The organism is Phycisphaerales bacterium (assembly GCA_035627955.1).
Classification (GTDB): Bacteria; Planctomycetota; Phycisphaerae; order Phycisphaerales; family UBA1924; genus JAEYTB01.
On sequence record DASPKU010000006.1, the window covers coordinates 1 to 367,586 of the forward strand.

Consider the following 367,586-nt stretch of genomic DNA (forward strand, 5'->3'; position numbering starts at 1 on the left):
CCACCCCCTTGTGCACGATCGCCAGGCCGATGCCCGTGCCGGGGTACTGCTCGGTGTTGTGCAGGCGCTCGAACACGCGGAAGATGCGGTCGTGGTGTTCGGGGTCGATTCCAATCCCCTCGTCCCGAACGCTGACCCGCACCACGCCCGCCTGCATGACCGATGTGACCGCCACCCTGGGCGACTCGCCGGGCCTGGTGAACTTCAGCGCATTCGTGATCAGGTTCGTCAGCACCTGCGTCAGCACCACCGACTCCGCCATTACCAGGTCGGGCCCGACGCGCACGTCCACTGGCGGCGGCGTGCCCGCCGGCGGCGTGGCCTGCGCCAGCGCCTGCTCGATCGCCTTTGTCAGAGACACCGGCCGCACCTGCACCTGCGCCCGCGAGAGCCGGCTGTAGTTCAGAAGGTCCTGGATCAGCTGGTCCATCCGCGACGCCGCGGCCTGAATCCTGGCGATATACGCCACCCCTTCCGCCGGCAGCTGCTCCGAGTAGTCCTCGCGCAGGGCCGAGGCAAAGCCATGCACGGATCGCAGCGGCGCCCGCAGGTCGTGCGACACGCTGTACCCGAAGGACTCCAGCCCCTGGTTCGCGTCCTGCAACTCCCTCGTCCGCTCCTGCACCCGCCGCTCCAGCTGTGCATTCGCCGCCCGCGTCGCCTCGTTGGCCCGCACCAGGTCGCGGCTGACCACTACCCCGAGCACCACGAGGGCCACGCACGCGCCCAACGTAATCGCGCTGAGCACCGTCGCGATGGTCCCCGTAGCGCTCGCCGTGCGGTTGCGGGCCTCCAGCAGACGCGCCTCCTCCGCGATGCCCTCTTCCGTCAGCCGCAGGACCTCGACCGTGAGCAGCTTCCCGTCGCCGCGCCGAATCCGCTCGATCGCCGCGTCCTGCTCGCCAGACGCGCGTAGCCGCACCGTGGCCTCGAGGTGCTCCAGCCGGCCCCGCGCGAGCCGTTCCACCTCGGCGATCCGCCGCTGCTGCGAAGGGTTGTCTCTTGTCAGCATGCGGACCGCATCAATCGGCACCATCACCTCGGCCGCGCGAGCGTGGAACTGATCCAGCTCGCCCTGCCCGCCCGTGATGAGGTACCCGCGCTGCGCGCTCTCAGCCCCCAGCAGCCGCGTCCTGATTGTCTCCAGCTGCGCCTGCACCGTGATCGTGTGCTGAACCCACGCCTCGGCCGCCCGGAACCGCGTCACCGCGAAAATGGAGAACAGCCCCGACAGCACCGCCACCACCACGATCGCGATCAGCAGCACCCACCGCCACCCTCCGGGAGTGCCGCCGCCCGCCCCCTCCATGTTGGAAGCGTCCGCCTGTTGCAATCGCGACAAGCGTACCTGACGCGGATGCAGCCTCTATGAACGCCGCTCATCCGGCGTTCGGCGGCTGTCCTTCTTCATGATGAACAGGTAGTTGAAACCGCGGAGAAAGAAGTTCCCCTCCTCCGCCGCCTTCCGCCAGTTGCCCTTGGTCAGCTTCTGGTTGTGCCGCACCACCGCGATGATGTCCACCGGCACGAAGTGCCGCCTCATGATCGCGAACAGCTCGAAGCCGATGGGCATGAACTGCCCCCCGCCCACACCCGCCCCGGCCACGCCCTTCTTCTTGCGGAACGAGTCGCTCACGTACAGGGCCATATACCGGCGGTCCTTCAGCACGCGGCTGATCTCGCCGATCACCTGTGACATGGCCTTGTAGTACGCCGCGCCATCGTCCTCGCCGCCGCTGTCGAGCTTGCCGATGCAGCGGGGGTCGTCCGAATAATCCACGTGCGTCGAATAGGGCGGGTCGATGAACACGAAGTCCGCCGACGCGTCCGGCACCGGGATGCGACGAGCGTCCGCCTGCCGGATGTCCGGGCGCGACGGCGCCAGGTCAAACCCCACACCCTTCCGCCCCGTGTCCTCGCACACATCCAGCGTCGTTCCGCTCCCGCACATCGGGTCGACCACCACATCGTTCTCGCGCGTGTACCGCTGCAGCAGCTGCCAGATGACCCACGAGGGTGTCGCCCCCACGTAGTCCTTGTGCCCCTGCATCGTCCGCAGGCCCTTCCCCGGCGGGCTCGTGTGCGTGTAGTGCTGGCTCGGAAACTCCCACAGCGTCGTCGCAAACACCCGCAGCGTGGGGCGGGACTCCGGCCGCACGCCCCGCGGGTGATCGCCGCGCAGCCGCGCCCCCCGCGCGCCACGCGGCCCACGCCCTGCGCCCGACTCGCCTCCCCCCGAACTCTCGTGCGCCCCGCTCATCCCCTCGTCTGCTCCTGCACCAGGCGGATCACCTCCGCCTTGGTGTCCTCGATGGACTTGTTCGTCCGCGCCCCCGCCGCCCGCACGTGCCCGCCCCCGCCCAGCGCCTTCGCGATGCGGTTGACGTCCACCTCGTGCCCGCTCGCCTTGCTCCGCAGGCTGATCTTCGTGAGGGGCCCCTTCGTGTCCGCCCCCGGCCCGTAGTCGCTCGCCGTGGCCTCTGTGAGCAGGCACGTCACCTCCACCGTCGCGAGCGATTGCCCGAAGTCAACAAAACCGCCCGACTCGCCCGGCTGCGCACCCGTCTCCGCATAGTCCCTCTTCGTCAGGCTCATCAACGCCAGCCGCTCGTTGTCGTGCAGCTCCAGCGTCGCAAGCGCCCGCGACAGCAGCCGCAGCCGCGTCACGCTCTCGCGCTGCTCGACTGCCTGGTACAGCTTCACGTGGTCCGCCCCCGCCTCCAGCAGGTCGCCGGCGGTGACCATCACCCCGCGCGACACATTGCTGTGCCGAAACCACCCCGTGTCCGTGCACAGCCCCAGGTACAGCGGCTCCGCCACATCAGCCGGCAGCTTCGTGCGGTCCGCGACACCCAGCAAGATGCGGCACAGCTCCGCCACCGGCTGGCACACCGCCGCGGCGCCCGTGTCAATCACGCGGTGCCCCGCCACCTCCGGGTCGCCCTGCACATGGTGATCCACCAGCACCGTCATCTCGCGCCGGGGCCCTAGCCACTGGTGCACCGCCTCCAGCTGCGACCACGACCCGGTGTCGAGCACCGCGACCGCATCCACACCCTCCACCTCCGGCGGCCCATTCTCCGCCAGTGCGCGGTAGGGAGTGTCCCCCGCCACATCCGCCAGCCAGGGCGGCGTTGGCCCGAAGTACCACGCCTCCGCAACCGGTCCCTTCGACCATTCCCGCGGCTTGTTCAGCGCCCGCACCAGCCCCATCGTCGAGCCGATCGCGTCACCATCGGGCTTCACGTGCGTCAGCACCACTACCTTGCGCGCCGCCCGCAGGCGTGCCGCGATCTGCTCCAGCGTCGAGTTCGTAGCCCACGTCGTCAAGCGGTAGTTCCCTGTGGAGTGTTGTTGCTGCCCATGCCGCACATCAGGAAAGAGTGGGGGCGCACCACCGTCCGCCGCTCGTGCACCGCCAGCAGGTCGCGCACGCGCGCGCAGTCGCGCTCGATCTGCCGCACCAGCGACGGCACATCATCGAACTTGAGGTCCTCGCGCACCCACGCGACCAGCTGCACCCGCAGCCGCCAGTTGTACCCCTCGAGCCCCGATGCCGGCGCCTCGAGCACGTACGCCTCCAGCCGCCGCTCCACGCCCTCGAAAGTGGGGCGTGTACCTACGTTCACCGCGCACGCGTACCGGCGCGCATTCGGCAGCACCGCGTACGCCGCGTACACCCCGTCGGCCGGCAGCAGCTGCTCCGTCGAAAGATTGGCCGTGGGGTAGCCGATCGTCCGCCCGCGCTGGTCCCCCTGCCGCACGACACCCGCCACCTCGTACGCCCGTCCCAGCACACGCCCCGCGTCAGCCACCCGCCCCTGGGTGATCAGCCACCGCACGATGCTGCTGCTGGCCCGCACGATCAGGTCGTCGCCCAGCGCGACCTCCACCGGCGGCACCACATCAACCTCGAATCCGAGCTCGCCGCCAAGGGCGCGCAGCGTGTCGTTATTCCCCAACCGCCCCTTGCCGAAGTGGAAGTCGTCACCCTCCACCACAAACCGCGGCCGGTACCGCTCCACCAGCCACACCACGAACTCCCGCGCCGACTTGTTCAGTAGCGACTCGTCCGGCGTGAGCCGCACCACCTCATCCGCCCCCAGCCCGCGCAGCCAAGCCTCCCGCTGCTCGAAGCCCGACAGCCGCGCCGGCGCACTCTGCGGCCGCAGCAGCGTCATCGGGTGCGGATCGAACGACAGCACCCGCACCGGCCCGCCACCCGCCAGTTCACGGCAGCGCCGCACCAGCGCGGCGTGCCCCAGGTGCACGCCGTCGAAGTTGCCGATGGTGACCGCCGTCGCGCCCTCGCTGGACATCGGTCCAAGCGTATCAGCCCCGCCGCACGCCCACGCCCCACTCCGCAGGACCAAGTGATCGGACAGACGACCTACCCTCCCCGCGTGCCGAAGGACCCCGATGAACTTGTCGTGCTCAAGGAAACCCGCACGGAGTTCGAGGCCAGCACCATCGCCGCGTCCCTCGAGGATGCCGGCATCCCCGCCCGGGTCTACACCGGCGCCGCAAACGTGATCCTCGGCGGCGCCAACGTCATCGATTCCGCCAAGGTCATGGTCCGCGCCGCCGACCGCGAGCGTGCCCTCGCCCAGCTTCGCTCCATCAAGCAGGACTCGGTCGACATCGACTGGAGCGAGGTCGACGTCGGCGACACCATCGACCCGCCCGACGCCTTCCCCCTCTGCCCCGCCTGCGGCTTCGACCGCGCCGGCATCCCACCACGCGCCCCCTGCCCCGAGTGCGGCTACGCCGGCATCGCCGCCAACCGCGCCACCCCACGCCGCATGAGCTGGCGCCCGTTCATCCGGCGCGCCGGCATGATCCTCATGGCCACCGGCGTGCTCCTCAGCTGGCTCCCCGCGGCCAGACACCCCGCGGTCGCACTGGTGATTGCCGGCGGGGCGGTGTGGCTGATTTTCTGGGGGGACAAGGATAACGGCGACCGCACTCGCTGAGCGCAGTGCGGTCCCAAAGGACCTAGACGACCTATAGGACCTGCAGGACCTATACGACCTATCTTCAGGCCCTCACCCCCGCGCCGGCCCCAGCAGCCCATCAGGCTCCTGCAGCAGCCTGATCACCTCCGCCAGCGCCAGCGCCGCCGTGGCCCCGTCCACCACGCGGTGGTCGCACGCCAGCGACAGCGGCAGCAGCAGCCCCACGCGGAACGACCCCTTGTTCACCACCATCCCCTCGCGCCCGCGTCCCACGGCCAGGATGCCGACCTCCGGGTAGTTGATGATCGGCGTCGCAAACCGCCCCGCGTGGCTCCCGACATTCGAGATCGTGAACGTCGAGCCCATCAGCTGCTCGCGCGGGATGCTCCGCGTACGGGCCGCGTCCGCGATCTGCGAAATCGCCCGCCCAATCTCCAGCACGCCAAGGCGGTCGGTATCCCGGATCACCGGCACCATCAGCCCCGTGTCCGTGTCCGTCGCGATGCCCAGGCTCACGCTGCGGTGCTGCACGATCTCCTCGGCCTTGTCGTCCGTGGTGCTGTTGAGCACGCGGAACCGCGGGTCCTGCAGCACGCGGCACACCGCGCTCGCCACGAACGGAAGGAACGACACCTTCTCCCCGCTCGCCGCGGCCAGCTTGCGACGCAGGCTGTCCAGCGCCGTCACGTCCGCCTCGTCCATCACCGTGAAGTGCACCGTCTGCGCGATCGACTCCTTCAGCCGGTTCGCGATCGTCCGCCGCACGCCGCGGAACGGAATCCGCGTGGTCTCATCCTGTGTGCCACGAGCATGGCACTGCATGCTCGTGCTCCCCCCGCTCACCGCCGCCGGCACGCGCGGAGCCGGCGCACTCCGCCGATCCGCCACCACGCTGCTGTGCGGCTCGCTCGCGTCCATCGGAGCCACATCGCTGTGCCCGGCGTGACCACCATGTCCGCGCGACGGAGCAGCAGCCCGACCGCCGCCGCCAGCCATTGCCCGCACATCCTTCTCCAGCACCCGCCCACCAATACCCGTGCCGCTGCACGTATCGATGTCCACGCCAAGGTCCCGCGCCAGGCGCCGCACCGCCGGCGTCGCCAGCGCCTTCCCCGGCGCCGCCGAAACCCCGCCCAGCGACCCGCTCATCTGACCCACCACCGTCCCCGCATCCTCGCGCTCCCCCGCGGGCTCCGCCACTGGCGACGGCGCTGCCGCCGGCGCATGCGTCCCATTGGACGAAGCCTTGCTCTTCTCCGCCTTCGGCTCGCTCATCCGCCCCGCCGCCGGACCGCTCGAGGCCGCCCCACCCGCACCCTCGTACGTCACCAGCGGATTCCCCACATGCAGGATCTCCCCCGGCTTGCCGTGCAGGGCCGCGATCACGCCCGTCCGCGGGCTGGGCACCTCCACCAGCGCCTTATCCGTCTCCATCTCCGCGAGGATGTCGTGCTCGTTGACCTTCTGCCCGACCTCCACCCGCCACTTGATCAGCTCGGCCTCGTGAACGCCCTCGCCGAGGTCGGGCAGGATGAAGTCGTTGGGGTTGCCGGTGGACTTGCCTGGGTGAGCCATGACGTTCCTCAGTACGAAGACCCCGCCCGCCCCCACAGATGAGGCGACCCGGGCAGGGCCAAGTTTAGCGTCAAGGCTGTGTCGGTTCTCTGTCGTTAGCGCCGCGACGGCGGGGCCGCCGGCGTCCGAGGCAGCCCGATGCGGGCCTTGGCCTCGCCGATCGCCGCCACCAGCCGCTCGGCCCTTGGGCTCAGGTCCGCCACCACGGTCGTCTGGTCGAACACCTCAAGGATCGTGCGGCTCTTGAGCACCTGGTTGAGCACCTCGACGCTCACGCCCTGGTCCTTCAGCACGCCCGTCAGCTCCGCGTCCGCGCCGATCCGCTCCCGCGCCTGATTGACGCTGGGCAGGCTCGCGAGCTCCTGCATCACCGGCGTGCCCATGAAGTACTCCATCGCGTCCTCATCCCGCGCCACCGCGATGAAGTCGTTCGCCAGCGACAGCAGCCGCGAGCCCTCGATCGGGTTCGTCGCCTCCGCCACTTTCCCCAGCGAAGAGTCCCGCACCCGCCCCGCGAACGACCGAATCCCCTCCGCCACCGGGCTCGCGGTCTCCGCATCCGCCTCCGCCAGTTGCGTCGCCGCGATCGGCTCCAGCGCCAGCGGCGTCCACAGGATGGCCATGCCCAGGATGATGCCCTCGATAAGCCCCAGCCCCGCGCCCGCGATCGAGTTCCACCGGACCCACCCCGGGTGCTTCTTCAGCTGCCGCTTCGCCACCACGCTCACCAGCACCGACCCGACGATTACGATCAGCAGCCCTACGAGTGCCACCGCCACCATCCGGTTCAGCAGCCCGTCGTTGCCCGTGAACCCCGCCGTCACACCCTCGAGCGCCCGCCCCATCGGCGGCGCCACGATCACCGCGACCAGCGACGAAGCCACGATCCCCACCAGCTCGCTCGCCCCGCGCCACAGCCCCTGCAGCATCCCAAGGCACATCACGCACGCGACGATCTTCACCGGCGCGCTGCCCAGCAGCAGCGTCAGGATCACGATGAACACCGCCGCCGCCACGATCGCGATCCGCAGCTTCTGGTCCAGCGGCTCTCTCGACCCCGCCGCGACCTTCACCTTCTCAATCACCTGCGCCCGCTCCGCCGCCTTGCTCGCCGCCCGCGCCTTCGCGCGCTCAAGCTCCAGCTCGGCCTCGCGAGCCTCGATGCTCAATCGCGGCACTCGCGCCGCGGCGGGTTTAGTGGTCTGGTCGGGCATGGTGTCGTGGGCACAGGGCCCTGCCGCGTTCCGCGGCCGCACCCCTTCCCTTCGCACCCCAGCATACCACCGGAGATGCCCACCGCGGAGTGATTATGCACGACGAGTGCGCCAGCCTGTTCGTGAGCGGCGGCAACGCGTCCTGTAATCACCCGAGCACTTTTCCGTAGAATCGTGCTCCACCCCGTTTGGAGGCCCGCCCATGCGTCCTTCCGCTCTCATCGCCATCGCCGCCGCTCTCTCCCTCGCCCCGGCAACTCTTGCGCAGGCCCAGCCCGGGACCAAGGGAGAGCCCAAGTCCGTCGACGCCGTGCGCCCCACCTCGACGGGGGCGGTCCCGCAGGCGACCCTCGACGACTTCATCTCCGGCTTCAACGGCGACAAGGACGCCATGGGCCGCGCCATGAAGGCCACCGACGACATCCTCGCCAAGGACCCCAACAACGTCGAGGCCCTCGCCTGGAACTCCTCGGGCAAGGCCGCCCAGTGCGGCGACGCCTTCCAGTCCGGCGACTTCCGCAAGGGCATGCAGCTCTGGAGCGAGGGCAAGAGCGGCCTCAACAAGGCCGTCAGCCTCGCCCCCGACAACGTCTCTGTCCGCATCGTCCGCGGCAAGACCATGCTCGAGTCCTCCCTGCACGACCCCATGCCCGCCTCCAGCAAGGAGGCCGCCGAAACAGCAGTGGGGGACCTCGAGACCGCGCTCGAGCTCTTCGGCAAGAACCTCGACGCCGTCGACGCCGCGTTCAAGCAGGAGATGTACGCGTGGCTCTACCAGGCCGCGTCCAAGGCCGGCGACGCCGAGAAGGCCGAGAAGTACAAGAAGCTCGCGGGCGACAAGGCCACCGACGCCATGGCCCGCCTGAACCAGAGCGCCGAGAACACGGTCATCGAGTCGGCCAAGGCCGCGCTCGTGATCCTCGACTCCCCGCTCGTGCAGGAGATCAAGCCCGACCTGCTTGCGGGCCTCCGCTCACCGGCCAAGCTCGACGCCGTCATCAGCGTGCTCGACAAAAAAATCGACTCCAAGCCCGACGACGCCGCCGCCATCGCCTGGCGCGGCTTCACCCGCGTCCTCCGCACCGGCTCTATTTTCGCGCAGAGCAAGATCGAGGACGCCGGGCGCGCCTGGGAGAAGGGCCTCAACGAGATCAACGCCGCGGCCTCCACCGACGCCACCAACCGCGACGCCATCCTCCTCCGCGCCGTCACCAACCTCGAAAAGGCCCGGCGCGAGTCCGACGCCGACCAGCGTGCCACCGCCCGCCAGAAGTCCCTCACCGACCTCGACCGCTTCGCGCGCCTGCTCAAGGACAACAACATCACGCTGAGCCCCGAAGCCCAGGCCGCCCTCCACGTCACCAGCGCCCGCGTCCACCTGATGAACGGCGACACCAAGAGAGCGCGCGCCGAGCTGACGGCCGCCACCAAGGCCGACGCAAGCGACCTCACTGCCCGCCGCGCCAAGACCATGACCGAGATCGCCGAGATGATCGAAGCGCGAAAGTGATCGTGCGATCACTCCCCCGACTCCTATGACTCCCATGAGTCCTATGAGTCCTGTCGCTCCTACTTCTGCAACCCCTCCGGCACCCCCTCCGGGAACTCCTCCGCGATCGCCCGCTCGATCTCCTTGATCCGGTTCCCGGGGTTGGGGTGCGTCTGCGAAAACTCCGGCCGGTTGCTCGGCCCGCCGCTCGCCTGCTCGAGAATCCGCATCACCTCGATCATCGCCCGCGGGTCATACCCCGCCTTCACCATGAACCGCACCCCCAGCCGGTCGCTCTCCAGCTCGTGCTCGCGCGAGTACTTCAGCAGCGCGAACTGACCCACGAACGACGCCACCGCCGCGGCCGTGTACCCCCCGCCCCGCGAGTCACTCGCCCCAACCACCGCCGCCCCCGTCAGCCCCTGCGTCAGTTTCGCTTTCGCCATCTGCTCGCTGCTGTGACGCGCCAGCACGTGCCCCGCCTCGTGCCCCAGCACGCCCGCGAGCTGCCCCCGCGTCTCCAGCCTCGTCAGCAGCGCCTCCGTGATGAAGATCTGCCCGCCCGGCAGCGCGAACGCGTTCACTGTCTTGGGGTCCGCCAGCAGGTGGAAGTCAAACCGGTACGTCCCCGCCGCGTCGCCCACCGCCTGCAGAATCTCAAACCCCACGTCCTTCACCAGCCGCGTCCCCTCCGCGCTCCGCGACAACCCGCCAAACTGCGCGGCCATCTCCGGCGCCGCCTGCAACCCCAGCGCCACCTCCTGGTCCGCCGTCAGCGCCAGGGACTGCTTCCGCCCCGTCACCGGGTTCAGCGCCCGGTTCCCGAAGTACCCGACCACCGACACCAGCGCAATCACCACCGCGATGATGATCCGCGGGCTCAACCCAATCCCCCGCCCCCGCCCGCGCCGACCCAGTGCAAACGCCATCTCAGCCTCCTTGCCTTCTGTCTCCGCTTTCCGGTTTCCGCTTTCCGGTTTCCGGTTTCGACCTACTTCCTCACCACCACATCCAGGTTCCCCGCCTTCCGATCTACCACCACCTGCACCCCGCCCCGGTTCCGCCGCAGCCGGATGTCCGCCACGTGCGGCCCCACCCGCACGTTCCGCAGCATCAGGTCCTCCACGCACGCCGGCAGCATCGGCCGATCAAACCGCACCAGCCCGTGCACCCCATCGACCACCAGCCCCAGGCACGCCTCCAGCAGCATGAACACGCTCCCCGCGGCCCACGCCTGCGGCGAGCACGCAACCGGGTAGGGCGTCGGCCCACGCCCCGGCCGCCGCTCAAACCCGCAGCACACCTCCGGCAGCCGGTGCAGATCAATCATCGACGCCGCCTCGAACCACGCTCGGAAAAGCGCCAGCGCCGCATCCCGGAACTCGTACCGCGCGAACCCCGCCCCGATGATCCCGTTGTCGTGCGGCCAGATGCTCCCGTTGTGGTAGCTCATCGGGTTGTACCGCGCCGCCCCCTTCACGATCGTCCGGATCCCCCACCCCGTGAACATCTTCGGGCTCATCAGCTGATCCCGCACCCGCGCCGCCCGCGCCTCATCCGCGATCCCCGTCCACAGGCAGTGCCCCGCGTTGCTCGACGCCACCCGGCACGGCCGCTTCAGCCCGTCCAGCGCGATCGCGTACGTCCCCAGCTCCTCCACCCAGAACTGCGCCTCGAACTGGGCTTTGAGCCGGTCCGCCTGCTGCATCAGCTCCACCGCCCGCGTGTGGTTCCCCATCATCCGCGCCAGCATCGCCGCCGAGCGCTTGGCCTCGAACACATACCCCTGCACCTCGCACAGCGCAATCGGCGCCGGCGGGAAGGGCCCATCCTCGTGGAAGATCGCGTCGTGCGAGTCCTTCCACCCCTGGTTGCTCAGCCCCTCCTTCGAGCGCTGGGCGTACTCAACGAGCCCGTCCTTATCCACGTCGCCATCGCGGTCGATCCACGCCAGGGCCCGCTCGATATTCGGCCAGATGCTCTCGATCAGCGCCCGGTCCGCCGTCCGCTGGTAGTACGCCCCCGCCAGCATCACGAACAGCGGCGTGCTGTCCACGCTCCCGTAGTACTGCGCGAACGGCACCTCCCCCGTCAGCGCCATCTCGTTGGTCCGCCGCTCGTGCAGGATCTTCCCCGGCTCCGCGTCCCGCGCCGAGTCGTACCCGTCCGCCTGCAGCGCCGCCAGGTACCGCAGCACCCCCGCCGCGATCTCAGGGTGCAGGCTCAGCATCTGCATCGCCGTGATGATCCCGTCGCGCCCGAAAACCGTCGAGTACCACGGCACGCCCGCGAAGGGGTACAGCCCGTGCTCCGTTCCCGCCAGCAGCATCCGCACGTCCGCCAGCGACCGCTGCAGCCACGCGTCCATGTGCTCGTCGCTGCTCCGGGCATCCGCCATCGCGCGGAACTGCTCGGCCTCCGCCTGTACCCCCGCGTACGCCTCCTCGAACCTTGGCCCCGCCCCCGCAGACGGCCGGCACCGCACGCTCACGTCCCACCGCCGCTGCGCGTGCGGCTCCAGGTGCGCCACGAACGTCATCTCCCGCGCCGTCACACGGTCCGCCGGCGGCTCGCAGCACACGCGGCTCTGCCGCAAGCGCCCGTCAAGCCCCGTGTACGCGTGCGTCACGCCCGTGTCGTGGAACCCCGGCTCGCCGATCGCCCCCTTGCGAGGCCGCGCCGTGCCGCGCACCTCGAAGATGTCCGTGAAGTCGCACTCGAAGGTCAGCGTCAGGTGCACCGTCACTGGCGACAGCGAGTAGTTGGACACCGTCAGCGCATCGAGCATCGAGTCGTGCAGCACCACCCGCTCGCGCCGGATGTGCAGCGTGCCCCGCTCCAGCACCACCGTTCCGCCCTCGACGATGTCCGGGTTGGTAAGGTCCATCAGCGCGGTCGTGTTGTCCCGCGACACCCCCGCCCCCAGCAGCAGCGGCCGCAGCCCGTTCAGCCGCAGCTCGTACCGCGACAGGTGCCGCATCCCCGCGTGCACCAGCCCCTGGCTCTTCTGCAGCCGCGAGTCGATGTCCCCGGAGTGCCCGAAGATGGCGAACGTGTCGCCCTCCTTCAGCACCAGCGTGGGCTCGTCGCTCAGCTTGGAGCCCAGCACGTAGAAGCGGTCACCGACGTGGATCACCTCGTCCATGCCACGCTCCGGCCCCAGCTGTGCCCCGCCGACCAGTTCCCCCGCGCCGTCGCGTCACGCCCCGCGTGCCCCCCATGCCCTCCCTGCAAACCCGGCACGCTCCAGGCCCCCGCCCCGAAGCTCGCCGTGCGCGCCAGGCTCTGCCGCCCCGCCAGCCGCCGGTACACCTCCAGGTAGTCCCGCGCCATCCGGCGGGCCGTGAACCGCTCCTCGAACCGCTCACGGCAGCGGCGCCGGTCAAAGCTCGACAGCCGCCCGATCGCTTCCACCGCCTCGTCCACCGACTCCACGATGAAGCCCGTCACCCCATGGTCGATGATCTCCGGCACGCTCCCGCGCGGGTACGCAATCACCGGCGTCCCGCACGCCATCGCCTCGATCATCACCAGCCCGAACGGCTCGGGCCAGTCGATCGGGAACAGCAGCGCCGCCGCGTTCCCGAAGAAGTCCGTCTTCTGGTGATCCCCGATCTCCCCGATGAAGTGCACGCCGTGCACGTTCAGCATCGGCTTGATCACGCGGTCAAAGTGCTCGTAGTCCGGCTTGTCTACCTTGGCCGCGATGAGCAGCTCCATCCCCGCCGTCTGCGCGATGCGGATCGCCAGGTCCAGCCGCTTCTCCGCTGAGACCCGCCCGCAAAACGCCAGGTACCCGCCCTTGCCCTGTCCATATCGGTACAGGTCGCCAGGCAGCCCGTGATGAACCGTGCCCGCCCAGTTGGCCCACTCCAGCGGGTGCCGCTGCGAGTTGCTGATCGACACCAGCGGCACCTCGCCGTACTCCCGCAGCAGTGGGGGGAGGTCCGGCAGGTCCATCCGCCCGTGCATCGTGAACACGCTGGGTACGCTCAGCCGGCGCGAGAACGTGAACCCCGCCCAGTCGCTGTGGAAGTGCACCAGGTCAAACTCGCGAGCCATCCGCGCCAGCTTCTCGTACATCAAGAGGTGCGGGATCGCCACCTCGGTAAACGTCGGGTGCAGCCGCAGCGCCTTGCTGCACCCCGGCACCAGCCGCGCCCGTGTCTGGCTGTCCCCGCTGGCGAACAGCGTCACCTCGTGACCCTGCGCCACCAGCTCCTCCGTCAACCACGACACCACCCGCTCCGTCCCGCCGTACAGCGGGGGCGGTACGCTCTCGATCAGAGGCGCGACCTGCGCGATACGCATCGGCATCCTCCATGGCCCCGCGGCCAACCTGCCAACACACCGGCCAACACCACGGGGGTGTTTCCCCCGGCCCCACGACCGACAGGGGGTTTGTATCCGCTGCTGGATTCTGCCACCGCCCCGTGAAGCCCGATTCCTGCCGGGTTCACCAAGTCAGGTTCCATCCACCCCGCCGGCTGGTAGTCTTCCCGCATGGCCGACCTCAGCGTCACCGTCGATGGGCTGAAACTCCCCAACCCCTTCGTCATTGGGAGTGGCCCCCCCGGCACCAACGCCAACGTCATCGGCAAGGCCTTCGACGAGGGCTGGGGCGCGGTCATCGCCAAGACCGTCTCGCTCGACGCGGGCAAGGTCATCAATGTCCAGCCGCGCTACGCCCGCATGCGCGTGCAAAAAGAAATCATCGGCTGGCAGAACATCGAGCTCATCTCCGACCGCCCCTTCGACACCTGGATCGAGGAGTTCAAGCAGCTCAAGCAGAAGTACCCCGACCGCGTCCTCATCGCCTCCGTCATGGAGGAGTACCGCAAGGACGCGTGGGTCGAGATTATCGAACGCTGCCAGGAAGCCGGCGTCGACGCGTTTGAGCTCAACTTCTCCTGCCCCCACGGCCTGCCCGAACGCAAGATGGGCTCCGCCATGGGCCAGAACCCCGAGCTCCTCCACGAGGTCTGCTCGTGGGTCAACAGCGCCGCATCCGTCCCCGTGTGGGCCAAGATGACGCCCAACATCACCCATATCGAAGACCCCGCCCGCGCCGCCCTGAAGGCCGGCTGCGAGGGCATCTCCGCGATCAACACCATCCTGTGCGTGATGGGCGTGGACCTGAAGACACTCCGCCCCGAGCCCACCGTCGAGGGCTACACCACGCCCGGCGGCTACTCCTGCCGCGCCGTCCGCCCGATCGCCCTCCGCATGGTCATGGAATGCGAACGCATGATGCAGCGGGAGTTTCCCGGCCGTTCCCTCTCCGCCATCGGCGGCGTTGAGACCGGCGAGGACGCCGCGCAGTTCATCCTCTTAGGCGCCGACACCGTCCAGGTCTGTACCGGCGTCATGATCCACGGCTACAAGCTCATCCACGAACTCACCAAAGGCCTCTCCGCCTTCATGGACGCCCACGGCTTCAAGTCGATCACCGACTTCCGCGGCCACTCCCTCCAGTACTTCACCACCCACGCGGACCTCGTGCAGCGCCAAGCCGCGGCCCGCGCCGCCGACCGCGCCCGCGTCGACGGCATGGTCACCAAAGACACCCAGTGGACCGGCGACCAGTTCGTCGAACAAAGCCAGAAGCTCGTGTCGAACCAGTGACGGTGCCACCGAGATGTCCTCATCTCGGTGGTCTTCCGTGGCTCAGCACGCGCCTCCACCCAGCACCCTGAAGAACGCTTCAATGTCCTGATCCGTCCCGGTATCCCCATCCCCGTTGAAGTCCGCCCCATAAGAGTTGCAGGTCGCGCAGCAGTGCCCGCCGATGCACGCGAAGAACGCCTCGATGTCCTGATCGGTCCCGCTGTCACCATCGCCGTTGAAGTCCGACGTCCCGCACAGCGGCGCTGACGTGATCGCCGCCCACTCCAGCTGCCCCAGCAGGTTCATGCCATCAAAGTTCTGGTGCGCGGCGTCGAACCGGTATTGCGGCTTGAGGATGCCCGCCAGCATGTACCCGCCCGCGTTCAGGGTGTTGATCTGGTCATAGAAACTCCAGCCCTGCTCCTGCGCCAGCTCGCGGTACGCCTGCGTCCACCGCGCCGACCGCGAGCCCGGCCCGGTGATCTCCCCCGCGCTCGGCCACGGACCAACCAGTTCGACGACCACCTCCTGCGCCCCCGCCGCCCGCAGCGCCGCGACCGACCGCTCCACCGCCACCCGCGTGTACGTCCTGATCTCCGCCACGTTCTGCTCGTACTGGAAGTTCAGGGTCGGGTTCGCCCCAACCTCCCACCGCAGCAGCACCGTGGGTGAACGCATCGTGTGCGCGTACCACTCCGACAGTTCCGCCTCGCCGTACTTCCAGTCCGGGTTGTACACCCCGTCCACCCACATCGGGAGATGGTCCGTCAGCGACCAGCCGCCCTGCGCCACCACCCCCAGCACGCACCCCGAGTTCCCCGCGTAGTTGATCCGCGTCCCCAGCCAGTTGTGCCCACGCCCCGCGTACTGGTGCCACTCGCTGAACCGGTACGCCATCACCACCCGCGCGTTCGTCCCTGCTGACCCATCCCCCTCAAGCCGGATGGTCGTGACCCGCGGCGTCGCCGTCGGCGCGCTGGGCACGTCGAACTCCGCGTGCTCCTGCCAGGGCGTCAGCACGTCGCCGTTGAACTCATACCCGAGCACGAGCCCCAGCCACGGACGGTTGTCCGACAGCGCGAAGTATTCCACCGACGCGATCGGCCGCCCCTGCGACGGCTCGCCGCGGTAGTACGTCCCGCCCGGCGCGCCCGTCGAGGTCGAGTGCATCGCGAACCCAGCCGTCGACGCCACGCTCGCGAACAGGGTCGTGTAGAGGTTGTAGTCCGTCCCCGGCTGCACCCACTGCTCGGCGAACGAGCTCGGGTACCGGTTCATGATCCCGCTCCCCGACGACAGCGTCCCCGGCGCCACCACGTTCGCGTTCACGCCTTGCAGCCCGTAAAGCGCCTGTCCGAGGCCGTCCTCGGTCCCCACGTTGGCCGTGTTGCCCTCGCAGTACAGCGCGCTCCATTTGAGGTCCCACTTGCGATAGATCGCCCCCGGCACCCGGTGCCGCGTCCAGCTGCTCCGCGAATCTCCGTAGCAGAGGATCGCGACCGGCTCACTTTCCGACCGCAGCAGCAGCCGCCGCACATTCTCCAGCCGCACGTGCTGCGGCGTCTGTGCCATCGAGAGGGGCGCAACGAAACAAAGACAGGCAACGAAGGCGGGCAGGCGCATACGCCAACCCTACCTGAATCCCCCCCGGAATCCACTGATCAAGCGCTTCAATTGACCGTTATCTGACGCTGCACCGGTCCGCACCACCCATCCCCGCTCCGCGCCACTCCGCTCCCCCTCCGCCCCCTCCGCGTTCAAGCCTTTCCGTCTTACGCCGTCACCTCCTCAGGCACCGCCTCCTCCGGCGACCCTGTTGGCCCGCCAGCCCGTTTCCGCAGCTCCTCGTACTTCCGCGTGTACTCCATCACCACCATCACGTACGTCGCGTGGCTCCACGTGAGCGGCGCCACGCTGATGGGCTCGCCCGTGTAGGGGTGGTGCTGCTCCGCCAGGACGCCCGACTCCTCCGCCCGGTGCACGCACCACTCCAGCAGCCCTTCGGCCTCCTTGAGGTCCTCCACGCTCCGCGCCCGCGCGATCACGTACTGCGCCCGCCACAGCGAGCAGATCACCCACGGGTTGCCCGGCACCTGCTCGATCTTCTCCCGCTCCACCTGGTGGTAGTAGTCGTGCTCGTACCGCGCGTACCCGCCCACGCCCGTCTTCACGCTCAGCCGCCGCTGCATCTCCCGCATCTCGCTCTCGATCATCGGGTCATCGACGTCCATGCCTGCGAACGCGAACAGCGCGTAGTTGGCCGAGTCGCTCGTCATGTCCAGCTTGTAGGTGCTGCTCCCGATCATCGGGAACGCCTGGCGTGCGAACCGCTTCTGCTCGGGGTTCCACAGGTGCTTCTTCATCGCCGCCAGCATCTGCTCGGCGCCCTCGCGGAACATCGCCGCCCGGTCGTACTCGCCGAAGTCCATCGCGAACGCCGCGGCCGCCCGCAGCGCGCCCACCGTCGCCGCCACGGTGAACGTGTGGATCCCGCGCCGCTCCTCCCACAGGTCCCACGTCGGCAGCGGCAGCCCGTGCGGGTCCCTGAACTTCAGCGTCCACTCCGCGGGCCGCACGATCAGCGGCGTGTACAGGCTCTTCACGAACTCCACATCGCGGAACGTCTCGAAGTGCTTCCGCAGGGACCACATCACCAGCGACGTCTCGTCCTGCTGGATCGGCAGCACCCGCTGCCCCTCGATCATCCACGGATGCCAGCTGCTCGCCAGCTCGCCGTTGGGGTTGTACTTGTGCAGGAAGTACGGCTCGCCCTTGAGCGCCCGGGCGCAGTACCGGAAGAAGTTCCGCGACAGCTCGCTCTGCCCGGTCAGAATCAGCGAGTACGCTACCAGCGCCCCGTCCCGTGGCCAGCAGTACGAGTAGTGATCCCCGCCGAACTGCGTGATGTCCGAGTCGTTGGCCGCGATGATCGCGCCGCCGTTGTCGATCTGCGTCCGCAGCACCAGCTGGCTCCGCCGGAACAGGTCCAGCACGCCCGCCGAAAGCCCGCACTCCGCCCCCGCGTCCTTCCGCACCCACAGGTTCCAGTAGGAGGCCGTGCGGGCGATCATCCGGTCCGGCCCCATCTCCTGGATCCGGTGGTTGAGCGCCTTCACCTCGCCGTACGAGTTCCCGCACGCCATCCAGCACGTCACGTACGACCGCCCGTTCGCAGGCACCTGCAGGTTGAACCCGATCGTCGCGTCCACCGAGCCCTGCGAGATCGCGTTGCGGCCCAGCTGCCCGTCCTCGGCGTCGCGCCACGTGCCCTCTGCCCCGCGCACGCGTTTGGTGCCGATCGCCCAGTTGTCGATCCCGCACTTGTTCTCGTCGCACGCGTTGAACAGGAAGTACGCGTCATCCTTATAAATGACCACCGCCGAGGTCGTCGGGTCGTAGTTGGCGGTGTCGCCCACCGGCGTCCCCCGCACCGACAGGTCCCAGTGGCTGAACAGCCGTACGTCCCGCTCCTTGCCCAGCAGGTCGCGCACCACCGCGTGCCGCATGTACACCGGCTCGTGGAAGTCCACGGCGTCGTTGCACACGACCTCGAGCCCCAGCGTCTCGTGCCGCAGCGTGACCTCCGTCACGAGCGTGTCGGGGACGTACTTGAGGGTCCGCTTCCAGCCCGGGTCCTCCACCCACGCGAACTGCCCGTCGACCCACACGCCGAAGCGCTGCACGTGCCCGTCGGTGTGGTCAAACCGCCCGACGTGCGGGTAGTAGATGTCCCGCACGCGGTACAGCCTGTCGAAGGTGACGAGGAGGTCTCCATTCCCAACCGGGATATCACGCGGCATCTCGATTCCCTGAGAAGCCACTGGCAAAGGCCAGTGCGGTTCAAGCGGCTCAAACACAAGCCAGGCAGCAAGCCGGATGAGCCTACACCAACCACGGCCGCGTGGCGTGGGTCTCGGGTTTGAACCGTTTGATCCGGCGCGAAGATGGGCGGCTCAGCGCCCGCCAAACCCCGAGCCCCTCGGCCGCAGCCGCAAGGGGTTACAGGGGTTACGCCGCGGCCACGCCCGCGCCGGTCCCCGACGTCCCGCCGGCCATGGCCTGGAGGCGCGACGCGATGTTGCCCAGGAACGTGATCCGCAGGCCGAAGTTCTCGCCCACCTTCACCGCATGCCCGCACCCGATGACCTTGTTGTTGACCAGCAGGTCGAGCTCGGAATCCGCGTTCTTGGGCAGCTCGATGATCGACCCCGGCACCAGACCCAGGACCTCCTCGACCTCCAGCGTGCGCTCCCCCAGGCGCACCACGATGGGCACTTCTAACTTGAGGATCTGCGAGAGGTTAGCGGCTTGTGCTGAGGTCATGGTGGGCCAAAGTGAGGATGGAAGTGGGGGTCATGTCCGGCGCGCAGCGCGTCACGAGGCCGCTGCCGCAAGCGGCGTGCCAGCCCGCCGCAGCATCGGCTGGGGCCGCAGGTACGTCACCGTCCGCCACAGCCACTCCATCGGCCCGTACAGGAACACCCGCAGCCACACGTTCGCGATCAGCACCACCGCCAGGTAAATCAGCAGCACCAGCACCATCCGCTCCATGCGGGTGGTCTCGCCAAACCACTGGAGGCCCCAGTGGTAGAACAGGGCGGTCGCGATGACGCTCTCCAGGAGGTAGCTGGTCAGCCCCATCCGGCCGGCCTTTGACACCGTGCCCTTGAGCGCCGACAAGGCCGCGCTGTGAGCGAAGAGCATCAGCGCCCCCACATAGCCGAGGCTGGTCGCGATCGCCCCCGCGCCGCCGAGCAGCCCAGCGCCGAACATCACGAGCGGCCCGGGCTTGTCGCCCATCATCAGGTGAGCCCCGGACGCCATTGCCAGCCCGACCGGCAATGACACCGCCGCGAGCCGCCGGTGCCACGCCGCCCGCGAGGGCGTGAAGAACCCCAGCTTGTACAGCGCCACCCCCGTCAGGAACAGCGCCCAGATGCCCCAGCCCATCCCGATCAGCATGATGAACAGGATGAACGCGAAGCTCAGCGCCCGGAAGTAAAACGCCTGCGCCCACGGCCCCTCCCGCATCGCCTCGGTCTCGGGCATGGTCCACAGCGGGTCCTGCGGCCCGGCCTTGATCTGCCCCGACGCGAACACCTCCCAGAATCGGTCAAACGGCGGCAGCGACGGGTCCAGCATCGCCGCGGCGGCGGCCGCGTCGTTGGGCGGCTGGGCCATTCCGATCGTGACCGCGGCGAAGGCCGCGCTGATCAGCGTTGACAGCGCCAGAATGCACCCCGCCACGATCAGCAGCGTTTTGGGCTTGGCTTTCAGCAGCGGCAGTGTCAGCAGGCCTGCGATCAAGTACGCGAACAGGATGTCGCCGTACCAGATCAGCAGCCCGTGGGCCAGACCCACCACCATCAGGGACAGCAGCCGGCGCACGCCGTAGGCCGTGTAGCTGCGTCCCTGGGCGACCGCCCGCGACCACTGCACCGCCAGGCCGACGCCGAAGAGCATCGAGAAGATGGGGTAGAACTTCGTGGCGCAGAAGACCGCGACAAAGCAGAACGCCGCGGCCCCGGCGCTGCCCTCATCCGCCTCGGGCTTCAGCACGGTGTACGTGCCGAATGCCTCGCCGAACACCTGGATGTTGACGAAGAGGATGCCCAGCAGCGCCACGCCGCGGATGAGGTCGAGCGCGCCGATGCGTTCGGGGCCGGCGGTGGGTGCGAGGGAGTGGCTCATGGCATGAGCTTACTTGGTGGTGACGGCGGGGACGTTGCGGCGCACGAACAGAGGCGGGCGCGTGGAGGCCCGGCGGTGTGGGGTGAGTTGTGGTGGCGGGATCAAGGGGCTGGGAGGCCTGCGGCGGCGAGGAGGTGGGCGGGGGTGTGCTTGCGCTGGTGGCGCGGGAGCGGGAGGTCGTGGGAGTAGGGCGAGAGGAGCGGGATGGGGAGTGCGGGCGTTCGTGGGGGGCGTGTAGGTCTACGTGGTCTTCAAGGTCTTCTGGGTCGGCGAGGTTTGCTTGGGCTGGGGCGGGGGCAGTGGGGGTGTTGGCGGGTGCGGGTTGGTGCGCGGGGGGGCGCGATTGTTGAGGGTGGCGGGGTGGGACGGGCTGTGAGTCGCGGGAGAACCGCTCGTCGTTCGGACGACTCTGGGGCGTCGCTCTGGCATCGCGGGAGGTTGGGGCGGAGAGGGCACCTCGCACGCCGCGGAGGATGGCGGTGGATGCGCGGAGGATGGCGGTGAGGGCGCGGCGCTTCTCGATGGGGTTGTCGGTGGTGGCGGCGAACTTCTCGAGGTCGTCGAGCGCGCGGGTCGTGCGGGTGAGCTCGCGGTGCTCGAGGGCGATTCTGGCGAAGTGGTTGTGGGCGTTAAGCCAGGCCTGCACGGCTTCGGAATGTGCCCATCGCGTGAGCTCGTCCAGCGGTGTCTGAGTCTTGGCGGCGACGGCCGGGAGGTCGGCGTTGAGCTCCAGGAGGGCGCACAGCAGGTGCCGCTGTGGGACTGCTGGGAGTGGTGAGGGCGCGACCATGACGCGAGGAGAATACGGGATTTGGTTGGGGTGTCAAGGGTGGTGTTCGGGATTTGGGAGGATGCCTTTGTAAGTGCTTTGGGGGGCTGAAGTAGGAGTTGGACGGGTCCGGCGGTCCAGGAGGACAGGAACGTCAGAGGCGCGGTGGAGGCCAGGGATGCGAGCGAAGATGGATGGCTTTCGAGGGTGTGTTCTGGGGCTCGCGCTCGGGGATACGGCCGGAGCGCCGTTCGAGGGGGGCGCGTTGGAGCGCTTGCTGTGGAGGGTGATCGGGACGACGAAAGCAGGGCACATGCGTTGGACGGACGACACGCAGATGTCGCTCGACTTGATCGAGTCTCTGGTGGCGAAGGGGCGCGTTGATCAGGATGATCTCGCGGCGCGGTTCAGCGTGAGCTACCGGTGGAGCCGTGGGTATGGGCCGGCGACGGCGAGGGTGCTGAAACGGATCGCTGGGGGCGAGAACTGGGAGATTGCGCGGCGTGCGGTGTACCGAGAAGGGTCGTTCGGGAATGGGGCGGCGATGCGAGCGCCGGTGGTGGGGCTGTTCTACGCCGCGCGTGCGCAGGAGCTCGATGAGGCGGCACGGCGTTCGGCGGAGGTGACGCATGGGCACGCGCTGGGCGTGGAGGGCGCGGTGGTGATTGCTCGGGCCACCGCGGCGGTTTTGAACGGGGAGAGCAACGAAACGGTGCTGCGGCTGGGCTTGGAGTGCTGCGATGCGGACGCGTTTCAGTCGCGGATGGGCGTCGCACGGGAGTGGCTAGCTGCTGGCTCGGAGGTGGCGCCGCACGAGGTGGCGCGGCGGCTGGGGAACGGGATTGCGGCGGCAGAGTCGTGCGTGACGGCGGTGTACCTCGCGCTGCGATATCGGGAGCGAGCGTTCGAAGAGATGCAGCGGGTGGTGTGGGCGATGGGTGGCGATGCGGACACAATCGGTGCGATGTGTGGCGCCATCTGGGGAGCGGGCAATGGGGCAGCGGCCCTGCCGCGAGAGTGGCTGGGGAGGTTGGAGGAGCGTGAACGGATCGAGGGGCTGGCGGAGAGGCTGTGTGAGCGGGCGGGGTGAGTTTGAATGCGGCGACTGGCCCGCAAGGAGCATGCGAGGCGAGGACGGCAGAGGAGAGCAGAGGACGGCAGAGGGACGGCGGCGCGGCGGGGTCAGGCGCGGAGGCCGACGGCAAATCGATGGCGCCCCGCGTGTCGAATGGCACGAAGACACGATCACGAGGCGTGATCGTGGCACGGGACTGGTTACTCGTACCGACCCACGATCAGCGTCACGTTGTGACCCCCGAAGCCGAACGTGTTGTTCATCGCGTACTTGATGCGGCGCTCGCGGGCGTGGTGCGGCACCAGGTCGATGTCGAAGTTGTCGTCGGGGTTGTCGAGGTTGATAGTGGGGGGGATGACCCCGTCACGCACGGCGTGGATGCAGGCGATCAGTTCCACCGCGCCCGAGGCGCCCAGGCAGTGGCCGTGCATCGACTTGGTGGAGGACATGAGCAGCTTGCCGCCGGCGGACTTGCGGGCGTGGTCGCCGAAGACCTTCATCACCGCGGCCACCTCGGCCTTGTCGCCCAGCGGCGTGGACGTGCCGTGCGCGTTGATGTAGTCGATCTGGTCCGGGCGCAGGCCGCCGTCTTCGAGGGCCATCTGCATGGAGCGGGCCGCGCCGGAGCCCTCGGGGTCGGGGGCAGTGATGTGGCCGGCGTCGCCGGAGTTGCCGGCGGAGATGAGCTCGGCGTAGATGGTGGCGCCGCGCTTCTTGGCGTGCTCTTCGGTCTCGAGGACGAACATGGCCGCGCCCTCGGAGAGCACGAAGCCGTCGCGGTCCTTGTCGAAGGGTCGGCTGGCCTTGGTCGGCTCACCGTTGCGGGTGGAGAGCGCCTTCATCACCATGAACGCGCCGATGCACAGCGGCGTGCACGCGGCCTCGGCGCCGCCCGACACCATGACGTCCGCCCAGCCGCGGCGCAGGATGTTCATCGCGTCGGCGATCGCGTGACCCGAGCTGGCGCACGCGGTGGCGTGCGTGGATGCGGGGCCGCGGAGGCCGTAGCGGATGCTGATGTTGCCGGTGGCGGCGTTGGCCATGAGACGAGGAACGGTGAAGGGGCTGATGCGGCTGGGCCCCTTCTCGGTCATCGTGATGACGCCGTTCTCGATGGTGCTGATGCCGCCGATGCCGGAACCAACGACGACGCCGCAGCGGTCCAGGGCCTCCTTCGACAGGTCGATCCCCGAGTGCTTCACGGCTTCTTCCGCGGCGGCCAGCCCCAGGTGGCTGAAGCGGTCGAGCCGCTTGGCCTCGCGGTGGTCCAGGATGGAGCCTACGTCCCAGCCCTTGACCTGACCGCCGATGCACACATCCCAGTTGTCGCCGTACTTGGCGAACTCTTCGCCCTCGATGGCGGAGATTCCCGAGCGGCCCTCGCGCATGCCCGCCCAGGTGGACGGTGCGTCGAGACCAAGGTTGGTCAGGGCCCCCATCCCTGTGATCACGATCCGGGGCCCGTTGGGTCTGGTGGTCACAGGTCAGGTCCTCCCGGGGGTTCCCCCGCGCAGGCTTTGCGCCCCGTGTGCGCAAGGGCGATCCCGGAGTTGAGTCAGCAGTCGGGCGCTCGGAGCGCCCTCGTGAAGCGCCTCAGGCGACGCCGTGCTGCTGCTTGATGAACTCGATGGCGTCGCCGACGGTCTTAATCTTCTCGGCCTGCTCATCGGGGATGTCGGTCTCGAAGGCCTCTTCGAGCTCCATGACCAGCTCGACCTGATCGAGGCTGTCGGCGTTGAGGTCGTCGGTGAAGCTCATTTCACGGGTGATCTTCGCCTTGTCGTGGCCCATTTGCTGCGCCACGATCTCAACCACCTTTGCTTCAATCTCTTGCTCGGTCACGATCGCTTCTCCGTAAACCTCTGGGAGGCCCCCTTGGGGCACCAAGCTCCGATCGGACCACGGTCCGGGGAGTCCCCACGCGGGGCGGATTATACGCCGCTGCGTTCCCCTGCCAACTGGACGGGCGGGTGGTGTGAGCAACTCCCGCACAGGACCCCCACGGAGGTGGCAAAGGGGGTGGCCGTGGAATGATGACCGGCGCTCGCCGAATCTGGGGTGCCCACACTCTTATCGGTGCGGCAGTCCTTGCGCCGGTTCGGGTTATGACGGCGCTTTCACCGGCTACACCCCAAAGTCAGACCAGGCGCTTCTGCTGCCCGTATCACTATCCGATGACAACCCTCGCAGGGGTGAACAACGGGCATCGCGCCCGGGACCTGCGCGGGGGTCATGGACTGGCCCCCGCAGGACAAGCCCAATGAGAGACAAGGACTGGGCCATGGGCGTGATGCCGCGGGAACCCGAAGCGTTCGCTGAAACCGTCGCGGAGATGCTCCGGCGTCTTCAGCCGGAGTACACCATCAACCTCGTGGGCCCGCGCGAGCTCCTGGTCAACGGCCGGCGGCTGGACCTCGAGAACCTCTACCGCATGGTGAACCACGAGCCCGGGCGGGGCACCGAGATCGTCGAGCACTACCTCGAGCAGCTCTTCGCCGGCGACGCCATGCAGCTGATGGCAATGTCCCTGGACTTCGCGCGCAACCGCATCATGCCGCGGATCCAGCCCGACACCATCTTCCAGCACCTCTCCCGCGACCAGGTCGCGCACGTGCCGTTTGTCAATGACACGGCCATCGTCTTCGTGACCGACCTGCCGCACATGACGGTGAGCATTACCGTCGAGCAGCTCGTGCGGTGGAAGCTTTCGATCGACGAGGTCGAGGACATCGCTCGCCAGAACCTTGACCAGTACGCGCCCGAGCTCGAGGTGCAGATCGTGGAAAGCAAGGAGGGCGGGAAGGCGGCGATTCTTTCGCAGCACGATGGCTACGACGCCGCGCGTCTGCTGCTGGGCGGTCTGTACGACCGCCTGGCGCCGCAGCTGGGCGGGAACTTTTACGTGGCGACGCCGGCGCGGGACATGTTCGTGGCGTTCAGCCCGGGGCCGGACATCTTCGTGCGGCGTCTGCAGGAGCGGATTGAGCACGACTACCGGCGGTTGCCGTATCCGATCTCGTCCGACCTGTTCTACGTGACGCGTGACGGGGTTTGCGGGACGAAGCCGGAAGAGGCGGCGCGGGACGAGGCGGCGTAAGGGCCGCCTCGGCGGTTTCGGTCGTCAACTTCATACTTCGGGGCAGCTCGGGTCATACCTTCGCGCATGGCTCAGGACCCGATCGCCGCGTTCCTTGCCGGCTCGCCGTTCGCCGTTGCCGGCGCGTCCAACAACCGCGCCAAGTACGGGAACATGGTGCTCCGGTGCTATCAGCAGAACGGGCGGACCGCGTACCCCGTCAACCCAAACGAGGCCGAGGTGGAGGGGGTGCGGTGCTACTCGATGCTGGCGGATGTGCCGGAGAAGCCGCACGGGGTTTCGATCATCACGCCGCGGTGGATCACTGCACGGCTGGTCGATGATGCGATTGCGCTGGGGATCAAGCACCTGTGGATGCAGCCGGGGGCGGAGAGTTACCCTGCGATCGAGAAGGCGGAGGCGGCGGGGATCAGCGTGATTCACTCGGGGCCGTGCTTGCTTGTGGTGCTTGGGTTTCGGGCTTGAGGGCCGCTGCAGGCGAGCGGATTACGGATAAACACGAGCCCGGGATGCGGTGGCGGGTGCTCAGTCTCTTGCGCGCAGGGCCGCACGGCTGGCCCGCTCACTCCGTTCGGGGCTCGTTGCGAACGGTCAGAGCGGTGAGCATGGCACACGGGCATTCACCTTCTCGCCTTCGCCTGCTGCATCAGCTGGCGCGAGCGGTGGGCGAACTCGGCGGCGTCCTGTGGGCGCGCGAATGCGCGGAGGGGGACGCCGTAGCCGAGCAGCGGGTTCAGTACGAAGACGACGTACGTTCCGGTCTCCTCTACTGATTGCACGTGTGCCCAGCGAATCAGGTCGTCGGCAATGACGGAGGTGAAGAAGACGCCGTCGTCGGTGAGCTCTACGCCTACTTCACGCGGCAGGGGGCCGAGCTCGCCGCGTTCGTGCATGACCCGCAGCAGCTTCTTTGACGAGTTACCGGACATCTTCGAGATCAGCACCATGGTTGTCACCAGCCCCGCGATCAGGGCCGCGAGCACGAGGGCAACCGATCCACCGGTCTAGTGCGTGATCACTACCACTGCCGTGATCGTGGCCAGCACGGCGTAGAACGCGAGCTTGCCAGCCATTCCGAACGCCGCGATGGAGGCCTTGTGGTATGGGCCGTCCTTGCGGGTCACCCACGTGCTCAGCGCAATCTGATCGTCCAGCGTGTAGGTGTACGATACCTGCATCACGACGTTCCTCTCATAGACCCCGCAGCGATCAAGGAAACTCTGCTCCGTGAACCCCTGGAAGGTCGACATCCACACCCACATCCTGCCGCGCGAGTGGCCGGACCTGCGCGAGCGGTACGGGTACGGCGAGTGGGTGCGGCTGGAGCATACCGATCCGTGCACGGCGCGGATGATCAAGGGTGAGAAGCGATTCCGGGACATCGGGCACAACTGCTGGGAGCCGCGCGTACGCCTGGAGGAGATGGACGCTACGGGTGTGCAGGTGCAGGCGCTGTCCACGGTGCCGGTGATGTTCAGCTACTGGGCAAAGGCCAGGGACACGCTCGACCTCGCCCAGCGGCTCAACGACCATATCGCTGGGATTACCAGCGAGTACCCCTCGCGCTTCGCGGGGCTTGCGACGTTGCCGATGCAGGACCCTGCACTGGCGGTGCGCGAGCTGGAGCGGTGTGTCAGCGAACTGGGCCTGTCGGGGGTGCAGATCGGGTCGCACATCGAGCGTGAGAGCGGTGTCGATCTCAATCTGAATGATCCCGAGGTGTTGGACGTCCTGCGTGAGTGCGAGCGGCTCGACGCGTGCGTGTTCGTGCACCCCTGGGACATGATGGGCACGGCCCAGATGTGCAAGTACTGGCTGCCGTGGCTGGTGGGCATGCCCGCCGAGAGCGCCCGCGCGATCTGCTCGGTGCTCTTCGGTGGGGTGCTGGAGAAACTGCCGCGGCTGCGCATCGGCTTTGCTCACGGCGGCGGCTCTTTCCCCGGCACCATCGGGCGGATCGAGCACGGGTTCAAGGTGCGCCCTGACCTTTGTGCGATCGACAACACGGTGAACCCTCGCGAATACCTTGCCGACGCTGCGGGTACACGCCCGGCGCGCTTCTATGTCGATTCCCTCGTGCACGATGCGGAGGCGCTCCGGGCCATCCTCAGGATGTTCGGCCCCCAGCGCGTGATGCTCGGCAGCGACTACCCGTTCCCACTGGGCGAGGACCGCCCGGGCGAGCTGATCGAGTCCGCCGGGCTTGATACGTCGACCCGCGAGCAGCTCCTCCGCGGCACGGGGCTGGAGTTCCTGGGCAGGATCAGCCAGCACTAGCATTCGGATGAGGATGATCCGCGTTTACAGCTTCCTCCCCGCGGGCCCCGCGTTCGATACTCCGGCGGAGGCGATCCGCTACACACAGTCGCTGCCGTATGACGAGCTCGGAGAGTTGCTCGTCGAAGAGGTGCAGTTCAACGATCGGGCGGTGGTGTTCAAGTGTGCCGGCGGTCGTCGGTTCATCGTCGAAGCGACGGAGTCGGGGCCGTCCTGGCGGCTCACCGAGACCGATGATATGGCCCCGGCACCGCCCGACGCGGTCATGATTTCCTTCGGGCAGAGGGCCGCGGAGTGGGACCGCACGGCTTACGCCTCGCGCATCGTGGGTCGCAGGTTGGCCATGATCATCAGCATTGGCGAGTACGTCTATCTCTATGCGCGTGGGCTGCCGGCGATCTTCTTCTCGGCCGCGAAGGTGGTGGGTGATGACTCGCTGCTGCTCTACTGGCAGATCGAGGATAATGAGTAAAGTGATGCGCACACGAACGATCGGGAGAATCGAGATGGCCAAGAGCAAGGTTGCAACCCGCACCCAGTCCACGCACTCGCAGGTCAGCGAGTACAAGTCACGGCGCGAACGCGTGCTCAAGGCGCTCGACGGGCAGGTCGGGCTCGTACTCGCTGGTGACGGCGCTCCGCCCCTGGCCGGATTCTGGCAGCCTACCTCGCACTTTGCTTACCTCACGGGCATCAAGGACGAGCAGGGCGCGGGCGTCCTTTTCGACCCTTCCCACGAGGACCCCAAGAAGCGCTGCATCCTGTTCCTTCGTCCGCTCAACCCCGAGCTCGAGGCGTGGGACGGCTACCGCGACGAGATCTCGCAAACGCTCAAGGACAGGACCGGCTTCGAGACGGTGATGCGGACCAACGCGCTGCCGCGGATGCTCACGGCCTCGCTGCGTCAGCGCAAGAAGGCCGCGTGCCTGCACGCCTTCGCCGTGTACGACGCGCCGGTCTCGCCCGACCTCGCCCTTTTCCGCAAGGTGAGCGAGCGCATCCCCGGCGTTTCCATCAACGACCAGACCGACCTGCTCAACTCGCTGCGGGCCGTCAAGAGCAGGCATGAGGTCTCGCTCGTCGAGCGCGCACTCGAAGCGACCGCCGCGGGCTACGAGGCGATCACGCGCACGCTCCGCCCGGGCGTGACCGAGAAGGCCGTGCAGCGGGCCGCGGAGGCGGCGTTCATCGAGGCCGGCGGCAGCGGCCCCGCGTACAACAGCATCGTGGGCAGCGGCCGCAACGCGACGGTGCTGCACTACATGCAGAACAGCGCCGTGTGCCGCGAGGGCGAGCTGCTGGTGGTTGACGCGGGCAGCGGCTACGAGGGCTATTGCGCGGATATCACCCGCACGTACCCCGTGTCCGGCAAGTTCACGCCCGAGCAGCGGAAGATGTACGAGCTGGTGCTCGATGCCCAGCAGGCCGCGATAGAGGCCGTGAAGCCCGGCCGCTACATGCACGAGGTGGACGGCGCGGCCCGCAGGGTCTTCGAGAAGGCGGGCGTCGCCGACCGCTTCATCCACGGCATCGGCCACCAGCTCGGCATGGAGGTGCACGATGTGACCCCCGACGGCCCGCTCAAGGAAGGCATGATCATCACCATCGAGCCCGGCCTTTACTTCCCCGACAAGCCCCTGGGCATCCGCATCGAGGACGACGTCCTGGTGACGAGGACGGGGGGGCGGAACCTGTCGCCGATGATCCCCAAGAGCGTGAAGGACGTGGAGGCCGCTCTGCGATAACGCCCTTGTGCGGCGGGGGCCGGCATCATAGAATAATCCGAGTATTCTCGGAGAGCCCCATGTTCCGCGCCGCCGACATCCACTCGCTCACTTCGTTCCTCCGTGACCACAAGGCCACACTTGAAAGGCTGGAGAAGAGCGGCCGCCCCGAGGTGCTGACCGTCAACGGCAAGGCGAAAGTCGTCATCCAGGATGCCGACGCGTACCAGCGCATGATGGAACTCGCGGACCTCGCGCAGTCAGCCATGATCCTCAAGGAGCGGCTCGCCGCGGTTGATCGGGGGGAGCCGGGCATACCGGTCGATGAAGCGTTCGAGATGCTGCGAAAGCGCAACGCCGCCCGAAAGAAGCGCAGCGCGTGAAGCGGGTCGTGTCCATCAGCGACGCGGCACTCGAAGAGCTCGACGAGGTCTCCGCTTACCTGGCGATCGAGGGCTCTCCAGAGGCCGCGGATCGATGGCTCGCCGTCATGCTTCTGGCGATCCACGGCCTCCACTCCATGCCGGAGCGATGCCCGTTGGCGCTGGAGGAGCAGTTCAACCTCAGCAAGGGCAAGCCGCGCCTCCGGCAGCTGATCGTGGGGAACTACAGAGTGATCTTCACCGTGAAGGGACGTGCGGTGCGTGTCCTGCATGTGCGCCACGCGGCTCGGCGGCCCCTGACGCCGGAGGAACTCGGTTAGCCGGGCCGCACCGCCCGGTACTCCGAGAACACCCCGCACACCACCTGCCGCTCCACCTGCTCGAAGCCCGCTTCCTTGAGCGCGGCGACCACCCGCTCCGGGGGCACGCACCGGTCGATCGTCTCCCAGTAGTAGTCCCACAGCTCCGGCGTGCGCGGGGCGAGGTCGGTCATCTTGCTGATGATCGCGCCCACCGTGTGCAGGTACAGCTTCAGGAAACCGCGCCCGAACTTCGTCCGAGGGCGCGTGATCTCCAGCACGCACACCCGCCCGCCGGGCTTGAGCACCCGGTGGTACTCGCGGAAGGCGCCGGCGATGTCCTCCACGTGCCGAAGCGCGTAGCCCATGGACAGGAAGTCGAACGCGGCGTCGTCGAACGGAAGGTTCTCCGCCGTCGCCACTCGCGTGTCGATGCCCAGCTGCTTCCGCGCCTCCGCCAGCATCCCCGCGCTGGGGTCGACCCCCACGAGTGAGCCGCGCACGGCGCCGTCGACCGTCATCAGCCGCAGCGCCTCGCGCGCCACCAGCCCTGTTCCCGTCGCCACATCCGCCACGTGCATCCCGGGCTTCAGCCGCGCGCGCCGTAGCGCCTCGCGCCGGTACCACTTGCCCGACCCCAGGCTGAGCCAGTGCTCCACCTTGTCGTAATCGACGGCCGTCTCATCGAAGATGCTCGTCAGGAATGCCCGCTTCTCCGCCGGCTGCCCGTAGTAGCCCTCAATGGGCGGGTGCGGCGCCATCGCGCCGTCGGTCGAAGTGGGGGATGTGGGGGTGCTTGAGGCCGCGGGCATGGGCCTGAACCTACGTGAACCGGCGCGGGGGGTCAAGCGCGGGTGTCCAAGCGCGGGAAGCGAGGGTGTCCAAGCGACGAGCCGCCGATCGCTGGTAACCTTGCCTTCCCATGGGCAGTGTCTTCTACACGGCGGCGAAGGCCGCGTTCGCGATCCCACGCTTCGCCGCCATCCGCGAGCGCGTCTTCGGCATGGAGCACGTGCCCGCCCGTGGCCCGTTCATTTTGGCCGTATCACACCTCAGCCACCTTGAGCCCTTCTTCGTGGGAGCGCTTGTGCGCCCGCACGTCCGGTGGATGTCCCGCATCGAGTTCTACCGCCCGCGGGTGGCCGCGGCCTTCCTCAACGCCATGGACGCCTTCCCGGTAGACCGCTTCGGCAACGCCTCGCCAGCGGTGCGGACGGCCGTGCGGATCCTCGAGCGCGGCGGAGCGGTCGGCATGTTCCCCGAGGGCGGGGTCGCCGTCGGGCGCGAGTCCGTGCTCCGCGGCGGCGCCGTCAAGCAGGGTGTCTGCACCATCGCGATCCAAGCACAAACAGCGGTGGTTCCTGTCGTCGTCCTTGGCACCGACGCGCTCCTGGCTGTGCGCCCCTGGCTGCCGATCAAGTCCGGGCGTGTGGACGTCAGCTTCGGCCCCTCCATTCAGCCGCCGCGGCGCGACGGGCGCTCGCGGCGCGCACTCCGCGCGGAGATGGCGGGCACGCTTACCGCGGCGTTCGTGGACCTTTACCGTGACCTGCTGCGGCGGACGGGGCGGCGCGACGAGGATGTGCCCTGAACCATGGGCGACCGCTTCTACAGGTGCGTCCGCTTCTTCGGCTCCTTCGGGTTGTGGGTCAGCTCCCGCCCGCTGATCCGCGGGCTCGAGCACGTGCCGCGCACCGGCCCCTTCATCCTCGCGGCGACGCACCAGAGCGTGTACGACGTCCCGCTGCTGATCCGCCACACGCCGCGACTGCTCGACTTCGTGAGCATCACGGAGGTCTTTGCCAAACCGCTGGTCGGCTGGTTCTACGGCTCGCTCAACGCGTTCCCCCTCGAACGCTCGCGGGCTGACCCCGCGACGGTGCGGATCATCCTTGACCGCCTTGAGCGCGGGCGCGCTGTCGCCATGTTCCCCGAGGGTCGCATCCGTTCCGGTCCTGACTCCGTTGTTCACACCGGCACGATCCGTGCCGGCGTTGGCCGCCTCGCCACGATGGCCAACGTCCCCGTCGTCCCCTGTGTCATCCACAACAGCAACGTCTACGAGCGGCCTGCAAGCTGGGCGCCCCTCCGGCGCACCAGCTATGGAATCGCGTACGGCGAGCCGATGCTCCCGACCGTTGACCCCGCCGAACTTGAGCGCCAACTCGTCCGATCGCTCCAGCAACTCTGGGCCGCAATCGCAAAGCCCGAGTGAGCATGGGTCTTCCTCCCCCACCCGGGGCGTTTCCGACATCGGGCGAAAATTTGTGACAGCTTCCGCAGCGATCTCCGCATGAAGAGAGCCCCGCGACTGCCGGGGCAGGAGATCCGCGAATGAAGATGCTGCTCACCACCTTTGCCGCCCTTGCAGTGGCCGCGCCCGCCTTGGCGCAGGGGCTGCCCCAGGGCCTGCCGCCGTTTGACTTCACCGACGAGTACTACCGCGCCAACGGCATTGACCCGCTGCTGGTCATCGGTCGTCCCACGGGCGCCAATGCCAACTCGGTCATCGACGAGCGTGAGAACGGGCCCAACTACAACAACGTGCGGGTGCGGTCGTACGCCGCGTGCTACGACCATTCCGGTCACCCGATGTTCTTCTACGTGACGGGGCTGATCCGCCAGAACGCGTTCCTGCCGAACGCCGCGGGGCAGGAGGCGTTTCAGATCGCGGAGGCGTACGACGTGTACGAGTTCCCGCGGGCGACGAACGCGCAGTACGCGGTGTTCCCCAAGCGGCAGGACAACCTCGCGGACATGCGGAACGGATACTTCAGTAACGACCCGCTGGGGCTCTGGCGGATCAAGCTGGTGCGGTTCACGCCCGCGGCGTTCAACACGCGCGAGGGGCGCGAGGAGCTCGCTGATATCGCTGAGGACAACGGGTATGACCTGGATGGCACGCCGCTGCTCCGGACGATGAGCGACATCGAGCGGCTGCACGACCGCGGCCTGGTGACGATTGAGATCCCGCCGATGGACGGCACGGCGCTCCGCTGGTTCCTCTGCCCGGTGGTTGAGCACCCCGAGGGCGGGGCGATCACGCACGATGGCACGCTGGCGGTGACCCAGGGGATCCCTGCGGCGCAGGAGTTCATCAACCTGTTCAACGCCCTCAAGCAGCCGGCACCGCCGCCCCCGCCGCCGCCCCCCGGCGGCGGCCGCCCGGGTGGCACGACGTCGTGCGACGCTGACTTCAACGGCGACGGCGACGCCGCGACGGATCAGGACATCGAGGCGTTCTTCGCCTGCCTGGGTGGGAACTGCTGCGCGACATGCCTGACGGCGGACTTCAACGCTGATGGTGACGCCGCGACCGACCAGGACATCGAGAGCTTCTTCCGGGTCATTGGCGGCGGGCCCTGCTGAGCTACTTTCTTTCCTACAGACCCTCTTTGTATGACGGACGCCCGCCACCCCCCGGCGGGTGTCCGTCTTTTTGGGTCTAAACTCCGGCCCATGAGTTCCGCCGCCCTGCCACGCCGCACGTTTGCCATCATCTCCCACCCGGACGCGGGCAAGACGACGCTGACTGAGAAGCTGCTGCTGTACGGCGGGCAGATCCAGCTCGCGGGATCGGTGACGGCGCGGAAGAACCAGCGGGCGACGACGTCGGACTGGATGGAGCTTGAGAAGCAGCGCGGGATTTCGATCTCGTCCACGGTGCTGCAGTTTGACTACAACGGGTACCGCATCAACCTGCTGGATACGCCGGGGCACAAGGACTTCTCGGAGGACACGTACCGCGTGCTGACGGCGGTGGACGCGGCGGTGATGGTGATCGACGCGGGCAAAGGCATCGAGCCGCAGACGCGGAAGCTGTTTGAGGTCTGCCGCCGGCGGGGCGTGCCGATCTTTACGTTCATGAACAAGTGCGACCGGCCAACGCGGGAGCCGCTGGAGCTGCTGGACGAGCTGGAGAAGGTGCTGGGCATCGGGGCATTCCCGGTCAACTGGCCGCTGGGCGCGGGGCCCACTTTCCGCGGCGTGTACGACCGGCTGACGCACCAGGCGCACCTGTTCGAGCGGACGACGGGCGGGGCGTACGCCGCGCCGGTGCAGGTGACGAGCCTGGAGGACCCGGCGATCCGCGCGAAGCTCGAGGACGAGGTGTACATCAAGGCGTGGGAAGAGGTGGAGATGCTCCAGGGGGCGGGCGAGACCTTCGACAGCCCAAGGGTGCTGGCGGGGCAGGTGACGCCGGTGTACTTCGGCAGCGCGATGAACAACTTCGGGGTGCAGCTGCTGCTGGATGGGTTTCTGGAGCACTCGGCGGCGCCGGGGCCGCGGCGGAGCGTGGGGGGCGGGGGCGATCGGATGGTGCAGCCGGAGGACCCGGAGTTCAGCGGGTTTGTGTTCAAGATCCAGGCGAACATGGACCCGCGGCACCGGGACCGGATCGCGTTCATCCGCATCGTGAGCGGGAGCTTTACGCGCGAGATGACGGTGGTGCACGTGCAGAGCGGGAAGAAGATTCGGTTGAGCAATGCGCAGAAGCTGTTCGGGCAGGCGCGGGAGACGGTGGAGGACGGCAAGGCCGGGGACGTTGTCGGCATCGTCGGGCACGACATCCTGCGGATCGGCGACACGCTGGCGGATGATCGGACGATACAGTTCAACGAGATACCGCGGTTTGCGCCGGAGGTGTTCGCGTATATCCAGAATCCGCAGCCGAGCAACAGCAAGAAGTTCAGGCTCGCGCTCGAGCAGCTGATGCAGGAGGGCGTGGTGCAGATGCTGGAGGTGGGGACGGGGCAGGTGAGGACGCCGCTGGTGGCGGCGGTGGGTCCGCTGCAGTTCGAGGTGCTCCAGCATCGGATGAAGAGCGAGTACGGGGCGGAGTCGCTGCTGCGGCCGAGCCAGTGGACGATTTGCAGGTGGTGGCGGGCGGCCGAGCGGGTGAGCGATCCGGAGTGGCTGCCGGACCTGCCGATGGACGCGGCCCTGGCTACGGACCGGGATGGGCAGTGGGTGGTGCTGCTGGCGGATGAGTGGGCGCTGCGGAACTTCACGCAGCGGAACCCGAAGGTGGAGCTGTCGGACCTGCCGTTCGATGATGTGGTGAAGGCCGGATAGGACCTATAGGACTCATAGGACCTATAGGAGCGAAGACATGGCGAGCGAACGCGCGGCGGTGGAGTACGAGTTCTACATCCCGGCGGCGGTGTGGGAGCACGGGGCGACGCGGGCGTTCCTGGCGTGGCTGACCTCGGAGGTGGAAGGGGCGACGGTGTTCAAGGGGGCGGTGGGGGCTTGGGAGGGGCAGGTGGAGCGGACGCACGTGGTGCGGGTGCTTGCGGGCGCGGACGAGGCCACGTCGGGGCTCATCGCGGCGCGGGCGGGGGAGCTGATGCGGGCGTGGGGCGAGAGCCCTCAGACGCGTCAAGAGACGCTGATGTTCACGAAGCGGACGGCGGTGGTGGTGACGGTTGAGTTCGGGGGCTGACGGCCCAGGTCGTTTTGGTCGGCGAGGTCTTCTAGGACACGACCGTCAGAGCACGGTCGTTGCCCGTTGCAGGACGAAGAAGTGGGTGTCGGTGTGGGGGTCGCGCTCGCGCACGATGGTAAGGCCGGCTTCGGAAGCCCAGGTGCGCACGTCGGCGGGGTTGCGGCGGTAGCGGCGCATGAAGCGGCGGTGCTTTCGGGGGAGGAGCGGGTCGGGGAGGGACTTGTAGAGGTCGGTGAGGAGTGAGCGGGGTCGCGTGTCGAACTGGATGCAGGCGCGGCCTTGAGGAGTGAGGACGCGGGCGATCTCGTGGAGAAGGCCGCGGATCACGCGCTCGCTGGGGATGTGCTGGAAGACGAGGAAGGAGAAGACGGCGTCGAAGGTGCTGTCGTCGAAGGGGCGGAGCGAGGCGCCATCGGTGGTGTGGAAGTGGAGGTTGGGGGCGGTGCAGCGCTCGCGGGCCTTGGCCACCATGCTGGGGGAGATGTCGAGTGCGTCGACGCGGGTGAAGTGGTCGGCGAAGGCCGCGGCGGTGCGGCCCATGCCGCAGCCGATCTCGATGAGGCGCCCGCGCGGGACGCCGTCGAAGGCCCAGGTCATGATGTCGGCGACGATGCGGCGGCCGCCCGAGTAGAACTCCTGGTCGGAAACCGGTCGGTCCAGGGCCAGGATCGCGTGGATGGCGTCGTCCCTGGCGAAGCGGTCCCAGTGCTGCTGCATGGGGTTATCAGTCGCGGGATGGTGGCTCAAGCGGGGGGATGGTAGTGGAGTAGGGGTTAATACGGTGAGTGGGCGTGAGCCCGGATTCCGCATGTAGGGGTATGAACGGAGCGACTGAACTCATGGAGGCCAAGCCCAGCCGCCAACCCCCGCGCCCGCCGAGCCCCCCGTCGAACCGTGCGGTGACGGAGCTGCTCGTTCGCGCCCAGTCGGGGGATGCCAGGGCGACGGACGAGCTATTTCCGATCGTTTACGACGAGCTGCGGAGCCTAGCCCAGCGGTTCTTGAGCGGGGAGAGCAAGGCGCAGACGCTGCAGGCGACGGCGCTCGTGCACGAGGCGTACCTGCGGCTGGTGGGGCCGAACCAGAGCCCTTGGGAGAACCGCGGGCACTTTTTCGGGGCGGCGGCGCGTGCGATCCGGCGGATTCTGACGGACCATGCGCGGGAGCGGGATGCCCAGAAGCGGGGGGGCGGGCAGAAGCCGGTGTCGCTGGATGAGGCGCTGGTGGTGTGCGCGGGCGAGCCCGATGTGGACATGGTGAACCTCGACGCGGCGCTCACGAAGCTCGCGGGCATCGATGAGCAGAAGGCGCGGGTGGTTGAACTGCGGTTCTTCGGCGGGCTCACCGTGGAGCAGACGGCGCTGGCGCTGGGGATCTCGCCCAGCTCGGTGGCGCGGGACTGGCAGTTTGCACGGGTGTGGTTGCACCGCGAGCTGGCCGCGGAGATGGGCTGAGCGAAGGGACAGGGGGCCGGCAACGTGCGTCCATCTACGATTCCATTGGTGACGATCGAACCGCGAAAGAGCGAGCGCAGCAGCGCGCCAGACGCGAGCGGGTTTGCGCGCGTGGAGGCGATCTTCTTCGAGGTCGCGGCCCACTCGCCGCGGGACCGCGATGAGGCGATCCGGCGGTTGTGCGCAGGCGACGCGGCGCTGGAGAAGGAAGTGCGGTCGCTGGTGGAGGCGGCGGGGGACATCGGGGCGTTCCTCGAGCAGCCGGCGCTGGGCAAGGACTTTGACCTCGCGAAAGAAAGCCAGCGGGCGAGCGGCCCAGACGAGATGATCGGGGCGACGGTGGGGGCGTTCCGGATCCGGCGGCGGGTGGCGTCGGGGGGCATGGGCACGGTGTACGAGGCCGTGCGGGCGGATGGGCAGTTCGAGCAGACGGTCGCGGTGAAGATCGTGAAGCGCGGGATGGACTCGGAGGAGATCCTGCGGCGGTTTTATGCAGAACGGCAGACGCTCGCGAGCCTGGACCACCCGAACATCGCGCGGCTCATTGACGGCGGGATGACGCAGGACGGGCGACCGTTCCTGGTGATGGAGTACGTCGACGGGCTGCCGATCGATGAATACTGCGACAACCAGCGGCTGAGCGTGCGCGAGCGGCTGAAGCTGGTGCAGGCGGTGGCGGGTGCGGTGCACCACGCGCACCAGAACCTGATCATCCACCGGGACCTCAAGCCCAGCAACATATTGGTGACGGCGCAGGGGGTGCCCAAGCTGCTGGACTTCGGGATTGCGCGGCTGCTGACGGGCGGGCCCGAGGCGCGGGTGACGAGCGACACCGAGCGGCGGCTGACGCCGGAGTACGCGAGCCCGGAACAGGTGGAGGGGACGGCGCTGACGACCGCGAGTGACGTGTACTCGCTGGGCGTGGTGCTGTACGAGCTGCTGACGGGGCTGCGGCCGTACTACTTCGGGGCGAAGACGACCGATGAGGTTCGGCGGGTGGTGATGTCGAGCGTGCCGGTGCCGCCGAGCGAGGCGGTGACGGTGCGGGCACGCCGGGTGGGGGCGACTCACGGGCGGGCGGCGTCGGTGGTGCCCGGCGCGGGCACGGGAGGGTCGTCGCTGGTGGTGGGGGGTGGGGCCCAGACGGGTGGCGAGGCGGCGGGGGTCGATATTCCCCGTACGCGGGGCGTGACATCGACGCGGCTGCGCGGGCAGCTGCGGGGGGACCTGGACAACATCGTGCTGATGGCCCTGCGCAAGGAGCCCGAGCGCCGGTACGCCTCGGTCGAGCAGTTCTCCGCGGACATTGGGCGCTTTCTGAGTGGGATGCCGGTGCAGGCGCGGCGCGACACGGCGTGGTATCGGGCGAGCAAGTTCGTGCGGCGGCACGCGGTGGGCGTGGCGGCAACGGCGGCGGCGCTGGTGCTGCTGAGCACGTCGAGCGTGGTGCTGTACCAGCAGGCAGGTCAGCTGGAGTCGCAGCGCAACGAGATCGCCGCGAACTATGAGGCGCTGTCGGAGAAGGAGCGGGCGATCTCGGCAAAGAACACGCAGCTGAGCGCGAGCCTGCGGTTCCAGCAGGAGAACCGAGCGTTCCTGCTCAACATCATCCGTGGCGGGGACATCCGCGATCAGGGGCCTGACGCGAAACTAGGCGATCTGCTGCGCGACGCGGCCGCGACGCTGGAGGCTGATCCGCCCAAGGACCAGTTCACGTTCGCGGGCGCGCAGTACTCCATCGGCACGGCCATGATGTCGCTGGGGATGGTGAAGGAGTCGCGGACACTGCTGGAGGGGGCCGCGAGCGGCTTCGCGGGGCTGGATGAGGACGCGGATGCGCGGGTGGAGATCGAGGTCGCGCTGGCGGAGCAGCTGTTCTACGAGCGGAAGTATGAGCAGGCGGAGAAGCGGTTCCGCGAGCTGCTGGCGGAGGAGCGGGCGCGGAGCGGGGGCGTGCCGACAGCGCGCGAGGGGACGCTGCTGACGGACCTGGGGGCGTGCCTGCGGGCGCTGCGGCGCGAGGATGAGTCGATCCGGGTGCAGCGGGAGGCGCTGGACGTGCGCCTGGCGGTGCACGGCGAGCTGGACATGGACGTGGCGGAGACGCGCAATAACCTGGCGAGCTCGCTCTTTCAGAAAGGCGACTACGACGGGGCGGTCGCGGAGTACACCGAGTCGCTGGAGGTGCGGCGCACGCTGTTGCGGGCGGACCACCCTTCCGTGCTACGGGTGGAGAGCAACCTGGGGCTCGCAAAGCTGCGGGCGGGGAAGGTAGATGAGGCGATCGAGCTGCTCACGCACGCGGCGGAGGCGCGGGACAGGGCGTTTGGCCCTGAGCACGCGGGGCGGGTGGGAACGATGACGTCGCTGGCGATCGCGCTGCGGCAGAAGGGGCGGCACGAGGAGTCGATTGCGTGGCTGGAGAGGGTGCTGGAGTGGCAGCGGCCGCGCTTCGCGACGGACTCGCACCAGATCGCGGCGACCGAGGCCAATATCGGGATCACGCTGGCGGAGAAGGGCGAGACCGAGGCGGCCCTGGCCAAGCTGGAGGCGGCGTTGCCGCGGCTGCGGGCGGGGGGGAATGCGACGGCCGGGGTGCTGAAGTCGGCGTCGGAGTGCCTCGCGGGGATCTATGAGAAGGCTGGCCGGGTTGAGGAGGCGGTGGAGCTGAGGGAGGGTGTTGGGGCGAAGTAGACCGTCGGGGGCGCGAGGGAAGTTGTGCAGCCTGTGGTGAAACCATCGATTCACCGCTCAGAGCAGCGGCGAATCGGTGGCACCCTTCGCCTTGAAGACTTGATTCAGCAGGGGTGGCCGCCGATGACTCGGAAGAACGATTCGATGTCCTGGTCGGTCGCGGCGTCGCCGTCGCCGTTGAAGTCGGCGGAGTAGCAGGTGTCGCAGCAGCTCCCGCCGATGCAGGCGAAGAAGGCCTCGATGTCCTGGTCGGTCGCGGAGTCGCCGTCGCCGTTGAAGTCGGAGGTGCCGCAGGTCTGGCCGATTTGGAAGTTGAAGTCGAAGTTGCGGACCTCGAACCCGGCGTCGTGGGTGAACTCGACCTCGTAGTGGATGACGTAGGTGCCGGGCTGGAGCGTGCCGCTGGTGTCTACGAACTGCGCGGGGGCGTTCTCGTTGATGCGGTACAGGTAGGCGTTGGTGGCGGTGTTCTGGAGTTCGATCTCGAACTCGTCGCGCGGGTTGGTGCTCGGGCGGGGCTTGGAGCGGATGCGGTAGGGCGTCGGCTGGGTGACGCTGAAAGTGACCTCGACGAGGGCCTCGGCCTCGCCGAACACGGGGACGCCGTTGACGGTGATACCGCCGGCACCGGCCAGGGTGCCGCGGGCGCGGATGGCGTTGGGGTCGATCTCACAGTCGATGCCGGTTTCGCCCTCGTTGGGGGCGGGGAGGCCCTCGGGGGTCTCGAAGGGGATGGCGGCGGCGACAACCTCGGTGAAGCGGTTGAAGTCGGGGGCGGAAGCGGTGACGGTGTTCTCGTTGAAGGTGGTGGTGGCCGCGATCACCCGCTGCTGGGAGATGAAGGTGGGCTGGGCGGCGCAGGCGCCGGCCAGGAGTGCACCGGTCGCGGCGGCGATCAGTTGGGTTGGGTGCATGGCAATCCCTCGTGGGCGCAGGGTGTGCGCCGCTAGTTCTACATGCGGTAAGTTCAGGCGCGCTGAAGCAGGATTTCACCGCTCGCGGGGTGAATGGGTTGCAATCCCTAACGGATGTCAGTCAGCATTCAGCCGGGCCCGGGCGGCAGCGAGGGCCGCGGCAACGGCCTGCGTGCCGGTGCCGCCGTGGACATTGCGGCGGGAGAGGCCGGCCTCGATGGTGAGGCTGGCGTAGACGTCGGGCTGCACGGCGGGGGCGAGGCGCTGGAGCTCCGTGAGCGGGAGCTCCTCGATGGGCTTGCCGAGGCTGAGGGCGTGACGGACGACGCGCCCCACCTGTTCGTGGGCCTCGCGGAAAGGGACATCGCGGGAGACGAGGTAGTCGGCGAGGTCGGTGGCGTTGGAGTAGCCGCCCTTGGCCGCGCGTTCGCAGGCGTCGCGCCGGACCTTGAGGGTGTCGAGGATGCGCGGGACGACGCGGAGGCACATGGAGAGGTGGTCCATGGCGTCGAAGAGCGGCTCCTTGTCTTCCTGGAGGTCTTTGTTGTACGCGAGGGGGAGGCCCTTGACCGTTGTGAGCAGGGAGACGAGGGGGCCGATGACGCGCCCGGACTTGCCGCGGAGGAGCTCGGCGGAGTCGGGGTTCTTCTTCTGAGGCATCAGCGAGGAGCCGCTGGAGACGGCGTCGTCGAACTCGATGAAGGCGAACTCCTGGCTGCCGTAAAGGATGAGGTCCTCGCCCAGACGCGAGAGGTGGACGGCGGTGATCGCGCAGGCGGCGAGGGTCTCGAGGACGAAGTCGCGGTCGGAGACGGCGTCGAGGCTGTTGTTGGTGGGGGCGTCGAAGCCGAGGTCGTGCGCGAGGGCGTGGCGGTCGATTGTGTAGGCGGTGCCGGCGAGGGCGCCGGAGCCGAGGGGGCAGGTGTTCACGCGGGTGCGGGCGTCGCGCAGGCGGGTCTCGTCGCGCTCGAGCATCTCGACGTAGGCGAGGCACCAGTGGGGGAAGAGGACGGGCTGGGCGCGCTGGAGATGGGTGTAGCCGGAGAGGACGGTGGACTGCTCGCGGGTGGCGAGGTCGATGAGGGCGCGGCGGCAGTCGCGCAGCTCGGCGAGGCGCTGGTCGATGGCGGCGCGGGTCCAGAGGCGGAGGTCGGTGGCGACCTGGTCGTTGCGGCTGCGGCCGGTGTGGAGCTTCTTGCCGAGGGGGCCGACGGATTCGATGAGGCGGCGCTCGACCCAGGAGTGGATGTCTTCGTCGGTGTCGTTGGCGGGGAGGGTGGGGTTGGCGCGGACTTCTTCGAGGAGCTTGTTGAGGGCGGCGGTGAGCTTGGTCAGCTCGTCGGGGGTGAGGACGCCGGCGCGGGCGATGGCCTTTGCCCAGCCGATGGAGCCCTCGATGTCCTGGCGCGCGAGGCGGTAGTCAAAGCGCAGGGAGTCGTTGAGCTGCTTGAAGAGCGCGTCGGGTCCTGATTCGAAGCGTCCACCCCAGAGGGCCATCAGCGGCTCACCTTCTTCTTGGTTGACTTCTTGACGGTCTTCTTAGTTGCCTTCTTCGCGGCGGGCTTGCTTGTCGCGGCCTCTTTGCTGGGCGCGGGCCTGCTCGCTTTGCCCATATTGCGGGGCGAGTGGGCGGCGAGGCCTTCCTCGTAGGCGGCGATGGCGGCCTCGGCGGTCTCGGACCTGATGAGGCGGCCGATGAGGTCGAGCGGAAGGTCTTCGAGCTTCTTGAAGCGGATGCAGACCTTGCCCTTGTCGAGCTTCTTGCCGGTCTTGGCCCACTCCTTGGTGAACCAGTCGGCGCGGGACGTGTCGAGGTAGAGTGACATGTAGTTTTTCTGCGAGGCGAGGGCCGCGTAGGGGAGGGGCTGCTTCGGGTCGCAGTGGTAGCCGGCGGGGTAGACGCGGTGGGGGATGGCGTAGCAGATCATGCCGTAGGCCATTGTTTCCTCGATGTCCTTGTCGAGGTTGTCGAGGATGACCTTGCGCACGGCGGCGATGGCGGCGCGGCGGTCGGCGGGGAGCTCAGCGAGGTATTGGGTGGCGGTGGTGGCTGAGGACTTCATGGGTCTTACTCCGTGTAACCACCCGCCTTCAGGGCGCGGATGCGCTCGGGGAGGCTCAGCAGGCGGATGAAGCCGCCGGCGTCCTTCTGGCTGTAGACCTCCTCGCCCTCGAAGCTGACCATCTTCTCGGCATAGAGAGAGTTGGGGCTCTTGCGCTTCACGGCGGTGGCGGTGCCCTTGAAGAGGCGGACGACGACCTCGCCGTCGAGCTTGTCGGCAATCTTGTCGGCGCAGGCCCAGAGGGCCTCGCGGAGTGGGGTGAACCAGCGGCCGTCGTACACGAGCTCGGCGAAGGTGAGGCCGAGGTGCTCGCGGTAGTGGCGGGTCTCGCGGTCGAGGACGAGCTCTTCGAGGGCGCGCATGGCCTCGACGATGACGGTGCCGCCGGGGGTTTCGTAGAGGCCGCGGGACTTCATGCCCACGCGCCGGTTCTCGACGAGGTCGACGCGCCCGACGCCGTGGGCGCCGGCGATCTTGTTGAGGCGGGTGATGAGGTCATCTCCGCGGATGGGCTGACCGTTGAGAGTGCGGGGACGGCCCTTCTCGAAGCCGAGGTTGACGTCCTCGAAGTGGTCGGGGGCCTTGGCGGGGGACTCGGTGAGCATCCACGCGTCCTCGGGCGGGGCGTTCCAGGGGTCTTCGATCGCGCCGCCCTCGTGGGAGATGTGCCAGAGGTTGCGGTCGCGAGAGTAGATTTTGGTTGCGCTGGCGGTCGTGGGGATGTTGCGCTGCTTGAGGTAGTCGAGCATGGCGAGGCGGCCGGAGAGCTTCCAGCGGTCGTCGCGCCAGGGGGCGATCACCTCGAGTTCGGGGGCGAGCGCGGCGTAGGCCGACTCGAAGCGGACCTGGTCGTTGCCCTTGCCGGTGCAGCCGTGGGAGAGGGCGGTGCAGCCGGTTTTCTTGGCGACCTCGACCTGGCCCTTCGCGAGGATGGGTCGGGCGATAGCGGTGCCGAGGAGGTAGCGGCCCTCGTAGATGGCGCCGGCGATCATGGTGGGGAAGACGAAGTCTTCGACGAACTCCTGCTTGAGGTCGACGACGTGGCACTCCTTGGCTCCGGAGTTGAGGGCCTTCTTCTCGACGCCTTCGAGCTCTTCAGCGCCTTGACCGACGTCGCCGACGACGCAGACGACTTCGGCGTTCATGTTCTCAACGAGCCAGGGGACGATGCAGGAGGTGTCGAGGCCGCCGGAGTATGCGAGTGCGATGCGCTTCTTCATGGTCTTTCCTTGATTCAACCACAGAGACACAGAGGCACAGAGAGGAGAAGGCAGTTATGAGGGTGCTCTCGTGTGGGGTCTGTTGACTTGTGGTCGATTTCCTTTCCTTCTGATGGTCTTCTCTGTGTCTCGGTGTCTCTGTGGTTGACCTCAGTTGCCCTTGCCGAGCATGTAATGGAGGAGGGCGTTCTGGGCGTGCATGCGGTTTTCGGCCTGGTCGTAGACGATGGAGGTGGGGGCGTCGATGACTTCGTCGGTGACTTCGAGGCCGCGTTGGGCGGGGAGGCAGTGCATGAAGGCGGCGGGGGCGGGGCGGCCTCGAGAGGCGAGCTCCATGAGGTCGGGGTTGACCTGGTACTTGGTGAAGATCTTGCGGCGCTTGGTGACCTCGTCGACGCCGCCGGGCTGGCCCATGGAGACCCAGACGTCGGTGTAGACCGCGTCGTGGCCCTCGGCGTCCCTGAGGTTGTGAGAGATGGTGAAGGTGCTGCCTTTGGCCTTGGCGAAGGCGGCGCACTCGGCGGCGACGTCATCTGCGGGGGCGTACCCCTTGGGGGTGATGACGGTGGTGTGAACGCCGAGCAGGGTCGCGCAGTGGATGAGCGAGTGGCAGACGTTGTTGCCGTCGCCGATGTAGAGGAGTTTCACTTGGCGGAGGCGGTCGGGGTTTCGGCCGGCGCGCTCGTAGAGCGTGAAAAGGTCGGCGAGGCCCTGGCAGGGGTGGAAGCGGTCGGAGAGGGCGTTGATGACGGGGCACTTCGCGGCGTCGGCCATCTCCTCGAGGACCTGCTGGGAGTAGACCCTGGCGACGATGCAGTCGACCCATCGCTCGAGGTTTTTGCCGTAGTCGCGGACGGACTCGCGGGCCCCGAGGCGCTGGCCGCCGTGGTCCATGAAGATGGGATGGCCGCCGAGCTTGGCGATGCCGACCTCGAAGGACATCTTGGTGCGGAGCGAGGGCTTCTCGAAGAGGAGGGCGACGGCGAGATTGTCGAGGGTGGAGCGGTAGGCGCTCAAGTTGGCCTTCATCTTCGAGGCGGTGTCGAAGAGTTCGAGGATGGCGGAAGGTGAGATGTTGGAGAGGGTGAGGAGGTCCTGGCCCTTGAAGTCCTTAGCGCGCGTGATGGCGGGGAGCGGGCGCGGGGCGGCGGCGTGTCCGTTGCCGTTGGTGGCCAGGGCGGTGGGCGTGGTGGTGGTCGGCAACTTCTCAGCTCCTGTACGCGGAGGCGGTGGGGTTGATGGTGGTTCCGGCGGGACTGCCTGACGACCAGCGGGCGAGGGAGGCGGGGTCATTGCCGGAGAGGATGACGACGGGGGCGTTGAGCTTCGCGGCCGCGGCGGCGGCGGCGCGGGCCTTGGGGATCATGCCACTGGTGATGACTTGTTCGGAGATCAGCCGCTCTATTCCGCGCTCGTCGATGGTGGGGATGAGCTGCTTGTGCTGATCGAGGATGCCGGGGACGTCGGTCATGAGGACGAGGGTGCCGGCGCGGACGTGCCAGGCAACGCCCGCGGCCGCGTCGTCGGCGTTGAGGTTGAGGAGCTGGCCTTCGGGGCTGATGCCGATGGAACTGAGGATGGGTGTGAGACGCTCGCGGAGGAGGATGCCTAGCAGCGATTGGCCCAGCGGCTGGCGCGAGGTAGTGGTGACCTCGCCGACGAGGCCAAGGTCAAGGCCTTCGATGCGCTTCAGGGCGGTGGGGACGGCGGCGTCGCCGATGGAGAGGCCCACGGCGCGCGTGCCGCGCTTGAGCAGCGCGGCGACGATGGTCTTGTTGAGCGTGCCGGCGAGGACGCCGGCGATCAGGTCCATCTGATCGGGCGGGGTGACTCGGAGGCCCTGTTTGCGCTCAACGGGCATGTTGAGGGCGGCGAGGAGGCGGTCGACGGCTTTTCCGCCGCCGTGGACGATGATGACGGGGCGAGCTTGTGCGAGCGCGGCGATGGAGTCCCAGAGCTGCGGGGAGGTCCTGGGGTCTTCGAGGGTGGTGCCGCCGATCTTGACGACGATTGGCTCGTGGGCTGTTTGCGTCACTTCTCACCTCCGGGCAGCAGGCCCATGGTCTCGGGCAGGCCGAGGCGGATGTTCATGCACTGCACGGCCTGGCCGGCGGCGCCCTTGGTGAGGTTGTCGATGGCGGAGGAGATCACGAGGTGGCTGGTCGCATCGTCGGTGGCCCAGGCGATGTCGCAGAAGTTGGTGTGCTTGACGTCGTTGACTGCGGGCCAGATGCCGGGGGGGCAGAGGCGGACGAAGGGCTCGTGCTTGTACGCGGCGGCGAGGGCGTCGCTGACGCGGGCGTGATTCCAGCCGGGCGCGAGCTCGGCGTGGATGGTGGAGACGATGCCGCGGTCGTAGGGGCCGATGTGGGGCGTGAAAACAACGGAGGTGCCGGCGTAGGCGTCGATCTCGGGATTGTGCCGGTGCTTGAGCACGTTGTATGCGCGCACGGAGACCTCGGAGAAGAGCATGGCCTGCGAGGGGCTGCGGCCGGCGCCGCTGACGCCGCTGATGGAGTCGACGATCGGGCGGGTCCTCGGCGCGATGGCACCAGCGCGGGCGAGGGGGGCGAGGGGGAGGATGGCGGAGGTTGGGTAGCAGCCGGGGACGGCGATCATTTGCGCAGTGCGGATGGCGGTCCGGTGGAGCTCGGGCAGGCCGTAGACGGCGGCCGCGAGCGTTGCGGCGTGCGTGTGCTCGAAGCCGTAGAACTTCGGGTAGAGCGCGGCGTCCTTGAGGCGGAAGCCGCCGGAGAGGTCGAGGACGTTGAGGCCATGGTGGAGGAGCTCGGGGGCGAGCTCGAGGCTGGCCTCGTGGGGTGTGGCGAGGAAGACGGCGTCGGGTTTGAGCGCGGCGATCTCGGGGATGCTGGTGGGGCGGACGGGGAGGTCGAGCCGGCCGCGGAAGCGAGGCCAGGAGTCGGAGAAGGCGGCGGGCTTGTCAGCGTCGCGCTTGGCGGAGCCGAAGAGGCCGACGACTTCGGCCTGCGGGTGCGCGAGGAGGATGGAGACGAGCTCTGCGCCGCTGTAGCCGCTGGCTCCGATGATGGCGATCTTGGGCAACGGGGCTCCTTGGGTGAAAACGGAAAACGGAAAGCGGAAAGCGGAAAGCGGAAAGCGGAGAGCGAAGAGCGGGGGAACGGTACGGCGCGCGTAGGGGTGGGGAGCTTGGTGCGAGGAGCCGCTCAGGACTTGGCGAGGTCCTGGAAGAGCTTGACCATGCGGGTGGCCTGGGTGGCGGTGGTGGCGGCGACGAAGATGGTGTCGTCGCCGGCGACGGAGCCCACAGCGCCCTCGAGGCCGGAGCGGTCGATCTCGACGGCGAGGGGCGAGGCCTGGCCGGTGCCGCACTTGATGACTACGAGGTTGCCGGCGCGCTTGACCGAGAGCATGTAGGTGTGGACAGCGCGCTGGAGTTCGCGCCGGGCGGGCTCGCGGCTGCTGCCGGGGGCGGGGAGCATGTAGCCCTCGGGGCCCTTGAGCACGCCGAGCTCGCGGAGGTCGCGGGAGAGGGTGGCCTGGGTCGCCTCGATCCCCTCGCGGTGGAGGGCGGCGGCGATCTCCTCCTGACTCTTGAGGAAGGACTGGGCGAGGAGGTCGCGGAGGCGGGACTGGCGCTTGGACTTGAGGGTCATGGATGATTATTCATTCGGTGAATAACCATGTCAAGGGGAGTTGACCGCGAAGGGCGCGAAGGGGAGCGAAGGTGCGAAGGAGGAGTGGAGGAGTGGAGGTGGGGAGGTGAGTAGATGTGGTGGCAGAGAGATCATCGTGTATGGTCACGATCATGAAGCATGATCGTGGCACATCTAGGACAATTAGCGGCTGACTTGCTGCATGGCCATTTCGAACCACTGGTCGGCCTTGCTGGCCTCGGCGCGCATGACGGTCCAGCGGCGGCTGGCGGTGCGCTGGGCGGTGGACCAGAGGAGTTTGGCGGCGAGGCGGCGGGTGGGGCCGGCGTTGCGGCGGACGAGAGCGAGGAGGGGCGGGAGGCCGTGCTGCTGGACGAGGCGGTCTTCGAGAGAGACGAAGCGTTCCACGCGGCCGGGGTCACCCTGGCGGCCGGAGCGGCCGGCGAGCTGGCGGTCGACGCGCTGCTCGTCGTTGGCCTCGGTGGCGATGACGAGCAGGCCGCCGGCCTTGCGGGCCTCGGGGGAGAGCTGGATGTCCGTGCCGCGGCCGGCCATGTTGGTGGCGACGGTGATCGCGCCGGCGCGCCCGGCGCGGGCGACAATGGCGGCCTCCTCGGCCTCGCGGTTGGCGTTGAGCACGTCGCACTCGAGGGTGCGGGCGCGGAGGAGCTCGGCAACTTTCTCGGAGGTTTGCACGGACCAGGTGCCCACGAGGACGGGCTGGCCGGCGCGGCTGGCCTGCTCGACGCGGTCGGCGACGGCCGCGAGCTTTTCGGCTTCGGTCGTGAAGACGCGGTCAGGGGCGCGGGTGCGGGCGATGGGTTTGTGCGTGGGGATGGGGACGACGGGCAGGCGGTACCAGGCCCAGAGCTCGCCGGCGACTTCGCGGGCGGTGCCGGTCATGCCCGCGAGGCGCTCGTACTTCTCGAAGAAGCGCTGGTAGCTGCTGCGGGCGACGGCGATGTTCTCGGCGGTGACCTTGAGGTTCTCTTTGGCTTCGACGGCTTGGTGGAGGCCGAGCTGCCACTGGCGGCCGGGAAGGATGCGGCCGGTGGAGCGGTCGACGATCATGATCTGGTCATCGCGGACGACGTAGTCCTCGTCGCGCTTGTAGAGCTCGCGGGCGTTGAGGGCCTGGAGGATCAGCTCTTCGCGCCGGCGGGGCCCGGCCCAGAACGGCGGAAGCTGTGCGGCGGCGGCGGCGAGGGCTTCGCGCCCGGCGTCGGTGAGGGTGACTGTGCGGTGGCGGTGGTTGACGGAGTAGTGGGTCTCGGGCGTGAGTCCGGCGGCGATGCGGGAGGCGGTGGCAAAGTGGTCGGTCTTGGCGTCGTCCCCCTTGCTGCTGATGATGGCGGGGGTGACGGCCTCGTCGATGAGGACGCTGTCGGCCTCGTCGATGATGGCGGCGAAGAGGCCGCGTTGGACGACTTTGCCGTCCCAGCGCTGCTGGCGGTTGGCATCGAGGATGTCGTCGAGGAGGAGGCCGGTGAGGCGGGGCAGGAGCGGGGAGGCGAGGCGGTCGCGGAGGTGGTCGAAGATGACCTGTTTGTCGGCGGCGTAGGTGATGTCGGCGGCGTAGGCGTCGCGGCGCTCGTCGGGCTTGGAGGCGTCCTGGATGACGGCGACACGGAGACCCAGGCGTTTGAAGGCGGGGGTGGTGATCTCTGCGTCGCGCCGGGCGAGGTAGTCGTTGACGGTGATGACATGGACGCCGCGCCCGGACCATGCGTCGATGGTGGCGGCGAGGATGGCGGTGACGGTCTTGCCTTCGCCGGTGGCGAGCTCGGCGCAGCAGCCGCTGGAGAGGGCGAGGCCGCCGAGGACCTGCTCGGGGTGGAGGGAAAAGCCAATGGTGCGTCGCACGGCCTCGTACGCAGCGGCGTGGGCGCGGTCGATGGCGGTAGGTTCGGTGCGGGAGACGATCGCCGCGGCGCGGGCGTCGGCGACTTCGCTGGTGAACGCGGCCTCGCTGAAGGTGGAGAGTTTTTTCGCGGCTTCGATGATGCGGTGGACGCGTGGCCAGTCGAGGCGGCGGGCGCGGCGGCGGGCGATCCAGCCGGTGAAGGATTCGCCGAGGGCGTCAAAGCCCTTGAGGACCTCGCGGCGATCTCGAGCGGCGGCGACCATGGGCCAGAGGCGGCGCGAGGTGGCGTCCGAGGGTGGGCGGAGCCACGCGTGCGGGTCAACGCTGGGCGTGCGGGAGAGGGCGGTCATGCCTCGGCCTTGTCAGCGACAAACATGCGGACCTTGCGCCACCACTGGGAGAGGAGGGGCTCGGGCTGTACGCCGAAGCGGACCTTGGCGCGGAGGCCGGGCTTCCAGCCCGCGAGGACCTCGGTGTTGCTCACGTCGGGGGCGACCTCGACGACCCAGTGCGGGGCGACGGTGGTGTTGGACTTCTCGGGAGCGGCGGGGTCGGCGATGACGTCACCGCCGGCTTTGTTGGTGAGGGACTCGCCCGCGACGCGGCGCGACCCGGCGGGCGCGTTACGGATGAGCTTGCCGGGGATCTCGTCTTCTGCACGCCCGCGGACGCGGATAGAGGCTTCGACGCCCTCGACGGTCTCGCCGACTCGCCCGCGGAAGATGTAGCCCTCGTCGCGGTCGGCGACGATGCAGCGGACGAGGAGCTGGTCGGTGGTGGCAATGGTTGCGAGAAGGGCGCCCTTGCTGAAGAAGCCGCCGGTGAGGCGGTCCATGTCGGTGCCGAGTCCGGCGGCGGGGACGACGCGACCAGCGGTGGTGGCGCGGAGGGTGAGGGCGTCTGCGCGCTCCTGGGCGCGGGCGAGGGCACGCTCGGCCTGGCGTAGGCGGGTCTCGGCGAGGAGGCGGTCGGCGTGGGGCGCTGAGATGGTGGCGTCGGCCTCCGCCTGGGCGTTGTCGTAGACGGCGCGGGCGGCCTCGAGCTGCGAGATGACCTCGGCGTTGTACAGGGTGGCGATGGGGTCGCCGACGTTCACCTGCTCGCCAGCGCGGACGTGCACGAGCTTCACAAACCCGTCCTCGGTGGGGCGGATTGGCTCGAGGCTCGCGGGCTCGAGCGTGCCCGTGGCGTAACCGGCTGCGGGGACGGGGATGAGGCCCAGCGCCGCCGTGATTGCTGCGAAGAAGACGGCGGTGATGGTGAGGGCGCGGGCTCGCCGGCCCATGAGCATGGGGTCGGTGAGGAGGAAGCCGATCGCCTTGAGCAGCGGCCAGAGCAGCCAGCAGGCCCCGGCGATGACGGCGAGGACCGCGCCGAGGGTGAGGTAGTCGGGGTTGGTCCACAGCAGCAGGACGATGCTGGCGACGACGAACATGCGGTAGGGCCAGGAGAGCAGGCCGAAGGAGAGGAGGAGCCAGAACTCGCCGGTGCTGCGGACGTGTGGCGGGCGGACGTTGGCGACGCGGTAGATGTAGCGCTGGAGGAGGAACTTGATGAGCTGCTGGGCGCGGGGGGCGAGGTTCGCGGAGCCGGTGACGTCGGAGAGGACGTAGTAGCCGTCGTAGCGCAGCAGCGGGTTAAGGTTGAAGATGAGCGTGGTGACGCCCGAAATCAGCATGGTGTTGAAGAGCAGCGTGCGGGTGAGGCCCGAGTCATCGCGCCCCATGTACGACCAGGCGATCGCGGCGATGGCCGCGAGCACGGACTCAAAGAGCACGCCGCCGAGCGAGACGATGACGCGCTTCCAGACCTCTGGGAGGCGCCATGCGCTGGAGGTATCGCAGTAAGGGAAGGGGAGGACGAGGGCGATGACCATGAGGCCCATCTCGGTGCAGCGGGCGCCCATGGCCTTGCAGGCCGCGGCGTGGCCGAGCTCGTGCCAGGCGCGGAGGATGGTGAAGGCGACGCCCATCCAGATGAGGTTGCTGGGGTCCAGGACGTTGTTGAGCTGATCGCCGATGGCGCCGCGGTTGAGGAACACGCGGTAGAGGGCGAAGGTGATGAGGGCGAGCCAGAGGGCCGCGCCCCACTTTGAGAAGACGAGGGCGAGGAGGTGTTTGCTGCGCTCGAGCCAGGGCTCGGGGTTGAGGAGGGGGATGGTCATGGAGACGCCCCGCCCATGGCGGAGGGCGACCTTGCGGGCGCGGGCCTCGCGCCGGCGGAGCTCGACCATGTCGGCGGCGAGGGGGAGGTCGCCGTGGAGCAGGCCGTAGAGCTGGAGGCGGCTGAGCAGATCGACGCACTCCTTCTGCGTGGGTGCGGCGTCGCCGAGCTGGGCGTTGCAGGCCTGCCACGCGTCGTCGATGGTGCGGCGGCCGTCGAGCAGTCCGATGAAGAAGTACGCGGCCTCACTCATGCGGTAGTACTGGCCGCCGGCGGGGTCTTCGATGATGAAGGTGGTGTGGGCGCCGAAGCGTTGGCGGATGACCTGGGCGTGGGGCGAGAGGCGCGGGCGGGTGGGGCCGACGCGGTACCACAGGTCGCTAAAGGTGCCGGCGGAGTCCTGGCGGAGGAGCTTGAGCATGGTCACCACCACATCCGCATGCGGACTTCGTCGATGACAGGCCGGAGGACCCATGTGAGTGTGGTCGTGGTGCCGTCGTCGAGCTTGATGGTGCCGGTCATGCCGGGGCGGAGCCATGCGGCGGCCCCCTCTTCGAGGGCTCCGGTGATCTCGACTTCGGCGAGGTAGACGTTCTTGCCGCTGACGACCTCCGCCGCGGGGTTCACGCGGACGACCTTGACGGGGACCTTCTTGCCGGGCTGAGAGCGGATGACCATGTGGCCGGTCATGCCGTCCTTCACGCGCTGGGCGTCCTTCTCGTCGATGTGGGCGACAGCGCGCTGGTCGCGGCTGACGATCTCGTAGAGGGGTTGCGTGGGGTCCACGCGGGCGCGGATGAAGGACTCGAGCTCGCCGCGACCGATGAGGCCGTCGATAGGGGCGCGGATGTCGGCGCGAGTGATGTGGTCGCGGAGGAGCGCGGCATGGGCGGCGGTCTCTTCGACCTGGGATTGGTAGCCGCGGTGCTTGCCGACTTCGCCGCGGGCGAGGGCGTCGTTGGCCTGGATGGTGAGGGAGTCGAGCTTGGCATCCGCCTCGGCGAGCTCGAGGACGAGGTCGCTGGTGTCCATGGTGGCGAGGACCTGGCCCGCGGCGACGGCGTCGCCGGGCTTGACGTTCACGCTCTTGAGGTAGCCGGTAAAGGGCGCGACGATGGTGCGGGACTGCTTGGCCTGCACCTCCGCGCCGGCGGTGACGCGGCTGGGGATGGGGACCACCGCCGCGAGCAGGAGGACGAGCCCGATGAGCGAGAGCAGGAGCTTCGCGCCGGTGTGGCGGGGGCTGAAGACGGTTTCGGCGAGGTCGTAGAGGCGGTCGCGGGTGACGGCGAGCACGCCGCGGTCGGCCAGGCGGCGGGTCCAGAGCGCGGGGCCGATGGTCTCGGCGACGAGACGCAGCAGCGGCACGGCGCCGGAGGGGAAGGGGTCGCCGGCGGCGCGCTCGAGCACGACGACGCCGACGAGGTCGCCCTCGACGCGGAGCGGGAGGCTGAGCACGGCGGAGGGGCCGAACTTGCGGGAGAGCTCGTCGTGGGCGCGAGTGACGCGGCGCTGCGAGGGGTCGTGCTCGTGCTCCAGCGGCGCGGGGTAGACGAGCTCGCAGTCCTGGGCGGCGCACTCTTCCATGGCCTCTTCCAGGGCCTGCACGGCGGCGGCGTTGCGGTCGACCTCGTCGGCGCCGGTGACGGCGGAGAGGCGGATGAGGTGGCGGTGCACGAGGCCGATGGAGACGCGGGTGCAACCGAAACGGCGCTGCAGCTCGTTGCACATGATCGCGCCCATGGTGCCGGCGCTCTGGCCCTGCTGCGAGGTGTCGAGCAGTTCGAGCGTCTCGCGGAGCATGAGCGTGCGCTGGGCCTCGGCGAAGGCCTGCTGCTTCCAGAGGTAGGCTTCGAAGTGGGCGACGCTGAGCATGAGGGCGCGGAGGGCGTCCTCGTCGGCGGCGTTGCCGCGGGATTTCAAGGCGAGCACGCAGGCGCCCTCGGTGCGGCCCTCGGCGGTCAAGGGCGCGGCGATCAGGCGGTGGCGGACTTCCTCGCCGTACAGGGCGCCCTGGGAGCGGGCGAGTGAGATGGTGTCCATGCGGCCCTGGGGCGGGCGGCCGGGCTCGGGCTTCTCGATGCAGAGCTCGCCGGCGAGGCGCTCCATGCGGGAGAGCACGGCGGGGGCGAGGATGGGGGTGGTCTCGTTGGCGGGCTGGTGCTGGGCGAAGAGCGCGGGCTTGCGGGCGGCGCCGCCGGCGATGAACACCGCGCCGCCCATGGCGCCCACGAGGGAGCACTGCATCTGGAGGAGCTGGAGGAGGAAGGCCTGGAGGTCGCGGGTGGCGCGCTCGTTGGGCGGCGGACCCCCGGCGACGGGCTCGCCGGGCTGTGAGAGATCGACCACGGTCTCAGTTGATTGGCCGCTCGCCATGCGCGTTCCTTGCGGGGGTTGTGGCGTCGGCACGGGCACCAGTCTAACGACCGGTCCCGCGTGCGATCACCGGTCTAACGGCGTCGCCAGTGGAGCACCGGTCGGGAGACTGGTGCCACCTGAAACCCCGAGCCACCGAACTCTACGCTACCAAGTGGTCCGCCAGTGGGGGGTTAGCGGTTGCGTGGAAGTGGTTGGACGGGAGTTACCCGTGGAGGGGGGTGTCGGAGGGGGTGGGGAGGGCGACATCGATGGGGCGGTCGAGAACTGAACGGAGGAGGTCGGACTTTTTAGCGGCGGCGCGGGCATCGAGGGCGGCGTCGCCGGTGGTGTCGAGCTCGAGGCGGAGCTGCTTCTTGCCGAAGCGGACGCGGGCGTCGCGGACCACCTGAGTGTGCGAGCGGTCGAGACCGTCGGCGGTGCGGAGGATGGCGCTGAGGCGGAGGACCAGGTCCTGCTCTTTGCGGGGCAGTGCGGCGAAGTCTTTGTGGTCAGCGGAGGGGACGGCGCGCCGGTGGTAGCGTGCGATGAGGGCGACGAGCTCGAGGTGGTGCGGGGGCCAGTGGGGGAGGTCGGCGTGGCGGACGATGGTCTGGCTATGGCGGTGGTGGCGGCGGTACTCCACCATGGTGCCGACATCGTGGAGGATGGCCGCGGCTTGAAGGATGGCACGCTCGTTGGGGAATGAGCCGACGCGGAGGGCGCGCCCGGGCTGCTCGCGGAACTGGTCGTAGAGACGGGTGGCGAGCATCGCCACGTGCTCGCTGTGGGGCTGGTCGTAGCGGCAGCGGCGTGCGAAGTCCCGGGCGGCGGCGACGAGGTCGGGCTCGCGCGCGGGGGCATCCTCGCGGGTGCGGGCGGCGACCTCTTCATCAATCATGCGGAGGAGCAGGCCCTCGCGGAAGCCGCCGGGGTGGACGTGGACCTGGGCGACGCCGAGGTGCTTCACGAGGCGCTCGATCGCGGTGAGGCCGGCGACGGCGATGTCGGCGCGGTCGCTGGGGAGGCCGGGGAGGCGGAGGCGCTGCTCGAGGGGAAGGGCGCGGAGTTCCTTGACGATGGTCTTGAGGGTTTCGGCGGAGACGGGGCCGAGGGTGGCGAGGTTGGGAGCGTTGCGGCTCACCACGTGGCCGCGGTGGGCGGCGGCGAGAGTGAGCAGGGTGGTGAAGGCGCCGCCGCAGCCGACCAGGATTGCGGGCGAGGTCTCGTGGGGGCGGACGTGAGCGGCGATGGTGTCGTCGATCCAGCGGCGCATCTCCTTATGGCGTGCGCCGGCGGCGGCGTCGGGGCCGCCGAAGGACTCGGTGAGGCGGACCGCGCCCAGGGGCATCGAGGTGTTCTCGGTAATGATGCCGTGCAGGCTGAAGACGACCTCCATGCTGCCGCCCCCGATGTCGACGACGGCGGCGGAGGGTGCGGAGAGGTCGTGCACGCGGGCGGCGCTGCGGTAGGTGAGCTTGCCCTCGTCGAGAGCTGAGACGATCTCGAGGGTGATGCCGGTGCGGTCGCGGACGAGCGCGGCGAAGTCGGGGCCGTTGGAGGCCTCACGCACGGCGGCAGTGGCGAAGGCGCGGAGGGTTTGGATGCCGAGGGCGTCTGCGGTTTCCTTGAATCGGGCGATGGCCTCGACGGAGGTGGCCATGGCCTCGGTGCAGAGCGCGCCGGTCTGGGCCAGGGTGTGGGCGAGGCGGGTCATGGCGCGGTCCTGGGCGAGGGTGGTCCAGGAGCGCTCGCTGAGGAGTTCGACCGCGAGCAGTCGGAGGCTGTTGCTGCCGACGTCGATGACGGCGAGCCTGCGGCCGGCGAGCCAGAGGTTGGACTGCGCTGCGGGCGGCGGGTGGCTGTTCAAGCTCGGTGGTGGAGTGTCCGCCCGCATCGAGGGGAGTGTACGGGCATGAAAAAACCCCGCGTCAGGTGACACGGGGTTCTGATCGTTATTGGTCTGGCAGGATTACTGGCTGAGGCGGGGGCTGCCGCCCTTGCCCGACTGCTGGCCGGAGATGTTGATCTCGCCGTTGCGCTCCTCGAACTGGCGGACGACCTGGCCGAGGCTGATGGCGAGGCGCTTGGCGCCCGCCCAGTTCATGACGACGCGGCTGCCGACGGAGAAGACGAGAACGGGGGTGTTGTTGTCGGGGCCGGGCTGGGGCAGGTTCATGCCGAAGTCGAGGACGACCTCGTCCTGCGTGGTGGAGGTGCGGATGGTGTTGGCGTAGGTCGAGCTCATCTTGGACTCGTCGATGCGGAGCTGGACCTGCTTTGTTTCCTGGTTGTCGGCCATGTGTTTCATCCTTCCGCCCGGCGGGACTATTCCCGGGGCTATCGTGCAAATGCCCGGTCGCGTTGTGGTGGCTCGCGCCGCGCTCGGCGCCCGCGGCAACTGGCCCGGGCGTCATCCCCCTGTTGTTGGTGGGAGGGGACTGTAAGCCGGAAAGCCCGCTGGTCCAGCGGGGCGGTTGCTCTATCGGGAAGTGCCGGAGGAGGGACTTGAACCCACACTCCCTTGACGGGAAACGGATTTTGAATCCGTCGCGGCTGCCATTACGCCACTCCGGCGTGAGACTTGTGGGCCCGCCCAAGCCGGGCTGGGGCCGGTGGGGCCCTGTGGGGAGTGGGGGGCCGCGGAAGTGGGCGCAACAGGACTCGAACCTGTGACCTCGGCTATGTGACAGCCGCGCTCTAGCCAACTGAGCTATGCGCCCGTGGGGAGGGGATGATACCCGTCCGCCCGCGGTCTGGCCAGCAAGAGGGTAAAGTCGGGCGATCACCCGGAGTGCAGGCGTGTCGATCGACTTCCAGGCGTATACGGCGGACGCGCTGCAGGCGTGGCACCAGGGCAACCTGCCTCTGACCGATGTGCTGTGCGACATCATGGTGCGGATGGGGTGCGCGGACCCGGTGGTAGTGGGGCTGCAGGGGCTGGTGGCGCTCAACGTGGGGGAGTACAAGCGGGCGGTAGACCTGCTGACAACCGCGACGAAGGGGATGGCGGACCCGCAGCTGCGGGAGGGCTTGAACGCGGCGCGGAAAGGGCTGCGCGAGCAGGCGATGGTGCGGGCGGATGGGCGGAAGCGGTACCTGGTGATCAAGGCGTGGGGTTATGGGTTCTGCTCGGACCTGGACCATGTCCTGGGGTGCCTGCTGCTCGCGGAGCTGACGGGCCGGGTGCCGGTCATCGAGTGGGGCAGGAGCAGCCTCTTCAGAGATGAGAGCGACGAGGACGCGTGGGTGCGGTTCTTCGAGCCGGTGTCAGCGGTGCGTGCGTCGGAGCTGATGGGCAAGAAGCTGACGTACTTCCCGCCGAAGTGGAATGACGGCAACCTGCTCGAGGCGGAGGTGAACAAGTTCGGTGGGGCATGGGCGCGGATGGGAGCGTGCCTGTACCTGAATCGGCGCGAGGACGTGGCGGTTTCGGACGTGCACATGAGCGTCACGCAGGTGCTGTCGTGGGCGCGGGCGGGGACGGCGTGGGCGGCGATGAGCCCGCCGGCGGCCTACCGCGCGATCGTGAAGAAGTACCTGCGGCCATCGGCGGAGGTGGCGCGGCGGGTGGAGGCGTTCGCGCAGGAGCACTTCACGGCTACTCCGATGATCGGGGTGCACGCGCGGGGTGGGGACAAGCCGGTGGAGGACCCGATCCTGAGCGAGCGGAACAAGACAACACCGGAACTGGTGGATGCGCTGCTCGCAAAGCACCCGGGGGCGAAGGTGTTCCTCCTGACCGACGACGTGAAGCTGCGGGAGCAGTACGCGGCCAGGTACGGAGCGAAGCTGGTGACCACCGAGTGCCTGCGGACGTCCACGGCGCACGGGCTGCATTACTTGCAGCACGAGAGCCGCACGAGGCTGGGGCTGGAGGTGATGGTCGACATGTACCTCGCGGCCCGGTGCGATTACTTCATCGGGGTGGGGACGAGCAACGTTTCGGCGATGATCGAGCACCTGAAGGACTGGCCGGAGGGGACGCTGGACCTGCGGCCGTTCTCGGCCCATTACAACCTGAACCCTTTCCTGTACCGGTACTCGCTGTCGGCTGAGCAGGAGGCGGAACTGCGGGCGACGAACGAGGCCCAGAAGGCGCGGGAGCGGCAGGGGGGTTGAACGCCCGGAGGGCGGGCGTACGCGGGTCGGGCGGACCCGATACCCTGTGTGGCCGATGGGAGCGGACGAGACACAGCCGGGGCAGCCGCCGAGCGCGCACGAGCGGGCGGCGATCGTGTCGGTTGGGGATGAGCTCTCGCTGGGGCAGACGGTCAACACCAACTCGCGGTGGGTGGCGGAGCGGCTGACGGGCGTGGGGATCATCACGGTCGAGCATGTGACGGTGGCGGACGACGAGGCCGCGCTGGTGGGGGCGCTCAGCCGTCTCGCGGGCGTGGTGGACCTGCTGATCGTGACGGGAGGCCTTGGGCCGACCCTGGACGACCTCACGCGCCAGGCGCTGGCCGCGGCGATGGGCGACACGCTGGTCGAAGACGCGATCGCGCTGGAGCAGGTGTCGGCGTGGTTCACATCGCGCGGGCGGGTGATGCCGGAACTGAACAAGGTGCAGGCGCTGCGGCCGACGCGGGCGACGTCCTTGCAGAACCTGCACGGGACGGCGCCGGGGCTGCACGGGGTGATCGGGCGGTGTGACTGTTTCTGCCTGCCGGGGCCGCCGCGGGAGATGCAGCCGATGTTCAGCGCGCAGGTGGCGCCGCGCCTGCGGCCGCCGCCGGGGCGGACGGTGGCGACGCGGGTGCTGCACACGGTGGGGATCGGCGAGAGCGACCTGGCGACACGCCTGGGCGCGATGATGAAGCGTCAGGGGGACGAGGGCGTGCTGGTGGGCACGACGGCGAGCGGGGGGATTGTGAGCGTGCGGCTGCGGTACGAGGGGCCGCTGGCTCCGTACGACGCCGACCACCTGCTCGAGAAGCACATGCGCGAGGTGCGCGTGCGGGCGGGGGCGTACGTGTTCGGCACGGGCGAGGACACGCTCGCGGGCGTGGTGGTGAAGCTGCTGCGCGAGCGTGGCGAGCGCGTCGGCGCCGTCGAGTCGTGCACAGGTGGGCTGCTGTCAGGGATGCTGACGGATGTGGCGGGCTCGTCGCAGGTGTTCGCGGGCGGGCTGATCACGTACTCCAACGCGCTCAAGCAGTCGCTGGCGGGTGTGGATGCCTCGCTGTTCGGGCCCGAGGGGCCGGGGGCGGTGAGCCGCGAGTGCGCTTTGGCAATGGCAACGGGCGGGCTCGAGAAGCTCGGTGTGGAGCATTGCCTGGCGATCACGGGGATCGCGGGGCCGGGCGGGGCGGTGCCGGCGTTCGGGACCCGCCCCGGCAAGCCGGTGGGGACGGTGTACATCGCGCGGGCGTCGCGTCAGGCGGGTGCTGGGCGGGTGTCCACGGACGTGCGGCACTTCACGATGGCCGGGGACCGCGCGAGCGTGCGCGACTGGTCGGCCAAGAGCGCGCTGGCGATGCTGCGGCTGCACCTGGCGGGCGCGGAAGAGCTGAAGCTGCTGCGGCAGGCGGACTGAACGAACCCACGGAACGAAAAAGGGCTGCCCTTGCGGACAGCCCCTCTGATTGGTTGAACCCTGAGATCAGACGGTGGCGGGGGCGGGAACTGCCGCGGGGGCGGCCACGGACACCGGCATCACGTTGACCATGGGCATGGGCTGGGAGAGCGGGGCGGGGGCGGGGGCCGGCTCGCCGCGGACTTCCTTGTACACCGACCGCTCGACGAAGCCCTGGAGCTTGCGGGCGCGGACGGGGTGCTGGAGCTTGCGGATGGCCTTGGCCTCGACCTGGCGGACGCGCTCTCGCGTCACCTTGAAGATGCGGCCGACTTCTTCGAGGGTGTAGGTGTAGCCGTCGCCGATGCCGTAGCGGAGCTTGATGATCTCGCGCTCGCGGTAGGTGAGGGTCTTGAGCACGCCCTCGATGCGGGCCTTGAGCATCTCCTGCGCGGCCACGTCGCCGGGGGCCTCCTGCGTCTCGTCCTCGATGAAGTCGCCGAAGTAGCTGTCCTCGCTCTCGCCGACGGGGCGGTCGAGGCTGACGGGGTGGCGGCTGATCTTCATCACGCGGCGCACCTCGACGCTGTTCATGCCGGCGCGCTCGGCGAGCTCCTCGATCGTCGGCTCGATGCCGTTCTCCTGGAGGAGCGCCTTCTGAATGTTGCGCAGGCGGCTCATCGTCTCGATCATGTGCACTGGGATGCGGATGGTGCGGGCGTGGTCGGCGATGGCGCGGGTGATGGCCTGGCGGATCCACCACGTGGCGTAGGTGCTGAACTTGAAGCCGCGCCGGTACTCGTACTTGTCGACGGCGCGCATGAGGCCGGTGTTGCCCTCCTGGATGATGTCGAGGAAGGACAGACCGCGGTTGCGGTACTTCTTTGCGATGGAGACGACGAGGCGGAGGTTGCCGCCGGAGAGGTCGCGCTTGGCCTGCTCGTACTCCCAGAAAACGGTGTTCACCTCGCGGATGCGGCGGATGACCTCGCCGGGGTCCTCGAGCACGAGCGAGCGGAGGCCCTCGAGCTCCTCGCGCATCACGGCGAGGTCCTCGGGGTCGTACTGCTTGAGGGGGCGGCGGGAGCGCTTCATCTCCTTGCCACGGTTGGCGGCGCGCCGGAGCTCGCCCTCGAGCTCGGCCATCTTCTTGGCGATCGACCGGAGCTTGCGCATCAGCGGGATGATGCGGCCGGTGCGGAGCGAGAGCTCCTCGGTGAGCGCGGCCATGCGGCGGCGGCGGGTCTGGATGCGGGCCTTGAGCTCGGTGATCCGCGCCTCGTTCTTCTCGGCCTTCGCGGCCTGGAGGTCCTCCCAGTCCTTGCGGTTGAGGGTGAGGAGCTTCTCGATGGTGGGGAGGTTGACGGGGATGCGCTTGGCGATCTTGCCCTTGGCGTCGGCCTCGGCGGTGCTGATCCGCATCGTGCGGTCGAAGGGCAGCTCGCCCTTGTGGACCTGCTTGAGGATGTCCACCGCCTGGGCGACCACGTAGTCGCTCTCGAGGCAGCGGCGGCGGAAGATCATGCGCGTCGTCTCGATCTTCTTGGCGAGGCGGATCTCCTCCTCGCGGGTCAGCAGCGGGATCGTGCCCATCTGCGAGAGGTACATGCGGACGGGGTCGTCGATGCGCTTGCCGCTGGCCTCTTCGGCGACGACCTCGGCGACGTCCTTCTGGATCTCCTCCTCATCGGGGTCGCTGTCCTGCTCGGCCGCGGCGGCCAGGATGGCGGCGCCGTTGAGGCTCTTGCGGAGGGTGGCGGCCTCGGCAGCACGCTCGCCGCCGGAGACGGACATCGCGCGGAAGACGGAGGGGAGGGCGGACTTGCCGCAGGCGCTGCCCGTCTCGCCGCGCTCGAGGGCGAGGCGGTGCATGCGGGCGCGGTACTCGAGTTCATCGACGACCTCGATGCCGAGGCGGTCGATGACGACGAGGAGCTCGTCGAGACGAGCAGGGTCGACCATCTCGTCGGGGATGGTGTTGTTGATCTCCTCGTAGCTGAGCCAGCCACGACGACGTCCGACCTCGACAAGCTGCGCCACCGCGGGATGAAGTTCGCCGATCACGCCGATCTCCTCAGCACAGTCTAACTACCAACCTGGTACTGCTCGGTGAACGAAACGCTGCGATCCATCGCGACAAACAGGCACCCGCAATCCTGCGCGGGTGAGTGGTTCAGAATCCAATCACCCGGGCCTGGGGAACACGCGCCGGTCTGCCCCCAGCGCGGTGTGCATGGCCCTCTTGAGCTTGATCTGTTTCATCAGGTCGTTTGCCTCGCGGGCGCCCGCGGAGGCCGAGCCGCCGGCGAGCTTCGCGCGCTCGTGGTCGAGCCGTGCGCGGGTTAGGCAGGCCTGCCAGTGAGCGTGGAGGCGATCGCGGTCCTGATCGGTCTCGTGGTTGATGCGGGAGGCGAGGCCGATCGCGGCTTCCTTGACCTCAACCTCGTCGACGCTGCGGATGAGCGTGTTGAGGTCGGCCGTGCCGTGATCTTCGCCGATGTCGTGGATGACTTGTGCGACCCGCCTGAGCAACGCGTAACGGTACGCCGCGGGCGCGATGAAGTCCCGCTCGTGCTCGGAGAGCGTGGACAAAAGCTGGCCGTCGCAGAGCACGCACCCGAGGAGGTGCTCGGCCGGCGTGAGCGGCGCGGTGGCGAGGGGCGGGAGCGGTGCTCCGTCCCCCGCGTCCGGGCTGTCGGCACTGCTGTCGGTTGCGCTCGCGCTGTGAGTTGCGGCCTGTGCGGTGGCTGTTGGTGAGGTGAAAGACTTAGGGCGGCGGCCGGCGGGGATGGCCGCGGTGATCGTGCCCTCGTTGAGGTCGGCAACGGCGGCGAGGCGCTTGACGATGAGCTTCTGGCGGATGGGCTCGACCTCGTTGAGGCCCATCTCCACCAGGCGGGCGATCTCGTCCTTCATGGCGCGGGAGAGCGCGGCCATTCCGGCGCCCTCGAGCTTCTGGCGGAGGCGGACGAATCGGTACTCCAGCAGGTCGGTCGCGGCGGAAAGAGCGGTGCGGAACACCTCGCCGCCGCCCTCACGCTTGAGCAGCTCGTCGGGGTCCTTGGCGTCGGTGAACCGGTTGAGGGTGGCGATGGCGACGTCCAGGTCCTCGCCGAAGAAGACCTCGACCGCGCGGTCGGCGGCGCGCTGGCCGGCCTCGTCCCCGTCGAACAGCAGGATCACCCGGTCGCACAGGCGGCGGAGCACCGAGGCGTGCTCGCGGGTGAGGGCGGTGCCGAGGGTAGCGACGGCGTTGCAGAACCCCGCCTGGTGGCAGGCGATGACGTCGGTGTAGCCCTCCGTGATGATGGCGGTGCGCTCGGCCTGGATGGCCTTGGCGGCGTGGTGGAGGGCGTAGAGGGTGCCGGACTTGTTGAAGACGCGGGTCTCGGGGCTGTTGAGGTACTTGGGCTCGTCTTCGTCCCTGATCTTGCGGGCGCCGAAGGCGATCACCCGGCCGATCTGGTCGTGGATGGGGAACATGACCCGGTTTCGGAAGGCGTCGTAGGCGCCCTCGCTGGACTCGCGCTTCTTGAAGAGGCCCGCCTCGAAGAAGGCCTTGGGGTCCAGCCGTTTGTGCTGAACGGTGGTGATCAGCCCGTCCCAGCGGTCGGGGGAGGCCCCGAGCGAGAACTTGGCGACCATCTCGGGTGCGATGCGTCGCTTGGCGATCACCTCGCGGGCGGCCTTCCCGTGCTCGGGGTGGGCGAGGATCGCCTTGAAGAACTCCGCGCCGGTGGCGTTGGCGTGGAGGACGTCGCCGCGAGAGATGGGCGCGGGGCCGTCACCGGCCGGGCGCTGGTGGCGGGTGAGGGTGATGCCGGCGCGCTCGGCGAGGTACTCGAGGGCCTCGCGGAACTCCATCTTGTGGAACTTCTGCACGAAGGAGAAGGCGTCGCCGCCGGTGCCGCAGACGAAGCAGTGGAAGATCTGCTTGCCGGGCACGACGTTCATCGAGGGGTTCTTGTCGTTGTGGAAGGGGCAGAGGCCGACGAGCTCGCGACCCTTGCTCTTGAGGGCGACGTGCTCGCCGATGAGGCGCACGATGTCCGTCGCATCGCGCACGCGATCGCGGTCGCCGTTGTCGTGGAACTTGGCCTTCCAGAGGTCGCTCACCGCGGTCCCCAAAACCGAGACAGAGCACACGAAAGATGCACACACGCACGACAATGGGCGAAGGCGGCCGAGAACTGCGGCGGGCGGGGCGCGGGGGCTGCGAGCAGCGGCGCGGGTCGATAGGTTGTCCCCGGATGGGGAGGTGCCAGCCGCAGCCCGGTTGACGCTCAGGAGAGGGTTGATCTCGCCGCGGTTAGTGGCCCGAAGGCCGTGGGTGCGGGATGATCTAGAGGGTGAGCGGTCCTTGCTGCACCATGACGGTATCACCAAATCCGTCTGAAACCAATAGAAAGGTTGGGCAACCCCACACGGGCGCATGATTCTCGGGCGACGGGTGGCCTGCGCGGGGGGCGGGAGTGGGGGGCGGGAGTGGGGAGCGGGAGTGGGGGGCGGGAGTGGGCGAGGACTGGGAGGGTGCGATGGAGCGGCGGCGGATCGAGTTCAGCGGTCGGGTACAGGGGGTCGGGTTCCGGGCGACAGCGCGGGATGTGGCCCAGGGGCACGCCGTGACCGGGTGGGTGCGGAATGAGCCGGAGGGGTCGGTGCTGATGGAGGTGCAGGGGGAGGGCCCGGCGATCGAGATGTTCCTGGCCGACCTGCGGGGGCGGATGCGGCGGTTGATCGCCCACGAGGGTGTGACCACGATGCCCGTGGCTGCGGAGGAGCGGGGGTTCGTGGTCCGCCGCTGAGGCGAAGGCCGATGCGGGGAAAGGTGGTTACGTGCTGATTCTGTTCGATATCGACATGACGCTGATCACCTCGGGCGGCAGCGGCATGAAGGCGATGGTGGAGGCGGGGCAGGAGCTGTTCGGGCCGGGGTTCCACGCGGAGGGGGTCTCGTTCGCGGGGAGCCTGGACCCGGTGATCTTCAGCCAGATGCTGCGGAGGCATGGGCAGCCGGACACGCCGGAGGTGCACGCGCGATGGCGGTCGCTGTACGCAAGGAAGCTGGAGGCGAGGCTGCGCACGCCGGGGATCGCGCGTGCGCTGCCGGGGGTGATGGAACTGCTCGATGAGGTCGAGCGCTCGCACGCGACGATGGGGCTGCTGACGGGGAACTTCGAGGAAACGGGGAGCCTGAAGCTGCGGGCCGCGGGGATTGATCCGGAGAGGTTCGCGGTGCGGGTGTGGGGGGATGAGTCGCCGCACGAGGTGCCGCGCCGTCAGCACCTGGTGCGGGTGGGGATGGAGCGAGGGTGCGCGGTGCGTGGTGCGGAAATCGCGCGTGAGTCGGTGGTGGTGATCGGGGACACGCCCAACGACGTCGAGTGTGCGCTGGCGCACGGGTGCCGGTGCCTGGGGGTGGCGACGGGGCGCAGCTCCGCGGCCGAGTTGATCGAGGCCGGCGCAACCCACGCGGTGGAAGACCTGTCGGACACTCGTGGAGTGCTCAGGTGGCTCGGGCTGATTTCTTAATCCCGGGATGAGAGGACCGGGTGGAGCGCTGAATAAGTGCACTCATTCCCCGGCTGATGGCCCACGAATGAGCGCTTAGGGGCCGGTTAAAAGAGTATGCTTGGAAGTCCGCGGCCTAAACGCGGCGAACACCGCCCCAAGGAGTTGGTCTGCGATGTCCGAAAGCTACCGCGCCCTGTGCACCGATTTTTACGTCAACCAGAAGATCGCGGTGAAGATGGAGCTTCCCCGCACTCGGGAGACGGTGCTGGACCTGTTTGAGCGAGTGCGCCGGCAGTTCCCCGGGATGAGCTCCTTCCGCCGCTACCGGGATGAGCTTGCACTGGAGAGCCCGCAGAGCGAGATGCCGCACCGGTGGCTGGCGGTGCGGAACACCAACATCCGCTCGGGGGTGGTGAACCCCAACTCGCTGGACGAGGGGTACTCCTTGCACCGGCACGTGCTGGAGGTGGCCCCGGCCTACATGTCGATCAGCCCACTGGACATCGAGTACGTCGAGCTGCTGTACGGCTTTGATCTCACCGCCGGGGGCAACCACGACGCGATCGTGCTCGACGCGCTGATCCCGGGCTCGCCGTTGTCGGCGCTGCTGGATATACCCGGGGCGACACCAGTGGACTGCCAGCCGCTGGTGGGGCTCACCCTGGGCCAGCGCGGCGACCTTGAGATCTACTTCGAGGTCAAGACGCGGGCGGGTGGCGCGCAGCAGCGCGAGCACCACGAGGGCGGGGGCGACCCGATCTCGGTGTACCTGACGCTCCGCAAGTTCGGAGCGGTGGGGGACACCAAGGAGCTGCCCGGGATCCTCACGCGCCTGGCCCACCAGGGCGAGGAGCTGGTGGAGCACCGGGTGGTGCCGGGGATGCTGGTGCCGATCCGCGAGGCGATCGCCTCGGGCAACATGTGACGCGGCAACAGCACAGGCCTCGAGGCGGTAGCATCCGTCAATGACGACCGTGTACCTGGCTCAGGAGCCTGCGCCGGCCGCGCCGCCGCCGAAAAGGGCGACGACGGGCGACATCATGCTGGCGGCGGGCGTGCTCATCGGCATTGCGCTGGTGGGCGGGTTCGTGTGGATGTACCTGCGGAAGCGGCTGTTCGCGCCGGACTCTGCGAGCAGCGCAGGGACGATCATGGAGGACCTGCGGCGGATGCGGCAGGAGGGGAAGATCACGCAGGAGGAGTACGACAGCATCCGCAAGAACATGGCGGCGCGCCTGGCCCGGAGCGGGTTCGGTGACGAGAAGCCCTCCCAGGGGACAGACCGAGGGCCGGGGCGCGGGCCGGGCGCAAGGGATGGCCGATAACGACCTTCCGGGCCGCGGAATGGCGGGAGAGAGTGCGGAGGGGGTGCTGGGATTGCCGATTCCAGCCTTCGACGGAAGGTCGAGAGAGGGGTGCCCACGGGCGGGCACGCCGATAAGCTTTGAGGAAGAAGTACGTTCAGGGCACGCGCAACGCACGCCCACGAGGGATTCATGGCCAAGAACAAGCCGGACGGCACGGACCAGAACAATGACGCGTTTCGCGGGCGCAAGGTGACGACCTGCTCCTTCTGCGGCAAGACCAGCCGCGAGGTGGGGCCGATGGTCGAGGGCCCCAACGCGGTGTACGTGTGCAGCAGCTGCACCGACCTGTGCCAGAACATCTTCAAGCAGGAGAAGCGGCGTGTGAACTCCACGTCGACGTGGCTGCGGGATATCCCCTCGCCGCGGACGATCAAGGAGTTCCTCGACCAGTACGTGATCGGGCAGGACTTCGCCAAGCGGGCCCTGGCGGTGGCGGTGAACAACCATTACAAGCGGCTCCAGAACATGGAGCAGGGCAGCAACGGCGTCGAGATCGACAAGAGCAACATCCTGCTGATCGGGCCCACGGGGTCGGGCAAGACGCTGCTGGCCAAGACCCTGGCCCGCATGTTGAAGGTGCCGTTCGCGATCGGCGACGCGACCACGCTGACGGAGGCGGGGTACGTGGCGAGGACGTGGAGAACCTGGTGCTGAAGCTGCTCCAGGCCGCGGACTTTGACCTGGAGGCGGCGCAGCGCGGGATCATCTACATCGACGAGGTGGACAAGGTCGGCAAGACCAGCAACAACGTGTCCATCACGCGCGACGTGTCGGGCGAGGGCGTGCAGCAGAGCCTGCTGAAGATGCTCGAAGGCACGGTCAGCAACGTGCCCCCGCAGGGCGGGCGCAAGCACCCCGAGCAGCAGTACATCCAGGTGGACACGACGAACATCCTGTTCATCTGCGGCGGCACGTTCGTAGGTTTGGAGGAGATCATCCGCCGCCGCCTGGGCAAGACCAAGATCGGGTTCTCGCTCACGCACACCGAGCGCGACGAGACCAAGGAGACCGCAAAGGTCCTGCAGCAGGTGACCGCGGACGACCTGATCGACTTCGGCATGATCCCCGAGTTCGTCGGGCGTCTGCCGGTGATCGCGCCGATGGTGCCGCTGAGCGTCGAGGCGCTGGTGTCGATCCTGACCGAGCCCAAGAACGCGATCGTGCGGCAGTACCAGCACCTGTTCAGCCTGGAAGGCGCGAAGCTCAGCTTCACCCCCGGGGCCCTCAGGAAGATCGCCGAGCGGGCGGTGAAGCGTGACACGGGTGCGCGTGCCCTCCGCGCGGTGATGGAGGAGATCATGATCGGGCTGATGTACGAGCTGCCCGACCAGAACAACAGCGGCGTGGAGTACGTGATCGACGAGGGCGCCATCGAGCACAAGCGGCCGCTGACGGAGCTGCGGGTGAGCAAGAAGGCGGGCTGATCGCGGGGATTGCTCGGAAAGAGCCGATCGCGCAAGCGATCGAGTCTTCTTCCGGTTTATCGGAAAGCACAACGGCCGGCTGCGCGTGCAGCCGGCCGTTTTCGTTTTGGCGATGGTGGTTGTTGCTGGAGAGGGAAAGTTCGATCGCTTGCGCGATCGGCTCTTCAGGCGTGCTCGAAGATCGTCTGGGTCCGGAGCACCAGGGCCGCGGAGGCGATGAGGTGGTAGCTCTGCACGTGCACCTGGCGGGCCATGCGCTGGATGTCCAGGATGCTCAGGCAGCGGCCGGCCTCGTCGTCCCACGTGTGGCTGAGGGAGTGGTTGAGGCGGGCGTGGTCGAGCATCTCCTCGAGCGACGCGGCGTAGAGGCTGTCGCTGAGGGTCTCTGTCTGCACCGAGGTCATGTACGTGACCTTCTCGCGGGGGAACCGGTGCTCGACGTCCCGCTCGCCCGCGCAAAGGAACGAAGACACCTGCCCCTGCAGCGGCGGTGTGCGTTCCTGGTCGGTGAGCAGCTCCGAGACGCAGAGCGTGCGGTGGTCGAAGCGGAGCATGTGGGTGCCGGGGAGGATCCAGGCCTCAAGCTCGTATTCGCCGTGCTTCACGACCCGGCGGCCCTTGAGGGCCATGGACTCGGGGTGGAGGGCCCGGTTGTAGAGGATGATCTGGTAGGTCTGGAGGACGTTGGTCTTGGTCGGAAGGTTCATCACTGCTGACTCACTCCCACACGAGTGTGCCGGGTTCCTGCGCCAACCCCCGGGATTGTCCGAGGGGCTGGCAGTGCAGACGCTGAAGGCCACGGTCCGATACCTCACAGTCGGGAGCCCCAACGTATCCCCCTGCGGTTGTTCGCCGCGACACCACCATATATATTGCGGTCGCGGCTGACAAGCCCAATTTGTGGTACCTCTGCTCCGAATGAGAGCCGGATTAAGGACCGCATAAGGGGCACTTCACAGTATCCTGACGAGCGCAGAGGCCCTGTGTCAAGGTTCATTAAGACATTCTCTGAGCGACTCGCGGCCGCCCGCCGGCTGCACCCCCGCCTCCGGGCGATCGCGCTGGGGGAAGCCCTCGCGGTGGCGTCGACGGAAGAGGCAGAGGCGCTGGCCGCGGAACTGCTTGATCTCGCGGTGCTTCCGACATCCGCAGCGCGGCGGGGCGCGGTTCGCTGGGGCGCGCTGATTCCGGGTTTACGCGCGTCGGCAGAATCTGCGGGTGATGCGGCGCTCACGCAGCTCGCGCGTTCATGGCGACGGCTGCCGAGCGGTTGTGCACAGGCGGCGCTAGCGGCTGGGGATGAAAGGTGGGGGGAAATCCTGTCGCGTCTGAGCACGGACCCGGGCGGTCCGGTGCGCCTGTCGCTGGCAACGCTGGTGGGGGAGGCGGGGGATGCGCGCTTGGCGGCGATCGCGGGGGCAATGCTGCACGACCAGGACGCGGCGGTTGGGGACGAGGCGGAGCGGTCGCTGATCCTGTTGGCGTTGGCGGTGGTGCGTGAGGAGTTGTTGCGGGTGGAGGGGTGCGCGCGGTTCATCGAGGACACGCCCGCGCCGGGGATGAGACTGACCGCCGCGCGGGGCGTGCGCGGCGGGGCGGATGAGCTCAGCCGGTACGTGGCTGACGCGGTGATGACCTTCGGCGAGCACCGGCGGAGGGGGCCGGTGATCGCGGCGATGCTGCTGGCGGGGCGTGAGCGGGTGCGCGGGGCTGGCCACGGAGCACGGGCCCTGCGCGCGTGGCTGGCGGGCACACAGCACCCGAGCCACAGCGTGGTCCGGTCAGTGCTTCGGTGGTCGAAGGCGCCGGTGGCTCGCCTTCGGGCGCTGGAGTGGCTGTCGCGGGACGGGCTGGGGATCGCCGCGGGCGAGCGGCTGGTGCGTGGGCGGTCGCTTCTGGAGCACGAACTGGTGCTGACGAACGCGCACCTGCTGCACCGGCCGCTGCGGCGGGCGCGCCTGGTGGGCGTGAAGGCTGTCGCGGCGCGGGGGTCGAAGGGGCGGGCGCGCGAGGTGGTGGAGTCGACGTTCCCGAGCGGGGCGGGGTTGAAGGTGCTTTCGGCCGCAGCCCGTCGTGGATTGCCGCGGCTGTGCGCGGGTTTCGGGCTGGGGGCCCGGGCCCGGGCGGAGGTGCTGCGGCCGATGCTGGGCGATGGCGACGCGGGGGTGCGGCACGCGGCCGCGCGGGCGGTGCCGATCGCGGAGCTCGGCGAATACTGCTTTGACGCGGACCCGCTAGTGGCGCGGGGGGCGTTCCTGATGCTATCGAGCGCAGGGTGCGGTGCGGAGGCGGGGCGCCCGACTGCGGGCAACATCGCGGCGCTGCGGCGCTCCCCGCACGCTGAGGTGCGGCGGTGGGCGGCAGAAGACCTGTCACGTGAAGAGGGCGCGGGGCCTTACGGGCGGCTGGCGCTGCGGCGGGCGATGCAGGCGGAACGCGGGGAGTTCCTGCGGCAGCTGCGGTCGGACCTGCGGGCCGTGAATGGGGCGGTGGCGCTGGAGGCGCTGCGGCGCGTGCGGGCAATGAGCTTGCACCAGGAGGTCGCGGCGGAGGTGCTGGGTCTGGCGGCGGGGGAGCATGAGGAGGTGCGGGTGATCGCGACGGCGGTGGCGCTGCTGGCAAGCCTTGGTGGTGCGCGGGCGCGGGAAATCGCCGCGGCGCAGGTGGCGCACGCGGATGGGCGTGTGCGGGCGAACGCGGTGGAGGCGCTGGCGAAGATTGAACGGGTGCAGGGGAGCAGCTTGCCTTCGGCGGTGGTGGAGCTCAAGGGTGATCCGCACCACCGTGTGCGTGCGAACGCGCTGCGGGCGGCGATCACGGGCTCGCTTGAAGGATTGGGTGAGATGCTGGGCGACGAGCGGGCGATGCACCGGCTCGCCGGCGTGTGGCTGGCAGGGCGGGTGCTGGGCAGTGGCGCGGGTCGCTTCGGTGAGGCATGGGCAGAGTGCGGGGCACGGATCGGTGAGATGGCGCGCTTCGATGAGGATGCGCAGGTGCGCGGAAGGGCCGCGGCGTGCGCGCGGATGCTGGAATCGCAGTTGCGGCGGTCGTGGCAGGGCGCCGGCCACAGCGCGAGTGGGGTCGGGGGTGCCGCATGAGGCTCTGGACGCTCGGGATCGAGCCGGTGCGGCTGGTGAAGGGTGACGAGACTTCCGCATGGGCGGCCGAGGCGTGGATGGTCGTCGCCAGCATGGTTGTTCTGCTCGTGGCTATCAGTGGCGTGGTGCTGATGGTGAGGGCGCGGCGAGGGCGCGACGATCGCGAGAGTGCCTTCCGTGCGTTGGCATCCGGCCTCGGGCTGTCAGGGGATGCGCGGGGGCTTCTGCGGCGGTTGGCTGCGGCGCACGGGGCCGCGTCGCCCGTGGCGTTGCTGCTGAGCGATCACGCGCTGCGACAGGCGGTGGTCGGCGTAAAGGGGGCGGGCTTGCCGCGGGCGGAGCGGAGAGCGCTGGAGCGGCTGCGGGCGGACCTTGGCCTGTGAGGCGGGTTGGATGATCAGTCGATGGGCGGCTGGCTCGCGCGTTTGGCGAGGGGAACCTCGGCGCGCAAGCGGCGGGCGATGTCGACCATGACGAGCTGGTCATGGTTGATGGCGAAGTGCGAGCAGAGGCGGCCCAGGCCAGGGTTCACGTCGACCCAGTAGGGCAGCATGCCGGGAGGCGCGGTGTTCGAGGCCCCGATCCACCAGTCTCGCAGGGCGGCGTAGCAGTGCAGCTCGCACGCGTGGGCGCGGCCATTGAGGCCGCAGAGGAACTTCGACTGCGGGCGCATGTCCCAGGCGCACGGGTCGGGGATGATGACCTGCGCGATCTTGGCGCCGCGGTGCGGCGAGGCAACGGTGAAAATGCGGCGGATTTTGAGCGGGCCCAGGTTGAATGCGTCGCACGCGAGGGCGCGGGAGAGGATGCCGCCCATTGAGATGCCGACCACGTCGATCTCGCGTTCGCACAGGCCCTTGCTCCGGATGACTGAGTATGCGTGGGCCGCGGCAGAGTGGAGCGAGAAGGCGAGCGGGTAGGTGATGGAGGTGAAGTCGTCGGGTTTGCCCGAGGTGAACGGGCCGAGCCGGGAGGCCATGCTGATGTTTGCGATGCCCGGGGCGTGCCAGCCGCCGAGGATGACGACGGGGCGGGCAAGGGGCGTAGGGGTGCTCCGCAGGCGCTGTGTTTCGGCCTCGAGCGAGGCGGGCTCCAGGTGAAAGTCGGGGTTCACGTAACGCCGCTTGGGCATGGGGCGTTGATGGTACGGCGGCGCGCAGGCCTTGTTCGGCCCTCCTCCGTTCAGTACTGGCGCGCGGGGCCGGGCTTGTCGGTCCGGCGTGGGGCGGGTCCTCTCACTAGAGTTCAAGCATGAAGCTTTCCAAGTGGTTGTTGGCGGCGTTGCTGGTGTGCGGGTCGGCGATGGCCGTGCATGCGCAGGAGGTGGCACCGCCGCGTGACGCGTCGGTGCAAGCGCGCGAGCAGGGTGACGCGTACGTGCGTGTGCGGGATGCGGCATGGGAGCCGTACGGCGCTGCAGGTCGCGATCCGCAGCTTCGAGGGCAGGCCGGGGCAGCCGGTGGTGCACCTTGTCGGCGTGACGCATATCGGCGAGAAGGCGTACTACGAGGACCTGCAGAAGTTCCTCGATGTGCAGGACGTGGTGCTGTTTGAGGGGGTGAAGCCTGGCGAGGCCGCGGCGGACCTGGAGAAGGCGGACGATGCGTCGCGGGTGAAGATGACCAAGTCGCGCCAGCGGCTGCTGGCGGTTGTCGTGACGCGTCACAAGTCCAAGCACGGGGCGCTACCCAAGACGTTGGAAGAGGCGCTGGCGCCGCTTCACGGCAGCATGGCGCGGCTTGGGAAGGCCGCGACGGTTGACGGGTGGGGGCGGGAGCAGCGGTATGAGGTGCTGCCGGCGGAGGAGGGGAAGGCCGCGAAGTTCGACATCGTGTCGCTGGGGGCTGACAACGCCCAAGGCGGCGAGGGCGCGGCGGCGGACCTGAAGTTTTCGCAGCAGAAGCCGCTGACCAAGGAGGAGCGGAGCGGGGGCGAGGGGATCCAGATGCAGCTGGCCAAGGCGCTGGGCCTGGAGTTCCAGCTGGTGGCGATCGACTACAACCGGCCCAACTGGCGCAACAGCGACATGACGATGACGGAGCTGGAGAAGGCTCTGGAGGAAGCGGGTGCTTCGGGGGGCATGCTGTTCAACATGCTCGACGGCTCGTCGATGATGTCGAAAATGGTAAGCGCGCTGCTGGGGATGATGGGCAGCACGCCCGAGGGCTCGTTCTACATGAAGGTGATGGTGGTGGAGACGCTCGCCCGCGCCGAGGAGATGATGGAGGTGCAGGGCAAGTCGAACAAGGGCATGGGCGCGATGATGAAAGTGCTCATCGAGGGGCGGAACCAGGTGGTGTTCGACGACCTCGAGAAGCTCATCCGCGAGGAGCCGGGGGTGACGTCAGTGGCGCTGTTCTACGGCGCGGGGCACCTGGCGGACATGGAGGAGCGGCTGGTGGCGATGGGCTACCGCGAGACGGGGGTCGTGTGGAAAGACGCGATCGAGGTGGACCCGGGCGCGGTGAAGGGCGGCAAGGCGCTGATGAAGCAGGTCCGCCGGCAAGTCGAGCGCATGGTGCCCAAGGGCGGCTCGCCGGGTGGGAAGCCCGACGAGCCGGCGCTCAACAAGGACGCAGAGAAGGAATGAAAAAGAGCGGGCGACCGGGTTGCGAACGGTCGCCCGCCGAGGGTTGCCGCGCCGGTTCAGGGGTGAAGAACCGGAGGGCTGTCAGAGTCGTTCGCTGATCCATGCGACGCGTTCGCGCTCTTCGCGTCAGGAGTGCGAAAGAAAAAAGGGGCTCCCGTGGGAGCCCCTTGTCAATGTCGCCGGCTGGAGCGGATAACGCTTAGAAGGACCACACGAGCAGGGCGAAGTAGTCCAGGTCGTTGCGCTTCTTGTCGCCACCCGGGTTGCTGTCGTAGCGGTTCTCGATGCCGATCTTGAGGCTCATCTTGGTCTCGGGGTCCACGAGGATTTCCCAGCCCACCTTGGCCTTGGCGCGGTAGTGGTTAAGGTCGAGGAAGTCGGGGTAGAGCTCGACGGAGGCCGTGAGCTGCTGGCGCTCGGTCAGCTTGTGGGAGAGGTCGGCGCCGAGCAGACCTTCCGGGTGCCAGCGATTGTCCTCGCCGCCGAAGTCGCGGCGCACACCCACACCGGCGCGCCCGATGAGGGTGGTCCTCTGGTTCTCGATGAAGGCGTAACCGATACCGTTGGTGATCGTGACGCGGTGCTGCCAATCCTGGAAGTCGTCGTACTCGTAGGTGCCCTTGAGGAAGTAGCGCCAGCGCGAGCCCTTCGCGAAGATCCAGTCGTTCTGTGCGTTGGCCTCGAACCGGTTCTTGGTCACTTCGTTGTCGGCGGTGGCCCGCAGGTACATGAGGCTGGCCTTGGTGTCGTAGCGCTCAGTCTTGCGCTGGGCGTTGACGCCGGCGTGGACGTTGAGGTTCTGCGAGTTGCCCTCGGAGCCGTTGACGCCGACCTCGACGCCGCCGGTCCAGCCGCTGAAGAAGGGCCAGCGCGACTCCTGCTTGGGCGGCTCGAGCTTGTCCTGGTCGGGGGCGGGGGCGGAGGCCGTGGGCTGGTTGGTGGTGAAGAGCTCGACGGTGTTGCTGCCGAGGGTGAGCTCGGTCGAGACCGCGGCGGTCGTGGCCGCGCCGGCAAGGCCGGGGTTGAGCGGCAGCAAGCCGTCGGACGCGAGGGCTTGAACTGCGAAACCCGCGGCCGCGATGAGGGCCGCACAAGACAATCGGCGCATACCACCACTCCTTCTCGTAAACCTCACGAGACCACCTGAGGACAGGACAACACGTTGAGATCAGCGGGCCCGGAGGGCGTCGCGGATTTCGGTCAGCAGGATCTGCTCCTTCGTCGGGCCCGGGGGGGGCGGCGGCGGGGGCTTGGGGAACGCGCGGTTCATGGCCTTGATGACCATGAAGATGCAGAAGGCGACGATGAGGAAGTTGATGAGGGTGTTAATGAAGACGCCGTAGGTGACCGCGACCTCAGGCGTAATCACCTTTTCGCCCTCCATGATCGCTTCCTTCAGGACGAACTTCTTGTCCTTGAAGTCCACCCCGCCGGTGAGGAAGCCGATGGGCGGCATCAAGATGTCTTTGACCAGCGAGTTGACGATGTTGCCGAAGGCGGCGCCGATAATGACCCCAACGGCGAGGTCAACGACGTTGCCTCGCATCGCAAACTCTCGGAACTCTCGGATCAGGCCCATGGGTGTGCCCCCTTGTTGCCCGGCGCAATTCCCGGGCGCGGGGCTGAAACTACAGGGCGGTGGCGGGGGGTGCAAACTGCGTGGGCAAGCGACAGGGAGTGACAGGGTTCGCACGGCGGGGGCGGCATGCCGAGTGACGATGGGTCGCCGCCAACCCGGGACTCCGGCCCCGAGCGGCCTCAGTCCCGGCGTCGTGGATCTAGTCCCGGGGTCGGTTAGGGGCGGTATGATCGTCTCCCCATGAGCCTGACGCTTGCCGCCCAGACCGAGCTTTCGTCGTACCTGCCGGTGTTCATCATCATTCTGATGGCGATCAGCTTCGCGGTGCTGAACATCGTGGCGAGCGCGATCATCGGGCCGCGCCGGGAGGGGCGGATCAAGGGGCAGACGTACGAGTCGGGCATGAACCCGATCGGCACTGCCCGCAAGCGGTTCAATGTGCGGTTCTACCTGATCGCGATGGTGTTCCTGGTGTTCGACGTCGAGATCATCTTCCTGTACCCGTGGGCATCGACGTTCCCGAACCTGGCGCCCCAGACGGACATGGGGCTGATCTGGCTGTGCCGCATCCTGTTCTTCCTGTTCACTACCGTGGTGGCGTACCTGTACGGGTACCGCAAGGGTGTGTTCAAGTTCGACTAAGCCGCACGTGACGCACGCGCCCGCACAGGCCCAGCCCCTGCCCGCGAGCCGGGCCAATCGCGCGAGCGGCGGCGAGCGTGTGGTGGCGAGCTTGGTGGCCGCGGCGTGCCTGGCGGTGCTGGTGATCGCGGCGGGGCTGACGCCCGCGGGCGAGGGATCGGGGACGCACACGCAGCTGGGGATGCCCTCGTGCGGCTGGGCGGTCAGCTATGGGGCGCCGTGCCCCACCTGCGGCATGACCACGGCGTTCGCGCACGCGGCGCACCTGAGCCTGTGGCAGTCGTTCAAGACACAGCCGATGGGGTTCCTGCTCGCGGTTGGCACCGCGGCGGGGTTCTGGGTAGCCTTGTACGTGGCGGCAACGGGGTCGCTGCTGGGGCGGCTGTGCGGTCGGCTGCTGGCGCCCAGGATGCTGTGGGTGCTGCTGGGCATCGCGGCGGCGTCCTGGGCCTACAAGTGGGTGGTCTGGGAGAGCTGACAGCCCACGCGCGGGACGCGAAAGTGGGGCGGTGCTGAGGCTTCCCGCAGGCCGCGTGCGTACTGGACACTCGCGCCGCCGACGGCGGGAAAGCCACGAAGGCGCCACAAGGGCGAAGGAACTGCGTATGCGTGCGATCGTTCTGCTGCTGATGCTGGGTGTGTGCGCGGCGGTGCTGCCATCGTGCCAGGCCGTGGCGGCAGCGGAGGCGAACAGGCGGCGGCACAGCACGCACCTCGTCAAGGCCGACTTCACGGGGCTGGAGGGCAAGACAATCGCGGTGGTGGTCGCGGCGGACCGGTTCATCCAGAGCGATCACCCGGACCTTGTCGACTATGTGACGACGAACCTGACCAAGCGGCTGTCGCAGTCGGCTATCCGGCCCAACCCCAGCGGCTACGTGCCGGCAAAGGAGGTGCTGACGTACCTCTACGACAACCCAGCGTGGCCGAGCAAGCCGATGACGGAGATCGCCAAGGGGCTGGGCGGGGTCGAGCGCATTGTGTTTGTGGAACTGTCGGAGTTCCGCCTGCGGGAGCCGGGCAACCAGTACGAGTGGGACGGCGTTGCGTCGGGCACGGTGGCGGTGGTGGCGGTCGATTCGACCACTCCCGACGAGTACGTGTACCAGAAGCCCATCACGGTGCGGTACCCCGACGGAAAGGGTTACGGGCCCGAGCAGGTGTCGATGAGCGCGGTGATGACCGAGCTCGCGCGGCGCTTCGTGGAGCGGACGGCGTGGCACTTCTACGACCACGAGGAGCCGTACGAGCCGAAGTATTGAGTGTGGTTTGCTCTCGGGGCCCGGCGGCGGGCGTGCAGGAGTGATCGCGTGCGCATGGTGCTGATGCTGGCGTTGTTGGTGGTAGCGGGGGCGCTGCAGGGCTGCAACTACGTGGCCGCGGGGTACCTGCTGGTGCACGGGCCGGAGAAGAAGCCAGCGGCGCACGAGCTGGAGAAGGACCGGGCGACGGTGATCTTCGTGGACGACCGGGCGAACGTGCTGGCCCGCCGGTCGCTGCGGACGCAGATCGCCAAGGTGGCGCAGGACACGCTGCTCAAGGAGGGCGTGCTCACGAACGTGATCGACACCACCGCGGCCATGCAGGCCGCGATGCGCGAGACCTCGGGCGAGCCGTTGGACATCACCACGCTCGGTCGGCAGGTGCAGGCAGATGTGGTGATCTACGTCACCATGGACACGTTCGTGCTGAGCACCGACGGCCAGACCTTCTCGCCCGAGGCGCGGGCGCACGTGAAGGTGATCGACGCGAAGCTGGCCAAGCGCGTGTTCCCGCTCGATAAGAAGGAGGGGCACCCGGTGGACGTGCGGCTGAAGCTCGCGAGCGGGACGGTGCCCAAGACGGGGACCGAGCAGATCAACGCGCTTAACGAGCTGGCGGACCGCACGGGGCTGGAGATCGCGCGGGTGTTCTTTGATTCGGAGGCTCGGGAGAGCATCCGGCAGGGGAACTGAGCGGCCCGCTCCTACGATGGCTGTGGATGGCCGCTGATGCTGAGAACCTGAGGGGCGCGAGCGCGGGCCCATCGATCCTGCACCTGGTGCTGCCGGGTGGGCGGGTGGTGCGGCCCAGCCTGACGCTGCGCCCGCGCCGCTGGTCACAGGGTTTCCGGCGCGACGTGCGCGGGTGCGACGCGGCGGTGTGGGCGTGCCGCGAGTGCATCGCGGCGTCGCCGGAACTCGAGCACCGCGTGTGCGTGGTCGGCGGGAACGAGGCGGGCGAGCGGAGCGCGGCCATGGGGCTGGAGACGCACGCGCGTCTGGCGCCGCCGTTTTCAAGGCCCGAGCTGGCCCTTACGGGGTATCGGAACCTGCTGCGGGAGTGGGGGACGCCGCAGGTCGTGATGTGCTGGGGCGGGGACTTCGCCGCGCTGCGCGACCGCGTTGTCGCGGGTGGGCCCGAGGCAGGCGCAGGGCGGGAGATGCGCGGGCCTGTGTGGATGGTGGCGGACCTGCACGCGGGCGTGCTGGAGGTGCGGGATTCGGAGCACACGCGCGAGCCGCTGACGCAGGCGCTGACGCCCTGGCTGCCGGTGCCGCACGCGCTGACGCAGCGGGACCGGGAGGCGGTGCGAGAGGCGTTCAACGTGGGGCCGGGCGAGCTGCTGTGCGCGCTCATCGGCGATCCACCCGCGGCGTGCGACGCGATCACGCTGGCGTACATGGCGGGGATTCTGCACGTGGGCGGGGTGCGGGTGGTGCCGGTGGTGCCGCGGGGCGCGTACCAGTTGGAGCGGGCGCTGCGGCACGTGGGCGCGGGCGGGTACCTGGGGGACCTGCGGCTGATCGACGGGCCGATGTCGCTGATCGCGCCGGGGTGCGACCTTGGCGTGTGCATCCCGGTTGCACCGACAGAGCACGAGATGGCCGAGGAGCCGGCGCTGCCGAGCAAGCTGGCGGTGGCGCGGGCGGCGGCGATGGGGCTTCCCATCGTGATGAGCGCCACCCCGTGGGCGCAGGGGCTGCTGCCAGAGGGAGCGCAGGTGTGCCTGTCGCCCTCGAACGATCACGCGGCCCTCGCCAAGCGGGTGTTCGCGCTGGCGGAGGACGGGCAGCGGCGGCTGCGGTATGCGCGGGCGGCGCTCATCGAGCACTCGGTGAACGCGCCGCCCCGAGGGCTGGTGGAAGAGGTGCTCGCTGCGTGGAGCAGGGCGTGCTCAGGGCCATTGGCGCCGCGGACGAGCGCAGTGACTGCATGAGCGGTGAATCGTCCATCCCGGTGCTGTTCGTGTGCCTGGGGAACATCTGCCGCTCGCCGCTGGCGAAGGTGATCCTCACGGAGCAGGCGCGAGCGCGGGGCGTGCTGGACCGGTTTGTCATCGATTCGTGCGGGACCGGGCCGTGGCACGTGGGCAAGGGCGCGGACGGGCGGAGCGTGGAGGTGGCGCGTCGGCACGGGCTGAACCTCGTGCACAAGGCGAGACAGCTGGACCCCACGAGCGACTTCCTGAAGTTCGAGTGGCTGATCGCGATGGACCGGCAGAACCGCGAGGACCTGATCGCGGAGGGGGCGCCGCGGGAGCGGGTGCACCTGATGCGCGCCTTCGACCCGGCGCTCGCGGGTATGCCCGAAAACCGCCTCGACGTGCCCGACCCGTACTACGGCGAGGGCGACGGGTTCGAGCGGGTGTACGAGATGCTGACGACTGCGAGCGCGGGGCTGCTGGACCGACTCTTGAGCTAGGGGCGGGGCCAGCCTTCCTTGAGGAACAGGCCGTCCTTGTGGAAGACCTCGCCGTCGGCCTCGATGGTGCCGCCCTTGCGGAGGTCGCAGATCATGTCCCAGTGCAGGCCCGACTCGTTGGAGTTGCCGCTCTCGGGGTACCCCGCGCCAACCGCGGCGTGGAAGGTGCCGCCGATCTTCTCGTCGAACAGGATGTTCTTGGTGTGGTCCTTGATGGCGTAGTTGGTGCCGATGGCGATCTCGCCGAGCACGCGGGCGCCCGCATCCTGGTCCAGCATCTTGATGAGGAACGCCTCGTTCTTCTTCGCGGAGGCGTCGACGACACGCCCGCCCTTGAAGACCAGGCGCACGCCCTCGACCTCTCTCCCGTTGTACAGGGCGGGGTAGGTGTAGTTGACGTGCCCGTCCACGCCCTTGGGGCCGGCGAAGACCTCGCCGTCGGGGAAGTTGCTCTCGCCGAAGCAGTTGATCCACGTTGACCCATCGACATTCACGGTCAGGTCGGTGCCGTCGTGCCCGCCGGGGCCGCTGACACCGGGCACGCGGAAGCGGACGACCTTCTTCTTCTGCAGGTACTCGCGGACGCGCTCCTGCGTCTCGTAGATGCTCTTCCACTTGGCGACCGGGTCGGGCAGGTGGAGGTAGCAGGCCTCGAACACGAAGTTCTCGTACTGCGTGAGGCTCATGTCCGCGTCCTGGGCGCTGGCGTTGGTGGGGAACGCCGTGCCGACCCAGCGGAACTCCTTCCGCGCGCTGCGGTTCATGAACTCCTTGAACCAGGGGCGGCGGGCCTGCTGGAGCAGCGCGGCCTTCTGCGGGTCAACCTTGCCGAGGTACTTGGTGTTGAGCTGAGTCCAGAAGCTGATCTGGACGTCGATGGTCTTGTAGGTCTCGACCATGAGCGGCGAGCAGTAGCGGATCTGGTCGTCGCTGCCGTGCGTGAGGAGGACCTCGGTGAGCTGCTCGCTGCGCGGTAGCCAGAAGGGGTTGCCGCCGGCCTTGAGAACCTTCTCGGCCACGGCCTCGGTGAGGGGCATGGCGATGGGCTCGGCGGCGATGGCGACGAGGTCGCCGGGCTTGACCTTGGTGGAGAAGTTCACGAGCACATCGGCCAGCTTGTCGAGTCGGGGGTCGCGCATTGAAGCCTCGTTTGAGGGGAGATGAGCCTGTTCCCGGGAGGCCGCGTGGGCAATGAGAGGTGCCCGGCGGTGTTGGGCCGGGGAGACTAGCACGGGCAGGCGGTGTTCTACAATCACCTGTGCGTGGAACGCTGAGCCGGAGTGCCGGCCGAGCATGCACGAAGGATTCTCCGGCGCGGGCCGCACGGCCCCCGGAAACACCAAGGAAACAAGGAGTTCGACCATGCGTCAGATGAATCGCACCATCCTTGCGCTCGTGGCCGGGGTGGGGATTGCCGGGGGTGTGTCGGCCTGGAGCCAGGCGCAGGATTCGCGCCCGCCGCAGCCCCCCGCGGCCCGGATCGCCACCGTGGATGTGCTGGGCATCGTTGAGCGGATGCTCGCCAGCGACCGATACCGGCCCGCGCAGGAAGCGTACCTGAAACAGGAGAACGACAAGCTGCGGCCGATGGCCGATGAGTTGGCGGCAATCGAGGAGCGGGGGTCGAAGCTCGCGCAGGGCTCGCCTGAGCTGGAGGCGCTGGGGCGCGAGTTTGACACGAAGCAGGAGGCGTTCCAGCGCGCACGCCAGGAAGGATTGACGCGGATCGAGGAGTACAACGCCAACCAGGTGCGGGAGGCGTACCGGCTGACGCTGGAGGCCGTGGACGAGGTATCGGGGCGGATGGGGTACACGCACGTGGTTTCGTCGCGAACGGGGGACGTGACGATCAAGTCTCAGAACGTGGCGGGGGCGCTGCAGGAGATCCTTGCCCGGCCGATGGCGCGGTCGCCGCGGGCGGATGACCTGACCGAGCGGCTCATCCGGCAGTTGCGGCTGGAGAACGTGCGGTTCGAGGAGCCGCCGGCGCGGCAGCCCGAGGGCGCCGACCGCGGCCCGGTCCAGCCGCTGCGGTAAGTGGCGGGCGGGAGAAAAACGAAAAGCCCCGGGCGGGTGCCCGGGGCTTTTTCATGCACTCAGGTTGTCGCGGGGCTCAGCAGGCGCCGCCGCCAAGGACACGGAAGAAGGACTCGATGTCGGCGTCGGTGCCGATGTCGCCGTCGCCGTTGAAGTCGGCGCCGCCAGCGAAGCACGAGGCGCAGCAGTTGCCCCCAAGGCAGGCAAAGAACGCCTCGATGTCGGCGTCGGTGCCGAAGTCGCCGTCGCCGTTGAAGTCCTGGTCGCCGCAGGTGGGGCCGGTGATGTCGGTAATGGTCAGGACGCCCGCGCCCTGGGCGTTGTTGAAGCTGCCCACTCGGATGGTGTAGTTCTGGCCGGCGACCACGTCGACCTCGACGCTGGAGCGGCCGCTGCCGCAGGCTCCGTCGTCGTTGCAGCCCAGGAGGCGCGACTCGAAGTCGGCGCAGCCGCCGCCGTTGTAGACCGCGATCTTGGTATTGAACGCGGTGGAGGCGCTGCAGGTGTCCACGCGGATGCGGCCGTTGAAGGTGGAGGGGTAGTTGAACCAGAGGTCACGCGTGATCTGGTTGCTGCCGTTGTAGTTGCAGCCAGTGTGGGTGGGGCCGTCGGTGGTGCAGTTGGTGTTGTTGAAGGCGGTGTCGCCCAGGCCGACGCCCGGACGGGCGGCGCAGCTGTCATTGGGGGCGGGGATGGTGCCGCCGCCGCCGATGGCGCGGACATTGAAGTTGCCGACAGCACCCTGATAGCCAGCGACGCGGATGTAGTAGGTGGTTCCGCCCGTCATGTTGACGTTGATGCCGGAGGAGAGGCCGCCGCCGCAGGCGTTGTTGCCGCCGGTGGCGTTATCGTCGTTGCAGGCGACCTGAGTCAGGCTGCCGCAGGAGCCGGTGAAGACCGACATGACGGTGTCGAAGCCGCTGCCGCAGGTGTTGACGTTGACCGCCCCCGAGGTGACGGGGCGGTACGCGAACCAGACGTCGGCGGAGGTGCTGCTGCTGCCGCAGCTGGCGGTGCCGTCGTTAGTGGCGGCCGTGGTGGAGCCGGTTGCGGCGATGCCGTCGGCGAGGAAGAGGGCGCCGGCGCAGGTGTCATTGGCGGGGGCCACGGGGCCGCAGCTCGGGGGCGTGATCGTCAGCGTGCCGTTGCCGGTCGCGCCGTTGTAACCGCCGATGCGGATGAGGTAGCTGGTGTTCGCGGCGTGCTGGAAGGTGAGCGAAGACTGGAGCGAGTTGGCCCCGCAGGTGTTGCTGTCGTCGCTGCACGCGATGACGGTGCCCGGTGCGGACGGGCAGCTGGTGCCGGGGTAGACGAAGACCTTGGTGTCGAAGTTGGAGCCGCAGGTGGAGATGGTGGTGGGGCCGGTGGTGCAGCTGCCGCTGGTATAGCGGAACCACACGTCGGCGCCGATCTGGGTGTAGTTGTTGACGACGCACTGCCCGGGCTCGGCGAGGCCGTCCGTGTTGGCGTTGGCGTTGGAGAAGGTGGTGGTGCCGGCGCCGACATTGGTGGCCGCGGCGCAGGTGTCGTTAAGCGGGTGGAAGGTGCCGTCGGGACTCGGCACGATGGTCGAGACGCTCATTGAGCTCGGCGTGCCGGGCTTGAAGAGCGTGAGGGTGGCCTCGCCGCCGCTGGGGGGCTGGTTGCAATCGAAGCGGTAGTTGTAGATGGTGTCCCAGCGGAGGGCGTTGGCGTTGGGGTTCTGGGCGAAGGTTTCGGTGGTGCTCCAGGTAATACCGGTGCCGCTGGCGGTGGAGCCGTTCCAGTTGGTGCCGCTGTAGGGCTCGCCGTTGAGGTAGTCCACGTCGTGGAATCCGACGCTGCCGGCCACAACCGTTGTGCCCGAGGGGTAGGGCACGCGGAAGGCCTGGGCGGCGCGGTCGGAGTTGAAGTTCTGGATCGCGTACTCGTAACGCCAGGTGGTGCCGCCGACGTTGGTGGCCTTCGCGGCGATGATGAAGCGGCCGTCGCCGGGGACGTCGACCGTGGTGATGAACACGTTGGGGTCGGGGGCGTTGACACCCAGGCCGTGGTCGCGCCAGGCGTAGATCGCCGGCTTGGTGCGCTGTGTGGTGTCCTGGAGCGAGATGTTGTACGAGCCCGCGGCGACGTTGACGCGCCGGTAAGACTGGTTGTTCAGGGCGTTGCCCATCTGCGAGTCTTCCGGCTGGATGTAGATGCTCGAGACGAACCAGAGGGCGTTCGCGGCGAGACCTGCGTCGAGCTCGGTCGTGGCCACCTGGAGCAGCTTCTGGTTGGAGTTCGCGCCGCCGCTGCCGTTGCTCAGCCAGGGGTAGGGGAACGTGCCCGTGACGGGGTTCACCTCGGACTTGGGCCCAAGGCCGCCCGGCGAGGCGTTGAGGCTCGCGGAATAGGGGTCCGAGCAGCCGGGGAAGAGGGCGTCGCAGTTTCCGCCCGGCGTGCATGAAGAGCAGACGGTGCCCTGGAGGGCGCAGAAGCCGTGCTTGAGCCACGCCTGGCCGACCTGCTCGAAGCGGCCGTTCATCAGGCGGTACATGTTCTGGGAGATGACCGGGTGCTTGCGGCAGTCGGGATTGCTGGCGTTGGTGCAGTCAATCCACGTCAGCGGCTGGTCGCCGAGGTTGCAGGAGGTGGTGCCGACGCCCCACATGCGGCGGCCGTTGGCGACGCCCAGGTTGTTCACCACGTCGGGCAGGTCGCCCACGATGACATCGGGGCCGGCGGCAAAGGCCGGAGTGGAAACGACGAGACCCGAGAGCATGCCGAGCATGCCCACCGCCGCACGAAACTTCTTCATTGCCCATCCTTTCACGCCAAGAGCTGGTAGCGCGGGGGAACCCCGCGCGGGCCAGTCTAAAGGATCAGGCAAAGTCTGCAACCCTATCGGTGGTGCTTGGCGCAGCCGATTCCCCTATCTGGTGGGCTTATCGGCCTTAGAGCGTGGAGGCGATCTGCTCGAGCTGCATGACCCGTGCCTGGGCCTGGCGGAGCTCGGACAGGTCGCGGATGTACCAGTTGAGGGTCCCTTCCGGGCCGCGTTCGATCGAGATCGCGACCGGGACGCCGACGAGGGCGCCGGGGGCGATGATGCGGGTCTCCCATTCGCCGCCCTCGGGGCCCTCCATGAGGGCTTTGGCACGCTCCGCGAAGAGCTTGCGCTCGGGTCCGGCAATGAGTGCCGGGAGGTGCGTGCCGACCAGGGCACGGACAGGGCGGCGCAGCAGCAGGCCGAGCACCTCGTCGGCGCTGGTGATCATGCTGCCAAGGGTGGTCTGCACCTGCGACACGCGGCAGCGGGCGCGGGGGCGGGACTCGAGGGCCTGGACCTTGGCGCGCGCGGCGGTGAGCTCCTCGAGGGCCGACTTGAAGGTGATCTTCGTCTGGTTCCGGGGTGCGTGGACCACGCGGTCCTCCCGCCGCAGGTAGGCGCCGGGGCGAGAGTCGCTGTCGCGGTTCTGGATTCGATTCCTGCTGCTTTCCGTAGCCATGATTGCCTCCCCATACATCCGTGAATGAACGGGCCGAACATACGTGTCGGGGGGGCGGGGGGCAACGGGGCGCACGGCGTGCGCGTTTTCCACAGGTCAGACCGGTGGAATGAGTGACCGTTGAAGTAGTTTTTCATGCCGTCACCAAGTGTCTTCGCCGTGTGATTTCACGGGTGTTCGCGACGGATGTGGACACCTGGCCAGCGAACACCGCGGGACGCTCTTAATCCGTCTGAAGGGACGCTTATCTCGCGGGTCGAGGAACGAGCCCGGAATTTGACAAGCACCGCTCGGGTGCGCACTCCCGGCGGGGTCCCGGGGCCCCGGGGTATTTCAGCGCGGTAGGTAGTTCTCCATCGCAAGAGGTGCGGCCCACCCTCGTTTTGCATGCTGAACACGGACGCCACGGAACGGCGCTCCGGTAAGCAAGCCCGGAACAGGAACCATGACCTTCGAAGGCAGCGCGTGACTGCCCGCGGTCGTGCTCCGCGCCGGCGAAGAAAGGACGTTGGATATGTTCGGCAACCGCAAGATGCTCGGCCTGTTCGCACTCGCCGCCGTGGCCGCCACCGGCCTCGCTGCGGCACCCGCGTCGGCTGGAACGTACCGCGGCGGGCGTGACCGCTGCGAGAGCAACGTGACGGTGTACCGCACCGAGTCGTGCGCGCCCAAGGCGCGGGTCTCGGTCGGGTTCTATGGCGACAGCCGCGGCTACCGGGACGGCTGCTACGACCGGGACCGCGGCCAGAACCGCGGCTACGTCAAGCAGGTGCGCCGCGAGAAGTGGGTCACCAAGCGTGACCGCTACGACTGCCGCTGAGATGACGTGAAGCCTCAGAAGCCCCCTTTGCGCCGTGCCGCGGCTTGATGGCCGCGGCGCGGTTTTTCATTGGTGTGTGCTGGGTAGGCTCAGCGTTCGACCAGGATTTTGGAAGCCGCGCGGGTGGAGAGGGTCACGCGTCGGCCGGTCGGCGCCGTCACAACGAGGGCGTCGGCGTTGGCGTCGGTGCTTTCGATGGTGATGGGCTCGCCGGGCTTGAGGCCGCTCTCCTCGACGAAGCGCAGGAAGCTTGCGTCCTGGTCGAGGATTCGGCCGATGCGGGTGCGCATCCCGGGCCTGCACGCGCCGAGGGGGATGAGGCGGCGGTCGGCGAGGGCGCCTTTGGCGGTGGGGATGGGGTCGCCGTGGGGGTCCACATCGGGGCGGCCCAGGAACTCGTCGATGCGGTCGAGCAGGCGGTCGGACATGGCGTGCTCGAGGCGCTCGGCCTCGTCGTGCACCTCGGACCAGTCGAAGCCGAGGGTCTGCACCAGGAAAGTTTCGATGAGGCGGTGGCGGCGGAGGACGGCCAGCGCGAGACGCTCGCCCTTGGCCGTGAGGCGGATGCCGCCGTAACGCTTGGAAGTCACGAGCTTCTGCTCGGCGAGGCGTTTGATCATCGTTGTGACGGTGCCGGGGGTGACTCGGAGGTGGCGGGCGAGGTCGCCGACGGTTGCCTCACCCTCCCCCTGGAGGGCCAGAATCTGCTTGAGGTAGTCCTCGACGGTCTGGCTCGGCTGGCTGGGCACGGGGCGGGTCCTTCACGCGGGCGGGGCTTGACGGGGACGGGGCGGCGCGGCTAATCTTTGACGACTCAAACTTTGGAAGTTGGCTTGTCAAAGGATAGCGGCATGCGGGCATCCGGGCAGTTGCAGCTAGCGTTGGCGGTGGCGGCCGGGTGCGCGTCTGGCGCCGTCGCCGCGGGCGTGCTTCAAGGGGATGGGCCGGGCGGGGCGTCGCCGGCGGACAAGTCCGGGTACCACCTGTTTAACCCGACGCCGCGGGAGCAGATGCGGGAGCTGAGCACCGACCGGCCGGACACGACGGAAAGCCCGTACACGGTCGATGCGGGGCACTTCCAAGTGGAGTTGTCGTTCGTTGACCTGTCCTTCGACGACACCGACAGCGTGGAAACGCGGGCGGTGTCGGTCGCGCCGATGCTGCTGAAGGTTGGATTGACGAACGATATTGACCTTGCCCTGGGGCTGGACCCGTACACGCGCGTGCGCACCGAGGATGGCGCCGCGGAGGAGACGGTGGAAGGGTTCGGCGACACGGTCCTTCGGCTCAAGGCAAACCTGTGGGGCAACGACGGCGGGGACACGGCGCTGGCGCTGATGCCCTTTGTCAAGTTCCCGACCGCGAGCGATGGCCTTGGGAACGATCACGTTGAGGGCGGGCTGATCATCCCGTTCGGGATGTCGCTGCCTAACGAGTTCTCGATGGGTCTGATGGCCGAGTTCGACCTTATCCGCGACGCGGCGGACGAGGGGTACGTGGTGGACTTCGTGCATACCGCCACCATCGGGCGGCCGCTGGTGGGCGAGCTCTCGGGGTACGTTGAGTACGCGGGTTTCTACAACTTGAACGCCGATGAGGATTACCGCGGGTACTTCGACGCGGGGCTGACGTACGCCGTGACGGACGACCTGCAACTCGACACGGGCATCCGCGTGGGGCTGACGGAGGCGGCGGAGGACTTCGGCGTGTTCGCCGGGATTGCGTGGAGGTACTGATTATGCAGGCCATGTTTGCTGCTGTTTCGTCGAGGCTGACGTCGGTGTTGATGGTTCTGCTCGCGTGCGTGACTCTGGCCTTGAGCGGCTGCAAGGAGACCGCGAGCACCGCGGCCGTGGCGCCCAAGGCGGGCGCGAGCGGCGGGCCCAAGGTCGTCGCGACCACGGGCATGATCGCGGATGTGGCACGCACCATCGGGGCGGGTCGGGCGCAGGTGACGGCGCTCATGGGCGAGGGCGTGGACCCGCACCTGTACAAGGCCTCGCCGGGTGATGTGCGGCTGCTGACCGACGCGGACATCATTCTGTACAACGGGCTGCACCTGGAGGGGCGGATGGCGGACGTGATCACGAAGATGGCGTCGGACACGACGGTCGTCCGCGTGACGGAATCGATGGACGAGTCGCAACTGCGGTCGCCGCCGGAGTTCGAGGGGCACTACGACCCGCACGTGTGGTTCGATGTGTCGCTGTGGAGCAAGGCTGCGGAGCGGACGCGGGATGCGCTGATCGCGAAGGACGCGGCGGGCAGGGACATGTACGCCAGGAACGCCACGGCGTACCTCGAGAAACTCGCGGCGCTGCACGAGTACGCGAAGACGACGATCGCGACGATTCCTGAGGGCAGCCGCGTGATGGTCACGGCTCACGACGCGTTCGGCTACTTCGGGAGGGCCTACGGGATCGAGGTGTTGGCGATCCAGGGGATCAGCACCGACAGCGAGGCGAGCCTGCAGGACATCAACGGGCTGGTGGACACGCTGGTGTCGCGGAAGGTGCCGGCGGTGTTCATCGAGAGCAGTGTGCCGCGGAAGACGGTGGATGCGCTGGTGGAGGGGTGCGCCGCCCGCGGTCACCAGGTGAAGGTTGGGGGCGAGCTGTTCAGTGACGCGATGGGCCCTGCGGGCACGCCCGAGGGGACGTACATCGGGATGGTGGTGCACAATGTGGACACGGTGACGGCGGCCCTCGGTGGGAGCGTACCCGCGGAGAAGCCGGGGCTGCTGCTGTCGGGGATGGTCCCTCCACCTGCGGGGAAGCGTTGAACGTGGATGGCGTCACACCAGTTCCGGCGTCGGCGGTCTCGAGTGCGGGCGATTTGCTGCCAGTAGGCACGCCGCCGGCGGTGAACACGCCGCCCTGCGTTGAGGTGCACGACGTCACGGTCGCGTACCACCGCAAGCCGGTGCTGTGGGATGTGGATGTGCTGCTGCCCTCGGCGCGCCTGATCGCGATCGTGGGACCCAACGGCGCGGGCAAGTCCACGCTCCTAAAGGCAATCCTGGGGCTGGTGCCGACCGCGAGCGGGCGAATCGAGGTGTTCGGCAAGAAGCTCAAGCAGGTGCGCTCACGCATCGGCTACGTGCCGCAACGGGAGACGGTGGACTGGGACTTCCCGGTGAGTGCGCTCGACGTGGTGCTCATGGGGCGGTACGGGCGGCTGGGGTGGATCAAGCGGCCGGGCAGGCACGACCGCGAGGTCGCGATGCACAGCCTCTCAAAGGTGGCGATGGCGGACTTCGCGCACCGGCAGATCAGCCAGCTCTCGGGCGGGCAGCAGCAGCGTGTGTTCCTGGCGCGGGCGCTGGCGCAGGAGGCGGACCTGTACTTCATGGATGAGCCTTTTGCGGGGGTGGACGCCGCGACGGAGCGGGCGATCGTGGAGGTGCTGCGCGAGCTGCGCTCGGCGGGGAAGACCGTGGTCGCGGTGCACCACGACCTCCAGACCGTGGCCGACTACTTCGACCACGTGGTGATGCTGAACATGCGGCTGGTGGCTGCGGGGCCGATTGAGACGACGTTCACGCCGCGGAACCTGCAGAACACCTACGGCGGACGGCTGACGATCCTGGACGAGACGGCGGAATCGATCCGGCGCGGGGGGCGGACGCGGTAAGACGCGCCGAGGCATGGACGAGCTGCTGCGATTACTCACCCTGCAGGATTCAAACACCCGCGTGGTGCTGCTGGGCACCTCGGTGCTGGGGGTGGCATCGGCGGTGATCGGCACGTTCGCGGTGCTGCGGCGGCGGTCGCTGGTGGGGGACGCGGTCGCCCACGCGGCGCTGCCGGGGGTGTGCGCCGCGTACTTTGCCGTCGGTGACCGCAACTTCGCGGCGTTCATGCTGGGGGCCCTGGTTTTTGGGGTCGCGGCCGCGGCGTTCGTGTCGTTCGTGCGGAGCGCGACACGGATCAAGGAGGACGCGGCGATCGCGCTGGCTATCGGCGGGTTCTTCGGCGTCGGCATCGTGCTGTCACGGATGATCCAGAACCAGCCGGGCGGCAACCGCGCGGGGATCGACAGCTTCATCTACGGCAAAGCCGCGAGCATGGTGGGGGATGACGCCCGCCTGATCCTGGTCGTGGCGGCGGCCGTGCTGGGGACGGCGGCGCTGTTTTACAAGGAGTTCAAGGCGCTGTGCTTTGACCGCGACTTCGCGGCAAGCCAGGGCTGGCCGACGCTCACGCTCGACCTGTTGCTGATGGGGCTCATCTGCACGTGCACGGTGGTGGGGCTGCCGGCGGTGGGGGTGGTGCTCATGGTGTCGCTGCTGGTCATTCCGCCGGTGGCGGCACGGTTCTGGACCAATCGGCTGAGCACGATGCTGCTGATCGCGGCGGTGCTGGGCGGAGTCTCGGGGGTGCTAGGGACCGCGCTGAGCGCGACGCTTCCGGTGCCGGAAGATGTGCCCAGCCGTGGTTGGCCCACGGGTCCGCTGATCACGCTGGTGGCGACGGCGATCTTCGTGGTATCGCTGCTGCTGGCGCCGCGGCGCGGGCTGGTGGGGGACCTTGTGCGCCGGGTGTCGCTGCGGCGGCGGGTCGCCGAGCAGAACCTGTTGAGGGCTGTGTACGAGCACCTCGAAGACTTGGGCGAGCTTGGCACTGAGTGGAGCGCGTCGCAGCTCGATGTGAGCGCGGAGGCGTTGCCGCGGATGGTGCGGCGGGGACTCGTGGCGCGCGCTGGCGCGGGCGCGTTCAGACTGACCGATGGTGGGCAGGCGGAGGCAGCGAAGGTGGTGCGGGCGCACCGGTTGTGGGAGCTATTCCTGATCCAGCAGGCGGACATCGCGCCGGATCATGTGGATCGCGACGCCGACCAGATCGAGCACGTGCTGTCGCCGGAGGTGCTGGCGCACCTGGAGGAGCGGCTGCACGCGATGGGGCGGCTGCCGGGCGGCGTGCCGCGTTCGCCGCACCCGATCCACGCGGGGGGCACGGCGTGAGTGCGCTGTTCACCATCGCGGGGTACGAGGTACGGGCGACGGACGTGTGGATCGTCGCTACGGCCGCGGCGTCGTCGGTCGCGTGCGGGCTGCTGGGGTGCTACCTCGTGCTGCGGCGGATGTCGCTGCTGGGGGACGCGATCTCGCACGCGATCCTGCCGGGGCTGGCGCTGGCGTTCATCGTGACGCACAGCCGCGAGCCGCTGCCGATGCTGATGGGGGCGCTGGTGGTGGGGGTGGCGACGGCGGTGACGTCGGCGGGGCTCTCGCGGTGGGGGAAGGTGCCCGAGGACGCGGCCATGGGTGTCGTGTTCACGGCGCTGTTCGCCGTGGGCGTGATCCTGATCACCTTCCACGCGCACAAGGTGGACCTGGACCCCGGGTGCGTGCTGTACGGGCTGCTGGAGATGGTGCCCTTCGACAGGGTGAGCGTGCTTGGGCTCGAGCTGCCGCGGTCCTTCGCGTTCCTGAGCGGGCTGCTATGCGTGCTGGTGCTGCTGATCGCGCTGTTCTTCAAGGAGCTCAAGATCGTCTCGTTCGATCCGTACCTGGCCACGACCATGGGGATCAACGCGGCGGTCGTGCACTACGCCCTGATGACCGGTGTCGCCGCTACGTGCGTGGCGTCGTTTGAAGCGGTGGGGTCGATCCTGGTAGTGGCGATGCTGGTGGCGCCGGGGGCGACGGCGCACCTGCTGACCGACCGGCTGTCGCGGATGCTGGTGATCTCCGCGGTCGTGGCGACGCTCAGCGCGGTGCTGGGGTACGTGATGTCGGTGGTGCTGAACACCTCGGTCGCGGGGTCGATCAGCACGGTGGCGTTGGGGCTGTTCGTGCTCGCGGTGGTCTTCGCGCCCAGGCACGGGTGGTTGCCGCGCCAATGGCGGCGGCTGGCGCTGGCCCTGCGGATCACGCAGGAGGATGTGCTGGGGCTGCTGTACCGCTGGCAGGAGCAGCAGGCCGCGGCCGCCAACCCGCACCCGCCGACCGTCCGCGAGGTGCTGGAGGCGACGCATTCCGGTTGGCTGGGGCGGGTTTCGCTCTTCGTGCTGGGGCGGCGGGGGCTGGTGCGGTCGAGCGCGGGGGCGCTGGCGCCCACTCAGGCGGGGATCGAAGTTGCCCGGCACGTCGTCCGCGGGCACCGTTTATGGGAGACCTACCTGGCGAAGCACCTGGCGGTGGACCCCGGTCGGGTGCACTCGCCGGCCCACAGGGCCGAGCACTACCTGACGCCGGGGATCCAGGCGAGCCTGGACCAGGACGTGGGCACCGGTCAGGACCCGCACGGGAAGCCGATCCCGCCGCGGGATTGACCGGTGAGGAGCCCAAGGCGCAAAAACGATCGCAGCAGCCCGGGGGGCTGCTGCGGAAGTGCCGAGGGGCGGACTCGAACCGCCGACCTGGGCGTTATGAATGCCCCGCTCTAACCAGCTGAGCTACCTCGGCAGAGGTGGGGGGATGATAGACCCGGTGCCCGCTGGCGAAAAGTGGTTCCGCCTGTTGAGGGTGCCGTTGAGGCGCTTCTGGGTGTCACCGAGCACCGGGCGCGGTAGGCTCAGGCGATGCTGCCCATCCCGCACACCCAGCCGGCGGTCTGGCCCCAGGGGATGCCTACCAGCCGATTGGCCGCCCACTTCCATTCGGTGCCTGCCGGCTGCCGCGTGGCCCTGATTGGGCTGCCCGATGATGAGGGGGTGCGGCTGAACAACGGGCGGCCCGGGGCGGCGGGGGGGCCGAGGGCAGTACGGCAGGCGCTCGCGGCGTACGGCGTCGCGGAGCCGGATGGCTTTAGGTGGCCGGGCGTGTTCGATGCGGGGGATGTCACGCCGGGCAAGGACATCCACGAGACGCACCAGCGGGTGACGGAGGCGACCGCGGCGATCCTGGCCCACAAACTGCTGCCGATCGCGATCGGGGGCGGGCACGACCTGACCTTCCCGTTCGTGCGGGCGGTGATCGAGCACGAGAAGAAGGGGACCGAGGGCAAGGTCCCGCCAATGGCCGGCGTGTACTTCGACGCGCACCTGGACGTGCGCGACACGGTGGGGTCCGGGATGCCGTTCCGCAGCCTGGTGGAGCAGTGCGGCGTGCGCGAGCTGCACGTCTTCGGGCTCAGCCCCTTCGCCAACACGCGCGAGCACGTGGAGTGGTTCAAGGCCCACGGCGGGCGCATCCACAGCCACAAGGCGCACCAGCAGCAGGGCGGGCCGATGCACATGCCGGCGCTGGGCAACTGCTTCGTGAGCTTCGACGTGGACGTGCTGGACTCTTCGTGCGCGCCGGGGGTGTCGGCGATGAACCCCTCGGGGTGGAGCGTGGCGCAGGCGGAGGCGTGGGTGTACGGGGCGGGGCGGAGCGAGCGGGTGCGGTGCTTTGACATCATGGAGCTCAACCCGGCGGTGGACGAGACGGGGCGGACGGCGCGCGTTGCGGCGCACCTGCTGCTCACATTCCTGCGGGGCTTTGCGGAGAGGCACTGATGGCGCGGATCCTGTTCACGCATGCGCGGGTGCTGACGCTGGCGAAGGGGCCGCGGCCTCGGCGCGGGAAGGACCTGGGCGAGCTGGGGGTGATCGCTTCGGCGGACGTGCTGGTCGAGAACGGGGTGGTGTCGCACGTGTTCGCGCCGGGGGCTGGGCCGACGGACCCCGGCGTGCACGTGGTGGAGGCGGCGGGGCGGGTGCTCATGCCCGCGTTCATCGACTGCCACACGCACGCGTGCTGGACGGGCTCACGGATCGATGAGTGGGAGCAGAAGCTCGCGGGTGCGACGTACCTGGACATCCTCGCCAAGGGCGGGGGGATCATGTCGACGGTGCGGGCCGTGCGTGGGGTGTCGCAGATGCAGCTGCGCGACCAGACGCTGGCGCACCTGCACGACTTCATCCTGCAGGGCACAACGACTGTCGAAGTCAAGAGCGGTTATGGCCTGTCCACCGAGCACGAGCTGAAGATGCTGCGGGCCACGCGCGAGGCCGCCAAGGTGTGGGCGGGGACGGTCGTGCAGACGGCGCTGCTGGGGCATGCGGTGGAGCCGGACGACCCGCGGTTCGTCGAGCGGGTGATCAGCGAAACGTTGCCGGCCGTTGTGCGGGAGTTCCCGCACATCCCGGTGGATGTGTTCTGCGAGGCGTCGTCCTGGTCCGTTGATGACGCCGCGGCGCTGCTGAAGGCGGCCATGGCGGCGGGGTGCCCGGTGCGGGCGCACGCGGACCAGTTCAACTCGCTGGGCTTCGTGCGGCAGTGCATCGAGCTGGGGGCGCGGAGCGTGGACCACCTGGAGGCCTCGACGCCCGAGGACCTGCGGGCGCTCGCGGCCTCGCGCACGATCGGCGTGGGGCTGCCGGTGTGCGGAATGCATCTGGACGGGCGCTACCCGAACCTCAAGGCGGTCGTCGAGGCTGGAGGGGCTGTGGCCATCGCGACCAACAGCAACCCGGGCTCGGCGCCGACGAGCTCGATGCCGATGGCAATCGCGGCGGCGGTGCGGCACTGCGGGCTGAGCGCGGCGCAGGCGATTGCGGCGGCGACGGTGAACGCGGCGGCCGTGCTGGGGCTGCCGGACCGCGGAGTGATCGCGCACGGAGCGCGGGCGGACCTGATCCTGCTGCGGCACAAGGACGAGCGGGCGCTGGCCTATGAGCTGGGCGGGAACCCGGTGGACCTGGTGGTCTGCGGCGGGCGGGTCTTCACTACGAAGCCAACACCTTCCGATATGTGAAGTTGATGTTCTTGATCATCAACTCGTCGTCGCTGTACTCAGCGAGCGAGCCGGACTGGCGGGCCTTGAGCAGCTCGGCCCGGCAGGCCTCGTCACGGAAGTACTCCACCTTGCAGGGGCCGATCTCCGCGAAGATCTGGTGCCATTCTGCGAGCGAGATCTTGTTGAGGTACGAGGGGTTCTGCACGAGGTGGGCGGACTCGGGGCGGAGGTGCGGCCAGTAGGGGATGCCGTCGTGCTCGCCGCGGATGATGCGGAGGTCGTGGCAGCCGGTGTCGCTGGTGTAGAGGTGGAGGTTGGTGAAGAACACGCCGCCGGGGCGGAGCACGCGCACCGCTTCGCGGACCACGGCCCGCGGGTCGGGGATGTGCTCGAACGTGTTGAAGGAATAGATGAAGTCGAAGCTCGCGTCGGGGAACGACATCTCCGTCGCGTCCATCTGCTTGAACTTCGGACGGGGGAGCCGGGCCACGCCCATCTGCCGCTGGACCTCGTCCATGTAGCGGCGGTTCAGGCCCAGGGCGCGCCGGCCGATGGTCTTGAGCAGTCGCTTGGGGCCGTTGGTACGCAGCACCTCAAGGTAAGGACCGGGATTCCACCCGCCGGCGTAGACGTCGAGATCGGTGGCGGTGACCTCGTTGTGCTCGGCGAACCACGTCGCGACGGCGAGCGTCTGTCCCGCGCCGATCTCCATGCACTGCTTGCCGCGGAGAGGCTGACCGGTCAGCTCCTGGTACACGCTCGCAGCGTGCTTGCAGTGCTTGATCATGTTGGCGGCGTCGATCGCCACCTTCTGCTTAACCAGACGGGAGGCGCGGGCGAGGCTGACGAGCTCAGCGATTGCTCCCGGCGCGTTCTGCGTGTTGGACGTGTAGCTCTTGGCGGACATGGAGGGCCCCCGTGGTTCAGGTAGAGCCCCAGCATACCTGAACTACGGGGAATTCCAGCCGATCTGAACGGAACCGGCGATCAGGGCATGGGCTTGTCGCCCCTCAGAAGGGGGGCGAGCAGGCGTCGCCACTCATCGACGGACGCGAAGACTCCGTTGATCTCCAGCGTGTCGTCTCCGTAGTAGATCTCGACGGACTCCTTGCAGCATCCGCACTTCACCGTCAGGCGTGGCGAGTGCCTCCCGCGGGCCTCGCGCTTGAACACCCGCAGCTTGAAGCCGATGTCCGGCCCATCAACGCACATACGCGTGTTGAACGTTCGCGTCTTCTTTGACGCTCTCGACCCCGCTCGTGCTGTCCGCATAGTTGCTTGACCTAGTTCAAAGAGTTCAGGAACGCCTCAAACCGGTCCATGCCCTTCTCGATCTGCTCTTCGCTGCACGCGAAGCTGATGCGGACGTGGTCCTTGCCGCAGCCGCCGAAGTCGTCCCCGGGGACGAAGGCGACGTGGGCCTCTTCGAGGAGGGCTTCGCACAGCGACATCGCGGAATCAATGCGGCGGCCCTTGGGGCTGGTCTTGCCGAAGTAGGCCGACACCTCGGGGAACACGTAGAAGGCCCCGGTTGGCATGGCCGTCTTGAGGCCGGGGATGGCGGCGATGCGGCGCGAGATGACCGCGGCCCGCCCGGCGAACGCCTGGCGCATGCGCTCGACATCGTCGGCGGTGCGGGTGAGGGCTGCCCGGATCGCCGGGTAGGTGAAGCTGGTGATGTTGGTGGTGATCTGGCCCTGGAGCGTCTGCATTGCGGCGATGAACTTCCTGCCGAAGCCCCCCACGCCCGCGAGGTAGCCGATGCGCCACCCCGTCATCGCGTAGGCCTTCGACAACCCATTGATGGTCAGCGTCCGCTCGGCGATCTCGGGGATGCTGCCGATGGAGCAGTGCGCGATGCCGCCGTAGGTGATCTTCTCGTACAACTCATCGCTCAGCACGACGAGCTCGGGCGCGGTGGTGCGGGCGGCCTCTGCGAGCACCGCCGCAAGGGCGCGGACCTCATCCGGCGAGTACATCGTCCCACAGGGGTTGCTGGGCGAGTTGATAATGAACAGGCGCGTGCGGGGGGTGATGGCGCGTCGGAGCTGCTCGGGCGTGATCTTGAAGTCGGTCTCGGGGCTGGTGGGAAGCTCGACCACTTTGGCGCCCGCGAGCTCGGCGATCGGGGCGTAGCTCACCCAGGCGGGCACTGGCAGCAGGCACTCCATCGGCGCCTCCCCCGCCCGCGGCGTGTCGAAGAGGCAGTGCAGGGCCACGTACAGCGCGGCCTTCCCGCCCGGGGAGATCGCGATGAGGTCGGCGGAGGTCTGGATGCCGTTCTCGCGGATGAGCTTGTCCGCGATCGCCTGGCGGGTCTCAGGGTCACCGAAGGTGGGGGTGTACTTGGTCATCCCCTTCTCGAGGGCCGCCTCCGCCGCCTCCTTCACCACGTGCGGCGTGTCAAAGTCCGGCTCGCCCGCGGCGAAGGACAGAACGTCGATCCCCTCGCGCTGCATGGCCTTGGCCCGGTTCATAAACGCGACCGTGACCGAGGGTTTGAGCGTCCGCACCCGGTTGGCGATGGAGGGGCCGCCAGTAGTGGGGGCGGCCGGGGGCGTGGTGGGCGTGGGGGTGGGGGTGACGGTTGGCATGGGTGGGGGTGGGCCGTGTGGACGGCGTTGGGGCTCACTAAGGTAGCCGAGGATGGGGTATTTCGGCAGAATTTGCCCCCGCTGATCACGCCTATGGTTGGTCTCTGGCAGCACCGACGCCGAGGTTCAGGCGTCCTCACTCGCCATTGATCGGCGCACGGGGGGCGGCTACCCTTGTGGCCCACATCACTTTGAAGACCAGGAACACCGATGGCCCTCCTCGCTGAAGAACGCAAGTCGATCGCCTCCAAGCACCGCCGCCACGACACCGACTCCGGCTCGCCCGAAGTCCAGGTCGCCATGCTGACGGCGAAGATCGCCGCGGTTGCCGACCACCTCAAGGGCAACGACAAGGACCACCACAGCCGGCGCGGCCTGCTCCTGATGGTGGGCAAGCGCAACCGGCTGCTGAAGTACCTCGCCCGCACGAATCCGGCGGGGTACCAGGGGCTGATCACCAAGCTGGGCCTCCGCAAGTAATAACGCGGCCCGGGACAGAAGTGTCCCGGGCCGTTTTCGTTTCAGGTCACACCGTCCCGGTCGCTCCAAGAGCGGAGTGGCAGTGGGCAGGATTCAGAAGGTGGCACTGGTCTCCTGACCAGTGCTCAATCTGAGCCCTGCCTCTGCCTCTCAGAGGTTCTTGGAGAGTCTGGGCGGTTATCCCAGGCATCGCGGCCAAGGGCAATCGGGCCCGCCGCTCCCCCCGCAGACGCGGGGCCAACTCCAAGGATTTTCCCAATGGCACAACTCGCTCCCCTCCAGACCCCCATCCGCGTCGAGCGTGAGATCGGCGGCCGCACGCTGATCCTCGAGACCGGCTCGGTTGGCAAACTCGCCAACGCGTGCGTGATGGCGACCTACGGCGGCACCTCGGTGCTCGCCGCGGTGGTCCGCAGCAGCCCGCGCGAGGGCATCGACTTCTTCCCCCTCACCGTTGATTACCGCGAGAAGACCTCGGCGGCGGGCAAGTTCCCCGGCGGCTTCCGCAAGCGTGAGGGCGCGCCCAACGAGAAGGAAATCCTGACGATGCGGATGATCGACCGCCCGATGCGGCCGCTCTTCCCCGACGGGTTCCTCGATGAGGTGCAGGTCCAGGTTTTCGTGATGAGCCACGACGGCGAGAACGACAGCGACGTGCTCGCGGGCACCGCCGCGTCCGCCGCGCTTGCCATCTCCGACATCCCCTTCGAAGGCCCGACCGCCACCGTGCGCGTTGGCCGCATCCACACCGACGACGGCCCCCGGTACGTGATCAACCCCACCGTGTCGCAGATGGACTTCAGCGACATGGACGTGGTAGTCGCCGGCCACAAGGACGGCCTCAACATGATCGAGGTCGGGGCCGCGGAGGTTGATGAGAAGGGCGTGCTCGGCGCGCTCGACTTCGGCTACACGTACATCAAGGACGTGCTCGAGCTCATCAGCCAGCTCCACAGCAAGGCCGGCAAGCCCAAGGTGCAGGGCGAGCTCCACCTGCCCAGCCCCGAGATCACCGAGAAGGTGCGCAGCCTGGTCGAGGGCCCGCTGACGCAGGCCCGCCAGATCAAGAAGAAGCACGAGCGCGGCGACGCGGTGGACAAGCTCCGCAAGGAGATGCTCGACACCCACTTCCCGCTCGCGATGGGCACGACCTACGAGGCCTACGCAACCTCCCTCAAGGCTCGCAACATGGCCAAGGAGGCCTTCAAGCGGCTGGAGGAGAAGATCACCCGCCGCCTGATCGTCAAGGACCGCATCCGCGCCGACGGGCGCGGCCCCACCGAGATCCGCCCCATCGGCGGCGCGGTGGGCATCTTCGCCCGCACGCACGGCTCGGCCCTGTTCCAGCGCGGCGAGACGCAGAGCCTCGTGAGCGTCACCCTCGGCACCGCCAAAGACGAGCAGATCATCGACGGCCTCATCGCCGAGTACAGCAAGAAGTTCACCCTGCACTACAACTTCCCGCCCTTCTCTACGGGCGAGGTGAAGCGCATCACCGGGCCCGGACGGCGCGAGATCGGCCACGGCGCTCTCGCCGAGCGCAGCCTGATGGCCATCCTGCCCAGCCCGGAGGAGTTCCCCTACACGATCCGCGTGGTCAGCGACATCACCGAGTCCAACGGCTCGTCGTCGATGGCCAGCGTGTGCGGCGGCTGCCTGGCCCTGATGGACGCGGGCGTGCCGATCCGGGCGACGTGCGCCGGCATCTCCGTCGGCCGCTTCGCCGATGACAACGACCAGAACGAGATCTTCGTCACCGACATCATCGGCGAGGAGGACTTCTTCGGCGACATGGACTTCAAGGTGTCGGGCACCCGTGAGGGCATCACTGGCATCCAGCTGGACCTCAAGACCCGCGGCCTCGTGCTGTCGCAGATCGAGCGCATCTTTGAGCAGGCCAAGAAGGGCCGCTTGGACATCATCGAGACGATGGAGCAGATCATCGCCGCCCCGCGCACGACGATCAGCCCCCTCGCACCGCGCCTCATCACCATCCACATCGACCCCGAGAAGATCGGCAAGCTCATCGGGCCGGGCGGCAAGATGATCCGCGGCCTGCAGGACAAGTACGGCGTCACCATCGACGTCGAGGACGATGGCACCGTCCAGCTAGCGGGTCTCAATGCCGAGACGATTGAGGGCGCCCGCGCCGAGATCGAGGCGCTCTGCGAAGAGATCAAGGTCGGCACGGTCTACACCGGCAAGGTGGTGAGCATGAAGGACTTCGGCGCCTTCATCGAGCTCGCCCCCGGCACCGACGGCATGTGCCACATCTCCGAGCTGGCCGAGGGTTACGTGAAGAGCGTGAGCGAGGTCGTCAAGCTGGGCGACGTGGTGAAGGTGAAGGTCATCAACGTGGACGACCAGGGCCGCATCAAGCTGAGCCGCAAGGCCGTGATTGTGGAAGAAAACCGGTCCAAGCAGCAGCCCCAGCCCCAGGTCTGAAGCTGAATTGGCATTCTGAGCGCATAAATGAGCCCTCCGGCCCGAGCCGGAGGGCTTTTTCGTGCTTCAGGTCCGCAATCGATTTATTTCCCTTGACCCCCGGAGCGGAGGACCGGTAATCTGGGCGATCCACCGGGCCGTCTGTTCGTGGGGAAGAGGCGGCCGGGTGCTGGGTCCTGTGTACATGCGTGCAGCCTGCTCATGACCGTCACCCCGAGGGGCCGTTGCGCCTCTCGGTGGTGAGCGGTGACAACTTGGGGGTGCAGGATGCAGCGGCGGACCCCGCGGTTGCTTATTGCGGGGAGTTGGCAATGGAAGGACACAGCCGGTCGATCGAGGGCGTTGAGGGCGTGGTGAAGTGGTTCGACCCCCGGAAGGGGTTCGGCTTCATCGTCGGACCCGAGGGGCAGGACATCTTCACGCACTACACCGTCATCCAGGGTGATGGGTTCCGCGTGCTGAAGGACGGGGCCTCGGTGAGCTACGACGCGGTGAAGACGGACAAGGGGTGGAAGGCCACCCGCGTTCACCGCGTGGAAGTGGTGGAGACCACCGGCGCCGGCCTGAAGGGCGTGGCCGGCGCCAAGCGCGGGTACTCGCGGACGGTTCGGCAGCGGCCGGTGTGACCGGTCCGGGACCGGTCCAGGTCCGAGTGTTGCGCGGCGCCACCAACTTGGCTTCTGCCGGTTGGGCGCGGATACTCTGCCCGTGCACTGGGGCCTGGCATTCCTGGGCGGGGTCGGCGTGGGCGCCGTCGCGGCGGCGGTCGCCGCGCGGTGGCAGTCGCGCCGGGCGATGGAGCGCCTTCGGGAGGCCGAGCGCCGGGCGCGGAGCGCCGAGCGGCTAGCCGAGGTCGGCGCCATGACCGGCGGCCTCGCCCATGAAATCAAGAACCCGCTGTCCACGATCGGGCTCAACGCGCAGCTGCTCCAGGAGGGCGTGGAGGAGCTCGAGGGCGTTGATCAGGATTCCAAGCAGCGGCTGACGCGCCGGCTGTCGTCGCTGCGGCGCGAGGTGGAGCGGCTGCGCGGGATCCTGTCGGACTTCCTTTCCTTCGCGGGCGAGATCCGCCTGGACCTCAGCGACGCGGACCTCAACAAGGTCGTTGACGAGCTGTGCGACTTCTTCCAACCGCAGGCGCAGCAGCAGGGGGTGCGGCTGCGGACCGAACTTTCACCGACGCCGCTGGTGGGGCGGATCGACGTGCAGCACGTGAAGCAGGCAGTGCTGAACCTGATGCTCAACGCGGTGCAGGCGATGAGCGGTGTGAAGGACGGGCCGCGGGAGCTGATCCTGCGGACGGTGCGGGAGGTGGGGCGGGACGGGCGTGCGAGCAACGTGCTGCATGTGATCGACACTGGGCCGGGGATCGCGCCGGAGGTGATGGAGAAGATCTTCACGCCGTACTTCACGACCAAGAGCGGGGGGACGGGGCTCGGATTGCCCACGACCCGCCGGTTGATCGAGGCGCAGGGGGGGCGGATTGATGTGCACACGGAGGTGGGGCGGGGGACGGACTTTGTGGTGCGGCTGCCGGGGTAGTGAGGGGCATCAGTCCTCAAACTCCGCGCGCATGGCCCCGATGTCGTACGTACCGCCGCACTCTGGGCAGCGCCCGCGATCAGGGAGTTGGCCGAGCTCGTACCCGCAGTCGAAACAGACGCGGTAGCCAAGGCGTTTCAGACGCTTGACCTCGCGCCAGCAGTAGAACACGTAGCCACCAGGCAGCGCGCCGTACCAGACGTACTCGTCGACCGCGTCGAGGACCGGAAGCAGCCGGTCTACGAACATCAACGGGATGAGAACAGCGAGCACAACGATGCCGGTGATCAGCAAACGGACGGTTGCACGCTGACAGATCAAGGTCCAGTAGCGGCCGTTGCGCAGGTAGAAAGGCTTCATCGATCCCTACCTGGCCGACGTCCATTTCACACCAGCAGCGTCGCCGGCTTTTCCAGAAGTTCGCGCACGGTTGCGAGGTAAGCGGCCGCCATGGCGCCGTCCACCACGCGGTGGTCCGATGACATCGTCATCGACATCACATAGCCCGGCACGACCTGGCCGTTCTTGACCACCGGCTTCTGGACGGCGGCGCCCACGGCGAGGATGGCGACGTTGGGCGGGTTGATGATGGCGTTGAAGTGCGACACGCCGAACATGCCCAGGTTGCTGATGGTGAACGTCGAGTCGCTCATCTCCTGGGGGCTGAGGCCCTTGCTGCGGGCCTTGTCGGCCAGCTGCTTGGACTGGGCGGAGATCTGCCGCAGGCCGAGGTTGTCGGCGTTGCGGAGCGTGGCGACGAGCAGGCCGCCGCCGCGTTCTTCGGACAGGGCAATGGCGATGCCGACGTTGACGTCGGAGATGATCTCGATGGTGGGACCGGTCTCCTGACCGGTCTTTCCCCCCGCACCGGTCGGGAGACCGGTGCCACCATTCCAGCGGCTGTTGACGTACGGGTGCTGGTGCATCGCAAGGGCCACGGCCTTGACGAGGAAGTCGTTGACGCTGAGCTTCACGCCCTGGCCGGCGAGCTGCTCGTTGAGCTGGCCGCGGAGCGACATCAGCGCGTCCATGTCCACATCGACCGTGACCTGGTAGTGGGGGATGGTCTGCTTGGATTCCTGGAGGCGGCTGGCGATGACGCGCCGCATGTTGGAGAGCGGCACCGTACGGCCCTCGAGTGTGGCGCCCGCGGCGGGCACCGGGGCCGGCGTGCTGCGCTTGGGCTCGATCTGCTGTGTGTGGCCGGCCGCACCGCGGCCGCCGCCTCCCGAGCTCATCGCGTCTTCCACGTCGCGCCGGATGATGCGACCACCGGGCCCGGAGCCCTGGAGCCCGGAGAGGTCCACGCCCGACTCCTCGGCGATCTTCTTCGCAAGCGGCGACGCGAACACGCGGCCACCGCGCCCGCTACCGCCGCCGCCGTGCCCATCAAACCCGCCCGCGCTCGGAGCGCCGTGACGCCCGTTTGCCTGTGTGCCCGAGGTCTGGCGCGAGGCATCGCTGCGTTCGATCACTGCTGTGGTGCTCGTGCCCGCAGGGCGGCTCATGCCGTGCTCGCCCTCAACGCTCGCCCGCTTGCCGCTGCTCGCGGGGGCGTCCTTGGCCGCGCCGCCCTTGCCGGCGCCGGCCCCACCCGCCGACCGGGCCGCGTCCACGCTCTCGCCCGCGCCCGCGAGGACCATGATCAGCGTGCCCACCGGCACCGCCTGCCCCTCGGCCACGGCCAGCCTGGCGACGGTTCCGTCGTCGAAGCTCTGCAGCTCCATGGTGGCCTTGTCGGTCTCGATGTCCGCGACCACGTCGCCGGACTTGACCTTCTGGCCTTCCTTCACGTTCCACTTGACGATCGTGCCCTGCTGCATGGTGTCGGACAGGCGGGGCATGGTCATTTCGATGGGCATTCGAGCGAACTCCGAGGCGTGCTGCGAGGCAGGTGAACTGGTGGCATGTGGTTGAGGCCGCGAAGCGCCGCGTTACGCCGCGGGCGATTCGTTCCGCTGCATCGGGTAGACCTCTTTGACGAGCAGTGCGTTGATCATCTTGGGATAGCCCTCGAAGGCGATATAGAACGACGTCTTTGATGGATTGGAGGGCTTCTCTTCGTCTGGGCGGATCGCCGGGGTGAACCACACCCAGTCACGGTGCGGGATCTGGTACTCGGTCCCATCGATCATGCGGATTACGACACCCTGGGGGTGCTCGTACACGAACCGTCGGATCGCTGCCACATCCATGCCCTGGCCTCCTTCACGACCAGCCTACTTGCCTCACCGCCCCAGCGTCCTCCGCACCGCCGCCATGATCCGCCCCTTGTTGGGCAGGTACTCCGCCTCCAGGTTCTTGGCGTAGGGCGTGGGCACGTCCGCGCTGTTCACGCGCACGGGCTCCGCGTCCAGCAGATCAAACCCGCGCTCGATCACCTGCGTCACCACCTCGCTGGCCACGCTGGCGAAGGGCCAGCACTGGTCGACGACGACGATCCGCCCCGTCTTGCTCAGGCTCTCGAGAACAGAGTCAATGTCCAGGGGCCGGATGGTCCGCATGTCCAGCACATCGCAGGTAATCCCCTCCTTGGCGAGCTCGTCCGCGGCCTCAATACAAAAATTCACCGGCCGCCCGAAAGACACCACCGTGCAGTCCGAGCCCTCGCGGGCCAGGTACGCCTGCCCGAAGGGGATGTAGTACTCCTCTTGGGGCACGTGGGCCTTGTCGCCCAGCATGCGCTCGGACTCGAGGAAGAACACCGGGTCCAGCTCGCGCAGGGCCGTCTTCAGCAGCCCCTTCGCGTCGTACGGGTTGCTCGGGATCACGATCTTCACGCCCGGCACGTTGGAGTACAGCCCCTCCACCGTCCAGCTGTGCGTCGAGCCCAGCTGCCCGCCCGCGCCGTCGTTGCCGCGGAACACCACGCCGCAGCCCCACTGGCCGCCGCTCATGTACAGCATCTTGGGCACGTTGTTGAGGATCTGGTCGGCCGCGACCAGCGAGAACGACCACGACATGAACTCGATCACCGGCTTGAGCCCGTACATCGCCGCGCCCACCGCCAGCCCCGCGAACCCGTTCTCGCTGATGGGGGCGTCGATGATCCGCTTGGGGCCAAACTCGTCGAGCATCCCCTGGCTCACCTTGTACGCCCCGTTGTACTCCGCCACCTCCTCGCCCATGAGGAAGATCCGCTGGTCCCGCCGCATCTCCTCGGACAGGGCCTCGCGCAGCGCCTCGCGGAACTGGATGAGCCGGTCACCCTCCCTCGGGGGCAGGGGTTTAGAGAAGTCGGGCAGGCCCGGGAAGTTGTGGGCGGGGAGTTGTGGGGGGCGAGCGGGAGCGGTGGGGGTGGCGGTCATGGGCGGCGTACGTCCTCAGTCCTATGGGGGTCCGAAGGCAGGGTCCGGGCCAAAGGGGAATGGTAGGAAAGTCGGAAGTGGGAAGTCGGAAGTCGGAGCCGGACACCGCCCCGTGGGCAGGGGATGCCGGGGGTGCAGCCCCCGCGCTAGTCACGTTGGCGATTGCTCGGGCGTAGGTGGAAGACCCCATGCTTGCCTCACCGGGTCCAGGTAATAGCCCATCATCTCCAGCTTCTCGGGTGGGCGAACCACGGCCTTTCCATCCACTCGTTCGACCATGGACAACAGCGTGAAGCTCTCACCTTTAGAGTTCAGAATGTCAACGGAGAGAGTCTCTCGCCGATCTGGCGCATCCTCTGCTCGTAAATCCGGAACCTTTGGATTCAGCGAAGCTTTCCATCCCTCAGAAACCACGGCAATCTCCGTGGCACCCGTCCGCAGGACCTGCCGCCGCAAGTTGTCCCATTGGAGGTGCTTGAAGGCATTGTTAGGGAAGTGAAGCACTCCTTGCCATAGGAGTTCAGGGCCCCTGAACAGGAACGCCATCGGGACGTAGAAGCCATCGGTCTCCATGAACATCTTGGCGACTGCCAAGAGATGTCCCGCCCTTTCCTCGAGAGTCGAGGCGAGGACAGCGAGGCGGAAAGTCTCGCGACTGTCCTCTCGGTAGCGTGTTCGCGCTCGCTCCTCTCCTGCTGGATCGAGCCGCACTTGGTTGATTTGGATCTCGACCTGAGAACCATCCAACATCCGCAACCATGCGCTGCGTCTGTCCTCGAACGCGATCATGCAAGGCGGCATCATCTTCTGCCTGGGACCTGCGGCCTCGCCGCGATCGTGAGGGAGCCAACGGCAGTCCTCGTCGAGCCGGAGAACTCGATGGCAATCAATCAACAGAGCTGCGAGACGGCCGAAGACGTGCGCAAGCGCATCGAGCACTTCCACTTCTGGGAGATTCGAGTCTACCCAACGACGCTCGACTCTTAGCAGCCCGCCACGGAGGAGATTCTCGGTTGGACGCAGCTTGCGCATAAGGGCGGCTGCGAGCGCTCTGTTAGAGACGGAAGGCGCCGCCTCTACTTCCATGACTATCTCGCCGTCAGCTGACCCGACCACGTCGACCTTGGCCACGCTGCGAGTCTCAAGATCGGCGTCCTTGACGATCCTGTTCCTTGAGTTTACGGCCCAGCGCATCACGGGGTCTTTGCGGTACTCCTCTTGCCATTCTGCGTACCAGGCGTCGAAACCGGGTATTCGCGACTTCGCCGCCTGTAGCGTGAACGTGACATTCCTAAGAGCCTGAACAGTTCCATTCAGGTAGGTTCGCATTCCGTCCAAGTCGCTGTAGCGATGCAGCGCCTCGTGCCAATGGCGATGCGCCTCTCTCAATCTCGCATGTGCCGAGGCCACGGCGCAACGATCGCCCGACGCGCAGGCGCATGGGAAGGTCTTGAGGATTTCGCAATCCGACGTGGGCATCAGGGCTGATCGTATCGAGGGCGGGGCCGTTGAGATCGACTGGCTGAACTGGTCGCCGCCAAACCATCATTGCGCCGCGGATCGACGCCGCGGGTGTGTTCCGGCGTCACCGGCCGCGGCGGTTGATGGCACCCACGGCACGGAGCGCTCGCGACGACGGGCCCGCACCTCCTGAGCGGCGGAGCCGCGGGGAGCCGGTAGCCCAGGGCGTGAGCCCTGGGTACGCGGGCGGCACAACCCCCCTCTTCTTCTTTGCCTTTGAGCCCCGGACGGGGCGGCACGCGTTCTATGTCGAGGCGTGGTGCCGCCCCTCCGGGGCTCGGGCGTGCGCCGCGCACGTCACCCAGGGCTCACGCCCTGGGCTACCGGCTGCGCGCACCTCCGGTGCTCAAGGCGCCGGTGCTCAAGGCTGCGAACGCACCACCGTTTTCTCCCCTTCGTGGTCAAACGCGGGCAAACGCACCACGGTTTGCTCGCATTTGTGGTCAAACGCGCGCCGTTCGTGGTCAAAAGTGAGCAAACGGTGGTGCGATGGCTCCGCTTTGACCACGGAAGACTGAAAACGGTGGTCAAAAGCGCGCGGTTCGTGGTCGAAAGCGAGCAAACGGTGGTGGGTTTGGAGACTTTTGTGGTCGAACGGCGCACTTTGCGGGTGCTTGCGACGCCTCCGCGTCCGCTAAGAACGGCTTTCGGGTGCTCCAGAGCCTGACTCCAATACCTCCGGAGCAAAATCCAGGATTCGCGGCAGGTGGAGTTATGGAGGCCCCCCCGGTTCCCGATGACATGAGCGTCGCAACGTGCGACGGAAGTGGGGGGCCGCGGCGGTTGCCAAGGCCCTTCTCGAAGAACCGTGTTCATCGAAGGAGCCTTGAAATGAGAATCGTTCGCTCGCCTCGCAACAAGTTTTATGGGTTCGCCAAGGACCACGTCGGGCCGTTCACGACGGCACCTGCCGCTGTGGGCCTCAGTCCCACGCAAGCCGCCGCGTATACGCAGGCGGTGACCGACGCCGGCGACGCGCTCGACAGCATCAGCATGCTCAAGCAGGCGCTCAAGACCGCGACCGCCAACGCCAACGAGAAGTTCCGCACGCTCAACCAGGTCATGACCCAGACCGTCGAGCTCATTGACATCTTCGCGGCCAACTCCGCGGACCCGCAGGAGGTGTATAACACCGCCGAGCTGCTCCCGCCCACCGTTCCCAGCGAAGCCGGCCCTCCCGGCCTGCCCGGCTTGTTCCGCGCCACGCTCAACGAGGACGGCTCGGTCAAGATCAGCTGGAAGTGCAAGAACCCCGTGGGCACCCAGGGCACGGTGTACGTCGTGCGGCGCAAGCTGCTCAACGCGACGCAGTTCACGCAGGTCGCCCTCACCGGCAGCCGCAGCTACACGGACAACTCGATCCCGTCCGCCAGCGGCGGGGCCGTCTACACCGTCCAGGCCCAGCGCGGCAACGTGCTCGGCCCGACCTCTGCCCCCTTCACCCTCCAGTTCGGCATCGACGGCGGCGGCAACTTCGCCATCACCGGGATGACGGAAGGCGTGAACGGCAAGATGGCGGCGTGAGATTGTTTGTCATCGCAGCACCCAGAGCCCAGGGATCATGATCCCTGGGCTTTTGCGTTTCCGGGGGGTGTCGAAGCGCCACCCCCGGCTAAGGCCGTGCGCCGCGTCCACGGCGGGGGCGCGATGACTTGCTCTAAAGCGGTCTGCCGCATTCCGGGCACGCGGCGGCCTTGGCGAGACCCTCCAGCGAGTAGTTGCAGTTGAGGCAATGACCGGGCTGTGAGCGACGCGGCCGCAGAAGCCAGATTGTGAACGGCACGAGCGCGAGAATTGCTGACGAGATGCCGCAGAAGTAGTTACCACGGCGTGACCAGGCCTGGGCGGTGCCACGCCCGTACAGCGACGGTGAAGCGCTCCACCAGCAGTAGAGCGTGTAGTTAAGGAGCCAGAGTCCGGCAGCGAGAAGACATAATGGGATGATGAGTCGCGCAGCGCGCCGGAGCCAAGTCTTCCATCGATGTGGTTCATGCGCGCTCGTTGTCTTTACTCCGACTTCCGCCTTCCGACTTCCGCTTTCCGCTTTCGCTCACTCCCACTCAATCGTCGCCGGCGGCTTGCTGGAGATGTCGTAGACGACGCGGTTGACGCCGCGGACCTCGTTGATGATGCGGTTGCTGATGGTGGCGAGGACGTCGTAGGGGATGCGGGACCAGTCGGCGGACATGAAGTCCTGGGTCTCGACGGCGCGGACGGCCACGGCGTTGTCGTAGGTGCGGCCGTCGCCCATGACGCCCACCGACTGCACCGGCAGCAGCACGGCGAAGACCTGGCTGGTGGTGCGGTAGAGGTTGTTGGCCACGATCTCCTCGAGGAGGATCTCGTCGCAGGCGCGGAGCACGTCGAGCTTGGGCTTGGTGACTTCGCCCAGCACGCGGACCGCGAGGCCGGGGCCGGGGAAGGGGTGCCGCCAGATGAGCTGGTCGGGCAGGCCGAGCACGGCGCCGAGTTTTCTTACTTCGTCCTTGAAGAGGTCGCGGAGGGGCTCGACGAGCTGGAAGCCTAAATCCTCGGGCAGGCCGCCGACGTTGTGATGCAGTTTGATGCCCGCGGCCTGGCCGGAGTGGCCGTGGCCGGACTCGATGACGTCGGGGTAGAGGGTGCCCTGGGCCAGAAAGGTGGCTTGGTTCATGGTGGCACCGGTCTCCTGACCGGTGTGCCTTGAGTCCTTGCCCTTCGAAGGCACACCGGTCGGGAGACCGGTGCCACCAAAGGCACCCAAGCCGATGTCCTTGGCCTTGGCCTTGAAGACCTCGATGAAGCGGTGGCCGATGCGCTTGCGCTTGACCTGCGGGTCGGTGACGCCCGCGAGGTCGGCGAGGAACTCCTTCTCCGCGTCCACGACGTGCAGGTCGATTTTGAAGTGGTCGCGGAAAGTGCTCTCGACGAGCTCGCGTTCGCCGGAGCGGAGCAGGCCCGTGTCCACGAAGACGCAGTGGAGCTGATCGCCGATGGCCTTGTGCAGCAACGCCGCCACGACGGAGGAGTCGACGCCGCCGGAGAGGCCGCAGATCACCTGCCCCTTCCCGACCTGCTCGCGCACGCGGGCCGCGGCCACCTCCGCGAAGTCGGACATCTTCCACGTGCCCTTGGCGCGGCAGACCTCGAAGACGAAGTTGCGGATGAGGTCGCTGCCGTGGGGCGTGTGCGTGACCTCGGGGTGGAAGAGCACGCCGTAGAGGTCGGCGCCTCCCTTGAGTTTCCCATGCACCGCGGCGAAGGGGCTGGTGGGCGTGGCGGCGATGGTGCGGAAGGACTCGGGGATGGCGGTGATGGAGTCGCCGTGGGACATCCACACGGTGGTCTTGTCGGGGATGCCCTTGAAGAGGACGGGGGCGTTCTTTGTGTCTGACATGGCGAGGTGGGCGCGGCCGAACTCGCGGTGGCCGCCGCCCTCGATCTTCCCGCCCAGCAGCTTCGCCGTGAGCTGCCAGCCGTAACAGATGGCAAGGATGGGGATGCCCAGCTCGTAGATCGCGGGGTCGCAGGTGGGGGCGCCCTTGTCGTAGACGCTCGATGGGCCGCCCGAGAGGATGATGCCCTTGGGGTTCATGGCGCGGAGCTCGGCCGCGGTGATGGTGGGGGAGACCAGCATGGAGAAGCAGCCCGCCTCGCGCACGCGGCGTGCGATCAGCTGCACCGTCTGCCCGCCGAAGTCCAGGATGGGGATGATCTCGTCGTGGGGCACGTGGGCCGAGCCGGTGCCGGGGCTGGTGGCGGTGTTGGGGACGCGGGGGCTGGGGCTCATGGGGGGCTCGCCGGGATTGGTGCGGGGGAAGGGGAAGCGTAAGGCACAGAGTGGCAAAGTGGCAAAGTGGCGAAGTGGCAAAGTGGAAAGGCAGTCGGAGGCCGCGGTCGAACGCTTGCGTCCCATCACTCTGCCACTTTGCCACTCCGCCACTTTGCCACTACTCGCGCCCTGCACGCCCCCAGCACAATCCATACAATGGCCGCAAGTGAGACGGACCTCGCGACTCATCCCGTGGCCCCTCTGCGCCGGCTTGGCCTTCGCCGGTCTCGTGGGGGTTACCGCCTGCGGGCCAACCATCACCGCCGACTTTGACTCCGCCGAGCCCGCGGCCCGCAACGCCGCGATCGTGGAGGCCGCGTCGAAGAATGACCAGGCCGCGGTGCCCGACCTGGTCCGCATGCTCGACAGCGACGACCCCGCGACCCGCCTGCTCGCCATCAACGCCCTCGAGAAGATCACCGGCGAGCGGCTGGGGTACGAGTACACCGCGCCGGAGCACGAGAGGGCGAAGGCCGCCGACAGGTGGCAGGAATGGGTGCATCAGCATTACGGCAATACCGCGCCCAGACTCTCCTCTACTCCTCAACTCCTCGACTCCTCCACTTCAAAGGAGGCGGCGAGATGACCAGGCAAGCCTCCGCCCGCCCCGACCTCTCCCTCGAGCTCGTCAGCAATCCGATCTACCTCTGCGCTGTCCGCGAGATGATGAACCTCTCTGCCAAGCGCCTGGGCTTCACCGACGCCCACGCCTCGCAGATCGCACTCGCGGTGGACGAGGCGATCGTCAACGTGATGAAGCACGGGTACGACAAGAAGCTCGATGGCCGCATCTGGCTCCGCATGACGCCGCTCGCTGCGAATAGGGGTGGGGGCGACGCGAAGGTCACTGGCGTCGAGATCGTCATCGAGGACGAGGCCAGGCAGGTAGAGCCCGAGTGCATCAAGGGGCGCGACCTCGAGGACATCCGCCCCGGCGGGCTCGGCGTGCACATCATCCGCGAGGTGATGGACGAGGTGTGCTACCAGAAGCGCCCCGGACACGACACCGGCATGCGCCTCACCATGGTCAAGAAACAGAACTCCGACAAGGGCACGGCCACCAACATGCCCCCCAACCCGTGCAAGAGCTGCGACTGCTAGTCCACTTTCCACACGCACACGCGGCCGAGACGAGCCGCCGAAAGAAGTCCCCATGCCCGACCGCGACCCGCTGAACGTCACCGTCTCTGACCGCTCCGGCGTCACCATCCTCTCGCCCGCGGGCGAGATCGGCTACCACGAGGCCCCTGTGCTCCAGCAGGCGATCAAGAGCGCCTACGACAAGAAGCCCCGGAAGCTGGTGATCGACCTCGCGGGAGTGAACTACATGGCAACGCCCGGCCTGGCGACGCTGGTGGAGGGGCTGCAGATCAGCAAGAAAAACCAGACGCCGCTGGTGCTCACGGGGCTGACCGAGCGGGTGCGGGCGGTGTTCGAAATCGCACGGCTGAACACGGTGTTCAAGATCACGAACAACGTTGACGAAGCTGTCACTCTGTAGGCGCCGCGGGTGGAAACTCCCGCTCACTTCGTTCGGGGCTCGTATAGAACGGTTTCTGATCACTTTCGGTTCCGCAGCTACCCGTGCCCGACACGCCACAACCCAATCCCCTCGCCCGCGTCCTGCTCGCTCCGCTTGAGTTCATCGGCGCGACGTTCCTCGCCGCCCTCGACCAGATCGGGGCGGCCTTCTTCCTCCTGCTCGACATGCTCGGCTGGATCGGACGCGCCATCATCCAGCGCCGCACGCGCCTGGGCCGGCGCGCGATCGTCGCCCAGATCGTCCGCGTGGGCGTCAAGAGCGTGTTCATCGTCGCCCTCGTCTCCGGCTGCGTGGGGTTGATCCTCGCCTTCCAGCTCGCCCCGCCGCTTGATCAGTTCGGTCAGAAGGAGCTCGTCGCAAACATCATCGGCGTGGCGGTGCTCCGTGAACTCGGCCCGCTCATCGGCGCGATCGTGCTCACCGGGTTTGCGGGCGCCTCCATCGCCGCCGAGATCGGCACCATGGTCGTCGGTGAAGAGGTCGAGGCCCTCGAGGCCCACGCCCTCAACCCCGTCCGCTTCCTCGTCGTCCCCCGCGTCCTCGCCACCATCATCGCGATGACCGCCCTCGCCGTGATCGCCGACATCGTCGCCATCGCCGCGGCCCTGGGCATCTCCGTCGCCGTGCTCGACATCCCGCACGCGACCTTCATGTCCAACCTGCTCCAGCAGGCCAAGCAGGTCGACTTCTACACCGGCGTGGCCAAGGGCACGATCTTCGGCCTGCTCATCGGCATCATCGCCTGCCTCAACGGCCTCCGCGTCACAGGCGGGGCTGCGGGGGTGGGCAAGGCCACCACCGGCACTGTCGTCCAATGCGTGGTGGCGATCGTCATTGCCGACCTCGCCTTCACGGCGGTGTTCTTCGCGCTCAAGCTGGTGTGACCGCGCCATCAAGTCGAAAGGCAGGGAATCTCTCGCGGAGACGCGGAGGCGCGGAGGAGGAGAAAGCAGAAGGCGTGAGAGATTGGGTTACGGCCCATGCCGTGGCCCTTGGCCAAACGGACTGCTGGTAATCTGCATATTCGGCCGATGCTACAAGGAACCCCTCCATCGGGGATGCGCGATCGCGTCCCCCTCAACCAAAAGGAGACACCATGGACTCCCTCTCGTCTGCCGGTTTCATGACGCTTGCCGCCGCGGGTTCGGATTCGCTCGAGCAGCTGACGTCGCTGTGGCTGCCCATCGTGGCCTCGGCGGCGGGGGTGTGGATCACGTCGGCGGTGGCGTGGATGGCGATCGGCCACCACCAGAAGGACACGATCGGCCTGCCCAATGAGGACGCGCTGCTGGAGCACCTGCGCTCGATCCCGCCGGGGAGCTACAGCTTCCCGCACCCCGGGGACCGCAAGAACTGCAACACGCCGGAGTTCAAGGCCAAGTGGGAGAAGGGGCCGTCGGGCACGCTCAACGTGTGGGGCCCGTTCAGCATGGGCAAGAACATGGTGCTCACGCTGCTGGTGTACCTCGTCATCAGCTTCCTGATCGCGTACGTGGCGACGCTCGCGATCCAGCCCGGGCACACGCGGATGGACGTGTTCCGCATCATCGGGACCATCGGCGTGCTGGCGTACACCTTCTCGCGCCTGCCCAACGACATCTGGTTCAAGACCTCCAACCGCGCGATCGTGACCAACCTGATCGACGGCATCGCGTTCGGCCTGGTCACGGGGGCGATCTTTGCGGCCTTGTGGCCGATGGCCGAGGCTCCGAAGCTGCCCGTGATCGGCTGATTCCCGCTTGAGTCGCTAGAAGCACCAGAGGAGGCCGCGTGTGAGCGCGGCCTCTTTCATTTTGTGGGCGCCATGCCTCCGCCCCGTGCCCACGGCCATCGGCCTTCCAGCTCCACCTCCAGCGAGAAGCTCAGCACGGTTCGGATGAGCACAATGAGTCCGAGCACGAGCACCCCCTCCATGGTCGGGGGCACTGCGACCGTGCGGATGATGTCGGCGGCCACGAGCAGTTCCAGCCCAAGCAGGATGGCCCGCCCGAGATCCTGACGGAGGCGCCGATACCTGGTGACGGCGGGCGGCGGCGGTTGGAGCGCTCGCACGCCCGCGAAGGCCGCGCCCGCGAGGATGACGAGTACCCCGGTTGCGTCCACGCCCAGCCCGACCAGCTCGACACCGTCGCGGAAGGTCATGGCCCAACTGTGCCACAGAACCGGCCTATCGGTTGCCCCGCCCGCCGGCGAAGGCCACACTGCTGCGGTGCATGTTGATGGGCAGCAGGTCGGTGTCGTCCTTCAGCCGCAGCACGAACTCGGTGAGCAGGTCGGCCGTGGCCTCCAGGTCCGACAGGCTCATGACCTCGACGGGCGTGTGCATGTTGCGGATGGGGATGCCGATGGACGCCGCGGCGGCGCCCCCGTCGCCCACCTGCAGCGGCTTGGCGTCGTTGCTCTCTACGTCGGCGTTGGGCTCGCGCTGGAAGGGGAGGTCGCGGGCGCGGGCGGCCCCCACCAGCAGGTCGGCGACAACGACGTTGGTATTGGGCCCCATCGAGATGCTCGGGCCCTTGCCAAGTGCGAGCTTGGGCGTGGTGCGCTTGCTGGGCATGCCGGGGTCGTCGATCGCGAGCGTGGTGTCTACCGAGATCGCGATGACTGGGCTGATGCGGTTGGCCGCGCTCTCGGCCCCGCGCGAGCCGATCTCCTCCTGCACGGTGCTGACGCAGTAGAGGGCGATGTCCAGCTCTTCCTGGGCGCAGCGGCGGGCGACCTCGAGGATGGTCCAGAGGCCGGCGCCGTTGTCGAGCCCGGGTGCGGCGACGCGCCCGTTGCGGAGGTCCTGCACGCGGGCCTCGAACGTCACGTAGTCGCCGATCCGGACGAGTTCCTCGGCGTCCTCGCGGCTGGTGGCGCCGATGTCGATCCACGCGTCGGCGATGCTGGGGGTCTTCTCGCGCTCACTGCTGCCCTGGTTGTGCGTGGCGACCTTGCCGAAGATGCCCGGGACCTCGCCGCGCTCGCCGTGGATGACCACACGCGTGCCGGGCACGGCCTGCTCATCGGCCCCGCCCAAGGGGTCGACGCGGATGAAGCCGTCGTCGCCAATGTCCATCACGAGGAACCCGATGGTGTCGCAGTGGGCCGCGAGCATGACCTTGCGCGGGGCCCGTGGGTTGAGCAGGATGCCGAGGTTGCCGTGCAGGTCGGGCTCGATGGCGTCGGCGAACTCGGAGGCGTACTCGCGGATCATGCGCTGGAGCTGCTGCTCGTCGCCGGTGGGGGAGGGGCAGGCGATAATCCGTTCCAGCAGTTCGCGCCCGGCCTCGTCCATGGTCCGTACCTCCTGATGCCTTGAACAAAGAACGGAAAGGGCCACAACGAAAACACGCCGCGGGCTGCGGGCCCACGGCGTGCTGGTGCAGAACCAACTCACGCCCCGTGGGGGCGGTGTGTCAGCGCGTCGCGTGTGTCAGCGCTTGCTGTCCTGCTTGTTCTCCTGCCTGTTGTCCTGGCGGTTTTCCTGCCGGTTCTCGTTGCGGTTCTCTTCGCGCCGCTCGTTCTGCTGCTCGTTCTGACGCTCGTCCTTGCGGTTTTCCTCGCGACGCTCATCCCGGCGGTTCTCTTCATTGCGTTCCATGGCAGACTCCATTCTGAGAGGACCTCGTGTGAGGTCCGGGGTTTCCTGATGATCCGGTCCACGCGTCCGGTACTGACTAGATCATGGCCCCCCTCCCGAAGCTCAAGCCCAATTGCACGCGAGGCACGCCTCACCATCAGACCGGCTCACCCGTTCGCCGGCTCGCCAACACACAGGGCGGCCGCTCGCGGCGCGGGGGAGCACGGGCCCGCCGCGCCGCGAGGGATCGGGGCCGCCGCAAAGGATCTCGATCGCCGCTCCCGGCGGTGGAGCGCTTTCGCCTTCGCCCCGGGAGAGGGGCCGGGCCGTCGTCACACAGGATCGGGTGCAGGCGGGACGAGCGGCGGTCCGGCCCCTCCTCCACAGGGCCTTGGTGCCGTTACGTCCTCTGCTGCTGCGACTGGTTCTGCTGCTGGCGTTGCCGCCCCGCGAACTGGCCGTACTCGTCGCGCCCCTGCATGGAAGCCGAGCGCGTGCCGCCCTTGCTGCGGTCCTCGCGGGTCAGCACGTGATAGGGCTTGCGCTGCCGCCCGCCGTGCCCGTCGCCGCCGTGCCCGTCGCCGCCGTGCCCGGCGCCGGCGTGACCGTCCCCGCGACCGTCCTGCCCGCCGGCGTCACGCCCCGGCGCACTCCCCGTGGCGCCGTCGGCCTGCGTGCCCGCGGAACTTTGCACGCCCACCCGCACCTGGGCCTCGGTGCCCCCGACCTCCAGCCCGGCGCGCCCCAGGCGGCCTTGCTCGTTGTGCTCGAACATCATGATTGGCCTCCTTGCTCCCATGCAGTCGGGCCTCGCACCTGGCTCAGGCCCCTCTTGCGTGAGCACAGAGACGCTATCGGCGGCGCGCTGCCAACCAGTGAGCCACCCTTGAATCCCTGCGGCCCTCATGTGCGGCGGCGGTGAGCAGGGGCTGAAAAACGTCGCAGGGCTAAGAGTTACTAGCGCCCGCTTATCCCGGGGCTCAGGCCGTTCAGCGTCGATTCACGCGCCCGTGAGGTCCCTGGTGTCTGGTCCCGTTCTCGTCGGGCGGCGGGTTCAACCCCAACGAACCCCTCTGTTACCGCCCGCGATTCTCTTCGTGACCCGCGGCCGTCACCTCCCCGGCGGCCGCGGTCTTTTTTGGACTTGGCCGTGCCCGCTGCAAACGCCGTCGCCCCGGGGTAAGGCAGGGGCGGTGCGGGCTCGGACCCCGCCTGCTACAGTGCGCTCCGAACCGATGACCGCCGCCCGCACGATCGCCCCGCCCACGCTCAGCCCGCCCGCCGCGGCCGGGAGCGGCGGCGTGCAGCCCGGCCCGCCCCGGGCCATCACCCCCGCCATCCTGGGTGTGGGCCACTACCTGCCGCCCGCCACCATCATGAACGGCGACTTCGCGGCCATGGGGCTGGACACCACCGACGAGTGGATCTTCCCACGCACCGGCATCCGCTCACGCCACGTGGCCGCCCCCGAGCAGGCCACCAGCGACCTGGCCATCATCGCCGCCCGCCGGGCCCTGGACGCCGCGGGGCTCTCCCCCTGCGACATCGACCTGGTGCTGCTGGCGACCGCGACCCCCGACGCCCCCGTGCCCCCCGCCTCCGCCCTCATCATCCGCGGCCTGGCCGCTGAGCCCGGGGGCTGCACCGCCGCCGGCATGGACCTCTCCGCCGCCTGCGCCGGCTTCATCTTCGCCGCCCACACCGGGGCCGCGTTCGTGCGCTCGGGGCTGCACCAGCGGGTGCTGGTGATCGGCGCGGAGACGCTCACCCGCATCACCGACTACGCCGACCGCGGCACCGCCATCCTGTTCGGCGACGGCGCCGGGGCGGTGGTGATGGGCGACGTGAGCTCCGCCCGCCCACACGCCGCCAGCAACGCGCCGCACACCGCCCCCCACGCCCCCCACCAGCCGCTCGAACTCCTCTACTCCCGCGTGGGCACCACCCCCGCCGACGCCGAGCTGATCCGCATGGAGGCGGGCGGCAGCCGCCTGCCCGCGTGCGCCGAGACGGTGGCCAAGCGCCAGCACTACCTGCGCCTGGAGGGCCGCGAGGTCTTCCGCCGCGCCGTCTCCGCCATGACCGCCGCCGCCCGCACCGCCCTGCACGACCTCGCGCTCAGCGTGAACGACGTGCGCTGGATCATCGCCCACCAGGCCAACGCCCGCATCGTGCAGGCGGTGGGCGAGCACCTCAAGGCCCCCGCCGCGGCCCTGGTTGACGACATCGAGGGCGTGGGCAACACCTCCGCCGCCAGCCTCCCCATCGCCCTGGACCGCCTCCGCGCCCGCCACCCGATCGCCCCCGGCGAACGCGTCATGCTGCTCACCTTCGGCGCCGGCACCAACTGGGGCTGCCAGGTCTACCAGCAGCGCTGAGGGCGAAGGCACTTCACCACAGAGCCACAGAGGCACGGAGGGCGCACCGAGCAAGGCGCTGGGATGGAAGGGCAGGATGAGCACGCCGCCCTGTGGTGATTGAACCTGAACAGCCAACACAAAAGGCCCGGGTCACGCGACCCGGGCCTTGCTCATTCCAAGCCTGCCTTCGTCTTCTCTGTGCTTTCTCCGTGCCTCAGTGCCTCTGTGGTGAAGACTTCTTACACCAGCGGCGCCCTGAACCACTTCCCGCCCGGGGACACGAAGCCCCCGGCGTGGTTGCGAACCTGCGGGTCCTGGTAGGGCACCTCGACGAAGTTCACGCTGGGGGCGAACAGCCCGTCGTACTCCTGGTAGAAGGTGGTGTTGTCCACCACGGTGGTGGAGGCGGGGTACACCTTGGAGCCGTCGATGCAGTCCACCAGCGGCCACACCGGCTCGCGGATCACGCACGGCTGGGCCAGCGTCACCGTCAGCCGCGTGATCCCGTCGATCTTCTCGAGCTCCACGCTGTAGTCGGTCACCGGCCGCGGGTCGGGCAGGCCGCTCTCGAGCGGGTTGCTGCGCCGGGCCGCGCTCCCGCGGCGGTGCACCTGCTGCTGTGGCTGTGCCATGTGCTCGCTCCTTCAAGCGGAAGGCGGGAACGCGAAGCACGCGAAGCGGGAGCGAAGGGGCGAAGATCGGAACGGGGCCGGTTCGGCGTCCGCCCACTCCCACCTTCGCGCCTTCGTGCCCCCCCTTCGCGCCCTTCGTGTTGAAAAGGCTTACGCCGCGATGCGGATGGACACGGGCGGGGACCACGGCCCCAGCTCGCCCTTGCCGTTGGTCCAGCGGCCGAAATAGGTCACCATCTTGCCCGAGTCCGCCTGCGAGAAGGTGTTCTGGAAGCGGGTCTTGGTGAGGAAGGCGTTGAAGTCGGCGTCGGTGGGCGCGGTGGCGGACTCCTCGGCGACAATGCTGAACAGCAGCAGCCCGGCCGTGCCCGCGGGCTTGGCCTTCTTGTCGGGCGTGAACTGGTCGGCGGCGCTCAGCTTGAGCGTGCCCAGGTTGAAGCTGTCGATCGTGAGCAGCGGGTAGGAGGTCGGCGCCGGGATCGGCGTGGGCGGGTCGGGGATGCGCAGGCCCAGGCCCACCTTGAGGGCGTCGGAGACGGCGCGGTTGGCGCGGATCTGGGCGGCGTAGCCGCGGATCACGCTCTTGCAGTTGGCGCGGGCGTTGTTCTTGGCCACGACCGTGCCGTGGTTGCGGGTCGGCGCGAGGTTGGCGAGGTACGCCACATGCCAGTCGTCAACGGCGTCCGCGATTGCCGCGCCATCAGCGGCAACGAGCCCGTAGGAGGTGGGCGACGCCACGATGAGGGTCTTGAACTGGATGGCGAACGGATCGAAGTCGGCGTCACGCGAGGGGATGTAATCGGTGGCCATGGTGAGGTGCTCCACGCATTCGTGGGCGGCATTGCCCACGGCACCCTCTCCATCGGCGGCGGCTGTGGCTGTCCTAAGTACCTTCTAAAAAACCGCTTACGCACCCCGCGACGGGCCGTCCCACGCCGCGCAGACGGTGCAGACCCACGGCCGCCGCCGCCCGGCCGCCGCATCGGTCACCGGCGCGCCCGCATGGTCCACCCGCGCCGCCCCACGCTCAAGCCGCGCCGCCTCACGCTCCACCCGCGCCGCCTCACGCTCCACCCGCGCCGCGTCAAGCGAGAGCCGCGCCGCCGCACGCTGGACCTGCGCCGCGTCACGCTGGACCTGCGCCGCCGCACGCTTGAGCCGCCCCGCGTCCCGCTGCCGCCGCGCCCAGCGCCGGCCCAGCCGCGCCGCGCACCAGTGCAGCCGCGCCGCCGCGCACGCAAGCCGCGCCGCTCCACCGAGCCCCCGCCCGCCCGCAGCGCCCAGCCGCACGCGACGCGCGGCGCCCCGCCGCCCGCGAACCCCCGCAACGCTCCACGTCACGCCCGCACTGGCGGCCTGAGCCCCGCCAGTGGCACCCGGCCCCATATCATCGAACCCGAAATGAACATCAACCTTGGAAACGTCGGGAACATCACTCAACCGCTCAGCAAGCTGGTTGAGGCAATTCGCAGCGGGACGGGCATGGTCTATCAGCCGCTCCACAAGGTCCTGATGGCGAAAGCCGATGCCAAGGCCCTCGACATCGCGGACGAAGCAGCTCACGCGCGACAGCAACGTGCAATCGAGCGGCTGGGCCATCAGGAGCTCCGACGGCAGGAGCGAATTGATGCCGTGGTGAACGAGGCGCGTCGGATGCTCCCTGAATCTGTGTCCGCAACTCCTGTTGACCCCGATTGGATCACCCGGTTCTTCAGTGATTGCCAGGACGTGTCGGATACTGACCTGCAGGCACTCTGGGGTAGGATACTCGCTGCGGAAGTTTCAGCGCCTGGCACATGCAGTCGCCGCGCACTAACCGTTCTCAGGGATCTGTCATCGGCAGAGGCAGCCCTCTTTCGTGACTTCTTGGCGTATTGCTGGTCCTATGACGGCTGGCTTTACTCGATCATCGGCGGAAGCAAGAGTCTTCACGACTATGGATTTAAGTACGGAGACCAACTGACTCTCGAAAACCACGGCCTCATCTCCATCGGCGACTGCCACTGGGAGTGGAACCACGGCGACAGGATTGATTACATGAGCCGTCAGCATTACCTCCTTAGGCGAGGGAGTGGAAAGGTTGGAGGAATACCAGTCATCCCCCTCACTCGCGCTGGCAACGAGATCGCCCGTGTCGTTACCCCGGAACCCCGCGAGGACTACTACTTGGATTGCCTCTCGACTTTCCAGTACCACCGTGCAATCGCCGTGTCGCCATGGCCGCGCCATAGCGCTACAAGCTGGAAATGGGCTGTCCCGGAAGAATCCTAGTGGCGGTTGGCACCACCTTCAGCCGTGGCGGGTGGCGCCGGCAGCTGTGGCAGGTGGCACCACGTTCGGCGTGCCACCACCAGTCGGCTCTGCGAATGGTGGTGTCTTCGCGGCGACCGGCGTCAGACCATCACCTTTCGCAGAGCCGAAAGGTGATGGCACGAAGGTCATGCCACCTGCCGCCCGGCGGGCCGTGTCAATCTCCCCCCGATTTCGACGCGGCCGCCGTGCGGGCCCGGCGCATGCGCTGGGCCCGCGCTGTTTGGTGCTGCTCTAGCGGGTGAAAAGACCTTGAGTGCGCCCAACCGCGGTGGGTAGGCTGCGGGTGCATTCCCCACATGGCGAGAGGGGGCGGCCCTCCCTCGGGCCGGCCGTCTCGGACCTGACGGGCCGCGCCGGTCAATCCCACCGGCGCGGCCCGATTGATGCACGGATGTGCTTGGAGAGGGGCCGGGCCCGGAGGAGGCCCGGCCCCCGACCTCACGTGCAGTCGTCGACCTTCTCGCGGATGACGCGGAGGACCTCGGGGATCTTGGACTCCGCGCGGAAGATGAAGCTGACCAGCGCCTCGTGGTTAGGGCCGCGGCGGCCGGGGTCGGAGATGAAGAGGTGGGCGTAGTCGGGCAGCTCGGGGGAGTCGAGGGTGATGTAGATGGAAACGTCCGCCTGGCCCTTGCAGCGGACGGACCAGCGGTAGACGGTGCCGGTCTCAAGGACGGTGCGCGTGGGCTCGCCCAGCTCTTTGCGGAGCCGGGCGAGCACGATCTCGCGGAAGGGGAGCGTTGCCATTGAAGCCGGGGCCGGTGCGTCAGCAACAGCCGGCCCCGGCCGACTTATGCCCCGCAAGCATGGCGCCGCGGCGCGAGCGGGGGGTGAGGGGTGCGGGAACGCACCGCTCACCGGACGCGGGGGGCAGGCGGGTGGCACCATCCGCCCGTGGGCGGGTGGCACTGTCGTCACCCCTACGCCAGCCGCTCCAGCGCGCACAGCGCCCCCACGCGCTCCTGGGCGCTCATCTCGGTCCAGAGCTCCTCGGCGGACATGCGGCGTGCGAGGTCGGCGAGGGTGGCGTCCTCCAGGCCGCGGGCGCGGCCCATGGCCCGCACCCGCGCGGGGTCCAGGCCGCACAGCACCCACGCCGTGCCCATCATCTCGAAGAGGCGGTGAGGGGGCAGGGGCGGCTGGGCGCAGCGGTCGGCGATGGCGGCGGTGAGGACCTCCAGGGGGCGGAGGGGAGGGAAGTGGAGGGGCTGGGTGGGCGGATTATGGCGGGGGGGCATGCGGGTTCCCGGGGTGTGGGCGAGGTCCCGCACGGGTGACGTCGCTAGGTTGCCCAGCTTAACGCCACCGGCTCGGGTGTCGAGGGCTTTGCGGGTTCACCGTGTAGGAAAAACGCCCGTGAGCACGGGTGTGGGCGGTGAGCGGCTGGAAGCCACAGCGTTGTGCGGGTGGAGCGGGCCCTTGCGCTGACTCCTGTTCAAGCGCGGCCCGCCTCCGCCCGATAGCACCAGTGCAACACTGTCGCGGCCGGTCTCGCCTCGTGGGTGGTCCGGCCGTTTCCGTCCTGATCTTCATGGCCGGGCGCGCGAGCGTCTCGGGGCCGCGTGCGGAACCCCCCTCCGCCGCGGCCTTTTTCGTGGGTGACCGTGCCGCGGATTTGCTGAAGCACTTTTCATCCTGTATTTACTCGACGCTCGCCCGCACCGCCGAAGCGTGCCGGTAGCTTCTCGGTGGCGGGCGGCCCGGTGAAAGCAGCGGCCGCGTGAGGATCGGGCCTTCCCCGGCGTTTAGTTGACGCCGGGGGCGGCGCTCACGGGCGGAGGGCTCTGTGGACGGCATGGACAGGGACATGGACGCGCAGGGATTCGCGCACACGCAGAGCAGCGGGGCCGCTGAGCGGGGCCGCTCTGCGCCCCCGCCCGCCGACGACTTCTTTGTGCCCCTCACGCCCGGGCTCATCGTCTCGTCGCTCAGCCCGGCCCGGGCCTTGGAGGTGGGGCTGCTCTATGAGGAAGCGATCGGGCGCGAGCACGCGGACAACGCCGCCCGCTGCCGGGCCCTGCTGCGCGTGCTCAACGACCAGGAGCTCCGCCGCATCGCCAAGGTGGTGGGCATGCCTACCGAGGGGCAGTTCCTGAGCTTGTACCACCGGCTCGCGCTGGTATGCTGAGCGAGCTTCGTCTTCTCTCGGGCCACGTCGCTCCACCAGCGGCGTGGCCCTTTGTCGTTGTGATCCAGCGTGGGCCCCTTCTCCCAGCGGGCATGAAAACACATCTCATGTTCCTTTCACTCCACTTGGTGCAGCGGGGCCGATACGGTGAAGCGGTACCCAGCAGAAGGACCACCGCGAGCGCGGCAGGGGGGCGTGTCGCCCGGCCCTGACCCCCGCTGACACTCCGCATCGGATCCGTTCATGAGCGCCGAGCCACCGCCGCCGACCCCCGCGCCCGCACCTGCGCCCCCCCCCGCACCCGCAGCGGAGGCCGCGGGGGAGCGCGTCCCGCGGATCACGCCGGGGCTGATCCTCCACCTCCTGCCCCACGCCCGGGCTGCCACGATCGCCAACCTGCTGCGCAGCAGCGTCACCGGTTTGGCCGAGCACAGGGACCAGGGCACCGCCGCCGCGGCCATGCTCAGCCTCCTCAGCATCGCCGAGCTGCAGCGGCTGGCCCGCGAGGTGGGGGTGAGCGACGCGGGCGGGTTCAACGAACTGCACGAGCGCCTCGCGGCGATGTGCTGATCGCCGCCGTAGGAGAGGGCGGGTGGCACCACCTTCAACCGTGGCGGGTGGCACCACCTTCAACCGTGCCACCACCATCCGGCTCTGCGGATGGTGGTGTCTTCGCGGCGACCGTCGTCAGACCATCACCTTTCGCAGAGGCGAACGGTGATGGCACGAGGGTAATGCCACCCGCCGTCTAAACAGCGCGGGCGGCTGTGGGGCCGCTCTCCAGGAACTGGTGGGCGGCGGCCGTGAAGGCGGCAAGGCTCTCGATGATCCGGAGGTCCTCGCGGTCGAACTGCTTGCCGAGGTCGTGGGCAAGGGCCCAGACCGTTCCAACGAGGCGCGGGCGCTCGCTGCCGCGCGGTCGGGCGCCGAAGGGGACGAGCAGGACCTCGGCGATGGGCGGCTGCATCTCGGGGGGGATGGCGTAGTGCCGCTCCGGCCGGGCCATGAGGATCGGCCCGCCCCGCTGGAGGACGGTGCCGCAGGGGCTGGCGTGGCGCGGCAGGGTGCCGCCCTCGTACTTCGCCCACGCGCCGGCGGTGGCCCGCCAGCGGAACACGGCGCAGGGGCCGTCGGGGCCGGCGGCGGGGTCTTCTGGCGCGGGCTCGGCGATGCTGATCCCGGCGGAGTGAGCGTGGGTGAGCTCCATGACGCGGCCGACGAGCAGGCCCAGCACGCTGGCGGGGTCGGAGGCAAGGCAGCCCATCAGCGCGACCAGGGCCGCGTTCTCCGCCTTGTAGTCCGGCCCGCGGTACGGCCGCGCCGCCAGCGCCCCGGTGATGACCACCGCCTCCAGAGGCTCGCGCACGATGCTCGGCTGTACGTCGGTCGACACCCGCTCCACCTTTCACCCCAGGAGGGGATGGTAGACGGTGGCGGTGGGGACGCGCGGTGAATGTCCTGCTCGCGCGCTCCGTCCCACGTCTCCACCGCCGTGCGGTGGTGGGCTTGGTCCCGGCGAGCGCCGCCGTGGAGCGGTGGTGAGGCCTCCGGGCGTCGCGCGACGGGCGCGCCGGCGGCCGGAACCCCGCGAGCGGCACCGCTCAGTCTTTACCTGCTCCACCCGCCGCCCGGCTTAGAATGTGGGTGATGGTCACCCACGCCACGCCCAAGGTCATGCTCGTTGACGACAACGAGCTCCTGCGCGCCACGCTCGGGAGGTGGGCGGCTTCCTCGCACTGCCTCCAGGTGGTGGGGTCCTTCGCGGACGGGCAGGGCGTCCACGAGGCCGCGCGTGCGGCACGGCCGGACGTGGTCCTGCTCGATTACCACATCCCCGGCACCGACACCCTGGCCCTGACGCGCGAGCTCACCGCGGCGGGGCTGCGGGTGGTGCTGCTGAGCGGCTACACGGACAAGGACGTGATCTCGGCCTGCATCGACGCGGGTGCGGTGGGTTTCCTCTCCAAGCAGCTCTCCCCCTCGGAGATCGCCCGTCACGTCGCCGACGCCATCAGTGGGAACTTTGCGCTGTGCGAGACCAGCCTTGCGGCTCTTAGCAGGCGCGCGTAACGGCTCGCCGGCAGGCGTGGATGGATGAGCGGGCTCCCGGGAGGCCGGCGTTCCCCCGTGTCGCAGTTCCGAGATTCCCCTTGCATGAGCCCGGCGGCCCGCTACCGTGAGGGCTCACCGGCCCGGGGGGTGTGTGGCGGGCCCGCGTCGGCGCGGTGGCAAGGAGTGTTGTTTATGGTGTGCAAGTGCGTGATCGGGGTGGCGGCGCGGGCCTCTGCGGTGGTGGGCGTGGTGGTGGGCGTGGGGTTGGTGGGGATGGGGACGGCGTCGGCCGACATTGTGAACGCAGGGGGGCAGTTTGACCGCACCATCTCGGTGCGCGACCCCGTGGGGCAGTCCTTCACCGCGGTGGACGCCGACATCGGGGCCATCTCCCTTGCCTTCAGCGACATCAACCCGAGCTTCCCTAACGACCCGGTCACTATCGCGGTGTACGCGGGGGCCGGGGTGACGGGGGCGCTGCTGGACCAGCGGACGGTCACGCTGCCCGCGGTGCTGCCGGGGACGCTGGCGACCCCCGAGTTCATCGACATCGACTTCACCGGGCTGACACTCACACCCGGGCAGGTGTACAGCATCGCCGTGACCACCGGGAGCAGCCCCAAGGTGGCGCTTGTCTACGGGCCCAACGCGTACGCGGGCGGGGTGTACTTCGATTCCGCCGGGGTGGACGCCACGCTGGACGTCAACTTCCGCGTGCTGGCGGCGCCGGGGCCCACCTGCGGCAACGCCGACTACAACGGCGACGGGGACATCGGCACCGACCAGGACATCGAGGCCTTCTTCGCGTGCCTGGGCGGGACCTGCTGCGACACCTGCTGGGAGGGAGGCAGCGACTTCAACGGCGACGGCGACTTCGGCACCGACCAGGACATCGAGAGCTTCTTCCGTGTGCTGGGCGGGGGGCCGTGCTGACGGCCACCGGCGGGTCGGGGACGAGCGCCGGGTGGCATCACCTTCAACCGTGCCACCACCATTCGGCTCTGCGGATGGTGGTGTCTTCGCGGCGACCGTCGTCAAACCATCACCTTTCGCAGAGCCGAAAGGTGACGGCACGACGGTAATGCCACCTGCCGGCGGGGCGTTGTGCGCTGGGTTGGCCCGGCTCTGCCGGGGGCGGTGGATACCCGGGCGCGGGGGAGGCTTCACGGCGCCCTCAGCCGCTCTTCCTCCGCCCGCGCGGACGATGCCGCATGCCCGATTGGATCAGGGACCACTGGGTGCTCATCACGTGGCTGTCGAGCGCCTCTCTGCTGCTGTTCGTGCTCTCGCTGGTGCTGGTGCCGCTGTACCTGGTGCGCATGCCCGCGGATGCGCTGGCGGCGGGGCGGCGGCCCTCGCGCTGGCTCCTGGCCCGGCCGCGGTGGCAGCGGGTCGCCCTGCGGGTCCTCAAGAACGCGCTCGCCGTGCTGCTGATCGTGGGCGGCGTCGCCATGCTGGCCCTGCCCGGCCAGGGGCTGCTCACGCTGCTGCTGGGCGTGCTGCTGCTGGACTTCCCAGGGAGGGCCCGCGTGCAGCAGTGGCTGATCACCCGCCCGCGCGTGATCCGCCCCATCAACTGGCTGCGCCGCAAGGCCCGCAAGGAGCCGCTGGTGCTCTTCCCGCCCCCGCCCTACCCGCCGCAGCAGCGGGCGGCCTGACGCTTGCAGTGAACGAAAACACGCCGCGGGGGACGATTGGTGGTTGGCTCCGAGCCCGCAGCGTGCGGTTGTGGGCCGGCTGCTTGAAGGCCGACCCGGTCGAGCGGCGTGAGGGGCATTTGGGGGGTCATTCTCCACAAAGTGCCGGGCCGCGGTTGACATGAGGGGCCGGGGGGGCCACACTGCTTTCATAGGGCCTCCCCGTGGGAGGCGCCTGTCCCCGAGCTCCGACCCGCCGCCGTCCACCTCCGGACACTCGCCTGCGGCGCACCACCGGAGTTCCTGTGCAGGCCTGGGGGCGATCTTCGCCCCGCCGGGTCCTTCCCAGCGAGTTCTGTTCAAGGTCGGTCCGCCATGAAACCCGCAGAGCAGCGCCCCGCCACGGGGCCCCCGGTGTCATTGTCCCTTTCGCCTTACGCGCCGCCACCGGTGCCCATCCCTGTAGAGCCGGCCGGGAGTGAGGCGGTGTTCCGTGACCTGACCTCGCGCCTGGAGCTGGCGAGCGCTGAGCTTCGGCGGGAGCGGGCCCGCTTCCGGGTGTTCTTCGACGCCCTGCCGCTGGCGTGCGTGGTGACCGACGGGTTCTCGCTGGTCCGCTCGGTGAACCGGGCGGCGGAGGTGGTCACCGGGCCGCTGCCGCGCCTGGTTGGGCGGCCGCTGCTGACGCTGCTGCCCGAGGAGGACCTGCCCCTGGGGCGCACGCGGGTGGTGCGGGCGCGCCTGGGCGAGCCCGCGGCGTGGGAAGGCCGGGTGGTTGGCGCGGGCGGCGAGCTGGTGCGCGTGCGCATGACGGTCACGCCGCTGGGTGAGGGACCCGAGCCGAAGGACGGGGCCGCGCCCCCCGAGTACGCGGAGCTGCTGTGGACGCTGCGGCCGCTTGAGGGGTGACGCGCGGGCCAAGGCGGTGCGCCCGGTGCGGCCCTGCCGGGCTTGATCACCCGGGGAGCTCACCCGTCTTGCTTACCCCTCGATGCGCGCCCTGATATACGCCAGCACGTTGGGGAACTCGCTCTCGTTGCGCACGGTGAAGCCCTTGATGGGCTCGTCGGCCCCCTTGGCGGGGTCGGAGATCATGATGTGGGCGATGTCGGGCAGCTCGGGCGCGTCGATGGTGATGTACACGTTGACGTCGTGCGTGCCCTTCCTGGGCAGCTTCCAGCGGTAGATGGTGCCGTTGTCGACGGGGATCTCGGTGGGCGGGCCCAGGGCCTGCGTGAAGTAGTCCAGCCCCTTTTCGCGGAACGAGCGCGGCGGCGGGCCACCGCCGGGTGAGTCCTTGTGCTGAGCCATGCTCCACCGTACCCCGCACCCGGGGTGTCGGCATGAGCGCGGTGTGGAGGGGGCAGGTTGTGGGGGGCGGACCCGGAGAAGTCGCTGCGGCTGTAAGCGCGACGGCGGGCGTGTTCAGCCGGGCCGGTGCTTGGCCTTCGCATCCGCGCGGCGCGGGGCGCCGCCCGGGGGCTCGGCGTCGGCACGCTTGGCGCGGTCGCGGGCGATGCCGGCGACGTCGCTGCCGAACATGCGCTTGGCGTAGTGCGTCAGCATGTCGGGGTCGAGCTGCTCGTTGTCGGGCCCGGTGGGCGCGGTGAGCTGCGGCTCGGCGTCGAGATCGGGCGGGGGCGCGCCCTCGGGCGGCCCGTCCCGCACCTCGAGGGGCTGGCCGTCCTCGGGGTGGTCTCCGGTCCACACCTCGGTGATGCGCTTGTAGTCGTCGGGGCTGAAGCGGTATAGGATGCGGTGCAGGCCCTGGGCCTCGTGACGCGCGGCCTCGGGGAAGCGCTTGTTGGAGATGTCGGGGATCGGCAGCAGCTTGCCCACGGGCACGCCGCTGAGCTTCTCGAGTGCCTTGGCGTAGGCGACGATGTGCACGCCGCCGCGGACGAGCAGGAAGCCGACCATGGCGCGGGCGGTGGGGTCGCTCACCATCTCGTAGACGCGGATCTTGTTGGCGCGGGCGCCGCACTCCAGGAAGAAGTTGTGCAGCAGGTCGAGCTTGAGGTTGCCGCTGGAGAACACGTTGTCGCCGGACCAGAAGTTGCCCTGCGAATCGCCGCACACCGCCTGCTGGCCTGTGGCGATGTAGTGGTAGCTGTTGCGGGCGTTCTCGGCGCCGGCAAGGGGCGCGGCGACGGGGTCGGGGTTGCGGTCGGTCGCACCGGTGAGCAGCAGGTTGATGGTGTAGGTGACCAGCTCGACGTGCCCGAACTCCTCCGCGGCGATGTTGGCGATGAGGTCATAGAAGGGCCGCACCTGCGAGCGGCCCCGCAGGTTGAAGGACTGCATGGTGTAGTTCATCAGCGTGGACATTTCGCCGAACTTGCCGCCCATGAGCTCCTGCACCGCCGCCGCGCCGTTGGGCGAGGGGCCGTTGGGGATGGGGAGCTCGGTCATCAGCCGGTCGACGCGGAGGATCATGCGGGCGCTCCTGGGTGGATGGCGGGAGGGGGTGGAACGCAAGCATCGCACGCCCGCGCGAAGGTAGGGTGAGTGTGCTGTGATGCTCTTGCCGCGCGGGGCAGCCCGCTGTGTGCTTCGTGCGGGTGGGCACGGAAGTGAGCTGGAGTGGGCTGATTGGAGCCGCTTTGATGGGAGTCGACCCGGGCTGCGATGCTCCCGCGGGTGCGCATGTGAGCCACCGAGATGAGGACATCTCGGTGGCACGGTGATTGGTGAGTACAGCCGTCAGGTGGGTGAGGCGAGCTCTTCCAACACGCGCTCATCTTTCATCCGCGGGAGCTGCGAGCGCGTCGACTGGCTCACCCCGTCGCTTTGCGTCATCAGGCCCGCGGCCAGTGAGTAGAGGCCCACGCCGATCACGGCGTTGCGTGCGGCCCTGGGTTCATCCCGGAGGAAGGTGTAACCGGCGAGCAGCAAGGCGGCGCCGGTGAGCAGGTCGACCTTGAGGTGCTGGTTCACCGGGATTCTGGGCATGACCCCGAGCCCATGATCCGTCATGAGGTTGGTGGCGACGCTGACAACGCCCACCGCCCCCAGCACGCCCGCGCTCTTCTTTGGCAGTGCGGCCGCCGCGGGGATGGAGAGGGCCGCGACGGCGTAGTCGGCGATGGCGTGGGCGGTGGGGGAGATGGGCTTGTTCATGGTGCGTCCCTGCGTGAGTGTGCGTGCTCAGTCCGTGTCCATGTCCGTTGTGTCCATGGGCTCGCGCTGGTTGGTGACGTCGGCCTGGCCGCCGCGACCCATCGGGGTGGAGGGCTTGTCGTTCATTTCGCGCCCCGGCGTCCTGGACTTCTTGTCCATCCTGGAGCCGCCGGTGACGCCGCCGACATCGTCATCGCCCATGCCGATCTCGCCGCCGGCGTCGTCGGATGACGCGGCCCCGCCGATGTTGGTGTCGGACGACGTGGGGGCGTCGCCGCCGGCATCACGCCCGATGGCCCCGCCGCTGCCGCCGCCCGTGCCCGCGAGCGAGCCGATGCCGCTGCCGGTGTCGGCGTCCTGCATGTGGGCGAGGGTGTCGCCGTCCATGCTGGACTGGCCGGCGTTGTGCTTGCCCTTATTGAGATCCTTGTCGAGGTCCTCGGTCATCCCGCCGCCGCCACCGCCCGCGCTGCCGGAGCTGGCGCCGCCCGCGCCGCGCCCGCCGCCCTGGTCGCCCACGCCCTCGAACGTGCCCTTCTGACCCTTGCTGCCCTTGCGTGCCATGTGAGCCTCCTTGCTTGGTGTAGGAGATCATCGCGGGGGCGCGTGGGGCGTGGGCAAGGGGCGGGCGAAGATCGGCTCACCGGGTGACGGGCACACGGGCAACGAAAAAAGGGGAGCCGGTGGGCTCCCCTTTGGTAGTGCTTGAGGTTTGCTGAGGTGGAGGCTTACTTCTTGTCGGGCAGCATGCCCATCTGCCACATCACGAAGATGCGCTCGTCAGCGACGTCGCGGACGCGCAGGTTCAGCGGCTTGCCCTGGCCGTGCCCGGCCTCGCGGTCAACCCAGAGGAGCACGGGCTGCTTCTCCTGATCGCTCGCGGTGGCGGCCTGCACCGCCGCGGCCATCTTGCGGGCGTGCAGCGGGTGGACGCGGCTGTCGTTCTCGCCCGCGGTGAAGAGCACCGCGGGGTACTTCGTGCCCTTCTTGATGTGGTGGTAGGGCGAGTAGGCGCTCAGCCACTTGAACTGCTCGGGGTCCTTGGCGGTGCCGTACTCGGGCACCCAGTACTTGGCCATGAGGAAGTCGTCGTAGCGGAGCATGTCCAGCAGCGGGACGTGGCAGAGGACGACCGAGCAGAGCTCGGGGTTCTGGGTGAGGAAGGCGCCGGTGAGCAGGCCGCCGTTGCTGCCGCCGCGGACCGCGAGCTTCTCGGGCTTCGTGTAGCCGCGGGAGATGAGGTGCTTGGCGGCGTGGGCGAAGTCGTCGAAGGTATTCTGCTTCTGGTCGAGCATGCCGCCGCGGTGCCAGGACTCGCCGTACTCGTTGCCGCCGCGGAGGTTGGCCACGGCATAGACGCCGCCCGCGTCGAACCACTGGAAGAGGTTGGCGCTGAAGGTGGGGGTCATGCTCTGGGTGAAGCCGCCGTAGCCGTAGAGGATGGTGGGGTTGTTGCCGTCGAGGTTCAGGCCCTTCTTGTGGATGATGAACATGCTGACCTGGGTGCCGTCCTTGCTGGAGTAGAACTCCTGCTTGACCTCCACGGTGGTGGGGTCGACGGGCACCGCGGGCTGCTCCCACAGCACAGGCTCGGCGTTGGGCTTGGCAAGGTCGACGTGGAAGATGGTGGAGGGGTAGTTGAAGCTGGTGAAGGAGAGGAACGCGTCGGTGCGGTCGCTATCGGTCGAAAGGCCGGCGGAGCCGATGCCAGGGAGCTTGAGCGTGCCGCGGGCCTTGCCGGCGTAGTCGAAGAGCTCGATCGTGCTGCTGGCCTTGGTCATGAAGTTGACCGCGAGGATGCCCTTGGCGATCGAGCAGCCCTGGATCACAGCGTCCTTGCGCTGGGGGATGATCTCGCGCCAGTTCTTCTGGTCGGGGTTCTTGAGGTCCACGGCCACCACGCGCCCGTTGGGGGCGTCGAGCGTGGTGAGCATGTACATCGTGTCGTTGACGATGCCGCCGCCGGACTGGGCCTCCTTGCCGACAACGACCTCGCGCTTGTTGAGCTTGCCGGTGCGCATGAACTCGTCAGCGCGGGCAACCCACAGGTCGTTGTTGCGGGTGCCGGTGGCGTAGGAGAGGCTCAGCCACTTCCCGTCCTTGGAGATGCCGCCGTAGGGGCCGTAGGTGGTGGCGAGCTTCTGGTTCTCTTCGACCGTGAGCTGCCGCATGAGGAGCTGGTCGGAGGCGAGGTATGCGGCCCCCTTCTCGAGACGGGCCAAACGCACCTGGCCGGAATAAGGGTTCTTGACGTCGGCGAGGTTGCGGTAGACGAAGCCCGAGCCGTCGGGCAGCCAGTCGCAGCCGGAGACTTTGCCCGTGATCTCGAGGGACCACTTGTTGCCCGAGTCGACCTCGATGACGCGGAGCACGGAGTTCTCATCACCCGAGCGGTAGGTGCCGTAGGCGACGAGCTTGCCGTCGTGGCTGGGCTCGGCCCAGGAGATGGTGGTGAGGCCGGTGGGGTCGATGTCCTTGGGGTTGAGCAGCAGCTTGGGCGTGCCGGTGATGCCCTCGCGCACGAAGAAGGATGGCTGGTTCTCGTTGCCCTCGCGCTTGAAGTAGAAGTAGCGGTTGCCCTTCATGTCGGGGGCGGACACGCTGCCGACCTCCATGAGCGGCGTGAGCTTGGCGATCAGCTCGGCCCGCCCGGGCAGGTTGTCGAGGACCGAGCGCGTGTAGGCGTTCTGCTCGTCGGTCCACTTCGCGACCTCGTCAGTGATGCGGCCCATCTTGGCGGGGTCGCTGTTGTCACCCTCGAGCCAGCGGTAGTCATCGGTGAAGGTCTGGCCGTGGATGGTCTCGGTGACCGGGTCCTTGCGGGTCTCGGGCGGACCGGCGAAGACCGCGGCGGTGAGCGTGAGGACGAAGGCGGGTGCCAGAACGGCGCATGGGCGCATAGTGATCTCCGTTGGGGGCGTGATTCCCAGTTTAGACGATGCGGGTTATCGGGGGTTCCGTCGGTGTATACTGAATGCGGATCGAATTCGATCCGATAGGGAGGCGTATGCACCTGTCAAGGGACACCTACTCGTTGACGGACTTCAAGCAGAACGCCCAGGAGCACCTGCAGCGGCTCCGCGAGACTGGAAGGCCCGAGGTTCTCACGGTCAATGGGCGTGCGGAGGCGGTGGTGATGTCCCCCGAGCTGTACGACCAGCTCGTGCAGCTCGCGTTCGGTGATGTGCGGGCGAAGATCGAGGTTGGGCTGAGGCAGGCCCGCGAGGGCAAGCTCATTGATGGTGACGAGGCGCTTCGTGCGCGGCAGGCGCGTCGGAACTTGAAGTGATGAGCCGCTATCAGGTCACGCCAGCGGCTGACGCCGATCTCGAGGAGATCTGGCAGCGGATCTCGTCGGAGGCGGGGCCTATGACGGCCGACTCTGTCGAGCAGGAGCTGCACGTGGCCATGGTGCGTGTCGGCGAGTTCCCTCACATGGGCAGACTCCGTGAGGACCTTGCCGATGAGCCGCTGCGGGTGGTTGTCGTTCACCGCTTCCTGATCATTTACCGCGCGGAGAACACGCCGGTAGAGATCGTTCGCGTGCTTCACGGCGCTCGCGACGTAGAGGCTGTGCTACGAGGCATGTCTTAGTTGTTTCGCGGGGCGGAGACTGTCAGCGGTACCGCCCCGTAGCGGTCCTGCGTGATTACCGGCGCACTCACCCTGAACGACTTCGCCGTGGGGTCGATGCCGCGCTCCACCATGACCTTGCGCAGGGCGCCGGGCGGGGCGAAGTCGACGTCTTCGTCGACGATCTCGCGCTGCTCGATCGTGCCGCCAAAGCGTGCCAGCAGCGTGCGGCAGACAGTCTCGACGAGGTCCTCGGGGGCGGAGGCGCCGGCGGTGATCAGCACTGTTTCGTTGCCGGTGGGGAACCAGGCGAAGTCCACCTCGGAGATGTCGTCCACGCGCTTGGCGGGGGTGCCGACGTTGGCCGAGATCTCGGTCAGCCGCACCGAGTTCGACGAGTTGCGGGATCCGATCACCAGCACCAGGTCGCACTCGGGGGCGATCTGCCGCACGGCGTGCTGCCGGTTGGTGGTGGCGTAGCAGATGTCGCTGCTGGGCGGCTCCTTGATGAGCGGGAAGGCTCGCTTGAGGGCGTCGATCACAACGGCCGCGTCGTCGGTGGAGAGCGTGGTCTGGGTCAGGTAGACGAGCTTCGCGGGGTCACGGATGACGAGCGAGGGGATATCGGCGGGGGACTCCACCACCTGCGTTGCGTCGGGCGCTTCGCCGAAGGTGCCCGCGACTTCCTGGTGGTCCTTGTGGCCGACGAGGAGAATCTGGTACCCCTGCCGCGCATACCGCACGGCCTCGGCGTGCACCTTGGTGACCAGCGGGCAGGTGGCGTCGATGCTGAAGAGCTTGCGGCGGCGGGCCTGCTCGCGGATGGCGGGGGAGACGCCGTGGGCGGAGAAGACGACGATGGCCCCCTCGGGGACGAGTTCGAGGTCATCGACGAACTGGACGCCGCGGTCGACGAAGCGGCCGACGACGTGCTTGTTGTGGACGATCTCGTGGTAGACGAAGACCTGCTCGCCGGGGAAGAGGTCGAGCACCTGGTCGACGACATCGATCGCCATGCGGACGCCGGCGCAGAAGCCGCGGGGGTTGGGGAGGATGATCTTCATAACTGCCGGGGCGGTGGGCGGTTGCGGGGCGGCTCCCCCGAGGCGGTGTGTGGCGGGCGTGGCCCGGGGGAGTGCGGGCGCGGAGGACGTACGTGCGGCGGGCGTTCACGGATCATACGCGGCGTGTTCGGAACCCCCGACCGGGCGGCGTTTGCGTCGGATGCGAACACGCGGGCGGGTTGCAGGGCCGATTCTGCGCGTTCAGGTTTGGTGAAGGGCTGTCGGTAAGTTGAGGCAGGGACTCGGCCCCGATAAGCTGGAGGGCCCGGATTTTTTCAAGGTGTACCGGGGCGGGCGCGCCGGTTCCGGCGGGCCGCGGAATCCACCGGAGTCTCAATGGGCACCGTCAAACCGTGGCAGATCGTTGTGATGGTGCTGGCCGTGGTCGCGGTGATCGGGTCGGTGGTGTACTCGTGCTCGGGCGAGAGCACTGCACCACCCGAGCAGGCAAGAGAAGTGACGCTCGTTGACATCCGCACGGGCGACCTGTTCATCGCCGACTACCCGGAGCGCCGCCCAGTGATGTTCCCCGCGAAGAACCCGGACGACCAGCAGATGACTCTTTACCCCGTCAATGAGAAGGACGGGAAGTGGATGCTGAACATGCGGTACATGAGCCAGATCCGGAAGGAGAAGGGGCTCAAGGCCGACCTGTTGTCCGACCAGCAGTCCGGCACCGTCAACGTGACTAACCCGACTCCCCGTCGCGCGAACGTCTTCGAATAAGCAGGAGCAAGCCATGCAGGCCCAACACACGACGATCCGGCGAGCTTTTACGCTCATCGAACTGCTGGTCGTCATTGCCATCATCGCCCTGCTGATCTCCATCCTGCTTCCCGCCCTGAGCAAGGCCCGGGAAGCCGGGCGGAACATCGTCTGCGCGTCCACGGTGCGGCAGTTGGCGCTCGCACAGTCGACCTACATGAACGATTGGAAGGAGTACTACGCGGCCCGCTACACCTCGGGAGCGGAAGCCGACGCGACGGGCGGAAGTGCGATTGTCGGCAGTACGAGCTCAACGACTCCCACGACGAACTTCGACTGGATCAGCCCGACCATGGGTGAATCGGCAAACCTGCCGACGAACCGCGCCCAGCGGACCATCCACATCTTCAATCAGTGGCGCTGCCCGTCCGCGACGTCGTTCAATCAGACGCTGTACGGCTCCGCGTCTGACACAGCTGACTTCACTGCAGCCTTCGCGGTCGCAGGCGCTCGCCAGGTGAGCTACCTGCAGCCCGCCGGCTTCGCGCTTTGGAGCGCAAACGCACCAGCATCGGTCGCACTCTACCGCCGGCCCAACGGAACAACCTTCGATCGACACTCTCTGTCCGATTCTGCACAGTTCTCAAACCCCGTCACGATTCCGCGCGAGTTCGTCCCGAACATCTCAAAAATCGGCATCCAGGCGTCAAACAAGGCGATCGTGGCGGACGGCACCCGCTACTGGGACACTGACCGTCTCGACTTCGACATCAACCCTGCTCCCGGTCGCTACAGCTCGTTCACTGATACTCCTTCGTTCATCGAGTCGACCGCGTACGGGCGTTCGAGCCCCCGTGCGCCGCAGCAGCAGAACCTCAAGCTCTCGTTCCGCCACCAGGGCAACTTCAACGTCGGCTTTTTCGACGGCAGCGTCCGCGCCATCACGAAGGAGACCGCGTGGCGCCGCGTGGACTATTGGTATCCGGGCGGCAGTATCTTCAATGGGATCGACGCTCCGGCCGAGTCTCGTCGCACGGCGTCGAACCCGGACGGGTTCCCCGTCAACCAGCCGCTCCCGTAACCCCTCCCCACAACCCGCCGCATCCCCTACGCTTTCCGGCACCATTGCCGGAGAGTTTTGATGTCTACACCTGCCGCCGTCCTTGACACCCTTGCAAAGAACGAGCCCGCCGCGATTCAGCGGTTGATCGACTGGCTCAAAATCCCGAGCATCTCGACGGACCCCGCGTACAAGGGTGAGGTGCGGCGGGCGGCGGACTGGGCCGCGGGGCAGCTGAGGGAGCTGGGGTTCAGCGTGCGGGTGCTGGATACGGGGACGCCGGCGGGGGCAGGGCACCCGATCGTGCTCGCGACCATCGCGCCGGCGCCGGCGTACAAGGGCGCGCACGTGCTGTTCTATGGGCACTACGACGTGCAGCCGGTCGATCCGCTGGAACTGTGGGAGAGCAAGCCGTTCGAGCCGGTGATCAAGCCCGCGACACCGGGCGGCCCCGGCGAGCGGATCGTCGCCCGCGGCGCGGTGGACGACAAGGGCCAGGTCATGATGTTCATCGAGGCCTGCCGCGCGTGGAAGCAGGCGACCGGGCACGCCACCGGCGGCGCGGCGTTCACGGTGCTGCTCGAGGGTGAGGAGGAGTCTGGCTCGGCCAACCTCCAGCCCTTCGTCGCGGCGCACCAGGATGAGCTCAAGAAGTGCAACGTGGTGCTGATCTCCGACACAGGGATGATCAGCAAGGACCGGCCGTGCATCACGTACGGCGTGCGGGGGCTGGCGTACACGGAGATCACGCTGCACGCGGCCAACCAGGACCTGCACTCGGGGCTGTGGGGCGGGCGCTGCCCGAACCCGAATAACGAGCTGGCCAAGGTGCTGGCGCAGCTGTGGGACGAGAAGCGGCGGGTGACGATCCCGGGGTTCTACGACGATGTGCGCCCGCTGCGGCAGGAGGAGCGGGACGCGTGGCAGAAGCTGGGCGTCACGGCCGCGGAGGCGCTGGCGAAGATCGGGCTGCCGCCAGCGGCGGACATTGGCGAGGAGGGGTACACATTCCTGGAGCGCGAGTGGGCGCGCCCCACGGCCGAGGTGAACGGCATCTGGGGCGGGTACATCGGGAAGGGTGCGAAGACGGTGATCCCCGCGCACGCGAGCGCGAAGGTGTCGTTCCGGCTGGTGGCCGATCAGGACCCCAAAAAGGTCACGCAGATGTTCTTCAAGTGGCTGGAAGCCCGGACGCCCCCCGGCTGCCGGTGGGAGCTGAACGATCATCACGGCGGGTTCGGCGTGACAGTCCCAACGGACTCGCCGGTGCTGGGTGCGGCGCGCCGGGCCATCGAACGGGCGACGGGCAAGCGGCCGGAGCTGATCAAGAGCGGCGGGTCGATTCCGGTGGCGGGCATGCTCAAGGACATGCTGGGCCTGGACACGATCTTCATGGGCTTTGGGCTCGAGGATGACCGTGTGCACTCGCCCAACGAGAAGTTCGAGCTTGAGTGCTACCGCATGGGGGCGAAGTCGCACGCGATGTTTATCGCGGAGCTGGTGGGCTAGGCGGCCTTGCGGTTGTCCTCCGCCTCGCCGACCTCCACGATCTCCTGGGAGGCCATCCGCTGCAGGCGGTCCAGACGCTCCTTGCGGAGGGTGCCCACGCGGACCCGCATGTCGTGGATGTAGGTGACATCCCGCAGCCCCGCGGCCATGAAGTGGAGCAGGGCGAGCAGGCCGATGGCCGTCAGGATGATGGCGAGCGTCCAGACCGGTCCCATACCAGCGGGATCGGCGGGTGAAACCGGAGGCTTGAATCCCTGTAGAATCCAGGCGTGAGCCAACCGTCTGATAAGCACCCCGCGGCCCGCCCTTCCCTTCACTGGCCGCACATCCTGCGTGCGCTGGTGCTGGCGATAACCCTTGCGGCGTCGTTCGGGCTGCCCGCGACAGCGCGGGCGCAGGGCACGGCGGCCCCGGGGGCGGCGCCGATCACGTCGGGCGAGGTGAAGATCGAGCTCGAGTCGTTCGGCTTGGGGAACGTGGCCCGCGTGGGGGACTGGACGGGCATCCGCCTGAAGATCACGGACACCGGCAGCAAGAGCCGCGACCTGATCATCCGCATCGCTGGCCTGGACTTCGACGGCGACACGCCGCTGTATCAGCGCGTGATCGCGTCCAACCCCGGCAGCCCGATGAGCGTGTGGATGTACGTGCGGCTGCCGTTCAGCTTCAACCAGACGAGCGGGCTGCCGGTGTACGCGTACGAGGCCTCGGAAGAGACGGGTGAAGGCGCGGATGATGCGAGCGGGGGGCGGCGTGCGGGGCGGCTGCTGGGCTTCACTGAGCTGCGGTCGACCGGGACGGTGCGCGAGGCTCCGCAGGCACTAATCGCGGTGGTCGGGCCGCAGGCGCCGCCGCTGGGATTGAACGCGTACAGCCTGACATCGGGTGGATCGCCGCTGTCGCGGGGCGTCAACCCCGCGGCGCACGAAGTGACGGACATTGTGCAGCAGCTCAATCCGGCGGCATTGCCTGACCGCTGGACGGGGCTGGAGTCGTTCGACGCGGTCGTGTGGGCCCAGGGCGACCCGGTGCAGCTCGATGAGCCGCGGAGCAACGCCCTGCGGGAGTACGTGCTGCACGGCGGGCACCTGGTCATTATCCTGCCCTCGGTCAACCAGACGTGGACCGACGAGCGGTCGAACAAGCTGCTGGACGTAATGCCCGCGGTCTCGCTGGCGCAGAAGGACGTCGAGGACTTCGACCGGTACCGGCCGCTGCTGGCGCGTCAGCCTCTGCCCGGGGCAACGCCGCCCACGCAGGCGTTCCCGCGTCGGATGCCCGTGTACACGTTCACGCCGCGCCAGGGGGCGGAAGTGGGCGAGGCGGTGCGGGTGCTGAACGGGCCCGACGGGGATTGCGTCGTCGTGCGGCGGCTGGTTGGATCCGGCGCCATCACACTGGTGGGCCTGGACCTCAACAACCAGTCGCTGTGGAAACCCGGGTACATCGACGCGGACATGTTCTGGCACCGCGTGCTTGGGCGGCGTGGTGATTACAGCCCCAGGCCGCAACAGGGCGGGGGGATTTTCGGCGGGCAGCGGAAGATCTGGATGCTGGACGAGGGCATCGCGGGCGAGATCGCCAAGCAGGGCGACGCGGCGGCGGGCGTGCTGGTGGGGTTCGTCGTGTTCCTGCTGTACTGGCTGGTTGCGGCGCCGGTCGGGTTCTTCCTGCTTAAGCGGTTCAACAAGACGCAGCACGCGTGGGTGGCGTTCGTGGCGACCACAGCGGTGTTCACGGTGATCTCGTGGACGGGCGCGAAGTTTCTGCGCGACTCGACGGTGGGGGCCAGCCATCTGACGGTGCTCGATCACGTGTACGGCCAGCCCTATCAGCGGGCCAAGATGTGGTCCAGTGTGTCGATCCCGCGCTACGGCACGGCCACCATCAGCGTGGGCGAGCAGGACACCGGCGACGCGCCTCCGATCAACAACCTGATTGCGTCGTGGGACACCCCCGCCGACACGGCGTGGGGCGGCTTCCCCGACGTGCGCGGGTATGTGGTGGACACGCGCAGCCCGGACACCATCCGCGTGCCGGTGCGCTCGACGGTGAAGCAGGTGGAGGTGGTGTGGGCGGGCGGACCGCAGTGGCAGATGCCGCGCCCGATGCGCCCGGAAGAGGGCGGGACGGGGACATTGCGGCTGCAGGACCGCGGGATCGATGCGAGCGGCATGCCGACCGCGTCGGCCGTGGGCAAGATCGTGCACAGCATGCCCGGGCCGCTGGAAGAGGGGCTGCTGGTCATCGTGCGACGGCAGCGGAACATCGCGCGGTTCTCTTCGGATTGGCCGGTGTGCGTGGGCGAGGTGTTCAAGATCAACTACGCCTGGCAGCCGGGCTCGCCCCTTGATCTGGACCTGCTCACGAAGTCGGTGCTCCCCAAGGACAGCGACTTGCGAGCGGTCACCAACACCATGTTCCGTGTCGGCGAGGGCGGCGGCGCCGCCACCGACATGGATCGTCGTTTCGCTGCCCTGGCCTTCTTCAACCAACTCCCGCCCAACGAGCCGGGGCTGGAGAACGCCGCGGCCCAGCGGACCTCGACGCACGGGTGGGACCTGGGGCACTGGTTCACGCAGCCGTGCATCATGATCATCGGGCGGGTGGGCAGCGACCGCGCGGGCGTGGCGTCGCCGGTGCCGCTGATGGTGGACGGCGAGGCGGTGCCGAACACGGGGCAGACGATGGTGCGGTGGATTTACCCGCTGCCGGACGACCCGCCGCCGTTCCCGCAATCGAGCGACGCGCCGACGGCGCCGGTGAACGACGCGCCGGCAGTTGAGGGTGGCGAGGGCTGAAGGCACGACAGGCTGAACGTACGAGAGACCGACACACATGCCGATGATCGAGACCATCAATCTGACCAAGCGCTACGGCGAGCTCGTGGCGCTGAACAACCTGAACCTCACCATCAACGAGGGTGACTGCTTCGGGTTCATCGGCCCCAACGGCGCGGGCAAGACGACCACGATCAAGATCCTGGCGACGCTGCTCAAGCCCAGCAGCGGGCAGGCGAACATCGCGGGCCTGACGATCGGCTACCAGAACCGCCAGATTCGGCCGCTCATCGGCTACGTGCCCGACTTCATGGGCGCGTACGAGGACATGGTGGTCACCGAGTACCTGGAGTTCTTCGCCGCGGCGTACAACATCCACGGCCAGCAGCGCAAGAAGGTGATCGCCGACGTGCTGGAGCTGACGGACCTGGGGTACAAGGCGACGGCCGAGGTGAACTCGCTGTCGCGGGGCATGCAGCAGCGGCTGGCGGTGGCGCGGGTGCTGCTGCACGACCCCAAGGTGCTGCTGATGGACGAGCCCGCCAGCGGCCTAGACCCCCGCGCCCGCATCGAGATGCGCGAGCTGCTCAAGGAGCTGCGGCGGATGGGCAAGACCATCCTCATCTCCAGCCACATCCTGCCCGAGCTCGCGGAGCTGTGCAACGTGGTGGGGATCATCGAGCGCGGGCAGCTGCTGTTCAATGGAACAGTGGACGAGATCCTGCGGCGGGCGAAGGTGGGCCACATCCTGCACGTGGGCGTGACCGACCGATTCGAAGAGGCGGGCAACCTGCTGGCGAAGGTGCCGGGGGTGAAGAAGGTGGCGGTCGCGAATGACGATTCGGGCAGCGGCAAGCTCGGCAAGGTGCTGCACGTCAACTACGACGACACGGCCGGGCAGAGCGTGACTGATCTGCCGAACATCCTCGTGAACAGCGGGTTCCGCCTGACGAAGTTCACGGAGGAGCCTGTGAACCTGGAGACGGCCTTCATGCGGCTGACGAAGGGGCTGGTGCAGTAGACGCCGCCGCGGCCGAACGGTCTGGAGCAAAAAGCAGGGGGCCGCGATCTTCATCGCGGCCCCGCGTTACGTTCTGGTCTATTCGAGCGCGCCGATCACCAGCGCCGCACCGGCTCGCCGACGTAACGGGAGAGCGGGCGGATGATGCGGTTGTTCGCGTGCTGCTCCATGATGTGGGCGCACCAGCCGCTCACGCGGGCGGCGACGAAGATGGGCGTGTACTGCGGGACGGGGATGCCCATCACGTAGTACGTCATGCCGCACGGGAAGTCGACGTTGGGGTGGATCTTCTTGTCGCGGAGCATGATCTTCTCGACCTCGTCGCCGATCTCGAACCACTTGAGCTGCGAGGGCCCCTGCTTCTGGGCGATGGCGCGGCCGAGCTTGTTGAGGATGGGGGCGCGGTGGTCGCCGTTCTTGTAGACGCGGTGGCCGAAGCCCATGAGCTTGCGCTTGGTGGCGAACGCGTTCTGCATGAAGTCGTTAACGGTGCCCTTGCCGGACTCGATGAAGGTGCGGATTTCCTTGAGCATCTCCATCGCCATCTCGTTGGCGCCGCCGTGGAGCGGGCCCTTGAGCGCGGCGATGCCGCCGCAGACGGCGCCGTGCATGTCGGAGAGGGTGCCGGCGATGACGCGGCTGGCGAAGGTGCTGGCGTTGAAGTCGTGCTCGGCGTAGAGGATGAGCGAGATGTCGATGCAGCGGGCGTACTCGGCGGGCTGCTTCGTGCCGGTCATCAGGTAGAGCAGGTTCGCGGCGTGATCGAGGCTGGGGTCGCCGCCCTTCTCGACGCCGATCAGCGGCTTGCCGTCGATCACGTTCTGCATGTGGCCGATGATGGTCGGCACCTTGGCGAGCAGGCGCTTGCTCTTGCGGAGATTGGCCTCGGCGGAGTTGTCCTGGCAGTCCTTGTCGAGGTGGCCGAGGATGCTGACGGCGGTGCGGACGACGTCCATGGGGACGGCGGTGCCGGCCTTGAGCGCGGGGCCGGCGTCCTTGAGGAACTGGATGACGAGCGGCGGCAGGGCGCGCTCGGCGACGATCTCGCCCTTGAACCGCTTGAGCTCATCAGGACCAGGCTTGTGGCCCTCGAGGAGGAGGAACGCGACCTCCTCGAAGGTGGCGTTCTGTGCGAGGTCGTGGATCTCGTAGCCGCGGTAGAAGAGGCCGCCCTGCTCGATGGAGCAGATGGTGGTCTCACCGGCGATGACACCTTCCAGGCCGCGAGAGAACGCGGCTTCGGCAGCGGACGGGGCGGCGGGCGCGGTCGTCATAAGCCTTCAAACTCCGTGGAAAAGTAAGGGTGAATCCGTGTTTTCGAGTGTAGGCGGGGCGGCCGGGGGCGCGACATCCCACGGTAAAGGGCCGGCGGTGGCCGGCCCTGTGTGGGGTGCAGGTGGCTGGTTGCAAGTGCCTGTCGCGTCACTTCTTGGCGGGGGCGGCCGTCGGCTGGTCGCTCCTCGAGCGCTGGGGGGTGGTGGCGGTCGGTGCTGCCTGGCCGCTCTGGATGGTGGTCTCCAGCTTGATGGAGCGCTTCATCTCCTCGGGCGGGCTCTGTGGGGGGGTGGCCCGCACCTGCTCGCTCGAGGTCAGGGTCATCTTCGAGTCCACGGGCGCCATGGCAAGGGTTGAGCCGCGGTAGGTGCCGCTGCCGGCGCCGGTGAGACTCACGAGCTCGAGCTTGTAGCCGGGCGGCAGGTTCGGGAGCGCCATTTCCTGCGGCTCGGCCCTCTGTGTCACGGCGGTGTCGAGGGTGAAGGTTGCGTCCTTCGTCTCCTGAAGTGTCGCGGTCGTGGTCTGGGACATCGAAAGGCCGAGGTTGTCGACGACAGCGCTGACTTCCCACTTGGCGCCCTTGCCGACTGATTCGACGGGGAGTGGCGTGACGAGCTGGTTGAGCATCGTGCGGATCTTGTCCACCATCTCGGGCGCCGCGGCCGCGGCGGTCTCGGGGAGCTTGAAGTCGGCACTACGGGTCTCGCCACGGCTGGAGACCACGACGCGGGCGGTCATGCCCTGCATGGCGTTGAGGGCGTCCTTGATGAGCTGGGCTTCCATCGGGTTGGTGCCAGCGCCGTCGGTGGTCATGGTCGTGAAGGTTGCGTCGTAGGTGATGTCGCCGCCGGGCGCGACCTCCTTCACGGCCTGGTCCATGCGGATCACGACCGAAGGGGTCGACATCTGCATGACCTTGCCCGCGAAGTCGGCCTGCGAGGACATGGACATGCGGATGTTGACGGTGTTGGTGCTTCCAACCGCGGGGGCGTAGCGGAGCTGCACGCGGGGCTCGGCGCCGGCGTCGATGAGCTTGATGACGGGGGTAGAAACGGTGAGGGCGGGATTCTTGGGCTGGTCCTGCTTCGGCGCTGGCTGAGCGGGGCTTGAGGGTTGGGTGGGGCGGGGCTGGGTCGGCTGGTTTGCTGGTGTGGGCTGTGCGTGCGTGACAGCGCTGGCGGCTGCCACGGTGATTCCAAGCCACATGAGACGGCGCGTGGGCATACGGGACTCCTTGGTGCACAAGGGTACGGTGCTCAGGCGAGCGGGCGCAGCACGGCCCGCACGGGGCTCCCGTCGAAGCCCATGAGCTTGAGCGGCGCGGCGATCAGCTCGTACTCCCCGGGGGCGACGCTCTGGAGGTCGAGCCCTTCGAGGATTGCGATGCCCTGCTTGAGAATGGCCTTGTGGGCGGGCAGGTCCTTGGAGTCCTGAAGGTCGACGCTGGGGGTGTCGATGCCGATGGTGCGGACGCCTTTCGCCGCGAGGGCCTCGACGAGCTCGACCGAGAGGGCCGCGAAGTCGGAGTTCCAGGACTCGAAGCTCGGAAAGGTGCCGGTGCGGATGAGCACGCGCGGGTGGCGGATGGCATCGAGGCCGGTGCAGTGCTGGGGTAGGACGCGCTGGGCGCTGGGTGTGGTCGCGGCAATGACGTGACAGGGGCCGATGTAGTGGTCCAGCGGCATCTCGCCGACGCTGGGAGCCTTGTCGCCGTAGTGGTTGGGACCGTCCGCGTGAGCGCCGAGGTGAACGGTGGTGCGGAGCGTGGAGAGCGTGATGTTGTCGCCGCGCGAGATGTCGCAGAGGACCTCGCGCGAGGGGCAGGTGTCGCCGGGCCAGACGTTGGTGGTCGGGGTGATGGCGGGGGTGATGTCGATGAGCCGCTTGTCGCCGCTGGATGAGCCGCCGCCTGCGAGCACGCGCCCGGCCACCTCGGCGACGCGTGACCGCCAGTTCGCGTCGCCGAGCGTTTCGATCGAGCCGCGCGGCACCTCACGGATGACGGCGTCCAGCACCCGGTCGAGCTCGCGACCGCGCTGGCGGGCCTGCGCGTAGGGCACGGTCGAGAAGCTCACGAGGTTGTACTGCGGCGTGACGGTGCCCAGGTGCGCGTGGTGCACGGCCTGCTCCACCTTCTTGCGGTAGACGAAGTCGGGCTGCCCGGTCTTGTCTCGCATCTCGACGAAGTTCTCGACCGCCATGTCGGCGATGGCGTCGGCGTTGGGCTTGCGATCCGCCTGGTACGCGCTGAGCGCGCCGGTGAAGTCCCAGCGGTTGCCGCTTCGCTCGGGCGGGTGCTCGCGCAAACAGCGGGAGAGCGCGGTGCAGTCCTCGAACGCGGCGTTCATGCCCTGGCCGTAGAAGGGCACGATGGCGTGCGCGGCGTCCCCGAGCAGCGCCACCCGGCCTCCGTGCTGCCAGGGCCAGCAGCGGACGGTGACGAGCGAACTCGTCGGGTTGCGGGTGTAGTCCTCAACGAGCGTTGGCATCAGCGGCACGGCGTCGGGGTAGTGCTCGCGGAAGTGCCGCTCGATGTCGGGGGGGGTCCGCAGGTTCTCGAAGGAGTGGGGGCCCTTGAAGGGCCAGAAGAGCGTGCAGGTGAAGGAGCCGTCGCGGTTTGGGAGCGCGATCATCATGGACTGGCCGCGGGGCCAGATGTGGAGGGCGTGGGGTTCCATGGCGAAGGAGGAAGACTCCACCGCGGAGTTGGCGGAGGGGGCGGAGGTGCGCGGAGCGGAGTTTGGAGCGGGCGGGATGTGGAGTTCTTTGTAGCCGTGCTCGAGGTAGGACTGGCTGTACTCGAAGCGGTCGGTCTTCTGGAGCCGGCCGCGGACCCCACTGAAGGCGCCGTCGGCGCCGATGATCAGGTCGGCCTCAACGCGCGTGATCGAACCGTCGGGCTTCTGGAAGATGGCCGCAGGCGCGGGCGAGTCCAGGTCCACGTCGATGCAGAAGTGGTCGAACGTGAGCGACACGCTGCGGTGCTCGGCCGCGGCCTTGATGAGGGTCAGGTTCAGCCCGCCGCGGGAGACGGAGTTGATGGCGTCCTTGGGATCGTGCGAGTAGGGCAGGAAGTAGGTGGGGGTGGTGCTGTTGGGCGGGCCGGGCGGGTGGATCATGCGGCCGGGCATGCGGATGGCGTCGCTGCGCATCACCCGCTCGTCGAGCCCGGCGCCCGCCAGGCCGGCGATGCCGCGGGCAGAGAGGGCGAGGTTGATGGACCGGCCGCCGGCGTAGCCGTGGGCGCGCGGGTCGGAGCGGCGCTCGAACAGCGACACGCGATAGCCCTCGCGGGCGAGGTAGCAGGCCATGAGCGCGCCGGCGAGACCCGCGCCGGCGATGAGCACGTGGATGTCGGCGTTTGAGCGACCCATGGGTGGATTGTTGCCGCGCCGCGGGGCGGCGCTCACCTACCGCACGCGGACGATCTCGACGGTCTCGGCGCCCGGGTTCCAGAGTGCGTAGCGGGGCTCGTCGATGCCGTCGCGCCCCCGCCCGACCGCGCCGACGCAGATGGCGTACCGGCGTGCCGCGTCGAGCGTGACGGGCTCGCCGTACTCGAACGGGACGACGAGCGCCTCGTCGCCATCGCTGGCGAAGATCGCCGGGATGTGGATGTGACCAACGAAGCACAGGCGCTGGCGCGTGCCGCGGAAGAGCTGCGCGGCGTCGCGCAGGTCGCGCACGCCGCGTGCCCCCGCCACCGGCGAGATATGGGTGAACAGCACGTCGCCCTCGCGGAGCTCGCGGGGCATGCTGCGCAGGAACTGGTCCTCGGGCGAGCCCTCGGGCAGGTCGCACATCAGGTCGCAGTTGCCTAGCACGCTGGGCACGCCCCTCCGCAGCAGCTCCGTCAGCACGGGAGCGCCGCCGCGCCAATCGTCCACGTTGTCGCCGAGGCTGATGATGCGGCTGATGCCGCGGCGGTCGATGTCGGCGAGCACGGCCTGGAGCCGGGGAAGGTCGCCGTGCGCGTCGGAAATGATGGCGGTGGGGGTGTTATTGATCGGAGGCGTCACAGCACCCTCTTCAGCACCTGCACGAGCTCCCAGCAGTCACGGTAACTGACGTAGAGCGGGGCGGGGGCGACGCGGACCACGTTCGGCTCGCGGAAGTCGACGACAACGCCCTGGGCGTGCATGCGCTTCTCGAAGTCGCGGGTGGCGCCGCTGACGGCGAGCGAGAGCTGCGCCCCGCGCTGCTCCCTCTCCCGCGGCGTGATGATCTGCACCTTGCCGGGCAGCTCGCGTGTGATGAGCCACTCGAGGTAGCCGGTGATCTTCTCGCTCTTCTCGCGGAGGGCACCCATGCCGACGCGGTCGAAGATCTGCATGGACGCCTTCACGGGGGCGAGGGCCATGATGGGCGGGTTGCTGAGCTGCCAGGCCTCGGCGCTCTGCATGGGCTCGATGGTGGGCCTCATCTGGAAGCGGGTGGCGGGCTGTGTGCCCCACCAGCCTTCGAATCGGGGGAGCGAAGAGCCGCCGCGGAGCGGCGGGGTACCCGGTACCTTGAAGTGACGTTCGTGGACGAATGCGCCCGCTACGGCACCGGGGCCGCTGTTGAGGTACTTGTACGTGCACCACGCGGCGAAGTCGACGCCCCAGTCGTGCAGCTTCATAGGCACATTGCCCGCGGCGTGGGCGAGGTCCCAGCCGACGGTGCAGCCGCGCTCTTTCGCGGCCGCGGTGATCCGCTGCATGTCGAACCACTGGCCCGTCAGGTAGTTCACGGCGCCCAGCATCACCAGCGCGACCTGCTGCCCCTGCTCCCACAGGAAGGCCTCGATGTCGCTGGTGCGGAGGGTGTGCTCGCCGTCTCGCGGACGCAGGCGGATCAGACCGTCCTTAGGGTCGATGCCGTGGAACCGCAGCTGGCTTGCGACCGCGTAGCTGTCGGAGGGGAACGCGGTGTCCTCGATCACGATTTTGTAGCGTTCGCTGGTGGGCCTGAAGAACGACACCATCAGGAGGTGCAGGTTGGTGGTGAGACTGTTCATCATCACGCACTCACCGGGCACGCCGCCGACGAGCCTGGCCGCGGGCTCGCGGAACCATTCGTGGTAGGGCAGCCACGGGTCGCGCCCGTGCAGGTGGGCCCCCACGCCCAGCCGAGCCCAGTCCTCGAGTTCCTGCTCGAGCAGTGCACGCGTCGCCATGGGCTGGCACCCCAGCGAGTTGCCCGTCATGTAGACGCACGGACGCGACGGGTCCTTGGCGCTGGGCGGGATGTGGAAGAGCCCGCGGCACTCCTGCAGCGGATCGGCGGCGTCGAGTGAGGAGGCGAAGGCTTCGTCGGAGCGAAATTCCATGGGTGCAGGATAAGGCACACGGCCTTGAAGCGAGGCCGTCAGCAGTCCCGCAGGTCCTGCTACACCCGGCTAGCAGTCTCCGCCGCCCAGGACTCGGAAGAAGGCCTCGATGTCCTGGTCGGTCCCGGCATCGCCGTCGCCGTTGAAGTCGGCGCCGCCCCGCCAGCACGCGGCACAGCAGTTCCCGCCGAGACAGGCGAAGAACGCCTCGATGTCCTGATCGGTGCCGCCGTCGCCGTCGCCGTTGAAGTCCTGCGGCCCGCAGGGGGGTGGCGGCGGAGTCAGGTCGAGCAGGTCGATGTAGCGGCCGCTCCCGGCGTAGATGAGCTCGTCAACCCCGGTGCCGGGGTCGTAGCGGTGGATGCCGGCGCTGTTGGTCCACACGACGCTCCCGTCGCGCAGCTGGTGCACGCCCCGGGCCTCAAAGGCCGGGAACGAGGACAGGATCTGCCCGGTGTCCTTGTGCAGGGTGGCGATCCGGGCATCGGTGAACGAGGCGGCGAGAACGTGGCCGTCGAGGTCATGCCCGAGCTGCTCGACGAACCGGACGCCGATGCCGTTGTTGAAGGTGCCCAGTGAAACACCGCCATAGGTGTAGCGGTGCACTTCATCGAATGTGGTGACGCTCGCGCCAACGAGCAGAGCGCCCTGGTGCTCGAGGACCGAGAACGGGCTTGAAGCCTGCCCGGAGGTGGAGAACCGAAACACGAATGCGCCGTTGGTATCGAAAACCTCGATCGAGTTGGCGTTGCGGGACACGTACACCCGACCGTCCGCGTATTCCATGCCGCGGACGTTGTCCATTGTCTGAGGCGGGTTGCCCTCTACGGCGCCCAGGTACTCGCCGGTCAGGCTCCAGCGGGAAACCCGGTCAGCGTTCTGTTCTGAGACCCAGATCTCCTGCCCCACCTGCATGGCGTGGAACGGCAGTCCGCCGGCCAGCGTGAAGTACGCGTCGTTCTCCACCGCTCCGGTCTCCGGGTTCAGGAGCACCAGCCGGTTGGCGGCCGAGTCGGGCATCATCAGGTACTGCTGCCCCAGCGCGGGGAGGGCAAGCAGCATGGCGGTGATCAGGGCGAACCCTCGGGGCATTCCGGCGAAACTCCTCGGCGGGCGTGGACCAGGGCAGCGCCACCCGCGCGGAATCTGCTGGGGGGCGGTGAGAGACAGCCCATCCGTCGCAGATGGCCGATGGGATGCGTCGAACCGGGGATTCCGTCTGTGGGTCGCTGCACCCACCGGGCTCCCACGGGTGGTGGGCCCGAACAGGGGCCCGGATCGGTGCCGAAAAGGCGTTATCTGGAGAGGGTGAAGGCCCACGCGATAAGGTGGGAAGCGGTTATCAGTAGGGTGACCAGGACAAAGGGCAGCTTCCGGTTCTTGTGCGTGACGATCAGCATGGCCGCGATCGCACCCGGGAACCCGCCGAGCAGCTCCGCCAAGTGAAGCGAGGATTCGGGTATGCGGCGGCGACCGGCTACGGCGGCGCGTTTGTCGCGGGCGAACGCCGCAAACGTGACCAGTGAGGCGATGGCGTACCAGCCGGCCGTCAGGATGAGGGTGAGCTCGGGGTGGGATGGCATCACAGGCCGAGCCGCGCCTTATCGCCCGGACACCGTCAACGGCGTGAGGCCGCCGGTGGCCACTTTGGCGTAGCCGCTGCCCAGCTCGCCGATGGGGTCCGGGGGCACGATTTCCACCTTCTTCTCGCCCAGCTTGGCCTCGCCGCGGAGCACCTTGTCCTGGAATGCCAGGCACTCCGCCAGCAGGCGGGGCAGGATTTCCGGCTCAGGTACGTTTGCGACCCGCTCGCCCTGCACGTAGATGATGCCGCGACGGTCTCCCGCGAACACGGCCACGTCCGCCCCCTCCGCCTCGCCCGGCCCGTTCACGATGCACCCCATCACCGCCACCTTCATTGGCACAGTGACCTTCTCCGCAAGGGCCTTGCGGACATCCTGAATGAGCGTGAAGAGGTCGACTTGGATGCGGCCGCACGTGGGGCAGGCGATGAGGTCGACACCCACACGCTGCCGCAGGCCGAGGGAGTACAGCAGCTCCAGCCCGTCCTGCACCTCGTAGATGGGGTCGTTGGCGTAGCTGATGCGGATGGTGTCCCCGATGCCGTTAATGAGCAGACCCGCCAGCGCCGCCACCGACCGAATGCAGCCCGTCTCCTTAGGCCCGGCGTGCGTCACTCCCAGGTGCAGCGGGTGGTCGAAACGCTTGCTGATCTCGGTGTAGGCGTCCACCACGATCTGCGCATCCATCGACTTGGCGCTGATGGCGATGTCGTAGAAGTCGCGCTCGTAGAAGATGTCGAGGTACTCCTCGAGCTTGGCGATCATGATCGCCAGCAGGTAGCCGTGCTTCTGGTCCGAGAACACGGCCCCCAGCTCCTTCATCCGCTTCTGCTTGTCCTTGCGCTCGATGATCGAGCCCTCGTTGACGCCCACGCGGATGGGGATGCCCCTGCCGCCGTTGGCCGCCTTGCACGCGTCGATCACCGCGTTCACCTGCGCCCGGTCCTGAATGTTCCCGGGGTTAAGGCGGATCTTGTGCACGCCCGCCTCCACCGCCTCGAGGGCGCGCTGGAAGTGGAAGTGCACGTCCGCGACGATCGGAACCTTCACCTGCGGGATGATGTGGCGGAGGGCCTCGGTATCTTTCTTTTCCGGCACGGCCACGCGGACGATGTCGGCCCCCGCCGCCGCGAGCTTGTTGATCTCCCGCACGCACCCGTCGATGTCATGGGTGTACCCGGCGGTCATGGTCTGCACCGAGACAGGGGCGTCGCCGCCGATCTTGACGATGCCGACGCGCTCGTCGCCGACCTGGATTTGACGGGTCTTCTTGCGTGGGGTCATGTGCGGGGATGGTAGGAAACCGGGAGTGGCACTGGGCGCGTGCGTGCGCCCGCAAGGCTGGGGATTGGTCGTCAGGCGCCCTGCGGCTGAGCAGCGGGTGTAGTACTGCTCGGGGCCTTCCCCGGTTCGGAGGCGTAGCGGCAGACCTTGACGCCGATGTGATGCAGCCAGGCGACGTACATGGTGGCCAGGAGGAACACGGCGGTGCCCATGGACTGGAGAAGGACCGCGAGGTTCAGGTTGTTGATGCGGGAGGCGTAGCGGAGCAGGGCGGGCTCGACATTGGAGAGGACCGCGAAGGCCAGCCCGAAGCCGAGCCACGCGAACGACGCATGCCCGCGGACCGCGCGGTAGCAGGTGCTGGAGACGGGCCACTTGTACAGGGCGCGGTAGAGCGCCGGGCTGAGGCGGGCATCGATCAGCATCACCAGCCACGGCGCGAAGGCGAAGAGGATCGAATGCACCAGCCCCAGGGGGCGCAGGATGGTGATGGTGGCTCCGGAGCGGAACTGGACGCCGCCCTGGGTCATGCGGCCCGCGGCCATTGACACGAGGGCGGTCGCAAGGAGCCCGCCAACGAGGATGATGACGGAGGCGGTGCTCGCGTTGCGGCGTGCGAGTGCATCGGCCGCACGGGACTCGATCCGGATCCCTTGGAACAGCAGGCGCGGGCTACGGAGGAAGGCGATGTACGTGCCCCACCAGTCGCGGGCGACCTGCCAGGGCGACCCCGGCCGGTGCTCGGGAAGCGAGTGCGCGATGGCACGCCCGCACTCCGGGCACGACCCCTCGATGGGCAGGTCGGCAAGTGGATACCCGCAGGACTCGCACAGAATGCCTTGCGCAGCAAGCATTCGCAATGGTAGAACGCAGGCGTGCGTACGAGCCCGGAACGCAGTGACGGGTCCCCCGAGGAACCCGCGACGAAGGCAGCACCGCCCGCTCACTCCGTTCGGGGCTCGTTTCGAACGTCCCTTGTGTTGAATGAGGCTTGTTCCACTCGGTAGGCTGGTGCGATGGCCGACGTCAGCCGTTGCCCAGAGTGCGGGAGCGATCCCTCGGTCCCCGGGCCTCTGCCATGGTGGGGGCGGCTCACAGGCCTCCCGCTCGTCATCGCTACTTGCCTGCTGGGCTTCTGCGTGCTCATGGCGGCGGTGCGGATGCAGAAGGGCACGTCCACGATCGGTGGGGCGAAGGCGACCGGCCTGGGAATGACGGTCGGCGAGGTGCGGGACGCCGCCGCGGGCGAGCTCGGCCTTCAGCGGCGGCTCGCGGACGCGATCCTGAAACCCGCCGAGGACTTCATGTTCACAGGCAGTGCGGAGTGGGAGGTGGGCTGCGGGCCGGGGCCGGTCCAGAGGGTTGACCAGTGGGCCATCGGGTTCCCCGTGCAGTGGGTGACGTGGAGCAGCTTCACTCAACTGCGGAAAGGGCCTGCGCTCGCGCCCATGGACGAGTGGAGGTGGTTCGGGCTGACGCTCCGATGGACCACGCGCGCAGCTACGGGGCCAACGAGCACGCTCCTGATCGACCTGCCGGGGCTGGCCCTCGTGCTGCTGTGCGTGCTAGTGATCGCGGCCGTGCTGCAGCGCATCGCGAGCTGCCGTTCAAGGCGCGTGAAGGGGTCGGCGTGGGCGTGTGGGGTCATTGCTCTGGTGCTGCTGCTGTTGTGGCCGGCTCATACCACCGAGCAGCGCTACGGATCGGGCGGCATGCCGCGGGGAGTTTCCCGGAACCGAACGCGAATCCTCGCAAAGGACGCCGAAGGACTCGCCTCGATCGCCGTCACCGCCGCGGCTCAGCTGGCGCAGCGAGATCCGCTTGAAGCCGCCGTGGTCGAATGGCAGATGCCGCAGAATGGCAAGATGGAGTACACGGAAGTGGGCTGGCCGCGCGCCTGGGGCGGCATCGGTGTGTATGCCGCCGTGCCACCAGATGAGCACGCGGGGGAGGACCTTGGGCTGCGTGTGCAACAAGGCATCTTCCGCTGGCGGTGGTTCGGTGACGACGGGCGACTGCGGTCGTTCGCGATTCCTGCGAAGTCGGTGGCGACGACGCTCACGCCCGTGCTGCTGCTGTCGCTGGGTGTGCACTGGACGGCGGTGAGGTTGCAGGGCCGGCGCGAGCGACGACTCGCGAAGGAGAACTGCTGCCTCGGTTGCGGGTACAACGTGACCTGAGCGGCGTCACGCCGGCTGCGTCGCCCGCGGCTTATGTGCGGCCGCGGTCAGCCCCCGCCAGAAGCCGGGCACGCGGTCGTACCCCGGGTCGCCGGGCTTGAGGCCGTCGACCTCCGGCGTTCGGTAGGTCATCATCACCCATCCGGCGACGATCAGCATGACCGCGCAGGCGCCCACGCCGATCTGCACCGAGAGCCCCTCGGCGTCCTCGACCATGGAAGGGCTGACGCGCCGGACCACCTCCGTCCCCGCGTGCCCGATCGCCGACGCGGCGAAGTACCCCGCGGGCATGAGCCCCAGCGCCACGGTGTTGCACACCGCGAGCGCCCGCCCGCGCATGGAGTCATCCACCAGCATCTGCAGGCTGGACATCGCGCTATTGAAGCTCCACATCCAGAACCAGCCGACGAAGAACATCACCGCGCCCGCGATCCAAACGTTGGTCGCAATCGAGAACAGCAGGATCCAAACGCCTCCCAGCAGCACTGACAGCGGGATGAAGTGGTGGCGCGGGTACCACGCGGGCACCAGCTTCATCGCCAGGCCGCCCACCACCGCGCCGACGCCCATGACCCCCGTCAGCACGCCGAAGGTCTTCTCCTGCAGGTGGTAGACGTTGCTCACGAACAGCGACAGGAATCGAAGGATGGGCGTCGCGAACACGCCGAACACCACGCAGGCCAGGAACGCGGCGCGGGGGCCGGGGCGGTGCCAGACGAACGACGCCGCGGCCTTGGTGTCCTCCCACACCTTGCGCCACCAGTTGGGCTCGGGCGCGGGGGCGGGTGCGTCGGGGGTGGTCATCACCGCGAACATCACGCCCACGAAGCTCACGGCGTTGATGACGAACAGCGCCATCGGGCTCCACGCCCCCATGATCAGCCCGCCCACGGCCGGGCCGATGGCGCGGGCCGCGTTGAAGCTGATCCCCTGCAGCGTGATGGCCCGGATCAGTTCATCCCGCGGCACCAGGCGGGGCACCAGGACCTGCCACGCCGGATTGTTGAACGCGATCGCGATACCCTGCGCGGTGCACAGCACCACCAGCCAGTACAGCAGCGGCTTCACTTCCTCCGGGGGCGTGGTCGATCCCTTGGGCGCGTCGGGCAGGTCGCGGTATACGTGCACCACCACCGCGAAGCCCACCGCGATGAGCATCATGGCCACCTGCGTCACCAGCAGGAGCTTCTTGCGGTTCATGCGGTCGGCGACGATCCCGCCGAGCAGGCCGAGCACGAAGGTGGGCACGAGCTGGGCCGCGCCCAGGATGCTCATCCACTCCATGCTTCCGGTCTTGGCGGTGACGACCCACTGCGTGCCGACGAACTCGAACCAGTTGCCGACGAAGGAGAAGAACGCCGCGATCCAGACAGTGCGGAAGTGGGAGTGGCGGAGCACGCCAAGGCGGCTGGTTCCCGGCGGTGCGGCGGGGGCTGGTGCGGGCTGAGGCTCTGTGGCGTGCGACTTCAGTGGCGTTGTGACCGGCGAAACATCATCCGTCGCGGCGTGCGATGACGCGATCGCCGCCTCGCCCTCCACGTCGAGCGCAACCGGCACCTGCGGCGCCCGCTCGGGGCGCGCGACGTCGGTGTCAGTTGGACCATCCATGCTCCGGCCTCGTACGTGGGGGTGGGGTCGACGCCGTCACTCATCTCGGCGGGCGTCTTGGGGCGGGCATGCTAGGCGGCAGTGGGGGATGGGCGGGCCCCCGGCGGATTAGCGAACCTGCAAGTCCTTGCCCCCTTGAGGGCTATGAGCTCGAACGCGACGAGTCCACAGAGGTAGCCGGCGATCGGCAGGCCAATCCCCAGCACCGTCTGCCACGACCACGCCGGCGCCCCCGCGGCCCGTGTCACCGGCCCGGTGAAGTCCATCTTCAGCAGCGTGCCGAGGATGTAGTAGGCCGCCATGAACAGCAGCGGGAGGATGGCCGCGACGAGCCAGCCCGCGCTGGCGTGGGCGCAGATGATCCATGCCGTGCGTGCGGAGAGCCGCCAGCCTTTCACCCTCCCCAGCAGCGTGATGCCATAGACATCGAAGACAGTGAAGGCCAGCAGCACCGACGCCGCCACGCCCGTCCACGCTGAGAACGAGGAAAGTAACGACAGCACCTCACCCAGGCCGCCGGTCCCGCGAGCACTCCGCGCCCAGTCGCCAATGAACACGCCCGGGAACGGCGCGACGAGGAGCGCGCTCGCGACCAGCACGTTGGTGATCAGCAGCCCCTTGGGCATGCTCTCCGTGCTCATCGCGCGGAAGAGCTCGCCGGGCCGGAACAGCGCCATCCAGTTCGTCCGCACCCACGAGTACGCGTGCGAGTCGCTCTGCCAGGGGGTGCCGGGGTGCGACTCCGGAAGCGAGTCACGCACCGCCCGCCCGCATTCAGGACAGCGGGAGTCCTCCTCCGAGCTGGACAGGTTGTACCCGCAAGATTCGCACAGGAACTCGCTCACGACACCAACGGTACCGGCTCAAGTAGGGCGAAGTTCCAGTCGACCCGGAGAGGTGAGGGGGGAATGATCAAGGGACTCATGGGCCCCACCCTCGACGAAGTCCGCGAGCTCTTCCAGCTGCACCAGCTGCGGTGCACGCGCCAGCGCGAAGTGGTCTACGCCGCGCTCGCGGGCACCACGGGCCACCCCACGGCCGAGGAGCTCCACTCGCTGGTCCACGCCATCGAGCCGGGCCTGAGCCTCGCCACCGTGTACAACACGCTGGAAGCCCTGACCGAGTGCGGCCTGGCCCGCAAGCTGCCCGGCTCGGGCGGGTGCTGCCGGTTCGACGCGGTGGTCTCGCCCCACGTCCACGTCACTACCCGTGACGGTCGATTGATGGATGTGCCGCAGGACCTCTCGCAGCGGCTGATGGCCGGGCTCTCGCCCGAGCTGCTCAGGGAACTCGAGCAGCGGATGGGGGTTGCAATCGAGCACCTGAACGTGCAGGTCGTAGCCAAGTCCCATAACTAGCCCCGGCTGAGGTCAAAGAGTCCCCGATTTGCACTGAACTCACAGCGGGGGCAGCCCGATAGTGCTTGTAAGCACAGAGAGGGCCATCACCGATGCCGCTGAACCTTCACAACCGTCGCCAGCATGAGCGTGTCAACGTCGCCCCCATGTACACGCACGTGGGCGTGACCATTCCCTCAACCGGCGAAGTGCTCGACGGCCACAGCTACGACGTCAGCGAGGGCGGCGTGCAGATCGAGCTCGATGATGCGATCGAGCCGGGCACGCAGGTCTCCATGGAACTCGTCCTGCCCCTCGTTGGGCGCATCCGCCTAGCGGATGAGGACCGGATCGTTCGCGTCACCGGCAACGTGGCGTGGGTTGACGACAGCGAACCGGGCCCGGTGCGGCTGGCGATCGCGTTCACGCGCTTCGCGAGCGAGGCGGACCGGGCACGGCTGGTTGAGCAGATCGCGCCGCGTCAGCGTCGTGCGGCCTGAGTCGGCCTGGATACCCCGCCGCTCCGCGGCGGTTTTCGTTTGACATGCTGCGACTAGTGCACGCGCCCATTTCCGTTCGCGTGCCCGTTGCCATTCGCGCCAGCGTGTACCGGCTCCAGCATGCGGGTCGTCGCCGCCGCGTCCTCGGCCTCGATGCGGGCGCGCCGCTTGTCGAACCGCGCCTGGATCTTGTCAAGGTAGATGTAGAACACGGGCGTGGCATACAGCGTCACCAACTGGCTGAAGAGCAGGCCGCCCACGACCGCCAGCCCGAGCGGGCGGCGTGACTCCGCGCCGGCGCCGTGCCCCAGGGCGATGGGCAGCGTGCCCAGCAGCGCGGCCATGGTCGTCATCATGATGGGCCGGAAGCGGACCACGCACGCGTCGAAGATCGCCTTCTCGGCGCTGATCGACGGATTGCGCCGCCGCTCCTCCACCGCGAAGTCCACCATCATGATGCCGTTCTTCTTGACCAGGCCGATGAGCATGATCACGCCCACGAAGCCGTAGATCGAGAGCTCGACGTTGAACAGGTAGAGCGTGGCCAGCGCGCCGAACCCCGCAAAGGGCAGGGCCGAGAGGATGGTGATGGGGTGAATGAAGGACTCGTAGAGCACGCCCAGTATCACGTACATCACCAGTGTCGCGATGATCAGCAGCATGCCCAGGCCCTGCACTGAGGACTGGAACACCTGGGCCGTGCCCTGGAATGACGTGGTGATCGTGGCCGGCAGCGTCTCGCGTGCGAGGCGATCGACCTCCGCGACGGCGGGGCCGAGCGACGCGCCGGGAGCGAGGTTGAACGAGATCGTCACTGCGGGCAGCTGCCCGGCGTGGTTGACGCTCAGCGGCCCCACGTCGCGCTCCAGGGTTGCGACCGATGTGAGACGCACGAGGTTGCCGTTGCTGGAGCGCACGTAGAGCGTGTCCAGCCACTTGGGGTCGGTCTGGAACTCGGGCAGCAGCTCGAGGATGACCTGGTAGGAGTTCGTGGCCGCGTAGATGGTCGAGACTTGGCGCGTGCCGTAGGCGCTGCTGAGGGCGAGCTCGATCTGTTCGGGCGTGACGCCCAGCACCGCGGCCTTGTCGCGGTCGATGTCGATCCGCAACTGCGGGTTGCTCAGCTGCGCGTCCGTCGTCACGTCCTGCACGCCGGGGATGGTCTTGACCTTGTCCGCCAGTGCGTTGGCCGCGCGGTACATCTCGTCGGTGTCGGGCCCCTGCAGCGTGTACTGGTACAGGCTCTTGGTCAGCTGCCCGCCGATGCGGATAGTGGGGGGGTTCTGGAGGAATACCCGCGCGCCCGGCACCGCCGCCAGCTCCTTGCGCAGCTCCTGGATCACCTCATCCACCGACTTCTTCCGTTCGGGCTTGTCCCGCAGCCGCATGAAGATGGTGCCGGTGTTCGTCCCTGTCGACTGCGAACCACGGGCACCAACCGACGACATGAAGGAGTACACGTCCGGGTGCTTCGCGACGATGCTCGCCAGCTGCTGCTGATACCCCAGCATCGCATCGAAGCTCGTGCCCTCCGCGGCCTCGGTCTGCGCGAAGATGCGCCCCGTGTCCTCCGCGGGCAGGAACCCCTTGGGCACGATCTGGAACAGGTACACGGTGGCCGCGAGGATCCCCGCCGAGAACAGCATCATCAGCGGCTTGGCCTTGAGCGTCCAGCCGAGCGTCTTCTCGTAGACCCACAGGCTGCCCGTGAACACCTTCTCCACGGCGTTGTAGATCGCCCCGTGCTTCGGGCGGCCCTGCGCGTCGTGCTTCACGGGCTTCAGCATGGCGGCGGACATCATGGGCGTGAGCGTTAGCGACACCACGCCGGAGATGAGGATCGCCACCGCGATCACCACCGCGAACTCATGCAGCAGCCGCCCCAGCAGCCCGCCCATGAACAGCACTGGGATGAACACCGCGACGAGAGAGATGGTCATCGACAGCACGGTGAAGCCGATCTCGCGGCTGCCGTCGAACGCCGCCTGCCGCGGCTTCTTGCCCATCTCGATGTGCCGCACGATGTTTTCGAGCACCACGATGGCGTCGTCGACCACGAACCCCACGCAAAGCGTGAGGGCCATCAGCGACAGGTTGTCGAGGCTGAACTCCATCCACCACATCACCGCGAACGTCGCCACGATCGACAGCGTCATCGCGACCGTTGGAATCACCGTCGCCCGCAGGTTCCGCAGGAAGATGAAGATCACCATGACCACCAGCGCGATCGCCAGCACCAGGGTGAACTTCACGTCCGCTACTGACTCGCGGATCGAAGCCGAGCGATCGTTGAGGATCTCGATCGTGACCGACGCCGGCAGCTGCGCCTGGAAACGGGGGATCAGCTTCAGCACGTTCTGCACGACCTCGACCGTGTTGGTCCCCGGCTGCCGCTGCACCGCCAGGATGATCGCTCGGCTGGGCACGCCGTCCTTGTAGTACCACGCCGCGTTGCGGTTGTTCTCGACGCTGTCGGCCGCGATACCCAGCTGGTTCAGGTAAATCGGGTTGCCCGAGCGGTACGCCACGATGGCGTCGTTGAACGGCTCGGCCGACATGAGCTGCCCGCTGCTCTGGAGCGTCAGGGCCTGCTCGGGCCCTTGCAGCACGCCAACGGGCAGGTTCGTGTTGCGCTCCTGGATCGCGCGCGCGACCTCGTCGATACCGATGCCCTTGGCCGCGAGCTTCTCCGGGTCCACCTGCACGCGCACGGCGTACTTCTGGCTGCCGAAGACCTGCACCTGGGCGACGCCCGCAACCATTGAGATCCGCTGCCCCATCACCGTCTCTGCGTATTCGTTGAGCTGGTGCAGCGGCAGCGTGTCGGACCGGATCGCCATGTAGATCACCGGCTGGTCCGCGGGGTTCACCTTGCGGTAGCTCGGCGGCGTCGTCATCGTGCGCGGCAGGCGGTTGCCCGCCCGCGAGATGGCCGCCTGCACGTCCTGGGCCGCGGCGTCGATGTTCCGGGACAGATTGAACTGGAGCGTGATCGAGCTGCTCCCCTGCATCGACACCGACGACATGGAGTCGATGCCTGCAATCGTCGAGAACTCCTGCTCGAGCGGCGTGGCCACCGACGACGCCATCGTCTCGGGCGAAGCGCCCGGCAGCGACGCCGACACCTGGATCGTGGGGAAGTCCACCGGCGGCAGGTCCGAGACAGGCAGCTGGCGGTACGCCATCACACCGAAGATGGCGAGGGCCGCCATCAGCAGGATCGTCATCACGGGCCGGCGGATGAAGGGTCCTGAGAGGTTCACGTCCCGCCTCCGGCCACGGGCTGCACCTTGGCGGCGTCAGTGGTCGGCTCAGCCGCAGGCGCGTCGGCCTGGCGAGCCGCGACCTTCGCGCCCGCGGTCAGCCGCAGCTGACCGTCCACCACCACCGTCTCACCGGGCTGTACGCCCGATTCGATGACGGTGGTTCCGTCGGTCGCTCGCCGCACCTTCACCTTCCGCAGCTCGGCCGTGCCGTCCTGCTTGATGACGAACACCGCCCGCCCGCGCTGTGACGCCTGCACGGCCGTCGAAGGCACCACCACCGCGCCCTTGTCCACGCCCAGGGTGATCACCGCGTTGACGAACTCTCCGGGCCAGAGCCGCCGATCCGCGTTCTCAAACCGTGCCTTCAGCCGCACCGCGCCCGTCGTCGCGTCCACGCGGTTATCAAGGAAGCTCAGCTTCCCTTCCACAGGCGTTGGCTCGCCCGCGATGGTGACAACCACCGGCACCGTCCCGGCGCCCATGGCAGCGCGCACACCCGGCAGGTCCTGCTCACGTACGGAGAACGCCACGTCAATCGGCGCGAGCTGCGTCAGGTCCACCAGGTCCGTTTCGTTGGCTTTGACAATTGCCCCCGGCTTCACCCTGAACGCCCCCAGCCGCCCGGGGAAGGGCGCGGCGATCGTGCAGTACGAGAGCTGCAGCTTCGCGGTCTCGAGCGCCGCCTGGTCCTGCAGCACCTGCGCCTCCGCAGATGTGGCCTTGGCCTCCGCCGCCTCCACCTCGCGGATCGACACGGCCCGTCCGTTCAGTGCCGATCGCAGCTGCTCGGCCGCGCGGCGCTCGTCGGAAGCCAGCGCCTGGTTCTTCGCGAGCGTCGCCTCGACTTCGCGCACCGCAGCCTGGAAGGGGCGCGGATCGATGCGGGCGATCACATCACCCGCGTTCACGTCCGTTCCTTCGGCAACCGGCGTCTCCATCAGCTGCCCCGCCACCTGCGGGCGCAGCGTCACCGCCGCGATCGACTCGACATTCCCAACCGACCGCAGCTGGATAGGCATGTCCCGCTGCTCCGCCTTGGCCACCACCACGGGCACCGGCGGGGGCGCGGCCGGCGCTTTCGCCTGCTCCTGCTTCTTGCACGCGGCCACGCCTACCAGCACCGCCACCGCACCGACGATCGCTCGAACTGCCTTTGCTGCGGACAGGCTCACTCAGCACTCTCCTTGCTGCCGTTGCGATGGATTCGAGCCATCCGCCTTGTGGATTCCTCGGGCGTCAGCAGGCCGTGCAGGGCGACCTCAAGGATGTCCTCCGCCTGCTGCGCGAGCGACTTCTCGTGCCCCGCGAAGTAGTTGGTGCACATCGTGCCGTACACCGCGCTGCTGAGCACGTCGGTGATGCGCTCCACCGGCAATCGGTCGCGGAGGCGCCCGGCCGCGATCAACCCCCGGTAGAAGTCGTGCCACCGCCCGATCGCCGCCTCACGGTGCTCGAAGTACGTCGACCTCTTCTTGTCGCGGAACTCGGCCCGTTCCTGCATGATCAGCTCCACGTACTCGGGGTGCTCGTCGAAGTACGACAGGTACGCACGGATCGCGGCGTACAGCTGGTCGAGCGGGTCGGTCTCCTGCGCCACGGCCGCATCCACCGCCTCACGCATGCCGGTCAGCACGCGGGTGAGGGCCGCCTGGAACAGGTCCTTCTTCGACGGGAAGTACCGGTACAGCGTCCCCTTGCCGACCCCGAGCTTGTCGGCGACAACCTGAAGGTCGGTGCACGAGTAGCCGTTTCGGGCGAACAGGTTGATAGCGACCGGCAGAATCTCGTCGGCACGGCGCTCGGCCAGCCCTTCGATCCGAGGGCGCCCGCGTTTACGCTTGGGGGGAGTCGGAGCAGTAGACATCGGCTGATCATTCCTCGACGGACTCGTCCGTCAAGTAAATGAACGCCCCCGGCTGAGAGGTATTGCAGACGGCCCGGTCAGCCCGTCCTGATCGCCCGCAAGGCCAGGAACATCGGGATCTCGCGCCTGGCCCGGTTCTCCTCGGCGGCGCGGGGGCCGGGCTGGCTGGAGCGCACACTGGGCCACTCTTCCATCGCGTCCACCAGCAGGCCGGCCGCGGCCAGCGCGTTGACGTAGGTCTGGATGGGCCGGTGGAACGTGACGGTGGTCACGGGCTTCTCGCCCTTGGAGACGGCGCCGGGGTTCATCACGATGGGCGAGACGCCTGGCGAGAGGTACCCATCAACCCGCCGGTATTGCCGGAACTCGCGCCCACGCGTCTTGTGCTTCGTCGGCGCGGGCTCGTCGAAACCCCACGAGGTCTGCCCCGGTGCGCGGAAGGCAGGGTGCAGGATGACGGCGACGAAGCGGCCGCCCGAACGGAGCTTGGCGGCGATGCCGGAGAGGACCGGCGCGAGCGGGTCGATGTTCATCAGCGCCATGACGCAGGCGCTCGCGTCAAAGGGCGCGCCCAGGTCCATCGAGCCGACCGCGCGCGCGTCGCCCACCTGGAACTGTTCCGCTGGGGAGGCGCCCCGCTGCGCGGCCTCTATCAGGCGCGGGGCCGCATCCACGCCAACTACGTTGGCACCGAGGGACGCGAGCCGGTGAGCGAGGATGCCCTGGCCGCAGGCGACATCGAGCACCCGCTGACCACGCGTCAGCGCGAGCAGCCGCGTGACGCCGGGCAGGATGACGAGCTCGTGATGGTCCGAGCGGCGCTCCTCGATCAGGTCGGAGTACCAGTCGGCGACGTGGTCCCAGTCGGTCGCGCTGGTGCGCGGTGCCGCGGAGGGCTGGTCGCCCTTTGCGCGAGCGCTGGGTACCTCGGCAGCAGCAGGAGTGTGACTCGCGCCAGCCGCGTCGATGCGTGCACGTGCTTCGGACGTGGGAGGGAACTCGATCGCCTGCGCGAACGGCTCTTGATCATCATCCGGCTTCGAACGGCCGATCAGTGAGTGGAACGGCCCCGGTGTGACGCTGCGGTAGCGCACCGTCTGCCCCGTTGCCGGGTGCGTGAAGCCTAGTTCCATTGCGTGCAGGCACACGCGCCCGATCGGGTCGGTGGCCGCGCCGTAGCGGCGGTCGCCAACGATCGGGTGCTGGATGTCCTTCATGTGCACGCGGATCTGGTTCTTGCGCCCGGTCTCCAGCCGCACCTGGAGCAGCGACCGCCCCAGCGCCGCCTCGATCACCCGCCAGTGCGTCACCGCCAGCTTCGCGTGATCGCCGTGCCCGTCGCTGTCGCTGACGCGGAAACCGGGCTGCTTGGCGGCCCGTGTCGCCTCGGTGGGCGTCTTGAACGAGTGCACGATGCCCTTCTCGTCCTCCATGAGGTACGACTGCACCGTGCCGCTCGCGGGCTGCGCGATCCGCCGCTCGCCCACCACCTTGGTCGAGTCGCTCGCGATCTCGCCCTCAACTACCGCCGAGTAGAGGCGGTGGGGGCGCTTGGCACGGAACTCCTCCTTGAGGAACTCAAAGGCCCGCTCGCTCTTTGCGAACACCAGCAGCCCCGAGGCCTCCTTGTCGAGGCGATGGATGATCCACACCTTGGTGCCGCGCCGGCGGTGCTGGTCCTTGATGTAGACCTTCAGCGAGCGGAACACGGACTCCACATCCTCACCGGGCATGCCCGCGGTGAGCAGCCCGCTGGGCTTATCGATCACGATGAGGTCATCGTCCTCGTGCACGATGTTGATGCCGCCGGGCAGCGAGTCGCGCCGCGCCGCCCCCTTGGGGCTGGCCTTTAGGGGGCCGCGGGGGCCGCTGCGCTTGGGGGCGCGTCGCCGGTCCTCCCCGCGCCGGGGGGGCGGACGTCGATTGTCGTTGGGGTTGGGCATGGTTCTCGCCGGGGTTTACCGCAGGGCACGGTACGCCGCGTCGATGTGGTCCAGCAGCCAGGGGGCGAAGTCGGGCTTGGTGAGGGTGCCGGGCGTGCGGACCTCGGAGCCATCCTTATTGATGACGATCGCCTCGACAGTGTCGCTGTCCATGGTCTCCAGCGGGTTGCCTACGACCATGTCCACCTTCTTGCGGGTGAGCTTGGCCCGCGCGGACGCCAGCAGTTCATCCCGCGGCTCGAGCGCGAACCCCACCATGAGCTGCTCGGGCCGGCGGGCCGCGGCGACCTCCGCCAACAGGTCGGGCGTGGGCTCCAAGGTCAGGCTCAGCTCCTCGTTCTTCCGGCGAAACTTGCCTCCGAAGAACTGCGGGTCCACCTTCGGGCGGTAGTCCGCCACCGCCGCGGCCATGACCAGGGCGTCCGCGTGGGGGACGTGCTGCCGCAGCAGTGCCTGGAGGTCGGCACACGTTCGGAACCTGTGGATGCGGACCCGCGAATCTGTTGGGAGTACCGCGGCGGGTCCCATCAGCAGGGTCACTTCCCATCCACGCTTCGCTGCCTCCTGGGCCAGCGCGCTGCCCATCCGCCCGGATGAGCGGTTGCCGATGAAGCGGACAGCGTCGATGGGCTCGTGAGTGGGGCCGGCGGTGATGAGCATCCGGCGTGTGGGGTGTGCGTTGGTAGTTTGGTTGGACAAACAGACCTCTCGGGAGCGCGTGACTGGTTTCGGCGCACAGGATGCCCGGAACAGGTCATCACGCGGGGTGCGATCAATTGATAGCATGCCCGCTGGAGAGCATAATGGCCGTTCACCCGGCGCTGAAGCGTCGGGCCGGTCGGGGTTTGGTCGTTCTGGCGCGCCGGTCATCGGCGCGCGCGGTGGGTGTTTCACTCAAGGCGAGATCCGCCCGGGTTGCGCCGCTTCGTTTAGCGTCTCCGGGCTCGATTCAAGTGGGCGGGACTGAAGGCACTTATGGCGAGACTACGGAAAAAGCTCGGCGAGATCCTGGTGGGCTGGGGCGCGATCACCAACGACCAGGCGGAGAAGGCCGCGCAGCTGGCCAAGGCCTCGGGCAAGCGCCTCGGTGAGGCGATCGTCGAGGCCGGCTTTGCCAAGGAAGACCAGGTCGCCAAAGCCCTCGCCACCCAGTTCGGGATGGAGTACGTCGATCTCAACGCCCCGGGCGTGTCGGAGAAGATGCAGCCCAAGCTCATCCCCGACGACCTGATCAAGAAGTACCTCATCCTCCCCATGACCAAGAGCGGCAACCGCTTGCAGCTCCTGATCCATGACCCCATGGACCTCGAGCTGTTCGACATGCTGCGCTTCCGCCTCAACGTCGAGCTGGATCTGCGCCTCACCAGCAAGAGCGCGATCAAGAAGTACCTCGACGCCGCGGCTCAGGGCACCGCCCGCAAGTTCGAGGCCGGCCAGTCGCTGGTCACCGAGTCGATCGACAAGACCATCGACCGCACCATCGACAAGTCGGTGGACCGCTCGCTGGACAAGTCGATCGACGTCAGCGAGGAAGAGGCCCCGATCGTCAAGCTGGCCAACCGCATCATCGCCGAGGCGGTGCGCATGCGGGCCAGCGATATTCACATCGAGCCGATGCACGACCGCGTGCGTCTGCGCTACCGCATCGACGGCGTGTGCATGGAGCGCGACAACCTGCCCAAGCGCATGCAGAACGCCCTGCTCTCGCGCGTGAAGCTGATGTCAGGCGTGAACATCGCCGAGAAGCGCATCCCGCAGGACGGCCGCATCAAGCTGCAGGTCGACGAGGCCCTCGTTGACTTCCGTGTGTCGTCCTGCCCCGCCTACCACGGCGAGTCGGTGGTGCTCCGTATTCTGCGCCCCGACAGCGTCCGTATCGGCCTTGCCAATCTTGGCTTCGAGGCCGACAACCTCGCGATCTTCAACAAGATCATCCGCCGCCCCAACGGCATCTTCCTCGTGACCGGCCCCACTGGTAGCGGCAAGACCACCACGCTGTACTCGGCGCTGGACGTGCTCAACCGCCCCGACAAGAAGATCATCACCGCCGAGGACCCCGTCGAATACAACTTCGAGGGCATCAACCAGTGCCAGGTGCGCGAGCACATCGGGCTGGGCTTCCCGCAGATTCTGCGGTCGATGCTGCGTCAGGCCCCCAACATCATCCTGGTGGGCGAAATCCGCGATAAGGAAGTGGCCGAGATCGCCATCCAGGCCGCGCTGACCGGCCACCTGGTGTTCTCGACCCTGCACACCAACGACGCCCCGTCGGCAATCACGCGTCTCATCGACATGGGCGTGAAGCCGTTCCTCGTGGCGTCGTCAATCCAGGCGGTCATGGCCCAGCGGCTCATCCGCGTGCTGTGCAAGGAGTGCAAGAAAGTCGCCGGGGCCGAGGACCTGGACCCCAAGCACCTCAAGCTCACCGGCCTCACCCTCGAGGAGGCACTCGGCAAGGCCCACAAGAACGTCGGCTGCGCCAACTGCGTGCAGACCGGCTACCGCGGCCGGAAGGCCATCTTCGAAATGATGCTGATGAACACCCAGATCCGCGAGCTGGCCTTCAAGCTCGCGCCCATCAGCGAGCTCCGGCGTGCCGCCCTCAACAACGGCATGCGCCCCCTCGTCGGCGACGGCAAGCTCAAGATCCTCAGCGGCACCACCACCGCCGCCGAAGTCGCCTCCACGACGCAGGTCGACCTCGACAACATCCCGGCCCACTGACCGACCACTGATCCTCTTCCAGTCCGCGCAAACCTCTCACCGCCCCGTCTGAAGCACCAGGAACCCGACCATGTCCACGATGCAGATCGACCGCCTGCTCGACACCGTCGTCAAGCTCGGCGCCTCCGACCTCCACCTCACCGTCGGCCGTCAGCCCACCATCCGCCTTCACGGCGGTCTTCGGAACCTCCAGACCAAGGTCCTGGAGTCCGACGACATGGTGTCCCTGATGAAGTCCATCACCCCGGAGCGCAACCAGCAGGAGCTTCAGGAAGAGGGCGGCACCGACTTCGGCTTCGCCTACGGCGACGCGGCCCGCTTCCGCGTGTCGGTCTTCCGCCAGCGCGGCGACCTCGCCATCGTGCTCCGGCTCATCCCCAGCAAGCTGCTGACCTTCGAGCAGATCGGCCTCCCCGAGGTCTGCAAAGAGCTGATCCGGCGCCCCCGTGGGTTATTCCTGATCACGGGCCCCACCGGCTCGGGCAAGACGACCACCCTGGCCACGATGATCGACTTCATCAACATGACGATGGACCGCCACATCATCACGATGGAAGACCCGATCGAGTACTACCACAACCACAAGAAGTCGATCGTCAACCAGCGCGAGGTGGGTAACGACGTCCCAACGTTCGCCGAATCTCTCCGGCGTGCCCTCCGCCAGGACCCGGACGTGATCCTGGTGGGTGAAATGCGAGACCTGGAGACGATCGAGGCGGCCGTGCGTGCCGCCGAGACGGGCCACCTGGTGTTCGGAACCCTGCACACCACCGGCGCCGCCAAGACGATCGACCGCGTGGTGGACGCTTTCCCGGTCACCCAACAGAACCAGATCCGCGTCCAGCTCTCGACCGCTCTGCTGTGCATCCTCAGCCAGGCGCTGCTGAGCCGGGTGGACACTTCGGGCATGGTCGCCGCTTACGAGTTCCTGGTGGTCACCCCGGCCATCGCCAACCTCATCCGTGAAGCCAAGACCTTCCGCATCGACTCCGCCATCCAGACCGGCAAGAAGTTTGGCATGCAGCTGCTGGACGACCACCTCTGGAGCCTGTACAGCAAGGGGATGATCTCCGCCGAGGAGATGATCGACGTGAGCAAAAATCCACAAGAGCTGACGGCCCGCATCCACCGACTGGGTCGGACGGTCGGCCGGATGGAATGGGACGAGGAGACCGAGGAAGCCAAGAGCTGACCGGAAACGCGTCAAAATCTAAGTGACATGACATTGTGAGCCAAGGATTCGGCTTGGAACGTTCAAACCGGTCCGGTATTCTGACCGAATGGGCATGGACGCGCCGACCAGGTGCCGTTCCCGCGGGAGTTCGCGGACGTGCAGTGGCGGCGGTGGCCCGTGGGGTTCGGGACTGCCGGCGGTAGGAAGTGCACTGACGTATGGCGATTGACCCCGCAGAACTCAAGGGACGCAAGCTCGGGCGCGTGCTGACCAAGCTCGGCAAGGTGAGCCGCGAGCAGGTCCACGAAGCCCTCACGATTCAGAAGACCCGGAAGTCGAAGCTGGGGGAACTCCTGGCTGAGCTCGGGTACTGCACCGCGACTGACGTGGCCGAGGGCCTCGCCGGTCAGGCGGGCATGAACTACATGAACCTCAAGGGGTACGACATCCCCGACGTCGCACGGGACGCGATTCCGGCGGAGAACGTCCGGATGTACGAGGTTGTCCCAGTCGAGTACAACCCAACGGCCAAGCGCCTCAAGATCGCGATGAAGAGCCCGGACAACTTCCGGGCCGTCGACGACCTGAAGATGCTGCTGTCGGCCAACGTTGATGCGGTGGTCGCCGACCCTGTGCTGATCGACGCCCTGATTAAGAAGCATTACTCGAAGACCGAGTCGATCACCGACGTCGTCAGCAACATTAAGCTGGACGACAAGCTCAAGGGCTTGGACGTCAAGGGCGACCAGTCCATCGACCTCGACGCCCTCGCCGGGGCCGCGAACGACAACCAGGTGGTCAAGCTGATCAACCTGGTGCTCCTCCAGGCGATCAAGGACCGCGCGTCGGACATCCACTTCGAGCCCTTCGAGAACGAGTTCAAGATGCGGTACCGCATCGACGGCGTTCTCTACGAGATGGTGCCCCCGCCCAAGCAGCTGGGCCCGGCGATCACCAGCCGCGTGAAGGTCATGGCCAACCTCGACATCGCCGAGCGGCGCCTGCCGCAGGACGGACGTATCGAGCTGACCGTGGGCGGCAAGCAGGTGGACCTGCGTATCGCCATCCTGCCGACGATCTACGGCGAGTCGTGCGTGATGCGCGTGCTCGACCGCAGCAACGTCGAGCTCGCGCTGGACCGCATCGGCCTGCGGCAGGACGACTTCGACACCTTCGACCGCCTGATCCACAAGCCCAACGGCATCGTGTGCGTCACCGGCCCCACCGGCTCGGGCAAGACCACCACTCTGTACTCGGCCCTGGCCCGCCTCAACGACATTGAGACCAAGATCCTCACGGTCGAGGACCCCGTCGAGTACGACATCGACGGCCTGCTCCAGTGCCAGGTGAACGAAGAAGCGGGCCTGACCTTCGCCAAGGCGCTCCGCAGCTTCCTTCGTCAGGACCCCGACATCATCCTGGTGGGTGAAATCCGCGACCTGGAGACGGCGCAGATCGCCGTGCAGGCGTCGCTGACGGGCCACCTGGTGCTCAGCACCCTGCACACCAACGACGCCCCGAGCTCGATCATCCGCCTGGTGGACCTGGGGATGGAGCCGTTCCTCCTCACCGCCACCATCGAGGGCATCGTTGCTCAGCGCCTCGTGCGCACGGTGTGCAAGCACTGCAAGGAGCAGTACGAGCCCAAGGAGGAGGAGCTCATGGAGCTCAACCTCCTGCCCGAGAACGTGCGCGGCAAGAAGTTCTTCCGCGGGCGCGGGTGCGACAACTGCAACAAGTCCGGCTACCGCGGGCGCATGGCGATCTTCGAGATCATGACCATGGACGACGAGATGCGCGAGCTCGTCATGCAGCAGGCCAACACCACCGCCCTGCGGGCACACGCCCGCCGGCGCGGCATGCGCTCGCTCCGCGAGTCGGGGCTCATGGGCATCTACGAAGGGCAGACCACGATCGACGAGGTCGTGCGCGAGACGATCGCCGAGGACGAGTGATCAGGGAAAGACCAGGAGCAGTGGGGGCCGCGGCAGCGCGGCCGGGAACGACAACCTGAGCCTTCACACCCCAGCGGGGCGGGGCTCGTAGCTGAGAAGGGCTGGATTCATGGCCACATTCGTGTACGAGGCTCTGAACGCCGCGGGCAAGCCGCAGAAGGGGACGGTCGACGCCGGCACGACCGAGGAAGCGATCCAGCGGATCAAGGCGCAGGGGTACTACCCGACGTCGGTGCGCGAGCAGCAGGCCAAAAAGGCGGACCAGGCCGCCGTGGCCGCGGGCGTCAAGAAGAAGAAGAAGGGCGGCGGCGGCATCGCCATCGGCGGTATCAACGCCAAGGTCATGACGACCTTCACCCGTCAGCTGTCGACCCTCCAGGACGCGGGCCTGCCGCTGCTGCGTTCGCTGCAGATCCTCGAGAGCCAGCAGAAGCCGGGCAAGATGAAGAACGTGCTGCTTGGCGTGTGCGAGGAGGTCGAGGGCGGCACCTCGCTCTCCGAGGCGATGAGCAAGTACCCCCGCGCCTTCAACCACCTGTACGTCAAGATGGTGGCGGCCGGTGAGGTCGGCGGCGTGCTCGACATCATCCTCCAGCGCCTCGCCGAGTTCATGGAGAAGAGCCAGCGCCTCAAGAGGAAGATCAAGGGCGCGATGGTGTACCCGATCGTGGTCATCGTCATCGCGGGCCTGATCCTCACGGGCATCATGGTGTTCATCATCCCGAAGTTCGAGGCGATCTTCACCGACTTCGGTGTGGCCCTCCCGGGCCTGACCCGCTGGCTGATGAAGACCAGCCGCTGGTTCGCCGGCACGCTGCCCGAGCAGGGGATCCCGGGCTGGATGATCGCGCTCCCCGCGCCCATCGCGGCGTTCATCATCTGGAAGCTGATCCGCCTCGCCGGTCCGGGACGTGCGGCCACCGACTACATGATCCTCTACATGCCGATCATCGGCCCGCTAATCCGCAAGTCCACCATCGCCCGCTTCACCCGCACGCTGGGCACCCTGGTCTCCGCGGGTGTGCCCATCCTCGAGGCGATCAAGATCACGAAGGAGACCTCGGGCAACTACGTGTTCGAGAAGGCGCTCCAGAAGGTGCACGACTCCATCCGCGAGGGTGAAGGCTTCGCGGGCCCCCTCCGCGAGAGCAAGACCTGCGACGCCATCGTCGTCAACATGATCGACGTGGGCGAGGAGACGGGCGAGATGGACGCCATGCTCATCAAGATCGCCAACAACTACGACGAAGAGGTGGACGTGGCCGTGGCCTCGCTGGTCTCGCTGCTCGAGCCCATGATGGTCGTGGTGCTCGGCGGCATCGTCGGCACGATCGTCGTGGCCATGTTCCTCCCGCTGGTGAAGATGATCGAGTCGCTCCAGGGCGGCGGCATCTGATGGGTCCTCGGCCCGCCCGGGCGCCGCAACGGCGCCCGGGCGACGGCCCTGCATGGAGTCGGGCGATGAACGCAGTGAACTCCCTTCGGAACTCGATGGACGCTCGCAGGCGCGGCATCACCGCCCGCTCAAGGGGCGGCTTCACGATGGTGGAGATCATGTTCTCCGTCCTCGTGGTGGGCATCCTGCTCGGGCTGCTGATCGTCGGCGCCCGCAGCGCCACCGCCTACGTCCGCAAGACCAGCGACCAGGCCGCGGTCCGCAACGTCGCGATGGCGATCAACGAGTTCAAGAAGCAGTTCGGGTTCTACCCGCCGCTGGTATGGGAGAAGACCACCGGGGGCGGCGGCGCTGAGGTCATCATGACCCCGACTCCACGCAAGGTCCGGGTCTACAGCCTGAGCACTCCCGCCGAGCTTGCATTTCTTGAGACGCTCCCCCCCTTGGACGCAACCAATCCGTTCTTCGATGAGCGCTTCAGCATCCGCTCCCTCCCCATCTATCTTGTCGGTGGCCTCAACCTGGGGATCGACGCGGCGCACAACGATCCCGCGGCGAACAACTTCGTGCCCATCGATGGAGTGCCGGGCCCGGGCTTCTGCAAGCCGCGCCAGGACGGCTCCTTTGAAGTGCCGCCCGAGAGCCTGATGACCGGCGGCACCAAGACGAGCAAACGCAGCAACAGCTACGAGCCGATTCTGAACCTGGGCGGGTCCAGCCTCAAGCTGTTCGTTGATCCGACTGACACTGACCGTAGCCGGATCAGCATCCTGGACCGAAACGGGATTGCAATCCGCTATTACCGCTGGGAACCTGCGAACTCCGCGAGCGCGACGTTGCTGCAGAACCTCAGCGTGCCGAGGATCGTCGGTCGTGAGACGCCGGGGTTCCTGAAGACTCCGCGCGAGCGGGACCTGTCGGAGAACTCCGCACTCAAGGGCGCTCGCTGGGCGGTGGTGGGAGCGGGCCCCAACAAGGTCTTTGGCGATGAGGAGATCGGAACCCTGCGTCGCGAACTCGGCGCCTCCGCCGGCGACACCGACGAGCAGGTCCGTGCCGAGGCCGAAGAGGACAACATCGTGGAGGTCGGCCAGTGATGACACGCATCATCCGTCGCGCGTTCACGATGACCGAACTGCTGGTGGTCATCGCCATCGTCGTGCTGCTCATGGCGATCGCCGTGCCCGCGTTCTCCAGCCTGATGAGCTCCTCCGAGCGCTCGCTGGCGGAGAACCAGCTGAAGGCGGCCCTCGCCGGCGCCCGGGACGTCGCCATTCAGAGCGAGACCGGCGACTCCGTGGCCGCGTTCTTCTTCACACCCGGCGGGCGCGTCAGCATCGTCGCCTGTGTGAGCGTGGGTCGTCTCCCCGTCCAGGACGTGGACCAGGACCCCACCGCCCCGCCGCGTGAGGTCTTTGTCCCCGTCAACACCTCCGAACCGTTCCAGATGCCCCGCGGCTGGAGCGTGCGCGGGCTCGCCGCCGAGGGCACCGTCTTCAACCCCACCGCCGGCACCGGCATCACGCAGCGCGAGCTGTGGTACCGGAGCCACTACGGAGCAACCCCCGACAACGCCGCGGTAGGCGACACCGGTTGGGTGTTCCCCGAGAACGCGATGTTCAACCAGGGCGTCGCGGCCAACATGCTGACGGCCGACTGGAATGCTCTTTCCACCGCAACCCCCAACCTGGCAACCAATCTTGTCGGGCCCGGCCGCCGCACGTTTGTCGTGCGGTTCAAGATGGGCACGGGGGAAGTCGACCTGAGCAACTCCGCCACCGTCCTGATCTTCGACCCCGTTCTGCGGAGCGACTTCAGGGCGACCAGGGCTCCATACGACTACTTCCGCTCCGATCAGCTCCGCATCAACGGCGTGCCCTCCTCCAGCGCGGTGTCATACGTGCGCCGTGTGCTTGCCGACCCATTTCTGACGAACTACTCCACCGGCGGCGGCATCCGCCGCACCACCGGCTTCTCACGCGCGCTCCTCGGCGTTGCATCCCCAGACACCATCCTCGCCCGCCCCGTGAGCGAGCTGGCCCTCTACAAGGAAGCCAACCTGATCGCCGGCATCGGCGGGCGCGGCCCCAACGCCGTGACCGGCACCTACTGGAGTCCCGACGGTGGGACGCACTTTGAGATTGATTCCAACGCGCTCCCCGCCAGCGTTACCAGCATGCAGGCAGTTTCCGTCGCGGTCCGCAACTGGATCGAGGGCGGGCGCCAGGACAGCGATGCCGATCGTGAACGCCGGACGTACGACGCACGCATCTTCACCCTGACCCGGTACCTGGGCCAGACAGAGGAGGTCGAGCCATGAGCCTGATTCAACCCCAGGATGGTCGGCGCGGGTTCTCTCTGATTGAGGTGCTGATCGCCATCGTGGTGCTCGCGCTGGGTCTGCTGGGCATCGCCGCGGTGTTCCCGGCGGTGGTCACCCAGCAGCGGGCGACCACCGACGCGGTGCAGGGCGGCGCCCTGGCCAAGTCCGTAGAGGCCGTGCTCAAGTCCCACTACGGCGCCAACCGCCAGAGCCCGCGCCCCGGGCCCGGCGGCATCGTCTCCCGCGGCGCAATGCGCGGCTGGTTCTCGCTCGTGGGGCTGCCAACCTGGTCGCCGCCTGTTGCCGCCCGCATGAACCCAGCCCCAGGGAGCGGCTCCGCTCCTAACTTCGACGGCAACTGGGACCTGCCCCGACCGGGCGCAATGCCCCCCGGCATCCGCCTGGATGCCGCCAACGGCAACTACCTGGTGATGGGGACAACGGCCAACGTGCGTCTGGGGCGTGACCCCCGCGACCCCTCTTCAGAGCCCTATGGCTACGCAATGCCCGGCTTCCTGCTTGACGCCAACGAGCGTCGCTTCGGGGGCGAGTATGTGTTCGACTTCGCCGCACGCCGCATCGGCGCGGGCCGCCCATTCGTGAACGCCACGGGGTGGGCGGACCTCACCTGCCAGGACGACATGCTCCAGCTCGCGGTATTCATCCGGCGTGTGGAGCGATCCACCGGCGCGCCCCTGGTCGGTATGGACGCCACCACCGAGCGGCCCACGTTCAACGGCTCGGGTGTGTACTCGACCATCAAGTCGGCGGGCTACACCATCCCGATGCTCGACATGGCGGACCCTGACAACAACAGCAGCAGCGGTTCGGTCGTCGAGCTCGACAGCACCCAACTCAACTACATGCGTCAGGTCGGGCAGAAGTTCGTGACCCAGTGGGGGACTGTTCACACCGTCTCCCGCCTCCGGGACGACCCCGAGCAAGTCGTCATCAAGCCGGCGCTCGATGCACGCAAGGTCGCGTTCTATCAGGCGACGACAACTCCTGCCCCTCAGCTCTCGTTCCTTTACACCCCCCAGATCCCCGTCAACGTGCACATCGTGGACATCGAGCCCTCCGTGGTCGATCTGCAATAGGGAGCGGCGCATGCGACGCAAGACACTCAGCCCCCGCACCCTCACCCGCGCCAGCGGGCGCGCCTTCACACTCATGGAGATGATGGTCGGCGTCGGGGCCGTGGCGATCATCGCGGTGGGCCTCGCCGCCATCTTCGATTCGGTGGGCAAGACGGTCGCCGGCGGCCGTCGCGTCAGCGTGATGAACACCTACGCCTCGCTCATGGAGTCGCAGATGCGCCGCGACTTCGAGAACATGGCGCGCGACGGGTTCCTGGTGATCCGTCACCAGTGGGTAGACATCGATGGGAACGGCATCGCCTCGCTGCCGGCCGAGCCCGCCACCAGCCCCGATGACGTGCCGCTGTTCGCCAACCAGCGCGCCACCGACCAGAAGCCCCGCCGCATCGACGAGATCCAGTTCGGCGTCGTTGGGCGCTACGAGACCGCCCGTCAGCCGCTGATCCCCGGTGTGCGGGCCGAATCGCACGAGGCCCTCGTGTACTACGGGCATGGCCAGCGCGCCCGCTTGAACACCGCACTTACCGCTGAGAACTACAAGAAGAGCAAGCCCTTCCTCTCGGACCCCAACATCGATCAGGAAGCCCGGCTCGGCTTTGCGGCAGGCACCGGCACACCCAACCCCAACCAGTACCCCAGCGATTGGACACTGCTCCGGCATGTGACGCTGCTGGTGAACCCCGACGCGGCCCAGACGCAGCCCGTGCCGCTCGCCGCAGGCGGTAGCGTGTTCGGTGTGCCCAACAACCCGGCGTCGCTGCCATTCTTCCGGAACCGGCCGACGCAGTACTTCCTCCAGCCGGCGCAGAGTTCGCTCTTCCGTTCCGTCGCGTGGGCGTTCCCCGTCCAGAGCGGGGCCGGCTCGGGCCCCGAATCCCCCGCCTTCGCCTTCCGCACGCGCTGGGGCGCCCCCGGCACCAACGACGCGTACCCGCTGCGCTCAAGCGGCATCGTTGACATCGCTTCCAGCAGTTTCGCCGACATCCGCATGATGGTGACCACGTGCGATGTCTGGCCGGATCAGGTCGGCGTGGGGACCCCTCCACGCGAGGCGATACCTGATGGGCGGCTCGTCCCCGTCCCCCTCTCGGGCGGGACGGCGCTCGACCTCATGCACGCCTGGATGAACGACTCCATGCCGACCGACTCGCGCAACCGCCAGGCGGTGGCGAACCGGATTGCGGCGGGCTCGGGCGAGCCGCCGCTCCCGGCAACGTTCCAACCGGCCCGTATCCGCTACGAGCCCGGCCCCGACGACCTGCTCCCGGCGATCTCGATGCAGCCCACCACCGGCAACCCTCAGTTCGAGCGTGCCGTTGCCCGGGCTGATCAGCTGATGCTCTCGGCCTCAAACTTCGTCCCTCACTGCACGAACTTCATCGTCGAGTGGTCCTACGGCTCGATGGACGGCAACGGGCACGTGCGCTGGTACGGCCTCAATCCCGGCCCTTACACGCCGCCGGGCGCGCGGGTGCAGCCGTATGGAGTGGCAACGACTGCCGACCCTCTGGGCGAGGGAATCACCTACGTCACCTGGAATCTCGGCGATCCCAACGCGGTCCCGCCGCAGCCTCCTATTAACCACCCGATCACCTCGCGCCTGATCTACGGCATCCCGCCCGCGAACGGCCAGCCCGATGAGAACGCAGCGGAGCTCACGGCCTACTTCGGCTACACCGACCCGACCTTCGCGCCCGACGCCAGCACCATCCCAGTGCCGTTCCCGCACCGCACCACCAACGGGGTGATGGATTGGATGTGGCCCAAGATGGTCCGCATCCGCGTCACGCTCGCCGACCCCAACAACCTCGCAGACGAGCGAGAGTTCGTTTACGTGTTCAACGTGCCCGACGACCGGGCCGTGATGCGCCGCGACTGATGCACGACCGCCGAAACGATCGATCCGCGGAAGGACCCGCAGCCTTGTGTTTGCACCCGTCACCAGGAGTGACGGCCCATGATGGAAGGACTGGCCCATGACCACGAATGAGACCAAGCAGCCCATGATCCTGGCCCGGGCTGGCCGGGGCGTCGCCTCCCTGCTGCGCTCGCTCGCGGGCACGCCCGCCGGCTGGCAGTCCTCGCGCCGACGCGGCTCGTTCCTCATCATCGTGGTCGGAACCCTCGCCCTCCTCGCCGTGCTCGCCATTATCTACAGCAGCATCGGCAGCCACGACGTCCGCATGACCGCGGCCGTGAAGAAGCAGGAGCGGATCGAGACGATCCCCGATCAGGTCAAGGACTACCTCATCACCATCATCGGTGAGAGCACGCTGGGCACGTTCTACGACTCCAGGCGGTACGTCGCGGGCAACATCCCGCTCAGCCGCATGACGTTCGACTACCCCGCGACGAACTACGACGCGCGGTCGGATCAGCTCACGCCCACAGCGACCAACATGCCCTTCACGCCCACGGGCTCGGTGTCGGGGTTCATGGGCAGCTACAACTTCACCGACCAGGCCCGCCACCCGGTCAACATCATGCCGTTCGTGTGGGCGCCCTCCACGCCGTGGCTGGCCGATACCGAGCCGACGTACCTGGGCGATCCGCTCGACGCTTTGGCCGGTGAGCAGGACCGGCTGTACCAGTACCGTCGCGACTGGCGGAAGATCAGCAACATCGCGCCCGACGGCCGCTTCGTCAACCTTGCGAATCTCCGTCCCAACCGCCACGGGTGGAACGCCAACCACAAGCAGATGGCGGAGAACACCAACTACATCTACTCCGGGGACCCGGCGAACTTCGCGCAAGGGGCGACGGTCCGGAACACCGACTTCGTGTCGCCGATTGTGCCCATGGACCTCGACGTCCCTGCGCACTTTGACAGCCGCCAGATCTGGCTCTTCCGCCCTGCCCGTGCCAATGCTCTGCGTCAGCCGGGCGACTTCAACTATGACCTGAACCTGTTCGCCGACGCGGACGGCGACGGCATGTTCGACTCGCGCTGGCAGGAGCTCAGGGAACTGCGGGTCACTCCGGGCGGGACGGTCCAGAAGGACTACCTCGATATCGACGACAGTCTCCGCGTGTTCGTCGCCGTCCGCATCATCGACGCCAGCGCGATGATCAACGTTAACACCGCCACCGATCAGCGGGGCGCGCCAACCGCCCTCGCACCGCTCGGCCTCACGCCCGGCGACGTTGACCTCCGCAAGCTGCTGACCGGCTGGGATGCGCGCATCGCTTCCGAGACCGGCCCTGACCCGGCCAGCTTCGGGCGCGGCCACGAGTGGCTCCACCAGGAGTTCCCGTTCCCCGCCCCGAACACCGCTTCTGAATACAACCGCGACCCGTTCAACTACGAGGTCGGGGACGATAAAGCCGGGCGGGACCTCACGTTCACCAGCGGCATCTACGCCTACGACGCCCTCCGACTCTCGATCCTGACCGGCGTGACTCCTCAGCTGGGCCTCACCGGCGCGGATATCGGCACCACCTACGAGGCCACCTACTCCGTGCCGCATGACAGCTGGGACTACACCAACCAGCCGCTCTACAAGGCGGACCACTACCACCGCACGGCCGTGAGCCTCCAGGGCGCCATGCGCGAGATGAACCTCCCCACCGGCGCTCCCGCCAGTGTGCGCATGCTCGGTGGGTTCAACGCCGATGAAATGTTCGAGCTCTACGCCCGGCGCGTGGTGAACGATCCGACGATCACGTCGACGCTCGAACTGACGCTCGGTGGGCGTGCTGATGCGTCTTCGGCCCCACCCAACGAGACCCGGTTCAGCCCCCTGCGCAGCAACCGCCCGCTCGAGATCGAGCGTCGCAGCTTCAGCCAGTTCAGCGCGGTCCACGACGACGATTACGCCCGCACGATGCGCCTCTTCGAGCTCGATCAGCGCAGCCGCCTGACCACCATCAGCGGCGCACGCGAGCTCCGCTTCGCGCCCTCGACCATCAACAGCGGCGGGCTGCGCTCGATCGACCCCTATGAGCTCGGTCAGTCCGAGCTCCGCGTCGATGTGCGCCTGGCGATGGCCGACATCAACAATCAGATCGCCGACCCGATTCTCTCCGCCCAGGCGAAGGCCGCCGGCACCTACAGCATCTTCCGCAGCTACGTCGATGCGCTCGCCCCGAGGCTCGGCTTCGGCACCCCGTGGACAAGCCCCCAGCTCCAAGAGCGGGCGACCGAGTTCTACGGCCACCGCGGGCCCGAAATGGCTCTGCGTGTGGCGGCGCACATGGCGGTCAACTTCATCGACTGCTTCGACCGGGCCATTCCTGCGACCACAGGTGGCGCCCAGCCGCCCGAGCAGCCCACCATCCACACGCTGCTGGCCCGCCGTGACCTCACCGATGATCTCAATGCTCTGGTCATCACCACCCCCGAGGGGCTGGCTGTCAGCAGCTGGCTCGCCGGGCCGACGTTCCCGGTCCCGACTACGTCGGGGTCCATTGACGTCCGCCCGCTCGAGCTCATCCCGCCATCTGCATCCAACAGCGCCACCGAGCGCCTCGCCGCCAGCACCGACCCCGTTGTTGCGCCCGTGGTGAACGTCTATGGAATCGAAGCCCAGCCCTTCATCACGCAGGTGGCGAGCTTCACGGTCTATGCCGACAAGCACGGCACCAGCGACGGTGAGAGCGACGAAGCCAACATCCAGGGCGGCGAGCACTTCAGCAACCCCGACCTCATGTACCGCATGGTCGCGGTGCAGCTCCACAACCCGTTCCATGTGGACATCAAGCTGAGCCACCAGGATCCGACCCCCGGCGTCGAGACGCCCCTCGCGGTCGATGGCAGCTCCACCGACAGTTCCTATTACTACCTGCAGTTCGGGGACAAACAGTTCAAGCTCGCGCAGCTGGTGGAAGCGGTTGACCCGACCACCGGCAAGTACAGCGCCTCGCACCCGACCCCGCCCGAGACTACGGCCGAGCCGATCACGATCCCGGCGGGTGGGACGATCGTTGTGTACGCCCTGACGAAGAGCCCGTTCAACATCCTGCACGACATCGCCGAACTGCAGGACGGCAGCGGCTACCTCGACCAGGACTCGGGTTCGGGGCGCCTCCGAGATCTCCGCCGCACCGCCGAGCAGATACTCGAGACGAACCTGGGCGGCAACAACATCGGCACCAACGCCGGCCAGATTGCCGGCATCTACTGGATCCCCGAAATCAACAACGTCGGCCGTCTCTCGCCGACGACGCCCTCGGGCCTGTTCCCCACGGTGACCACGCTCACCGACCCACCCGTCACCATGCAGCTCTGGCGGACGATCCGTGTCGACAACGTGGACGAGGCGGGGCGCACCAACCTTACCGGCAACGATCAGCTCGTCGACCGCCTGCGCATCCTCGCGGAGGACTACGTCACGGACGCGGCCGGCAACGGCTTCAATCGCTTCCTCCCGGGGTCGGCGACCACCCCTCAGCAGCATGAGATCGACGGCAGCGACGCCGCCGACACCTCGAAGCTGTACATGGTCACCTTCTCGGCCACAGTGAGCCGCCCTGGGGACCCCGCGCCCGCCGCCCCTCCGCGTGGTTCGATCCCCGCGTACTGCCTGGAGCCCAAGTTCCAGGACTCAACCGCCCCCTGGAACGTTCTCGACGATGACGGCATGGACACCGACAGCCTGCCCGACTCGGACCCTCAATACTGGTCCGGTTCGAGCGACCCGAACTTCATCGGCCGGGCTGAATCCGTTCGCGCGTGGTACTCCAACATGACCGGCCCCGCGGGCACAGAGCTCGAGCGCCCCATCCACGAGCACCCAAACGAGCTCGACGCGCCCACGGGTGCGACTGCGTGGATGTCGGCCGACAGTGTGCAGCGGCCATACGACCGGCACCGCATCGAAGTCCCCATCCTCGACAACAACCTTCAGACCACCGGCACAGTTGCCGGCAACTCGGTCACCACGACCACCGTCCGGCCGGCGGACCTGCTGCTCCCGCTCGGTGTGGGCCCGGAGGAGATGCCGCTGGACTTCAGCAGCGGCACCCCCACGCTGATCACCGACCTCGAGCGCCGCTGGACGACGCTGGGCGAGGCGCTCGCGATGTCGCTGCTCTACCAGACGAACCCGTCGCCCGTTCCTGAGGACGTCAGCAGCATCTTCTACCCCGTGGCTGGCAGCTCCCTCGACCCGCTCTTCACCGACCGTGGCGGCCTGCGGCTCGACGCATTCCCGCCATTCATCGATGTCAACACGGACACTATCTTCGACCCTCTCGTGGACGAGCGCATCGGAACACAGGCGCCCCTCGCCCTGAGCATCCTCGACAACTTCACCACCAGCCCCGCCGACTTCATCATTGCCGATGACCCCGCGGACTTCGACCGCAACTACCGCTGGGACACGCTCAAGCGCGCCACCCCTGGCACGGTCAACTTCAACACGGCCGCGCTCAACACCCTCCGCGCTGGCTTCCCCACGCTGTGCCCGCCACCTGACACCGAGTTTGTCGGCGGTGCACCATGGTGGTGGTGGTCCGGTGGCGAGCTGAACCAGCGCAGCGACATCGCCGCGACCATCGTAAGCTACCGCGACAAGGTCGATCAGTACGTGCACGCCCTGGCGCAGGTCGCTGACATGGCCAACGCGCCCGGGAACGCGCCGCCGAACACGCCCGCGGGTCGGCAGGACCGCCTCGTCACCTTCGAGTTCAATACTTCGACACCCGCCGATCCCGACCGCGACGAGGGTCGCACCGGGGGGACCCGGATTATCGGCATCGGCGAGCGCGCCGGGTTCCGCACCCGCGGCGAGCTCCTCGCGGCCAACTTCCTCTACGGGAACGACCCGGCCAATCCCAATCTGTTCCGCGGCTGGCCCGGCAACATGACCTTCCTCGGCCACGACGTGAACGCCTCCGGCCAGGAGACGCCAACCGGCATCGAGGGCCTCGACACGCTGCTCCACCGCGACAGCACCGGCGCCATCATCCCCAACGAGATCCCCAACTCCTACAAGGAGCAGCTCGCAGTCATCAACAGCGTGGTCAACTCCGCCTCCACCCGCAGCGACTACTTCATCTGCTGGTTCCTGGTGCACGGGTACAAGAAGAGCGACGTCGAGAGCCTCACCGACGCCGACCCCATGGTCCCCACCATGGCCCGCCGCTTCCTGATGATCGTCGACCGCAGCAAGGTCACCCGCCTGGGCGAGAAGCCCAACGTGATCCTGTTCAAGGAGGTCCCCGTCGACCCGGCCCCGCGCTGACCCGCCCTACACTTCGGCTCAGCAGGGTGTAGCTCAGCTTGGTAGAGCGCGTGGTTTGGGTCCACGAGGTCGCAGGTTCGAATCCTGTCACCCTGACTTTCCCGGTAAACGCAACGGTGCGGGCGCGAGTCGTCAGGCCTCTTTCAGCAGCCGGCGCAGCAGCCGGGCGTTCTTGATCGCGTACGCGTCGCGGTCGTTGTTGAAGTAGCAGTACACACGCCGCGCCCCGCAGGTCGTGATCCTCTCGGCCCAGCCCTCAAGCTCCTCGCGCGAATAGTCGTGGCGGTACCAGCGTTTCACGCCGTGGAAGCGGATATAAACGTCCAGCCCGGTCTTGACCAGTGTGTCGGGCAGCCGCGGCCCGCTCGTGCAGCAGAACAGCACCCCGCCCTCGCTGGCGTCGCTCGCCTCGCGGATGATCGCGAACGCCTCGTCGTTCCACCAGCCCCGGTGCCGGAACTCCAGTACATTGGTCCACCGTGGATCCAGTTGATTGAGGATGCGGCGCAAGCGCGCCGGCGTGTAGCGGAAGCTCGGGGGCATTTGGAACAGGAACGCGCCCATGTGCTTCCCGAGCACCTCGCCCAGCGAGCAGAACTCGCGGATGAGCTTCCTGGTGCCCTGGAAGCGGCGGTCATGCGTGATCTCGCCGTTCACCTTCACGCTGTAGACGAAGTTGCGGTGTGCATCGCGCAGCCACCGCTTGACCGTCGAGGGCTGGGGCCAGCGGTAGAAGGGGGCGTTGAGCTCGACCGTGTTGAAGCTCCGCCGGTAATGGGCGAACCACTTGTGCGAGGAGAGCTCCTGGGGGTAGAAGCAGCCGTGCCAGTGGCGGTAGTACCACCCCGAGCAGCCGACCCGGATATCCATGCTCGCACCCTGGGCCACGCTCCAGTATGCCCCGGGCCCGGCCGGCGTGCGACGCAATGACAGCGGGGCCGGCCAGAACGGCCAGCCCCGCGCGATTCGGCCTCCACCATCCGGCGGGGCTTACTTCTGAGCGACCTTGACCACGGGGGCCGCGGCCTTGGGCTGCTCATCCACCTTCTTCGCGATCACGGCATCCTTGGGCAGCACCTTGGGGGCGGTGCTCTTGAGGGCGACGGTGGGGAGCGTGATCACCGGCTTGGCCTGCACCTTCATGCGCGACTTGAACGCAGGGATCTCGGGGTTGACCTCTATGACGCCGCGGGGCTCGGGCAGGCGCGTCTCGCGCTTCGCCTCAGGCAGGTTGTAGAGCACCGCGTCGTTGACGTGCGTGCGCACGCCGCCGACGTAGTTGTTGTCCTTGAGCCACTGCTGGCGGGCCTCCTCGGCGCGCCGAGCCATCTTCGTGTGGGCGCGGCTGTAGGCGTCGCTGTAGGGGCTCGCCTGCTGCTGCGCCACGGGCGTCCAGGGGCTGAACTCGACGGTGGTGGTGGGGTGGTAGCGGAAGAGGCCCTCGACTTGCGCCGTCACGCGCACGCCCTCTTCACCGAGCGCACCGTGCGCCGCGGCCGCGTCAGCCGCCGGGCCGCGAGCCCCGAGCTCGTGCTGGCCGATGATGGCGCGGCCCTTGTACACGCGCCCGTTGACCACCTGCTGGCTTCCCACGCCCGGGAAGGAGTACGTCGGGCTGCTGTTGCTCTGCACGTGCACGCTTTGGGCCGTGTAGTTGGGCGAGCGGGGCGAGCACGTTTCGGGAGCGCCGTTCTGGGCGGCCAGCGCCGCCGCCGCGATGACTGCGAGCATCATGTCTGCACCTTTCTGTTGGATGTCGGCCGCACCCGCTCCACGCCCGGGGCCCGCCGCCTCAAGGATGCAACGGAACTTCAGGGAATCAAGCAGAATGGGCGTGGCGCGTGCCGGGAAGAGCGGTCAACCGCCCCTGTTGCTCCGCCGCACACGGCTATAGGACCCTGCCCTCGGGTGGTTCTCACGGCAGCGGCAGCGGCTCGTCGGACGACAGCCAGTCGTACGCGCTGAGCACGGCCCGCACGTGGTCGCTCGCGCGCCGGGCGGTCTTCACGTGCTCGCGGGCGGTCTTGGAGAGGGCTCGCGCCCGCTCGGGGCTGGTCACCACGTCCCGCAGCACGGCGGACCACTCCGCGGCCATGGGCCGCTTCACCAGCCGGGCGGTAAGCCCATCCTGGAGGATGCTGACCATCGGATCCGCCCCGGCTACGACAACCATCCCGGTGGCCATGGCCTCGAGGAGGATGCTCCGCTGCTCGCCGTGGGCTTCGGGCTGGACGAGGATGTCGCCGTAGAGCAGCAGGTCGCGCCGGCCCTCGAGCTCGTCGATGAGGGAGAGGTTGTGCAGAATGCCCAGCTTGCGGGCGAGCGCCCACGCGTCGGTCCGGCGCGCGGCGAGCGCGTCGCAGAAGATGAGCAGGTCTGGCCGTTCACGGGCGATGGCCGCGATGCCCTCGATCGCGGTGCGGAAGGCCTGCTCGTCGCGCCCGGAGCCGACGAGCATGATGGAAGGGGCACGCCCCTCGGTCAGGATTTCGCGGGCCGTGGAGGGGGTGTGCACGCCCCACGCCGCCAGCCGCACCGCCGGGTGCTCCCCGCCCGCGGGCACCTTGAGCAGCGCCCGCTCGATCGCCTGATCGGGCGCGATGAAGAGCGGCGCGTCGTCGTCGAGGTGAATCGTTTTCGCCCGATCGACAAGGCCGGAGCGCCAGACTTCGAGGGCGAGGCCAGCGCCGATCTCGGACGCGAGGTCGGCGCCCAGGTGCCACACCGAGCCGCCGAAGACGTGCACCACGTCGATGCCCGTAGCTTCGGTCGTCGAGTCCATCTCGGCGACGGCCCGCACGAGCTTCCGCACCGCGAGCGGGCGCGTCAGCAGCAGCGTCTTGGATGAGTACGTCAGCACCCGCGAGAACACGCCCTCACTCGAATCGGTCGGCGTGCCTTCGGGCACGGCGTGGATCACGCGCACGCCCTCATCCGCGAGGCCGATCTCGAGGCGCGTCAGCAGCCCACGCTCGCGGCTGGCGAAGAACTCGTCGGCGAGGATCAGGACGCGCATCGGGTGATCCTATGGGCCCACGTGCCACGATCATGCTTCATGATCGTGTACGGACCTCCCCGCGCCTGAACGAGAGGTCCGGCGGCCGGCAAGCAGCACCCGCGACGGTCGCCGTGCGCCAGACACCAACCCAGTGCTCGGGCTCGACCTCCAGCAGCTCGTACTCGCCAGCGGGGCGTTCGGCCCGATGCAGGTCCGCCGGTACCTGGTGCCACGGCCACCACGCCCGCACGCCGCGCTCGCCACCGGGCAGGCGCGCGGCCTCGGCGGGGTTGTCGACGATCTCCTTGACGGTGACCAGCCGATCGCGCCGGTTTGTCATGCGCGGGATGGAGTTGAGCAGGCCTCGGGTGTAGGGGTGCAGGGGAGCGCGGAAAAGGTCGGTGACGCGGGCGTACTCGACCACGCGCCCGGCGTACATGACACAGACGACGTCTGCGTTCTCAGCCACGACGCCCAGGTCGTGGGTGATGAGGAGCACGCCCATGCCGCGCTGCCGCTGGAGCGAGCGGAGGAGCGCGAGCACCTGCGCCTGGACGGTTACGTCGAGCGCCGTGGTTGGTTCGTCGGCCAGCAGCAGCCTGGGCTGGCACGCGAGGGCCATCGCGATCATCACGCGCTGCCGCATGCCGCCGGAGAACTGGTGCGGGTACTGGTCGATGCGGTTCACGGGGTCGACGATGCCCACCTCCGCAAGCGAGCCGAGCGCGACTTCGCGGGCCTGCTTCCGCGACATGCTGCGGTGCAGCTGCACGGCCTCGATGATCTGCTCGCCCACGGAGTACACCGGGTTCAGGCTGGTCATCGGCTCCTGGAAGATCATCGCGATCTCGTTGCCGCGGACCTTGCGGATCTGGTCGGGGGTGAGCGCGAGCAGGTCGACCGGTGCTCGCCCATTACCGCCATCAAAGAACGCCTGCCCGCGGTCAAACCGCCCGGGCGGGCGCGGCACCAGCTGCAAAATACTCATCGCCGACACGCTCTTCCCACAGCCCGACTCGCCGACGACTGCGACCGTCTGCTGCGGGTACACCGTGAGCGAGAGGCCGTCCACCGCCTGCAGGCGCGGCCCGCCGCGGTTGGCGAACGAGAGCGCGAAGTCCCGCACGGAGAGCAGTGGGGCGGTCATCGGCGCGCCCTCTTGGGGTCGATCGCCTCGCGCAGGCCCTCGCCGACGAAGTTCAGCGCCAGCAGTGTCGAGCCCAGGAGCAGGCACGGGAACAGCAGCAGCCACCAGTTGCTGTCGTAGGAGTTGAGTTGTTCGAGGCCGTCAGCCGCGAGATTGCCCCAGCTCGGCAGCGGTGGCTTGACACCGATGCCCAGGAAGCTGAGGAACGACTCCTGGAGCATCGCCTGCGGCACCGTGAGCGTCGCGTACACGATGATCGGCCCTGCGAGATTCGGCAGCAGGTGCTTGCGGAACAGGCGCGGCAGCGGCACACCCACCGCCCGCGCCGCCTCCACGAACGGCTGGTTCTTCAGGCTCAACACCTGCCCGCGAATGACCCGCGACATCGTCAGCCAGCTCAGGCCGCCGATCGCCACCAGCAGCGTGACCACATCGAGCGTGCGGCGGGCGCCGGTGGACATCTCACGCGCGGGGAGCGCCTCGGCGGCTCGGGTTTCAAGCTGCTTGCGGAGCTCAGTGTCGGCCTCGAGCAGTTCCCGAGCGGCGTCATCGCTGGTGAGGCCGCGCTGGGTCGCGATCGCCGCGGCCTCGACGTGCACCCAGCCGGCCCGCTCCTTGTTGCGGGCCACGTACTCGCCGATGAGGGCATCCCCCGCAACCGCGAGCAGCACCACGAGCAGCACGTATGGCAGCCCGTACAGCACATCCACCACGCGCATCATGAGGGCGTCGGCGGTCCCGCCCGCGTAACCCGCCACGGCCCCGTACACCGTGCCGATGAACACCGACAGCAACGCGGCCGCGAGTCCGATGCCCAGCGACAGCCCCCCGCCCGCCAGGCACCGCAGCAGCAGGCTGCGCCCCAGCACGTCGGTGCCGAGAAAGTACCGTGGCCAGTGCTCGCTGAGCGCCTCCGCGGCAGGGCCGCTGGTCGCGCTGAGAACATTCTGAACGCTCATCGCGTGATCGCGGGCGACGCGCTCGACGACCGCGGCATCGACCACCGCGTTGAGGCGCGCCCGCTGCGTCGGTGTGGGCGTCACCCATGAGGGCGGCAGCCGCCCATACGCCGGCGTTCCCTCGTTGTACCTTGGTCCTGACTTGCCCGCCGGCACGCCGAGCGTCCACGGCAGCGACCCCAGGCACACCGCCAGCATCAGCCCCAGGAACGCCATCCCGATCATCCCGGCCACGCTGCGCGTGAACGGGTTATCCCGCTTCAGCGGCGGCGCGGCGATGGCTGGGACCGACTCCTCGGGCATGGGCGGTCACCATATCGGAACAAAAGAGCCGATCGCGCAAGCGATCGAGTATTCAACCTCAGACTGCCCCCGGACAGCCCACCCGCCCGTTTCCGCCGGCCCACGCTCGCCCTGGCTCCACGTCCCGGGTCAGCCCAGCGCAAAACCACCAAACAAAATCCTTCTCATCCCATTGACGAAGCCCCGTCTATCCGTATCCTAACAAAAGTCGTCCAGCTCGCAAGCTGGCTGCTTGAAGGTACGCCATGGGCTCCCGGGAATCACTCCAAGCCATTCTGGATCAAGGGCTTGTCCGACGTGTGAAGGACACTGACGCCCCCGCGCCAACCGACGCCCCGATCATCCCCACCGGCATCGCCGATCTCGACGCCACCCTCCCCGGCGGCGGCCTCGCCCGCGGCATGACGCACGAGTGGGTCCTCGATGGCCTTGATGGCTTTGGGTACCCCGCCACTCCGTGGCGGTCTTCGGGCGATCAGGGCAGTTCTGAACCTTCAGTACCAAGGAAGGTGAGTAGGAGTCGCCGCGGAGCGGCGGGGTACCCAAGGGCGGGTCACCCAAACCCAGAGGTCTGGCACCCACCTCTCCTGATCCTTACGTACCTGGCCGCGCGTCCGCCGGGGCTGACGGTCTTCATCGGCCAGCGCTGCTGGCCCTGCCCGTGGACGATCGCGAAGGTCGGCCTGGACTTCTCCCGCTGCCTGTTTATCGACCCGCGCCCGGAGGAGCGCGCGTGGGCCATCGACCAGGCGCTCCGCTGCCCCGGCATCGGCGCCGTGGTGGGGGATGTCGAGGGCATGGACATGGCCGATAGCCGCCGACTCCAGCTCGCGGCCGAGGCGGGGCAGACGCTCGGCCTGCTCACGCGTCCCGCGCCCGAGATCAAGCTGCTGTCGGCATCGGGCACGCGCTGGGTGGTCTCGCCGCAGCCTGGGATGAGCGACCGCGTGCGGTGGAAGGTGGAGCTGCGGAGGTGCAAGGCCGCGGCGTTGTGGGCGGCGGCATCGGGCGGGTCGGTGCGTGAGTGGGTGCTGGAATGGGACGAGCGCCGGCGCGGCGTGCAGGTCGTGACCGGCGCGCCGGGCGAGGTGTCGGTGGATGGTGCGGGGGTGCAGGAGGTGCGGCGTGAAGCGGGTGGCGTGCGTGTGGCTGCCGATGTGGCCCGTCGATCTGGCGCGGCGGAGGTCCGCCGCACTGCATGAGGGCGGGCCTCAGGGTGGGCAAGGTCGGCGCGAGGTCCTGCTCATGCAGGTCAAGGCCAACCAGCAGCTCGTCACGGCGTGCTGCGGCCAATGCCTCCGCGCCGGCGTGCGCCCGGGCATGACCATCGCCCATGCGCGGGCGCTGCTGCGCGACCCTGTCGTTGTCGATGCTGACCCGGGGCGCGACCGCCGCTCGCTTGAAAAGCTGGCGCGGTGGATGATGCGGTTCTCGCCCTTCGTCGCCGTCGATCGCACCTTCGAAGATGAAGGCCGCGAGCCCGACGGCCTGCTGCTGGACCTCACCGGCTGCGATCGGCTCTTCGGCGGCGAGCGCTGCCTGCTGGGCCTGATGAGCGCGGCGTTGACGGGCCTGCGGCTGCACCACCGGATCGGCGTGGGGCCGAATATCGCGAGTGCGTGGGCGGGGGCGCACTACGGAGGAGAGGTGGTGACGGTTGTGGGGGAGGCGCCGCCTCTTCGCTCCGAAGGAGCGCCAGAGTGTTGCCACGGGTGGAGCAAGGTCGCCTCTGGCGACCGAGCGGAACCCGTGGTGACGGGTGAGAAAGTCGGGAGCCCCGAAGGGGCGAAGGCCTCAAGTTTGGAATCCAGCGCCCCTTCGGGGCTCCAATGCTCAGCGCCCATTACCACGGGTGCCCGGAGGACCGGGGCGCGAAGCGCGTCCGCTCGGTCGCAAAGCCGACCGTCGCTCCACCCATGGCAACACTCTTCTGCCCCTTTGGGGCAAAGAGAGGCGGCAGAGGCCGACCTCACCACCTTCTTCTCCCCTCTCCCCACCGCCTCCCTCCGCCTTCCCGCGAACGTGCTCCACGCCCTTGAGGAGCTCGGCCTCGAGACCGTCGCCGATGTCCTGAAACTGCCGCGCATCTCCCTGCCCTCGCGTTTCGGGCGCATCCTGCTCACGCGTATCGACCAGGCGTTCGGGCGCACCCCCGAGTCCTTCACGCCTCTCACGGTCGAGCCGCCGCTCGTGCTCGAGCACGTGCTCGAGGGCCCGACCACCAACCCCGAGGCGATTGAGATCGTCACACGCGAGCTCCTCCGCGGCCTCGCGCAAGAGCTCGCCCGCCGCGAGTCGGGCGTCACGCGCCTGTGCCTCCAGATCGACCGCGTCAAGGAGGACTGCCGCGGCGTTGAGGTCGCGGAAGAAGCCCTCACCCTCAGCCGCCCCTCGCGCAACGCCAAGCACCTGTGGACGCTGCTGCGCCCGCGTGTGGAGCGGCTGCACCTGGGCAACGGCGTCGAGCGGGTCGCGCTGATCGCCAAGCGGCAGCGGCGCGTGCGCCACCGGCAGGTCACGCGTGATGATTCCATGCCCGGGCGCGGTGCCGCAGGATCAGACGAGAGCCTTTCGCAGGCCGCGGGCGAGCTGATCGATGCGCTGGTGAACCGCCTGGGCGAGGACCGGGTGCTGCGGGCGATGCCGCGGAACTCGCACCTGCCCGAGCGGGTGGAGGCATACGAGAAGATCGTGGATGAAGACAAAGGAGCCGATCGCGCGAGTGATCGGGGTGATCTTCTGGCCGCTTCCCATCAAAGCACAAAGCATCGATCGCTCGCGCGATCGGCTCTTTTCTGGTCCACCTCGCCACGCCCCAGCGTGCTGCTCGATCCGCCGCAGCACATCGAGGCGATCGCCGTGGTTCCTGATCGCCCGCCCTCGCGCATCACTTGGAATGGCGAGGACCACCTGATGATCCGCGGCATCGGCCCCGAGCGGCTGAACGAGGAGTGGTGGAAGGTCGCCCGTGCCACCGAGATGTCTTCATCTCGGTGTTCCTCAGAGACAGCGGTGCTCCCCACCAATCGGCGCGTCGTCAGCCGCACCATTGCCCCCGCGCCGGCTTCCACTGTCTACCGCGACTACTACCGCATCCAGGACAAGGCCGGGCGGTGGCTGTGGGTGTTCAAGGAGTCCGAGTCGGGCCGCTGGTTTGTCCATGGAGTGTGGGCATGACGGAGCTAACGCATGCCTGAAACCCCGATCCACAAGATCCGCCCGCACCCCGCGAAGAACCCCGAGTCACTCGGCAGCGCCGTCACCTACGCGAGCGGCCCTAGGTACGCCGAGCTTCAGGTTGCGAGCAACTTCTCGTTCCTGCGGGGGGCGAGTCACCCGGACGAGCTCGTCGCCCAGGCCGCGGCCATGGGCTGCTCGGGCATCGCGATCACCGATATCAACACGCTGGCGGGCGTGGTGCGGGCCCACATCGCGGCCAAGGAGGTGGGCATCGGCTTCGCCGTGGGCTCGTGGATTGTGCTGGGCGACACGGAGCGCGGCAAGGCGCTGGAGTCTGAAGGCGGAAGTGGCGAAGTGGCAGAGTGGCAAAGTGGCAAAGTGAAAGAGGAGGACTGGTCTTCCAAGTCTTCACTCTGCCACTCCGCCACTTTGCCACTCAGCCACTTCCTCCTCTACCCCACCGACCGCGCCTCCTACGGCCGCCTGTGCCGGCTGCTCACCCGCGGCAAGCGCAAGGCCATCAAGGGCCACTGCCGCCTCGAGCTCGACGACGTGCGCGAGTTCAGCGAGGGGCTGCTGTGCATCGCCATCCCGCCAGCGGACCTGGAGAAGGGCGGGCCGGCGGATGGGCTGCGCCGACAACTGGCGACGCTGCGGGGCATCTTCGACGCCGACCGGCTTTCGCTCGCGACCTCGTGCATCTTCGGACCCGACGACCACGCGCGCCTGGAGCTGATCGCGGACGTCGCGCACGACGCCCGCGTGCCGCTCGTGGCCACCAATGACGTGCACTACCACGTGCCCTACCGGCGGGCGCTGCAGGATGTGCTCACGTGCATCCGCCACACGACGACCATCGACCGGGCCGCGCACCTGCTCTTCCCGCACGCGGAGCGGTTCATCAAGGGAGCGTGGGAGATGTCGCGCCTGTTTGGCCGTTACCCGCAGGCGATCGACCGCACGATGGAGGTCTTCGAGCGTGCCCGCGAGTTCTCGCTCGATCAGCTCCGCTACGAGTACCCGCAGGAGGTCTGTCCGCCGGGCAAGACGCCGATGAGCTACCTGCGTGAGCTGACGTGGAAGGGCGCGATGGAGCGCTACAAGCGCCCGCCCGAAGACCGCGGGCTCATCGAACCCGGCGGCGCGTGGACCAGTGAGCCGGCGGGCGAAGTGGGGGAGGTGCGGAAGAAGACGAGGAAGAAGGCACGCAAGGGCTCGAGTTCCGAGAGCCCCTCCCCGAGGGAGGGGTTGGGGTGGGTTGGAGAGGCTGGCGATCAACAGCAGTTGCATGTCGCAGCTGCTGCAGGCGAGGCGAGCGAAGAGCCGCCGCGGAGCGGCGGGGTACCCAGTACTGAAGACCTCCCCGTCTCCGGCGTCGCCGGCTTAAAACCCTTCTCCTACATCCCCAACGACGTCCTGCTCCGCATCGAGCACGAGTTCCAGCTCATCGAGGAGCTCGGATATGCCAAGTACTTCCTCACCGTCTACGACATCGTGAAGTACGCGCGGAGCAAGGGCATCCTCTGCCAGGGGCGCGGGGCCGCGGCCAACTCGGCCGTGTGCTACTGCCTGGGCGTCACCAGCGTGGACCCCGACCGCATCGACCTGCTCTTTGAGCGCTTTGTGAGCAAGGAGCGCAACGAGCCGCCCGACATCGACATCGACTTTGAGCATGAGCGGCGCGAGGAGGTCATCCAGTACATCTATGAGAAGTACGGGCGCGACCGGGCCGCGCTCACGTGCGAGGTGATTACTTACCGCGGGCGCTCGGCCGTGCGCGAGGTGGGCAAGGCGATGGGGCTGTCGCTCGACTGCGTCGACCGGCTGGCCAAGCAGATCGACTGGTGGCAGAAAGGCCCGCCGCGGGATGAGCAAATCAGGTCGCAAGGGCTGGACCCCGAGGACCCCACGATCAAGCAGGTAGCGGAGCTGACCAACGAGCTGCTCGGCTTCCCGCGCCACATCTCGCAGCACGTGGGTGGCTTCGTGATCACGCAGGGGCTGCTGGAGGAGACGGTCCCGATCGAGAACGCGGCCATGCCCGACCGCACGGTGGTGGAGTGGGACAAGGACGACATCGACGCGATGGGCATGCTGAAGGTGGACTGCCTGGGGCTGGGCATGCTGACGGTGATCAAGAAGGGTTTTAAGTTCCTGGAGGCGGGGCTGAGCGCGGGGGAGTTGGTTGATGCTGCGCGCCCCGGATCAGCGGGGACTCTCCTGAGCCCCATAGGGGCGGCTTTTAGTAGCCCCGGGTGGAGCGAGCGTGAGCGAGCGGAACCCGGGGTTGGGTTTCGCCCCAACGGGGCGCCAGAGTGTTGCCACGGGTGGAGCGAGCGTGAGCGAGCGGAACCCGTGGTGGATGCGGAGGACATCGGGAGCCCCGAAGGGGCGACGGATGAAAGCGCAACCGAGCCAGAGTCCGCCGCCCCTTCGGGGCTTCACAACCTTGGGCCCGGCACCACGGGTTGCGCTCGGTCGCAAAGCCGACCTTCGCTCCACCCGTGGCAACACTCAAACACCCCTTCGGGGCGGGGAACTGCCCTTGAGAACGGGCGTGCGGAGAATCCGGCCGACGCTCCCCCCTCCGGCCTCAACCTCGCCTCCATCCCCCAGGACGACCCCGCCGTCTACGAGATGTTCCAGCACGCCGACACCGTGGGCGTGTTCCAGATCGAATCCCGCGCCCAGATGTCCATGCTGCCGCGTTTGAAGCCCAAGACCTTCTACGACCTCGTCATCGAGGTCGCCATCGTGCGGCCCGGGCCCATCCAGGGCAACATGGTCCACCCTTACCTTCGCCGGCGCATGGGGCTGGACAAGTGGGACTTCCCCTCGCCGGAAGTCAAAGACGTGCTTGGCAAAACGCTCGGCGTGCCGCTCTTCCAGGAGCAGGCAATGAAGCTCGCGATCGTCGCGGCGGGGTTCACACCCGGCGAGGCGGACCAGCTTCGCCGCGCGATCGCCGCGTGGAAGAAGCGGCCGGGGCAGCTCGAGCTCTTCGGCGACCGGCTCATCTCGGGCATGCTCCGCAACGGCTACTCGCGCCAGTTCGCGGAGCAGTGCTACCAGCAGATCCAGGGCTTCAGCGGCTACGGCTTCCCCGAGAGCCATGCCGCGAGCTTCGCCCTGCTCGTGTACGTCTCCGGCTGGCTCAAGCGCCACCACCCCGCCGCGTTCTGCGCCGCCCTCATCAACAGCCAACCCATGGGCTTCTACGCCCCCGCCCAGCTCGTCCGCGACGCCAAGGAGCACGGTGTTGAGGTCCGGCCGGTCGATGTGAACCTCAGCACGTGGGATTGCACCTTGGAGCCGAAGTGGCAAAGTGGCGAAGTGGCAAAGTGGCAAAGTGAGAATGCCCTGCCTTCCACTTTGCCACTTTGCCACTCTGCCACTTCGCCACTTTCCTTCGGCCTCCACGGGCCCGCCCTTCGCCTGGGCCTCCGCCTCATCTCCGGCTTGCGCGAGGACCATGTCAACGCCATCTCCGCGGCCGTGAAACGGCACGGCCACTTCAAAACCATCCACTCCCTCTGGATGGCCGCGCAGGTCCCCGTCGCCACGCTCCGCCGCCTCGCCAGTGCCGACGCGTTTGGCTCGATGGGCCTCTCACGCCGGCAGGCGTTGTGGGAGGTCCGCAACCTGCGTGACGAGCACCTGCCGCTGTTTGACGCCGTCGCTGCTCCTCCACTCCTCCGCTCCTCTACTCCTCCACTCGACCACACCGACCCGCCCCCCGCGACAATCCCCCTCCCCCAGCAGCCCCCCGACCGCGCCGTGCTCCAGGACTACGCCGCGATGGGGCTGTCCCTGAAGGCCCACCCGATTTCCTTCCTGCGCGACGCCCTCGACGGCGCCAAGGCGATCAAGAACGAAGTGCTCAGGGACACGAAACGGACGCCGCAGGGCAGGCGCGTCTCGGTCGCAGGGATCGTGCTCGTCCGCCAGCGGCCCGGCACGGCCTCCGGCATCGTCTTCATGACCATCGAGGACGAGAGCGGCATCGCCAACCTCATCATCCGCCCGCACATCTTTGAGAAGTTCCGCAAGGCGGCCCGCCACAGCGTGTGCGTGCTCGCGACCGGCACCGTCGAGCGGCAGGGCGAGGTGATCCACGTGCAGGTGCAGAAACTCCAGGAACTCTCCGAGGCACTCAAGCGGGACGTAGGGCTGTCGAGCATGTCGCGGGACTTCCACTAGAATCACACGGAAAGCATGTCGCGATCTCTCTACAACCTGCCCCCTATTGCCCCGCCGCCAACGGGCCCCACCAACGGCGGCGGGCGCTCGCCCGAGGCGTCGATCTCCGTCACCGAGCTGGCGTCGAAGATCGAGTCGGCGCTGCGCCTTAGCACGCCCGCGTCCATCCGCTTCCACGGCGAGGTCACCGGCTTCACCGAGCGCACGCACTGGTACTTCAACCTCAAGGACGCGAACGCGGTGGTCTCGTGCGTGATGTTCCAGACCGCTGCCCGTCGAACCGGGTTCGTGCCGCGGGATGGGCAGCAGGTGATCGCCAGCGGGCGCGTGGAGTTCTACGCAAAGACGGGGCGTGTGTCGGTCATCCTCAATACGCTGGAGCCGGCGGGGCTGGGCAGCCTGGAGCAGGCGCTCAAGGCCCTGATGGAAGAACTGCGGCTCCAGGGCTACTTCGCGCCCGAGCACAAGGTGGCCCTGCCCACGTTCCCGCGTCGTGTGGCGGTGATCACCAGCCGCACGGGAGCCGCGCTGCAGGACGTCATCGTCACGATGCGGAAGCGCTGCCCGGCCGTTGGCGTGCTGCTGTGCGACGTGCGCGTGCAGGGCAGCGCGGCGGCGCCCGAAGTCGCGGCCATGATCCGGCATGTGGACGCGAACGCGGAGGCGCTGGGCGTCGACGCCATCATCCTCACCCGCGGCGGCGGCTCGCTCGAGGACCTGTGGGCCTTCAACGAACGAGAGGTGGCCGATGCGGTGTTCGCGTGCCGCCTGCCGATCGTGGCCGCGATCGGGCACGAGACGGACACGACTATTGCGGAGCTGGTGGCCGACGAGCGGTGCGCCACGCCCACGCAGGCCGCCATGCGGCTGACACCCGACACCGCCGCGCTGCTCCAGCAGGTCGATTCGCTGGGCGGCCAGCTCACCACGAGCCTCCAGCGGATGGCAAGGTTCGAGCGCCAGCGGCTCGTTGGCGCTGCCCGCCACCCGTTCTTCATGAACCCGCGGGCGCTGATCGAGCGTGCCCGCGAGCGGCTGGTGAGCGCCGAGGAGTGCCTGGGCGAGGCTCTCTCCAAGAGAATCACCGCTTTGCGGCACCGGACCGAGCAGCTCGGGGCACGCCTGGAGCGCAACAGCCCTGCAACCGTGCACACCCGCATCGTGTCGCGCGTCGCCGCGAATGAGCAGCGGCTGGCTCGGGCGCTGCAGGTCCGCGTGCAGCAGAGCCGCGCGACCATCGACGGCGTCGAGCGGCACCTCGGTTCCGTCAGTCCCTTGCGGATCCTGGACCGCGGATTCTCCGTGACGATGACGCTCGATGGACGGGTGGTGCGGTCCCCAGCGGATATCAGCCCCGGCGAGGTGATCGAGTCGCGCGTGAAGGGCGGGACGGTGAGGTCGGTGGTGGGGGAGAGGGATGCGGTTGCGGCGCCGGCTGCTGTGCCGCCGGCAGTACCGGCGCGCAGGAAGAGCGGTGCAGGCCCAGCGGGGCCGGGGCTCTTCGGGTGATCGTGCGTCGCCGCCAACCCGGGGCTTCGGTCGAGGCGACCTCAGTCCCGGCGTCGTGTGGCTGGCGGCTCAGTCCCGGCGTCGTGAGAGGCATGCTACTTTGAGGCACCCGTGAGCCAGCAAACCAACCAGCCCGACGCAAGCCTGACCTTTGAGGAGGCCCTCGCGCGCCTGGAGGAGATCATCGAGCGGATCGAATCGGGCGAGGTGGGGCTGGAAAAGGCCATCGGCGAGTACGAGCGGGGGGTCGTCCTCATCCGCCGCTGCAAGGACATTCTCCAGAAAGCCGAGCAACGGGTCGATGAACTGACGCGGCCTGCGTCGCCGCCGCCACCGCCCAACCCCTCGGGCGGGGCGTAACCGAAGCTGGAATCAAGACTTGCTGATGCTGGGCATGGATGCGCTGCAGAGGATCGAGCTGATGGGCCAGATCGTGGCCGTGCTGTTCGTCATGGCCTTTGGCGCCTGCATCGGCTCGCTGCTGAACGTGCTGGTTTACCGGCTGCCGCTTGGGCTGGACGTAGTAACCCCCACATCCCGGTGCCCGTCATGCGAGACGTACCTCACCTGGAGGGAGAACATCCCGGTCTTCGGCTGGCTGCTGCTGCGCGGGAAGTGCCGGTTCTGCCGGTCACCCATCAGCCCCGAGTATCCGCTGGTGGAGGCGTTCGTCGCGGTGCTGTGGGCGGCGGTGTTCCTGGTGCTCTACGCCCAGGACGGCTCGTTCCTGGGGATCAACTTCGGGGCGGTGCAGCCGGAGTGGGGCAAGGGCGGTTTCGTCGCGACGTGGCCCATTTTCCTGACGGTGCTTTGCCTGTTCTCGTGCCTTGTGGCGATGACGCTCGTCGACGCCAAGACCTGCTTTATCCCCATGCAGTTGACGACCACGCCGGTGGTGTTCGCGGTCATCGCGCATCCGCTTGCGGCGTTATGGGTTGAGCACCGCTACGGCAAGCTGCCGTACGCGGCGCCCGGGCAGGTGTGGTCGATGTGGACCCCCGGGCACCAGGGGTGGTGGTGGATCGGGGCGTCAATCGGCGGGGTCGCGGGGCTGGTGATCTCCAACATCCTGCTGCACAAGAAGTTGATCCGCCGCAGCTTCGCTGATTACGAGGCATGGGAAAAGGAGCAGGTCGAGCAGCAGCGGTTGGAGGCCGAGGCTGCTGCCGCTGCCACGCCGACCTTGCCGGAGGGCCAACTAGAAAACCCCGGCCCGAAAGCCGGTGCCACGCCGCACCCGACCGACCTCTGGATTCAATATCCGCACGCCCGCCGCGAGATGCTCAAGGAGCTCGTCTTCCTGGCCCCCGCGATCAGCCTCGCGCTGCTGGGAGGCGCGGTGGCAATCCGGCTTGCGGGGCCTATGGAGCAAAACGGATTCGGCGGCGTCACCTTCGCTCACCAGGCCCCGCTGTGGCTGGTGGTGCTGAGCGGCGTGTTCCTGGGGTACCTGATCGGCGGCGGGATCGTGTGGCTGACGCGCATCCTCGGCACGCTGGGCTTCGGCAAAGAGGCGATGGGCCTGGGCGATGTCCACATGATGGCCGCGGTCGGCGCCTGCATCGGCTGGACCGACGCGGTGCTGGGCTTCTTCGGCGCGGCCTTCGTCGGGACGCTCTTCGCTATCTTGGGCGTCATCTTCTCCGGCGCGTTCAAGCGGGCGATGCCCTTCGGGCCGTACCTGGCGATCGGGACGGTGCTCGTGTGGTTCGCCAAGCCGGCGGTGGAGGCGCTGCTGAGCTTCCTGGCCAAGGGGCCGGTGAACCTGCCGTAAGAGCAGGCTGCCGGAAACCGGCCACAAGCGACAGAAATCGACGGACAACCTGTCGTTTGCGGCTGTCAGTTGGTGCGCAAAATCGCCGCGCAAATCGTGGGCCGCAGAGCGCGGAAGTTGCCGATAGGATGGTCGGCGCGCCCGGGCGGAGGTGCCCGCGGCTTCAACGGACTGAACCGTACAACGAGAAGGGATTGTCATGCAGGTGCTTCGTCGCGGTGGGATGCTGCTGGTCGGGATGATCGGGCTCGCCCTGTTCGTCGGTGGTTGCTCCAAGAACAAGCAGGCGGACCTGACGGCGCAGGAGAACGCCGAGCTCCGCGAGAAGATCGCGGCCCTGGAAGAGGCCAACCGCCAGGCCGCCGTGCGCGACGCCGAGCGCAACCAGATGACCGACAACGGCGGCTGGGAGCCCGAGCCGGCCCCGCGCAACGTTCGCGGCGGCGGCACCCCTGTGTTCACCGACAACGAGCAGGGCCAGCCCCAGGCGACGATCGCCGGCGACGTGCTCTTCGCCAGCGGCTCGGCCACGATCAAGGCCGACGCCCGCAAGACGCTCGACCGCGTCGCGACCGAGATCAAGCGTGACTACGCGGGCGCGACTGTTCGCGTGGAGGGCTACACCGACAGCGACCCGCTGGTGAAGACCAAGAAGCAGTGGGGCACCAACGAGAAGCTCAGCCAGGCCCGCGCCAACGCCGTGAAGACCTACCTGGCGAACAAGGGCATCAAGAGCAGCCGCATCGAGGCGATGGGCTTCGGCTCGGCCAAGCCCAAGGCGACCAAGGCCCAGAGCCGTCGCGTCGAGATCATCATCGAGCAGTAATCCACCGAGCGTCACGCTCCGGTGATTGGTGAACGAACAGACGCCGACCGAAGGGTCGGCGTCTGTCATTTTGTGGACTCTGCAGAGGCCGGTGAATCTGGCCTACCGCGGCCGCGAAGCAAGCGTGCCGGGCCCCGTTCAGCGGCCCGGATCCAAACACGCTGCGGGCCGTCGCCCGCACACAACTCAGGAGTATGTGATGAAGGCTTGCATGGTCATGGTGGCCGGGGTGTCCGCTGCGCTGGTGGCGCCGGTGTTCGGTCAGTGCGAGAGCACGGAGAGCGCGCCGACGGTGATGCTGGCGGCGCACGAGCAGCCCGCGGGTAAGAAGGACGCCAAGGCCGCGGACATCGTGGACACGGCGGTGGCGGCGGGCAGCTTCAAGACGCTGGTCGCGGCGGTGAAGGCCGCGGGGCTGGCGGAGGCGCTCAAGGGCAAAGGGCCGTTCACGGTGTTCGCGCCCACGGACGAGGCGTTCGCGAAGCTGCCCAAGGGCACGCTGGAGTCGCTGCTCAAGCCTGAGAACAAGGACAAGCTCGCGGCCATCCTGAAGTACCACGTGGTGCCCGCCAAGGTGCTCGCGGCGGACGTCAAGCCCATGGGCGCTGACACGCTCAACGGTCAGCGCATCGACGTGACGGTGAAGGAGGGCAAGGTCAGCGTCGACAAGGCCAACGTCATCGCGACCGACGTCGTGTGCACCAACGGCGTGATCCACGTGATCGACAGCGTGATCCTGCCCAGCGACAAGAACATCGTCGAGACCGCCGCGGCCGCGGGCAGCTTCACCACGCTCGCCTCGCTGCTGGAGAAGGCGGGCCTGGTGGACGCGCTCAAGGGTGAGGGGCCGTTCACGGTCTTCGCGCCCACCGACGAGGCGTTCGCAAAGCTGCCCAAGGAGACGGTCGAGAGCCTGCTCAAGCCGGAGAACAAGGACAAGCTCGCCGCGATCCTGAAGTACCACGTGGTGAGCGGGCGGGTGTTCAGTGACGCGGCCGCGAAGGGCGCGAACGTCGCCACGCTCCAGGGCCAGAAGGTCCAGACCAAGGGCAAGGACGGCAAGGTGACGGTGGAGGGCGCCACGGTGACGGCGGCGGACATCGACGCCAGCAACGGCGTGATCCACGTGATCGACACGGTGATCCTGCCCAAGTGATCTCTCCTTTGTAGACGCCGGCGGGGCCACCCGCCCCCCGGCGTCATTTGTTAGTGAGGGGGCCCGGCAGGAGGCAGCATGTCCCCGGCGTGCGTTACAGCAGTCCTGAGGGAGCGGCTCGGATGCTTGAAGGCCGGTTCAGGCCCCACTCAATCCTGTGCCCGGAGCCGGGGGGACTCTTACAATCACCGGTCCGGGGCCCGCAGGCCCGGGGCTCCGCGGCCGGCCGGCCGGGGGGCTTGCCAGGCCACCGGTCGGGAAGGGTTCGCCATCGCCTCTGAATACCTGCTCCATCGTGTCAGCACCGGGGACTCCGCGGCGATCGAGGAGTTGATCGCCCGCTTCGGCGGGCTGGTGTGGTCGCTTGCGCGCCGAATCGGCCTGCCCGAGGCCGAGACCGAGGACGCGGTGCACGAGGTATTCACCGAGCTCTGGCGCAACGGCAACCGCTATGACCCCAACATCGCCTCCGAGACGGCGTTCGTGGCGACGATCGCGCGCCGCCGACTGATTGATCGGAGGCGTCGCCTGGGGCGTCAGCCGGGGCGTCAGCAGCTGACGGATGCGGAGCCTGCGAAGGAAGTGCTGTCGCCGCGGTCGGAGGTGGGGGAGGAGGCCGCGCGGGCGGCGCGTGCCTTCGAGCAGCTCTCGCCCGAGCAGCAGCGGGTGCTGCGGCTGTCGGTGTACGAGGGGCTGTCGCACGAGCTGATCTCGCGATCGACGGGGCTGCCGCTGGGCACCGTGAAGACGCACGCGCGCCGGGGGCTGATCCGCCTGCGCGAGATGCTCAACAAGGACAAGACCAGCGAAAACGGTGGCGGCGGCGGCGCGGCCGAGAGCAATGGGCGCGAGTCAACTCCCCAGACTTCGACCGGGGGTGACGCGTGAGCGCCATCGCCCCCGAGGACAGCAGGCTGACCGAGCTGCTCGCCGACCAGGCGCTGGTGGGCCTGACCAACGAGCAGGAGCTGGAGCTGGAGACGCTGCTCGCCCGCGAGGGGCGGGAGGGTGAGTGGTCGCTGGCGACCACGGCAGCGCTGCTCGAGCTGGGGATGCTGAAGAGCGACGACTGGGAGCCGATGCCTGAGGAGGTGCAGCATCGGCTGGTGAAGGCGGGCAACGGGTGGGCGACGGCGACCTCGAGCGTGCTCAAGCCGCCGACTCTCTCAGAGAGCCCCGTAATGGCGATGTCTCGCCGGGCGACCCGCCTGGTGTGGAGTTCGGGGCCTTGGCTGGTCGCTGCGGCGAGCTTCATCCTGGTGGCAATCGCGGTGTACAGCTGGTCGCCGTGGACGCGTCAGGACATCGTGCACGTGGTGAACCGCGACCCGGACCGCGAGGTCATCCACTGGAAGGACTGGGACAACCCCGAGGTCAAGGGCGTGCTCGGGGAGGTGGTGTGGTGCGAGGATCAGCAGTTGGGCTACATGCGGTTCGTGGGCCTGCGGCCCAATGACCCCTCCAAGGAGCAGTACCAGGTCTGGATCGTCGACGAGCGCGGCATGGGGCAGCGGATCAGCGGCGGGGTGTTCGACGCCGAGGACGACGGCGAGACCATCGTGCCTGTGAAGCCGGCCATGCCCGTCCGTGGTGCGAAGCTGTTCGCGGTGACGATCGAGCCGCCGGGGGGCCTGTGGGTTTCGGACATGACTCGCCGTGTGACGGTAGCGGCCAAGTGAGCCCGCGCCGGGGTCCACCGTTGTGAGGTCATCTCGCTGGACGTGGGCATTTCAACGCACCTGAGAGGGTTTATGGCCGGTGCTATGCTGGGTTCATGACCACCGGGCTGGGAGGGAAGAGTTGCGGCACGGGCGTGGCGGAGGCGCCGCGGTCGGTGTCGCTGGAAGTGCTGCCCAGCAAGCCTGCGCGCCAGGCGGTCAAGAAGAGCAAGGTCTCCAAGTGGCGGGCGGGCGTGCTCATCGGCGTGCACGTGCTGATGATCGCACACATCATTCAGTGGCTGATCCAGGGCCGCACGATCGCGCCGGTGGAGCCCTCGGAGGCGATGTACGCGCTGGAGCTGGGGCGGCTGAACGCCGGGTTCATCTTCTTCTGCGCGGCCCTGCTCGCGACGTTTATCTTCGGGCGGTTCTTCTGCGGGTGGGCGTGCCACGTGGTGGCGCTGCAGGACCTGTGCGCCCACTGGATGAACAGGATGGGCGTGCGGCCCAAGCCGCTGCGCTCGCGCCTGCTGCTGTGGGCGCCGCTGCTGCTGGCGCTGTACATGTTCGTCTGGCCAACGTTCAAGCGCGTGGCCCTGGTGCCGCTGGAAACGCAGATCGCCAAATGGGTTGAGAAGAGCGACCCCGCGCGGGCGGAGAAGTGGACGTTCCCCGACTGGCTGCTCGACCTTTCGCAGGCGCGGGCCCAGGCGGGGCACCCGGGCTTCCACAAGGAGTTCATCGTCGAGGAGTACTGGGCGACCTTCCCCACGGAGTGGTACATCATCGTCCCGTTCCTGGGCGTGTGCGGGTTCGCGACGGTGTACTTCCTGGGCAGCAAGGGTTTCTGCACGTACGGCTGCCCCTACGGCGGCTTCTTCGCGCCGATGGACAAGGTGTCGATCGGGCGGATCGTGGTCGATCACGACAAGTGCGAGGGGTGCGGGCACTGCACGGCCGCGTGCACGAGCAACGTGCGGGTGTCGCAGGAGGTCAAGGACTTCGGGATGGTGGTGGACCCCGGGTGCATGAAGTGCCTGGACTGTGTGAGCGTGTGCCCCAACGACGCGCTGAGCTTCTCGTTCGCGCGTCCTGCGGTGTTCAAGAAGGCGCACACGGAGGAGGCGAAGCAGGGAAAGACCCGCCGGCCGGAGTACGACGTCTCGTGGTGGCAGGACGCGGCGCTGCTCGTGCTGTGCGTGGTGTTCTTCATCGGCTTCCGGCAGATGTTCAACAAGATCCCGCTGCTGATGGCGGCGGGGATGGCGCTGTGCGGCGGGTTCATCGCGTGGAAGCTGTGGACACTGGCGACGGAACCGAACGTGCGGCTGCAGAGCCTGCAGCTGAAGCTCAAGGGGAAGCTGAAGCCGGCTGGCTTGGTGGTGGCGGTCCTGGGCTCGCTGTACTTGGCCTGGGGCGCGTGGGGGGCGACGAACCAGGGCCTGCAGTTCGCGGCCAACTACTACGACATAAAGGTCAAGACGCCCTTCGAGCGGGTGTTCTCGGCAGGCTACACGCCGACCAGCGAAGACGCGGCTAACGCCGGGCAGGTGGTGAAGCTGCTCAAGCTCGCCGGGCCCGTGGGCGAGGGCGGGATGGGGTGGACCCATTCGGTTGAGCTCAACCTGCGCCTGGCGTGGAACCTCGCGGTGCTGGGGGAGCGTGCGGAGGCCGAGGAGTACCTGCGTCGCGCGATTGCGAAGGAGCGGCCGTCGCCGCAGGCGAGCACGCGCGTGGTGCAGCTGGCGCAACTGCTGGGACTGCGGGGCATGCCGCAGGCGGAGGTGCTGAAGGAGATCGAGGCGATCGCCGCGGCCAAGCCGCACCTGTACGGCGTGCGGCTGATGCTGGCGCAGGAGGCGCTGGGGAAGGGGAACCGCGAGCGGGCGATCCAGATTGCGGAAGCGGTGCTCGCGTCGGAGAAGCCGGAGCTGACGGTTGGCGAGCGCATCCAGGCGGCCACCGTGCTCTTCTATGCGGAGGTCACCGAGAAGGGGTTTGCGGAGCTCGAGAAGGCGATCGATCAGGCACGCGATCCCGAGCGCCGTACCGACGTGCACGGGCTGCTGCAGGCGGCCGAAACGTACCTGCAGCTGGGTCGTGGTGCCCGTGCTGCGGACCTTGCGGAATGGGTGCTGAAGATGGAGCGGCGGCCGTTCCCGGGCATCCAGATGCACGCTGTGAGCGTGATGCTGCGATCGGGGCGGGGCGAGGACTCCCTCAAGTACCTTCCACAGATCCTCGAGCACAGGAAGCCGCGTCCGGATGCGGGCATGGTGACACAGATCGGCGACCTGTATCTGCAGGCGGGCAAGATGAAGGAGGCGGAGGAGACGCTCGCGGCCGCGGTCAAGGAGCACCCGAAGGTGGCGTTCGCACGGGCGACGTACGCTCGGGCGCTGGCGATGAACGGGAGAAATGAGCAGGCGCTGGCGGAACTCGAGGCCGCGTGTGCCTTGGATGGTGCGCCCGAATACCTGAGCGCCAAGGCCGAGCTGCTCAACGCAATGGGGCGCACGGCGGAGGCGCAGAAGGCGCTTGAGGCGGCGCAGCGGGCCGCGGATCGGCGCTTGCAGCCGGCAGGGCAGCCGTAAGTCAGACGGCGATAGCGTGCAATCGCGCCGTATTCCCGCAATGCGGCGGGCCTGTCGCGCCATGTGCTATCGAGAACATGGAGGGCTCATGCTGCGCATCGCGACAGGTCTGGTAGCCATCTGGCTGGGGGCGTCGGCGTTCGGTCAGGTGGTCACGCTCACACCCGTGGCCGATAACACGCTGTACGAGTCGCCCGACATGGCGGTGAGCAACGCCGTGGGGCCGCACGTTTACTGCGGCAAGACGAACACGAACGTGCTGCGGCGGGCCCTCATGCGGTTCGACGTCTCCGCGATTCCTGCGGGCGCGATGGTGACCGATGTGGAGCTGCGGCTCTACCTCAATCGCGGGGAGGGCGATGGGGTGCGGTACCAGATTCACCGCGTCACGAGCTCGTGGGGGCAGGGGACCTCGAACGCGGGAGATCCGGGTGGGCTGGGCGCGGCCGCGACGCCGGGGGATCCGACGTGGACGGCGAGCTTCTTCGGCTCGCAACTTTGGACCACGCCGGGCGGGGACTTCGAGGGCGAACCCAGCGCCGAGGTGGTCGTGGGTTCGTCCTTCGCGACCTACAGCTGGAGTGGGCCGGGGGTGGTCGCCGACGTTCAGGGCTGGGTGGGCGACGGTTCGTCGAACTTCGGATGGCTGCTCCGCGGGGCGGAGGACACGCTGGGCTCGGCCCTACGTTGGTCGTCGATGGAGGGGGAGAACCCGCCGCAGTTGATCGTGACGTACCAGGCGGGCTCTACCTGCGGCACGGCCGACTACAACGGCGACGGCGACGTTGGAACTGATCAGGACATCGAGGCGTTTTTCGCTTGCCTGGGTGGGACGTGCTGCGACACCTGCTGGCACTTGGGGGGCGACTTTAATGGCGATGGGGATACCGGGACCGACCAGGACATCGAGTCGTTCTTCCGGGTGCTGGGCGGGGGGCCCTGCTGAGGCCGGAATGAGCCGGATGGCCCCCGAGCGGGGCTGAGGAAAAACGTCGGCGGGGCCGATATACTCTGGACCCAGTGCCGGGAACGGCATGATGGGCGATTGGCGCAGTTGGCTAGCGCGCATGCATGACACGCATGAGGTCCCGAGTTCGAGTCTCGGATCGCCCACTTGAATGAACCCCCGGCCGCGACGGTCGGGGGTTTTTTCGTGCCCTCGTTCAATCCTTGGCGGGCGTCCACCTAGGCTGGGGAATGGAACAGCCCACCCGCCTGCCGCATCCGATGCTGGACGCCTTCGACGCCCGCGTGGCCGGGTGGATGGGGCGGTACGGCATCCCGCTGCTGCGGTGGTCGCTGGGGATCGTGTTCATCTGGTTCGGGTTGCTCAAGCCATGGCGGCTGAGCCCGGCGGATGACCTCATCGAGGCGACTGTCTACTGGGTCGACCCGGCGTGGTTCATCCCGCTGCTGGGATGGTGGGAGGTGGCGATCGGGGTAGGGCTGCTGGTGCGGCCGCTCAACCGTGTAGCGATCCTGCTGCTGTTCCTGCAGATGCCCGGGACGATGCTGCCGCTGGTGCTGCTGCCGGAGGTGTGCTTCGTGCACGTGCCGTGGGCGCCGACGCTGGAGGGCCAGTACATCATCAAGAACCTGGTGCTGATCTCGGCGGCGCTGGTGGTGGGCGGCACGGTGCGGAAGCGGCGCGAGACGATTCAGGGGGCCTCGGGCTCGGGCGGGGGTTCGGGGGCGCGGTAGGCCAGCAGCTTGTCCACGCGGGCGCCGTCCATATCGACAACCTCAATGCGCCAGCCGTGCCAGTCGGTCCATTCGCCCGCGTGCGGGATCCTCCCCAAGACCGCGAGCACGAGCCCCGCGGCGGTGCTGACGTCCGGCAGCTCGTCCTGCTGGGCGTCGGTAATGCTGAGCGTGCCAACGAGCTCGTGCAGCGGCATGCGGCCGTCGATGAGCCACGAGCCGTCCTGGCGGCGTTTGGCGCCCGGAGGGGCCTGCTCGCCACGCCGGGTGATGTCGCCGACGAGTGCGGTGGTGACGTCGTTGAGGGTGACGAGGCCGAGCGTGCCGCCGTGCTCGTCGACAACGAAGACGATGTGGCTCCTGGTGGTGCGGAAGTGATCCAGGGCCTTGAGTGCGGGCATGGTCTCTGGGACGAAGACGGGCTTGCGGGCGACGCGGTTGACGGTGAAGTTGAGGCCGCCGAGCAGGCCGTAGGAGATGAGGTCCTTGATGTGCACTACGCCGACGAGGTCGTCGAGGCTGTCCTTTGCGATGGGGAAGTGGGAGTAGGGCGAGGTGCCGACGTGGATCTTGAGCTCCTCCACGGTGGTGGTCTCGGGCAGCCAGACGACCTCGGTGCGGGGCACCATGAGGTCGCGGACGGTGAGGTCGCCGACGCGGAGCACGCGCTGCAGGATGGTGTGCTCCTGGGGCGTGAAGACGCCGGTGCTGGCGGCGCGGGCGACGATGGCCTGCACGTCCTCGGCGGAGACATCGTCGTCGGTGCGCTGCTTAACACGGATGGCCCTGAGGATGAGGTGTGTCGTGGCGGTGAGGAGTCGGACGGGCCAGGCCGCGAGCTTGGAGAGGATGGCGAGGGGGCGGGCGATGGCGGAGGCGATGGCCTCGGGGTAGGCCATGGCCAGGCGCTTGGGGACGAGCTCGCCCAGCACCAGCGAGAAGTAGGTGATCACGAGGACGACAAGCGCGAGCGCGGCCTTGTCGGCGTAGGCCTCTGGCAGGCCCAGACGGATGAGCAGGTCCTGGATCGGCTGGGTCATGGCCCGCTCGCCGATGGCGCCCGCGAAGATGCCGACGAGGGTGATGCCGACCTGAACGGTGGAGAGGAAGCGGGTGGGGTCGCGCCGGAGGTCGAGGGCGGTGGCGGCGGAGCGGCTGCCGCGGGAGGCGTCGGCCTGCAGGCGGGAGGCGCGGGAGGTCATCATGGCCAGCTCGGCCATGGCGAAGATGCCGTTGAGCAGCAGGAGGAAGAGGAGGACGACGATCGCTAGGAGCATGGGCGGATTATCGCACAAACGGGGGGCGTTCGGGGTCGGTGCGGGCGAGCGTTGGGCGGCGTGTGGACGGCGGCGGTCCGTTTATGCGGGCGCGGTGGGAAGCGGGGCCGACTGGCGGGTTTATACGGAGTCAAAAGTCCCCAGCATGAGTGCCGATCTCAGGGGAGTCCTTTGACAGCGTTGCAACCGGGTCCTGCCGGCGAGGAGCCTACACATGCGACTTCTGATCATCGACGACGACGAGCTCACGCGCCTGGCGATGGCGTTTGCTTTGGAGAAGGCGGGGCACGAGGTGGTCCACAGCGCGCTGGCGCAGGACGGCCTGCGGCAACTGCGCGAGTCGAAGTTCGATGGGCTGCTGCTGGACCTGGAGATGACGCCGACCGACGGCGTGCAGTGCCTCATGGCCGTTCGCGCCGATGAGCGGCTCAGGGCGCTGCCGGTCATTCTGGTTTCCGCACGTCCGCAGCGGGAGGCGGTGGTAAGGATCGCGCGGCTGGGCGTTCGCGGGCTGATCATCAAAAGCAATGGGTTCATCCAGGAGGTCGTCAAGCGGGTGGGCGGGCTGGCCGCCCCGGAGCCGTGCGTGGGGACTCCCGCCAGCGAGCGCGTGCAGGACGCGGAGAAGGCGGCTGCGACACCCGCGGCACCCGCGAGCGCGAGGCTGGTGGGGACGCCGGAGCCCTCCCCGAAGAGCCAGGATGAGCGGCTGGACACGGCCGGTGCGATTGAGGAGCTCAAGTCGCTCAAGCCGATCCTGAGCCGGCAGGAGTTGCTCGACAAAGTTCTGAGCGGGAACGAGTTGAAAGCGATGGGCCCGGCCGCGCGGCAGGTGCTGTCGCTTACGGGCAACAGCGGGTCATCCGTCGATACGGTCGCAAAGGCGCTGCGGCAGGATCAGGCGATGTCGCTGCGGATCCTGAAGCTCGCAAACTCGAGCCTGTATCGGCGTGGGGCGCCGGTGGACACCGTCGCAAAGGCGGTGGCGCGGATCGGCACGGACCAGATCCGCCAGACGATCCTGTCCATGAGCGTGTTGGAGCGGTTCGGTGCCGCGGGAACGCAGGGCCGCATCCGTGCTGACTGGTTCTGGGAGCACGGTATCGCGACGGGCCTGTTTGCGTCGGGGATCGCGCGGGCGCGCGGGTGCGGCAACGAGCAGTGCGACGCGATGTTCACGGCGGGGCTGCTGCACGACATCGGCCGCATGCTGTTCGCCGAGCGGCTGGGGGATGTTTACGCGGGCGTGCTGGAGGTGGCGGACCGGCTGGAGCTGCCGCTGGAGGGGGTGGAGTCGCGCCTGCTGCTGATCAACCACGCGGACCTGACCGATCGTCTACTCCGGGAGTGGACCTTCCCGGCCGAGATGATCAACCCGATCGCGTACCACCACCTGAGCGTTGGCAACGTGCGGAACGTGGCGCCGCGGGCGTTGATTGAGGTGACGACGCTCGGGCTCGCGAATCGGCTGGCGCACGCGTGCCTGCTGGGGACGAGCGGGAACGACGTGCTGTACCCCATCGAGGAGTGCATCGCGGCGCTGGGGCTGCGGAAGGGCGTGGTCGCGGAGCTCTGCCGCGAAGTGCCTGACATGACGCTTGACATGCGGATGACGATGCTGTCGCACTCGAGCGACGCTGGGACTTCGTGGGTCGAGGTGGCGAAGGGCGCATTGGGAGAAGGGGTCCGGGCGGAGCTGGTTGCACTCAACCGTGAGACCACCGCGGCGGGGTACTTCCTGGAGCGGCTGGGCGTAAGCGCCGGCGTGGAGCAGCCAAACGTGCTGGTGGTGCGTGTGGCCAATGCGAGCGAGCGGGCGCCGCTCATGGATCGCGTGCGCGAAGCGGAGAAGGCGACAGGGCAGTCGGGGCTTCCCGTGCTGGTGCTGGCCGGGTCGCCGGGGGCGTTCTTCGGGCAGGGGGTGCTGGGGGAGCGCCGGGTGGAGCAGCTGGTCTCGCCCGTACGGGTGGAGCGCGTCCTGCGGGCCTTGGCGTCGCTGGCGGGCGTTAGCGAGGTTGCAAGCCGCGGAGTGAAGGCCGCAGCGTGAGCGTCACTACGATGGCAGGTGAGCGCGAGCAGGCCCAAGGTGCTGGTGGCGATGTCGGGCGGGGTGGATTCCTCCGTCGCGGCGGCGCTGCTCCAGCGCGAGGGGTACGAGGTGGTCGGGTGCTTCATGCGGCTTGGGTCGCCAGGGGAGACCTTGGATGAGCTGATCCCGGGGGAAGAAGCGTGCCCGGCTAGCTCGGCTGGGGCGGGCAAGGGCGTGAAGATCGGGCACCAGGGGTGCTGCTCCATCAACGACGCGGCGGACGCGCGGCTGGTCGCGGCGGAGCTGGGCATCCCGTTCTACGTGTGCAACTTCAAGAAGGACTTCGGGCGGATCATCGACTACTTCGTGGATGAGTACGCCGCGGGTCGGACGCCCAACCCGTGCGTGCGGTGCAACGACTGGCTGAAGTTCGGCAAGCTGCACGAGTACGCGCGGCAGATCGGGGCGGAGTTTGTCGCGAGCGGGCACTATGCCCGGGTGGCAAGGTGCCAAAGTGGCGGAGTTGCAGCGTGCGGAGACGAGTTCGCCCTGTTGCGCGGCGTTGATCACAGCAAGGACCAGAGCTATGTGCTCTTCGGCGTGCCGCGGGCGCAGCTGGCGCACATGCTGCTGCCGATCGGTGGTATGGCGAAGCCGCGGGTGAGGGAACTCGCGAAGGAGTTCGGGCTGCCGGTGTTCGACAAGCCGGACTCGCAGGAGATCTGCTTCGTTCCTGACAACGACTACGCGGGGTTGGTGGAGCGGCGGCGGCCGGGCGTGGTGAGCACGGGAAAGATCGTGGACCGCGAGGGTCGCGAGGTCGGTGAGCACGGTGGGCAGCATCGTTTCACGGTGGGGCAGCGCCGCGGCCTGGATATCTCGCTCGGCTACCGCGTGTACGTGACCGGCAAGGACCCGAAGACGAACACGGTGACGGTTGGCGGGAAGTCGGACCTGATGGCGGCGTCGTGTGTGGTGGGGGAGGCGAACTGGCTCATCGAGGAGCCCGCGGGAGAAGTTCGCTGCTGGGCGAAGTACAGGTACAACACGCCGGCGTGCGAGGCGCGGGTGCGGGTGATTGAGTGCGCGGAGTTCGCGACCCCATCGAGCCGGACCGGCCGGTTCGTGGTGGAGTTCGAGCGGCCGCAGGAGGCGGTGGCCGCGGGGCAGGCGGTGGTGCTGTACGGGAACGACAGCACCGGTCGCGGGACCGGTGCTGACAGAGTTCTGGGTGGCGGGTGGATCGAGAGCGTGGCCTTAGCGAAGTAAGACACGACCGTCAGGGCACGTCGTGGCGCGGGGTAACTGACGATCACACGCGGGCGGGTTCCGCCATGCGGCCGGGCACGTGCACGGCCGCGTGGCTAGGGCGCGGAGGTTCGGGGTCCTCCTTCTCACCCGTGATCGGATTGTTGAAGTGGGACTCCTGCACGGGGACGACTGACTCGAGGATGTGCTCAAGGACGCGCCCGGGCGAGCCGGTGGCGTCGACCTCCTTGATGATGTCCCGGGGGTAGTACTCGAGGACGGGGAACGTCTCGCGCTCGTACACGTCCCAGCGGCGGCGGATGACCTCTTCCTTGGCGTCGTCGATGCGGTTTTCCTTCAGGGCCCGGCGGCGGAGACGCTTGATCATCTCCTCCTTGTTGGGGCACACCAGGTGCAGGATGCAGAGCACCTCGATGTGGTCCTCGAGGATGCGGGCCTGGTTGACGTTGCGCGGGATGCCGTCCAGCACGAGGAGGTCGACGTGCGGCTTGAAGTCGGCGAGGACCGTGCGGGCCTTCATGTTGTTGTGCCACATCTCGATGGTGGCCTCGTCGGGGACGAGCTCGCCGCGGGACGAGTACTGCATGAAGAGCTTGCCCAGGTCGCTGGACATGTCGAGCGTGCGGAAGACCTCGCCGCAGGAGAGGTGGTAGAAGCCGGGGATGGACCCCAGGATCTTGCCCTGCGTGCCCTTGCCGGCGCCGGGGGCGCCGAAGAGGAGGACGGTCTGGTAACGCTGAGCCATGGCGAGTCTCCCGATGTCGTACGGCCGGCGACGCCGACCAGTTGGGGCGGTTACACCCTAAACCGCAAACCGGGTCATAGCAAGGCAGAACCGGCTGATCGGGCGTTTACCCCGCCCGGCGGTAGGGGTTGGAACGGCTGCCCGGGGCAGGGCCCGGGGGTGCACCGGTCTGTGGTGTCTGGTCGGGTTTGGCGCAGGAGTTACCGGTTCCCGTCCTTGCTGGCCAGGAGCTTGAGCATGTCCACGCAGCGGGCGGCGTAGCCGGCTTCATTGTCGTACCAGGACACCACCTTGAAGAACCGCTTGTTGAGCTCGATGCCGGCCTTGGCGTCGAAGATCGAGCTGTGTCGGTTGCCGATGAAGTCGCTGGAGACGACCTCCTCCTCGGTGTACTCAAGGATGCCCTTCATGGGTCCGTTGGCGGCGGACTTCATGGCCGCGTTGATGTCGGCGAGACTGGTGTCCTTGGCGGTGCGGAAGGTGAGGTCCACAGCGGAGACGTCGGCGGTGGGCACGCGGAAGGACATGCCAGTGAGCTTGCCCTTGAGGGCGGGGATGCAGAGCGTCACGGCCTTGGCGGCTCCGGTGCTCGCGGGAATGATGTTGTGGTAGCCGTTGCGCCCGCCGCGCCAGTCCTTCTTGGACGGGCCATCCTGCGTGGGCTGGGTGGCGGTGACGGCGTGCACGGTGGTCATCAGGCCCTCTTCGAGGCCGAAGGCGTCGTTGATGACCTTGGCGATGGGCGCCAGGCAGTTGGTGGTGCAGCTGGCGTTAGAGATGATCGTGTGCTTAGCGGGGTCGTACTGCTCGGCGTTGACGCCCAGGCACAGCGTGGGCACCTGCGCGGGCTCGCTCTTGGTGGGCGCGGAGATGATCACGCGCTTGGCGCCGGCCTGGAGGTGCAGCGCGGCCTTCTCGCCCTCGGTGAAGAGGCCGGTGGACTCCAGCACGTAGTCGACACCCAGGTCCTTCCACGGGAGCTTGGCCGGGTCCTTCTCGGCCATGGTCCTGGTGGTCTTGCCGTTGACGGTGAAGGAGTTCTCGGTGGCGGAGATTTCGGCGTGCTTGCCGTTCAGCGTGAACTGGCGGTGCATCGTGTCATACTTGAGCAGGTAGGCGAGGTTGTCGGCGGGGACGAGGTCGTTGACGGCGACCACCTCGAGGCCCTGCTCCGACGCGATGCGGTAGACGAGGCGACCGATGCGACCAAAGCCGTTGATGCCGACGCGGATAGCCATGAGGTGCTCCTGCCAAACGTGAGAAGTGGGGGTGGACGCGCGATCGTAGTGCCGGGCCAGAGGGTCCGGCAAGGTGCATGAATATGCGTTGGGGTGGTGCAGCGCGGGTCAGGCGTTGCCCGGGGGCGGGTCGCCCGCGTGCGTGGCCCGCCACTGCGTGATGGAGACGTGCAGGTCGGCGAGGGAAGCAAGGGCGATGCGGGTTTCGCGGAGGAGTTTGAGTGACCCGGCGACCAGGCCCGCGACGCCCAGCACCGCGAGGAGGGAGGTCATCACCTGCGTGAACAGCGGCACGCCGGGGATGCTGAAGTAGCCCGCAAAGGCGCCCAGCAGGGCCATGCAGGTGCCCGCCGCGAAGCAGCCCGCGGCGAAGTAGAAGCTGCGGAGGCCGCTCACGAGCATCTCGGCGCGCCGGTGGGCGTGCTGGAACTCGCGGTGGTTGGCGGCTGTGTCGATGCCCGGCGACTTGGCGTTGAGGATCGCGGTGGAGGCGAGGCGGGCGCGGTCGGAGGCGCGGGCGAGGCGGTTGCTGGTGCTCAGGATCAGCAGCGTGGACGCGTTGGTGAGGATCGCCGGCGCAGCGAGGAACGTGAGCACCGCGAAGGGGTTGTCGGCGATGTGGGTGTCGATGGGTGCGTCCATCGGGGCTCCGGGGCGGGGCGGCTTTGCGAGGAGAAGTCAGGCCATCGCGGGCTGCTTCGCGTGCGAGTTCTCGTAGACAACCTTGCCCGCGACGATGGTGTGGGTGGCGCGGCCCTTCACCTTGCGGCCCAGGAACGGCGTGTTCCAGGAACGTGAACGGAGTTCCGCGCGGGTGATGGTCCACTCGAGGTCGGGATCGATGATGGTGAGGTCGGCGGGCCCGCCGGTCGTGAGCTTGCCCAGGCCCTGACGATCGAGGTTGCAGAGGCGGGCTGGCTCGAGGGTCATCATGGCGATCATGCGCGGCCAGTCGATGAGACCCGTCGCGATGAGCGCCTCGGCGTAGAGGGCGAGCGCGGTCTCCAGTCCGATGAAACCGAACGGTGCGTCCTCGAACGGCAGGGCCTTCTCGTCGGCCGAGTGCGGCGCGTGGTCGGTGGCGAGGATCGTGATGGTGCCGTCGGCGACGCCCTGGCGCACGGCCTGCACGTCCTTGCTCTCGCGAAGGGGAGGGTTCACCTTCGCGAGCGTGTTGTAGCCGTCGCAGGCTTCGTGGGTGAGCAGGAGGTGGTGGGGGGCCGCCTCGGCGGTGATGTTCTTGTGCCCGGCTGCGCGGGCGCGCCGGATGATGTCCACCGATTCGCCCGAGGAGATGTGCTGCACGTGGTAGCGGCTGCCCGCGGCGGCGCGGGCGAGGCGGATGTCGCGCTCGATGATGATCTCTTCGGCCACGCGGGGCCAGCCGCCCAGGCCCAGGCGGGTGGAGACTTCGCCGGCGTGCATGGCCGCGCCCTTGGTGAGGGTGGGGTCCTGGCAATGCTGCATGAAGCACAGGCCGGTGGCGGAGGTGGCGGCGAGGACGCGGGCCATCATGCCGGCGGTCGGGATGCAGTCGCCATCGTCGGAGAAGGCGACCGCGCCCGCGCGGGCCATGAGGGCAATCTCGGTGAGGTCCTCGCCCTTGCGGCCCTTGGTGGCGGCGGCGACGGGGAAGACGCGGCAGGCCGCGGTGGCCGCGGAGCGGGCGAGGACAAAGCCGACCAGCTCGGGCGTGTCCAGGGCCGGGCTGGTGTTGGGCATGCAGCAGACAGTGGTGAACCCGCCGGCGACCGCGGCCTGCGAGCCGGTGGCGAGGGTCTCCTTGTGCTCCTGCCCGGGCTCGCGGAGGTGGACGTGAGGGTCGATGAGGCCAGGGGTGACGAGGCAGCCCTCGGCGTCAATCACGCGGTCCGCGGGGGAGCGGGAGAGGCCGGGGCCAATGGCGGTGATCCTCCCGTCACGCACTGCGACGTCGGCGACCTGGTCCATCCCCGAGGCAGGGTCGATGAGGCGCCCGCCGACGATGAGCAGAGAATCCATGCGGGGCAGGATACGGGCTTGGTGAGGCGGTTTGTGGGCCATGGGAAGGGTTTACGGGCCGTCTTGGAAACGTGTTTTCAGCGGGCCTATCCTCCCCTCTAACCCACTGGGGCTTTCGGGCGTCAGGGGTGACATGGTGAACGGGGTATAGCGCAGCTTGGTTAGCGCGTCTGACTGGGGGTCAGAAGGTCGGCGGTTCGAATCCGCCTACCCCGACTTGGAGATCGCCCCGCAGGTTGATGACCTGCGGGGCTGTCGTTTTTGGGGCTTGAGCATCTACCTTCCGCACGCCCCGTAACGGCCCCGCGTTGAGCGGGCGGGCGAGTGCTCCCCGGGTTAGTATCGGTCGCGTGAGCGCCCGCGACGCCTACGACACGATCGGTGCGATCCTGAACATCCATTCGATGGTCACCGGTTTTCTCATCGAGACGGTGGAGGATGTTCCAGAGTCGCGCATGGCGGAGCAGCCGGGTGGGATCGTCAATCATCCGGCATGGACGCTTTCGCACCTCAACGCGTACGCGGGGGTGTTGCTGTCGATGCTCGATGATCAGAGCGCGCCGACGGCCACCGCGGAGATGGAACGGTTCGGGTACGGCTCCAATCCGGTGCCCGAGCGGGGTGTGTATGCGATGAAGCGCGAGCTGCTCGACACATTCAGGGAGCGCAACACGCGGCTTGGGGCGGTTGTCGCGGAGAAGCACGCAGACTACTTCCCGCGGCCCGCGCCGGGCAGGTTCCAGCCGCAGTTGATTGGGCACATCGCTATTACGCTGCTCGTGGCGCACCCGCCGCATCACTTGGGCCAGCTGAGGCAGTGGCGGCGGGCGGCGGGGCTCGCGGGGAGAGCGTGAAGACCGCAGTCCGAGTGAGGCAAGTCGAAAGGGATCGGAATGGCGAAGAAGGCGAGCCGCGATGGCCGGAGTACCTCGACGGGCAGCGGGCCGGCGCGGACGGCGACCGTATCGAAGCGACGCGCGAACACCGCGAAGACACGTAAGCCGAAGCTGCTCTCGGGTGGCAACCCGCAGATCGCAAAGGGTGACGGGGACGGCCCGGTGCAGGCGTACATCGCGGCCATGCCGGGGTGGAAGCGGGATGTGGGGCGGCGGCTGGACGCGATGATTGAGCGCATCGTGCCTGGGGTGAAGAAGGCCGTGCGGTGGAACTCGCCGTTCTATGGCGTCGAGGGGCAGGGCTGGTTCATCGGGGTGCACTGCATCACGAAGTACATCAAGGTGGCGTTCTTCAGCGGTGCGTCACTGGAGCCCCAGCCGCCGGTGGATTCCAAGCACAAGGACGTGCGGTACTTCCACATATACGAGGGCGATCGAGTGGAGACGCCGCAGCTGGAGGACTGGGTCCGGCAGGCGGCGGCACGCCCGGGGACTGACTGCTTCTGATGAGCGATGACCGGCGCCATTGATCGCGCGGTCGGGCCCACTACCCTGCCGCATGCAGGCAGGACGGACGACGCCGGCGGGGGACTTTGATTACGACCAGTTCGGGCGCGGGTATTCGCAGCTGCGGCGGACGGAGCCGCGGATCGCGGCGATGGTGCACGCGGCTCTCGGGAATGCACGCACGGTTGTAAACGTAGGCGCGGGTGCGGGGTCGTACGAGCCGCGGGACCGGTACGTGGTGGCGATCGAGCCGTCGGCGGCGATGCGAGCGCAGAGGCCGCGGGAGATTGCGCCGGCGATCGACGGCGTGGCAGAGCGGCTGCCGCTGGATGACGGCTCGGTGGACGCGGCCATGTCGACGCTCTCGGTGCACCAGTGGCAGGACTGGCGACGGGGACTGCGGGAACTGCGGCGGGTGAGCCGCGGGCCGGTCGTGGTCATGACCTTCGATGGTGACGAGATCAACCGCTTCTGGCTGGCGGAGTACTGCCCGGAGGTGATCGCGGCCGAGCACGGGCGGTTTCCTCCGATCGCGGAGATCGCGGCAGTGCTAGGAGGCCGCACGCGGGTGCAGAAGGTGCCGATCCCGATCGACTGCGTGGACGGGTTCACGGAGGCGTACTACGCCCGGCCTGCGGCGTTTCTGGACGCGCGGGTGCGTGGTTCTCAGTCGGCATGGGGCTTTGTGAGCGCTGAGGTGCAGGAGCGGTTCGTGCGTGAGCTGACGGCCGAAATCGAGAACGGCGAGTGGGAGCGCAAGCACGGGCACCTGCGGAGCGAGCCGGTGTTCTGGGGGGCGCTGCGGCTGATTGTGAGCGAGCCGTGGGGCGCGCATCCGAAGCATCGAGATGAGGACATCTCGGTGGCATGGGCGTCGCCCGGATCAAGCGCTCAGCAAGGGCCGCCGCCGAGGACGCGGAAGAACGACTCGATGTCCTGATCGGTGCCCGCGTCGCCATCGGCGTTGAAGTCCGAGCCGCCGGGGAAGCACGATGCGCAGCAGGTGCCGCCGAGGCATGCGAAGAAGGCCTCAATGTCCTGGTCGGTGCCGATGTCGCCGTCGCCGTTGTAGTCGGCGGTGCCGCACACGGGCGTCGAGGGAAGCAGAGCCATCTGACGCAGGTCGTCGATTCCCGTCCCGGTTGCGACCAGCAGGTTCGCCCGCTCGCCGGGCGTGCTGAAGAGACCGTCGTTGTCTACGTCGTGAAGGTGCACGATCCGCTTGCCGGTGTTGTCGCTCAGGAGGAGGTCGCCGTTGGGCAGCGAAAGAACATCGGAGATGCCGAAGTTGGCCTCGCCGGTCGAGAACACCATGACAGCCTCGCCCGCGTCGTCCGCGTCCCCGTCCGCGGAGGTGTCGGCCAGCCGCAGGATCTGGTCGACGCCGCCCGAAGCAAGGTTGGTGTAGTACAGCGAGCCGGGGCGTGCTTGGTCTTTCTCGAGGATGAGCCCTGCGTTGGTGCCGGTGTACCAGCGGCGGAACTCCATGGTGTCGTCGTCCGCACGCCCGTTGCCGTTGAGGTCCTCGATGCGGTAGACGCCGAACAGGCCGGAGGACGAGTTACGCAGATAACCCACGCCCGCCCCGTCGACCACGATCTCCTGCGGGCTGAACGGGCCGCCGCAGGACACGAAAGCAACCGGGCTATCGGCGACCCAAGCCGACATTTCGCCAGGCCCCTGCCAGTTCCCGTCGGCGTTGACGTCGCGGCAGCGGTACACCGCGTCGCAGCCGGAGGCGTTGCTCGAGTTGACCACGAGCACGTCGCCACTGGGCATGAATGAGCCGCCGCTCGGGGCCGCCGTGCTCGCGCCTGAGGCGTTGCTGACATCCGAGAGCAGGCGCGACTCGCCCGCGTCCAGCACGTCGCCATCAGCGTTGAGATCCTTGAACCAGTAGTAGGCACGCACGGCGGTGTCCCCACCGATGATGGTGCCGTCGGGCGCCGCGAATAACGCGTTGATGCTGTCGGGCAGTCCTGTGCCGGAAGCGTTGGTCTCGTCGTACCAGAGGAAGATTTCTTCGGTCTCGATCGACCCGTTGTTGTTGACGTCCGTGAGACGCCAGATCTTGTTCGTCCCGCGGTCGGCGAGCAGCAGCGACACACCCGCATGGGCGGTTGAGGTCAGTGAAGCAACGACAACGGCGAGAACGGCAGTGCGCATGGGACTCTCTCCAGGCGAGTGTCCATCAGCCTATCCGGCTGAAACGCAGTTGCAACTCAGTCTCAACAAGGTTTTGTCTAGAGCGCCCGGCGCAGCTCGCTGCCCAGCCGCTGGAGGTGATCCAGGGTGTGCTTTGCGGACACGGTCAACCGGAAGAACATGGGCGTCGGGCCGCCGGGGTACTCGATGAAGGGGGCGTAGATGCCGGCCTCGAGCAGCTCGCGGTGCACGCGTTCCATGGTCTCGCGGGACTCGAGCGTGAAGGTGAAGATCGGGACCTTCTCGGAGGCGGTGGAAGTGGCGGGCGGCGTGAGGGTGGCGGTACCACCTGCGTGGGCGGCGTGGGGGGCTTGGAGACGGGAAGAGGTGTTGATCGAGACGTCGCTGAGCTCGATGTTGAGGTCGGCGAGGATCTGGCGCAGGGCGGCGGTGTTGCGGCGCAGGAGGGCCACCAGCTCAGTTTCACGCTGCATAACGCCCAGGGCGGCCCGCACGGCCATGGCGATGGGCGTAGGCGCGGGCGTGGAGCGGCGGTAGACGTCCGCCTGCTCGCGGACCTGGTCGATGAGGGTGCGGCGGCCGAGGACCGCGCCGCCGTAGCAGCCGAAGCCCTTGGCCAGGGTGGTGGTGATGCACAGGCGGGGGTCGCTGAGTCCCGTCTCGTTCACGGTGCCGCGCCCGAGCTCGCCTAGCACGCACACGCCGTGGCAGTCGTCGACGATGAGCGTGCTGCGGTGCTTAGGGAGGATGGCAAGGAGGTCGGCGACGGGGGCCACCGCGCCGTCGGCGGCGAAGACGCCATCGGTGAACAGGGCGATCCCCTGGTCGCCGTACTGACGCACCAGCCACGCGGCGGAATCGGGGTTCAGGTGCTCGTACTCGAAGACCTGCATGCCCGCCGAGGTGGCCGCGGAGCGGAGGCTGCGGTGGGCGCGGGCGTCGATGAGGGCGACGCCGTGCTTGTGGCAGAGGGCCTGAGCAATGGCGATGTTGGCCGTGTAGCCCTCTGCGGTGAGGATCGCGGCTTCCTGGCCGATGAACGCGGCCAGTTCGCGCTCGAGGCTCTCGTGAACGTTGGTGTTGCCGGTGGTCTCACGCGAGGCGGTGGTGCTGATTCCGTAGCGGGCGAGGCCCTCGCGCACGGCGCCGAGCACGGCCGGGTGGTGCGCGAGGCCGAGGTAGTTGCAACCGCCGAAAGCGAGCAGTTCACGCCCGTCGACGGTCATGTGCGTGGCGGTAGAGGATTCGACGTTGAGACGGGCCATGGTGCAGTCCTGTTGCGTGGTGGGTACCGCACTGGGTACCCCGCCGCTCCGCGGCGGTGCTGATCCCTGTATTTCGGCAGGCATGAACTGAAAACCTGAGGCTGCGCTTCAGCGATTCTCCGCACGGGCCGTGGCGTGGATCGGCGGGGGGATCGTGGCCATGGTGTGCAGGCCGGGCGGAGCCTTGAGCAGGCGCGGGATGGCGTTGATGGCGATGGCGCAGGTGGCGATGTCGCCGTGCACGCCGCCGGGGATGACCATGTCGATCGGCGGCTCGCCCTGGATGACAACCCGGTCGTGGGGGCCTTCCTGGCCGACCGCGGCCTGAAACTCCAGGCGGATGACCTCGCGCTCGTCGTAGTAGCCGCGGGCGACCTGGCGGACGCCCGAGCAGCGCCCGCGGGGGATGGGGCCCAGGCCGCACACGAGGTCGCGCTCGGCCTTGACGGGTGCGATGTCCTCTTCCCAACGCTCGATTGGGATGCCGACGTAATGGGCGATGTAGTGCAGGCTCTCGCCCAGGCCGACGTGCCGCAGGCTGCCGTCCTTCACGCGGGCGGAGAACTGGGCGTCGTCCAGCCCGGCGCCGATCTTCTTCTGGAAGGGGATGCGGCGGACGGAAGCGTCCTGCACGCGGTAAACCGCGATGCCGCGGACGGAGTGGCTGACGCAGGTGAGGAACGCGGGCAGAGCGTCCATCAGGAAGCCGGGGTTGACCCCCGTGCCGAGCAGGCGCCCGCCGGTCTTCTTGCAGAGGTCATCGAGCTCTTCGGCGAGAGCGACGTGGCGGAGCCAGGGGTAGACGAGCTCTTCGCAGGTGCTGACGACGGCCTTGCCGTGGCGGAGGATGTCGCGGAAGGTGTGCTCGCAGGACTTGAGGTCGCTGCTGGTGCTGACGATGGCGACGTCGATCTCGTCCCAGTTGTCCACGGCCGCGAGGTTGGGCAGGATTCGGAGCTTGGGGTCGGCGGCGGGGACGACCTTGGTCAGCAGCTGGCCGGCGAGGGAGGGCGACATGTCCACGGCGGCGACGACGTGCCCGAGGTTGCGCTCGTGGACCTCGTTGAGGATCTTGACACCCAGCGGGCCGATGCCGACGTGGAGGATTCGCTTCATGGGCGGAGGGTAGCGGCGCGCGGGGGATCGGGGCTAGCCCGGGATGGGTGGGATGGCGCAACCGACAGCAGGGCCTGCGTCATTGCAAGGCGGGACGAAAGCCCAGGGATCATGATCCCTGGGCATTGGGGCCCGGGGTGCGGGCGTCACTCACTCAAGGCTCGGCCGAGGTGGCCTGAGCAGCGCTCGAGCTCGGCTTCCGCTTCTGTTCGGGGCAGTCCGCGCCGGTGCATTACAACAGCCGTTTTTACCGAGCCGCCCGCGCTCTCCAAAAGCTCGAATGAACTCTCACGGGCCAGTCCGGTGAGGGTCGCGACGATGCGGGCCGCGCGATCCTTGAGCTTGTCGTTGGTGGCGCGAACGTCGACCATGAGGTTCTGGTAGACGCGTCCGCTGCGGACCATGAGCGTGGTGGAGATGGTGTTGAGGGTGAGCTTGGTGGCGGTCCCGGCCTTCATGCGGGTGGAACCGGTAAGGACCTCGGGGCCGGTCTTGAGCATGATGAGGTGGTCGGCGCTCGCGGGCGGGTCCATGGTGGTGCAGACAAGCAGGCCGGTGAGGGGCTGCTGGCCTGCGGGGAGGTGTTTGCAGTATTCGAGGGCGCCCCGGGCGTAGGGGGTGGTGCCGCCCGCGGCGATGGCGAGCACCGTGTCATTCTGCGTGAGAGCGAGTGCCTCGAGTTCGGGCCAGGCACCGCGGGGGTCGTCTTCTTTGGACTCGCTGGACTTGCGGAGGGCCGCGTCGCCGCCGGCGATGAGACCGACGATCTTGCCGGGATCGACCTGGAAGGTGGGCGGGGCCTCGGACGCATCAAGCACGCCAAGGCGGCCGGAGGTGCCGGCGCCGACGTAGATGAGGCGGCCGCCGGCGGTGAAGCCGGGCTCCGCGGCCTCGATGAACCGCGTGATGGTCTTGCCCGCGCGCTTGAGGGCGTGCAGGACCTCGCGGTCTTCCTGGTGGATCAGCTCAACGATCTCGCGCGTGGAGAGCGTGTGCAGGTGCATCGTGCGCGGGTTGCGCTTTTCGGTGGAGATGTGGGAGCGGTCGGGGGGTGTGTTGCTCGCTGAAGTCGTCACCGACGAGCCCCGAACGGAGTGAGGGGTTTCTGACGGATGCTGTTCGCTCATGGATACACCCAAGCCCCGGAGAGCGGGGCCTGCTTGACGCCGGTCACGGCGGGGATGGTAATGGGGACCTTGTCCTGGCAGAGGGCGCCGAGGACCGCGAAGCAGATGGCCTCGCGGTACTCAATGGGAATGCCGTAGTCCTCAGTCGTTTCGACAGGTCGGCCGATTCTGGCCCCGAGGGCAATGCGAAGGCCGCGGTTCCGGCTGCCGCCGCCTGCGATAACCATGCCTGCGTACCAGCCGTGGCCGGCCTCGTAGACCATCTGCGCGATGGCCTCACATGCAGAGCGAAGGAGCGCAGGTGTGGGAACATGGTCGAGGGAGGTGAGAGCCTTCTCTAGCTCGTCGCCAGTACCAAGAGAACGACGGCTTGCACGCTGCTCCCGAAGAAGTTCACAGAAACGCGTGTATGTGATGTCGTCGCAGACGCCGTTGAATGCGACGTGCCCGTCTTCGTCATAGGGGCGATTCATGCGCTGACGAGCGATTGCATCAAGCAGTTGGTTGCAAGCGCAGATATCTCCGCCTTCAATCCGAAGCCGTGGCTCGTACTCGGCCGGGAACTCCTCTTCTGGTAGTAGCTGCGTCTGCCACTCGGTGTAGTTTGCGAACCCACCCAGATTGACGACCTTCATCGGGTCATGCCGCCTGCGGAAGAGAATCCAGTCCGCGATCGGGGTAATGGGGGCGCCCTGCCCTCCCGCCGCGAGGTCAGCCTGGCGCAGGTCGTACACCACCGGGCACCCCACGGCCTGCGCGATGGGGGCGGGCTGCATGAGTTGCCAGCTGAGCGGGGGCTGGTGGAAGACGGTCTGGCCGTGGACGCAGATGAGGTCGGCCTTCTCGCCGGCGAGCAGCTCGAGGATGGCGCTCGCGTGCAGGAGGGCGAAGTCGCGCGAGAGGACCGCGATCTGGCCGGCGGTCATGGGCTGCTGCTCGGCGAGGGCGCGGAGGCGCGGGGCGAGGCCGCCGAGGTCTCTGGTGATGTTGCGGACGGGCTTTGCGCGCATGGCGAGGCCGTGCCCTTCGATCTCGACGAGCGAGGCGTCGAGGGCGTCGATGCTGGTGCCTGTCATACATCCGACAACGCGGCGCATGGTGGTCCTATCGGGTCAGAGTTCGATCTTGCGGTAGAAGCCGCAGCTGTGGTCGAGGCCGCCTTCGCGGGAGCGGAGGAGCCAGAGGCGGCGGTGCTCGTCGATGATGGATTGGAGCTGGTGGCGGAGGTCGCTGCGATGTGAGTCGGTGAGGCCGTCGGCTTGCCGGCGACCGCTGGCGCGGGCGGCGGCGAAGCGGGCGACGGCCAGCGTGTGGTTGAGCTCGTCGTCGAGCTGCTGACGCAGGCCAGCGGGCTTCCGCGCGGCGATCTCCTCGAGGCGGTCGCGGGCGTCGAGCCAGTCGCTGGAGCGGCCGACACTGCTCTGCTCATCGAGCTTCTTGAACATATCGATGAAGAGCGCGGACTGGTTGGGCAGCTTCACGCGCCCGGGCGCGGAAAGCTCGCCGCAGGCGCGGCGGAGGGCGATGTCGGTATCGCCGAGGTCATCGAGCCATTGGCCGATTTGGAGCGAGCGGTCGCCGAAAACGTGCAGCGACACGGCCCGCAGGTCCACCTCCGCGTCGGGGTTCCAGGCCTTGGCCGCTCCGTACGCGATCCCGTGCAGGGCGATGGGCCACTGTTGGTGGTGGCCGGTGTCGCCCCAGTCGCACACGAGGAAGCCGGTGGCCTTGCCGCGCCCGGCGCTGGCGGCCGCGTCGATGTTGCCGCGCCGTTCGGTCGTGCGCCCGGTGATGCTGCGCCAGGAGCTCGTGCCGGGGCAGACCCAGACCTCGCGCCCGGCCGATTGCAGCAGGTCGCACCAGCGGGCGAAGGGGGACTCGGGCTCGTAGCCCCATGCGAGGGAGATGAGGTCTTCCGGGATGTCGTTCACGCACTCGGGGTGTGAGAGGGCGATGTCGGCCCAGAACATCGGGCGCTTGCCGTGCGCCTTAGCGACCTCACAAATCTGCCGCACGAAGTCGAGATACACGGCCGCGCGCCCGCGCCTCGCGACCTCGTCCTTTGAGCGTCCGTAGGCGATGTCGTACGTCTCGTCGCAGCCGATGTTGACCAGAGGGGAGGTGAAGCAGGGGAGCAGCTGCCCGAGCAGGTCCTTGATCAGCGCAATCGAGCGCGGGTCGGTTGGGCAGAGCGAGAACGGGCCGGAGCGTGGCCAGACGTCGAACACCCAGTCGCCGTGGGTCTCGGCGATGTCCGCGTACTTCGGGTGCCGCAGCCAGGAGGCGAGGTGGCCGAAGCAGTTCTGATTCGCGGCGAGCTCGATCGTTGGTCGGCAGAGCGCGTCGAGCGTGCGGATGTCGTCGGGCGTGAGCGGGGACCAGGCGCGCCAGACATCTTCGTGGCCGGCATAGGCGAAGGTGTGCTCGGTGTAGAGCTGGAGGTGGTTGATCTTGAGCCAGCCAAGCTCGCCGACGAGGCGGGCGAGCTCGCGGTTGGTGGGCACGCGGTCACGCGAGACGTCGAGCATGACGCCGCGGGTGGCGAAGGCGGGGGCGTCCTCGATCACGAGCGTGGGACACCGACGAGTGGTGGCGTACTGGTGGCGAAGCTGGAGGAAGGTGCGGAGAGCGTGCATGTGCCCGCGAATGTCCGCGGCGGTGATGGTGACGACCGCACGCCCCTGCTCGTCGGCGGTGATCTCTAGGCGGTAGGACTCGGGGGCGCCAGGGGCCGTGACGTAACGCAACTGGCCAGACTTCTCCGCGGCGACGATCGGGTCCTTGGGCCGGTCGAGTGGGCGGGACTCTTCGGGGAGCGACCAGGATTCGGTGACGAGCACCGGAGGCCGGCTGGGGGCGGGTACGAAGGTGCTCAGGTCGGCGGTGCCGCCGGTGAGGGTCAGGGAGCGGGGGTAGGGGATGAGCAGCGGGTCCAACGCCGCGGGGTCGGGGTTGGGCATCGGGGGCCTCCGTGCCCCGTGGGGACGGGGGGAGGACAAGATAGCGGGAAGCGTGCTGCGGGACGGAAGGAGAGAACGGCCAGAAGAGCCGCCGCGGAGCGGCGGGGTACCCGGGACAAGGCCAAAAACAACAAGACTCGGGCCGCGGCCGTCCGCTGTTCCCGAGTCGCCTAACTCTTGATTTGAAACCCGGCTACGTGTTTCCGCCCGCAGCCGAGTATAGGAGGAGAGAGAGACAAGACGCTGGCAGAAGTTCGGGGGCCGATCGGGCTTTCGCCCACCCAGAGACCCGGACTTCAGTAAACCCGGCTACGTGTTTCCGCCCGCAGCCGAGTATTAGGAGGAGAGAGAGACAAGACTTTGGGACCATGCCACAGGTTTCTGGACCTGCCAACCGAATGGGAAAGATTTTCTGAGTTGGCGGTTGAAGCCGGTGAAAGTGGTTGTGGCGGCTGGGTTTGCGCGTAAAAGGAAAACGCCCGCGACGCGGGCGTTGGCGGGAACGAACTGGTGGGAGTCCTCAGGCCATCGCCTGGTCGAACAGGCTGGCGGCGAAGCCCCAGTTCACCACGTTGAACCAGGCGTTGACGTAGTCGCTGCGGCGGTTCTGGTACTTGAGGTAGTAGGCGTGCTCCCAGACGTCCAGGCCCAAGATGGGTCGGGCGCCGGTCAGGAACATGTCCTGCTGCTTCTCCTCCTGGATGATGTGCAGCAGGCGGGAGTGGGGGTCGAGGATGAGCCAGGCCCAGCCGCCGCCCTCGACCTGGTTGGCCGCGGCCTTGAAGTGAGCGGTGAACTTGTCGAAGCCGCCGAAGGACTGGTTGATGGCTTCGGCAAGGCGTCCCTGAGGTTGACCGCCGCCGCCCTTGCCGGCGGGGGCCATCATGTTCCAGAACAGGGTGTGGTTGATGTGGCCGGAGCCGTGGAAGCTGAGCTCCCGGGACCAGTGCTTCACGAGCGCGGCGTCGCCGCCGTCGCGGATGGCGCGGAGCTCGCGGATGGCCTTGTTGAGGCCCGCGACGTACGCGGCGTGGTGCTTGCTGTGGTGCAGGCCCATGGTCATCGCGTCGATGTGAGGCTCGAGGGCCTCAGGGTCGTAGGGCAGCTGCGGGAGCGTGTACTCGCCCTTCTGCGCGTCGAAGCCGAGCTGCGCGGGCGTGAGGGGCTGCGGGCGGGTTGGCTGGTTGGAGGGCTCGGGGAGCGCCGCCGGGTAGGTGCTTTTAGTGGGCTGCCCGAATGCGGTGGTCGCGAGGGTGGCAGCGCCGATGGCGCCGAAGGCCGCCAGGGCGTCGCGCCGGTCGAGGGGAAGGTTCATCAAGTCCTCCAGTGGGTGCTCGGGCATGACTAGGAGGATCGGGCGCAAGCGAGGGATGAAATGAAAAAAGGGGCGGGCTGAAGCCCCGCCCCTGCGGAAGGTTGCGGCTCGAAATCAGATCAGGCCTGCTCGCCCACGGCCCAGCGGTAGAAGGCAACGATGCGGGCCTTGTCGCCCACGATGTCCTTGATCTTCTTCTCGGGGTTCATGACGAAGGGCTGCTCGAGGAGCGAGATCTCCTCGAAGAACTTGCGCATGCCGCCCTCGACCATCTTCTCGGCGATCTGCTGGGGCTTGCCCGACTCCATCGCCTGCTCGATGCGGAAGCGACGCTCCTTGTCCACGATGTGGGCGGGGATGTCGTTGGCGCTGATGCCCTGCGGGCGGGGGTGCGCGGCCGTGATGTGCATGCAAATCTGGCGGAGCGTCTCGTCGGAGATGCTGCCCTCGGCCTGCACGAGCACGCCGGTCTTGCCGTCGTGGTGGACGTAAGAACCGAAGGTGCCGCTGCCGGGGTCCTGGGTAAGCTTGTGAGCGCGAGCCACGGACGCGTTCTCACCGGTCGAGATGCGCAGCTCGTCGATGATCGCGGAGACCGACGCCGGCACCGGCGTGATCTCGCCGGACTTCTCGTTGATGCAGAGGTCGGCGATCTTCTGCACGGCGTTGACGAACTTCTCGTTCTTGGCCGTAAAGTCGGTTTCGGTGCGGACCTCGACGATGGTCGCGGCTTCCTTGGAGCGGCTGATGGCGATGCGGCCCTCGCCGGCGGCGCGGTCGAGCTTGGTCTCCATCTTGCCCTTGAGCTGCTTGCGGAGGAGCTCCTCGGCCTTCTCAACGTCGCCGTTGGCCTCGCCAAGGGCGGCCTTGCAGGCCATCATGGGCAGGCCGGTTTTGTTGCGAAGGTTCATCACGTCTTTTGCGTTGATCTCTGCCATGGCACGGTCTCCGCGGGCCCCTGCGTTGCAGGGGTTTGAAAGTCCAAGGGTGGACGGGTGAGCTGGGGGATTCTACGGGTAGAGCTTACTGAGCAGCGCCGACGGACTGAGCCCGGGTGCCGCCCTGGGCCTCGCCGCCCTCGTCGGAGCGGAACTGGGCCCGCCGGCTGCGGCGGGGCTGGTCGGACGCGGCCTCGGTGGGGGCCGTGCTGGAGCCGCCGCCCTGCTGGGCGAGCTCGCGCTGCTGGCGACCCTCGGCCACGGCGAGGCAGAGCTCGCGGATGACGACGTCGATGGAGCGCATGCTGTCGTCGTTGCCCGGGATCGGGATGTCAACGAGCTCGGGGTCGCCGTCGGTGTCGATCAGGCAGATGGTGGGGATGCCCAGCTTGCGGGCTTCCTTGAGTGCGGTGAGCTCGGACTTCACGTCCACGACAACGAGGGCGCCGGGGAGCTTGTCCATGTGGCGGATGCCCTCGAGGTTGCGTGCGATCTTCTTCTGCTCCCGCTTCAGCTGGCTCTCCATCTTCTTGGAGTAGCTGGCGAAGTTGTCGGCCTGCTGGATCGCCTCGAGCTCCTCAAGGCGCTTGAGGCGGAGGCGGATGGTGCGGAAGTTGGTCAGCGTGCCGCCGAGCCAGCGCTCGGTGACGTAGTGCATCTTGACGTCGGGCACGCGGGTCTCGAGGACGTTCTTAGCCTGGCGCTTGGTGCCAACGAAGCAGATGTCCTTGCCCTCGGCGACGGACTTGGCGATGTACTTCTTGGCGAGGAGGAGGCCCTTGATGGTCTCCTTGATGTCGATGATGTGGATGCCGTTGCGCTTGCCGTATATGTACGGGGCCATCTTCGGATTCCAGCCGCTGGCGCGCTGGCCGAAGTGGATGCCGGACTCGATGAGGTCTTGAACGAGAGTGTTTGCCATGGGACAGGTCCTTTGCAGCGGCACCGGCGGTCAGGATCGCGGGGCGGTGGGGGTATTCCCTCCGCCTCGTGACACGCACAAGGGCGCTTCATGGGGGCAGATGCCCCGGGTGTTGTGGCTGCGACCGGACCCGAACAGAAGGGCCTGACCGCCGAGGGCCCAGCCCCGATCCCGGGCTGGGTTGCCGGAAGTATAGAAAGCACTTTCCCCGGGACAAGAAAGTGGCTGGAAGGCGGCGCCCGACGGGCGGAAAGCCGGTTCCGGGCGGAGCTCCTGCCCCCGCGAGGGGTTATCGGCCGCCTTGGTGGGGGGGTGGACGCCGGCAAAGGGGTTTTCGGGCGGTAGCGTCTTAACCCGGGTCTCCGGGCGGCCGATCTGACCCAGCGGTCCATCGCGCAACCGCAGAGAGGTTCCCGGGCATGAACGACACCCAGAACATGGCACGTCAGTCGGTGCGGTACGACGTCTCGATCCGCGGGAGCGCGGCCGTGGCGGGCGAGCACCAGGACAACATCCGTTTCGGTGCGGGTGCGGGTGCGCGGGACGGCTGGGTGGACCTGGACATCGTGGACTTCAGCAGCAACGGCATCGGCATGATCTCGCCGGTGTTCATCCCCCGGAGGACGCTGCTGACGGTGCGGGCGTACTCGTACGGCGAGGAGCCGCGGGTCATCCTCGAGGTGCCGGTGCGAGTGCAGCGGGTGTGCATGACCGACCGCCGGCCGGCGTACCTGATCGGCACGGCCTTCGCCGATCCTGGTCCTGATGCGAGCAAGCAGGTTGCGGCGCTGCTGGCGCTGCTCGCGGACGACACACGCGCGGAGGGGGCGGCGGCCTAAGAGCCCCGGCAACACATGGACTCCAAGCACTTCATCGTGAGGACGCTCGTCGCGGACGGGCTGGTGACCGAGACGGACATCCGGCGGGCGGGCGAGGCGCCGCTCAAGCCCGGCGAGAACCTGCTGGATGCACTGGTGTCGCTGGGGGTGATCTCCTCGCGGAAGTTGGCGATCGCGAAGGCGAAGATCTGCGAGTACCCCTTCGTCGACCTCGCGCAGTTCGACATCAGCATCCAGAACATGAAGTACCTGCCCCGCGCGGTGGCGGAGCGCCTGGCGGCGTTCCCGCTGTTCGTGCTGGACGGTACCGCCACGGTGGCGATGCTGGACCCGCTGAACCTGCAGGCGATCGATCAGATCCGGCAGATCCTGAAGGCTGAGGTCGATCCGGTCATTGCTGACAGCGATCAGCTGCGGGCGCTGATCGCTCGAGCGTACAGCCTGGCGCAGGCGGAGAGCGGGTTTGTTTCGACGGCCGTGGTCAAGGAAGAGGCGCTGACGACCGGCGAGGAGCCGATCGTCGCGGCCGTCAACCAGATCGTCTCGGGCGCGGTGGACGCGGGGGCAAGCGACATCCACATCAACCCCGACGAGAACGAGTTGATCCTGCGGTACCGCGTGGACGGTGTGCTGCAGACGCAGCAGGGCCCCCCGAAGAGCTCGCACGTGAACATCGTTCAGCGGCTGAAGGTGCTCGCGAAGCTCGACCTGACGCAGACCCGCAAGCCGCAGGACGGCAAGTTCCGCTTTACGCACCGCAGCGGCGAGAACGTGGACATCCGTCTGAGCCTGATCCCCACGATCCATGGCGAGAACGTGGTCATGCGTCTGCTCCGCTCGGCGGGCAAGATCGGCCCGGTGTCGGGCCTGGGCATGCCCGCGGAGATGACGCGCTGGTACGAGGAGGCGATCGAGCGGCCGCACGGGATGATCCTGGTGACCGGGCCGACGGGGTCTGGCAAGACGACGACGCTCTACACCGCGCTCAACCACCTGAACTCACCCTCGCGCAACATCATCACCATCGAGGACCCGGTTGAGATCCGGCTGCCGCTGATCCGGCAGGTGCAGGCGAACGCGGAGGTGGGGCTCTCGTTCGCGGCGGCGCTGCGGAGCGTGCTGCGTCAGGACCCCGACATCGTGCTGGTGGGCGAGATCCGCGACCAGGAGACGGCGAAGATCGCGGTGCAGGCCGCGTTGACGGGTCACCTGGTGCTCTCGACGCTGCATACGAACGACGCGGTGGGGGCGCTGTCGCGCCTGAAGGACTTCGGGGTGCCGATGTTCGCGGTGAACAGCGCGCTGCTGTGCGTGATCGCGCAGCGGCTGGTGCGCAAGCTGTGCGAGCAGTGTGCGCAGGCGGAGAACGACCAGCGGATTCTGGCGATGGTTCCCGCGGCCCTGCGGCAGTCGCCGTTCAAGCGCGGCTGCGGGTGCGGCGCGTGCCGAAATACGGGGTACAAGGGGCGGCTGGGCGCTTTCGAGATGTTCCGCATGACGCCTCGGGTGATCAAGCTGGTGGAGCAGGAGGCGACCATCACTGAGATCCAGGCGGCGGCGATGCAGGATGGGATGAAGCTGATGTGGGATGACGGGCTGGCGAAGGCGGCCCGAGGTCTGACAAGCCTGAGCGAGGTGGCGAAGCTGCACGCGACGGGCGCAGAGCAGGAAGTGAGGATCGCGGCATGATCTCCTACGCGTACAAGGCCGTCAGCCAGTCGGGGACAAAGACCAAGGGCTACGTGAAGGGCGTGGACGAGCAGGACGCCCTGCGCCGCATCGGCGCCATGGGCCTGACGCCCGTGAAGGTCACCAAGGCGGTGCAGAGGAGCAAGGCCACCTTCTCGTGGCAGCAGGTGAAGCCCGCGGACATCGTGAACCTCACGCGCGAGCTCGCGGTGCTGGTGGAGGCCCGCGTGCCGATCGACCGCGGCATGGTGTCGATCGCGGAGGGCGACTGCAAGCCCGATATGCGGACGATGCTGCTGGACATGGCGGCAATGATCGAGTCGGGCCTGCCCATGACGCAGGCGCTCGAGAAGTACAAGCACGTGTTCGGCAGCGTGTTCATTGAGACGGTCCGCGCGGCGGAGAAGTCCGGCAGCATGGTGGAGGTGATGAACCACCTCGCCGAGCTGCTGGAGAAGCAGATGGAGACCAGCCAGCAGCTCAAGCGGGCGATGACCTACCCGGCCATCGTGCTGAGCGTGGTGTTCCTGGCGGTGACGGTCATCATCGTGTTCGTGGTGCCCAAGTTCGGCGCGATCTTCGAGAGCCAGGGCGCGGCCCTGCCGATCACCACGCGGGTGGTGCAGGCGCTGGGCGACTCGGTGCGGGCTTACTGGTGGGCGTACCTGGGCGCGATCATCGGCTTCTTCACGACGATTGTGCTCATGTGGAAGAACCCGGCGGGGCGGCTCAAGCTCGAGAACCTGCTGCTGCACATTCCCTATGTCCGGAAGATCATCCTGGCGGTGACGGCCGGGCGCTTCGCCCGCGTGCTGGGCATCGGCATGCAGTCGGGCCTGGACATGATCGAGGCGCTGCAGATGGGCGCCCGGGCGACTGGCCGGCCGGTGTTCATCAACGACTGCAACGCGATGGTGGACCAGCTCCGCCAGGGGCACGCTATTACGGATGTGCTGCGCGGCACCCGCTACCTGCCCAGCTTTGCCCGCCGCATGATCGGCGCCGGCAAGGACTCGGCGGACCTGGCCCGCTCGTGCGACGTGGTGGCGCGGTATTACGACCGCGAGTCCTCGCACCTCACCAAGAACGTCAACACCATCATCGAGCCCATCATGACGGTGGCGATGGCGGGCATCGTGCTGCTCGTCGCGCTCTCGGTGTTCCTGCCGATGTGGGGCATGGTGCGGCTGCAGAAGTGATACCGGCGGCACAGGCCGCAGTGGGCGCGGGCGTTCGGGCACGCCCGGGTGGCCCCGAGGCGGGAAGTTACCGATGGGGAGCAGTATGAGCACCGTACCGATGAGCACACGACCGTTCGGCCTGCGACGCGCGTTCTCCATGCTGGAGATCATGGTGGTGGTGCTGATCGTGGGCGTCCTCGCGGCGGTGGTGGTGCCGCGGTTCGGCGGCGTGACCGATGATGCCAAGAGCGGGGCGACCGAGGGTGCGCTCGGTGGCGTGCGCTCGGGGATCGCGGCCTTCCGCAGCAAGGCGATGCTCTCGGGCACCTCGCCCTTCCCGACGCTGACGGAGCTGAACACCCTTGGCACCGTGCTCCAGACCGCCATGCCTAAGAACCCGTACAACGGGCTGTCGAATGTGCAGGCGGTGACGCAGGCGCAGGCCGCGGCCCGTACGGTGGTGAACGGCACGACGGTGGGGTGGAACTATTACGTGGACAACGCGGCCAGCCCGCCCACGGCGATTTTCTACTGCAACAGCTCGACCGCGACCACCGTCTCGAATGGCGCGGGCGGGTTCAAGACGGCCAACCAGCTCTAAGGACTCGGAACGGGCACGAAGATCATGCGTAGCGCACGACGTCAACGCCGCGGGTTTACGCTCCTGGAGATGGGGGTGGTCATCGTTGTCATCGCGGTGGTGTCGGTGACGGTCGTGCCTGCGTGGAACAGCTTGACGGGGACGCGTCAGGCCGCCGCGGCGGAGGAGGTTGAGCGCCGGCTGATTTCGGCGCGGTCGCTGGCAGTGTCCGAGGGCCACCCGGTGGGTGTGCGGATTGACCCTTCGGCCGATACGGTGCAGTACTACACGATCGCGTCCTTTGGCGCGGCCCCGGCGGTGATGAACATGATCGATGGGCAGCCAGATCCGGTCATGTACCTGGGCAAGACGTACCCCGCGGCCGACATCACCTCCTTTACCGGGGGTGCGGGCACCGGCGGGGCGCAGGTCCTGTGGTTCGGTTTCGATGGGACGCCCGAGCTGCGGACCGCGGCCGGGGCGCTTATTGGCGGGTGGACCAACGACGCGCTGATCGGGTTCGCGGGCGGGTCGACCATCACGGTGCGCAAGGGCACGGGGATGGTGGTGCGATGAGACACATGCGTGGAACATCGCGGCGTGGCTTCACGCTCATTGAGGCGGTGGTCGTTGTGCTGGCGCTGTCGATCTCGCTGCCGACCACGCTCATCTGGCTGGGTGAGGCCAACCAGCGGCGGGCCGACAGCGTGAACACGACGAGGGCGACGGCGCTGGGGACGCTGGTAATGGAGCAGGTGCTGGCGGATGTCTCGAGCAAGAGCGCGGGGCTGGGCTTTTCCGCCCTGGCGAACTCGGCGACGTACCTCAACACAGCGACGACGGGGCTGGTGGCGCGGCTCTCGTCCATCACGAGCCTGTACACGGGCATGGGGATCAACTACGGCGTGACGATCGGCGGACTGGTGGACAAGTCGGGCGCCGCGACGGGGGTGACCTCTCAGGACCTCTTCCGCAGCGTGACCGTCACCGTAACATTCACTGGTTCCGACGGCTCGGCCCGGACCCTGTCCCTGCAATCCATGGTGACGTCGCTATGAGGCACGCTCGTTCCAACCTGGTGCGGCGGGCCTTCACGCTGGTAGAGGTCACGATGACGGTGCTGATCCTGGGGATCATCAGCGCCAGCGTGGTGCCGATCGTGTTCACCGCGGGCGATGCCTACGTGCAGGCCGCGAATGTGCGGCGCACGGCGGAGAAGGCTGCGTACGCGATGGAGCGTGTGGTGCGGACGTTGCGGGACTCTCCCGAGGGTGCTGTTCGCGGCACACTGGACCTGAGCATCGCGTCGCCCTCGCAGGTGCGGTTCGGGTCGGGCAAGGGCATCGAGCTCACAGGGACCACGCTGTACGAGCGGGCGACGGACGGGACGCTCTCGCCACTGTGCGACCAGGTGAGCAGCTTCGTGGTGGAGTACCTGGCCAGCGACGGCGTCACCAGCACGAGCGCGACGCCGAGCACGACCCAGCGGTACAACATCACGATTGTTTGCAACGGGTTCGAGCTGCGGTCTTCCGCGTTCGCCAGAGTGAGGGTGGTGGACCCATGATGAGCGTGAAACGCAAGCGGCTGCGGAGGGGATGCGGCATCGCCGCGGTGGTGATCATGCTCGCGGCGATCAATCTGGCGGTGATCGGCAGCGTGAACGCCTCGGGCACCGAGGCGCAAACTGGAGCGCTGCGGGCGGAGACCGCTCGGGCGTTTTACGCCGCCGAGAGCGGGGGGCGGATCATCATCAAGTGCAACAACCAGGGGCTCGCTCTACCGGCGGTCAACTCCACGTTGACGATGGGGCAGGCGACCGTGACGTACGTGTCGCTACCCGCCGCCAACTCGCCGGGAGACGCCGTGGTCCGCGGGGCCGACGGCACGACCACTCGCCGCCTGAAGATCACCCTTTCGGCGCCCTGACCCGCCGGATTTCACCAAAGTCGCGCTCACGCCCGGCCGATGCAGAGCAAGGTCCAGTCACTCTTGCAAAGGGGTCCCCGTGTTCGGACGAGACCAGATTCTGATCGGACTTTCCCCCACGTGCCTGCGCGTGGCGACGCTCAAGGGCGGGCGCCTGCAGAAGGTCGTGGCCTTGCCGCTTGACGCGACTGCCTGGGAGCAGACGTGGGAGAACGGGCTCAGCGGCTTGGACGACAAGCTTGCGACCGCGATCAAGGAGCTGGGCGTTGCCCGACGCTCCGCCGCGCGGGTGGTGTACTACAGCCGCAAGGCGACGGCCGAGGTGTACAGCCCGCCGGTGCGCGGGGCCGCGGCATTCAGCGCGGCGCAGTTTTCCCTGAATGAATCACTGCCGAGCCACGGCGAGCCGTGGCCGACGTCGCTGCACCCCCTTGAGTCCGACCCTGCGTCGGCAGCGAACCCCAAGGTGCACATTCTGGGCATGGCGGATGCGCCCGCAGACACCGAGGCCATTGCGAACTGGGTGCGGCGTGCCGGCCTGACTATTCGTGACTTCATCCCGGCGAAGGCGGCGGCCCTCAAGCACGCGGTGCGGGTCGCTTCTTCACTGCCCCCGAGCGGCACGCACGCGGTGCTGTGGGTGGCGGACCACGCGACGGTGCTTGCGGGGTGGAGCGAGGGGCGGCTGATCTTCGCACGCTCGCTGGACTTTGGATTCCACATGCTGGCGGACGCGGTGATGCGCGGGTCGAGGATCGCTGACCGGCGCGGCATCTCGCAGCCGATGGCGTACGCAACTCTCTTTCAGGCGGGTGTCCCGCAGCGGGGCGTGCCGGTCACACCGACGGAGGCGGGCGTCGTCATGGACGGCGTGATCCCGCTCATGCAGCCGGTGTTCCAGCGGTACGCGATCGAGACGCGCCAGACTCTACGGTTCAGCGTTCCTGAGTCGGAGCAGGCCCGCCTCAAGATCACACTGGCCGGCCCCGGGGCGAGCGTCCCGGGGTTCGCGCAGGCCCTCGAAGCCCAGTTCGATACGGGCATCGAGGTGCACCTGGAGGACCACGGCGACCAGGTCCCCGCGCAGGATGCGGGAGAACTCGGTGGCTTCGGGCACTACGCGGCGGTGACGGGCGTGGTCTCGCCCACTGAGTTCGTGAACCGGATGAACGGGCGCCTCTACGCCGGCGTGCGGCTCGGCGGCGTGATCGCGGCGATGGCGCTGCTGGCGCACGCGGGCTGGACGTACGCGCAGACGTCACGCACCCGGCGTCAGATCGACAGCCTCCAGGAGCGGGTCGAAGCGATGTCGGCCCACGAACTGCAGGTCGCGCGTGCGCAGCAGCTCTCGACCGACCTCGCGGCCGCCACGCAGAGCATCAAGGACACCATCGGCGACCGGCCGCGGTGGATCGCAGGGCTTGCACTGGTCTCGCGTGATTGCGGCGATGTCATCGAGCTCAACCATATCGCCGGCACCTACGGCACCGATAAGGAGCGCAGCCCCATCCTGACGCTCAGCGGCACGGCCTACCCGGGGAACGGGAAGGACTCACTCACGGAGTTCGTCACACGCCTGTCCAAGAGCCCGGTGGTGGCGGGTGTCAAGATCGTGTCGACCCACGCCTCAGAGATCTCGGGTGTCGAGGCGAAGACGTTCATCGTGAGCGTTCAGCTGCGGGGGATCACGGCCGACGTGGGTCTTGCCGGAGTGCTGGACGCGAAACCGGCCGGCCTGGCCAGCGTGGAGGAGCAGCCATGAAGAAGCAGGAATCACAGGCTGGTATGCACGGGGCGCCCGGGCGTCCCCAGTTCATGGCCGCTTTCATGGTGTGCGTGGGCGTGTGCGCCGGGTGGTACCTGGCGGTGCGACCGCTGGAGCAGAGGTTCCGCGACACCAAGGCTGAGCTGGGCGCGATCCACGCGCAGCTCGCGCTGTTTGATGAGATGATCGACACGGAGGCCCCGCTGGAAGTGGTGATCGAGGCCCTGAGCGCCAAGGGTCGCCGCACCAACCAGGCTACGGCGCTCAGCGGCAACGCCACGCGCCTGTACGACGCGGTGCACGACCTCGCCAAGACGCACTCGGTGAAGCTCGCGCGCATCGAGCCGAGCACGGGTCGCGGGGCCAACCAGGCGCCGGTCAACGGCAAGGCCCTCAAAGGCACGGAAGTGTTCGGCTACAGCATCGAGGTGAGCGGTACGTACGAGTCGGTGTGCCGCTTTGTGGATGCGTGCGAGCAGAACCTTGGTGTCTCCAAGGTCGGCAGCTTCCACCTCTCGCCCCAGACCGTCGGCAGCACCGCGCGGGACCCCGTCGTGACGGGTGTCATCGAAACGACGCACCTGAAGCTGCAGATCCCCAACGTGGACACCCGCAAGACGGCCCACGTGAACGTTTCCGAGGAGAAGGGCTCATGAGGTTCGAGACGCTGACCGTCGGAACGACCAAGCTCCCGTGGCCGCTGGTGGCCGCGGCATTGGCGGTGATGCCGCTCCTGGGCGTTGCGGGCGTGCGGATGCTCAAGCGTGCGCCGTCCTCGGCTTTCGGGCAGGAGACGCCCACAGTAACGCCCTTCAAGCCTGCGCCCGAGACCACGCCGACGGCCAATGCGGTGGCGCTGGTCAGCCAGTTCAACGCCGAGGCTTCGCGGGGTTTCGGCCCTTCGCCGATGCTCAACCGGGCGCCTCCGCCCCCGGTGCAGCCAAAGGTCCCAGACCCGGAGGTCAAGCCGCGCGTGGTCGATGAGCCTCCGGTGCGCGTCTCCACACCTCAGCAGGCGACGCCGCCGGAGCTCCAGATCACCTCCATCATGGCGACGAACAAGGGTTCCGTCGCGGTGATCAACGGCAAGCTGCGCCGCGTGGGCGACGCCGTCGGGAATGGGTACAAGATCGCCGCCATCAACGCGGGCACCGGCGAGGTTGAGATCGTCGGGGCCGCTGGTGACAAGGTCATGTTCCAGTTCAAGAAGCGCGTCAGCGAGGAGTAGGCTCCGGACTGGACCGGGGAACGCGTCGGGCAAGGGTGTGATACCCTTGGATCGACGATGCTCACCCCCATGACCACAGGCTTTATCGGGCGCTTGCGGGCCAATGACCAGGCCGCGTGGTTTGAGCTTTGGGAGACGTTCGGGCCGGTAGTCCGCGCCCAACTGACCAAGTGGGGGAAAGGGCGGATCGGTTCTGAAACCGTCCGCGACCTTTCCCAAGAAACACTTGCGGCCCTCAGCGAGTCCATCGACCGCTACGACCCTGCGCGCGGGGCGAGGTTCTCGACCTGGCTCCTGGCGATCGCTAAGCACGTCCTGGGGGACGAGCTCGACCGTCGTCTCGCCCAGAAGCGCGGCGGCAACAGGAAGGCAACCGAGCTCGACGAGAGCTGGATGGCCGCGTGCGCCGGGCAGTCGGTGGATGAGCAGTACGAGGCCGCGGTGTTCCGCAGCAAAGTGGAGGCGGCGATCCGGCTGGTGGAGAAGGAAGCCGACTTCACCGACTTCTCCATCTACTCCATGCGGGTGTTGGAGAACAAACCCGGCAAGGAGGTCGCGGCGTCGCTGGGCATCAGCGAGCCCACCGTCAGCCGCCGGCTGGCCCGCGTGCGCGACATGCTCCGGCAGCGGCTGGGCGAGGTGATCGCGATTTACAGCTTCACCCGCGAGGAGATGGACGAGGCGGCGCGAAACGGCCTTGTCCTGTCCCCCAAGAACGATCCTGCCCCCTCCGACGATGTCCTCTTCGACGAGGCCATTTCGGAGATCTACCACCGCCAGATGGAGCTGCGCCGGCAGGACCAGGCCCAGCGCCTGGCGTAGCGGGGCGGGAAGGACCGCCTCGCCCGCGGTCGGAGGTTGGCGATGGGATCCACGTTGCTGATGGTGCTCGGCGTGCTCGCGGCCGTCACGGTCGGGGCGGTCGTGTTCGTCATGCTGCTCATCCCCTTCTTCAAGGGCGTGGGCTGGGTGCTGTCGCGGCTGTTCACCTTTATCACCAGCGAAATCGGCGATGTGTTCCGCTTTGTCGGGGCCGTGCTGCTGGCGGTGCTCTATGTGCCGGCGGTGGTGGGGAGCGTGCTCATCGGGAAGTGGTCGGCCGCGCGTCACTTCGGTCGGGCGTTCCAGGGTGAGCTGGGGCAGGCGGGCGCGTGCGTGTACAGGTTGATTGTGGGCAATCCCGTGCGGCTGTTCGGGCTGGGCGGGCTGACGGAGGGCATCGAGCGGCGGCTGCCGGAGGTTGTGCGGGCGGTGCCCGGGACCGAGGGCACCGCGGCTGGCGGTGGCGCAGCCGCGCCGCGCACAGGCCAGTTCGATGGATATCGCATCGTGGGCACCCTCGCGGGTGGCGGGTCGGGGGCGAAGCTGTACATCGCAACGCCCGAGCCGGAGAAGCGGGCGGCGTTCGTGCGCGAGGGGCTGCACGATGTGGCCCAGGTGGTGATCAAGTCGTTCTCGCTCTCCGACGGCAGCAGCCTGCCGCAGATCGTCCGTGAGAGCCGCTCCCTGGACGCCGCCAAGCGGATGGGCCTGATTCTCGACCACGAGCTGAGCCAGCACCGCTTCTACTACGTGATGCGGTACGTGCCCGGCGAGTCGCTGAGCATGGTGACGCGCCGGCTGCACGCCGCGAGCCCGCCCGAAGGGCTAGCCGAGCCGCAGCTGCGGCTCGCGATCGGCTATGCGTGCGACCTGATGGAGACGCTCTCGGAGTACCACCGCGGCGGCCTCTGGCACAAGGATGTCAAGCCCGACAACATCATCGTGGATGCCGGGCCCAACCCGCGGGCGCACCTGGTGGACTTCGGGCTGGTGTCATCGCTGCGATCGGCGATGACGCTGACCACCCACGGTACCGAGTACTTCCGCGATCCCGAGCTCGTGCGGCAGGCCCTCAAGGGCGTGAAGGTGCACGAAGTTGACGGCACCCGGTTCGACATCTACGCCGCGGGGGCCGTGGTGTACTCGATGCTGGAGGACTCATTCCCCGCGCACGGCGTGCTCTCGGCCGTTTCGAAGCGCTGCCCGGACGCGGTGAAGTGGATCATCCGGCGGGCCATGACGGATTACGACAAGCGGTACACCTCGGCCGAGATGATGCTGGCGGATCTTCGCGCGGTTGTGCGGGCTGCCGATCCGTTTGAGGTGAAGCCGGTGGATCTGCCCAGCATGTCGGGGAGCCCAACACCGGTTGCGACGCCCGCGGCCGCGGTGGTCGCGGGTGTGGGGGCGGTGGCGGCGGCAGGAATGGCGGCCGCGGGCGTTGCCCCCGCAGCGGCGGCCGCGCCGATCGCGGGTGCGGCGGCAGTGGGCGCTCCGCTCGGGGCAGCGGCGATGGCAGGCGCCGCCGGCCTCGCGGGGGCTGCTGCGGAGGTCGTGCGTCGCGCTCCGCGCCTGCGGATGGTGAACTGGTGGAGCGGGCGGGCGGAGGTAGACCCCGCGGCCGCTCCGCGCGCGCACGAGCCGGTGTACGGGCAGCCGCCTTCGGATGTCGCGGTCCGGGCCGGCGAGATTGCGGAGAAGTCCGTACGCGAGGCGCGACGGGTCGTCGGCAGCGCGTGGGCTGGTGTGCAGGCGGGGCTTGGCCGCGCGCGGCACGCACCCGAGAACCCGGGCCGCCCGTGGGTGCCGCCGGCAGGTCCGCGGAAGCCGGCGCGCGAGCAGTTGGCATCTGCCCGCGCGCGCATGGAGGCCGCGCGCCAGCGGGCCCACACACGAACAGGCGCGGCGGGCGAACTGCGCTCGTCGGGCATGAAGGGTGTGCTGGGTGCTGTGGCGGTGTTCCTGGTGGGCGTCGCGTTCGTGATTTCGATGGCCAACCGCGGTGGCGGGAGTGCGCAGGTTGAGCAGCCGGCGCCCACTGGCGTGTTTGTCAATGGCGTGGAGGTGGAGCGCGATGAGTTCATTCCCGCGGAGAAGCTGTCAGTTCCGATGGGGCTGCGCGTGCTGATGATTAATGACATCCGCCGGCCGTGGACGCCGGAGGTGTCGGAGTCGATCGAGGACCTCGTCGCCTCGATGCTGCACACGGGCGTGACGCCAATGGGCGAGGTGCCCAACCCCGAGGAGCGGAGCGGGGAGGTTGACGCCGCGGCTAAGGCGCGGCTGGTGCTCGACAGCGAGCAGGTCCCGGTGGACTCCAGTCAGGCTCCGGAGCGGTTCCGCGACTGGTTCGCGAGCGAGGGCTCGGGCGTGGACGCGGTGCTGTGGATCGCGCCGGCGGTCGAGGGCGCGGGCGGCCACCCGCGTGCGTTTGTGTTCACCCCGCACAGCGGCGACAACCTGCGGACGCGAGCGATTGTCTCGTCGCTCGAGCCGATCGCGCCCCGTCCCCCGGACGATGAGCGGCGCTAAGCCTCGTCGGTGTGGCGCGGCACCATCCGCCCGTGCCCCAGGCGGCCGACGAACTTGCCGTCGCGGGCCATGACCGATCCGCGGACCGTTACGACGCTGGGGCGGCCCTTGATCTCCCACCCTTCGAACGCGCTGTAGTCGGTCGCCATGTGGTGGGTCTTGGCAGAGATCGTGCCGCGGTAGCCGGGGTCGTAGACGACCAGGTCCGCATCCGCTCCCACTGCGATTGTGCCCTTGCCCTCCAGATTGAACAGGCGGGCCGCCTGGGTGCTGGCGGCTTCAACAAACGTGTGCAGGTCGATACGGCCGGTGCACACGCCGTGCGTGTAGAGCAGGTTCACGCGGTCCTCAACCGAGGGGATGCCGTTGGGAATCTTCGTGAACGCGTCCCGTCCCATCGTCTTCTGGGTCTCGAAGTCGAAGGGCGCGTGGTCGGTGGCGACCGTCGAAATGGTCCGGGAACGAAGGTGACCCCACATGGGCGAGAGCTGGGACTGATCGCGCAGGGGTGGTGACATGACGTACTTCGCCCCCTCGAAGCCGTCGCGCATGGTGTACGAGCGGTCGAGCACCAGGTGCGGCAGAACGACCTCGATGTTGGCGCGGACGCCGCGGGCGACGGCGCGCTGGGCCTCCTCGACAGCCTCGACGCAGGAGGTGTGCACGACGTACACGCGCGCGCCCGTCAGCTCGGCGAAGGTCATCAGGTGGTGCACGCCCTCGGCCTCCACGCGCACCGGGCGCGAGGGCTCGTGGAAGTGGGGGGCCGTGTGGCCCTCGGCGAGCAGCTCGGCCTGCCGCTCGGCCACGATGGTCTCGTTCTCGCAGTGTGCGGTGACGACGACGCCTAGCTCGCTGGCGAGCTTGAGGGTGTGGTACAGCTCGCGGTCATCGACCCCGAGGGCGCCCTTGTACGCGAGGAACACCTTAAACGAGGTCACGCCGCGGCGGACGATCTCGCGCAGCTGCTTCTCAGCAAGGTCGTCGTAGCGGGTGACGCCCATATGGAAGGTGTAGTCGCAGGGCGCGACGCCCTGGACCTTGCTCAGCCACGTCTCGAACGCAACCATGGGCTCGTCGGCCTTGCCTGGGCAGATCATCTCGATCAGCGTGGTGGTGCCGCCGACGATGGCCGCGCGCCCGGCGGTCTCCCACGTGTCCTTTGCGTACGTGCCCATGAAGGGCAGGTACACGTGCACGTGCGGGTCGATGAACCCAGGGAAGACGTACTTGCCCGCGGCGTCGATGACCTCGGCCCCCGGGGTCGACCTCGGGTCGATCGACCGCTCAATGCGGGTGATGGTGTCGGCCTCGCAGTAGATGTCCGCCGTGTAGTCGTCGGTGGCGGTGATGATGCGCCCGTTCCTGATCAGCAGGGCCATGGGTCTCTCCGGGGGTGAGGGCAGAATGCTACCGCGCGCCTGGGCGTCGCCGACAGCATCAATCTCGGACTTTGGTTGCCCCGCCCGCGATCAGCGGTTCTGTTCAGGGGTGATGCGGCTCATCCCCGTTGTGTCCTGTATTGGCCTGCTCGCGAGCACCGGCGTCGCCCAGACCTCGGTCATGCTCGAGCCCTTGCGCGACACCTCTATTTTCGAGGCGGACCTCGGCGGCATCAGCAATGGCGCGGGCCAGTACCTGTTCACCGGCGTCACTGCCATGAGCATCAAGCGGCGGGCGATGATCTCGTTCGACCTGTCGAGCATCCCCGCGGATGCGGTGATCACCGACGTTATCCTCACCATGCACATGTCGCGAACGGTGTCCACCGGCACGCCGGTGGGCCTGCACGCGATGTCGCGCAACTGGGGCGAGGCGGGCTCCGATGCACCGGGCGAGGAGGGCGGTGGGGCCCCTGCAGAGGATGGCGACGCTACCTGGACGCACGCGTTCCACACACGCACCGCGTGGACCAGCTTCGGCGGCGACTTCGAGGAGCCGCCGAGCGCAATGTCGATCGTTGCGGGGATCGGGTTCTACCAGTGGTCTTCGCCGGAGCTGATTGCGGATGTGCAGTCGTGGCTCGAGGACTCTCCGAGCAACTTCGGCTGGATGATTCTGGGCGATGAGTCCCCCGGCGTGACCGCCACCGCCAAGCGCTTCGACAGCCGCGAGCACCCGGACCCTGCGCTGCGTCCCTCGCTGAGCGTCTCGTACATCGTGCCGACGCCTGGCACGCTCTCGATCATCGGCGTCGGGGCGCTGGTGCTCCGTCGCCGGGGCAGAAAGCCCTAATCCATCCCAACCGTGTGAAAATGGGCGCTTGGTCCTCGGTTTCCCGGTATGCTGGCCCTTGGCCCCGCTCGCCCGGGGCGTTCGCGCGGCCCTCAGCAGAAGGGGTGTGACGTGACAGCAGACTCTCCCTCTTTGTCCACCCCTTCGCGCCCGCTCTCGCGTCGCGGCCTGATCTCGGGAGCCGGGGCCTTCGCAGCGGTATGGGGCGCCGCCCGCACGGTCCTCGCACAGCCGCCGGTGGAAGCCTCGGCCGACGTCGATCCCGGGAGCCTTCTCACCAAGCTGGTGCGTCGCGTGACCTACGGGCCAACGGCCTCTGAGCTCGCCCTGGCCGCGCAGCTGGGGTACCACGGCTACCTCGACTATCAGCTTAACTACACCGCCATCGATGACTCGGCGTGCGAGGCGCGGCTGTCCTCGCTCGCCACGCTGACGATGACCCAGCAGGAGCAGTACACCCAGACCGGCGGGGCCACGCTGCTCAGCAACGAGCTGACCGAGGCGACCATCCTGCGGGCGATCTTCAGCCAGCGGCAGCTCTACCAGCGCATGGTCGAGTTCTGGACCGACCACTTCAACATTGCGATCAACAGCGAGCCGGCGAACATGCTCAAGAGCATGGACGACCGCAACGTGATCCGTGTGCACGCGCTGGGCAACTTCGGCGACCTGCTGCGGGCCAGCGCCCACAGCCCGGCGATGCTGACGTACCTCGATAACTACCTGAGCACCGCTACAAACGTCAACGAGAACTACGGGCGCGAGATCCTCGAGCTGCACACCATGGGGGCGGACAACGGCTACACCCAGGCGGACGTGCTCGATGTGTCGCGCTGCTTCAGCGGCTGGGGGTACGACTCGGTTGCGACGTCCCCGACGCGCGGCGCCTTCCGCTACAGCAGCACGCGCCACTACAACGGCGCCAAGACCATCTTCGCCGGGACGCCTTACCAGCTGAACATCGCCGCGGGCGGCGGGCAGACCGACGGCGACCGCGTGCTCAATGCCCTCATCGCCCACCCCAGCACCGCCCGCTACATCTCGCTCAAGATGGCCCGTTGGCTGCTCCGCGAAGACCCCAGCCCGTCGCTCGTCGACCGGGTGGCAGCCGTCTACACATCCACGGGCGGCGACATCAAGTCGATGATCCGCGAGATCCTCAAGCCCAACAACCTGGCCTCGGCGCCGCCCAAGTACAAACGGCCGTTCCACCTGATGGTTTCCGCGCTGCGGGCCCTGCCCTCGAACGTGACCGCGACGAGCGGTCTGCGTGGGCAGCTGACCTCGTGCGGCCACCGCCCGTTTTACTGGGAAACCCCCGATGGGTACCCCGACACCGCGATGTACTGGCAGGGTCTGATCCTGCCGCGGTGGAACTTCGGGGCCTCGCTGCTCAACGCCAACATCTCAGGATGCACCGTCGACTACCCGGCGTTCTTCAGCGGACTGACCACCGCCGGCCCCATGCTCAACAAGATCGAGGCCGAGCTGTTCGCGGGCGAGATGCCCGCCAGCGAGAAGGCCCGCCTCAACACCTACCTCGGCGCCGGCACCATCAGCTCGACCAAGACCAAAGAAGTGCTCGGCGTGGCGATCGCGGCCCCCAGCTTCCAGTGGTACTAGCCCCCAAGGAGCACTCCGATGTCACACGACGAGACGATGTCCAGCGGGAGTTGCGGGTGCCAGGAGTACCGCGAGTTGAGCCGGCGCGGGTTCCTGGGGGCAGTGGGGGGCACCGCCGGCGCGATCAGCATTGCCGCGATGGCCGCCCCGGCATGGCTGCCGCGCGTCGCGATGGCGAAGGACTACCGGTCCACCCAGCGCGACGTGATGATCTCGATCTTCCTGCGCGGGGCCGCCGACGGGCTCTCGATGTGCGTGCCCTTCAGCGAGGCGAACTACTACGCCATGCGGCCGACGATCGCCGTGCCGCAGCCCGACAGCACCGCCACGTACCGCTGCACCGACCTTGGCGTCTCGGTTGCCGGGCCCAACGGGCCCACCGGCTTCGGCCTGCCGCCGGGCATGACCGCGCTGCTGCCCGCGTTCCAGGCCGGGCAGCTGCTCTTCGTGCACGCGTCGGGCTCCACAGACCCTTCGCGGTCGCACTTTGACGCTCAGCGGTTCATGGAGGTGGGCAAGCCGCGCGACGTGAGCCTCGTCACCGGCTGGCTGGGTCGGCACCTGGCCGCCACGGCCCCGGCCACACCAGGGTCGCTGCTGCGGGCCCTGAGCATCTCCACCGCCCTTCCCCGCGCACTGGTGGGCGGGCCGCTCACGCTTCCGATCCCCAACCTCGACACGTTCGGCCTGACTGGTTCTTCGTCCACCGTCGCCGCGCGCACCGTGCCCATCCAGGGCATGTACTCCGACACCAGCGACCCGCTCCGCAGCGTGGGGCTCAACACCCTCAGCACCATCGACCTGCTCAACACCATCAACTTCGCGACCTACCAGCCCGCGGGCGGCGCCGCCTACCCCACCGGCAGCTTCGGCACCGCCATGAAGTCCACCGCGGCCCTCATCAAGGCCCAGGTGGGCGTCGAGGCGATCGCCATTGACCTGGGCGGCTGGGACACGCACGAGAACCAGGGCACGGTGCCAAGCGGCACAACCCCCGGCGCCATGCACAACCTGATGACCACGCTCGCGACCGCACTGGCCGCGTTCAACACCGACATGACGGCCCTCACCGCGCCGACCTACTCCCTCGTGTGCATGTCCGAGTTCGGACGGCGTGCCGCGCAGACCGGCACCGGCACCGACCACGGGCACGGCAACGTGATGATCGTGATGGGCAACGCGATCCACGGCGGGCGCGTGCTCACGCAGTGGCCCGGCCTCAACGCCAGCCAGCTGTACCAGGGCATCGATCTTCAGGTGACGACTGATTACCGCGACATCGTCGCCGAGATCGCCGTCAACCGCCTGGGCAACGACGATCTCCCCAACCTGTTCCCCGGCTACACGCCGACCTTCCGCGGCGTCACCCTCTGAGTCACCTGTTCGCGCGAGGACGCAACCATGACGATGAACCGCCCGCATGCAGTGCTCGCCGCCGCCTTCCTGGCCGCGGTTGCCGGTTCCGCCTCGGCTCAGAACGCTTTGCTGAGCAACCAGAGCGCGGACCCCAGCGTCGCGCCGTTGTCGACGGGCGCGACGGCCGCGAACGGCGCGACCGCTCCTGCGGGCACGCTCTGGAGCGAGCTGCAGAGCGACGCGGGCGCGGCGAACGCCACGGGCGGGTTGGCGGTGCATGGGGCCGGCAGCGGCGGCGCCTTCCGCCTCGCGGACAACTTCACAATTCCCGCGGCGTGGCACATCGATCATGTGAAGCTCTACGCGTACCAGCCGGGCGCGGCCGCCAACCCGTTCGCGTCGGTCACGCTCCGCATCTGGACCGGCCGTCCGGGCGACGCTGGCAGCACGGTTGTGTGGGGCGACACGTCCACCAACCGCTTGGCGTCTGTTTCCGCGACCAACCTGTACCGCGTGTTCAACTCCGCGGCCGCGCCGGCGCCGATGGCGCCCGACACCTCGAAGCCGATCTGGGAGCTGAACGTGTCGACGGCGCTGGTGCAGCTTCAGCCGGGCACCTACTGGCTGGACTGGCAGATCGTCCCGGCGAACACCGCCCTTGAGGTCTTCGCGCCCACGGTGACCAAGGCCGGGCTGCGGACCGTCGCGGGCGCGAACGCCCGCCAGTTCGGCCCGAGCGGCTGGGCGGACGCGCTCGATGCGGGCAAACCCGCCAGCGCCGCGGATGTCAACGTGGAGCTGCCGTTCGTCCTCATGGGCTACCCCGGGCAGCCGCCCTGCTCCAGCGACTACAACGGTGACGGCGACCACGGCACGGACCAGGACATCGAGGCGTTCTTCGCGTGCATCGGCGGCACCTGCTGCCCCGCGTGCGGTCCGTCGGACTACAACAGCGACGGCGACGCGGGCACGGATCAGGACATCGAGGCATTCTTCCGAGTGCTGGGCGGGAATCCGTGCTGAGCGCGTAGTGCCCCAAAGAGCCGATTGCGCAAGCAATCGAGAGTGATCGAGTAGGACTCGGTAGCACTTCCCGTGCTAAGTCGACGTTGATTAGGATGTTCCGATCGCTTGCGCGATCGGCTCTATCAGTCTTTCAGACCCTGCGTCGCCACCCCCTCGATGAGCGACCGCTGCGCGAGCAGGAAGACCACCATCACCGGCGCGATGACGATCACGCTGGCCGCCATGATGAGGTTCCAGGGCGTGCCGCCGTGCGCCGTCTGGTACATCTGCAGCCCTAATCCAGCCGTGTACTGCGACGGGTGGTTGATGAACACCAGCGGACCCGTGAAGTCGTTCCACGTCGCGATGAACTGCAGCAGGGCGACGACCACCAGCGCGGGGCGAGCGAGGGGCAGGATCACGTGCCAGAACGTGCCCAAGTGCCCGCAGCCGTCCAGCCGCGCGGCCTCGTCCAGCTCGCGCGGGATCCCCATGTAGAACTGCCGCAGCAGGAAGATGCTGAACCCGCCCCCGAACCAGCACGGCACCCACAGCGGCATCCACGACCCGATCCAGCCCAGGTGCTTGAAGAGCAGGAACTGCGGGGCCATGATCACCGTGAAAGGGATCATCATCGTCGCGAGAACCCCCAGGAAGAGCGTGTCCCGACCCTTCCAGCGGATGCGCGAGAACCCGTAGGCGATCACCGCGCTCGAGATGGTCATGCCCGCGACGCTCAGCGCCGCCACGATCAGCGAGTTGCGGATGTAGAGCTGGAAGTCCGCGTTGGGCGCATCGATCACGGCCGTGTAGTTGGCCGCCACCTGCTCCGCCAGGCGTGCCGCGTACGAGATCTCATCGCCAGCGCCAGCAGCAGTGGGGGCGGGGGGCAGCTCCGGCAGCAGACCGACAGAGTCCGACAGCGCCTCGCGCTCGGGCTTGATGGAGGTGGACGCCATCCACACCAGCGGCAGCGCGTACAGCCCGCCGACGAACGCCAGCAGCACGTACAGCACCGGGCGCGCGAGGCGGCTGTGCTTGGCACGACCGGTAGCGGGCTTGTCCATCGAAGAAGCCATCGCCGCTCACGCCCCCCGGTAGTGCACGAACCGCCGCGCGATCATCAGGGCCACGCCCGTCAATGCCAGCGTCGCCAGCAGCTGCACCCACGCCAGAGCACTGGCGTACCCCATCCGCCCGTACGCGAACGCGTTGCTGTACACGTACATCGAGAACACCACCGTGGCGTTGTTGGGCCCCCCCTTGGTCATGATCAGCGGCACCGCGAACACCTGCAAGCCCCAGATGATGCTCATCACCGCGTTGAACAGGATCGCGGGCGAGATCATCGGCAGCGTCACGTGGCGGAACCGCGCGAGCGCGCCCATGCCATCCAGGTCCGCGGCCTCGTACAGCGCCGCGGGCACGTCCCGCAGGGCCGCGGTGCAGATCACGACGTACGACCCCACCACCCACAGGCTCATCAGGATGAGGCTGGGCATCGCGAAGGTGGGGTTCCCCAGCCAGTCCGGCGTGGGCAGACCGACCCGCCCGAGCACGGCGTTGAGCAGCCCGTGCTGGGCGTTGAACAGCCACATCCACCCGATGCTCGCCGACACCACCGGGATGAGCGTCGGCAGGAACACGATCGCCCGCACAAGCCCGCGCCCGCGCAGCGGCTGCTCCAGCAGCACCGCGATGAGCACCGACACGACCGTCCCGAGCACGAGGAATGACAGGGCGTACAGGCCCGTGTTCCGCACCGCCTTCCAGAACACCGGGTCGCCCGCCATCTCGCGGTAGTTGGCGGCACCGACCCACACCGGCTCTTCGAGCAGCGAGTAGTCCGTGAACGAGACGTACGCCGTGATCGCCAGCGGCGCGAGCAGGAACGCGGCGACGCCGACCAGCCACGGCGACACCCACAGCAGCCCGGCCAGCAGGTTGCGGCGTGACTCGCGCACTTACGCCAGCCCCCCGTGCCACCGAGATGTCTTCATCTCGTTGGACTCCCCGCGGCGGCCGCTCTGCCGCTGCCGCCTCCTCTCCTCCGCCGAGTCAATGAGCTGCTGCGCCCGCTCATTCAGCCCGGCCAGTGTCTGCTTCACATCCGCCCCGCCCCACACCGCGTCGAACGCGGCCGTGGTGAGGTCGGAGTACTGCTTCCACACCCGCGTCCGCGGCAAGACCATCGCGTTGCGGCTCCCGACGATCGCGTTGTGCACGCGGATCCCCGGGTGCCCGTGCCGCGCCAGGAACTCCGGCGACGGCGCCGCGAAGGGTGACGGCTTGAAGTGGTCCAAGGCCAGTTGCTCCTGCTCCCGCTGCTGCTGGTGGAAGCGCAGGAACTCGTACGCCTCCTCAGGGTGTGGGCACCCGCGCGGGATCATGAGCACGTCGGCCTCGAGCAGCCCCACGGGGTTCGCGTCGTCGACCCGCCCGCTCGCACGCAACGCACCGGACACCGGCAGCGGCACCACCCCGAACTCCAGCGCGGGGTTCAGCGCCGCGATGAAGTTCGCCAGCCACGGCCCCTGCACGATCATCGCGAGCCGACCGGAGATGAAGGGGTCTTGGGCCGAGTGCATGCTGCGGCCGAAGGCCGCGGCGAAGGCGCGCGTGGCGGCCACGCCGTGCCGCCGGCGCGCGGTGGCCGCGATCCACTCGAACGCCTCCACGCACGCCGGCGAATCAACCGTCGCGGCGTTCCTGCCCGCATCAAACAGCGCACCCCCGAACATCGCCGGCCACAGGTAGGGCCACCACCCCGGCAGGTTCTGCAAGAATCCCGCGCGGGTGATCCGCCCCTGCGCGTCCTGCGTCGTCAGCTCGTCCGCGATCGCATCCAGCTCCGCAACAGTGGTGGGGGCGTCCGCCCCAACCTCCCGCAGCATCGCCCTGTTGTAGTACAGCCCCAGCGTGTAGCAGGTGTTCACCCCCGCCCACTGCCTCCCCTCGTGCCACAGCAGCTCACGCACTCCCGGCGCGTACTCCGCGTCCGCAACCCCATCCCCCTCTCCGCGCCCTCCGCTCCCCCCTCCGCCAACTCCGCGTTCGCTTTCTGTCCCCGCTTCGAGCCTTCGCTCCCCTTCGCGCCCTTCGCGTTGAAGTCCCCCGCGCGACACAAACTCATCGAGCGGCATCACCGCCCGCGCCTCGGCGTACCCCGGCACGTTGTACGTGTACAAGCCCACCAGGTCCGGCGGGTCGCCGCCCCCGATCGCCACCATCGCCTTGGCGTCGATGTCCCCAACCGGGATGAGGTGCACCCACACCCGCTCCTGCGAGGCGTTGAACCGGTCCACTAGCCGCTGGAGTGCCAATCCCTCCAGCCCCGTCCACTTCTCCCAGTACGTGAGTTCCACCCGCCCGCGCCCCCCACGGGGCACGCGCCGCCGCGACTTGGGGGTGTACGGCCACAGCACAGCGGCAGCCCCCAGCGCGGCCATGCCCGCCAGCACCGCCCGCCGAGATGTCACTCGCCCTGGCACGCCCGCAGGATACCCGGAAGAGGGACTCGAACCACAGAGCACACAGAAGCGCACAGGGGAAGGCAGGGAAAGGGTGTTGAAGCACTCGATCCCATCAACGAAAAAGGCCCGACGCACCACGCGCCGGGCCTCTGGCTTTCTTCCACACAAGGCCTTTCTCTGTGCCCTCTGTGTGCTCTGTGTTTCAAACCTGCCTTGTGGGCTTACGCCGCCAGCTTGCCCCCCACGCCGCTGGTCACCTCACCCTGCGTGACGATGGCGAAGTTGCCCCCGCCCGCGACGCCGAAGCGGACGGTGTAGGTCGTCGGCTCGCTGAGGTACTGGCCGCGGCGGCCCTGGATGACGTAGTTCACCTGGCCGGTGCCCGCGGGGATGGTGGTGTCCACGAACTCGCGGGTGGGCACCGCGCCCACGATGGTGTAGTTGGTGCCGCCGTTGAGGGCCCGCGACACGCTGAAGAACGCGCCGGTGCTGGGGGCCGAGTTCGTGCTCTTCCAGTTGAGCGTGATGTAGCCCAGCTCGTTGATGCTCGCGACCAGGTTCTCTGGCTTTCCGGGGGCGCCCAGCGGGGTTGGGGGCGAGGGCGGATCGATCATGGCGATTTGAAAGACCGACGGGTTGTTGGTGGTGGCGGCGAAGTTGCGGATCTTGTTGATCAGCTCCTGGCCGTCGTCGTGCGCCTCGTCGGCGTCGGTGTAGAACTTCTGCGTCGCGGCCTTGCTCTCCAGCCGCAGTTTGTCGGCCGCGGCGAGCGAGCTCTGTGCCTTCTCAACCTTGGCGATCAGGGCATCGACTTCTTGCTGCGTCACGCCGATCTGAGCGAAGACGCTATCCCAGGTCCCCATCCGCTGCGCGAAGAACTCCAGCCACTGCTTGCGTGTCATGTCTTGCCTGCCTCGGGCCTGAGGCCCAAACCGTCACTGCGAACATGTCGGGTTGCCCTGGAGTCCAACGTGGCCCAGGCCCGGCAAGAGATGACTTCGGCCTCTCGGGGGGGCCGCTGAAGCAAAACCTGAAAAAAAAGGTCGTAGGGCTTGCGGAGCGGTCAGGTCTTGAGGAAGTCATTGATGGTGGCCGCAAGCGTGTCGGCGTCCTTGATGGCCTTGTCGCCAGGAGTCTTCAGGTCCTTGAGGGCCTTGGCCGCGTCTTCGGCGGCCTTGAGGTGCTCCGCCTGTTTGACCTTCTTGTCCCCTGTTAGATCTGTCTTCGCCTTCAGTTTGCCGTAGGGACCAACAAGTGTGTGCAGGGCCTTGATGCGGGCCAATACAGCCACTGCCTGCGCCTCAGCCTTCTCGGTCAGCAGCCGGTTGGCCTTGGCAAGTTCGGCGCTGGCCGAGTCGCGGGTGAGCGTGAACGACGACGCGGCGGCACGCCTCTGCTCGGAGAGTTCGTCAAAGAGGGCGTCGTACGCGGACTTGAACTCCGCAAGCGCCGGATCCGAGAAGCTGCCGACCAGCGTGGTCGCGTCGTTGAAAGCACCGGTGGTGCGGGCAAAGCTCAGGGAGGCATCGTCCGCCTCCTTCGCCCGCGCGCCGGCGCTTGTAATCCGTCCCTCCGCGCCCGCGATGACCTCGTCGGGCAGGATCACGATTTCGTACGGGATGTCCAGCCCGTCAAACTCCAGCCCGATGACATAGGAGCGCGGCGTGGCCGTCTTTTGCGTGCTCCGTTTGTCGCCGAATGAGAACTCCGCCTCTTTGCTCGTGTCCCCGAACAGGTTGGAGTCCATCACCATCGACTCCAGGTCGTCCTTGGAGAAGAAGATGAAGCTGGCCATGGAGGTCGAGGTGCGTGGCACCTTCAGGTACGCTGGCATGGCGTAGTTGACGACATTCCGCTTGTATCCTGGGAAGTGATCGACCCAGAGCTTGCCAAGCTCCGGCACGCCCACTCCGGTGAAGATCCCGATGCCGCGGATCGCGTCGTCGCCCCACGAGAGGCCATTGGCGAGCGCGGTTGACAGTGAGCCAACGAACTCCAGTCCACGGAAGCTCCACGAGCGGAAAGTGCTGAACTCCTGACGCTCCAGGATGGCGTACACGTGCTCACGCGCCTGCGGGGAGACCATGATGGGAATGCTGAAACGCGGGCTGTTGGCGCCATCGACCGGAACCACCATGGCGCGGCCGCTCGCGCGGATCATGCCGGTGGAGATGAGCCAGTCGGTGTTCGTGGTATTGCGGAAGGAAAGCCGCACCACGTAGTAGTGGTTCGCGATCTTGGAGCCGAACAGTTTGTCGGTTTCATCATACGGGATCGGCATGGCCGCGATGTTGTACACGGGCACGGTGTATTCGCGGTCCTTGCGGAAGGTGTCGACCTTGTACAGCACAAACGTCCGCGCCACTGAGCCCTGGAATGTGGTTTCGCGCTTCGCCACCGGCTCCTCAAACGTCCCTTCGTAGTCGATCTGGACCGTAATTCGGTCCCCGTCGGCGGCGCCGGCGAGGTACGCGCCGTCGATGGCGACCGAGAGGCCCGAGATCGGCCGCACCTTGGCCCGCTCCTCGCGGATCTTGTCGGTTTCCGAGGCGCTCAACTGCACCACGCCGCACTCCTGCTGCTGCCTTTGAGCAGCGACCTCCGCCGCGAACGTGACCGGCCGCGGGTTCACCGCGACCTGCCGCGGCCTGGGCGCATTGAGATCATTGGACCTGGGGTCCTTGGCCTCGACGAACCAGAAGTGCGTCGGGCTCAGGTTCCGCGGCAGCCCGGTCACATGCACCGTCAGATTCACGTCCTTGGCCCCGACCGGGACCACTCCCGAGACAGGAAGGAGGGCGTGCGGCTGCTGCGACACATCTGGAGCATTGATCGGCGCCCCGTCGCCCGGGTCGGGCGGCGCCTGGAACGTGATCACGCTCTGGTTGCCCAGGGTGTGGATACGCACCTCGTGCACCCGCTCCTGCTCGGGCTTGTAGCTCGTCGCCCGCGGCTGCTGGCAGCCCGCGAGGGAAAGAACACTGGTGAGCGCAAGTGCACCGCCGATCGATCGAATTTGCATGGAATCCCCCGGTGAAAGTTCGGGGAAGTTACCGGCCGCTCGTGAGCCTGTCAAACCTGCAACTGGCGTAGTTTGCGGAGTTTGCAATCCGGTAATGGCGACATTGTTGCAAGCTGCGGCGATCGACCCCTTGATCAGCGCCGTCGCCACTCTCGTCCGCTAAAACCGCCCGCGCCGCCGCCCCACCGCACCCAGCGCAAAAACCGGCCCGAACAAACGCCTCTGAACGGGCACTTTTCCTCGGAGAAATGCAGCGTGATTCCGAGACCACGGAGCATGACGCCGGCATCACAGGGCATTCCGGGCCCACCACCGAGCATGATGCCGGCACCACGGAGCATGATGGGTGCACTACGGAGCATGACGCAGGCAGCACGGGGCGTGATGCGGGCGGCAGGGGGTGTGGTGGCGGCGGCAGGGGGCGCGATGGCGATAGACCGCCCGATCGGAGTAGTCCTCATTCGGATGCAACCGGCGGCCGACGAGGAGCCGAGATCCGAATCCCTTTCGGCACGTCGAAGGGATAGGTGTCAGGCTCACGAAGACCCTTCACGAATGGGTCGCATAGGTTGATGTCAGGGAAAATCGGGCATCCACCCATGCAGGAATGTGCGTTCGCGCATCCGTTGCACCGCCCCTTGGTGAGCTTCTCTCGCACGCCAGCGAATGCGGTGTGCGTTTGCCAAATCGACTGCAGATTCGTGTCAGTCACCGGAACGCCGTGCCAACTACCCACCATGAAGGAGCACGGGTAGGCCTTCATCTCCTCGGACACGAACATCGAAAAGCGCCCCGCCTCACACGCTTCGAACGTAGTTGGAGAGATTGCCGTGTGCCATGCCAATCCAGCCACCATGCAACTGTCAAACCCGATACGGAAGGGCAACCCTGGAGAGGTCGCCGAGGCGTAAAACGATTTAAGTCGCTCCGCCCCGACAGCCCGTGTGAGACCGGTCTGATCGTTCACGCGAGTGACCGGCTTGAAGTTCAGAAACACCAAGGCGTTGATGCCATGGAGAAAGCTAGGTGGGTCTCGGAGCCACGCCTCTGCCATTGCGAAGCTGTCATTGCTCAATACAAAGTGAACATTGGCGGCGATCCCATTCGCCTTCAACAACTGCAGGGCGGCTTCGAACTCCTCCCAGGGCTCATAGGCGCTTACCGCAACGGCACCGCAGAACCTCTTAGTCGCCTCAAGTACCTCTGGCGTCAAACCTCTGCCATTCGTGGTATAGGACGGAACAATGCCCATCGACCGAGTAGTTCGAAGAATCTCGGCAAAATCGGGATGCTGGGTAGGGTTCCCACCACCGATAGCCACTTGGAGCACATCCATTGAGGCCGCCTGCCTAATCAGGGCAGTGTAGTCGGACAAGCGCATATGCACGCCTCTGGGGGTTGACCCTCGGTAGCAAAATGAGCATCCCTTGTCACACCAGTTAGTGATCGAGATGTCCATCAACTCGGGCCCGTGTCGCGACCACAACGGCTCAGCAGAGCCCGGGTCTTCGACTCGAGCAAAGAACCCAGTTCTCGGGGAGAACATGGTGGAGTAACCCTGAGACGAGTAATGCCGGATCACTAACATATTGTGTCCTACCACGTGCAGTTGAGCGCGTTGATGTACAATCCATCGTCTTCAAGTTCAAAGCTGTCCATGCACAGGAATGCCTCCGTGGCCTCCCCATCGCTTCCGAGCCGGCCAACCCGAACCTGGTAGCCCTGCTTGAGAGCTTCTTCGACCTTTGCCACAACTTCCTTCGAAAAGCGTTCACCGACGCCCGCGAGGACACCCTCGGCTGACTCAACTTTGTAGCGGGCGCTAGCAAGGCTTGAGTTTGTATCTAAGGTCTCGAAGAACCCCTCGACAACACCCCAGAGCGGAGAGCCTTTCGGCACTCCCATGAGCGCGCCAAGTCGTTCAACACTCCATCCCTGCTTAAGGATGATAATGAACGAGGTGGACGAACTGTTCGAGACGAAGTCACTCCGAATCTTCATCTTCAATCATCCTCTGTGCGTCAGCCAGCCGTTCGAGCATGAACCACCCATCGCTCTTCTGCAACCATTCGATGAAACCGTATCCGCCTCCGAGTGAGCCATCGCAAACACCCAGTGTCCTAGTTTGGCTCAGGAGCTCGTAGACCCTTCGGATCAGCGCATCGTCGAATCCGTGCTTGCTGTAGAGAAAGTCACCGAAGGACTTATACTCGGCCGAATAGAACCGCTCATAGTGGGCCAGAAGATCGATCCGATGCGCAAAGAGTCCGTACCACACTCTCCGAACGAGCTCGGCCCCCATCGTTCCTTTTTTGACCTTTGCGCGGGTGTACAGGTCATCAAGTGATAGGCCTAACGGTGCGACGGTCACTACTGCCGCATACGAAGCAAAATGGATCCAAACTCCGTCCATCGCTGTGGCCTTCCGCCGAGCTCTGCCCATAGTGCCTCAACCTGCTTCTTATCAAGCGTAAGATGGTTCCGATCCGCCAACTCAACAAGCGCCTTCTTTCGTGCCGACTCCGTCGATTTGGCCTCGTCGTCATTCAGGCCCTTGGTGTTCGCCGGCCGTTGTGCCAGCTCCTTGATTGGGGGGATGATCTTGCCGCCCTCGATCGCCCAGCGCCCAACTAAACCCCATGACGCTGCCTGAGCGTACCCCGGACCTTGTGTCAGGAACTGCGCCATAATCGACTGTGTGAAGAGCGAGCAACGGCGCCTCAACTTCGCGATCGCATCTGAAGCCGGACCCCAGCTCTTACTCCCGGGAATCGTCAGCATGTATAGAAAGAGCTGGGCTTCGCCAGGGTCTTCGCGCAATTCGTCGCAGCTACGAGATGTCAAGTCAGCCGCGATTCGATCGAGCAGTACTTCGAACCCTGAACGTTCGTGAGAACGATACCTCCAATGATCATCGCCGAATGCAGCCCGAATAGTTTGCTTGAACTGATCTGGTGTGAGCTGATCGAGTGTCGGGAAAAGGGAGGACAAGTTCAAGTGCGGGAAACGCTTGACTGATGCCCTTCCGAGAAGCCCGTAAATCACTCGACGCGCTTCATGTGCTCCCCTCATGAAGTAGTCAGCAACCTTGGCAACATCCTCAGGAACAACTGCGTCGTCTTCCAGGTCGAAGATGCAATCCATGTAGACTTCATCAAAGCCCGGGAAAGAGGAGAGCGCACCCAAGAGGGTGGCCGCGTTTTCTCGTCTCCCAATCAAAAAAAGGAAGCGTCCTGCTCCCTCGGCGCACGTGGAATGCCGGTCTAGAACGGCTGTGAGTAGCTCGCTGGTCCTTTGCGGGTCCTGCTTCCAAAGCGGACCGGCTAGGTGCTCGGCAAGGCAGTAATCACGCATTTCATCAAACGTAAACGCGATAACGTCCCCGTCACCCGAAAGGGGCGATGCGGGCGCAAGGTCCCGTCGCAGTACGAGCTCTTCTTGAAGCAGCAACTCCAAGCCATCGAGGTGTTCCTGCGGAAGGGCGTCGAGCGGCACACTAGTGAAGTCCCTGCGATCGAGCATCGCGCTGACAATCGATACGACGGCACGTCGTAGTCGCGAAGCTGCCGAGGCCGCATGTGCTGGGACGAGGGATTCTGCCGCGTCCAGCTTGCGGCGGAAGAATTCCCTGTACAGGCGCTCTTTGTGCAGGTGAGTGAGGGAGGGATGTGGTGCGGAGCGGCATCCGGGAACCGGAGCATAAGCCTCGCAATAGGTACGTAACAGAAGTGGATTCGACCGCAGTTCCTCAAACACGCCTCCTGCTACGCTTTCGATCTCGATGCCGAAGTACCGGAAATACCGCCACACCATGTCTTTCGACTGCTGTGCCGACAGCTCCCTTACTGGTTCGGACAACCTAGCCACCTGAGTGGACGTCTCGGCGTACGTGACAAGGTTCGAAAAGCGCGCGTCAAAGTACTCCGCACGACAACTCAGCAGGACTCGCACCCATTCGCTGGCGTTCAGTCGTACGAGCATCTGCTCGATCGCTGGGGCGAGCAACGCAAGGTCTGAATGCTCGTTCAGGCCGTCGATCATGATGAGTAACGGTTTGCCTGAGTCCCTCGCGAGTGACTCCAGATCGGCCCAAACGCGAGCGGACTCATTCTGAGCCCTGAGGCCGAAGACGGATTGCAGTAAGAACACCTCCAGTGGACCGCCTGTCCACGCTCTCAGGTCGCGTCCCGTGAAATGAAAGTACGCGATCCCTCGCGGCTGTAAGACGCGTTCAGCGAGATCGCACAAAAAGCTGGTCTTGCCGCGGCCTGCGTTGGCAGTCAAGAAGACGACGCGTGCCTGAGAGAACGCGAGCCACTCCTGCTGTTCTTCGACCCAGTTGCGAGCGGGGTACGCGTCATCGCGGAGCCTGTACCGGATCTCGTCGAAGCGGTAACGTGTCTTCTGGGGGATTTTGGTCTCAAGTCCGGTTTGCCCCTCTGCGAAACACTCCTCGAGAATCGCTCGGACCTGTTGCAAACGAAAGTCGATTGCTGAAGCGAGCGGGGCTACTCCGTCCAGAGTGCGCGGTGTCTGCAAGTGTGGATCGATCAAGGCGCCGACGGGCGAGAGTCCTACTTGGCGCAGTCGCCTATCCACCTCGGTAAGCACTTGTCGGTTAAGTGCCTCCACCAGCACCTCTAGCCCCCACCGTGGGTCAGTGAAGGCGCGGCATAAATCCTTCTGGCGTGGTGACTCGGCGAACAACTGTGGGATGTACTTCTTCGAACGGATTTCTCTTTGCAGCTGCCCGTGCTGGTGCGACTTGAGTTGAAGCGTGACCGAGCTGGCGATAGCCGCCGCTTCTGAGGGGAGTTGCAACTCGAGACCTGGCGGTTGCCGCTCTTTGATCATTGGAATCGTGATGAGACCGCCAGCCTTTGCCACCTCAGCGCATCGCGTGTAGATCCAGTCCCGGAGCACCGACGGCGCGATGGACGAACCTCTTGGGAGCAAGGACCTCGCTTTATCCAAGTCGTTGGCTTCGTCGGCCCCCCCCGTGATGCCGTGGTCAAAGTGAATGATGACTAGAGACCGGAGAAAACTCCAAACGGTCCGTTGCGCAGGGATGCGCTTTGTGAACTTCCTAATAAAGTGAGTGACGAGTTCGACGTGCGCGTGTGTCGATCTGAACTTCTGTACCTGTCGAAAGAAAGAGGTCGCGTCGTGTTCGCGCGCCCAGAGTGTCATTTCCCGAAAGTGTCGAACACTGTCAGACGCCGAACCTACGTCGATCGCGAAACCGATCCGATCAACCCCGGTGTGGAAGCTTGGGGAGTTGAACTCGCTCCAGCATTGGCGCAGGCCGGACTCGAAGGCGAGATTGCTCTTGGTGAGCGAGAGCCCATGTTTGACCTGCAGGAAGAGACGTTCGCGACGGTTCTGATCCTGAGTATGAACGTGGATGTCATCAACGAAGTGGCCTTGGTTACGGCGCTGAAGGCCAACAGCGACGATCAGCCCGCCTTCGGGGCCGCGAGGTGTTGCGGCTGCAAGCATGTGAAGGACGTACGACGTAGCCACGGACAGTTCGAAGACAGTGCCACCGCCGCCTGTGGCGAAGGGGCTCACAGGCGAGGGAGCAGCTTGAGGGGTCTTGGCCCGCGTCGCTCTGGTGTGTGCCTTGCCGGCCATCTTGGGGAGCATACCAGACCGAAGAAAGCTGCGGCCCAAGTGCGGCCATGTCCCTCCCTGCCGGTCGGGCTACCTGCTTGGTGATAGAGGGGCGCGGACTACTGCCGCACGATCTCGATCCGGTGCGGGCCCTGCTCAACGGTGGCGCTGGTGGCCTTGCCGCTGGCGTCGAGCTTGAACTCGATGGGGGCGCCCCAGGGGGTGATGAACCTCGTTTCAGAGAGGGGGGTCATGGCGCCCTCGGGGGCCTTGCCGGGTTTCATGCGGAGGCGGTCGCCGTCGCGGCGGATCTTGACCGGGGTGCCGGCGTTGGGGTCCTTCCAGTCGCCGACGTAGCGGTCGAGGGTTTCGGCGGAGAGCGTGACGGCGGGGGGTTTTTGGTTTTGCGGGCCGCCGCCCCCACCAGGACCGCCGGGGCCGCCGGGCTGCTGGCCGGGCGGGGGCACGGTGATGGTCTGCGGCTTGGGCTGCGGGGTGGGGGGGAGTGAGTCGACGAGCTCGGCCATGCGCTTCCGCATCTTCTCGTCGGGGAGGACGCCCATGCCGCCCTTGAGGTTGTCGAGCATGTGCTCGGCCTTGGTGGTGCCGCAGCGCACGGCGGTGACGGCGGGGTGCGCGACGACGTACTTGAGGAAGAACTGGGCCCAGGTCTCGGCGCCGAACTCGATGGCCCACTCGGGCAGCTTGGTTTCCGTGGCGCGCTTGAAGATGCGGGCGCGGTCAAAGGGGAAGTAGGCGAAGACGGCGATCTTCTTTTCCTGGGCGAGGGGCAGGATCTTGTCCTCGAGGCGGCGGTCGCCCACGGAGTAGTCCAGGCCGATGAAGTCGATGGGCAGCTCGCGCATGGCGGTTTCGAGCTTGCCGAAGGTGTCCGGCGCTCCCGGCGGCGGGTTCATGCCGGGCGGGGGGAGCAGGTCGCTGTAGCCGATGTAGCGGACCTTGCCTTCCTTCTTGAGCTCGCTGAGCACGGCGAGGTGCGTGGCGAGGTCAGTGTGCGCGAGCATCTGCGCGCAGTCGATGTGCGGGACGTTGAGGAGCTTGAGCTTGCTCTCGACCTGGGCGCGGATGGCGTCGGGGCTTGGCTTGGGCGGCGGGCCGTCGTGGCCGGGGAGCGTGGGGGCGTGGACCCAGACCGGCGTGGTCCAGAAGAACTTATTTTGGATGCCCAGCTCGTTGGCGGCCTTGGCGGCGGCGGTCTCGCCCGCGGGGCCGCCGTGCATGACGTCAACGACCTTGCCGCCGTGGTCGAGGAAGGTCTGGAACACGGGCTTGAGGACGGTGTGGTCGGTCGAGTCCTGCGGGGGTTTTAAGGCGCGGGCGCCGAAGGAGATGACTGGGAGCTTCTCGCCGGTCTTTGGGATGGTGCGCTCGATGAGGGCGTGGCGCTTTTCCATCGGGCCGCCGCCGCCCTTTGTTCCCTCTTGAGTTGAGACCCCGAGTTTGGCGAGGAGGGCGGGGGTGAGGGCGAGGGAGGCGCCGGCGCTCAGGGAGAGGGCGAGGGCGTTGCGGCGCGAGAGGTTGCGGTCTCCCGGGGTCTGCATGTCGAGCTCCTTTGAGTGTGTATCAGCGGAGAAGCGTGCGGTCGAAGGACGGCGCGAGTGCGCAGGGCAGAGTGGGGGAGTTGGACGCACGGGGTGAAACGAGGTTCCGGAAATTCGAGAGGTGCGCGCGACCGAAGCAAAGACGAAATCGAACGCGGAGTAGGCGGAGTGTGGCGGAGTTGCGCGGAGTTGAAAGCGTGTGGGCGTGCGCGCATGCGAACAACGAGCACCCCGCTGGGGTGCGGAACATGCGCGTGGCGTGTACCGGGGGTGGCGCTCGGCGAAGCGCCTCGCTTCACCCCCGGCTACTGACTTCCAGGCCTACGGCCTGAGAGAGAAAGGCACAGTGGTCTGCCCAGTGCGGCAGGTCACTGGCTCGGCGTTGCTCAAAGGAGATCCTCTCTGCTGGCTCGGCTCCTCTCCGCGTGACTCCGCTCCTCTCCGCAAACTCCGCGTTCGATTTGATCTTCTCTGTTTGTCTCTGTCCTGCTTCGTGGCCTCTGTGTTCGGTTCGAATGCCTTGGATCTACTTACGAGCAGGGGCGGGGCCCGGCCCAGGACCGGGGCCAGCGGGCGCGGGGGCTTGGGGGTCGGGCGGGAGCGCATCCACCAGTTCGACGATTCGCTTGCGCGTCGCCTCGTCGGGCAGCTTGCCCACGCCGCCCTGCAGGTTGTCGAGCATGTGCGCGGGTTTAGTAGTGCCGGCGCGCACGGCCGTGATCGCGGGGTGGCTGATGATGAACTTGAGGAAGAACTGGGCCCAGGTCTTGGCATCGAACTCCGCGGCCCATTCCGGCAGCTTCGCGTCGCCCACGCGGCGGAAGAGGCTGCTCGTCACAACGCCGCCGGGGCCGATGTTGCCGCCGAAGGGGAAGTACGCGAGCACGCCCATCTTGCGTTCCAGCGCGAGCGGCAGGATGGTCTCCTCCACCTTGCGGCTGTCAGGCGTGTAGCGGATGCCCACGAAGTCGATGGTTTCCTTGCGCATCACGGCCTCGAGCTGCGGGAGCTGCTGGTCGAAGCCGGCCTGCACGCCGATGTAACGGAGGCGGCCCTGCTTCTTGAGGTCCTTGAGGAGCTCGAGGTGTGAGGGCGGGGCGCTGACGTGGACCTGGATGAGGTCGATCTTCGGGAGTTTCAGGCGCTCGAAGGAGGCTTCGATCGAGGCCTTGAGGCGGTCGGTGCCGGGCTGCGGCGGGCCGGGCACGGTGCCGCGGAGGGACCAGAAGATTCTGTCGTGGACGCCGAGCTCGACCGCCGCCGCGGCGGCGGCCTTCTCGCCGGTGCCGAGGGTGTCGTGCACGGTGTCGACGAGCTTGCCGCCGTGGTCGATGAGGGTCTTAAGGACCTCCTTGAAGGCCTCGTGGTCCACTTTGTCAGGGCCGCGGCCCAGGCCGATGACGGGGAGGAGCTCGCCGGAGGAGGGAATGGCGCGCTGGAGGAGTTTGAGCTTGGGGGTGGGTTGAGAAGTGGGCTGCTTCCCGTCCTGTCGGAGCGCGGCGAGCAGCGCGGGCGTGAGCGCGAGCGTCGCACCGGCGCTGAGGGAGAGTGCGAGCGCCTGGCGGCGCGAGACGGTGCGGTCACCCCATGTATGCATTGAGAGCTCCTCCGGGCGACCCCCGGGAGCACGGTCGCCACGAAGGAGGGATGCGGGTCGCGCCGTTCTCCGCCAAAAAGACACTGACCTGCTTTGGGCGGCAGGTCAGTGGGGCAGGACGGGGTTGCACTTGCCGAGGAGGCACACCGGTCAGGAGACCGGTGCCACCAAAGGCATACCGGTCAGGAGACCGGTGCCACCGAAGGCACACCGGTCAGGAGACCGGTGCCACCTGCTGCTGCTTGAGGGCGGAGCCGCCGGGGAACTGCTTGATGCCCTCCTGGCGGGCGGGGCGGCCGGTGCCCTTGGCGGTGGGGGACTTTTCGGGGACCACGAACTGGTCGTTGGGGAGGGTGTCGGAGTGCTTGATGGCGGCGGCCGCCGCGACCAGCATGGTGTCGTCGGGGTTCTCGTAGAGGGCGCGGAAGTTGGTGTGGATGGCGACCTCGGCGAGGTCGAAGAAGTGCAGGGCCGCGGCGCGGTCGCGCTCGAACTCGGGGGTCATGTTGACCGAGCCACTGACCCCGCCGCCGTGCCGTTGCATGTCGGCGTCCAGCTTGGAGAGCGTGCAGCACCAGGCGTGGAGCATGATGGCGGCGTCGGCGAGGCGGGCCTGCACGACCTGGCGGGTGATCATGGCCTCGCGGTAGCGCTTGCATGCCTGCTTGTACTGGTGGCTGAAGTCGCGGATCATGGCCGTGAGGCGGTCGGCCTGGGGGCGGAGCGTGGCGGACTTGATGCCGTTGAGGGCGGGGGCCTTGCGGCGCAGGCCCAGGAAGAGCTCGAGGCCCAGGGGGATGGCCGCGCGGGCGATGGTGGGGTTCAAACCGTTCTTCATGATGCGGCCAATATTGCCGCCGAAGGACTGGTCGGCGTCCCAGCCCACCGCGCCCTGCACGCCCAGCATGCTCTCCAGCAGCTTCTTGCCGCCGTAGGCCCACACGAAGGACTGCATGACCTCGTTGGCGCCCTCGACGATGAGGTTGATGCGCGAGTCGCGGAAGACCCGCTCGACCTCGTTCTCGCTCATGTAGCCCTCGCCGCCCATGATCTGCAGGCCGTCGTTGACGACCCGCCAGCCGAACTCGGAGCAGAAGACCTTGCAGATGGCCGTCTCGACCATGATGTCCTCGTCGTGGCGGTCGAGCATGCCGGTGGTCATGTAGAGCACCGCGTCCATGGCGTAGTCGTACGCGGCCATGCGGGCGAGCTGCTGCTGCACGAGCTCGAAGTCAGAGAGCGGGCGGCCGAACTGGTAGCGGGTGCGCGACCACTTGGTGGCCTGATCACGCACGCGGCGTGCACCTCCGAGCATGCCGGCGGAGAGGGTGCAGCGGCCGTAGTTGAGGCAGGTGAGCGCGACGTTTAAACCCTTGCCCTCCTGGAAGAGGAGGTTGGCCTTGGGGACCTTGACGTTGGTGAAGCGGATGCGGGCCTGCCAGGTGCCGCGGATTCCGCACTTGCTGCGGTTCTTCTGGAAGATGTCGACGCCCTCCATGTCTGGCGTGCAGACCAGGGCGGTGACCTTGTCCTTGCCGTCGGCCATCTTCTGCTTGGCCATGACGGTGAACATGCCGGAGAGGGCGCCGGAGGTGGCCCACTTCTTCTCGCCGTTGATGATGTAGAACTCGCCGTCGGCTGTCTTCTCGCAGCGGGTCTCCTGGCCGCCGGCGTCGCAGCCGACGTTGGGCTCGGAGAGGCAGAAGGCGGAGAGCCAGTCCTTGGCGAGGTGGGGGAGCCAGCGGGCCTTCTGCTCGTCGGTGCCGTAGAGCATGACCGCCTTGCAGCCGATGGACTGGTGGGCGGAGACCATCACGGCGGTGGAGCCGCAGGACATGCCGATGCGCTCGAGCACGCGGTTGTAGCTGGTGATGCCCAGGCCCAGGCCGCCGTGCTCCTTGGGGATCGTCATGCCCAGCACGCCCAGATCAAAGAGCCGCTTGATGACCCACTGGGGGATCTCCTGCTCCTGGTCGATCAGGGTGCTGGGGTGCTCGGTGCGGAGGTAGTGGTCCAGGCGCGCGAGCAGCTTGTCGCACTCCTCCTTCTCGGAGGCGGTCTGCTGGGGGTAGGGGAAGCAGAGGTCCTCGCGGAGGTTGCCCCAGAAGAGGTTCTTGACAAAGCCCATGGACGTCGGCTCGGGGCCGAGCAGGGCTTCCGCGTCCTCGATCATCTTCTTGTCGGTGTCGGAAACGCCCTTGAGGTTCTTGAGGTCGGCCATGGGTGGGGCTCGGAGGGGGTGAGTGGGTGGTGGGATGAGGGGGTGAGTACGTGTTCTTGAGAGGGTGAGACGGTGATTCGGTGAGACCGTGAGGGGCGGCTGATCTCTCTTCCGTTCTGATCCTGCCTTTGTCTTCTCTGTGGCCCTCTGTGCGCCTCTGTGTCTCTGTGGAGAATGCCTTTGGTTCTACTTCTTCGCTGACTTCGCGAAGAACGCGGCGATGGCTTCCTTCGCGGGGGGCAGGTTGCGGAGGCGGATGAGCTGGCGGCGTTCGACGGCGAGGGCGGCGTCGTAGCCGCGGAGCAGGCCCTCGTTCACGGCTTCGGCGACGGCCTTGCCGGGTTCAGTTGTTTGGAGCTCGGCGCGGGTGGCGTCGAGGGCGGCGATGACCGTCGGTGAACAGTTCGGCCGACCGATCCATCGCGACGGAGCGCCGTCACGCCTGGTGTTGAAGTGGCTGTAATCCATCACCCAGTTCTTCGCCGTGGTCAGCAGCTCGCGGGGAGAGGGTGCGACCGCGTCGAACAGGCAGCCGTGCTTGACAGCCTCGTCGAACATGAGCGTGCTGCCCGTCGCGGTCCGGCGGAGCGCATCCGCGGCGTCCATCCGGGCGGGCAACAGGTTCGTGCCGCCCCAGCCGGGGCAGATCTTGAGGCCGGCCTCGGGAAGACCGACTGGGTAGGGCTTCCCAGTGAAGGGTGGTGCGCCGATCAACCCGTCGCAGTGCATGGCCAGCTCAAGGCCGCCGCCCAGGGCCGCGCCGTTGATTGCCGCGGCGGTTTGGAATGGCAGGTCGGCGACCATCTGGAACACGCGGCTGCCGTACTGGAGGTACTTGTCGAGCGCGGCGTCGTCCAGGTCCATGATGGACTTGAGGTCGGCGCCGGCGACGAAGACGCGTTCGGAGGCGGAGGCGATGACGAGGCCCACGAGGCCGCGGGGGAGGGTGCGGAGCGTGGTTTCGAGGCGCTGGAAGACCTCAAGCTCGAGGACGACCACTGGCTTGCCGGGCTGCTCGAGGGTGAGCGTGGCGATGCCGGCGTGCGGGCCGTCCTGGTCAACGTGGAGCGGGAGCGGAGTAGCCGTCATGCGTGGATCGAGACCCCTGTGGGAGCCGGAGTTGGCTTCCAGTCGGATGGTAGCAGGGAACGGGGTGATTTTCGGCGTGGAAGGTGGGGGGTGAGGGGGATACTGTTGGCCTCTGCCGCGGGCGTGGCGGAATTGGCAGACGCGCTAGATTCAGGTTCTAGTGGGGTCACACCCGTGGAGGTTCAAGTCCTCTCGCCCGCATTGGGGCCCGGCTCGCAGGAGCCGGGCCTTGTTCGTTTTGAGGTAGCCCGTCTCTCCGAGACGGGTCTCCGTTGCGAGGGGCCGGGGGAAGGTCGGGTTGAAGAGAGGCATCGGGGCACGCGGCATCAAGGGATCGAGGCGGGTGAGGGCGGTCCCCTGATTGCGTGCTGACTCCTTGTGGGTCCGGTGTCACTCCATAGCGACGAAGACGTCGCCATGGCCCCCAAGAGTCGTCATGGCACGCGGTCGGTACACTCGCGCAGGAATGGCGCTGCTCATCGCTGGGATCGACGAGGCCGGCTACGGGCCCCTTTTGGGGCCGTTGTGTGTTGGCCTGTCGGTGTTCCGGGTGCGGGAGGTGCCGGACCCGTCGAAGCTGCCCGACCTGTGGAAGATGCTGAACAAGGGCGTGTGCAAGGGGCCCGGGCGGGCGGGGGAGAATGACCGGCGCGGGCGGGTGGCGGTGGCGGACAGCAAGGAACTCAAGCTCGCGAACAGCGTGAAGTGTGCCCACCCGCTGGTGCACCTGGAGCGCGGGGTGCTGACGTTCGTGCGGTGCCTGCCCGACGCTGCCGGAGCGATGGTGAGCGATGACGCGGGGTTGTTCAACGCGATCGGCGCGGCGATGCCCGAGGTCGCGTGCTACGCCGTCGAGCCCCGTGCACTGCCAATGTGCATGACCGCGGCGGAGGTGTCGATCGCGCACAACGTGCTGCAGCGGGCGATGGTCACGGCCGGCGTGGAGCTGCTGCGGCTGCGGTGCGAGGTGATCGGCGAGCCGCGGTACCAGCAGATCGTGAAGGACACGAACAACAAGGCCGAGACCACGGCCACGGCCTTCGGCGAGCACCTGCGGCGGGTGTGGGAGCTTTACGGGGCGGAGCCGGAAGAAAGTCGACTTGGCGTGGTGTGCGACCGCATGGGAGGGCGCATCCAGTATTCGGGGCTGATCGAGCGCGAGTTGCCGGGGTGCACGGTCGAGATCATCGAGGAATCCGAGAACCGCAGCCGCTACGGCGTGACCGCGAAGGACGCGGCGGGGCGAGAGCGCAAGGCGAGCGTGTCGTTCCTCGTCGAGGGCGAGAGCCTGCACATGCCGGTGGCGCTCGCGTCGATGGTGGCGAAGTTCACGCGTGAGCTGTCGATGATGCGGTTCAACCAGCACTGGAACGCGGTACGGGCGGCCCGCGGGTATGCGGAGGTGAAGCCCACCGCGGGGTACCGGAACGACGCCCACCGGTGGCTCGAGGACATCGGGGATGTGATGTCAGAGGAAGACAAAAAGGTGCTGATCCGCTGGGTGTGACTGGAGGGAGCATTGTCGGAAGCCAAGCGCATGCTGGACCTGGCCGCGAGGGCGGCGCTGCGCGCGGCGGGCCATGCCGAGCCCAACCCGCTGGTGGGGTGCGTGCTCGTGAAGGACGGGCGGGTCCTCGGGATTGGGCACCACAGGCGGTACGGCGGGCTGCACGCCGAGCGTGAGGCGCTGCTGTCGTGCCAGCGGCAGGGGAACGACCCGCGCGGGAGCACGGCCTATGTGACGTTGGAGCCGTGCAACGGGCACGGCAAGCAGCCGCCGTGCTCGCAGGCGCTGGTCGAGGCGGGGGTCGCACGCGTCGTGTACGCACGGCCGGACCCGAACCCGCCCAAGAGCGGTGGTGCAATGACATTGCGGCAGGCGGGGATCGCATGTGAGTTGTCGACCGACAGCCCGCTCGCGAGCGGGCTCGCGGCGCCGTTCGTCAAGCGGCTGGCGACTGGGTTGCCGTGGACGATTGCCAAGTGGGCTCAGACCATCGACGGGCGGATCGCGACGCGCACGGGTGAGAGCAAGTGGATCAGCAACGAGCGGTCGCGGGTGCGGGTGCACCGCCTGCGCGGGCGGGTGGACGCGATCCTGACGGGCATCGGGACGGTGCTCGCGGATGATCCGCTGCTGACGCCCCGCGGTGTGCGGGCGCGGCGTGTGCCCAAGCGTGTGATCGCGGACACGGACCTGGATCTTCCGGCGAGCTCGATGCTCGCGAGCACGGCGAAGGACACCCCGACGCTGCTTGCGTGCGAGGCGAGCCTCACGACGGCCGAAATCACGAAGCACCGCGTCGCGTACCTGCAGAGTCTGGGGGTGCAGGTCATCCCAATCCCCACCCGCCCACGAGCGGGGAGCGCTTCGGGCATCGACCTCGCGGCCCTGCTGCGGGTGCTCGCGGCGGAGCACCAGGTCGCGACGGTGATGGTGGAGGCGGGCCCGGGGTTGCTGGGGTCGCTCGTCGAGGAAGACCTCATCGACGAGGCGGTGATCTACATTGCGCCGATGCTGCTGGGGGACGAGCTCGCGAAGTCGGTGGCGGTGGGGCGGGTGGCCGAGCAGCTGAAGTCGGCGCGCCGGTTCGATCTATGGTGTGTGCGGCCGGTGGGAGGGGATGTGGAGCTGACCTACCGACGGCGCGAGCCTGCGTACCCCTGATGCGTGTGAGTCGGGCTCTCACAGTTCACGTACACTCCGCTGATGTGGCGTGGACTCTCCCTGGCCCAGAAGTGCCTCCTTGTGTTCGGCACTGCGATTGTGCTGGTGGTGCTGGCCGCGCTGACGGTGCCGTGGCTGCGGATGACCAAGCTCATCGACGCGGGGCAGCAGGACATCTCGCACCAGATGGTGATCACGTGGGAGGCGCTGGGGCGGGCGGAGGCGGCGACCTCGGGGGTGCTGCCGCTGCCGAACATCCCGGCGCGCCAGTGGCCGCTCGCGGGGCTGGAGCCGTACGGGACCAAGGTCGCCCGCGGCGGCATCATGGCGACGCGTCTGACGGTTGATCAGGCGACGGAGCTTGCGCGGGTTGACCCGTTCATCGCGCGGGCGCTCGCAGCCTTCCGGGACGACGCGACGCAGAACGAGCTGCAGGCGGCGCAGTGGTCGGGCACCACGCGTGAGTACCGCTACGCCAAGGCCGACCGCGTGATCTCAGCCGGCACGTCGCGGCTGGTGAGCATCGTTGTGCTCGAGCGACGCAGCGTTGAGGCGACCCGCCTGCTGCTCTCGAACACGATCTACCTGCTGGGCGCGGGCGCGGCGGTGCTGCTCCCCGCGCTGCTCGTGCTCTACATCATCACTCAGAAGCTGATCCTGCAGCCGGTCAGGGCCCTCCGCGACACCGCCCAGCGCGTGCAGGAGGGCAATGTCGCGATCCGGTCAGAAATCAGAACGGGGGACGAGTTCGAGCATCTCGCGGAGACGTTCAACTCCATGCTGAACGACCTCCAGGTTGGTCAGGACCGGTTGCGCTCGATCAACTCTGCCCTGGACCTCAAGCTGCACGAACTGGCCGAGAGCAACTCGTCGCTGTACCACGCCGCCAAGGTCAAGGGCGAGTTCCTCGCGAACGTGAGCCACGAGCTGCGCACGCCGCTCAACTCGATCATCGGATTCGCGGAGCTGCTGATGGAGGTCGCCCGCAACGATCTCGAGCGCGAGCCCACCCCGGGGGTGCAGAAGCGGATCCGGTACCTTGAGAACATCCTGACCGCGGGCAAGAACCTGCTGAACCTGATCAACACCCTGCTGGAGATGTCTCGGATTGAGGCGGGCCGGGTGGAGTTGTCCATCGAGCGCATGAACCTGCGCGACGCGTGCGAGGGGCTGATCGGGCTCATCGCCCCCATTGCCGACAAGCGCGGCGTGCAGCTCAAGCTCGAAGTCGGCGAGGACCTCCCGGTGGTGAGCACCGACCCCAGGAAGTTCCAGCAGGTCGTGTTCAACTTCCTCAGCAACGCGGTGAAGTTCGTCGAGCCTATGGAGCGTACCGGCCGCCAGCCGCAGGTGACGCTGCGCGCCGAGCGGCTGCGCGGGAGTGGCGGCCCTGACGGCGGGCAGGACCGTGTGCGCGTGAGCGTGATCGACAATGGCCCGGGGATCCCGCGGGAGGAACAAGAGAAGGTCTTCGAGAAGTTCTACCAGCTCGACGGCGGGCACACGCGCGAGCACACTGGCACGGGCCTGGGACTCGCAATCTCTAAGGAGCTTGCGCAGATCCTCCAGTCGGAGATTCAGCTGGTAAGCGAGGTGGGGCGCGGCTCGATGTTCAGCCTGATCATGCCCCTCCAACTGGGGGAAGAGCACGCGGAGGTCTCAGCCCTCGAGGCCAAGTTCAGGGGTTCGCTCACGAGCGGGCGGGGCTGGGAAGGCTAGAAAAAACCTCGGCCGGCAGGGGCCGCGATTGAAGGGGCGCTGGGGGGTAGCGCATCCCTCCATTCTGCGAGCACCACTGCGCGGCCGAGGGTTCCATAGGGCGCGACAGAGCGGTGATAGAAGGCAACCGAACTCCGTTATCCAGTTGACTTCTGGTCAACCATGCGCCGCGCGCGGGTAAAGTGAGTCATGCAAACGCGCGAACGGCTCGTCCGCGCCGCCTACGAAGTGTTCCTACAGCAGGGCTTCAACGCGGTTGGAATCGATCAGGTCCTCCAAAAGGTGGGCGTCACCAAGACGACCTTCTACAACCACTTCGAGAGCAAGGACGACCTCGTCGCGGCGGTGCTCCAGTGGCGCAACGCGCAGTGGCCTCGGGCCCTCAAGAAGGTCTTCGAGGACGCCGGCGAGACGGATGCGGCCGAGCGGCTGGTGCTGCTGCTTCGCCAACGGGATGAGATCTGGGAGCTGCCTAAGGGGGGGACGGGGCTGTTCACGCGGGCGGCGTGCGAGTACCCAGCGGGTCAGGGCCCGGTGCGGCAGGCGATCGCCGAGTACCGCGCGACGCTCGAGAAAGAACTCCTGTCAATCACCAGGGCGACTGGCGCGGCTGACCCCGAGGCGCTGATGCGAGAGATAAAACTGGTGCTCGCAGGGGTGGCCGGTATGAACCTGGTTGGTGACACGGAGCGCGTGAACGAAACGGCGGTGCACGTGGCTCGGCAGGTGATCGAGCGTCACCTGGTGAGCGCGCCGAAGAAGAAGGCGGCGAAGGCGCCCCCGAAGAAGAAGAAGCGCTAAGACTCACCCGCGGATCGTGCCGCGGCACTCGCCAAAGCCGATTCGGCGGAAGCCTTCTCGTTCGCAGAAAGCCTTCATGATCACCGTATCGCCATCAGCGAGGAAAGTGCGCTTCTCGCCGGTGGGCAGTTCAATCGCCTTGCGCGGCTTGGGCTTGCCGCCCTCGCCCATCCCGTCCCACGTGAGCTCGAGCAGGCAGCCGCGGGAGTCTGGAGTGGGGCCGCTGACGGTGCCGCTCGCGATGAGGTCGCCGGGCTGGAAGTTGCAGCCGTTGCAGGTGTGGTGCGCAATCATCTGGGCGAAGGTCCAGTACATGTCGCGGAACGAGCGGCCGCTGCTGAGGCGGTGGGGGGCGAGGCCGCGCTTCGCCATGTCGGCGGACTGGAGGTAGACCTCGAGCGTGATGTCGAAGCCGCCCTGGGCCTGGTCGGTCTCGTCGTTGAGGTAGTCCAGTGGCCTGGGGTCTCCTTCGGGCCGCTGGTAGGCGGGGCAGCGGAAGGGCGCGAGGGCCTCGCGGGTGACAACGAAGGGCGAGACCGTCGTCGCGAAGTTCTTGGCGAGGAAGGGGCCCAGGGGCTGGTATTCCCACTTTTGGAGGTCGCGTGCCGACCAGTCATTCACGAGGCAGAGCCCCAGGATGTTGGAGTCGGCGTTGGCGATCTTGATCGGCTCGCCCAGGTTGTTGCCCGGCGCAAGCACGCACCCGACCTCAAGCTCATAGTCGAGCAGTTTGCTGGGGCCGAACGCGGGGGCGGCACCGGGCTTGTCGTCGGGCGGGGACTGCTGGCCCGAGGGACGCACAATCTCGGTGCCTGACACCACCAGCGACGAGGCCCGCCCGTGGTAGCCGATTGGGACCCACTTGTAGTTGGGCAGCAGCGGGTTGTCCGGCCGGAACATCGAGCCGACGGTGCTGGCGTGGTGGATGCTGGCGTAAAAGTCGGTGTAGTTGAAGGTGGACACTGGCAGAAAGTGCGTGACCTCGGTCTGCTTGCGCATCGCCTTCTCCCGCAGCCGCTTGATCGGCTGCGAGGCATGCGTGGTGGCGTTCAGGAAGTGCTGCACGGCCTTGCGCAGCCGGGCCGCGGAGCCCTGGTGTGACGCGGCCATGATGCCCGACCAGTACGGGTAGTTCAGCAGCTCCGCGAGCTCCTCGTCATCACGGGCGAAGTACCCCGCCTCATTAAGCATGGAGACGTCGAGGATGGAGTCGCCAATCGCGATCCCGAGGTGGTCGTGGGTGTGCCGGTGCTCTCCCTCGCCGTGTGTGGCCTCGATGGTGCACAGCGGCAGGTTCTGGATGGGGAAGTCGGTGCTGGGGTCGTTCGCGGACTCCACCCAGGAGCGGAGGTTCGGGTCGTGCGTCGCGTCGATAGCGGGGTAGGCCATGGGCGGAGCGTATCCGCCCTGGCGCTCGGTTTGGCCCCGGGACGCAGGGCGCGGGTGTCAGAAGTTGACCGTGAACTCCCAGATCTGGTTCTCGGCCGAGATCCGCCCGCCGGAGTCGCGCACGCCGTCGCGGTTGATGAAGAAGCGGTAGGTGCCGTTCTCAAAGCCGCCCGGGGCGTTGAGGCGGAACAGGGCGGTCTGGATCGCGCCGTTGGTGGCGCCGCTGATAGAGACCAGCGACTTGCTCAGCTCCAGGCCGTCGGGCCCGACGATGCGGATGCTGTCGACGTTGATCGTCGAGCGGTTGATGGACGTGTCGTCCATGAAGCGGACGTTGACGTCCCAGCGGGTGAGGGTCGGATTGGCGGGCAGCAGCACCTCGGCCGTTGGCGTGCTGAAGGAGAGGTTGTAGCTCTTGAGGTCGTAGACTGGGATGAAGCGGTTGCTGGTGTCCTTGACCTTGTTCGAGTTGATCTTCAGCGTGTAGGTGCCGCCGTCGCGGTAGTCCCAAGCTCCGCCGCGGGCATTGAAGGTGAAGTAGGCAGTGTACGAGCCATCGGGGTTGTGCAGCAGCTGCGAAGTGATGCTGTTGGCAGTGAACCCGCCAGGGCCCACGATGGTCATCGCGCCTGCGGTGACCAGGCCCGCGGGGTGGATGGCGCTGGGCGAGAGCGCGGAGAACTTCACCGGGATGACCCAGTCGTTCTCGTTCACGCTGTCGGTCTGCACCACGGCCTTGGGCGTGCCGAAGAACAGGCCGAAGTCGCGGTAGGTGTGCGCGGTCACCGCCCGGGCGGCGTTGTCGCGGACCTTGTCGACGCCGATTGTCAGGCGGTACGTGCCGTTAGCGGTGTAGCTCCAGGCGCCGTCCTGCGCTCCGATGCGGTAGACGACCTTGGTCGTGTTCGCGCTCACGTTGATGATCTGGTGCACGGTCACGCCGGTGTTCGCGCCCAGGGCCACCGTGAGATCGCTGCCGTCAATCGTGCTCTGGTTGAGGCCGCCGATGGTGTCATACTGGATAACGACGAGCCAGTCGGTGGCGCGCATCGTGTTGCTCACCAGTCGGGCCTTGGGCGTGGCCCACGACAGGTTGCGGGTGGTCAGCTGCGCGTCATCGAGCGCGTCGCCCTGGGGGCTCAGCACCTGGCCGATGGGCGAGGTGATGGTGTACGTGCCGTTGTCGGTCACGCCCCAGGCGTTGTCGTACGCCTTGAAGCGGTAGGTGGCCCGCTGCTTGCCGTTCACGAGCACCGGGGCCGCGGCCAGGGTGCCGACAATCGGTGTGCGCGTGCCAAGCTGTACCTGCAGGTCGCCGTTGCCGATCGTTGCAGTGTTGACGTTGCCCCAGTCGACGCGGACGTACAGGTTCGTCGCGTCGCTCCACATGCCGGAGATCGTGGGGGTGGGCGCGCTGAGCAGGGCGCGACCCTCCAGCGCTTCCATGGGCGCGGGGAGGGCGGTGGTAACGGGGGCGCGGGCGACGCGCAGGTCACGGCGGAACCAGGACATAGTGCTCTCCCTGAGGAGCCAAAGCATACCGGCTCAACGCCCAAAGTCCCTCGCGGTTGCACCGGGGGACACCGGACATTCTGCCTATTCCGTTACGACGCACCGCCGGTTCCGGCGTTCCCTTCGGGATTACCCGGGGCCTGCGGCGCGAGCGCCTGCTCCTGGGCGCCCCAGCCGCCGCCGAGGGCCTTGTACAGGCCCACGAGGCTGCGAGTGACCCCGGTCTCGGACTGCACGAGGGCGTCCTGCGTGTCGTAGAGCTGCCGCTGGGTGTCGAGGACGGTGAGGAAGTCGCCGATGCCGCTGCGGTAGCGGTCCATGGACAGGTTCACCGCACGCTCGTTCGCGGACACGGCGTCCTGCAACGCACGCCGGCGGGCCTGCTCCTGGATGAAGTTCGTCAGCGCGTTCTCCACCTCCTCGAATGACAGCAGGATCGTCTGGTCGTAGGCGTACAGGGCCTGCTCCTCGCGGGCACCCGCGGCCTCGATACGCGCCCGCACCGCGCCGCCCGTAAACAGGTTCCAGCGCACTGCCGGGCCGATGTTCCAGTAGCGGGCGTTAGCGTCGAACACGTCGCCGATCTGCCCGGCCTGGAAGCCAAAGGCGCCGGTGATGGAGAAGCGGGGGTAGAGGTCTGCGGTGGCGACGCCGATGCGAGCGGTCGCGGCCGCGAGGTTGCGCTCGGCGCGTCGGATATCCGGGCGGCGGAGCAGCAGTTCGGAGGGCAGACCAACAGGGACCTCCGCGGGTGGCGTGGGCAACTGCGGGGGGGCGGCGTCGGGCTGGTTCACCGTCGAGGGGTTCAGTTCAGCGATCAGGCTCCCGGGCTCCTCGCCGAGCAGCACGCCGAGGCGGTGGGCTGCGGTGCGGAGGCCCGCCTGATACGTGGGCAGCTGTGCCTCGCGGGTGGAGAGCTGGGCCTGCGCCTGCGCGACCTCGAGGTCGCCCGCGAGGCCCGCGTCGAAGCGGGAGCGGGTGAGTTCGACGGTTTCACGTGACGCGCGGATAATCTGGTTGCTGAGGTTCACGCGGCGCTGGAAGCCGCGCAGATCGGTGTACGCGCGCCCGACTTCCGCCGCGAGCGTGATCATGACGTCGCGCCGGTCCTCGATGAGTCCTTCAATGTCGGCGCGGGCGGCCTCAACGCCGCGCCTGACGCCGCCGAAAACGTCAATCTCGTACGACGCGTCGATGCTGGCGTCGTAGAGGGAGCGGTCGCGGTCGGCATTGGCGAACTGACCTCCGGCGGTGCGCTCGCTGTTGCGGAAGCGGGAGGCGGAGGCGCCCGTCCCAACGGTGGGGTAGTAGCCGGATTCGGCTACGCCGAGCAGGGCGCGGGCCTCACGGACGCGGGCCGCGGCGGCCTTGAGGTCCAGGTTCTGGTTGATGGCACGTTCAACCAGCGAGTCGAGCACAGGGTCATTGAAGTTGCGCCACCAGGTCGCGAGGGCCTCCTGCGTGAGGGGCTGGGCGGTGATGGGGGTGGAGGTGGCCGCGCCGTCGCTTGTGGCCTGCGGGACCTGGTCTAGCGAGCTGTACGAGGCGGAGAGCTGGCGCTCGGGGGCTTTGTAGTCAGGGCCGACGGTGCAGCCGGCGAGCAGCATCAGCAGGGCGGGGGCGGACACTCGGATGAGGGCGGCGTTCTTCAACGCGGGTTACTCCTGTGAGCCTGACGGGCGTCAAAGCGCGGGTCAGGACGGCCTATCGAGGGCCGAGTTGGGCGTGTGCGCCCGGGGGGTCAACTGTAGCTGGATGGAATGCGGTTTTCGCATGCGCGCATGTGCGGAATGCGTTCACTTGCCCAGAGGCGTGGTCACGTGATGCTCCGCCTGGCGGTGTCCCTGCCCTGTGGAGACGCGCACGATGCGCCCGTCGTCCATCTCCGCGATGCGGTCGGCAAACTCAAAGATGCGCTGGTCGTGGGTGACGACCACAAGCGAAAGGTCCTGGCCCTCGGCTACTTCGCGCAGCAGCTCCATCACGCGCTGGCCGGTGGCGTGGTCCAGGGCGCTGGTGGGCTCGTCGCACACGAGGATCTTGGGGTTGTGCACCAGGGCGCGGGCGATCGCGACCCGCTGCTGCTGGCCGCCCGAGAGGCGCGTGGGCAGGTCGTTGGTGCGGTCGCCCAGCCCCACACGGGCGAGGAGGACCTTGGCCTTCTCCACCGCCTCAGCTCGTTTGACGCCGTTGATCAGCAGCGGCACGCCCACGTTCTCTGCGATGGTGAGCGTGGGGATGAGGTTGAACGCCTGGAACACGAAGCCGACGTTCTCGGCGCGGAACTTCGTGCGGTCGCTGTTGCTGATGCTGTTGTAATCGGTGCCGAGCACCGCGCACTCGCCCCCGTCGCGTTCCAGCACGCCCGCGATGACCGAGATCAGCGTGGTCTTGCCGCAGCCCGAGGGGCCGACGAGCATCAGCAGCTCGCCCTGCGCGACGTCGAGGTCAACGCCACGGAGGGCACGCACGGCCATGGCGCCATCACCGTAGGTCTTGGTCACGGCGCGGCAGCGCACCACGAGCGGCACGGGCGATTCGCCCCCATGGCTCAGGATGGCTCCATACACGATGGACACGCGGGCCTCCGGCACTACCACTTCGCGGACGATAGTCCGGAGGATTCACCTGTGCGGGCAGGCCCCGGTGTGCCCTGCGCGAAGTCACACGCCCGGAAGGAGTTCGTAGAAGCCCTGGCCGGTGTAGCGGAGCTTGTTCTGCTTCACGAGCTCGTCCCAGACCTCCTTGGGGAACTGGTCGGGGGGGATGATGGCGGTGATCTCCGACTTCTTGCCGCCGGTCATGGCGCGGGGAGCGAGGCGGGACTCGTCGTTGAGGATGGTGAGCTTGAGGCGCTTCTTGAAGGCGGTAAGGGCCGACTTGAGCATCTCGGGGGGGATGTCGGATGTCGGGCCTCCGGCATCGGCCGTGGGTGTGACGGCCGCTGCCGGTGCGGTGGGTGCCGGTGTCTGCGGGGGCCCCTTGGAAACGTCGCCCTTCGAGTTCGCCAGCTCGTTGACGATGCGGGCGAGCTCTTCGAGGTTCTTCTCGGCGACCAGCTTCTGCACGCGCGCGGGGTTGGCGGTGGTCTTGGCGAGGAACTCCTTCGCCTTCGCCCACAGCCGCCCGACCTCCTTCTCGCTCTTGGTGATGGCGAGGTCGGAGACGATGCTGGAGAGCTTGGACACAAAGATCGTGTCGCGGTTCTCGTAGTACCCGCGGACGACCTTCTGCTGGTAGTTGCTGAGGTATTCGCCTTTGGCCATGGCGTATTGAAGGCGCGGTCTGCGAGGCGCGGATCATGGCTCCAGGTGCAGGGACCTCACCATGGACCAAATGTCACGGACTTCAGCGGCAACCAGGCTTCCAGCGGTGAAGGTGGCCAGCACAAAGTCGCGGCCGTCAGCGAGGTGCCAGATGAGGGTGTGAAACTCACCCTCGAGGCACTGGACGAATCCATAGCGGCCCATCGTGCAAGCACCCGCCTCGCTTGCCTTGATCTCCATCGAGTGATGTTTCGCGAGTGCGACACCGAGCTCAATGAGATCGTCATTAGTGGCGTAGGGGACCACTCCTGATTCGTACTCCGCGACGGAGATTTGGAAGGCGCCGATGCCGTCAGGTCGTGCATAGGTCAACGGACAATCATGCTCGTTCATGACTGCCCAGCCATCCGCGGGGTGGATGACGATTCGTTTCAACGAGCGCTCTCCGCGATGATGGTCTAGCCCCGTCGATTCGCCCCCGGCACCCACAGCACATCGAGCTTCCCATTCTCGTTCGCCACCCGCCCCAGCACGAACAGCAGGTCGCTCAGCCGGTTGAGGTACTTGATGGCCTCCGCGTTGACGCCCTCCGGCTCGCGGGCCAGCAGGGCCACCGCCAGCCGCTCGGCGCGGCGCGAGATCGTGCGGGCCAGGTGCAGGTTGGCAGCGAGTGGTGTGCCGCCTGGCAGCACGAAGCTCGTCAGCGGCGCGAGGTGGTCGTTGAACTCATCGATCGTGCGCTCCAGGCGCAGCGTCTGGGCTTCCACGATCCGCAGGGCGGTGCCGGGGTTCTGCCGCTCCTTGGCTGTATACGGGGTCGCCAGATCGGCACCGAGGTCAAACAGGTCGTGCTGAATCGCCTGGAGCACCTCGCGCACGCGCCCCCCACGCACGGCTGCTGGCAAGCTGTCGTTTGCGTGCAGCACGCACAGGCCCACGGCCGCGTTGGTCTCGTCCACCGTGCCGTAGCACTCCACCCGGAGGTCGTCCTTGCGGACGCGGGCGCCCGTGACCAGGCCGGTGGTGCCGTCGTCGCCCGTCTTCGTGTATATCTTGGTGAGCTTGATGGACATGGAGCGGTCCTCGGAGGAGAGGCGATTGGCAACGGAGTGCGCAGCTGAACCCGGTACGAACCCTGCGTCCACCACGGTACGCGGCCTCCTGAAGCGCTGGAAGCGGCGAGGGAGTGGGGGAGCGGCGGGTGTGTCGCTGCTGGCCCGCGTGTTCGCGGCCCGAGGGCTGACCGACGCCGCGGCATGCGAAGCCTTCCTCAACCCCACCCTGCGGCAGCTGCACAACCCGTCGCTGATGCCGAACCTGGACCGCGCGGCCGAGCGCCTGCTGGCGGCCGCGAAGGCCGGCGAACCGATCGTGATCTACGGGGATTACGACGTGGACGGCATCACGGCAACGGCAATCCTGTACCACACGCTGAAGGCGATTGTCCCAGAGTGCAATCTCCGGACGTACGTTCCGCACCGCCTCGAGGAGGGGTACGGCCTGAACGCGGAGGCGATCGCGGAACTTGCCGCAGGTGGGGCGAAGGTGATCGTGTCCGTGGACTGCGGCATCACGGCCACCGGGCCGGCCGTGGTGGCGCGGGCCGCGGGCGTGGACCTGATCGTCACCGACCACCACAATCTGCCCGGCGACGGCGCATTCCCGGATGCGTACGCGCTGGTGCATCCGCGCCTGCCGGGGTCGGCGTACCCCTTCGGCGAGCTCTGCGGCGCGGGAGTGGCGTACAAGCTCGCGTGGCGGCTGTGCACGCTCGCGTGCGGCAGTGAGCGCGTGAGCGAGCCGCTGCGGAACCTGTTGTGCACCGACCTGCTCGCGCTCGCCTCGCTGGGCGTGATCGCCGACATCGTGCCGCTGGTGGGCGAGAACCGCGTGATGGCGTTCTACGGCCTGCGGCAGATCCGCCACAGCTACATGGAAGGCTTGAAGGCACTGGTCGCCGCGGCCGGGCTCGACGGCGAGAAGGTGGGGGAGGAGGACGTCGGCTTCAAGCTCGGCCCGCGCCTGAACGCCTGCGGGCGGATGGGGCACGCGCGCGAGGCGGTCGAACTGCTCACCACCGCGACCGGCGCCCGCGCCACCGAGATCGCCGAGGAGCTCACGCGCAAGAACGAGGAGCGGCGGCGCGTGGAGCGGGAGATCTTCGAGCAGGCCTGCCAGATGGTCGAGTGGGAGGGCATGCACCGCGATGACCGGCGCGCGATCGTGCTCAGCCACGCGGACTGGAATCCGGGCGTCGTCGGCATCGTGTGCTCGCGGTTGGTCGAGCGGTTCGGCCGGCCCACGATCCTGATGCGCGAGCACGACGGCGAGTGCCACGGCTCGGGGCGGTCGATCGACGGGTACAGCCTGCACGCGGGGCTGGAGCACTGCGCGGGGCACCTCAAGAGCTTCGGCGGGCACGACATGGCCGCGGGGCTGAAGCTGGAATCCTCGCGGATGCGCGAGTTCGTGGACGCATTCATCGCGCACGCAAACGAGCGGATCGCGGTGGAGGAGCTCACCGGAGCGGTCGGGTACGACACCGATGCCGACATCGGCGAGCTGACGACCACTGAGGTGCAGCAGCTGCTGCGGCTGGCGCCGTTCGGGCGCGAGAACCCTTCGATAAGGCTGCGCATCCCTGCGGCCCGCATCGCGGGGCGGGCGCAGACCATGGGCAAGAACAACAAGCACCTGTTGTTCCAGCTCTCGAGCTCGGCCGGGTCCATGCGGTGGCTGCGGGTGGTGGGCTGGAACTGGGCCGACCGCATTGACGAGGTGCCCGCGGGGCGTGTGGTGGATGTTCTCATCGCGCCCAAGCTCAACGAGTGGCAGGGGAACGCGCGGGTCGAGGCGGAGCTGATCGACCTGCGACCGGCAGATTGAGGGTGTCGCGCGACGCACGCCCGGTAAGAACGGCCGTTCTGCGTGAGCCGCGACGGTAGCGGCCGCAACTTGAAGTGCCTGCCGGCCGCGGATCGATACAGAGGTATGCCGTTCATCGGGCCCACCTCAGGCGTGCCCGGCCCCGGCAATGTCGGGCGAGGGCTATTCCGTCCGCAGGGCGCGTCGGGCAAGCAGGTCAAGGCTAAGGACGAGGTGGTGACCGGCGCTGATTCGGTCGAACTCGATCGCGCGGTGCACGGCCTCAGCTCCAACGAGCAGGAAGATGCCCGCGAGGACCACCAGAAGGGCGGCTACACGCCGGACGGCAAGCCGACGAAGTCGGACCAGAAGCCGAGGCTCGACCTCGCCGGTTGAGCGGCCCGCGTCCGCATGACAAGCTTCAAGCGGCCTTCTTACGTGTGGTCGTGCCTGTCCGCGGCTTGCGCTTGGAGACGGGCTTCTTGGCTTTCGCAGGAGCGGCGGTCGTTTCATCGCTCGCGACACGGGCCTGCACCGGCGTGGCTACCGGCAACCCGAAGCTCTCTGCCCGGCGCACGCGCTCGAGCATGCGGAAGACCTCCATCAGCAATCGGCGGTCCTGGTCCCGCCCGATCAGCAGCGAGCTGAACCGCATGTCCTCCAACAGGTCGTCGCGGAAGTAGGGGACGCGGCTCGCCGGCATCGTTGAAACCAGCATGCAGATGCCCGCGGCCAGCCGCCCGATGGTCAGCGGCCCGGGATGGCCGTGCTCGAGCTCGGAGACGATGAAGGCCTCCTGTGTGGTCGCAGAGATGAGCTGGTTGTCGCGGAGCATGCGGTCGGCACGCTCCAGCGCGTCCAGGCCCGCCGAGTCCTCGGTCATGCTCACGCGCACCGCGGCCAGGCGGAGCATCGTCTGCGCTTCATCGCCACTCAGCCGCCCGCACACGTCCATTCCGCTGATGCGGGAGCGGTCGTCAGGCCAGTTGGGACTGGTGGCGAGGTGAGCGCCCAGCACGCGCGAGGCCGCGCGGCTTGCATCGCTCACGGGGGCGAAGGTGAGGTAGTACGAGAGGGCCTGGAGGGAGACGGAGAGCGTATCGATTTCACCCGGCGTGTCGCCCGAGCCCTGGAACGGGCGGCGCCCCTTGACACGGTCATCGTTGGTCAGGCGGGCCGGGTACCGTGAGAGCAGGGCGGCGGTATCGATCAGGGCGCGTACGAGGCGGGCGTCGTCGTTCGTGATGTCATTGAGCGTAACGCGGGCCGGGTCGAGGCGGGCGGGGAACGTCGCGGGGTAGCTGAGCGGGCAAGGGACCGACCAGTCGAACCACGCGGCGTCCAGGTCCGGGCTCTCGCAGACCTCGATCGAGAGCCCCTTGTCCGCGTGCCGACGCAGGACAGCATCCAGCACATGGTCGCGGCAGAGCGACGCGTCCGGCTCCTCGCTGTCGAGCGTCTCCCACTCAGTCACGAACAGACCCTGCGACTGCGTGAGGAACCGCGACCACGCGCCCGGCGACACGATGCCGATGCGCAGCGGGCGTGAAGGCCAGTTCGACTCGTCGATGCGGCTGGTCGACTGCCGGGCGCAGGTAGCGTCGTCGGTAGTCTGCACAAACGAGGCTAGTTCCGAGAACGCACGAACCGAGCGCCCGATCAGGGACATTACGCCGCGGGAGGCCCAGTTGGTCGGCCAGCGCGGCCCCGGGCTGGGCATGAGGTGCCCGCCGGAAAAGACGTTGGGTCCGGGGAGACCGCCGTTCTCGGGTGTGGGGCTCATGCGACCTTGGGATCGGACGCTCACACCCACCCGTTGAGCCGGACATACCCATATGAGGAACGGTCCGGCCGACCCTGCGACCCATGCCGTGCGTGCCGACTCGGTAAGGGTTTAGGGCTTGGGAGGCGGCACAATCCCGCCGGCGCCCCCCGGAGTCATGATCGATGGGCCACCGCCGCCGGCGCTCTTGATCCGCCCTTCCTGCACGGCCTTGGCGACCGCCTTGCTCATCTCGACGAAGTCCATCCGCAGCTGCGAGACGATCTTGGTCAGGAACTTCTGCTCCTGATCGCTCAGGTTGTTCTTCGTCTTCTCCTCGAGCACCGCCAGCATGTCGATGTGCAGCTTCGCGTACTCGAGCGACACCATGGCCTGCCCGGTCTGGGGGTCGGGGTAATAACCGAGGTACGACATCGCCTGCGTCGCCAGCAGCCCGACGAGGTCCTGGAACCCGACCTCCTGCGGCAGTTCGCCCTCGCCCTGACCGGCGGCCCCCCCGGCGGCGGCCCCCGGCCCGGGTGCGGCGGCCTTGGGAGCAGCGGCCGCGGCCTTCTGCGCGAGGCGCTCTTTCTCGGCCTGGGCCTGGCTCTTCCAGTCGGTGTCGATGATCAGTTTGGGTTCCTCGCCGGCCATGCGTGCTCCTTTCCCCGATGGTAGGGGGCGGGGGCAGGGCCGGTTCTCGGGCCCATCCAGCCGGTGAAGTGTGTACGCTGTGCCCGGCGCGGAGCGCCCAAGGGAATGAGCATGGGACGACACGGAGCGGTCTTGGTGGTGGCGGCGGGTCTGGCCGCGGCATTGGCTGGGTGCGGCGGCGGGTCCGGTTCGCCGACGGTGCGGGGTTCGCGCCCGCTCGCCCCCGCCGACTTCGCGGGTTCGGGGGAAGCGGTGGCCGTGCAGCCTCCGCCGCTGCAGCAGGCCAACTCCCCGGCCGCCGAACCTCAGCTGCCTGTCGTCACCGGTCCTGTCGCCGCCAGCGAGGGCGTCATGAACATTACCGCGCGGCCGGGGCCGCCCCGCTCGACGACACCGGTCAACGCAAGCGGCTCGCCCGTTCTCGTTGACGCCAAGATCGGCGACATTAACGGCAAGCCCGTGTTCGCCTCCCGCTTCCTCGCCACCCGCGCCGACCTGCTCCGCGCCCGCGCGGCAGAGCTGCGGCAGAAGGGCGGCCCGAACTGGAAGAACATTTGGCGGCAGGAGGTCGAGGCGGACTTCAAGACCGGCCTCAACTCGCTCATCAACGACGAACTGCTGCGGGCCGAGGCCATCGCCAACTTCACGCCCGAGCAGCGGGCCGGGTTCCTGAGGTTCATGGAGACGATCTCGGAAGACCTCGCGAGCAAGAACCGAGGCAGCATCACGGCCGCGTCGCAATCGCTCAAGGACCAGACGGTGCAGGAGTACCTCCGCGAAGCGGAGATCAAGCAGCTGGTCGGCTTCCAGCTGCAGAAGTCGGTGATCAACCGCGTGAACGTGAGCTGGCGCGATATCCGCCAGTGGTACGACACCCATCCCGAGCTCTACAACAAGCCGCCGAAGGCAAAGTTCCGGCTGGTGCAGATCTCGAACAGGAACCCCGATGCAATCGAGGCCTTCAAGCAGGCACTCGCCGAGGGCAAGCAGAAGTTCGAGGAGCTCGCCCGCAACCCCGCGAACGCCAACAAGCCCGAGGAGAGCGGCCTGGAGGAGAAGGAGCTCACCGGCGAGCGTTCCGCAATGGAGTTCTACGGCAACGCCGAGTTGAACAAGGCCGCGCAGACACTGGAGCCCGGTCAGACCGCGGGCCCCATTGCGTTCGGCTCCTACACCGCGTGGCTTCACCTGGAGGAGATCGTCAAGGAGAACCGCAGCCTCTACGACGAGCAGATCCGCATCGAGACCGGCCTCAAGGCGATCAAGATGCAGGCAGAGCACCAGAAGTACATGCAGCGGCTGCGTTCAAAGGCCACCGTCACGTCCGTGGACGAGATGGCCAAACGGCTGCTGGCGATCGCAGAAGAGCGCTACCTCCCGCGGGAGAACTGATTGACCGCCGCCGTCGCCAGCTCGCTGCGTCGGCTGCTCCGAGCGGTGGGCCTGGTGCGGGTCAGGGCGGGCGAGGCCACCACGCGGGAGCTCGGCACGATGGGGGAGCGTGCCGCGGCGGCGCACCTGCGCGGGCTGGGATTCGTGGTGCTGGGCCGCAATCTCAAGGTGCCGATGGGCGAAGCCGACCTGCTCTGCCGCGAGGGCGAGACGGTCGTGGTGGTGGAGGTTAAAACGCGACTGCGCCGGGAGGGCGCGCCCGAGCTCTCGAACCTGGTCGCCCCCGAAGCCAGCGTGACCGCGAAGAAGCGCCGCAAGCTGCTCACAATTGCGAAGCACCTGAAGCGGGCGAACCGCTGGCCGCGAGTGCGCATCGACGTGGTCGGAGTCGAGTATGACGCTGCAGGAGGCGAGCCCGTGATCCGGCACCACCCGGGCGTTGCGTGGGTTTGAGGGTCAGAGCGCCGCGGCGATGCTCTTCGCGAGGGCCGCGCCCTCGCTGCCCTCGAGCTTATAGGGCTCCCAGTCGATTGTCAGCCCACTGCGGTCCGGCTCATCGAACCGCGGGATGATGTGAAAGTGCACGTGCGGAACCGCCTGGTGCGCCAGCGTGCCGTTGTTCTGCAGGATGTTGTACGCCGTCGCCCCTGTCGCCTTCATCACGGCCCGGCACAGGCGTGGCATGACACGACCCAGCGCGGCCGCGGCCTCGTCGCCGAGCTGATCAAGCGTGACCTTCTCCTCCTTGGGCACCACCAGCGTGTGCCCGCGCGAGAGCGGGTTGATGTCGAGGAACGCGTACACCAGGTCGTCCTCGTACACCTTGTGAGAGGGGATCTCGCCCTTGATGATGCGGGTGAAGATGGTGGGCATATTCAGCAGTGTACCGCTAGAATCCGGGCATGGACCGCGAGCCGCAGCAGGACATTTCCGTCAATGACGAAGGCGCAGAGTTCATCCGCCAGGAACTTGAGGCGGGACGGTTCGACTCGGCGAGCGACGTGGTCAACGAGGCTCTTCGCAAAATGCGACGGCTGGAGGACTATCGCCGCTGGCTGCAGGCCCGCCTTGCTGAGTCTGAGAAGGACATCGCAGCGGGGCGGGTTTTCGCGTTCGAGGATGTGATGGATGAGCTTGACGAGCTCGACAAGCGCGAGCAGTCTGAACTTCGCCAACGGCGGCGGGCCTAGCGTTGGCCCGGCTCGAGATCAGCGCGGCCGCGAAGGCCGATCTCGCGGCAGTGCGTGCGTACCTCTCACAGTAGAGTGAGGAAGCATGGCCCATCGTTTCGGCGGCTCTCAGGGCAGCGATGCGACGGCTCCGAGAACACCCGGGCCTCGGTCACACGCGCGAAGACCTCGTTGATCTGAAGTACCTGTTCTATCCCGTTTTCAAGTATCAGGTTGTCTACAGCGTCAGGGGCGAATCGATCATCATCGAGGCGGTGCTGCACGGTGCGAGAGACCTGCCGAGGGCCCTCGGCCAGGGGTGACGCGTCTCGCCTCATTTCGACGCGGTAGACTCTAGCCGTGCCCCAGGTCATCACCCCCAACCGCATCCGCACGCTGCCCACGCTCGTGGCGAATCAGATCGCCGCGGGCGAGGTGGTGGAGCGCCCGGCCTCGGTGGTGAAGGAGTGTGTCGAGAACTCGATCGACGCCGGCGCTACCCGCATCACCGTCGATCTCGAGCAGGGCGGCATCGAGCTGGTCCGCATCACCGATGACGGTTCAGGGATTGCCGAGGCCGACCTGCCCATGGCCATCGCCCCGCACGCCACCTCCAAGATCGTCAGCGCCCAGGACCTCGAGCGTGTCGCGACACTGGGCTTCCGCGGCGAGGCGTTGGCCTCGATCGCCAGCGTCGCGCGCCTTTCGATCCGATCGCGCACGGCCGACCAGACCGGCGCCTTCGTCATCGAGGTCGATTGGGACCGCCACAACGTGAGCGGCAGCGACGGCGTCAAGCCTGCAGCGGGCCCGATCGGCACCTGCATCACCGTCCGCAACCTGTTCTACAACACCCCCGCGCGGCGCAAGTTCCTCCGCACCGTCGGCACGGAGCAGGAGCGCTGCCTCGACGTCATGCGCCAGCTCGCGATGGCGCACCCCGCCATCGGCTTCCGCGCCACTTGCGATGGTCGGGTAGTGATGGACCTGCCGCCCGGCCAGTCCCCCCGCGATCGCGTCCTGGGGGTGCTCGGCGGCGAGCTCGAGGACCAGCTGCTGGAGGTCAACGCCGACGAGTTCGACGACAGCCGCGGCGTATCGCTCTGGGGCCTGGTCGGCCTTCCCGGCATCGCCCGCGGCACCAACAAGCACCAGTACGTCTTCGTCAACGGCCGCTGCGTCAAGGACCGCACGATCCAGCACGCGATTGCCGAGGCCTACCGCGGGCTGATCGACCCCTCGCGCTACCCCACGGCCGTGCTGATGCTCGAGCTCTCGCCCGCGGGCGTCGACGTTAACGTGCACCCCGCGAAGGCGGAGGTGCGGTTCCGCGACGGGTCACTGGTGCACTCGGTGGTGCTGCGATCGGTACGCGAGGCGCTGCGGGCCGCGGACCTGACGCCATCAATCGCCCCGGCGTTCCGGCCGGTGGTGGGGGACGTGGCCCTGCCCGGCAGCGGGATGCTGACGCCACCGCCGGCGCAGGAGCCGCCGTCGCTCTCGCGTTTCGTCGAGTACTTCAAAGCACCGCAACCGGACGGTGTTTCGCAGCCGCTGAACTACACCGCGATGCGCGAGACGCTCAGCGAACCGCGATCTGCTGCCCCCACGAATCATGCGGGCGCCTCGCCTGTGGCGCAGGAGATTGTGCGGGCTGAAAGCCCGCCCCCCCGGTTTGAAGTGAAGCCCGTTGACCGCGTGCTGCAGGTCCACAACAGCTTCCTGGTGACGCAGGACGAGCAGGGCGTCGTCATCATCGACCAGCACGCCCTGCACGAGCGCGTGATGTTCGAGTACCTGCTCGCCCGCGTGTGGGCGGGCGGCCTCGAGAGCCAGCAGCTGCTCGCGCCGGCGGTGGTGCAGGTCGCCACCGCGCAGCTCGACCGCCTCGCCGACCTCACGCCGCTGCTGGAGAAGATCGGCATCAGCGTCTCGCCGCTGGGCAAGACCAGCGTGGGCGTGAACGCGTTCCCGAGTTTCCTTTTCGACCGCGGTGTCGACCCCATCGAGTTCATGCAGGAGCTGCTCGAAAAGGCCGAGACCGGCGCGCTGCGCGGGGCCGGCGTCGGCAAGGACGAGGGCGAGGCCGCACTCCGAGAGGTCCTCGACATGATGGCGTGCAAGGCCGCGGTGAAAGCCGGCGACCGCATGAGCGAACTCGAGCTCGCCGAGCTCGTCAAGCTCCGCGGCGAGGTGGAGCGCAGCAGCAACTGCCCCCACGGCCGCCCCACCAGCATCCGCCTCACGATCAAGGAACTCGAGAAGCTCTTCGGCAGAACGTGAGCGGGCTTTGGCAGACCCGTGCGGGCCCGGGCAAGCGCGGCCTCATCCCGGCCCAGCTGGGCACGCACCTACCATCACCCCGTCGTCCCGGTAGCTCAGCTGGATAGAGCAGCGGTCTTCTAAATCGCAGGTCGTGCGTTCGAGTCGCACCCGGGACGCTTTCGCTTTTGATCGCGCCAGGGTGCGCAACGTCGCACGATCCCGTGAAACGCAAGGGTTTATGGTCGCTGGTGGGCGCGTTGCCGACGGCCTGATCCTTGCGCCACGCCGCGCCCTCTTGCCTCGAATCGCGCCCAGAGTGCGGGCCTTGGTGCGGGGGTGTGACTGCGGACGCATCGGGCCGATGGTTGTCGGTTCCTGTTGCACGCATCCGCTCTGCTTCGCCTGTAGGACCCTTGCTGGTGGCGGGGAGTGCATCGAGGGCGGAGGTGAGGTCGTGCAGCCGCGTGTGGGTGTAGGTCCCAATCGTGAGCGCAGGAGTGCTGTGACGTGCCAGCTCTTGGGCCACCTTCACTGAGGCGCCCGACTGCACCAGCCGCGTGACGTACCCGTGCCGAAGGCTGTGGAAGTCGGCGTAGCGGCCGCAGAATCGGCGTAGCACAGGAAATCCGACCTTTCCCGCCGATCACGTTCTCCGGGCGTAGCAGCCTCCTGGAGCCAGATGGCGCGGGCCGTCTCGAGGTCTGCCCTGAGGACCGCCGCGGCCTTGTCCTGGGGGAGTGGGCAGACTGGCTCCCCCGTCGGCTTGTTCGCCAGCCATGGGGCCAGCGCATCCGCGAGGTCCTTGCGGATGGGTTGCACATCCCGCCGCTTGCGTTTGGAGTACCCCGCCTCCACCGTAACCGTGGGCGGATCGCCAGCGAGGTCGAAGGACTCCGGGGTAAGGCTGGCGACCTCGCCCGCACGGAAGCCGGTGCCTGCGGCGATCAGGCACGCCCACCTGCGATCAGGGCAAGTGACCCTCACGGTCGATGTCATCACTGGCTCCCCCGGTGCTGTGCGGTGGCGCCTGGGCACGGACACATGATCGGACGCCGCGGCTACGGCGACCACGCGATCGAGCTCTTCGGCGCTGAGGTCACGCCGCACGCGCCGACGGTCTGTCTGAATGCGCAGGCCGGAAGCCTGAAGGTTGAGAAGGGGGTCTACCGCCGTCCGCTTGTCCCTCGCCAGCCACCGCCCGAAGCCCTTCGCGGTCCGGATGTAGTGGTGCCGTGTTTGCAGTGACAGACCGGCTTTGCTCACAACCCCGGGGGTGCTCAGCTCCTGGATGGCGCTCATTATGAGGGAGGGCTGGAGGTCCGCAATCCTGGTCACCTTGGCACGATCGAGGATCTTGGTGAGCCTCGTCTCGGCTTCCTCGTGAGCAAAGGGACCGCCGAACGCACCGCGGACCATCTGCGGGCGGTCTGCGACACCAGCTGACGCTGCGGAACGAGCACGCCCCGCGCATCCTCGACTGCAGGCTAGGCAGGTAGCGGCGCATTGTGACGTGATGTAGACGGGCCGCGCACTGGGGGGGCAGCCGCGGCCCGTCAAATGAAGGTCAGGGTTCGTCCTCGTCGCCAGGCCAGGCGGTCACTCGCTCAGCAGTTGCCCCCGCCCAGGACCCGGAAGAAGCTCTCGATATCCTGGTCCGTCCCGGAATCCCCGTCTGCGTTGAAGTCGCTGCCACCACTGAAGCAGCTAGCGCAGCAGCTCCCGCCGATGCAGGCGAAGAACGCCTCGATGTCCTGATCGGTGCCCGAGTCCCCGTCGCCATTGAAGTCGGCGGTTCCGCAGCCTCGGGGGTATGCGGCGGCAGCGTCGAGTCGCCCGGCGCCGAGCTGGCCTACGTAGTCTGGGTTGAGGAGTGTGAGGTCGGCGGCGGTTTGCAGGATGCGGGACGGGTTGATTTTGGGAGTGCCGTTCTCAAGTGTGCCACCCGCCGCTAGAACACCACTGACCCACGCGGCGGCGAAGCTCGTGCCGCTCGCGTAGGCGTAAAGATCACCGGGCAGGGTGCCGATCACGTTCACGCCGGGGGCAGAAACATCGACCCAGGTCCCGTAGTTGCTGAAGCCAGCCTTGTAGTCGGAAAGGTCCGTTGCAGCGACGGCAAGGACACCAGGTGAAGCGGCGGGGTATTGCGGTTGAGCCGAGCCGCCGTTGCCAGCGGCCGCGATGATCGCGATGCCGCGGTTGCTGGCGTATGTGACAGCATCCCCAACGACAGTTGAGGGGACGGGAGCCGCAAAGGAGAGGTTGATGATGTCGGCTCCCGCATCAGCGGCGAAGTAGATCCCGCCCGCGACGGAGAAGGTTGTGCCAATGCCATCGCTGTTGAGGACTTTGACCGGGATCACCGCCGCATTGGGCGCCAGCAGGCCCGCGACTCCAGTCACAAACGTCCCATGGCCTGTGAGCTCGTCCACCAGACCGTCGGAGTCATCATCGACACCGTTGCCCACATCGCCCGCATTGATGGTCGATTCGATGAAGTTGTACCCGGGAAGCATCTGGTTGCTGATCCCGGTGTGGGTACTGACGCCTGTGTCCAGCACGGCGAGGCGAACGCCCCCGCCGGTGGCGGCGGGCGACATCCCCGGCGCATTGATTCGTTCGTGCGACGGCTGAGTCGGGAACAACTGCGGAAAGGCGTAAACGAAGAAGCTCTGGGTTGTTCCTTCGGGCGACGTGATGAACCTGTTCTGCTCGGCCGCCGACACACGCGGGTCGTTCTGGAGCTGGGCCCGCATGGCCTGGGTATTTGCCGGCGAGTAGTTCTGTGGCGCCTGCAGGACATAAAGCTTCTTGGCTGGGTAGCTCGCGATCACCTGGGCGCCGAATGGCTGCGCTAGCGCCTCCGGACTCGCATCGCCTTGGAGGCGAATGACGACCTGCCTGGGCACGTCCGTGCCCGCGGTCTGAGCCAGTGCCGGCGAGACCAGGAGCGCGAAGAGGCAGAAGGATGATGCGTGCTTCATGGTGTGCCTACGCAGATGAATGGCGCCCACGCGGCGGGGTGCCGCTCAACCCTGAACTCCCGAACGACCTTTGCGAGCGCCTCGGCCGGGCTGATCTGCTCCTGAGAATACAGGGTTGAGGCCAGAAGGGCCATCATTTCGGTGGTGGTCTGGTCGTGCACAGGCCAAAGGCTGATAACTGCGGTCTTTGCCCCACCCACCAACACCCCCCGAACGAGGCCGTAGCTCTCGTTAGCAGCATCAGTATCGGTCTGTCCTGTCCCACATCCGGAGAGCACGACGGCTGCGCCCGCAAGATCCATGGCCTGGAAGTCGCGCGCCGTCAGCCATCCGTCCGAGAGCTGGATGCCGGAGGCAAGCGGGTCAACGGCGTTGAACCGGGCGTGCCCGGCAATGTGCACGAATCCCGCCCCCTGCATGCCTCTCCGGACTTCGGCGCAGGTTGCTCGCGCCCCTGTGAGGAGAGTGCTGCCGGGCACCGCTCGATGGACCGCAACGGCTTCGGCTTCGATCTGGGGAGCGAGTTCGTCCCCTACTCCGACCACCAGGGAGGGGCCGCCTCTGGCCCGGGGAGTTCGTGCTCGCATCGCTGGCAGAATGCCGGCGCTGGGCACCTGAAGCACGGGCCGATCCAGCAAAGCCCCGAATGGGACCGCATGGAGGTAACCGTGGGGCACGACGATGGCGGACGAGTTGTTCGCAATCACCCTCGCGAGAGGAGCGATGAGCAGTGCGTGCAGGTCAGCCAAGGCCCCCCGACCATCATCGATGAGTCGGGGGCTCAGGCCACCAAAAGCGAGTCTGGGAATCGCCCGCTGCACTTGGAACTGGAGGCGCGACACCGCCTCGCGCGCGAGCGCTGCATCGCACAGCCCCCTCCTGACACAGAGGCTGCCTTGATGAGCCACGAACGCGGAGATGCTCGGGCCATCCTCAAAGTACTCGAGCAGCTGCCACCCGGGCGGGAGCTGCTCGAGCACGTCGGCAGCCTCAGGCGCTCGTGACAGCAGGTCCGCGTACCTGGGGTTCGAAGCGAGCCGCACCTCGAGCGACCGCAACTGTGCCTCAACATGAGCAACGGAGGCCCGCCATTCGGTGAGCGCAGCATCGGAGACGAGCATTGCACTCTGACCATGCATCTTTGAATACAACGCGTTCAGGTCACCAATGAGCTGGTCGCGCTCTGCGCAGGTCCGGTCGGCGGCATCGAGCCCTCCGTTAGTGGCACGGTCCTCGTGCGCTGAGCCGAGGAGATCCAGGAGTGATCGGCTGCGACTCCGTTGCAGAAAGTTGTAAGCCTCCGCAGCATTCGACGCACTCTCATCCAAAAGCAGCCGGATCAGCTCCGAAAAAGCTGATACTCGCGCGGAAAGAAATGCGCCACGAAACAGTCCGCTGTGCAGCGTCGCCCGGGTCTTCTCCAGCACCGCGGTTGCTTCGCGGAGGTCTTTGATCGCGTCCGCCCGGTTCCCCTGAGCAAGATTCGCACGTGCGCGGGCCTTGTGAGCCGCGACAATGAGGGGCGGGATGGCGAGGTTCCTACCGGTCTCAAGAGCGAGGGCTGCGGTCGATGCCGCTGCCGCGAAGTTCCCCTGCTGGATCTCGGCGTCCGCCTGCAGCACCTGCAGCCCCGCCTTATGCGCCGGTCGGTCCGCGACGAGGGGAAGCGCTCGACGGAGCAGGGCTGATGCTCGTGCGCCACCGCCGCGATGGATCGCAATCTCCGCCTGTGCCGCGAGCGCGTGGGCCTCGCCAACGGGATTGCGGAGCTGCCGGAAGGCGAGCGCCGCAGCGTCAAGGTACGGCACCGCCTCGTTAACCCGTCCCATTGCAATAAACGCACGCCCAAGGCCGACCCGCGCCCGGGCGGCCTCGCGGGGTAGTTGGTGCTTCTCGAGCTCGTCAATCGCCCTCTGGTAGTGCTCCACAGCCTCCGCGTGCATCCCGGAGTTGAGCATGGCTTCGGCCTGCTCGGCCCCGAGCCTTGCGATGTCACCTGGAGCGTCGCTCCCGAAGGCGGCGCGGGCGAGATCAAAGTGTGTGAGGGCTGCCTGGAGCTCGCCGCGCCGGGAGTGGTAGTCCGCCAGGTTTCCTTCAACGATCGCCGCCGCCCGCGAGGCCCCAGCTGCCCGGAAGTAGGCGAGCGCCGTTTGGAATGCGGCCGCGGCCGGCTCGAAGCGGTTGAGGTCGAGCAGCGCTTCAGCGGCATTGTTCTCCAGCTGTGCTGCGAGCATCGCGTGCGGGGAGACGTGCGGGCGAGCCCGGTCGAAGTGCTCGATCGCCTCCGCAGGATGGTCACGCATCCTGGCAACCACACCGAGGTTGATGTCCGCGCGGGCGGCCAGGAGGGCTTCCCCGGCATCGGCGAAGATCGCGTGCGCCTGCCGGCCCACGGTGGCCGCCTCCTCCAACCGCCCCAGGCGCGCCAGGGCGTGCAGCGTGGTCATCCGGGCCAGCGCCGCCTCCACCGGGTGCGAGCCGGCATCAGCACACATGACAGCCTGGTTCAACGCAACAAGGGCGTCTTCAAACTGGTTGGCGTACGCGAGCACCTGCGCTCGTGCACGCCTGGCACGGGCCTTGGGATAAGGCAGATCGAGCGCATCGGCCGCGCCCACAAGCCTTAATGTGAGATCGAGTGCGCGGGCCAGGTCCTGCACGCCCACGGACTCGACCTGGTCAGCAATCAGAGAAAACTCGTGGACGGCATTCTGCCCCAGGATAGCGCGCGCAAACTCCTCGGGCGGCGACACCGCCAGCAACTGCACCCACTGCGTGCCCCCAGAAGTCTGTGTCATCCCACATGTATATCCGGCGCGACCACCCACTCAGCCCCGACCAGCGCCATGAGGTCGTAGGTGCCGGGCTGACAATCGAGCGAGAAAATGCCCCCTGGACCCGGCTCGATGACTTCGAGGACCGTCCCGTCCGCCTTGGCGGTGAGCACAATGGCAACAACCGGGTTAGTTCCTGCAGGGTCAACTTGCCCCCGGATCGTGAACCCGTCACCGGCAGGGACAACCTTCACGTCAATCTCGGCGCTCGCCGAGGTGTAAGCCCTGTGTTCCAGGGAGGCCCGGCCGCGGAACCCTTGCAGAACAGGAGCACCGGGGGGCGTGAGGAGCCTGGCGATCACCCGGCTGGTGCGGGACAGCAAGTCACGAATTGTTGTGGTGGACGCGAGAAGACGCTCCGACTCGGCGGCCATGCCGGGCTCCGGGTCGGGGCAAAGTCGGCAGATCTCGTCGATGTACTGGGCGAGCCCGGCCGGAGTCTTCTGGGGAACCGGCGTAGCGCCGGGCCCCTGCAACGGACGCTCAAGAAGCTCCGCGATGTGCTGTTCAAGCTCAAGTTCCGGCGCCATGCGTTCTCCCCCGGCGAGTCCGCCGTGTCTCGTCCAAAGGAGTCAAGCTCGGGGCTTCGTGATACACGGTCACGGTCTTTTCTCGCCGAGGGTCGGGTCGAGGATCATCAGGAGTTTGGCCAGGCAGCGGTTGCGCGTTGGGCCGATACTCCCGACCGGGATGCCCAGCCGTTGCGAGATCTCGTCATAGGAGACGGGCTGCCGCGCTAGATAGAGCGCTTTCAGTAACTGCTCGCACCTGCCGCCCAGCGTGTCCAGAGCGCCACGGATTTTTGCCTGGAGTTCGGCGCGTTCGACCAGCTCGTCGGCAGCTCCATCTGTGGGCATTCCCGCCGGGGCCGCGCTCTCCCATCGGTGGTGGCGAGTCCACTTCCAGCACTCCCGTGTCGCCGTCGTGACCAGCCACTTGGACAGTGCCTGAGCGTCCCTCAGCGTGTGCAGGTTGCGCACCAGCGCGAGAAAGGTGGATTGGAACACATCATCGCAGCCCTCCGGCGGAAGTCCCTGGGAATGAGGAACGAAGTAGACCAGGCGCCGGTAACGCCCAACCAGCGCGGCCCATGCCCGCTCGTTCCCTTGAGTTGCCGCCTGAATGAGGGCCTGGTCGGAGTCCAATCGCTCAAGCATATTGGCCAATCGGTGTATCAGGACGGGGCGAGGCGTCTCCTGTGGATGAACGGGAGGGCTTATGCGCGTTTCGCTTTGGTCCGGGGTCTGGTGTGCGTTGGGCCTGGTGGTGGGGCTCGGGGCAGGGGAACGCAGCGCCTCCGCGCAGTGCGACTGGGTCAACCGCACGCCCGGGCCGGGCGGGCGGGTGTACCACGCCATGGCCTTCGATACTGCCCGCGGGGTCGCAGTCACCTTCGGGGGTGACGACTCCGGCGGCTACAACAGCCAGACCTGGGAGTGGAATGGGTCGGCGTGGAATCTGCGGGGAACGAGCGGGTTCGGTGGCCTGACCGGGCGAGATGCGCACGGGATTGCGTACGACGCTGCCCGGGGCGTGACGGTCCTCTATGGCGGGTTCAACGGCTTCACCTACACGAACCAGACCTGGGAGTGGAACGGGGGGGGGCCGGGCTCGTGGACGATGCGGGGCGGGGCCTCGCCGATCGCGCGGGGGTCGCCCGCGATCGCCTACGACAGTGCGCGGAACCAAGTCGTGATGTTCGGCGGCTACACCTTGTTCAGCCTGGCGGGCGACACCTGGGTACTGGGCGCGAACGGGTGGACGGCGCGCGCCGGCGGGGGCCCCTCCGGGCGGGGAGCGGCAGCGATGGCGTTTGATTCCGCGCGCGGAGTGATGGTCCTGTTCGGCGGCGACACGGGCGTGGTCAACGGCGAAACATGGGAGTGGAATGGGACATCGTGGACCCAGCGTCAGGTGTCCGGCCCAGCGCCTAGGTGCTTCCACGCGATGGCGTACGACGCCGCGCGGGGCGTGACGGTGCTCTTCGGCGGATACCTCGCGGGGAACTACAGCGGCGAGACGTGGGAGTGGAACGGGACGAGCTGGACCCTGCGGTCGAGCGGCGGGCCCTCACCCCGGGGCGGGCCCGCGATGGTGTACGACAACGTGCGGCAGCAGTGCGTGCTGTACGGCGGCGAGGACGGTGCTTACAGCGCACAGACCTGGGGCTGGAACGGCACAGCGTGGACGCTGCTGAGCGGCCCCGCGCAGCCTGCACGGGCGTACACCGCAATGGCGTACGACGCCGCGCGGAACGAGACCATCATGTTCGGCGGTGACACGGCTCAAGGGCCGAGCGCCGCGACGCTGGCGTGGAACCCCGGCGCGGGCGTCTGGACGGCGAAGCCCGTGACGGGGCCGAGCGCACGGTCGGGGCATGCAATGGCGTACGAGGATGGACGCTCGCAGCTCGTCCTGTTTGGCGGCGCCGCCGGCACGACGGAGTTCGGAGACACCTGGGCGTGGAATGGAGCTGGCTGGGTTCTTCGCATCTCCGCCGGTCCATCGGCGAGGCACGGGACTGCGCTGGCCCATGATGAGGGGCGCGGAGTGACGGTGCTGTTCGGTGGTATCACCGGGAATAACAGCCTTCACGCGGACACCTGGGAGTGGAACGGTTCCGCGTGGGCGCAACGGGCCGTCAGCGGACCCACGGCCCGGCACCGGCACGCCATGGCCTATGACCGTCACCGCGGGGTGACGGTGCTGTTCGGCGGCGAGACCGCAGGGGGCGCCGGCGGTTCAGCAAGCGGTGAGACCTGGGAGTGGAATGGCAACACCTGGTCCCTAGTGTCCTCCAGCGGTCCTTCCGCGCGGTCGGGTGGAACGCTGGTCTATGACGAGCTGGCAGGGGCGGTGCTGCTGTACGGCGGTGTAGACATCAACGGGTACCCGGCGCCGACATGGCAGTGGGACGGCGCGAACTGGTCCATCAGGAGCAGCAACGGACCGGGCGGGCGCGATGCGCCGGCAATGGCGTACGACCGTATCCGCGGCGTCGTCGTGATGTCAGGCGGGTTCGATGCGAGCTACGCGAGCGACACCTGGGAGCTCCGCTCGGGGCGGCCGGCCGTTCAGTCGCTGGCGGGCGCCGTTTCGCTCACGCCGGGCCAGCCACTGGTGCTCACGGTGGAGGCGTCCGGCGCGGAGGCGTTCCAGTGGCGTCGTGCGGGGGTGTCGCTGAGCAATGGGGGGCGCGTGAGCGGCGCGACGACGGCGTCCCTCGTCATCAGCCCGGCGGAGGAGGGTGATGCGGGAACGTACGATGTTGTTCTCTCCAACGCGTGCGGGAGCACCACCTCTGGCGAAGTGGTCGTGAGCATGGGGCAGCCCGGGTGCACGGCCGACTTCAACGGCGATGGTGACACGGGCACGGACCAGGATATCGAGGCCTTCTTCGCGTGCATCGGTGGAACGTGCTGCGCCACTTGCGGCCCCGCTGACTTCAACATGGACGGCGATACGGGGACCGATCAGGACATCGAGAGCTTCTTCAGGGTGCTCGGGGGCGGCCCATGCTGATTTACCGCGGCAGAGCCAGCCGCAGGGCCACCGGGTTCACGCTGATTGAGCTGCTGGTGGTCATTGGTGTGATCGCCCTGCTCGTCGGCCTCCTGCTCCCGGTGCTTTCGGGCGCGAGGGCGGCGGCACGGACGGTGAAGTGCGGGGTCAAGCTCCAGTCCCTCTCGGCGCTCACCGCCTCTTTTGCGCTAGACCGCAAGGAGCAGGCGCCGATCGCCGGCCGGCTCTGGCAGCACTCCCGGGCCCAGTTCACCCGCGCCGGTCTGCCGTCCAACCTCATGTTCTACTTCGAGTCTGGTCCCGGGAGTGCCGAACGGCCCTTCCCGTTCTTCGCCTCGCTGGCGGCCCACTCGGGCGTGCCTTTTGACACCTCCTCGAAAGCCGCCATGCGGGTGAAGCTCGGGTTTCCCGGCGAGGACCCCGATGCCTCCGGAGACTTCACCTCCCTCACCCGCTGCCCCGACGACAGCACGTTCGACCAGCAGCAGCTCAAGCACCTGGGCAACACGCTCCTGCCGGAGGACCTCACCTGGACCGTCGCGAACGGGCTGGGTGAGATGACCTCGTACATGCTGAACGAGTGGGCCCTCGGGGAGTCGTACACCTCGAGCACGCGACTTTTCGGGAAGCTCTACAAGGGCAAGTTCCCGTCCATGACCGCTTATGTGGCGGACGGCGAGCCGCGGGTCTTTGAGCCGCCGGCGGACATCAACTACGCCCTGTTCTACGACGAAGAAACTATGCCCGGCTACACGTTCGCGCACTACAACGCGTGGTACAGGCTCTACATGCCCGAGGAGCAGTTCGTCGGCGGCGTCTTCTATCAGTTCGGCGCACCGGTCGATTACACCGCCGGCTTTGTGCGCGGCGGGATGCGGCACAAGGGGGCGACCAACGTGACGTTCCTGGACGGACACGTCGCGACCGTGCCGCTCACCGAGGCGGCACTCGAAGGGGTGTACATCAGTGAGCCCTGAACGCGGGTCATCGGTGGCCGACCGATCAGAGGGTCGGGCACGCGTACGCCTCCGCGTGCGTGGCATGCATCGACACCGCGCCGCGGTAGCGGTTCAGTCCCTCGATTGCGACGTCGTACGGCAGCTGCGCGAGCTGCGACGGGAACGCTCGGACCGCGGCGAGCTTCCGCTGCATGACGGCAGAAACATCCTCAAGATGGTCAACGGCGGGGAGCGGGGACCACAGCTCGTAGGCTCGCAGGCGCGGGGTCGCTCCCGGTCTCCCGGCAAGGGCGGCACGCAAGATCGCCATGCAGGCCCGGTGGTCGGGATGTCCGTCCCCCTCATGCGGCAGGTAGATGAGTTCCGGCTGTTCGCGGGCGATGATCGGGGCGAGCTCCGACGCCGCGGCCTGGACTGCGTGTTCCAGTCCCCAGTCCGGCAGGCGGAGGAAGTGGGGGGCCTTGGTTCCCAGGAGGGAGGCCGCGGCCAGCGACTCGGCCTCGCGCACGCGCCACGCCTCCTCGCGCGGCAGGTGCTTGAGGCCCAGCTCGCCCGAGGTCAGCACGGCAACGACGACGCGATCGCCAGCATCGACGTGGTTCAGCACGGCCCCGCCGCAGCCGATGGCCTCGTCGTCAGGGTGGGGGGCAATAACGAGCACGTTCACGCCGGATTGTTAGGCGTGGCCGGATCGCGCGGAGGGACTGCCTCGTGACGGCCGTCTCCCATACCCCGACGCCGGTGATCAACGACTCCTCGCGTGCAGCCCGCGTGCGTGCGGCGGGCAAGTTCCTCTTCGAGGGCGACCGCAAGTTCTACGTCAAAGGCGTGACCTACGGGCCGTTCCGGCCCGGTCCGGAGGGGGAATACCACACGCGGGAGCGGGTGGCAGCCGACTTCCGGAACATGGCCGCAGCGGGGATCAACACGGTCCGGGTATACACGATGCCTCCGCGCTGGATGCTGGACCTTGCGAGTGCGGAGGGACTGCGGGTGCTGCTAGGTGCGGCGTGGGCTCAGCACCTGAACTTCGTTGAAGACCGTCGCCTGCGGCGCGAGAGCATTGACGCCGTCGTGCGCATGGCGCGAGAATACCGCGGTCACCCCGGCGTGCTTGCGTACTGCATCGGTAACGAGGTCCCAGCACCAGTGGTTCGGTGGTATGGCTATCGGCGCATCGAGGCCCACCTGCGGCACTTGTCCGACGCTTGCAAACAGGCCGACCCGGACACGCTGGTCACGTACGTGAACTATCCATCGACCGAGTACCTGGAGCTTCCGTTCCTCGACTTCCTCTCATTCAACGTGTTCCTGGAGGACCGCGTCAAGCTGGAGAGGTACCTCGCCCGGATTCAGAACCTGGCCGGCGAGCGGCCCCTGCTCTTGACGGAGATCGGGCTGGACAGCCTGCGGAACGGTGAGGGTGTTCAGGCGGCGTCGCTCTCATGGCAGGTGCGAGCGGCCTTCGCCACGGGTTGTGCCGGCGCGTGCGTGTTCTCGTGGACGGATGAATGGCACCGCGGGGGCGAGGACATCCTCGATTGGCGCTTCGGCCTGACCCGCGCGGACCGCACGCCAAAGCCCGCCCTCAGCGCGGTTCGCTCTGCTTTTGCGGAGGCGCCGTGCCTGGCCCGGCGGCCTCTCCCCAGAGCGACAGTGGTGGTCTGCACGTACAACGGCTCGAGGACCATCCGTGAGACGCTGGAAGCGCTTGCACGCCTCGATTACCCCGATTTCGAGGTGATCGTCGTCAACGACGGCTCCACAGATTGCGCCGGCGAGATCGCGGCGGAGTTCCCCTTCCGGGTCATCACCACCGAGAACCGCGGGCTGAGCGCTGCCCGCAACACCGGCTGGATGGAGGCGACGGGGGAGGTCATTGCCTATGTGGATGATGATGCCGCACCTGATCCCCAGTGGCTGCAGTACCTCGCGGCCACGCTCCTGGACGGGCACGCCGGCGCGGGCGGGCCGAATCTCCATGTGCCCAGCGATGGTCCGACGGCGACGTGCGTGAGTGCCACCCCCGGGAACCCGACCCACGTTCTGCTCTCGGACACGGTCGCGGAGCACGTTCCAGGTTGCAACATGGCCTATTGGCGGTGGGCGCTGGAGGCAATCGGCGGGTTCGACCATCAGTTCAGAATCGCGGGGGATGACGTAGACGTGTGCTGGCGCCTGCAGGACCGGGGCTGGACACTGGGATTCAGCCCGGCGGCCCAGGTGTGGCATCACCGGCGCGGCTCAGTGAGGAGTTTCTGGCGACAGCAGCGCAACTACGGGCGTGCCGAGGCCGACCTGGAGCGGAAGTGGCCGGAGAAGTACAACGCGGTGGGCCACGCCCGCTGGGCCGGACGGCTGTACGCGGGAGGGTCGCCGCCCTCGCTCGCGCCCTCGCGGAGAAGGATCTACCACGGCGTGTGGGGCATGGCGCTGTTCCAGCATGTCTACCCCACCGACCGCTCACTCCTATGGGCTCTGCCGGCGATGCCCGAGTGGCACGGCGTGTCCATCGGGCTGGCCGTGCTCGCGATGCTAGGGATCATTTGGCCGGGGATGCTTCTGTTCGCGGGCATTCTCGGTTGCATGCTGGTATTCGCGGGTGTGCAGGCGTGCGTTCACGCGGCACGAGCACCGGTTGATTGCCGTTGGAGGGGCATGCGCCTGATCGGGATGCGGGCGCTGATCGCGTTCCTGTACCTCATGCAACCGATGGCGCGGTTTGTTGGTCGGGTGCAGGAGGGGCTGACTCCGTGGCGATTCCGCGGCGTTCACGGGTTCGCATTGCCGCGTAGTTCCACGATCCAGCATTGGTCGGCTCACTGGAGAGACCCGTTCCAGCGGCTCGCCGACCTTGAGGGCGCACTGCGACAGGGTGGTGCGGTCGTGGTTCGCGGGCACGAGTTCGCGGGTTGGGACCTGGAGCTCCGGGGCGGGCTCGTTGGGCGGGTCAGGGTCCGGCAGTTCACCTCTGACCTGCCGAAGCGTGTCCAGTGGGTGCGATGGGATGGCCACCCGCGGGTCGCCCCACTTGGGACCTGCGTGTTCCTCGTGCTGCTGGGTGTGTGCTGGGTCGCAACGCGTCAGGGTGAGTACATACTGGCGAGCGCCGGCTGGCTTGCCGGCGCGATTCTGGCGGTGCTCGCGATTCGGGAGATCGGGGCCGCGATGGCAACGTTCAGGCGGGTGGCGGAGGGGCTGGAGAAGGGGAAGTGAGCGTCGCGCCTGGCCAACACGGGGCATGGAGAGCGGCCCTCAAGGCCGCCCCGCTACCGGCGCGGAAACTGGCGGGGATGTGGCTCCTGACGCTGGCATCGTCCGCGTTCGCTCTGCTTCAACCCTGGCCGGTGCAGGTGATCGTGGATTCTCTGGTCGGCAGCGCTCCCGGGTGGAGTGGAACGTTCGCTGATCTCATCCCAGGGGCAGACACGACGCGGGGTGTGGCGGCGTGGGCCGCGGCCGCGGCGGTGGTCATCTTCGCCCTCGATGCCTGGGTTGATGTTGCGCTGACGATGCGGTGGGTGCGCGTCGGACAGGGAGGGGTCTACCGGCTGGGGCGAGTGGTCTTCGCCAGGCTGCTTCGCCGGTCGCCGGTGTTCCACGCCCGCACACCCGTTGGCGATTCGGTGGGGCGGGTGACCGGGGACTCGTGGTGCGTGTACAACGCCGCCTCGTCGCTGCTCTTCGCACCCATGCAGGCGCTGGTCGTGGGGCTGGGGAGCGCGGCCATCATGCTGCGGCTGAACCCGTGGCTGGGCGCCGTCGCTCTGGCGAGCACGCCGGGCGTAGCGTGGCTCTCGATCGTCCTTGGGCGGCGGGCTCACCGGGCGAAGTCGGAGGAGCGGCAGAGCGAAGCGAGGTTGGAGTCGCATGTCCACCAGACCTTTGCGGGCTTGGCCGTTGTGCAGGCATTCGCTCAGGAGCATCGCGAGCAGGCGAGATTCGGATCTCTCACGGCCGAGACGCTCAGGACGCAGCGGAGGACCGCGGTTCTCGGCGCCATGGCAGGTGCAGGGGCGAGTGGTGTGGCCACCCTTGCCCTGGCCGGCGTGCTGCTTCTGGGGGCGCGCGAGGTTCTGTCGGGCCGTCTGACTGTCGGCATGCTGCTGGTGTTCATCGCCTACCAGACCACCCTCACCGGGCAGCTCTCATCCCTGGCGTCGGCGTGGACCTCCGCCAGGGGCATGACCGCGAGCGCGGAGCGTGTTGCCGAGGTCATTGGCACACGGCCAGAGGTCGAAGAAGGGGGCGCGCCGATGCCGCCAGCGGCCGCGCTTGGCGTGAGGTTCGACCGGGTTAGCTTCGCGTATGAGCCCGGACGGCCCGTGCTCGAGGAGGTTTCCTTCGCCATCTCACCGGGCGAGACGGTGGCGATCGTCGGCCCGAGTGGAGCGGGCAAGAGCACGCTCGCGATGCTGGTCGCCCGATTGATCGACCCGCAGGCGGGCACCGTCCGCATCGGCGGCGTGGACGCGAGGGATGCCGACCTGCGGGAGCTCCGCTCCCGGGTTGCGGTACTGTTCCAGGAACCGCAGCTGCTCGACGGCACGGTCGCGGAGAACATCCGGATCGGACGGCCGGATGCCTCCGACGAGGAGGTCGTGAGCGCCGCCCGAACGGCTGGCGCTCATGACTTCATCACACGTCTTTCGGACGGCTACGCGACTGAGATCGGGTCCCGCGGACACACACTTTCTGGCGGTGAACGGCAGCGGCTGGCGCTCGCGAGGGCGCTGGTCCGAAAGGCACCCATCCTGGTGCTAGATGAGCCCACCGCCAGCCTTGACGCCGCGACCGAACGCTCGCTCATCGATGCGCTTGAAACCGCCTGTGAGGGGCGGACCACCATCATCATCGCCCACCGCCTCTCCACCGTCAGGAGGGCGGACCGGATTGTGGTGCTCGCCGACGCACGCATCCACGAGTCGGGCGCGCATGACGCACTGCTCAATGCGGGTGGGCTCTACGCGAGGATGTGGCGCCGCCAGTGCGGGCATGAGCCCGTCGGGGGGGTGGCATGAGACCGGCCCCGCAGCCGCTCTGGAAGTGGGTGCTCACCTACGGCCGCCGACGCCGCGCGGGACTGGGCGTGCTCGCGTGGCTCATGCTGGCGGAGGCGGCGCTGAGCGCGCTGCTCCCGTGGCCGATGAAGGTGCTGGTGGACAATGTGCTGGGAACCGAGCCGCTCCCGGCTCCGCTCTCGTCGATCACCGAGGGATGGGGAACCTGGGGCCTGATTGGCGCCGCAGTCCTGTGTGTCGTGTGCGTTCACGGCGCCGTCAGCCTGCTCAATGTCGCGCAGGCCGGGCTGAACACCTCCGTTGGACAGCGGCTCTCGTACGACCTGGCGGCGGATGTGTACGCCCAGTTGCAGGGCCTTTCGCTCAGGTCACACGCGAGGCGCTCGATCGGTGACCTGATGCGGCGGGTCACCGAGGACTGCACCTCGATCACGACGATTCTCCGCGACTCCCTCCTTCCTGCGGCCGCCGCGGTCGTGACGATCGCCATCGCCGCCGGCATGATGCTGGCACTCAATGTGAAGCTCACCTTGCTCGCCGCGATCGCGGTACCTGCCCTCGCGCTGATCGTGCGCCGCTACACACCCGCCATCTACGACCGCGGCTATGAGTATGCCCAGTCGGAAGCGGACATCTGGGACGACGCGGAACGGTCGCTGGTCGCCGCGCCCATGCTCCAGGCCTTCACCGCGGAGCCGCTGGCAGAGGCGAGGATCTCGCGGACGTACGACCGTGTACTCACGAGCGCGGTGGCGTTGACACGCGCGCAGTTCCGCCTGAAGGTGCTCAGTGGGGCGGTGGCCTCCGTCGCGGGAGCGGGCATGCTGATCGTCGGTGCACACGAGGTGCAGAGCGGCAGGCTGACGGTGGGAGGCTTGCTCGTGTTCCTGGCCTACCTTGCCATGCTATATGCGCCACTCGACACGCTCTCTCAGTCGATGAGCAGCGGCACGCAGGCGGCGGGGGCCGCGCGGCGGGTGCGCGAGGTGCTGGAGGAGCAGCAGGAGGTCCACGATCTTCCAGGCGCTGCAGCGCTGGCCATTCCTCCCACGAAGGCCGCCGAGGTTGAGTTCCGTTGCGTCACCTGGGGGTACGAGCCCGGGCGTGCTGCAATCAATGGCGTCGATCTCAGGCTCCCGGCCGGACGCACGGTGGCCCTGGTGGGGCCGAGCGGCGCGGGCAAGAGTACGCTCGCGGCCATGATCGCCCGCCTGTGCGATCCATGGTCTGGCGAAGTGCGGGTCGAAGGCGCAGACGTGCGCGACCTGACGGTGCGCAGCGTCCGCGACCACGTCGCGTTGGTGCAGCAGGAGACCTACCTGTTCCCGATGAGCGTGGCCGACAACATCGCGTACGGGCGGCCGGGCGCAACGATGGATGAGGTGGCGGCCGCCGCGAAGGCGGCCGGCATCCACGACCACATCAACTCGCTCCCGCAGCGCTACCAGACCGTCGTGGGAGAGCGTGGGGCCACGCTCTCCGGGGGTGAGCGTCAGCGGATTGCCATCGCGCGGGCGCTGCTGAAGAACGCGCCCATTCTGATCCTCGATGAGCCGACCAGCGCACTCGATGCCATGACCGAGGCAAGCATCCTGGAGGCCCTCCGCGCCGCGCGCCGGGGCCGCACCACCCTGGTCATCGCCCACAGGCTGGCCACGGTGCGGCATGCAGACCGGATCATCGTCATGGAGCGCGGAAGGATCGTGGCGAGCGGCACGCACGAGGAGCTTGTAACGGCCGGCGGGTGGTACGCCGAAATGTGCCGTTTGCAGCTGGGAGAGCCCGCAACAGGAGGGCCCGCGCATGGCTGAGCAGCCACTGCCCCCCGGAGCCTGGAGCCACGGTGCGCTCCCTCCCTCGATCGTGCTTGGTCCAGGAAGTCTCTTAACCGGTGACCATGTGCTCCGGCGGTTCCGCTCCCGTCACGCGCAGGCCGTGGTGGCGGGGCGCTGCACAACCCTTGACGGGGTGCACCTCGCCCTTGGAGAGCATGCCCAGCTCGTCATCGGGGACTGGTGCCACCTCTCGTCGGTGATGCTCCTGAGCGAGGAGCGGATCGAGATTGGGAGCTATGTGGCCATTGGCTGGAACACGGCGATCGCCGACACGGACTTCCACCCGATCGCGCCGGCGCAGCGGCAGCAGGACGCAATCGCCTGCTCCCCCATTGCTGCCGGGGAGCGCCGACCCCCAGCGGTCTCGCGCCCCGTCATCATCGAGGATGATGTCTGGATCGGTCCCTGCGCCACCATTCTGAAAGGGGTGCGGATCGGACGCGGCGCGGTGGTGGAGGCTGGCTCGCTCATCACCCGCGATGTTCCGGCCGGCGCCCGGGTCATGGGCAACCCAGCGAAGGTGGTGAGCTGAGATGCCCCGCAGAATCCCACACGACTGGCACCCGGGCAGCATCCCCGACAACGTGGAGATCCACCCGCGTGCGCTGATCGAGACCGCTCTCTGCTTCGAGGGCTTCCGCAGTGAACTGGCCGTCGGGCTCACCGTCGAGGAGGGCGCGGCGCTGTACACGGGCACGATGCTGGATGTCGGGCCGCACGGCCTGGTCCGCATTGGGCGCTGCTGCATGCTGAACAACCTGCTGATCCGCTGCGATGAGCTGGTCGAGATCGGCGACTATGCGCTGCTGTCGTGGAACGTGGTGATCATGGACTCCTACCGCACCGACTTCGATCTGGAGGCCCGCCGCATGGCCCTCCGCAATGCCGCGAGCAGGTCGGACCGCCGCCTGGGCGAGGCCGCCCCTACGCGCCCGGTCCGGCTCGGGCGCAATGTCTGGGTTGGTTTCGATACGTGCATCCTCCCGGGCGTGACCATCGGGGAGGGCGCCATCGTGGGGGCACGCTCCGTCGTGTGCACCGACATCCCCCCGATGACCATCGCGGGCGGGAACCCGGCACGCGTGATCCGCGCAATCGAGGAGGGCGACGATGCCTGAACACAAGGGAAGGATCGTCGTCCTGGGGATCATGTTCTTCTACCCTCTCGCGGGGGTCACCTACCAGTTCCTCCACTACCTGCTGGGCTTGCGACGCCTGGGGTACGACGTGTACTACCTGGAGGACACGCTCGCGGATGTCTACGACCCGACCGTCGGCGACTACACGCCGGACCCCTCTCGCAATATCGCGGCCGTGCAGCGGGTCTTTGAGCGGTTCGGGCTGGACGGACGCTGGGGGTACCGGACACCGCAGGACGTGTGGGTCGGCATGTCCAAGGCACGGATGCTGGACGTGTGCCGTAGGGCCGACGCCGTGCTCAACGTGACCGGCGCCCATGATCTGCGCGACGAGCACCGGGGCATTCCCCGCCGTCTTTACGTGGAGTCGGACCCATTCGCCACGCAGGTCAAGGTGGCGAAGGGTGACGAGCGGACCATCGCCTTCCTGGACCCGCATACCCACTTCTTCAGTTTCGGCGAGAGCGTCGGGACCCTCCACTCATCGACGCCTGTGACGCGATACAACTGGCAGCCAACGAGCCAGCCCGTGTACATGGACCTGTGGCGCACCAGCAGCCGCGGCGGCGACGGGTATACCACGATCACTACCTGGCACAACAAGGGGGATGGCATCGAGTGGCAGGGCGAGCGTTACTACTGGACCAAGGACCGCGAGTTCCGCAAGTTCCTGGATGTCCCTCGCCGCCGCCCCCTTCGGTTCGAGATGGCCGCGGGTGTTGATCACTCCGTCCGCACGCTCCTCCGCGTGAATGGCTGGGAGAACGTGGACGCAGTCCCGATCTCGAGTGATATCGACCGCTACCGCGGCTACATCCAGCAGAGCCGGGCCGAGTTCACCGTCGCCCGCGACCAGTATGTCCGGCCCCGGACGGGTTGGTTCAGCGACCGGAGCGTCTGCTACCTTGCTGCGGGCAGGCCCGTGATCACACAGGCGACCGGGTTCGAGCGGCATATGCCCACGGGGCGCGGCCTATTCGCGTTTTCCTCGATGGAGGACATCCTCGTGGCGATCGATGCGATCGAGTCGAACTATGAGGCTCACTCACGGGCCGCGGCCGAGGTGGCGGAGAGCCACTTCGGGAGTGATGCGGTCCTCGCCAGCTTGCTCGCGCGGGCGGGCCTGTAGGGGGGTGTATGCGGTGAAGATCGCCCAAGTCGCAACCAGCAGCGGGCCAGTCCGCCAGGACCAGACCGGGAGCGTTGAAAGCCTGGTGTGGCTGCTGACGCGCGAACTGATCGCCCTCGGGCACCAGGTGACGGTGTTCGGCTGCGGAGGAGCGGAAGTGCCGGCGGGTGCCGAGTTCGTCCGTACCCACCCGGGTGCCTATGGGATGCCGGGCACCCCGTCGGACTGGCAGGTCTGCGACTGGATGACGCTGGCGCAGGCGGTCGGTGAGTCCCACCGTTTCGATGTGATCCACAGCCACGCGTACCTGTGGGGATTGCCGCTGCAGCCATTGTCACACTGCCCGATGGTCCACACGCTCCACACAACGCCGTACGACGACGAGGAGCTGCTCGCGGCCCGCTTCCCGGACGCGGCGATCGTTGGAGTGTCGCACTTCCAATGGTCCTCACGACGGCTGACGCCCACCGGCGTGGTCTACCACGGCGTCGATCCGACGGCCTTCACGTTCAGGCGCGAGTCCGGTGGCTATCTCTGCTATTTGGGCCGGTTCATCGCGGGCAAGGGCCCGCTCGAGGCAATAAGGGTTGCGAAGGAGCTCGCGATGCCCATCATGCTGGCTGGCCCGCGCAACGAGTACTTTGACGAGCACATCGCATGTCGGATTGATGGCGAGGCCGTGCGTTACGCCGGGGCGGTGGATCGGGCCGAGCGTGACGCCTTGCTTGGCGGCGCCGCCGCGCTGCTGTACCCGCTTAGCGAGCCCGAACCCTTCGGACTGGTGCAGGTCGAGGCGATGATGTGCGGCACGCCGGTGGTTGCGACGCGGACGGGGGCCACGCCCGAGGTGATCGATAACGGCACCACAGGAGTGCTTGTCAGCAGTCATGCAGAGCTCGCGCGGGCGGTCGCCTTGGCCCTCAGACTTCCACGCGAGCTCGTCAGGGCACGGGCGAAGGAGCGTTTCACCGCGCGGCGGATGGCTACCGAGTACGCTGCCATCTACGGCCGCCTTCATGAACCAGCTGCCGCGCGCACCTAAGCGGCCGCTCCCCTTCGTAGAGCCCGCCCCAGTGCTGAGCACCCCCCGCTCGCCTGGGGCGGCTCTCATTCTAAAGCCCGCTGACGCTCCTTACGAAACGCCGCTGGCCAACCAAGCTGATCATCTTCGCCCGGACGTGTCGTGGTAGCCCCCAGTGTGCCGAAGGTGATCACTTTGTGCCTCTGAGCGCCTTCGTGTGATCACCTTCGGCCCCCGACGCAAGGGAGTCATTGGCCCTTCAGCAGGACGGAGCCAAGCAACCCAACGGCGTGATCGTCTTCGCCGAACTCCCCAGCAATCGCCCCTTGCACGTTAACGACCCATGCGGTTGCAATCTCATCAGCCGCCTCCGCCACCTCCTGAGGTGTCGGGGCCAGCTCGCGGTAGTCCATGCCCTCCTCTGGTGGCCGCCCCCTCTCCTCCCTGGAACCAACGGCCATGGCAAGCACCTTTTCGATCCCGGAGAGGTTCTCCGCCAGGCACTCCTCCGTCTTCGCATAGAGGACCTTGGCGCCGTCGAAGTACGCATCCGAGATCCGTCGCGCCGCCGCCTGTAGGAACAGCAGCCTCCGCCAGTGATCGAGAGCGCAATGCGCTTGCTGCCCCAAGGCTGCGGCTGAGGAGCCGCCAGCAGCCCTGCGCCGATGAGCCCAAGGGCAAGGTTGGCGGCTCCCTTCTGCCCTCAACAAAGACAGAGACGGTAGAGGTAGCCAAGGCGGTAGGAGACAGCGCCGCAACCATCGACAAAGAGAGAGCCAAGATTGAGGAGAAGGCCCCTGAGACTGCGCCAGAGAGCGCCGCCCTTGGTTCTGTCTGTCTCAGATGCCAGAGAAGCGGAGCCGCCAAGCGAAGGTCCTGGGAATCGGCGGGGACCACCGCTCGGGCCGCCGAGCGCCGGCGGTCACCCTCGGCCTTCGCCTCGCGCTGGGCCCCCGCCGCCGCCGGGTCGTGGAACAGGCAGAACACTGATCCCGGGCGCGGCCTTCCCCCACACTGCGACCCGTCCCCCTTGCGGGCTGAACATGCCTGACCCGACCTCATGACCGTCCTCCTTTCCTGCTAGCAGGAGGGGGGAGGGGTGGGGTGGCCAACCCTTCCGCGCCGGCTGCGCTCACCATTGCCAGCATGGCAGTCCGGATCACCGCGGGCAGACGGGGCCATGCAGCGACGATGACAGCCAGTTCGGGCGGCAGACCGGGGCCGTCGGAGGGTTGCGGGGGTTGGTGCGGGGGTTGTACCGAACGGCCGGGTTTTTCAGCATTGTCCTGCGGTCTTCTAAATCGCAGGTCGTGCGTTCGAGTCGCACCCGGGACGCTTTCAGCCGCAGCCGCCGCCCAGGGCCGCGAAGAACGCCTCGATGTCCTGATCAGTCGCGGCGTCGCCATCCCCGTTCACATCCGAGTCCAGGCACAGCTCGCAGCAGTGCCCGCCGATGCAGCGGAAGAGAGCCATGATGTCGTCATCGGTCCCGGACTCACCGTCGCCATTGAAGTCCGCCGGGCACTGCCACTGCCGGACGCTGACCCGCGGCATCAGGAGCACGCGCCGCGTGCCGTCCTGCACGGCCACTTCGAACTGATCCGGCGCGAGCGAGTCGCCCATGCTCGTCAGCGATAGCTCGAATACTCCGGGCGCGACCTGCATGGCCTGCCCGGCGGTCACGGCGCCGCTCCCGCCCGGCATACGGGCGACGCTCAGAGCGAGGCCCGCGCCTGTAACGGTCTGGCCGCGCCAGTCGCGGAGCGTGACGCGCATCACCCCTGAGCGCGCCCCCGCCCCGTACGTCTGCAGCCGCGTGGTCTCCACCAGGCTCTGAACCGCGTCCACACGACCCTCAAGCGATGTGCGCCAGGCGTCAAACTGCGTCCGCAGCGTGAGTACCGGGTCCGGGTCAGCGGCAATGGTATTCGGCACATTCAGCGACATGAAGTAGTCGCCGCCCGCGGTGCCACCCTTTGCCGCGAACGTGCCGTCAGCCCGCGGTGTCGTGATCCCAACGCCGCTGCCCGGTGCGTTGAAAATAAGGTCGCTGCGACCGTCTCCGGTCAGGTCCGAAGCAACCAGGCGCGTGCTCGCGAACCCAAGATGGCTGAGACCGAGCAGCGTAAACGCGCCCGTCCCGCTGCCGCGGAAGTGCATGAACTGACTCGTGGACGTCAGGACCGCGAGGTCCGCGTGCGTGTCGCCATTGAAGTCGCCCGTCACCACGCTGGTGGGGGTCAGGTCAAGGTTGTGCGTGCCCGCGAGCGAGAACACGCCCGCGCCGTTGTTGCTGTAGATCGTCAGCATTCGCGGCGTGCTCTGGGACACGACCGCCGCGTCGACATCGCCGTCGTGGTCGAAGTCTGCCGTCGCAAGGCCGACCGACACGAGAGGAATGACCGCGTGAGTGCCTGGCGTGTACGTGCCGTTGTTGTTGCCCTTGTACACCAGCAGCCGGGGCGTGCTGCCCCTGGAAACAACGAGCGCATCCGTACTCCCATTGCCATCCACATCGGTCAATGAAACCGCGGTAGAACTCGAACCCGCAGCCATGGTGAGCGGGGCGCCCAGCGTGCCGGCCCCGTCGTTGATGAGGGTCATCAGCGTGCTGCTGGTCGTGCTCAGCGCGACCACATCAGGGCCGTTGCCTGGCGTGATGCCGCCGACCCGCGCCAGCAGCGGTGTCATCGGGATGGCCGTGTCGCGGCGAGGGCCGAATGTGAGGTTCCCAAGCCCGGGATTGACGCTCGCCGCCGAAGTTCCCACCGCAAGCAGGTCCAGCACGCCATCACCCGTGAAGTCCGCGAAGTCGACGATGCGTGTGCCGGAGAGGACCGGCACCGCGGTTGCCGGCGAGAAGCGTGCGAACGGCGACCCCGCGGGAGTCACGTTCGTGAGGATGAACGCGTTGGTTGAGCCCGAAGGCGTGGCCGCGACCTCCGGCTTGCCGTCACCCGTGATGTCAGCCACCGCGAACTCCGCCGGGTTCACGCTGGCGAGGTACACGCCCGAGGCTCCGTCGCGGTCGCCGGCACGGGCGATCAGCATGTAGCCGATGTGAGCCGACTTCGTGAAACTCGCCGGCGGAGCCCCGCACGTGGTGGTCCCGCTCGGGCACGAGCAGCGCCCATCGCCGCCCATCAGCCGAGCCGCTTCCATTCCTGCCATAAACCGGGCCGCGACATCACCCTCTGTTGCATGGATAGCCTGCACCGCGGCCTCCACCACCGGTGCGCCGGTCAGCACGTTCCCCTGCACGGCGTACACGATCTGCCCCGACTGACCCGCGTAGCTGTAGTAGAACGAACCCGTCTGCCCGCCCGCCCATTCGCCGGCCCCGGCACCAGTAAACGTCGCGGCGTTCCCGCGCACATCGACAAACCCGTACTGGCGAGTGAAGTGCGCCTGGTCAAAGAGGTTGAGCGCCTGGAGGATGTCCCCGGGAGGCATTCCGTCCAGGATGCGGTCGCGGATGAACGTACGGTTGAGTTGCGAGGTGTCACCGGCCGACTGTGCCGTGCACGCGCCGACGCCTACCACCAGCACCGGCGTGAGCGCCTGAAGGTCCAGGTTGGTCAGGCACGTCGCAGAGCCAACAGCGATCTCGCCTGTGCGGGTGTCCACCAGCAGGATGGACCACGTGGCGAGCGTGGAAGCGGCGGGGATCATCGCAGCGGCGGCAGCGACGAGAACTCGAACCACGGGGCACCTCCGTGCGGCCGAGTCTACCACCGGAGTCAATGGCGATAACCACCTGAAAGAGGGCTGGTGAAGGCCATGGCAAACGCCACAGGATGCAAGCACGGCAATCAGGCCGCGAACAGCGCCTCGACGAACGCCTCAGGGTCGAATGGCTGCACGTCCTCAGGCGTTTCTCCCACCCCAACGAACTTCACCGGGATTGAGGTCACCTCACGCACGGCGATCACAATCCCTCCCTTGGCCGTCCCGTCGAGCTTGCTCAGGAAGATGCCTGTGACGCCCGCCACCTTGCCGAACTCCTCGGCCTGCCGCAACGCGTTCTGACCGCTGGTCGCGTCGAGCACGAGCAGGACTTCATGCGGCGCGCCCTCGATCTGCTTGCTGATCACATTGCGGATCTTGCCCAGCTGCCTCATGAGCGGGTCCTGCGTCTGCAACCTCCCCGCGGTGTCCAGGATGAGCACATCCACGCGCCGGGCCTTGGCCGCGGCGCAGGCGTCGAACGCCACGGCCGCGGGGTCACCGCCCTGCTGACCCTTGACAACCTCGACGCCCAGCCGCTCGGCCCACACCTCGAGCTGCTTGACCGCGCCCGCGCGAAAAGTGTCGCACGCGCCCAGCATCACCGACTTCCCCTGCGACCGCAGCGTCTGGCACAGCTTGGCGATCGAGGTCGTCTTGCCCACGCCGTTGACGCCGGTCATCAGGATCACCGTGGGTCCGATGGGCGCGAGCTTGAGCGACCGCTCCTCCGCGGGCCACAGCCGTTTGATCTCGGACTTCATGTAATCCAGCACCTGATCGCCGCTGGTCATCTTCCCGGAGTGGTAATCGGCGCGGATGTTCTCGATCAGGCGCGACGTGGTCTTCACGCCCACATCGGCCGAGAGCATGCGGTTCTCGAGCTCTTTGATGAGCTCCTCATCGAGCTTGCGGCCCAGCAGCAGCGAGCGGACGCCGGTGACGCCGGTGACGAACGCCTCGCGGGTCTTCTCCAGCCCCTTCTCGAAGCCCTGCTTGACCTTGCCGAAGATGGACTTGAAGAAGCTCATCCCTGCGCCGCTTCTCCCGGGGCCTCGCCGCCGCTCGCCAGATTGGGGCGGCTCTCGACCCGCTTCATCACCTTGTCGAGCAGCGCGTTGATAAACCCCGGTGCCTTCTCGGTGGAAAAGTGCTTGGCCAGCTCCACCGTCTCGTTCACGACGACCTTCGCCGGGTTGCGGCCGCTGCTCATCTCGAAGTGCGCCAGCCGCAGCAACGCCCGATCGACGGCCGCTTGCCGGTGCGTCGGCCACTCCGGCGCGAGCTCGCGGTACTCCGCGTCGGCGGCGCTCCGCGCGGACCACGCCCCCAGCACAAGCTCGGACACGACCTCCGCCGCGACCGGGCCGAGGTCGCGCACGCCCTTGAGCGCGTCGCGCACCACCATCGCCGCGTCCGCGTCGCCGGGGCGCTTCTGGTCCAGCTCGTACAGCAGCTGGAACGCCAACCGCCGCGCCGCCATGTTCATCACCTGGTCGGCCGCGCGACGGGGTAGCTGCGACAGCTCGTCCTCACCTCCGGTCACACCGCCCGACACCGCGCCCTCGACCGCCCCGGAGAGCTGGAACACGCCGGTGTAGGCCAGCGTCCGCAGTTCCTCGGGTGACTTGGGCGTGCTCATCGGCGCGGGCTCCGTTTCAGCTTATCCTTCACCGGCGACGGTAGCCCCGCGCCGCCGGCCCATGATGCGGCCCGCTCTCCATTCGAAACCTGAAGAACATCCAGCGCCGCGTTCATCGCGTCAGCGCCCTTATTTCCTTCCTTGCCGCCCGAGCGGGACATCGCCTGTGCCGCGCTGTTGACAGTCAGCACGCCGAAGGTGACCGGAACGCCGGTGACAATGGTCACGTTGATGAGCCCCTGCGCCACCGCGTCCGCAATCACGCGGTCGTGCATGGTCTCGCCCTTGATGAGGCACCCGAGCGCGACCACCGCCTCCGCACCCTCGCGGGCCGCGCCCAGGCACAGCGCCGGCAGCTCGAACGCGCCGGGTGCCGTGATCACATCCACCGCTCCTACCCCGACTCGATCGGCGTACGCAGTAAGCGCACCATCCAGCAGCCGCTCCGTAACGGTCGCGTTGTAGCGCGACACGACGACAGCGACGCGGGGCGGTTCGGGCTCACGGTCGTTTCGCTTGGCCATGGGCCGGGATGGTAGGGTCAGGCCCGCACCGGCGGCGCGGCCGCGCTCACCTCGGCGCACACCTCCGCCAAAGCACCGCAGGCGAAGCGTACATCGTCCTCGGTCACGAACGGTCCAAAGGACAGGCGGAACGCCCCGTGGCTATCGAGCGTCCCCACCGTGGCGTGGGCGTGGGGTGCGCAGTGGATGCCCGACCGCACGAGTACGCCCAGCTGCTCGAGCATCACCGCCATCTCGGCCGGCGGCATGGTGTCGTGCGTGAGCGAGAACACGCCCACCCGGGCCGGCGGGTCGCCCGGCCCGACCAGCCGCAGAGCCGACAGAGGTCCGTCCAGCGGCTCCCGTCCCTGGACCCGCGCCCCGCCTGCGTGCAACAGGTCGGTCATGAGCTCGATCAGGCCAAGCTCGTGCTCGCGCAGCGAAGAGACGCCGCGATCCAGAATCCACTCCACAGCCCGCGAGAGGCCCACAATCCCGATCGTGTTGTGGCTCCCCGCCTCATACTTCTCTGGCAGGCTCGACGGCTGCACATCGTGCTCGCTCAACGACCCCGTCCCGCCCTCGCGCGTGGTCGCGACGAGGTGCTCGACACCCGGCCGGATGTACAACCCGCCCGTGCCCTGCGGACCCATCAGCCCCTTGTGCCCCGGGAACGCCAGCAAGTCGCACGACAGCGCCCGCACATCCACCGGCACATGCCCCAGTGCCTGGGCCGCATCGATGAGGTACAGCACCCCCCGCTCGCGGCAGATTCGCCCGATCTCCGCGACCGGCTGCAGCGTGCCTGTCACGTTGCTCGCCATGTTGACCGCGACGAGGGCAGTGTCGGGGGTGATCGCCGCGGCGACGGCCGCCGGGTTCACCAGCGCCGTCTCAGGATCACAAGCCAGGTACCGCCACTCCGCCCCATGCTCGGCAAGCGCATTGAAGGGCCGCAGCACCGAGTTGTGGTCCATTGCGGTCGTCAGCAGGTGCACGGGCCGGCCCGGATGTTCGCGCACGCGGTGCCGCACGACGCCCTTGATCGCCAGGTTCAGGGCGTCGCTCGTGTTCAGCGCGAAGATGATGTGGTTCGCGCTCTCGCCGTTGATCAGCGTGTTCAGCCGTTCGCGGCACTCGCGGATCAGGCGTGCCCCCTCGCGCGACTCGGCGTAGTGCCCCCGCCCCGGCGACGCCCCCAGGCGTGTGCCGTAGTCCATCATCGCCTCGTACACGCCCGGCGGCTTGGGGAAGCTGGTGGCCGCGTTGTCCAGGTAGAGCCTGCGCATCGCCGGATGGTAGGAAGACGGGTCACCGCCCCGCGTCCGCCGAGGTATGCTCGCACCCTTCACAGGAGGCTCCCATGCGAATCCTGCACGCGCCCGCGCTCGCGTTCCTCGCCGGATCGGCGTTGCTGACTGCCACCCACGCGATCGCCCAGGAAATTCCCGGTGGTCCCTCGCCCGTCGCAACGCAGGTCCAGCGGGCGATCTCGCCGCAGTCGCTCCGCGAGATGAACCACAAGCTCGTCTCCTTCGGCACCCGCCACACCCTCTCCGCGACCGAGGGCGAGCGCGGCGTCGGCGCTGCCCGCCGCTGGATCAAGTCACACTTCGAGTCCTTCAACGCCGGCATCAATGGCGGCCCCGCCGGCGCCCTCGAGGTGTCCTTGGAGGAGTTCACCGCCCCGAAGGGAGTACGCATCCCCGAGCCCACGAAGGTCGCGAACGTTGTCGCGGTCCTCAAGGGCAGTAGTCCAGAGTCCAGCGGCCGCCTCTACTACGTCGTCGGCCACTACGACTCCATGCCCACCAACGTGATGGACGCCCAGAGCGACGCCCCCGGCGCCAACGACGACGCCTCCGGCACCGTCGCGGTCATGGAGATCGCCCGCGTGCTCGCAAAGACGCCGCTCGAATCCACCGTCGTGTTCCTGTGCACGGTGGGGGAGGAGCAGGGGCTTGTCGGCGCCCGCTACCACGCGGAAACCGCGGCCGCGAAAAAGGCCGACATCCGGGGCGTGCTCAACAACGACATCGTCGGCGACCCGTGGGGGCCCAACGGCAACCGCGACCAGTCCACGCCCACGCTCATCCGGGTGCTGTCAGAGGGCCTGCCCCGCAACCCCAACGCGGAGCAGCTCGCCCGCATCCGCCAGATCAGCAGCGAGAACGACTCGCCCAGCCGCCAGCTCGCCCGCTATATCGTCGATGTTTCCCGGCGCGAAGCCACCGTCGTGCAGCCCATGCTCGTCTTCCGCCAGGACCGCTTCATGCGAGGCGGCGACCACATCCCCTTCAACGATGCGGGCTTCGCCGCCGTGCGTTTCACCGAGGTGCACGAGGACTACCGCCACCAGCATCAGACGCCGCGGATCGAGATCGTTGACGGAAAGGAGGTGCAGTTCGGCGACCTGCCCGACTCGGTGGACTTCGACTACCTCGCCAACGTCACCCGCCTCAACGCGGCCGTGCTCGTTAACCTCGCAAACGCCCCCAGCTCCCCCGAGAACGTCCGCATCATCACCGCTAAGCTCGACGTGACCACCACGCTCCGCTGGAGCAAGAGCCCCGAGTTCGACGTTGCCGGCTACGAGCTGGTCTGGCGCGACACCACCAGCCCAACTTGGCAGCACTCGCGCGACGTGGGGGACGCCACCGAGGTGACCGTCAGCGAGAGCAAGGACAACTTCTTCTTCGGCGTGCGTGCCTACGACCGCGACGGATATCGCAGCCCCGTCACGTTCGCGGGCGCGGCGAAGGAGTAGACGCCGCGCCGTCCCAACGCTCAGCCACCGACCTTCACCTGCTCGGGCTGGGCGCTCTTCTGCGTCAGCCACTGGTCTGCGATCTTGACCACCGCCTCGTGGAGCCGCAGGGCGTCCCGGGTCTGGTCATCGGTCTTGATGTCGTTGACCATCACGCTGAACGCCACGCGGCGGCCGGTGCTGGGGTTGATCACGTAGCCCGAGAGGCAGCGCACCCCGTCGATGTACCCGCTCTTGGCCCGCAGCTCGTTCTTGAGCTTGCCGTCCTTGAACCGGTTGCGGAGCGTGCCCATGCCCGGGCGTGCGAGCGACTCGGTGTACACCTCACAAACCTTCGCGTCCTCCGCCATCTCGCCGAGCCACTTGGTAAACGTCGCGGGCGAAACCTGGTTGCCGCGCGACATGCCCGAGCCGTCGGAGATGGTCGTCGACGCCGCGTACGTCGGTCCGAGCTTCTGCCCGATGACCATCCGCAGCACCGAGCCGCCGTTGTTCCAGGAGCCCGAGTCCTTGGTCACCGCGTGACCCACGCGCTTGAGCAGCGCCTCCGCGTACATGTTCTCGGAGTCCGCGTTGCACCGGCGGAGCACATCCGCGATCGGCGTGTGCACCGCCGCGATCGCGCGACCGCCCGCGAGCGACTCCTGCGGCTGTGCCAGCCGCACGTTCATCCCGCTCGCACCCTGCGAGACCTTGACGCCCGCCTTGCTCACCTGGTGAGCCAGCAGGCGCCCGAAGAACATCGCGGGGTCCTGCAGGGTGATGTCGATTGGCTGCTGCGTCTGGAAACGGACATCGCCGCGGAGGGCGAAGCGGTCCTCGCCCGCCTCCCGCGTGATCCACGCGCTGTTCTTCCCGTCGACGATGGTCCTCGCCCGCACGTCCACCCGTACCCACGGCGCCTCGGGCTCGGTGGAGTACACCGGCGGCGTGCCCGCGCCTTGGATTCCCGGACCAGGGAAGAACGACAGCACGTTGGCGTGGAAGTTCACGCCGCTCACCTGCGCGCAGTACGGCCGGTCGAGCTGGTTGACCGGCCACGAGGGGTGCACGAGCTCGCGGTCGAACACGCGGTCATCCACGATGATCTCGGTCACCTCGGTCATCCCCGACTTCGCGACCGCCGAGGCGAGGGCACCGAGCATGTCGCCCACCGTCAACTTCGGCTGACACTCCTGCAGCACCAGCGGGTCGCCCAGCGCCGGGTCACCCGCACCCCGAACGATCAGGCGCGTCCCATCCCGGATAATTTCGGTTTTGAAGGTGAAGTCCGGCCCGAGCACCGAAACCGCCGCGCCGGTCGTCAGCAGCTTCATGTTCGACGCGGGCGTCAAGGCCACATCCGCGTGCACATCGGCCAGCTCGTCGCCGGTCTCGAGGTCCACGAGGCTGATGCCCACCTGCGTGGGGCCGAGTCTCATGCCCCCGAGCGAGCGGGAGACCTCATCGTTCAGTGAGCGCGGCTGGGCGAGCGCCGTCCCCGCTAGAACCATCATCGTTGCCGCGGCCGCTGCGAGCGCGTGGGGAACCTTCATGGGTGATCTCTGCTCCAAGTTGCAGGTGCGTACGCACACAGATCGGCGAACCGCCGCCGACGGCTGCAACCGCGCCAGAGAGTACCGCGTTATCGCTCCGAGCCGGCCATCCGCGGACGCATCTGCGCAAGCGACACGATGTCATCCGCCTGCGTCTTATTGAGCAGGTCCCATGATGCCCAGCGCAGGCCGTCCACCATGGGAGCGTGCGTCAGGCCGTCGCGGATGAACTTCGTCAGCTTGCGGATGGGCAGCTCCGGCAGCGCGTCATCCAGAACGGGGAGCACGACCCGGGGCTTCGCGGGGTCGGGGATCAGGTACGCCCACGCGCGCTCCGCGTCGCCGCTCATGCGGTACACGAATGCCCAGTTCCACACCCCGTGCCAGGCGATGTCCTCCTTCACGCCCTCGCAGGCGCGGAGCTTCTGGCGGGTGTGCTCGATCAGCGCGGCGGACTGCTTGTTGAAGGGGGCGAGGAGGTCGTCGGGTGTAGGAGCCTTGTAGCGGTCCAGCCAGGCAAGACGTGTCTTGGATGGGGCCGACATGGGTGGACTCCGTTGACTGCTGCCACAAGCAAGGGAGGACGCTGAGCTTGCGGGTGCGCCACGCCAGAGTTGGTGTGGGGGTGCACCAGAGGGATTCTTGGCCCGATCCTTCACCCGGTCCAGCACTAGGTTCATACGGGCGGCAGGTTTACAGCCAGCCCCGCCGGCTGGGTTGCACCCCGGTAGGATGTAGGGAGCCTCGAAGCTCATCAGGAAGCCCCCAGTGCCTGACAAAACCCAATCAGAAGTCTCCGCCGCCCCCGCCTCCCCCGAGCTCGACGTGCAGGGCTGCTCCGTCCTCCTCGTGGATGACAACGAGCAGAACCTTGAGCTGCTGCTGGCATACCTCGAGGAACTAGGGTGCGAGCTGAGGACCGCGGCCGACGGCATCGAGGCTCTCGACGAACTGGGCAAGCGGCGGCCGGACCTGATCCTGCTCGACGTCATGATGCCCCGCATGAGCGGGTTTCAGGTGTGCTCAAAGATCAAAAAGGATGCCGGGCTGCGGGATATCCCGGTCGTGATGGTCACGGCTCTGAACGAAGTCGCCGACGTGGAGCGGGCGGTGGAGAGCGGCGCCGACGACTTCCTGACTAAGCCGGTCAACCGCCTGGAGCTGGTCACGCGGGTTCGCTCGCTGCTGCGGGTGAGCATGCTCCAGCGTCAGCTCAAGCAGACCATGGCCGAGCTGCGGAAGCTCGGAGGCTGAGGCCTCTCGCACGCGAGGCAGACACGCTCAGCAGGGCCCGCCGCCCAGGACGCGGAAGAACGACTCGATATCCTGGTCCGTCGCGGTGTCGCCGTCGCCATTGAAGTCGGCGCTCTGGCACGTCGGGCAGCAGTTGCCGCCGATGCACGCGAAGAACGCCTCAATGTCCTGATCCGTCCCGATGTCGCCGTCCTGGTTGTAGTCGGCCGTGCCGCACACGACGGGTGTGGGAACATAGCCAACGTACATCACGACGTTGTACGACTCGTCGGCGCTGGCGGGGTTATTGTTGAGAACGCTGGGGTCCTCGAACACGCTGTTCCCGTCCATGTCATAGCAGACGCGTGCGGAGAGCACGAGCCCCCCGAGCTGCCGCGGATCCCCTGGCTCCATCGTTGTCGGATCGACGTTGTTCCACGCCTGCTGCGTGGCGCTGCCGGACCAGATCGACGCCGAAGACGCGGAGTCCGCGTCCGACAGGTTGAGGACCTGCACCTGGTAGTTGGTCCCCGAGTTGCGCCCGGCGAACACTGAACCCATCTCCAGCACCACTTCCAGCGAGTAGCAGAAGCTCGCCTCGTTGTAGAGCCCGCGGATCAGGGCGATGCTCGGCACCTCCAGCACCTGTGCGCCTAGACGCTTCTTGAGCGAGACAGAGGCGATGAAGTACAGATTCCCCGCGGCGTCAAACGTCGGTGAGGAGATCGACGGCCCCGCCGATGCAAAGGGATTCTCGCTGAGCGATGCCAGCCGCCCGATCGACGCGTCGTTCCCGTCAACCACTCCGTCGCCTTCGCCGGTGTCGTTGGTGCCGGGCGCGCCGTCCAGCCCATAATCACCGAAAAGCTGCTTGCCCGTGGTCTGGCTCACATCAATCCACGCGGCGTTCGACCACGTCACTGGCGAGTTCGCGTTCGTCGGGTCGAACCGGGCTACAGCGATCGCCCCGAGCGGGTTGGCCGAGCCGCCGATGCTGCCGTGGTACACCACTGACGCGACAAGGGCCCGCCCCTGCCGATCTCTGGTGATCGCCACCGGCCCGGAGCCGCCGCGGAAAATGGTCTGGCTCTCGTAACCGCGGAAGTCGCCGTTCCCCAGGTTCCACGTGTACGCAATGCACGGGTCGGTGAGCGACGACGGCAGCGACACGGTCCGCGTGGCGGTCGGTGCGCCGCTCGTATTCACGCCCCACAGGCTGATCGAATCAGTCTTCCCCGCGCCGGAGTTACCGCGGGTGAGGATGCCCGCGGTGCCCACCGTGCCCGCGAACAGGGTGCGTGCGGTGAACGACGGCGCCCCGCGATGATCGATCGTCCCCGTACGGTGAGCCGTCGAGGACGTGATCGCGTTGGCCGAGGTCTCGGTGCGGGCATTGCTCAGCAGGTCCGACCCCACGACCACAGGCCGTCCCGCGAGGTTCGCCGGCACGGCCGTGGGCACGGTGTGCGTGACCGGATCGCGCACCAGCACCCAGTCCGTCGCGGGCCCGTTACTGCCTCCGTTGTTGTCGATCAGGTTGACCGTCGTGCCGCGCGCGGGAGCCCGCACACGGAAGTAGTTGTCGCCGACCAGCAAACTCGCCGCTGGTCCGGTCGATCCGAAGCTGTCGGCCCGGAAGCTCAGGTTGCCGTCCGCATCGATCGCACCCAGACCCAGCTGCGACCGATCCGTGGCGCCGTTCGTGCTGTTCGCCGCGGCGTGAATTCTCGTCACATAAAGACGCGATGGGTTCTCCGGGTCAAATGCCGCAAGCCCTGCGTACAGCTGGTTCACGAACACGTTGCTCGTGCCCACCACGATCTCGTCAAAGTCCATCAGCCCCACCCCGAACACCGTCGCCTGCGTAGGTGGCTGCACGGTCGAGTTGAGCGACGCGATGTTCTCGTTCGTGTTCAGCCCCCCGCCCGCCGCGCTCCAAAGCGTGTAGGAGCTCGCCAGCGGGGTGGCCCCGGTCTTCACCGCCGCCGAGATCGTCGAGGTGCCGTTGAGGGCCGTGAACCGGGCCGCGCTGGTCTTCCCCGACTTCATGATCGGAGCGACGCCGAAGGTCGTTCCCGCCGACGTCCTGAACTCCCGCAGGTCAACCACGTAGTTGCTGCGCATCCCCGGGCCGATGTTCCACGGGTTGAGCGCATCCCCCGGCAGCCCCGACCCGCCGTCGCTGTTCCGCGACACGCTGTCCTGAGCCACGCACGGCACAGCCAGCCCCGCCACGGCGGCCAGCAGGGCGGAACAGGCCCACAACGGGGAGGCGATTGCGGCGGTCTTGCTCACGTGTCCGACTCTCCTCGCCAGTGAAACAAAGGGACATCGACCAGATGCCCGGACCCCTGTACCCCGCCAGCGGCGGGCCGAGAGGTCTTTCCTCATCTTAAGGCATGGCCCCAAACCCCACAATCCAGAAATCGACCCCTTCAGGCGGTCACTCCTGGGGCCAGCCGTCGCGCCAACTCCGCCGCGAGGGCCGCATTGCTCCGAACGAGGTCCAGATTGGCCCGCAGCGTCGCCCCGCCCGACGCCCCGTGGAGGTGGGCAAGCAGGAACGGCGTCGTCTCCCGGCCTGCAATACCCGCCCGCTCGGCCTCGTTGATCGCCTCCGCCAGCCAGCGGTCCCAATCGGCCCGCGGGAGCTCACTCGCCGCCGGGATCGGATTGCACACCACGATCCCCCGACCCGTGCGGGCGAGCTCATGCCGCACGTACGCGGCAAGCTCGCCGATGTCATCGAACCGGGCGTCCACGCCGGCCGCGCTCTCCCGCAGGTAGAACGCAGGAAACCGGTCCGTCTGCCATCCGATAACCGGCACCCCGAGCGTTTCGAGTGCCTCCCGCGTTGCCTCCACGTCGAGGATCGACTTCACGCCGCTGGTGACGACCGCAACCGGAAAGCGTGTGAAGGCCGCGAGGTCGGCGCTGATATCCAGGTGCTCCCCATACCCGCGGTGCACGCCGCCCAGCCCACCCGTCGCGAACACCTGCACGCCCGCCGCGGCCGCGAGCTCCATCGTCGTGCTCACCGTGGTCGCTGCGTGCCGCCCGCGCGCGATGAACACCCCGAGATTCGAAGAGTTGGCCTTCGGCACCCCGTCGGCCGCGAGTAGCGCCGTCAGCTCTTCGTTTGTCAGCCCCACCGTCGGCCGCCCGGCCACCACCCCCACCAGCAACGGGTGAGCGCCACGATCTTGCACGATGCGGGCGAGTTCGTACGCGAGGGGCTCCCCCTGGCCCCTGGGCACGCCGTGCAGCAGCAGCGTGGTCTCGAGGGCGACGGACGCGGGGCGGGCCCGGTTGATGAGCATGAGCGATGGTAGTTGACGCGTGCGCCGGGGGGTGGTACCCGTAGCGGCATGCTGACCACGGCGATGTGTGTGATGCTGGCCCTTGGACAGCCCGGCGACGCGCCCAGCCCACTCGTGCACGAAGGGGTCCCCCGCGAGCACGACGCGACCATCAAGGGCTACTTTGGCCGCCTTGACCTGCGCGTGGCCATCAACGACCTCATCACGCCCGAGGCCCTCCGCGCCTGGCACATGGACCTCGCGAAGGAGCCCCACATCGCCGGCACCGAGGGCAGCGCCCGCGTCGTGGAGAAGCTTCGCGCGGGCTTTGAGGGCCTTGGCCTCAAGACCGAGGTATGGGACTTTTACCCGCTGCTCTGCGAGCCCATCGCCGCCGAGTTGGAAGTGATCGCCCCCGAGCGTCTCACCCTCGACCTCGCCGAGAAACCCGTCCGCGGCGACCCCGACAGCGCCAAGATCGGCTTCGGCTGGAACGCCTACAGCGGCAGTGGGGAGGTCACGGCCGGCGTTGTCTACGCCAACTACGGCACCAAGGCGGACTTCGAGAAGCTCGCGGCGATGGGCGTCAGCGTCAAAGGCAAGATCGTCCTGGCACGCTACGGCGGCAACTACCGCGGTTACAAAGCCAAGTTCGCCGAGGCCGCGGGAGCCGCCGGCCTCATCATCTACACCGACCCCGCGGACAGCGGGTACATGAAGGGCCTGGTGTACCCCGAGGGCGGCTACGCCAACGACTGCTGCATCCAGCGCGGCTCGATCGTGACGCTGCCCTGGCAGGGCGACCCCCTCACCCCGGGCAGGCCCGCGACAGAAGAGGCCGAGCGCCTCAAAGAGAGCGAGGTCGCGCTGCCCCGCATCCCCGTGCAGCCCGCGTCCTACGCAGCGGCAAATGAGATCCTCTCGCGTATGACCGGCGAGGCCGTGCCTGAAGGTTGGCAGGGTGGCCTGCCCTTCACCTACCGCATTGAAGGCGGCGACGAGCTCAAGGTGCGGCTGAAGGTCGAACAGAAGCGCGTAGTTAAGAAGGCCTCGAATGTCATCGCCCGCATCGAGGGCAGCACCTACCCCGAGCAGCTGGTCATCGTCGGCTGCCACCATGACGCCTGGAACAACGGCGCCGCGGACCCCCTCGCGGGCACCATTGCCATGATGGAGTGCGCCCGTGCCTTCGCCGAGCTCGAGAAAAAAGGCGAGCGCCCGCTCCGGACCATCGTGTTCGCCGCGTGGGACGCCGAGGAGTTCGGCATCATCGGCTCCAGCGAATGGGTTGAGGCCCACCGCGACGAGCTCACGAAGAACGGCATCGCCTACATCAACCTCGACATGGCCTCCATGGGCCTGGACTTCGGCAGCGCCGCCTCTCCCAGCCTCCGCAGGGTCATCGCCGACGCGGCCTCCAGCGTCCCTCAGCCCAAACAGGCGGGAAAAACCGTCCTCGACGCGTGGCGCGAACGCACCAAGACCAGCGACGGCATCCCGCCCTTCGGCGACCTCGGCGGCGGCAGCGACCACGTCGCGTTCCTCTGCCACGCCGGTGTTCCCAGCTGCTCCATGGGCGGCAGCGGCTCGAAGGGGAACTCGTACCACTCCGCATACGACACGCTGCCGTGGTACTGGAAGACGGTGGGGACCGACTACGAATCAGCGCGGATGGTGGCGCGGGTGACGGCGCAGACAGTGGAGCGGCTGGCGTACCAGGAGCGCCTCCCGCTCGACTTTGCTCCGGTGGCCAATGACGTCCGGGCCAAGGCGGCGGTTCTCAAGGAGAAGACGATCGCCGCTTCGATCTACCCGCCCCACACCGCCGGCGTCGCGGCTTCGTTTGACGTACTCCACAAAGCCGCTGATCAGTTCGAGCAGGCGTGGTCGGAGTTCGAGAAGAGCAACCTGCCCCCGCACGCGGCCAACGCCCACCTGATGAGGCTCGACCGGCTCTGGCTCACGCCCGAGGGGCTCCCGGACCGCCCTTGGTTCCGCAACAGCTACGCCGCCCCCGACGAGGACTCCGGCTACAGCTCGTGGATCCTGCCAGGCATCAACGCGGCCATCGCACGTCGCAGCGAGCAGATGCTGGCTGACGAGCTGATCAGGGTGAAGAGCACGCTCGAGAAGGCAGCCGACGTTCTACGGAACGGCCTCGGCGAGACCCCGTCCTCCGCTGGCCAGTGATCATTGAAGGATTGACGGGCGACCTCCCACTCCCTCAATCCCTCACTTGCCAGCTCCCGAAACAACAACGCCGCCCTTCCGGACGGCGTTGCGTTCAGCACATCACTGATGGGGTGAGCCTCAGGCCACTCACACCATCTGCTTCAGGCCCTTGAGGGGGCGGATCTTGATCACGGTGCGGGCGGGCTTCGCCTTCACCGTCATCATCTCGCCGGGCTTGAAGGGGTTGGGCTTCTGCGCGGCCTTGGTGGCGGCCTTGTAGATCGACTGCACCTTCATCATGCCGGGCACCACGAACACGCGGTTCTGGCTGGCGCTGGGCTTGGCCAGGTCCGCCGCCATCATGCGGCCGAGCACGTCGAACACGCCGGCGACCTGCTTGCGGCTGATCCCGACGTTGTCGGCGATCAGCGTGAAGATCTCCGTCTTCTTGCGCTGCTTGGACGCGGGGGTGATCTTGGCCGGCTTGGGGGCGGCCTTGGCCGTGCTCTTGCTCGCTTTCTTCGCCATCTGTCTTTCTCCGTAAAGGAAGGGGTTTCTCTCCGAAAAACCACACGTTTTCCGCGAGTGCTGTGCCGCGTTGTATCAGCGCCGCGGCAGGTCAGCAAGGTGCCGGGGGTGGAAAACCCCCGATTTCAAGCACTTTTTCGGCGCTCCCCCTGCCGCACCTGCACAGTTTCAAGGGAAATGCGCTGGTTTCTCAGCCGGTGGGGGACGCCGCCCCTCCGAAAAGCCCCGCTTTGTGCCGGTGATTGGGCATCCCCGCGCTCGCGCACCCCACGCCATGGGCGAGCGCCGCCGGGCTCAGGTCCACTAGCAGCGGCGCGTGGTCCGACAGCCCTGCCTCGCGCTCAAACTGTGAATACCACGCATTTTGCAGCCTTTCCGCGAGTGGCGGCGACAGGTACGCCGCGTCGATCCGCCACCCCTGGCCGTCGTGACTGAACCACGAGTACTCGGCCTTGTCGGGGTTCCGCGAGCGCCACGCGTCCACGTACCCCCGACCCAGCAGCGACTCGAGCTGCTTCGTGCACCGCTGCGACTTGGGCCCGCCGTCGAGCCCCCGGCGCGAGGTGTTGAAGTCGCCGAGGATCACCGCGTCCGTAGTTTTCCACAATTCGGCGGCGCCAAGCAGGAACTCCCAGTACGAGCGCTTCCCCGGCGCGTCGGCGTCATCGGGCACATGGACGCCCGCGACGGTCAGGTTCTGCTCCGGCAGCCTCGCGGCGAGCCAGCGCCCATTCTCCGGTGCGCCCGCGATCAGAACCGGCAGCAGCGGCACGCGCGAGGCTATCAGGATCCCATTGACGCGCGACGTGCTGCGGGAGGTGAGGTGGAACTCCAGCCCATGGTCGTTGAGCACGCCGCGGATCGAGCTGCCCCGCGTCACTCGGAACTCGGTCAAAACCACCACGTCGGGCTTGTGGGCCAGCAGCGAGAGGATGATCTCCGGCAGCCGCTTGGGCCCGCCGCCGTGCAGGATGTTCCAGGTGATCAGACGCACGTCAGGAAGGTAGCCCGCGTACCCCGCCGCTCCACGGTGGTGCAGCAGTAGACCTCAGGGCCCCGACACCGGCGCTGTGGAAATCGCCCCAACCAATCTCCGGCACACCGCCGCCGGATCCTCCGCTCCACACACCACCGACGACACCGCCACGCCCCGCACGCCCACCTCGAGGAGCCGTCCGATGTTCTCGGCGGTAATCCCGCCGATCGCCAGGTGCGGCACCTCCCGCGTCCGCTCGTCCCGCAGATAGTCCTTGAGGTACTGCGGACCCACGATGCGCGGCTTGCCCTTCGTGGTCGTCGGGAACATCGGCCCCACGCCGCAGTAGTCCGCCCCCGCCTCCACGGCCGCGACCGCCTGCTCCATGTTCTCAGTCGAAACTCCCACAAGCAGGCGGGACCCCGTGATGCGCCGCACCTCGTGCACGTGGAGATCGGTCTGGCCAACGTGCACGCCCTGAGCGCCGGCGAGGAGGGCGATGTCGGGCCGATCGTTCACGATCACCGCGGCACCGTGCGGAGCAGCGAGCTGCACCAGGATGCGGGCGCGTTCTAGCAGTTCGCGAGAGTCGAGCGTCTTCTCACGCAGCTGCAGGGAGTCGGCCCCGCCCTCAAGGGCAAGCCGGGCCACCTCCTGCCAGCCATGCACCCGGCACAGCGACTCGGTGATCAGCACGCAGAGCCGCCACTGCCTTCTCCGGTCGAACGCCCCCAACGCAAGGGCCAGCCGCTGGTCCCAGGTATACGCGCGGTACCGCACCTGCTCGAACGCCGCCGCCGCCCCCGGGGCCGTAAGTGCCTTCGCCGCTTCTTCCAGCGACCGCAGCGCCTCGGTCAGTCGCGACCCCGCGGCCGCGGCAATCCGTGCCACGCCCTCCCGGCACATTTCGGGCCGCGTCTTGATGACCGTACCAACGTCCCCGGGCGTGTCTCGCGCCGCCAGCAGCCGCAGGCGGTCGGCGGGCAGGAGCTCGACGGCCCCTTGGAAGTCGTGCCGCAGGTGCTTGAGCCCCTTCGAAAGCTCCGTGCTGTTCAGCACGAACCGGGCGACGTCCTCCATCACCCGCAGCGCCTCGCGGGCGCGGTTGGCGTTCGCGTCGATGATCCTGAGCAGGGAGTCGGCCATAGGCCCTACAGCAGCGTCCGCAGCACCGCCTCCACCGTCATCGCCAGCAGCACCAGCGGCAGGTGGGCGATAGACGCGAAGAACACGGCCCGGGCCGCGGAACGTGTCCGCGTAACGATCAGCCGTACCGCGAGCGCTCCGAAGAACATGGCCGCGCCGCCGGCGATCACGATGTACGGCAGCCCCAGCAGCTCGGGCATGACCTTCGCGGGGAAGATCGTCGCGGGGATGAGGGCGAGGGTCCACAGGGCGACGGTCAGCGCCGTCCACAGCCCCTTCTCGTCCACCACCGGCAGCACCATGTACCCGCCGGTGCGGTAGTCCTCTTTGTACATCCAGGCGATCGCCATGAAGTGCGGGATCTGCCAGATGAACATGATGGCAAAGAGCGACAGCCCGCCGGCCTCGAGGATCGACTCAAACCCGCCGCCCTTGTTGGCCGCAGTCCATCCGATCAGCGGCGGCAACGCCCCGGGAATCGCGCCGACAAAGGTCGCGAGCGTGGTCCGCGTCTTCATGGGCGTGTACAGCGCGACGTAGCTGACCACGCACGCCAGCGAGATCAGGCTGGGGATCGGCCCGGCAAGCAGCAGCACCGCGACGCCCGCCACGCACAGCGCTACGCCCGTCGCGAGGACCGCACCCGGCGTCACCCGCCCCTGCGGCAGCGGCCGTCGCTGAGTCCGCGGCATCACCGCGTCCCGCTCGCGCTCCATCCACTGGTTGACCGAGTTAGCGCCCGCCGCCGAGAGGGCCGTGCCGACCATGCAGATCAGCCCGGTCACGAGCAGCTCGCCAATGGTCCAGTTGCCCGTCACCGCCCCCATGACAAAGCCGACCATCGACGTCACCGTCACGAGCCGGGTGATCCCGGGCTTGGTGGTCTCCACCAAGCTGCGGACCATCCCGCGCGGCGCACGCACCAAGGCATCACCGGGGGCGATGTCGGCCGAGGGAGGAGTCGCGGCGATCACGCCGACTTGATCCACAAACGTCTCCGCGCTGAGCACTGGAAAAGTTACGGTCTGACAGGAACCCGATGATACCCGGCCGCCATGCCTTCAGGCGGCAATCGGACCGGTGCACTCAGGCGTTCTTGCGGTACTTGGCGACCATCTCGGCCAGCCGACCCAAGCCGGCCTCCAGCACCTTGCGGGGTGGGCCGAAGCTGAACCGCACGAAGCCACGGAGCGGCGAGGGCGCCGGGCGGCTGCGATTCGGGTTCACATCGAAGTACTCCCCGGGAACGGTGAGCACCTTGTGCTTGAACGCGGCGTACATGAAGCCCTCGCCTGTGTTCAGCGGCTCGGGCAGCTTGCTGATGTCGCCGAACACGTAGAACGTGCCCTCGGGCTTGCCAGGGACCTCAATGCCCATGCCTCGGAGTGCGGTGATCGTCAGGTGCTGCTTGAGGGCGAACTCCACGGCCGTCGCCTTCGTCTCCTGATCCGCCCGCGCGGGCTCCAACACCATCACCGCCGCCCGCTGGATGGGGCGGGACGGCCCGCCGTCGAGGAAGCTGCCCGCGGCCGTGAGTGCGTTGATGATCGGCACCGGCGCCACCACCCAGCCCACGCGCCACCCCGGATAGCGGAAGCACTTGGTCAGGCCATCGATGATCACGACGGGGTCGGTGTTGACCTCGCGCACGCACTGGGCCGCGGATATCGACGGCCGCACCCGTCCATCCGCGAAGGAGTAGTGCGAGTAGAACTCGTCCATCAGCAGCGTGCAGTTGCGGGTGCGGGCGATCTCGGTCCAGGCCGCGAGCTCGCGCCCGCTGACGACCGCGCCCGTCGGGTTGCATGGGTTGCTGATGAGCAGCGCCCCGATCTTCTCCTTCACCACGCGGGCGTCGAGCTCCTCGTGCCCGATGCGCCAGTTCTTCTCCGGGCGCAGCTCGATCCACGTGGGGCGGATGCGGCTGAAGGTGACGAGCAGGTCCTCGTAGGCGGTGTAGTCGGGCGTGAAGTACCCGAGCGTGAGGTCGCTCAGGCTCGCGCCGATGCGGGTGAGGGCCGCGCGGCCGCCGGGTGCGATCATCACGTTGGCTGCGGTGTACTGCGACGGGTGGTTCTTGCGGTAGAGGCGGTTGTAGTGCGCCGCCACCGCCTCGCGCAGCTCCGGGATGCCCTCGACCGGCCCATAGCCGTGGTCGGGCGTGTCGATCTCGAGCTCATCGAAGCGCGCCGGCGCGCCCTCGAGTTCGCCGATTTCTGGCTGCCCCTGGCCGAGGTTCGCCCAGTCGGGCGCGCCCATCTTCCAGCCGTTCTTCATCGCCTCGTTGTTGACGCGGATCACGCCCATGAAAGGCAGCGGCCGGAACGCGGGGAACGAAGGAGACGCGGGCGGGGCGCTGGGGGCGGTGGTCATGGGGGCCAGTGTAGCGAAACGAGGAGAGCGAAATGCGGAAACCGGTGAGCGAAAATGAGGACACGATGCCGGGGTGAACTCGCAGGGCGCAAAGAAAGGAGGCTCCACACGGAGCCTCCACTCTCATTCACTTCACTTCTGCAGGTCGCTCGCTCACCAGCTCACATCGGCCTCGTCGAGCACGAGCAGCCCGCCCGCGTTCTCCGGGTCGTTCACGGAGAGCTCAACGAGCCGCCCGGTGATCGACAGCCGCTGCCCGGGCTCGAGGCCCGACTCGACGCGCTGCAGGTTGACCAGGATCGTGGGCCGCACGCCCGTGCCCGCGTCCATCGTGCCGCGGGTCGTGAGCTCCATGCCGTCAGCCGTGCGGCGGGCGCTCTCGAACGTCACCTCCCAAGCGCCCGCAACCGTGCGGCCCAGGAATCGCTGCGCCTCACGCCCGCGATCTCCGCTGTTGAGCAGCGAGTTCACGATGGTGGTGGGGGTGTCCGACCACACCATCTCGCCCGCGTCACGCGTCGCCTGGTACACGATCACCGGCTCCTGATCCGCGGGCGCGGAGTAGGTCGGCTCCGTATAGGTCCCGGCGTACGCGCGGTAGTCCGCCGGCAGCTTGGCCGAGTAGTCCAGCAGCGTGCTGCTCGAGTAGCTCGGGATCGTGCTGCCGTAGTAGTACGTTGTCTCGGTGTACGCAGGCGTGTCGTAGTAGATGCTGGTCGTCTCATACGCCGGGTAAATGAGCGAGTACGTCAGCGGACGCTGGTAGTACCAGCTGTACGTGTACGACGATGACAGGCACAGCGGATCGCTGTAGGTGTAGTACGTCGGCCCGCACCACCTGCGGTGCCAGGGCGAGTACGAGCTTGAGTAGTACAGCGGCGTGCCCCAGCCGTAGTAGGGGGTCCAGCTGCTGTACGAGTAGCTCGGCCCGAACGAGAACCCGATCCACCAATCATTGTGGCGGTGACGCCACGTGTTGTAGTGGTGGTGATGATGGCCCCAGTGGTGATCGTGGTGGCGCCAGTGGTGCCGATCCCGGCCGCCCCAGCGGTGATTATGGTCGCGGTCGCGCCAGTGGCGGTCGCGCCAGTGGCGGTCGCGATCGCCGTGGTCGCGGTCGTGCCAGTCACGCCCGCCGCGCCCGCCGCGCCCGTCGCGCCCATTGTGGTCATGGTCACGGTCGCGTCCGGAGTTGGTATCGCCACCGCCACGCGGCTCGGCGGGGGGCAGGTGCCGCTGCGTCAGCGGCATGCCGCCGCGCGTGACGCGTTCGCCACGCGTGCTGCCGGTGCCCAGTCGGGGTTGCTCGGTGCGCGGCGTGGGTGCTGAGGTGGTCGGACTACCCGAACGCGGCGAATCCACCCGCGGCTGCTCGTCGCCGTTGCGGTCCGGCGTCACGCTGCGCGTGATCGGCATCCCGCCCCGCGAATCGCGCGTATTCCGCTCCGGAGGACGCGAGGTATTCAGGCGCGGCTGGCTCGGCACGGGCGTGGATCGCTGCGTCGTTGGCTGGGACGGCGTCACCACCCGCGGCGCCGGGGCAGGCTGTTCGTCGCGCCCGCTCGGCTGCGGAGCAGGGCGACCCCCTGGCATGCCGCCACGAGAGGTCCGCTGTGGGGCCGGCTGAGGACGCGAAAACGAAGGCTGAGGCGCGACGCGCGGCGCGGCCTGACGCGGCTCGCTGGGCCGCACCGCCGGCGCGGGCGTGCGGTCACGCTCCACACTGGGCTGACGCTGAATCGTGGGCGTGGGCGTTAAGCGTGCGCCGGGCATCCCGCCGCGCGAGCTCGGCCGCTCAAGCCGTGGCTGAGGAGCCATGCGCGGCTGTGGCTGCACGCTCGGCATGCTCCGCGGTTCCGACCGCTGAATCGAGGGCGGCGGCGCCGACATCCGCGGCGAAGGCGACGACATCCGAGGAGCCGAAGGGGGCGACATTGACGGCCGCGATTGCGAGGGCCTCTGCAGCGACGGACCCGCCGGTGCACTCGGGCGCGGCGCGGGACGCGCCTGCGCCGGCGCCGCACGCCGGTTGTCCTCATTCCCGCGGTTCGCCCCCGACTGCATGCGCGAGAGCCCGCTGCCCGCGTCGCGCCGCCGCTCGCCCTGCGCGAACGCCGGCACGGCCGTGCTGCCGACCACCGCGAGCAGCATGCCCGCGATCAGTGCGTGCGATCTCTTCATCCCGCTGGGAAGGCCCGACGTCTTCTTCTGGCACATGGCTCTTGCTCGCTTCCGGGGCACCTGAGGGCGAGCTTCCTGGGCTCAACCCCTCGCGGCACACACCCCGAACAGAGTTCGGTTAATCCTACCTGGTGGACGCCCTCGGTCGAGGGTAGTGCGCACTAGGTTCACGCAGCACAACGCGGGCAAGCACCGCGTATTTCCACCCGGTACAGTGCTTTCATGCCCCCCAACCTTCTTGCGAACCCTCCAAGGCTTCCCATGGTGGCCCCGTCCGTGCTTTCCGCAGACTTCGCCAACATGGAAACGGACTGCCGGGCAGCAATGGCCGCCGGGGCCGACCTGCTCCACCTGGACGTCATGGACGGCCATTTCGTGCCCAACCTGACCATGGGCCCGGACCTGTGCCGGTGCCTGCGCAAGGCCCTGCCGCAGGCCTACCTCGACGTCCATCTGATGGTGACCAACCCGGGCATGTTCATTGAGCCCTTCGCCAAGGCCGGCGCTAACCACTTCGCCTTCCACGTGGAGGTCACGCCGCCCGACCAGGTCGAGCCGATGATCGCCCGCATCCGCTCGCTCGGAATGCAGGCCGGCCTGGTCATCAACCCGCCCACACCGGTCGAGAAGATCCTGCCCTTCGTCCACCTGCCCGACCTGGTACTGGTGATGAGCGTCAACCCCGGTTTCTCCGGCCAGTCGTTTATCGCCTCTGCTCTCGACAAGACCCGCGCGATTGCCGCCAAGCTGCGCAAGGACCAGCGCTTGCAGATGGACGGCGGCGTCACCCCCGCCAACGCCCACATCGTCCGCGAGGCCGGGTGCGACGTGATGGTGACTGGCTCGGCGCTGTTCTCTTCGCCGCGGGAGAAGTGGGGCGAGGTGATCGGCGCGATGAAGGGGCAATCACCACGCCAAGCAGGCCGATAAACCGGACGCTTATTTCTGTTGCGAGCGCCGGGTGCGGGTGGTCACAATGGCTGCACGCGCCAGCCCGTGAGCGCACTCGGAGCAGCAACATGCCCCCTCACACCGTCCGGGCCATGCTCGTCACCGCCCTCTTGGCTTGCCCAGGCGCTCTCGCTCAGGACGTGCACTGGAGCAACCCCGTAGGCGGTGATTACTGGGTCGGGAGCAACTGGCAGGGCGGCGCTCCGCCCACGACCACCCAGCAGGCGGTCTTCGCGGTAGGTGGAACGTACACAGTCACGGCCGCGGCCCCGGTGAAGCTGTACCAGATGAAGTTCATCGGCGGCGATATCACCTTCGCGCCGCAAAGCGGTGCGCGAATGTACGCGCTCGTTGTCGGCAGCGCCTCGAGCGACTGGACGAGGCTGCGCGGCGCCGCTCCGGGGCCATACGAAGACAGCGGCCCGTCCCCAAACGTGTCGATCACGAACGGAACCATCGACGGCGTTCTCTCCGGACTGAGCGGAATCGGCCTTTCGTCGGGCGCAATCGCGACGGTCTCCTCGATCTTCTCCTTCATCTCGTCCGTCAGCGTGGATGCCACTTCGAGGCTCACTGCGTACGGGAGCATCACCGTCAACCAGTTCCTGAGCCAAGGCACGATCGAGCTGCGCGGTGCAGTCGTCTCCGCGTGGACAGTGAACCAGAGCGGTGGTCAGCTCACCGCGATCAACAGCCGGATCGGAGGCGATTCCGTTTCGATCAGCGGCGGCCCGCACACGTTCATCAACAGCTCGGTGGGCCCTGATCTCAATGGCATCAGCGCATCGATCGGCGGAGATGCAACATTCACTGGTCCTTACGGCGGCCTCCCCAACATCCGAGATAACACCCTTATCGCAGGCGTAGTCCGGCTCCGGGAGGGTGCGACCGCGGGGAGCTCGATCCCGGTCTATGGAATGCTCGACCTCGGCCCGGGGTGCGCTGCCGGTTGGCTCCGCCTCTATGACGGCGCGGTGGTCCGGGTCTCCCCGCAGGCAACGGTGAGCGCGCTCATGTACCTGACGGGCGGGCGTCTCGAGGTCGAGGTTGACGCACTGCAGCTTCCAACGGTCGCGCCGGTGACCTTCTATGGCGGCGATGGCGCTGGCGAACTCGCGCTCCAGGTGGCCAATCCGAACGTACTCCGCGTCGGGCATGCGGTCCCGATTTTCGCGGATTCCGCCAGTGACCAACGCGTTCAGTTCTCGTCGGTCCAACTGCCTGAACTCCCCGGCGGTCGCGCCCTTCAACTCGCCGAAGCAGCGACTGGCTACGAGCTCCGCGTTGTCGCCGGCGGTTCCAACCCCTGCTGGACTGCCGACTTCAACGGCGATGGCGACACCGGTACCGATCAGGACATCGAGGCGTTCTTCGCGTGCCTTGGCGGGAACTGCTGCTCAACATGCGGCTCTGCCGACTTCAACAGCGACGGCGACACGGCCACCGATCAGGACATCGAGGCCTTTTTCCACGTGCTCGGCGGCGGCTCCTGCTGACCCGCACATCCACGGGGTGAAATGCCGCGTGACCTCAGGCGTTATAGGCCTTTGTGCGGGCTGCCGAAGCCCGTCCCCGGCTCTGGTCATTTGATACACTTGATACTGGCGCGGAGGGCGTGGGGCTTACCCCAGGCTGATCGAACGCCTGGGCTGGATGCCCGGGGCCGCGCCGCAGCGAGGATCGTGTGATGGCCCGAGCTTCCGCCGAGAGCACCAGAACGTGGAATGAGGTCCGCCCGGCCCGCCGCTCCTCGATCCCCGAGGGGCTGTGGCTGCGGTGCAACTCCTGCGGGAAGATGGTGTACCGGCGGCACCTTGAGGCCAACCTGCACGTCTGCCCCGAGTGTAACTTCCACAACCGCATCAGCGCGACCGAGCGCGTGAGCCAGCTCGCCGATCCGGGCTCCTTTGTCGAGATGTTCGCCGGCCTCCGCCCGACCGACCCGCTCAACTTCAAGGACCTCAAGGGCTACAAGGACCGCCTGCTCGCCGAGCAGATCAAGACCGGGCAGCAGGACGCCATCAAGGCAGGCCGCATGTTCATCAAGGGCCGCGAGGCGATGGTCGTGTGCCTGGACCTCACCTTCATGATGGGGTCGATGGGGAGCGTCGTGGGGGAGACGATCACCCGCGCGATCGAAGAAGCGACCAAGACCAGCCTGCCGCTGGTCATCGTGAGCTGCTCAGGCGGCGCCCGCATGCAGGAGTCGGGCCTCTCGCTCATGCAGATGGCCAAGACATCCGCGGCCCTCGCCCGCTACGACGAAAAGGGCGGCCTCTTCATCTCCGTTCTCACCGACCCGACCACCGGCGGCGTGACCGCCTCCTTCGCCATGCTGGGCGACATCATCCTCGCCGAGCCCAACGCCCTCATCGGCTTCGCGGGCCCGCGTGTGATCCAGCAGACCATCCGCCAGGAACTGCCCGACGGCTTTCAGCGCAGCGAGTTCCTGCTCAATAGCGGCCTGGTGGACCGCGTCGTCCACCGCAACCAGCTCCGCAGCGAGATCGCCCGCGTCATCGACTATTCGGGCAAGTAAACCAACAACAAAGCCAGGACTGAGCCTCGCTTTCAGCGACGCCGGGACTGAGCCGCTCTGGGCGAAGTCCCCGGGTTGGCGGCGACGCAGTCATCGCAGAGCCCCTCGATATTCCACCCCCATTTTTCTTGACCGCGACCCATACAACCGTATACTTGCATGGTGACGCAAATGAACAAGAAAACGCCAAGAGACCCCGCCACCGCCGTCCGCACCGAGCAGCCCATCGACGGCCTGCTCGACGCCTCCGTCTTCAAGGCCCTCTCCGACCCCACCCGCCTCAAGCTGCTCGCGGCCCTCGCCAAGTGCGCCCGCCCGTGCAGCGTCAGCGAGGTCGCCGAGTGCGCCAAGGTCGACCTGTCCGTCGTCTCCCGTCATCTCTCGGCCCTCGAGGACGCGGGCCTGCTCGCGTCAGAGAAGCAGGGGCGGGTCGTGAAGTACCACGTGCGGTACACCGAGGCCGCGGGGCTGTTCCGAGCCCTCTCCGACGCCCTGACCGACTGCTGCGCCGGCGGGTGCGGCTGCGGCCCCGACTGCAGCTGCGGGTGCGGCGGGTGCCAGCCCAAAAAGTGACCCAGAGAGTGAGCCCGGGCGTTCCGGGCTCGTCGAAGTGTTCGGTTTCGAAAGGAGTCTGCCATGTCCGACCAGATCAAGTGCGGCTGCCCCTGCGGCGAGAACTGCACCTGCGGCGACGAGTGCGCCTGCGAGGGTTGCACCTGCTGCGGCCAGGCCTGAACCGCGCCGGGCATAGCCCGGGTTCAACTGACGGAGGTCGGTCCGAGAGGGCCGGCCTCTGTTGTTCGCGCCCACGCCGCACCTACGCTCTCTGCTCGTGAGTGAGCCGCAGAAAACCAGTCGTTCCCCATGGTGGCCGCCCCTCGCGGCCGCGCTCGCGCACGCCGCGCTCATGCTCGTGGCCGGGCCGCCTCTGAACCTCTGGCCCCTCGCCCTTATCGCCCCCACGCCGCTGTTCTGGTACCTGCGCCGCGGGACCGACCGCCCAAAGCGCGACGCGCTCCTCCTCATGCTCGGCGTTAGCCCCATGTGGCTGGTGTGGGAGTGGTGGATGATCGACGTCACCGCCCCGGGGTTCCCGTTCTTCATCCTCCTCCAGTGCTCGTGGACGGCGCTGTTCTTCCTTGTGGTAAGACGCCTGCACGCCCACATCCCGCGCGTGCCCTGGCTTCTCCTCGCGCCGCTGGTGTGGGTCGCGGTGGAGTTCTTCCGCGGGGAGATCTTCCTGAGCGGCTACGCGGCCGCGCTGATGCCCTACCCCCTGATCCACAGCACGACGCTTGCCACACCGGCATCGTGGCTGGGGGTCTACTTCGTCTCATTCCTGACGCTGCTCTTCGCCAGCGCCATCTTCGACGTCATCCTTGGTCGCGGGCGAGAGCGGGTGCGGGCCGCGGTGGCGCTGGCCCTGCTCATAGTGACCTGGGCCGCGGCCGGCGTGCAGGTCCATCGCACGCCCTTGAGTGACCAGGCGGTTACGCCCGGCATCGTGCAGACCAACCTTCCGCAGAGCAACAAGCTCGCCTGGACCGAAGAGGCAGAGATCCGCGACTGGGAGCGATTCAGCAACCTCACGGTCTCGATGGCCACCAGCGAGCCGCGCCCGGACTTCATCCTCTGGCCCGAGACCATGATGCCCGGCTGGACGCTCGAGATGGTCACGCTGCCCAACGGCGAGAAGCGTCCGATGGACGCGTTCTACGACGCCCTGATGGACATCCAGCACCACATGGGCATTCCGATGATCGTTGGTGAGGACGCCCTGGTGAACCTCACCATCGACCGCACCGACCCCGAGAAGCCGCGCCTCAAGCGCGACGCCCGCCACAACAGCGCCTACCTCGTCGTAAACGGGCAGGTCCAGCCCGAGCGCTACGACAAGGTTCGGCTCACCCCCTTCGGCGAGACCATGCCGTTCATCTCCCGCTGGCCGTGGCTGGAGAAGCAGATGCTGTCCTTCGGCGTCGGCGCCCAGGGCATGAAGTTCGACCTCGCCCCGGGGACCAGCCACACCGTCATCCCCGTCCCGCTGGCCAGCGGGTCCACTGTCCGAGTGGTCGCCCCCATCTGCTTCGAGTCCACCGTCAACGGCTTTTGCCGCGAACTCGTCTTCGAGAACGGCCAGCGCCGCGCCGACCTGATCGCCAACCTCACCAACGACGGCTGGTTCGGCAACTCCGACATCGCCCGCGCCCAGCACCTCGACATCTCCCGCTGGCGCTGCGTTGAACTCGCCACCCCGATGGCCCGCGCCGCAAACACCGGAATCTCCGCCCTGATCGACGCCCAAGGCCGCATTCTCTCCCGCGGCGTCGAAGGCTCCCAGCAGGAGAGCCGGATTGATGGCATTCTGAGAGGATCAGTGCCCCTCGGCACCGGGACCACGCTTTTCGCGCGCCTGGGGAACGTGTTCCCCTGGTCGGTTCTGGGGCTCACTACCGCCGCACTGCTCGTGACGTTCGTGCGTAAGTGGGGGCGTCAGGCAACGCCGGCCGATTCCAGGGCGAAGAGAGTCAGGCTGGGAGCAAGAGGTAGATCATGAAGAACGCGTACGCGGCGGTCGGGGTCACGGCGGTAATGGTCGCTCTCGCAGGCGGTTGCGCACAGCCCTCCCGCCCCGCGGGGGCCATGGGCGCCGCCGCGGCACCCTTCACCGTAACCGATCCGGTGGCTCTTTCGGCCATCCGCGAACGGGCGATCTCGACCGTGCAGGAGCTGATCGCGAGCGAGACGCCGCAGTTCCGGGCCAACGCAGTGGAAGCGGCCCTGCACTCGCCCGACCGGCTCAAGTCCATCATCGAAAAGGGCTTGCGCGATGAGAACGCCGGCGTGCGCGCCGTGGCCGCGATGTCCGTCGGCAAGGGCCGCCTGGCCAAGCTCGCGCCGCAGGCACGTTCCCTGCTGCACGACAGCAACGCGTATGTCAAGAGCGCCGCGATCTTTGCGCTCGCCCGCAACGGCCTTCAGGTCGACCGCACGCCCCTCTCCAACCTCCTCCTGAAGGACCCGTCGCCGCAGGTGAGGGCGCAGGTCGCCTACATCCTGGGCGAACTCGGCGACATCTCCGCGTTCCCGCTGCTCAAGCAGTCGCTGAAGTCCCCTATCCCCAACGTCTCGCCCCTCCAGGTCCGCCTTTTCGAGCTGCAGGTCGCGGAGGCCATGATCAAGCTGGGCGACCAGCGTCAGCGGCCCGTGGTCCGCGCCGCCCTCTACCCCTCCCGCCAGGACGAGCTCGAGGCCGTAGTCCTTGCCTGCCAGATACTTGGCGACGTCAACGACCGCGAGTCTATCCACCAGCTCGTCTCCCTCTCCGAGTACAAGGAGGAGGTTCTGGTCGAGAAGCCCTACGGGGAGGCCAAGGTCACCCGCCTGGAGAAGGGCAACGGCTACCCGCCCGAGGTGCAGCTCGCCATCGCCGGCGCCCTCGCCACCATGAAGCACGGCGACGGCACCTTCATCGCTGACCGCTACCTCACCCACAAGTCCGCCCTCGTCCGCTCCCAGGTCGCACTCGTCTACGGCCAGATCGGCAAGGTCGAGAACTGGGGCAAGCTCGACGCCATGATGAGCGACACCTACCCCGGGGTACGGGTCGCCGCCGCGGCCGCAGTGCTCAAGTCCGCCGGCCCAGGACGGGGCGCGGTCACCAGGTAGGGCGCGCGGGGGGGCCTCCTCCGTGGGCCGCTCCCCTAGGGATTGTGGACAGTCCAGGGGATGGGCACCTCCAGAGGCCTGTTGACAGGTGGGAGGTTCCTCGGGTATCAATGCCGCCTTGCGGGAAGTGGCGAACCGCCATGCCCTGCTGAACGAATGCTCGGAACGGACACCAAGCTCCGGCATGGAGCGGGTGCGTCGGGGGTTGGCTTGATGGCCGACTCCCTGGCCCGGGCTGGGTCCGTCAAACTGTCCAGGAGTTGCACGTGCACGTCTTGACTAAAACGCTCGTTGTCCTTGCCGCCGTGTTCAGCGTGGCGCTGTCCGCGCTGGTGATCGCCTACGCCGTGAACACCGACCGTATCGCCGCCGACTACGGCAACGCGCTGCGTCGAGTGACGGTGGTGGAGGCGACGGCCGCGCAGAACAACGCGAGCTACAACTCCGAGAAGACCCGCCTCGAGGCGGACCGCGCCCACCTCAACAACCAGATCCTCGGCCTCAAGAAGGAGATGGACACCCTCGCGACCGAGAACGCCTCGCTGCGGACCGCGGTTGTCAAGGCCGAGTCCGAGCGTCAGGCGATCGTGAACAAAATCGCGGAGCTGGGCGAGACCACCAAGACCCAGGCCGAGATCATCAAGAACTACCGCGACGAGAACTCGGCCCTGCGTCAGTCCGACCTCGACCACCGCACCCGCGCGGCCGAGCTCGATGACCGCATCGCCGACCTCGAGAGCCAGCGCGAAGTGCTTGAGCAGAACTACCGCGCCCTGCAGGAGCAGATCGCCGAGGCCAAGCGCAACCAGGAGCAGATGCTCAACGGCACCCGCAGCGGCTCGGCCGGCGCGGTTGGCGGCGCTTCCCAGCCCTCCGCCATCGGCGTCAACATGGCCGGCGTCGTGACCCCCGACATCAAGGCCCGGGTCGAGGCCGTCACCTACGACGACACCCTCAAGAAGACCATCGTCAAGATCAGCGCGGGCGCCAACGACCGTGTTGGCCGCAACATGGTGTTCCACATCGTCCGTGGTGATGAGTTCATCGGCCGCATCCAGATCAACCAGGACCCCGACCTCAAGCACGCCATCGGCGAGATGATCCTGACCAACCAGGGCAAGCAGGTCCAGGTTGGCGACACCGTCCAGACCAACCTCTGATCCGCCCTCTACAGGAGCAACGACATGAGCCAGTTCGGCATGCAACTCCCGGGTGGGCGCGTCAAGCGCGGAGCCTCCCCTGACGTTTACACGGCCCTCGCCGCCCTCGCTACCGCCTTCCTGATCGCCGCATGCGTGGTGATGTTCATGGCGGGCAAGAAGGTCGGCAAGGACGGGCAGCCCTGGTCTCTCCAGGACCCCACCAGCATCAAGCTGGCGGACGTCAAGTAAGCCCATACGGTCGCGAGTTCCGGCCCGCTTGAGGCCGGTTCCGGCTTGACACTTGGCCTGTGCTGACTACGTTTATTCCCCACCTCAACGTGCCCGGGCAACCGGTCATGAGGACGGTGGGCTGTCGGGGCGGTAGCTCAATTGGTTAGAGTACCGGACTGTCGATCCGGTGGTTGCGGGTTCGAGTCCCGTCCGCCTCGCTTCTGCAGGGCTCCGCGAATCGCGGGGCCTTGTTCGTTTTTGAACTGAAGCGCATCAGTCGGGGCGGGAGTGGTGCCCATCCAACACCGACTGGGCACTCTCACGTTTTCATTCGGTGCTTGTGGGCGTGTCACCGCACCCGACGAACAAACAGCATCAACACGGGTTGCGGACACGGGCCCCTCCTGATCTCCGGGGGCCCGTTTTTCTGCGCTTGCCGAGGATTCAGGCCGCGTCCGCGCGCCGGACGCATGCTGGTCGCGTGCCGATGCACGTGCTCCAGCTCCAGGAACGGCTGCGGACCGGTTACTGGTTCATCCCCGGGCTGATGTCCGTCGCCGGCGTGGTGCTGGCCGAGTGCATGCTCTCCCTGGACCGCGAGGGCGTGGGCGGGGGCTCGTGGCTCTCGCGGTGGCTCAACGCCGGCGGGGTCGAGGGCTCGCGTGCCGTTCTGTCGACGGTGGCGGGCTCGATGATCACCGTGGGCGCGACGGTGTTCTCGATCATGATGCTGACGCTGTCGATGGCGTCGCAGCAGTTCGGCCCGCGCATGCTGCGGAACTTCATGCGCGACCGCTGGAATCAGGCGGCGCTCGGCGCATTCATGGCGACGTTCCTTTACAGCCTGCTGGTGCTGCGTTCCATCGGCGGCGGCGGCGCGGCCACGGGCCAGAGCGTCGCCGCGCCGGCGCTTTCGGTCAGCGTGGGGCTCGCACTGGTGGTCGTCGCCGCGGGCGTGCTGATTGCGTTCATCCACCACGTGTCGGTGCAGATCCAAGCGCCGCAGGTGATCGCGATGGTCGCGCGCGAGCTCGATGCACAAATCGACGAGTTCTTCCCGGAGGAGGTCGGGCGCGAGGGGGGCCCGAGCTCCCCCATGCCGGAAATCTGCGGCCAACCCGGGCGCGAGGTGAACTTCATCGGCACTGGCTACATCGAGGTGCTCGACCTGCCCGAGGTGATGCGCGTCGCGGTCGAGCACGACCTGATCGTGCGGCTGGAGGTCCGCGTGGGACGGTACGTCATCAAGGGCCAGCCATGCGCGTCGGTGTGGCCGGCGGAGCGGGTGACGGAGAGCGTCGCCGCGCAGATTGCGCAGGCCTACGCCCTGTCCGTCCGCCGCACGCCCGCGCAGGACCCGGAGTTCGCCGTACGGCAGCTGGTGGAGATCGCCGCGCGGGCACTGTCACCCGCCCTCAACGACCCGTTCACTGCCGTGGCGTGCGTGGAGCACCTCACCGCGGCAGTCGTCAAGATGGCCCAGCGGAAAATCCCCTCGCCGTTCCGAGCGGATGAGAAGGGCGTCGTGCGGGTAATCGCTCCGCACCCGACGTTCGGGGAGCTTCTGCACCTCGGGTTCGAGCCCATCCGCCAATACGGCGCGGCACACCCGCTGGTGATCAACCGCGTGCTCGACGCCCTCGCGACCATCGCCGGCGCGCTCACGCGGCGCGAGGACCGGCCAGTGGTCCTCGAAGAGCTGGGCCGCGTGGACAGCAGCATCCAGCGTCACCTCGCGGAAGACCCACAGTTCGGCCACCTCCGCACCCGCGTCGCGAAGATCGCGCAGGCGCTCCGCACGGGCGACGAGTCGCCGGAAACCAGCAGCGGCGTTGGGCGCGACGCGGAGGTCGGCTAGCGGTCCGCCTTCTCCCCCAGCTCGCGGTACCGGATGTTCCGCCACCGCACCTCCATCGGTTCGGCTTTGGCGCCAACGTCGTGCACCTGGAGCGCGATGTGACCCGATGCGTCCACCGCATCGAACATCGTGGCGGCCGGGACGCCGTTGACCCACGTCTGGATCAGCGGACCGCGGGCGACGATGCGGACCCGGTTCCACTCGCCGGGCCTGTATGCCGTGCGGGCGTAGGGGGCGTGGGTCAGCGGGACCAGCCACCCGCGCCGCGACTCGTCGTAGATGCCGCCGGTGAACCCGCGATCGGAAGGATCGAGCTCGCACTGGTAGCCCACCAGGCGGCCCTCACGGTTGGCGGGGCCGCCCTCCACGTGCGAACGAAACTGGATGCCGGAGTTCAGCGCCGCGTGCTGCCTGACCTCCATGATCAGTTCAAAGTCACCGAGCGGGCGGTCGAAGACAAGGAACGTGTTGGGCGTGTTCGGGGCGGAGGTGCCCACGACCTCACCGTCTTCGACGCGGAAGATAGCGTTGCCGCCGTGGACCGACCAGCCGGTCAGGTCTGTGCCGTTGAACGGCTGCTGCCACTCGCCGGCTGAGGTGGACAGCGGCTCGAGCGGGGTGATCCAGCAGTTGCGGTAGCGCACCGGCCCCTCCGCGGCCGAGGCGTGCTCCTGCAGCCGCAGAGGCCCGACTTGCGGTCCCGTGCCGCCGGGCGGCGGGCGCTCGCCCTTAGCGGATGCCGATCCAGTTGGGCCGGGCACCTCGACATCGTCGTGGACGAGAACGCCATTCCACACCAGCATCACGCGCGCGCTCCGCACCTTTTTACCGCCTTCGAATCGCGGCGCGCGGAAGATGATGTCGTAGCTCTGCCATATGCCGGGGCCGGTCGAAGCATTGCGGTCCGCGGCCTTCACGTTGTAGATCGCCGCCGCTTCGTCCAGACCCGGCGGGTTCGGGCCCGCAAGGGTGCCAAGCACCTGGAGCTCGTACAGCCCCTGCAGGTAGACGCCGCTGTTGCCGGCCATCTGCCCGGTGCCGCCGGGTGGGCAGTACCACTCGATGTGCAGCCTGCAGTCGGCGTGCGAGGTGCGAGAGGTGTGGTCCCCATGCCCCGGGATCATCTCGATGAACTCGGGGGCGGCGAGGAGGTCGTCTTGCGTGAGGTTCGCTCCGGGCTCGAAGGTTCGCACGGTCGTCAGGTTCGCGGTGGGGCCGCGCCCGATGAGGGTGGCGGCGTCCGCGAGCGGGAGGGCGCCGACCCCGTACACCCCACCGAGCTGCGACAGCACCGTTGCCGGGATGCTGCTCTCCGCGGCGGGAATCTGGCTGAGCGTGTACCACGCCTCGGTGGACCAGATGGGCTCGCCGCCGGTCGAGACCGGGTCGGTGCGGAGGTAGACGCAGTAGCCCTGCTTGAGCCCGGGGATCGTGAGCGTGACGGCGGTGCCATCGGCGTTCGGCGTCGCGCTCGCCACGCGTAGCGCGTGGTCGTCAATCTTGGGACCGCCGTACTCGGCCGTCGGGGCATATGTCCACTGCCGCACCTCGAAGTTCCGCGGGTTTGAGAGCCACGCGCGGTCCACGGGAAGTGTGAAGCGGACCTCGAACCCGGCCGCGGTTGCGTGCATGCTCAGCATCTCGAAGGCGGTGCGCCCGCTCGACCGGAGACGCTGAAGGCCGAAGCGCTTGTCCTTCCAGTTCCAGTTGCCGCCCGCGCCGATGCCTCCGACGTACAGCGCGCCGTTGGGCCCCCACGCGACACGGTTGATGCCGCAGTTGAACCCTTGTGAGAACTGGAAGACCGCGCCCTGCCACTGCCCGCGCACTTTCTCGAGGCACGCACGCCGCAGACCGCCGGCGGTGAGCTCCCCGATCAGCATCTGGCCCTTGTAGGGCCCATGCTCGATGAGAGTGGGTTGCGTCGGCGAGTTGCTCACCTCGCTCTGCGGGAGCAGCAGCGTCGCTGGTGTCCGCGGCAGATCACCCAGCGAGCTCGCGTGCCCGCCCGCCGGGTAACGCGCAGCGAGTTGCGGCACCACCTTCGTGTTGTTGTAGTGACCGAAGAACCGCCCCGGCACGACGTGCGTGAGCTGGTTGCAGGGCATCCACGTGCCCTGGTTGTCGCAGTAGAAGAGCTCGCCCCCGGGCCCGAGGCCCAGCCCGTTCGGGGTGCGGCAGCCGCCGGCGATCACGTGCGAGAGGCCGCTGCTGAGGTCGGTCTCGATAATGCCGCCGCGCATCGGCCCGTTGGGCGCGGCGTTCGTCCCCATTCCCTCCCACTTGGGCGGCGCCATCGCGGTCGAGAGCGCGGAGTAGAGCTTGCCGTCCTTGTGCACCAGGCCGAAGTTGAACTGATGGTAGTTCCAGCCCTCCCAGCCGTCGCCCACGGTCTCGTGCGTTTCGAAGTAGCCGTCGCCGTCGGTGTCGGTCAGCTTCGTGATCGCCTTGCGGTGCGAGACGTACAGAGCATCTCCGACGCTCACCAGGCCGCAAGGCTCGTAGAGACCATCGGCGCACACGCTGAGTACAGGCCTCCCGCCCTCACGCGTAAGCCCCGCGATCGCGTAGAGCTTGTCGGGCTCCTTGGTGTCGATGTCCGGCAGCGCCTCGCCGGTGCGCTGCAACGGGTCGAACGTTCCGATGATGAGGCGGTCACCATGGAAGCACATCGCTCCCACGCGTGGCTCGAACCCCTCAATCTCGATCGTGTCGAGCTCGAACGAGGGATGCACGCCCGCGACGGGGCACTGATCGCCCGGGCGCTGCGGCACCGCGCTTCGGATGCGCTTGGGACCGGGGCTCGTCACTCGAGCGGCGTCCGCTTCGGCCCACAGGCGATCGTGCGGTATGGGCACGAAGCGGTTCGATCCGGGGGTCTGCCACTCGAGCGCGAGCAGCTTCTGACCGCCCGCGTCGAAGTGCTCGAGCTGGAGCGAGTGGCGGCCGGGAGAAAGCTCGATGGCGCCGCTCTCACTGGGGGTGGCCGCGTGCTTGCCGTCGTGGTCGATGATGACGCGCCCATCGAGCCGCAGGCGTGAGCCGTCGTCGGATGTCAGGCGGAAGCGGTAGGCCCAGCTGCTGTCGCCGGAGGTCGTGCGCTCGCCCGCGGGCGGCGGAGCAGGGATATCGAGCTCCGCGAGCACGATGGTCAGGAAGGGCGAGGGTACCGGAGCGAACCCCCCGTCTTGGAAGCTGATTGATGGGCGGAGCTCATCGATGTTGGGCGTTTGATTCTCCGCGAGCTGCGGGATGTGGTTGATTGTGGCCGCAGGGTCGAGCTGGTAGATGCGGAACGTGACGCCCTGCTCGCGCTCGGCGCGAGCCTGCTGCCCCAAGGTGGGCGATACGAAGGGGGCGAGAACAAGGATCGCGCCGGCGAACAGTCCGCGGCGTGTGGTCATCGTGTGCATGCGGGGAGCTTAGCGGATCGCCGCGTGCGCGAGCCGCAGGTCCTCCACCAGCGCCTGGTACTCGCGCTGCTGCAGGGCCGGGTCGGGCGTGCGGAGGATGGCCGAGGGGTGGATGGTGGCCACGAGGGCTGCAGGGGCGAGCGGGGTGTCGGTGAGCAGGCGGGAGCGCATCGTGCTGACCCGGAACTGCGCTCCCAGCAGCGACTGACCCGCGGTCGCGCCGAGCAGCACAATGACCTTTGGCTTCACCACGTTGATCTCGTGGTCCAGCCACGCGCGGCAGGCGCGGACCTCGCGGGCGGATGGCTTGCTGTGGATGCGGCGCAGGCCGCGGTTGGGATCGGGCTCCCACTTGAAGTGCTTGACGGCGTTGGTGACGTATGTCTGCTGGCGGGGGATGCCGGCCTCGGCCATTGCCCGCGACAGCACCTCCCCCGCAGGCCCCACGAAGGGGCGTCCGGCGAGGTCCTCCTGATCGCCCGGCTGTTCGCCCACCAGCATAAGCGGGGCGTCCTCCGGCCCTTCGCCGAACACCGTTTGGGTAGCGCGGCAGTAGATGTCGCAGCCCTGGCACGTGCTCGCGGCCTCGCGGAGTTGATTGAGCGACAGGACAGGCCCGCTCGGGAGGTAGGCCGCGGCGCCGGTGGCCTGGCCGGCGTCGCTGTTGAGCATGCCCTGCACGCGCGTGGGGGCGGCCCGCACCAGGGAGTCGATCAGCTCGGACTCGGGGAGGTTGCCCCAGTAGCGAACCGGCATCTCCCGCTGCATGACGCGGAGATTCGTTCGGGCGGGGTTGTAGATGTTGGCGTAGTACGTGCGCCAGATCTCCTCGAGCGTGTCGTCCGTGGGCGCGTCGCGCCGTGTCGCGGGCGGGCCGTAGGTGAGCGACTCCCCGTTCCAGTCGGCGGTGCCGACGGGCGTGAGGATGGTCCAGCGCATCACACCGAAGCGGCGGGCGAAGAAGGGAGCGACGATGGGGAGCACGCGGTGGTCGGGCCGGTGCCACGCGATGTAGTGGTCGCCCGCCTCCGTCCCGACGCGCCGGAACCGCACGAAGGCCTTCATCTTGTGGGCATCGCGGCTCACGCCCTTGACAAGCAGGTAGAAACGGTGCACGTCTTCATCGGCGGCGTCAGTCAACAACGAGCGGCGCTCGTGTGTCAGGCGGTAAAGCACCCGGTAGAGCACGTCGAAGCGCGAGGGGTCGCGGTGGCAGATGGCGTGCTCGGCGAGGCGGACGAACTCGCGGGGGACAATGTGAGTGGCCTGCACGAGCGGAGCGCCGCCAGCGTCGGTGGCCACACGGGCCGATTCCGTTGGCTCCGCCGCGGCCAGCACACCCTGCTGTTCGTATGGATCGACCCACCGAACCTCGTCGGGCCCGAGTCCGGCCGCGAGGAGCGGGCGCACGCTCGCGCGCCAGGACTCGAAGTGTGCCGCGCCGGCGACCACGCGGCTCATAGCTGCCCCGTCCGCGCGCTCACGCCCGCGGCGAAGAGCGACAGCTGATGGTCTTTGGGCGCGACTGCCGCGCTCAGCTTCGGTGAGTCGAGCAGCTTCGTGTCGGGGTGGTGGTCGGCAGCGACGATGAACGGCAGCGCCCGGTTGAGCGCCACCTTCAGCCGCTTGAGGTCGCCCAGCCGCAGCGCCCGGTGCTGGCGGGCCTCGATGATCCTCCTGGCATTCCGCGCCCCGATCCCCGGCACGCGCAGCACCGCCGCCTTGCCGGCGCGGTTGATGTCGATGGGGAAGAAGTCGCGGTGCCGCAGCGCCCACGCGAGCTTGGGGTCCATGTTCAGCGGCAGGTCCGGTTGATCCGGTGTGGTCAGTTCCTCCGCCTTGAAGCCGTAGTGCCGCATGAGCCAGTCGGCCTGGTACAGCCGGTGCTCGCGGATCAGCGGCGGCGTGACGGCCGGCAGCGACGAGTCCGCGTGCGGGATTGGGCTGAAGGCGGAGTAGTACACCCGCCGAAGACCCTGCTCGCGGTACAGCGTGGACGCGCGCGAAAGCAGCACGGCGTCCGGCGACGGCGAAGCTCCGACGATCAGCTGCGTGCTCTGCCCCGCGGGTGTGAACCGGGGCGACTCGGCCCCGCCGCTTTTCCCCGAGCGGTGCTCGTCCTTCGCCGCCTGGTGACGGTCGCGGATGGCCGACATGGTGAGTTCAACGGTTCGCAGGCTCTTCTCCGGTGCGAACCGTTTGAGGTCCTCGTCGGTCGGCAGCTCCACGTTCGCGGAGAGCCGGTCGGCGTAGCGGCCGGCGCGGTCGATGATCGCCGCGTCCGCGCCGGGCACCGCTTTCAGGTGGATGTACCCGAAGAACTTCTCCTGCTCGCGCAGGCGACGTGCCACCTCGGCTAGCTGCTCCATGGTGTAGTCGGGCGACTGGATGATGCCCGAGGAAAGGAGAAGGCCCTCGATGTAGTTGCGCTTGTAGAACTCCATGGTGAGCCACACGACCTCCTCCACGTTGAAGCGGGCGCGTGCAACGTCGCTGGTCACGCGGTTGATGCAGAACCGGCAGTCGAACACGCAGTAGTTGGTCAGAAGGACTTTCAGCAGCGACACGCACCGCCCGTCGGGCGTATAGGAGTGGCAAATGCCAATGCCGTCGGTGTCGCCCAGCCCCTGCCCCCGGTTGGAGCGCGTCGAGCCCGAGGACGCGCAGGAGGCGTCGTACTTCGCGGCGTCGGCAAGGATTGCGAGCTTCTGGCGGAGGTCCATCCGTGGTCCTGCGTGTGCCCAGTGGATTCGCGGAGAATGAGCTGCTGGATTGCATTCACGGGTGCAGGCGGTCCCCGGCTCGGGTAGGCTGCCCACCATGGAAACCCTGAACAGCAGCCAGCCCGGGCCCATCCGCGTCACCCAGGTCATGGTTGCAGCCCTGATGTTCGGCCTGCTCACCGCCAGCGCGGTGATGTTCATGCTCGTGCACATGGGCGTGCAGCAGCCGCAGCACGGGCTGGAGATATTGCTGTACGTGCTCGCCGCGCTCTGGCCCGTCTGCGCGATCATGTCCGTCGTCATGAACTCGGTGATGGTCCGCCAGGCGCGAGCGCAGTGGAACAACGGCTCGGGTCAGGGCGATGAGGACGACCTACTGCCGGCGTACTCAAGCGCTGTGATCGTTCGCGGGGCGCTGCTGGAGGGCCCCGGCCTCTTTGGGGCCGTGGCGTTCATGCTGACGGGCAACATGCTCGCCCTGATCGCGCCGGCGCTCTCGCTGGCGGCGCTCGGGCTCATCTTCCCGTCTCAGGAGAAGTTCCGGGCCTTTGTGCGCGATGTAACCGATCGCAGCTGACTGCAAACTCGGCTGCCGCGGCCTCACCACGTCAGCACAAGCTTCCCGAACTGCTCGCCCGCCTCCAGGCGCGAGTACGCCTCGCCGGCGTGCTCGGCCTTGAACACCCGGTCGATCGCGGGCTTAAGCCGCCCCGCCCGGAAGAGAGCCGTCACTTCCTGGAACTCCGCGTTGGTGCCCATCGTGGAGCCCAGGATCCGCAACTGATTCCAGAACACGCGCGTGAGGTCCGTCACGGCGTCGCCGCCAGTTGTCGCGCCCGGCGTGACGTATGCCCCGCCGCGGGCGAGCGACTTGATGCACGTCAGGTGCGTGGCCTTGCCCACCGAATCCACGGCCATGTCCACGCCGCGCTTCTTCGTCCACCCGCGGAGGTCCCTGGACCAGTCCTGCCCCTGGTCGAGGATGCCGAAGTCAGCGCCAAGCTCTTTCGCGCGGTCGAGCTTCCACTGGTGCCGGCTGGTGACAGCGACCGGGCAGTTCAGGTGCCTGGCGATCGCGAGCGCGGACGTCGCCACGCCGCCGCCAATGCCGGTGACGAGCACCGACTGCCCCGGCCGCAGCTGGCCCTTGGTCATGATCATCGAGTACGCCGTGAGGCCACAGAGCCCGAACGCTGCTGCTTCGACAGGATCGGCGTCCCCCACATCCGCGAGGTTGAGCGCCGGGGCGTTGAACCGCTCCATGAACATGCCGTTGTGGTGCTCGCCGATCAGTTCGTACGCCGGGGCGAGCGTCGAAGCGGGCGGGTCATCAGGGTGGGTGCGGGGTGCGACTTCCATCGCGGCGTTCACAACTACCCGCCGCCCCGCCCACGCGGGGTCAACCCCCTGGCCCAGCGATTCGACCACGCCGCACGCGTCGCACCCGCTCACCCGCGGGTAGGTCAGCGTGAGGGCGCCGATGCCGCGCCCAACCCACAGGTCCATCTGGTTGAACGCGCTCGCGAGCGTGCGGATGGTGACCCAGCCCGGCGGCGGCGGCGTGGGCTCGGGCCAGTCGGTCTGGAACTGCACGTTGGGGGTAACGGGGCTGCCCTGACGCTGGAGGACGACGGCTCGCATGGTCTGCGAGGGTACGCACTGCGCTGGTTGGTGGAGCGTTAGGCGATGTGCACGATCACGCTGCGCGTATGCGGCGATGACCGGTGCTCCCAGAGGTAGATGCCCTGCCAGCGGCCAAGCGCCAGCTTGCCGTTCATGATCGGGATCGCGAGCGACACCGGCGTGATCGCGGCCTTGAGGTGGGCGGGCATGTCGTCGGGCCCTTCGGCGGTGTGCGTGTATTCAGGGTCGTTCTCGGGGACCAGCCGATTGAGCCACGCCTCCAAATCGCGCTTGGCCGAAGGGTCCGCGTTCTCCTGAATCAACAGACTCGCCGACGTGTGCCGCACGAAGACGGTGCACAGCCCCTCGTGGCTCGTGGTGCTTGCGTGCCACTTGCACACGGCCGCGCGGACCTCGTCCGTGAACTCGTACAACCCTTGTCCGGGCGTCTGGATGGAGAGCTCCGCGATCATGGTGTCGCCGCCCGCGGCACGGCGCGGAATGTCACCGCCATGCGGTTCCAGGTGTTGATGGCCGCGATCGCCCACGCCAGCGTTACCAGGTGCTCATCGGAGAAGTGGGGGCGTGCCGCCGCGAAGACCTCATCGGGCACGTGGGTCCCGCTTACGTCGGTCATGGCCTCGCACAGCGCCAGCGCGGCCCGCTCGCGCTCGGTGTAGAACGGGGTCTCACGCCACGCGGGCAGCGAGTACAGCCGCTGGTCCGAAAGCCCCGCCGCCTTCGAGTCCCTCCAGTGCGCATCCAGGCAGTACGCGCACCCGTTGATCTGCGAGGCCCGCATGCGCACGAGCTCGAGCAGCGAGGGCTCGACACCCACGCGGGCGATCTCCGCCTCGACGTTCGACATCGCCTGCATCAGGCTGGGCACCACCTTGGGGTACTTCAGGCGTGGTTCCATCGCTGCTCCGGGGCTTGGTCGCGTGCCAGGCGATCGGCTTGGTCGGCCGGTCGCGTGCATGTTAGGATCGGTGCCATGGGCACCCTCGGTCATCCCGATCAGCAGGTGAACAACGCGACCGACCTCGGCCTGGGCGCGTTCGTGTGCGAGCGCTCGTCGCGCGTGCTGTACTGGATCCTCGGGGTGGTATTCGGCGCGATCGGCCTTCTGCTGGTACCCGGCGCGATCGCCCTCGCTTTCGCCAAGCCACCTGAGCTGGCCGGCGCCAGCGTGATGCTGGCGTTCAGCGTCCTCTTCCTCGCCCTCGCCTACCTGTGCGTCCGCCAGGCGAGGACCACGTACCGCTTCTATGAGCAGGGCGTCGCTCACTTCATCGGCAGAAAGCCACGGACAGTGATCCCCTGGGTCGAAGCTTCCGAGCTCACGTACCGTGTCGTCAAGCAGTACGTCCACGGCATCCCCATGGGGGCGAACGTCACGTTCACGCTCAAGGCCGAGGACAAGCGCAAGGTGTCGTTCACCAACAACCACAAGACGAAGGTGAAAGCCCGCAAACTGTTCGGTCCCAAGGAGGTCGTCGCGGTCGACGAGCTCGACTATGTGCGCGACATGGTCGCCGAGATCATCGCCGACCGCATGGCCGACCGGCTCCTGGCGGGTGAGTCGATTCAATGGTGCAGTGCGGGCACGCTCTCGGATCAAGGGCTGACGCCCCGGCGTGGCAAGTACAAGGGCGAGCGAGTCCCCTACACCGATATCGACCGCGAGTCGGCCAAGGAAGGGTCGTTCTTCCTCTACCGGGCTGGGGACGAGCGCTCGTTCCTGACAGTCGCGATGGCTGCGCCGAACTTCTGGCCCGGCGTGGTGCTGCTCCACCGCATGATCGGCGCCTCCCAGCCCGAGGGTGCGGACGAGGTGATCGTCGAAGAGGGCTCGGGCAGCTGACTCGTGATCGACCAATGACCAAGTTCGAGCTCGCAACCCGCTTCTTCCTCGCTACCGCCGTCATCCTCGGCTCCTGCCGCGTCGTCGGGTTGCTGACGTCCCGTCTGCGGCAGCCGCCGGTCATCGCGGAGATGATCGCCGGCATCCTGCTCGGCCCCACGCTCCTGGGCCTCTTCTGGGGCGGCGCGGCCATGAACTGGCTGTTCCACGACGACGTCAAGCTTGTGCTGCACACGTTCGCACAGGTGGGGCTGGCACTGTACATGTTCCTTGTCGGCATCGAGTTCCGCACGGAGCTGGTGGTGCGTGGGCTCCGCTCGGCGGCGGCTATCTCCGCCGCCGGCATCCTCGTTCCGCTCGGGCTCGGCGCCCTCATCGCGACCGCCGCGTGGGACAACCCTGTCTACTTCCCCGCTGATGTCCGCGCCGTTGACGCCGCGCTCTTCATGGGCGCGGCCCTGTCCATCACCGCCTTCCCGGTGCTGGCCCGGATCGTCTCGGAATCGGGCCTCGGCGGCACCAAGATCGGCACGCTGACGCTCGGGGCCGGGTTCATTAACGACGGCCTGGCCTGGTGCGTGCTCGCGGTCGTGCTGGGGAGCATCGGCGGCGACGGCGGTCTGGCGATCAAGGCCTTCGGCGGGGGCATCGCTTACTGCATCCTCGTCCTCACGCTAGGGCGCGTGGGACTCGCCCGCCTGGCGCGCAGCATGCCCGCGACCACCTCGGGCGAGTGGCCGGTTCGGCCTGGACACTTTACGATCGTGCTGATCCTGCTAGGCCTTGGCGCCTGGTTCACGGACGTGATCGGCGTGCACGCTGTTTTCGGCGCGTTCGTTCTCGGCCTTGCCGTGCCCCGCGGGCCATTCGCCGCGGGTCTCAAGCGCATGATCGCCCCGCTCACAACCGGCCTCCTGGTGCCGATGTACTTCGTGAGCTCGGGCCTGAACACCCAGGTGGGCCTGCTCGATTCGTGGCCTCTGTGGGCCATGGCCGCCGTCGTGTTCGCCGCCGCGTGCGTTGGCAAGTTCGCCGCGTGCGCCGGCGCCGCCCGCCTCACTGGCGAGACCTGGCGCGACTCCTTCGGTATCGGCGCGCTCATGAACTGCCGCGGCCTGATGGAGCTGCTCATCCTCAACATCGGCCTGGAGCGGGGCATCATCACGCCCACGATGTTCAGCATCGGCGTGCTCATGGCCCTTGGCACGACCCTCATGGCCACGCCGATGTTCCGCCTCGCCTACCGCGGCGCGGCCGGGGAGCAGCCGAGTTCCGCCCCCGAGGCAGCCCCGGCCAGCGACCGCCCACGCCCGCTTCACGATGCACTCACCGGGCACGCTGACGATCGGGCATGAAGATCACCGTCCTTGGCGCTGCTGGAGACGTCACCGGCAGCGGCTATCTCGTCGAAACCACCTCGGCCCGTGTGCTCATCGACTTCGGCCTGTTCCAGGGTGAAGAGAAGAACGACGCCCTCAACAAGGCGGAGCCGCCCTTCGATGCGTCCAAGCTCGACGCGGTGATCCTTACCCATGCCCACCTCGACCACAGCGGCCGCCTCCCGCTGCTCACGAAGCACGGCTACGAAGGGCCGATCTACGCCACCGCGCCCACGCGCGAGCTGACCGGCATCCTCTTCAAAGATGCCGCAAACATCCAGGCCGAGGAGAACAACCCGCTGTTCACGCTGGTGGAGGCCGCGAAGACCTACCTCCAGTTCAAGGACCTGGAGTTCTGGGAAGCGAAGAGCATCGCGCCCGGCGTGCACGTGCGGCTGCGGGACTCGGGCCACATCATCGGCTCGGCGAGCGTGGAGATGGCTGTCGAGGAGGACGGTCGCGTGAAGCGCGTGGTGTTCTCAGGTGACATCGGGCCCAAGGGCGCGCCGATCCTCCGCGATCCATCGCCCCCCTCCAGGGCCGACCTGGTGATCCTCGAGTCAACCTACGGCGACGTCGATCATCCCGGGCAGCAGGAGACCTTTGAGAGCTTCGCAAAGGTGCTGACGCAGGCGCAGGCCGAGGGGCACCGCGTGCTTGTGCCCGCGTTCGCGGTGGGGCGGGCGCAGACGCTGCTGTACCACATTGCCCAGCTTTACGCGAGCGGCGAGCTCAACGACCTGCCGGTGTACCTCGACAGCCCCATGGCCGCGGCCGCAACGGAGCTGTACGCCAGCCACCCCGAGCTCTTCGACGCCGAGACGCGCGAGCTGTTCAAGGCGGGCAAGCGGCCGCTGGACTTCCCCAAGCTGCGCACGGTGATGAGCGGCGAGGAGTCGCGGGCGCTGAACGCAGAGAAGGGCCCGATGGTGGTCATCGCGGGCTCGGGCATGTGCAACGCGGGCCGCATTGTCTCGCACCTCCGGCAGCACCTTGACAAGGAAGAGACGCAGGTCCTCTTCACCGGCTTCCAGGCCCACGGCACGCTCGGGCGCGACATCAGCGACGGCAGGAGCCCGGTGCAGGTGAAGGGCCAGCCCGTTGAAGTAAAGGCCCGCCGCCACATGCTGCGCGGCTTCTCCGCGCACGCGGGGCAGCGCGACCTGATCGCGTGGGCCCGGGAGGCCTCGGAGGACCGGCCGCGGTTCGCCCTCACGCACGGCGAAGACGAGCCGCGCCGGGCGCTCAAGGGACGGCTGGAGTCGGAGCTCGGAGTCGATGTCGGCCTTCCGTCGAGGGGTGACGTGCTGGAAGTGTGACCACTGGAGGCGTGGTCAGTACCATGCGGCGATGGCGCGCCCCTTCCTCACCGCCCGCTGGCAGGACCTCGTGATCATCACGTGGCCCGTGCCGGAAGAACTGCTGCGGGCGCGTCTGCCCGAAGGTCTGGAGCTGGACCGCTGGCAGGGACGGGCGTGCGTCAGCCTGGTCGCCTTCGACTTCCGGGACTGCCGCGTGAAGGGGATCGCGTTCCCGGGGCTGGTGAACTTCCCCGAGGTCAACCTGCGGTTCTACGTGCGCGAGGCGGCGAGCGGCCGGCGCGGCGTGGTGTTCATCCGCGAGTTCGTGCCCAGCCACGTCATATCACTGGTCGCGCGCGTGGTGTACAACGAGCCCTACCGGGCGGTGCGGATGCGCAGCAGCGTGGAGTTCAGCGGTGGTCGAGTGAAGGTTGAGCACGCCCTGTCGCTGCGTCCCACACCGCTGCGGATCACTGCGGGCGCCAGCGCCGATACATGGGTCCCACCCGACGACACCGCCGAGCACTTTTTCAAGGAGCACAGCTGGGGCTACGGCAAGAACCGGCGCGGGCGGGCGCTCGTGTACGAAGTGCGGCACCCGGTCTGGAGCATCCGGCGCGCGGTGTCGGTGTCGATCGACGGCGACCTCGGGCAGGTGTACGGCCCCGAGTGGGCGTTCCTCAACACCGAGCCGCCACTGAACGTGCTGCTCGCGGTCGGATCGGCCGTCGAGGTCTTCGGCCACGCTGGCTTATAAAGAGCCGATCGCGCAAGCGATCGAGATGAGCATTGCCAACGCGCTTACCACTCGATTGCTCGCGCAATCGGCTCTCTAGAGCTTCAGCGGCACACCCTCAGCCCGGTACTTCTCCACCAGCATCTGCACCTCGCTCAGCGCCCGGTCGAGCCGCTGGGCGGCGTCGCGGAGCGAGTTGTACAGGTCCGGGTTCTGGAGCAGCTGCCCCATGGTGCCCTGCCCGCGGTTGATCGTCTCGAGAGCCGCGGCCAGCTCCGTCGCCGCCTTCTGCGTCGCCTGCAGCGTGCCCGTCGCGTCGGCGGTGATGGTGTTCACGCCCTTTTCCACTGTGCCCGCGGTGTTGGTCCACGTCTTCGCGAGGTGGGAGATGTCGTCCATTACGCCATTGGCCCGGGCCAGCACCCGCTTGGCCTCGCCCACCAGCTGCTCATCGCTGATCACGCTGGTCGCCTGCGCCAGCGCCCGGTCCGCCCGCGCGATGGTGCTGCGGATGTTGGGCTCCTTGCCGCCCTCCACATCCGCGAGCGTGCGCGGCTCGAGCAGTTCGTTGATCCGCTCGCCCACGGCCGTGTAGGTGTCCGCCAACTTCTCGATCTTCTCGGCGGTGGTGCCGAACCGCTGCAGCGGCTTCTGGATGGAGTTCGCCAGCCGTTCCAATGTGCTGCTGGCGCTGGCCGCCTGGAACACGGAGTCTGCCTGGATCACGTCCGTCAGTGCACTGGCAGTGGCGTTCGGGGGCACGCGGAACTCCAGGCTCGCATCGCCCACGAACCCCTTGTCAATCGATACGTCCACGATCTTCGGGATCCGCACCTCGTCGTAGATCTTGACCATGATCTCCGCGCCATTGGCGGGCGGCGGCAGGACGGACGTCTTCGTGACCTGCCCGATGCGCACGCCGTTGAGCGTCACCATCGAGGTCTGCGACAGCCCGCCCGCGCTGGGCACGTGCAGCGTGAAGAAGTAGAACTTCCGCCCCGTGTCCGCGAACTCGCCGAACAAGATCAGCACGATCACCGTGCCCACGATCCCGAAGAGCGCTACGGCCCCGGTCAGGAAGTCTCGAATCACAGGCTGGATCTTCATGGCGGTGGGGGGCTCCGGTCGGTCGATCGGGAAGGCTCAAACTGGGATGTCGGTTCCTAGGGTGTCGCGAGGCAGCCCGCGGATCACTTCATCGGCTCCGGTGTCCTCGCGGTCGTACTTGCCCTGCAGGAAGTGCTGCACTCGCGGGTCGCCGCTGGCCACCAGCTCGTCGTACGTGCCGTCCGCGGCCACCCTGCCGCCCAGCAGCATCACCACCCGGTCCGACACCTTGCGGGCGCTCACCAGGTCGTGCGTCACCACGATGTTCGTTACGCCCATCTCGCGCCGCAGCTTGATGATGAGCTGGTCGATGCCGTCGGAGCGGATCGGGTCCAGACCCGTCGTCGGCTCGTCGAACAGCACCAGGCGCGGTTTGAGCACGATCGCCCGCGCCAGGCCCACGCGCTTGCGCTGCCCGCCGCTCAGCTGCGCCGGCAGCTTGTTCTCAACGCCCACGAGGTCCACCGTGCGCAGTGCCTCGAGCACCGCCTCCCGTCGCTCCTCCCGCGACATCCGCGTGTGCTCGATTAGCGGGAACGCGATGTTCTCCATCACCGTCATGGAGTCGAACAGCGCGGCGGACTGGAACAGCAGCCCCACCTGCAGCCGGATCGGCTCCATCTGCCGCTCGCTGAGCTGATCAATCCGTTCGCCATCGAAGAAGATCTCCCCAGCGTCGGGATGGATCAGCCCCACGATGTGCTTGAGCGTCACGGACTTGCCGCACCCCGACGGCCCCATGATCACGGTCGTCTTCGCAGGCTCGATGTCGAGGTTGAGCCCGTTGAGCACAATCTGGGACCCGAACCGCTTGTGCAGCCCACGCAGCGACACCAACGGCCCGTTCGGGTTCTCTGCGGGCCGGCCTTGGCGGGTGTCGAGGGTGCGCGTCATGCAACGTACGATTGAAAGTGAGCAACCACTTACCTGGCCAGAACCATAGTCCCAGTGTGCAGCGCCAGTTGATCCACAAGGGTGCGAAGTTCTCCTTTGAGCGCCTCACCCTGACCGGCACCGACGGCAAGCCGCTCACCCGCGAGGTGGTCCGTCACCCGGGGGCTGTGGTGATTGTGCCCATCCTCGATGAGCCCACAGGGCGCAAAGTGGTGTTCATCAAGAACTGGCGGATTGCGGTGGAGGACTGGCTGGTGGAACTGCCGGCCGGCACCCTCGAAGCCGGCGAGGACCCCGCCCACTGCGCCGCCCGCGAGCTGGAAGAGGAAACCGGCTACACGGCCGCAACCATCGTGCCCCTGGGCCGGTTCTACACCTCGCCGGGCCTCAGCGATGAGCTGATGTGGGCATACGCCGCGACGGGCCTGAAGAACGTGGGGCAGAAGCTGGAACCCGACGAACGCGTAGTGGTCCATCCGATAGGGGTCAACGAGGCCCTCGCGATGATCGCCCGCGCCAAACTGACCGACGGCAAGAGCATCGCCGCGGTCCTGATGGCCAAGGAGCGTGCCCTGCTGGCGTAACCACCGCGGCAGCCCGGTGCTCGAACACCGACCGAAAGGTTTAATCGGGTCGTAAGGAGACCGCCGAACCTCACAGGTAGTGTTTGGAGAACCGCTCCGTCCGCAATCGGCCCACAGGCCCAGGTACCCCAATGGCAAGGCTGAACCACGATCTCGAGCCCAACTCCGGTCAGGGCGGTGGTCGCCGCCCGTGGACGCTGGGGCGGGTGCTCGGCGCAGGGCAGGACCCGCTGACCTGGTGGTCCTTCCCGCTGCTACGGCTGGGCGGCCTCCGCATCCGTGTGCACACGCTGCTGGTCCCCGTGTGGGTCGGCATACAGATGCTCTCGTGGCTGCCCGAGAACAAGCTCGGGGCCATCCACGTGTTCTCCGGCCTGGGCGCCCTCATCGTCCTTGCCCTGCTCCACGAGATCGGACGCGGCCTGTTCGCCCGCTGGCTTGGCGACGGCGGCGATTGCGTGGTCGTCTGGCCGCTGGGCGGCCTCAACTCTGTCGCCCGGCGCGGCGCCACGCACCCCCTCGCGGCAGAATCCGGCGGGCTGGTCGTTAACATCCTGCTGTTCCCGATCCTGGCGGTGGTCGCCATGGGCCTGCAGCTGGACCGCTCGGCCCTGGTGTTCAACCCGCTGAACCCGATGCCCGTGCTCCAGAACGATCTGGGCAGCACCGAGCAGGTCCTCGTCTGGTGGGCGTACTACATGAACGCCATCATGCTGGGGTTGAACCTGCTGGTCCCCATGCTCCCGCTCGACTCCGGCCGCCTGCTCAACGCCTACCTCCGCGGCAGCAGCAACACGCCGGTGGAGACAGGCGCCCGCATCGGCTTCGTCGCGGCGGGCGTGCTGTTCCTGGTGGGGGTCGCCCTTGGGCAGGGGCACATCATGGGCGTCGCGGTCTTGGGCGGCATTGCGACCGTCATGGAGCTCCGCCGGCACCAGTTCCTGCTGATGGACGAGGAGCCCGAGCCGATGCCCGCCCACGAGCCCGAGGAAGCACCCGCCCGCAAGACCCCGCAGCTGGTTCCCAACAACGAGCTCGACGCCGTGCTCGAGAAGATCAGCCGCGAGGGCATGGAGAGCCTCACCACCGCGGAGCGCGAGGTCCTGGCCCGGGAAACGGAACGGCGTCGGCGCGGATAGCATCTGCGCGCACAGGGCCAGAGGCCCACCGTGGAGACCGCCGACCCGATGGGCATCTACGACCGGCAGTATTACCAGGACAACCGCGGCCAGTTCGCCCGCCTTTCCGGCTGGTCGGTGAACACCTGGCTCATCGTCGTCAATATCGCGGTCTTCCTCGCGATGTACCTCATGCCGGACCTCGGCAACCTGCTCTTCAAGTACGGCCACTTCTCAGCGTGGCATGTGCTGTGGCACACCGACGCGAACGGCAAACAGGGCGGCCTGGAGTTCTGGCGCTTCATCACCTTCCAGTTCGAGCACGCCGGCCTCATGCACATCCTGATGAACATGCTGGGGCTGTACATCTTCGGCGGCATGGTTGAGAGCTACCTCGGGCCGAAGAAGTACCTCGCTTTCTATTTGACGTGCGGCATCTTCGGCGGGCTGATGTACCTGCTGCTGAGCCTGGGCGGCTGGCTCGCGCCCAGGTTCCCGCTGTTCCTGATCTCCAATCCGGAGACGCCGCTGGTGGGCGCCTCCGCGGGCGTGTTTGGAGTGATTATGGCCTGCGCCAAGATCGCGCCCAACATGCAGGTCATGCTGATTTTCCCGCCCGTCCCCATGCGGCTGCGGACGATGGCGTACCTCTACGTCGGCATCGCAGTGGTATCGATCCTGTTCGAGGCCCGCAATGCCGGCGGCGAGGCCGCGCACCTGGGCGGGGCGATCGCCGGCGCGTTCTTCATCCGCAACTCGCACCTGCTGCGCGACTTCTTCGACGTGTTCAAGGACTCCCGCCGCACGCCGCCGCGCCCATCCAAGCGGTTCGCACAGGCCGCGCAGCCCGACCTCAGCCACGACCAGGAGGTTGACCGCATCCTGGCGAAGGTGAAAGCCCAGGGCGTGCACAGCCTGAGCGAACGCGAGAAGCGCATCCTCGCCCGCGACACCGAGGAGAAGAGGGCCCGCGGGTGAGTTCAGGCCCGCTCCAGTTCGAGGTCTTCCACCGCTCCACGACGTGCCACGCCCGCATCGGGCGCGTCACCACGCCTCACGGTTCTTTCGACACGCCCGCATTCATGCCGGTGGGCACCCGAGGCTCGGTCAAGGCCCTCTTTCCGCAGCACGTGACCGAGACCGGCGCCCAGATCGTTCTCAACAACACGTACCACCTGATGCTCCGCCCCGGGTCCGAGCTCATCCAGCAGCTCGGCGGCGTCCACCGGTTCATGAACTGGGCGGGGCCCATCCTCACCGACAGCGGCGGCTACCAGGCCTACTCACTCGCGGACACCAACAAGGTCGATGACGAGGGCGTCACCTTTAAGTCCATCATCGACGGCAAGTCCATCCTGCTCACGCCCGAGCTCGCCATGAAGGTGCAGAACGAGCTCGGGCCCGACATCATGATGGCCCTGGACGACTGCCCGCCGCCGGTCGATCCCAACATCGACGCGATGGACGCGGCCCAGCGCGCCCGCGTCATGGGCGCGGTCTCGCGCGACGCCAAGGCCGTAACGGTCACCGGCCCCGGCGGCGGGGCCCGCGCCCGCCGCTTCGACCATGCCACCCGCCTCGCGATCGCCAACGAGCGCACGGTCCGCTGGCTCGAGCGCTGCAAGCAGTCCCACGCCCGCCCCAGCGACCAGGCCCTCTTCGGCATCGTCCAGGGCGGCACCGACCTCGCCCGCCGTACCTGGTGCGCCGAGCAGGTCACCAACATCGACCTGCCGGGGTACGCCATCGGGGGCGTAGCGGTGGGGGAGCCGCCCGAGGCGATCGCGAAGGTCGTCCAGCACACGGCCCCGCTCCTCCCGGCCCACAAGCCCCGGTACCTCATGGGGGTGGGCTATGAGCGCGACATCCTCGTCGCCGTCATGGCCGGCGTGGACATGTTCGACTGCGTCCTGCCCACCCGAAACGGGCGGAACGCCAACGCATTCACCCGCACAGGGCAGATCCGGCTCAAGAACAACAAGTACGCCCTCGACCGCTTGCCCATCGAGCCCGGGTGCGACTGCCACGCCTGCGACCCCGCCCGCTACGGGTGGAAGACGCCGGACCAGCTCCCCTTTTCGAGGGCCTACTTACGGCACCTGTTCGCGGCCGGGGAGATGCTCGGGCCGATCCTCGTAAGCCTGCATAACCTACGCCACTACCAGCGATTCATGATGGACCTCCGGACGGCCATCAAGGACGAGGATTGGACCGGGCTGGTACAGCGTTGGCCGGTGCTCGCTTCGCCTTCCGAACCGGAAGCCGAGGCCTAAGCAGCACTTGCGACGCTTGGTCGCGTTTCAGGGGCCGCCCCGCTCCTTATTGAGCTTCCACACGGGCGGCAGAAAGCAGACGTCAATGACTCAGATGAACAGCAGCGGTTGGGGTACCTGGTCGGTTCTCGCGCAGACGGGCTCGCCCGCCCCTGCCTCCCCCTCGGCCGGGGCCGCCCCCGCGCCCGCCGCCCCTCAGAGCAACGCCGCCGCGCCCGCCTCGGGTACCACCACAACCCCCGGCGGAGCGACCGGAACCGGCCAGCAGCAGTCCCCCTTCGGCGGGACCTTCATGATCCTGATGCTGGTCATGGTGGGCGTCATGCTGCTCACCAGCATCATGGCCGGCAAGAAGGACAAGAAGAAGCGGGCCGAGCTGATGTCCAACCTCAAGAAGCAGGACAAGGTGCAGATGCTCGGTGGAATCATCGGGACGGTGGTCGAGATTGGCGACGACGACACCTTGGTGCTGAAGGTGGAGGAAGGGCGCATCCGCTTCCACAAGAGCTCCGTGCAGGGGATCATCTCCAGTCGTGGCAAGGGTGATGCCTCAATCACGGAAGTGAAGGGCGAAGCCAAGGCCGCGACCGTCTAAACTCCCCTTCCTGCTGGTTTTCCGACGCACCCCCGCGCGCACCAATGTGCCGCCTTCCCTGGGCTCCTATGCGACAGCTTTACAAGACGCTCGTGATCGTGGTCGCCGTGATCTTCCTCGCGGTGTACGCCATCGTGCCGCCCGAGGAAAAGCTGCGGCTGGGCAAGGACCTGCGCGGCGGCGTCAGCCTCGTGTACTCGGTCGCCATGGGCCCCGGTGAGGACCCCAGGGAGGTCATCCCCAAGACCATCGAGGCGCTCAAGCGCCGCGTGGACCCTGACGGCCTCATGGAAATCGCCATGGTGCCGGTGGGCGACGACCGCATTGAGATCACGATGCCGCTGCCCAGCGACCGCGTGAAGGAGCTCAAGCGCGCGTTCGAGAGCAAACTCGTCGCGCTCGGGCAGAACCGTCTGTCAGATTCGCGGATCGACCAGGTCATGCGCCTGGCCCCCGCCGAGCGTGATGCCGAGATCGCGAAGCTCAGCGAGGGCAACGCCAACCGCGCTCGCCTGCTCCGCGAGATCGCCGCCGCCTACGACGAGGTGACGGTCAAGCAGGCGCAGCGGGCCGAGACGCAGGACCCTGAAGCGCAGCGCCGCCTGATCTCCGAGATCGCCGCGGCCGAGATCAAGCTGGATGAGCTCCGCGAGCACGTGCTCAAGACGGTGCTCTCGCCCGAGGACATCCGTCGCGTGGTGCAGGCCTCGACGGTGTCGAAGACCATCACCAGCGGCGGCCAGCCTGTCGCTCTCCCCAGCCCGCGCGAGACCGCCCAGAAGGAGCTGTACACCAGCCACCCCGAGGCCAAGGAGGAGATCGACGCGATCCTGGCCGCGTACGACGCCTACGCCGCGGAGCGCAAGACCCTCGACGATCCCAACGACCTGATCCGCATGCTCAAAGGTGCGGGCGTGCTGTCGTTCCGCATTACCGTTGACCCGCAGGGCGGGCGTGATGCCCGCCGCACGCACCCCGAGGAGCAGCGCCTCCGCGACGAGCTCCAGGAACGCGGCCCGCGCAACGTCCGCTCCGACGACACCCGCTGGCTGAAAATCAACCAGCTCGACGGCTGGATCAACAGCAAGGAAGACCTCGACCGCCTCCTCGAGGACCCGGTCAACAACGCCCGTGCGTACTTCGCCGAGCGCGGGTACGTGGTGGAGTTCCGCGGCGGCGAGTACTGGATGCTGTGCTTCGACACCCGCAGCACCACCTTCATCCCCAACCAGGGTGAAGGCGTTGCCGGCGCTCGCGTGACCCCGGACGACCTGGGCCGCAACGCCATCGGTTTCACCATGACCCCGGCTGGCGGCAAGCGGCTGGACGAGCTCACCCGCAACCACGTCAACGACAACATGGCCGTGGTGCTCGATGACGAGGTCTACACCGCGCCCAACCTGATGAATGCCATCAGCACCAACGGCATCATCCAGGGTGACTTCAGCGACGAGGAGATCGACTACATCCGGCGCGTGCTCTCGGGCGGCTCGCTCCAGGCCAAGCTTTCCCCCGAGCCCATCAGCATCAGCTCCGTCGGCCCGCAGCTGGGCGCCGACAACCTGCACCGCGGCCTCCGCGCCGGTGTGATCTCCATGATCATCACCGCCGGTTTCATGGTTGCGTACTACTGGGGCCTGGGCCTCATCTCGGTCTTCTCGCTGCTGATCAACGCCCTGCTCGTGCTCGCCATGATGGCCATGAGCAGCGCGGCCTTCACGATGCCCGGCATCGCCGGCGTGATCCTCACCTTCGGCATGGCCGTGGACAGCAACGTGCTGGTATTCGAGCGCATCCGCGAAGAGCTCCAGCGCGGCGCCGACATGAAGACCGCCGTGCGGCTGGGCTTCGACAAGGCCCTGTCATCGATCGTCGACGGCAACGTCACGAACCTCATCGTCTGCATTGTGCTCTACTACACCGGCACGCCCGAGATCCGCGGCTTCGCGGTGACGCTGGGCATCGGCGTGGTGGCCACGCTGTTCGCAGCCCTCACCGCGACGCGCCTGCTGATGAACCTGCTGCTGCTGGCCGGCTGGCGCAAGGCCCCGATGCTGGCGACGACCGTCCCCGGCGTGCAGAAGGCGCTCACGCCCAAGATCCAGTGGCTCAAGTACCGCTACGTCTTCTTCACCATCTCCGCGATCTACGTGGCGGTGGGCCTGGGGATGGTGTTCTTCCAGGGCAAGAAGATGCTGGACAACGAGTTCCTGGGCGGCACCCAGGTCACACTCCAGTTCAAGCAGCAGCCCGGCAGCGAAGAGCGCGTCACCCTCGAGCGGCCGAAGGTCGTCGAGATGGTTCAGGCGATTGGTGAGTCGGCCCCGCAGAACGACGAGCTCCGCCGCCTGGCGTTCGCCGAGGTGCTCCCCATCAACCCGCGCGAGGACGGCGTCAGCTCCGACCGCTTCGAGATCAAGACGGTCGCCACCAACTCCCGCGCGGTGTTGGACGCTATCGTCGCCAAGTTCGCTGATTACCTGGATTCGAAGCCGCGCCTCGCCTTCGCCGGGTTCGAGAACCCCGCCGACCGTGCGCCCGCGTACCCGATCGAGAAGCCGACGCTGGGGGCCAATCTCGCCGACCCGCGCCTCGCCAGCCTCCGAACGGATGTGTCCGATGTCATCGGCGGCGTAGCAATTGTCCTGCGTGATCTTTCCTCAGCGTCCGCCGACCGCCCGGTCACCCTCGCGGACCTGCAGGAGCGGCTGAGGTCCGGGCGTCTGACCGAGCGTTTCTCCGACACCCTTGCCCGCAAGTGGCGGATCTACGCAGTCGAGGGCACCGACAGCAACGTGAAGACCGCGGTGCTGGTCGTCGCGGATGAGGGCTCCGGGTTCTTTGAGAACCAGGGCAAGTGGGAGGCGGACCTTCGCAACCGCGAGTGGCAGCTCGTGCAGGAATCGCTCACCCAGACCTCCACCCCCGCGAGCGTAAACAGTTTCAGCCCCACTATCGCCGACACGTTCAAGACCCAGGCGGTCACGGCCGTGCTGCTCAGCTTCCTGTTCATCGGCATCTACATCTGGATCCGGTTCAAGCAGCCCCGCTACGCCATGGCGGCGATCGTGGCCCTGGTGCACGACGTGCTGACGGTGCTGGGCCTGCTGGCCCTCGCGGAAATCCTCTACGAGAATCCCGCGACGCACGGGTTCGCGCAGTCCATCGGCCTGCTGCCGTTCAAGATCAACCTGAACACGGTTGCGGCGCTCCTGACCATCGCCGGCTACTCGCTGAACGACACCGTCGTGGTCATGGACCGCATCCGCGAGAACCGCGGCAAGCTGCCCTACGCCACGGCCCAGGTCATCAACGACTCGATCAACCAGACCTTCAGCCGCACCATCATTACCGGCGGCACGACCATCGTCAGCTGCTTCCTGCTCTACAGCATCGGCGGCGAGGGCGTGCGTGCCTTTGCGTTCGCGCTGGCGACGGGCATGATCATCGGCACCTACTCGTCGGTCGCGGTGGCCGCGCCGATCGTGTGGTCCCGTAAGTCCGACAAGCTGCCGCCCTCTCCGGGCCAAAGCACGGGCGGCAGCCGCCGGGAGTTGCAGGCCGCGGGCAGGTAATGCCGAAGGGTTGAGGCATGACACAGGGCGCAGGCCGCATCGCGGGTGGGCTGATCCTCCTGGTGGCGCTGTGGATTAGCGTGTACTGGTGGTGGCCCAGCGCCCCGCCGGTCACCTACGCCCAGAGCGACGACGCGATCCGCGGCGTGCACCCCAAGGAGCCGCCCCAGCCGAAGCCGGCCGAGCCTGTGAAACCTGCGCCGCAGCCGCCCGCGCCCAAGCCCGAGGCCAGGCCCCCTCAGCCGCCGCCCGACGACTTCCCCAAGCTCAAGCAGGCGGTCATCCCGCCCGAGTTCATCGAGCACACGGTCCAGAAGGGCGAGACCTTCGAGACGATCGCGAAGAAGTACCACGGCCCAAGGGCCAAGGCGACGCTGATCGCAGCGGCGAACCCAATGACAGACCCCACGCGGCTGATGCCCGGGCGCGTGATCCTCGTTCCCAAGGACCCGGGGAACATCCAGGGTGTTCCCGCCCCCCGGGACACTCAAGATGGGGTTCCCCCCTCGCCCGAGGAAGAGTACATTGTGCAGGAGGGCGACACGCTGACGCGCATCGCCCAGGAGGTCTACGGCGAGTCGCGCCTGTGGACGCTGATCCGCGATGCCAACCGCGATCGGCTGCCCGACGAAGCATCGCTGAAGATCGGTCAGAAGCTCCGCATCCCGGCCAGGCCGGGGCGCTGAGCCGCCGACGAGGCCGGGGCGGCTGCTCCGGACGCGTCTTCGAGGTGGTCCCGGGGCTCGCGCTCCGGGCTCGTGAGGGGCGGGGGAGCTGGGGCTGGGCACGATGTCCGAACGCGCACGCTATGTCGTCACCGGCGGGGCCGGGTTCGTCGGCAGCAACCTCGTCGCCGCGCTCCTTCGCCACGACCCGCGTGCCGAGGTCGTCGTCGTCGACGATTGCCGCACGGGCAGCTTCGCCAACCTGATGGAGGCCTTCGAGCGGCAGAGCCAGCCGCCCTTCCGCGGACGGATGATCACCGAGTCCTTCGGCAAGGTGAACGCCGGGATGCTCGTTGAGGGCGCCCGGGCGGTCTTCCACCTCGCGGCCATCACCGATACCACCGTGAGCGACGAGGCCGAGATGATCCGCGAGAATGCGGAGAGCTTCCGCCCGCTGCTGCACGCGTGCATCTCGCAGGGCGTGCCGCTGGTCTACGCCAGCAGCGCCGCAACGTACGGCACGCCCCAGCAGGCCGGGCAGCGCAAGGCGTTCCCCCTTGAGGCCGCCGGCCGTCCCAGCAACGTCTACGGCTTCAGCAAGTGGCTGATGGAGGCCGCCCACGCGGAGGTCGCAGGAGCGCTAGGCGCGACAAGATCGACAGTGGTCGGGCTGCGGTACTTCAACGTGTTCGGCCCGTGCGAGGGCCGCAAGGGCCACATGGCCTCGATGGTGTACCAGCTGGCCAACCGGATGCTCGCGGGCGAGCCGCCCCGGGTCTTCCGCGACGGTTCGCAGGCCCGCGACCAGGTGTACGTGGACGACGTCGTCACCTGCACGCTGGCGGGCGCTGGCATCGGCACCGGCACGCGCCCTCGCTCGGGCGTTTACAACGTCGGCTCGGGCGTGGCGACCACGTTCAACCAGATCATCGCCGCCCTGCGCGAGGAGCTCGGCATCACCGAGGCCGAGCGGCCCACCGACTACATCGAGATGTCCGACTACATCCGCAGCTTCTACCAGGACTTCACGTTGGCCGATATCTCGGCAACGCAGTCGGGTCTGGGCTGGACGCCCGCGTGGAAGCCGGCCGAGGCAATCCGGGCGTACGCCCGGTACCTCAAGGGCCGCAAAGGCGGGTGAATCCGCTTACAGACGCCTCCAGAAGGGGCCAGACCGCACCGATACTATCGGAACCCGCCCGGCGACCCGGGCGCGGCAAGGGTCCGCCTCCATGAAGCATCGTCGCATCCTCGTCACCGGCGGCGCCGGGTTCCTGGGCTCGCACATCTGCGACCGCCTCGTGGACCAGGGCCACGACGTGATCTGCCTGGACAACTTCTTCACCAGCCAGAAGGTCAACATCAAGCACCTGCTCGCCAGGCCCAACTTCGAGCTCATCCGCCACGACGTCACCCACCCGATCTGGCTGGAAGTCGACGAGATCTACAACATGGCCTGCCCCGCCGCCCCGGGCCATTACCAGTTCAACCCCATCAAGACCATGAAGACCTCAGTCATGGGCGCCATTAACGTGCTGGGAATGGCCAAGCGCTGCCGTGCGAAGGTGCTCCAGGCCTCGACCAGCGAGGTGTACGGCGACCCGGAGGTACACCCCCAGCCCGAGAGCTACCGCGGCAACGTGAATCCCATCGGGCCGCGCGCGTGCTACGACGAGGGCAAGCGGGCCGCGGAGACGCTGTTCTTCGATTACCACCGCAGCAACCGCGTGAACATCCGCGTCATCCGCATCTTCAACACGTACGGCCCCCGCATGCACCCCTTCGACGGGCGCGTGGTCAGCAACTTCATCCGCCAGGCGCTGCACGGCGAGGACATCACCATCTTCGGCGACGGCACGCAGTCGCGATCCTTCTGCTACGTCGACGACCTCGTCGAAGGCATCATCCGCATGATGAACGCGCCCGACGACTTCATCGGGCCGGTGAACCTCGGCAACCCCGTCGAGTTCACCATGCTCGAGCTCGCGCAGCTCGTGATTGAGCTGACCAACGCCAAGAGCAAGATCGTGCACAAGCCGCTGCCCGCCGACGACCCCACGCAGCGCCAGCCAGACATCTCGCTCGCGAAGTCGCGACTGGGCGGCTGGGAGCCCAAGGTGCCGCTGCGCGAGGGGCTCAAGAAGACGATCGAGTTCTTCCGCTCGATCAACCTCGACGACTACCGCCCGCCGACGCCGAACTACTGAGTCCGTGTGCCACGATCACGCGCGGCTCTGCCGCGTGATCGTGTTTGACTTGCGAGTGGACACGATCATGAAGACATGATCGTGGCACGGTTAGTACAGCTCACCCTGCCCCTCAACCGGCCGGTACGTCAGCCCCAGGTGCTCGCACGCCGCGCGGGTGAGCGCCCGCCCCCGCCGTGTCCGCGCCAGGAACCCGATCTGCAGCAGGTAGGGCTCTATCACGTCCTCAAGCGTGCCCGAGTCCTCATTCATGGTCGCGGCGATGGTCTCCAGTCCAACGGGTCCGCCCTGGTACGTGGTGCCGATCGTCCGCAGAAACGAGCGGTCGAGCTCGTCCAGCCCGAGGTGATCAACGCCCTCGAGCTTGAGCGCCGCCTCGACCATCTGCTGCGTGATGCGGCCGTTGCCCTTCACCTGCGCATAGTCGCGCACCCGCCGCAGCAGCCGGTTGGCGATCCGGGGCGTGCCGCGCGAGCGCCGGGCGATCTCCACCGAGCCCTCATCGTCGATCGGCGCTTCGAGCAGCGCCGAGCTGCGCCGCACGATGCGCGTGAGCTCCTCCGCGGTGTAGAACTCCAGCCGCGCGACGATGCCGAAGCGGTCGCGCAGCGGATTGGTCAGCATGCCGGCGCGCGTGGTGGCGCCGACCAGCGTGAAGGGCTGCAGGTCCAGCTTGATCGAGCGCGCCGCCGGGCCCTCGCCGATCATGATGTCGATCTGGTAGTCCTCCAGCGCGGGGTACAGGATTTCCTCGACCACCGGCGACAGGCGGTGGATCTCGTCGATGAAGAGCACGTCGTTGCGCTCGAGGTTGGTCAGCAGCGCCGCCGCCATTGCCGTCGCGCTGTCCCAGAGCGATCGCGCCAGCAG

At 67.8% G+C, this 367,586-nt stretch carries 320 protein-coding genes and 9 tRNA genes; 168 read left to right on the forward strand and 161 right to left on the reverse strand.

The features are described 5' to 3' along the window. The 4 genes from VD997_04475 to VD997_04490 all read right to left on the reverse strand — a co-directional run. A partial coding sequence (locus VD997_04475; protein HYE61231.1) for a CHASE3 domain-containing protein occupies positions 1–1,333 on the reverse strand: 1,333 nt, incomplete at its 3' end. Between the two features lie 33 nt (positions 1,334–1,366). Then, complete coding sequence (locus VD997_04480; GenBank protein HYE61232.1) at positions 1,367–2,260, reverse strand: DNA methyltransferase; 894 nt, start codon at positions 2,258–2,260, stop codon at positions 1,367–1,369. After that, positions 2,257–3,330: a bifunctional oligoribonuclease/PAP phosphatase NrnA gene (locus tag VD997_04485; protein ID HYE61233.1), complete on the reverse strand. Its 1,074-nt coding sequence runs from the start codon at positions 3,328–3,330 to the stop codon at positions 2,257–2,259. The genes VD997_04480 and VD997_04485 overlap by 4 nt, the downstream gene beginning before the upstream one ends. Beyond that, a complete protein-coding gene (locus VD997_04490; GenBank protein ID HYE61234.1) occupies positions 3,327–4,319 on the reverse strand; it encodes a bifunctional riboflavin kinase/FMN adenylyltransferase in 993 nt (330 codons plus the stop codon). The genes VD997_04485 and VD997_04490 overlap by 4 nt, the downstream gene beginning before the upstream one ends. Before the next feature lie 84 nt (positions 4,320–4,403). Between VD997_04490 and VD997_04495 the strand changes: the two genes are divergently transcribed. Next, positions 4,404–4,973 (forward strand): DUF2007 domain-containing protein, encoded by a 570-nt coding sequence (locus VD997_04495; protein ID HYE61235.1) that lies wholly within the window; start codon positions 4,404–4,406, stop codon positions 4,971–4,973. A gap of 72 nt (positions 4,974–5,045) precedes the next feature. Here VD997_04495 and VD997_04500 read toward each other — a convergent pair whose 3' ends face one another. Then, complete coding sequence (locus tag VD997_04500) at positions 5,046–6,530, reverse strand: dihydrolipoamide acetyltransferase family protein (GenBank protein ID HYE61236.1); 1,485 nt, start codon at positions 6,528–6,530, stop codon at positions 5,046–5,048. Positions 6,531–6,625: 95 nt separating this feature from the next. After that, positions 6,626–7,744: a CvpA family protein gene (locus tag VD997_04505; protein ID HYE61237.1), complete on the reverse strand. Its 1,119-nt coding sequence runs from the start codon at positions 7,742–7,744 to the stop codon at positions 6,626–6,628. Positions 7,745–7,946: 202 nt separating this feature from the next. Here VD997_04505 and VD997_04510 point away from each other — a divergent pair, with 202 nt between their 5' ends. Then, complete coding sequence (locus VD997_04510) at positions 7,947–9,254, forward strand: hypothetical protein (protein ID HYE61238.1); 1,308 nt, start codon at positions 7,947–7,949, stop codon at positions 9,252–9,254. Between the two features lie 59 nt (positions 9,255–9,313). Here VD997_04510 and VD997_04515 read toward each other — a convergent pair whose 3' ends face one another. The 3 genes from VD997_04515 to VD997_04525 all read right to left on the reverse strand — a co-directional run bounded on the left by VD997_04515 (position 9,314) and on the right by VD997_04525 (position 13,544). Next, complete coding sequence (locus VD997_04515) at positions 9,314–10,162, reverse strand: M48 family metallopeptidase (GenBank protein HYE61239.1); 849 nt, start codon at positions 10,160–10,162, stop codon at positions 9,314–9,316. 62 nt (positions 10,163–10,224) lie between these two features. Then, the gene (locus tag VD997_04520; GenBank protein HYE61240.1) at positions 10,225–12,378 is read right to left on the reverse strand and encodes an amylo-alpha-1,6-glucosidase; all 2,154 of its coding nucleotides are present in this window, start codon (positions 12,376–12,378) and stop codon (positions 10,225–10,227) included. Further along, a complete protein-coding gene (locus VD997_04525; protein ID HYE61241.1) occupies positions 12,366–13,544 on the reverse strand; it encodes a glycosyltransferase family 4 protein in 1,179 nt (392 codons plus the stop codon). Before VD997_04525 ends, VD997_04520 begins: the two co-directional genes overlap by 13 nt. A 192-nt stretch (positions 13,545–13,736) precedes the next feature. Here VD997_04525 and preA point away from each other — a divergent pair, with 192 nt between their 5' ends. Beyond that, positions 13,737–14,858, forward strand: a complete 1,122-nt coding sequence (preA, locus tag VD997_04530; protein ID HYE61242.1) for an NAD-dependent dihydropyrimidine dehydrogenase subunit PreA — start codon at positions 13,737–13,739, stop codon at positions 14,856–14,858. 42 nt (positions 14,859–14,900) lie between these two features. On the opposite strand, the gene VD997_04535 is transcribed toward preA, so the two are convergent. The 4 genes from VD997_04535 to VD997_04550 all read right to left on the reverse strand — a co-directional run bounded on the left by VD997_04535 (position 14,901) and on the right by VD997_04550 (position 20,531). Next, complete coding sequence (locus tag VD997_04535; protein HYE61243.1) at positions 14,901–16,412, reverse strand: hypothetical protein; 1,512 nt, start codon at positions 16,410–16,412, stop codon at positions 14,901–14,903. 200 nt (positions 16,413–16,612) lie between these two features. After that, positions 16,613–18,640 (reverse strand): glycoside hydrolase family 15 protein, encoded by a 2,028-nt coding sequence (locus VD997_04540; protein ID HYE61244.1) that lies wholly within the window; start codon positions 18,638–18,640, stop codon positions 16,613–16,615. Between the two features lie 208 nt (positions 18,641–18,848). Then, positions 18,849–19,163, reverse strand: coding sequence for a FliM/FliN family flagellar motor switch protein (locus VD997_04545; protein HYE61245.1), 315 nt, complete (start codon positions 19,161–19,163; stop codon positions 18,849–18,851). 51 nt (positions 19,164–19,214) lie between these two features. Then, positions 19,215–20,531, reverse strand: a complete 1,317-nt coding sequence (locus tag VD997_04550) for a DUF418 domain-containing protein (protein ID HYE61246.1) — start codon at positions 20,529–20,531, stop codon at positions 19,215–19,217. 959 nt (positions 20,532–21,490) lie between these two features. Between VD997_04550 and VD997_04555 the strand changes: the two genes are divergently transcribed. Beyond that, entirely contained in the window at positions 21,491–22,390 is a 900-nt protein-coding gene (locus VD997_04555) for an ADP-ribosylglycohydrolase family protein (GenBank protein ID HYE61247.1), read from the forward strand. Between the two features lie 185 nt (positions 22,391–22,575). Here the strand turns inward: VD997_04555 and fabF are convergent, their stop codons facing one another. Beyond that, the gene (gene fabF, locus VD997_04560) at positions 22,576–23,856 is read right to left on the reverse strand and encodes a beta-ketoacyl-ACP synthase II (GenBank protein ID HYE61248.1); all 1,281 of its coding nucleotides are present in this window, start codon (positions 23,854–23,856) and stop codon (positions 22,576–22,578) included. A 112-nt stretch (positions 23,857–23,968) separates the two neighbouring features. Continuing rightward, positions 23,969–24,217: an acyl carrier protein gene (gene acpP / locus VD997_04565; protein ID HYE61249.1), complete on the reverse strand. Its 249-nt coding sequence runs from the start codon at positions 24,215–24,217 to the stop codon at positions 23,969–23,971. Between the two features lie 418 nt (positions 24,218–24,635). Here acpP and VD997_04570 point away from each other — a divergent pair, with 418 nt between their 5' ends. Together VD997_04570 and VD997_04575 are read left to right on the forward strand one after the other, a co-directional pair. Continuing rightward, complete coding sequence (locus VD997_04570; protein ID HYE61250.1) at positions 24,636–25,472, forward strand: DUF1444 family protein; 837 nt, start codon at positions 24,636–24,638, stop codon at positions 25,470–25,472. A gap of 66 nt (positions 25,473–25,538) precedes the next feature. After that, positions 25,539–25,937, forward strand: a complete 399-nt coding sequence (locus VD997_04575; GenBank protein ID HYE61251.1) for a CoA-binding protein — start codon at positions 25,539–25,541, stop codon at positions 25,935–25,937. 155 nt (positions 25,938–26,092) lie between these two features. On the opposite strand, the gene VD997_04580 is transcribed toward VD997_04575, so the two are convergent. Together VD997_04580 and VD997_04585 are read right to left on the reverse strand one after the other, a co-directional pair. After that, entirely contained in the window at positions 26,093–26,455 is a 363-nt protein-coding gene (locus tag VD997_04580; GenBank protein ID HYE61252.1) for a YcxB family protein, read from the reverse strand. 21 nt (positions 26,456–26,476) lie between these two features. Next, complete coding sequence (locus VD997_04585) at positions 26,477–26,650, reverse strand: hypothetical protein (GenBank protein ID HYE61253.1); 174 nt, start codon at positions 26,648–26,650, stop codon at positions 26,477–26,479. Positions 26,651–26,699: 49 nt separating this feature from the next. Between VD997_04585 and VD997_04590 the strand changes: the two genes are divergently transcribed. Genes VD997_04590 through VD997_04610 form a run of 5 tightly spaced genes read left to right on the forward strand, consistent with a single transcriptional unit; the run spans position 26,700 to position 30,176 of the window. Next, entirely contained in the window at positions 26,700–27,749 is a 1,050-nt protein-coding gene (locus tag VD997_04590) for an amidohydrolase family protein (GenBank protein ID HYE61254.1), read from the forward strand. A 13-nt stretch (positions 27,750–27,762) separates the two neighbouring features. Beyond that, the gene (locus tag VD997_04595) at positions 27,763–28,221 is read left to right on the forward strand and encodes a hypothetical protein (GenBank protein ID HYE61255.1); all 459 of its coding nucleotides are present in this window, start codon (positions 27,763–27,765) and stop codon (positions 28,219–28,221) included. Between the two features lie 4 nt (positions 28,222–28,225). After that, positions 28,226–29,494 (forward strand): Xaa-Pro peptidase family protein, encoded by a 1,269-nt coding sequence (locus tag VD997_04600; GenBank protein HYE61256.1) that lies wholly within the window; start codon positions 28,226–28,228, stop codon positions 29,492–29,494. Positions 29,495–29,553: 59 nt separating this feature from the next. Then, positions 29,554–29,856, forward strand: a complete 303-nt coding sequence (locus tag VD997_04605; protein ID HYE61257.1) for a type II toxin-antitoxin system Phd/YefM family antitoxin — start codon at positions 29,554–29,556, stop codon at positions 29,854–29,856. Further along, complete coding sequence (locus tag VD997_04610) at positions 29,853–30,176, forward strand: type II toxin-antitoxin system RelE/ParE family toxin (GenBank protein HYE61258.1); 324 nt, start codon at positions 29,853–29,855, stop codon at positions 30,174–30,176. Before VD997_04605 ends, VD997_04610 begins: the two co-directional genes overlap by 4 nt. Here VD997_04610 and VD997_04615 read toward each other — a convergent pair. Continuing rightward, positions 30,173–30,967, reverse strand: coding sequence for a class I SAM-dependent methyltransferase (locus VD997_04615; protein HYE61259.1), 795 nt, complete (start codon positions 30,965–30,967; stop codon positions 30,173–30,175). The genes VD997_04610 and VD997_04615 overlap by 4 nt on opposite strands. Positions 30,968–31,077: 110 nt before the next feature. Between VD997_04615 and VD997_04620 the strand changes: the two genes are divergently transcribed. The 5 genes from VD997_04620 to VD997_04640 all read left to right on the forward strand — a co-directional run bounded on the left by VD997_04620 (position 31,078) and on the right by VD997_04640 (position 35,601). After that, positions 31,078–31,746, forward strand: a complete 669-nt coding sequence (locus tag VD997_04620; GenBank protein HYE61260.1) for a lysophospholipid acyltransferase family protein — start codon at positions 31,078–31,080, stop codon at positions 31,744–31,746. Between the two features lie 3 nt (positions 31,747–31,749). Continuing rightward, complete coding sequence (locus VD997_04625; protein ID HYE61261.1) at positions 31,750–32,370, forward strand: lysophospholipid acyltransferase family protein; 621 nt, start codon at positions 31,750–31,752, stop codon at positions 32,368–32,370. Positions 32,371–32,489: 119 nt separating this feature from the next. Then, entirely contained in the window at positions 32,490–33,524 is a 1,035-nt protein-coding gene (locus VD997_04630) for a hypothetical protein (protein ID HYE61262.1), read from the forward strand. A gap of 90 nt (positions 33,525–33,614) precedes the next feature. Further along, positions 33,615–35,231 (forward strand): peptide chain release factor 3, encoded by a 1,617-nt coding sequence (locus VD997_04635; protein ID HYE61263.1) that lies wholly within the window; start codon positions 33,615–33,617, stop codon positions 35,229–35,231. 37 nt (positions 35,232–35,268) lie between these two features. After that, positions 35,269–35,601 (forward strand): hypothetical protein, encoded by a 333-nt coding sequence (locus VD997_04640; protein HYE61264.1) that lies wholly within the window; start codon positions 35,269–35,271, stop codon positions 35,599–35,601. A 45-nt stretch (positions 35,602–35,646) separates the two neighbouring features. Here VD997_04640 and VD997_04645 read toward each other — a convergent pair whose 3' ends face one another. Next, positions 35,647–36,351 carry a methyltransferase domain-containing protein gene (locus tag VD997_04645; GenBank protein ID HYE61265.1) on the reverse strand — a complete coding sequence of 235 codons (705 nt, stop codon included), beginning with the start codon at positions 36,349–36,351 and terminating at the stop codon, positions 35,647–35,649. Positions 36,352–36,422: 71 nt separating this feature from the next. On the opposite strand from VD997_04645, the gene VD997_04650 reads away from it, so the two are divergent. Together VD997_04650 and VD997_04655 are read left to right on the forward strand one after the other, a co-directional pair. Beyond that, on the forward strand, positions 36,423–37,058 hold the full coding sequence (locus VD997_04650) for a sigma-70 family RNA polymerase sigma factor (GenBank protein ID HYE61266.1): 636 nt from the start codon (positions 36,423–36,425) through the stop codon (positions 37,056–37,058). 48 nt (positions 37,059–37,106) lie between these two features. Then, positions 37,107–39,752 carry a serine/threonine-protein kinase gene (locus VD997_04655; protein ID HYE61267.1) on the forward strand — a complete coding sequence of 882 codons (2,646 nt, stop codon included), beginning with the start codon at positions 37,107–37,109 and terminating at the stop codon, positions 39,750–39,752. 104 nt (positions 39,753–39,856) lie between these two features. Here VD997_04655 and VD997_04660 read toward each other — a convergent pair whose 3' ends face one another. The 15 genes from VD997_04660 to VD997_04730 all read right to left on the reverse strand — a co-directional run bounded on the left by VD997_04660 (position 39,857) and on the right by VD997_04730 (position 56,689). Further along, positions 39,857–40,666: a hypothetical protein gene (locus VD997_04660; protein HYE61268.1), complete on the reverse strand. Its 810-nt coding sequence runs from the start codon at positions 40,664–40,666 to the stop codon at positions 39,857–39,859. 117 nt (positions 40,667–40,783) lie between these two features. Beyond that, positions 40,784–42,163, reverse strand: coding sequence for an argininosuccinate lyase (gene argH, locus VD997_04665; GenBank protein HYE61269.1), 1,380 nt, complete (start codon positions 42,161–42,163; stop codon positions 40,784–40,786). Beyond that, positions 42,163–42,729: a DUF1801 domain-containing protein gene (locus tag VD997_04670; protein ID HYE61270.1), complete on the reverse strand. Its 567-nt coding sequence runs from the start codon at positions 42,727–42,729 to the stop codon at positions 42,163–42,165. The genes argH and VD997_04670 overlap by 1 nt, the downstream gene beginning before the upstream one ends. A 5-nt stretch (positions 42,730–42,734) precedes the next feature. Next, on the reverse strand, positions 42,735–43,949 hold the full coding sequence (locus VD997_04675) for an argininosuccinate synthase (protein ID HYE61271.1): 1,215 nt from the start codon (positions 43,947–43,949) through the stop codon (positions 42,735–42,737). A 150-nt stretch (positions 43,950–44,099) separates the two neighbouring features. After that, entirely contained in the window at positions 44,100–45,152 is a 1,053-nt protein-coding gene (argF, locus tag VD997_04680; GenBank protein HYE61272.1) for an ornithine carbamoyltransferase, read from the reverse strand. 4 nt (positions 45,153–45,156) lie between these two features. Then, entirely contained in the window at positions 45,157–45,984 is an 828-nt protein-coding gene (gene argB / locus VD997_04685) for an acetylglutamate kinase (GenBank protein ID HYE61273.1), read from the reverse strand. Continuing rightward, positions 45,981–47,012 (reverse strand): N-acetyl-gamma-glutamyl-phosphate reductase, encoded by a 1,032-nt coding sequence (gene argC, locus VD997_04690; GenBank protein HYE61274.1) that lies wholly within the window; start codon positions 47,010–47,012, stop codon positions 45,981–45,983. Before argC ends, argB begins: the two co-directional genes overlap by 4 nt. Positions 47,013–47,134: 122 nt before the next feature. Continuing rightward, the gene (locus tag VD997_04695; protein HYE61275.1) at positions 47,135–47,584 is read right to left on the reverse strand and encodes a hypothetical protein; all 450 of its coding nucleotides are present in this window, start codon (positions 47,582–47,584) and stop codon (positions 47,135–47,137) included. A 183-nt stretch (positions 47,585–47,767) separates the two neighbouring features. Further along, positions 47,768–49,798, reverse strand: a complete 2,031-nt coding sequence (locus VD997_04700) for a hypothetical protein (GenBank protein HYE61276.1) — start codon at positions 49,796–49,798, stop codon at positions 47,768–47,770. Then, positions 49,795–52,032, reverse strand: coding sequence for a PqqD family peptide modification chaperone (locus VD997_04705; GenBank protein ID HYE61277.1), 2,238 nt, complete (start codon positions 52,030–52,032; stop codon positions 49,795–49,797). Before VD997_04705 ends, VD997_04700 begins: the two co-directional genes overlap by 4 nt. A 2-nt stretch (positions 52,033–52,034) precedes the next feature. Further along, a complete protein-coding gene (locus VD997_04710; GenBank protein ID HYE61278.1) occupies positions 52,035–54,020 on the reverse strand; it encodes an HlyD family efflux transporter periplasmic adaptor subunit in 1,986 nt (661 codons plus the stop codon). A 172-nt stretch (positions 54,021–54,192) separates the two neighbouring features. Next, a complete protein-coding gene (locus VD997_04715; GenBank protein ID HYE61279.1) occupies positions 54,193–55,863 on the reverse strand; it encodes a Ppx/GppA phosphatase family protein in 1,671 nt (556 codons plus the stop codon). Positions 55,864–55,938: 75 nt separating this feature from the next. Then, a complete protein-coding gene (locus VD997_04720; protein ID HYE61280.1) occupies positions 55,939–56,268 on the reverse strand; it encodes a DUF3467 domain-containing protein in 330 nt (109 codons plus the stop codon). Between the two features lie 191 nt (positions 56,269–56,459). After that, positions 56,460–56,543: transfer RNA gene (locus VD997_04725), tRNA-Leu, on the reverse strand. Positions 56,544–56,615: 72 nt separating this feature from the next. Further along, positions 56,616–56,689 (reverse strand) — tRNA-Val (locus VD997_04730). A gap of 79 nt (positions 56,690–56,768) precedes the next feature. On the opposite strand from VD997_04730, the gene VD997_04735 reads away from it, so the two are divergent. Both VD997_04735 and VD997_04740 read left to right on the forward strand, forming a co-directional pair. Continuing rightward, complete coding sequence (locus VD997_04735) at positions 56,769–58,088, forward strand: nodulation protein NodZ (protein HYE61281.1); 1,320 nt, start codon at positions 56,769–56,771, stop codon at positions 58,086–58,088. A gap of 55 nt (positions 58,089–58,143) precedes the next feature. Continuing rightward, complete coding sequence (locus VD997_04740) at positions 58,144–59,505, forward strand: CinA family nicotinamide mononucleotide deamidase-related protein (GenBank protein ID HYE61282.1); 1,362 nt, start codon at positions 58,144–58,146, stop codon at positions 59,503–59,505. A 66-nt stretch (positions 59,506–59,571) separates the two neighbouring features. Here the strand turns inward: VD997_04740 and rpoD are convergent, their stop codons facing one another. Next, entirely contained in the window at positions 59,572–61,548 is a 1,977-nt protein-coding gene (gene rpoD / locus VD997_04745; protein ID HYE61283.1) for an RNA polymerase sigma factor RpoD, read from the reverse strand. Positions 61,549–61,668: 120 nt separating this feature from the next. Beyond that, positions 61,669–63,600 carry a DNA primase gene (gene dnaG, locus VD997_04750; GenBank protein ID HYE61284.1) on the reverse strand — a complete coding sequence of 644 codons (1,932 nt, stop codon included), beginning with the start codon at positions 63,598–63,600 and terminating at the stop codon, positions 61,669–61,671. Between the two features lie 395 nt (positions 63,601–63,995). Between dnaG and VD997_04755 the strand changes: the two genes are divergently transcribed. The 6 genes from VD997_04755 to clpX all read left to right on the forward strand — a co-directional run bounded on the left by VD997_04755 (position 63,996) and on the right by clpX (position 67,789). Continuing rightward, positions 63,996–64,289 (forward strand): acylphosphatase, encoded by a 294-nt coding sequence (locus VD997_04755; GenBank protein HYE61285.1) that lies wholly within the window; start codon positions 63,996–63,998, stop codon positions 64,287–64,289. Positions 64,290–64,320: 31 nt separating this feature from the next. After that, a complete protein-coding gene (locus VD997_04760; protein HYE61286.1) occupies positions 64,321–65,016 on the forward strand; it encodes an HAD family hydrolase in 696 nt (231 codons plus the stop codon). 154 nt (positions 65,017–65,170) lie between these two features. Beyond that, positions 65,171–65,923, forward strand: a complete 753-nt coding sequence (locus VD997_04765; protein ID HYE61287.1) for a hypothetical protein — start codon at positions 65,171–65,173, stop codon at positions 65,921–65,923. Positions 65,924–65,963: 40 nt separating this feature from the next. Beyond that, complete coding sequence (locus tag VD997_04770) at positions 65,964–66,323, forward strand: LPXTG cell wall anchor domain-containing protein (protein ID HYE61288.1); 360 nt, start codon at positions 65,964–65,966, stop codon at positions 66,321–66,323. 171 nt (positions 66,324–66,494) lie between these two features. Continuing rightward, complete coding sequence (locus tag VD997_04775) at positions 66,495–67,019, forward strand: ClpX C4-type zinc finger protein (GenBank protein ID HYE61289.1); 525 nt, start codon at positions 66,495–66,497, stop codon at positions 67,017–67,019. Next, on the forward strand, positions 67,013–67,789 hold the full coding sequence (gene clpX, locus VD997_04780) for an ATP-dependent Clp protease ATP-binding subunit ClpX (GenBank protein HYE61290.1): 777 nt from the start codon (positions 67,013–67,015) through the stop codon (positions 67,787–67,789). Before VD997_04775 ends, clpX begins: the two co-directional genes overlap by 7 nt. A 164-nt stretch (positions 67,790–67,953) precedes the next feature. Here the strand turns inward: clpX and VD997_04785 are convergent, their stop codons facing one another. Then, positions 67,954–68,496, reverse strand: coding sequence for a DUF2617 family protein (locus tag VD997_04785; GenBank protein HYE61291.1), 543 nt, complete (start codon positions 68,494–68,496; stop codon positions 67,954–67,956). A 645-nt stretch (positions 68,497–69,141) separates the two neighbouring features. Between VD997_04785 and VD997_04790 the strand changes: the two genes are divergently transcribed. Then, positions 69,142–70,887 carry a hypothetical protein gene (locus VD997_04790; protein HYE61292.1) on the forward strand — a complete coding sequence of 582 codons (1,746 nt, stop codon included), beginning with the start codon at positions 69,142–69,144 and terminating at the stop codon, positions 70,885–70,887. Further along, the gene (locus VD997_04795) at positions 70,884–71,270 is read left to right on the forward strand and encodes a hypothetical protein (GenBank protein ID HYE61293.1); all 387 of its coding nucleotides are present in this window, start codon (positions 70,884–70,886) and stop codon (positions 71,268–71,270) included. Before VD997_04790 ends, VD997_04795 begins: the two co-directional genes overlap by 4 nt. Before the next feature lie 14 nt (positions 71,271–71,284). On the opposite strand, the gene VD997_04800 is transcribed toward VD997_04795, so the two are convergent. Beyond that, entirely contained in the window at positions 71,285–72,019 is a 735-nt protein-coding gene (locus VD997_04800; GenBank protein ID HYE61294.1) for a hypothetical protein, read from the reverse strand. Positions 72,020–72,223: 204 nt separating this feature from the next. Between VD997_04800 and VD997_04805 the strand changes: the two genes are divergently transcribed. After that, complete coding sequence (locus tag VD997_04805) at positions 72,224–73,477, forward strand: type II secretion system protein GspG (GenBank protein HYE61295.1); 1,254 nt, start codon at positions 72,224–72,226, stop codon at positions 73,475–73,477. A gap of 199 nt (positions 73,478–73,676) precedes the next feature. Here VD997_04805 and VD997_04810 read toward each other — a convergent pair whose 3' ends face one another. Both VD997_04810 and mscL read right to left on the reverse strand, forming a co-directional pair. Then, entirely contained in the window at positions 73,677–74,585 is a 909-nt protein-coding gene (locus VD997_04810; GenBank protein ID HYE61296.1) for a DUF481 domain-containing protein, read from the reverse strand. A gap of 60 nt (positions 74,586–74,645) precedes the next feature. Then, on the reverse strand, positions 74,646–75,056 hold the full coding sequence (gene mscL / locus VD997_04815; GenBank protein ID HYE61297.1) for a large-conductance mechanosensitive channel protein MscL: 411 nt from the start codon (positions 75,054–75,056) through the stop codon (positions 74,646–74,648). Positions 75,057–75,296: 240 nt separating this feature from the next. On the opposite strand from mscL, the gene ndhC reads away from it, so the two are divergent. The 6 genes from ndhC to VD997_04845 all read left to right on the forward strand — a co-directional run bounded on the left by ndhC (position 75,297) and on the right by VD997_04845 (position 79,382). Beyond that, the gene (gene ndhC / locus VD997_04820; protein HYE61298.1) at positions 75,297–75,698 is read left to right on the forward strand and encodes an NADH-quinone oxidoreductase subunit A; all 402 of its coding nucleotides are present in this window, start codon (positions 75,297–75,299) and stop codon (positions 75,696–75,698) included. Positions 75,699–75,705: 7 nt separating this feature from the next. Beyond that, positions 75,706–76,176: a DUF2752 domain-containing protein gene (locus VD997_04825; protein ID HYE61299.1), complete on the forward strand. Its 471-nt coding sequence runs from the start codon at positions 75,706–75,708 to the stop codon at positions 76,174–76,176. 127 nt (positions 76,177–76,303) lie between these two features. Beyond that, complete coding sequence (locus VD997_04830; GenBank protein HYE61300.1) at positions 76,304–76,960, forward strand: hypothetical protein; 657 nt, start codon at positions 76,304–76,306, stop codon at positions 76,958–76,960. A 48-nt stretch (positions 76,961–77,008) separates the two neighbouring features. After that, on the forward strand, positions 77,009–77,653 hold the full coding sequence (locus VD997_04835) for a hypothetical protein (GenBank protein HYE61301.1): 645 nt from the start codon (positions 77,009–77,011) through the stop codon (positions 77,651–77,653). Between the two features lie 26 nt (positions 77,654–77,679). Then, positions 77,680–78,897, forward strand: a complete 1,218-nt coding sequence (locus tag VD997_04840; GenBank protein HYE61302.1) for a hypothetical protein — start codon at positions 77,680–77,682, stop codon at positions 78,895–78,897. Continuing rightward, positions 78,894–79,382, forward strand: coding sequence for a low molecular weight protein-tyrosine-phosphatase (locus VD997_04845; protein HYE61303.1), 489 nt, complete (start codon positions 78,894–78,896; stop codon positions 79,380–79,382). The genes VD997_04840 and VD997_04845 overlap by 4 nt, the downstream gene beginning before the upstream one ends. Here VD997_04845 and VD997_04850 read toward each other — a convergent pair. Then, positions 79,379–80,521, reverse strand: coding sequence for an aminopeptidase (locus tag VD997_04850; GenBank protein HYE61304.1), 1,143 nt, complete (start codon positions 80,519–80,521; stop codon positions 79,379–79,381). The genes VD997_04845 and VD997_04850 overlap by 4 nt on opposite strands. Before the next feature lie 223 nt (positions 80,522–80,744). Here VD997_04850 and VD997_04855 point away from each other — a divergent pair, with 223 nt between their 5' ends. Beyond that, positions 80,745–81,419, forward strand: a complete 675-nt coding sequence (locus VD997_04855; GenBank protein ID HYE61305.1) for a hypothetical protein — start codon at positions 80,745–80,747, stop codon at positions 81,417–81,419. A 76-nt stretch (positions 81,420–81,495) separates the two neighbouring features. On the opposite strand, the gene VD997_04860 is transcribed toward VD997_04855, so the two are convergent. Together VD997_04860 and VD997_04865 are read right to left on the reverse strand one after the other, a co-directional pair. Next, positions 81,496–84,198, reverse strand: a complete 2,703-nt coding sequence (locus VD997_04860; protein HYE61306.1) for a hypothetical protein — start codon at positions 84,196–84,198, stop codon at positions 81,496–81,498. 136 nt (positions 84,199–84,334) lie between these two features. After that, a complete protein-coding gene (locus tag VD997_04865; GenBank protein HYE61307.1) occupies positions 84,335–84,889 on the reverse strand; it encodes a hypothetical protein in 555 nt (184 codons plus the stop codon). Between the two features lie 514 nt (positions 84,890–85,403). Here VD997_04865 and VD997_04870 point away from each other — a divergent pair. After that, complete coding sequence (locus VD997_04870) at positions 85,404–85,709, forward strand: hypothetical protein (GenBank protein ID HYE61308.1); 306 nt, start codon at positions 85,404–85,406, stop codon at positions 85,707–85,709. 89 nt (positions 85,710–85,798) lie between these two features. Here VD997_04870 and VD997_04875 read toward each other — a convergent pair whose 3' ends face one another. Then, entirely contained in the window at positions 85,799–86,458 is a 660-nt protein-coding gene (locus VD997_04875) for a metal-dependent transcriptional regulator (protein ID HYE61309.1), read from the reverse strand. Positions 86,459–86,560: 102 nt separating this feature from the next. Here VD997_04875 and VD997_04880 point away from each other — a divergent pair, with 102 nt between their 5' ends. The 5 genes from VD997_04880 (at position 86,561) to VD997_04900 (ending at position 91,985) form a co-directional block, all read left to right on the forward strand. Then, a complete protein-coding gene (locus VD997_04880) occupies positions 86,561–87,445 on the forward strand; it encodes a transporter (protein HYE61310.1) in 885 nt (294 codons plus the stop codon). Between the two features lie 68 nt (positions 87,446–87,513). After that, positions 87,514–88,491 (forward strand): zinc ABC transporter substrate-binding protein, encoded by a 978-nt coding sequence (locus VD997_04885; protein ID HYE61311.1) that lies wholly within the window; start codon positions 87,514–87,516, stop codon positions 88,489–88,491. A gap of 80 nt (positions 88,492–88,571) precedes the next feature. Further along, entirely contained in the window at positions 88,572–89,342 is a 771-nt protein-coding gene (locus VD997_04890; protein ID HYE61312.1) for a metal ABC transporter ATP-binding protein, read from the forward strand. Positions 89,343–89,355: 13 nt separating this feature from the next. Then, positions 89,356–90,672 carry an iron chelate uptake ABC transporter family permease subunit gene (locus VD997_04895; GenBank protein HYE61313.1) on the forward strand — a complete coding sequence of 439 codons (1,317 nt, stop codon included), beginning with the start codon at positions 89,356–89,358 and terminating at the stop codon, positions 90,670–90,672. Beyond that, positions 90,669–91,985, forward strand: coding sequence for a metal ABC transporter permease (locus VD997_04900; protein ID HYE61314.1), 1,317 nt, complete (start codon positions 90,669–90,671; stop codon positions 91,983–91,985). Before VD997_04895 ends, VD997_04900 begins: the two co-directional genes overlap by 4 nt. A 59-nt stretch (positions 91,986–92,044) precedes the next feature. Here VD997_04900 and VD997_04905 read toward each other — a convergent pair. Continuing rightward, positions 92,045–92,118: transfer RNA gene (locus VD997_04905), tRNA-Met, on the reverse strand. A 116-nt stretch (positions 92,119–92,234) separates the two neighbouring features. Here VD997_04905 and VD997_04910 point away from each other — a divergent pair. Both VD997_04910 and hutI read left to right on the forward strand, forming a co-directional pair. Next, positions 92,235–93,152: a formimidoylglutamase gene (locus tag VD997_04910; protein ID HYE61315.1), complete on the forward strand. Its 918-nt coding sequence runs from the start codon at positions 92,235–92,237 to the stop codon at positions 93,150–93,152. Beyond that, positions 93,152–94,393 carry an imidazolonepropionase gene (hutI, locus tag VD997_04915; protein HYE61316.1) on the forward strand — a complete coding sequence of 414 codons (1,242 nt, stop codon included), beginning with the start codon at positions 93,152–93,154 and terminating at the stop codon, positions 94,391–94,393. The genes VD997_04910 and hutI overlap by 1 nt, the downstream gene beginning before the upstream one ends. Here the strand turns inward: hutI and VD997_04920 are convergent. The 3 genes from VD997_04920 to VD997_04930 form a co-directional block, all read right to left on the reverse strand. Next, positions 94,365–95,282, reverse strand: a complete 918-nt coding sequence (locus tag VD997_04920; protein HYE61317.1) for a class I SAM-dependent methyltransferase — start codon at positions 95,280–95,282, stop codon at positions 94,365–94,367. The two genes, hutI and VD997_04920, sit on opposite strands and share 29 nt — an antisense overlap. Before the next feature lie 80 nt (positions 95,283–95,362). Continuing rightward, positions 95,363–95,587, reverse strand: a complete 225-nt coding sequence (locus VD997_04925; protein ID HYE61318.1) for a hypothetical protein — start codon at positions 95,585–95,587, stop codon at positions 95,363–95,365. A 71-nt stretch (positions 95,588–95,658) separates the two neighbouring features. After that, a complete protein-coding gene (locus VD997_04930) occupies positions 95,659–96,969 on the reverse strand; it encodes a pyridoxal phosphate-dependent aminotransferase (protein HYE61319.1) in 1,311 nt (436 codons plus the stop codon). Between the two features lie 210 nt (positions 96,970–97,179). Here VD997_04930 and rpsO point away from each other — a divergent pair, with 210 nt between their 5' ends. From rpsO to VD997_04950, 4 genes are all read left to right on the forward strand, one after another. Then, a complete protein-coding gene (rpsO, locus tag VD997_04935; protein HYE61320.1) occupies positions 97,180–97,449 on the forward strand; it encodes a 30S ribosomal protein S15 in 270 nt (89 codons plus the stop codon). Positions 97,450–97,707: 258 nt separating this feature from the next. Further along, positions 97,708–99,894 (forward strand): polyribonucleotide nucleotidyltransferase, encoded by a 2,187-nt coding sequence (gene pnp, locus VD997_04940; protein HYE61321.1) that lies wholly within the window; start codon positions 97,708–97,710, stop codon positions 99,892–99,894. 311 nt (positions 99,895–100,205) lie between these two features. Then, positions 100,206–100,520 carry a cold shock domain-containing protein gene (locus VD997_04945; protein HYE61322.1) on the forward strand — a complete coding sequence of 105 codons (315 nt, stop codon included), beginning with the start codon at positions 100,206–100,208 and terminating at the stop codon, positions 100,518–100,520. Positions 100,521–100,602: 82 nt separating this feature from the next. Beyond that, on the forward strand, positions 100,603–101,436 hold the full coding sequence (locus tag VD997_04950; GenBank protein ID HYE61323.1) for an ATP-binding protein: 834 nt from the start codon (positions 100,603–100,605) through the stop codon (positions 101,434–101,436). Positions 101,437–101,445: 9 nt separating this feature from the next. Here the strand turns inward: VD997_04950 and VD997_04955 are convergent, their stop codons facing one another. From VD997_04955 to VD997_04975, 5 genes are all read right to left on the reverse strand, one after another. Next, positions 101,446–101,796 (reverse strand): hypothetical protein, encoded by a 351-nt coding sequence (locus tag VD997_04955; GenBank protein ID HYE61324.1) that lies wholly within the window; start codon positions 101,794–101,796, stop codon positions 101,446–101,448. 26 nt (positions 101,797–101,822) lie between these two features. Next, positions 101,823–103,298 (reverse strand): dihydrolipoamide acetyltransferase family protein, encoded by a 1,476-nt coding sequence (locus VD997_04960; protein ID HYE61325.1) that lies wholly within the window; start codon positions 103,296–103,298, stop codon positions 101,823–101,825. 72 nt (positions 103,299–103,370) lie between these two features. Beyond that, a complete protein-coding gene (locus VD997_04965) occupies positions 103,371–103,631 on the reverse strand; it encodes a hypothetical protein (GenBank protein ID HYE61326.1) in 261 nt (86 codons plus the stop codon). A gap of 33 nt (positions 103,632–103,664) precedes the next feature. Next, positions 103,665–104,744 carry an alpha-ketoacid dehydrogenase subunit beta gene (locus VD997_04970; GenBank protein ID HYE61327.1) on the reverse strand — a complete coding sequence of 360 codons (1,080 nt, stop codon included), beginning with the start codon at positions 104,742–104,744 and terminating at the stop codon, positions 103,665–103,667. Positions 104,745–104,894: 150 nt separating this feature from the next. Next, positions 104,895–106,223 (reverse strand): hypothetical protein, encoded by a 1,329-nt coding sequence (locus tag VD997_04975; protein ID HYE61328.1) that lies wholly within the window; start codon positions 106,221–106,223, stop codon positions 104,895–104,897. Positions 106,224–107,096: 873 nt separating this feature from the next. On the opposite strand from VD997_04975, the gene VD997_04980 reads away from it, so the two are divergent. Beyond that, positions 107,097–107,789 (forward strand): fibronectin type III domain-containing protein, encoded by a 693-nt coding sequence (locus VD997_04980; protein ID HYE61329.1) that lies wholly within the window; start codon positions 107,097–107,099, stop codon positions 107,787–107,789. A 526-nt stretch (positions 107,790–108,315) separates the two neighbouring features. Here VD997_04980 and guaA read toward each other — a convergent pair. After that, positions 108,316–110,034 (reverse strand): glutamine-hydrolyzing GMP synthase, encoded by a 1,719-nt coding sequence (guaA, locus tag VD997_04985; protein HYE61330.1) that lies wholly within the window; start codon positions 110,032–110,034, stop codon positions 108,316–108,318. A 208-nt stretch (positions 110,035–110,242) separates the two neighbouring features. Between guaA and VD997_04990 the strand changes: the two genes are divergently transcribed. From VD997_04990 to VD997_05010, 5 genes are all read left to right on the forward strand, one after another. Beyond that, on the forward strand, positions 110,243–110,662 hold the full coding sequence (locus VD997_04990; protein HYE61331.1) for a HEAT repeat domain-containing protein: 420 nt from the start codon (positions 110,243–110,245) through the stop codon (positions 110,660–110,662). Next, positions 110,659–111,177, forward strand: a complete 519-nt coding sequence (locus VD997_04995; protein HYE61332.1) for an ATP-binding protein — start codon at positions 110,659–110,661, stop codon at positions 111,175–111,177. Before VD997_04990 ends, VD997_04995 begins: the two co-directional genes overlap by 4 nt. Positions 111,178–111,229: 52 nt before the next feature. Continuing rightward, positions 111,230–111,577 carry an STAS domain-containing protein gene (locus tag VD997_05000; GenBank protein HYE61333.1) on the forward strand — a complete coding sequence of 116 codons (348 nt, stop codon included), beginning with the start codon at positions 111,230–111,232 and terminating at the stop codon, positions 111,575–111,577. A gap of 83 nt (positions 111,578–111,660) precedes the next feature. Next, positions 111,661–112,503, forward strand: a complete 843-nt coding sequence (locus tag VD997_05005; GenBank protein HYE61334.1) for an ABC transporter permease — start codon at positions 111,661–111,663, stop codon at positions 112,501–112,503. A gap of 212 nt (positions 112,504–112,715) precedes the next feature. Further along, entirely contained in the window at positions 112,716–113,351 is a 636-nt protein-coding gene (locus VD997_05010) for a hypothetical protein (GenBank protein HYE61335.1), read from the forward strand. A 56-nt stretch (positions 113,352–113,407) separates the two neighbouring features. Here VD997_05010 and VD997_05015 read toward each other — a convergent pair whose 3' ends face one another. The 4 genes from VD997_05015 to VD997_05030 all read right to left on the reverse strand — a co-directional run bounded on the left by VD997_05015 (position 113,408) and on the right by VD997_05030 (position 115,962). After that, the gene (locus VD997_05015) at positions 113,408–113,761 is read right to left on the reverse strand and encodes a DUF1622 domain-containing protein (protein HYE61336.1); all 354 of its coding nucleotides are present in this window, start codon (positions 113,759–113,761) and stop codon (positions 113,408–113,410) included. A gap of 25 nt (positions 113,762–113,786) precedes the next feature. Continuing rightward, the gene (locus VD997_05020) at positions 113,787–114,899 is read right to left on the reverse strand and encodes a hypothetical protein (GenBank protein ID HYE61337.1); all 1,113 of its coding nucleotides are present in this window, start codon (positions 114,897–114,899) and stop codon (positions 113,787–113,789) included. Positions 114,900–115,037: 138 nt separating this feature from the next. Then, the gene (locus tag VD997_05025) at positions 115,038–115,205 is read right to left on the reverse strand and encodes a hypothetical protein (protein ID HYE61338.1); all 168 of its coding nucleotides are present in this window, start codon (positions 115,203–115,205) and stop codon (positions 115,038–115,040) included. A gap of 379 nt (positions 115,206–115,584) precedes the next feature. Beyond that, a complete protein-coding gene (locus tag VD997_05030; protein HYE61339.1) occupies positions 115,585–115,962 on the reverse strand; it encodes a hypothetical protein in 378 nt (125 codons plus the stop codon). A gap of 457 nt (positions 115,963–116,419) precedes the next feature. On the opposite strand from VD997_05030, the gene VD997_05035 reads away from it, so the two are divergent. Then, positions 116,420–117,562, forward strand: a complete 1,143-nt coding sequence (locus VD997_05035; protein ID HYE61340.1) for a beta-ketoacyl-ACP synthase 3 — start codon at positions 116,420–116,422, stop codon at positions 117,560–117,562. A 221-nt stretch (positions 117,563–117,783) separates the two neighbouring features. On the opposite strand, the gene VD997_05040 is transcribed toward VD997_05035, so the two are convergent. From VD997_05040 to VD997_05050, 3 genes are all read right to left on the reverse strand, one after another. After that, positions 117,784–118,176, reverse strand: coding sequence for a hypothetical protein (locus tag VD997_05040; protein ID HYE61341.1), 393 nt, complete (start codon positions 118,174–118,176; stop codon positions 117,784–117,786). Positions 118,177–118,326: 150 nt separating this feature from the next. Beyond that, positions 118,327–119,025, reverse strand: coding sequence for a hypothetical protein (locus tag VD997_05045; protein HYE61342.1), 699 nt, complete (start codon positions 119,023–119,025; stop codon positions 118,327–118,329). A gap of 57 nt (positions 119,026–119,082) precedes the next feature. Continuing rightward, the gene (locus tag VD997_05050) at positions 119,083–119,517 is read right to left on the reverse strand and encodes a hypothetical protein (GenBank protein HYE61343.1); all 435 of its coding nucleotides are present in this window, start codon (positions 119,515–119,517) and stop codon (positions 119,083–119,085) included. A gap of 60 nt (positions 119,518–119,577) precedes the next feature. On the opposite strand from VD997_05050, the gene VD997_05055 reads away from it, so the two are divergent. Beyond that, entirely contained in the window at positions 119,578–120,447 is an 870-nt protein-coding gene (locus tag VD997_05055; GenBank protein HYE61344.1) for a DUF2806 domain-containing protein, read from the forward strand. A 480-nt stretch (positions 120,448–120,927) separates the two neighbouring features. On the opposite strand, the gene VD997_05060 is transcribed toward VD997_05055, so the two are convergent. Then, complete coding sequence (locus VD997_05060) at positions 120,928–121,236, reverse strand: hypothetical protein (protein ID HYE61345.1); 309 nt, start codon at positions 121,234–121,236, stop codon at positions 120,928–120,930. Positions 121,237–121,409: 173 nt separating this feature from the next. Then, positions 121,410–121,727 (reverse strand): hypothetical protein, encoded by a 318-nt coding sequence (locus tag VD997_05065; protein ID HYE61346.1) that lies wholly within the window; start codon positions 121,725–121,727, stop codon positions 121,410–121,412. Positions 121,728–122,296: 569 nt separating this feature from the next. On the opposite strand from VD997_05065, the gene VD997_05070 reads away from it, so the two are divergent. Both VD997_05070 and VD997_05075 read left to right on the forward strand, forming a co-directional pair. Next, positions 122,297–122,617 carry a hypothetical protein gene (locus tag VD997_05070; GenBank protein HYE61347.1) on the forward strand — a complete coding sequence of 107 codons (321 nt, stop codon included), beginning with the start codon at positions 122,297–122,299 and terminating at the stop codon, positions 122,615–122,617. 243 nt (positions 122,618–122,860) lie between these two features. Continuing rightward, a complete protein-coding gene (locus tag VD997_05075) occupies positions 122,861–123,187 on the forward strand; it encodes a hypothetical protein (protein HYE61348.1) in 327 nt (108 codons plus the stop codon). A gap of 178 nt (positions 123,188–123,365) precedes the next feature. On the opposite strand, the gene VD997_05080 is transcribed toward VD997_05075, so the two are convergent. Then, positions 123,366–124,010, reverse strand: coding sequence for a GAF domain-containing protein (locus tag VD997_05080; GenBank protein HYE61349.1), 645 nt, complete (start codon positions 124,008–124,010; stop codon positions 123,366–123,368). A 254-nt stretch (positions 124,011–124,264) separates the two neighbouring features. On the opposite strand from VD997_05080, the gene VD997_05085 reads away from it, so the two are divergent. From VD997_05085 to VD997_05100, 4 genes are all read left to right on the forward strand, one after another. Further along, entirely contained in the window at positions 124,265–124,687 is a 423-nt protein-coding gene (locus VD997_05085; protein ID HYE61350.1) for a response regulator transcription factor, read from the forward strand. Positions 124,688–124,861: 174 nt separating this feature from the next. Continuing rightward, complete coding sequence (locus VD997_05090; GenBank protein HYE61351.1) at positions 124,862–125,602, forward strand: hypothetical protein; 741 nt, start codon at positions 124,862–124,864, stop codon at positions 125,600–125,602. A gap of 278 nt (positions 125,603–125,880) precedes the next feature. After that, a complete protein-coding gene (locus VD997_05095; protein ID HYE61352.1) occupies positions 125,881–126,327 on the forward strand; it encodes a hypothetical protein in 447 nt (148 codons plus the stop codon). A gap of 465 nt (positions 126,328–126,792) precedes the next feature. Continuing rightward, positions 126,793–127,215, forward strand: coding sequence for a PAS domain-containing protein (locus tag VD997_05100; protein ID HYE61353.1), 423 nt, complete (start codon positions 126,793–126,795; stop codon positions 127,213–127,215). A gap of 72 nt (positions 127,216–127,287) precedes the next feature. On the opposite strand, the gene VD997_05105 is transcribed toward VD997_05100, so the two are convergent. The 5 genes from VD997_05105 to VD997_05125 all read right to left on the reverse strand — a co-directional run bounded on the left by VD997_05105 (position 127,288) and on the right by VD997_05125 (position 132,326). Next, positions 127,288–127,617, reverse strand: a complete 330-nt coding sequence (locus VD997_05105) for a hypothetical protein (GenBank protein ID HYE61354.1) — start codon at positions 127,615–127,617, stop codon at positions 127,288–127,290. 114 nt (positions 127,618–127,731) lie between these two features. Continuing rightward, complete coding sequence (locus VD997_05110) at positions 127,732–128,742, reverse strand: manganese catalase family protein (protein ID HYE61355.1); 1,011 nt, start codon at positions 128,740–128,742, stop codon at positions 127,732–127,734. Positions 128,743–129,009: 267 nt separating this feature from the next. Continuing rightward, positions 129,010–129,426, reverse strand: coding sequence for a hypothetical protein (locus VD997_05115; protein ID HYE61356.1), 417 nt, complete (start codon positions 129,424–129,426; stop codon positions 129,010–129,012). Between the two features lie 27 nt (positions 129,427–129,453). Then, on the reverse strand, positions 129,454–129,990 hold the full coding sequence (locus tag VD997_05120; GenBank protein ID HYE61357.1) for a hypothetical protein: 537 nt from the start codon (positions 129,988–129,990) through the stop codon (positions 129,454–129,456). Between the two features lie 164 nt (positions 129,991–130,154). Then, positions 130,155–132,326, reverse strand: coding sequence for a prolyl oligopeptidase family serine peptidase (locus VD997_05125; GenBank protein ID HYE61358.1), 2,172 nt, complete (start codon positions 132,324–132,326; stop codon positions 130,155–130,157). A 107-nt stretch (positions 132,327–132,433) separates the two neighbouring features. On the opposite strand from VD997_05125, the gene VD997_05130 reads away from it, so the two are divergent. Continuing rightward, complete coding sequence (locus VD997_05130) at positions 132,434–132,715, forward strand: type II toxin-antitoxin system Phd/YefM family antitoxin (protein HYE61359.1); 282 nt, start codon at positions 132,434–132,436, stop codon at positions 132,713–132,715. Continuing rightward, positions 132,715–133,020 carry a type II toxin-antitoxin system RelE/ParE family toxin gene (locus VD997_05135; GenBank protein ID HYE61360.1) on the forward strand — a complete coding sequence of 102 codons (306 nt, stop codon included), beginning with the start codon at positions 132,715–132,717 and terminating at the stop codon, positions 133,018–133,020. The genes VD997_05130 and VD997_05135 overlap by 1 nt, the downstream gene beginning before the upstream one ends. Here the strand turns inward: VD997_05135 and ispH are convergent. Continuing rightward, positions 133,017–134,063 (reverse strand): 4-hydroxy-3-methylbut-2-enyl diphosphate reductase, encoded by a 1,047-nt coding sequence (gene ispH / locus VD997_05140; GenBank protein ID HYE61361.1) that lies wholly within the window; start codon positions 134,061–134,063, stop codon positions 133,017–133,019. The genes VD997_05135 and ispH overlap by 4 nt on opposite strands. Before the next feature lie 336 nt (positions 134,064–134,399). On the opposite strand from ispH, the gene VD997_05145 reads away from it, so the two are divergent. From VD997_05145 to VD997_05155, 3 genes are read left to right on the forward strand one after another with little or no spacing between them, the layout of a single operon-like run. Next, positions 134,400–134,789 carry a hypothetical protein gene (locus tag VD997_05145; GenBank protein HYE61362.1) on the forward strand — a complete coding sequence of 130 codons (390 nt, stop codon included), beginning with the start codon at positions 134,400–134,402 and terminating at the stop codon, positions 134,787–134,789. A gap of 13 nt (positions 134,790–134,802) precedes the next feature. Continuing rightward, complete coding sequence (locus VD997_05150; GenBank protein ID HYE61363.1) at positions 134,803–135,849, forward strand: prepilin-type N-terminal cleavage/methylation domain-containing protein; 1,047 nt, start codon at positions 134,803–134,805, stop codon at positions 135,847–135,849. A gap of 60 nt (positions 135,850–135,909) precedes the next feature. Further along, complete coding sequence (locus VD997_05155; protein ID HYE61364.1) at positions 135,910–137,337, forward strand: M20/M25/M40 family metallo-hydrolase; 1,428 nt, start codon at positions 135,910–135,912, stop codon at positions 137,335–137,337. Here VD997_05155 and VD997_05160 read toward each other — a convergent pair. Then, positions 137,334–137,552: a hypothetical protein gene (locus VD997_05160; GenBank protein HYE61365.1), complete on the reverse strand. Its 219-nt coding sequence runs from the start codon at positions 137,550–137,552 to the stop codon at positions 137,334–137,336. The two genes, VD997_05155 and VD997_05160, sit on opposite strands and share 4 nt — an antisense overlap. 54 nt (positions 137,553–137,606) lie before the next feature. Between VD997_05160 and VD997_05165 the strand changes: the two genes are divergently transcribed. Together VD997_05165 and VD997_05170 are read left to right on the forward strand one after the other, a co-directional pair. After that, positions 137,607–140,138 (forward strand): hypothetical protein, encoded by a 2,532-nt coding sequence (locus VD997_05165; protein HYE61366.1) that lies wholly within the window; start codon positions 137,607–137,609, stop codon positions 140,136–140,138. 43 nt (positions 140,139–140,181) lie between these two features. Further along, positions 140,182–141,138: an ABC transporter ATP-binding protein gene (locus VD997_05170; GenBank protein HYE61367.1), complete on the forward strand. Its 957-nt coding sequence runs from the start codon at positions 140,182–140,184 to the stop codon at positions 141,136–141,138. Between the two features lie 95 nt (positions 141,139–141,233). Here VD997_05170 and VD997_05175 read toward each other — a convergent pair whose 3' ends face one another. The 9 genes from VD997_05175 to VD997_05215 form a co-directional block, all read right to left on the reverse strand. Then, a complete protein-coding gene (locus VD997_05175; GenBank protein HYE61368.1) occupies positions 141,234–142,412 on the reverse strand; it encodes a citrate/2-methylcitrate synthase in 1,179 nt (392 codons plus the stop codon). A 148-nt stretch (positions 142,413–142,560) separates the two neighbouring features. Next, a complete protein-coding gene (locus VD997_05180) occupies positions 142,561–143,637 on the reverse strand; it encodes a hypothetical protein (GenBank protein ID HYE61369.1) in 1,077 nt (358 codons plus the stop codon). Positions 143,638–143,669: 32 nt separating this feature from the next. Beyond that, positions 143,670–145,787 carry an FAD-dependent monooxygenase gene (locus VD997_05185; GenBank protein HYE61370.1) on the reverse strand — a complete coding sequence of 706 codons (2,118 nt, stop codon included), beginning with the start codon at positions 145,785–145,787 and terminating at the stop codon, positions 143,670–143,672. A gap of 36 nt (positions 145,788–145,823) precedes the next feature. Next, positions 145,824–146,432, reverse strand: a complete 609-nt coding sequence (locus tag VD997_05190; GenBank protein ID HYE61371.1) for a metallophosphoesterase family protein — start codon at positions 146,430–146,432, stop codon at positions 145,824–145,826. Further along, positions 146,429–147,724 carry a kynureninase gene (gene kynU / locus VD997_05195; protein HYE61372.1) on the reverse strand — a complete coding sequence of 432 codons (1,296 nt, stop codon included), beginning with the start codon at positions 147,722–147,724 and terminating at the stop codon, positions 146,429–146,431. The genes VD997_05190 and kynU overlap by 4 nt, the downstream gene beginning before the upstream one ends. A gap of 69 nt (positions 147,725–147,793) precedes the next feature. Next, positions 147,794–148,816, reverse strand: a complete 1,023-nt coding sequence (locus VD997_05200; protein ID HYE61373.1) for a hypothetical protein — start codon at positions 148,814–148,816, stop codon at positions 147,794–147,796. Between the two features lie 203 nt (positions 148,817–149,019). Then, the gene (locus tag VD997_05205) at positions 149,020–149,307 is read right to left on the reverse strand and encodes a DUF1294 domain-containing protein (protein ID HYE61374.1); all 288 of its coding nucleotides are present in this window, start codon (positions 149,305–149,307) and stop codon (positions 149,020–149,022) included. An 18-nt stretch (positions 149,308–149,325) separates the two neighbouring features. Next, positions 149,326–150,591: a flavodoxin-dependent (E)-4-hydroxy-3-methylbut-2-enyl-diphosphate synthase gene (ispG, locus tag VD997_05210; protein ID HYE61375.1), complete on the reverse strand. Its 1,266-nt coding sequence runs from the start codon at positions 150,589–150,591 to the stop codon at positions 149,326–149,328. Positions 150,592–150,662: 71 nt separating this feature from the next. Further along, complete coding sequence (locus tag VD997_05215; GenBank protein ID HYE61376.1) at positions 150,663–151,445, reverse strand: hypothetical protein; 783 nt, start codon at positions 151,443–151,445, stop codon at positions 150,663–150,665. Between the two features lie 162 nt (positions 151,446–151,607). Between VD997_05215 and VD997_05220 the strand changes: the two genes are divergently transcribed. Then, entirely contained in the window at positions 151,608–152,771 is a 1,164-nt protein-coding gene (locus tag VD997_05220; protein HYE61377.1) for a hypothetical protein, read from the forward strand. Positions 152,772–152,777: 6 nt separating this feature from the next. Here the strand turns inward: VD997_05220 and VD997_05225 are convergent, their stop codons facing one another. Then, positions 152,778–154,379: an MFS transporter gene (locus VD997_05225; GenBank protein HYE61378.1), complete on the reverse strand. Its 1,602-nt coding sequence runs from the start codon at positions 154,377–154,379 to the stop codon at positions 152,778–152,780. A 71-nt stretch (positions 154,380–154,450) separates the two neighbouring features. Continuing rightward, positions 154,451–155,224, reverse strand: coding sequence for a hypothetical protein (locus VD997_05230; protein HYE61379.1), 774 nt, complete (start codon positions 155,222–155,224; stop codon positions 154,451–154,453). 63 nt (positions 155,225–155,287) lie between these two features. Here VD997_05230 and VD997_05235 point away from each other — a divergent pair, with 63 nt between their 5' ends. Together VD997_05235 and VD997_05240 are read left to right on the forward strand one after the other, a co-directional pair. Continuing rightward, positions 155,288–155,737, forward strand: coding sequence for a transcriptional repressor (locus tag VD997_05235; protein HYE61380.1), 450 nt, complete (start codon positions 155,288–155,290; stop codon positions 155,735–155,737). 92 nt (positions 155,738–155,829) lie between these two features. Further along, the gene (locus VD997_05240) at positions 155,830–156,216 is read left to right on the forward strand and encodes a PilZ domain-containing protein (protein ID HYE61381.1); all 387 of its coding nucleotides are present in this window, start codon (positions 155,830–155,832) and stop codon (positions 156,214–156,216) included. 53 nt (positions 156,217–156,269) lie between these two features. Here VD997_05240 and VD997_05245 read toward each other — a convergent pair whose 3' ends face one another. The 5 genes from VD997_05245 to VD997_05265 all read right to left on the reverse strand — a co-directional run bounded on the left by VD997_05245 (position 156,270) and on the right by VD997_05265 (position 163,988). Further along, positions 156,270–159,479 carry an efflux RND transporter permease subunit gene (locus VD997_05245; protein ID HYE61382.1) on the reverse strand — a complete coding sequence of 1,070 codons (3,210 nt, stop codon included), beginning with the start codon at positions 159,477–159,479 and terminating at the stop codon, positions 156,270–156,272. After that, positions 159,476–160,654: an efflux RND transporter periplasmic adaptor subunit gene (locus VD997_05250; protein ID HYE61383.1), complete on the reverse strand. Its 1,179-nt coding sequence runs from the start codon at positions 160,652–160,654 to the stop codon at positions 159,476–159,478. Before VD997_05250 ends, VD997_05245 begins: the two co-directional genes overlap by 4 nt. Next, complete coding sequence (locus VD997_05255; protein HYE61384.1) at positions 160,651–161,346, reverse strand: TetR/AcrR family transcriptional regulator; 696 nt, start codon at positions 161,344–161,346, stop codon at positions 160,651–160,653. The genes VD997_05250 and VD997_05255 overlap by 4 nt, the downstream gene beginning before the upstream one ends. A 77-nt stretch (positions 161,347–161,423) precedes the next feature. Continuing rightward, a complete protein-coding gene (locus VD997_05260) occupies positions 161,424–163,289 on the reverse strand; it encodes a pseudouridine synthase (protein HYE61385.1) in 1,866 nt (621 codons plus the stop codon). 15 nt (positions 163,290–163,304) lie between these two features. Further along, positions 163,305–163,988 carry a phosphopantothenoylcysteine decarboxylase gene (locus tag VD997_05265; GenBank protein HYE61386.1) on the reverse strand — a complete coding sequence of 228 codons (684 nt, stop codon included), beginning with the start codon at positions 163,986–163,988 and terminating at the stop codon, positions 163,305–163,307. Between the two features lie 276 nt (positions 163,989–164,264). On the opposite strand from VD997_05265, the gene VD997_05270 reads away from it, so the two are divergent. From VD997_05270 to VD997_05315, 10 genes are all read left to right on the forward strand, one after another. After that, a complete protein-coding gene (locus VD997_05270) occupies positions 164,265–166,013 on the forward strand; it encodes an ATPase, T2SS/T4P/T4SS family (protein ID HYE61387.1) in 1,749 nt (582 codons plus the stop codon). Between the two features lie 70 nt (positions 166,014–166,083). Further along, a complete protein-coding gene (locus tag VD997_05275) occupies positions 166,084–167,205 on the forward strand; it encodes a type IV pilus twitching motility protein PilT (GenBank protein ID HYE61388.1) in 1,122 nt (373 codons plus the stop codon). 200 nt (positions 167,206–167,405) lie between these two features. Further along, positions 167,406–169,142, forward strand: a complete 1,737-nt coding sequence (locus tag VD997_05280; GenBank protein ID HYE61389.1) for a GspE/PulE family protein — start codon at positions 167,406–167,408, stop codon at positions 169,140–169,142. A 109-nt stretch (positions 169,143–169,251) separates the two neighbouring features. Then, positions 169,252–170,538 carry a type II secretion system F family protein gene (locus VD997_05285; protein HYE61390.1) on the forward strand — a complete coding sequence of 429 codons (1,287 nt, stop codon included), beginning with the start codon at positions 169,252–169,254 and terminating at the stop codon, positions 170,536–170,538. Positions 170,539–170,603: 65 nt separating this feature from the next. Beyond that, positions 170,604–171,635, forward strand: a complete 1,032-nt coding sequence (locus VD997_05290; GenBank protein ID HYE61391.1) for a hypothetical protein — start codon at positions 170,604–170,606, stop codon at positions 171,633–171,635. Beyond that, complete coding sequence (locus VD997_05295) at positions 171,635–172,858, forward strand: prepilin-type N-terminal cleavage/methylation domain-containing protein (GenBank protein ID HYE61392.1); 1,224 nt, start codon at positions 171,635–171,637, stop codon at positions 172,856–172,858. Before VD997_05290 ends, VD997_05295 begins: the two co-directional genes overlap by 1 nt. Then, positions 172,855–173,958: a prepilin-type N-terminal cleavage/methylation domain-containing protein gene (locus VD997_05300; GenBank protein HYE61393.1), complete on the forward strand. Its 1,104-nt coding sequence runs from the start codon at positions 172,855–172,857 to the stop codon at positions 173,956–173,958. The genes VD997_05295 and VD997_05300 overlap by 4 nt, the downstream gene beginning before the upstream one ends. A gap of 10 nt (positions 173,959–173,968) precedes the next feature. Further along, the gene (locus tag VD997_05305) at positions 173,969–175,837 is read left to right on the forward strand and encodes a prepilin-type N-terminal cleavage/methylation domain-containing protein (GenBank protein HYE61394.1); all 1,869 of its coding nucleotides are present in this window, start codon (positions 173,969–173,971) and stop codon (positions 175,835–175,837) included. Between the two features lie 97 nt (positions 175,838–175,934). Beyond that, positions 175,935–181,142, forward strand: a complete 5,208-nt coding sequence (locus VD997_05310) for a hypothetical protein (protein HYE61395.1) — start codon at positions 175,935–175,937, stop codon at positions 181,140–181,142. Positions 181,143–181,164: 22 nt separating this feature from the next. After that, positions 181,165–181,238, forward strand: a tRNA-Pro gene (locus VD997_05315). Between the two features lie 36 nt (positions 181,239–181,274). Here VD997_05315 and VD997_05320 read toward each other — a convergent pair. The 5 genes from VD997_05320 to VD997_05340 form a co-directional block, all read right to left on the reverse strand. Further along, positions 181,275–182,012 carry a DUF72 domain-containing protein gene (locus VD997_05320; GenBank protein HYE61396.1) on the reverse strand — a complete coding sequence of 246 codons (738 nt, stop codon included), beginning with the start codon at positions 182,010–182,012 and terminating at the stop codon, positions 181,275–181,277. A gap of 120 nt (positions 182,013–182,132) precedes the next feature. Next, positions 182,133–182,876: a hypothetical protein gene (locus VD997_05325; protein ID HYE61397.1), complete on the reverse strand. Its 744-nt coding sequence runs from the start codon at positions 182,874–182,876 to the stop codon at positions 182,133–182,135. Between the two features lie 181 nt (positions 182,877–183,057). After that, positions 183,058–184,158 carry a glycosyltransferase gene (locus VD997_05330; protein HYE61398.1) on the reverse strand — a complete coding sequence of 367 codons (1,101 nt, stop codon included), beginning with the start codon at positions 184,156–184,158 and terminating at the stop codon, positions 183,058–183,060. 37 nt (positions 184,159–184,195) lie between these two features. Next, a complete protein-coding gene (locus VD997_05335; protein HYE61399.1) occupies positions 184,196–185,287 on the reverse strand; it encodes an ABC transporter ATP-binding protein in 1,092 nt (363 codons plus the stop codon). Continuing rightward, a complete protein-coding gene (locus VD997_05340; GenBank protein HYE61400.1) occupies positions 185,284–186,549 on the reverse strand; it encodes an ABC transporter permease in 1,266 nt (421 codons plus the stop codon). The genes VD997_05335 and VD997_05340 overlap by 4 nt, the downstream gene beginning before the upstream one ends. Before the next feature lie 299 nt (positions 186,550–186,848). On the opposite strand from VD997_05340, the gene VD997_05345 reads away from it, so the two are divergent. The 14 genes from VD997_05345 (at position 186,849) to VD997_05410 (ending at position 205,150) form a co-directional block, all read left to right on the forward strand. Further along, positions 186,849–187,751, forward strand: coding sequence for a hypothetical protein (locus VD997_05345; GenBank protein HYE61401.1), 903 nt, complete (start codon positions 186,849–186,851; stop codon positions 187,749–187,751). Then, the gene (locus VD997_05350) at positions 187,675–189,726 is read left to right on the forward strand and encodes a DNA polymerase Y family protein (protein ID HYE61402.1); all 2,052 of its coding nucleotides are present in this window, start codon (positions 187,675–187,677) and stop codon (positions 189,724–189,726) included. Before VD997_05345 ends, VD997_05350 begins: the two co-directional genes overlap by 77 nt. A gap of 12 nt (positions 189,727–189,738) precedes the next feature. After that, on the forward strand, positions 189,739–193,929 hold the full coding sequence (locus VD997_05355; GenBank protein ID HYE61403.1) for a PHP domain-containing protein: 4,191 nt from the start codon (positions 189,739–189,741) through the stop codon (positions 193,927–193,929). Between the two features lie 15 nt (positions 193,930–193,944). After that, on the forward strand, positions 193,945–195,438 hold the full coding sequence (gene xseA / locus VD997_05360) for an exodeoxyribonuclease VII large subunit (GenBank protein ID HYE61404.1): 1,494 nt from the start codon (positions 193,945–193,947) through the stop codon (positions 195,436–195,438). Positions 195,439–195,549: 111 nt separating this feature from the next. Then, positions 195,550–195,798: an exodeoxyribonuclease VII small subunit gene (gene xseB, locus VD997_05365; protein ID HYE61405.1), complete on the forward strand. Its 249-nt coding sequence runs from the start codon at positions 195,550–195,552 to the stop codon at positions 195,796–195,798. 25 nt (positions 195,799–195,823) lie between these two features. Then, a complete protein-coding gene (locus VD997_05370) occupies positions 195,824–197,212 on the forward strand; it encodes a prepilin peptidase (protein HYE61406.1) in 1,389 nt (462 codons plus the stop codon). A gap of 199 nt (positions 197,213–197,411) precedes the next feature. Next, entirely contained in the window at positions 197,412–198,038 is a 627-nt protein-coding gene (locus tag VD997_05375) for an OmpA family protein (GenBank protein HYE61407.1), read from the forward strand. 199 nt (positions 198,039–198,237) lie between these two features. Continuing rightward, positions 198,238–199,194 (forward strand): fasciclin domain-containing protein, encoded by a 957-nt coding sequence (locus VD997_05380; GenBank protein ID HYE61408.1) that lies wholly within the window; start codon positions 198,238–198,240, stop codon positions 199,192–199,194. Between the two features lie 78 nt (positions 199,195–199,272). Further along, entirely contained in the window at positions 199,273–200,082 is an 810-nt protein-coding gene (locus VD997_05385; GenBank protein ID HYE61409.1) for a sigma-70 family RNA polymerase sigma factor, read from the forward strand. Beyond that, positions 200,079–200,873 carry an anti-sigma factor gene (locus VD997_05390; protein ID HYE61410.1) on the forward strand — a complete coding sequence of 265 codons (795 nt, stop codon included), beginning with the start codon at positions 200,079–200,081 and terminating at the stop codon, positions 200,871–200,873. Before VD997_05385 ends, VD997_05390 begins: the two co-directional genes overlap by 4 nt. A 95-nt stretch (positions 200,874–200,968) precedes the next feature. Then, positions 200,969–203,449 (forward strand): tetratricopeptide repeat protein, encoded by a 2,481-nt coding sequence (locus VD997_05395; protein HYE61411.1) that lies wholly within the window; start codon positions 200,969–200,971, stop codon positions 203,447–203,449. Positions 203,450–203,537: 88 nt separating this feature from the next. Beyond that, a complete protein-coding gene (locus tag VD997_05400) occupies positions 203,538–204,395 on the forward strand; it encodes a DNRLRE domain-containing protein (GenBank protein HYE61412.1) in 858 nt (285 codons plus the stop codon). 93 nt (positions 204,396–204,488) lie between these two features. Continuing rightward, positions 204,489–204,562, forward strand: a tRNA-Val gene (locus VD997_05405). An 84-nt stretch (positions 204,563–204,646) separates the two neighbouring features. Then, on the forward strand, positions 204,647–205,150 hold the full coding sequence (locus tag VD997_05410) for a hypothetical protein (GenBank protein HYE61413.1): 504 nt from the start codon (positions 204,647–204,649) through the stop codon (positions 205,148–205,150). On the opposite strand, the gene VD997_05415 is transcribed toward VD997_05410, so the two are convergent. Continuing rightward, complete coding sequence (locus tag VD997_05415) at positions 205,108–206,427, reverse strand: hemolysin family protein (GenBank protein HYE61414.1); 1,320 nt, start codon at positions 206,425–206,427, stop codon at positions 205,108–205,110. The genes VD997_05410 and VD997_05415 overlap by 43 nt on opposite strands. A gap of 214 nt (positions 206,428–206,641) precedes the next feature. On the opposite strand from VD997_05415, the gene VD997_05420 reads away from it, so the two are divergent. Then, entirely contained in the window at positions 206,642–208,474 is a 1,833-nt protein-coding gene (locus VD997_05420; GenBank protein HYE61415.1) for a response regulator, read from the forward strand. 18 nt (positions 208,475–208,492) lie between these two features. Continuing rightward, the gene (gene mnmA, locus VD997_05425; GenBank protein HYE61416.1) at positions 208,493–209,725 is read left to right on the forward strand and encodes a tRNA 2-thiouridine(34) synthase MnmA; all 1,233 of its coding nucleotides are present in this window, start codon (positions 208,493–208,495) and stop codon (positions 209,723–209,725) included. Between the two features lie 43 nt (positions 209,726–209,768). Here mnmA and VD997_05430 read toward each other — a convergent pair whose 3' ends face one another. The 4 genes from VD997_05430 to VD997_05445 form a co-directional block, all read right to left on the reverse strand. Beyond that, positions 209,769–210,470 carry a nucleoside monophosphate kinase gene (locus VD997_05430; GenBank protein HYE61417.1) on the reverse strand — a complete coding sequence of 234 codons (702 nt, stop codon included), beginning with the start codon at positions 210,468–210,470 and terminating at the stop codon, positions 209,769–209,771. 200 nt (positions 210,471–210,670) lie between these two features. Beyond that, a complete protein-coding gene (gene gap, locus VD997_05435; GenBank protein ID HYE61418.1) occupies positions 210,671–211,708 on the reverse strand; it encodes a type I glyceraldehyde-3-phosphate dehydrogenase in 1,038 nt (345 codons plus the stop codon). A 108-nt stretch (positions 211,709–211,816) separates the two neighbouring features. Beyond that, on the reverse strand, positions 211,817–212,350 hold the full coding sequence (locus VD997_05440; protein HYE61419.1) for a DUF2721 domain-containing protein: 534 nt from the start codon (positions 212,348–212,350) through the stop codon (positions 211,817–211,819). Positions 212,351–212,386: 36 nt separating this feature from the next. Then, positions 212,387–213,709: a dihydroorotase gene (locus VD997_05445; GenBank protein ID HYE61420.1), complete on the reverse strand. Its 1,323-nt coding sequence runs from the start codon at positions 213,707–213,709 to the stop codon at positions 212,387–212,389. Between the two features lie 141 nt (positions 213,710–213,850). On the opposite strand from VD997_05445, the gene VD997_05450 reads away from it, so the two are divergent. The 4 genes from VD997_05450 (at position 213,851) to VD997_05465 (ending at position 216,052) form a co-directional block, all read left to right on the forward strand. After that, a tRNA-Pro gene (locus VD997_05450) sits at positions 213,851–213,925 on the forward strand. Between the two features lie 134 nt (positions 213,926–214,059). Beyond that, a complete protein-coding gene (locus tag VD997_05455) occupies positions 214,060–214,563 on the forward strand; it encodes a DinB family protein (protein ID HYE61421.1) in 504 nt (167 codons plus the stop codon). Between the two features lie 39 nt (positions 214,564–214,602). After that, positions 214,603–215,112, forward strand: a complete 510-nt coding sequence (locus tag VD997_05460; GenBank protein HYE61422.1) for a DUF1801 domain-containing protein — start codon at positions 214,603–214,605, stop codon at positions 215,110–215,112. Positions 215,113–215,164: 52 nt separating this feature from the next. Beyond that, entirely contained in the window at positions 215,165–216,052 is an 888-nt protein-coding gene (locus tag VD997_05465) for a methyltransferase domain-containing protein (GenBank protein HYE61423.1), read from the forward strand. Here the strand turns inward: VD997_05465 and VD997_05470 are convergent. The 9 genes from VD997_05470 to rpsB all read right to left on the reverse strand — a co-directional run bounded on the left by VD997_05470 (position 216,004) and on the right by rpsB (position 226,921). Next, positions 216,004–217,278, reverse strand: coding sequence for a hypothetical protein (locus VD997_05470; GenBank protein HYE61424.1), 1,275 nt, complete (start codon positions 217,276–217,278; stop codon positions 216,004–216,006). The genes VD997_05465 and VD997_05470 overlap by 49 nt on opposite strands. A 77-nt stretch (positions 217,279–217,355) precedes the next feature. Further along, positions 217,356–218,543 carry a pyridoxal phosphate-dependent aminotransferase family protein gene (locus VD997_05475; protein ID HYE61425.1) on the reverse strand — a complete coding sequence of 396 codons (1,188 nt, stop codon included), beginning with the start codon at positions 218,541–218,543 and terminating at the stop codon, positions 217,356–217,358. A gap of 108 nt (positions 218,544–218,651) precedes the next feature. Then, positions 218,652–219,659, reverse strand: coding sequence for a hypothetical protein (locus VD997_05480; protein ID HYE61426.1), 1,008 nt, complete (start codon positions 219,657–219,659; stop codon positions 218,652–218,654). A gap of 146 nt (positions 219,660–219,805) precedes the next feature. Continuing rightward, on the reverse strand, positions 219,806–220,735 hold the full coding sequence (gene murQ, locus VD997_05485) for an N-acetylmuramic acid 6-phosphate etherase (protein ID HYE61427.1): 930 nt from the start codon (positions 220,733–220,735) through the stop codon (positions 219,806–219,808). Positions 220,736–220,782: 47 nt separating this feature from the next. Then, positions 220,783–221,883 (reverse strand): anhydro-N-acetylmuramic acid kinase, encoded by a 1,101-nt coding sequence (locus tag VD997_05490; GenBank protein HYE61428.1) that lies wholly within the window; start codon positions 221,881–221,883, stop codon positions 220,783–220,785. Between the two features lie 15 nt (positions 221,884–221,898). Next, complete coding sequence (locus VD997_05495) at positions 221,899–223,746, reverse strand: family 20 glycosylhydrolase (GenBank protein ID HYE61429.1); 1,848 nt, start codon at positions 223,744–223,746, stop codon at positions 221,899–221,901. A 520-nt stretch (positions 223,747–224,266) separates the two neighbouring features. Further along, complete coding sequence (locus VD997_05500) at positions 224,267–225,061, reverse strand: superoxide dismutase (protein HYE61430.1); 795 nt, start codon at positions 225,059–225,061, stop codon at positions 224,267–224,269. Positions 225,062–225,180: 119 nt separating this feature from the next. After that, the gene (gene tsf / locus VD997_05505; protein ID HYE61431.1) at positions 225,181–225,999 is read right to left on the reverse strand and encodes a translation elongation factor Ts; all 819 of its coding nucleotides are present in this window, start codon (positions 225,997–225,999) and stop codon (positions 225,181–225,183) included. 85 nt (positions 226,000–226,084) lie between these two features. Then, positions 226,085–226,921: a 30S ribosomal protein S2 gene (gene rpsB / locus VD997_05510; GenBank protein ID HYE61432.1), complete on the reverse strand. Its 837-nt coding sequence runs from the start codon at positions 226,919–226,921 to the stop codon at positions 226,085–226,087. A 419-nt stretch (positions 226,922–227,340) separates the two neighbouring features. Here rpsB and VD997_05515 point away from each other — a divergent pair, with 419 nt between their 5' ends. The 13 genes from VD997_05515 (at position 227,341) to VD997_05575 (ending at position 239,486) form a co-directional block, all read left to right on the forward strand. Further along, positions 227,341–227,760, forward strand: a complete 420-nt coding sequence (locus VD997_05515) for a hypothetical protein (GenBank protein HYE61433.1) — start codon at positions 227,341–227,343, stop codon at positions 227,758–227,760. 15 nt (positions 227,761–227,775) lie between these two features. After that, positions 227,776–229,449: a GspE/PulE family protein gene (locus VD997_05520; GenBank protein ID HYE61434.1), complete on the forward strand. Its 1,674-nt coding sequence runs from the start codon at positions 227,776–227,778 to the stop codon at positions 229,447–229,449. Further along, positions 229,446–230,648, forward strand: a complete 1,203-nt coding sequence (locus tag VD997_05525) for a type II secretion system F family protein (GenBank protein ID HYE61435.1) — start codon at positions 229,446–229,448, stop codon at positions 230,646–230,648. Before VD997_05520 ends, VD997_05525 begins: the two co-directional genes overlap by 4 nt. 100 nt (positions 230,649–230,748) lie before the next feature. Then, positions 230,749–231,231, forward strand: coding sequence for a prepilin-type N-terminal cleavage/methylation domain-containing protein (locus tag VD997_05530; GenBank protein HYE61436.1), 483 nt, complete (start codon positions 230,749–230,751; stop codon positions 231,229–231,231). Between the two features lie 24 nt (positions 231,232–231,255). Continuing rightward, on the forward strand, positions 231,256–231,786 hold the full coding sequence (locus tag VD997_05535; GenBank protein HYE61437.1) for a prepilin-type N-terminal cleavage/methylation domain-containing protein: 531 nt from the start codon (positions 231,256–231,258) through the stop codon (positions 231,784–231,786). A 5-nt stretch (positions 231,787–231,791) separates the two neighbouring features. Further along, on the forward strand, positions 231,792–232,268 hold the full coding sequence (locus VD997_05540; GenBank protein ID HYE61438.1) for a type II secretion system protein: 477 nt from the start codon (positions 231,792–231,794) through the stop codon (positions 232,266–232,268). Next, the gene (locus tag VD997_05545) at positions 232,265–232,777 is read left to right on the forward strand and encodes a type II secretion system protein (GenBank protein ID HYE61439.1); all 513 of its coding nucleotides are present in this window, start codon (positions 232,265–232,267) and stop codon (positions 232,775–232,777) included. Before VD997_05540 ends, VD997_05545 begins: the two co-directional genes overlap by 4 nt. Further along, positions 232,774–233,139 (forward strand): hypothetical protein, encoded by a 366-nt coding sequence (locus tag VD997_05550; protein ID HYE61440.1) that lies wholly within the window; start codon positions 232,774–232,776, stop codon positions 233,137–233,139. Before VD997_05545 ends, VD997_05550 begins: the two co-directional genes overlap by 4 nt. A gap of 79 nt (positions 233,140–233,218) precedes the next feature. Beyond that, positions 233,219–234,901 (forward strand): hypothetical protein, encoded by a 1,683-nt coding sequence (locus VD997_05555; protein HYE61441.1) that lies wholly within the window; start codon positions 233,219–233,221, stop codon positions 234,899–234,901. Beyond that, entirely contained in the window at positions 234,898–235,560 is a 663-nt protein-coding gene (locus tag VD997_05560) for a hypothetical protein (GenBank protein HYE61442.1), read from the forward strand. The genes VD997_05555 and VD997_05560 overlap by 4 nt, the downstream gene beginning before the upstream one ends. Continuing rightward, entirely contained in the window at positions 235,557–236,132 is a 576-nt protein-coding gene (locus VD997_05565) for a hypothetical protein (protein ID HYE61443.1), read from the forward strand. Before VD997_05560 ends, VD997_05565 begins: the two co-directional genes overlap by 4 nt. A gap of 57 nt (positions 236,133–236,189) precedes the next feature. Continuing rightward, positions 236,190–236,954, forward strand: coding sequence for a sigma-70 family RNA polymerase sigma factor (locus VD997_05570; protein HYE61444.1), 765 nt, complete (start codon positions 236,190–236,192; stop codon positions 236,952–236,954). 42 nt (positions 236,955–236,996) lie between these two features. Beyond that, positions 236,997–239,486, forward strand: coding sequence for a hypothetical protein (locus VD997_05575; GenBank protein HYE61445.1), 2,490 nt, complete (start codon positions 236,997–236,999; stop codon positions 239,484–239,486). Here VD997_05575 and hydA read toward each other — a convergent pair. Further along, entirely contained in the window at positions 239,483–240,868 is a 1,386-nt protein-coding gene (gene hydA / locus VD997_05580) for a dihydropyrimidinase (GenBank protein HYE61446.1), read from the reverse strand. The two genes, VD997_05575 and hydA, sit on opposite strands and share 4 nt — an antisense overlap. A 112-nt stretch (positions 240,869–240,980) precedes the next feature. On the opposite strand from hydA, the gene VD997_05585 reads away from it, so the two are divergent. The 4 genes from VD997_05585 (at position 240,981) to VD997_05600 (ending at position 245,723) form a co-directional block, all read left to right on the forward strand. Further along, positions 240,981–241,721, forward strand: a complete 741-nt coding sequence (locus VD997_05585; protein ID HYE61447.1) for a DNRLRE domain-containing protein — start codon at positions 240,981–240,983, stop codon at positions 241,719–241,721. A gap of 132 nt (positions 241,722–241,853) precedes the next feature. Next, positions 241,854–243,344, forward strand: a complete 1,491-nt coding sequence (locus VD997_05590; GenBank protein ID HYE61448.1) for a DUF1800 domain-containing protein — start codon at positions 241,854–241,856, stop codon at positions 243,342–243,344. Positions 243,345–243,362: 18 nt separating this feature from the next. Next, on the forward strand, positions 243,363–244,718 hold the full coding sequence (locus tag VD997_05595) for a DUF1501 domain-containing protein (GenBank protein ID HYE61449.1): 1,356 nt from the start codon (positions 243,363–243,365) through the stop codon (positions 244,716–244,718). A gap of 27 nt (positions 244,719–244,745) precedes the next feature. Next, the gene (locus VD997_05600) at positions 244,746–245,723 is read left to right on the forward strand and encodes a hypothetical protein (protein ID HYE61450.1); all 978 of its coding nucleotides are present in this window, start codon (positions 244,746–244,748) and stop codon (positions 245,721–245,723) included. A gap of 125 nt (positions 245,724–245,848) precedes the next feature. Here VD997_05600 and VD997_05605 read toward each other — a convergent pair whose 3' ends face one another. From VD997_05605 to VD997_05665, 13 genes are all read right to left on the reverse strand, one after another. Then, entirely contained in the window at positions 245,849–246,784 is a 936-nt protein-coding gene (locus tag VD997_05605; protein ID HYE61451.1) for a carbohydrate ABC transporter permease, read from the reverse strand. 6 nt (positions 246,785–246,790) lie between these two features. Then, positions 246,791–247,669: a sugar ABC transporter permease gene (locus tag VD997_05610; protein ID HYE61452.1), complete on the reverse strand. Its 879-nt coding sequence runs from the start codon at positions 247,667–247,669 to the stop codon at positions 246,791–246,793. Beyond that, positions 247,670–249,196: an extracellular solute-binding protein gene (locus tag VD997_05615; GenBank protein ID HYE61453.1), complete on the reverse strand. Its 1,527-nt coding sequence runs from the start codon at positions 249,194–249,196 to the stop codon at positions 247,670–247,672. 203 nt (positions 249,197–249,399) lie between these two features. Continuing rightward, positions 249,400–250,080 carry a hypothetical protein gene (locus VD997_05620; GenBank protein HYE61454.1) on the reverse strand — a complete coding sequence of 227 codons (681 nt, stop codon included), beginning with the start codon at positions 250,078–250,080 and terminating at the stop codon, positions 249,400–249,402. 161 nt (positions 250,081–250,241) lie between these two features. Further along, positions 250,242–252,200, reverse strand: coding sequence for a hypothetical protein (locus VD997_05625; protein HYE61455.1), 1,959 nt, complete (start codon positions 252,198–252,200; stop codon positions 250,242–250,244). 457 nt (positions 252,201–252,657) lie between these two features. After that, a complete protein-coding gene (locus VD997_05630) occupies positions 252,658–253,788 on the reverse strand; it encodes a radical SAM protein (GenBank protein HYE61456.1) in 1,131 nt (376 codons plus the stop codon). Between the two features lie 8 nt (positions 253,789–253,796). Beyond that, positions 253,797–254,201 (reverse strand): hypothetical protein, encoded by a 405-nt coding sequence (locus VD997_05635; GenBank protein ID HYE61457.1) that lies wholly within the window; start codon positions 254,199–254,201, stop codon positions 253,797–253,799. Continuing rightward, positions 254,185–254,571, reverse strand: coding sequence for a hypothetical protein (locus VD997_05640; protein HYE61458.1), 387 nt, complete (start codon positions 254,569–254,571; stop codon positions 254,185–254,187). Before VD997_05640 ends, VD997_05635 begins: the two co-directional genes overlap by 17 nt. Next, positions 254,571–257,834 (reverse strand): hypothetical protein, encoded by a 3,264-nt coding sequence (locus VD997_05645; GenBank protein HYE61459.1) that lies wholly within the window; start codon positions 257,832–257,834, stop codon positions 254,571–254,573. Before VD997_05645 ends, VD997_05640 begins: the two co-directional genes overlap by 1 nt. A 98-nt stretch (positions 257,835–257,932) precedes the next feature. Continuing rightward, on the reverse strand, positions 257,933–259,375 hold the full coding sequence (locus VD997_05650) for an aldo/keto reductase (GenBank protein ID HYE61460.1): 1,443 nt from the start codon (positions 259,373–259,375) through the stop codon (positions 257,933–257,935). A gap of 526 nt (positions 259,376–259,901) precedes the next feature. Further along, on the reverse strand, positions 259,902–260,972 hold the full coding sequence (locus tag VD997_05655) for an aldo/keto reductase (GenBank protein HYE61461.1): 1,071 nt from the start codon (positions 260,970–260,972) through the stop codon (positions 259,902–259,904). A 214-nt stretch (positions 260,973–261,186) separates the two neighbouring features. Further along, on the reverse strand, positions 261,187–263,193 hold the full coding sequence (locus tag VD997_05660; protein ID HYE61462.1) for an acyl-CoA dehydrogenase family protein: 2,007 nt from the start codon (positions 263,191–263,193) through the stop codon (positions 261,187–261,189). Between the two features lie 186 nt (positions 263,194–263,379). Then, on the reverse strand, positions 263,380–264,282 hold the full coding sequence (locus VD997_05665) for an enoyl-CoA hydratase/isomerase family protein (GenBank protein HYE61463.1): 903 nt from the start codon (positions 264,280–264,282) through the stop codon (positions 263,380–263,382). 117 nt (positions 264,283–264,399) lie between these two features. On the opposite strand from VD997_05665, the gene VD997_05670 reads away from it, so the two are divergent. The 5 genes from VD997_05670 (at position 264,400) to VD997_05690 (ending at position 269,470) form a co-directional block, all read left to right on the forward strand. After that, positions 264,400–264,483, forward strand: a tRNA-Leu gene (locus VD997_05670). 265 nt (positions 264,484–264,748) lie between these two features. Beyond that, entirely contained in the window at positions 264,749–265,789 is a 1,041-nt protein-coding gene (locus VD997_05675) for a hypothetical protein (GenBank protein HYE61464.1), read from the forward strand. Between the two features lie 12 nt (positions 265,790–265,801). Continuing rightward, on the forward strand, positions 265,802–266,950 hold the full coding sequence (gene ribD / locus VD997_05680; GenBank protein ID HYE61465.1) for a bifunctional diaminohydroxyphosphoribosylaminopyrimidine deaminase/5-amino-6-(5-phosphoribosylamino)uracil reductase RibD: 1,149 nt from the start codon (positions 265,802–265,804) through the stop codon (positions 266,948–266,950). Positions 266,951–266,992: 42 nt separating this feature from the next. Then, positions 266,993–268,669 carry a HAMP domain-containing sensor histidine kinase gene (locus VD997_05685; GenBank protein ID HYE61466.1) on the forward strand — a complete coding sequence of 559 codons (1,677 nt, stop codon included), beginning with the start codon at positions 266,993–266,995 and terminating at the stop codon, positions 268,667–268,669. Between the two features lie 189 nt (positions 268,670–268,858). After that, entirely contained in the window at positions 268,859–269,470 is a 612-nt protein-coding gene (locus VD997_05690; protein HYE61467.1) for a TetR/AcrR family transcriptional regulator, read from the forward strand. Between the two features lie 3 nt (positions 269,471–269,473). Here the strand turns inward: VD997_05690 and fahA are convergent, their stop codons facing one another. The 7 genes from fahA to VD997_05725 form a co-directional block, all read right to left on the reverse strand. After that, positions 269,474–270,859 carry a fumarylacetoacetase gene (gene fahA / locus VD997_05695; protein HYE61468.1) on the reverse strand — a complete coding sequence of 462 codons (1,386 nt, stop codon included), beginning with the start codon at positions 270,857–270,859 and terminating at the stop codon, positions 269,474–269,476. Between the two features lie 57 nt (positions 270,860–270,916). Continuing rightward, positions 270,917–272,371 carry a hypothetical protein gene (locus VD997_05700; protein ID HYE61469.1) on the reverse strand — a complete coding sequence of 485 codons (1,455 nt, stop codon included), beginning with the start codon at positions 272,369–272,371 and terminating at the stop codon, positions 270,917–270,919. Between the two features lie 92 nt (positions 272,372–272,463). Further along, positions 272,464–274,023, reverse strand: a complete 1,560-nt coding sequence (locus VD997_05705; protein HYE61470.1) for an efflux transporter outer membrane subunit — start codon at positions 274,021–274,023, stop codon at positions 272,464–272,466. A 144-nt stretch (positions 274,024–274,167) separates the two neighbouring features. Further along, positions 274,168–274,950, reverse strand: a complete 783-nt coding sequence (locus tag VD997_05710) for an ABC transporter ATP-binding protein (GenBank protein ID HYE61471.1) — start codon at positions 274,948–274,950, stop codon at positions 274,168–274,170. An 84-nt stretch (positions 274,951–275,034) separates the two neighbouring features. Next, positions 275,035–275,637 (reverse strand): hypothetical protein, encoded by a 603-nt coding sequence (locus tag VD997_05715; GenBank protein HYE61472.1) that lies wholly within the window; start codon positions 275,635–275,637, stop codon positions 275,035–275,037. Between the two features lie 33 nt (positions 275,638–275,670). Further along, the gene (locus tag VD997_05720) at positions 275,671–276,072 is read right to left on the reverse strand and encodes a hypothetical protein (protein HYE61473.1); all 402 of its coding nucleotides are present in this window, start codon (positions 276,070–276,072) and stop codon (positions 275,671–275,673) included. Between the two features lie 23 nt (positions 276,073–276,095). Continuing rightward, positions 276,096–276,710, reverse strand: coding sequence for a cob(I)yrinic acid a,c-diamide adenosyltransferase (locus VD997_05725; protein HYE61474.1), 615 nt, complete (start codon positions 276,708–276,710; stop codon positions 276,096–276,098). Between the two features lie 130 nt (positions 276,711–276,840). On the opposite strand from VD997_05725, the gene recJ reads away from it, so the two are divergent. Then, the gene (gene recJ, locus VD997_05730; protein HYE61475.1) at positions 276,841–278,523 is read left to right on the forward strand and encodes a single-stranded-DNA-specific exonuclease RecJ; all 1,683 of its coding nucleotides are present in this window, start codon (positions 276,841–276,843) and stop codon (positions 278,521–278,523) included. Between the two features lie 105 nt (positions 278,524–278,628). Then, positions 278,629–278,898 carry a hypothetical protein gene (locus VD997_05735; GenBank protein ID HYE61476.1) on the forward strand — a complete coding sequence of 90 codons (270 nt, stop codon included), beginning with the start codon at positions 278,629–278,631 and terminating at the stop codon, positions 278,896–278,898. Between the two features lie 25 nt (positions 278,899–278,923). On the opposite strand, the gene VD997_05740 is transcribed toward VD997_05735, so the two are convergent. Together VD997_05740 and VD997_05745 are read right to left on the reverse strand one after the other, a co-directional pair. Beyond that, positions 278,924–280,285, reverse strand: a complete 1,362-nt coding sequence (locus VD997_05740; GenBank protein ID HYE61477.1) for a hypothetical protein — start codon at positions 280,283–280,285, stop codon at positions 278,924–278,926. Between the two features lie 111 nt (positions 280,286–280,396). After that, complete coding sequence (locus VD997_05745) at positions 280,397–280,918, reverse strand: DUF1844 domain-containing protein (GenBank protein ID HYE61478.1); 522 nt, start codon at positions 280,916–280,918, stop codon at positions 280,397–280,399. Between the two features lie 111 nt (positions 280,919–281,029). Here VD997_05745 and VD997_05750 point away from each other — a divergent pair, with 111 nt between their 5' ends. Next, positions 281,030–282,310 carry a peptidylprolyl isomerase gene (locus VD997_05750; protein ID HYE61479.1) on the forward strand — a complete coding sequence of 427 codons (1,281 nt, stop codon included), beginning with the start codon at positions 281,030–281,032 and terminating at the stop codon, positions 282,308–282,310. Next, the gene (locus VD997_05755; protein HYE61480.1) at positions 282,311–282,763 is read left to right on the forward strand and encodes a YraN family protein; all 453 of its coding nucleotides are present in this window, start codon (positions 282,311–282,313) and stop codon (positions 282,761–282,763) included. It begins immediately after the preceding gene. Positions 282,764–282,766: 3 nt separating this feature from the next. On the opposite strand, the gene VD997_05760 is transcribed toward VD997_05755, so the two are convergent. After that, positions 282,767–283,183, reverse strand: a complete 417-nt coding sequence (locus VD997_05760; GenBank protein ID HYE61481.1) for an HIT family protein — start codon at positions 283,181–283,183, stop codon at positions 282,767–282,769. Positions 283,184–283,212: 29 nt separating this feature from the next. Between VD997_05760 and VD997_05765 the strand changes: the two genes are divergently transcribed. The 3 genes from VD997_05765 (at position 283,213) to VD997_05775 (ending at position 285,920) form a co-directional block, all read left to right on the forward strand. Continuing rightward, positions 283,213–283,500 (forward strand): type II toxin-antitoxin system ParD family antitoxin, encoded by a 288-nt coding sequence (locus tag VD997_05765; GenBank protein ID HYE61482.1) that lies wholly within the window; start codon positions 283,213–283,215, stop codon positions 283,498–283,500. 339 nt (positions 283,501–283,839) lie between these two features. After that, positions 283,840–285,762 carry a DNA mismatch repair endonuclease MutL gene (gene mutL, locus VD997_05770; GenBank protein HYE61483.1) on the forward strand — a complete coding sequence of 641 codons (1,923 nt, stop codon included), beginning with the start codon at positions 283,840–283,842 and terminating at the stop codon, positions 285,760–285,762. An 84-nt stretch (positions 285,763–285,846) separates the two neighbouring features. Continuing rightward, positions 285,847–285,920 (forward strand) — tRNA-Arg (locus VD997_05775). Positions 285,921–286,272: 352 nt separating this feature from the next. On the opposite strand, the gene VD997_05780 is transcribed toward VD997_05775, so the two are convergent. From VD997_05780 to VD997_05800, 5 genes are all read right to left on the reverse strand, one after another. Continuing rightward, positions 286,273–286,740: a hypothetical protein gene (locus tag VD997_05780; protein ID HYE61484.1), complete on the reverse strand. Its 468-nt coding sequence runs from the start codon at positions 286,738–286,740 to the stop codon at positions 286,273–286,275. Between the two features lie 608 nt (positions 286,741–287,348). Next, positions 287,349–288,728, reverse strand: a complete 1,380-nt coding sequence (locus VD997_05785; protein ID HYE61485.1) for a S8 family serine peptidase — start codon at positions 288,726–288,728, stop codon at positions 287,349–287,351. Then, positions 288,725–291,526, reverse strand: a complete 2,802-nt coding sequence (locus VD997_05790; GenBank protein HYE61486.1) for a CHAT domain-containing protein — start codon at positions 291,524–291,526, stop codon at positions 288,725–288,727. Before VD997_05790 ends, VD997_05785 begins: the two co-directional genes overlap by 4 nt. Continuing rightward, positions 291,523–292,092, reverse strand: coding sequence for a hypothetical protein (locus VD997_05795; GenBank protein ID HYE61487.1), 570 nt, complete (start codon positions 292,090–292,092; stop codon positions 291,523–291,525). Before VD997_05795 ends, VD997_05790 begins: the two co-directional genes overlap by 4 nt. A gap of 69 nt (positions 292,093–292,161) precedes the next feature. Next, entirely contained in the window at positions 292,162–292,707 is a 546-nt protein-coding gene (locus VD997_05800) for a sigma-70 family RNA polymerase sigma factor (GenBank protein ID HYE61488.1), read from the reverse strand. A 73-nt stretch (positions 292,708–292,780) separates the two neighbouring features. On the opposite strand from VD997_05800, the gene VD997_05805 reads away from it, so the two are divergent. Both VD997_05805 and VD997_05810 read left to right on the forward strand, forming a co-directional pair. Then, positions 292,781–295,084 (forward strand): hypothetical protein, encoded by a 2,304-nt coding sequence (locus VD997_05805; protein HYE61489.1) that lies wholly within the window; start codon positions 292,781–292,783, stop codon positions 295,082–295,084. After that, positions 295,078–296,061: a prepilin-type N-terminal cleavage/methylation domain-containing protein gene (locus tag VD997_05810; protein HYE61490.1), complete on the forward strand. Its 984-nt coding sequence runs from the start codon at positions 295,078–295,080 to the stop codon at positions 296,059–296,061. Before VD997_05805 ends, VD997_05810 begins: the two co-directional genes overlap by 7 nt. A 25-nt stretch (positions 296,062–296,086) precedes the next feature. Here VD997_05810 and VD997_05815 read toward each other — a convergent pair whose 3' ends face one another. Continuing rightward, positions 296,087–296,710, reverse strand: coding sequence for a PIG-L deacetylase family protein (locus tag VD997_05815; protein HYE61491.1), 624 nt, complete (start codon positions 296,708–296,710; stop codon positions 296,087–296,089). A gap of 44 nt (positions 296,711–296,754) precedes the next feature. Between VD997_05815 and VD997_05820 the strand changes: the two genes are divergently transcribed. From VD997_05820 to VD997_05850, 7 genes are all read left to right on the forward strand, one after another. Further along, positions 296,755–299,259 carry a glycosyltransferase gene (locus tag VD997_05820; GenBank protein ID HYE61492.1) on the forward strand — a complete coding sequence of 835 codons (2,505 nt, stop codon included), beginning with the start codon at positions 296,755–296,757 and terminating at the stop codon, positions 299,257–299,259. A 77-nt stretch (positions 299,260–299,336) separates the two neighbouring features. Further along, positions 299,337–301,064 carry an ABC transporter ATP-binding protein gene (locus VD997_05825; protein HYE61493.1) on the forward strand — a complete coding sequence of 576 codons (1,728 nt, stop codon included), beginning with the start codon at positions 299,337–299,339 and terminating at the stop codon, positions 301,062–301,064. A 29-nt stretch (positions 301,065–301,093) separates the two neighbouring features. Beyond that, the gene (locus tag VD997_05830; protein ID HYE61494.1) at positions 301,094–302,875 is read left to right on the forward strand and encodes an ABC transporter ATP-binding protein; all 1,782 of its coding nucleotides are present in this window, start codon (positions 301,094–301,096) and stop codon (positions 302,873–302,875) included. A 157-nt stretch (positions 302,876–303,032) separates the two neighbouring features. Next, complete coding sequence (locus VD997_05835; GenBank protein HYE61495.1) at positions 303,033–303,431, forward strand: acyltransferase; 399 nt, start codon at positions 303,033–303,035, stop codon at positions 303,429–303,431. Position 303,432: 1 nt separating this feature from the next. Next, positions 303,433–304,017 (forward strand): acyltransferase, encoded by a 585-nt coding sequence (locus VD997_05840; GenBank protein ID HYE61496.1) that lies wholly within the window; start codon positions 303,433–303,435, stop codon positions 304,015–304,017. Beyond that, on the forward strand, positions 304,010–305,167 hold the full coding sequence (locus VD997_05845) for a hypothetical protein (GenBank protein ID HYE61497.1): 1,158 nt from the start codon (positions 304,010–304,012) through the stop codon (positions 305,165–305,167). Before VD997_05840 ends, VD997_05845 begins: the two co-directional genes overlap by 8 nt. Positions 305,168–305,180: 13 nt before the next feature. Further along, positions 305,181–306,209, forward strand: coding sequence for a glycosyltransferase (locus tag VD997_05850; GenBank protein ID HYE61498.1), 1,029 nt, complete (start codon positions 305,181–305,183; stop codon positions 306,207–306,209). A 227-nt stretch (positions 306,210–306,436) separates the two neighbouring features. On the opposite strand, the gene VD997_05855 is transcribed toward VD997_05850, so the two are convergent. The 6 genes from VD997_05855 to VD997_05880 all read right to left on the reverse strand — a co-directional run bounded on the left by VD997_05855 (position 306,437) and on the right by VD997_05880 (position 313,348). Further along, the gene (locus VD997_05855; GenBank protein ID HYE61499.1) at positions 306,437–306,817 is read right to left on the reverse strand and encodes a hypothetical protein; all 381 of its coding nucleotides are present in this window, start codon (positions 306,815–306,817) and stop codon (positions 306,437–306,439) included. Between the two features lie 709 nt (positions 306,818–307,526). Continuing rightward, entirely contained in the window at positions 307,527–309,893 is a 2,367-nt protein-coding gene (locus VD997_05860; GenBank protein HYE61500.1) for an FG-GAP-like repeat-containing protein, read from the reverse strand. A gap of 107 nt (positions 309,894–310,000) precedes the next feature. Further along, complete coding sequence (ftsY, locus tag VD997_05865) at positions 310,001–310,945, reverse strand: signal recognition particle-docking protein FtsY (protein ID HYE61501.1); 945 nt, start codon at positions 310,943–310,945, stop codon at positions 310,001–310,003. Further along, a complete protein-coding gene (nusB, locus tag VD997_05870) occupies positions 310,942–311,556 on the reverse strand; it encodes a transcription antitermination factor NusB (GenBank protein ID HYE61502.1) in 615 nt (204 codons plus the stop codon). Before nusB ends, ftsY begins: the two co-directional genes overlap by 4 nt. After that, positions 311,553–312,080 carry a 6,7-dimethyl-8-ribityllumazine synthase gene (ribH, locus tag VD997_05875; protein HYE61503.1) on the reverse strand — a complete coding sequence of 176 codons (528 nt, stop codon included), beginning with the start codon at positions 312,078–312,080 and terminating at the stop codon, positions 311,553–311,555. Before ribH ends, nusB begins: the two co-directional genes overlap by 4 nt. Before the next feature lie 17 nt (positions 312,081–312,097). Next, on the reverse strand, positions 312,098–313,348 hold the full coding sequence (locus VD997_05880; protein HYE61504.1) for an aminotransferase class V-fold PLP-dependent enzyme: 1,251 nt from the start codon (positions 313,346–313,348) through the stop codon (positions 312,098–312,100). Between the two features lie 74 nt (positions 313,349–313,422). On the opposite strand from VD997_05880, the gene VD997_05885 reads away from it, so the two are divergent. Beyond that, positions 313,423–314,826: a M28 family metallopeptidase gene (locus tag VD997_05885; GenBank protein ID HYE61505.1), complete on the forward strand. Its 1,404-nt coding sequence runs from the start codon at positions 313,423–313,425 to the stop codon at positions 314,824–314,826. Between the two features lie 20 nt (positions 314,827–314,846). Here VD997_05885 and dacB read toward each other — a convergent pair whose 3' ends face one another. Continuing rightward, positions 314,847–316,361 carry a D-alanyl-D-alanine carboxypeptidase/D-alanyl-D-alanine-endopeptidase gene (dacB, locus tag VD997_05890; GenBank protein ID HYE61506.1) on the reverse strand — a complete coding sequence of 505 codons (1,515 nt, stop codon included), beginning with the start codon at positions 316,359–316,361 and terminating at the stop codon, positions 314,847–314,849. An 89-nt stretch (positions 316,362–316,450) separates the two neighbouring features. Continuing rightward, positions 316,451–316,906 carry a hypothetical protein gene (locus VD997_05895; protein HYE61507.1) on the reverse strand — a complete coding sequence of 152 codons (456 nt, stop codon included), beginning with the start codon at positions 316,904–316,906 and terminating at the stop codon, positions 316,451–316,453. Between the two features lie 223 nt (positions 316,907–317,129). Here VD997_05895 and VD997_05900 point away from each other — a divergent pair, with 223 nt between their 5' ends. Then, a complete protein-coding gene (locus tag VD997_05900) occupies positions 317,130–317,615 on the forward strand; it encodes a response regulator (GenBank protein ID HYE61508.1) in 486 nt (161 codons plus the stop codon). Between the two features lie 27 nt (positions 317,616–317,642). Here the strand turns inward: VD997_05900 and VD997_05905 are convergent, their stop codons facing one another. Then, on the reverse strand, positions 317,643–319,889 hold the full coding sequence (locus tag VD997_05905; GenBank protein ID HYE61509.1) for a hypothetical protein: 2,247 nt from the start codon (positions 319,887–319,889) through the stop codon (positions 317,643–317,645). Positions 319,890–320,029: 140 nt separating this feature from the next. Further along, a complete protein-coding gene (locus VD997_05910) occupies positions 320,030–320,914 on the reverse strand; it encodes a pseudouridine-5'-phosphate glycosidase (GenBank protein ID HYE61510.1) in 885 nt (294 codons plus the stop codon). A 48-nt stretch (positions 320,915–320,962) separates the two neighbouring features. On the opposite strand from VD997_05910, the gene VD997_05915 reads away from it, so the two are divergent. Beyond that, entirely contained in the window at positions 320,963–323,083 is a 2,121-nt protein-coding gene (locus VD997_05915; protein ID HYE61511.1) for a M28 family peptidase, read from the forward strand. A 129-nt stretch (positions 323,084–323,212) separates the two neighbouring features. On the opposite strand, the gene VD997_05920 is transcribed toward VD997_05915, so the two are convergent. The 6 genes from VD997_05920 to VD997_05945 form a co-directional block, all read right to left on the reverse strand. After that, on the reverse strand, positions 323,213–323,593 hold the full coding sequence (locus VD997_05920; protein HYE61512.1) for an HU family DNA-binding protein: 381 nt from the start codon (positions 323,591–323,593) through the stop codon (positions 323,213–323,215). 190 nt (positions 323,594–323,783) lie between these two features. Then, positions 323,784–324,587: an endonuclease/exonuclease/phosphatase family protein gene (locus VD997_05925; protein HYE61513.1), complete on the reverse strand. Its 804-nt coding sequence runs from the start codon at positions 324,585–324,587 to the stop codon at positions 323,784–323,786. 54 nt (positions 324,588–324,641) lie between these two features. After that, the gene (thiE, locus tag VD997_05930) at positions 324,642–325,715 is read right to left on the reverse strand and encodes a thiamine phosphate synthase (GenBank protein ID HYE61514.1); all 1,074 of its coding nucleotides are present in this window, start codon (positions 325,713–325,715) and stop codon (positions 324,642–324,644) included. 5 nt (positions 325,716–325,720) lie between these two features. After that, a complete protein-coding gene (gene cyoE, locus VD997_05935) occupies positions 325,721–326,704 on the reverse strand; it encodes a heme o synthase (GenBank protein ID HYE61515.1) in 984 nt (327 codons plus the stop codon). 97 nt (positions 326,705–326,801) lie between these two features. Then, a complete protein-coding gene (locus tag VD997_05940; GenBank protein ID HYE61516.1) occupies positions 326,802–328,088 on the reverse strand; it encodes a pyridoxal phosphate-dependent aminotransferase in 1,287 nt (428 codons plus the stop codon). A gap of 153 nt (positions 328,089–328,241) precedes the next feature. Next, on the reverse strand, positions 328,242–329,504 hold the full coding sequence (locus VD997_05945; protein HYE61517.1) for a hypothetical protein: 1,263 nt from the start codon (positions 329,502–329,504) through the stop codon (positions 328,242–328,244). Positions 329,505–330,150: 646 nt separating this feature from the next. Between VD997_05945 and VD997_05950 the strand changes: the two genes are divergently transcribed. From VD997_05950 to VD997_06000, 11 genes are all read left to right on the forward strand, one after another. Continuing rightward, positions 330,151–330,333, forward strand: coding sequence for a hypothetical protein (locus VD997_05950; GenBank protein HYE61518.1), 183 nt, complete (start codon positions 330,151–330,153; stop codon positions 330,331–330,333). A gap of 197 nt (positions 330,334–330,530) precedes the next feature. After that, the gene (gene rpe / locus VD997_05955; GenBank protein ID HYE61519.1) at positions 330,531–331,199 is read left to right on the forward strand and encodes a ribulose-phosphate 3-epimerase; all 669 of its coding nucleotides are present in this window, start codon (positions 330,531–330,533) and stop codon (positions 331,197–331,199) included. A gap of 89 nt (positions 331,200–331,288) precedes the next feature. Continuing rightward, on the forward strand, positions 331,289–332,716 hold the full coding sequence (locus VD997_05960) for a hypothetical protein (GenBank protein HYE61520.1): 1,428 nt from the start codon (positions 331,289–331,291) through the stop codon (positions 332,714–332,716). A 191-nt stretch (positions 332,717–332,907) separates the two neighbouring features. Then, complete coding sequence (gene accD / locus VD997_05965) at positions 332,908–333,759, forward strand: acetyl-CoA carboxylase, carboxyltransferase subunit beta (GenBank protein HYE61521.1); 852 nt, start codon at positions 332,908–332,910, stop codon at positions 333,757–333,759. Positions 333,760–333,918: 159 nt separating this feature from the next. Next, a complete protein-coding gene (locus VD997_05970) occupies positions 333,919–334,332 on the forward strand; it encodes a metalloregulator ArsR/SmtB family transcription factor (protein HYE61522.1) in 414 nt (137 codons plus the stop codon). 259 nt (positions 334,333–334,591) lie between these two features. Beyond that, complete coding sequence (gene lnt / locus VD997_05975; GenBank protein HYE61523.1) at positions 334,592–336,316, forward strand: apolipoprotein N-acyltransferase; 1,725 nt, start codon at positions 334,592–334,594, stop codon at positions 336,314–336,316. After that, positions 336,313–337,428 carry a HEAT repeat domain-containing protein gene (locus VD997_05980; protein HYE61524.1) on the forward strand — a complete coding sequence of 372 codons (1,116 nt, stop codon included), beginning with the start codon at positions 336,313–336,315 and terminating at the stop codon, positions 337,426–337,428. The genes lnt and VD997_05980 overlap by 4 nt, the downstream gene beginning before the upstream one ends. 266 nt (positions 337,429–337,694) lie before the next feature. After that, positions 337,695–338,588, forward strand: coding sequence for a hypothetical protein (locus VD997_05985; GenBank protein ID HYE61525.1), 894 nt, complete (start codon positions 337,695–337,697; stop codon positions 338,586–338,588). A gap of 24 nt (positions 338,589–338,612) precedes the next feature. Further along, positions 338,613–338,819 (forward strand): hypothetical protein, encoded by a 207-nt coding sequence (locus tag VD997_05990; protein HYE61526.1) that lies wholly within the window; start codon positions 338,613–338,615, stop codon positions 338,817–338,819. Between the two features lie 126 nt (positions 338,820–338,945). Beyond that, positions 338,946–339,019, forward strand: a tRNA-Asp gene (locus tag VD997_05995). Between the two features lie 269 nt (positions 339,020–339,288). Beyond that, entirely contained in the window at positions 339,289–340,659 is a 1,371-nt protein-coding gene (locus VD997_06000; GenBank protein HYE61527.1) for a DUF2254 domain-containing protein, read from the forward strand. On the opposite strand, the gene VD997_06005 is transcribed toward VD997_06000, so the two are convergent. The 3 genes from VD997_06005 to VD997_06015 are packed head-to-tail and all read right to left on the reverse strand — an operon-like array spanning position 340,656 to position 346,795. Beyond that, positions 340,656–344,072 (reverse strand): family 16 glycoside hydrolase, encoded by a 3,417-nt coding sequence (locus VD997_06005; protein HYE61528.1) that lies wholly within the window; start codon positions 344,070–344,072, stop codon positions 340,656–340,658. The genes VD997_06000 and VD997_06005 overlap by 4 nt on opposite strands. A gap of 9 nt (positions 344,073–344,081) precedes the next feature. After that, complete coding sequence (locus VD997_06010; GenBank protein HYE61529.1) at positions 344,082–345,533, reverse strand: UdgX family uracil-DNA binding protein; 1,452 nt, start codon at positions 345,531–345,533, stop codon at positions 344,082–344,084. Next, the gene (locus tag VD997_06015; protein ID HYE61530.1) at positions 345,530–346,795 is read right to left on the reverse strand and encodes a putative DNA modification/repair radical SAM protein; all 1,266 of its coding nucleotides are present in this window, start codon (positions 346,793–346,795) and stop codon (positions 345,530–345,532) included. The genes VD997_06010 and VD997_06015 overlap by 4 nt, the downstream gene beginning before the upstream one ends. Before the next feature lie 97 nt (positions 346,796–346,892). Here VD997_06015 and VD997_06020 point away from each other — a divergent pair, with 97 nt between their 5' ends. After that, positions 346,893–347,372: a hypothetical protein gene (locus tag VD997_06020; GenBank protein ID HYE61531.1), complete on the forward strand. Its 480-nt coding sequence runs from the start codon at positions 346,893–346,895 to the stop codon at positions 347,370–347,372. Positions 347,373–347,395: 23 nt separating this feature from the next. Here VD997_06020 and VD997_06025 read toward each other — a convergent pair whose 3' ends face one another. The 3 genes from VD997_06025 to VD997_06035 are packed head-to-tail and all read right to left on the reverse strand — an operon-like array spanning position 347,396 to position 349,337. After that, the gene (locus VD997_06025; protein ID HYE61532.1) at positions 347,396–348,436 is read right to left on the reverse strand and encodes a zinc-binding dehydrogenase; all 1,041 of its coding nucleotides are present in this window, start codon (positions 348,434–348,436) and stop codon (positions 347,396–347,398) included. A 38-nt stretch (positions 348,437–348,474) separates the two neighbouring features. Further along, positions 348,475–348,891 carry a secondary thiamine-phosphate synthase enzyme YjbQ gene (locus VD997_06030; GenBank protein HYE61533.1) on the reverse strand — a complete coding sequence of 139 codons (417 nt, stop codon included), beginning with the start codon at positions 348,889–348,891 and terminating at the stop codon, positions 348,475–348,477. Further along, positions 348,888–349,337 (reverse strand): carboxymuconolactone decarboxylase family protein, encoded by a 450-nt coding sequence (locus tag VD997_06035; GenBank protein HYE61534.1) that lies wholly within the window; start codon positions 349,335–349,337, stop codon positions 348,888–348,890. Before VD997_06035 ends, VD997_06030 begins: the two co-directional genes overlap by 4 nt. A gap of 75 nt (positions 349,338–349,412) precedes the next feature. Here VD997_06035 and VD997_06040 point away from each other — a divergent pair, with 75 nt between their 5' ends. From VD997_06040 to VD997_06055, 4 genes are read left to right on the forward strand one after another with little or no spacing between them, the layout of a single operon-like run. Continuing rightward, positions 349,413–350,282, forward strand: a complete 870-nt coding sequence (locus VD997_06040; GenBank protein HYE61535.1) for a DUF6585 family protein — start codon at positions 349,413–349,415, stop codon at positions 350,280–350,282. Positions 350,283–350,296: 14 nt separating this feature from the next. After that, complete coding sequence (locus VD997_06045; protein ID HYE61536.1) at positions 350,297–351,637, forward strand: cation:proton antiporter; 1,341 nt, start codon at positions 350,297–350,299, stop codon at positions 351,635–351,637. After that, complete coding sequence (locus tag VD997_06050; protein HYE61537.1) at positions 351,634–352,980, forward strand: MBL fold metallo-hydrolase; 1,347 nt, start codon at positions 351,634–351,636, stop codon at positions 352,978–352,980. The genes VD997_06045 and VD997_06050 overlap by 4 nt, the downstream gene beginning before the upstream one ends. 31 nt (positions 352,981–353,011) lie before the next feature. Beyond that, complete coding sequence (locus tag VD997_06055; protein HYE61538.1) at positions 353,012–353,719, forward strand: DUF2071 domain-containing protein; 708 nt, start codon at positions 353,012–353,014, stop codon at positions 353,717–353,719. Between the two features lie 75 nt (positions 353,720–353,794). Here the strand turns inward: VD997_06055 and VD997_06060 are convergent, their stop codons facing one another. Continuing rightward, the gene (locus tag VD997_06060) at positions 353,795–354,805 is read right to left on the reverse strand and encodes an MlaD family protein (protein HYE61539.1); all 1,011 of its coding nucleotides are present in this window, start codon (positions 354,803–354,805) and stop codon (positions 353,795–353,797) included. 36 nt (positions 354,806–354,841) lie between these two features. Next, positions 354,842–355,699 (reverse strand): ABC transporter ATP-binding protein, encoded by an 858-nt coding sequence (locus tag VD997_06065; GenBank protein ID HYE61540.1) that lies wholly within the window; start codon positions 355,697–355,699, stop codon positions 354,842–354,844. 56 nt (positions 355,700–355,755) lie between these two features. Here VD997_06065 and VD997_06070 point away from each other — a divergent pair, with 56 nt between their 5' ends. The 9 genes from VD997_06070 (at position 355,756) to VD997_06110 (ending at position 366,716) form a co-directional block, all read left to right on the forward strand. Beyond that, positions 355,756–356,283, forward strand: a complete 528-nt coding sequence (locus VD997_06070; protein HYE61541.1) for an NUDIX hydrolase — start codon at positions 355,756–355,758, stop codon at positions 356,281–356,283. A gap of 131 nt (positions 356,284–356,414) precedes the next feature. Continuing rightward, complete coding sequence (locus tag VD997_06075) at positions 356,415–357,422, forward strand: DUF6576 domain-containing protein (GenBank protein ID HYE61542.1); 1,008 nt, start codon at positions 356,415–356,417, stop codon at positions 357,420–357,422. Between the two features lie 30 nt (positions 357,423–357,452). Next, positions 357,453–358,379, forward strand: a complete 927-nt coding sequence (locus tag VD997_06080) for a rhomboid family intramembrane serine protease (GenBank protein HYE61543.1) — start codon at positions 357,453–357,455, stop codon at positions 358,377–358,379. Then, entirely contained in the window at positions 358,376–359,674 is a 1,299-nt protein-coding gene (locus tag VD997_06085) for a tRNA guanosine(34) transglycosylase Tgt (protein ID HYE61544.1), read from the forward strand. Before VD997_06080 ends, VD997_06085 begins: the two co-directional genes overlap by 4 nt. Before the next feature lie 85 nt (positions 359,675–359,759). Further along, complete coding sequence (gene yajC, locus VD997_06090; protein ID HYE61545.1) at positions 359,760–360,269, forward strand: preprotein translocase subunit YajC; 510 nt, start codon at positions 359,760–359,762, stop codon at positions 360,267–360,269. A gap of 68 nt (positions 360,270–360,337) precedes the next feature. After that, positions 360,338–363,844 carry a protein translocase subunit SecD gene (gene secD, locus VD997_06095; protein HYE61546.1) on the forward strand — a complete coding sequence of 1,169 codons (3,507 nt, stop codon included), beginning with the start codon at positions 360,338–360,340 and terminating at the stop codon, positions 363,842–363,844. 17 nt (positions 363,845–363,861) lie between these two features. Then, positions 363,862–364,530, forward strand: a complete 669-nt coding sequence (locus VD997_06100) for a LysM peptidoglycan-binding domain-containing protein (protein HYE61547.1) — start codon at positions 363,862–363,864, stop codon at positions 364,528–364,530. Positions 364,531–364,633: 103 nt separating this feature from the next. Then, positions 364,634–365,650, forward strand: coding sequence for an NAD-dependent epimerase/dehydratase family protein (locus VD997_06105; GenBank protein HYE61548.1), 1,017 nt, complete (start codon positions 364,634–364,636; stop codon positions 365,648–365,650). Positions 365,651–365,741: 91 nt separating this feature from the next. After that, a complete protein-coding gene (locus tag VD997_06110; GenBank protein HYE61549.1) occupies positions 365,742–366,716 on the forward strand; it encodes a UDP-glucuronic acid decarboxylase family protein in 975 nt (324 codons plus the stop codon). Between the two features lie 90 nt (positions 366,717–366,806). On the opposite strand, the gene ruvB is transcribed toward VD997_06110, so the two are convergent. Next, positions 366,807–367,586 (reverse strand): Holliday junction branch migration DNA helicase RuvB (gene ruvB / locus VD997_06115; protein ID HYE61550.1); only part of this gene is annotated, 780 nt, incomplete at its 5' end.

Bases quoted from the DNA above. Each gene is read 5' to 3' on its own strand.
- VD997_05920 (HYE61512.1), bottom strand. From the start codon at position 323,593: ATGGCGAAGAAAGCGAGCAAGAGCACGGCCAAGGCCGCCCCCAAGCCG.
- VD997_04480 (HYE61232.1), bottom strand. From the start codon at position 2,260: ATGAGCGGGGCGCACGAGAGTTCGGGGGGAGGCGAGTCGGGCGCAGGG.
- VD997_04545 (HYE61245.1), bottom strand. From the start codon at position 19,163: ATGACCTCAGCACAAGCCGCTAACCTCTCGCAGATCCTCAAGTTAGAA.
- VD997_05460 (HYE61422.1), top strand. From the start codon at position 214,603: ATGGCGAAGAAGGCGAGCCGCGATGGCCGGAGTACCTCGACGGGCAGC.
- tsf (HYE61431.1), bottom strand. From the start codon at position 225,999: ATGGCAGAGATCAACGCAAAAGACGTGATGAACCTTCGCAACAAAACC.
- VD997_04720 (HYE61280.1), bottom strand. From the start codon at position 56,268: ATGGCCGACAACCAGGAAACAAAGCAGGTCCAGCTCCGCATCGACGAG.
- VD997_05305 (HYE61394.1), top strand. From the start codon at position 173,969: ATGCGACGCAAGACACTCAGCCCCCGCACCCTCACCCGCGCCAGCGGG.
- VD997_06075 (HYE61542.1), top strand. From the start codon at position 356,415: ATGGCAAGGCTGAACCACGATCTCGAGCCCAACTCCGGTCAGGGCGGT.
- VD997_04620 (HYE61260.1), top strand. From the start codon at position 31,078: ATGGGCAGTGTCTTCTACACGGCGGCGAAGGCCGCGTTCGCGATCCCA.
- VD997_05520 (HYE61434.1), top strand. From the start codon at position 227,776: ATGGACTCCAAGCACTTCATCGTGAGGACGCTCGTCGCGGACGGGCTG.
- VD997_05040 (HYE61341.1), bottom strand. From the start codon at position 118,176: ATGGCACAGCCACAGCAGCAGGTGCACCGCCGCGGGAGCGCGGCCCGG.
- VD997_05700 (HYE61469.1), bottom strand. From the start codon at position 272,371: ATGTCCTGGTTCCGCCGTGACCTGCGCGTCGCCCGCGCCCCCGTTACC.
- thiE (HYE61514.1), bottom strand. From the start codon at position 325,715: ATGGCCGACTCCCTGCTCAGGATCATCGACGCGAACGCCAACCGCGCC.
- VD997_04600 (HYE61256.1), top strand. From the start codon at position 28,226: ATGCGCACACGAACGATCGGGAGAATCGAGATGGCCAAGAGCAAGGTT.
- VD997_05740 (HYE61477.1), bottom strand. From the start codon at position 280,285: ATGAGCCCCACACCCGAGAACGGCGGTCTCCCCGGACCCAACGTCTTT.
- VD997_04830 (HYE61300.1), top strand. From the start codon at position 76,304: ATGCGTGCGATCGTTCTGCTGCTGATGCTGGGTGTGTGCGCGGCGGTG.
- VD997_04810 (HYE61296.1), bottom strand. From the start codon at position 74,585: ATGCGCCGATTGTCTTGTGCGGCCCTCATCGCGGCCGCGGGTTTCGCA.
- VD997_06015 (HYE61530.1), bottom strand. From the start codon at position 346,795: ATGGACCTCCGCCAGAAGCTCGCAATCCTTGCCGACGCCGCGAAGTAC.
- rpsB (HYE61432.1), bottom strand. From the start codon at position 226,921: ATGGCAAACACTCTCGTTCAAGACCTCATCGAGTCCGGCATCCACTTC.
- VD997_04630 (HYE61262.1), top strand. From the start codon at position 32,490: ATGAAGATGCTGCTCACCACCTTTGCCGCCCTTGCAGTGGCCGCGCCC.
- VD997_05220 (HYE61377.1), top strand. From the start codon at position 151,608: ATGGCCGACGTCAGCCGTTGCCCAGAGTGCGGGAGCGATCCCTCGGTC.
- VD997_05600 (HYE61450.1), top strand. From the start codon at position 244,746: ATGACGATGAACCGCCCGCATGCAGTGCTCGCCGCCGCCTTCCTGGCC.
- VD997_05400 (HYE61412.1), top strand. From the start codon at position 203,538: ATGCTGCGCATCGCGACAGGTCTGGTAGCCATCTGGCTGGGGGCGTCG.
- VD997_05990 (HYE61526.1), top strand. From the start codon at position 338,613: ATGAGCCAGTTCGGCATGCAACTCCCGGGTGGGCGCGTCAAGCGCGGA.
- VD997_05130 (HYE61359.1), top strand. From the start codon at position 132,434: ATGCACCTGTCAAGGGACACCTACTCGTTGACGGACTTCAAGCAGAAC.
- VD997_05410 (HYE61413.1), top strand. From the start codon at position 204,647: ATGGAACAGCCCACCCGCCTGCCGCATCCGATGCTGGACGCCTTCGAC.
- VD997_04585 (HYE61253.1), bottom strand. From the start codon at position 26,650: ATGCAGGTATCGTACACCTACACGCTGGACGATCAGATTGCGCTGAGC.
- VD997_06010 (HYE61529.1), bottom strand. From the start codon at position 345,533: ATGAGCCGCGTGGTCGCCGGCGCGGCACACTTCGAGTCCTGGCGCGCG.
- VD997_05525 (HYE61435.1), top strand. From the start codon at position 229,446: ATGATCTCCTACGCGTACAAGGCCGTCAGCCAGTCGGGGACAAAGACC.
- VD997_05540 (HYE61438.1), top strand. From the start codon at position 231,792: ATGCGTGGAACATCGCGGCGTGGCTTCACGCTCATTGAGGCGGTGGTC.
- VD997_05015 (HYE61336.1), bottom strand. From the start codon at position 113,761: ATGACCTTCCGCGACGGTGTCGAGCTGGTCGGGCTGGGCGTGGACGCA.
- VD997_05420 (HYE61415.1), top strand. From the start codon at position 206,642: ATGCGACTTCTGATCATCGACGACGACGAGCTCACGCGCCTGGCGATG.
- VD997_04490 (HYE61234.1), bottom strand. From the start codon at position 4,319: ATGTCCAGCGAGGGCGCGACGGCGGTCACCATCGGCAACTTCGACGGC.
- VD997_05945 (HYE61517.1), bottom strand. From the start codon at position 329,504: ATGCCGATCACGCGCAGCGTGACGCCGGACCGCAACGGCGACGAGCAG.
- VD997_05660 (HYE61462.1), bottom strand. From the start codon at position 263,193: ATGGCCGACCTCAAGAACCTCAAGGGCGTTTCCGACACCGACAAGAAG.
- argH (HYE61269.1), bottom strand. From the start codon at position 42,163: ATGGCCCTCTGGGGTGGACGCTTCGAATCAGGACCCGACGCGCTCTTC.
- VD997_05300 (HYE61393.1), top strand. From the start codon at position 172,855: ATGAGCCTGATTCAACCCCAGGATGGTCGGCGCGGGTTCTCTCTGATT.
- VD997_04640 (HYE61264.1), top strand. From the start codon at position 35,269: ATGGCGAGCGAACGCGCGGCGGTGGAGTACGAGTTCTACATCCCGGCG.
- VD997_05635 (HYE61457.1), bottom strand. From the start codon at position 254,201: ATGAAGATTCGGAGTGACTTCGTCTCGAACAGTTCGTCCACCTCGTTC.
- VD997_05620 (HYE61454.1), bottom strand. From the start codon at position 250,080: ATGACACGCAAGCAGTGGCTGGAGTTCTTCGCGCAGCGGATGGGGACC.
- VD997_05115 (HYE61356.1), bottom strand. From the start codon at position 129,426: ATGAACAAGCCCATCTCCCCCACCGCCCACGCCATCGCCGACTACGCC.
- VD997_05630 (HYE61456.1), bottom strand. From the start codon at position 253,788: ATGTTAGTGATCCGGCATTACTCGTCTCAGGGTTACTCCACCATGTTC.
- VD997_04525 (HYE61241.1), bottom strand. From the start codon at position 13,544: ATGCGTATCGCGCAGGTCGCGCCTCTGATCGAGAGCGTACCGCCCCCG.
- VD997_05065 (HYE61346.1), bottom strand. From the start codon at position 121,727: ATGCCCCCCCGCCATAATCCGCCCACCCAGCCCCTCCACTTCCCTCCC.
- VD997_04855 (HYE61305.1), top strand. From the start codon at position 80,745: ATGCGTCAGATGAATCGCACCATCCTTGCGCTCGTGGCCGGGGTGGGG.
- VD997_05105 (HYE61354.1), bottom strand. From the start codon at position 127,617: ATGGCTCAGCACAAGGACTCACCCGGCGGTGGCCCGCCGCCGCGCTCG.
- VD997_05560 (HYE61442.1), top strand. From the start codon at position 234,898: ATGAAGAAGCAGGAATCACAGGCTGGTATGCACGGGGCGCCCGGGCGT.
- VD997_04975 (HYE61328.1), bottom strand. From the start codon at position 106,223: ATGCCCACGTCGGATTGCGAAATCCTCAAGACCTTCCCATGCGCCTGC.
- VD997_05010 (HYE61335.1), top strand. From the start codon at position 112,716: ATGGACTCCCTCTCGTCTGCCGGTTTCATGACGCTTGCCGCCGCGGGT.
- VD997_05075 (HYE61348.1), top strand. From the start codon at position 122,861: ATGAGCGCCGAGCCACCGCCGCCGACCCCCGCGCCCGCACCTGCGCCC.
- VD997_05605 (HYE61451.1), bottom strand. From the start codon at position 246,784: ATGGCTTCTTCGATGGACAAGCCCGCTACCGGTCGTGCCAAGCACAGC.
- VD997_05445 (HYE61420.1), bottom strand. From the start codon at position 213,709: ATGGATTCTCTGCTCATCGTCGGCGGGCGCCTCATCGACCCTGCCTCG.
- VD997_04800 (HYE61294.1), bottom strand. From the start codon at position 72,019: ATGCCCAAGCGGCGTTACGTGAACCCCGACTTTCACCTGGAGCCCGCC.
- VD997_05240 (HYE61381.1), top strand. From the start codon at position 155,830: ATGCCGCTGAACCTTCACAACCGTCGCCAGCATGAGCGTGTCAACGTC.
- VD997_05810 (HYE61490.1), top strand. From the start codon at position 295,078: ATGCTGATTTACCGCGGCAGAGCCAGCCGCAGGGCCACCGGGTTCACG.
- VD997_05570 (HYE61444.1), top strand. From the start codon at position 236,190: ATGCTCACCCCCATGACCACAGGCTTTATCGGGCGCTTGCGGGCCAAT.
- hydA (HYE61446.1), bottom strand. From the start codon at position 240,868: ATGGCCCTGCTGATCAGGAACGGGCGCATCATCACCGCCACCGACGAC.
- VD997_05175 (HYE61368.1), bottom strand. From the start codon at position 142,412: ATGACGACCGCGCCCGCCGCCCCGTCCGCTGCCGAAGCCGCGTTCTCT.
- VD997_06055 (HYE61538.1), top strand. From the start codon at position 353,012: ATGGCGCGCCCCTTCCTCACCGCCCGCTGGCAGGACCTCGTGATCATC.
- VD997_04865 (HYE61307.1), bottom strand. From the start codon at position 84,889: ATGGCTACGGAAAGCAGCAGGAATCGAATCCAGAACCGCGACAGCGAC.
- VD997_05070 (HYE61347.1), top strand. From the start codon at position 122,297: ATGGACGCGCAGGGATTCGCGCACACGCAGAGCAGCGGGGCCGCTGAG.
- kynU (HYE61372.1), bottom strand. From the start codon at position 147,724: ATGGAATTTCGCTCCGACGAAGCCTTCGCCTCCTCACTCGACGCCGCC.
- VD997_05090 (HYE61351.1), top strand. From the start codon at position 124,862: ATGGTGTGCAAGTGCGTGATCGGGGTGGCGGCGCGGGCCTCTGCGGTG.
- xseA (HYE61404.1), top strand. From the start codon at position 193,945: ATGTCGCGATCTCTCTACAACCTGCCCCCTATTGCCCCGCCGCCAACG.
- VD997_05790 (HYE61486.1), bottom strand. From the start codon at position 291,526: ATGACACAGACTTCTGGGGGCACGCAGTGGGTGCAGTTGCTGGCGGTG.
- VD997_05055 (HYE61344.1), top strand. From the start codon at position 119,578: ATGAACATCAACCTTGGAAACGTCGGGAACATCACTCAACCGCTCAGC.
- VD997_04540 (HYE61244.1), bottom strand. From the start codon at position 18,640: ATGCCGCGTGATATCCCGGTTGGGAATGGAGACCTCCTCGTCACCTTC.
- VD997_05495 (HYE61429.1), bottom strand. From the start codon at position 223,746: ATGCCCAACCCCGACCCCGCGGCGTTGGACCCGCTGCTCATCCCCTAC.
- VD997_05735 (HYE61476.1), top strand. From the start codon at position 278,629: ATGCCGTTCATCGGGCCCACCTCAGGCGTGCCCGGCCCCGGCAATGTC.
- guaA (HYE61330.1), bottom strand. From the start codon at position 110,034: ATGAGCCCCAGCCCCCGCGTCCCCAACACCGCCACCAGCCCCGGCACC.
- ndhC (HYE61298.1), top strand. From the start codon at position 75,297: ATGAGCCTGACGCTTGCCGCCCAGACCGAGCTTTCGTCGTACCTGCCG.
- VD997_05795 (HYE61487.1), bottom strand. From the start codon at position 292,092: ATGGCGCCGGAACTTGAGCTTGAACAGCACATCGCGGAGCTTCTTGAG.
- VD997_06035 (HYE61534.1), bottom strand. From the start codon at position 349,337: ATGGAACCACGCCTGAAGTACCCCAAGGTGGTGCCCAGCCTGATGCAG.
- VD997_05180 (HYE61369.1), bottom strand. From the start codon at position 143,637: ATGCCCACGCGCCGTCTCATGTGGCTTGGAATCACCGTGGCAGCCGCC.
- VD997_05535 (HYE61437.1), top strand. From the start codon at position 231,256: ATGCGTAGCGCACGACGTCAACGCCGCGGGTTTACGCTCCTGGAGATG.
- VD997_05760 (HYE61481.1), bottom strand. From the start codon at position 283,183: ATGCCCACCATCTTCACCCGCATCATCAAGGGCGAGATCCCCTCTCAC.
- VD997_05845 (HYE61497.1), top strand. From the start codon at position 304,010: ATGCCTGAACACAAGGGAAGGATCGTCGTCCTGGGGATCATGTTCTTC.
- VD997_04765 (HYE61287.1), top strand. From the start codon at position 65,171: ATGTCCGAAAGCTACCGCGCCCTGTGCACCGATTTTTACGTCAACCAG.
- VD997_04840 (HYE61302.1), top strand. From the start codon at position 77,680: ATGGCCGCTGATGCTGAGAACCTGAGGGGCGCGAGCGCGGGCCCATCG.
- VD997_06110 (HYE61549.1), top strand. From the start codon at position 365,742: ATGAAGCATCGTCGCATCCTCGTCACCGGCGGCGCCGGGTTCCTGGGC.
- VD997_05910 (HYE61510.1), bottom strand. From the start codon at position 320,914: ATGCTCATCAACCGGGCCCGCCCCGCGTCCGTCGCCCTCGAGACCACG.
- VD997_05135 (HYE61360.1), top strand. From the start codon at position 132,715: ATGAGCCGCTATCAGGTCACGCCAGCGGCTGACGCCGATCTCGAGGAG.
- ispG (HYE61375.1), bottom strand. From the start codon at position 150,591: ATGACCCCACGCAAGAAGACCCGTCAAATCCAGGTCGGCGACGAGCGC.
- VD997_05960 (HYE61520.1), top strand. From the start codon at position 331,289: ATGCCCCCTCACACCGTCCGGGCCATGCTCGTCACCGCCCTCTTGGCT.
- VD997_05095 (HYE61352.1), top strand. From the start codon at position 125,881: ATGCCCGATTGGATCAGGGACCACTGGGTGCTCATCACGTGGCTGTCG.
- VD997_05690 (HYE61467.1), top strand. From the start codon at position 268,859: ATGCAAACGCGCGAACGGCTCGTCCGCGCCGCCTACGAAGTGTTCCTA.
- VD997_05765 (HYE61482.1), top strand. From the start codon at position 283,213: ATGGACCGCGAGCCGCAGCAGGACATTTCCGTCAATGACGAAGGCGCA.
- VD997_05380 (HYE61408.1), top strand. From the start codon at position 198,238: ATGAAGGCTTGCATGGTCATGGTGGCCGGGGTGTCCGCTGCGCTGGTG.
- VD997_05375 (HYE61407.1), top strand. From the start codon at position 197,412: ATGCAGGTGCTTCGTCGCGGTGGGATGCTGCTGGTCGGGATGATCGGG.
- secD (HYE61546.1), top strand. From the start codon at position 360,338: ATGCGACAGCTTTACAAGACGCTCGTGATCGTGGTCGCCGTGATCTTC.
- VD997_04740 (HYE61282.1), top strand. From the start codon at position 58,144: ATGGGAGCGGACGAGACACAGCCGGGGCAGCCGCCGAGCGCGCACGAG.
- VD997_05295 (HYE61392.1), top strand. From the start codon at position 171,635: ATGACACGCATCATCCGTCGCGCGTTCACGATGACCGAACTGCTGGTG.
- VD997_05150 (HYE61363.1), top strand. From the start codon at position 134,803: ATGCAGGCCCAACACACGACGATCCGGCGAGCTTTTACGCTCATCGAA.
- VD997_06030 (HYE61533.1), bottom strand. From the start codon at position 348,891: ATGATCGCGGAGCTCTCCATCCAGACGCCCGGACAAGGGTTGTACGAG.
- VD997_04605 (HYE61257.1), top strand. From the start codon at position 29,554: ATGTTCCGCGCCGCCGACATCCACTCGCTCACTTCGTTCCTCCGTGAC.
- VD997_04785 (HYE61291.1), bottom strand. From the start codon at position 68,496: ATGAACCTTCCGACCAAGACCAACGTCCTCCAGACCTACCAGATCATC.
- VD997_05145 (HYE61362.1), top strand. From the start codon at position 134,400: ATGGGCACCGTCAAACCGTGGCAGATCGTTGTGATGGTGCTGGCCGTG.
- dacB (HYE61506.1), bottom strand. From the start codon at position 316,361: ATGAAGGTTCCCCACGCGCTCGCAGCGGCCGCGGCAACGATGATGGTT.
- VD997_04895 (HYE61313.1), top strand. From the start codon at position 89,356: ATGGACGAGCTGCTGCGATTACTCACCCTGCAGGATTCAAACACCCGC.
- ftsY (HYE61501.1), bottom strand. From the start codon at position 310,945: ATGAGCTTCTTCAAGTCCATCTTCGGCAAGGTCAAGCAGGGCTTCGAG.
- VD997_05430 (HYE61417.1), bottom strand. From the start codon at position 210,470: ATGGCTCAGCGTTACCAGACCGTCCTCCTCTTCGGCGCCCCCGGCGCC.
- VD997_05595 (HYE61449.1), top strand. From the start codon at position 243,363: ATGTCACACGACGAGACGATGTCCAGCGGGAGTTGCGGGTGCCAGGAG.
- VD997_06100 (HYE61547.1), top strand. From the start codon at position 363,862: ATGACACAGGGCGCAGGCCGCATCGCGGGTGGGCTGATCCTCCTGGTG.
- VD997_05160 (HYE61365.1), bottom strand. From the start codon at position 137,552: ATGGGACCGGTCTGGACGCTCGCCATCATCCTGACGGCCATCGGCCTG.
- VD997_05685 (HYE61466.1), top strand. From the start codon at position 266,993: ATGTGGCGTGGACTCTCCCTGGCCCAGAAGTGCCTCCTTGTGTTCGGC.
- preA (HYE61242.1), top strand. From the start codon at position 13,737: ATGGCCGACCTCAGCGTCACCGTCGATGGGCTGAAACTCCCCAACCCC.
- VD997_05665 (HYE61463.1), bottom strand. From the start codon at position 264,282: ATGACGGCTACTCCGCTCCCGCTCCACGTTGACCAGGACGGCCCGCAC.
- VD997_04925 (HYE61318.1), bottom strand. From the start codon at position 95,587: ATGTGCGTTGATGGGCCGGACATCGGCTTCAAGCTGCGGGTGTTCAAG.
- VD997_05490 (HYE61428.1), bottom strand. From the start codon at position 221,883: ATGCGCCGCGTTGTCGGATGTATGACAGGCACCAGCATCGACGCCCTC.
- VD997_05335 (HYE61399.1), bottom strand. From the start codon at position 185,287: ATGACCGCCCCACTGCTCTCCGTGCGGGACTTCGCGCTCTCGTTCGCC.
- VD997_04625 (HYE61261.1), top strand. From the start codon at position 31,750: ATGGGCGACCGCTTCTACAGGTGCGTCCGCTTCTTCGGCTCCTTCGGG.
- VD997_06025 (HYE61532.1), bottom strand. From the start codon at position 348,436: ATGCGAGCCGTCGTCCTCCAGCGTCAGGGCAGCCCCGTTACCCCCAAC.
- VD997_04850 (HYE61304.1), bottom strand. From the start codon at position 80,521: ATGCGCGACCCCCGACTCGACAAGCTGGCCGATGTGCTCGTGAACTTC.
- VD997_04510 (HYE61238.1), top strand. From the start codon at position 7,947: ATGCGTCCTTCCGCTCTCATCGCCATCGCCGCCGCTCTCTCCCTCGCC.
- VD997_04670 (HYE61270.1), bottom strand. From the start codon at position 42,729: ATGAAGTCCTCAGCCACCACCGCCACCCAATACCTCGCTGAGCTCCCC.
- VD997_05465 (HYE61423.1), top strand. From the start codon at position 215,165: ATGCAGGCAGGACGGACGACGCCGGCGGGGGACTTTGATTACGACCAG.
- VD997_04995 (HYE61332.1), top strand. From the start codon at position 110,659: ATGACCAGGCAAGCCTCCGCCCGCCCCGACCTCTCCCTCGAGCTCGTC.
- VD997_05750 (HYE61479.1), top strand. From the start codon at position 281,030: ATGGGACGACACGGAGCGGTCTTGGTGGTGGCGGCGGGTCTGGCCGCG.
- VD997_05110 (HYE61355.1), bottom strand. From the start codon at position 128,742: ATGATCCTCCGCGTCGACCGGCTGATGACCGAGCTCCCCATCCCCAAC.
- VD997_05320 (HYE61396.1), bottom strand. From the start codon at position 182,012: ATGGATATCCGGGTCGGCTGCTCGGGGTGGTACTACCGCCACTGGCAC.
- VD997_04870 (HYE61308.1), top strand. From the start codon at position 85,404: ATGTTCGGCAACCGCAAGATGCTCGGCCTGTTCGCACTCGCCGCCGTG.
- VD997_05170 (HYE61367.1), top strand. From the start codon at position 140,182: ATGATCGAGACCATCAATCTGACCAAGCGCTACGGCGAGCTCGTGGCG.
- VD997_04650 (HYE61266.1), top strand. From the start codon at position 36,423: ATGAACGGAGCGACTGAACTCATGGAGGCCAAGCCCAGCCGCCAACCC.
- VD997_05340 (HYE61400.1), bottom strand. From the start codon at position 186,549: ATGCCCGAGGAGTCGGTCCCAGCCATCGCCGCGCCGCCGCTGAAGCGG.
- hutI (HYE61316.1), top strand. From the start codon at position 93,152: ATGGCGCGGATCCTGTTCACGCATGCGCGGGTGCTGACGCTGGCGAAG.
- nusB (HYE61502.1), bottom strand. From the start codon at position 311,556: ATGAGCACGCCCAAGTCACCCGAGGAACTGCGGACGCTGGCCTACACC.
- VD997_04770 (HYE61288.1), top strand. From the start codon at position 65,964: ATGACGACCGTGTACCTGGCTCAGGAGCCTGCGCCGGCCGCGCCGCCG.
- VD997_05355 (HYE61403.1), top strand. From the start codon at position 189,739: ATGCCTGAAACCCCGATCCACAAGATCCGCCCGCACCCCGCGAAGAAC.
- VD997_05530 (HYE61436.1), top strand. From the start codon at position 230,749: ATGAGCACACGACCGTTCGGCCTGCGACGCGCGTTCTCCATGCTGGAG.
- VD997_05225 (HYE61378.1), bottom strand. From the start codon at position 154,379: ATGGATGGTCCAACTGACACCGACGTCGCGCGCCCCGAGCGGGCGCCG.
- VD997_04795 (HYE61293.1), top strand. From the start codon at position 70,884: ATGAGGCTCTGGACGCTCGGGATCGAGCCGGTGCGGCTGGTGAAGGGT.
- VD997_05060 (HYE61345.1), bottom strand. From the start codon at position 121,236: ATGGCAACGCTCCCCTTCCGCGAGATCGTGCTCGCCCGGCTCCGCAAA.
- VD997_04695 (HYE61275.1), bottom strand. From the start codon at position 47,584: ATGACCCTCAAGTCCAAGCGCCAGTCCCGCCTCCGCGACCTCCTCGCC.
- VD997_05780 (HYE61484.1), bottom strand. From the start codon at position 286,740: ATGACATCGACCGTGAGGGTCACTTGCCCTGATCGCAGGTGGGCGTGC.
- VD997_05745 (HYE61478.1), bottom strand. From the start codon at position 280,918: ATGGCCGGCGAGGAACCCAAACTGATCATCGACACCGACTGGAAGAGC.
- VD997_04910 (HYE61315.1), top strand. From the start codon at position 92,235: ATGCTGCCCATCCCGCACACCCAGCCGGCGGTCTGGCCCCAGGGGATG.
- ispH (HYE61361.1), bottom strand. From the start codon at position 134,063: ATGAAGATCATCCTCCCCAACCCCCGCGGCTTCTGCGCCGGCGTCCGC.
- VD997_04595 (HYE61255.1), top strand. From the start codon at position 27,763: ATGATCCGCGTTTACAGCTTCCTCCCCGCGGGCCCCGCGTTCGATACT.
- VD997_04535 (HYE61243.1), bottom strand. From the start codon at position 16,412: ATGGCACAGACGCCGCAGCACGTGCGGCTGGAGAATGTGCGGCGGCTG.
- VD997_05840 (HYE61496.1), top strand. From the start codon at position 303,433: ATGCCCCGCAGAATCCCACACGACTGGCACCCGGGCAGCATCCCCGAC.
- VD997_05275 (HYE61388.1), top strand. From the start codon at position 166,084: ATGTCCACGATGCAGATCGACCGCCTGCTCGACACCGTCGTCAAGCTC.
- yajC (HYE61545.1), top strand. From the start codon at position 359,760: ATGACTCAGATGAACAGCAGCGGTTGGGGTACCTGGTCGGTTCTCGCG.
- VD997_05625 (HYE61455.1), bottom strand. From the start codon at position 252,200: ATGCAAATTCGATCGATCGGCGGTGCACTTGCGCTCACCAGTGTTCTT.
- gap (HYE61418.1), bottom strand. From the start codon at position 211,708: ATGGCTATCCGCGTCGGCATCAACGGCTTTGGTCGCATCGGTCGCCTC.
- pnp (HYE61321.1), top strand. From the start codon at position 97,708: ATGGCACAACTCGCTCCCCTCCAGACCCCCATCCGCGTCGAGCGTGAG.
- VD997_05550 (HYE61440.1), top strand. From the start codon at position 232,774: ATGATGAGCGTGAAACGCAAGCGGCTGCGGAGGGGATGCGGCATCGCC.
- VD997_05565 (HYE61443.1), top strand. From the start codon at position 235,557: ATGAGGTTCGAGACGCTGACCGTCGGAACGACCAAGCTCCCGTGGCCG.
- VD997_06105 (HYE61548.1), top strand. From the start codon at position 364,634: ATGTCCGAACGCGCACGCTATGTCGTCACCGGCGGGGCCGGGTTCGTC.
- VD997_05475 (HYE61425.1), bottom strand. From the start codon at position 218,543: ATGGCCCGTCTCAACGTCGAATCCTCTACCGCCACGCACATGACCGTC.
- VD997_05205 (HYE61374.1), bottom strand. From the start codon at position 149,307: ATGCCATCCCACCCCGAGCTCACCCTCATCCTGACGGCCGGCTGGTAC.
- VD997_05000 (HYE61333.1), top strand. From the start codon at position 111,230: ATGCCCGACCGCGACCCGCTGAACGTCACCGTCTCTGACCGCTCCGGC.
- VD997_05330 (HYE61398.1), bottom strand. From the start codon at position 184,158: ATGCGCGTCCTGATCCTCGCCGACGAGTTCTTCGCCAGCCGCGAGCGT.
- VD997_05025 (HYE61338.1), bottom strand. From the start codon at position 115,205: ATGGAACGCAATGAAGAGAACCGCCGGGATGAGCGTCGCGAGGAAAAC.
- VD997_06050 (HYE61537.1), top strand. From the start codon at position 351,634: ATGAAGATCACCGTCCTTGGCGCTGCTGGAGACGTCACCGGCAGCGGC.
- VD997_05500 (HYE61430.1), bottom strand. From the start codon at position 225,061: ATGAACCTTCCCCTCGACCGGCGCGACGCCCTGGCGGCCTTCGGCGCC.
- VD997_05440 (HYE61419.1), bottom strand. From the start codon at position 212,350: ATGGACGCACCCATCGACACCCACATCGCCGACAACCCCTTCGCGGTG.
- VD997_05415 (HYE61414.1), bottom strand. From the start codon at position 206,427: ATGCTCCTAGCGATCGTCGTCCTCCTCTTCCTCCTGCTGCTCAACGGC.
- VD997_05825 (HYE61493.1), top strand. From the start codon at position 299,337: ATGTGGCTCCTGACGCTGGCATCGTCCGCGTTCGCTCTGCTTCAACCC.
- VD997_06045 (HYE61536.1), top strand. From the start codon at position 350,297: ATGACCAAGTTCGAGCTCGCAACCCGCTTCTTCCTCGCTACCGCCGTC.
- VD997_05120 (HYE61357.1), bottom strand. From the start codon at position 129,990: ATGGCACGCAAGGGCAGCAAGGGTCAGAAGGGCACGTTCGAGGGCGTG.
- VD997_05805 (HYE61489.1), top strand. From the start codon at position 292,781: ATGCGCGTTTCGCTTTGGTCCGGGGTCTGGTGTGCGTTGGGCCTGGTG.
- VD997_04515 (HYE61239.1), bottom strand. From the start codon at position 10,162: ATGGCGTTTGCACTGGGTCGGCGCGGGCGGGGGCGGGGGATTGGGTTG.
- VD997_05895 (HYE61507.1), bottom strand. From the start codon at position 316,906: ATGTCGGCCCCATCCAAGACACGTCTTGCCTGGCTGGACCGCTACAAG.
- VD997_05470 (HYE61424.1), bottom strand. From the start codon at position 217,278: ATGCGCACTGCCGTTCTCGCCGTTGTCGTTGCTTCACTGACCTCAACC.
- VD997_04715 (HYE61279.1), bottom strand. From the start codon at position 55,863: ATGCGGGCGGACACTCCACCACCGAGCTTGAACAGCCACCCGCCGCCC.
- VD997_05255 (HYE61384.1), bottom strand. From the start codon at position 161,346: ATGTCTACTGCTCCGACTCCCCCCAAGCGTAAACGCGGGCGCCCTCGG.
- VD997_05155 (HYE61364.1), top strand. From the start codon at position 135,910: ATGTCTACACCTGCCGCCGTCCTTGACACCCTTGCAAAGAACGAGCCC.
- VD997_06005 (HYE61528.1), bottom strand. From the start codon at position 344,072: ATGCACACGATGACCACACGCCGCGGACTGTTCGCCGGCGCGATCCTT.
- rpe (HYE61519.1), top strand. From the start codon at position 330,531: ATGGTGGCCCCGTCCGTGCTTTCCGCAGACTTCGCCAACATGGAAACG.
- VD997_04505 (HYE61237.1), bottom strand. From the start codon at position 7,744: ATGCCCGACCAGACCACTAAACCCGCCGCGGCGCGAGTGCCGCGATTG.
- VD997_04965 (HYE61326.1), bottom strand. From the start codon at position 103,631: ATGGATGTGGCAGCGATCCGACGGTTCGTGTACGAGCACCCCCAGGGT.
- VD997_06000 (HYE61527.1), top strand. From the start codon at position 339,289: ATGCACGTGCTCCAGCTCCAGGAACGGCTGCGGACCGGTTACTGGTTC.
- VD997_05885 (HYE61505.1), top strand. From the start codon at position 313,423: ATGCGAATCCTGCACGCGCCCGCGCTCGCGTTCCTCGCCGGATCGGCG.
- VD997_04555 (HYE61247.1), top strand. From the start codon at position 21,491: ATGGATGGCTTTCGAGGGTGTGTTCTGGGGCTCGCGCTCGGGGATACG.
- VD997_05020 (HYE61337.1), bottom strand. From the start codon at position 114,899: ATGGACGAGGCCGGGCGCGAACTGCTGGAACGGATTATCGCCTGCCCC.
- VD997_04520 (HYE61240.1), bottom strand. From the start codon at position 12,378: ATGGACGAGGTGATCCACGTCGGTGACCGCTTCTACGTGCTGGGCTCC.
- VD997_05545 (HYE61439.1), top strand. From the start codon at position 232,265: ATGAGGCACGCTCGTTCCAACCTGGTGCGGCGGGCCTTCACGCTGGTA.
- fahA (HYE61468.1), bottom strand. From the start codon at position 270,859: ATGGCCTACCCCGCTATCGACGCGACGCACGACCCGAACCTCCGCTCC.
- VD997_04860 (HYE61306.1), bottom strand. From the start codon at position 84,198: ATGAAGAAGTTTCGTGCGGCGGTGGGCATGCTCGGCATGCTCTCGGGT.
- VD997_05970 (HYE61522.1), top strand. From the start codon at position 333,919: ATGGTGACGCAAATGAACAAGAAAACGCCAAGAGACCCCGCCACCGCC.
- VD997_05030 (HYE61339.1), bottom strand. From the start codon at position 115,962: ATGATGTTCGAGCACAACGAGCAAGGCCGCCTGGGGCGCGCCGGGCTG.
- VD997_05645 (HYE61459.1), bottom strand. From the start codon at position 257,834: ATGGCCGGCAAGGCACACACCAGAGCGACGCGGGCCAAGACCCCTCAA.
- VD997_04705 (HYE61277.1), bottom strand. From the start codon at position 52,032: ATGCTCAAGCTCCTCCGCCAGGACTCCGCCGGCACCTTTAGCGACCTG.
- VD997_06020 (HYE61531.1), top strand. From the start codon at position 346,893: ATGGAAACCCTGAACAGCAGCCAGCCCGGGCCCATCCGCGTCACCCAG.
- VD997_05185 (HYE61370.1), bottom strand. From the start codon at position 145,787: ATGGGTCGCTCAAACGCCGACATCCACGTGCTCATCGCCGGCGCGGGT.
- VD997_04575 (HYE61251.1), top strand. From the start codon at position 25,539: ATGGCTCAGGACCCGATCGCCGCGTTCCTTGCCGGCTCGCCGTTCGCC.
- accD (HYE61521.1), top strand. From the start codon at position 332,908: ATGGCCCGAGCTTCCGCCGAGAGCACCAGAACGTGGAATGAGGTCCGC.
- VD997_04945 (HYE61322.1), top strand. From the start codon at position 100,206: ATGGAAGGACACAGCCGGTCGATCGAGGGCGTTGAGGGCGTGGTGAAG.
- VD997_05325 (HYE61397.1), bottom strand. From the start codon at position 182,876: ATGATGCTCGCAGTCATCGCGGCGGCGGCGCTGGCCGCCCAGAACGGC.
- VD997_04970 (HYE61327.1), bottom strand. From the start codon at position 104,744: ATGACCGCCACCCCCACCGCTCCCGCTCGCCCCCCACAACTCCCCGCC.
- VD997_04775 (HYE61289.1), top strand. From the start codon at position 66,495: ATGGCCAAGAACAAGCCGGACGGCACGGACCAGAACAATGACGCGTTT.
- VD997_05310 (HYE61395.1), top strand. From the start codon at position 175,935: ATGACCACGAATGAGACCAAGCAGCCCATGATCCTGGCCCGGGCTGGC.
- VD997_05085 (HYE61350.1), top strand. From the start codon at position 124,265: ATGGTCACCCACGCCACGCCCAAGGTCATGCTCGTTGACGACAACGAG.
- VD997_05395 (HYE61411.1), top strand. From the start codon at position 200,969: ATGACCACCGGGCTGGGAGGGAAGAGTTGCGGCACGGGCGTGGCGGAG.
- VD997_05655 (HYE61461.1), bottom strand. From the start codon at position 260,972: ATGCATACATGGGGTGACCGCACCGTCTCGCGCCGCCAGGCGCTCGCA.
- VD997_05940 (HYE61516.1), bottom strand. From the start codon at position 328,088: ATGACCACCGCCCCCAGCGCCCCGCCCGCGTCTCCTTCGTTCCCCGCG.
- VD997_06040 (HYE61535.1), top strand. From the start codon at position 349,413: ATGGGCACCCTCGGTCATCCCGATCAGCAGGTGAACAACGCGACCGAC.
- VD997_05370 (HYE61406.1), top strand. From the start codon at position 195,824: ATGCTGGGCATGGATGCGCTGCAGAGGATCGAGCTGATGGGCCAGATC.
- VD997_05270 (HYE61387.1), top strand. From the start codon at position 164,265: ATGGCGAGACTACGGAAAAAGCTCGGCGAGATCCTGGTGGGCTGGGGC.
- VD997_05290 (HYE61391.1), top strand. From the start codon at position 170,604: ATGAACGCAGTGAACTCCCTTCGGAACTCGATGGACGCTCGCAGGCGC.
- VD997_04550 (HYE61246.1), bottom strand. From the start codon at position 20,531: ATGAGCCACTCCCTCGCACCCACCGCCGGCCCCGAACGCATCGGCGCG.
- VD997_04635 (HYE61263.1), top strand. From the start codon at position 33,615: ATGAGTTCCGCCGCCCTGCCACGCCGCACGTTTGCCATCATCTCCCAC.
- VD997_05715 (HYE61472.1), bottom strand. From the start codon at position 275,637: ATGGCCAAAGGCGAATACCTCAGCAACTACCAGCAGAAGGTCGTCCGC.
- VD997_05650 (HYE61460.1), bottom strand. From the start codon at position 259,375: ATGCAGACCCCGGGAGACCGCAACCTCTCGCGCCGCAACGCCCTCGCC.
- VD997_05950 (HYE61518.1), top strand. From the start codon at position 330,151: ATGCGCGAGAGCCCGCTGCCCGCGTCGCGCCGCCGCTCGCCCTGCGCG.
- VD997_04880 (HYE61310.1), top strand. From the start codon at position 86,561: ATGCGGGCATCCGGGCAGTTGCAGCTAGCGTTGGCGGTGGCGGCCGGG.
- VD997_04955 (HYE61324.1), bottom strand. From the start codon at position 101,796: ATGAAGCCTTTCTACCTGCGCAACGGCCGCTACTGGACCTTGATCTGT.
- VD997_04960 (HYE61325.1), bottom strand. From the start codon at position 103,298: ATGCCCATCGAAATGACCATGCCCCGCCTGTCCGACACCATGCAGCAG.
- VD997_05585 (HYE61447.1), top strand. From the start codon at position 240,981: ATGCGGCTCATCCCCGTTGTGTCCTGTATTGGCCTGCTCGCGAGCACC.
- VD997_05725 (HYE61474.1), bottom strand. From the start codon at position 276,710: ATGTCCATCAAGCTCACCAAGATATACACGAAGACGGGCGACGACGGC.
- VD997_05980 (HYE61524.1), top strand. From the start codon at position 336,313: ATGAAGAACGCGTACGCGGCGGTCGGGGTCACGGCGGTAATGGTCGCT.
- VD997_05200 (HYE61373.1), bottom strand. From the start codon at position 148,816: ATGCCCCGAGGGTTCGCCCTGATCACCGCCATGCTGCTTGCCCTCCCC.
- VD997_04980 (HYE61329.1), top strand. From the start codon at position 107,097: ATGAGAATCGTTCGCTCGCCTCGCAACAAGTTTTATGGGTTCGCCAAG.
- VD997_06060 (HYE61539.1), bottom strand. From the start codon at position 354,805: ATGAAGATCCAGCCTGTGATTCGAGACTTCCTGACCGGGGCCGTAGCG.
- rpsO (HYE61320.1), top strand. From the start codon at position 97,180: ATGGCCCTCCTCGCTGAAGAACGCAAGTCGATCGCCTCCAAGCACCGC.
- VD997_04930 (HYE61319.1), bottom strand. From the start codon at position 96,969: ATGCCAACCGTCACCCCCACCCCCACGCCCACCACGCCCCCGGCCGCC.
- VD997_04700 (HYE61276.1), bottom strand. From the start codon at position 49,798: ATGACCGCCCTCTCCCGCACGCCCAGCGTTGACCCGCACGCGTGGCTC.
- VD997_05515 (HYE61433.1), top strand. From the start codon at position 227,341: ATGAACGACACCCAGAACATGGCACGTCAGTCGGTGCGGTACGACGTC.
- ribH (HYE61503.1), bottom strand. From the start codon at position 312,080: ATGGCCAAGCGAAACGACCGTGAGCCCGAACCGCCCCGCGTCGCTGTC.
- VD997_05385 (HYE61409.1), top strand. From the start codon at position 199,273: ATGTCCCCGGCGTGCGTTACAGCAGTCCTGAGGGAGCGGCTCGGATGC.
- VD997_05675 (HYE61464.1), top strand. From the start codon at position 264,749: ATGGCGCTGCTCATCGCTGGGATCGACGAGGCCGGCTACGGGCCCCTT.
- VD997_06065 (HYE61540.1), bottom strand. From the start codon at position 355,699: ATGACGCGCACCCTCGACACCCGCCAAGGCCGGCCCGCAGAGAACCCG.
- VD997_04570 (HYE61250.1), top strand. From the start codon at position 24,636: ATGAGAGACAAGGACTGGGCCATGGGCGTGATGCCGCGGGAACCCGAA.
- mscL (HYE61297.1), bottom strand. From the start codon at position 75,056: ATGGGCCTGATCCGAGAGTTCCGAGAGTTTGCGATGCGAGGCAACGTC.
- VD997_05915 (HYE61511.1), top strand. From the start codon at position 320,963: ATGCTGACCACGGCGATGTGTGTGATGCTGGCCCTTGGACAGCCCGGC.
- VD997_05785 (HYE61485.1), bottom strand. From the start codon at position 288,728: ATGAAGCACGCATCATCCTTCTGCCTCTTCGCGCTCCTGGTCTCGCCG.
- VD997_04660 (HYE61268.1), bottom strand. From the start codon at position 40,666: ATGCACCCAACCCAACTGATCGCCGCCGCGACCGGTGCACTCCTGGCC.
- VD997_05285 (HYE61390.1), top strand. From the start codon at position 169,252: ATGGCCACATTCGTGTACGAGGCTCTGAACGCCGCGGGCAAGCCGCAG.
- VD997_05880 (HYE61504.1), bottom strand. From the start codon at position 313,348: ATGCGCAGGCTCTACCTGGACAACGCGGCCACCAGCTTCCCCAAGCCG.
- VD997_05125 (HYE61358.1), bottom strand. From the start codon at position 132,326: ATGCGCCCATGCGCCGTTCTGGCACCCGCCTTCGTCCTCACGCTCACC.
- VD997_05215 (HYE61376.1), bottom strand. From the start codon at position 151,445: ATGCTTGCTGCGCAAGGCATTCTGTGCGAGTCCTGCGGGTATCCACTT.
- VD997_04615 (HYE61259.1), bottom strand. From the start codon at position 30,967: ATGCCCGCGGCCTCAAGCACCCCCACATCCCCCACTTCGACCGACGGC.
- VD997_04675 (HYE61271.1), bottom strand. From the start codon at position 43,949: ATGAAGAAGCGCATCGCACTCGCATACTCCGGCGGCCTCGACACCTCC.
- VD997_05575 (HYE61445.1), top strand. From the start codon at position 236,997: ATGGGATCCACGTTGCTGATGGTGCTCGGCGTGCTCGCGGCCGTCACG.
- VD997_05235 (HYE61380.1), top strand. From the start codon at position 155,288: ATGATCAAGGGACTCATGGGCCCCACCCTCGACGAAGTCCGCGAGCTC.
- VD997_04920 (HYE61317.1), bottom strand. From the start codon at position 95,282: ATGTCCGCCAAGAGCTACACGTCCAACACGCAGAACGCGCCGGGAGCA.
- VD997_05480 (HYE61426.1), bottom strand. From the start codon at position 219,659: ATGAAGCGAATCCTCCACGTCGGCATCGGCCCGCTGGGTGTCAAGATC.
- VD997_05035 (HYE61340.1), top strand. From the start codon at position 116,420: ATGACCGCCGCCCGCACGATCGCCCCGCCCACGCTCAGCCCGCCCGCC.
- VD997_04500 (HYE61236.1), bottom strand. From the start codon at position 6,530: ATGGCTCACCCAGGCAAGTCCACCGGCAACCCCAACGACTTCATCCTG.
- VD997_05280 (HYE61389.1), top strand. From the start codon at position 167,406: ATGGCGATTGACCCCGCAGAACTCAAGGGACGCAAGCTCGGGCGCGTG.
- VD997_05260 (HYE61385.1), bottom strand. From the start codon at position 163,289: ATGCCCAACCCCAACGACAATCGACGTCCGCCCCCCCGGCGCGGGGAG.
- VD997_04845 (HYE61303.1), top strand. From the start codon at position 78,894: ATGAGCGGTGAATCGTCCATCCCGGTGCTGTTCGTGTGCCTGGGGAAC.